General features: G+C 44.6%; 461 protein-coding genes, 15 pseudogenes, 4 riboswitches and 4 other annotated features (1 of these 484 running past the window's edge). Of the genes and pseudogenes, 147 read left to right on the plus strand and 329 right to left on the minus strand.

The features are described 5' to 3' along the window. Positions 1–728: the 3' portion of an arsenic transporter gene (locus NYE43_RS18840; protein ID WP_101864992.1), read on the plus strand. 601 nt of this gene lie to the left of the window's left edge; only the last 728 of its 1329 coding nucleotides appear in the window; its start codon lies beyond the left edge, outside the window; the stop codon is at positions 726–728. A 65-nt stretch (positions 729–793) separates the two neighbouring features. Here the strand turns inward: NYE43_RS18840 and NYE43_RS18845 are convergent, their stop codons facing one another. The 3 genes from NYE43_RS18845 to cotH all read right to left on the minus strand — a co-directional run bounded on the left by NYE43_RS18845 (position 794) and on the right by cotH (position 4072). Continuing rightward, entirely contained in the window at positions 794–1471 is a 678-nt protein-coding gene (locus tag NYE43_RS18845; RefSeq protein ID WP_024123082.1) for a hypothetical protein, read from the minus strand. 62 nt (positions 1472–1533) lie between these two features. Further along, on the minus strand, positions 1534–2856 hold the full coding sequence (locus tag NYE43_RS18850) for a spore coat protein CotH (RefSeq protein WP_341062402.1): 1323 nt from the start codon (positions 2854–2856) through the stop codon (positions 1534–1536). A 127-nt stretch (positions 2857–2983) separates the two neighbouring features. After that, a complete protein-coding gene (gene cotH, locus NYE43_RS18855; protein ID WP_024123083.1) occupies positions 2984–4072 on the minus strand; it encodes a spore coat protein CotH in 1089 nt (362 codons plus the stop codon). Between the two features lie 138 nt (positions 4073–4210). Here cotH and cotG point away from each other — a divergent pair, with 138 nt between their 5' ends. From cotG to NYE43_RS18890, 7 genes are all read left to right on the plus strand, one after another. Continuing rightward, positions 4211–4837, plus strand: coding sequence for a spore coat protein CotG (cotG, locus tag NYE43_RS18860; RefSeq protein ID WP_127696409.1), 627 nt, complete (start codon positions 4211–4213; stop codon positions 4835–4837). Between the two features lie 163 nt (positions 4838–5000). Further along, the gene (locus NYE43_RS18865; protein ID WP_024123085.1) at positions 5001–5621 is read left to right on the plus strand and encodes a flavin reductase family protein; all 621 of its coding nucleotides are present in this window, start codon (positions 5001–5003) and stop codon (positions 5619–5621) included. A 224-nt stretch (positions 5622–5845) separates the two neighbouring features. Beyond that, the gene (locus NYE43_RS18870) at positions 5846–7933 is read left to right on the plus strand and encodes a BglG family transcription antiterminator (RefSeq protein ID WP_341062405.1); all 2088 of its coding nucleotides are present in this window, start codon (positions 5846–5848) and stop codon (positions 7931–7933) included. 11 nt (positions 7934–7944) lie between these two features. Next, the gene (locus NYE43_RS18875; protein WP_024123087.1) at positions 7945–8211 is read left to right on the plus strand and encodes a PTS sugar transporter subunit IIB; all 267 of its coding nucleotides are present in this window, start codon (positions 7945–7947) and stop codon (positions 8209–8211) included. Positions 8212–8244: 33 nt separating this feature from the next. After that, complete coding sequence (locus NYE43_RS18880) at positions 8245–9507, plus strand: PTS ascorbate transporter subunit IIC (protein WP_341062408.1); 1263 nt, start codon at positions 8245–8247, stop codon at positions 9505–9507. 15 nt (positions 9508–9522) lie between these two features. Further along, positions 9523–10221: a D-allulose 6-phosphate 3-epimerase gene (alsE, locus tag NYE43_RS18885; protein ID WP_101864844.1), complete on the plus strand. Its 699-nt coding sequence runs from the start codon at positions 9523–9525 to the stop codon at positions 10219–10221. A gap of 73 nt (positions 10222–10294) precedes the next feature. Further along, a complete protein-coding gene (locus tag NYE43_RS18890) occupies positions 10295–10645 on the plus strand; it encodes a DUF4181 domain-containing protein (protein ID WP_198098095.1) in 351 nt (116 codons plus the stop codon). On the opposite strand, the gene ggt is transcribed toward NYE43_RS18890, so the two are convergent. Continuing rightward, the gene (ggt, locus tag NYE43_RS18895; RefSeq protein ID WP_341062410.1) at positions 10642–12219 is read right to left on the minus strand and encodes a gamma-glutamyltransferase; all 1578 of its coding nucleotides are present in this window, start codon (positions 12217–12219) and stop codon (positions 10642–10644) included. The two genes, NYE43_RS18890 and ggt, sit on opposite strands and share 4 nt — an antisense overlap. A 213-nt stretch (positions 12220–12432) precedes the next feature. Here ggt and chrS point away from each other — a divergent pair, with 213 nt between their 5' ends. From chrS to NYE43_RS18910, 3 genes are read left to right on the plus strand one after another with little or no spacing between them, the layout of a single operon-like run. Continuing rightward, the gene (chrS, locus tag NYE43_RS18900; protein WP_024123092.1) at positions 12433–12909 is read left to right on the plus strand and encodes a chromate efflux transcriptional regulator ChrS; all 477 of its coding nucleotides are present in this window, start codon (positions 12433–12435) and stop codon (positions 12907–12909) included. Between the two features lie 13 nt (positions 12910–12922). Next, positions 12923–13516: a chromate efflux transporter subunit ChrB gene (gene chrB / locus NYE43_RS18905; RefSeq protein WP_024123093.1), complete on the plus strand. Its 594-nt coding sequence runs from the start codon at positions 12923–12925 to the stop codon at positions 13514–13516. Beyond that, a complete protein-coding gene (locus tag NYE43_RS18910) occupies positions 13513–14049 on the plus strand; it encodes a chromate transporter (protein WP_341062411.1) in 537 nt (178 codons plus the stop codon). The genes chrB and NYE43_RS18910 overlap by 4 nt, the downstream gene beginning before the upstream one ends. A gap of 25 nt (positions 14050–14074) precedes the next feature. On the opposite strand, the gene NYE43_RS18915 is transcribed toward NYE43_RS18910, so the two are convergent. Further along, positions 14075–14299 (minus strand): hypothetical protein, encoded by a 225-nt coding sequence (locus NYE43_RS18915; protein ID WP_105990843.1) that lies wholly within the window; start codon positions 14297–14299, stop codon positions 14075–14077. Further along, positions 14296–14841 (minus strand): flavodoxin family protein, encoded by a 546-nt coding sequence (locus tag NYE43_RS18920; protein ID WP_095712853.1) that lies wholly within the window; start codon positions 14839–14841, stop codon positions 14296–14298. Before NYE43_RS18920 ends, NYE43_RS18915 begins: the two co-directional genes overlap by 4 nt. Positions 14842–14963: 122 nt before the next feature. Here NYE43_RS18920 and NYE43_RS18925 point away from each other — a divergent pair, with 122 nt between their 5' ends. Beyond that, positions 14964–15845, plus strand: coding sequence for a LysR family transcriptional regulator (locus NYE43_RS18925; protein WP_341062413.1), 882 nt, complete (start codon positions 14964–14966; stop codon positions 15843–15845). A gap of 87 nt (positions 15846–15932) precedes the next feature. On the opposite strand, the gene NYE43_RS18930 is transcribed toward NYE43_RS18925, so the two are convergent. The 9 genes and pseudogenes from NYE43_RS18930 to NYE43_RS18970 form a co-directional block, all read right to left on the minus strand. Next, positions 15933–16649: an endonuclease V gene (locus tag NYE43_RS18930; RefSeq protein WP_198098101.1), complete on the minus strand. Its 717-nt coding sequence runs from the start codon at positions 16647–16649 to the stop codon at positions 15933–15935. Positions 16650–16687: 38 nt separating this feature from the next. Further along, a pseudogene (locus tag NYE43_RS18935) lies at positions 16688–17176 on the minus strand (hypothetical protein). A gap of 147 nt (positions 17177–17323) precedes the next feature. After that, the gene (locus tag NYE43_RS18940; protein WP_232350996.1) at positions 17324–18040 is read right to left on the minus strand and encodes a hypothetical protein; all 717 of its coding nucleotides are present in this window, start codon (positions 18038–18040) and stop codon (positions 17324–17326) included. Positions 18041–18116: 76 nt separating this feature from the next. Continuing rightward, positions 18117–18668 (minus strand): hypothetical protein, encoded by a 552-nt coding sequence (locus tag NYE43_RS18945; RefSeq protein ID WP_095712849.1) that lies wholly within the window; start codon positions 18666–18668, stop codon positions 18117–18119. Between the two features lie 41 nt (positions 18669–18709). Then, positions 18710–19000, minus strand: coding sequence for a hypothetical protein (locus tag NYE43_RS18950; protein WP_232350997.1), 291 nt, complete (start codon positions 18998–19000; stop codon positions 18710–18712). Positions 19001–19298: 298 nt separating this feature from the next. Then, positions 19299–19802, minus strand: a complete 504-nt coding sequence (locus NYE43_RS18955) for a hypothetical protein (protein WP_106019685.1) — start codon at positions 19800–19802, stop codon at positions 19299–19301. Between the two features lie 20 nt (positions 19803–19822). Next, complete coding sequence (locus NYE43_RS18960) at positions 19823–21556, minus strand: ribonuclease YeeF family protein (RefSeq protein WP_341062417.1); 1734 nt, start codon at positions 21554–21556, stop codon at positions 19823–19825. An 18-nt stretch (positions 21557–21574) separates the two neighbouring features. Further along, complete coding sequence (locus NYE43_RS18965) at positions 21575–21835, minus strand: YwqI/YxiC family protein (RefSeq protein WP_024123100.1); 261 nt, start codon at positions 21833–21835, stop codon at positions 21575–21577. 8 nt (positions 21836–21843) lie between these two features. Next, the gene (locus NYE43_RS18970) at positions 21844–22266 is read right to left on the minus strand and encodes a YwqH-like family protein (protein WP_341062419.1); all 423 of its coding nucleotides are present in this window, start codon (positions 22264–22266) and stop codon (positions 21844–21846) included. Between the two features lie 329 nt (positions 22267–22595). On the opposite strand from NYE43_RS18970, the gene NYE43_RS18975 reads away from it, so the two are divergent. Further along, entirely contained in the window at positions 22596–22853 is a 258-nt protein-coding gene (locus NYE43_RS18975) for a hypothetical protein (protein ID WP_044159633.1), read from the plus strand. On the opposite strand, the pseudogene NYE43_RS18980 reads toward NYE43_RS18975, so the two are convergent. The 6 genes and pseudogenes from NYE43_RS18980 to NYE43_RS19005 form a co-directional block, all read right to left on the minus strand. Beyond that, positions 22850–23091, minus strand: a pseudogene (locus NYE43_RS18980) (DUF1963 domain-containing protein); the annotation flags it as partial. The gene NYE43_RS18975 and the pseudogene NYE43_RS18980 overlap by 4 nt on opposite strands. Before the next feature lie 102 nt (positions 23092–23193). Beyond that, a complete protein-coding gene (locus NYE43_RS18985) occupies positions 23194–24516 on the minus strand; it encodes a UDP-glucose dehydrogenase family protein (RefSeq protein ID WP_341062420.1) in 1323 nt (440 codons plus the stop codon). Between the two features lie 182 nt (positions 24517–24698). Next, positions 24699–25463, minus strand: a complete 765-nt coding sequence (locus NYE43_RS18990) for a tyrosine-protein phosphatase (RefSeq protein ID WP_024123104.1) — start codon at positions 25461–25463, stop codon at positions 24699–24701. 52 nt (positions 25464–25515) lie between these two features. After that, positions 25516–26229, minus strand: a complete 714-nt coding sequence (locus tag NYE43_RS18995; RefSeq protein ID WP_044159636.1) for a CpsD/CapB family tyrosine-protein kinase — start codon at positions 26227–26229, stop codon at positions 25516–25518. After that, positions 26219–26965, minus strand: a complete 747-nt coding sequence (locus tag NYE43_RS19000) for a YveK family protein (RefSeq protein WP_101859831.1) — start codon at positions 26963–26965, stop codon at positions 26219–26221. Before NYE43_RS19000 ends, NYE43_RS18995 begins: the two co-directional genes overlap by 11 nt. A 223-nt stretch (positions 26966–27188) precedes the next feature. Further along, positions 27189–27332: a hypothetical protein gene (locus NYE43_RS19005; RefSeq protein ID WP_010332161.1), complete on the minus strand. Its 144-nt coding sequence runs from the start codon at positions 27330–27332 to the stop codon at positions 27189–27191. A 203-nt stretch (positions 27333–27535) separates the two neighbouring features. Between NYE43_RS19005 and NYE43_RS19010 the strand changes: the two genes are divergently transcribed. Beyond that, positions 27536–29146 (plus strand): SWIM zinc finger family protein, encoded by a 1611-nt coding sequence (locus NYE43_RS19010; RefSeq protein WP_095712840.1) that lies wholly within the window; start codon positions 27536–27538, stop codon positions 29144–29146. Then, positions 29133–31907, plus strand: a complete 2775-nt coding sequence (locus NYE43_RS19015; RefSeq protein WP_326323717.1) for a DEAD/DEAH box helicase — start codon at positions 29133–29135, stop codon at positions 31905–31907. The genes NYE43_RS19010 and NYE43_RS19015 overlap by 14 nt, the downstream gene beginning before the upstream one ends. 122 nt (positions 31908–32029) lie before the next feature. Here the strand turns inward: NYE43_RS19015 and NYE43_RS19020 are convergent, their stop codons facing one another. The 4 genes from NYE43_RS19020 to NYE43_RS19035 form a co-directional block, all read right to left on the minus strand. Continuing rightward, positions 32030–32887, minus strand: coding sequence for a Cof-type HAD-IIB family hydrolase (locus NYE43_RS19020; protein WP_326323718.1), 858 nt, complete (start codon positions 32885–32887; stop codon positions 32030–32032). A 5-nt stretch (positions 32888–32892) separates the two neighbouring features. Beyond that, positions 32893–33669 carry a DeoR/GlpR family DNA-binding transcription regulator gene (locus NYE43_RS19025; RefSeq protein ID WP_024123110.1) on the minus strand — a complete coding sequence of 259 codons (777 nt, stop codon included), beginning with the start codon at positions 33667–33669 and terminating at the stop codon, positions 32893–32895. A gap of 226 nt (positions 33670–33895) precedes the next feature. Further along, positions 33896–34237: a single-stranded DNA-binding protein SsbB gene (gene ssbB, locus NYE43_RS19030; protein WP_024123111.1), complete on the minus strand. Its 342-nt coding sequence runs from the start codon at positions 34235–34237 to the stop codon at positions 33896–33898. Between the two features lie 77 nt (positions 34238–34314). Beyond that, positions 34315–34698, minus strand: coding sequence for a hypothetical protein (locus NYE43_RS19035; protein WP_024123112.1), 384 nt, complete (start codon positions 34696–34698; stop codon positions 34315–34317). 175 nt (positions 34699–34873) lie between these two features. On the opposite strand from NYE43_RS19035, the gene NYE43_RS19040 reads away from it, so the two are divergent. Together NYE43_RS19040 and blaOXA are read left to right on the plus strand one after the other, a co-directional pair. After that, positions 34874–35284, plus strand: coding sequence for a YwpF-like family protein (locus NYE43_RS19040; protein WP_024123113.1), 411 nt, complete (start codon positions 34874–34876; stop codon positions 35282–35284). 51 nt (positions 35285–35335) lie between these two features. Next, positions 35336–36139, plus strand: coding sequence for a class D beta-lactamase (gene blaOXA / locus NYE43_RS19045; protein WP_101859828.1), 804 nt, complete (start codon positions 35336–35338; stop codon positions 36137–36139). Between the two features lie 32 nt (positions 36140–36171). On the opposite strand, the gene mscL is transcribed toward blaOXA, so the two are convergent. Beyond that, entirely contained in the window at positions 36172–36564 is a 393-nt protein-coding gene (gene mscL / locus NYE43_RS19050; RefSeq protein WP_095712865.1) for a large conductance mechanosensitive channel protein MscL, read from the minus strand. Positions 36565–36635: 71 nt separating this feature from the next. Beyond that, positions 36636–37061, minus strand: a complete 426-nt coding sequence (fabZ, locus tag NYE43_RS19055; RefSeq protein WP_024123116.1) for a 3-hydroxyacyl-ACP dehydratase FabZ — start codon at positions 37059–37061, stop codon at positions 36636–36638. A gap of 193 nt (positions 37062–37254) precedes the next feature. Between fabZ and NYE43_RS19060 the strand changes: the two genes are divergently transcribed. Then, entirely contained in the window at positions 37255–38319 is a 1065-nt protein-coding gene (locus tag NYE43_RS19060; protein WP_024123117.1) for a response regulator aspartate phosphatase, read from the plus strand. Between the two features lie 21 nt (positions 38320–38340). Here the strand turns inward: NYE43_RS19060 and NYE43_RS19065 are convergent, their stop codons facing one another. The 5 genes from NYE43_RS19065 to NYE43_RS19085 all read right to left on the minus strand — a co-directional run bounded on the left by NYE43_RS19065 (position 38341) and on the right by NYE43_RS19085 (position 41742). Continuing rightward, positions 38341–39150, minus strand: coding sequence for a flagellar hook-basal body protein (locus tag NYE43_RS19065; protein ID WP_024123118.1), 810 nt, complete (start codon positions 39148–39150; stop codon positions 38341–38343). 32 nt (positions 39151–39182) lie between these two features. Continuing rightward, complete coding sequence (gene flhO / locus NYE43_RS19070; protein ID WP_024123119.1) at positions 39183–39995, minus strand: flagellar hook-basal body complex protein FlhO; 813 nt, start codon at positions 39993–39995, stop codon at positions 39183–39185. A 160-nt stretch (positions 39996–40155) separates the two neighbouring features. After that, on the minus strand, positions 40156–41157 hold the full coding sequence (mbl, locus tag NYE43_RS19075) for a cell shape-determining protein Mbl (RefSeq protein ID WP_010332179.1): 1002 nt from the start codon (positions 41155–41157) through the stop codon (positions 40156–40158). Between the two features lie 178 nt (positions 41158–41335). Next, positions 41336–41617: a sporulation transcriptional regulator SpoIIID gene (gene spoIIID / locus NYE43_RS19080; protein WP_010332180.1), complete on the minus strand. Its 282-nt coding sequence runs from the start codon at positions 41615–41617 to the stop codon at positions 41336–41338. Between the two features lie 14 nt (positions 41618–41631). Beyond that, positions 41632–41742 carry a protein usd gene (locus NYE43_RS19085; protein ID WP_082687840.1) on the minus strand — a complete coding sequence of 37 codons (111 nt, stop codon included), beginning with the start codon at positions 41740–41742 and terminating at the stop codon, positions 41632–41634. Positions 41743–41966: 224 nt separating this feature from the next. Here NYE43_RS19085 and NYE43_RS19090 point away from each other — a divergent pair, with 224 nt between their 5' ends. Continuing rightward, complete coding sequence (locus NYE43_RS19090) at positions 41967–42380, plus strand: MarR family winged helix-turn-helix transcriptional regulator (protein ID WP_185848518.1); 414 nt, start codon at positions 41967–41969, stop codon at positions 42378–42380. 20 nt (positions 42381–42400) lie between these two features. Next, on the plus strand, positions 42401–43597 hold the full coding sequence (locus NYE43_RS19095) for an MFS transporter (RefSeq protein WP_024123121.1): 1197 nt from the start codon (positions 42401–42403) through the stop codon (positions 43595–43597). Positions 43598–43687: 90 nt separating this feature from the next. On the opposite strand, the gene NYE43_RS19100 is transcribed toward NYE43_RS19095, so the two are convergent. From NYE43_RS19100 to NYE43_RS19120, 5 genes are all read right to left on the minus strand, one after another. Next, on the minus strand, positions 43688–45097 hold the full coding sequence (locus NYE43_RS19100; RefSeq protein ID WP_341062428.1) for a right-handed parallel beta-helix repeat-containing protein: 1410 nt from the start codon (positions 45095–45097) through the stop codon (positions 43688–43690). 95 nt (positions 45098–45192) lie between these two features. Next, a complete protein-coding gene (pucI, locus tag NYE43_RS19105) occupies positions 45193–46665 on the minus strand; it encodes an allantoin permease (RefSeq protein WP_326323720.1) in 1473 nt (490 codons plus the stop codon). 181 nt (positions 46666–46846) lie between these two features. Beyond that, a complete protein-coding gene (locus NYE43_RS19110) occupies positions 46847–48208 on the minus strand; it encodes an MFS transporter (protein WP_101859826.1) in 1362 nt (453 codons plus the stop codon). Then, the gene (locus NYE43_RS19115) at positions 48205–48771 is read right to left on the minus strand and encodes an isochorismatase family protein (protein WP_101859825.1); all 567 of its coding nucleotides are present in this window, start codon (positions 48769–48771) and stop codon (positions 48205–48207) included. Before NYE43_RS19115 ends, NYE43_RS19110 begins: the two co-directional genes overlap by 4 nt. Before the next feature lie 187 nt (positions 48772–48958). Beyond that, on the minus strand, positions 48959–49426 hold the full coding sequence (locus NYE43_RS19120) for a hypothetical protein (protein ID WP_341062430.1): 468 nt from the start codon (positions 49424–49426) through the stop codon (positions 48959–48961). 281 nt (positions 49427–49707) lie between these two features. On the opposite strand from NYE43_RS19120, the gene amtB reads away from it, so the two are divergent. From amtB to bcrC, 3 genes are all read left to right on the plus strand, one after another. Beyond that, positions 49708–50922, plus strand: coding sequence for an ammonium transporter AmtB (gene amtB / locus NYE43_RS19125; protein ID WP_024123127.1), 1215 nt, complete (start codon positions 49708–49710; stop codon positions 50920–50922). A gap of 11 nt (positions 50923–50933) precedes the next feature. After that, positions 50934–51284 (plus strand): P-II family nitrogen regulator, encoded by a 351-nt coding sequence (locus tag NYE43_RS19130; protein WP_010332189.1) that lies wholly within the window; start codon positions 50934–50936, stop codon positions 51282–51284. A 182-nt stretch (positions 51285–51466) separates the two neighbouring features. Then, complete coding sequence (bcrC, locus tag NYE43_RS19135) at positions 51467–52048, plus strand: undecaprenyl-diphosphate phosphatase BcrC (RefSeq protein ID WP_024123128.1); 582 nt, start codon at positions 51467–51469, stop codon at positions 52046–52048. Between the two features lie 36 nt (positions 52049–52084). Here bcrC and NYE43_RS19140 read toward each other — a convergent pair whose 3' ends face one another. Further along, on the minus strand, positions 52085–52507 hold the full coding sequence (locus NYE43_RS19140) for a VanZ family protein (RefSeq protein WP_341062433.1): 423 nt from the start codon (positions 52505–52507) through the stop codon (positions 52085–52087). A 109-nt stretch (positions 52508–52616) separates the two neighbouring features. Continuing rightward, complete coding sequence (spoIIQ, locus tag NYE43_RS19145; protein ID WP_024123130.1) at positions 52617–53489, minus strand: stage II sporulation protein spoIIQ; 873 nt, start codon at positions 53487–53489, stop codon at positions 52617–52619. A 134-nt stretch (positions 53490–53623) separates the two neighbouring features. Here spoIIQ and NYE43_RS19150 point away from each other — a divergent pair, with 134 nt between their 5' ends. Both NYE43_RS19150 and NYE43_RS19155 read left to right on the plus strand, forming a co-directional pair. Then, a complete protein-coding gene (locus tag NYE43_RS19150; RefSeq protein ID WP_024123131.1) occupies positions 53624–54121 on the plus strand; it encodes a GNAT family N-acetyltransferase in 498 nt (165 codons plus the stop codon). After that, on the plus strand, positions 54118–54636 hold the full coding sequence (locus NYE43_RS19155) for a DUF5362 family protein (protein ID WP_341062434.1): 519 nt from the start codon (positions 54118–54120) through the stop codon (positions 54634–54636). The genes NYE43_RS19150 and NYE43_RS19155 overlap by 4 nt, the downstream gene beginning before the upstream one ends. Before the next feature lie 27 nt (positions 54637–54663). Here the strand turns inward: NYE43_RS19155 and NYE43_RS19160 are convergent, their stop codons facing one another. Next, the gene (locus NYE43_RS19160) at positions 54664–55101 is read right to left on the minus strand and encodes a DUF5392 family protein (protein ID WP_024123133.1); all 438 of its coding nucleotides are present in this window, start codon (positions 55099–55101) and stop codon (positions 54664–54666) included. A 243-nt stretch (positions 55102–55344) separates the two neighbouring features. Here NYE43_RS19160 and cls (NYE43_RS19165) point away from each other — a divergent pair, with 243 nt between their 5' ends. Next, positions 55345–56793 (plus strand): cardiolipin synthase, encoded by a 1449-nt coding sequence (cls, locus tag NYE43_RS19165; RefSeq protein ID WP_024123134.1) that lies wholly within the window; start codon positions 55345–55347, stop codon positions 56791–56793. Positions 56794–57090: 297 nt separating this feature from the next. Next, positions 57091–57480, plus strand: coding sequence for a DUF5362 family protein (locus NYE43_RS19170; protein ID WP_213418078.1), 390 nt, complete (start codon positions 57091–57093; stop codon positions 57478–57480). A 60-nt stretch (positions 57481–57540) separates the two neighbouring features. Here the strand turns inward: NYE43_RS19170 and NYE43_RS19175 are convergent. The 23 genes from NYE43_RS19175 to NYE43_RS19285 all read right to left on the minus strand — a co-directional run bounded on the left by NYE43_RS19175 (position 57541) and on the right by NYE43_RS19285 (position 77687). After that, a protein-coding gene (locus NYE43_RS19175; RefSeq protein ID WP_341062435.1) for an IS3 family transposase occupies positions 57541–58691 on the minus strand; the annotation gives its coding sequence in 2 pieces (ribosomal slippage) (positions 57541–58418 and positions 58418–58691; 1152 coding nt in all). A 116-nt stretch (positions 58692–58807) separates the two neighbouring features. Continuing rightward, positions 58808–59449, minus strand: coding sequence for an NAD(P)-dependent oxidoreductase (locus NYE43_RS19180; protein WP_095712825.1), 642 nt, complete (start codon positions 59447–59449; stop codon positions 58808–58810). A 67-nt stretch (positions 59450–59516) separates the two neighbouring features. After that, the gene (locus NYE43_RS19185; protein ID WP_095712824.1) at positions 59517–59918 is read right to left on the minus strand and encodes an Rrf2 family transcriptional regulator; all 402 of its coding nucleotides are present in this window, start codon (positions 59916–59918) and stop codon (positions 59517–59519) included. Between the two features lie 133 nt (positions 59919–60051). After that, entirely contained in the window at positions 60052–61761 is a 1710-nt protein-coding gene (ureC, locus tag NYE43_RS19190; protein WP_024123138.1) for an urease subunit alpha, read from the minus strand. Next, positions 61758–62132, minus strand: a complete 375-nt coding sequence (ureB, locus tag NYE43_RS19195) for an urease subunit beta (RefSeq protein ID WP_024123139.1) — start codon at positions 62130–62132, stop codon at positions 61758–61760. The genes ureC and ureB overlap by 4 nt, the downstream gene beginning before the upstream one ends. Then, on the minus strand, positions 62129–62446 hold the full coding sequence (gene ureA, locus NYE43_RS19200) for an urease subunit gamma (RefSeq protein WP_024123140.1): 318 nt from the start codon (positions 62444–62446) through the stop codon (positions 62129–62131). Before ureA ends, ureB begins: the two co-directional genes overlap by 4 nt. Before the next feature lie 101 nt (positions 62447–62547). Beyond that, positions 62548–63249, minus strand: coding sequence for an urea ABC transporter ATP-binding subunit UrtE (gene urtE / locus NYE43_RS19205; RefSeq protein WP_103671884.1), 702 nt, complete (start codon positions 63247–63249; stop codon positions 62548–62550). Beyond that, positions 63246–63995 (minus strand): urea ABC transporter ATP-binding protein UrtD, encoded by a 750-nt coding sequence (gene urtD, locus NYE43_RS19210; protein ID WP_095712822.1) that lies wholly within the window; start codon positions 63993–63995, stop codon positions 63246–63248. The genes urtE and urtD overlap by 4 nt, the downstream gene beginning before the upstream one ends. Further along, positions 63970–65040, minus strand: coding sequence for an urea ABC transporter permease subunit UrtC (gene urtC, locus NYE43_RS19215; RefSeq protein WP_326323605.1), 1071 nt, complete (start codon positions 65038–65040; stop codon positions 63970–63972). The genes urtD and urtC overlap by 26 nt, the downstream gene beginning before the upstream one ends. An 11-nt stretch (positions 65041–65051) precedes the next feature. Then, on the minus strand, positions 65052–65954 hold the full coding sequence (urtB, locus tag NYE43_RS19220) for an urea ABC transporter permease subunit UrtB (protein WP_216393956.1): 903 nt from the start codon (positions 65952–65954) through the stop codon (positions 65052–65054). A gap of 32 nt (positions 65955–65986) precedes the next feature. Next, positions 65987–67243, minus strand: coding sequence for an urea ABC transporter substrate-binding protein (urtA, locus tag NYE43_RS19225; protein WP_213418085.1), 1257 nt, complete (start codon positions 67241–67243; stop codon positions 65987–65989). Between the two features lie 201 nt (positions 67244–67444). Then, positions 67445–67633, minus strand: coding sequence for a CsbD family protein (locus tag NYE43_RS19230; protein WP_024123146.1), 189 nt, complete (start codon positions 67631–67633; stop codon positions 67445–67447). Positions 67634–67706: 73 nt separating this feature from the next. Continuing rightward, positions 67707–68186, minus strand: a complete 480-nt coding sequence (locus NYE43_RS19235) for a hypothetical protein (RefSeq protein ID WP_024123147.1) — start codon at positions 68184–68186, stop codon at positions 67707–67709. A gap of 198 nt (positions 68187–68384) precedes the next feature. Further along, the gene (locus NYE43_RS19240) at positions 68385–69518 is read right to left on the minus strand and encodes a response regulator aspartate phosphatase (protein WP_059353697.1); all 1134 of its coding nucleotides are present in this window, start codon (positions 69516–69518) and stop codon (positions 68385–68387) included. 203 nt (positions 69519–69721) lie between these two features. After that, a complete protein-coding gene (gene moaA / locus NYE43_RS19245) occupies positions 69722–70747 on the minus strand; it encodes a GTP 3',8-cyclase MoaA (RefSeq protein ID WP_095712818.1) in 1026 nt (341 codons plus the stop codon). Further along, positions 70744–71550, minus strand: a complete 807-nt coding sequence (fdhD, locus tag NYE43_RS19250; protein WP_024123152.1) for a formate dehydrogenase accessory sulfurtransferase FdhD — start codon at positions 71548–71550, stop codon at positions 70744–70746. The genes moaA and fdhD overlap by 4 nt, the downstream gene beginning before the upstream one ends. Before the next feature lie 100 nt (positions 71551–71650). Next, on the minus strand, positions 71651–71812 hold the full coding sequence (locus NYE43_RS19255; RefSeq protein WP_010332220.1) for a hypothetical protein: 162 nt from the start codon (positions 71810–71812) through the stop codon (positions 71651–71653). An 88-nt stretch (positions 71813–71900) separates the two neighbouring features. Next, positions 71901–72575, minus strand: coding sequence for a vWA domain-containing protein (locus tag NYE43_RS19260; protein ID WP_103671908.1), 675 nt, complete (start codon positions 72573–72575; stop codon positions 71901–71903). Between the two features lie 321 nt (positions 72576–72896). Further along, positions 72897–73580: a vWA domain-containing protein gene (locus tag NYE43_RS19265; protein ID WP_101859818.1), complete on the minus strand. Its 684-nt coding sequence runs from the start codon at positions 73578–73580 to the stop codon at positions 72897–72899. A gap of 424 nt (positions 73581–74004) precedes the next feature. Beyond that, on the minus strand, positions 74005–75036 hold the full coding sequence (gene spoIID, locus NYE43_RS19270; protein ID WP_024123155.1) for a stage II sporulation protein D: 1032 nt from the start codon (positions 75034–75036) through the stop codon (positions 74005–74007). Between the two features lie 193 nt (positions 75037–75229). After that, complete coding sequence (murA, locus tag NYE43_RS19275; RefSeq protein ID WP_024123156.1) at positions 75230–76540, minus strand: UDP-N-acetylglucosamine 1-carboxyvinyltransferase; 1311 nt, start codon at positions 76538–76540, stop codon at positions 75230–75232. 33 nt (positions 76541–76573) lie between these two features. Then, entirely contained in the window at positions 76574–77314 is a 741-nt protein-coding gene (locus tag NYE43_RS19280; protein WP_024123157.1) for a YwmB family TATA-box binding protein, read from the minus strand. Between the two features lie 142 nt (positions 77315–77456). After that, complete coding sequence (locus NYE43_RS19285) at positions 77457–77687, minus strand: DUF1146 family protein (RefSeq protein WP_024123158.1); 231 nt, start codon at positions 77685–77687, stop codon at positions 77457–77459. 177 nt (positions 77688–77864) lie between these two features. Between NYE43_RS19285 and NYE43_RS19290 the strand changes: the two genes are divergently transcribed. Then, positions 77865–78338: a hypothetical protein gene (locus tag NYE43_RS19290; protein ID WP_044159725.1), complete on the plus strand. Its 474-nt coding sequence runs from the start codon at positions 77865–77867 to the stop codon at positions 78336–78338. 34 nt (positions 78339–78372) lie between these two features. On the opposite strand, the gene NYE43_RS19295 is transcribed toward NYE43_RS19290, so the two are convergent. The 18 genes from NYE43_RS19295 to spoIIR all read right to left on the minus strand — a co-directional run bounded on the left by NYE43_RS19295 (position 78373) and on the right by spoIIR (position 92652). Further along, on the minus strand, positions 78373–78771 hold the full coding sequence (locus NYE43_RS19295) for a F0F1 ATP synthase subunit epsilon (RefSeq protein ID WP_010332228.1): 399 nt from the start codon (positions 78769–78771) through the stop codon (positions 78373–78375). Between the two features lie 23 nt (positions 78772–78794). Beyond that, positions 78795–80216 carry a F0F1 ATP synthase subunit beta gene (gene atpD, locus NYE43_RS19300; protein WP_024123162.1) on the minus strand — a complete coding sequence of 474 codons (1422 nt, stop codon included), beginning with the start codon at positions 80214–80216 and terminating at the stop codon, positions 78795–78797. A 25-nt stretch (positions 80217–80241) separates the two neighbouring features. Continuing rightward, a complete protein-coding gene (gene atpG / locus NYE43_RS19305) occupies positions 80242–81102 on the minus strand; it encodes an ATP synthase F1 subunit gamma (protein ID WP_010332230.1) in 861 nt (286 codons plus the stop codon). Between the two features lie 76 nt (positions 81103–81178). Next, entirely contained in the window at positions 81179–82687 is a 1509-nt protein-coding gene (gene atpA, locus NYE43_RS19310; protein ID WP_044159727.1) for a F0F1 ATP synthase subunit alpha, read from the minus strand. A gap of 16 nt (positions 82688–82703) precedes the next feature. Beyond that, on the minus strand, positions 82704–83249 hold the full coding sequence (locus NYE43_RS19315) for a F0F1 ATP synthase subunit delta (RefSeq protein ID WP_024123165.1): 546 nt from the start codon (positions 83247–83249) through the stop codon (positions 82704–82706). Next, entirely contained in the window at positions 83246–83758 is a 513-nt protein-coding gene (gene atpF / locus NYE43_RS19320) for a F0F1 ATP synthase subunit B (RefSeq protein WP_024123166.1), read from the minus strand. The genes NYE43_RS19315 and atpF overlap by 4 nt, the downstream gene beginning before the upstream one ends. Positions 83759–83920: 162 nt before the next feature. Continuing rightward, positions 83921–84133: a F0F1 ATP synthase subunit C gene (gene atpE / locus NYE43_RS19325; RefSeq protein WP_003151167.1), complete on the minus strand. Its 213-nt coding sequence runs from the start codon at positions 84131–84133 to the stop codon at positions 83921–83923. 45 nt (positions 84134–84178) lie between these two features. Next, positions 84179–84913 (minus strand): F0F1 ATP synthase subunit A, encoded by a 735-nt coding sequence (atpB, locus tag NYE43_RS19330; protein ID WP_024123167.1) that lies wholly within the window; start codon positions 84911–84913, stop codon positions 84179–84181. A gap of 7 nt (positions 84914–84920) precedes the next feature. Continuing rightward, positions 84921–85304 (minus strand): ATP synthase subunit I, encoded by a 384-nt coding sequence (gene atpI, locus NYE43_RS19335; RefSeq protein WP_010332235.1) that lies wholly within the window; start codon positions 85302–85304, stop codon positions 84921–84923. A gap of 421 nt (positions 85305–85725) precedes the next feature. Continuing rightward, positions 85726–86355, minus strand: a complete 630-nt coding sequence (upp, locus tag NYE43_RS19340; RefSeq protein ID WP_103671878.1) for a uracil phosphoribosyltransferase — start codon at positions 86353–86355, stop codon at positions 85726–85728. Between the two features lie 134 nt (positions 86356–86489). Further along, positions 86490–87737: a serine hydroxymethyltransferase gene (glyA, locus tag NYE43_RS19345; RefSeq protein WP_044159736.1), complete on the minus strand. Its 1248-nt coding sequence runs from the start codon at positions 87735–87737 to the stop codon at positions 86490–86492. Positions 87738–87945: 208 nt separating this feature from the next. Further along, the gene (locus tag NYE43_RS19350) at positions 87946–88488 is read right to left on the minus strand and encodes a TIGR01440 family protein (RefSeq protein ID WP_024123168.1); all 543 of its coding nucleotides are present in this window, start codon (positions 88486–88488) and stop codon (positions 87946–87948) included. 12 nt (positions 88489–88500) lie between these two features. After that, on the minus strand, positions 88501–88950 hold the full coding sequence (gene rpiB / locus NYE43_RS19355) for a ribose 5-phosphate isomerase B (protein WP_024123169.1): 450 nt from the start codon (positions 88948–88950) through the stop codon (positions 88501–88503). Positions 88951–89107: 157 nt separating this feature from the next. Next, entirely contained in the window at positions 89108–89560 is a 453-nt protein-coding gene (locus tag NYE43_RS19360) for a low molecular weight protein arginine phosphatase (RefSeq protein WP_095712813.1), read from the minus strand. Positions 89561–89634: 74 nt separating this feature from the next. Next, the gene (locus NYE43_RS19365) at positions 89635–90192 is read right to left on the minus strand and encodes a manganese efflux pump MntP (protein WP_188323825.1); all 558 of its coding nucleotides are present in this window, start codon (positions 90190–90192) and stop codon (positions 89635–89637) included. Between the two features lie 77 nt (positions 90193–90269). Further along, entirely contained in the window at positions 90270–91310 is a 1041-nt protein-coding gene (locus NYE43_RS19370; protein WP_339234627.1) for an L-threonylcarbamoyladenylate synthase, read from the minus strand. Positions 91311–91466: 156 nt separating this feature from the next. Next, positions 91467–91910, minus strand: a complete 444-nt coding sequence (locus NYE43_RS19375) for a hypothetical protein (RefSeq protein WP_024123174.1) — start codon at positions 91908–91910, stop codon at positions 91467–91469. Between the two features lie 67 nt (positions 91911–91977). Continuing rightward, positions 91978–92652 carry a stage II sporulation protein R gene (spoIIR, locus tag NYE43_RS19380; protein WP_059292349.1) on the minus strand — a complete coding sequence of 225 codons (675 nt, stop codon included), beginning with the start codon at positions 92650–92652 and terminating at the stop codon, positions 91978–91980. Between the two features lie 140 nt (positions 92653–92792). Between spoIIR and NYE43_RS19385 the strand changes: the two genes are divergently transcribed. Next, positions 92793–93158 carry a UPF0715 family protein gene (locus NYE43_RS19385; protein WP_024123176.1) on the plus strand — a complete coding sequence of 122 codons (366 nt, stop codon included), beginning with the start codon at positions 92793–92795 and terminating at the stop codon, positions 93156–93158. A 15-nt stretch (positions 93159–93173) separates the two neighbouring features. On the opposite strand, the gene NYE43_RS19390 is transcribed toward NYE43_RS19385, so the two are convergent. The 3 genes from NYE43_RS19390 to prfA form a co-directional block, all read right to left on the minus strand. Then, entirely contained in the window at positions 93174–93461 is a 288-nt protein-coding gene (locus NYE43_RS19390) for a DUF5316 family protein (RefSeq protein ID WP_024123177.1), read from the minus strand. Positions 93462–93534: 73 nt separating this feature from the next. After that, on the minus strand, positions 93535–94401 hold the full coding sequence (prmC, locus tag NYE43_RS19395) for a peptide chain release factor N(5)-glutamine methyltransferase (protein ID WP_103671874.1): 867 nt from the start codon (positions 94399–94401) through the stop codon (positions 93535–93537). Between the two features lies 1 nt (position 94402). Beyond that, positions 94403–95473, minus strand: coding sequence for a peptide chain release factor 1 (gene prfA / locus NYE43_RS19400; protein ID WP_024123179.1), 1071 nt, complete (start codon positions 95471–95473; stop codon positions 94403–94405). Between the two features lie 121 nt (positions 95474–95594). On the opposite strand from prfA, the gene gloA2 reads away from it, so the two are divergent. Both gloA2 and racA read left to right on the plus strand, forming a co-directional pair. Beyond that, positions 95595–95984 (plus strand): SMU1112c/YaeR family gloxylase I-like metalloprotein, encoded by a 390-nt coding sequence (gene gloA2, locus NYE43_RS19405; protein ID WP_176471064.1) that lies wholly within the window; start codon positions 95595–95597, stop codon positions 95982–95984. A gap of 121 nt (positions 95985–96105) precedes the next feature. After that, positions 96106–96660 carry a chromosome-anchoring protein RacA gene (gene racA, locus NYE43_RS19410; RefSeq protein ID WP_024123181.1) on the plus strand — a complete coding sequence of 185 codons (555 nt, stop codon included), beginning with the start codon at positions 96106–96108 and terminating at the stop codon, positions 96658–96660. A 35-nt stretch (positions 96661–96695) separates the two neighbouring features. Here the strand turns inward: racA and NYE43_RS19415 are convergent, their stop codons facing one another. The 11 genes from NYE43_RS19415 to spo0F all read right to left on the minus strand — a co-directional run bounded on the left by NYE43_RS19415 (position 96696) and on the right by spo0F (position 107241). After that, positions 96696–97655, minus strand: coding sequence for an AEC family transporter (locus NYE43_RS19415; protein WP_024123182.1), 960 nt, complete (start codon positions 97653–97655; stop codon positions 96696–96698). An 81-nt stretch (positions 97656–97736) separates the two neighbouring features. Further along, positions 97737–99434: an oxaloacetate-decarboxylating malate dehydrogenase gene (gene malS / locus NYE43_RS19420; protein WP_024123183.1), complete on the minus strand. Its 1698-nt coding sequence runs from the start codon at positions 99432–99434 to the stop codon at positions 97737–97739. A 288-nt stretch (positions 99435–99722) separates the two neighbouring features. Continuing rightward, entirely contained in the window at positions 99723–100310 is a 588-nt protein-coding gene (locus tag NYE43_RS19425) for a thymidine kinase (protein ID WP_024123184.1), read from the minus strand. Between the two features lie 89 nt (positions 100311–100399). After that, positions 100400–100600: a 50S ribosomal protein L31 gene (gene rpmE, locus NYE43_RS19430; RefSeq protein WP_003151132.1), complete on the minus strand. Its 201-nt coding sequence runs from the start codon at positions 100598–100600 to the stop codon at positions 100400–100402. Between the two features lie 118 nt (positions 100601–100718). Then, a complete protein-coding gene (gene rho, locus NYE43_RS19435) occupies positions 100719–102002 on the minus strand; it encodes a transcription termination factor Rho (protein WP_010332253.1) in 1284 nt (427 codons plus the stop codon). A 31-nt stretch (positions 102003–102033) separates the two neighbouring features. Next, entirely contained in the window at positions 102034–102195 is a 162-nt protein-coding gene (locus NYE43_RS19440) for a hypothetical protein (RefSeq protein WP_032731180.1), read from the minus strand. Positions 102196–102409: 214 nt separating this feature from the next. Continuing rightward, positions 102410–103375: a class II fructose-bisphosphatase gene (gene glpX / locus NYE43_RS19445; protein ID WP_044159762.1), complete on the minus strand. Its 966-nt coding sequence runs from the start codon at positions 103373–103375 to the stop codon at positions 102410–102412. Positions 103376–103406: 31 nt separating this feature from the next. Next, on the minus strand, positions 103407–104696 hold the full coding sequence (locus NYE43_RS19450; protein ID WP_024123187.1) for a UDP-N-acetylglucosamine 1-carboxyvinyltransferase: 1290 nt from the start codon (positions 104694–104696) through the stop codon (positions 103407–103409). 376 nt (positions 104697–105072) lie between these two features. Then, positions 105073–105711 carry a fructose-6-phosphate aldolase gene (fsa, locus tag NYE43_RS19455; RefSeq protein ID WP_010332256.1) on the minus strand — a complete coding sequence of 213 codons (639 nt, stop codon included), beginning with the start codon at positions 105709–105711 and terminating at the stop codon, positions 105073–105075. Positions 105712–105828: 117 nt separating this feature from the next. Then, positions 105829–106686, minus strand: coding sequence for a class II fructose-bisphosphate aldolase (locus NYE43_RS19460; RefSeq protein ID WP_024123189.1), 858 nt, complete (start codon positions 106684–106686; stop codon positions 105829–105831). A gap of 180 nt (positions 106687–106866) precedes the next feature. Then, complete coding sequence (gene spo0F / locus NYE43_RS19465; protein WP_003227621.1) at positions 106867–107241, minus strand: sporulation initiation phosphotransferase Spo0F; 375 nt, start codon at positions 107239–107241, stop codon at positions 106867–106869. A 165-nt stretch (positions 107242–107406) separates the two neighbouring features. On the opposite strand from spo0F, the gene NYE43_RS19470 reads away from it, so the two are divergent. Further along, positions 107407–107928, plus strand: coding sequence for a DUF2529 domain-containing protein (locus NYE43_RS19470; RefSeq protein WP_341062443.1), 522 nt, complete (start codon positions 107407–107409; stop codon positions 107926–107928). 82 nt (positions 107929–108010) lie between these two features. Here NYE43_RS19470 and pyrG read toward each other — a convergent pair whose 3' ends face one another. The 4 genes from pyrG to NYE43_RS19490 all read right to left on the minus strand — a co-directional run bounded on the left by pyrG (position 108011) and on the right by NYE43_RS19490 (position 113831). Continuing rightward, positions 108011–109618 carry a glutamine hydrolyzing CTP synthase gene (gene pyrG, locus NYE43_RS19475; protein ID WP_095712807.1) on the minus strand — a complete coding sequence of 536 codons (1608 nt, stop codon included), beginning with the start codon at positions 109616–109618 and terminating at the stop codon, positions 108011–108013. A gap of 243 nt (positions 109619–109861) precedes the next feature. Then, on the minus strand, positions 109862–110395 hold the full coding sequence (gene rpoE / locus NYE43_RS19480) for a DNA-directed RNA polymerase subunit delta (protein WP_024123192.1): 534 nt from the start codon (positions 110393–110395) through the stop codon (positions 109862–109864). A gap of 182 nt (positions 110396–110577) precedes the next feature. Next, entirely contained in the window at positions 110578–111717 is a 1140-nt protein-coding gene (gene acdA, locus NYE43_RS19485; RefSeq protein WP_059292344.1) for an acyl-CoA dehydrogenase AcdA, read from the minus strand. After that, positions 111714–113831, minus strand: coding sequence for a heterodisulfide reductase-related iron-sulfur binding cluster (locus NYE43_RS19490; RefSeq protein WP_341062444.1), 2118 nt, complete (start codon positions 113829–113831; stop codon positions 111714–111716). The genes acdA and NYE43_RS19490 overlap by 4 nt, the downstream gene beginning before the upstream one ends. 155 nt (positions 113832–113986) lie before the next feature. Between NYE43_RS19490 and cls (NYE43_RS19495) the strand changes: the two genes are divergently transcribed. From cls (NYE43_RS19495) to NYE43_RS19505, 3 genes are all read left to right on the plus strand, one after another. Then, complete coding sequence (cls, locus tag NYE43_RS19495; RefSeq protein ID WP_198098130.1) at positions 113987–115186, plus strand: cardiolipin synthase; 1200 nt, start codon at positions 113987–113989, stop codon at positions 115184–115186. Positions 115187–115198: 12 nt separating this feature from the next. Next, positions 115199–116161: a UV DNA damage repair endonuclease UvsE gene (gene uvsE / locus NYE43_RS19500; protein ID WP_341062447.1), complete on the plus strand. Its 963-nt coding sequence runs from the start codon at positions 115199–115201 to the stop codon at positions 116159–116161. Positions 116162–116241: 80 nt separating this feature from the next. Further along, positions 116242–116514, plus strand: coding sequence for a hypothetical protein (locus NYE43_RS19505; protein ID WP_010332264.1), 273 nt, complete (start codon positions 116242–116244; stop codon positions 116512–116514). A 41-nt stretch (positions 116515–116555) separates the two neighbouring features. On the opposite strand, the gene NYE43_RS19510 is transcribed toward NYE43_RS19505, so the two are convergent. From NYE43_RS19510 to NYE43_RS19550, 9 genes are all read right to left on the minus strand, one after another. Continuing rightward, entirely contained in the window at positions 116556–117080 is a 525-nt protein-coding gene (locus NYE43_RS19510; RefSeq protein ID WP_213418092.1) for a dihydrofolate reductase family protein, read from the minus strand. Between the two features lie 9 nt (positions 117081–117089). After that, positions 117090–118817 carry an ABC transporter ATP-binding protein gene (locus NYE43_RS19515; RefSeq protein WP_095712801.1) on the minus strand — a complete coding sequence of 576 codons (1728 nt, stop codon included), beginning with the start codon at positions 118815–118817 and terminating at the stop codon, positions 117090–117092. Between the two features lie 88 nt (positions 118818–118905). Beyond that, entirely contained in the window at positions 118906–120408 is a 1503-nt protein-coding gene (gene cls / locus NYE43_RS19520) for a cardiolipin synthase (RefSeq protein WP_341062450.1), read from the minus strand. Positions 120409–120512: 104 nt separating this feature from the next. Beyond that, on the minus strand, positions 120513–121142 hold the full coding sequence (locus NYE43_RS19525; protein ID WP_213418093.1) for a YitT family protein: 630 nt from the start codon (positions 121140–121142) through the stop codon (positions 120513–120515). A 165-nt stretch (positions 121143–121307) separates the two neighbouring features. Further along, positions 121308–122000 (minus strand): respiratory nitrate reductase subunit gamma, encoded by a 693-nt coding sequence (gene narI / locus NYE43_RS19530; protein WP_101859809.1) that lies wholly within the window; start codon positions 121998–122000, stop codon positions 121308–121310. Further along, entirely contained in the window at positions 121997–122551 is a 555-nt protein-coding gene (narJ, locus tag NYE43_RS19535; protein ID WP_103671864.1) for a nitrate reductase molybdenum cofactor assembly chaperone, read from the minus strand. Before narJ ends, narI begins: the two co-directional genes overlap by 4 nt. Before the next feature lie 25 nt (positions 122552–122576). Beyond that, on the minus strand, positions 122577–124040 hold the full coding sequence (narH, locus tag NYE43_RS19540) for a nitrate reductase subunit beta (RefSeq protein ID WP_024123204.1): 1464 nt from the start codon (positions 124038–124040) through the stop codon (positions 122577–122579). After that, on the minus strand, positions 124030–127716 hold the full coding sequence (locus NYE43_RS19545; RefSeq protein ID WP_341062452.1) for a nitrate reductase subunit alpha: 3687 nt from the start codon (positions 127714–127716) through the stop codon (positions 124030–124032). The genes narH and NYE43_RS19545 overlap by 11 nt, the downstream gene beginning before the upstream one ends. Before the next feature lie 155 nt (positions 127717–127871). Beyond that, positions 127872–128348, minus strand: coding sequence for a Crp/Fnr family transcriptional regulator (locus NYE43_RS19550; protein WP_024123206.1), 477 nt, complete (start codon positions 128346–128348; stop codon positions 127872–127874). A gap of 142 nt (positions 128349–128490) precedes the next feature. On the opposite strand from NYE43_RS19550, the gene NYE43_RS19555 reads away from it, so the two are divergent. Beyond that, positions 128491–129210 carry a YwiC-like family protein gene (locus NYE43_RS19555; protein WP_341062453.1) on the plus strand — a complete coding sequence of 240 codons (720 nt, stop codon included), beginning with the start codon at positions 128491–128493 and terminating at the stop codon, positions 129208–129210. Positions 129211–129242: 32 nt separating this feature from the next. On the opposite strand, the gene NYE43_RS19560 is transcribed toward NYE43_RS19555, so the two are convergent. From NYE43_RS19560 to NYE43_RS19575, 4 genes are all read right to left on the minus strand, one after another. Continuing rightward, positions 129243–129959, minus strand: a complete 717-nt coding sequence (locus NYE43_RS19560) for a Crp/Fnr family transcriptional regulator (RefSeq protein WP_101864901.1) — start codon at positions 129957–129959, stop codon at positions 129243–129245. 110 nt (positions 129960–130069) lie between these two features. Beyond that, positions 130070–131257 carry a nitrate/nitrite transporter gene (locus NYE43_RS19565; protein ID WP_341062455.1) on the minus strand — a complete coding sequence of 396 codons (1188 nt, stop codon included), beginning with the start codon at positions 131255–131257 and terminating at the stop codon, positions 130070–130072. Between the two features lie 133 nt (positions 131258–131390). Further along, entirely contained in the window at positions 131391–133061 is a 1671-nt protein-coding gene (gene argS, locus NYE43_RS19570) for an arginine--tRNA ligase (protein WP_024123210.1), read from the minus strand. Next, entirely contained in the window at positions 133058–133486 is a 429-nt protein-coding gene (locus tag NYE43_RS19575) for a DUF1934 domain-containing protein (RefSeq protein ID WP_024123211.1), read from the minus strand. The genes argS and NYE43_RS19575 overlap by 4 nt, the downstream gene beginning before the upstream one ends. 311 nt (positions 133487–133797) lie before the next feature. Between NYE43_RS19575 and sboA the strand changes: the two genes are divergently transcribed. The 8 genes from sboA (at position 133798) to NYE43_RS19615 (ending at position 140741) form a co-directional block, all read left to right on the plus strand. Next, positions 133798–133929, plus strand: a complete 132-nt coding sequence (gene sboA, locus NYE43_RS19580; protein ID WP_003222002.1) for a subtilosin A — start codon at positions 133798–133800, stop codon at positions 133927–133929. 135 nt (positions 133930–134064) lie between these two features. Then, positions 134065–135411: a subtilosin maturase AlbA gene (gene albA, locus NYE43_RS19585; RefSeq protein ID WP_326374007.1), complete on the plus strand. Its 1347-nt coding sequence runs from the start codon at positions 134065–134067 to the stop codon at positions 135409–135411. A gap of 12 nt (positions 135412–135423) precedes the next feature. Beyond that, entirely contained in the window at positions 135424–135585 is a 162-nt protein-coding gene (gene albB, locus NYE43_RS19590; protein ID WP_101864905.1) for an antilisterial bacteriocin subtilosin biosynthesis protein AlbB, read from the plus strand. Further along, positions 135582–136301 carry an ATP-binding cassette domain-containing protein gene (locus NYE43_RS19595; RefSeq protein WP_024123214.1) on the plus strand — a complete coding sequence of 240 codons (720 nt, stop codon included), beginning with the start codon at positions 135582–135584 and terminating at the stop codon, positions 136299–136301. Before albB ends, NYE43_RS19595 begins: the two co-directional genes overlap by 4 nt. Further along, on the plus strand, positions 136294–137607 hold the full coding sequence (locus tag NYE43_RS19600; RefSeq protein WP_024123215.1) for a hypothetical protein: 1314 nt from the start codon (positions 136294–136296) through the stop codon (positions 137605–137607). The genes NYE43_RS19595 and NYE43_RS19600 overlap by 8 nt, the downstream gene beginning before the upstream one ends. Continuing rightward, a complete protein-coding gene (locus NYE43_RS19605; RefSeq protein ID WP_341062748.1) occupies positions 137597–138760 on the plus strand; it encodes an insulinase family protein in 1164 nt (387 codons plus the stop codon). Before NYE43_RS19600 ends, NYE43_RS19605 begins: the two co-directional genes overlap by 11 nt. 5 nt (positions 138761–138765) lie before the next feature. Further along, complete coding sequence (locus NYE43_RS19610; RefSeq protein WP_341062460.1) at positions 138766–140043, plus strand: M16 family metallopeptidase; 1278 nt, start codon at positions 138766–138768, stop codon at positions 140041–140043. Then, positions 140040–140741: a bacteriocin biosynthesis protein AlbG gene (locus tag NYE43_RS19615; protein WP_326323589.1), complete on the plus strand. Its 702-nt coding sequence runs from the start codon at positions 140040–140042 to the stop codon at positions 140739–140741. The genes NYE43_RS19610 and NYE43_RS19615 overlap by 4 nt, the downstream gene beginning before the upstream one ends. 6 nt (positions 140742–140747) lie before the next feature. On the opposite strand, the pseudogene NYE43_RS19620 reads toward NYE43_RS19615, so the two are convergent. Next, positions 140748–141124: pseudogene (locus NYE43_RS19620) on the minus strand (YncE family protein); the annotation flags it as partial. Between the two features lie 183 nt (positions 141125–141307). After that, entirely contained in the window at positions 141308–142660 is a 1353-nt protein-coding gene (locus NYE43_RS19625; RefSeq protein WP_326323588.1) for a YncE family protein, read from the minus strand. A gap of 228 nt (positions 142661–142888) precedes the next feature. Here NYE43_RS19625 and NYE43_RS19630 point away from each other — a divergent pair, with 228 nt between their 5' ends. From NYE43_RS19630 to NYE43_RS19665, 8 genes are all read left to right on the plus strand, one after another. After that, complete coding sequence (locus NYE43_RS19630) at positions 142889–144034, plus strand: response regulator aspartate phosphatase (protein ID WP_341062461.1); 1146 nt, start codon at positions 142889–142891, stop codon at positions 144032–144034. Next, the gene (locus NYE43_RS19635; RefSeq protein ID WP_010332289.1) at positions 144018–144137 is read left to right on the plus strand and encodes a PhrC/PhrF family phosphatase-inhibitory pheromone; all 120 of its coding nucleotides are present in this window, start codon (positions 144018–144020) and stop codon (positions 144135–144137) included. Before NYE43_RS19630 ends, NYE43_RS19635 begins: the two co-directional genes overlap by 17 nt. A 252-nt stretch (positions 144138–144389) precedes the next feature. Then, the gene (locus NYE43_RS19640) at positions 144390–144869 is read left to right on the plus strand and encodes a hypothetical protein (protein ID WP_061572213.1); all 480 of its coding nucleotides are present in this window, start codon (positions 144390–144392) and stop codon (positions 144867–144869) included. Positions 144870–145017: 148 nt separating this feature from the next. Further along, positions 145018–145806, plus strand: a complete 789-nt coding sequence (locus NYE43_RS19645; protein WP_188323350.1) for a hypothetical protein — start codon at positions 145018–145020, stop codon at positions 145804–145806. Next, positions 145793–146467: a hypothetical protein gene (locus NYE43_RS19650; protein WP_341062465.1), complete on the plus strand. Its 675-nt coding sequence runs from the start codon at positions 145793–145795 to the stop codon at positions 146465–146467. Before NYE43_RS19645 ends, NYE43_RS19650 begins: the two co-directional genes overlap by 14 nt. Positions 146468–146476: 9 nt before the next feature. After that, entirely contained in the window at positions 146477–147274 is a 798-nt protein-coding gene (locus NYE43_RS19655) for a hypothetical protein (RefSeq protein WP_341062750.1), read from the plus strand. A 2-nt stretch (positions 147275–147276) separates the two neighbouring features. Continuing rightward, entirely contained in the window at positions 147277–147924 is a 648-nt protein-coding gene (locus tag NYE43_RS19660) for an ABC transporter ATP-binding protein (protein ID WP_188323353.1), read from the plus strand. Beyond that, on the plus strand, positions 147917–148477 hold the full coding sequence (locus NYE43_RS19665; RefSeq protein ID WP_188323354.1) for a hypothetical protein: 561 nt from the start codon (positions 147917–147919) through the stop codon (positions 148475–148477). The genes NYE43_RS19660 and NYE43_RS19665 overlap by 8 nt, the downstream gene beginning before the upstream one ends. A 46-nt stretch (positions 148478–148523) precedes the next feature. On the opposite strand, the gene speB is transcribed toward NYE43_RS19665, so the two are convergent. Together speB and speE are read right to left on the minus strand one after the other, a co-directional pair. Next, a complete protein-coding gene (gene speB / locus NYE43_RS19670) occupies positions 148524–149396 on the minus strand; it encodes an agmatinase (RefSeq protein WP_095712788.1) in 873 nt (290 codons plus the stop codon). Between the two features lie 60 nt (positions 149397–149456). Then, a complete protein-coding gene (gene speE, locus NYE43_RS19675) occupies positions 149457–150287 on the minus strand; it encodes a spermidine synthase (RefSeq protein ID WP_095712787.1) in 831 nt (276 codons plus the stop codon). Between the two features lie 200 nt (positions 150288–150487). On the opposite strand from speE, the gene NYE43_RS19680 reads away from it, so the two are divergent. Continuing rightward, entirely contained in the window at positions 150488–152563 is a 2076-nt protein-coding gene (locus NYE43_RS19680; protein WP_341062467.1) for a transglycosylase domain-containing protein, read from the plus strand. Positions 152564–152736: 173 nt separating this feature from the next. On the opposite strand, the gene NYE43_RS19685 is transcribed toward NYE43_RS19680, so the two are convergent. From NYE43_RS19685 to NYE43_RS19695, 3 genes are all read right to left on the minus strand, one after another. Further along, the gene (locus NYE43_RS19685) at positions 152737–152973 is read right to left on the minus strand and encodes a hypothetical protein (protein ID WP_253295223.1); all 237 of its coding nucleotides are present in this window, start codon (positions 152971–152973) and stop codon (positions 152737–152739) included. Between the two features lie 194 nt (positions 152974–153167). Then, complete coding sequence (locus NYE43_RS19690) at positions 153168–153686, minus strand: YwhD family protein (protein ID WP_010332295.1); 519 nt, start codon at positions 153684–153686, stop codon at positions 153168–153170. Positions 153687–153698: 12 nt separating this feature from the next. Beyond that, complete coding sequence (locus tag NYE43_RS19695) at positions 153699–154358, minus strand: site-2 protease family protein (protein WP_341062468.1); 660 nt, start codon at positions 154356–154358, stop codon at positions 153699–153701. 108 nt (positions 154359–154466) lie between these two features. Between NYE43_RS19695 and NYE43_RS19700 the strand changes: the two genes are divergently transcribed. After that, positions 154467–154655: a 2-hydroxymuconate tautomerase gene (locus NYE43_RS19700; RefSeq protein ID WP_003222038.1), complete on the plus strand. Its 189-nt coding sequence runs from the start codon at positions 154467–154469 to the stop codon at positions 154653–154655. A gap of 42 nt (positions 154656–154697) precedes the next feature. Here NYE43_RS19700 and NYE43_RS19705 read toward each other — a convergent pair whose 3' ends face one another. From NYE43_RS19705 to NYE43_RS19740, 7 genes are all read right to left on the minus strand, one after another. Continuing rightward, positions 154698–155117 (minus strand): MarR family transcriptional regulator, encoded by a 420-nt coding sequence (locus NYE43_RS19705; RefSeq protein WP_024123229.1) that lies wholly within the window; start codon positions 155115–155117, stop codon positions 154698–154700. 118 nt (positions 155118–155235) lie between these two features. Beyond that, complete coding sequence (thrS, locus tag NYE43_RS19710) at positions 155236–157152, minus strand: threonine--tRNA ligase (protein ID WP_095712783.1); 1917 nt, start codon at positions 157150–157152, stop codon at positions 155236–155238. A 52-nt stretch (positions 157153–157204) separates the two neighbouring features. Next, positions 157205–157429, minus strand: a binding site (T-box leader). A gap of 29 nt (positions 157430–157458) precedes the next feature. Beyond that, positions 157459–157685: a binding site (T-box leader), on the minus strand. 31 nt (positions 157686–157716) lie between these two features. After that, positions 157717–157941, minus strand: a binding site (T-box leader). 52 nt (positions 157942–157993) lie between these two features. Continuing rightward, a complete protein-coding gene (locus tag NYE43_RS19720) occupies positions 157994–159391 on the minus strand; it encodes an MFS transporter (protein WP_198098146.1) in 1398 nt (465 codons plus the stop codon). After that, positions 159388–159861 carry an Rrf2 family transcriptional regulator gene (locus tag NYE43_RS19725; protein WP_198098147.1) on the minus strand — a complete coding sequence of 158 codons (474 nt, stop codon included), beginning with the start codon at positions 159859–159861 and terminating at the stop codon, positions 159388–159390. The genes NYE43_RS19720 and NYE43_RS19725 overlap by 4 nt, the downstream gene beginning before the upstream one ends. 111 nt (positions 159862–159972) lie before the next feature. Then, on the minus strand, positions 159973–160473 hold the full coding sequence (locus NYE43_RS19730) for a YwgA family protein (protein WP_024123233.1): 501 nt from the start codon (positions 160471–160473) through the stop codon (positions 159973–159975). 36 nt (positions 160474–160509) lie between these two features. Next, positions 160510–161811 carry an HD domain-containing protein gene (locus NYE43_RS19735; protein ID WP_024123234.1) on the minus strand — a complete coding sequence of 434 codons (1302 nt, stop codon included), beginning with the start codon at positions 161809–161811 and terminating at the stop codon, positions 160510–160512. A 161-nt stretch (positions 161812–161972) separates the two neighbouring features. Next, positions 161973–162197 carry a DUF1450 domain-containing protein gene (locus NYE43_RS19740; RefSeq protein ID WP_216393973.1) on the minus strand — a complete coding sequence of 75 codons (225 nt, stop codon included), beginning with the start codon at positions 162195–162197 and terminating at the stop codon, positions 161973–161975. 214 nt (positions 162198–162411) lie between these two features. On the opposite strand from NYE43_RS19740, the gene zapB reads away from it, so the two are divergent. Then, positions 162412–163188 (plus strand): cell division protein ZapB, encoded by a 777-nt coding sequence (gene zapB / locus NYE43_RS19745; protein ID WP_024123236.1) that lies wholly within the window; start codon positions 162412–162414, stop codon positions 163186–163188. A 140-nt stretch (positions 163189–163328) separates the two neighbouring features. On the opposite strand, the gene NYE43_RS19750 is transcribed toward zapB, so the two are convergent. The 4 genes from NYE43_RS19750 to pta all read right to left on the minus strand — a co-directional run bounded on the left by NYE43_RS19750 (position 163329) and on the right by pta (position 167263). After that, a complete protein-coding gene (locus NYE43_RS19750) occupies positions 163329–164219 on the minus strand; it encodes a carboxylate/amino acid/amine transporter (protein ID WP_198098148.1) in 891 nt (296 codons plus the stop codon). Positions 164220–164369: 150 nt separating this feature from the next. Further along, positions 164370–165215: a lipoate--protein ligase family protein gene (locus NYE43_RS19755; protein ID WP_024123239.1), complete on the minus strand. Its 846-nt coding sequence runs from the start codon at positions 165213–165215 to the stop codon at positions 164370–164372. Positions 165216–165262: 47 nt separating this feature from the next. Next, complete coding sequence (gene cysL, locus NYE43_RS19760) at positions 165263–166162, minus strand: cysJI operon transcriptional regulator CysL (protein ID WP_103671854.1); 900 nt, start codon at positions 166160–166162, stop codon at positions 165263–165265. Between the two features lie 129 nt (positions 166163–166291). After that, positions 166292–167263: a phosphate acetyltransferase gene (gene pta, locus NYE43_RS19765; protein ID WP_095712778.1), complete on the minus strand. Its 972-nt coding sequence runs from the start codon at positions 167261–167263 to the stop codon at positions 166292–166294. Positions 167264–167532: 269 nt separating this feature from the next. Between pta and hemQ the strand changes: the two genes are divergently transcribed. Both hemQ and bacG read left to right on the plus strand, forming a co-directional pair. Continuing rightward, positions 167533–168297 (plus strand): hydrogen peroxide-dependent heme synthase, encoded by a 765-nt coding sequence (hemQ, locus tag NYE43_RS19770; RefSeq protein ID WP_003235942.1) that lies wholly within the window; start codon positions 167533–167535, stop codon positions 168295–168297. A gap of 132 nt (positions 168298–168429) precedes the next feature. Continuing rightward, positions 168430–169209: an NADPH-dependent reductase BacG gene (gene bacG, locus NYE43_RS19775; RefSeq protein WP_185848492.1), complete on the plus strand. Its 780-nt coding sequence runs from the start codon at positions 168430–168432 to the stop codon at positions 169207–169209. A 14-nt stretch (positions 169210–169223) separates the two neighbouring features. Here bacG and NYE43_RS19780 read toward each other — a convergent pair whose 3' ends face one another. The 7 genes from NYE43_RS19780 to NYE43_RS19810 all read right to left on the minus strand — a co-directional run bounded on the left by NYE43_RS19780 (position 169224) and on the right by NYE43_RS19810 (position 176519). Next, the gene (locus tag NYE43_RS19780) at positions 169224–170423 is read right to left on the minus strand and encodes a pyridoxal phosphate-dependent aminotransferase (protein WP_024123243.1); all 1200 of its coding nucleotides are present in this window, start codon (positions 170421–170423) and stop codon (positions 169224–169226) included. Positions 170424–170435: 12 nt separating this feature from the next. After that, entirely contained in the window at positions 170436–171617 is a 1182-nt protein-coding gene (bacE, locus tag NYE43_RS19785; RefSeq protein WP_024123244.1) for a bacilysin exporter BacE, read from the minus strand. Continuing rightward, entirely contained in the window at positions 171614–173032 is a 1419-nt protein-coding gene (locus NYE43_RS19790) for an ATP-grasp domain-containing protein (protein ID WP_024123245.1), read from the minus strand. Before NYE43_RS19790 ends, bacE begins: the two co-directional genes overlap by 4 nt. 22 nt (positions 173033–173054) lie before the next feature. Beyond that, entirely contained in the window at positions 173055–173816 is a 762-nt protein-coding gene (bacC, locus tag NYE43_RS19795; RefSeq protein WP_341062476.1) for a dihydroanticapsin 7-dehydrogenase, read from the minus strand. Continuing rightward, positions 173813–174526 carry a cupin domain-containing protein gene (locus NYE43_RS19800; protein ID WP_024123247.1) on the minus strand — a complete coding sequence of 238 codons (714 nt, stop codon included), beginning with the start codon at positions 174524–174526 and terminating at the stop codon, positions 173813–173815. Before NYE43_RS19800 ends, bacC begins: the two co-directional genes overlap by 4 nt. Beyond that, complete coding sequence (locus tag NYE43_RS19805; RefSeq protein WP_095712765.1) at positions 174516–175130, minus strand: bacilysin biosynthesis protein BacA; 615 nt, start codon at positions 175128–175130, stop codon at positions 174516–174518. Before NYE43_RS19805 ends, NYE43_RS19800 begins: the two co-directional genes overlap by 11 nt. 150 nt (positions 175131–175280) lie before the next feature. Then, positions 175281–176519 carry an MFS transporter gene (locus tag NYE43_RS19810; protein ID WP_024123249.1) on the minus strand — a complete coding sequence of 413 codons (1239 nt, stop codon included), beginning with the start codon at positions 176517–176519 and terminating at the stop codon, positions 175281–175283. A 402-nt stretch (positions 176520–176921) separates the two neighbouring features. Here NYE43_RS19810 and NYE43_RS21760 point away from each other — a divergent pair, with 402 nt between their 5' ends. Continuing rightward, positions 176922–177116 (plus strand): hypothetical protein, encoded by a 195-nt coding sequence (locus NYE43_RS21760; RefSeq protein ID WP_253295224.1) that lies wholly within the window; start codon positions 176922–176924, stop codon positions 177114–177116. An 80-nt stretch (positions 177117–177196) separates the two neighbouring features. Here the strand turns inward: NYE43_RS21760 and NYE43_RS19820 are convergent. From NYE43_RS19820 to spsA, 16 genes and pseudogenes are all read right to left on the minus strand, one after another. Next, positions 177197–178608, minus strand: a pseudogene (locus NYE43_RS19820) (amino acid permease). Then, a complete protein-coding gene (locus NYE43_RS19825) occupies positions 178608–180308 on the minus strand; it encodes a M20 family metallopeptidase (RefSeq protein ID WP_341062480.1) in 1701 nt (566 codons plus the stop codon). Before NYE43_RS19825 ends, NYE43_RS19820 begins: the two are co-directional and overlap by 1 nt. 71 nt (positions 180309–180379) lie before the next feature. After that, on the minus strand, positions 180380–181927 hold the full coding sequence (pruA, locus tag NYE43_RS19830; RefSeq protein WP_213418107.1) for an L-glutamate gamma-semialdehyde dehydrogenase: 1548 nt from the start codon (positions 181925–181927) through the stop codon (positions 180380–180382). A 228-nt stretch (positions 181928–182155) separates the two neighbouring features. After that, complete coding sequence (gene rocG, locus NYE43_RS19835) at positions 182156–183430, minus strand: glutamate dehydrogenase (protein ID WP_101859784.1); 1275 nt, start codon at positions 183428–183430, stop codon at positions 182156–182158. 182 nt (positions 183431–183612) lie between these two features. Then, positions 183613–184077, minus strand: a complete 465-nt coding sequence (bslB, locus tag NYE43_RS19840; protein WP_024123256.1) for a biofilm surface layer hydrophobin BslB — start codon at positions 184075–184077, stop codon at positions 183613–183615. A gap of 327 nt (positions 184078–184404) precedes the next feature. After that, positions 184405–184860 carry a dTDP-4-dehydrorhamnose 3,5-epimerase family protein gene (locus NYE43_RS19845; RefSeq protein WP_010332322.1) on the minus strand — a complete coding sequence of 152 codons (456 nt, stop codon included), beginning with the start codon at positions 184858–184860 and terminating at the stop codon, positions 184405–184407. Continuing rightward, positions 184853–185704, minus strand: a complete 852-nt coding sequence (gene rfbD, locus NYE43_RS19850; protein WP_095712760.1) for a dTDP-4-dehydrorhamnose reductase — start codon at positions 185702–185704, stop codon at positions 184853–184855. Before rfbD ends, NYE43_RS19845 begins: the two co-directional genes overlap by 8 nt. 13 nt (positions 185705–185717) lie before the next feature. Beyond that, on the minus strand, positions 185718–186665 hold the full coding sequence (gene rfbB / locus NYE43_RS19855) for a dTDP-glucose 4,6-dehydratase (RefSeq protein ID WP_095712759.1): 948 nt from the start codon (positions 186663–186665) through the stop codon (positions 185718–185720). Between the two features lie 2 nt (positions 186666–186667). After that, positions 186668–187405 (minus strand): sugar phosphate nucleotidyltransferase, encoded by a 738-nt coding sequence (locus NYE43_RS19860; protein WP_059292292.1) that lies wholly within the window; start codon positions 187403–187405, stop codon positions 186668–186670. 24 nt (positions 187406–187429) lie between these two features. Next, positions 187430–188449: a PseG/SpsG family protein gene (locus NYE43_RS19865; protein WP_341062486.1), complete on the minus strand. Its 1020-nt coding sequence runs from the start codon at positions 188447–188449 to the stop codon at positions 187430–187432. A 1-nt stretch (position 188450) separates the two neighbouring features. Beyond that, positions 188451–189191, minus strand: coding sequence for a cytidylyltransferase domain-containing protein (locus NYE43_RS19870; RefSeq protein ID WP_024123261.1), 741 nt, complete (start codon positions 189189–189191; stop codon positions 188451–188453). Beyond that, a complete protein-coding gene (locus NYE43_RS19875) occupies positions 189184–190305 on the minus strand; it encodes an N-acetylneuraminate synthase family protein (protein ID WP_095712757.1) in 1122 nt (373 codons plus the stop codon). Before NYE43_RS19875 ends, NYE43_RS19870 begins: the two co-directional genes overlap by 8 nt. Beyond that, complete coding sequence (locus NYE43_RS19880) at positions 190305–191174, minus strand: GNAT family N-acetyltransferase (RefSeq protein WP_103671843.1); 870 nt, start codon at positions 191172–191174, stop codon at positions 190305–190307. The genes NYE43_RS19875 and NYE43_RS19880 overlap by 1 nt, the downstream gene beginning before the upstream one ends. Then, complete coding sequence (locus NYE43_RS19885; RefSeq protein WP_341062489.1) at positions 191175–192344, minus strand: DegT/DnrJ/EryC1/StrS family aminotransferase; 1170 nt, start codon at positions 192342–192344, stop codon at positions 191175–191177. Positions 192345–192364: 20 nt separating this feature from the next. Beyond that, a complete protein-coding gene (locus NYE43_RS19890; RefSeq protein WP_341062491.1) occupies positions 192365–193789 on the minus strand; it encodes a CDP-glycerol glycerophosphotransferase family protein in 1425 nt (474 codons plus the stop codon). Positions 193790–193793: 4 nt separating this feature from the next. Next, positions 193794–194564: a spore coat dTDP-glycosyltransferase SpsA gene (gene spsA / locus NYE43_RS19895; protein ID WP_216393980.1), complete on the minus strand. Its 771-nt coding sequence runs from the start codon at positions 194562–194564 to the stop codon at positions 193794–193796. Between the two features lie 320 nt (positions 194565–194884). On the opposite strand from spsA, the gene gerQ reads away from it, so the two are divergent. Next, the gene (gene gerQ / locus NYE43_RS19900) at positions 194885–195430 is read left to right on the plus strand and encodes a spore coat protein GerQ (protein WP_024123267.1); all 546 of its coding nucleotides are present in this window, start codon (positions 194885–194887) and stop codon (positions 195428–195430) included. 46 nt (positions 195431–195476) lie between these two features. On the opposite strand, the gene NYE43_RS19905 is transcribed toward gerQ, so the two are convergent. The 3 genes from NYE43_RS19905 to NYE43_RS19915 form a co-directional block, all read right to left on the minus strand. After that, the gene (locus tag NYE43_RS19905) at positions 195477–195848 is read right to left on the minus strand and encodes a DUF423 domain-containing protein (RefSeq protein WP_010332332.1); all 372 of its coding nucleotides are present in this window, start codon (positions 195846–195848) and stop codon (positions 195477–195479) included. Between the two features lie 62 nt (positions 195849–195910). Continuing rightward, positions 195911–197233 carry a purine/pyrimidine permease gene (locus tag NYE43_RS19910; protein ID WP_341062494.1) on the minus strand — a complete coding sequence of 441 codons (1323 nt, stop codon included), beginning with the start codon at positions 197231–197233 and terminating at the stop codon, positions 195911–195913. Positions 197234–197252: 19 nt separating this feature from the next. Then, positions 197253–197570 carry a YwdI family protein gene (locus NYE43_RS19915; RefSeq protein WP_095712750.1) on the minus strand — a complete coding sequence of 106 codons (318 nt, stop codon included), beginning with the start codon at positions 197568–197570 and terminating at the stop codon, positions 197253–197255. Between the two features lie 166 nt (positions 197571–197736). Here NYE43_RS19915 and NYE43_RS19920 point away from each other — a divergent pair, with 166 nt between their 5' ends. Then, positions 197737–199107 carry an aldehyde dehydrogenase gene (locus NYE43_RS19920; RefSeq protein ID WP_101859778.1) on the plus strand — a complete coding sequence of 457 codons (1371 nt, stop codon included), beginning with the start codon at positions 197737–197739 and terminating at the stop codon, positions 199105–199107. 24 nt (positions 199108–199131) lie between these two features. Here the strand turns inward: NYE43_RS19920 and NYE43_RS19925 are convergent, their stop codons facing one another. The 5 genes from NYE43_RS19925 to NYE43_RS19945 all read right to left on the minus strand — a co-directional run bounded on the left by NYE43_RS19925 (position 199132) and on the right by NYE43_RS19945 (position 202266). Further along, complete coding sequence (locus NYE43_RS19925) at positions 199132–199809, minus strand: uracil-DNA glycosylase (protein ID WP_216393982.1); 678 nt, start codon at positions 199807–199809, stop codon at positions 199132–199134. A 13-nt stretch (positions 199810–199822) separates the two neighbouring features. Then, complete coding sequence (locus tag NYE43_RS19930) at positions 199823–200629, minus strand: glycosyltransferase family 2 protein (protein WP_095712748.1); 807 nt, start codon at positions 200627–200629, stop codon at positions 199823–199825. A 95-nt stretch (positions 200630–200724) separates the two neighbouring features. Then, entirely contained in the window at positions 200725–201252 is a 528-nt protein-coding gene (locus tag NYE43_RS19935; protein WP_341062498.1) for a hypothetical protein, read from the minus strand. A gap of 47 nt (positions 201253–201299) precedes the next feature. After that, the gene (locus NYE43_RS19940; RefSeq protein WP_341062499.1) at positions 201300–201935 is read right to left on the minus strand and encodes a permease prefix domain 1-containing protein; all 636 of its coding nucleotides are present in this window, start codon (positions 201933–201935) and stop codon (positions 201300–201302) included. Next, positions 201928–202266: a PadR family transcriptional regulator gene (locus NYE43_RS19945; protein WP_024123276.1), complete on the minus strand. Its 339-nt coding sequence runs from the start codon at positions 202264–202266 to the stop codon at positions 201928–201930. The genes NYE43_RS19940 and NYE43_RS19945 overlap by 8 nt, the downstream gene beginning before the upstream one ends. Positions 202267–202410: 144 nt before the next feature. On the opposite strand from NYE43_RS19945, the gene NYE43_RS19950 reads away from it, so the two are divergent. After that, a complete protein-coding gene (locus tag NYE43_RS19950; protein WP_341062501.1) occupies positions 202411–203226 on the plus strand; it encodes a bifunctional hydroxymethylpyrimidine kinase/phosphomethylpyrimidine kinase in 816 nt (271 codons plus the stop codon). Between the two features lie 214 nt (positions 203227–203440). On the opposite strand, the gene NYE43_RS19955 is transcribed toward NYE43_RS19950, so the two are convergent. From NYE43_RS19955 to scrA, 3 genes are all read right to left on the minus strand, one after another. Continuing rightward, entirely contained in the window at positions 203441–203689 is a 249-nt protein-coding gene (locus NYE43_RS19955) for a hypothetical protein (protein WP_024123279.1), read from the minus strand. 93 nt (positions 203690–203782) lie between these two features. Further along, positions 203783–205222, minus strand: coding sequence for a sucrose-6-phosphate hydrolase (gene sacA / locus NYE43_RS19960; protein ID WP_326323577.1), 1440 nt, complete (start codon positions 205220–205222; stop codon positions 203783–203785). Beyond that, positions 205219–206604, minus strand: a complete 1386-nt coding sequence (gene scrA / locus NYE43_RS19965) for a PTS system sucrose transporter subunit IIBC (protein ID WP_341062503.1) — start codon at positions 206602–206604, stop codon at positions 205219–205221. Before scrA ends, sacA begins: the two co-directional genes overlap by 4 nt. A gap of 299 nt (positions 206605–206903) precedes the next feature. Here scrA and NYE43_RS19970 point away from each other — a divergent pair, with 299 nt between their 5' ends. Then, positions 206904–207671 (plus strand): formate/nitrite transporter family protein, encoded by a 768-nt coding sequence (locus NYE43_RS19970; RefSeq protein ID WP_095712743.1) that lies wholly within the window; start codon positions 206904–206906, stop codon positions 207669–207671. A gap of 38 nt (positions 207672–207709) precedes the next feature. On the opposite strand, the gene sacT is transcribed toward NYE43_RS19970, so the two are convergent. After that, on the minus strand, positions 207710–208540 hold the full coding sequence (sacT, locus tag NYE43_RS19975; protein WP_326323574.1) for a sac operon transcriptional antiterminator SacT: 831 nt from the start codon (positions 208538–208540) through the stop codon (positions 207710–207712). A 41-nt stretch (positions 208541–208581) separates the two neighbouring features. Beyond that, positions 208582–208884: a hypothetical protein gene (locus NYE43_RS19980; RefSeq protein ID WP_010332348.1), complete on the minus strand. Its 303-nt coding sequence runs from the start codon at positions 208882–208884 to the stop codon at positions 208582–208584. 529 nt (positions 208885–209413) lie between these two features. Here NYE43_RS19980 and NYE43_RS19985 point away from each other — a divergent pair. Continuing rightward, entirely contained in the window at positions 209414–211834 is a 2421-nt protein-coding gene (locus NYE43_RS19985) for a S8 family serine peptidase (protein WP_341062507.1), read from the plus strand. 57 nt (positions 211835–211891) lie between these two features. Here NYE43_RS19985 and NYE43_RS19990 read toward each other — a convergent pair whose 3' ends face one another. The 3 genes from NYE43_RS19990 to NYE43_RS20000 all read right to left on the minus strand — a co-directional run bounded on the left by NYE43_RS19990 (position 211892) and on the right by NYE43_RS20000 (position 215111). Further along, entirely contained in the window at positions 211892–212896 is a 1005-nt protein-coding gene (locus tag NYE43_RS19990; protein ID WP_326366007.1) for an LLM class flavin-dependent oxidoreductase, read from the minus strand. Between the two features lie 177 nt (positions 212897–213073). Beyond that, the gene (gene nfsA, locus NYE43_RS19995) at positions 213074–213823 is read right to left on the minus strand and encodes an oxygen-insensitive NADPH nitroreductase (RefSeq protein ID WP_326323571.1); all 750 of its coding nucleotides are present in this window, start codon (positions 213821–213823) and stop codon (positions 213074–213076) included. 103 nt (positions 213824–213926) lie between these two features. Continuing rightward, complete coding sequence (locus NYE43_RS20000; protein ID WP_103671834.1) at positions 213927–215111, minus strand: FtsW/RodA/SpoVE family cell cycle protein; 1185 nt, start codon at positions 215109–215111, stop codon at positions 213927–213929. Positions 215112–215642: 531 nt separating this feature from the next. Between NYE43_RS20000 and ywcE the strand changes: the two genes are divergently transcribed. Next, positions 215643–215909, plus strand: coding sequence for a spore morphogenesis/germination protein YwcE (gene ywcE / locus NYE43_RS20005; RefSeq protein WP_081638379.1), 267 nt, complete (start codon positions 215643–215645; stop codon positions 215907–215909). A gap of 40 nt (positions 215910–215949) precedes the next feature. Here ywcE and qoxD read toward each other — a convergent pair whose 3' ends face one another. Genes qoxD through qoxA form a run of 4 tightly spaced genes read right to left on the minus strand, consistent with a single transcriptional unit; the run spans position 215950 to position 219896 of the window. Beyond that, on the minus strand, positions 215950–216324 hold the full coding sequence (gene qoxD, locus NYE43_RS20010; RefSeq protein WP_095712737.1) for a cytochrome aa3 quinol oxidase subunit IV: 375 nt from the start codon (positions 216322–216324) through the stop codon (positions 215950–215952). Between the two features lies 1 nt (position 216325). Continuing rightward, complete coding sequence (gene qoxC / locus NYE43_RS20015) at positions 216326–216940, minus strand: cytochrome aa3 quinol oxidase subunit III (RefSeq protein WP_003236031.1); 615 nt, start codon at positions 216938–216940, stop codon at positions 216326–216328. 13 nt (positions 216941–216953) lie between these two features. Beyond that, positions 216954–218903: a cytochrome aa3 quinol oxidase subunit I gene (qoxB, locus tag NYE43_RS20020; protein WP_010332354.1), complete on the minus strand. Its 1950-nt coding sequence runs from the start codon at positions 218901–218903 to the stop codon at positions 216954–216956. 27 nt (positions 218904–218930) lie between these two features. Further along, on the minus strand, positions 218931–219896 hold the full coding sequence (gene qoxA, locus NYE43_RS20025; RefSeq protein WP_081638380.1) for a cytochrome aa3 quinol oxidase subunit II: 966 nt from the start codon (positions 219894–219896) through the stop codon (positions 218931–218933). Between the two features lie 517 nt (positions 219897–220413). Between qoxA and NYE43_RS20030 the strand changes: the two genes are divergently transcribed. Then, positions 220414–220659, plus strand: a complete 246-nt coding sequence (locus NYE43_RS20030) for a GlsB/YeaQ/YmgE family stress response membrane protein (RefSeq protein WP_010332356.1) — start codon at positions 220414–220416, stop codon at positions 220657–220659. Between the two features lie 62 nt (positions 220660–220721). On the opposite strand, the gene galT is transcribed toward NYE43_RS20030, so the two are convergent. From galT to NYE43_RS20050, 4 genes are all read right to left on the minus strand, one after another. Next, entirely contained in the window at positions 220722–222263 is a 1542-nt protein-coding gene (gene galT, locus NYE43_RS20035; protein ID WP_095712736.1) for a UDP-glucose--hexose-1-phosphate uridylyltransferase, read from the minus strand. A 3-nt stretch (positions 222264–222266) separates the two neighbouring features. Continuing rightward, entirely contained in the window at positions 222267–223439 is a 1173-nt protein-coding gene (locus NYE43_RS20040) for a galactokinase (protein WP_216393991.1), read from the minus strand. A gap of 82 nt (positions 223440–223521) precedes the next feature. Beyond that, the gene (locus NYE43_RS20045) at positions 223522–223905 is read right to left on the minus strand and encodes a GtrA family protein (RefSeq protein WP_024123295.1); all 384 of its coding nucleotides are present in this window, start codon (positions 223903–223905) and stop codon (positions 223522–223524) included. 17 nt (positions 223906–223922) lie between these two features. Beyond that, on the minus strand, positions 223923–224594 hold the full coding sequence (locus tag NYE43_RS20050) for a TetR/AcrR family transcriptional regulator (RefSeq protein ID WP_095712734.1): 672 nt from the start codon (positions 224592–224594) through the stop codon (positions 223923–223925). Positions 224595–224947: 353 nt separating this feature from the next. Here NYE43_RS20050 and slrA point away from each other — a divergent pair, with 353 nt between their 5' ends. The 3 genes from slrA to NYE43_RS20065 all read left to right on the plus strand — a co-directional run bounded on the left by slrA (position 224948) and on the right by NYE43_RS20065 (position 227394). Next, positions 224948–225106, plus strand: a complete 159-nt coding sequence (gene slrA / locus NYE43_RS20055; protein ID WP_024123297.1) for a transcriptional regulator SlrA — start codon at positions 224948–224950, stop codon at positions 225104–225106. A gap of 435 nt (positions 225107–225541) precedes the next feature. Next, on the plus strand, positions 225542–225856 hold the full coding sequence (locus tag NYE43_RS20060; RefSeq protein WP_024123298.1) for a DUF485 domain-containing protein: 315 nt from the start codon (positions 225542–225544) through the stop codon (positions 225854–225856). Then, the gene (locus NYE43_RS20065) at positions 225853–227394 is read left to right on the plus strand and encodes a solute symporter family protein (protein ID WP_341062514.1); all 1542 of its coding nucleotides are present in this window, start codon (positions 225853–225855) and stop codon (positions 227392–227394) included. Before NYE43_RS20060 ends, NYE43_RS20065 begins: the two co-directional genes overlap by 4 nt. Positions 227395–227438: 44 nt before the next feature. Here the strand turns inward: NYE43_RS20065 and NYE43_RS20070 are convergent, their stop codons facing one another. The 7 genes from NYE43_RS20070 to cidR form a co-directional block, all read right to left on the minus strand. After that, on the minus strand, positions 227439–228041 hold the full coding sequence (locus tag NYE43_RS20070) for a DsbA family oxidoreductase (protein ID WP_341062515.1): 603 nt from the start codon (positions 228039–228041) through the stop codon (positions 227439–227441). An 88-nt stretch (positions 228042–228129) separates the two neighbouring features. Then, positions 228130–229380, minus strand: a complete 1251-nt coding sequence (efeB, locus tag NYE43_RS20075) for an iron uptake transporter deferrochelatase/peroxidase subunit (RefSeq protein ID WP_216393992.1) — start codon at positions 229378–229380, stop codon at positions 228130–228132. A gap of 18 nt (positions 229381–229398) precedes the next feature. After that, positions 229399–230556, minus strand: coding sequence for an iron uptake system protein EfeO (efeO, locus tag NYE43_RS20080; RefSeq protein ID WP_095712730.1), 1158 nt, complete (start codon positions 230554–230556; stop codon positions 229399–229401). Further along, positions 230553–231998, minus strand: coding sequence for an FTR1 family protein (locus tag NYE43_RS20085; protein ID WP_339234767.1), 1446 nt, complete (start codon positions 231996–231998; stop codon positions 230553–230555). Before NYE43_RS20085 ends, efeO begins: the two co-directional genes overlap by 4 nt. Positions 231999–232152: 154 nt before the next feature. Continuing rightward, a complete protein-coding gene (gene thiE, locus NYE43_RS20090; RefSeq protein WP_283912689.1) occupies positions 232153–232821 on the minus strand; it encodes a thiamine phosphate synthase in 669 nt (222 codons plus the stop codon). After that, positions 232818–233636, minus strand: a complete 819-nt coding sequence (gene thiM, locus NYE43_RS20095; RefSeq protein WP_341062518.1) for a hydroxyethylthiazole kinase — start codon at positions 233634–233636, stop codon at positions 232818–232820. The genes thiE and thiM overlap by 4 nt, the downstream gene beginning before the upstream one ends. Positions 233637–233643: 7 nt before the next feature. Next, positions 233644–234552 carry a cidABC operon transcriptional activator CidR gene (cidR, locus tag NYE43_RS20100; protein ID WP_095712727.1) on the minus strand — a complete coding sequence of 303 codons (909 nt, stop codon included), beginning with the start codon at positions 234550–234552 and terminating at the stop codon, positions 233644–233646. A 105-nt stretch (positions 234553–234657) separates the two neighbouring features. Here cidR and NYE43_RS20105 point away from each other — a divergent pair, with 105 nt between their 5' ends. The 4 genes from NYE43_RS20105 (at position 234658) to NYE43_RS20120 (ending at position 237245) form a co-directional block, all read left to right on the plus strand. Further along, a complete protein-coding gene (locus NYE43_RS20105) occupies positions 234658–235044 on the plus strand; it encodes a CidA/LrgA family holin-like protein (protein WP_015714922.1) in 387 nt (128 codons plus the stop codon). After that, entirely contained in the window at positions 235026–235703 is a 678-nt protein-coding gene (locus NYE43_RS20110) for a CidB/LrgB family autolysis modulator (RefSeq protein ID WP_024123308.1), read from the plus strand. Before NYE43_RS20105 ends, NYE43_RS20110 begins: the two co-directional genes overlap by 19 nt. A gap of 107 nt (positions 235704–235810) precedes the next feature. After that, positions 235811–237013 carry an MFS transporter gene (locus NYE43_RS20115; protein WP_024123309.1) on the plus strand — a complete coding sequence of 401 codons (1203 nt, stop codon included), beginning with the start codon at positions 235811–235813 and terminating at the stop codon, positions 237011–237013. A gap of 34 nt (positions 237014–237047) precedes the next feature. Further along, positions 237048–237245 (plus strand): YwbE family protein, encoded by a 198-nt coding sequence (locus NYE43_RS20120; protein ID WP_010332373.1) that lies wholly within the window; start codon positions 237048–237050, stop codon positions 237243–237245. Positions 237246–237279: 34 nt separating this feature from the next. Here the strand turns inward: NYE43_RS20120 and NYE43_RS20125 are convergent, their stop codons facing one another. After that, on the minus strand, positions 237280–238467 hold the full coding sequence (locus NYE43_RS20125) for a class I SAM-dependent rRNA methyltransferase (protein WP_341062519.1): 1188 nt from the start codon (positions 238465–238467) through the stop codon (positions 237280–237282). Between the two features lie 121 nt (positions 238468–238588). Between NYE43_RS20125 and glxA the strand changes: the two genes are divergently transcribed. After that, entirely contained in the window at positions 238589–238969 is a 381-nt protein-coding gene (gene glxA / locus NYE43_RS20130; RefSeq protein WP_326326693.1) for a glyoxalase GlxA, read from the plus strand. A 40-nt stretch (positions 238970–239009) separates the two neighbouring features. Here the strand turns inward: glxA and NYE43_RS20135 are convergent, their stop codons facing one another. Both NYE43_RS20135 and celB read right to left on the minus strand, forming a co-directional pair. Next, positions 239010–239687 carry a DUF2711 family protein gene (locus NYE43_RS20135; protein WP_341062522.1) on the minus strand — a complete coding sequence of 226 codons (678 nt, stop codon included), beginning with the start codon at positions 239685–239687 and terminating at the stop codon, positions 239010–239012. A gap of 89 nt (positions 239688–239776) precedes the next feature. Next, the gene (gene celB, locus NYE43_RS20140; protein ID WP_341062524.1) at positions 239777–241111 is read right to left on the minus strand and encodes a PTS cellobiose transporter subunit IIC; all 1335 of its coding nucleotides are present in this window, start codon (positions 241109–241111) and stop codon (positions 239777–239779) included. Positions 241112–241337: 226 nt separating this feature from the next. Between celB and NYE43_RS20145 the strand changes: the two genes are divergently transcribed. The 3 genes from NYE43_RS20145 to sacY all read left to right on the plus strand — a co-directional run bounded on the left by NYE43_RS20145 (position 241338) and on the right by sacY (position 245994). Then, entirely contained in the window at positions 241338–243275 is a 1938-nt protein-coding gene (locus tag NYE43_RS20145) for a S8 family peptidase (RefSeq protein ID WP_341062526.1), read from the plus strand. A 444-nt stretch (positions 243276–243719) separates the two neighbouring features. Beyond that, positions 243720–245099, plus strand: a complete 1380-nt coding sequence (locus NYE43_RS20150) for a sucrose-specific PTS transporter subunit IIBC (protein ID WP_105954469.1) — start codon at positions 243720–243722, stop codon at positions 245097–245099. Positions 245100–245151: 52 nt separating this feature from the next. Then, complete coding sequence (gene sacY / locus NYE43_RS20155) at positions 245152–245994, plus strand: transcription antiterminator SacY (protein ID WP_044160381.1); 843 nt, start codon at positions 245152–245154, stop codon at positions 245992–245994. A 51-nt stretch (positions 245995–246045) separates the two neighbouring features. On the opposite strand, the gene NYE43_RS20160 is transcribed toward sacY, so the two are convergent. Beyond that, on the minus strand, positions 246046–246906 hold the full coding sequence (locus tag NYE43_RS20160) for a glycosyltransferase family 8 protein (protein ID WP_044159962.1): 861 nt from the start codon (positions 246904–246906) through the stop codon (positions 246046–246048). 111 nt (positions 246907–247017) lie between these two features. Beyond that, entirely contained in the window at positions 247018–247731 is a 714-nt protein-coding gene (locus tag NYE43_RS20165; protein ID WP_341062531.1) for a YwaF family protein, read from the minus strand. A gap of 153 nt (positions 247732–247884) precedes the next feature. On the opposite strand from NYE43_RS20165, the gene NYE43_RS20170 reads away from it, so the two are divergent. From NYE43_RS20170 to NYE43_RS20180, 3 genes are all read left to right on the plus strand, one after another. After that, a complete protein-coding gene (locus NYE43_RS20170) occupies positions 247885–248400 on the plus strand; it encodes a MarR family transcriptional regulator (protein WP_341062533.1) in 516 nt (171 codons plus the stop codon). After that, positions 248395–248607, plus strand: a binding site (T-box leader). It overlaps the preceding gene by 6 nt. A gap of 44 nt (positions 248608–248651) precedes the next feature. Further along, positions 248652–249890: a tyrosine--tRNA ligase gene (gene tyrS, locus NYE43_RS20175; RefSeq protein WP_341062535.1), complete on the plus strand. Its 1239-nt coding sequence runs from the start codon at positions 248652–248654 to the stop codon at positions 249888–249890. Between the two features lie 154 nt (positions 249891–250044). Further along, a complete protein-coding gene (locus NYE43_RS20180; protein WP_024123321.1) occupies positions 250045–251412 on the plus strand; it encodes a M28 family metallopeptidase in 1368 nt (455 codons plus the stop codon). A 44-nt stretch (positions 251413–251456) separates the two neighbouring features. On the opposite strand, the gene NYE43_RS20185 is transcribed toward NYE43_RS20180, so the two are convergent. The 5 genes from NYE43_RS20185 to NYE43_RS20205 form a co-directional block, all read right to left on the minus strand. Continuing rightward, positions 251457–252296: a helix-turn-helix transcriptional regulator gene (locus NYE43_RS20185; protein ID WP_024123322.1), complete on the minus strand. Its 840-nt coding sequence runs from the start codon at positions 252294–252296 to the stop codon at positions 251457–251459. A 68-nt stretch (positions 252297–252364) separates the two neighbouring features. Beyond that, positions 252365–252748, minus strand: a complete 384-nt coding sequence (locus NYE43_RS20190) for a carboxymuconolactone decarboxylase family protein (protein WP_038954313.1) — start codon at positions 252746–252748, stop codon at positions 252365–252367. After that, the gene (locus NYE43_RS20195; RefSeq protein WP_213418124.1) at positions 252735–253949 is read right to left on the minus strand and encodes an MFS transporter; all 1215 of its coding nucleotides are present in this window, start codon (positions 253947–253949) and stop codon (positions 252735–252737) included. Before NYE43_RS20195 ends, NYE43_RS20190 begins: the two co-directional genes overlap by 14 nt. A gap of 138 nt (positions 253950–254087) precedes the next feature. Continuing rightward, positions 254088–254720 carry a GTP pyrophosphokinase YwaC gene (ywaC, locus tag NYE43_RS20200; protein ID WP_024123325.1) on the minus strand — a complete coding sequence of 211 codons (633 nt, stop codon included), beginning with the start codon at positions 254718–254720 and terminating at the stop codon, positions 254088–254090. A 140-nt stretch (positions 254721–254860) separates the two neighbouring features. Next, complete coding sequence (locus NYE43_RS20205) at positions 254861–255796, minus strand: 1,4-dihydroxy-2-naphthoate polyprenyltransferase (protein WP_059292251.1); 936 nt, start codon at positions 255794–255796, stop codon at positions 254861–254863. A gap of 445 nt (positions 255797–256241) precedes the next feature. Between NYE43_RS20205 and NYE43_RS20210 the strand changes: the two genes are divergently transcribed. The 7 genes from NYE43_RS20210 (at position 256242) to NYE43_RS20240 (ending at position 262611) form a co-directional block, all read left to right on the plus strand. After that, entirely contained in the window at positions 256242–256391 is a 150-nt protein-coding gene (locus NYE43_RS20210; RefSeq protein ID WP_010332387.1) for a teichoic acid D-Ala incorporation-associated protein DltX, read from the plus strand. Between the two features lie 17 nt (positions 256392–256408). After that, entirely contained in the window at positions 256409–257917 is a 1509-nt protein-coding gene (gene dltA / locus NYE43_RS20215; RefSeq protein WP_095712715.1) for a D-alanine--poly(phosphoribitol) ligase subunit DltA, read from the plus strand. Beyond that, positions 257914–259101 carry a D-alanyl-lipoteichoic acid biosynthesis protein DltB gene (gene dltB / locus NYE43_RS20220; RefSeq protein WP_095712714.1) on the plus strand — a complete coding sequence of 396 codons (1188 nt, stop codon included), beginning with the start codon at positions 257914–257916 and terminating at the stop codon, positions 259099–259101. The genes dltA and dltB overlap by 4 nt, the downstream gene beginning before the upstream one ends. A gap of 16 nt (positions 259102–259117) precedes the next feature. After that, positions 259118–259354, plus strand: coding sequence for a D-alanine--poly(phosphoribitol) ligase subunit DltC (gene dltC / locus NYE43_RS20225; protein WP_024123329.1), 237 nt, complete (start codon positions 259118–259120; stop codon positions 259352–259354). Then, complete coding sequence (dltD, locus tag NYE43_RS20230) at positions 259354–260532, plus strand: D-alanyl-lipoteichoic acid biosynthesis protein DltD (protein WP_341062542.1); 1179 nt, start codon at positions 259354–259356, stop codon at positions 260530–260532. The genes dltC and dltD overlap by 1 nt, the downstream gene beginning before the upstream one ends. A gap of 88 nt (positions 260533–260620) precedes the next feature. After that, entirely contained in the window at positions 260621–261379 is a 759-nt protein-coding gene (locus NYE43_RS20235) for an SDR family oxidoreductase (protein WP_024123331.1), read from the plus strand. Positions 261380–261519: 140 nt separating this feature from the next. Beyond that, positions 261520–262611 (plus strand): branched-chain amino acid aminotransferase, encoded by a 1092-nt coding sequence (locus NYE43_RS20240; RefSeq protein ID WP_024123332.1) that lies wholly within the window; start codon positions 261520–261522, stop codon positions 262609–262611. Between the two features lie 32 nt (positions 262612–262643). Here the strand turns inward: NYE43_RS20240 and licH are convergent, their stop codons facing one another. The 7 genes from licH to NYE43_RS20275 form a co-directional block, all read right to left on the minus strand. After that, positions 262644–263972 (minus strand): 6-phospho-beta-glucosidase LicH, encoded by a 1329-nt coding sequence (licH, locus tag NYE43_RS20245; RefSeq protein WP_044159985.1) that lies wholly within the window; start codon positions 263970–263972, stop codon positions 262644–262646. Continuing rightward, positions 263969–264301 (minus strand): PTS lichenan transporter subunit IIA, encoded by a 333-nt coding sequence (licA, locus tag NYE43_RS20250; RefSeq protein WP_024123334.1) that lies wholly within the window; start codon positions 264299–264301, stop codon positions 263969–263971. Before licA ends, licH begins: the two co-directional genes overlap by 4 nt. A 17-nt stretch (positions 264302–264318) precedes the next feature. Beyond that, complete coding sequence (gene licC / locus NYE43_RS20255; protein WP_340925792.1) at positions 264319–265677, minus strand: PTS lichenan transporter subunit IIC; 1359 nt, start codon at positions 265675–265677, stop codon at positions 264319–264321. A gap of 15 nt (positions 265678–265692) precedes the next feature. Next, positions 265693–266001 (minus strand): PTS lichenan transporter subunit IIB, encoded by a 309-nt coding sequence (gene licB, locus NYE43_RS20260; RefSeq protein ID WP_024123336.1) that lies wholly within the window; start codon positions 265999–266001, stop codon positions 265693–265695. A gap of 133 nt (positions 266002–266134) precedes the next feature. Beyond that, the gene (gene licR / locus NYE43_RS20265; protein ID WP_024123337.1) at positions 266135–268054 is read right to left on the minus strand and encodes a transcriptional regulator LicR; all 1920 of its coding nucleotides are present in this window, start codon (positions 268052–268054) and stop codon (positions 266135–266137) included. A gap of 166 nt (positions 268055–268220) precedes the next feature. Further along, a complete protein-coding gene (locus tag NYE43_RS20270; protein ID WP_044159993.1) occupies positions 268221–268379 on the minus strand; it encodes a hypothetical protein in 159 nt (52 codons plus the stop codon). Positions 268380–268407: 28 nt separating this feature from the next. Then, complete coding sequence (locus NYE43_RS20275; protein ID WP_101859756.1) at positions 268408–268998, minus strand: DNA-3-methyladenine glycosylase; 591 nt, start codon at positions 268996–268998, stop codon at positions 268408–268410. Positions 268999–269125: 127 nt separating this feature from the next. Here NYE43_RS20275 and katX point away from each other — a divergent pair, with 127 nt between their 5' ends. Next, a complete protein-coding gene (katX, locus tag NYE43_RS20280; RefSeq protein WP_341062547.1) occupies positions 269126–270769 on the plus strand; it encodes a catalase KatX in 1644 nt (547 codons plus the stop codon). A gap of 98 nt (positions 270770–270867) precedes the next feature. Then, positions 270868–272070: an MFS transporter gene (locus NYE43_RS20285; RefSeq protein ID WP_341062550.1), complete on the plus strand. Its 1203-nt coding sequence runs from the start codon at positions 270868–270870 to the stop codon at positions 272068–272070. Here NYE43_RS20285 and NYE43_RS20290 read toward each other — a convergent pair. From NYE43_RS20290 to sigY, 6 genes are read right to left on the minus strand one after another with little or no spacing between them, the layout of a single operon-like run. After that, positions 272067–272843 carry an ABC transporter permease gene (locus NYE43_RS20290; protein ID WP_024123342.1) on the minus strand — a complete coding sequence of 259 codons (777 nt, stop codon included), beginning with the start codon at positions 272841–272843 and terminating at the stop codon, positions 272067–272069. The two genes, NYE43_RS20285 and NYE43_RS20290, sit on opposite strands and share 4 nt — an antisense overlap. After that, positions 272840–273727, minus strand: a complete 888-nt coding sequence (locus tag NYE43_RS20295; RefSeq protein WP_095712705.1) for an ABC transporter ATP-binding protein — start codon at positions 273725–273727, stop codon at positions 272840–272842. Before NYE43_RS20295 ends, NYE43_RS20290 begins: the two co-directional genes overlap by 4 nt. 6 nt (positions 273728–273733) lie before the next feature. Then, positions 273734–273922, minus strand: a complete 189-nt coding sequence (gene yxlE, locus NYE43_RS20300; protein ID WP_024123344.1) for a sigma Y negative regulator YxlE — start codon at positions 273920–273922, stop codon at positions 273734–273736. Beyond that, positions 273922–274125: a transcriptional regulator gene (locus tag NYE43_RS20305; RefSeq protein WP_095712704.1), complete on the minus strand. Its 204-nt coding sequence runs from the start codon at positions 274123–274125 to the stop codon at positions 273922–273924. Before NYE43_RS20305 ends, yxlE begins: the two co-directional genes overlap by 1 nt. Further along, a complete protein-coding gene (locus tag NYE43_RS20310) occupies positions 274125–274442 on the minus strand; it encodes a YxlC family protein (RefSeq protein ID WP_095712703.1) in 318 nt (105 codons plus the stop codon). Before NYE43_RS20310 ends, NYE43_RS20305 begins: the two co-directional genes overlap by 1 nt. Beyond that, positions 274435–274971, minus strand: a complete 537-nt coding sequence (gene sigY, locus NYE43_RS20315; RefSeq protein WP_095712702.1) for an RNA polymerase sigma factor SigY — start codon at positions 274969–274971, stop codon at positions 274435–274437. Before sigY ends, NYE43_RS20310 begins: the two co-directional genes overlap by 8 nt. Before the next feature lie 213 nt (positions 274972–275184). On the opposite strand from sigY, the gene NYE43_RS20320 reads away from it, so the two are divergent. Next, a complete protein-coding gene (locus NYE43_RS20320; RefSeq protein WP_213418127.1) occupies positions 275185–276558 on the plus strand; it encodes a purine-cytosine permease family protein in 1374 nt (457 codons plus the stop codon). Positions 276559–276570: 12 nt separating this feature from the next. Here NYE43_RS20320 and NYE43_RS20325 read toward each other — a convergent pair whose 3' ends face one another. The 5 genes from NYE43_RS20325 to cydA form a co-directional block, all read right to left on the minus strand. Next, positions 276571–277401, minus strand: coding sequence for an NAD(P)H-hydrate dehydratase (locus NYE43_RS20325; protein WP_101859750.1), 831 nt, complete (start codon positions 277399–277401; stop codon positions 276571–276573). An 85-nt stretch (positions 277402–277486) separates the two neighbouring features. Then, complete coding sequence (gene cydC / locus NYE43_RS20330) at positions 277487–279214, minus strand: thiol reductant ABC exporter subunit CydC (protein ID WP_341062552.1); 1728 nt, start codon at positions 279212–279214, stop codon at positions 277487–277489. Beyond that, positions 279211–280914, minus strand: coding sequence for a thiol reductant ABC exporter subunit CydD (cydD, locus tag NYE43_RS20335; RefSeq protein WP_213418128.1), 1704 nt, complete (start codon positions 280912–280914; stop codon positions 279211–279213). The genes cydC and cydD overlap by 4 nt, the downstream gene beginning before the upstream one ends. Further along, positions 280914–281930 (minus strand): cytochrome d ubiquinol oxidase subunit II, encoded by a 1017-nt coding sequence (gene cydB / locus NYE43_RS20340; protein WP_105954492.1) that lies wholly within the window; start codon positions 281928–281930, stop codon positions 280914–280916. Before cydB ends, cydD begins: the two co-directional genes overlap by 1 nt. Further along, entirely contained in the window at positions 281914–283320 is a 1407-nt protein-coding gene (cydA, locus tag NYE43_RS20345; RefSeq protein WP_024123352.1) for a cytochrome ubiquinol oxidase subunit I, read from the minus strand. The genes cydB and cydA overlap by 17 nt, the downstream gene beginning before the upstream one ends. A gap of 553 nt (positions 283321–283873) precedes the next feature. On the opposite strand from cydA, the gene cimH reads away from it, so the two are divergent. The 3 genes from cimH to NYE43_RS20360 all read left to right on the plus strand — a co-directional run bounded on the left by cimH (position 283874) and on the right by NYE43_RS20360 (position 287296). Further along, positions 283874–285223 carry a citrate/malate transporter CimH gene (gene cimH / locus NYE43_RS20350; protein WP_326230454.1) on the plus strand — a complete coding sequence of 450 codons (1350 nt, stop codon included), beginning with the start codon at positions 283874–283876 and terminating at the stop codon, positions 285221–285223. Positions 285224–285346: 123 nt separating this feature from the next. Further along, a complete protein-coding gene (locus NYE43_RS20355; protein ID WP_341062555.1) occupies positions 285347–287035 on the plus strand; it encodes a M56 family metallopeptidase in 1689 nt (562 codons plus the stop codon). A gap of 57 nt (positions 287036–287092) precedes the next feature. Continuing rightward, positions 287093–287296 (plus strand): hypothetical protein, encoded by a 204-nt coding sequence (locus NYE43_RS20360; protein ID WP_258038893.1) that lies wholly within the window; start codon positions 287093–287095, stop codon positions 287294–287296. Positions 287297–287309: 13 nt separating this feature from the next. Here the strand turns inward: NYE43_RS20360 and NYE43_RS20365 are convergent, their stop codons facing one another. The 5 genes from NYE43_RS20365 to NYE43_RS20385 all read right to left on the minus strand — a co-directional run bounded on the left by NYE43_RS20365 (position 287310) and on the right by NYE43_RS20385 (position 292234). After that, entirely contained in the window at positions 287310–288149 is an 840-nt protein-coding gene (locus tag NYE43_RS20365; protein WP_341062557.1) for a polysaccharide deacetylase family protein, read from the minus strand. 99 nt (positions 288150–288248) lie between these two features. After that, a complete protein-coding gene (locus tag NYE43_RS20370) occupies positions 288249–288977 on the minus strand; it encodes a ZIP family metal transporter (RefSeq protein ID WP_213418129.1) in 729 nt (242 codons plus the stop codon). A gap of 110 nt (positions 288978–289087) precedes the next feature. Next, positions 289088–290185 (minus strand): maltodextrin ABC transporter ATP-binding protein MsmX, encoded by a 1098-nt coding sequence (gene msmX, locus NYE43_RS20375; protein ID WP_024123357.1) that lies wholly within the window; start codon positions 290183–290185, stop codon positions 289088–289090. A gap of 119 nt (positions 290186–290304) precedes the next feature. Then, positions 290305–291198 carry a PucR family transcriptional regulator gene (locus NYE43_RS20380; protein ID WP_101859744.1) on the minus strand — a complete coding sequence of 298 codons (894 nt, stop codon included), beginning with the start codon at positions 291196–291198 and terminating at the stop codon, positions 290305–290307. Positions 291199–291397: 199 nt separating this feature from the next. Continuing rightward, positions 291398–292234, minus strand: coding sequence for a YitT family protein (locus NYE43_RS20385; protein ID WP_003218811.1), 837 nt, complete (start codon positions 292232–292234; stop codon positions 291398–291400). A gap of 69 nt (positions 292235–292303) precedes the next feature. Further along, positions 292304–292406: riboswitch (guanidine-I (ykkC/yxkD leader) on the minus strand. A 391-nt stretch (positions 292407–292797) separates the two neighbouring features. Between NYE43_RS20385 and NYE43_RS20390 the strand changes: the two genes are divergently transcribed. Then, on the plus strand, positions 292798–293340 hold the full coding sequence (locus NYE43_RS20390) for a DUF4352 domain-containing protein (RefSeq protein ID WP_142367090.1): 543 nt from the start codon (positions 292798–292800) through the stop codon (positions 293338–293340). A gap of 74 nt (positions 293341–293414) precedes the next feature. Here NYE43_RS20390 and galE read toward each other — a convergent pair whose 3' ends face one another. Both galE and NYE43_RS20400 read right to left on the minus strand, forming a co-directional pair. Further along, the gene (gene galE / locus NYE43_RS20395) at positions 293415–294434 is read right to left on the minus strand and encodes a UDP-glucose 4-epimerase GalE (RefSeq protein WP_024123360.1); all 1020 of its coding nucleotides are present in this window, start codon (positions 294432–294434) and stop codon (positions 293415–293417) included. A gap of 112 nt (positions 294435–294546) precedes the next feature. Beyond that, positions 294547–295053, minus strand: a complete 507-nt coding sequence (locus tag NYE43_RS20400; protein ID WP_101859742.1) for a YbhB/YbcL family Raf kinase inhibitor-like protein — start codon at positions 295051–295053, stop codon at positions 294547–294549. A 127-nt stretch (positions 295054–295180) separates the two neighbouring features. On the opposite strand from NYE43_RS20400, the gene NYE43_RS20405 reads away from it, so the two are divergent. From NYE43_RS20405 to NYE43_RS20440, 9 genes and pseudogenes are all read left to right on the plus strand, one after another. After that, complete coding sequence (locus NYE43_RS20405) at positions 295181–296059, plus strand: LysR family transcriptional regulator (protein ID WP_101859741.1); 879 nt, start codon at positions 295181–295183, stop codon at positions 296057–296059. Between the two features lie 69 nt (positions 296060–296128). Beyond that, positions 296129–296215, plus strand: a pseudogene (locus NYE43_RS21765) (DUF1453 domain-containing protein); the annotation flags it as partial. Beyond that, a pseudogene (locus NYE43_RS20410) lies at positions 296215–296574 on the plus strand (response regulator transcription factor); the annotation flags it as partial. The pseudogenes NYE43_RS21765 and NYE43_RS20410, both read left to right, overlap by 1 nt. A 49-nt stretch (positions 296575–296623) precedes the next feature. Beyond that, positions 296624–297856 (plus strand): peptidase T, encoded by a 1233-nt coding sequence (pepT, locus tag NYE43_RS20415; protein WP_024123364.1) that lies wholly within the window; start codon positions 296624–296626, stop codon positions 297854–297856. Positions 297857–297963: 107 nt separating this feature from the next. Next, complete coding sequence (locus tag NYE43_RS20420; RefSeq protein ID WP_010332428.1) at positions 297964–298089, plus strand: hypothetical protein; 126 nt, start codon at positions 297964–297966, stop codon at positions 298087–298089. A 277-nt stretch (positions 298090–298366) separates the two neighbouring features. Beyond that, positions 298367–298645: pseudogene (locus tag NYE43_RS20425) on the plus strand (hypothetical protein). 151 nt (positions 298646–298796) lie between these two features. After that, a pseudogene (locus NYE43_RS20430) lies at positions 298797–298952 on the plus strand (LURP-one-related/scramblase family protein); the annotation flags it as partial. Positions 298953–299018: 66 nt separating this feature from the next. Next, positions 299019–299125, plus strand: a riboswitch (SAM riboswitch). 84 nt (positions 299126–299209) lie between these two features. Next, entirely contained in the window at positions 299210–300343 is a 1134-nt protein-coding gene (locus tag NYE43_RS20435) for a 5-methyltetrahydropteroyltriglutamate--homocysteine S-methyltransferase (RefSeq protein ID WP_341062560.1), read from the plus strand. Positions 300344–300411: 68 nt separating this feature from the next. Next, positions 300412–300519, plus strand: a riboswitch (SAM riboswitch). Positions 300520–300597: 78 nt separating this feature from the next. Further along, positions 300598–301737, plus strand: coding sequence for a 5-methyltetrahydropteroyltriglutamate--homocysteine S-methyltransferase (locus NYE43_RS20440; protein ID WP_059335375.1), 1140 nt, complete (start codon positions 300598–300600; stop codon positions 301735–301737). A gap of 47 nt (positions 301738–301784) precedes the next feature. On the opposite strand, the gene NYE43_RS20445 is transcribed toward NYE43_RS20440, so the two are convergent. The 6 genes from NYE43_RS20445 to NYE43_RS20470 all read right to left on the minus strand — a co-directional run bounded on the left by NYE43_RS20445 (position 301785) and on the right by NYE43_RS20470 (position 307956). After that, positions 301785–303179 carry a sigma-54 interaction domain-containing protein gene (locus tag NYE43_RS20445; protein WP_255002341.1) on the minus strand — a complete coding sequence of 465 codons (1395 nt, stop codon included), beginning with the start codon at positions 303177–303179 and terminating at the stop codon, positions 301785–301787. 80 nt (positions 303180–303259) lie between these two features. After that, complete coding sequence (locus NYE43_RS20450) at positions 303260–304033, minus strand: 3-hydroxybutyrate dehydrogenase (RefSeq protein ID WP_326373983.1); 774 nt, start codon at positions 304031–304033, stop codon at positions 303260–303262. A gap of 17 nt (positions 304034–304050) precedes the next feature. Beyond that, a complete protein-coding gene (locus NYE43_RS20455; protein WP_024123370.1) occupies positions 304051–304707 on the minus strand; it encodes a CoA transferase subunit B in 657 nt (218 codons plus the stop codon). Further along, on the minus strand, positions 304704–305417 hold the full coding sequence (locus NYE43_RS20460; protein ID WP_326366034.1) for a CoA transferase subunit A: 714 nt from the start codon (positions 305415–305417) through the stop codon (positions 304704–304706). Before NYE43_RS20460 ends, NYE43_RS20455 begins: the two co-directional genes overlap by 4 nt. A gap of 24 nt (positions 305418–305441) precedes the next feature. Next, positions 305442–306881, minus strand: a complete 1440-nt coding sequence (locus NYE43_RS20465; protein ID WP_341062563.1) for a GntP family permease — start codon at positions 306879–306881, stop codon at positions 305442–305444. A 232-nt stretch (positions 306882–307113) separates the two neighbouring features. Continuing rightward, positions 307114–307956 carry a methyltransferase domain-containing protein gene (locus tag NYE43_RS20470; RefSeq protein ID WP_341062752.1) on the minus strand — a complete coding sequence of 281 codons (843 nt, stop codon included), beginning with the start codon at positions 307954–307956 and terminating at the stop codon, positions 307114–307116. A gap of 895 nt (positions 307957–308851) precedes the next feature. After that, a riboswitch (purine riboswitch) is annotated at positions 308852–308953 on the plus strand. A gap of 127 nt (positions 308954–309080) precedes the next feature. Between NYE43_RS20470 and NYE43_RS20475 the strand changes: the two genes are divergently transcribed. Then, on the plus strand, positions 309081–310274 hold the full coding sequence (locus NYE43_RS20475; RefSeq protein WP_095712686.1) for a NupC/NupG family nucleoside CNT transporter: 1194 nt from the start codon (positions 309081–309083) through the stop codon (positions 310272–310274). Between the two features lie 42 nt (positions 310275–310316). On the opposite strand, the gene NYE43_RS20480 is transcribed toward NYE43_RS20475, so the two are convergent. The 3 genes from NYE43_RS20480 to NYE43_RS20490 form a co-directional block, all read right to left on the minus strand. Then, positions 310317–310991, minus strand: coding sequence for a DUF3298 and DUF4163 domain-containing protein (locus tag NYE43_RS20480; protein WP_341062564.1), 675 nt, complete (start codon positions 310989–310991; stop codon positions 310317–310319). A 148-nt stretch (positions 310992–311139) separates the two neighbouring features. Next, a complete protein-coding gene (locus NYE43_RS20485) occupies positions 311140–311430 on the minus strand; it encodes a hypothetical protein (protein WP_024123376.1) in 291 nt (96 codons plus the stop codon). A gap of 49 nt (positions 311431–311479) precedes the next feature. Then, positions 311480–313540, minus strand: coding sequence for a catalase (locus NYE43_RS20490; protein ID WP_103672447.1), 2061 nt, complete (start codon positions 313538–313540; stop codon positions 311480–311482). 207 nt (positions 313541–313747) lie between these two features. On the opposite strand from NYE43_RS20490, the gene citH reads away from it, so the two are divergent. Then, positions 313748–315028 carry a citrate transporter CitH gene (gene citH, locus NYE43_RS20495; protein ID WP_010332446.1) on the plus strand — a complete coding sequence of 427 codons (1281 nt, stop codon included), beginning with the start codon at positions 313748–313750 and terminating at the stop codon, positions 315026–315028. 44 nt (positions 315029–315072) lie between these two features. Here citH and NYE43_RS20500 read toward each other — a convergent pair whose 3' ends face one another. From NYE43_RS20500 to NYE43_RS20520, 5 genes are all read right to left on the minus strand, one after another. After that, entirely contained in the window at positions 315073–316179 is a 1107-nt protein-coding gene (locus NYE43_RS20500; RefSeq protein ID WP_101859735.1) for a hypothetical protein, read from the minus strand. A gap of 95 nt (positions 316180–316274) precedes the next feature. After that, positions 316275–317696, minus strand: a complete 1422-nt coding sequence (locus NYE43_RS20505) for a glycoside hydrolase family 1 protein (RefSeq protein WP_024123380.1) — start codon at positions 317694–317696, stop codon at positions 316275–316277. A 19-nt stretch (positions 317697–317715) separates the two neighbouring features. Then, entirely contained in the window at positions 317716–319548 is a 1833-nt protein-coding gene (locus NYE43_RS20510) for a beta-glucoside-specific PTS transporter subunit IIABC (protein ID WP_024123381.1), read from the minus strand. Positions 319549–319858: 310 nt separating this feature from the next. Beyond that, a complete protein-coding gene (gene licT, locus NYE43_RS20515) occupies positions 319859–320692 on the minus strand; it encodes a BglG family transcription antiterminator LicT (RefSeq protein ID WP_024123382.1) in 834 nt (277 codons plus the stop codon). Between the two features lie 96 nt (positions 320693–320788). After that, entirely contained in the window at positions 320789–321469 is a 681-nt protein-coding gene (locus NYE43_RS20520; RefSeq protein ID WP_101859732.1) for a hypothetical protein, read from the minus strand. Positions 321470–321679: 210 nt separating this feature from the next. Here NYE43_RS20520 and NYE43_RS20525 point away from each other — a divergent pair, with 210 nt between their 5' ends. Then, entirely contained in the window at positions 321680–322963 is a 1284-nt protein-coding gene (locus NYE43_RS20525) for an MFS transporter (RefSeq protein ID WP_024123384.1), read from the plus strand. Positions 322964–322981: 18 nt separating this feature from the next. On the opposite strand, the gene NYE43_RS20530 is transcribed toward NYE43_RS20525, so the two are convergent. Continuing rightward, complete coding sequence (locus tag NYE43_RS20530) at positions 322982–324421, minus strand: DEAD/DEAH box helicase (protein ID WP_024123385.1); 1440 nt, start codon at positions 324419–324421, stop codon at positions 322982–322984. Positions 324422–324502: 81 nt separating this feature from the next. Then, positions 324503–325651: a rhamnogalacturonan acetylesterase gene (locus tag NYE43_RS20535; protein WP_341062569.1), complete on the minus strand. Its 1149-nt coding sequence runs from the start codon at positions 325649–325651 to the stop codon at positions 324503–324505. Positions 325652–325815: 164 nt separating this feature from the next. On the opposite strand from NYE43_RS20535, the gene NYE43_RS20540 reads away from it, so the two are divergent. Then, positions 325816–326157, plus strand: coding sequence for a PadR family transcriptional regulator (locus NYE43_RS20540; protein WP_024123387.1), 342 nt, complete (start codon positions 325816–325818; stop codon positions 326155–326157). After that, the gene (locus NYE43_RS20545) at positions 326154–326675 is read left to right on the plus strand and encodes a DUF2812 domain-containing protein (protein ID WP_101859729.1); all 522 of its coding nucleotides are present in this window, start codon (positions 326154–326156) and stop codon (positions 326673–326675) included. The genes NYE43_RS20540 and NYE43_RS20545 overlap by 4 nt, the downstream gene beginning before the upstream one ends. A gap of 213 nt (positions 326676–326888) precedes the next feature. Here NYE43_RS20545 and NYE43_RS20550 read toward each other — a convergent pair. The 29 genes and pseudogenes from NYE43_RS20550 to NYE43_RS20695 form a co-directional block, all read right to left on the minus strand. Further along, positions 326889–327017 (minus strand): annotated as a pseudogene (locus NYE43_RS20550) (hypothetical protein); the annotation flags it as partial. Positions 327018–327034: 17 nt separating this feature from the next. Beyond that, the gene (locus NYE43_RS20555; RefSeq protein ID WP_326230224.1) at positions 327035–327487 is read right to left on the minus strand and encodes a hypothetical protein; all 453 of its coding nucleotides are present in this window, start codon (positions 327485–327487) and stop codon (positions 327035–327037) included. A gap of 13 nt (positions 327488–327500) precedes the next feature. Beyond that, entirely contained in the window at positions 327501–327797 is a 297-nt protein-coding gene (locus tag NYE43_RS20560) for a YxiJ family protein (RefSeq protein WP_024123391.1), read from the minus strand. Between the two features lie 28 nt (positions 327798–327825). Further along, a pseudogene (locus tag NYE43_RS20565) lies at positions 327826–328316 on the minus strand (DUF2716 domain-containing protein). A gap of 15 nt (positions 328317–328331) precedes the next feature. Further along, on the minus strand, positions 328332–328784 hold the full coding sequence (locus tag NYE43_RS20570; protein WP_095712771.1) for a hypothetical protein: 453 nt from the start codon (positions 328782–328784) through the stop codon (positions 328332–328334). Between the two features lie 72 nt (positions 328785–328856). Beyond that, positions 328857–329183: pseudogene (locus NYE43_RS20575) on the minus strand (DNA-binding protein); the annotation flags it as partial. 204 nt (positions 329184–329387) lie between these two features. After that, positions 329388–329798 carry a YxiG family protein gene (locus NYE43_RS20580; protein ID WP_263463437.1) on the minus strand — a complete coding sequence of 137 codons (411 nt, stop codon included), beginning with the start codon at positions 329796–329798 and terminating at the stop codon, positions 329388–329390. 56 nt (positions 329799–329854) lie between these two features. Further along, a complete protein-coding gene (locus tag NYE43_RS20585; protein ID WP_263463436.1) occupies positions 329855–330172 on the minus strand; it encodes a hypothetical protein in 318 nt (105 codons plus the stop codon). 28 nt (positions 330173–330200) lie between these two features. Then, entirely contained in the window at positions 330201–330671 is a 471-nt protein-coding gene (locus NYE43_RS20590) for a YxiF family protein (RefSeq protein ID WP_216394757.1), read from the minus strand. Between the two features lie 140 nt (positions 330672–330811). Further along, positions 330812–331366 (minus strand): DUF4240 domain-containing protein, encoded by a 555-nt coding sequence (locus tag NYE43_RS20595; protein WP_168749160.1) that lies wholly within the window; start codon positions 331364–331366, stop codon positions 330812–330814. Next, on the minus strand, positions 331359–332207 hold the full coding sequence (locus tag NYE43_RS20600; RefSeq protein WP_268496414.1) for a DNA-binding protein: 849 nt from the start codon (positions 332205–332207) through the stop codon (positions 331359–331361). Before NYE43_RS20600 ends, NYE43_RS20595 begins: the two co-directional genes overlap by 8 nt. Before the next feature lie 59 nt (positions 332208–332266). Then, a pseudogene (locus tag NYE43_RS20605) lies at positions 332267–333169 on the minus strand (RHS repeat-associated core domain-containing protein); the annotation flags it as partial. 67 nt (positions 333170–333236) lie between these two features. Continuing rightward, a complete protein-coding gene (locus NYE43_RS20610) occupies positions 333237–333596 on the minus strand; it encodes a YxiJ family protein (protein ID WP_121643646.1) in 360 nt (119 codons plus the stop codon). Positions 333597–333632: 36 nt separating this feature from the next. Continuing rightward, on the minus strand, positions 333633–340637 hold the full coding sequence (locus NYE43_RS20615) for a DNRLRE domain-containing protein (RefSeq protein WP_341062573.1): 7005 nt from the start codon (positions 340635–340637) through the stop codon (positions 333633–333635). A 170-nt stretch (positions 340638–340807) separates the two neighbouring features. Further along, positions 340808–341743, minus strand: a complete 936-nt coding sequence (locus tag NYE43_RS20620; RefSeq protein ID WP_326323535.1) for a DMT family transporter — start codon at positions 341741–341743, stop codon at positions 340808–340810. 159 nt (positions 341744–341902) lie between these two features. Then, positions 341903–342349: a universal stress protein gene (locus tag NYE43_RS20625; protein ID WP_024123397.1), complete on the minus strand. Its 447-nt coding sequence runs from the start codon at positions 342347–342349 to the stop codon at positions 341903–341905. 102 nt (positions 342350–342451) lie between these two features. Continuing rightward, a complete protein-coding gene (bglH, locus tag NYE43_RS20630; protein WP_326323534.1) occupies positions 342452–343861 on the minus strand; it encodes an aryl-phospho-beta-d-glucosidase in 1410 nt (469 codons plus the stop codon). A gap of 26 nt (positions 343862–343887) precedes the next feature. Then, on the minus strand, positions 343888–345726 hold the full coding sequence (locus tag NYE43_RS20635; RefSeq protein WP_326323533.1) for a beta-glucoside-specific PTS transporter subunit IIABC: 1839 nt from the start codon (positions 345724–345726) through the stop codon (positions 343888–343890). A 395-nt stretch (positions 345727–346121) separates the two neighbouring features. Then, positions 346122–346424 carry a contact-dependent growth inhibition system immunity protein gene (locus NYE43_RS20640; RefSeq protein WP_024123401.1) on the minus strand — a complete coding sequence of 101 codons (303 nt, stop codon included), beginning with the start codon at positions 346422–346424 and terminating at the stop codon, positions 346122–346124. A gap of 85 nt (positions 346425–346509) precedes the next feature. Further along, positions 346510–346596, minus strand: a pseudogene (locus NYE43_RS20645) (hypothetical protein); the annotation flags it as partial. Continuing rightward, positions 346593–347039: a hypothetical protein gene (locus NYE43_RS20650; protein ID WP_216394697.1), complete on the minus strand. Its 447-nt coding sequence runs from the start codon at positions 347037–347039 to the stop codon at positions 346593–346595. The gene NYE43_RS20650 and the pseudogene NYE43_RS20645, both read right to left, overlap by 4 nt. 323 nt (positions 347040–347362) lie before the next feature. Continuing rightward, positions 347363–347566 carry a DUF2247 family protein gene (locus NYE43_RS20660; RefSeq protein WP_253295362.1) on the minus strand — a complete coding sequence of 68 codons (204 nt, stop codon included), beginning with the start codon at positions 347564–347566 and terminating at the stop codon, positions 347363–347365. Between the two features lie 222 nt (positions 347567–347788). Continuing rightward, on the minus strand, positions 347789–348202 hold the full coding sequence (locus tag NYE43_RS20665; protein ID WP_341062578.1) for a hypothetical protein: 414 nt from the start codon (positions 348200–348202) through the stop codon (positions 347789–347791). 244 nt (positions 348203–348446) lie between these two features. Then, positions 348447–348779 carry a hypothetical protein gene (locus NYE43_RS20670; RefSeq protein WP_216394699.1) on the minus strand — a complete coding sequence of 111 codons (333 nt, stop codon included), beginning with the start codon at positions 348777–348779 and terminating at the stop codon, positions 348447–348449. 21 nt (positions 348780–348800) lie between these two features. After that, complete coding sequence (locus NYE43_RS20675; protein WP_341062579.1) at positions 348801–350381, minus strand: T7SS effector LXG polymorphic toxin; 1581 nt, start codon at positions 350379–350381, stop codon at positions 348801–348803. Between the two features lie 19 nt (positions 350382–350400). Further along, the gene (locus NYE43_RS20680; protein WP_341062580.1) at positions 350401–350670 is read right to left on the minus strand and encodes a YwqI/YxiC family protein; all 270 of its coding nucleotides are present in this window, start codon (positions 350668–350670) and stop codon (positions 350401–350403) included. Between the two features lie 11 nt (positions 350671–350681). After that, complete coding sequence (locus NYE43_RS20685) at positions 350682–351047, minus strand: YwqH-like family protein (protein WP_041334052.1); 366 nt, start codon at positions 351045–351047, stop codon at positions 350682–350684. A 305-nt stretch (positions 351048–351352) separates the two neighbouring features. Next, positions 351353–352771, minus strand: a complete 1419-nt coding sequence (locus tag NYE43_RS20690; protein ID WP_341062582.1) for a glycoside hydrolase family 43 protein — start codon at positions 352769–352771, stop codon at positions 351353–351355. A 69-nt stretch (positions 352772–352840) separates the two neighbouring features. Next, positions 352841–353830 (minus strand): Gfo/Idh/MocA family protein, encoded by a 990-nt coding sequence (locus NYE43_RS20695; protein ID WP_341062583.1) that lies wholly within the window; start codon positions 353828–353830, stop codon positions 352841–352843. A 227-nt stretch (positions 353831–354057) separates the two neighbouring features. On the opposite strand from NYE43_RS20695, the gene hutP reads away from it, so the two are divergent. The 6 genes from hutP to NYE43_RS20725 all read left to right on the plus strand — a co-directional run bounded on the left by hutP (position 354058) and on the right by NYE43_RS20725 (position 361532). Further along, positions 354058–354504: a hut operon transcriptional regulator HutP gene (gene hutP, locus NYE43_RS20700; protein WP_127696305.1), complete on the plus strand. Its 447-nt coding sequence runs from the start codon at positions 354058–354060 to the stop codon at positions 354502–354504. Positions 354505–354616: 112 nt separating this feature from the next. Further along, positions 354617–356143, plus strand: coding sequence for a histidine ammonia-lyase (hutH, locus tag NYE43_RS20705; protein ID WP_341062585.1), 1527 nt, complete (start codon positions 354617–354619; stop codon positions 356141–356143). Then, positions 356140–357798 (plus strand): urocanate hydratase, encoded by a 1659-nt coding sequence (gene hutU / locus NYE43_RS20710; protein ID WP_326323529.1) that lies wholly within the window; start codon positions 356140–356142, stop codon positions 357796–357798. Before hutH ends, hutU begins: the two co-directional genes overlap by 4 nt. A 12-nt stretch (positions 357799–357810) precedes the next feature. Further along, a complete protein-coding gene (hutI, locus tag NYE43_RS20715) occupies positions 357811–359076 on the plus strand; it encodes an imidazolonepropionase (RefSeq protein ID WP_198098216.1) in 1266 nt (421 codons plus the stop codon). Beyond that, positions 359069–360028, plus strand: coding sequence for a formimidoylglutamase (gene hutG, locus NYE43_RS20720; protein ID WP_326323528.1), 960 nt, complete (start codon positions 359069–359071; stop codon positions 360026–360028). Before hutI ends, hutG begins: the two co-directional genes overlap by 8 nt. A gap of 76 nt (positions 360029–360104) precedes the next feature. Next, positions 360105–361532 (plus strand): amino acid permease, encoded by a 1428-nt coding sequence (locus NYE43_RS20725; RefSeq protein ID WP_341062588.1) that lies wholly within the window; start codon positions 360105–360107, stop codon positions 361530–361532. A gap of 42 nt (positions 361533–361574) precedes the next feature. Here NYE43_RS20725 and NYE43_RS20730 read toward each other — a convergent pair whose 3' ends face one another. The 18 genes and pseudogenes from NYE43_RS20730 to NYE43_RS20815 form a co-directional block, all read right to left on the minus strand. Then, positions 361575–362876, minus strand: a complete 1302-nt coding sequence (locus tag NYE43_RS20730) for a pyrimidine-nucleoside phosphorylase (protein WP_010332494.1) — start codon at positions 362874–362876, stop codon at positions 361575–361577. Between the two features lie 28 nt (positions 362877–362904). After that, positions 362905–364086 (minus strand): nucleoside permease NupC, encoded by a 1182-nt coding sequence (gene nupC, locus NYE43_RS20735; protein ID WP_024123414.1) that lies wholly within the window; start codon positions 364084–364086, stop codon positions 362905–362907. 92 nt (positions 364087–364178) lie between these two features. Then, on the minus strand, positions 364179–364850 hold the full coding sequence (gene deoC / locus NYE43_RS20740) for a deoxyribose-phosphate aldolase (protein WP_024123415.1): 672 nt from the start codon (positions 364848–364850) through the stop codon (positions 364179–364181). A 105-nt stretch (positions 364851–364955) separates the two neighbouring features. After that, on the minus strand, positions 364956–365897 hold the full coding sequence (deoR, locus tag NYE43_RS20745; RefSeq protein WP_024123417.1) for a DNA-binding transcriptional repressor DeoR: 942 nt from the start codon (positions 365895–365897) through the stop codon (positions 364956–364958). A 132-nt stretch (positions 365898–366029) separates the two neighbouring features. After that, positions 366030–366860, minus strand: a complete 831-nt coding sequence (locus tag NYE43_RS20750) for a DUF1206 domain-containing protein (protein ID WP_268496388.1) — start codon at positions 366858–366860, stop codon at positions 366030–366032. Between the two features lie 64 nt (positions 366861–366924). Next, positions 366925–368034 (minus strand): ethanolamine utilization protein EutH, encoded by a 1110-nt coding sequence (gene eutH, locus NYE43_RS20755; protein ID WP_339234977.1) that lies wholly within the window; start codon positions 368032–368034, stop codon positions 366925–366927. Between the two features lie 72 nt (positions 368035–368106). Beyond that, positions 368107–369453 carry an MmgE/PrpD family protein gene (locus NYE43_RS20760; protein ID WP_339234980.1) on the minus strand — a complete coding sequence of 449 codons (1347 nt, stop codon included), beginning with the start codon at positions 369451–369453 and terminating at the stop codon, positions 368107–368109. Continuing rightward, positions 369450–370592, minus strand: coding sequence for a M20 peptidase aminoacylase family protein (locus tag NYE43_RS20765; protein ID WP_341062590.1), 1143 nt, complete (start codon positions 370590–370592; stop codon positions 369450–369452). The genes NYE43_RS20760 and NYE43_RS20765 overlap by 4 nt, the downstream gene beginning before the upstream one ends. A gap of 15 nt (positions 370593–370607) precedes the next feature. Continuing rightward, positions 370608–371357: an amino acid ABC transporter ATP-binding protein gene (locus tag NYE43_RS20770; RefSeq protein ID WP_105954550.1), complete on the minus strand. Its 750-nt coding sequence runs from the start codon at positions 371355–371357 to the stop codon at positions 370608–370610. A 12-nt stretch (positions 371358–371369) separates the two neighbouring features. Then, the gene (locus tag NYE43_RS20775) at positions 371370–372044 is read right to left on the minus strand and encodes an amino acid ABC transporter permease (RefSeq protein ID WP_095712645.1); all 675 of its coding nucleotides are present in this window, start codon (positions 372042–372044) and stop codon (positions 371370–371372) included. Between the two features lie 22 nt (positions 372045–372066). Continuing rightward, positions 372067–372861 carry an amino acid ABC transporter substrate-binding protein gene (locus tag NYE43_RS20780; RefSeq protein WP_095712644.1) on the minus strand — a complete coding sequence of 265 codons (795 nt, stop codon included), beginning with the start codon at positions 372859–372861 and terminating at the stop codon, positions 372067–372069. A gap of 23 nt (positions 372862–372884) precedes the next feature. Further along, positions 372885–373382 carry a GNAT family N-acetyltransferase gene (locus NYE43_RS20785; protein WP_095712643.1) on the minus strand — a complete coding sequence of 166 codons (498 nt, stop codon included), beginning with the start codon at positions 373380–373382 and terminating at the stop codon, positions 372885–372887. A 13-nt stretch (positions 373383–373395) separates the two neighbouring features. Continuing rightward, positions 373396–374721, minus strand: a complete 1326-nt coding sequence (locus tag NYE43_RS20790) for an LLM class flavin-dependent oxidoreductase (protein WP_024123426.1) — start codon at positions 374719–374721, stop codon at positions 373396–373398. Positions 374722–374908: 187 nt separating this feature from the next. Beyond that, positions 374909–375189: pseudogene (locus tag NYE43_RS20795) on the minus strand (hypothetical protein). Then, positions 375125–376111, minus strand: a complete 987-nt coding sequence (yxeI, locus tag NYE43_RS20800) for a penicillin V amidase (RefSeq protein ID WP_326208656.1) — start codon at positions 376109–376111, stop codon at positions 375125–375127. Before yxeI ends, NYE43_RS20795 begins: the two are co-directional and overlap by 65 nt. A 150-nt stretch (positions 376112–376261) precedes the next feature. Continuing rightward, on the minus strand, positions 376262–377074 hold the full coding sequence (yidA, locus tag NYE43_RS20805; protein WP_341062594.1) for a sugar-phosphatase: 813 nt from the start codon (positions 377072–377074) through the stop codon (positions 376262–376264). Between the two features lie 39 nt (positions 377075–377113). Continuing rightward, a complete protein-coding gene (locus tag NYE43_RS20810; protein ID WP_101859701.1) occupies positions 377114–377674 on the minus strand; it encodes a hypothetical protein in 561 nt (186 codons plus the stop codon). Then, positions 377664–378086, minus strand: coding sequence for a DUF3255 family protein (locus NYE43_RS20815; protein ID WP_103672013.1), 423 nt, complete (start codon positions 378084–378086; stop codon positions 377664–377666). Before NYE43_RS20815 ends, NYE43_RS20810 begins: the two co-directional genes overlap by 11 nt. A gap of 104 nt (positions 378087–378190) precedes the next feature. Here NYE43_RS20815 and cotNE point away from each other — a divergent pair, with 104 nt between their 5' ends. Both cotNE and NYE43_RS20825 read left to right on the plus strand, forming a co-directional pair. Next, positions 378191–378556, plus strand: coding sequence for an inner spore coat protein CotNE (cotNE, locus tag NYE43_RS20820; RefSeq protein ID WP_103672014.1), 366 nt, complete (start codon positions 378191–378193; stop codon positions 378554–378556). 246 nt (positions 378557–378802) lie between these two features. Beyond that, positions 378803–379156 carry a hypothetical protein gene (locus NYE43_RS20825; protein WP_106019829.1) on the plus strand — a complete coding sequence of 118 codons (354 nt, stop codon included), beginning with the start codon at positions 378803–378805 and terminating at the stop codon, positions 379154–379156. A gap of 43 nt (positions 379157–379199) precedes the next feature. Here the strand turns inward: NYE43_RS20825 and NYE43_RS20830 are convergent, their stop codons facing one another. Further along, complete coding sequence (locus NYE43_RS20830) at positions 379200–379598, minus strand: hypothetical protein (protein WP_024123433.1); 399 nt, start codon at positions 379596–379598, stop codon at positions 379200–379202. Positions 379599–379772: 174 nt separating this feature from the next. Here NYE43_RS20830 and NYE43_RS20835 point away from each other — a divergent pair, with 174 nt between their 5' ends. Then, on the plus strand, positions 379773–380738 hold the full coding sequence (locus tag NYE43_RS20835; RefSeq protein ID WP_341062597.1) for an iron-hydroxamate ABC transporter substrate-binding protein: 966 nt from the start codon (positions 379773–379775) through the stop codon (positions 380736–380738). Positions 380739–380779: 41 nt separating this feature from the next. On the opposite strand, the gene NYE43_RS20840 is transcribed toward NYE43_RS20835, so the two are convergent. The 15 genes from NYE43_RS20840 to iolA form a co-directional block, all read right to left on the minus strand. Then, complete coding sequence (locus NYE43_RS20840; RefSeq protein WP_101859698.1) at positions 380780–381127, minus strand: YxeA family protein; 348 nt, start codon at positions 381125–381127, stop codon at positions 380780–380782. A gap of 13 nt (positions 381128–381140) precedes the next feature. Then, a complete protein-coding gene (gene yxdM, locus NYE43_RS20845) occupies positions 381141–383009 on the minus strand; it encodes an ABC transporter permease YxdM (protein ID WP_341062599.1) in 1869 nt (622 codons plus the stop codon). Then, positions 382984–383757 (minus strand): ABC transporter ATP-binding protein YxdL, encoded by a 774-nt coding sequence (gene yxdL, locus NYE43_RS20850; RefSeq protein ID WP_101859696.1) that lies wholly within the window; start codon positions 383755–383757, stop codon positions 382984–382986. The genes yxdM and yxdL overlap by 26 nt, the downstream gene beginning before the upstream one ends. 143 nt (positions 383758–383900) lie before the next feature. After that, complete coding sequence (yxdK, locus tag NYE43_RS20855) at positions 383901–384878, minus strand: two-component system sensor histidine kinase YxdK (RefSeq protein ID WP_185848425.1); 978 nt, start codon at positions 384876–384878, stop codon at positions 383901–383903. Next, a complete protein-coding gene (yxdJ, locus tag NYE43_RS20860) occupies positions 384875–385564 on the minus strand; it encodes a two-component system response regulator YxdJ (RefSeq protein WP_024123439.1) in 690 nt (229 codons plus the stop codon). Before yxdJ ends, yxdK begins: the two co-directional genes overlap by 4 nt. A gap of 107 nt (positions 385565–385671) precedes the next feature. Then, entirely contained in the window at positions 385672–386544 is an 873-nt protein-coding gene (gene iolJ / locus NYE43_RS20865) for a 6-phospho-5-dehydro-2-deoxy-D-gluconate aldolase (RefSeq protein WP_024123440.1), read from the minus strand. A 20-nt stretch (positions 386545–386564) separates the two neighbouring features. Further along, positions 386565–387401 carry a 2-keto-myo-inositol isomerase gene (gene iolI / locus NYE43_RS20870; RefSeq protein ID WP_103672021.1) on the minus strand — a complete coding sequence of 279 codons (837 nt, stop codon included), beginning with the start codon at positions 387399–387401 and terminating at the stop codon, positions 386565–386567. 86 nt (positions 387402–387487) lie between these two features. Continuing rightward, positions 387488–388357 (minus strand): sugar phosphate isomerase/epimerase family protein, encoded by an 870-nt coding sequence (locus NYE43_RS20875; RefSeq protein WP_103672022.1) that lies wholly within the window; start codon positions 388355–388357, stop codon positions 387488–387490. A gap of 21 nt (positions 388358–388378) precedes the next feature. Continuing rightward, entirely contained in the window at positions 388379–389413 is a 1035-nt protein-coding gene (gene iolG / locus NYE43_RS20880) for a bifunctional inositol 2-dehydrogenase/D-chiro-inositol 1-dehydrogenase (protein ID WP_024123443.1), read from the minus strand. Between the two features lie 22 nt (positions 389414–389435). Further along, the gene (locus NYE43_RS20885; RefSeq protein ID WP_185848424.1) at positions 389436–390755 is read right to left on the minus strand and encodes an MFS transporter; all 1320 of its coding nucleotides are present in this window, start codon (positions 390753–390755) and stop codon (positions 389436–389438) included. A 14-nt stretch (positions 390756–390769) separates the two neighbouring features. After that, the gene (gene iolE / locus NYE43_RS20890) at positions 390770–391663 is read right to left on the minus strand and encodes a myo-inosose-2 dehydratase (protein ID WP_024123445.1); all 894 of its coding nucleotides are present in this window, start codon (positions 391661–391663) and stop codon (positions 390770–390772) included. A 15-nt stretch (positions 391664–391678) separates the two neighbouring features. Then, on the minus strand, positions 391679–393592 hold the full coding sequence (gene iolD, locus NYE43_RS20895) for a 3D-(3,5/4)-trihydroxycyclohexane-1,2-dione acylhydrolase (decyclizing) (protein ID WP_341062604.1): 1914 nt from the start codon (positions 393590–393592) through the stop codon (positions 391679–391681). A gap of 32 nt (positions 393593–393624) precedes the next feature. Then, the gene (gene iolC / locus NYE43_RS20900; RefSeq protein WP_341062606.1) at positions 393625–394602 is read right to left on the minus strand and encodes a 5-dehydro-2-deoxygluconokinase; all 978 of its coding nucleotides are present in this window, start codon (positions 394600–394602) and stop codon (positions 393625–393627) included. A gap of 23 nt (positions 394603–394625) precedes the next feature. Next, entirely contained in the window at positions 394626–395441 is an 816-nt protein-coding gene (iolB, locus tag NYE43_RS20905; protein WP_263463423.1) for a 5-deoxy-glucuronate isomerase, read from the minus strand. Positions 395442–395515: 74 nt separating this feature from the next. After that, entirely contained in the window at positions 395516–396979 is a 1464-nt protein-coding gene (iolA, locus tag NYE43_RS20910) for a methylmalonate-semialdehyde dehydrogenase (protein ID WP_341062609.1), read from the minus strand. A gap of 406 nt (positions 396980–397385) precedes the next feature. Here iolA and iolR point away from each other — a divergent pair, with 406 nt between their 5' ends. From iolR to NYE43_RS20945, 7 genes are all read left to right on the plus strand, one after another. Beyond that, entirely contained in the window at positions 397386–398141 is a 756-nt protein-coding gene (gene iolR / locus NYE43_RS20915; RefSeq protein WP_024123450.1) for a myo-inositol utilization transcriptional regulator IolR, read from the plus strand. Between the two features lie 53 nt (positions 398142–398194). Continuing rightward, the gene (locus NYE43_RS20920) at positions 398195–399127 is read left to right on the plus strand and encodes an aldo/keto reductase (RefSeq protein WP_024123451.1); all 933 of its coding nucleotides are present in this window, start codon (positions 398195–398197) and stop codon (positions 399125–399127) included. 216 nt (positions 399128–399343) lie between these two features. Then, entirely contained in the window at positions 399344–399994 is a 651-nt protein-coding gene (locus NYE43_RS20925) for a hypothetical protein (protein WP_341062611.1), read from the plus strand. A gap of 3 nt (positions 399995–399997) precedes the next feature. Then, on the plus strand, positions 399998–400306 hold the full coding sequence (locus NYE43_RS20930) for a DUF2653 family protein (RefSeq protein ID WP_341062613.1): 309 nt from the start codon (positions 399998–400000) through the stop codon (positions 400304–400306). A 220-nt stretch (positions 400307–400526) separates the two neighbouring features. Then, the gene (locus NYE43_RS20935) at positions 400527–401093 is read left to right on the plus strand and encodes a CGNR zinc finger domain-containing protein (RefSeq protein WP_341062615.1); all 567 of its coding nucleotides are present in this window, start codon (positions 400527–400529) and stop codon (positions 401091–401093) included. A 136-nt stretch (positions 401094–401229) separates the two neighbouring features. Beyond that, entirely contained in the window at positions 401230–401718 is a 489-nt protein-coding gene (locus NYE43_RS20940; RefSeq protein WP_240312878.1) for an HPP family protein, read from the plus strand. Between the two features lie 126 nt (positions 401719–401844). After that, positions 401845–403230 (plus strand): sugar porter family MFS transporter, encoded by a 1386-nt coding sequence (locus NYE43_RS20945; RefSeq protein WP_103672031.1) that lies wholly within the window; start codon positions 401845–401847, stop codon positions 403228–403230. A 44-nt stretch (positions 403231–403274) separates the two neighbouring features. Here NYE43_RS20945 and htpG read toward each other — a convergent pair whose 3' ends face one another. Both htpG and NYE43_RS20955 read right to left on the minus strand, forming a co-directional pair. Continuing rightward, positions 403275–405155: a molecular chaperone HtpG gene (htpG, locus tag NYE43_RS20950; RefSeq protein ID WP_341062617.1), complete on the minus strand. Its 1881-nt coding sequence runs from the start codon at positions 405153–405155 to the stop codon at positions 403275–403277. A gap of 189 nt (positions 405156–405344) precedes the next feature. Beyond that, positions 405345–405596 (minus strand): hypothetical protein, encoded by a 252-nt coding sequence (locus NYE43_RS20955; RefSeq protein WP_095712621.1) that lies wholly within the window; start codon positions 405594–405596, stop codon positions 405345–405347. Between the two features lie 117 nt (positions 405597–405713). On the opposite strand from NYE43_RS20955, the gene NYE43_RS20960 reads away from it, so the two are divergent. Continuing rightward, the gene (locus NYE43_RS20960; protein ID WP_024123459.1) at positions 405714–406535 is read left to right on the plus strand and encodes an SDR family oxidoreductase; all 822 of its coding nucleotides are present in this window, start codon (positions 405714–405716) and stop codon (positions 406533–406535) included. Between the two features lie 147 nt (positions 406536–406682). On the opposite strand, the gene NYE43_RS20965 is transcribed toward NYE43_RS20960, so the two are convergent. The 4 genes from NYE43_RS20965 to NYE43_RS20980 all read right to left on the minus strand — a co-directional run bounded on the left by NYE43_RS20965 (position 406683) and on the right by NYE43_RS20980 (position 407980). Then, positions 406683–406907 (minus strand): Blp family class II bacteriocin, encoded by a 225-nt coding sequence (locus NYE43_RS20965; RefSeq protein ID WP_024123460.1) that lies wholly within the window; start codon positions 406905–406907, stop codon positions 406683–406685. A 16-nt stretch (positions 406908–406923) separates the two neighbouring features. Continuing rightward, on the minus strand, positions 406924–407154 hold the full coding sequence (locus NYE43_RS20970) for a hypothetical protein (RefSeq protein WP_024123461.1): 231 nt from the start codon (positions 407152–407154) through the stop codon (positions 406924–406926). 192 nt (positions 407155–407346) lie between these two features. After that, a complete protein-coding gene (locus NYE43_RS20975; RefSeq protein WP_024123462.1) occupies positions 407347–407772 on the minus strand; it encodes a DUF6773 family protein in 426 nt (141 codons plus the stop codon). After that, positions 407762–407980: a helix-turn-helix transcriptional regulator gene (locus NYE43_RS20980; RefSeq protein ID WP_024123463.1), complete on the minus strand. Its 219-nt coding sequence runs from the start codon at positions 407978–407980 to the stop codon at positions 407762–407764. The genes NYE43_RS20975 and NYE43_RS20980 overlap by 11 nt, the downstream gene beginning before the upstream one ends. Positions 407981–408391: 411 nt before the next feature. Between NYE43_RS20980 and NYE43_RS20985 the strand changes: the two genes are divergently transcribed. Together NYE43_RS20985 and NYE43_RS20990 are read left to right on the plus strand one after the other, a co-directional pair. Then, a complete protein-coding gene (locus NYE43_RS20985; RefSeq protein WP_024123465.1) occupies positions 408392–410575 on the plus strand; it encodes a peptidase domain-containing ABC transporter in 2184 nt (727 codons plus the stop codon). Further along, positions 410576–412045, plus strand: a complete 1470-nt coding sequence (locus NYE43_RS20990; protein WP_341062621.1) for an HlyD family efflux transporter periplasmic adaptor subunit — start codon at positions 410576–410578, stop codon at positions 412043–412045. Positions 412046–412365: 320 nt separating this feature from the next. Here the strand turns inward: NYE43_RS20990 and NYE43_RS20995 are convergent, their stop codons facing one another. After that, complete coding sequence (locus NYE43_RS20995; RefSeq protein ID WP_213418168.1) at positions 412366–413508, minus strand: TetR/AcrR family transcriptional regulator; 1143 nt, start codon at positions 413506–413508, stop codon at positions 412366–412368. Positions 413509–413649: 141 nt separating this feature from the next. On the opposite strand from NYE43_RS20995, the gene NYE43_RS21000 reads away from it, so the two are divergent. Next, positions 413650–414987, plus strand: a complete 1338-nt coding sequence (locus NYE43_RS21000; RefSeq protein ID WP_341062624.1) for an aldehyde dehydrogenase family protein — start codon at positions 413650–413652, stop codon at positions 414985–414987. A gap of 122 nt (positions 414988–415109) precedes the next feature. Here the strand turns inward: NYE43_RS21000 and NYE43_RS21005 are convergent, their stop codons facing one another. After that, complete coding sequence (locus NYE43_RS21005) at positions 415110–415535, minus strand: DUF5391 family protein (RefSeq protein WP_341062755.1); 426 nt, start codon at positions 415533–415535, stop codon at positions 415110–415112. A 146-nt stretch (positions 415536–415681) separates the two neighbouring features. Beyond that, positions 415682–416215 (minus strand): aldo/keto reductase, encoded by a 534-nt coding sequence (locus tag NYE43_RS21010; RefSeq protein ID WP_341062626.1) that lies wholly within the window; start codon positions 416213–416215, stop codon positions 415682–415684. 157 nt (positions 416216–416372) lie between these two features. Here NYE43_RS21010 and NYE43_RS21015 point away from each other — a divergent pair, with 157 nt between their 5' ends. Next, the gene (locus NYE43_RS21015; RefSeq protein ID WP_095712616.1) at positions 416373–416828 is read left to right on the plus strand and encodes an RDD family protein; all 456 of its coding nucleotides are present in this window, start codon (positions 416373–416375) and stop codon (positions 416826–416828) included. 48 nt (positions 416829–416876) lie between these two features. Here NYE43_RS21015 and NYE43_RS21020 read toward each other — a convergent pair whose 3' ends face one another. The 3 genes from NYE43_RS21020 to yxaF form a co-directional block, all read right to left on the minus strand. Next, positions 416877–418082: a DUF418 domain-containing protein gene (locus tag NYE43_RS21020; RefSeq protein WP_341062628.1), complete on the minus strand. Its 1206-nt coding sequence runs from the start codon at positions 418080–418082 to the stop codon at positions 416877–416879. Positions 418083–418231: 149 nt separating this feature from the next. Beyond that, complete coding sequence (locus tag NYE43_RS21025; protein WP_095712614.1) at positions 418232–419245, minus strand: quercetin 2,3-dioxygenase; 1014 nt, start codon at positions 419243–419245, stop codon at positions 418232–418234. A gap of 89 nt (positions 419246–419334) precedes the next feature. Next, the gene (yxaF, locus tag NYE43_RS21030; protein ID WP_198098236.1) at positions 419335–419910 is read right to left on the minus strand and encodes a transcriptional regulator YxaF; all 576 of its coding nucleotides are present in this window, start codon (positions 419908–419910) and stop codon (positions 419335–419337) included. A 130-nt stretch (positions 419911–420040) separates the two neighbouring features. Here yxaF and NYE43_RS21035 point away from each other — a divergent pair, with 130 nt between their 5' ends. Next, positions 420041–421108 (plus strand): SDR family oxidoreductase, encoded by a 1068-nt coding sequence (locus tag NYE43_RS21035; RefSeq protein WP_341062632.1) that lies wholly within the window; start codon positions 420041–420043, stop codon positions 421106–421108. 36 nt (positions 421109–421144) lie between these two features. Here NYE43_RS21035 and NYE43_RS21040 read toward each other — a convergent pair whose 3' ends face one another. Together NYE43_RS21040 and NYE43_RS21045 are read right to left on the minus strand one after the other, a co-directional pair. Then, positions 421145–421648: a DUF1433 domain-containing protein gene (locus NYE43_RS21040; protein WP_213418175.1), complete on the minus strand. Its 504-nt coding sequence runs from the start codon at positions 421646–421648 to the stop codon at positions 421145–421147. Positions 421649–421651: 3 nt separating this feature from the next. After that, positions 421652–422164, minus strand: coding sequence for a DUF1433 domain-containing protein (locus NYE43_RS21045; RefSeq protein ID WP_101865052.1), 513 nt, complete (start codon positions 422162–422164; stop codon positions 421652–421654). Between the two features lie 60 nt (positions 422165–422224). Between NYE43_RS21045 and NYE43_RS21050 the strand changes: the two genes are divergently transcribed. Together NYE43_RS21050 and NYE43_RS21055 are read left to right on the plus strand one after the other, a co-directional pair. After that, entirely contained in the window at positions 422225–423697 is a 1473-nt protein-coding gene (locus tag NYE43_RS21050; RefSeq protein WP_341062636.1) for a lipase, read from the plus strand. Positions 423698–423711: 14 nt separating this feature from the next. Continuing rightward, positions 423712–424122, plus strand: a complete 411-nt coding sequence (locus NYE43_RS21055; protein ID WP_024123478.1) for a hypothetical protein — start codon at positions 423712–423714, stop codon at positions 424120–424122. Between the two features lie 146 nt (positions 424123–424268). On the opposite strand, the gene NYE43_RS21060 is transcribed toward NYE43_RS21055, so the two are convergent. Next, positions 424269–425300 (minus strand): polysaccharide pyruvyl transferase family protein, encoded by a 1032-nt coding sequence (locus NYE43_RS21060; RefSeq protein WP_101859675.1) that lies wholly within the window; start codon positions 425298–425300, stop codon positions 424269–424271. A gap of 88 nt (positions 425301–425388) precedes the next feature. Continuing rightward, positions 425389–426537, minus strand: coding sequence for a glycerate kinase (locus tag NYE43_RS21065; RefSeq protein WP_103672046.1), 1149 nt, complete (start codon positions 426535–426537; stop codon positions 425389–425391). 193 nt (positions 426538–426730) lie between these two features. Between NYE43_RS21065 and gntR the strand changes: the two genes are divergently transcribed. The 6 genes from gntR (at position 426731) to ahpF (ending at position 434206) form a co-directional block, all read left to right on the plus strand. Next, a complete protein-coding gene (gene gntR / locus NYE43_RS21070; RefSeq protein ID WP_103672047.1) occupies positions 426731–427462 on the plus strand; it encodes a gluconate operon transcriptional repressor GntR in 732 nt (243 codons plus the stop codon). Beyond that, on the plus strand, positions 427455–428996 hold the full coding sequence (gene gntK / locus NYE43_RS21075; RefSeq protein ID WP_103672048.1) for a gluconokinase: 1542 nt from the start codon (positions 427455–427457) through the stop codon (positions 428994–428996). The genes gntR and gntK overlap by 8 nt, the downstream gene beginning before the upstream one ends. 28 nt (positions 428997–429024) lie before the next feature. Continuing rightward, on the plus strand, positions 429025–430371 hold the full coding sequence (gene gntP, locus NYE43_RS21080) for a gluconate permease GntP (protein ID WP_103672049.1): 1347 nt from the start codon (positions 429025–429027) through the stop codon (positions 430369–430371). 25 nt (positions 430372–430396) lie between these two features. After that, entirely contained in the window at positions 430397–431809 is a 1413-nt protein-coding gene (gene gnd / locus NYE43_RS21085; RefSeq protein ID WP_103672050.1) for a decarboxylating NADP(+)-dependent phosphogluconate dehydrogenase, read from the plus strand. Positions 431810–432099: 290 nt separating this feature from the next. Next, on the plus strand, positions 432100–432663 hold the full coding sequence (ahpC, locus tag NYE43_RS21090; RefSeq protein ID WP_024123485.1) for an alkyl hydroperoxide reductase subunit C: 564 nt from the start codon (positions 432100–432102) through the stop codon (positions 432661–432663). Positions 432664–432676: 13 nt separating this feature from the next. After that, positions 432677–434206: an alkyl hydroperoxide reductase subunit F gene (gene ahpF / locus NYE43_RS21095; RefSeq protein WP_341062639.1), complete on the plus strand. Its 1530-nt coding sequence runs from the start codon at positions 432677–432679 to the stop codon at positions 434204–434206. 111 nt (positions 434207–434317) lie between these two features. Here the strand turns inward: ahpF and NYE43_RS21100 are convergent, their stop codons facing one another. The 3 genes from NYE43_RS21100 to NYE43_RS21110 all read right to left on the minus strand — a co-directional run bounded on the left by NYE43_RS21100 (position 434318) and on the right by NYE43_RS21110 (position 439280). After that, entirely contained in the window at positions 434318–435670 is a 1353-nt protein-coding gene (locus NYE43_RS21100) for a polysaccharide pyruvyl transferase family protein (protein ID WP_216394730.1), read from the minus strand. A gap of 288 nt (positions 435671–435958) precedes the next feature. Continuing rightward, complete coding sequence (gene bglA, locus NYE43_RS21105) at positions 435959–437398, minus strand: 6-phospho-beta-glucosidase BglA (RefSeq protein WP_339235105.1); 1440 nt, start codon at positions 437396–437398, stop codon at positions 435959–435961. A gap of 13 nt (positions 437399–437411) precedes the next feature. Further along, positions 437412–439280: a beta-glucoside-specific PTS transporter subunit IIABC gene (locus NYE43_RS21110; RefSeq protein ID WP_268496334.1), complete on the minus strand. Its 1869-nt coding sequence runs from the start codon at positions 439278–439280 to the stop codon at positions 437412–437414. A 157-nt stretch (positions 439281–439437) separates the two neighbouring features. On the opposite strand from NYE43_RS21110, the gene NYE43_RS21115 reads away from it, so the two are divergent. The 6 genes from NYE43_RS21115 (at position 439438) to NYE43_RS21140 (ending at position 446614) form a co-directional block, all read left to right on the plus strand. Next, positions 439438–440148, plus strand: a complete 711-nt coding sequence (locus NYE43_RS21115; protein ID WP_106019866.1) for a GntR family transcriptional regulator — start codon at positions 439438–439440, stop codon at positions 440146–440148. Between the two features lie 69 nt (positions 440149–440217). Further along, positions 440218–440376 (plus strand): hypothetical protein, encoded by a 159-nt coding sequence (locus NYE43_RS21120; protein WP_106019867.1) that lies wholly within the window; start codon positions 440218–440220, stop codon positions 440374–440376. A gap of 237 nt (positions 440377–440613) precedes the next feature. After that, on the plus strand, positions 440614–442539 hold the full coding sequence (gene fbp / locus NYE43_RS21125; RefSeq protein WP_142396748.1) for a fructose-1,6-bisphosphatase: 1926 nt from the start codon (positions 440614–440616) through the stop codon (positions 442537–442539). Between the two features lie 1162 nt (positions 442540–443701). Further along, complete coding sequence (locus NYE43_RS21130) at positions 443702–444685, plus strand: ABC-three component system protein (protein ID WP_341062645.1); 984 nt, start codon at positions 443702–443704, stop codon at positions 444683–444685. Further along, positions 444672–444899, plus strand: coding sequence for an ABC-three component system middle component 6 (locus NYE43_RS21135; protein ID WP_341062646.1), 228 nt, complete (start codon positions 444672–444674; stop codon positions 444897–444899). Before NYE43_RS21130 ends, NYE43_RS21135 begins: the two co-directional genes overlap by 14 nt. Next, positions 444890–446614: a DUF2326 domain-containing protein gene (locus NYE43_RS21140; protein WP_341062648.1), complete on the plus strand. Its 1725-nt coding sequence runs from the start codon at positions 444890–444892 to the stop codon at positions 446612–446614. The genes NYE43_RS21135 and NYE43_RS21140 overlap by 10 nt, the downstream gene beginning before the upstream one ends. Before the next feature lie 605 nt (positions 446615–447219). Here the strand turns inward: NYE43_RS21140 and NYE43_RS21145 are convergent. The 3 genes from NYE43_RS21145 to NYE43_RS21155 form a co-directional block, all read right to left on the minus strand. After that, positions 447220–448323, minus strand: coding sequence for a hypothetical protein (locus NYE43_RS21145; RefSeq protein WP_341062650.1), 1104 nt, complete (start codon positions 448321–448323; stop codon positions 447220–447222). A 73-nt stretch (positions 448324–448396) separates the two neighbouring features. Then, positions 448397–448876, minus strand: a complete 480-nt coding sequence (gene rlmH, locus NYE43_RS21150) for a 23S rRNA (pseudouridine(1915)-N(3))-methyltransferase RlmH (RefSeq protein WP_003326142.1) — start codon at positions 448874–448876, stop codon at positions 448397–448399. A gap of 80 nt (positions 448877–448956) precedes the next feature. After that, complete coding sequence (locus NYE43_RS21155; protein ID WP_003236479.1) at positions 448957–449127, minus strand: CxxH/CxxC protein; 171 nt, start codon at positions 449125–449127, stop codon at positions 448957–448959. A gap of 183 nt (positions 449128–449310) precedes the next feature. Here NYE43_RS21155 and NYE43_RS21160 point away from each other — a divergent pair, with 183 nt between their 5' ends. Next, on the plus strand, positions 449311–449724 hold the full coding sequence (locus tag NYE43_RS21160) for a hypothetical protein (protein ID WP_341062654.1): 414 nt from the start codon (positions 449311–449313) through the stop codon (positions 449722–449724). Between the two features lie 32 nt (positions 449725–449756). Here NYE43_RS21160 and fdhA read toward each other — a convergent pair whose 3' ends face one another. The 6 genes and pseudogenes from fdhA to NYE43_RS21190 form a co-directional block, all read right to left on the minus strand. Further along, complete coding sequence (fdhA, locus tag NYE43_RS21165; protein WP_341062656.1) at positions 449757–450983, minus strand: formaldehyde dehydrogenase, glutathione-independent; 1227 nt, start codon at positions 450981–450983, stop codon at positions 449757–449759. Between the two features lie 62 nt (positions 450984–451045). Continuing rightward, complete coding sequence (locus tag NYE43_RS21170; RefSeq protein WP_101859661.1) at positions 451046–451216, minus strand: hypothetical protein; 171 nt, start codon at positions 451214–451216, stop codon at positions 451046–451048. A gap of 195 nt (positions 451217–451411) precedes the next feature. Beyond that, on the minus strand, positions 451412–451660 hold the full coding sequence (locus NYE43_RS21175) for a DUF2651 family protein (protein WP_340925668.1): 249 nt from the start codon (positions 451658–451660) through the stop codon (positions 451412–451414). Between the two features lie 18 nt (positions 451661–451678). Next, positions 451679–452842 (minus strand): hypothetical protein, encoded by a 1164-nt coding sequence (locus NYE43_RS21180; RefSeq protein ID WP_340925665.1) that lies wholly within the window; start codon positions 452840–452842, stop codon positions 451679–451681. A 9-nt stretch (positions 452843–452851) separates the two neighbouring features. After that, positions 452852–453589: a YiiX/YebB-like N1pC/P60 family cysteine hydrolase gene (locus NYE43_RS21185; RefSeq protein WP_341062659.1), complete on the minus strand. Its 738-nt coding sequence runs from the start codon at positions 453587–453589 to the stop codon at positions 452852–452854. A 149-nt stretch (positions 453590–453738) separates the two neighbouring features. Continuing rightward, a pseudogene (locus NYE43_RS21190) lies at positions 453739–454209 on the minus strand (GNAT family N-acetyltransferase). Between the two features lie 109 nt (positions 454210–454318). Here NYE43_RS21190 and NYE43_RS21195 point away from each other — a divergent pair. Both NYE43_RS21195 and NYE43_RS21200 read left to right on the plus strand, forming a co-directional pair. After that, a complete protein-coding gene (locus tag NYE43_RS21195; protein ID WP_341062661.1) occupies positions 454319–455416 on the plus strand; it encodes a Rap family tetratricopeptide repeat protein in 1098 nt (365 codons plus the stop codon). Then, complete coding sequence (locus NYE43_RS21200) at positions 455417–455533, plus strand: Phr family secreted Rap phosphatase inhibitor (protein WP_010332587.1); 117 nt, start codon at positions 455417–455419, stop codon at positions 455531–455533. It begins immediately after the preceding gene. 40 nt (positions 455534–455573) lie between these two features. Here NYE43_RS21200 and rocF read toward each other — a convergent pair whose 3' ends face one another. From rocF to rocD, 3 genes are all read right to left on the minus strand, one after another. Continuing rightward, positions 455574–456464 carry an arginase gene (gene rocF, locus NYE43_RS21205; protein WP_127696238.1) on the minus strand — a complete coding sequence of 297 codons (891 nt, stop codon included), beginning with the start codon at positions 456462–456464 and terminating at the stop codon, positions 455574–455576. 74 nt (positions 456465–456538) lie between these two features. Next, positions 456539–457942, minus strand: coding sequence for an amino acid permease (locus NYE43_RS21210; RefSeq protein ID WP_326323503.1), 1404 nt, complete (start codon positions 457940–457942; stop codon positions 456539–456541). A gap of 223 nt (positions 457943–458165) precedes the next feature. Beyond that, entirely contained in the window at positions 458166–459371 is a 1206-nt protein-coding gene (gene rocD, locus NYE43_RS21215) for an ornithine aminotransferase (protein WP_103672066.1), read from the minus strand. A 240-nt stretch (positions 459372–459611) separates the two neighbouring features. Between rocD and rocR the strand changes: the two genes are divergently transcribed. After that, positions 459612–460994: an arginine utilization regulatory protein RocR gene (gene rocR, locus NYE43_RS21220; protein ID WP_024123512.1), complete on the plus strand. Its 1383-nt coding sequence runs from the start codon at positions 459612–459614 to the stop codon at positions 460992–460994. Positions 460995–461373 lie beyond the last annotated feature (379 nt).

Here is a 461373-nt window from a genome sequence, read left to right on the forward strand (position 1 = left end):
GCCTGCCGGATATACCGAACCATTTTCAGTCTCTGCGACACAGAAGGTACCATCCCCTTCATTCGCCATCAGCTCCGATACCGGAACGAAATCAAACAAAGATAATGTTATTTGTACTCGCATTTGTTTTTCTCGTCAGAATCAGCTTATTTGCCGCGTCATATACCGGTATCTCCGTTCCTCTTGTCGCTGTCATCGGATCAATTATCCTTTTGGCCTGGAGATGGGTTTATTTCAAAACCTCTCCCAGAGACTTGTTCTTCAAGGCACCTTGGCACATTTTTATTTTTGCTTTTACTATGTATGTCCTCATTTATGGACTGCACAATATAGGATTTACTGAATTAATTGTAAATCATTTCAAACCGATAGTTTCTGGAAGCCTCTCCTACGCTACTTTTGTATCAGGTATCTCTACCTCTGTTTTTTCGAATCTATTCAACAACCATCCGGCTTTAATGATCAGTACTTTTACTTTAACAGAAATGAGCCTGAATCCTTCAACAGCAAAAATCATCTACTTGGCAAATATTATTGGCAGTGATATTGGTTCCTTATTATTACCTATAGGAACATTAGCAACACTTATTTGGATGCATATTTTAAAACAGCATGATGAAAGTATTTCTTGGGGTGAATATTTAAAAACAACCATTTTAATCATTCCGCTGACTGTTCTTTTTACGTTAACATGTTTATATTTTTGGATCAGTTGGTTATTTCTTTAGCAGTGTATGAAATAAAAAACTGCCTTCTGCTATTCGAGGGCAGTTTATTTTCAGTAGAGGCTACGCTAGGGGAGATGCATTGTCTTTAGATGATTTAACTTCCAAATGATTGACTTTCCACTTGCGTTAATAAGCTCAATGATATTATTAGATACATCTTTTAATAGACCGACTTTTTCTGGCACTTCCCCCATATCAAATATAACCAATTGGCCAACATATTTTTTGATCTGCTCCTCAAAATTACGTACAAGTGAAACACTGGAAGGTACGACAGGCAATTGAGAGTTGTCAAGAGTGTACGGCGTTTGCTCTGTTGAATAAGGGGTAAACCATTTTAAGTGATGCATAGATATGAAAAGTGTTTTAAATACAGGTGAAAAAAATACAATATAATCATTTAAAACACTTGTAACATATCCATGTATCGACCGATCCCCAGTTACATAAACTTCAATAAATTTGCCTTTCACATTGTTTAATGTGTTTCTGTAAGAAAAACTATTATTTTCCGCCTGCATTATTGTATCTTCCGGATCTCTTAAAATTGGTTTCCCAGTATTCGTATTTATTATTGCTTTGTTCATTTGATGGAGATGCAGCAAGGGAATATAAAGATAATTGCAGCCATTAAATATAACAAAAATATCCTGTCCAATATCTATAAGTGTGCCGACAAATCTTGTATCTCCTGAAATGACAACATCAACATCTGTGTCAAGAAATTGATTCAAACCTTTCACCATTCTCCCCCTTTAATTGAATGAAAAAGGGCATCACTTTATTGATGCACCTTCATTATCTATTAAAATTTGCGCTTCCAATGATAGTCTATCGTTTTGACAATCGTTTCATAGCTATAATCTTCCTTTTGGCTTCCGGTGCTATGATAATCTGAAGATCTTGGTGACCGATATGATTTGGATGAACTTTTGGTGTCTGATGAACGATCATATGTTGACGATTGATAATCTGAAGATCTTGGTGACCGATATGATTTGGATGAACTTTTGGTGTCTGATGAGTGATCATATTTTGATGATTGATAATCTGAAGATCTTGGTGACCGATATGATTTGGATGAACTTTTGGTGTCTGATGAACGATCATATGTTGACGATTGATAATCTGAAGATCTTGATGACCAATATGATTTGGACGAACTTTTGGTGTCTGATGAATGATCATATTTTAACGATTGATAATCTGAAGATCTTGGTGACCGATATGATTTGGACGAACTGCTGGTGTCTGATGAACGATCATATGTTGATGATTGATAATCTGAAGATCTTGATGATCGTTTATTTGATTTGGACGAACTTGATGAGCTATGTGATTTTGAAGATGTTAACGAATTACTGTCCCCCTCTTCTTCTTGTTTTTGTTTCTGGTCTATATCATTTTTGCTTTCTTCTTTATCATCATGTTCTTTCTTTTGATTGTTAGAGCCTTTTGGGCCTAAGCTGATGCTCTTGATATGAAAAGGATATATGCGAAGCACTTCTTGATTTTTCACTAAAGTATAATGACCATCCGCATTATCTACGAGGATACCTTCAATTGCTTCTGGTCCTCCTCGATTAATCGAAACCCATTTATGAGTTAAACTCTTAAAAACTTCTTTTAGGTTATCAGCTTCCAAGACACTTGGCGTATGTCCTTCTTTATTTAAAGCGGACTCATGTTTACTTATGCTTTTGATGTGATGAATATTAAAATAAACTACTCCATCCTCATTTGTGTCTAACGCAGCGTAATCATCTCCTAGCCATACCAAACTTCCTTTTTTAGATTCCGGACCGCCTTGATTTAATTGAACGGATTGGTTCATTAATTGTCCGATTAAGCTGTGAAAATCATCAGCGTCAGCCATTTCTGCCGTCTCAATTGTTGTTGTGCTATTATTGGTATCCTCTGTAATACTTTTTACATGATCCAATTGATAATAAATGGTTTTTTTTTCAGTTTGCAAAGCGATATAATCTGATTTTACAGCTACCAATTTTCCTTTTTTAGATTCGGGACCTCCTCGATATACAGTGACAATTTTATCTTGCATTGAATGCAAAAAATGATAATAAGATATATCATGATTTGAATGATTTTTCATTCTCCTCTTGCTCATTCATTACCCTCCTAGTCATTTATACATAGATGATAAATATATTGCATATATACGTGTCACAGTTATTTCTTGAACTAATTCAATAGCCTAATTGTCTGATTTTCAGCGAATACCTATAATCATGGATTCACAAAATACTTAAATTGCTTTTGATGTATTGTGAACGATTTTTAATATACTCAAAAATCACTTCCGGCTCACGGTCAAAACGTTCAATATCACTCTTTTTATATGGGTCCATCAGGACAAACGGCCTGATTTGATCATAAAGCGCCAATATTTTTGGTTTCATATATTCAATGGTAAAGAGAGATCGGAGCGTTTTTTCTAACAGATGCTTGTAGGACCTGCGAAAATCGGGTTCATCCAAAATGCGGGCGGTTAATGTATTAAACCCTTGAATTCTTACGTAATCTGCAGCCATCCGCCCCCCATGGATATCCCTGCCCCAGGTTGCGTCATAGTCCCAAGGAATCACTTCAAATAATCCGGTTTCCCCGCTTCTGTACAAAGCGTAATTGTGGACAAACCCGTCATAGTTTGAGGTGAACACAATGCCGGCCAGCCAGCGCAAATACTTATCGATATTCACGTGCTTTGTCACTTCTGATTTAAATTGAGCTTTCGGGACAGTATTAATTTTAAAGATCATATCCTGTAAATAAAAATCATCTTCCTCAGTCCCTGTCTTCTTTTCATACCCATGCTCAAGTGACTTCTTCGTTTCCCTCTCCAAATCACTCACGAGAGAAAAATTAGCATCATCATCAACCGCGTAAAAAATCGCTCCGTCCGCCAGCTTCCTTTTCCTTAAATAATATTCATCCACGGATTCAAGCTCAAGATACACTCCTTCATTCTTTCCATTTACCTTTAAAAACACAAATTCTGCCCTTGGAGACAGCGTCCCCAGCTCTGAGAAAAAATCGAGAGACAATTTGTTTCTTATCATGGAAGGATCTTTATATTCCGCATTCAAGTGAACCTCGCGGGCGCCGCGAAATGTTTTCGGCTGATAATAGGAAATATGGTACGACTTCTTTTTGAAATCTCTAATATGAGATCCGCGATAAGCGATGTCGATATCAAATCTTTTCTGATTCACTTTCAACACAGCCGGAACCGGTTCATCGTCCCATATATCCTTTTTTAATTCCCGTAAGTCTTTTGGATGAATAAACAGCTGATAAAGAGGCAAATTTGATTGATTCTTCATCCGTAGTCCCCCTTCAAAATTAGGCTTTTATTTTTGTGAGATCTCAGCGGAACACTTATACACTTTTTACAATCGTGCGTACTATGTGTGTAGTAAGGATCTTCATCCTTAAACAAATTAAAAAAAGGAGGATTTCAATTGGGCCACTATTCCCATTCTGATATCAAAGAAGCGGTGAAATCCGCAAAAAAAGAAGGTTTAAAAACTTATTTATACCAAGAGCCTCGTGGAAAAAAACGCAGTCATAAAAAGTCGCACCGCTCTCACAAAAAATCTCGCAGCCATAAAAAATCTTACTGTTCACACAAGAAATCTCGCAGCCATAAAAAATCTTACTGCTCACACAAGAAATCTCGCAGCCATAAAAAATCTTACTGCTCACACAAGAAATCTCGCAGCCATAAAAAATCTTACTGCTCACACAAGAAATCTCGCAGCCATAAAAAATCTTACTGCTCACACAAGAAATCTCGCAGCTACAAAAAATCCTACTGCTCACACAAGAAATCTCGCAGCTACAAAAAATCATTCTGTTCGCACAGAAAATCTCGCAGCTACAAAAAATCATTCTGTTCGCACAGAAAATCTCGCAGCTACAAAAAATCATTCTGTTCACACAGAAAATCTCGCAGCTACAAAAAGTCGTACCGCTCTCGCAAAAAACACTGGAAAAATGATCATCATCGCAAAAAAGATGATTACGACAGCAAAAAAGAGTTCTGGAAAGACGGCAATTGCTGGGTAGTCAAAAAGAAATATAAATAATGAAACTGTCATCATAGGCTCCGGCATACGTACGGTAGCCTATTTTCTAATTCCCCTATATCAGTTATATGTCATGACATAGCATATGCAACCCGCATCATTTGGTTTCCTTGAATGGATTTCGTTATAATCATGGTACTCTTACAATAAAGGCGGTGTTGTTGTGTACATATTTCAAGCAGAAGAGCTTAGTGCCAAAGAGACGTATAAGCTGCTGTCAGGAGCCGTTATTCCGCGCCCGATCGCATTTGTTACAACACTTTCTTCAGGCGGGGCAATCAATGCGGCACCTTTCAGTTTCTATAACGTGGTCAGCTCAGATCCTCCGCTACTCAGTATTTCTGTTAACCGATCAGAAGGCCGGCAAAAAGACACAGCCAGAAACGCGATAGAAAACGGTGAATTTGTCGTCCATGTCAGTGATGAAGCCATCATTGAAGACATCAATGAAACGGCGGCAAGTTTAGGGCCGGACGAAAGTGAAATGACACGCACCTCTCTCCATTCTGTAGAGAGCACGGCTGTTTCGGTGCCCGGCATTCAAGAAGCCCGCATTCGTTTTGAATGCAAGCTCGAACGGCATATCACCTTCGACAATGATCATGGTGTGACCACGGCTGATCTGCTTATTGGCAGAGTTGTCTGTTTTCACCTCGATGAGAAGGTGTATGACGCAGAAAAAGGGTATATTTTGACGGACGAATTAAAGCCGGCTTCCAGATTAGCCGGAAACCATTATGCAAAGCTCGGTGAAGAATTTACATTGATTCGTCCGAGTTCATAAAAGGACTATTTATATAGAAGAAACTAGTCAAAAAGACACCGTTATTCAAAAAAGCCGGCGCAGCATGTGTCTGGCTTTTTTTGTTTGTAGGAATCATATTTGCACAAACCGTTTGCACTGATTTGGTCTTATAAATTCAGATGCTCCCCATTACAATTGAAATAAGCCCGCACGAAGAGAAGGACAGCAGACTGATATCACCTGCACATAAGGAGCTGATGGGCATGCCTTTAGACCAAAGAAGATCAGCCATTCTTCATCAGGTTCTCAACACAACCAGCTATGTTACTTGCGGCGAATTAACGGAGCAATTAAACATTTCAAGGAGAACACTGTATTATGACATTGAAAAAATTAACAGCTGGCTGAAAGAGACCGGACTGACACCGATCAAAAGAAGGCGTTCAGCAGGATTTTATTTAGAAGACCAAACGAAAAAAATGCTGACATCAGAAATGAAAACGCTGACAAATTCAAGCTATGAATATTCTCCCTCAGAAAGGCAGGCAAGAGTGATCCTGCGCATTTTAACGAGAAACAGACGGTTACTTTTGCAGAACTTCATTGACGAAAATCACGTCAGCCGCAACACCGCTATTCAGGATATGAAGCATATTCGCGAAAAGCTGAAGACATTCGGCATCGTTCTTTCCTTTACCAAAGAAAAGGGGTATTTCTTCTCAGGAATAGAGCAGCAAAAACGAAAACTGCTGGCAGAATACGCAAATCAGCTCATGCAAAAAAGCAGCAGCACTGAGGCCGTTACCGATCTATGTCCCGATCCGGCTGCTTGTGAACAGCAGATCCAAACCATGCGGTCTATGCTGCTGACTTTCGAAAAGCTTCTTCACATGAAATTTGCTGATCATGTTCTCGCGGGCTTAAGTGTGCACTTTACGTTATTTCTGATCAGATTAAAGGCGGGAAAAGAAATCACTCTAGAACAAGAAGAGCAATACGCCATCAGGCAAACGAAGGAATATGAAGCGGCCGTTCGGGCGGCGGCCGCGGAACTGCCGGAAAAAGCCTTTATTTCTGATCAAGAGATGTGCTACTTCACGATCCATCTGTTAGGGGCTAAAATCAGTCAGTTCCCCGCTTCAAGTCTCATTGCAGGTGAGCTGGATGCGATACATGATATCGCGGACAAAATGATTGTCGATTTCCAGCGTTACGCCTGCGTGCTTTTTCAGGACCCGGAAAATCTAAAAAAACATCTGGTGCTTCATTTGAAATCAGCTTATTACAGGATTAAATATAATATCACCCCTCATGAGAGTGATGTAGCTGCCTCCATCAAAACGAAATACAGTGATATTTTCTGCTTAACGAAAAAAGTCGTTCATCACCTTCAAAAAGAATTAAGAAAACCTGTCAGCAGTGAAGAAACAGCTTTTATCGCCATGCATTTCGGAGGCTGGATGAAACGTGAAGGGGTCGCGCCCTCACTTAGAAAAACAGCGGTTATTGTCTGCCCGGGCGGCATCGGCACTTCAAAAATTTTACAGAGCCAAATAGAAGATCTTCTGCCGAATGTCGATATTCTGAAAACCGTATCAAGCCGTGTCTATGAAACAATGACGCTTGAAACTGATGTCCTGATCTCAACTGTTCCGCTCCCAGACAGAGGGGTGCCTGTGCTCATCGTTAATCCCATACTGAACAGCAAGGAAAAGATCAGCCTGCTGAAAAAAGTAGATGCGCTCTCAAACAGCGCTCCCCATTTCCATCCAAGTGTTCATGACATCATGGGCATCATCGAAAAACATGCAGAAGGCATTCATAAAACAGAGCTGATGCAAGAACTGACCGAGTATTTAGGACAGCCGCACAAACATGAAAAGGAGGCGAACCGCAAACCAATGCTTGCTGAATTAATGACACCTAACCATATAACGATGGCCGACTCTGCCCCCTGTTGGGCGGATGCCGTCCGCATGGCGGCAAAGCCGCTTTTGGATGACGGGTCTGTTACCCCGCAATACGTCGATGCCATGATTGCCACGATTCAGACACTGGGCCCATATATCGTTATTACGCCGAATGTAGCCATCCCGCACGCGAGGCCTGAAGACGGTGTGAATCGAATCGGCATGAGCTTTCTGAGACTGAACCAAGCCGTTTCCTTTTCAGACCGGCCCGAGCATTCAGTCCAGCTGATTATCGTGCTCGCGGCAATCGACAATGACACCCATTTGAAAGCCCTCTCCCAGCTCACGAATATGCTGGGTGATCCGGAAAACATTCAATTGCTGATTAACGCTCAATCGGCAGAAGATGTGCTGCCAATGATTCAAAAATACTCAAACTAGGAGTGATTCGAATGAAAAAAATCTTAATTGTTTGCGGAAACGGACTTGGATCAAGCTTTATTGTTGAAATGAATGTGAAAAAAATCATTGATGAACTGAACATCAGCGCTGATGTTACACATACAGACCTCACTTCAAGCAAAACGGAGCAAGCGGATCTGTATCTAGGATCAGCCGATATTGTGTCAGGTCTTGACGATGGAACTCGTAATGTTGTCGGACTCAAAAACCTGCTGGACCAGAAAGAAATCAAAGAAGCCATCCTTACCAACTTGTAACACACAAAAACATAGACGACGGGGGTGCATCTGATGCTTGATTTTTTGATTAACGATTTCCTGGGAACTCCTGCTATTTTAATTGGACTTTTTGCCTTAGCCGGTCTGCTTCTGCAAAAGAAAAACGCTGCGGATACCGTATCGGGCACACTGAAAACGGCAATGGGATTCGTCATTCTCAGCGCCGGGGCGGCGATTGTCTCAGATTCACTAGCCGTGTTCGGCAGCATGTTCGAAAAAGCATTCCACATTAAAGGCGTCGTACCAAATACAGATGCAATCTCAGCCATTGCTCAAAAAACGTTTGGGACGGAAACGGCACTCATTATGATCTTCGGAATGATTGTTAACATATTGCTGGCGCGTCTCACGCCATTTAAATATATTTTCTTAACCGGCCATCATATTCTCTACATGGCTTCATTGATCTCCGCCGTGCTGATTACCGGCGGCATCAGCGGTGTTCCTCTCATTGTTGCGGGCGCCATTATTCTTGGAGGGCTGATGGTGCTGTCACCCGCCATCCTTCAGCCGCACACAAAAAAAATTACAGGAAGCGATGATCTCGCTCTCGGCCATTTCGGTTCTGCAGGCTATTTTATTGCTGGATTCATCGGCAAACATGCGGGCAATCCATCTCATTCGACTGAGGATATCAAAGTTCCGAAATCATTAGGATTTCTGCGGGATACGTCAGTCTCCATTTCTTTAACGATGGCACTCCTTTTCTTTATTGTCGCTCCTTTCGCCGGAAAGGATTATATTGAAGCATCGTTGAGCGGCGGAAGCCATTTCCTCGTTTATTCCTTTATGCAGGCCATTACGTTCGCTGCTGGGGTATATGTCATCTTGGCGGGGGTTCGGATGGTAATCGCGGAAATTGTCCCTGCTTTTAAAGGCATCGCTGAGAAGCTAGTGAAAGGCGCCAAACCCGCTCTTGACTGTCCGACGGTTTTTCCTTTTGCGCCAAACGCTGTGATTATCGGATTTTTATCCAGCTTCCTGGCAGGTATTGTGTCTATTTTTCTTCTTCCGGTCTTCGGTCTCAGTGTTATTGTCCCGGGACTTGTACCGCATTTCTTTACAGGAGCCGCTGCGGGAGTTTACGGAAATGCAACCGGCGGAGTGCGGGGGGCTGTACTCGGTGCGTTTGCCAATGGCATTCTCATTTCTTTTCTGCCTGCGCTTCTTCTGCCGGTTCTTGGCTCGCTCGGATTTGAAGGCACGACTTACGGTGATTCAGACTTTGGCATTATCGGGATTCTTCTTGGCTGGATCATACAATTCTTCAAATAAAGTGAGGTATGCGTCATGAAACATTTATTTTCACCTTCTCTGATGTGTATGGATTTAACAAAATTCAACGAGCAGATCACCATTCTAAACAGCCGGGCCGATATGTATCATGTTGACATCATGGACGGCCATTTTGTCAAAAACATTACGCTGTCCCCATTTTTCATCAGCCAGCTCAGAACGATGACAGCTCTCCCGATTGATGCCCACCTGATGGTTGAAAGGCCGGAGGATTTTATCGATATGACAGCAGAGGCCGGCGCTGATTACATTAGCGTTCATGCCGAAACCATTAACCGTTCGGCGTTTCGGCTGATACACAAAATCAAAGATCATGGCGCAAAGGTCGGGATTGTATTGAACCCGGCCACTCCGCTAGAGTGGATCAGCCCTTATGTGCATTTGATTGATAAACTGACGATTATGACCGTTGATCCGGGTTTTGCCGGGCAGCCGTTTATCGCAGAAATGACTGGAAAAATCCGTGCGGCTAAAGAGTGGAGAGAAACAAATCATTATACGTATGCCATTGAAGTTGACGGCTCCTGTAATGAAAAAACCTTCCGCATGCTTGCGGAAGCTGGGAATGACATTTTTATCATCGGCAATTCAGGCCTCTTTGATCTCGATGAAAACACAGAAATCGCATGGGATAAAATGAAAACCATTTTTCAGCAGCAGACACATCCTGTAAAAATGCAACACCCGGAGTAATCTCCGGGTGTTTTTCTATGAAACATTTTCTCTCCCACGAACGTATAAAGAGATGAGTTTAGGAGGGATTGGTATGACAGGCACTCATTTCTTAATTTTAATACTGATCGCAGCTGCTTTCAGTACATCTTTTTATATTTTCGCCAGTAAACGCGGCATTCCCAAACCCCGTTGGTGGTATAAACCGGTGAACAGTATACAAGGGGTGCTGGAAATCGTTCTGCTCATTTTACTGGGATTTTCTCTTTTGCGTTTTCCGCCAGAGTATATGCTCATTTTATATCTTTTCGTCATTAATTGTTTACGTGCTCTTATGGAATGGAAATATGAGCGTGAAGAAAAACAATATGTACACTCATTATTTGGTGCGGCACTGTTTCTGGTCATTTTTATTTATATGAGTATGTTCTTCTTCGTATCTTAAATCCCAACAGCCGCCCCATCCCCCCTTGGATCGGCTCCTCCCTGGAGAAAGCCCTCCTCATCCACTGCGATTGCTGCGGCGTGACCCATCAGCGGGTCATAATCACTGACTGTCTCCACGAGATGGCCGCTTTCTTTTAGCATGTCGACCGTCTCCTCTGCGATTCTGTTCTCAACTCTGAGACCTTCATAATCCTCGCCCCACGTTCTGCCCCATACCCAGCGCGGTTCGCTGATTGCCTGCTGAGGATGCATTCCATAGTCCAGCATTCGGGTGATAATCGCGGTCTGAGTCTGCGGCTGGCCTTCGCCCCCTTGCGTGCCGTACAGAATCTTCGGTTTCCCGTTCTTACAGATCATAGCCGGCATCAGCGTATGGAAGCTGCGCTTTCTCGGCTCAAGTGTGTTGACATGATTTTCATCCAATGAGAAAAATGATCCGCGATTCTGTATGAGAATGCCTGTATCCCCAGCAGTAACAGCCGAGCCAAATTCAAAGTAAAGGCTTTGAATGAACGACACCGCGTTGCCATCCGAATCCATCACAGCGGCATAGGCGGTATCACTGCCAATCGGTCTGCTTTCCGCCGGTTCAGCTATATAACCGATTTCTTCCGCCAGCTGCTTGGCATAGCTTTTGTCCAAGAGGCTTTCCAGCGGAATATCAGCAAACGCCGGATCAGTCAGAACGGCATTCCGATCTAGAAAACTCTTTTTCAGTGCCTCCACGAGCACATGATAATAGGTAAATGAACCATGTTCAATTTGGCTGAAATCATAGTTTTCCAGAATGTTCAACGTCATTAAACCCGTAAAACCTTGGGAATTCGGCGGCGCCTGATACACAATGTACCCCCGGTAATCACAGGATACAGGCTCCATCCACTCACCCTTGTGTCCTGTAAAATCATCAAGTGTCATATAGCTGCCATTATGCTGTAAATACGAGACAATCCGCTGTGCGATATAACCTTCATAAAATGCGCTTCTTCCTTTTTCAGCAATCATTTTCAGGCTGTTCGCAAGCTCTTTTTGCACAAACCGTTCGCCGGGGACCGGTGCTTTGCCGTTTTTCGTGAAGATATCAGCGGTGTAAGGTGTTGACGCCAGCAATTCAAGATTCGTCGCTGTATGCCGGCACTGATCTGCAGATACAGGAAAACCATTTTCAGCATAATGGAGTGCAGGCTCCAATACATCAGAAAGCGACATCCGTCCGTATGTCTTCAGCACGGCATCCCAGCTATCGACCATTCCCGGTACGGTAATTGCGCTGTCGATCCCCCGCAGCGGGATCTCATTTTTCCCCTTATACACGTCTCTCGTCACATTTTTTCCTGAACGGCCGCTGCCATTGTACACTCTTACCGCCTTTGTTTTTTGATGAAAGGTCAGCCAAAAGGAATCTCCTCCAAGCCCCGTCATATGCGGATAGACAACCGCCAGACAAGCGCTCACGGCGACAGCGGCGTCAAATGCGTTTCCTCCCTTCTCCAGAATGCGGTTTCCCGCTTGTGATGCGAGGTAATGCGGACTGACGACCATTTGCTTAGTGCCGATAATAGATCTGTTCATCACAAGTCTCCTTTGCAAGGGATTTTCTTCAGTATAGAGAGCCTGAGTTTTCGCATCTACTGCCCCGGAAGAAAAGCTGACGAACTTCCTCCTTTTCGTAAACATAAAAATATTTTATTGTTCATTATGAAAATAAATTTAAATTATCTCTTACGAAATGAAACTTATATGATAAAATATTGACTAAAAGTCAAACGAAAGCAGGTGGAACAAATGGGCAATGAATATCAAATCCCCAACCTTGTTCTTGATGAGATAGACAAACAGATCCTTACCATTTTGCATGAGGAAGGAAGGATTTCTTATACGGATCTTGGCAAAAGAGTCGATTTATCACGTGTTGCAGTTCAATCACGTATTAATCAGCTGATTGAAGCAGGCGTTATTGAAAAATTCACAGCGGTGATCAATCCAGCTAAAATCGGCATTCATGTATCCGTGTTTTTTAATGTCGAGGTAGAGCCGCAATTCCTAGAAGAAGTCGCTCTAAAGCTTGAAGAAGAACCCGCAGTCACCAGCCTTTATCACATGACTGGCCCGAGCAAGCTTCACATGCACGGAATTTTCGCAAATGATCAGGAAATGGAAGAGTTTTTAACAAAACGGCTGTATCCGCTTCAGGGTGTCGTCAGCGTTGATTGCCAAATGCTGATCAAACGGTACAAAAGCCGTATGGGAATGAAGCTGTAAAGGAGAGAAACTAATGAAAAACCACCCTTATCGGGATATGACGGCCGCAATGGTGCGCACCGGAATCTTAGGCTTCGGGGGCGGTCCATCGGTGATTCCGCTGATCCGCCATGAAGCGGTGAATAAATATAAATGGATAGATGATGATGAATTTGGAGAAATATTAGCCATCGCCAATGCACTCCCCGGACCGATCGCCACCAAGATGGCGGCATACCTGGGATTCAAACTAAAAGGCACGCTAGGCGCAATTGTCGCTACTCTTGCCCACATTCTGCCTACATGCCTTGCGATGGTTGCCTTATTTGCGGCTGTAAACGTCTTAAGCCACTCGGCGGTTGTCGCCGGCATGATTGGCGCCGTGACGCCGGTTATCGCCGTTATGCTCGGTATTATGGCATATGAGTTTGGGCAAAAAGCGCTCAAAGGATTTGGCTGGGTCACCGGAATCCTGTTTTTTATCATCGCTTTTATCGGACTGCAATTGTTACAGATCAACCCCGGCATTGTCATTATCATATTCTTAGCATACGGAGCATTTCATTTTAAACTGAAAGACAAAATCACAAATAAACATTCAAAAGATAAAGGAATGTCCGCCTCATGATCGTTATGTTTTTATTCACAGCATTTTTTATCGCAAACGTTCTGGGATATGGCGGCGGCCCAGCCTCTATCCCGCTGATGTTTGAAGAAGTCGTAAACAGATACGTCTGGCTGTCAAACGACCAATTCTCTAACATGCTCGCACTTGCGAACGCATTGCCGGGCCCGATCGCAACCAAAATCGCCGCTTATGTCGGCTACAGCGCAGGCGGCTGGCCCGGCTTTCTGATTGCGCTGATTGCAACTGTTGTGCCGTCCGCGTTCGCGCTGATCGTCCTGCTGCGCATCATTCAGCGCTTTCGCCAATCACCCGTGATCAAAGGCATGACGCTGTCTGTTCAGCCTGTTATCGCTGTCATGATGCTTATTCTCACTTGGCAAATCGGCGAAGACGGCATCAAAGCCATCGGCTGGATTCAATCCTTAGTGATTGCGGGCATTTCCCTCCTTTGCATGACAAAATTCAAACTGCATCCGGCTTTCCTGATTATCGCGGCATTTTTATATGGAGGGCTTGTAGTTCCTCATTTATAGAAAAAGCACCCTCAAAGGGTGCTTTTTATTTTGGGCCAGAAATGCCATTTGTCATATAAATTGTTTCTTTGCCTGCATCATTTTTGATCACGTTTTTGATTTGCAGCGTGTTTCCTGACATTCTGGCAAATTGCTTATCTTGAGACGAGTTTGTTTTGACGTGTATCCATTCCTCAGATCGCGGCATTTTCCAAGATAAAAAGAATCCTAGAATAAGCATTCCAACAATGACGGACAACAGCAGCTTCACACGGCATCACTTCTTTTCAATAGCCTGCCCGCAGCTTCTATTGCCTGCTGATCGTATAAAATATCGCCGGGACGATTGCCTTCTCCCAGCACATAGCCTTCAAATGACATTCCCATAAAATCAAAAATGTGACCAAACTGTTCTATCAGAGGCAGCCCCTTTATCTTAGGATTATCTCCTCCGGCTGCTATCACATATGCCTGTTTTGCCGACATTTGCTCTTTAAAATCAGGAAATCGCGGATCTCTCATCATCTGTGACCAGCGATCAATGAACAGCTTTAACGTTCCTGACATGCCGAACCAATAAATTGGGGTGGCGAATACAAGAATATCGCACAGCAATACCCGCTCAATGATAGAATCGTAGTCATCTTGAACAGGACGAAAGCCGCCTTGAGCGTGACGCAGATCCTCAATCGGCTGGATTTGATATTTCCGCAAATGAATGTGCTCCGCACCGAATCCTTGAACAGCCTTCTCCGCAAGAATATCCGTATTTCCGCCAGGCCTCGTTCCGCCATTAATGACCGCAATTTTCATGATGCATCTGCTCCTTTGTTTACGAATGATTTTTTCCATCATATAATGGATTCATTAATCAATACAGATGATTATTTCGATTATTCCAATCGATAAAGCCGATTTAGAAAGGACGATAACAAATGGAATTGAAGCAGCTGATCACCTTTATTACGGCAGCAGAACATGTAAACTTCACCCTTACCGCCAAGATGCTTAACTATGCACAATCAAGTGTTACCTCTCAGATCAAATCACTTGAAGAAGAAATCGGGACTCCTTTATTTGAACGGCTCGGCAAGCGGCTCATCCTGACAGAAGCCGGCAAAACATTCAAATCCTATGCGGAGAAGATTATTGCGTTAACAGAAGAAGCAAAAATGGCCGCAAATCAAGTAAGAGAAACAACCGGAACCTTGAAAATCGGGGCGACGGAAAGCCAGTGCACATATCGCCTTCCCCCTATCATAAAAGAATTTAAACAGACTTTTCCTCAAGTAAAGCTCATATTCAAACCGTATATTTCCAACGAACAAGCGAAAGAACAGCTCTTACAGGGCCAGCTTGATATTACCTTCATTTTGGATGTGAACCGGATGGAAGACGCACTGCACGTTGAATCTCTGATTCAGGATGAGATCAAAATGGTAGCCGCCAATGACCATCCTTTTCCAGCAAACTCACCAGTAACATTGAAGAATCTTCAAAACGAAACCCTTCTCCTGACAGAGGACGGCTGCTCATACCGCACGCTCTTTGAGGACGCCTTACACGACGCCGGTGTCTACCCTAACAAATTAGAATTTGTCAGCATAGAAGCCATCAAACAATGCGTGATGGCCGGACTTGGAATTGGATTATTGCCTGAAATGACAGTAAAAGACGATATTGCCGAAGGTCGAATGAAAGAACTCCACTGGCAAAACGACTGCCCCGTTTTTACTCAACTAGCATGGCATAAGGACAAGTGGATGTCTGCACCATTAAAGGCTTTTATCGATTTGACGCGGAAAACATTCAAATAAACCTCTCTGCAAGGACTACAAGGTTTTTGATAAAGCAGGAAAGCACACAGCATACAAAAAACACTTGATGGCTTAGAGCCCCAAGTGTTACCTGTGATTTTTCTGATAAATCGTTCGTAAGACATGTGTTTCAAGGTCAGCCAGGCGGACAGGGATCGGCAGTCTGCTTTCATGACTGATCATGCTCATCGTAATTTGATAGCTGCTTTCTAAATCAATGTTATTTCCGCAAGACAAGAAAATAGGCTTCACGTCCCGCCGCGTCCGCAGCGCCCGGCCATATACCTCGCCGTCAATGATAATATCTGTGTATGAACCGACTTTATTTTCAGGCATTACGAAATCACAGCCTTTGATTTTGAGATAGGTTTTCGCAATCCCAATTGTCGGTTTATTGAGAAAAAAAGCCGCATGGGTGGCAACGCCCATATGGTTGTAATGCAGATACCCGTTGCCATCAAACAAAAATACATCCGGCTCCGTCTCCAGCTTTTTGGCCGCCTCGATGATCAGCGGCAGCTCGCGAAACGCAAGGAAACCAGACACATACGGCACGCTGATTTTCCCCATGCTGTGCACTTTTTCAAAGACTTCTTTTGTATCAGCGTCAATGACGATGATACTGCACACTCCGTATGGTTCTCCGTCCTGTTCCCAATAGGCAAGGTCGACGCCTGCGCAGGTTTTGATGGAGTCTGGGGTGATGGAGGGTGATAGGTTGATTTTATGTATAAGGGATTGTTGTGTTTGAACAAAATCCGATTCATCTTTTAGATGAAAATCGTGAATTTGATGTACTTTCATTTCACTAGCTTTCCTCTCTTTACTTTCTAAAATGTTTCTTATGACTTTGAATCTATTTTCAAGGCGATATAACTTCCATTAGGATAATCTCCATACCATCCACATGGAAAATAGCCCGCTTTATAAATTTCAAAAAGCTTTTCAAAAAAATTGTGTGTGTTCCATTACCGCTCTATTGATTGCACAATTATTCAGGTCTGCTACAACATCTTCAAAAAAATATTAAATTCAGCCGAAACCCTTCTGACATTTACAGAAAAAACTTCTAGTAATACGTCTAAGTCTTGTGGTTTTTGATCATCGTTTAATTCGTAAATTTCGCCCCATACTTCACTCATTTCATTTTCTTTTATATCTTTCCACGTATATTCATCTTCACCAAATACTTCTTCATATGCATGGTATTTAGCTTTTTCTTTGTCATTAATTATTTTAGTGAAATCACAGATATCATTTGATGTTCTAGGTTTAAACATTTTTGAAAAATCAATAACTTCTTCTACTAAATGATAATTCCGAAGTTTCATTACTTATTATACGACCTTCCATGAAAGATTAACTGTAACTCATACTTTCTATTTCTACTGTACTTCACTTGTTAAATGTGCTTTCATCATTCTAAAAAACCTATCTATGACAACAAGGTAAGGTTAAACTATAGCAATTCTAATACTTCAGTAAACAAGGCATCTCCTCATTTTATCTTCTGTTGAAAGGCAAGTATTACTACCTGCAGATTGATATTCATTTTTCATTTCTCTCATAAAAATATGATCCAATTGTGCAATTAATTCTTTAAGCTCCGTACACATAGTATCTTCTAATGGATTTTCCCAATCTTCGTTTTTTATAAGTTCAATGCCATAATTACCGGTTGGATCCCCTTCTGGGTACCACCCTACATCAAGCAACAAGTTTTTAGTCTTATGAGAAATTTGCAGGATATCCTGATTAAAGTCAAATAACCAAGCATCATCACTTGCCTCTAATGTTTTAGGGTCAGTATCTTTTAATGTAATATAATCGACAGTCCAACCAGCCGGTATCTTTAGCCTTAAGAAATCGGGAACCTGTTGGGTTAGCGGCTGCAAATCTTCTAAAACCCCGCTTCCCACACTCCAGATTTGATATTCTAACTCTTCTAATACATGTTCTATTTTATCAAAAGATTCTACGTCATAAATCTTATCTATTTTTAAGCCAACCACTTTGATATGGTATTGATCATCTTGATATATTACCTTAATAATGGCATTACGTTTTTCATTTTGCAGTATTAGTAGTTCATATTCTTCTACCGTTCTTTTTTCTGAGTTTAAATTGTTCAGTACTACATACCAGCCATCACAGATTTTTAATGGCTGCAATTGAGAAATATGATCTCTGCTCATCTCGCTTCTCCTTGTACTCCACATTGTTATCCTATCTATAAAAAAACTTGCCGATGACAACACGGCAAGTTTCTAACTATAGCAATTCTAATACATCAGTAAACAAGGCATCTCCTAATGTTAATCTTCTGTTGAAAGGCTGTATATGTGGCAATTCACTCCACTCATACACAGTATCGTAGTAATCATACAAATAACTGAGTTCGATAAACCCTTTCTCTTGCATTATTTTATTGATATAGTTCGTTCCCTGAATGAATTCTAAAGATTCAGCGGTCCCTACAATATCATAAGCGCCATCAATTAAATCGTGTCTTAGGGAATAACTATAATCTAGTACATAAACAGGAACCAATTTAGATACTTTCATATTGATTTGCTGTTCTAAATGAAATCCATTTTCTCCAGAAAGATCTTGCAAGTGGATATTGATTTCTCCTGAAGGATTGTTTAAATCTCTAACTTCAATTTTTTTCAAACCTTTTATTTGATTAAATTCAACAGGTACTTTTATTTTCTCTGCACATTTGTTCTTGTACCATTCGTCTAATTCCCTTTTCACAAATAGACGCTGAAGCAATTCACTGAATTCTGGGTATTCACTAATAAATCTGATTCCATCTTCCATAAATAATAATCATTCCATTCATTAATCCATTAATTATTTAACTATTTCCACCAAGACCTTGTTACTTCTTTTAAATGATATTGAATATGTGCAATCACTTTTTTATAGTCGTCTGATGAAAATTCTTTAATAGGGTTTTCCCAATCATTATTTTTAACTATTGAAACCAGATAATTACCTTCAGCAGAAATGTCAGGAACCCAGCCTAAATCAAGCGTTATTGAGGATTGTTCATGATAAAGCTGCAACAAACTGTCTGTGAACAAAAACCAGGAATCATCATTCGGTTCTAAAGTTCTTGGATCTATTTCAACAAAATGATTATAATTCACTTTCCAACCTTGTGTTATTCTTAGGGGATGTAAATTGCTTTTGGAACATCTAATTTAACATGTTTTCTCATTAACAAAACCTCTTTAGTTTCGTTTTCAGTCATTCTCTCCTTTATATTTTTGAATCATTTAATTTTACCTTTTACAAAACTTAAACTTTATTTTTTTCATAAATCAACAGTTTTGAATTAGTTTTACTATTAATTCTGTAAAGGCTTGATCATTTGTAATGTTTCTTGCTCTCAACGTAAAAACTAAAAAAGCAGGTACAGTATAACTACCTGCTTTTTAGTTAAATTTAATTACCAAAGTTAATTTCTTTTAAAAGAATAGCTTCGTTTCCGTACTCTTCAATATCGGCCTTTAGCCAACTGCTTTCCTTTTCTCTATATTTATAAAATCTAATTGTCGCAAAACCTTCATCAATACTTATAATCACAACAAATTTATGTTCAGGAAATTTTTCTTTTAAATGATGTTCCCAACCATCCACTACCTGAAGCGCATAAAATAAAATCTCTTCACCAGACAAATCACTGTAGTCTAAATAATCGTTTATGCGAAGCTCATTACACGATGCTTCATACCCCGTTTTATCCCCATACATTTTTAAAATTCTATTCCAATTTATAGTTGGATTATCAGGTAACTCATACTCTAGATCTAGAATAAAGCAATCGTCTACTTTAACTATATTAGGTGAAATAATATCCTTTAAATTAGATAGGTCAACTTTATTTGTATTGCTCAGATCTTCAAGTCGTTCTTTTAGTCTTTTCATATTTTTATTTGTATATTCCATATATAATCTACACTCCTATACTAAAATACAGGATCCTCACCTAAAAATTTCAATCCCTTATTTATAGCTTTCTGAACACTTTTGTCTTTAAGTACTTTTTGAATTTTGCTAGGTGCATCTTCACCTGTTTTTTGGTCATAAAACTTTTTTGTTTCAACATCAAAGTACCATTTTTTATTATTTGGCTCATGATAGTGAATTTGACCTTCTCTTTGCCCTGGATTTGGGTTTTCAATGTCTATTCTTTCTGTCTTCCCATTTTGCCATGTTGTCTTACTTGCAATTTGAGTTCCATTTTGACCGAAAAGTTTCTTACTATTCCCGCTACCACTACTAGCCATCTTCATAATTCCAAAATCTTTCACAGCTGTCTTTTCCACATCGATACGGACTGTCGGGAATCCGAATGTAAAGCCATTCGTTGTTACTGGGCGTTCTGCGTACACGCGGACGTTTGTCGGGACTTTGAATTGTTTTACTTTTTCTAGTGTTTTGTTTGCCTTTTGGACTTTTGAATGGGTTGCAAGCGGTATGCCTTTGTCTATATGTTTCGCCAATGCACCGGCTCCAACGAGGCTTAATGCCGCTTCCAGCGCGCCCGTCTTCCGCTTCTCCTCAGACACTTTGTTTCCAAACATATCTCTGCCTGTCACGGCTTCAGAGAATCCGTTTGACGCAACAAGGCCGTATGCGCCCATTTCTGACATTTTGAGAATGTCTAAGGATTTGCCGGTTTTGTAGGCATCTAAAGCGTGTTCGGCCGCGATAGCCGCTTTTCCGGTTTTGTAGATGGCTTTTCCGCCTTTGAAGGCGCGGCCTGCCCAGCCGACGACCGGTATGAATCCGGCTGCAGCCATTGCTCCTGCTGTCACACGTTCTGCGGCGGAGAGTTTTTCTCCGGTAACCGGGTCAACGCCTTCCGTTGCTCTTTTATAATCATAATAGCCGGAGACTTCACCGGTAAAGGTGCAAATCCCGTCCCATGTTTTTTCGTACCACGGTTTGTTCGCTTCTTCCTCCGCTTTTTCCTGAAGCCGTCTTGCTTCGGCTTGCTGGGCTTTTGCGTCAATATAGGTTGTTCCCTGTTTTTCAACATCAATCACGCTTTTGTAGACTTCATTGCTGTGGAAGGCTTTTTTGTCATAGTACATAGGGGATGCGCTCTTCCCATTGCTGGTGGCCTGCATGAGAACAGAATATTTGCTGAGCACTGCGTTGTCCAGAGATTCTAAATTTTGATATTCAGTGGTCAGGGATTCATCAAGCTTATCGACTGCCGTGATCGTGTCACGCCTGATTTTCTGGGCATCGCCCATCTTATCTGCATAGTCGTCAAGCGTGTACATGTCGAGATCAATAATATCGCTGATGCCTGACAAAATAGAATCGATTTCTGCTTTATGAGCGGAGACAATTTCTGAGGCTTTTAAGTCTCCGTTGGGGAGCTCATGATCCAAAAATGACGTCTCCACATATGAATCACTGAGTTCTTGATCTTTAATATCACCGGAAATGCCGTTTAAAAACGCAATTTGAGCAGAAACAAGCGTCAGCCAGCTGTCGGCGATTTCCGCCTGTCCCTGAAAGAAGTCCTTAATATTGTCCGCGCCTTTTCCTTTAAAATTGTCACCTAAATCAGCAACTTCCTGAAACGCCTTTTTTAGCGTGTTCAGCTGCTCTTCCAGCGTCTCATATTGCTTTTTTCTATTTTTCGTTTCATCGATTAAAGAATGTGATTCAAATACTTTACTCATCGCACTGCCCTTTCTCTTCTATTTTACTGCGATCGCCTCATCCTGCTCTTTCAGTGAATCAACATTATCCTTCGTATCCTCGATATTTTTCTGTACCGCTTTTTTGTAGTCTCCGAGCATGGTTTTGATGTTCTCCTCACGCTCATGATATTTTTTCGTGTAATCGAGGCTGTTTTTTCCATTGGATCCTGCGACGCCGATTGTTACGTCAGCAAGCGCATCTTTAACAGACTCTAATGTTTTGATTACGGTATCGTATTTCAATTTAATTTCTGACATAAAAAAGATCACCACAATTTAATAGATTTAATTTGATTAACAGCATCCTCCAAGAATTCTTCACCCTTAGCAAGAGTATCGCCAGCAAAATTCGCTAGCTTTAATTCTTTGTCATAGAGAAATTTCATAGATTCCAACTGAATAATCTCCATCTGAATTAAAGACATATAATGGTTATATTTATCATTCACAATCTTGGATGCTTCCGATTTCGCCTCTTCTCTTCCCTTGTCGAAATCATCAGCTTTTGTTCCCGTCCAATGCTTGCCTAATTCCGGTTTCACAATTTCTTTGATTTCAGTGATTGCCTCTTCTTGCAGTGTGTCTATGTCCTTTTTTGCTTTTTTCAGCTTTTCGATCTTGTCTTCCACGTCGGAAATTTTTCCGTTGAGCGAACTTTTGATATCCGCTAATACACTTTCATAACCCATCTGAATCACCTCTTAATACTCAAAAAGTCGTATGGAGGGGCTGATGAAGATAGACTTTTCCATACTTTATTTCCATATATTATATTTTAAAATAGCCGGAAGGCGGCTTAAATAGGGTAAACGGCTTAATTTAGACTTATAATGCTCTGGATAAGGAGGTCTAAAGTCTCTTTTTTGTTCGTTATAAGGTCAATGCGAGCGTTTTATATGGTTAGAAATTCTAAAGTCTTAGTCAAAAAGACACTTGAAAGAGGCAGATTTGATGATCTGCTCATTTTCTTATGTGGTAAAATCTTGTAAAGATTAAGAGGTGAAACGGAGGGATGACAATGAGTTTTTTCAGTCCGATGATGTTATTTTTCGTGGTTTTTCCTTTTCTGTCCTTCTTTGTATTTGGAATGGCAGGCACTTTATTGTTTAGAAAACACGGCCTTTGGTCAATGCCGCTTACAGTGCTCTGCTTATTGGTCATATTTATGTTCTGTATTGACTCAGCCGCGCCTGATTTTATTGTTTGGCTTATTTCATTTCCGCTTCTGACCCTATTGGCGGCAGGGGTGACCCTTTGGATCAAAAGCTTGTATTAGCTGCAGTCCCAATTGTACAGAACGTTTGAAAAGTCTTTTCCCCTTAAATCATCAGGTGTGATGAAAAAATTTGCGATGCCGACGTCTCCCCACAACAAATCAATATCATCGTCTGAATCAATTTGTAAAAGCATGATGGGATGTTCTTTATACGCGTATTCCAACCGAATGAATCAAAGAATTCAACTGTCCCTATGCCCGCGTATTGCTCAAACTGAAAATCTGTAGGCAGCACCCACTAGTTTCAAACAATAGGTAAACCTTAGCGAATATATCCATCGTATACAATAAAAGATGGATACAAAAAAAGACCGGCATCCCGCCAGTCTTTCCTTTACATCTATGACATTGCACCTGCCGGAACAACCGCTTTCCGGCCTACAGAATAGTATTCCACTCCGGCGGCGGCAGCCTCTTCTAATGAATAGCAATTTCGGCCGTCAAAAATCAGCGGCTGCTCCATCAAATCTTGATAATCTGCTAATGAAAATTGTTTAATCTCATCCCAGTCCGTTAAAATCATGACGGCGTCTGCCCCCTTAACGGCTTCCGCAATCGTTTTTTTGTATTCAACAGCCTGCGGCAAAATATGCTTCGCATGGCTGACGGCAATGGGATCGAAGGCTTTGATATGGGCGTCTAGTGCGGCGAGGCGGTTAGCAATGACAATCGACGGCGCGTCTCTCATATCGTCCGTGTTCGGTTTAAATGACAGCCCCAAAAGGGTGATCGTTTTTCCCGTCACTCCGCCAAGCCTGTTCAGCGCTTTATCAACCAGCATCGCCTGCTGATTGTTGTTGACCCTGATGACCGATTTCAGCAGCTCAAAATCATGCTCGACATTGCCCGCAATTTGCACGAGGGCGTTCGTATCCTTTGGGAAACAAGAACCGCCGTATCCAATGCCCGCTTTTAAAAACTGGCTCCCGATCCGCTTATCCTGTCCCATGCCGTATGCGACAGATTCAATATCAGCGCCGACCTTTTCACATATATTCGAAATCTCATTTATAAAACTGATCTTAGTGGCCAGAAAGGCATTTGAAGCATATTTGATCATCTCGGCGCTTCTGATATCCGTTTGGTAAACCGGGATATCGAGCGGAAGAAAGAGCTCTTCCAGTTTTCTGGCGGTGTCCTGATCGGCTGTTCCGATCACAATCCTGTCTCCATGAAACGTGTCATGGAGGGCTGACCCTTCACGTAAAAATTCTGGGTTGGATGCGATCGATATACTGACAGGCTCCGCAAGATGTTTGGTAATCAGCTCGTAAATCCAATCATTTGTTCCGACAGGCACTGTGCTTTTCGTTACGACGATCGCATCTCGCTTCACGTGCCGGGCAATACGCTTGGCCACATCAGTAATATGCTCCAGATTCGCATGTCCGTCGTTTTTTTGCGGTGTGCCGACCGCTATAAAAATAATCTCTGCCTGGTCTAAGCCTTTCTCGTAGCTCGTTTCAAAGCTCAGCCGCCCATCAGCTATATTTTTTCTCATCAGCTCTTCAAGACCCGGTTCAAATATAGGGGAAATCCCTTTTCTCATTTCTTCAATCTTGTGAGCGTTAATATCAATGCAAGTTACATGATGGCCAATCTCAGAAAGAGAAACACCTGTCACAAGACCGACATAGCCTGTTCCGATGACTGTTATATTCATTGTTTCCCTCCAACAGTTAAATTGCTGCTTTACAGCTTCCGTATTATCGTATGAGAATATCCTGACATGAATGCGGATGATCTCCCGGAAACAACCTGTACAGATTTCTGAAATATGATTCAATCATACAATATACTATTATATCGTTCTCACAAAGAAAGTGGGGAAATGAGAATTGCAGATCAAAAGAGCCCGAATCGTTTTCTTCTTTTGACCGGCTTCGGTGCCTGCCTGTAAATCGCATGATTTTGCAGAAGAAGCTCAGCATTTTCCGTCAGCATATAAGAATATTCCGTACCGAATTCTTTCTCAAGAACACGGAGAGCCTCCTGATAGCGAAAGTCTCTTGTTTTCAGATTATGAGCATCTGAGGCTAAGAAGTGTATCAGATTGGCTTCAGCCAGCCGCAGCGAAAATGCTTTCATCTGTTTCCCGAAAACTCCTGCGAGGCTTCCGGTTGTCAACTGAGATGCCGCTCCTTTTTCTATAAGATGATACAGCAAGGACGGATTTTCGCGGATTTCGCTATTGCGTTCGGGATGCGCGATAACCGGAACGTATCCTTTCAGCTGCAAGTCATAAAAAAGCTGCTCGGCATATCGCGGAACATGATCAAACGGAAACTCAATCAGGATATATTTCGTGTCATTCAGTGACAGCAGCCGCCCTTCAGCCAAATCCCGTTTCAAGTCCCCGTAGATTCTGATTTCCTGTCCCGGCAGTACGGTGAGCGGGATTTCCTCTTTCATTAAACGTTTGTTTAACAGGTCTGCCGCTTCTCTGACAGCGATTTGCTCGTTTTCATATGAACCATTCTTATGATGCGGGGTTGCAATGATGGTTCTGATTCCCTCACGAACAGCCGCCCTGGCCATTTCGATGCTGTCGTCCAGGTTACTTGCCCCATCATCCATTGACGGGAGGATGTGGCAGTGAATATCAATCATTTCTAAGCCTCCTTTTTTCGCAAAAATAAATAACGGGCAGTATGCACGTTATTTATTTTTGTATAAAATTGTCTTCATGTCCGTAGTATCCGTAATCAGAGTGCTTCGAGCGTTTCTTGCCGTTCATAATGGCTCCGAGGAGCTTGCTGTTGCACGAATCGAGCGCCTCTTTTGCTTTTGCGGCTTTTTCTTTTTCCGTCTTTCCGCTTGAAATAACCAAAACGGAACCGTCTGCGACGTTCCCTAAAATTTGCGCGTCTGCTACAGGGAGAATAGGCGGCGTATCGAAAATCACCATGTCATAGGCCGCACACGCTTCATCCGCAAGCTCCTCCATCCACTTGGAGGAAAGCAGCTCGGCCGGATTCGGCGGGATCGGGCCGCTCGTCAGCACATCAAGATTTTGTTCCTGAGACGTTTGCACAGCCTGTTTCAGTGAGGATTTTTTCAGTAAAACGGATGTTAAGCCTGTCATATTTTCTAGTTGAAAAGTGGTATGTACTGTAGGTTTTCGCAAATCTGCATCGATGAGCAAAACCTTTTTTCCCTGCTGTGCAAATACGACAGCAAGGTTAGCAGCTGTGGTAGACTTCCCTTCTCCAGGGCACGCAGAAGTGATCATCACAGATTTCATTTGGCGGTCCACTGAAGAAAATTCTATATTTGTTCGAATCGTTCGATATTGTTCTGAATTTAAGGATTTCGGCTCTGTCAGCGCAATGACATTTTTGCGACTCCATGAGCCCTTGCTTTTTCTAAGCGCCAAAATGTCCACTCCCCGCTTTATCAGATTGAATGCCTTTTAAGCTCTTCGCTGTTTTCTGTTCATTCGAAATGGTGGAAACCGTCCCTAATACCGGTATGTCCAGCAGCGTTTCGAGCTGCTCTTCCGATTTGATCGTATTATCCAAATGCTCAAGCAGGAAGGCCAGTCCGATGCTTCCTGCCAATCCTGCCGCAAACGCGATGGCGATGTTCAGCAGCGGTTTTGGCGATACAGGCGACGGATGTCCAGAAACCTCAGCTTTTGACAGAATGCTTACGTTATCAACATTCATAATCGAAGTGATTTTGTCTTTAAAGACAGATGCGACAGTGTTGGCAATGTGAGCCGCTGTTTCCGCGCTCCCGTCTCTGACAGAAATATTGACCACTTGGGAATCCTGCTCGCTGGAAACAGTAATTTTTTCATTCAGCTCTTGGGATGTCATCGACAAGCCCATCTCTTTAATCACTTCGTCTAAGATAGCAGGGCTCTTAATGATGACATTGTACGTATTGATTAATTGAAGATTGGTTTGGACATCGTTAAATTGGACTTCTTTTTGGTCGTTTTTCGATTGATTGACCAAGATCTGAGTTGAATTTTCATAGATGGGTGTAAGTGCGAAGAAACTGATGAATCCGCCGGCAGCAGTCGCAGCTGCGGTTACAATCATAATCAAAAGTATGCGTTTTCTTAACGTTGATAGTATGTCTTTTAAACTAGTAGATTCTCCCATGATACCTCCAAATCAGCTTATAACATCCTTTTCCATACGATTATACAACGTTAAAACAGCATTTCTCCATCTTTTCACATGACAATATTCGACAAAAATTTACAATAACAGTTTTTCACCTTCCATCTTGTAAGCGCTCTATTTATTGTCTTGCCAGAGCTGAATCTTTTTCTCCTTCCGGTCATTATTCAGAAAAAAATCCCGCTAAAAACCTGCGGGATTTTTATGTTGCGTATCCATTTTTAATATGAGAAATCAAATTTTCAAGCATTTCCTTTGTGGTCATCTCAGATGACTGCTCACCAATATCATGTGCATGCATCAAAATTTTCAGAAATTCTTCTTGATTCAATTTCTTTTCACTCATCATTTTATTCCTTTCAGCTTCCATTAAGTTGAAAACACGATTATTATATGATGCCGGCTCTCGTTTTGCAATCTCTAATACATCATTCGACACATCCCATTTTTTATGTCCTATTTTAGGAAAAACTTTTTCATGCCGCTGTGTTGCGATATAATAGAGAAATTGGATCTTTTTATTACGTGACTCGGTTAGGAGCGATAATCATGCTTCAGAATATGATTTCTAAAGACGATGTGCTGGCATCGGCTGAACAATTAAAAGAGCTTCTTCCTTACAGCGAGGAAAATGTTCAGCTGATCAAAAAAGCCCTTATTTTATATCGGCAGGATTCAGTCTATCGTTTACAAGCAGTGAGTCCGACGGAAGTTACGGCTTACGTGCAGGATGTTGTGCCTGTGCGGGTCACATTGAACTTATTTGTCATAGCCAAAAGCGGCTGTTCATGTCCGTCTGGGAGAATCTGCCGCCATAAGCTGGCTGTTTTTTTATATGTATATGCAATGTTTGAACGAGTGGGAACTTTTACAGAGCACTGGCTGGAGAGGGAAAAGCTTGAAGAAAGCAAAGAGCTCGTCCGGCGTCAGTTCCAAGAGAAGGTGCTGCCTAATGAAGAGTCGCTTTCAAGCTGGCTTGCTTTTTTCGATTCAGAGTTTTCTCTTTGGCAGGTACGCACGGCTGAAGGCAGCCAAAACATGCAGGGCCTCTATTACGGCTATCTGTCCGCTTTGAAAAAGCATGCCCCGAACAAACCGGAGCTGAAAAGCCTGTATCAGATTCATTCAGCGATCGCGGTGTGGCTTCGCATGTTTACATTGATTGAAGAAGGAAAACTGGACCCCGAGCATGATTTTTATTCCCTCAATCCTTATGTCGAACAGCTGATGGACACGATCTACAGCTCAATTGATAAATTAAAAACGTACGCGCTGTCGTTTGCACTCGATCCTTTTCTGGAGAAAACGCCGGATGTCATTCGGGAACTCTTATTGAAGGAAGATATTTTTCAATATGAACGCATCCGCATTTTCGGTGAAATTTGGAGCGCGCTGCTGCCGCGGCCTAAATGGGTGGCGCGTGAGCAAGAGATCCTGCAAAAAGAAGCCGGGCGGCGGTTTTCTCCTGAATTGCAATTCGGGCGTCTGCATTTAGAATTTTTGCAGAAACATGATGACGCGATTTTTGCGGAAACCGACCAATTTCCGCCGGAAGCGCTGCCGTATACGTTCCAATGGCTGAGTGAAATCACCGCGAAAAAGGATTGGAGACGGCTCAAGGCATGGTACCTCCGGATTGAATCGATTGCGATTGATTATACAAAGCTGGATAAGCCTTTTAAAGAAATTCGCGATGTGATTGGCGAGCTGTTTCTTCTGCTGAACGCGTATGTGAAGCAAACCAATGACCAGGAGCTGTTTGAACGCTATGCGGCAGGCTGTCTGCCATATACTTTCACAGAATACAGCCATCATTTGTATGAGAAAAAGCGTTATGCCGAGTGGATCGAAATCCACAGCCTTGTTGGCTTTTCAATTTATGAAATGGATAAAACGATGCTCAAAGAAATCGCGGCGAGCGATCCCGAGGCCCTTATACCCGCATACCACAGAGAAGTGGCCTTTTTTATCGACCAGAAAAACCGCAGCTCTTACAAGGAAGCGGCCCGGTATTTGAAAAAACTGCGGACGCTCTACAAAAAAGCGAAAAAACTGAAGGTATGGGAACGCTATATTCAGCAGCTGAGCTCACATTACAAGCGCCTGCGCGCCCTTCAAGAAGAACTGCAGAAAGGAAAGTTGATTGATGGCGAGTCTTAAAGAAATACTTATTCACGTCGAACAAATGGAAGACGGGTCATTCACGCTCTCAGCCTTTGATGAGAATGAGCAGCCCCTTCCCTACAGCCACATGAAAAAGCATTTGTTTCAATGGCACGAATCCTCATTTTACGGAACCTTCCTTGAGGATGTCAGCTTCATCGGGACAACCGCGGTTTTGCTTTCTCCATGGATGACTGTAGAGCTTCTCGGCAAGAACTCGTTCAACTCATTCAGCTCCGTGCAGCTCACAGAAGAAACGGAACCGCTGATTGAGGCAGCGTCCACCATTTACGAATTTATCGCGGACGGCGATTTCCTGCCTGACTACGAAGCATGGACAAACGGTGTTTTCCGCTGGAAGGATCGGGACAGCATACTGGATGGCTTTACTGCGGAATGGTTTTCAGCCGCGGTGCAGGATTATATTCAATATGACGACGAACTGCGTGAAAAATGGGAAAATATCAAAGAAAAATCACCTGCGGTCACAACATTTCGCGGACATTTTCTGGATGAAGAGGATTTTCTCGAAGGCATCGGCTGGGTTGACGATCAAACCCCGTTTACGGTCGGCCTCCGCTTGAACGAACCCGACTTTGACGGCGATGACTGGAAAATCGAAATGTTTTTACGCGATAAAAAGAGCGGTGCGGTTGTATTTTTTGACGGGCTGAAGAGCCTCAAAAAATCTTGGCAGGCCTACAGCGATAAAATCGCACGCGAGCAGGACCGCTTTCATCGAACGGTTCCGTGGCTGTCATTTGATTCCGGCACCACGCTGATTTCAGAGGAAGAAGCCTGGATTTTCCTGTCGGAGGCAAGTGAGACGCTTGTCGATATGGGCGTTGAAATCCTCCTGCCATCCTGGTGGCAGATTGTCAGAGACAGCAGCATGATGCTTAAAGCAAAGGTGTCTTCCGCCCCGCGCGGCGAGTCATTTGTCGGCATGAATGCGCTGCTTGATTTTAACTGGCGGTTTGCGACAAACGGCATTGAGCTGACAGAGGATGAATTTAACGAGCTTGTCGCGAGCAACAGGCGCCTCGTCAATATTCGCGGGCAATGGGTGAAAATAGATCCGCAGTTTATCAAACAAATGAAACGGCTGATGGAGAAAGCGGAATCAGAAGGGCTCCATATGTCTGATATTCTGGCACGTGAGCTGATGGATCAGCAGGAAGGCGGGCTTGAGGACTCAGACATCATGGATACATCCGCTTTTGCCGGTATTCAATTTGACCTGTCAAAACAGCTCAGATCACTGATTCGAAAGCTGACAACAGCGGAAAATCTGCCGGAGCATGAGGTCAGCCCCTCCTTTCAAGGCACGCTCCGTCCGTATCAGAAATACGGCATAAACTGGCTGCTGTTTCTGCGGCAAAGCGGTTTTGGCGCCTGTCTGGCCGATGATATGGGGCTTGGGAAAACCATTCAGATGATCGCATATTTTCTTCATGTGAAGGAAAGCGGACGGCAAAACACGCCGAATCTGATCATCGCGCCGACATCCGTACTCGGCAACTGGCAGAGGGAGCTTCAAACCTTCGCGCCCAATCTGTCGGTCGCTCTCCATTACGGCCCGCGCCGTCCGAAGGGTGAAGACTTCACCGGCTATTATGAAAACGCGGATGTTGTCTTAACCTCCTACGGGCTGTCGCATGCCGATTCTGAAGAGCTTTCTTCGGTGACATGGAACACAATTTGTCTTGACGAAGCACAAAATATTAAAAACGCGCACACGAAGCAATCACGTGCAATCAGAAAGCTGAAGGGCATTCACCATATCGCGCTGAGCGGAACTCCGATGGAAAACCGCTTGACTGAGCTATGGTCGATTTTCGACTTCATGAATAAAGGCTATCTCGGCAGTCTGACTGGTTTCCATAAACGCTATGTATTGCCGATCGAAAAGGATCGGGACGAAAAAAGAATCGGACAGCTTCAGCAATTAATCCGGCCGTTTTTGCTGCGGCGGACAAAACGGGATGAGGACGTCGCATTAAACCTTCCCGACAAGCTGGAGCAAAAAGAGTTTATTCCGCTGTCAGCCGAACAGGCGTCTCTCTATGAGCAGCTGGTGAAAGACACTTTTGAACATATGACGTCACTGACAGGCATGCAGCGAAAAGCACTGATCCTCAGCATGCTCGGACGCCTTAAACAAATATGCGATCATCCCGCGCTTTATTTGAAGGAAGACCAAACCGAACTGCTGGCCGGACGTTCGGTCAAGCTTGAAAAATTGCTTGAGCTGATGACAGCGATCCGCGCCCAAAACGAAAGCTGTCTCATTTTTACGCAATATATTCAAATGGGGAACATGATGAAGCGATTGCTTGAAAAAACCTTCGGCGAACCTGTACAGTTTTTGAACGGGAGTCTTTCTAAGCAAGACCGCGATACACTCGTTGAGAAATTTCAAAAGAAAGAATACCCGACATTGATTCTATCGCTGAAAGCGGGCGGCACCGGTCTCAATCTGACAGCCGCCAATCACGTCATTCATTATGACAGATGGTGGAATCCGGCTGTTGAAAATCAAGCCACTGACCGGGCATACCGCATCGGGCAGGAGCGGTTTGTCCACGTCCATAAAATGATTACAACGGGAACAATTGAAGAAAAAATTGATATGATGCTTGAAACGAAGCAAACGCTGAACGACCAAATTATCCAAAGCGAAAACTGGATTACCGAGCTGTCCACAGATGAGCTCGAAGAATTATTTACATTAAGCGCCTCAGCTCAGGCACAATAACCACAAAAAAGCTGGCTCCTTAAAAGAGCCAGCTTTTTTCCGTTCATCGCCGTCACGCCGAATTTCACAGAATCCGTTACGCCGGTTATGTACAGGATGCACTTTTTCTCAAAAGATAAACCTTACAGCAAGTGCCGAATCATATGGGCAACGCCATGTTCATCATTGGTCAGGGTTACAGCGTCGGCTATCGCTTTGATGTCCTCCCGCGCATTGCCCATCGCTACGCCTTTTCCGGCAGCCTCCAGCATAGACCTGTCATTTAAGCTGTCGCCCACGGCTGCTGTTTCCTTCATTGGGATGTTAAGCCGCTTTGCCAGCCTTTCCAGCGCCTGCCCCTTGGATGCCTTTTTGGAGGAAAGCTCAAAGTTATGATCAGCAGAGCTGACAAGTGTCAGATCTTTATCCTCCTGGTATCTCTGCCAGCCGGCCTCCAGCTTTTCTTTGAAGAAAGAAAAGCCAAGAATGTTGTAAAAATCAATCTGCTTATCCTCCTCAAAAAGCTCTAGAAACGTGTCGATATAAGCGAAGCCCGATTGACTGTATTGCACCTCGGCTGCCTGCATCAGAACAGAAAGGTCAGCCTCTGGATTCGCACTTTTGACCCGGTCAAGCTCAACATCAAGGAGCTGCCTGCCGTTTTGCGGCGTATAAATAGCTGAGTCTGTAAAAACCTCATAATAATAGTTTTCTGACTGAAGCCACGAGAGGATGTCATACGCCCGTTTTTTATCGATTGTTTTCGAATGATAAAGCCTGCCGTCAGGGTCGTGAATGACAGCGCCGTTCGCACTGATGACCCACGTTTTGATCCCGAGCGGTTCAAAAATGGACACGACATCAAAATAAGCGCGTCCCGTTGATACAACAACCTCAATCCCGTCCCGCTGCGCCTGCCGCAGAGCATTTTCATTTTCTGAGCTTACTTGATGCTTGCTGTTCAGCAAGGTTCCGTCTAAGTCGGTCGCAATCAATTTCACGTTTATCAGCCCTTTCTTTCATCCTGCTCTGTCACGAGAAGTTCGACGCCATTAAGGTCAAGCAAGTCGCAAAACGCCTGATCCGGCAGCCGGTCTGTGATCAAGAGATCAATTTCACTCAGCTCAGCGTACTGATAAAAACCGGTGCTTCCCAGCTTCGAATAATCCGCAAGGGCGATCACCTGCTTCGCCTGCTGAATCATTTTTCGCTTCACCAGCCCATCTTCTTCATGCGCGATCGTAATGCCGTGTTCAGAAATGCCGACAACACCGATCAGCGCTTTATCGACGTGATAGCTTGAAAGCTTTTCAATCACAGAGGCGCCGTACAAGAAACGATGCTCCTTTTCAAGCTTGCCTCCGAGAAGATAGATCTCAATACCATCTTTGTCTGAGAGCACTTCCGCGAGATTAATGGAGTTGGTGATAACCGTACAGTCGTCTGCATTTAAGTGTTTAGCGCACGCCTGAACGGTTGTAGACGCATCTAAAATAACCCGGTCGCCATTTTGGATCAGTGATGCGGCGAGTTTGCCAATCTTGTTTTTTTCCTCGGACACTGTTTTCAGCCGGCCGGAATACCCTTGGATTTTCTGGTGCACAGACGGCAGAATGGCGCCGCCTCTTGTGCGAATAATGGCATTCTGTTCCTCCAGCTTCACAAGATCCCGCCGTGCTGTATCTCTGGACACCTGAAGGAGCGTACAGATCTGCTCGGTTGTAATGCGGTTATGCTCCTTTAGATAATCCACAATTGCTACTAATCTTTCTTCTTGGTACACGCCCTCATTCCTTTTCATATGACGTTATCTTTAAGCAATTATAAGTTTTTATATATTAACAATCAATATTATTAAGTGAAATTAAGTAAAAATGCATCATAAGAACCAATTTTTCCTATATGAAACAGAAAGAAAAAACCAGTCTGGTCGACTGGTCAATACAGAGGGGGTGATGCGAAGAAAAGTAATCGTGAATGGGATTTAAAGCGGGAGGAGCAGGGGGATGTCAATCGGCAGCTTTTTCCCGAGGTTTAGGGTCCATAAAACGAACAGTATCAGCCATCACTTCAGTTACGTACACTTTGACACCTTCCGCATTTTCATAGCTCCTTGTCTGAATCCGTCCGCTTAGGCCGACGAGAGAGCCTTTTTGGCAATATAACGCCGTGTTTTCGGCCGTTTTTCTCCAAAGCGTGCAATTGACGTAATCCGCTTCAATTTCTCCTGAAGCATTTTTGAAGCTGCGGTTAACTGCAATCGTAATGTGTGTGACTGCCGCGCCTGCAGAAGTGTACCGAAGCTCAGGGTCTTTTGTTAAACGTCCGACAAGCATGACCTGATTGAACATTGCGATTCCTCCTCTCCTTGCGGTTACACGTATTGTAGACGATGCAACGAGAAAAGAAAAACGCTCAAAATCTCATTTCAGCCTCTGTTTTTATCTTTCGTTTTCATTTTTCCCTCAGCTAAAAACAGCTTTTGTTTTTTCCCTCTAAAGAAATATGTATTTTTTAAAAACCGGAAAAACAATTTAGATGTCAGCCAATGCTGCGTATTCATACAGACATAAGAAGAGCCGTCCCATGCAAACCACTGAAAGCTGAGCTTCTTTTCCGGGAGCGACAGCTGGATTTTGTACTGTTCCATCCCATCATAAGTTTCGTATAAAAAAATCATCCTCTCTTTCCTATATAGATGAACCTCAAAAATATCTTTACGGCTTAACATATAAGCTTCGTTCGTTTGAATCAAACGCTGATCCGCCGGAGTGCCGTCAATATAAATTTCCTTTAAATGAAATCGATTCATACACACCTCTCCGTAATCCATAGTCAGTTACAGTATAATGAAAAAATAGAAATTATTAAATGTTGTACCAGGACAAAATATATTGTCCCCGGCATTACAGCGTTTTCACGGAAAAATGAATATGTGTTATAATTCATTTTAAGAATTCTTTGTAAGTAAATGGGGTGAGATAAAAATGAAAACCTTTAAACTGGTTGATCTGAACGTGGAACGAGTGGACAAGGGAGAAAAGTCAATTGAACAGTTTCCCCTTATTGACGGACTGATTATCAATAAAGAAGACGGCGAAAATCACTGGCTGATTGAAGCGCTTGTTCCGAAGGAGCACTTGTCTTTTTTTGACCAGCTTCAAAAAAAACAAGCTGAAGTCAAAGTGTTTGTGACGATTACGAAAAAAAGCAACCGCCCCGCCCAGCTGACTGCAGCTGTGAAGAATATTGCTGAACTGGAAGAAAGCATCTCGGTTTTAATTTACGGACAAATGGTGACAAGAAAACAGCAAGGCACTGAAACCATTCTGGAATCTCTTGTAAAAGAGGGCTATACAGGAGCGAAGCTGATCGAGGCGTTTAAGCAGAAGATATAAAAGAGAGTGGAAATCCCCCTCTCTTATTTTACATTTGCTGAGGTGACACGTATGAATAAGCGAAAAATTCAAGCGGTTGTTTTATCACTTATCGGCGCAGCTGTCCTTTTGACATCAAGTTTGCAAACACCTAGAGAAGCTGTTGCTGCCGGGAAGAGTCCCAATCTAAAGAAAATGAATGTCAATGAGTTTTTCACTGATCACGACGGAACTTTTATCTTACGTGATCTGAAAAATGAAAAAACATTCGTCTACGGCGATCAACGCGCGACACAAAGATTTGCGCCGCAATCGACTTTTAAAGTTCCAAACGCGCTCATCGGATTACAAACAGGCGCCGTTAAAGATGAATATGACATCAAATACTGGGACGGTGTAAAACGTGAGCTCGATGTATGGAATCAGGATCACACGCTAGGATCTGCCATGAGATACTCCGTTGTTTGGTATTATCAAGCGATGGCCCGAGACATCGGAGAAGAGCGAATGAAAGAATGGATTGATAAAATAGCGTACGGCAATCAAGATATCAGCGGCGGCATTGACCAATTTTGGCTGAGCAGCACGCTTAAGATTTCTCCTCTGGAACAAACGGACTTTATGGAAGCCTTATACAAAGAAAAACTGCCATTTGATAAAAGCGTAATGAAGACAGTGAAGCGGATGATGATTCAGGAAGATGAGGATCATTATACGCTTTATGGAAAAACCGGTTCAGGCTCAGGCATCGGCTGGTATGCAGGCTTTGTCAAAACCGAAAACGGAGTGTACAGTTTCGTGACGAACATTGACGGTACCGGCACAGAAGCGAAAAGCATGACAATGGACATTTTGAAGAAATATGTTCTGCCATAAAAAAGACCGCCGTCTCAGACGGCAGTCTTTTTTTATTCCGGTGACCTTGTTTGCTGCTTCAGCAGATCTCTGATTTCTTTCAGCAGCTCTTCTTGCGCATCCGCCGCTTCCACCTCAGCCTCTTCTTCCGCTTCTTTCTTGCGCTTCAATTGATTCAAAGTCCGAATCACAATAAAAATAGAGAACGATATGATTAAGAAATTTACAATGGTTTGAATGAAGCTGCCGTATTTGACGACCGCATCACCGAATGTAAAGGACAGCCCCGAAAAATCAAGCCCTCCCAGAAGCAAGCCAACTAAAGGCATAATGATATCATTAACGAGCGATGTGACGATCTTACCAAACGCGCCCCCTATTACAACACCAATCGCAAGGTCAACAATGTTCCCGCGCATGGCAAAGGTCTTAAACTCTTTCCACATACAATCACCTGCTTTTTTTGTTTTGAAAGAAAAAAAGACAAATGTGCCGCTGCCCATCTGTCTCTTTTCACTTACTCGCCGAGGGCAAAAGTCAGTTCAACTTCGCAAACCACTTCGCCGTCAACTTTGGCAACGCCTTTTCCGCGCCCGATTGTGCCTCTCGCACGAGTGATTTCCACCTCAAGGTGAAGCTGGTCACCAGGTTTCACTTGTTTTTTAAACCGGCAATTGTCAATGCCTGCAAAAAACGCCAATCTGCCGCGGTTTTCTTCTTTAATCAGCATCGCAACAGCCCCGACTTGAGCAAGCGCTTCTACAATTAATACGCCGGGCATTACCGGATACTGTGGAAAATGTCCGTTAAAGAACTCTTCATTAGCAGTTACATTTTTATAGCCTTTTGCCCGTTTGCCCTCTTCAACTTCCGTAATCCGGTCTACGAGCAAAAACGGATAGCGGTGAGGAATAATTTCTTTAATTTGCTGAGTATCAAGCATTCTCTTGACATCTCCTTCATCTGCGTTAGTATGTATAGCAATCATTTATGATCTAATCTGTACATTTGAAAAGTATATTATGAATTAACCTCTTTTTCAACCGGCGCCCAAAGTGTAACCAACTGTCAATGAGAGCCGTCAAAAGTTGTGATATGATAATTATAGATTTTACCATTAGCAAAGAGGTAGGAAAATGATTTCGAAGTTGATTGAAAAAAGAATTCAAAAAATGTTAGACGAGTGGTATACCGCTATTGGCAAACGTAAAATGGATGACGCAGCAGCACTTAAAGAGAAAATCGATCAGCACCTTCCGAAACTTAAAAAGAACACAAAACTTTGGATGCGTTATCAATTGTTCTTCGCACGCCACCAGCTCCTTTTTGAAAACCAGGACGGGATGGATTCATTATTCCATGAGTTATATGAACAGGAAGACAAAATGGATGATGAATTGAAATATTATCTGCATTTTTTCTCAGGATTATATGAAATGGTCAAAACCGCTCCGAAGCATGCGGTGAATGGTTTTAAAAAAGCTGAGCAGTACCTGCACGCGATTCAAAACGCATTTGAAGCCGCTGACTTTTATTATCAAACTGCCGGCGCCTATTACTTGATGAAATCACCGCCGCTTTCCATCCAATATGTTGAAAAAGCATTAAATATCTACTTGCATCAATTCGGCTATGTCAAAAAGGTGATCAGCTGCAAACTGCTCCTCGCTGTAAACTATATTGATCAAGAGCGCTATGATGAGGCTGAACAGCTTTTCAAAGAAATCATCAGGAAAACCCAGCAGGTAAATGACGATAATCTGCTGTGCCACGCTTATTATAATTTGGGCTTTTTAAAAGCAACCGAAAAGAAGGACCATGAAGCGCTTCTCTACTTTAAAAAGGTATTGAAGAATCATGAATTTGAAACCAATTCTCCAGTATCCTATCTGCACTGTGTGTATGAATCCGTCAGAGCTCTTTTTAAAACAGAAAAGATCTCAGAAGGAAAAGCGGTTTTGCAAAAAGGGAAAGAATTATCTGAAAAGGTAAACATTCAAACAATTCAATTGAAACTAAAAACACTTGAAGCGCTCTATACGTCTGCTGAAGATCCTTATGATACCTTGCTTGAATATGTGCTTGAATTAGAAAAAATCGAAGCTTGGGTGGATTTAGAGGTGCTTTTGGAGGACATCACGGAATACTACAAAAAAAAGGACGATTTCGAAAAAGCCGCCTTTTTTATTATGCGCGGCTGATTGAAAACGCCCATCTTTCGATTATCTGACAGAATTAATCAAACCGAGCATCTGATCACCCATTGTGATCGTTCTGCTGTTCAGCTGATAAGAACGCTGAGACGCAATCAAATCTGTCATTTGCTTAGAAATATCCACATTTGACATCTCAAGTGCACCCTGCTGCATGCCGATGTTTTGTCTGTTTGCGCCATTCAGCTCTTCAAAGGCTGCCGCATTATCAATGGAGAAAAGATTATTTCCTTCGGATTTCAGCTCTTGAGGATTGTTCACTTGGACAACACCGAGATTAAACCGCTGCACCGTATTCCCGTTAGATGCGGTTAAGGTCCCGTTTTCATTGATCGTGATTTTTTTCATTGAGCTGTCTATGTTTACTGCATTGCCGTTTTCATCAAGCACGGGATGACCGTTGCCTGTCACGAGCTGAAGCTGGTTGGCATTATCAGCGGAAGGCGATAAATAAAGCGCTCCGTCCCTCGTATATTGGCGATTGCCATTCACGTTAACCTGGAGGTATTGGTAAGGAGACGTAAAAGCGATATCCAGATCGCGCTCCGTCTTCTTAATGCTTCCTTGATCGGATACGAGCCGTGAATTCATCATCGCTCCGACGCCAAGGCGCAAGCCGGGCGGCGTTTTTCGGGATTGTGCCACTTCTTCATTTTTTTCATCAACCTGATCGAATTGCTGTCTGACGAGCTCAGAGAAATTCGTATCCTTAGCCTTATAGCCGGTTGTGTTGCTGTTGGAAAGGTTGCTGCTGATTGTATCAATCTGCTGCTGCAGCTGGTTTAAGGTTGTTGATGCCGTTAGCATTGACCTGAGCATAGTTGATGTCCCCCGTTTTTTCTTCCGTTATCTTATATTTTTCCGATTTCATTGGCTGCTTTGTCCATACTTTTGTCATACGCCTGAATGACCTTCTGGTTTGCTTCAAACGATCTGTACGCTTCAGTCATTTCTGTATAGGCGCTCGTCACATCAACATTCGAAAGCTCGGAAACGCCTTGTTTTAATGAATAGGATACTTGGTTATTGCCAGCCGCACTCGGCAGGTCATTTCCGTCAGCCGTGCTGTACAAATCATTGCCATCTTTTTTTAGATTTCTGACGTCCTCTGCCATTCTGACATCAATTTGTCCGGCTGTCCGTCCGTTCGCAGTAACAGTACCGTTTTCAGACACAGTGAAATTTTCATTATCGACCGTAATCGGCTGGCCTGTCGTGGATAAAATGGTATTTCCGTTGATTGTCAGCTGATTGTTCTCATTTAAAGAAAACGTGCTGCTTTTGGAATAACGGACCCCATTCGCCGTTTGAACCGGATAAAAAAGGGCCGCATTTTCATTTGTTTCTGCATTTACCGGAACTTGATTTTCAATCAATGTGATGTCTGTAGGCTGATCCGTCGACTTAAGGCTTCCCTGTGTGAAAAGAGGCTTAAGCTCCTGCATATACACACCGGTGTTAACGGAACCGATTTCTGTTTTCGATGTGCCGGCCGGAGATTTTGCTTCAATTCTGCTGAGAAGCATCTCAGGGAACGCACGCATCGAGCCTTGTTCTGCTTTATATCCGGATGTATTTGCGTTTGCGATATTATTTGAAAGCATTTCCGTTCTGCGCTGCTGGGCAATCATTGCGGATGTTGCGGTATATAATCCTTTTAACAAGTTTTCCACCTCTAAAATGGCATTTTTTCCAGTTGTCATATAGGGAACATTCGTTCTATAATACAAATAAGTATTTTATCCTATTATCGGCATTTCTCATCAATTCGTGAAGAGTTTTCATAAAAAAACCCCATTCTTTTTCAGAATGAGGTTTGAGTGATCAGCTTAGTTTGCGTTTAGGAAGCTTGTCCATATTATCAAGCATAACACCTGTGCCGACCGCCACACAATCCATTGGATTTTCAGCGACAAGCACCGGAACCTTCAGCTCTTCAGCGAGCAGCTGGTCGAGGCCGTTTAAGAGCGCGCCTCCGCCGGTAATGATAACGCCGCGGTCAATGATATCAGCGGACAGTTCAGGCGGTGTTCTTTCAAGCACTTGTTTCGCTGCCTGCACAATAACAGCTACAGATTCACGAAGGGCTTCTTCTACTTCTTTGCTGTTTACTGTAATTGTTCTTGGAAGACCGGAAACCATGTCCCGTCCGCGAATGGAAATTTCTTCGTGACGTGCGTCTGGGAAAACTGTTGCGACTTTAATCTTAATATCTTCCGCAGTACGTTCGCCGATCAGCAGCTTGTACTCGCGTTTGATGTAATTTAAGATTTCCATGTCAAACTTGTCCCCAGCCATTTTAATAGAAGAGGAGGTGACAATATCGCCCATTGAGATGACTGCGATATCCGTCGTCCCGCCTCCGATGTCTACAACCATGTTACCGCTCGGCTGGAATATTTCCATACCCGCGCCAATAGCGGCAACTTTCGGTTCTTCTTCAAGGTACACATGTTTACCGCCGCTTTTTTCAGCAGCTTCTTTGATTGCTTTTTGCTCAACTGATGTGATATTCGTCGGGCAGCAAATAAGCATGCGCGGTTTTGAAAACAGGCCTTTTACGTTCAGCTTGTTAATAAAATGTTTCAGCATTGCTTCTGTTACTTCAAAGTCAGCAATAACTCCGTCTTTCAGCGGGCGAATCGCAACAATATTCCCAGGTGTACGTCCAACCATTCGTCTTGCCTCTTCGCCAACCGCCAGCACTTTGCCGCTGTTTTTATCAAGTGCAACTACGGAAGGTTCATTCAGAACAATTCCTTTACCTTTAACATGGATCAGTACATTTGCAGTACCGAGGTCAATACCAATATCCCTTGCAAACATCTATTTATATCCTCCTTGAAAATCTGTTTCACAGTAAATATCCACATTGTGCCCTAATTATATATATTATCATAAAATATAGAAAAAAAGTTGGAAGCACATTAAGTTCTTTACAAATTTTTGCGGATGATCTACAAACGATTTCCGGAAGACAATGCAGTTGATTTGTCCTAAGTGATTATGGCTGGCGAACGGGCTCTCCTTCAAGAATTTCATCCTTTTTATACTTGAGTTTTGTTGCTTCTCCTCCTCTTAAATGCCTGATGGATTTATGATAATCGAGTATTTCTTTCACTTCGTTTGCCAAGTCAGGATTGATTTCAGGCAGACGCTCTGTTAAATCCTTGTGTACTGTACTTTTGGAAACACCAAATTCCTTCGCAATGACACGAACGGTTTTCTTTGTCTCCACGATGTACTTTCCTATCTTGATTGTTCGCTCTTTGATGTAATCGTGCACACCACTCGACCTCCCTAAAATGGATGTGAGAAGTGTGAAATGAGATCCGTATTCTGTAAAGAGTCATTCATTATGCAGCTTCTTTGTTGTATGGTTTTAAAAGTAAGTTTGTGAAATATGCCCACGATCCCTCACCTCAAACACTCTCTTTGTTAGGTTTGTAACAGTGTATTAGCATTCTTGTGGGAATATGCTAAAAACTCAATAAGGACAAGGGGTGAAACGAACTTTTCAACTTCCGCTAATTATTTCGCGTCACTAAATTTATATCTTTACATCCTTTCATCGCTCCTGTAAAATGAAAAAAGCAATTAGTTACTTAGGTAAGTTTTTTTAGAAGGAGACCGAAATGACCTACGTCAACAGACACCTCATTCATCAAATCAACCAAAGCGCCCGCCTGATTGCCAAAAAAGCCAATGAACAGCTGGAGCCATTCGGCCTTTACTCATCTCAATGGTCAATTTTATATTGTTTGCGTACGATCGGACCAATGACTCAAAAGGAGATTTGGTCCTATTTAAATGTGGAAGCGCCAACCGTGACCCGGACGATCAAACGCCTTGAAGAAAACGGATGGGTACAGAGACGGCAAGGTGAAGACAAACGGGAAAAACTCGTTGTCCTCACAAAAGAAGCAGAGAAAAAATACGAAGAAATCAATCTGAAAATGCTTAAATTTGAGGAAGAACTGCTTGCAGATTTCCGTGATGAAGATAAAGAAGCGTTTTCTCATTTATTTCGTTTGTTTTTACAACAATGAATTAAGGAAGTGACATACATTTGAAAAAGTCTGAACCGATTTGGACCAAAGATTTTATTATGGTCGTTCTCGTGAACTTGTTTGTTTTTGTGTTCTTTTATACATTTTTAACTGTTCTGCCTATCTATATGATGCAGGAGCTGGGAGGTACTGAATCTCAGGGAGGGCTGTTGATCAGTCTGTTCCTGTTATCCGCCATTTTCACACGTCCTTTTTCAGGAGCTATTATAGAACGGTTTGGGAAAAAGAGAATGGCGATTGTATCGATGGCGATTTTTGCCCTTTCGTCTTTTCTTTACCTGCCAATCCATAACTTCTATCTGCTGCTTGGATTGCGGTTCTTCCAAGGAATCTGGTTCAGTATTTTAACCACTGTAACCGGCGCGATCGCAGCGGATATCATTCCAGTTAAACGCCGCGGCGAAGGGCTTGGATACTTTGCCATGTCTATGAACCTCGCAATGGCTATCGGTCCGTTTCTCGGATTGAGCCTGGTGAAAATTGTGCCTTTCTCTGTCTTCTTTACAATTTTTGCAGTGTTTATGATTGTCGGGCTGTTTGTTACATTACTCATTAAAGTGCCAAACAGCATCAGCAGCGGAACGACTGTATTCCGCTTCTCTCTGTCGGATATGTTTGAAAAAGGCGCGCTTAAGATTGCGATTGTAGGGTTGTTTATATCATTCTGTTATTCAACAGTTACGGCATTTTTGTCCGTTTTTGCTAAGTCTATTGATCTATTAAATGTCAGCGGCTACTTCTTTGTATGCTTTGCCGTTACGATGATGGTCGCGCGTCCGTTTACAGGCAAACTGTTCGACAAAGTCGGACCGGGGATTGTGATTTACCCTTCAATCCTGATTTTCTCTGTCGGACTTTGCATGCTTGCCTTTACGCACAGCAGCTGGATGCTGCTATTTTCCGGAGCGGTGATCGGGCTCGGATACGGCTCAATCGTGCCGTGCATGCAAACGCTGGCGATACAAAATTCACCGGCACACCGTTCAGGATTTGCGACAGCGACGTTCTTTACGTTCTTTGACAGCGGAATTGCCGCTGGATCGTATGTGTTCGGATTATTCGTTGCTTCCGCAGGCTTCTCATCTATTTACTTAACAGCGGGTCTATTTGTTCTGATTTCTCTTCTCCTCTATGCATGGAGCCAGAAAAAAACGGCTGTCGCCGAACCTGAAGGAAAAGTGTCGATTGCAGAATAGCTTGTCAGACTGCCGGAGTTAGCCGGCAGTCTTTTTTTGCATAAAAAAACGGCATTCTGCTCCGTTGAACGGAATAGAATGCCGCTTCTTTCATGGTTCAATAATCGGACGCGCAGGTGAATCCGGATCTAATGTAAAATCAAAAGACTCTTCGTCACGATACATCGGATCTGCATAAATAGAACCGACATCATTTTTCGTTGCTTTTTGATAAGATGAAAACGAGTCGTATTCAGTCTTTTTCCACATCCATAAGCCGTCCTTACCTGCTTCCTTATGGTAAACGTTATGATTGACTGTATTTCCTTCATTGGTTTTAAATTCGTTGGTAATAAACAGCCTTGAATCACTTGCCGTCATGATGTTCTTTTCTATTACGTTGTTTTTTGTATCGTGCTGCAGCAATAGCTGTCCGCCATACAGCTCTTTTGTATCGTTGCGGAAAATAATGTTGTGAGCAATCACAGAACCGGCGGTGCCGCCACGCTCTTTGTCATATCCGCCGATTGAAATACCCGTGTACGCATTCTGGTACACTTTGTTGTCGGTAATGTTTATATCCTCAGCATATTTTCCTTTGTGCTCAGAGGTTGCTTCAATACCGATATCATTTCTGTAAACCGTGTTTTTCCTTATGTCAATATTGCGTCCTCCGTCGACATATATTCCGCCCGCTGAGTACTCATCTCCATAAGCAGGATTTCCGAAAGTTGAATGATGATAGACAGTATTGTTTTCTACGACGCCGTTTCGAACATAATCGTTTTGATCTGCCGTTCCTTCATATCCGATAAGATCGATGCCAATATTGTTATTATCACGGACCAAATTGCCTGCAACCGTAAAGCCGTCAATGTTTCCGTTCAGCACAACCGCTTCACTCGCTCCGAGTGTCAGCTTTTCAACGGTATTATCCGTAATCTTAATGTCTTTCATGCTTCCTGTCCCATAAACCGCAATTCCGTGGGCATTGCCCTCGTCCGCCGTTGTTTTTATATTCCGAACATGATTATCCTTAATCGTGATATGGCTGCTGGATCCAGTCACATAAATTCCCATGGCGGTTGCTTCTTCAGATGAAACAGAGAGATTCTCAATCGTTAAACCGCTGATTGTGATGTAATGTTTATTGTCTATGCGGATTAACGGCGTTTCATATTCTGCGCTCGTCATCGATTTCCCGGTAATGACTGCTTTCTCGTCCTGATAGTTTCGAAACGTGATAGGCTTTCCATCCGCGCCGCTATGCTTCACATCAAGCGGTTCATCATACGTGCCTTCCCGGATGATTACGGTTGTTCCGGCAATAGCTTCCTTAGCGGCATGCGCAAGTGTACGAAATGGCTTTGTTTTCGTCCCTTCATTTTGATCATTGCCGTCAGGAGAAACATATAAGCAGTTCACTGAGTCTTGTTCATTTGCTGCCGTCTTATCATAGGTTAAAGCGATAATAACAGCAGTTAAAACGGCTGCCGCAGAAATAAAAAATGATATTTTCATATTGGATTCTCATTTCTATTTAGAATGGATTTTCTTATATCATTATAAGTTATCCATTTATGGAAAACCATCTCAAATTTCACCTGCATAAGTTCTTATTCAGCTCGACGCACCTGCCCAGAATCATACTTTCCAATAGTCGATGATATCGGCGGGTGAATCCGCATCAGAGCAATATAGACAAGAAATGATGTCAGCACACCTACAAACCATGAGATGTCATATAAGCCTTTTAATGCGGGGACATACATTCCGATTAATGAGATCAGTGCGCCTAAAAGCGTGGCTGCAAATGCCCGGTAGTTATACCCTTTAAAATACACATACCGTCCGGTTTCGGAATAAAGGTCATCAACCGAAAGCTCCCGCTTGCGAATAATAAAGTAATCAGCCATCATGACGCCCGCCACCGGACCGAGCATGCCGCCGATTAAACCGAGAAACGCATAAACGCTGGTTGCGCTCTCCATGAGTTTCCACGGAACCGTAAATAAAGCGAGCAGGGCTGTAATAAAGCTGCCTCGTTTAAAATTAATATATTTCGGCAAAGCATTCGCAATATCATAAGCCGGAGAGACGATGTTTGCTGCGACATTAACTGATATGGTGGCAATACAGAGTGTAATCACAGATAATACGATGACATAAGGATTATCAAACCTCGCTAAAATATCAACCACGTCCCAAATCGGTTCGCCGAAAGCAACCTGCGAACCGGAGGTCACCGTAATACTGGCAAACGCAAATAATGCGAAGGTTCCCGGCAAGCCGTAAAACTGGCCTTTAATCTGCTCTTTTTGCGTTTCAGCAAACCGTGTAAAATCAGGTATGTTTAAAATTAACGTCGCCCAAATGCCGATAATGCCGGTGACTCCGGCAGCAAACGGCCAAAATGTTTCTGAAAACGTATGAAATTTTCCAGGCTGCGAATAGATGGGCCCGAGTCCTCCGGCTATATCGACCGCCCACCATACCATGCCGCCAAACACCACATATACTAAAGGACCTGCCCATACCTCGAAACGCTTAATTGATTCCATGCCGTGATGCAATACGAGTAAATGCACAGCCCAAAAGAATACGAAAGAGAGGAAACCAGACAAGTGAATGCCCAGAATATTCCACTCCCCGCCAATCTCTCCCCAGCCGGGCCACATATTTAACAGCAAAATATTCAGCGCCGTGCTTCCGGCAAAGGTTTGAATGCCAAGCCACATAATGGCTGTAAAAGCCCTCAGAAGCGCCGGAATGTTTGCGCCGTAAATTCCATATGAAGCCCGGATAATCACAGGAAACGGCAGCCCGTATTTTGTCCCTGCATGCCCGTTTAAGGCGAGTGCGCCAAACAAAATAAGCGAGGCCGTAATAATGATCGCCATCACCTGCCACGGTGAAAGCCCGATTGCAATTAATCCGCCCACTGTCGCGTAGGTCGGTATATTATGTATGCACCCCATCCAAATCGAGGCAAAGTTTATTGCTTTCCAAGTGCGTTTTTCCTGCCCTAAAGGCAGCAGATCCTCATTGCTCAGCCTGTTTGATTGCTGCTGACTCTCTTTTAACTCCATAGCCGGCTCCCCTTTCAGCATTGTCTATCTTCCGTTATATGTATTGTTTTCTAACATGATATGTTACGTAATATAACTGAAAAGTCAGATAAATACATTGGCTATGATACACAATCCTTTTATTCATTTTTGAGCATCCTAAACAAGAAAAAGAGACAGACTCGCATATCTGTCTCTTTTCTCATGTTCTTGTTTTCATTAAGGCGGTGAATCTCAAAGCCATAAAGAGACTCAATGCGCCTACAGCAATAAGGATCATTCCCATGATATCAAAATGAGCCGCTGTAATCTCTTTACCGAACAGAAGGCCCAGAATCACGGAGGATAAAATTGAGCCGAGGTAACGGCAGGTTTGGAACAGGCCCGAGGTGGTTCCCACCATGTCTGAAGGGCTCGTTTTCAGCATCGCCGCCTGAAGCGCCACGTTTCCAAGTCCGTAACCGATGCCGAGAAGCGACAGGATCAAGCCTTTCCCGATGACCGGAACGCTGATAAAAAAGACCGTTAAGAGTACAGCGCCAGCCGTCATCAGAAGCGCCCCCGCCAAAATCGGCTTGATGACTCCCGATCGGTCAATCCACTTGCCTGTAATGGGCGATACAGCGATGCTCATTCCTGACATGAACAGCATAAACAGACCGCTCGTTTGGACAGAAAGATGCATTTCATCCTGAAAATAACTCGGCAGGCCGAAAAATAAACAGTAGAAGAATACATTGAGTAAAATAAACTGAACGTATACCGCTGACAGGCTTCGCTGCGTTTTAAACAAACGGACATCAATAAACGGCTTCTCCGTTTTCAGCTCACGCCAGATAAATGCGACAAGCAGAATGACACCAATCACACCTTCTGACGCATGCGGGGATGTGCTGAATGAAAGCAAAAAGGACAGGAGCAAAATGATCCCGCCGGCAAACAAAAGGATTCCCGGAACATCTAGCTGCCGGATAACCGCTCTGATCCCCACCCCTTTTTTCTGATCCTTCGGGAACATATACATCCCGAATAGGAAGCTGAGGATAATAAACGGCAGATTGACGATAAAAATCGCCGGCCAGCCGCCCCAGACAATCAAAAAGCCGCCGACTGTCGGCCCCAGCGCCGTCATTGCAGATGCAAATATGGACAGCACCGCCATGGCTGAAGCCTGGCGCTCATGTATGTGATTTCGTATCAGCCCGACTCCCGACGGATAAATCGCACTGCTCCCCACCGATTGAAACAGCCGCATGACCAGTAATGTCATAAAGGTTGGCGCAAGCGGCGCCCCGATGGCGGAAACCGCCACAAGAATAAGCCCATATAAAAACAACCTTTTCCGCCCAATCAAATCGCCAAGCTTTCCCGTCACAGGCTGGGCCACAGCACTCGCCAAATAGAAAGAGGAGATCAGCCAGGAAACCGTCGTAAACGACAGGCGAAACTCATGCTGGATGCTGTGGAGCGCCAGAGAAATCATAGACGAGTTCAGCGGATTCAGCATCGTTCCTGAAGCTACCGCCGTTAAAAAGACAGCACGGCTCTTTTTTGATATTTTCATTTCACTTGAGATAAAAATTCTTCTGTTGTCCGCGATTTACCGATTCTCGGAAAAATAAAGCGCAGTGTGGCTTCATGCTCATCCTCACTGAACGTGGACATCGCGTCGGTAATAAAAATCTGCTGATAGCCAAGCTGAAAGGCCTCGCGAGCCGTACTTTCCACTCCGATATTTGTGGCAATGCCGCACAGTACAATCGTATCAATGCCGCGGCGTCTCAGCTGCAAATCTAAGTCCGTGCCGAAAAATGCGCCCCACTGGCGTTTGGTCACTATGTAATCTCCGTCCTGCACACCGATTTCCGGAACAAATTCCGCCCAATCCGCCGGCATTTCACCTGAACCTTCCTGCGCCTGTTCATCCGTTTCCGGCTTTAGCGCATCTACTCCGTCATGGAAGGCTACATTCACAAAGCTGATAAAGCCGTTATGCTTTCGGAATTCGTCAACAAGTTTTTTCGCATTCGGAACAACCTGTCCGCTTTTGTCTATTGGCACAATTCCTTTTTGCAGATCAATGATAACCAATGCTGTGTTTTGAAAAACAATGGTAAGTGTGTTCATTTTGCGTTTCCTCCTGATGCTGGTTAGTGTTTCTCACATCCCATATTTTACTCTCACTTCACATGAATTCTTGCATGACGCTTGTGAAGTTCTCAGGAGAAGCGCTTATCTCACGATTTTTCTTTTATATAAAAATAAAAGGTGGTGCATACAAACATACCGGCAAGCACTGCGATCATAAAAGGTGTCATAGCTTCATCACCTGCCTGCCGTTAATCGGCTGCTGATTAAACATGCCCATAAATTTGCGGCGGTCAATCCAAAGCAGAATCAAACACATGATCATTAATATCGTACTGAGATCCTGCACGCCAATACCAAAACAATAGTTAATCATGACGATGTTCACAATAATCGGCATAAATACAACGGCACCTAACGCAGATGTTCTTGGAATCAACAGCAAAACTGCAGCAATGATTTCTCCAAAGCCTATAAATACTTCATAGACATGAGAATAACCAAAAAATGTCCACGCAATTGTAAATCCCTTTCCCTTTCCCACCGCAGCTGCAATTTCAGGTGTTGCTCCCCCAAACTGCCCCATGACCACTTTCGCCAGGCCGTACACAACAAAATTAAAGGCCAAAAACAACCGGAATGTCGCCGGAATGGACTTTCTTAACGCTCTCAGCAGCCTGCTGCCTTTATTCATATCGCATCCCCCTTAATGTATTATATCAACTAGTACACTTAATACACTATATATAATTCTATTTATTGTCAATTCCCTTTTTTCTCATAAAAACAGAATTATTTTATAGACATAAAGTCTTGTATGGCAAATAGCGTTTTTTCTTTCTTCGCCCGCATCGATAACACACACTAAAAAACATGTTAGGAAATCTCACATGAAAATGTTTTATCATTCTTTTTTCTCTATAATGAAGAAATATAATAATTGCTTTTATTCTGAAAGATACGGAGGAATGAGACATGCAAATGGGCGATACAGTATTTATGTTCTTTTGCGCTTTACTCGTGTGGCTGATGACCCCGGGGTTAGCGTTATTTTATGGAGGAATGGTAAAAAGCAAAAATGTGCTGAGTACAGCAATGCACAGTTTCTCTTCCATCGCCATCGTTTCCATCGTTTGGGTGCTGTTCGGATATACACTTGCCTTCGCACCAGGCAATTCAATCATTGGCGGACTGGAGTGGGCAGGTCTGAAGGGGGTCGGATTTGATCCGGGTGATTACAGCGACACGATTCCCCATTCATTATTTATGATGTTCCAAATGACGTTCGCGGTTCTGACAACTGCTATCATTTCCGGGGCTTTCGCAGAGCGGATGCGATTCGGCGCTTTTCTTTTATTCTCGGTTTTATGGGTTTCATTGGTTTACACGCCGGTTGCTCACTGGGTATGGGGCGGAGGCTGGATCGGCCAGCTTGGCGCACTTGATTTCGCGGGCGGAAACGTTGTTCATATTTCTTCCGGGGTGGCCGGCCTTGTTCTGGCTATCGTGCTCGGCAAACGGAAAGACGGCACAGCGTCTTCTCCGCATAACCTCATTTACACCTTCTTGGGAGGCGCCCTGATTTGGTTCGGCTGGTTCGGTTTTAACGTCGGCAGCGCCCTGACATTAAACGATGTGGCCATGTACGCCTTTATTAATACAAACACAGCAGCTGCAGCGGGGATTGCCGGCTGGATATTGGTTGAATGGATCATCAACAAAAAACCGACGATGCTCGGCGCGGTATCAGGAGCGATCGCAGGACTTGTGGCCATTACGCCGGCGGCCGGGTTTGTCACACCGTTTTCTTCTATTATCATTGGCATCATTGGCGGAGCGGTTTGTTTCTGGGGTGTCTTCTCGCTGAAACAGAAATTCGGATATGATGACGCACTTGACGCCTTTGGCCTGCACGGCATCGGCGGCACATGGGGCGGCATCGCGACAGGATTGTTCGCAACAACTTCAGTCAACTCCGCTGGTGCAGATGGTTTATTCTACGGGGATGCAAGTTTAATCTGGAAACAAATTGTAGCGATCGCCGCAACTTATGTTTTTGTATTTATTGTCACATTCGTTATTATTAAAATTGTAGGCCTCTTCCTTCCCCTACGCGCAACCGAAGAAGAAGAATCACTCGGGCTTGATTTAACAATGCACGGGGAAAAAGCATATCAAGATTCTATGTGAGGAGTGACGCTATGAGCGGTCAAATGTTCAAGGTAGAAATTGTAACGCGTCCGGCAAATTTTGAAAAGCTGAAGCAGGAACTCGGAAAAATCGGAGTCACCTCTCTGACCTTCTCCAATGTTCACGGCTGCGGGCTTCAAAAAGCACATACGGAGCTTTATCGAGGGGTAAAAATAGAAAGCAATGTATATGAACGGTTAAAAATCGAAATTGTGGTCAGCAAGGTTCCTGTTGATCAAGTAACTGAGACCGCTAAGCGGGTTCTGAAAACGGGATCACCGGGTGACGGTAAAATCTTTGTCTATGAAATCGGCAATACGATTAATATCCGCACCGGCGAAGAAGGACCTGAAGCGCTGTAATATCGTTAAGAGATTCGGACACTCCGGATCTCTTTTTTTGCGAACAGAAAAAACCCCCAGAAACCGTGGTACCCATTCGAATCCTCTTCAAGCACCATGATTTCAGACAATCTCTATTTTTATTTGAAACTTTTTCTGAGTAAGATGAGTCTACTTAATATAAAAATGTAAAAGGTGATTATTTGAATTACGAAATATTTAAAGCTATCCATGGATTATCTCATCACAATTCTGTTCTCGATTCCATTATGGTTTTCATAACGGAATACGCGATCGTTGCCTATGCGCTTATCTTATTGGTGATGTGGCTGTTCGGGAACACACAAAGCAGAAAGAACGTGCTTTACGCAGGAATTACAGGAATTGCGGGTCTTGTGATTAATTTCTTGATTACACAAGTTTATGTTGAACCACGCCCTTTCGTCGCTCACACAGTGCATACGCTGATTCCGCACGATGCGGATGCTTCTTTTCCGAGTGACCACACAACGGGAGCGCTAGCTATTTCGATTGCAATGCTTTTCAGAAACCGTAAAATCGGCTGGCCGCTCGTCATCTTCGGGCTTTTGACCGGTTTTTCACGAATTTGGGTGGGACATCACTATCCTGTAGATGTGTTGGGCAGTCTTGTTGTCGCGATCATTATCGGGTTCCTGTTCTTTAGATTTTCAGATCTTCTTCGCCCGTTCGTTGATTTCATCGTTCGAATCTATGAAGCGATTATCAACAAGATTACGAAAAAACCAACCGATCAAAATTTCTAAGCAAAAAAGCCGGCCTCTGAATGCAGAGCGCCGGCTTTAATATTTTTCATACACCTGATGTTTTTTCCGCTTTGCGATAACAAATAATCCAAGAAACAGGGCAATCCCAACACTGTCAATGAGCACATCCCGGATACAGCCGTTTCTGCTAAAGAAAAGCTGAATGATTTCCGTAAAAACGGCAAACACGAATGCTCCGGCCGAGGCCCATTTTATACAGCTCCATTGCTTCCAGAACAAATATGTCAGCACGAAGAAAGAAAACGCGTGCCCGTTTTTTTGAATTACAGCTTCAGGCGTGGTCAGCTGAGTAAAATCCATGTCTAAAAATTGGTATAGATCAGGATGCGGATGAAAGTGAAATGCCACTGTCTGCGACATCACCATATCACTGAAGCTTTCTGTACAGACAGAGAGTAAAATGAAGAAGATCCAGCCTGCGAGTAATAGACGATGCATAAAAACAGCCTCCTTTCCAGCGGCATCTTGTGCATGTAAATACATAGACGGCACAGTGAAACAAAAAGTAACAAAAAAACGCCTATCACACCGATAGACGTTTTCTTCATTAGGACTGTTCAGTGCCTTCTGTTGTGCTGCTTTCTTTGGAACCTGATTTGTCAGTTGAATCATCCGTTTTGTCCTCGGATTTTTCGTCAGTTCCTTTTTCAGTCGAACCATCCTTTTTTTCTGATGATTGCTGAATGGATTCTTCTGTTTCCTCAGTTGCAGCTTTTTCTTCTGCAGCTGCCGCTTTTTCAATAGAAGAAACCGGCTTGTCCATAAAGTTCAGCGGGTTCATAGCAACTCCGTCTTTACGGATTTCAAAGTGTACGTGGTTGCCGCTTTCTTCGCTGTAAAGGTTCTTGCCAGACTTTCCGATGACCTGGTTTTGCTTCACCTTGTCGCCTTGCTCAACACCTACTTCAGAAAGTGATTGATACACAGTAGATAACCCATCAGCATGTTCGATTTCCACAACATATCCCAGCACTGGATCTTTTTCAGCTTTCACAACCGTACCGCTTAGAGAAGCAGAAACATCGAAATCTTTTCCGTCTTTCTCAGCTAAGTCAATTCCTTTGCTTAGGCTGTACGTGTTATTATAGGTAACGAGTGCTGCTTCTTTTTCTTCTTTTGCGGCATCAGTTTCATAGAACTTTTTCACAACAGAAACGTTTTCAGAATCAACAACCGGCATTGCGACATTTTCCATAGACTTTCCTACTTCAACTGCATCGTCGTTGTTGTCATACGCGGAGCTTCCGCCGTTATCAGCTAACTGATCCTTTACCTCATCATTTGATACAGATTGATACCAAAGGACAGCTGTTAAAATGACGGCCGCACTGACTAAGTAAATTGCAGGGAACACCCAGCGTTTACGAAAAAACTGCTGAAGTTTTTTGACTTGAGAAGTTTTCTTTTCTTCCTCTCTCATTGTTTCATCACCTCAGCAACATTCTGAACACTTTTCTGAAAATATATACATCGATATAAAAAACTTTTTTAGATATAGTTTGTGCAGGCTGATAAGAAAGTATGTAATTTTTTTGAGAGGAGAACCAAATACGTATGAACTTAACTTTACGTCTTGCTGAAAAAAAGGATATAGAAGCGGTTGTAGCGATTTATAACTCTACGATTGCCTCGCGAATGGTAACAGCCGATACTGAACCGGTAACTCCGGAAGACCGGATGGCATGGTTTTTGGGACATACAGACGAACGGCCGCTGTATGTTGCTGAGGATGAAAACGGGGACGTGGCTGCATGGATCAGCTTCGAAAGATTTTACGGCAGGCCTGCTTATAATAAAACAGCCGAGATCAGCATATACATTCATGAATCATGCCGCGGCAAAGGCGCCGGAACGCATTTGCTTCAGGAAGCGCTCCGCATCGCGCCGGAGCTTGGCATCCGCTCGCTTATGGCCTTCATTTTCGGACATAACAAGCCTAGCCTGAAGCTGTTTGAAAAGCACGGTTTCAAGGAATGGGGGTTATTCCCCGGCATTGCCGAAATGGACGGCAAGCGATATGACTTAAAAATATTAGGGAGAGAGCTATCATGATTAGTCTTGATAAAGATGAAAACCATATTGAAAATCACCACGAAGAAAACAGAGTGATCGAGCAGGAAAACGGCAGCACAGCGGGCGAAAAACGGGAGCTGAGCGCTGCTGCTGTCAAATCGCTTTCAGACATTGCAAAGTGGGGCAAAATAACAGGAATTCTTTTGATTGTCATGGGCGCGCTGGCTGCCCTGTCGGCTTTAATGACAGTCATAGGCGCTATTCCAGGCGTTCTGCTCATTATTTCAGGCGTATTTCTGATGCGGTCGGCAAAATCAGCCAAAGAGGCGAGCGGAAATCTGACCGGCAGTGCGGGTGAAAGCATGCTGGAGAACTACGGAAAATTTATTAAAATGCAATTATTCTACGCTGCATCAAGTATCGCCGCAGGCCTTATCGGAATCATTCTGCTTATTTTCTTCCTCGTATTTGTCGGCATCGCCGCTTTTGAGGATATGGATACGTATGAAGATCCGGATTCCTATTATTATGAAGATGAGCCCGTATTTGAATAAAAAGAGCTGACCCATGTCAGCTCTTTTTTAATACAGCATTTTCTTGCGTCTGTCTTCTTCAGTCAAAAACTCAACAAAGCTCCGCATCGCAAACGGTTCTTCCTTGATCTGACGCGTATACGTATTTTTGCGCTCTTCTGAAAGAATTTCGCTCTTTTTGATTCTGTTCAGCATATAAATATGAACGGTCTTTTGAATTTGTTTATGCTGATAGCCCGCTTCTTTAAAAAATGCTAACCCAAGTGCAGCAAGAAGCGCAAAAAGTCCGGCGCTGATCAGAGACTCTCTGTCTGCTGAAGCATGAAAAAGGAAAGCAGCCAAATTAAAGAGAGAGAATGCAGCAAGCGGAACAGCAAGAAAACGGTAGATGACAGTTTTCTTCATTAAAGGCTGTACAGCCTTTTGAATTTTTTGCATTTCTGTTTTAATGAACCCCGGCATTTGTTCAATTCTGTAAAAGTTCATGTAATTCTCCCCCTTTATTTGATTTTGCAAGGCTTCACGAACGTTATCATATGAGTTTATTTTAACGCAGGTGCAAGCTGGTTTTAAAGAAATCTGCCCGTGTTTTTCGCGAAGAATCTGGATCAACACACTTTATTCTTTTAAAAAGTCAGTGTTATAATTTGTAATGGGAATCAGATTGCTGTTATTCATGGAATACTAATGGCAATCTTCTTGATAAATATGAATTAGCGGGGTTACAAAGTGAGTATTTCTTCCATCCTTTTGTCACTTTTTTTCATTTTGAATATTCTTTTGGCCATCATTGTCATATTCAAAGAACGGCGCGATGCCAGTGCATCATGGGCTTGGCTGCTTGTTCTTTTCTTTATTCCCGTTTTAGGCTTTATTTTATACCTATTATTCGGTCATAATCTCAGACGCAAGCATTTGTTTCAATGGGAGGATCGAAAGAAAATCGGAATCGAAAAGCTGCTGCAGCATCAGCTTGAAGAATTAGAAAACAGGCAATTTCAGTTCAACAACCGGGCAACCTTTGATAATAAGGATTTAATATATATGCTCATCATGAATAATCACGCTGTCTTTACAGAGGATAATTCAGTTGATGTCATAACAGACGGACGTGATAAGTTTCAGCGGCTTTTACATGACATATCAAAGGCAAAGGATCATATCCATCTACAATATTATATTTACAAAGGTGATGAATTAGGAAAAAAATTGCGGGACGCCCTCATTCAAAAAGCGAAAGAAGGTGTTCAGGTCAGGGTTTTGTATGATGAGCTCGGGTCCAGAACGCTGCGCAAAAAGTTTTTTAAAGAACTGCGTGAGGCCGGCGGGCATGTGGAGGTCTTTTTCCCTTCAAAGCTCAGGCCGATTAACCTTCGGCTGAATTACCGCAACCACCGAAAGCTTGTTATCATAGACGGCATAACCGGTTATGTCGGAGGGTTTAATGTCGGGGATGAATATCTCGGGCTCAATCCGAAGTTCGGCTATTGGCGCGATACCCATATTCGATTGCAGGGAACGGCCGTTCACGCCATTCAGACACGATTCATCCTTGACTGGAACCAAGCTTCACATCATCATACGCTCACCTATATCCCGAACCACTTTCCCGATTGCAGCCCAAAGGGAAACGTCGGGATGCAGATTGTTACGAGCGGGCCCGATTCCGAATGGGAACAAATTAAAAACGGCTACATCAAAATGATTTCAAACGCCAAGCGGAACATTTTGATACAAACACCTTATTTTATTCCGGACGCAAGCCTGCTGGATGCATTGAGAATCGCGTGCCTGTCAGGCATTGATGTCAACATTATGATACCGAACAAGCCTGATCATGCTTTTGTATACTGGGCCACGCTTTCGTATATCGGGGATCTTTTAAAGGCCGGAGCCACCGTCTATATATACGATAATGGCTTTATCCATGCGAAAACAATCGTGGTGGATGACGAAATTGCATCGGTCGGTACAGCGAATATTGACGTCCGAAGCTTCAGGCTGAATTTTGAGGTTAATGCATTTATTTATGATATCAACATTGCCAAAAAACTGGTTTCTACATTTAAAGAAGATTTGCTCGTATCCAGAAAATACACCTACGAGGAATATCAGCAGCGGTCATTATGGATCCGCATCAAGGAATCCGTGTCACGGCTGCTGTCGCCGATTTTATAAGATGTGCCAATCCCCCCGGCCTTTATGGCCGGGGCTTTTCAGCATGGTCATAATCTATCATCACGCACCCCGTAAAAACGCGCGTGACCTTTCTCATATAGCGTGCAACCGTAATAAAAAATCACTAATATGATCACGGAATTTATCAACAGCGGCTTGCACCTCCGGATCGTCAGGCCAAACCCCATTCACACCGCGGCAAAATCAATTCATTATTTCTATTTCTTTATACAAAACTTCTCACAAATAGTGTATAAAAGAAAAGTGAGTATTTTTTTGTAAAGGGGACCCGTGTCAATGAATCTGGAAACGGTCAACAAAACCCTCATCAGTATTTCAAAATGGGGAAAAGCAACAGGCATTTTATTTATTATTATGGGCGCTTTTACTGCGCTTTCAGGCGCGTTCTTTTTTCTTATCGGCGCAGTGCCGGGCGTACTGCAAATCATTTCAGGCATCTTTTTGATGCGGTCAGCAAAAGAAGCAGGCTTAATGGCTGAAAAGCATAGCGGGCAATCTGAGGATTTAATGCTGGAGAACTATGCGAAATTTGTAAAGATGCAAGGGATTTATTTAATCGTGAGCATCGCTGTATCGATTCTGGCGATCATCGCATTCTTCATCTTTCTAATGCTTGGAATTGCCGACGGCATATTCAGCGATTATAATACGTACAGCACCTATTAATTAGAAAAACCCGGAGCATGGGACTGACCCCCGTTTTTGAGACAGGGATCAAAACACCTTTTATACAGCCAATTGCCGATAGCTTATCGGTGATTGGCTGTTTAGTTTCGTTTGAATACGAATGTTGTTATAATAATAAATGTATTCTTTGACAGTGCGTTCTACGATGGCGGTCGTGGTTCGATTAATGCTGTTAAGATAGAACGTTTCAGACTTTAGTGAGGAATGAAACGATTCGATGGAGGCATTATCAGCGGGCGTCCCTTTGCGGGACATGCTCATGGTAATGCCTTTTGTTTTAACAGCTTTCTGATACTCATAAGATGTATACACAGATCCTTGGTCACTATGTAACACGCAGTTCTGAGGCAGTGTTGGCAGCTGATCAAGTGTGTTTAAGACAAAGTCTGTGTCCTGCTTATCTCCAATCGTGAAAGCAATTACTTCTCCATTGTATACATCCAATATACTGGAAAGGTACAATTGTTTCTGTCCATAAGGCAAATACGTGATATCCGTTACTAGTTTTTCAAGAGGATGATCGGACTGAAAGTTCCGATCTAATATATTATCAACCACGGCATATGGCTGCCCATTCTTCTTGCGCTTTTTCACCTTAACCCGGCACTGCCACTGATTTTTCTGCATGATACGCTGAACCGTTTTATGGTTAATACGCATTTCCTTTTTTAATATAGCTGTAATTTTTCGATATCCATATCGATACTTGTGCTCTCGGCACAACGTGCCGATTTGTTTTTCCAAATGGCGCTTGGGATGATCTTTCATCAGGTTCTTCTTCCAACGATAATAAGACGCTCGTGAGATACCTAAATGAACACAGATATTCTGTACGGTCATTGTGCCGTGCAATACTTCTACAAGTTCGACTGACGTTTGGCTATCAACTTCCTTTCCAATTCGTTGTACTTTTTTAAAACTTCATTTTGTTGTCTCAGATAACGGTTCTCTGCCTGCAGTTTCTCTAATTCGGAAGAATACTCCGGACCTTTTCCGTAAGTGTATTGCTTACCAACAGGCTGTTCAAATCGATGTGTATCCCCAGCCTTATGCCATCTAGCCCATGTCTGAACCTGCGTCTTATTCTTGATATTCAATTCCTGCATGATCTCTTTCATAGGCACGCCTGCCAATCTCATTTCTACAGCCTTCTGTTTGACTTCAATTGGATAACTCACTCTTGTTCCCATACAAAAAACACCTCCAAGTCTTATTTCGGATAACAACGATCCGTTTTCAAACTTGAAGGTGTTTTTTATTTGTCTCATCTTATGGGGTCAGTCCCCATCCTCCGGGTTTTTTCTTGTTATTCCGCTTCGCTTACTACTGTGAAGCGTTCATTTTTGTGTGACGGATGTTCAAGCTCATCCAAAACAGCAATCGCATAATCGGCATAGCTGATATAACTGTCGCCTTTTGCGTTTACGATCACATTGTCTTTTCCTTTTTGGTAAGATCCCGTCCGCTTTCCTGCCGGATCAAAAAACGCCGCCGGGCTGAGGAACGTCCAGGAAATAGAGTCTGCCTTTTGCAGGTCTTTCAGGTTCTCTCCTTGATTTGATGCAGTCGGAAGATATTCTTTCGGGAATTCCGGTGTATCCATTAAACGTGTTGTTTTGGCTTCATCAACAAACAGGCTTCCCGCTCCGCCGACGACAAACAATCTTGTATGTTTTGCATCCTTTAGCAGGCTGATTAATGTTCTGCCTGCTTCAACATGAAGATGTTCCTGGCCAGGCGCAGCTCCAAAAGCGTTAACGAGTGCATCGAAAGGCTTGAGATCTTCTGCCGTCAGTTCAAAAACATCTTTCTCCAAAATCGCTGTATTCTGATCCTGCACTTTAGATGCATTTCGGACAATGGCAGTTACCTCGTGACCTCTTTCCTTCGCTTCTTTCAAAATCAGACTTCCCGCTTTTCCGCTTGCACCGATAATTCCTATTTTCATTTTTGATTTCCTCCTTATTTGTAACAATTTTAGTTACATGTTAGTGGTGAGAAGTCATCCCTTTTGATCAAAAGAGATGATTCATTACATCTTTTAATGACTTGCTTGCCAGCTCATTTTCCATCGCTTTTTGCACACTATCAAATGTCTCATCCAGCGCGCACTGAATTTTTTTGCCTACCGGACACTTCGGGTTCGGGTTTTCATGAACCGCAAATAGTTCCTCTTGGTTTTGAACAGCTCGATATACTTCTAAAAGAGAAATATCAGCCGGATCTTTTTTGAGGCTCGCGCCCGGCACCCCGGCGCGTGATGTGAGAATATCGCCCTTTTTCAGCAGGCTGATCATCCTTCTTACAACAACCGGGTTGGTGTTGACACTGTCAGCGATGATTTCAGAAGACGCTTTTTCATCCATCGAAATGAGAGATAAAATATGAATGGCAACAGCAAGACGGCTGTTAATCATGTTTTTTCACCACCGTTGTAACTATAATAGTTACATTTAATTCATTTGTCAACATATAATATACACTAAATTTGCGCTTCTTGCGCATCCGTTTAGTCAATAAAACGGCCGGATGCACTCCGACCGTGTCTTGTCAGAATAAGAAATATCGCTGTCCCAGCGGAACATAATCGACAGGCTGGCAGGACAATTCTTCTCCGTCAGCAAAGACCTGATACGTTTTCGGATCGACTTCAATCTTCGGCAAAGCAGCATTTAATTTCATATCCAGCTTGCTCAGCTTGCGGATGTTTTTCACAGGAGAAATTCTTTTTTCCAGCCCTAACCTTTCCGCCACACCCCTTTCAATGCCCGCCTGGGACATAAACGTGACGGAAGTTGAGCGGTTGGCTTTACCATAGGAAGCATACATTTGGCGCATGAACACAGGCTCCGGAGTCGGGATAGACGCGTTTGGATCCCCCATTTGCGCGCGTGCTATCATGCCGCCCTTTAAGACCAATTCCGGTTTCACGCCGAAAAATACAGGATCCCACAGGACAAGGTCAGCGAGCTTTCCTTTTTCTACAGAACCGACTTCATGGCTGAGGCCGTGAGTAATTGCCGGATTAATCGTATATTTGGCAATGTAGCGTTTCGCACGTACGTTATCGTTTCCGTTTTCTCCAATGAGAGCGCCGCGCTGTTTTTTCATTTTGTCAGCCACCTGCCAAGTGCGGATAATGACTTCGCCAACCCGCCCCATCGCTTGGGAATCCGATGATGTCATGCTGATCGCGCCGATATCATGGAGAATGTCCTCTGCCGCAATCGTCGCAGCCCTGATTCTGGAATGGCTGAACGCCACGTCCTCGGGCACCTTCGCATCTAAATGGTGACAGACCATCATCATGTCAAGGTGCTCATCCATCGTATTGACGGTGTAAGGGATTGTCGGCGTTGTGGATGACGGCAGAATGTTCGCGTAAGAGGCGAGCTTCATAATATCCGGAGCGTGGCCCCCGCCTGCTCCTTCAATGTGATATGTATGAATCACCCGGTCTCCGATTGCGTCGAGCGTGTTTTCCAGGAAGCCCGCTTCATTGATCGTATCCGTATGGATTGCGACTTGAATATCGGCTTCATCCACAACTTCCATACACGTTTTGATAGCGCTTGGCGTCGTGCCCCAGTCTTCATGAAGCTTCAGGCCGATGGCGCCGGCTTCCACCTGTTCGATCAGCGGCGCTTTATCGGATGCGTTCCCTTTTCCTAAGAAGCCGACATTGATCGGGAATTCCTCGGCCGCTTCCAGCATCCTTGCCATATACCATGCACCTGACGTACATGTTGTCGCTTTGCTTCCTGTAGCAGGTCCCGTTCCGCCTCCAAGAAGAGTCGTGACTCCTGAAGAAAGCGCAACTTCCATCTGCTGAGGACAAATAAAGTGAATGTGCGTATCCACTCCTCCAGCCGTTAAAATTTTGCCTTCACCGGAGATCACCTCTGTACCCGCACCAATGACCATATGCGGATCGACCCCGTCCATGATATCGGGGTTGCCGCTTTTTCCGACACCCACGATCCGGCCGTCCTTTACACCGACATCTGCTTTGACAATGCCTGTGTAATCCAATAACACGACGTTGGTGATCACCAAATCCAAAGCGCCGTCTTTTCCTGTGATGCTGCCGTTTTGGCCCATGCCGTCACGGATCGTTTTTCCGCCTCCAAAGATCATTTCTTCACCATAAACAGTGAAGTCCTTTTCGACTTCGATCCATAAGTCCGTATCGCCCAATCTGATTTTATCGCCCGTTGTCGGACCAAACAGCTCCGCGTATTGCTCCCGTGACATTTTCATCGAATCACACCCTCCATCCAGCCGGCTTTCTTTAAGTTGGCTAACGTTTTTTCTTTCCCGCGTTCATCGATATACGTATCGGCCATTCCGTTCAGTCCTCTTACTGTTTTTCGTCCGCTGAATTCAACAAGCGTGACCGTTTTCTCCTCACCTGGCTCAAAACGGACCGATGTGCCTGACGGAATGTCGATACGCATGCCGATGGCTTGTTCGCGGTCAAACGATAGCGCACCATTGGCTTCCGCAAAATGAAAATGTGAACCGACCTGAATGGAACGTGATCCGGTGTTTTTCACCGCTATCTCCCGTGTCTGGCGGCCTTCGTTAATCGTAATGGTCCCTTCAGCAATCTGAAATGCTCCCGGCTTCATGACTTCACCTCCGCAGAAATCGGCTGGTGTACTGTGACAAGCTTCACTCCGTCAGGGAATGTAGCTTCCACCTGAATGCTGTCCAGCATCTCAGGCACGCCCTCCATGACATCTTTTTCAGTCAATACATGGCGGCCGGCTTCCATCAGCTCCGCCACTCCCTTTCCGTCACGCGCGCCTTCCATGATAAAACAGGTGAGATAAGCGGCAGCCTCGGGATAGTTCAGCAGAACGCCGCGCGCCTTTCGCTGTTTGGCTAATTCTCCCGCTGCAAAAATGAGCAATTTCTCTTGTTCAACCGGTGTCAGTTTCATCTTAGGTCCTCCTTATTATCGTCATTCATAAAGCGGATTGCGTTACATGAATCTCCGGAACGATGCAGGCGGGCCATCACCTCCCTTTCTCAGGATGCTGATTATACGGTGAGATGCCTTTCAAAACGGCGAGCCGTTTCATCGTCAGCCTTTCCGTGAGCGACGACCGTTCCCCTGTCCATGACGTAAAGATAATCAGCGCACGTTAAGGCGTTCTCTAAGCTGTGTTCCACCAAAACAATTGCAGTCTCTTCTTTTCTGGAAATTTCTAAGATGACTTTTTGAATCAATTCCACGATTGAGGGTTGAATTCCTTCCATTGGTTCATCAAGTAAAATAATTTTTGGATTTCCCATCAGCGCTCTGGCAATCGCAAGCTGCTGCTGCTGTCCTCCGCTTAAATCGCCGCCTTTCCGGTCGAGCATGTCCTTCAAAACAGGAAACCACTGGAAAATCCCTTCCTTGATCCGCCCTCTCCGCTCCTTCTTAGGAAGCGGTTCTTCTCCGAGCAAAAGATTGTCGCGAACGGTTAAAGCGGGGAAGATGTCTCTCCCTTGGGGCACGTACGCAATTCCAGCTCTTGCCCGTTTTTCCGTCTTTTCGTTTTGAACAAACGTTTGATGAAAACGGATCTGTCCCTGTTTGGCCGGGATCAGGCCGATGATCGTTTTCAGCAAAGTGGATTTGCCGACTCCGTTTCGGCCTAATACAGCGACGATCTGCCCGGGGCGGACCTCCATGCTGAGGTTATGCAAAACCATGGATTGATCATAACCGGATGTCACATTACTGACTGCTATCATGACGCTCCGCTCCTTCCTAAATACACCGCTGCCACCTCTTCATTGCTTGTAATCTCATCCATCGATCCTTCACAAAGCACTCTCCCTTCATGCATCACCGTGACTTTTCTGGAAAACGAGCGGACAAACTCCATATCGTGCTCCACAATTAAAACGGAACACGTTTTGGCAATCTCCTCAAGGAGAGCCCCGGTTTTATCACGCTCTTTTCCCGTCATACCGGCGATCGGTTCATCCAGCAGCAAAAGCTTCGGCTCCATGGCGAGCTGCATGCCGATTTCGAGCCATTGTTTCTGCCCGTGTGACAGGCTGCCAGCTGTTAGATCCCGTTTATCATCTAACCCAATCAGCTGCAGAATGTCTATGATCCTGTCACTTTGCTGTTTTGTCATGCGCGCTGTCAGCAGTGAAAGGATCGTTTTTTTCTGTTTCATGGCAAGCTCGAGGTTTTCAAACACCGTCAGCTGCGTAAAGACACTCGGAGCCTGAAACTTTCTGGCGACGCCCATTTTCGCGATCTGATATTCCGGAACCTTTGTCAGTTCAGCCGTTTCCTGAAACACAATCTCGCCCGAATGCGGCTTTGTTTTCCCGCAAATGATATCCAGCATGGTTGTTTTCCCGGCGCCATTCGGCCCAATCAAAAAGTGAATATCATGTTCCTGTACACTGATATCTGCCCCCTGCAGCGCCCAAAACCCGTCAAACTGAACCTTCACGTCACGGCAGATAAGTATCGGTTTCATATGCAGCCGCTCCTTTCTTTTTAGAGAAGGAAAGCTGGGTTCCAAGCTTTTCAAACAGTCCGACAATCCCTCTTGGCAAGTAAAGCACGACGATCATAAACAGCGCACCGAGGAAATACAGCCAAATGTCGGGATAATATTCGCTTAAATAGCTTTTCATGCCGTTCGTTAACAGCGCGCCCAGCACAGCTCCGAAAATGGAGTGCCTGCCGCCGATCGCCACCCACAGCACCATTTCCACTGAAGGGATGATGCCCATCATTTCCGGCGAGATCATCCCGTCCTGAAGCACAAACAGCATCCCGGCAATTCCCGCCATCGCAGCGGACACACAGTAAATAAACACTTTAAAAACGGTGGAATGATAACCGAAAAAACGCACCCTGTTCTCTCCGTCGCGAACCGCCTGCAAAAGCCGGCCAAAGCGGCTTCTCGTAAGAAACAAAGCGAACACAACAGTAAGGCCGAGAAAAAAGACTGTGGCAAAATACAGGATCTGCTTCAAGGCAGGATCAGCCAGAGAATATTGAAAAATCGTATAGAAGCTGGTAAGTCCATTGGTGCCGCCGGTGATTTCCTGGCTGCCGATAAACAGTGTGACCACCACAACGACGACAGCCTGTGATATCAAAGAGAAATAAACTCCCTTTATATTGTTGCGGAACGTAAAATAACCGAGCAGAAACGCCAGTAGCACAGGCACAGCGACAGCCGCCGCAATTGCAGCGAAAGGGTGCCTGAACAAAGCCCAGATCCACGGCAGTTCGCTGACTCCCGCCCACTCCATAAAATCAGGAATGCCGGATGGTGAGGCTTCTATTTTTAAATACATCGCCATGCAGTAGGCGCCCAATCCGAAAAAGACGCCGTGCCCCAAGCTCAAAATGCCTGTATATCCCCAAATGAGGCAAATGCCGACCGCTACAATCGCAAAGCATAAAAACTTCGCCAACAGCCCCAATCGAAACTCCTGAAGAAAGAACGGAGCGGCGATAAAAAGGGCAAACATCACAAGATACGGACTGAATTGCGAAAACTGCTTCATCCGGCACCCCCCTAATCAAGTAATCTCGTTCTGACGCTTGCAAGACCCGAAGGCCGCCATTGCAGAAAGAGAATAATAAACGCAAACACGACTACCTTTGCAATCGTAGCGCTTGTGGAATACTCAACGAATGTGCTCAGCAAACCGACCGTCACCGCGCCGATAATCGTTCCTTTTAATTTTCCGATTCCGCCTAATATGACGATCATGAAGGCATCAACAAGGTATGACGAACCGAGAGTAGGCCCGATCGAACCAAGCAAGGTGAGTGAGCTCCCCGCAATACCGGCCAACCCGCTTCCGAGCGCAAAAGCCAATGTATCTGTTTTTCTCACAGATACACCAAGACATGATGCCATACTCCGGTTCAGCGTAACCGCCTGCATCCGCCGCCCCGCCGGAGTTTTAAACAAATAGAATCCCAGCAGCGCAAGCGTAAAAAGAACGAGCGCCAAAATAAACAGCCTTTTATATGGAAAGGTGACCGAAAACAGCGTCACTCCTCCCGACAGCCACTCAGGAGACTGAACAGCGACATTCGGCGCGCCAAAAATCGATCTGGCTGCCTGCTGAAGGATCAAGCTTACCCCCCATGTTGCCAAAAGGCTGTCGAGCGGACGGTCATATAATCGCCTGACAATCACTTTTTCAATGACAATGCCAAGCAGTGCCGCAACTGTAAACGACATGATGACCGCAATAAAAAAGTAATAGGAAAAGAGAGAAGCCGGCAAATAGCTTAAAAACAGCTGCTGAATGACATATGTCGTGTAGGCTCCCGCCATCATCAGCTCACCGTGCGCCATATTCATAATGTTCATCAAACCGAATGTAACGGCCAATCCAATCGCAATGAGAATCAAAATAGAACCGAGACTGATCCCGTTAAATAATTGAGTCACGACGACAGACATGTTCCGCCTCCTCTCCCGCAAACGGCTTTGATTTATTTAGATAACCCCTTTGCCCAGTCGTACGTTTTTAAATACGGATCAGGTTTTACCGGATCACCTGAGTTCCATACTTCTTTAAATTGTCCATCCCCCGTGATTTGCCCGATTCTAACTGTTTTGTAAAGATGCTGTGTATCTCCATCGATTTTCACTGTGCCGCCCGGGGCCTTGAATGCAATCCCGTCAGCCGCTTTCTTCACTTTATCGATCTCAAAGGACTTGGCTTTTTCAACGGCTGCCGCCCAGAGATACACCGCATTATACCCGGCTTCAATCGGATCACTGGTCACCCTGTTATCTCCGTTCTGCTTTTTATAATTCTTCACGAATGTATGATTTTCTGCTGTATTTGTTGTTTGGAAATAATTCCACACCGCATAATGCCCTTTTAGCACATCTGTCCCGATCCCCCGAATTTCTTCCTCTGCGACACTCGCCGACATGACAGGAATATCATCAGCTGTCACACCCGCATCTTTCAGCTGTTTGAAAAATGCCACGTTGCTGTCGCCGTTTAATGTGTTAAAAATTACATCCGGCTGCTTTTCTTTGATTTTGCTGACCAGCGTACTGTAATTCGTGTGGCCGAGCGGCGTATACTCTTCACCGGCAACTTCTCCCCCAGCAGCTTTTACTTGCGCTTTAATGATTTTATTGGCTGTTCTCGGGAACACATAATCCGAGCCGATCAGAAAGAATGTCTTGCCTTTATTCTTCAGCAGCCAATCGACAGCCGGCACGATTTGCTGATTTGTCGTTGCTCCGGTATAAAAAATATGAGGCGATGACTCCATGCCTTCGTATTGCACCGGATAGAACAGCAGCCCGTTATTTTGCTCCACAACCGGGAGCATCGCCTTGCGGCTCGCTGATGTCCACCCTCCGAATACAGCCGCCGCTTTGTCCTGCTGAAGCAGCTTTCTCATTTTTTCGGCATATGTAGGCCAGTCAGATGCCCCGTCCTCCACGACGGGTTCAAGCTTTTTGCCGAGAACGCCGCCTTTTTGGTTGATTTCATGAATAGCCAGCAGCTCTGCATCATGGACGGATACCTCGCTGATTGCCATTGTCCCGCTTAATGAGTGAAGAATCCCAACCTTCACTGAATCCCCGCTTGTGTCAATTTCAACTGTTTTTTTCGCATCTCCGCTGGCTTCCGACACTTTCTTCGGCGCCGTACATCCCGTGATCAGAATCGTGATAAGAAACATCAGAAAGACACCCTGTATTCTAACCCCTTTGCTTTTCATCCAGAACCTCCTTTGTCTGATTGAGTCAACTGATGTCATAAAAGTTAACAACTTATGTCAATTATTATATAGAACAGGCGCACTATTTTAAAGAATATTTAAAAAATTTAGATACTTTAACCAAATCGATTGTCTTTTTTGTTATATTTATTCACATAAAAAAAAAGGCAAGAAACAATGTTTCTTGCCTTGCCGATCTGATTAATCTTTATCTGTGAATTTATCCTTCGCTTCACCGATACCCTTTTGGACCTCGCCTTTTGCCTTATCTTTTTTGCCTTCAGCCTGCATGTCCGTTTTGTCGGTCATATCTCCGACTTTATCCTTCACTTCTCCCTTGGCTTTATTTAAGCCGCCTTTCATTTTATCTTTTACACTATCGTTACCCATGTGTCATTCTCTCCCTTCATTTAAGTGTGTACTTGTTACCTTCCCGATCTGAGCAGCGGTAAACATTTGAATATTATTTATCGATTTCATAACGCTCTCCGTAACGGAGCACCTTGTAGAGCGCCAGCCCGTCAGATGATTTATTTTCTGAGTAACGGACCGGCAGCAGGGCAAAAAACACATAATACGTAGAAAAGTAGACAAACTGATAGAAAAACACATTTGGCTCCAATACACTGTGTATAATGAGCAAATTCACTGCGAAAATGGTTATTAAGTTAAACAGGCAGCCTCCGGCATAAACAAGTGCGTGTGAGAATCGGTTGTCGATCTTCAGCTCACCGTACCGGCAAAACGAATCCATAAAATAAATGGTTCTGACCTGTATCGGCCCGATCTTGAACAGTTTTTTGCCCATCCCGATATCCAATGAACCCTTCCCGCCAAAAACAAAAGCCATAAAGCTGTGCCCGGCAACATGTATAATAGATACAAGCGGCAGAACGATGAGGAAAGACCATAGAAACTTCACCATATCATCAAATCCAAACATTGAATTCCCCCTCACGCTTGTCATAAACAACAACACATATGCACTCCGCCATTTCTCTGTTTCACAAAATCGCGGCTTTCCATTCGTTTGTGTTCAAAAACAGTATGTAGCGATTTTTCCTGTTCTCCACGGAAATAAACGTCCCGATGCTCCCCTTTTTTTGTATAAAAAAACCATCCGGCATCAGATGGTTTCGTCTTACACTTGATATAAACAGTCTTCCTTCAGAATCAGCGCTCTCATGCTGACCGCTTTTTCATAGAAAAACACCGCATCTTTATAGTTTTCATGAAGGCTGGAATATGCAGCCGCATCCAGAGCAAATTCCTCAATATACACATACAGGGACTTGGCTTCCATATAATCAAATACCTCTTGAATCATATCCATATTAACGGATTCCACATATAGAGCCTGCAGAAATTTATATTTTTCCAGACTGAAGCTGTCGTTTCGTTTTCGGGCGATGGCAATCCCTTTTTCATAATAATGCATAGCCGCCTGTTCAGCCTGTTTTTTGAAGAGTACACGCGTTAAGCTGAACAGCGCTTTCGGGAGCTGCTCCAGCTGGTGTTCCTCAAAGACAGGAAGCGCTTTTTCAAAGTATGCAGCCGCCTGGTCCAGTTCTCCTTTTTCATCATAACAGTTCCCCATGTTGTAGAGGGCTGATCCGATCAAGCGGGGCTGTCCTTCCAGTAAAGCCAAACGATAAGCGTCATCGAGATGCTCGAGCGCTTTTTCATAATTTCTGTAGTCTATATAGTTTCCTGATATGACAAAATGGCATTGAATTCTTCTGACCCTGTAAAAATCATGAGCCTTGTAGGTCTCAAGCGCCTGTATCGCATGATTCATGGAAAAGTGGGTCTGCTTCATAATATAAAATACTTCCGCTACTTTAAAATGAAATTCCGCTCTTTCAATATCATCCTCTACAAACGCAAGCATTTTCTCAGCTTTCCGATAGAAAGATATGGCTGAGATGTAATTGTTCTGTTCAAATTCATACATCCCTCTGAACAAATGAAAATAATACTCAGATAATCCCGAGATGCTGTCCTTGCTGCTTTCCAGCCTCTCGATCAATTCACGATATTGGAGCTGAGATTCCTCGTGCAGGTCGGGCTTTACATAATCAAGCATAATTTGATGACGGTAGCTGATCAGCTGATAGTACAACAGAAGCAGCTGATCCTCTTCCATATGTTCTATATCATGATCAATCTCTTCCTTCAGCTGAACGGCATCAGCCACTTGAAATGCTAAAATGTGCTTATACCACTGATTGATTTTCACTCCTACTTGAGATGACGGGATCTCGTAAGCGGCCATGCCTCTCCAACCCTTTCTATGAACTAGTGGTTATATTTTATCATATTGTATGGCTTTAGAATTAAAATTTCTTCCAGTGATTCCTTCTTTTTGCCTATCCTTATATTTTTCGGTTTCTGATTGGATTTTTTGCACTTTTTGGCGCATTACAGTTTTTGACACAAAAAAAGCTTACCGGACTTAGCCGATAAGCTTTTATCATATTAACCGCCAATATAAGACATTTCCACTTTCTTTTTGCCCGCTGTTTTTGAAAGAGTCCGGTCAACTGAATATTGGTCTATCCGATTCTTCCACACTGTGCCGATCATCGCTGTCAGCTCGCCATCACTTAATCCCTGCCGAACCGGCGCTCTGAGGTCATATCCGCTTGAAGCGAACAGGCAAGTAAACAACTCACCGCGCGCAGACAGGCGTGCCCTGTTACACGAGCCGCAGAACGCATCAGATACAGAAGAAATCACGCCGATTTCGCCAGATCCGTCCAAGTAGCGAAACCTTGAAGCAACTTCCCCTTTATAATTAGGCGCGATCGGTTCAACCGGCATGTGTTCATTGATTACATCAATGATTTCCGCCTTTGTCATGACGTCTTTCTTTTCCCATTGGTTGGTGTTGCCGACGTCCATAAATTCGATGAATCTCAAGATATGCCCTTTTTCTTTAAAATAGCGCGCCATAGGCAGGATATCTTTTTCATTGACGCCCCTTTGGACGACCATGTTGATTTTAACGCCGAGCCCTGCTTGTTTCGCCGCTTCAATGCCTTCAAGCACCTTGCTGACAGAAACCCCTCGCCCGTTGATCATTTTAAAGCGTTCGTCCTCTAATGAATCAAGGCTGATGGTCACCCGTTTCAAGCCGGCTTCTTTGAGCTTGTCGGCATAAACAGGCAGCAGCGACCCGTTTGTCGTCATCGCAATATCACGGAGACCCGGAATGCGGGCCAGTTTTTTAATTAATTCGGGCATGTCCTTTCTCATGAGCGGCTCTCCGCCGGTCAAGCGGATTTTTTCCACTCCGAACCTGGTGACAAACAGCGCCGCAAGCCGTTCCAATTCCTCAAATGAAAGCAGCTCCTCTTTCTTTAAAAAAGGATAATCCGGGCCGAATAACTCGGCTGGCATACAGTACGTGCATCGGAAGTTGCAGCGGTCTGTAACAGAAATGCGAAGGTCTCTGAGCGGTCTGTTCCTTTTATCTAACATCTGGCGAGATTCTGTATTCATTGCTGCAGCCCCTCCTGTCCCCCAATTCTCTCGGGATGTGTATATACATTAAAAGATCCGTTTCTCACAAAACCGATCGCTGTAATATTTAATTCTTCTGCCATTTGAATCGCAAGCTCTGTCGGGGCCGATTTTGAAATCACAATCGACACGCCGATTTTTGCCGCTTTTAACAGCACTTCTGATGAGATTCTGCCGCTGAAGACAATCAGTTTATCGCGAACAGACATCCCATTCAGCAGACAATGTCCGTATAATTTATCAAGCGCGTTGTGACGGCCGATATCTGTGCGCATCAAAAGCACTTTCTCCGTATCGCAAAGCGCCGCATTATGTACGCCTCCCGTCTCCTGAAACGTCCCGCTTTCTTTTTGCATATCCTTCATAAGCGCCAAACAAGTTTCAGGCGAAATCTTCATTTGACTGACAGCCGTCTTGGCGGTTTTGACATCCTGCTGAAAATAAAAATGGCGGCCCTTTCCGCAGCACGAGCCGATCACCCGTTTCGTATATTCCTGTTGATTCAATGTCTCAGGATGAATGAGATCGACATACACAAAACCGAGACTTTCATCTATTGTAAACCTTTTAATCTCTTTTTGAAATCGAATAACACCCTCAGATGCGAGAAATCCGATGACAAGCTCTTTGATATGCTCCGGCGTGCAAACGAGCGTGACAAACTCACTGCCGTTCACCATCACCGTCAACGGATATTCTGTCACCATCCGGTCGGTTTGCCTGCTCATTTCCCCTTGTTCATAACGCCATATCTCCCTGACCGCAGTTACTTTATCGTTCAATGTCTCTTCCCCTCCGCAATGTTCCTGCCTTTATATTTTTTCACACTCCTCAGATTTTGTCGAATCCTGTTATAAAAAAAAGAGCCCATTCTAAAGGACTCTACGTTTGGTTATGCTGATTCTTTTTCAGGATCATAAACAGCACAAGAGCTGCGATCAAAGTGAGCATGCTGACAAAAAAGAAAGCTGCCAGTTTCAGAAAAACACCGAGCAATATGAAAACCACGGCGGCTATAAGAAATATCAGTCCTAACAATCTCATGTTTTCCACCCCTTTACGGGTATCATTCCCGCCGGCCCTGTTTTTAAACCAATAGAAAAAGGCGCCTGGGGAGCGCCTTTTCATTCGGTTACTCAGTAAATTTTTGTGCTTCTTTTTCCCAGGCCTGCTCGAATTCTTCCGCGCTGTCAGCTGAAATATATTCTCCGCCGCCAGCAACAGCCGCCTGTTTCATTTCCGCGTTTCCTTTCACATCAAAGTTGAAGCCGATAATATTTACAATCGTATCTACATTCGCTTCACGAAGCTTTTCAATTTCATCAGCAGGATTTCCGCCGCATGTTTCTTCACCGTCAGTGATTAAATACACCACGTTTTTCCCGTCTGCATCAAACGCTTCAAATTCTTTTCTTGTATCAGAAAGCGCTTTGGCAATTGGCGTCCAGCCGGTCGGTTTGATGCCGCTTAATGAATGGTCAAAGAGCGTTCCTTCATATGGATGAAGGCCGTAAATCGTTTCTGTTGTGCTGCATGAAAGAGCCTTTCCGGAAAGTTTATTGTTTCCCGCATGTCCAAAGACGCGAAGCATCAGATTTGTATCCTCAGGAAGCAGCTCGGCAAAAGACTTTACAGATTTTTTGGCAATGTCTATCTTTCGTTCTCCTCCTGTTTTTTGAACCATACTTCCGCTTCCATCAAACAGGACAGCTACATTCGTGTCGGTTTTTTTCTCAGCGGCAAAAGACGGTGACGCAATGGAGACAGTCAACAGTCCAATAATACCGGCAGTCAGTAATTTTTTCATGTTCAACTTCCTTTCTTTATCATATTTTCCAACCATTTGTTGGATTCTTCTTTATGCTAGAATATGAAACCACAAAATGATATAGGGCAAGCTGCCTTTTATCTCCCTTTCACTTTCTATTCAAAATCACCGGAAACCTCAATATTTTTAGCCATTTTCACCCAAAAAATATAGAAAGAATGTGACACCATTCATTCTTTCTTCTCCGTGGTCAGGAGAGAAAAGCTGAAATCTGCTACTATGCTACAGGCGGTCAGCTGCTTACTTTTGAACGTTTTGTTAAAAACAAAAAAGAGGCTGACCTTTCAGCCTCTTTTTTTCTTATTTAGATAACATCAGTGATTGCTGAGTGAAAATTTTCTCAACATCTTTTTGCGTATAAGCAGGGAAATATTCTCCGCCGCCGACTTTAGCAATTGCGTTCAGCTGGCCTTTATATCCTTCTTTATAGTCAAATCCAATGACATTTACTGTGATGTTGTCTTTATGAAGTTCTTTTGCTGTTTTGATCGGGTTGCCGCCGCATGTTTCCTCACCGTCTGTTAGCAGGTAAACGACTTTTTCTCCTTTTGCATCAAGCTGATCGAAAGAAGATTTTGCCTCGTTCAGCGCTTTTGCGATCGGTGTCCAGCCAGTCGGCCCGATTGTGTTAAGAGAATTGAGGAAGCTCTGTTCGTTAAAGCTTTGGAAGCCGTATACGTTGCGAATGGCTTCGCATGATTGAACTTTTCCGGAATTCTTATTGTTTCCTTCTGAACCAAACACACTCATTTTCACTTGAGTGTCCGCAGGCAGTGAGCTTGCAAACTTTGAAACTTCTTTTTTGGCTGAATTAAATTTAGATACACCGTCTATTCTTTTCGCCATGCTTCCGCTGGCATCAAGCAAAACCGCCACGTTTGCCGGAGCTTCAGCCTTCGGTTCTGTTTTTTCAGCAGCAAAAGCAGGTGACGTCAGTCCAAATAGCAATCCTGTCATCATGATCAGTGAAAATCTTTTCTTCATGTTCGTGCCCCTTTTCAAGTTTGTTTCTGCGTGCAGATGTTCAACGCTGAACATAACTAATCGTAATCGACAAAAACAGAGAAATAAATAGGGCGGGCTTCCCCATTGCCGCTGTTTACTTTTGCATAGAAACCTTTGTTTTTATTAGTGATTTCCGCCTAACAGCAAAATGAAAAATCATGATTGTCAGCCTTTCGCCTTTCGTTATATGAGTCTGTCGAAGTCTGTCGATCAATGTGGATTACTTTACCACAATCTCAGTGTCAGCAAATATGAAAAAGGAACTGATTCCCTCATCATCATATAGGCTATAAAATACGCAGGAGGCCTTTAGAAGGTCTTTAACCGCTCTTACATAAAAATAGACTTAGGAACAGAATATACGCTTAAAAACGGCAAAAAAGACGCTTTATGAAGCGTCTTTTTATTTCTTCGCCATATATTTATTTAAAAACGAATCGGCGGTTGAAACCTGTGTTCCTTGATAATAGTACTTCACAATCTCATCAACTGTTTTGCCCTCTTTCGCCATAAAATTGGCTCCATACTGGCTCATTCCCACACCGTGTCCAAAGCCTTTTGTGGTAATGGTAATGGTGTCTCCGTTTCGTTTCCATTCAAAATCAGCTGAATTGAGGCCTAGCTTTTCGCGTATGTCCCTTCCTTTCAGCGTCTTGCCGTTAATGACGGCTGTTGCCACCTGATGGCCCGGTGTCTCTCCGGTAATTTTTCCGACTGTATTTGACCCATTCAGCTGGACGCCAAGCTTTTGTTCAAATTGCGCCACTGTAAAGGTTTTGGTGGCCTTATACTTCGGAGACTTTTTATCCCAAGAGCTTTTGACGCTTTTTAAATAAGGAATGGCACTTGTCCAATATGCTTCCGCATTTTCTGTATAACCGTTGCTTGTGGAGAAAAAGGAGGCTTCAATCGGCTGGTTGTTGTACGTTAAGATTTTGCCTTGCGTACTGGCAACCGCATCTGTGATTTTTTTCAGCTTTGCTTCATAATCTGCGCCCCACTGATTCTTCAGCTCCGCTTTGCTTTTGTACACCTGGAACATCTGAGTATCATCCACCAGCGAGCCTTTAGGGGCCTCTACTGCAGAATTTGAAACCATCAGTCTGACAATAAACGTTCTTGCGGCGAGAGCCTGTGCCTTCAGCGCTTCAGGTTCAAAGGTAGCCGGCATTTCGGAGGCGACGACTCCGATGACATACTCTTCAAGCGGAATATCTTCTACGGATTGATTGGCGGTTCGATAGACTGGAATAGAAACAGGCGATGCTTTCAATGTTTCCGCTCCTTTTGATTCTTGTATCGTGTTGACTGCTGTCTTTCCTGATTCTCCTCTGGCCCCGGCTTCTTTATTATGCTGAAACGGGATCACTAAGAGTGTGGGGACCAAGAGAATCAATGCACATAGTACGGATAGTGTGATTGCGAATTGTTTCATATTCAGCTGCCTCCTGCTCGGGATTCGACTCTAGTCTAGTCTATGGGCAGGGACAAGCTAATATGACTCTCCTTTTGGACAGAAACTTTATTTGTCATTTACGTATTCTTTTTTGCTATTTTGCGCATAATGATGATAATACACTAAAAATAAAAAACCAGTATGCCAGAATGACATACTGATTTTCAATCCTTTATGCGTTTAAGTCTGAGACAACTTCTTTGCTTTCTTGCTCAGAAGCAGACTCATCGTTTACACGTTCGATGTCTGCGCCAAGACCGGCAAGCTTCTGATGGAAATCAACATAACCGCGGTCTAAGTGTTTCAGTTCAGTAACACGTGTATGACCTTCAGCCACTAACCCCGCAAGAATCAACGCTGCGCCTGCACGCAAGTCAGTAGCTGCAACTTCAGCTCCTTGAAGCTGTACAGGGCCGTTAATAATCACAGAACGACCTTCAATCTTGATATCACCATTCATACGGCGGAATTCTTCCGCATGCATAAAACGGTTTTCAAAAACAGTTTCCGTAATCATGCTTGTGCCGCTTGCACGAAGCAGAAGCGCCATCATTTGTGACTGCATATCAGTCGGGAATCCAGGGTGAGGCATTGTTTTAATGTCGATCGGTTTCAGTTCTTTCGGACCGATCACACGAAGGCCTTCTCCTTCATCCTTAATCGTAACACCCATCTCTTCCATTTTTGCGATTAAAGAAGTGAGGTGTTCAGGAACCGCTCCTTTAACTAAAACATTTCCTTCAGTGATTGCAGCGGCAACCATGAATGTGCCCGCTTCAATACGGTCAGGTATAATATGGTGTCTTACGCCGTGAAGCTTGTCGACTCCTTCAATTTTAATGGTGCCGGTGCCCGCTCCGCGGATTTTTCCGCCCATGCCGTTGATATAGTTTGCTAAATCAACGATTTCAGGCTCTTTCGCCACGTTCTCAAGCGTTGTTGTTCCTTCAGCTAAAGCAGCTGCCATAATCAGGTTTTCTGTTGCTCCCACACTTGGGAAATCCAGATAGATTTTCGCGCCTTGCAGACGGCCTTTTACTTCAGCTTCAATGAAGCCATTACCGACTTTAATTTCTGCGCCCATTGCTTCAAAACCTTTTAAATGCTGGTCTATTGGTCTAGATCCAATTGCGCATCCGCCCGGAAGCGCTACTCTTGCATGACCTGTACGCGCAAGAAGCGGTCCCATGACAAGCACAGACGCACGCATTTTACGTACATATTCAAAAGGTGCTTCAGTTTGCAAAGCGTATGAAGCATTTACAGTGACTTCATTATTCTCAAAATGCACATCTGCTCCTAAATGACGCAACACTTCATTAATTGTATATACATCGGAGAGCGTAGGTACATCACAAATTACGCTTTTTTCTTCACTTGCTAATAAAGATGCAGCGATAACTGGTAAAACGGCATTTTTAGCGCCTTCAACTTTGACTGTGCCGTTTAACTTTTGACCGCCGCGGACGATGATTTTTTCCAAGGTATTCCCCTCCGCGTCCCTAAATTCTCTATATTAATATTCAGTCGTAACGATTGGTGTGCCAACCGTAACGATATGTTTTCCGCCCATTCCTGCACTTCTAAGTGCAATTTGCAAATTCATTTTATGTTCTGAGGTCATGATAGACTCTTTCCACTCATCTGTATACGCAGAAATAGAAACGAAACTTGGCTCAACTACATGTTCAACAGATCTTGCTTGAAATTCATTTAATAACTGATTTGCTTTTTTTTGCAAAACAATATCCATATTATCATCTAAATGACCATTTAGACAAGTAAAAATAACTACTTTTTCTTGGAATATCCCGAGTGCCTGCCGTTCAAACTGTTCATATGTATCATTCCAGCTAATCGGTGTCTCAAGACTCATTTGCTCATATAATAAATACGAAGTTGGGTTGTGTTTTTTGAGGGTTGTGACAAGCTGCAGTTTAAAAGAAGTATGATTTTTTTTGTCAGTATACGTGCCAATGGCCTTTACTATTTGGTCTTCCTGTGCAAGTGCCCAATTATATTGACGATACTCTGATTTTAAACGTTGCACTTTTTGATAAAATTCTTTTTCGGTCAGAGACATATTTTGTTTTGCATGCAAAGTCCACTTATCAATTGACACATTCTGGCGTTCCATTCCCTCTGCAATTTGTGCTAATGGCGTTAACTCACTCGCATGAATCGTATGGAAAACAGCAATGACGAAACTTAATACAACAGATACAATAATAGCATAGCTTACTTGTTTTTTCTTCATTATGATCTCTCCCCCTAATCTCCAGTTTTACCGGAGGCAAGGGGTGCCATACGTGGAATTCTTCGTCAAAACTCGCGTGATTACAGGAAGCGATTTAACCCGCTTCCCCAGCCATTCCCATGTTTTCGGCAATCAAAACCTATCAAAATAAATAGGGAAGCTGCTGTGAATAATTAAGGTAATCCAAAAAGAAGTTTCCGACAGTCGTTCCGATTGCAATGGTCAGCAAAATCATTAGAAGTCTTGCCTGCAGGACTTTGCCTTTTCTGATTAACGGATCAATATTGACGGCTTGAAGCGCCCACCAAGTGACCGCGATAAAAATCAAGTGAACGATAATGCCAATTGCAGCCTGCTGTCCCAATACGCTCATCTATACGCACTCCTTTCATCCATTCTCCGCTTTATACCCTTTCTTATTATATAAGAAGAAGAGATAAAGATGATACATTTTATACAGAACGGAATATTCATCCAAAACTAGGGCTAATCCCCGCTTAAACAGCGGCTCTTTTGCATGGTATACTTTTTTGGAAAGGAGCTGGCAATTATGAATCATTCATTTTTTCAGCCTGAAAAGCAATATGGTGAGGACTTGCCTGTATTTGAGCAGGAATGGGAAGCAATTGCATTCTATTATGATTATAGACAGTCACAGATTGAAGAACTGAATGAATTGTGTCAGTTTTATAACATTTCTCTCACCCAAACGAGAGAAAGCCTCGAAGAGCTTGAACATCTTTATTTTCAAAGCATACAAGAGCTTTTGCTTGCTGATTGGAATCTTCCTATTGAAGAATTTGAGAAGATGATCAGTGTTTATCTTATAGATTGTGTGATTGCCCATCACGAAGATGCCGAATGGATCGTAAAGCCTTATCCGTATACAGACGGGGCTTATACAATGGGCTTTAGAAGACACCGTAAATCATGGCATACCGTGAATTGCTGTGATCGTTTATACTTGCGTCAAAAAGAGAGTCAGCCGCTGCTGTCACTGTTTGATTCTCTTGTGCAGTCATAAAAAAATCCTTCTCATGAAGAGAAGGATTTTTTTATTATTTCCCTGCTACATCCAATCTGTTCAAAGCCCGCTGTAATGCAAGCTCAGCCCGACGAATGTCAGTATCATCTGATTGAGAATTCAAACGCTCCTGCGCCCGCTGACGTGCAGCTTCTGCGCGCTCTTTATCGATGCCTTCCGCTGTCTCAGCAGTTTGGGCAAGGATGGTCACCTGATCAGGACGAACTTCTATAAATCCGCCGCTGACGGCAACCAATTCAGTCTGTCCGTCTTTTTTCAGACGAACAGCGCCGATTTTAAGAGGAGCCACGGTTGGAATATGACCTGGCAAAATACCGAGATCGCCGCTTTCGGCTCTCACACTCACCATTTCGATATTCGCATCGTATACTGGGCCGTCGGGAGTAACGATATTGACTTGAACGGTCTTCATGCTTTTACCCTCCTAGGACCAGTTTAAACTTCTACACCCATTTCTTTTGCTTTCTCAATAACTTCTTCGATACGGCCTACAAGACGGAACGCATCTTCAGGAAGATGGTCGTATTTGCCGGCTAAGATTTCTTTGAAACCTTGAACCGTTTCTTTTACAGGCACGTAAGAACCTTTTTGTCCAGTGAACTGTTCAGCCACGTGGAAGTTTTGAGAAAGGAAGAACTGAATGCGGCGTGCGCGTTGAACGACAAGTTTATCTTCGTCACTCAATTCATCCATACCGAGAATCGCAATGATATCCTGAAGCTCTTTGTAACGCTGAAGCGTTGATTGGACTTCACGGGCTACCGCATAATGCTCTTCTCCGACAATTTCTGGAGCAAGGGCGCGTGATGTAGAAGCCAACGGATCAACCGCAGGGTAGATACCCATCTCAGTTAACTTACGCTCAAGGTTTGTTGTCGCATCCAAGTGAGCGAACGTCGTTGCCGGCGCCGGGTCAGTGTAGTCATCGGCAGGCACGTAGATCGCCTGGATAGATGTAACGGATCCAACGTTTGTAGACGTGATACGCTCTTGAAGCTGACCCATTTCAGTTGCAAGCGTCGGCTGATAACCAACCGCAGAAGGCATACGGCCGAGAAGGGCAGAAACCTCTGAACCCGCTTGTGTGAAACGGAAGATGTTATCGATGAAGAACAGTACGTCCTGTCCTTGCTCATCACGGAAATGCTCAGCCATTGTAAGACCTGTCAGTGCAACACGCATACGTGCGCCCGGCGGCTCGTTCATTTGTCCGAATACCATGGCTGTTTTGTTGATTACGCCAGAGTCGCTCATCTCGTAGAAAAGGTCGTTCCCTTCACGAGTACGCTCTCCTACGCCGGCGAATACAGAGATACCGCCGTGCTCTTGCGCGATGTTGTTGATCAATTCCTGGATTAATACGGTTTTACCTACACCGGCACCGCCGAACAATCCGATCTTACCGCCCTTGATGTATGGAGCAAGCAAGTCAACAACTTTAATTCCTGTTTCAAGGATTTCAACTTCTGTTGAAAGCTGATCAAATGAAGGAGCCTGTCTGTGAATCGGGTCTTTCTTCGCATCCGCAGGAACCGGCTCATTTAAATCAATATTTTCTCCGAGTACGTTAAATACACGGCCGAGTGTCACATTACCAACCGGAACTGAAATCGGCGCTCCCATATCGACAGCTTCCATTCCGCGCTGAACACCATCCGTAGATGCCATTGCGATTGTACGGACTGTGTCATCGCCTAAATGAAGAGCGACCTCAAGCGTCAAATCAATACCTACTTCGTTTTCACTTCCAGCCGGCTGTGAAATTTTAATCGCATTATATATTTCAGGTAAGTGACCGTCTTCAAAACGTACGTCGACAACTGGTCCTAATACCTGGCTAACGCGTCCTTTCTTCATCGCTATCCCTCCTGACAAAATCTTTCTATTCTAAAGCGGCTGCTCCGCCGACAATTTCCGTAATTTCTTGTGTGATCGCTGCTTGGCGAGCGCGGTTGTAAGAAAGCGAAAGTGAATCGATAAGATCCTTCGCATTGTCTGTCGCGTTTTTCATCGCCGTCATTCTTGCAGCATGTTCACTTGCTTTACTGTCAAGAAGCGCACCGAAGATTAAGCTTTCTGCGTATTGAGGAAGCAAAACCTCCAGAACCTCCTCTTCAGACGGTTCAAATTCATAAGACGCCGTTCTTTTTCCGCCGCCGCCCAAATCAGATAGCGGCAGAAGTTTTTTCTCTGTCACTTCTTGAGAAATGGCGCTGACATAATGGTTATATACAAGGTGCAATTCATCAAATGCACCGTCTATAAACATTTGAATCGTTTGACGGGCAAGGTCCTTAATTTCTGAAAACGACACTTCGTCTCCAAGTCCTGTTAACTCAGAAATGATCGGAATGTCGCGTTTTTTAAAGAAATCACGGCCCACTCGTCCGATAACGATCACTGCATACTCATCCTTAGACTGATGACGTTCTTGAATGGCCTGATAAGCACTTCGTAAAACCGAACTGTTAAAAGCGCCAGCAAGACCGCGGTCAGATGTAATGACGAGGTATGCCGTCTTTTTCACTTCTCTGCTGAGAAGCATCGGATGTTTCGCGCTGCCGGATACTTTTCCGACATTTGATACAACCTCTTGGATCTTATCCATATATGGCACAAATGATTTTGCATTGTTTTCAGCACGATTCAGCTTAGCTGCAGATACCATCTGCATGGCTTTTGTAATCTGGCTCGTTTTTTTCGTTGACGTGATCCTTGACTTAATATCGCGTAATGAGGCCAAAGATTTCACCACCTTTTCTCTTCATTTGCGTAAAAAGAGAGAAAAAGAGAACCTTTTTCTCTCATCAGCATTCGAGTTAGTTGCTTGGTGCAAATGTGCGTTTGAAGCCTTCGATTGCAGCTGCGAAGTCTTCATCAGCAGGAAGGTTCCCTGTTTTCGCAATTCCGTCAAGCAGCTCTTTATGGTTTTGGTCAAGGTACATGTAGTACTCTTCTTCAAAACGTCTGATGTCCGCTACAGGAATATCATCAAGATATCCTTTTGTCAGCGCATAAAGAATGGCTACCTGTTTTTCAACCGGAAGCGGCTTGTTCAGATCCTGCTTCAGCACTTCAACTGTACGCGCACCGCGGTTCAGTTTCGCCTGAGTCGCTTGGTCGAGGTCAGATCCGAATTGAGCGAATGCTTCCAGCTCACGGTATGATGCAAGATCAAGACGCAATGTTCCTGATACTTTTTTCATCGCTTTGATTTGCGCGGAACCGCCGACACGTGATACAGACAATCCGGCGTTGATCGCTGGGCGTACGCCTGAGAAGAACAAATCAGATTGCAGGAAGATCTGTCCGTCGGTGATGGAAATAACGTTTGTCGGGATATACGCTGAGATATCTCCGGCTTGAGTTTCTACGAACGGCAGAGCTGTAATTGATCCTGCGCCTTTCGCGTCGCTAAGCTTTGCTGCACGCTCAAGCAGACGGGAATGAAGATAGAATACATCCCCCGGGAACGCTTCACGGCCTGGCGGACGGCGAAGAAGCAAGGACAGCTCACGGTAAGCAGCCGCTTGTTTAGAAAGATCATCGTATACAACAAGAACGTGCTTGCCATTGTACATAAATTCTTCTGCCATTGTAACCCCTGCATACGGAGCAAGGTACAGAAGCGGTGCCGGCTGTGACGCAGACGCCGTTACAACAATTGTATAATCAAGCGCGCCGTGCTTACGCAATGTTTCTACTACGCCGCGGACTGTAGATTCTTTTTGACCGATCGCTACATATACGCAGATCATGTCTTGGTCTTTTTGGTTTAAGATCGAATCGATCGCAACAGATGTTTTACCTGTTTGACGGTCACCGATGATCAGCTCACGCTGGCCGCGTCCGATCGGAATCAGTGCATCAATTGCTTTAATACCAGTTTGAAGCGGTTCATGAACGGATTTACGGTCCATAACACCAGGTGCCTGGCTTTCGATCGGACGTGTTTTGCTTGTGAGGATCGGGCCAAGTCCGTCTACCGGCTGACCTAACGGGTTCACAATACGGCCGATTAATTCTTCACCGACAGGAACCTCCATGATGCGGCCTGTTCTTTTTACTTCGTCCCCTTCACGGATCTCTGTGTAAGGTCCTAAGATAACGATACCTACGTTTGATTCTTCAAGGTTTTGAGCCATACCCAAAACGCCGTTTGAAAATTCAACAAGTTCACCGGCCATACAATTGTCAAGACCGTGTACACGAGCGATACCGTCACCGACTTGGATGACTGTACCTACGTCATGAACTTCAATTTCAGATTGATAATTTTGTATTTGCTGTTTTATCAGCGTGCTAATCTCTTCAGCTTTGATGCTCACTTAGGTTTCACCCCTTCTATCGATTTTCCCCGGCAAGTTGACGTTCAATGCGCTGAAGCTTTCCGCTTACGCTGCCGTCAAAAATCCGGTTTCCAATGCGGACTTTAATGCCGCCTATTAAATCCGTCTGCACTTCATTTCTGATTCTCAGTGAAGCGACTCCGGCTTTTTTTGCAAACACTTGTGATAATGATGAAATTTCCGCATCCGTCAGCGGTTTAACTGAATATACAATCGCGTCTTCTGTTTGACGGGCCTCGTTTGCGAGTTTCACAAACTCATCTGTGAGATCAGGCACAATTGATGCCCGATGACGGTCAATCAAAAGAAAAATCGTATGGAGCACGGACTGTGATAAAGATCCAAAAGCGTTTTGGATGAGTTCTTTTTTCTTTGCGCCCGGCACCTTCGGATGGTTTAACACATCATTTAGCGCTTTTTCATTTTGAAATACTTCTTTTACAACTTTTAGCTCTTCTTCTACCTGATTGAGCTGAGAGGACTCATTGGCAATATCGAAAAGAGCTGATGCATATCGTTTAGAGACAGCTGATCCACTCATCGGCTTTCTCCTACCTCTTTAAGATAGTCCTGGATCAATTTCTCTTGAGCCTGTTCATCCAGTTCTTTTTCGATCACTTTCGACGCAATCATGACAGAAAGAGACGCTACTTGCTCACGGAGAGCAGAAACCGCCTGTTCTTTTTCCTTCACGATTTCAGTTCTGGCTGCTTCTTTCAGACGTTCAGATTCTGCACGCGCAGCCTGAATAATCTCTTCTTTTTGGTTCTCTCCCAGTTTCTTCGCGTTTTCGATAAGCGTTTGGGATTCCTGTCTTGCTTCTTTTAACATAGCGCGCTGCTCATCAATAAGCTGCTGCGCTTCTTTATTTTTTTCTTCAGCAGACGTAATTTCTCCAGCGATATGATCTTCACGCTGTTTCATTATGTTTAATAGCGGCCCTAAAGCGTATTTCTTCAGAAGCGCTAATAAAATTAACATAGCTAACAGTTGGAACAGGATATCTCCGCCGTTAAACGACAGTCCTAGTTCAAGTGGTAATTGAGACATCTACTACGGCAACTCCCTTCTGCAGGTTTTTCTTTGCTGATCCAGCAGCCGCACTTGTCTCTTTTCAGCCGGCAAGGCGGGATGCTTATCAGACATAAAGCAATGGCGAAGGTTCTCTTGGAATGATCTTCGCCATTTTTAGTTCATATAAGGCTTTTATGCTTAGCCAAAGAACGCTAAGAATGCGATAACGACAGCGATAATAGGAAGGGCCTCAACTAATGCGATACCCATGAACATAAGAGTTCTAAGTTCTTTACCTGCCTCCGGCTGACGGGCAATCCCCTCTACCGTACGTGAAACAATCAAACCGTTACCAATACCTGCACCAAGTGCGCCTAAACCAATTGCAATCGCAGCTGCTATTAAATTCATGAAAAAGTTCCTCCTTTAAAATGTTATCCGTTTGGATATAATGTTTTAATGATCATTACTGATTTTATGAGACATGTACACCATCGTCAGCATCGTAAAGATAAACGCCTGGATGGCACCTATAAATAAACTGAATGCCTGCCATGCCAGCATTGGCAGAATGGCACCGATTGTACCGACAAGTCCGAGAACCACGCTTTGCGAATAGAAGCTTGTCGCTAATCCCGCAAGCAGGCCGAGAAGAATCTCACCGGCGAAGATGTTACCATAAAGCCGCAAACCGAGAGTCAGCGTATTCGCAAACTCTTCTATGATTTTCATCGGGAGCATGAACGGAACAGGTCTTAAATACTCCTTGGAATATTCCTTGAGCCCTTTCATCTTTACACCATAATAATGGGTTAAAGCGACGACCATTACGGCAAGCGTTAATGTAATGGCAGGATCGGCTGTCGGAGACTTCCACCAGAGCTCATGTCCGATTGTGACAGAGAACGGCAGCCCCAGCATATTCGACACAAATATGTACATCAGCAATGTGACACCAAGTGCCAAGAAGTTAGCCCCTGTTTTCAAATCCATTGTACTGCCGATAATATTGCGGACAAAATCAACAATCCATTCCATAAAGTTCTGGGCTTTTCCGGGACGGATCGAAAGCGTTCTTGTGGTAAGGATGGCAATCAATAACACGATCACACTCGCCACAGTAATCATCAGAATGTTTGTCAGATTAAAAGTAAGTCCTAGAAATTCAATAGTTCTGTATTCATGATTCAAAGGGTTTTCACCTCTCTTCCATTGATGAACGTTTAAGCTGGATAAAGGAATCTATCATAATGACAGGATAAATTGTCATTAATCCAATAACTGTACTTGCCATATGAAAATGCTCGGGATATTTATAGGCGACAGCCGCAGCAAGAATCGCATTGCACCACCGCGCTGCGCTCCCAAGGGATCGTATGGACTTGCCTTTCGCAACGGCCCTGTCAAAAGCATTCATTCTTCTGACGAGCAGTAAAAAATTAAACAAACTGAAAACAGTTCCCAGAATAAGGCCTAAAAAAACGGTTTTATACGCTGTTAAACCATAACCCAGTACATACGCTGCCAAAATGAACAATAGATATTTTCGTTGTCTGCTAAATTGTAGCTTGGGATCGTCCATCAACTATCTGTCTCCTGATGAAAAAATAATGTATTTCTTGGATACGGCAAAATCAGCGGTTAACCCTAGTAGAAGACCTTTTTTGTCCGGCAAAACGGGCCTGTTCGAAAAAATCATTCATCCGCAAGCCTTGCAGGGATGCTGTTTCATTCGCTTGAATAAATCCTCATAAAACGGGTTTTCTGGGAGGATTTACATTGGGGATGAGGACTATAATGAAAGCTATGAAAACCTTCTCATAATACCCTCGTTTAGCATACAATAGCCCCTAACATGTGTCAATCTGTTTAAAGTTAAAAAACTTTTTATACTGTAAGCCTCCACAGAATGTTCACATTTTCACCTATAATTGTATAGAGATTCACCGAATAGCAAATAACTGGATAACAAAAAAAGAAAACCCGTTGGCGGGTTTTCTTTTTTATTTTGTTCCGAACATCCGGTCTCCTGCGTCTCCAAGACCCGGAACGATATAACCTTTTTCATTTAATTTTTCATCAAGCGCCGCTATGTAAATATCCACGTCAGAATGATGCTTCTGCAATTCTTCCACACCTTCAGGCGCAGCTACAAGACACATGAAACGGATGTTTTTCGCACCGCGTTTTTTCAGGCTGTTAATCGCTTCAACCGCGGAACCGCCTGTGGCCAGCATCGGGTCAACCACGATGAATTCACGCTCTTCCACATCAGAAGGAAGCTTCACATAGTATTCCACGGGTTTTAAGGTTTCAGGATCACGGTACAGACCGACATGTCCCACTTTTGCCGCAGGGATCAGTTTCAAGATGCCTTCAACCATTCCTAAACCTGCTCTGAGAATAGGAACAACCCCGAGTTTTTTCCCTGAGATGACTTTCGATCTCGCAGTCTGAACCGGTGTGTTGATATCCACTTCCTCTAGAGGGAGATCACGGGTAATTTCAAACGCCATAAGCGTGGCTACTTCGTCTACAAGCTCTCTAAAATCCTTCGTGCCTGTCTCTACATTCCGAATATATGTCAGCTTGTGCTGAATTAAAGGATGATCAAATACATAAACCTTTCCCATACTGTGTTTCAGCTCCTTTTTTATTGTCCCATCGACAATTTCACACTTCTATTGATTCTACAAAAAAAGACATTGAGTTTCAAGGACATCGTCAAAAAACCCGCCGGGCATAAGCCCGAGCGGGTTTTTCAATCTTAGTAATCTAATTCTTTATATAGAGGGAACTTGCCAGTCAGAGCAGCTACACGCTGTCTTGCTTCTTCAAGTTTTCCTTCATCTTCGTGGTTTTTCAATGCAAGCGCAATGATGGCACCGACTTCATCCAATGCCTCTCCGTCAAAACCGCGGCTTGTCACAGCAGCTGTTCCGAGACGAATACCGCTTGTTACGAACGGTTTTTCAGGATCGTATGGAATCGCGTTTTTGTTTGATGTAATCCCGATTTCATCAAGCACATGCTCTGCAACCTTGCCTGTCAGTCCGAGAGAACGAAGATCAACCAGGATGAGGTGGTTGTCAGTTCCGCCGGAAACGAGCTGAATGCCCTCTTTTGTTAATGATTCTGCAAGACGCTTCGCGTTTGAAATCACGTTTTGTGCGTATGTTTTGAAATCATCGCGCAATACTTCGCCGAATGAAACAGCTTTTGCGGCAATTACATGCATCAGCGGTCCGCCTTGAATGCCAGGGAAGATGGACTTATCAATTTTCTTGCCGAACTCTTCACGGCAAAGGATCATACCGCCGCGAGGTCCGCGAAGTGTTTTATGTGTCGTTGTTGTAACGAAATCAGCGTAAGGAACCGGGTTGGGATGAAGGCCTGCCGCAACAAGTCCTGCGATATGCGCCATATCCACCATAAAGTAAGCGCCGACTTCATCAGCAATTTCACGGAATTTCTTAAAGTCGATTGTACGAGGATACGCACTTGCTCCTGCCACGATTAGCTTAGGCTTGTGAGCGAGGGCTTTTTCACGCACGTCATCGTAATCAATATGTTGAGTTTCTTTATCTACGCCGTACTCAACAAAGTTATATTGAACACCGCTGAAGTTAACTGGACTTCCGTGTGTTAAATGACCGCCGTGGGAGAGGTTCATCCCAAGTACAGTATCGCCTTGTTCCAAAATCGTGAAATAGACAGCCATGTTTGCTTGTGCGCCTGAATGAGGCTGAACGTTTACATGCTCCGCTCCAAAGATTTCCTTCGCGCGGTCACGAGCGATATCTTCAACGACATCGACGTGCTCACATCCGCCATAATAGCGTTTGCCAGGATATCCTTCAGCGTATTTGTTTGTTAAAACAGAACCTTGTGCTTCCATAACCGCTTCACTTACAAAGTTTTCAGAAGCAATCAATTCGATCTTAGTCTGTTGGCGTTCACGCTCATTTTTAATGGCGTTAAACACCTGTTCGTCTTGCGCAGGTAAATGTTTCATCAGCGAGATCCTCTCCTATCCGTATCCTGTTCTTTGTTTTTACCACCACTATTGTACATGGTTTTTTAGGCCGATGTAAAAGATTATTTTCAAAAAAACGAAAATTTTATTGGCAAAAACGAATATTTATAACTTAAATTTAATTTAAAGTTCGGAATTTATTTCAGCCGCGAAAATTAAAGAAAAGACTGGCCCATGCAGTCCTTTCTCATTCACACTCATAAACTGCCCGCATTCCGCCGATCAGCTTTGGCCGTGTGCGCGCCAATGTCACATGGGCAGCACCGAGACTGTTCTGAGAAATGCGTACAGGAACAGCAACCGGCTTTAAGTGCATGCCGATAAACGTATCGCCTATATCTATTCCGGCATCTGCCTGAATGGTTTCTACCAGAACAGGAGACTTCATTTGCTTAAACGCATAAGAAGCCATCGCCCCGCCCGCTTTTGGAACAGGTACAGCGGAAACGGCCGGAAGCCTGAACAGCTCGGCCGTTTCTTCCTCCACTACAAGCGCTCTGTTTAGATGCTCGCAGCATTGAAACGCGAGATGGATTCCCGTTTTTTCCTTCAGCTCTGCAAGTCCGCTGTAGATGCTTTCCGCGATGTCTGTACTGCCCGATGTGCCGATATGGCTGCCAGCCACTTCGCTTGTGCTGCAACCAAGGACAAAGAGCTGATTTTCTTTCAATCCCGCTTTGTCCTGAAACTCTGACAGCATCGTCTTCCACGTTTGTGTGATTTCACTCATTGAGCAGCACCCCTACAGGTTTTTCTCTTCATAGTCCGAGATTTTTCCGATGCGGGTTTGATGTCTTCCGCCAGTAAATTCAGTGGTCAGCCAGATTTTCGCAATTTCACGTGCCAAACCGGGTCCAATCACCCGCTCGCCCATCGCGAGGATATTAGTATCGTTATGTTCTCTCGTCGCCTTTGCACTAAATGTATCATGTGCCAGCGCACAGCGGATGCCTTTGACTTTATTGGCGGAAATGCTCATGCCAATGCCTGTCCCGCAAATTAAAATGCCTCTGTCCACTTCACCGTTTACTACTTTCTCGGCCACCGGAAAAGCATAGTCCGGATAATCGACAGATCCGCTGCCGCAGTCACAGCCCATATCAACATATTCAATTTGCAATTCGTCCATTAGATCTTTGATTTCGTTTCGAATGTGAACGCCGCCATGATCCGATGCTATGGCTACTTTCATCAGCTTATCCTCCCAGCGTGTGTGATGCGGCCCGCCCGCTTTGTTGACCGCGCAGCCTGTCCGCTCATTGATTCACACCATATCGATGTGCTTTTCACTATATTCTACTCCTTCACGCAGGATTTGCAAATGACCTGTCTGCAGATTCTGTGACAAGTTATTTGCCGTCATTTTTCAATCGTTCTGCCAGCTGCTGAAGAAGCTCTTCAAGCTCATCTCTCGTTTTTTTGTAGATCTCAATAGAGCCGCCAAACGGGTCTATAATATCGCCCCGGCTGCCTGTCACATATTCTTTTAGCGTAAACACTTTATCACGATAACGTTCGAATTGGCTGATGATAACCTGTTTGTGCTGGTGGGTCATTGCCAGAACCAAATCTGCCGATTCCATATGTGCTTCAGTTAATGGCGAAGAAACATGATTAAGGGCAATGCGCTTTTCAAAAAGCGCTTCGACCGCGTGAGGCGACGCTTTCCCGTTAGGTGAGGCAAATACGCCTGCCGAGCGGACGCTGACATCCAGCCCTTCCGCTTCTGCAATTGATTTAAAAAGCGCCTCAGCCATTGGACTGCGGCACGTATTTCCAGTACAGACAAAAATGATGTTCATGTCAGTCACCCCTTATTTTTTCTATTATATATGAAGAAAAAAGAAACGGCGACATCGTTTCTTTTCTTGGTATATTAAATTGGCAAAAGCAGCTTAAGGCCAAATACGATTAATATGGTCCCCCCGAGCGCTTCACTGTATGAGCCGAGCCAGGACTGCACTTGCTTTCCGATCAGCAGGCCCAGCCAAGTCAACATCATGCTGAAAAGCCCAAACAGGGTAATGGTGAGAAGCGGATGCGAGCCGTATATTCCAAGGCTCAGACCGACGGAGAAACTATCGAGGCTGACGCCGACTGCAAATAACAATAAGCCAGGCCCAGCCGGTGACATCAAACGTTCTTCTGACTGTTTAAAAGATGCGATCACCATTTGAACACCGAGAACAAACAGCAGCGAACCCCCGATATATACGGCTACCATGCCGAGGAGCCCTGACAGCATATTTCCCGCCGCCATCCCTCCGAGAGGCATGATGACGTGAAAGAGACCGATAATGAATCCAATATAGATTATCTGCTTTTTTCTGAGTTTGACCATGCCCATTCCGAGGCCGACAGAAAAAGCATCCATACCTAAAGCAAACGCCATGATGCTTAAGGTAATCAGTTCGCCTATAAACATATCCGACATCACATGCATAACCCCCTTGGACACGCCCGCTTTTTTAGCCTATGCGTGTCCAAAAGGGGTTAGAACTTCTGACTGTGTCAGCGGATCATTCTTCCTCCGGCTGCTTTCATCAGCCTGTTCATAATAGCAAGTCCGACGCCTGTGTCAGGAAACGATTCTGCAATAATAAAATCAACCTTTTCTTCATCAAAACTGCGCAATGCATCATAAAGGGCTGCCGCTACTGTTTCAAGCTGATCTCTTCTGCCGCAGCTCTTCACATAGTCAGCCGAATAAAAATCCGCATTTTCTTCTGTCGTCAGGACGCCGACCCGTTTTCCGCCCTGCTGATATTCTTGAATAAGCGTTTGAATGCGCTCAGGGCTTCCTTCAGAAATAACAAGCGGCGCTGACGGCGCGTAATGTGTATATTTCATTCCCGGAGAAATCGGCTTCTCATTTTGATCAGCAAGCCCTTTATCCACAAGAATCGGTCCGATTTCGGCTTCTATTTGTTCTTTTGTAATGCCGCCCGGACGAAGGAGCACAGGGATTTCTCCTGCACATGAAAGTACGGTTGATTCGACACCGATCCCCGTAGATCCCCCATCCATCATTCCAGCTATGCGGCCATCCAAGTCGTGAGCCACGTGTTCAGCCTTTGTCGGACTTGGTTTGCCCGATAAATTAGCACTCGGCGCTGCAATCGGGAGACCCGCGGCACGGATGAGTGCCAGAGCCAGCGGATGATCAGGCATTCTGACGGCCACTGTATCCAGCCCTGCCGTTACACGGGGTGACAGCGCACCAGGTTTACAAGGTAAAATCAGTGTAAGCGCCCCTGGCCAAAAGCGCTTCATTAATATTTTCGCCTTGTCTGGCGCCGGGCCTGTTAAACCGTCAAGCTGGCTGATATCCGCAATGTGGACAATCAGTGGATTATCACTCGGCCGCCCTTTCGCCTCATATATTTTTTTGACAGCATCTGTGCTTTTCGCATTTGCGCCGAGACCATATACCGTTTCTGTCGGAAACGCGACAACCTCATTTTCCCGGAGCAAAGCGGCTGCTTGTGCAATTTGTGGATCATTTGTGGATAACTCGTCCATTGCATCCACAAACCATCTTTTCGTTTTCATTTCTGACCAAACTCCTTATTCACAACAATAAAACGATCGTTTTACGCGTGTAATCCTTTTGAAAGTATAAAAGATGTCCTGTAATAAAACAAGCGTTATCCACAAATTGTGGACAACGCATATAAAGAAGTGGATAAGTTTGTGTATAAATCTCACTTATCCGGATGCTTTTTTCATTAAGACGGCCCCTTCCGCTTGCCTTGATTCACAGAAGTGATCCGAGGCAAACAGCTCTTCCGGCACACTCTCTGCCCGTTCAAAGCCCATGGCCCCCAGGAAATCAGCCGAAGAATGCTGATTGGCTACCAAGTATACCGTTTTAATCTCATGCTTTTCACAAAGCACCTCCATACTTTGAAAGAGCGATACAATATGACCTTGGTGAAGCTTGTCCGATATCACAAGTGAGCGAAGCAGGGCTTGATCGCAGCTGATTTTTTCGATCCCCAGACAGCCGGCTATGTTTTTCTCGCTGTCCTCCAGCATCAGAAACTGGGTGAACCCTTCCTTTACGCCCTCATGATTCGTTTTGGCCTGTTTTAAAAATTCCTCAAGTATGTCTCCGTCCTTTTCCCTCGCCACCCGCAGTTGATAAAACATTCGTTCACCCCGTTTTCAGCGTTCTTTCTTCCAATCTATGAGGCAAATCTATTTTTAGACCTGGTGATTAAGAAAAAAGATCGGAAAACCATTCTACGACGAAGAATTTTACTTCTGTATTGTCTTCTTTCTCTTTCTCATCTTCTTTTTCAGCTTTCTCCGCTTTGGCTGTTAAGTCCTCAAGCGCTTTTTCCGTTTGTTTTTTTGAGGCTTCTTGATCTTCTTGTTCTTTTACCGCTTCCCCATTCGAAAAATCAAGAAAGCAGAGCGGCGGGAATAACACGCACCACCAATTGGCGCCTTCACCGTTTCCAAGCGTAATCAGAATGGCTTCGTATTCTCCAGCAGGATATACCATGCTGCCATAAAGTTTTGTCGGAAATGAGATTTTGTCAAAATCAACAGATATTGATTGACTGGCGCCTTCTTTTTCCATGGTTTCTTTTGCAATTTCCTTGATCTCAGGCAGCTTTGAGCGGATCAAACGCCGCGCTTCTTCAATAGAAGTAATATCCTTGACCCATGTTGTGATTTCTTTATTGACAGCGTCTCTGATATGACGCTTTAATTCTTGGTCCTCGTCACGATCGCTGTTTGCCAATATTCTCAGGCGAATCGCCTCGTCCGGAATGACAACCGGCTCATTTTCAGATTGCTGTGCCGTCTCTTCTTTCGCCAATCCTACAAGTGCCCCAGATAATAAAAGAAACATATATATACAAATGATAACTGTTTTTTTCATCGGTCCCCACCGTTCCTCTCCGTGCTTTGTATCTAGCCCTATTATGGACAAGGAACGTATGGAGTAAACCTGCAGCGGCAAAAAAATCTAGCAAGCTTTTAATCTAATTTATGGTACGATAGTGTTTTAGGAGGTTTAAAATGAAATATAATTACACAGTGCTGCTGTCAGCGTTCACGATGTCAGTTCTTTATTCGATTATTTACATTCATTCCTTTATTATAGCTGCTCTCGTAACGATGGCCTTTTATTTCTTATTTCCTTATTTACTATTCGCGCTGCCGCTTCAGATCATGATGAATAAAAAGCCGAAACGGTTCAGCCCTTTGTACTTGCTGTATTATCTTGCCGCGGCGTTTATCGCCAACGCGATCATCTTTGGCGTGCTGCAGCCTTCCGGGCAATCCCTGCTTCAAAATACAGCCTTTTACATCTTCGCTGTATTAACAGCTATTGTCTACTGGATATGGGATTCTGTTTTGCTGCAAAAAAAGGAAGCCTCCTAAGGGCTTCCTTTTTCATTAGATCAAAACGGTCAATAGATAACATAGAATAGAAGGTATGGCAGCAACAAAGAAAGCAGCTGATATTTTCAAACGGGCTGTCCGGCCTTCTTTGGTTTCTGAATGATAATTTGCCCGCTGGTCGCTTCCGCTTACAGCTAAACCCGATGTCACAATGGCAAGCCCGATCAAAACAAGAGACGCAATGCCGAAAATGAATTCATAAGAAATGGCTTGCGCAAAAATAGAACCCACCATACTTTCAATGGCAATAAGTAAAATTCCTGCTGTCAGGGCCTTTTTCATCTTTTACATCCCCTTTGCTGGTGTTAAAACAGCTTGCTGGTCCCGTTCTTATCTCAACTCACCAGCAAGCTGCTTATTTATTCTTATGAATTACCGCGCATATGGTTCTGTCTTTTCCGTTAATATCCTTCAGGACTTCCACTTCCACATCCTTAAACGCATGCAGAATCAGCTCTTTTACAGCTGCGCCCTGCTTCCACCCGATTTCAAAGACGACAAGCGCGGTATTCTTCATGACCAGCGGAATGGCTTCCATAAACCGCTTATAAAATTTCAGCCCGTCTCCGCCGTCAGTGAGGGCATGCAAAGGTTCATGGAAACGGACAATCTCAGATAAATCGGCCATTTCTTCTTCAGAAATATAAGGAGGGTTTGAGACGATAATATCCGCTTTTTTTCCAGCCTTAATAAAGGGCTCAAGCAGGTCGCCTTGAAGAAAATGCACCTCCGCTCCGAGCTTTTCCGCGTTGGCTGAAGCAACGTCCAGCGCCTCTTTGGAGATATCAATCGCTGAAACAGAAAAGTTTTTGTTTTCCAGTGCAAGCGTGACGGCTATTGCGCCGCTGCCGGTGCCGACATCTACCACTTCGAGCTGTTCTCCTTCAGAAAAGACACTTCTATATTTCTCAAGAAGATGGCAGACAACCTCTTCCGTTTCCGGACGCGGGATCAGCACATCATCATTCACCATAAATTCCCGCCCGTAAAAAAACTCTATTCCGATAATGTACTGAACCGGTACGCCTTCTTTGTGCATATCGACGTGGCGTTTAAAGCGATACAGCTCATCTTCACCGATCGGTTCCTGCAGGCTGGCGAGCAGCTTGCTTCTATCCATTCCGGTATCATAAAGCAAAAGCAGCTCAGCCGCATTTTCTTCTCTTCCCGCTTCCGTTAAATAAGAAGAAGCCCATTTCAGGGCTTCAAATATCGTCTTCATCTTAACTATCCGCCTGCTGAAGCTTGCTTGCCTGATCTTCTACAATCAGTGTTTCAACCACTTCGTCAAGTTTTCCTTCAAGAATCTGATCAAGCTTTTGAATGGTCAGGCCGATTCTGTGATCCGTCACACGGTTTTGCGGGAAGTTGTATGTGCGGATACGCTCAGAGCGGTCACCTGATCCGACAGCCGATTTCCGTGTTTGATCATATTCAGCCTGTGCTTCCTGCTGAAATTTATCGTAGATTCTGGCACGGAGAACCTTCATTGCTTTTTCTTTGTTTTTGATTTGAGATTTTTCATCCTGACATGATACGACAACGCCTGTCGGCAAATGCGTCAGACGAACGGCAGACATTGTCGTGTTCACGCTTTGTCCGCCCGGTCCGCTTGAAGCAAACGTATCAACACGGATATCCTTCTCATGAATGTCAACCTCTACCTCTTCGGCCTCAGGAAGACATGCTACTGTTGCAGTAGAAGTATGGATACGGCCGCCTGATTCTGTTTCCGGAACACGCTGAACACGGTGAGCGCCGTTTTCATATTTGAGTTTAGAATATGCGCCGCTGCCCGTAATCATAAAGATGATCTCTTTGTAGCCGCCCGTTCCGGTTACACTTGCTTCCATGACCTCGGTTTTCCAGCCTTGAAGCTCGGCATAGCGGGAATACATTCTGTACAGGTTGCCTGCAAATAAAGCGGCTTCCTCTCCGCCTGCAGCTCCGCGGATCTCCATGATAACGTTTTTATCATCATTAGGATCTTTCGGGATTAGGAGCACCTTCAGACGTTCTGACAGTGTTTCCGTTTCCTTCTGGAGTTCAGAAATCTCTTCCTTCACCATGTCGCGCATCTCAGCATCAAGCTTATCCTCAAGCATCGCTTTTGCATCAGCCAGCTGTTCTGACGCATCTCTGTATTGTCTATATACGTCAACTGTTTCTTGTATATCAGATTGCTCTTTCGAATATTCTCTAAGCTTTTTCGGATCGTTGACAACTTCTGGATCGCTTAAAAGCTCATTTAATTTTTCATATCGTTCTTCGATTGACTTTAAACGGTCTAACACGGTCTTCACCTCTGTTTTCCTGTGCGTAACATTCTCATTATAGTATAGGGACTATCGCCAGTCAAAAGCATTTCAATCCCAGTTAAAAAAGCCTCCTCTGCTATACTGAATAAGAGGAGGGATCGTATTGCTTACATCCATACATCATATTGCAATCATATGCTCAGATTATGAAAAGTCGAAAGCTTTCTACGTACATAAGCTCGGTTTTCAGGTGATACAAGAAACATACCGAGAAGAGCGCGATTCCTACAAGCTTGATTTATCGCTTAACGGCTCGTACGTCATTGAGCTGTTTTCGTTCCCTGATCCGCCCGCACGTCAAACCCGTCCTGAAGGTGCAGGGCTCCGTCATCTTGCCTTTACGGTCAGCAGCTTAGAACAGGCTGTTCAGGAGCTTCACGAAAAAGGAATCGAGACAGAGCCGATCAGGACAGATCCGCTGACAGGCAAGCGGTTCACCTTCTTTTTTGATCCCGATCAGCTTCCGTTAGAGCTGTATGAGCAATAACGGTTTTTGAAGAAAAAAGGGAGATGCCCACTTTCTTTGCCGAATCTTTTCTTGTTTTGTCTAATAGGAAGGGAACCGCTCCCCATGGTCGAATACCTAGCTAAAAAGGAGGTATGGGATCATGAATACAAATATGGTAGCAAGTGAACTCGGCGTCTCCGCAAAAACAGTGCAGCGGTGGGTGAAGCAGCTGAACCTTCCGGCTGAACGGAACGAGCTCGGACACTATTCGTTTACGGCTGAAGATGTGCAAGTCCTGAAATCTGTTCAAAAACAAATTTCTGAAGGCACGGCGCTTCAGGATATCAATGTGCCGCAAAGCAATAAGAAGCGCACAGGCTTCCTTGTCCAAAAAACAAACAGTGACACAGAGAAAAGAATCGAACAGCTCGAACAAAAACTTGACACCTTATTACAGCAAAAACAGGACGAAAACGGGCTGCTGGCAAGAATTGAGGAACTGGAACGCCAGCTTAAACAAAAAGCCGATGAAGGCGTATCCTATCAGCTTCTGCAGCACAGAAGAGAAATTGATGACATTCTTGCTGATCTGCAATCACTGACCTCACAAATGAAAGAATTCACCGCTCAGCCGACCCCTGAGACTGCTGCTTCTTCCGAAAAAATAAAAACAAGAAAAAAACCGCTGCTGTCACTGTTTAAATTTCAAACGTAAAGTAAAAAAGCTCCCCTTAAAGGGAGCTTTTTTGATTACGCAGTAAGCGCAATAATAATTGGAAGTGAAATCAATGACAGAATCGCACTGATCACAAACGCAGTCGCAGTTTCTTCCTCTTGTTTCTCGAAACGAGTCGCAATCATGGCTGCAACGGCAGAACCAGGGAATGCAACAAGAAGGATCGCTTTTGTTGTTTGATCAGCTGGAAGTCCGACTGCAAGAGCAATCAGGAACATTAACGCAGGCTGAACTGCAACTTTTAGTAACGCAATACCGATAGCCGGCAGACTGAGTTTAATTTTACGAATACCAACGGTAACACCGACAGCAAAGAGAGCAACACCCGATGTTGTGCTTCCAAGCTGATCAAGCATTTTAACACCCAGCTCAGGAAGAGTGAAATTGAAAACCAGCACTAAGATCATACTGATTAACGGAGCAGCTGCAAGCGGCTCACAAAGACCATGCAGGATTGATTTCCCTGTCATCTTCCAGAAACTGTCGCCGCTCTCTTCGTTTTTCTTAGAAGACTCACCCACTGTAGCAACAATGATCGCAAGCGGATCAAGAATCGCGTTAACAACGATACCTGTTACAGCGATCGGAATCGCAACCTCTTGCGCACCGAACAAGCTTCCCAATACAGGAATACCCATAAATGCGAATGTCGGCTGTGCAGAGTTCAAAGAAAATACGGATGAGTTCGTTAAATCATACTTAAAGACAAATCTGCAAACCAATAGAATGATGATATAGAAACCAACAATCCCGATAAGTAAAGAAACCATTAATGGAACTTGTGATAAAAATTCACTTCTGGAAGTTGTCAAAATACCAGCGATAAAGTGAGCTGGAAGTGCGTATTTCGTTACTAACGTACTTACCCCTTTTGCTGACTTGGCATCATAACTTCCGAAATGTCCTGCAAACCAACCCAGCACGATAACAAAGAAGATCGGTGCCAGGAGGATTAAGATATCTAAGATGCTCAAAATATTCTCCTCCAAATCCTATGTCCGTATACTTTAGCTTTATTCAAAGCTTTCCCTCGGACAGAAAAATTACACGCTCAATTATTTTGCGATGACTTTTTTGTATTCAGGTGTCCACATTGCATCAAGAACAGCTTGTTTTACATCTTCAGGCTGACGATTTGCTACGCCGTCTTTGATCGCTGCTTCAGCTACAGCAATGGCAACTTGAATAGATACTTCTTGAAGCTTGTCGATGCTTGGAAGCAATCCAGCTCCAGGTGTTTCAAAATCAACCATTTCAGCAATCGCATCAGCTGTTGCAGCAAACATAGCAGGCGTAATAACACGCGCTTCAGCTACGATTGAACCAAGGCCAAGACCAGGGAATGCGAATGCGTTGTTAGATTGTCCGATTTCATAAGAAACGCCATTGTACTCGACATTGTCAAATGGGCTTCCTGTTGCTACAAGCACTTTTCCGTCAGTCCATTTGAACAGATCTTCAGGAACAGCTTCTGCAAGGTGAGTCGGGTTAGACATCGGCATGATCACCGGACGGTCTACGTGAGATGCCATCTCTTTCACAATTTCCTCTGTGAACGCTCCTGAAACCCCTGAAGTACCGATTAAGATCGTTGGTTTTGCTTGGCGAACCACTTCATCGAATGAAATTTGGCCTTTTTCATCACGTTTCCAGTCTTTCACTTCTGCTGCACTGCGAAGGTAAGGTTTTTGGAAATCAAGGATGCCTTCCATATCATCTGTTAACAGGCCTCTGTAATCAAGTGTGAAGAACGCTTTGTTTGCTTCTTCTTCAGATAATCCAGCAAGCACCATTGTGTCACGGATTTGGTCAGCAATACCGATACCAGCTGAACCTGCACCGAAGACAACTACACGCTGATCTTTAATAGATGCGCCTGTTTTCTTCATAGCAGCAAGCACACCAGCAAGTGTAATTGCGCCTGTACCTTGAATATCATCGTTGAATGTCAGGATTTCGTTGTTGTATTTTTTCATGATATTGCGCGCGTTTTTGTTGCCAAAGTCTTCCCAGTGAAGAAGCGCTTTAGGGAAGAATTTAAGCGCAGCTTTTACATACGCATCAACGAATTCTTCATAACGTTCATCAGAAATACGTTCATGATGGTTACCAATGTATAAAGGATCATTTAAAAGTTTTTCGTTGTTTGTACCGACATCAAGCACTACAGGAATAACACGGCTAGGGTCAATACCAGCTGCAGCAGTGTAAACAGCCAATTTACCGATAGCGATGTTAATACCGCCTACTCCCCAATCACCGATACCAAGGATACTTTCAGAGTCAGTTGCAACGATAAGATCAATATCGCCTGCTGTCGCATGAAGGTTTTCAAAAGCCTTTTCAATACCGTCAATGTTGTCGATTGACAAGTAGATACCTTGAGGTCTTCTGTATTCATGGCTGTATTCTTGAATTGCTTCACCAACTGTTGGTGTGTACACAACAGGAAGCATTTCACGAAGGTGATTTTGCAGCAATTTATAGAAAAGAACTTCATTGCGGTTAGCAAGATCATTTAAGTAAACATTTTGACGAAGGCGGTCTGGCTGAGCTTTAAATTGCTCGTATGCGCGTTTTGCTTGTTGATCAAGAGAAAGTACAGTTGGCGGAAGAAGTCCTTCTAAGCCAAGTTCTTGTCTTTCTTCTAATGTAAAAGCAACACCTTTATTTAAAGTAGGAATAGATAAAACTTCTTTTCCTCTTAATGTTGTTTCTAAATGGCCTTCCTTAGTTTTTTTAATGTTATTCAAGCAAATCTCCTTCTTTCTTGAAATAGTTAACCAAGTTAAGTAATAACTCATCTAAAAATAACCGATCATGATCTTTATGCGACTTTGTGACAATTATTCGAACAATGTCTCAAAACTATTTACATTACGTTAGTTATTTTATGCCTGTCAAAATCAAAATTCAAGGGAAGAAAATTACTTAATTTTTTAATACACTTAATTAAATTTTTTAATTGATTGTTATCAGAATATATAAAAAAACACCAGCTTTTCGGCCGGTGCTTTCTATCTTTTTACCCATGTTTTGTATTAGTTTTTAGATTTTCCCGGGACTTCGTGATGATGTCTGCATCTTGCTTCATAGGATTCGGACGCACCCACCAGAATGACCGGATCATCATAAGAAGCCGGCTTTCCGTCAATGAGCCGCTGTGTTCTGCTTGCCGGTGATCCGCAGACGGAACAGACGGCCTGCAGCTTCGTCACACTTTCAGCGATGGCCATAATATCCGGCACAACGCCGAACGGCTCTCCTCTGAAATCCATATCAAGGCCCGCCGCGATCACACGGTAGCCTTTATCGGCAAGAGACGATAAAACACCAATGATTGACCGATCGAAGAATTGAACCTCGTCCACTGCAATCACATCCGTGCTCTCACTGATATGATTCCAAATGTCCTCAGCCGAAGAAATGGCATAGCTCGTCATAGATGTTCCATTATGGGAAACTACAGCATCCTCGCTGTATCGATTGTCAATCACAGGTTTAAAGACCCTGACCTCCTGCTTGGCATAAGTTGCTCTCTTCACTCTTCTGATCAGCTCTTCAGATTTTCCCGAGAACATGCTGCCGCAAATCAGCTCCAGCCACCCGCTTTGCTTCATTATGTACATTGGCTCTGCTCCCCTCTCTCTGCCAGCTGTGTTTTTGACAATATAAAAAACAGGCAAGAAGTGCTTCTTGCCTGTTGAGAAATCTATTATTACTTAAGACCGTATTTTTTATTAAAGCGATCAACACGACCATCAGCAGAAGCGAATTTTTGACGGCCAGTGTAGAATGGGTGGCATTCAGAGCAAATCTCAACGCGTACCTCTTCTTTTACTGAGCCTGTTTCAAATTCATTTCCGCAAGCGCATTTAACTGTTGCTTTTTTGAAATTAGGATGAATTCCTGCTTTCATTGTATCCATCTCCTTCCGCCCTGAATCCCGTGTGGAAACAGAGTTATTATTTCGGAGCATTGTCCGAAACGCATATGAGAAAATTATATCAGTGATTTACTTCTTTTGCAAATAGATTTTATCGTCTGGCTGATGATAGATTTGCCTGTTTCCATTCTTGATTGAGAATATCGAAAAATTCCTGGTTTGTTTTGGTCTTTTTCATTTTTCTCATGAATTTTTCCGCGAAATCAGGCGAATCTGACATCGTTTTGCGGATAGACCATAAACGGTCAAGATGCTCTTTAGGCACAAGCAGCTCTTCCTTACGCGTTCCAGAACGGCGAATATCGATGGCAGGGAAGATGCGGCGTTCTGCCAGAGAGCGGTCAAGATGAAGCTCCATGTTGCCCGTTCCTTTGAATTCTTCATAGATTACATCATCCATACGGGATCCTGTATCAACAAGAGCAGTGGCGAGGATCGTTAAGCTTCCGCCCTCTTCGATATTTCTCGCCGCCCCGAAGAAACGCTTCGGACGGTGGAACGCTGCCGGGTCAATCCCTCCGGAAAGTGTTCTTCCGCTCGGCGGAATCACTAAGTTGTAGGCGCGGGCCAGACGTGTGATACTGTCCATCAGGATAATGACGTCTTTCTTGTGTTCAACGAGGCGCATAGCGCGTTCAAGCACAAGTTCGGCGACTTTGATATGGTTTTCCGGCACTTCATCAAACGTTGAGCTGACAACATCCCCAGCAACAGAACGTTCAATGTCTGTAACCTCTTCCGGTCTTTCGTCGATCAACAGCACAATCAGCTCTGCTTCAGGCTGGTTCGCTGTAATGCTGTTGGCGATTTCCTTCAGCAGCATCGTTTTCCCGGCTTTCGGCGGCGCAACAATCAAACCGCGCTGGCCAAAGCCTACCGGCGCCATCATGTCCATAATTCTTGTAGACAAGAAATTCGGTTTTGTCTCGAGCACCATATGGCGGTCTGGATAAAGCGGAGTAAGGGCTGGGAAGTGAACACGCTCTTTTGCCGATTCCGGATCATCTCCATTTACCGCTTCAACGTGCAAAAGTCCATAATAGCGCTCGTTTTCTTTTGGCGGGCGAACCTTGCCTGATACTTTGTCTCCGTTCCGTAAATCGAAACGGCGGATTTGTGAAGCTGAGATGTAAATGTCTTCAGAGCTTGGAGAATAGTTGATCGGTCTCAGGAAGCCAAATCCCTCTGATTGGATGATCTCAAGAACACCTTCCATAAACAGAAGATCTTCCTGCTCTGCATTCGCTTTCAGAATGGCGAAAATCAGCTCTTTTTTTGTCAGTTTGCTGTAGTAGGAGATTTTATAATGTCTTGCAAGTTCATATAGCTCTTTCAATTTCATATTTTCCAAAGAGGAAATAGATACGTCTTTCATAAAAAACACCACGCTTTTCATAGTCAATATCTTACTTTACACATGTAATCTGCTGCTTTTGCACAACATCCGCCAAAGCACATTCTTTTTTTAACATAAAGGAACTTCTATCGGTAACACTTCCACCCATGATCGGCGCTTTTGTTAAAAGGATTGTCTTAATGAGTTTTGAAGGAAGCGAGGACAAAAACATGAGAAGATCAATACTTATATCGTCTGTATGCGGTAGAAATTGAAACTTTCCTAGTGCTTAAAAGAAGGAATTACGCAGTTAAAAATCGCAGCACTCTTTATTTTTACCTTATTTCAAACAATTATTCAACTGAAATAAGGTTTTGACACGCAATTGATAGGGTTGTCTCTTTTTTGCAAAAGAAAAGCGGGTCAACACCCGCTTTTTCTCTTTGTTATGGACGGATTACGAGATTTGGTTTTTTCTTCAGGCTGTGTCTGCCGTCAACGAAACGGACAGTTCCTGACTTCGCACGGATGACCAAGCTTTCAGTCGTGCCGACAGACCCTTTGAATTGAACGCCTTTTAACAGCTCGCCGTCAGTTACGCCGGTAGCCGCAAAAATCGCGTCATCGCCTCTCACAAGGTCTTCCATACGCAGCACTTTGCTTAAATCAAGGCCCATTTTGTTGCAGCGTATGATTTCTTCCTCGCTTTGCGGAAGAAGTTTACCGATAATTTCTCCGCCCAGCGCTTTTAACGCTACAGCAGATAGGACGCCTTCAGGAGCTCCGCCTGATCCGAACAGGATGTCTACGCCTGTGTGGTCGAAAGCCGTGTTGATGGCGCCTGCGACATCCCCGTCATTGATCAGTTTGATTCTGGCGCCGGCCTCGCGAAGCTCGGAAATGATTTTTTCGTGTCTATCACGGTTTAAAATGGTGGCAACGACGTCCTCGACGTCTTTGTTTTTCGCTTTTGCTACAGCTTTAAGGTTATCAATGACTGGAGCTTCAATATCAATGCAGCCCACCGCTTCCGGACCGACTGCGATTTTCTGCATATACATATCTGGAGCGTTTAAAAGCGTGCCGTGGTCCGCAACTGCAATAACCGTCAGCGCATTCCAGCCGCCGCTTGCCAAAATGTTTGTGCCTTCGAGAGGATCAACGGCGACATCGACACGCGGACCGTACCCGTTTCCGAGTTTTTCCCCGATATAAAGCATCGGCGCTTCGTCCATTTCCCCTTCTCCGATCACAACAGTTCCTTTCATCGGAACTGTATCAAAAACGTCTCTCATTGCGCTTGTTGCTGCTTCATCAGCCTCGTCTTTTTTTCCCCGGCCCATCCATCTTGCAGATGCTAATGCCGCAGCTTCAGTCACACGAACCAATTCCATTGATAAACTTCTTTCCATCTCAACACGATCTCCTCTCGCAAATAACCAATTAAGAATTTTGCAGCTGTTCTATCTCTTCATCAGTCATTCTCTCGCGCCAGATTGTGGCTCCCAGACCCTCGAGTTTTTTCTCAAGGCTGCTGTATCCGCGATCAATATGCTCCAGACCTGTAATTTCCGTGACGCCGTCGGCCATCAGCCCGGCAACCACTAAACAGGCTCCGGCCCGCAGATCGCTCGCCTTGACCTTAGCGCCTTGAAGGTCGACAGGTCCCGTTATGATTGCAGATCTGCCCTCTACCTTCATATTTGCGCCCATTCGTCTCAGCTCATCAATATGCTTGAATCTCGCCGAATAGATGGTGTCAGTCACGACGCTTGTCCCTTTTGCTCTCGTCAAAAGCGCTGTCATCGGCTGCTGCAAATCAGTCGGAAAGCCCGGGTATACTAGGGTTTTTACATCAACCGGCTTTAGGTTTTTCTGCCCGCCGACAATAAGCAGCTGGTCGTCGCTTGTCTCAATGTGAAAGCCCATTTCTCTCAGCTTTGCTGTTAAGGACTCAAGGTGTGTCGGGATTACATTATCGATGATGACCTCTTTGCCCATCGCAGCACCGGCAATCATAAATGTTCCGGCCTCAATTCTGTCCGGGATGATCGTATGTTTGCAGCCGTGCAGTTCCTTTACGCCATCGATTCGGATTACGTTGGTTCCAGCGCCTTTGATTTTTGCGCCCATGCTTGTGAGCAGTGTCGCGACATCAATAATCTCCGGCTCTTTCGCAGCGTTTTCGATGATGGTTTTCCCTTCTGCCAAAACAGCCGCAAGCATAATGTTAATCGTTGCCCCGACGCTTACGACATCTAAATATATACGTGCGCCTCTCAGCCTTTCAGCGCGCAAATAAATCGCGCCCTGTTCATTGGTCACTTCAGCTCCGAGCGCTTCGAAGCCCTTGATGTGCTGGTCAATCGGACGGGGGCCCAGGTGGCAGCCGCCAGGCAATCCGATGACGGCCTGTTTAAAGCGGCCGAGCATCGCCCCCATTAAATAATACGACGCGCGCAGTTTTTTCACTTTTCCGTTAGGAAGCGGCATGCTGATCATTGATGTGGGGTCTACAATCATATCCCCATTCTCAAAATGTACATTGCCGCCGATTTCCTGTAACAGGTCACGCAGCGTTTCAATATCTGAAATCTCAGGAAGCCCTTCTATTGTCACCTCGGAATTTGCCAAAATGGTTGCTGGTATTAATGCAACAGCACTGTTTTTAGCGCCGCTGATGTGTACTGTACCGTTTAACGAGTCACCGCCGGCAATATTCAACTTTTCCATGATAGTCTCCTTCCATAAGAAGATAGCTGCGGAGCTAAATAAAATGGCATTTTATTCTGTCTCTGCAAATAAAGCTCATGTCCAAAATCTAGCCAATTCGAAGAGAAAGAATACAACACATTGTAAAATATCAGGAAGAAAATAGCGAAGCTTTGCGGGGGCATAGGTTTCAAAAAATCGACAGAGACCCGCCGGCTAAAGAGACATCTTCGTCATCCGGCAAAAGCAGCACGCAACCCTCATTCCGATATCAGCTTCTGCAGCCCAATGATTCCTTCTCTGTAAGCGGCGTGCATCTGAAGGTCCGCTGGATCAGGACGGTGAAAAGCAAAGGCCGCGGCAAACAGACACTACACTCTGTTTGCCGCCGCTTGAATTACTTGTTCCAGTCTGCCAGGAATTGTTCGATTCCTTTGTCTGTTAACGGGTGCTTTGTCAGCTGATAAATGACTTTAAGCGGCATTGTACCGATATGAGCCCCTCTTAATGCAGCTTCAGTTACATGCTGAGGATGGCGGATTGACGCCGCAATGATTTGCGTATCAAGCCCGTGAATATCAAAAATCTGCTTGACTTCTGAAATCAGGTCAAGCCCGTTATGGCCGATATCATCTAAGCGGCCTAAGAATGGAGATACATATGTAGCGCCCGCTCTTGCAGCAAGAAGCGCTTGGTTTGCATTGAAGATCAATGTGACATTTGTTTTAATGTTTAAGTCAGTAAGTGCTTTTACGGCTTTTAAACCGTCAGCCGTCATCGGGATTTTCACCGTGATGTTCGGAGCGATTTTCGCCAGTTCTTTTCCTTCCTCGATCATTTCCTCAGCTTTCAGAGAAATAACCTCGGCACTTACAGAGCCCGGAACAACTTCTGTGATTTCACGAAGACGGTCATGGAACGATACGTTAGCTTCTTTTGCTACTAAACTAGGATTCGTTGTTACACCGGCAAGGATTCCTAATTCATACGCTTCTTTAATCTCATCGATATTGGCTGTATCAATAAAAAATAACATTTACAAAAGCCTCCCAGAGTAAGAATTTTCAGAACTGTGAATATGATTGCGCTTTCTAAAGATAGACGGAAAACCGCCTGTCAAGCTGTCAGGCGGCTATAAAAAGTTCCAATTGAATTAAGCTTGGTTTGAAGAACCAAATTCACGCATTTTACCGATAACAGTTTCTTTAATCGCTTCGCGAGCAGGTCCAAGGTATTTACGAGGATCGTACTCGTCAGGCTTAGCTGCCAACGTTTCGCGAACAGCTTTTGCAGAAGAGATTTGGTTTTCAGTATTTACGTTGATTTTAGCTGTACCAAGTGAGATTGATTTTTTGATGTCAGCAGTCGGAATTCCAGTACCGCCGTGAAGAACGAGCGGAAGACCAGTTGAATTTCCGATCTCTTCCATTTCTTTGAAGCCAAGGTTTGGCTCACCTTTGTAAGGGCCGTGAACAGAACCTAATGCAGGTGCAAGGCAGTCGATGCCAGTGCGCTCAACAAGCTCTTGGCACTCTTTAGGATCAGCGTAGATTACGCCTTCAGCGATAACGTCGTCCTCTTGTCCGCCGACTGTTCCTAGCTCAGCTTCTACAGATACACCGTGGAAATGAGCAAGCTCAACAACTTTAGAAGTTGTTGCTACGTTTTCTTCAAATGGATGGTGAGAAGCGTCGATCATTACAGATGTGAAACCTGCATGAATCGCTTTCGCACAAGATTCAAAGCTTGAACCGTGGTCTAAGTGGATCGCAACAGGAACTGTCACTTTGTACTCTTCCATTAGTGCTTTTACCATAGCTACGACTGTTTTGAAGCCGCCCATGTAGCGTCCCGCACCTTCGGAAACACCAAGGATCACTGGAGATTTTTCTTCTTCAGCTGCTTGTAAAATCGCTTGAGTAAACTCAAGGTTGTTTAAGTTAAATTGTCCTACAGCATAACCTTTTTCTTTAGCTGTATTCAACATTTCCGTCATTGAAACTAAAGGCATGTCGAATGTCCTCCTTATGTAGCCTGATTGTCTTCTAGCGAAAAAAGCTTTCCACCCTAGCATGACCCATAATTTGCTGTCATATGTAAATACTCAGATCGCTTTTTCTCCATAACTAGAATACCAACTTTTCGACAAATCGGCAACACAATGAGCTCATTCAATTGTTTCTTCTTTTTGTCAGTTAGACTTCAGGGGCAGATATTTTTTGACGGCGTCTCTGATTTCGTCGATGTCAAACGGCTTCGCAAAGTGCGTCAATGCGCCCAGTTCCTTTGATTCCTGGATCATATCGAGTTCTCCGTAAGCCGTCATGATGATCACGCGGATGTTTTCGTCAATGACTTTCATCCGTTTTAAGATTTCGATTCCGTCCATGCCGGGAATTTTCATATCCAGAAGGACAAGGTCCGGACGTTCTTTTGTCACAATATCAAGCGCTTGAAGGCCGTTCGCAGCCTGAAATGTCTGATAGCCCTCTTTATTGAACACTTCGTTAAGCAAAATACGTATTCCGTATTGATCATCAACGATTAAAATTTTTTCATTCATCATTTTACACCCCAATATTATGATTTTCGTCAAAAGTAAGCAGTAGTTTATGTATTCTGTTTGATTTTCCTATTTCCTTTAATTATAATAGTCTACTTTACGACATTTTCTGAGCATTTTCTCTTTTGTTGTATACTGTTATTGTACGTTATAAAGGAGGATTCACTTATGTTGAAAATATTTACGACACAGTTAACAGGTATTTTTTCCCGCATTCAGGATAAGGAATCTGACGCGATTGAAGATGGGGCGCGATTGCTTGCTCAAGCGGTGGTCAGCGGGCATTCCATATATATATACGGGGCAAATGAGCTTCAGGGCGTCTTATATGAGGCTACCGAAAGCAAAGAGCCGTTTCCTTCCGTCAAAGCGTTTCCCGCCAACGCGGATGAAGTGACAGAAAGCGACAGGGTGCTGATGTTTTGCTCAGGGACAGGTACAGATGAAGAACAGGCGCTCGCGAAAGAGCTTTATGAAAAAGGCGCGGGAGTCGTTTGCGTATCGCCGGCAGCCAAAGACAGCGCCGGAATCGAACAATATTGCGATGTGCATATTGATTCGAAGCTGAAAATGCCGCTCGTTCCCGATGAAGACGGCACCCGTTACGGCTTCCCTTCATTAATGACAGCATTGTATGTCTACCATGCTCTATCATTTACATTAAAAGAAATTCTGCAAGAGTATGCATAATCACTTATTGTACATGCTGTATCTTGCCGGAAACAAATAAAAAAGACTTGTCCGCTTTTGACAAACGGCAAGTCTTTTTTTATTACTTCTGATTTGCAGCTTCAACAGACGCTCCGATAAAGCCTTTGAATAATGGCTGAGGTCTTGTCGGTCTTGACTTGAACTCTGGGTGGAACTGAGAAGCCACGAACCAAGGATGGTCTTTCAGCTCAATAATTTCAACAAGGCGTCCGTCCGGGCTGGTGCCTGAGAATACGAAGCCTTGGTCTTCCATTTGCTGTCTGAATTCGTTGTTGAATTCATAACGGTGGCGGTGACGCTCGTATACCACTTCATCCTGATACACTTCAAATGCTTTCGTGCCCTCTTCAAGCTTACAAGGGTAAAGGCCGAGACGAAGTGTTCCTCCAAGATCTTCAACATCCTTCTGTTCAGGAAGAAGGTCGATGATCGGGTATTGAGTTGACGGATCAATTTCCGCAGAGTGAGCGCCTTTTAAGCCTAATACGTTTCGGGCATACTCAATAGATGCAACCTGCATGCCTAAGCAAATGCCCAAGAACGGAATCTTGTTTTCGCGGGCATGTTTTGTCGCAATGATTTTACCTTCAACACCGCGGTCACCGAAGCCGCCCGGTACGATAATACCGTCTGTGCCGCTAGTAAGCTCTCCGATGTTGCTTTCTGTTACTTCCTCAGCGTTAATCCATTTCACTTTTACATCTGTGTCAAACGCGTAGCCTGCGTGGCGAAGTGATTCAACGACAGAGATGTAAGCGTCAGGAAGCTCAACATATTTTCCGACAAGTCCGATTGTGGTCGTTTGAGACAGGTTGCTGACCTTGTTCACAAGCTCTTTCCACTCGGACATTTCCGCTTCTTTGCATTCCAGCTGCATGTGCTGGCAAACAAGCTTATCAAGTCCTTGTTTTTGAAGCTCAAGCGGAATGGAATAGAGGTTGTCCGCATCTTCACATTCAATAACCGCTTTTGTATCGATGTCGCAGAATAATGCGATTTTGTCCTTCATATCTTGAGAAATCGGCATTTCTGTACGAACAACGATAATGTTTGGCTGAATGCCCAGGCTTCTTAATTCTTTTACGCTGTGCTGTGTCGGTTTTGTTTTCAGTTCGCCGGCAGCTTTAATGTAAGGCACAAGTGTACAGTGGATGTACATCACGTTTTCACGACCGATGTCACTCTTCATTTGGCGGATGGCTTCAAGGAATGGCAGGGATTCGATGTCTCCTACAGTACCGCCGATTTCTGTAATCACGACATCCGCGTTTGTTTCTTTACCCGCACGGTATACGCGGTCTTTCAGTTCGTTTGTGATGTGCGGAATAACCTGCACTGTTCCGCCGAGGTAATCTCCGCGACGTTCTTTTTTAAGAACTGTTGAATAGATTTTTCCTGTTGTTACGTTGCTGAATTTATTCAGGTTGATGTCGATAAAACGCTCATAGTGCCCGAGGTCTAAGTCTGTTTCAGCGCCGTCATCTGTTACGAATACTTCACCGTGCTGGTACGGGCTCATCGTTCCCGGATCAACGTTGATGTATGGGTCGAATTTTTGAATTGTGACGTTCAGTCCGCGGTTTTTCAGCAAACGCCCTAATGAAGCTGCTACAATACCCTTTCCAAGTGAGGATACGACTCCCCCGGTTACAAAAATATATTTCGTCATTTCGTTTGCTCCTCTCTTCGCTCTAAGCTACATTTCTTAAAATGTACCGTTTTATAGGAAATCATTTAGCCTTTTAAATGATTTATAAGAAAAATGAGGGGTGAAAATAAGAAAGCTCCCTTTCAATTTCTTGAAAGGGAGCATAACGTTCTATGTTCTCTCTTCGTTTTTGAAGAGCCCAAAATACATACTACATAGTTCGACTATGAAAGTCAAGATTGATTTGAGGATGAAATTCTTTTACTATTTTTTATCCTCATCGCCTTCATCATAGTCATCTTCATCTTCTTCTTCATCGTCATCAATGAGATCATCATCAATTTCGAGCTCGTCTTCGTCGTCGTCTTCATCGATATCGTCAAACTCATCAGCATCGAGATCAAGCTCTTCCTCAACCTCAGCCAAATCGAGCTCGTCTTCGTCAACCTCTTCAAATTCATCAAGATCAAGATCTTCTTCAACAGCTTTTTTCGCTTTTTTCTTTTTCGCCTTAACTGTCGGCTGTGTTTCTTCATCAAGCTGATCGTACGGATACCAGCTGCGAAGGCCCCAAGTCTGGTCAGAGAGCGCCAAGAAGCGGCCGTCAATGTTTAAATCTGTATAAAATTGTGCGACGCGGTCTCCAAGCTCTTCTTTTTTTACGCCGAGCAATGATGCAATTTCATTTAAAAGCTCCTGAAAAGGAACTGGTTTTTTATGATCTTCAAATAATTCGTGAGCGATTTCAACTAAAGCCATTTCCTTTAGCTGTTCCTGTGAATATTGTTTGATACCCAAGGTCGGACACTCCCTTTCTATTACTTATATGTATCTGTTTTATCAATAATGAAAGCGATATTGTATCGTTCTTATACAAACCATACCTCTCATTATAAACAAAATAAAACAGAATATGCTACCCTTAACAGCGTTAATTTAAATAATTTTACAAGAGTGATCCGACTGATAGATGTTTTGCCTTATTCTGCGAGCATTCTGGAGATAACCAGCCTTTGAATTTCTTGGGTGCCTTCGTAGATTTGCGTAATTTTCGCGTCGCGCATATAGCGTTCAACCGGATAATCCTTCGTATAGCCGTAGCCGCCGAAAATCTGCACAGCTTCGGTCGTCACCTTCATCGCCGTATCCCCCGCCAGCAGTTTGGACATAGCGGAGGCTTTTCCATACGGAAGGCCTGACGACTCCAGCCATGCGGCCTGGTAGGTCAGTAGCCTTGAAGCTTCTATCATTGTCGCCATATCTGCAAGTTTAAAAGCTATGCCCTGCTGCTCGGCAATCGATTTGCCGAACTGTTTTCTTTCTTTTGCGTATTGAAGCGCCGCATCAAGCGCTCCCTGAGCGATGCCAACAGCCTGCGCCGCAATGCCGTTTCTTCCTCCGTCAAGCGTCTTCATCGCGATTTTGAAGCCTTCTCCTTCTTCACCGAGACGATTTTCTGCGGGAACGACACAGTCTTCGAAGATGATCTCTGTTGTCGGAGAAGAACGGATGCCTAGTTTCTTTTCTTTCTTGCCTGTCAAAAATCCTTCGAAATCCTTTTCTACAATAAAAGCGGAAATGCCTTTTTTCTTTTTCTCAGCGTCAGTGACTGCAAACACAATATAAATATCAGCGGCGCCGCCGTTTGTGATAAACACTTTTGATCCGTTTAATACATAGTCATCACCAATTCGCTCAGCGGTTGTTTTCATCCCGCCGGCGTCTGAACCGGAGCCTGCTTCAGTCAAAGCGAAAGCCCCGATTTTCTGCCCAAGGGCCAGCTGTGTTAAGTACGCTGCCTTTTGTTCTTCTGTGCCAAATGCAAACAGCGGCCAGCCGCAAAGCGAGATATGGGCTGAAAGCGTCACGCCGGTGGAGGCGCAGACTTTTGACAGTTCCTCCACCGCTATGACATAAGCCAGGTAGTCACTTCCGATTCCGCCGTAAGCTTCAGGCCACGGAATCCCTGTTAATCCTAAATCCGCCATTTCCCGAAACAGGTCACGATCGAAGCGTTCTTGTTCGTCACGTTCTGCCGCTGTCGGTGCAACCTCATGCTTCGCAAAATCACGAACCAATTTCCGAATCATTTCGTGTTCTTCTGTTAATGAAAAATTCATCGCTTTTCCCCCATTGTCATATCAGCGCCCAAGACAGATTGAGCCAGAAGCTCCGCGACGTCATACGTTTTGACACGATCTTCCGCTTCTTTTGCCTTTGTGCCGTCCCCAAGCATCGTGAGGCAGTACGGACAGCCGGAGCTGATTACCGACGGATTGACTGCCAGCGCTTGCTCTGTTCTGGCGACATTAATCCTGTTGCCTGACTCTTCCTCCATCCACATCAAGCCTCCGCCAGCTCCGCAGCACATGCCGGTTTCCCGGCTTCTCTCCATTTCAATAAGCCGCACACCCGGAATGGCTTTTAAAATCTCTCTCGGCGGATCATAGACTTCGTTGTACCGTCCCAAGTAACACGAGTCGTGGAAGGTGATCGTTTCATGAACTGGGTGCTGCGGTTTTAGTTTCCCGCTCTTCACCAGATCGGCCAGCACTTCCGTATGATGATACACTTCGCCTTCAAAGCCGAAATCAGGATATTCGTTTTTAAATAAATTGTATGCGTGCGGATCAACCGTAACGATTTTTTTCACATTATTTTTTTCAAATTCCGAAATATTCTTTTCGGCCAGTTCTTGAAATAAAAACTCATTTCCGAGGCGGCGCGGGGTGTCCCCTGAATTTTTTTCTTTGTTGCCGAGGATCGCAAAGGTCACACCTGCTTGGTTCAGCAGTCTTGCAAAGGAGATGGCGATCTTTTGGCTTCTGTTGTCGTATGAACCCATGGAACCGACCCAAAAAAGATATTCGAATTCTTTTTCCTCTTTTTTTAATTCTTTTACTGTCGGAATATCGGCATCTGGGGCTGCGTCGCGCCAATTTTCACGTTCCTTGCGGTTGAGGCCCCACGGATTTCCCTGCCGCTCAATACTCGTCATCGCCCGCTGTGCGTCACTGTCCATTTTTCCTTCAGTCAGCACGAGATAGCGGCGAAGGTCAATGATTTTATCAACATGCTCGTTCATGACGGGGCACTGATCTTCACAGTTCCGGCAAGTGGTGCAGGCCCAAATTTCTTCTTCGGTAATGACATCGCCGATTAAGCTCGGACTGTAATCTAGCGCGGCGGCGGCTTCCTGTGATCCGCTCCCTGAGGCTGCCGCAGCCAGCTGGTTCCCTTTCGTATGCCGGAATGCTGCAGCCGGCACCCATGGCGAGCGCGAAGTGACAGCAGCGCCTTTTTCTGTGAGGTGGTCCCTGAGGCGTAAAATTAAATCCATCGGCGACAGCATTTTTCCGGTGCCTGTCGCAGGGCACATATTGGTGCAGCGGCCGCACTCGACACACGCATACAGATCAATCAACTGGGACTGCCTGAAATCCTCAATTTTTCCCGCTCCGTAGCTTTCTTTCGTTTCGTCTGTGAAATCAATTTTTTCGAGCTTTCCGGACGCTTCAAGCCTGTTGAAAAAGACATTGGCAGGACCGGCAATTAAATGAGCGTGCTTTGACTGCGGCACATACACTAAAAAGCTCAGTAAAAACAGCAGATGCACCCACCATGCGATATAGAAAATCACCGCGGCGCCCGTCTCCCCGACGCCGCCAAGCAAAAACGCGATGCCTGAAGCGATCGGCTCGCTCCAAGAAAGCCCGTGATCATGCCAGATCAGATTCATTGCGTTCCCCAGTAAAACCGTCAGCATTAAACCGCCGATAAAAATGAGAACAAGTCCAGATTTAAAGCCTCGTTTCAGCCTGACGAGCTTTTCGATATAGCGTCTGTAAAATGCCCAGCCAACCGCAATTAAGATCAGAAACGTAACGATTTCCTGAAAAAAAGTGAAGGCGGGATAGATCGGGCCAAGCGGCAGATTTCGATCCGGGACCAGCCCTTTGATGATAAAGTCAATCGCTCCAAACTGAACCAATATAAAGCCGTAGAAAAACATGACGTGAATGATGCCGCTTTTCTTATCCTTGAGCAGTTTTTTCTGCCCGAATACATTCACCCATATGGCCTGAAGCCGTTCCTTGATCCGTTTATCGAACTGTTCCTTTTGGCCAAGCCTGATGTAAGCAAGCCTTGTTTTGACCAAATAGACAAACAAATAAACAGCGTAAGCGGTTACAATCAGAAATAATAATGCATTGACAATGAGAAAGCCGCTCATTCCAATTCCCCCTTTTTACTGATGAAGACCGTGATCCCCTGCCCCAAAATCTGTATAAGATTATCTTTATGATAAATAATGAATGAGTGTTCAGTCAATAATTAAATTCCTGCTGTTCGGGCACACTACTTACAACTACGGAAAGGAGTGCCGGGATGAAGGTATTTTTCGTGATTCTCATCATTGTCATCATACTATTAGCTTTAATCCTGCTGGATATCTTTATGGGGCGCGCCGCATACAGAAAGAAAGCGTACGAGCCTGTTTTTTCAAAAAAGAAAAGTGATATCGAATTGATTCACTGCGGCGCTGATCTTGTTGAACGGATGATGGAGGATATACGCGATGCCGTCTCTTCCGTTCACGTGATGTTTTTCATTATGAAAAACGATGAGGTCAGCCACAATATGTTCACACTGCTGAAAACAAAAGCCCAGGCCGGCGTATCGGTTTATTTGCTTCTGGATTGGTCGGGCAGCCAAAAAATTAAGAAACCGGCGCTGGAGACAATGAAAAACGCCGGCGTTCACGTTCATTTTCTGAACCGGCCCCGTTTCCCTTATTTCTTTTTTCATATACAAAAACGAAATCACCGGAAAATTGCTGTGATGGATGGAAAAGTCGGCTATGTCGGCGGGTTTAACATTGGTGAGGAATACCTTGGGAAGAAGGCGAAGTTCGGCAATTGGGAGGATTATCATCTGCGTATGACGGGAGAAGGTGTCCGAGATCTTCAAACGCTTTTTACAGCCGACCTGAAACGAAATACCGGATCAGCCGAACTGGGTCCGGATGTTTGGCCTGAGCTTCCCCAAGGGAATATCCCTCATAAGATTTATGCGACTGACGGCTATTCTCTTGAAAAAACGTATTTGGCAAATATCTCACAGGCGAAACAGCGCATTACGATTTGCACGCCATATTATATTCCGACTAAACCGCTTCAGCAGGCCTTGGTCAAAGCAAGAAAAAACGGTGTAGACGTTACATTGATTGTGCCGATGAAATCAGATCACCCGCTGGTCAGAGAAGCTGCTTTTACATATTATTCGGACCTGCTGGATGCCGGCTGTCTCATCTACCGTTTTTACCAAGGGTTTTATCATGTGAAAGCCTTGATCATTGACGATCACTTCAGCATCATCGGCACAGCCAATTTTGATCAGCGCAGCCTGTTTTTAAATGAAGAGGTAAACGTTGAAATTGATGATGTTGCATTTACAAAAGAAGTCTATGCCACGATTGAAGAGGATATTAAAAAGTCGGAGCTGCTGACAAAAGAAAATTTCAAAAAGCGCACGTTCAGGCAGCGACCGGCGGAATGGCTCGGTAAAGCATTATCTTATTTTTTATAAAGGAGAGTTCCTATGATTTTCAGATTCGGGTTCGTCTCAAATGCGATGAGCCTTTGGGATGCGTCTCCCGCCAAAACACTGACATTCGCCCGTTATTCAAAGCTGCCCGAGGATGAGAGAAAAGAAGCCCTTTTGGCTGTGACGAAAGCCAACTTGCGCAATACCATGAGAACCCTTCACTATATCATCGGCCACGATATTCCATTGTACCGTTTTTCCAGCTCAATTGTGCCGCTGGCCACTCATCCTGACGTGATGTGGGACTTTGTGACGCCGTTTCGCAAGGAGTTCCGTGAGATTGGAGAGCTCGTGAAAAAATACAATCTGCGCATAAGCTTTCATCCTAACCAGTTTACCCTGTTTACGAGCCCTAAAGAATCCATTACAGCAAATGCAGTAACCGATATGGCTTATCACTACCGCATGCTTGAAGCGATGGGGATTGCAGACCGCTCAGTTATCAACATCCATATCGGCGGCGCTTACGGAAACAAAGAAAACGCTCTGAAACAATTTCATCAAAACATGAAAATGCTTCCGAAAGAGATCAAACAGCGGATGACGCTGGAAAATGACGATAAAACGTACACCACGGAAGAGACGCTTCAGGTCTGTGAACAAGAGAATGTTCCGTTTGTCTTTGATTTTCATCATTTTTACGCAAACTCGGATGATCATGCAGACCTGAATGAAGCACTGCCCCGGATGATCAACACATGGCAGCGGATCGGATTGCAGCCGAAGGTCCATCTTTCCTCTCCAAAATCGGAGCAAGCGGTGCGCAGCCATGCGGAATATGTAGACGCCAACTTCTTGCTGCCGCTTTTGGAGCGCTTCAGGCAATGGGGAACCAATATTGATTTTATGATCGAGGCGAAACAGAAGGACAAGGCGCTTCTCCGGCTGATGGATGAATTGAGCTCAATCCGCGGCGTGAAACGGATTGGCGGCGGCACTCTGCAATGGAAATCATAAGTGTGCAAAAACAGGTTTACAGTTTGTACACATTGGGAACATACGCTATATAAGACAAGAATCAATGGAGGAGAAAGAACATGAAAAACATCAAGTCTCTAAAAGTAGCCGCACAGGCATTTACTTTAAGAAATTTGATTCACCTATATAAAATGTGCCATTCCGGAAGCCACGAGGTTTATATTTACTCAAAGAAAACGATGTGCAAAATCAAAAGCTTAATCGAGCTGGAAACGTTCCGTATGGCTCATAATGAAAAAGAATATCTGATTGTGGTTGAAGGAACAAAAGCGTCTCAGCTGGTTGAAAAGTTTCAGAATATGATTGAGCCCGCTGAGAGAGAAGCGCTCTAACTTACATAAAAAAGGATAGACAGTGATGTCTATCCTTTTTCTTATGCTCGTTTATAATGCAGCTGCGCCGCCTGTCCGAATCGTTTCATATCGGTTAAACGCAGCTTTGTTTCGGTATTTTGTTCATGAAACAGCGGAATGCCGCTCCCCAATACAACCGGGATGACAGTGATGATGTATTCGTCGATGGCATCCTCTTTCATAAAAGTATTCACCAGCTCTGCCCCGCCCGCGATCCAGATATTTAAGCCTTTTTGCTGTTTTAAGCGGCCGGTGAACGCTTTGATGTCTTCATCGATAAACGTCACGTGTTTATCATGATAGCTTTCGGGCGTTTCTGTAAACACGTAGCATGTTTTATCCTGATACGGAAAATCGGGTGTGAGAATTTTGATGTGTTCGTATGTGCTCCGCCCTAAAATGACGGTATCAACAGTCTGATAAAATTCACTGTACCCGTTATCACCCTCGCCTTCAAATTCATCCAGCCAGTCGACGCTCCCATCCTCTCTCGCGATCATCCCGTCTAACGAAACAGCTATGTACAGCACATTTTTTCTATCCATACTCTCCTCCTATTGCTGCACCATCTCTCCGAACTGTGCATGATGCAGTCTGCTGTAAATACCGCCGGCTTCGATCAGTTCCTGATGCCGCCCTTGTTCCTCGATACCGTTTTTTGTCACGACGACAATTCTGTCCGCATGTTTGATCGTCGCCAGTCTGTGGGCGATCACCAGCGTCGTGCGCCCCTCCGACAATTCTTGAAGCGCCTTTTGGATCGCCGCTTCTGTTTCCGTATCAAGGGCGGAAGTTGCCTCGTCCAGAATCAGGATAGATGGATTTTTCAAGAACATCCTCGCAATTGAAAGGCGCTGCTTTTGCCCGCCGGAAAGTTTTACGCCGCGTTCTCCGATGACAGTGTCCAATCCATCCGGCATGTTATTGACGAGTTCTTCCAAGTGAGCCTGCTTCACAGCCTGCCAGATTTCCTCTTCCGATGCATCCAAACGGCCATATGCAATATTCTCTCTCAGTGTGCCCGAGAATAAGAAAACATCCTGCTGCACAACGCCAATCTGCCCGCGCAAGGAAGACAGCGTCATGTCTTTAGTGCTGATGCCGTCAATGGTAATGTCGCCTTCTGACGCTTCATAAAAGCGCGGAAGCAGACTGCAAAGTGTTGATTTCCCCGCTCCGGACGGACCGACAAACGCTACCGTTTCCCCCGCCCGAATGGTCAGGTTAATGTCATGAAGGACATGTTGATTCTCATCATAGCCAAACGAAACATGCTGATAGCGGATATCACCTTTCAGTCCGGAAACGTCTCTCGCCTCAGGAGAATCCTGAATATCCGGCTCCGTCTCCATCAGTTCCATGTAGCTTTTAAAGCCGGCAATTCCCCGCGGATACATTTCAATAATGGCGTTAATTTTGTCAATCGGCCGAAACAGGACATTCGTTAATAGCACAAACGCCACAAATTCTCCGTATGACAAGGAGCCTCGGATGACAAACCACGTACCGCACAAGAGGACAAACAGCGTAACAAACCGTGTCAGCATATAGCTGATGGAGCCGTTTTTCGCCATGATTTTATATGATGACAGCTTAGTGATGCGGAATCGCTGATTGTTGACAGCAAAGCGCTCTTTTTCAAACGATTCATTGCCGAACGCCTGAACGAGCCGGATGCCGCCGATATTATTTTCTACCCGCGCACTGAAGTCTCCGATATCCTTGTTCAGCGTCGTAAACGCTTTGGTCATTTTTTTATTGAAGTAAAGCGCAAGCCAAATGACAATCGGCATGATAATAAACGTCAGCAATGCCAGCTGCCAGTTGATAAACAGCATAACCCCGAACGCCCCGAGAATCGTCATAATGGCGATGAACAAATCTTCTGGACCGTGATGGGCGACTTCGCCGATGTACATTAAGTCGTTCGTCAGCTTCGACATTAACGTTCCCGTCTTGTTGTTGTCGTAAAATTTGAAGGACAGCTTTTGCAGATGGTCAAATAGCGACTTTCTCATATCGGTTTCGATATTGATTCCGAGCATATGCCCCCAATACGTGACGACATATTGAAGAGCCGAGCTGAGCGCGTAAACTGCGAACAATCCGATTGAGGTCGCGATGATCAGGCCCCAGTCTCTCCCCGGAAGCAAGGTATCAATAAAATAATTGACGATTAAAGGAAAACTCAGCTCCATTAAGCCTCCTGCGATCGCCGAGAAAAAGTCGAGAAAGAACAATGTTTTATATGGTTTATAATACGCAAAAAATTGCCGCAGCACTCTATCTTCCCCCAATGCATTAATAACTGATAACATTTCTCAATTATACTATACACTGGCTGTTTTGAAAGACAGTATTTCTTTTTTCTTACAGAACACTTGAAAAGAGACGGGCAACTGATTCCTTTGTCCGGTCAGCCATTCCTCTTTTATAAAAACCGACAGGGCTAAGTTTCTCACTTTCCAGCATATCCTCTTCGAAATGGTCTTCCAAGGTGCGGATCGCTTCGGCATCCGTGAAAAAAACGTTCACTTCAAAATTGAGCTGAAAGCTGCGCATATCCATGTTTGCGGTTCCGACTGAGGCAAGATCGCCGTCAATGATTATCACTTTTTGGTGCATGAAGCCTTTTTGATAGGAATACACCTCAATCCCTTCTAGAAGCAGCTCAGGGAAATACGATCTCGACGCGTATTGCGTTAAAAAGCTGTCATTCGTCTCCGGCACCATAATCCGCACCTGAACCCCTTTTGTCGCCGCGGCTTTCAAAGCCGTGCGGATGGATTCATTCGGGACAAAATAAGGCGTGGCGATCCACACAGATTTCTGCGCTGTAGAAATCATTTCATAGTAGAGGTCACTCATGCTTTCCTTCATGTCAGGCCCTGTCGCGACAATTTGATAAATGCCTCCTCCCTCCACGGGGACTGGCGTATTGTATTCTTTTTGATCAATTAACACTTCATTAGAGACATATTCCCAATCCAGCATAAAGATGGCGTGAAGCGTTTGCACAATTTCTCCTTCCAGCCGCAGATGAGTGTCTCTCCAAAAACCGATAATCGGGTCTCGGCTGATATATTCCTTCCCGACGTTCAATCCGCCGACAAAGCCGATTTTCCCGTCTATGATCACGATTTTACGGTGATTTCGAAAATTCAATTTCTGATTGAAGAACCCGTATTTCAGCGGAGAAAAAGGAACGATGTCCACGCCCGCTTTTTTCATTTTCATAATATCTCTTCCTGCCAATTTGATGCTGCCCGCAGCGTCATATAAAAACCGCACCTCGACACCCTGACGCGCCTTTTCCATCATAATCTCCATCATGTCGCGCCCAAGCATGTCCGATTTGAACATGTAGTATTCGATATGCAGATAAGATTCCGCTTTCCGCATTGCTTTGAAAATATCAGGAAAGGTTTCTTCCCCGTTTTTCAAAACCTTCACCTTGCTTTTCGTGTTGATATTCATATGTGAAGCCCTGATGGAATAGGTAAAAAACCTTTCTTGATTGTCCTTCAATCCGGTCACTTCAGGCGTTTCCTCCATGTCAAACTGCTTTCGAAGCTTCTCCCTGTTGTACATTCGTTTTGTTTTAAACAGCTTTCCTTTTACATACAGCTGTCCGGAAAACAGATAAAACATGTAGCCCGCGATCGGAAAAAAGACTAGAATATGTATCCATAACAGCGTGTGCTGCGATGTTCGGTTTTCAAGGATTAACGAATAAATGCTGAACAAAATAATGCCGGCATAGCAAAGCAATCCTCCGTAAAACTGAAGCCTGGAAACCGGAAAAACCCATATGACGTATGCCCCGATGAGCATGATATATAAAAAGAAAAACTCCAGTCTCCTTTTCAGCATTTGTCCCCTCTCCATTCCGATCCGATTACCTTCGTATTTCCTCTTATTTCTAACCTTTAAACCTTTCTATGAAAAAAGCCTCTCCGCACACGGGGCGGAAAGGCTTACGAGGAGGCTTCCTGTGATTGGCCGGAAGTAAAGTTCTTGAGCAAATCTGGCTTCAGCGAGTAGCTGCTTTTGATTTTATGCTTAAAGAAGCCGACAGCCAATCCCGTGATGGCAATGGACAGGATGGAGCAGAGGCCTTTTTGCAAACCGACGGAAAAAATGCCGGCCAGCACAACGGCGAAATCGAAGGCGAAATTAACCGTCCCCGGATTCCACCCGTATCGCTTTTGCATAAATAAAGCGAGAATATTGGCGCCGCCAAGAGATGCCTGATAATAAAACATGAGCGACAGGCCGAACCCGATCAATGCTCCGCCGCAAATCGCGCCGGCAAACGGGGAAAAAGAGACGGGCGGAAGCCAGTGATCGACGCTTGTAAAAAAAGTCAGTGCTGTTACTGCAAATATGGTGGATAAAGTGAAGCTGGCACCCATTCTGATAAAAGAAAAGACATAAAACGGGATATTAATCAGAAAGAAGATAATAGCAAACGAGGAATGAAACACGTACGTCAGGCTTAGAGAAAGGCCGGCTGTGCCGCCGGTTAATACATGAGAATGTCTGAGAGTCAGAACCCCGGCGCTAGTGATGAGGCAGGCAGTTAAAATGAGGAACATCCGTTTCATTCTTCACTCTCCTTTTTCGAACATATTGTTATTTCCAAATACAAAAATATCAGTATTCCTTGCCGCCAAGCAATTGTCTTGTAAGAAAATATCTTAGGTTTTTATTTTTTCCTATAATGTGAAGAGAAGATGAGAAATCCCCCTTTTTGGCAAAGGGGGATGGTTTTACGGATGCTGTATGTGTCGTTTCGAACGCTTGCGATATACGACATAGCTGCGGGTCAGGTATTTGAGCGGCAGGCTGAACACGTGAACCAATCTCGTAAATGGCCACATGATAAAAATGACGTATCCCATGAGAATATGAAGCTTAAACCATAGCGGAACACTCTCCATTAAAGAAGCGTCCGGCCTCAACAAAAAGATCTGCCTGAACCACGGCCCGACTGTTGTCCGGTAATCGAACCCTTTCGAATCAACGTTGAGAAATGTGGCTGCAACGCCCGAGACCATCACAAACAGCAGCAAAAACAGCGTGAGAAAATCGGAGGGCGAGCTGGTTTTGCGGATCCTTTTGTCAAACAGCCTTCTGTATGTCAGGATGAAAAGTCCAATTACTGCAGCAATTCCCGCCGGCAAGCCGACGCCAATCGCCATTTTGTGATACACGTGTTCTGTGATGCCGATTGCACGATATACACCTTCGGGGATGAGAATGCCCATAACGTGTCCGCCGATAACAAACAGCATCCCCCAATGAAAGAGCGTGCTGCCCGCCGCAAGCTTTTTCTTTTCTAACAGTTCGCTTGATTTGGCGGTCCAGCCAAACTGGTCGTGCTGATAGCGGTAAATATGCCCGCCGATAAATATCGTCAATACCATATACGGCATAATGACCCACAGGATCTGCCCGCTCATGTCCGAACAGCTCCTTCGCTGCTTTCACACAAGCCGATTTCCTCAAGCGCGGTAAGCAGTGCATCCAGCAGTACGGCATATAAACTTTGGTTTTGATCTAAACGGGATGTCAGCTCCCGCAAATTAGACAGATACTTCTCAAATATGCTCTTTGTTTCCTTCATCTCCGCAATGGCGGCGAATTCCAGCATAAGCGGCAGGTAATCGGGAAGCTCTTTGTCTGTCGGGAGGAAGCCGGATTGCTCATAAGTGTTCTTTAACTGCAGCAATTCAATGCCGCGTTCCCTTTGCTCGCCTGAGTTAAAGTAGGTGACATACATATTCGTTTTTTTCCCGAAGTCAAACGTGTATACATAATGTTCAATCAGGGCCTGCTGGGAAAAACATGCTGATGACTTTACAAAGTGAAGCAGTTTCTCCCGGATATGCTGATTTTCGATTTCATTGATCAGATCTTCCCATTCGGGATGTTCCGCTCTCCACTCTTCATCCGGATACGAAAGAAGATAAGAAAGAGCCGAGAATGTGATTTGCCGGTCTGTGGTGTTCATCGTGTTACACCTCATTTTTCTTTGGTTATATACAAGAGCCGGGACCGCCTGAAAATGATAAGCCGCAGCTCCCTTGTTCAGCGTATAAATCAGAAATGTCTTCACGGTGGCTGCTCGGAATCACAAATCGGTCATCGTATTTTGCGATCGCAAGCAGCCGATACATGTCTTCAATTTGCTGTTCTGTTAAGCCGACACTGGAGATCAGTGCCGGGTCGATGGATTTATTCGTCTGGACCGCTCTCATATACTGGCGCATGACAGACATTTTCTTTAATGTGGACCGAATATGATTTGTATCACCGGCCGTTAATAGCTGCGCCAAATAGTCAATCGGAATCCTCATTTGGTCGATAGCCGGAAAAATGTCTTCCGCTGTTTGCCGGCTTCCCTCTCCTTCAAAGAGATTCATGATCGGACTCAAAGGAGGAATGTACCAAACCATCGGCAATGTCCGATACTCCGGATGAAGCGGCAGGGCGATTTTCCAGTCGATGATCATCTTATAAATGGGCGATTGCTGTGCAGCCTCTATCCATTCTGTCGGGATGCCCTGTTCTTTTGCTTGTTTAGCAACCTCAGGATCATTCGGATCAAGAAACACTTCTAATTGAGAATGATAGAGATCCTTTTCATTTTCTGCAGATGCCGCTTCCTCCACCTTATCCGCGTCATACAGCATGACGCCCAAATAACGGATTCTCCCCACACATGTCTCTGAACAGATGGTCGGCAGTCCCGCCTCCAAACGCGGAAAGCAGAGTGTGCATTTTTCCGCTTTGTTCGTTTGCCAGTTAAAATAGACTTTTTTATAAGGACAGGATGAAACACAGTATCTCCATGAACGGCAGGCATTTTGATCCACGAGCACAATGCCGTCTTCCTCGCGTTTATACATGGCGCCGGACGGGCAGGACGAGACACATGCCGGGTTGATGCAGTGCTCGCAGATGCGCGGAAGATACATCATAAAGACTTCATCGAATTCTGTTTTGATAGACTCCTCCATCTTTTGAACGTTCGGATCTTCAAGTCCCGTAATGTGGCCGCCCGCCAGATCATCCTCCCAGTTCGGCCCCCATTCAATATTCATAAAATCTCCTGTCAGCGACGATTTTGGCCGCGCTACGGGCTGATGTTTTTTCTGCGGACTGTTAGTCAGCGTTTCATAATCATAGTTCCAAGGCTCGTAGTAATCATCAATGGTTGGCTGATTCGGATTATAGAAAAGATTTGCAAGACGGTTGGTTTTCGGGCCTGATTTCAGCTCGAGCTTTCCTTTTTTTAAGGTCCAGCCGCCTTTATATTTGTCCTGATCCTCCCATTGCTTCGGATAGCCGATACCTGGCTTTGTTTCTACATTATTGAAATACATATATTCGGCACCGGAACGGTTTGTCCATGTGTTTTTGCAGGTCACGCTGCACGTGTGGCAGCCGATGCATTTATCTAAGTTCATGACCATTCCGATTTGCGCTTTAATCTTCAAGCCAATCGACCTCCTTCAGCTTGCGGATGACCACATTCAGATCGCGCTGATTCCCCGTAGGGCCATAGTAGTTAAAGCCGTAGCTGAGCTGGGCATAGCCGCCGATCATCTGTGTCGGCTTAACGTGAATCCTTGTCGGACTGTTATGGGTGCCTCCGCGGTTATTGGTCAGTTTTGTGCCGGGCACGTTGATGTGGCGGTCTTGGGCATGGTGCATAAACGCCATTCCTTTTGGTATCCGGTGAGACAGAACCGCTCTGGCTACGACAACACCATTTCGGTTAAAGCATTCAATCCAATCGTTGTCTTTGATATCCGTATCTGCCGCATCATCTTTATTCATCCATACTGTCGGCCCGCCGCGGAATAGCGTAAGCATCGGCAGGGAATCAAAATACATGCTGTGCACGGACCATTTATTATGCGGCGTTAAATAATTGAGAACGATTTCTTTGCCCTCTTGATCTGGCCGTTTGCTTAAGAAAGGGCGATGCTGGAGGATCGGTTTAAAGGTCGCCATCGTTTCCCCGAACTCCATCATCAGCTCATGATCGACATAATAGGATTGTCTGCCTGTCAGCGTACGCCAAGGGATTAATTTTTCCACATTTGTCGTAAACGGCGAATACCTGCGCCCGCCTTTTTCCGAGCCTGTAAATGCCGGAGATGTGATCACCGTTTTGGGCTGAGCCGTGATTTGTTCGAACGTAAAGCATTCTTCCTCCCGCTCTTCAGCCAGATCTTTCAGCTTCAGATTCGTGATGTCTTCAAGCGATTCCCATGCTTTTACGGCAACTTTTCCATTCGACGTGGACGAAAGGGTTAAAACGGCTTCTGCCGCCTGCTTGGCCTCGCTTATATTCGGACATCCCTTTGCGACACTGTCTGTGGTGACTTCTCCCAGCCTTTTTTTGAGTGATTCGTATTCATCGGCAATCGACCAGCTCATGCCTTTTGTTCCGCTTGGTTTTAAGGCGGCGTTTGGGCCGAGCGCGGTCATTTTATGAAAGATTTGTTTGTAGTCCCTTTCAACGACTTGAATGTTCGGCATTGTTTTCCCCGGGACGGCTTCGCATTCGCCTTTGCTCCAGTCCTTGATTTTTCCGAGAGGCTGCGCCATTTCCTGCATCGTGTCATGGAGGAGCGGTGCGGCGACAGCTTCTTTTACCGGCTTCATATCAACTTCTTCCGCGAGATCGGAGACGGCTTTTGATAAAGCCTTGAAAATATCCCAGTCCGACTTCGATTCCCAAGGAGCCGAAATAGCCGGGGCAAAGGGGTGGATAAACGGATGCATATCAGTGCTGCTGAGATCGTGTTTTTCATACCATGTCGCCGCCGGAAGCACGATATCGGAATACAAGGCGGTACCGGCCATTCGGAAATCGAGATTGATTAACAAATCGAGCTTTCCTTCCGGTGCCTGCTCGCGCCACTTGATTTCTTCAGGACGGATACTGTCGCTGTCGTCATTCATCAAGCCGTTCGTCGTTCCCAAGAGATGCTTGAGAAAATATTCATGCCCTTTTCCCGAACTGGAGATCAGATTCGCCCTCCACACGAACAGGTTTCTCGGAAAATTCGCTTCATTGTCAGGATCTTCAATGGCAAATTTCAGTTTTTTCTCTTGAAGCTGGCGGGCCACATAGTCAGCAACGTCTTTTGTTGTCTTCGCTCCCGCTTTTTCAGCTTCTTTGTACAGGTCAATTCCGTTTTTATCAAATGTCGGATAAGACGGAAGCCACCCGAGTCTTGCCGCCAGCACATTGTAGTCGGCGTGATGCTTGTAGCGGGAGGATGCCGCGATCGGAGATGCTAAGTCACTGACCGGCTGATCCTCGTAGCGCCACTGGTCAGTCGCAAAATAGAAAAAGGAAGTGCCGTTTTGCAGCTTTGGCGCCCCCTCCCAATCCTTAGCGTTGGCGATCGTCTGCCAGCCTTCAGCAGGGCGGAGTTTTTCCTGTCCCACATAATGAGCCCAGCCTCCGCCGTTTACGCCTTGGGCGCCTACTAATAACACAAGATTTAACACAGCACGGTATATCGTATCGGAATTGAACCAGTGATTAATGCCCGCTCCTACAATAATCATCGAACGGCCCTCTGTATCGATCGCATTTTGGGCAAATTCCCTGGCAATGTTAATGACCATCTCTTTTTTGATCCCTGTCACCTGCTCCTGCCAGGCTGGCGTAAACGGCTCAGGATCGTCATACGAGCAGGCTGATTTTTCCCCGATCCCCCGATTCACGCCGTAGTTAGCCAAAATCAAGTCAAATACGGTTGTGACATACACATCTTCATTGTCCAGCGCCAGTTTTTTTATAGGCAGATCTCGCTCAAGCACTCTGTTCCCCTCATTTGAGAAATAAGGGATTCGAACCGTGCCGATTTCGTCCTCTATGCCGAGCACCGAAAGCCGGGGTTCAATCGATTCGCCTGTTTCTTCATCTATCATGTGCAGGTTCCATTTCTTTTGGCCGTCCCAGCGGGAGCCCATTGTTCCTTGCGGGATCGCGAATGCGCTTGTACGTTCATTCCACACCGCAGGCTTCCACTGATCATGCTCTGTCTGCCGCCCGATGTCCTTTGCATGAAGAAAACGCCCGGCCGTATACACGCCATCCTCTTTAGTTAGAGTGACAAAGAACGGGAAATCCGTATATTGCTTTGCATACTCTATGAAACGCTCTGTCTTCTGATTAACGTAAAACTCCTGCAGGATCACATGACCCATCGCCATCGCAAGCGCGCCGTCTGTTCCTTGGCGGATGCTCAGCCAGTCATCTGCAAATTTAGAGGATTCCGCGAAATCCGGGCTGATTGAGATGACCTTAGCGCCTTTATAGCGGGCTTCTGCCAAAAAATGCGCATCCGGCGTCCTCGTTAACGGCACATTGGAGCCCCATGTGATGATATAGCCTGAGTTGTACCAATCACTGCTTTCCGGGACGTCTGTCTGGTCGCCCCAGATTTGCGGGGATGCCGGGGGAAGATCCGCATACCAATCATAGAAACTGAGCATTGGGCCGCCAATCAAAGACATAAACCGCGAGCCTGACGCATGGCTGATCATGGACATAGCCGGAATCGGAGAAAACCCGATATTCCGGTCAGGGCCGTATGTTATAACCGTATACAGCAGAGAAGCAGAAATCAGCTTCAGCACCTCCGGCCATTCAGCACGCACAAAGCCGCCCTTTCCCCGCGCCTGTTTATAGGACTTCGCTTTATCCGGGTTTTCAACAATTGATTTCCATGCTTCCAAAGGGTTTTGATGAGCCTGCAATGCTTCCCGCCACAAATTGATCAGGACACCGCGCACGTATGGGTATTTCACCCGGAGCGGGCTGTAGATATACCATGAAAAACTGGCCCCTCGCGGACAGCCTCTCGGTTCGAAATCAGGCATATCCGGTCCGGTTGATGGGTAATTCAAGTTTTGCCCTTCCCACGTGACGATGCCGTTTTTCACGTATATATTCCAGCTGCAGGACCCTGTGCAGTTGACACCGTGGGTGGAGCGGACGACCTTATCGTACTGCCATCTGTTTCTGTATACATTCTCCCAATCACGATCTTCATAGGTTGTTTGGCTATGTTTATTTGATTGATGCTCAATAGGAGAGAAATAGTTTAATCTCCTGAACAACGGACTCATTTTCTTTTTTTTCATGAATATTTCACTCCTTCCGAGTCAGGTATTCTAAGTTCACTATATACAGAGGCAGGATGTTTCCTTGTGAACTATGTCACACACTCCCCTTTTTTCACAGAAAGTTCACATGAGGAAGAAGGAATGGAAATACCGAACAAAAAACCCGGTTCCTTTTAGGAATCGGGCTCAGCGTTTTCGTCCTGAGATCTATGCATGTATCGCAAAAACAGCTCATAAGAGAAAAAGACATTTTGCTGGAGCATCACCAGAAAATTCATCTGCAGCTGCGGATAATAGGACATGATTTTCTTTAATATGTAAAAAGGGATATTGAGCATAAGAATGTCTTCGGATGTTCGGACTGAAATGAATGGAGATAAGAACATCCCGCCTTTTTGATCAATGGGAAACACATCGCCTTTTTCCCACAGCGCCACGGTTTGCGACCCTTCAGGCAGCCTGCTGTCAATAAAACGAATACTGCCTTTTAATACAATATAAATGGATTGAGAATGGAGAAAAGATGGATCCTGATCACATGAACCGCGGATAAACGTCCCGTTATTCAGCAATGTTTCGACAATGGATAGAGGCACTTCATTAAACATAGGAAGTTGTTTCAAAAAAAATAAATAGTCACACTGATTCATAGGGAAGCCTCCTGTGCTAAGGATACCTTTAGTGTAGCCCGGCCGATCCATGACAGCAGTGATGTATTTCACAGTGATATGATGAATGTCACTTATTGGCGGTATTTTTGCTTTTATAATGAAACAAGAAAGGAGTGTTTCGATGAAGGCGCTTATTCCGAAGCAGCACGGCGCTTGGGCCATGCTGCTGATTCCGTTTTGCCTCGGTATGGTGAAGGGAGGAGCGGTTCTTTGGCATATCCCCCTATTTTTGGGCTGGCTTTTTCTTTATTTGGCTGTTTATCCTGTTACGCTGGCATTAAAAAAGAAACAAATCAAACCCTATCAAAAGTGGATAATTTCTTACAGTTTTCCAGCCTGCAGCTTTTTGCTAGCCGCCGTCATCCATAAGCCGTCTTTTATCTGGCTTGCCTTTTCTTTGCTGCCGCTGTTTCTCATTCATGTGTATTATGCCCGGCAAAAAAATGAACGAGCGCTGCTGAATGATTTTGCGGGCGTCTTATTCTTTTGTACAGGCGGACTCGCCAGCTGCTGGCTGGGGACGGAGACTCTTGACGGCTGGGCATGGTTTATTTTCACACAATCTGCTTTGTTTTTTATCGGAAGTTCATTTTATGTGAAGTCGGTGATCCGGGAGAAGAATAATAGAGTATTTGCTTACTGGTCGTGGGGCTATCACCTGATCCTCCCCTTACTTTCCGCAGCTCTCGGAGGTGGATGGGCCGTTCTCGCCTTTATCCCCAGCAGTTTGCGTGCATGGTTTTTTCATGGAAAGAAGTGGCCTGTTCAAACGATCGGCATTCTTGAAATCGTCAATGCGTGCTTCTTTTTCGCCATCATGTGTATTTGGCTAACAAGATAAAAACAAGGACACATTGCTGTCCTTGTTTCCTCTTAATCAATATTGCAAATCTCTAACGGGCAATTTTCGCACTCAATCTCACACCGTAAATAGTCCCGCTGATGCAGTACAATCTTTCCGGAATCCTCTATTGAAATAACCCCTTGTTTGCGGAGATCACCCAGCATGCGGTTGACGCTCTCTCTTGCAGCCGCGCAAAATTTCGCCAAATCCTGGTTTGTCAGGGCAATGTTAATGAGAATGCCGTCACTCCGGTTCACCCCATAGCTGTTTGACAAGCGGATGAGGGTGGAGTAGAGCGCCCCTTTTTTGCCATGAAGAAGAAGGTCTCTGATTTTGGATTGAATTTTGCGCAAATGGGTGCTCATCCATTTCATAAATTCAAATGTCAAAGCACCGTTGTGGATAAGTTCCTTTTCAAGTCTGCTTTTATTGATGACGAGCACTTCGCCATCCTCCAGCACTTTTGCACTGAGCATATATCTCGGTTCTTCTGTGAAAAGTGTTAATTCACCGACAATATCATTTTTTTGGCAGATTCTAAGCGTCAGGTCTTTGCCGTCAGCCGTCAGCTTCCCGATTTCAATGAGTCCTGACTGAATCAGATAAAGCTCTTCTGCATCCATTCCTTCTCGAAACAGGTATGTGTGTTTTTCGATTTTTCTTTTTGTGCTGATGGATTCCAGCAATTGATGAAGATCACTGGAAATAAGATCCTTATCAGATGTTCGAACAGAGAGAAAGTTCATGAGCTCACCTCGAAGAAAAGTCACGTTGTGTATCTATTGTAACGTGAAATCATTTGCGCTTTTCAGAAAAAACTTACAATCTCGTGAATTCCCCAATCGCCGGCGGCCCGTCAGTTTACGCTGTGCCCGCTTCTCTCTGTGTGTGTTTTCATTCTTTCCTGCCAATACATCCATATGACAATGACAAAGCTTGCTAACGCGACTTCCGAAAGCGCCATAAATCCGATGGCGTATTGTCCCGTCGCCTGAAATACACTCGCCAGAATCAGCGGAGGGAAAAAGCCGCCTAATCCGCCCATGGCAGACACAACTCCGTTGGCGATTCCCGCCTGCTTAGAAAAATAGAAAGGAACCAGTTTAAAAACCGTCCCGTTTCCAATCCCGGAGCACACCGCAACCGTTAACGCCCCAAAGGCATAAATGCCGATTGTCGGCGAAAACGACAGGATGACGCCCGATAATGTCAGGCCGGCAAAGACAAACATCAGGATGCGGAGCGGACTCACTTTATCAGCCAGCCACCCGCCCGCCGGCCTGAGCAGCGTGGATACAGCAATAAAACCTGCCGTACGCAGCCCGGCATCCGCAGGACTCAGATCAAACTGCTCAACAAGAAAGTTTGGCAGATAGATTGTAAAAGCGACAAAGGCGCCAAACGTAATAAAATAAAAGAGACTCAGAAACCACAGCACATGATTTCGGTAAACGGCTTGGATTTGAGTCTTTACGGACACCTTCACTTTCTTCTCATGCCGGTCACCGAAGAAAAAGTGCAGCAAAGCAAATAAAGCCAGCAGAGCCATATACATTTGCACCGTACTTTTCCACCCCGCCGCTTGAGCAATCACGGGAGCTGCAAATGTAGTGATCGCGGTTCCGATATTCCCGGCACCATAAATACCGTTTACAACGCCATGTTTTTCTTTAGGATAGTACTTCGGAAGAGATGTAACCCCAATGGAAAAAACGGCTCCCCCAATCCCTAAGAAAAAACCGCCCGCGATTAAATCAAACAGGGAATCTGCAATACTGATCCAAAATACAGGGAATAAAAGCAATATAAAGCTGATCATAAAAATGATCCGCGCGCCAAACCTGTTGGTCAAATACCCCAGCGGAATGCGGAGAAGCGATCCTAATATAACGGGTATGGCCGTTACCAAGGAAATTTCGCCTTTGCTCAAATGAATATCTAATGTGATTTGGGAAATAAGTGACGAAATCAGCACCCAAACCATAAACCCTGCCACCAAGCTTAATGACTGCAGCGATAATTGAAAGTGTTGACGGTTAATCATTCGGCTTGCCCCTTTCACTGATTCAATAATCAGCCTTATCATACAAAAACTCGGCGAGGAAGATTGTGAACTATATCACACGATTTTTTAACAAAAAAGGACAAAGCCCTCTGGCTTTGTCCTTTCAGCTTGATTACATTTTTTCAGGAGCCGATACGCCGATCAATTGAAGCGCGTTGTTCAGCGTGATTTGCGTTGCTTTCATTAAAGCTAAGCGCGCACGGCTTTTCTCTTCGTTTTCAGGGTCGATGACTTTCTCCGCATTGTAGAAGCTGTGCAGAGCTGAAGCCAAGTCATAAATATAATTCGTCACACGGTGCGGAATTCGTTTTTCCGCCGCTTCCGCCACTGCCTCTGGGAAACCGCCGATTGTTTTCAGCAGATCATATTCTTTTTCTGATTGAATAGGGCTGAAATCAAGGTCTGCCGCCGGCTTAAGTCCTTGCTCTTCCCCTTGGCGAAGCATGCTGCAAATGCGGGCATGTGCGTATTGCGCATAATACACAGGGTTTTCGTTAGATGTTGATACAGCAAGATCCAAGTCAAAATCCATATGCGTATCAGCGCTGCGCATCGCGAAGAAATAACGCACGGCATCAAGGCCGACTTCGTCAATCAGGTCGCGCATCGTTACCGCTTTCCCCGTCCGTTTGCTCATTTTCATTTTCTCGCCGTTTTTGTAAAGGTGCACGAGCTGAATGATCTCTACTTCCAACGTTCCTTTTTCATAGCCAAGCGCTTCGATTGCCGCTTTCATACGCGGGATGTAGCCGTGGTGGTCGGCGCCCCATACGTTGACCAGCTTATCAAAGCCGCGGTCAAGCTTGTCCTTATGGTAGGCGATATCAGGAAGCAGGTATGTGTATGTGCCGTCCTTTTTGATCAGTACGCGGTCTTTGTCATCTCCGAACGTTGTGGAACGGAACCAAGTCGCACCGTCTTCCTCATAGACATGGCCTTTCTCACGCAGCGCGTCCAGCGCCTTATCGATTTTTCCGTTTTGGTACAGTGATGTTTCAGAATACCACACGTCAAACGGCACGCGGAAGTTTTCCAAGTCTACGCGAAGCTTCTCCAGCTCGTATTTCAAACCGTACTCACGGAAAAATGCGAGGCGTTCGCTTTCTTCTTCGTTGACGAAACGGTCGCCGTATTCCTCAGCGAGACGCTTTCCGATTGAAATGATATCCTCACCGCGGTAGCCGTCCTCCGGCATCGGTTTTTCCAGTCCAAGCGCTTCAAAGTAACGGACTTCTACAGAAAGCGCCAGGTTGTTAATCTGGTTTCCGGCATCGTTAATGTAGTATTCGCGGCTCACATCGTAACCCGCTTTTGCAAGCACATTGCACAAGGAATCGCCGACAGCCGCACCGCGCGCGTGGCCTAAGTGAAGGTCCCCCGTCGGATTTGCAGATACGAATTCCACTTGAACGCGTTCGCCGTTTCCGATGTTTGTTTCTCCATACGCGTCTCCCGCTTCCAATACAGACGGAATCAGCTTCGTTAAATATTGATTGTTCATATAGAAATTGATAAAACCAGGACCGGCGATATCAAGCTTTTCAATAGAAGCCTTTCCTTTATCAAAAGAAGCGACAATTTCCTCAGCGATTTGGCGCGGCGCTTTTTTCGCGATTCTCGCGAGCTGCATCGCCATATTTGTTGAATAATCGCCGTGTGTTTTATCCTTCGGTGTTTCTAAAATGACATTTGGAATCTGGCTTTCTTCAGCCAGTCCCGCTTTCAGAACGGCTGCTCTGATTTCTTCTTTCAGCACGTCCTTCATCTGTTCCGCAATGTTCATGCGTGAGTTCCTCCCTCATACGTGATCGTCATATTATGTAAATGCTGCTGCTCGTCTCCGACATGCATATCATATGCGATACTGATACGGCCTTGTTCTTCGCCGAGATCAGATTGAATCGATTTTGTGCTCGTTTTCAGCTCAAGCTCACCAAATGACATTTTATATTTGGCGATTGTGGAAGCTCCAGTTACGAAACGCTGGTTCATTTTGACAGCGCCTGATCTCATGACAAGCACTTCGCCTTCGCTTACTTTTACAATCGTTTTCACTTTGCCTAAGTCGTGTTCTTCATAATAAGATAGATACACTTTATTCTGTTTCACATAGTAAAATCCGGTAGTGCGGAATTCGATCACTTCTTCGTTTCCGTCATCCTCGATCACAGATTTCACATGGATTGTTATCGGTGTCTCTTGCTTCATTCTGACACGTCCTTTTCATCTTTCCACTTTGACTTGAATAGTATAATCATTCGGTTTGTAAACTTCAACTGCTTCTATCTTACCATCATTGCTCATCAGATTTGAAGATAAACCTCAGAAAAAGCAATTCCTTTATAGAAGAGAAAATCATACCACTGATTACCTTTAGGAAATATTACATTTTTCCGAATTCTACCGTTTACAATTCACATTTTCTTCAAAATATATGTATTGAAATGGTAATTTGATAGTTTTAATATAAAAGTACATCAAAGATCTGCTAGAAAAACAAAAAAAGGGAGGATTCAATTATGAAAAAAGCTGTCATTGTAGAAAACAAAGGTTGCGCGACATGCTCAATCGGAGCCGCTTGTTTAGTGGACGGACCTATCCCTGATTTTGAAATTGCCGGTGCAACAGGTCTATTCGGTCTCTGGGGATAAGGTTCCCCGGAAAAGGGCATAGTAAATTACTATGCCCTTTTTTAACTAAAATACAAATCTTAACTAAAATCTACTTCTTGGTTATACATACACAGTGATTTTTATATTTGAATCATATGTATAGGGGATGGTATTTTGTTTATAGAGAAGATGTTTCCATTTATTAATGAAAGTGTAAGAGTCCACCAGTTGCCTGAGGGCGGTGTGCTGGAAATTGACTACTTGCGTGATAACGTCTCGATCTCTGATTTTGAATACTTAGATCTCAACAAAACGGCTTACGAGCTTTGTATGATGATGGACGGTCAAAGAACGGCTGAACAAATTTTAGAAGAGCAATGCGCAAAGTATGATGAGTCGCCGGAAGACCATAAGGACTGGTACTATGACATGCTCAGCATGCTTTTGAACAAGCAGGTCATTCAGCTTGAAAACCGGGCCCGCTTTCACAAAATCGCCACCAGCGGAAGCAATGAATTTCCGATGCCGCTGCATGCCACCTTTGAGCTGACGCACCGCTGCAATTTAAAGTGCGCCCACTGCTATTTAGAAAGCTCGCCGGAAGCGCTCGGCACCGTATCCATTGATCAATTTAAGAAAACGGCTGATATGCTGTATGATAACGGCGTTTTAACGTGTGAAATCACAGGCGGCGAAATTTTCGTCCATCCAAACGCCAATGAGATTCTTGAATATGTGTTAAAGAAATTCAAAAAAGTCGCCGTCTTAACCAACGGAACTCTGATGCGAAAAGAAAGCCTGGAGATGTTAAAAGCCTATAAGCAAAAAATCATCGTCGGCATATCACTGGATAGCGTACAGTCCGAAGTGCATGATTCATTTAGAGGGAGAAAAGGCTCTTTTGCCCAAACCTGTAAAACGATAAAATTGTTGAGTGATCATGGTATTTTTGTCAGAGTCGCCATGTCGGTTTTCGAAAAAAACATGTGGGAAATCCACGACATGGCCCAAAAGGTGCGCGATCTCGGGGCGAAAGCGTTCTCTTACAATTGGGTTGATGATTTCGGAAGAGGCAGAGATATTGTCCATCCGACGAAAGATGCCGAACAGCACCGCAAATTTATGGAGTACGAGCAAAATGTCATTGATGAATTTAAAGATTTGATCCCGATCATTCCGTATGAAAGAAAACGTGCGGCGAACTGCGGCGCCGGCTGGAAATCTATTGTGATCAGCCCGTTCGGAGAAGTACGCCCGTGCGCACTCTTCCCGAAGGAATTTTCATTGGGAAATATATTTCATGATTCATATGAAAGCATCTTTGACTCCCCTCTTGTCCATAAATTGTGGAAAGCGCAGGCGCCGCGGTTCAGCGAGCATTGCATGAAAGACAAATGCCCGTTCAGCGGCTATTGCGGAGGCTGTTACTTAAAAGGGCTGAACTCCAACAAATACCACAGAAAAAACATCTGCTCCTGGGCAAAAAATGAACAATTAGAAGATGTGGTCCAGCTTATTTAGGAGGGAAACAATTTGTCACCAGCACAAAGAAAAATGTTACTGTATATCCTTTCATTTATTTTTGTCATCGGCGCGGTCGTCTACTTCGTAAAAAACGATTATTTGTTTACGCTGATTTCCATCGCCATCGCCATTATTTTCGGTATGCGCGCGCGGAAGGCTGACTCGCGATGAGCATTTTGGATATACACGATGTATCCGTGTGGTACGAGCAAGACAACGTCATCTTAGAAAACGTAGATTTACATTTAGAAAAAGGCGCCGTTTACGGACTGCTTGGGGTAAACGGCGCCGGAAAAACGACGCTGATCAATACGCTGACCGGGGTAAACCGCAATTTCAGCGGACACTTTACGCTGTGCGGCATTGAAGCGGACGCCGGCATGCCGCAGAAAACATCAGATGAGCTGAAGATTCGCCGCTACTTTGCTGCCGATTATCCGCTTCTATTTACAGAAATTACGGCGAAGGACTATGTTTCTTTCGTTCATTCTTTGTATCAGAAAGATTTCTCAGAGCAGCAATTTAACAGTTTGGCTGAGGAATTTCACTTTTCCCAATACACAAACCGGAGAATTTCCGAGCTGTCCCTCGGCAACAGGCAAAAGGTTGTGTTGATGACCGGGCTATTGCTCGGGGCTCCCCTGTTTATTTTGGATGAGCCGCTTGTCGGCTTAGATGTGGAGTCAATAGAAGTCTTTTATCAGAAAATGCAGGAGTATTGCAAGGCAGGCGGAACGATTTTGTTTTCTTCCCATTTGCTCGACGTGGTGCAGAGATTTTGTGATTATGCGGCCATCCTTCATCACAAACAGATCCGGAAGGTCATTCCGATTGGAGAGGAGACTGATCTTCGGCGTGAATTTTTTGAGGTGATCGGCCATGAATAACCTGTTTCCGATTCTGTCATTGCTGTTCAAACAGCTTTACGGCCGCCAAGGAAAAAAAGACGCCATTCGCATCACCGCAGGGCTTGCCGTTCTGGCCTTGTTTGAAATCGGGCTGATCCGCCAGGCAGGCATTGATGAATCAACCTTAGGAAAAACATACATCACACTCGCGCTTCTGTTTATGAATGCGTACATGGTGTTTCTCTCTGTTACATCCCAATGGAAGGAATCTTACATGAAGCTGAGCTGTCTATTGCCGATCTCTTCCCGGAGCTTCTGGCTCGCTCAGAGTGTGGTTTTGTTTGTTGATACTTGCTTGAGAAGGACGCTCTTCTTTTTCATATTACCGCTGTTCTTATTCGGAAACGGAACGCTGTCAGGAGCACAAACTCTGTATTGGCTCGGCAGATTTTCGTTTTTTACTGTCTATTCGATTATTTTCGGCGTTTTGTTAAGCAATCTTTTCGTCAAAAAAAGCAGAACGGCACTCCTGCTGCATGCGGCGGCATTCACCTGCGTGTGCTTCAGTGCGGCTTTGATGCCCGCCGTGACGATCCCGCTATGTGCGATTCATATGCTCTGGGCTATTGTGATTGACTTCCCTTCATTTTTGCAGGCGCCTCAGCAGCAGAGCAAAATGCATTCTTTTATGCGGACATCAGAATTTTCGTTTTATAAAAGAGAATGGAACCGGTTTATTTCCTCCAAAGCGATGCTGTTAAATTATATCGTGATGGGGGCATTCAGCGGCTTCTTTTCGTTTCAGATGATGAACACCGGCATTGCCGATCAGCATGTCGTCTATATCGTAATTAGCGCTCTCCTGCTGATCTGCTCACCGATTGCTTTATTGTATTCTCTTGAAAAAAATGACCGGATGCTGCTGATCACGCTTCCGATTAAACGCAGAACGATGCTTTGGGCGAAATATCGCTTTTATTCCGGTTTATTGGCCGGCGGGTTTATTTTGATTGCCATGATAATGGGCTTGATCAGCGGCCGGCCGATTTCACTTTTGACTTTTTTGCAGTGTATGGAATTGCTGCTGGCGGGGGCTTATATTCGGTTAATTTCAGATGAAAAAAAGCCGTCCTTCAGCTGGCAGACGGAGCAGCAGCTCTGGAGCGGTTTCTCTAAATACCGTTCCTATGTATTTTGTATTCCTCTTTTTTTAGCAACTTTAACAGGCACTGTTATTTCCTTGGCAGTCATTCCGATTGCCGGGCTGATCATTGTCTATTTACTGCAAAAACAGGATGGTGGTTTTTTTGATACAAGCGGAAAAAGAGAACGGCTTGGAAGTTAACCTGCTGACGACTGATCAATTTTCAACCATCTCGATCGCCGCGAGCTTTCTGAAGCCGATCGAAAGCGCGGCGGAACCTGAAGAAGAAACGATCTATTTTTATGGCGCGGCTGCACACCAGAAGCAAAACATCATCGACACTTTCGGCTATGCCGCCGGCCGCCGCTTCATGTATTCAGCAAATCTCTTTTTTGACCGGCAGCTGAAAACGTACGGGACCCGCATGATTCATCCGTTATATGCTGAGGGATTTCATACAGATGCTGTTCTGAACACCTTTGTTGACATGTCCTCCTTTCCGGCTTCTCTTTCTGCCAGCGCAGCGGAAAAGGCAAAAGCTGAACTGCTGCTGAAAATGGAAAAGACATTCGCTGACCCGTTCTCCTATTCAGCAGCCCGTCTGGCGGAGGAAGCCTTTGGAAACCCGATGTACGGCACTGCCATGTTTGGCCGGAAAGACAAGCTTATGGCTGTGCATCCTAAACGTTTTCTGGATGCGTCGGAATTTATCGCTGATTTATTTTCTCAGCAGAAACAGCTGAACATATTAGGAAACATACAGTCCTGTGATGTTCAGGGACATGCCCCACAGGCGTCTGCCATGTCTGCTGTAAGAAAACCCGTGAATCAGAATATTTTCGAAACAGAGACACGCAGCACAGCAGGTCCGTCCGTTATGACACTTGGCTTTGACTGCGGGGACATGAAAGATGTCCGAGATTATTTAGCCATGCAGCTGATAGACGGATTGCTCGGCAAGTACGGCCATTCCGCTTTATTTCGGCATTTTCGCGAAAAAGATCTGGCCGTTTATCATGTGATCACCCGCTATGACATCATGAGCAATATGCTGCTTGTTTCCGTATGCACCGACCAGCTTCATGAAAACGAGATTCCTCCAAGAGTTTTGGAAGCTGTATCGCATTTCCATGCGGATGAACCGGAATTAAAAAAGGCACAACAATTTTTAATCAATGAAATCCTGCTGCAATTTGATTCTCCTGAAGGACTCTTAGCCTATATGGGAATCCTGCGCCGTTTCTCTTGCAAAAAAGAAGACCTGCTGGACAGCATCTCAGCGGTCACGTGCCGCGATTTGCTGCAATTCATCAAAAATCTTACATATATTGGAGCTCATGTAGTAAGGGGATGAGAGAGATGGAAAAGGAAGCCTTTTTTCAACAGCTGGATGAACGAACCGATATCAGATACACAGACAAGGGAATGAAAATATTCAGGTTACAATTTCCCCGCGCCCATTTAAGATTGTGCAATGTCAAAACCGGCTTTGGAAGCCGGGATATCCGCTTACAGTCAGAAACCGGCGGCCGGATGCTGCCATATGGCACAGCGCACTTTTTAGAACATCTCCTCTTTTGGCATAACGGCCGGAACCTGTATAGTGATTTTTTTGAACACGGCGCTCTGTTGAATGCGTTCACCACTTACACTGATACAAATTTCATGTTTACCTCATTGCCGGATCGGCTCAGACAAACCATTCCAATCCTGCTTGACGCTTTATGGAACCACTCGTTTGACGAGCAGATCATTGCTCAGGAAAAAGCCGTGATTACAAGTGAAATAGAAACGGCGCTTCTCAACCACCAGCTTCATTACCATTATCAGCTGATCCAGATGCTGTCTCCTGCCTCACCAGCCGCAGTCTTCCCCGCAGGCAGAAAAAAAGACATTGAGGCTCTGACGATCTGTGATCTGCAGGAAGCCTATGCTGCCGCCTACCAGCCCCATCGGATGACGCTGTTTCTGATTGGCGGCCCAGAAGATGCGGAAACTCTTTTGCCTTCTCAGCTGAGGCTGGAAAAGCGCTCTGGCAGCCGCTCTGACAGAAAGATCGTCCCTGCGTGCCCTCCCCTCTCACCAAAAGAGGTAAAGGGTGATCTGGAGCGGCCGGAAGACACTTGGACCGGAATACAAATCGGGGCGCTCCCAGGAGAAAACGGACTTTTGACCTTGAAGCTGTACTGGGACATTGCCTCTCGCATCCTGTTTCACATGGATTCGCCGTTTTTTCAAGAGATCCGGCAAACGTACCGCTTGAATATCCAAAGCCTATCAGCGGATGTTCGCTTATCAGAGGATGGCGGCTTTTTGATCCTTCACAGTAAAGGGGCGCATTCTTCCGCATACATCGATGTGGCATCTTACTATATCACGCAGCAGAAAAACCGTACCGAAGCCTGGCTTGAGTACGGCAAGGATTCTTTAGTCAACGCGATCATCTATGACAGTGATTACGCGCGTAAATGCTTTGAATGGGCGGCGGAGTGTGAACAGTACGATTGCTCGTTTCTCGGCCTTTACCGCACCATTCAGCAGATGAATTTTCATGATTTCTTGGCTCTCATTGAAGCAATGGTTTCTTCTAACAAAGCAGTCATTCATGTACCCCAGAAAGAAGTGATGAGACAATGAAAAAAAGCACTGTCTTTACTTTATTATTGCTGCTTGCGGCCATGGCGGCTTATTCCTTCGGCTGGTTTCACTCAGGTGCCGAAGCCGCAGGCCAATATGTACAGCTGATCAAAAATGACGCTGCCCGCCTTGGGCTGTTGGCTTGTGCCGCTTCCGTACTGATGCTGCCCGCCTTTCTCTATCTTCACTACGTGACACAATCTGTCAAAAACATGACAGCAGCTTTTCAGAAACTCACACAGTCTCATCAAAGCTGCTGTGACTTTCAGCATCGCAAGCTGTGCAGCCGTTATGCCGACGATGTAAAATTGCTGCGCGACAGCTATAAGGGCATCCGCCAATCATATGTGATGGCTGCTGTATTGTATCAAGTCATCGTTTTCGGCTGCATGTTCGAAATCGTCAAGGCCGTTCCCTTCAGCTTTCACACGCCCCCTTCCATTACAATGGGGCTAGCGGTGTTACTAATTCTGTATTTATTGTTTTATATGCGAACGTATTTTCTTCAGCTATTCCAGCATGGAAACCTGTTCCGAAAAGTGCTTGTGGGAGCGCTGACAGGAGCCGGGATTGGGTGGATGCTCAGTTTTACTATAAGTGAACTGCTGTTTCTGATCATCTTAGCTGCCATCCAGCAGATCGGATCTTTTGTTTATAAACGAATCTCTTACCGCAGCCCTGCTTCTCTCGATCTATAAAAACATCTACATCGCAATCGTGGACGGACCGGCGCCAACCGGAATGACCGTCACGGCTGAATCATCACTCGTGCGGTACACGGTCACTGCATTGTCGCCGGGCTGTGCCGCGTAAATGTATTGATTGTCGGGCGTTACTGTAATGTCATAGACATTAGGAAGAGACACGTTTGCGATGATCCTTTGTGCGGCAGTATTAACGACATATACATTGTTAATGAGAAACGGTTTACTATAAGGCTCTAGAAAATAAGCCCTAGTACTATCCAGAGAAAATACAATTGTCCTCAAAGTTTCAAATAGACGGTCAAAGTCACCTCCCCTGCTCAAGGGTGACAAACTGATCTCTGTTACACCCTTCGGCACAGTTCACCATTCATCACGTCTGTACTCCATGTAACCGCAGAGACTGCTTCCGCAGGATCAACGACAAACCCTTCAATCGGCACTTGAAATGGCACTTCACGGCTGGCATCTTCATCACAAAAACAGAAACAATTTTCCTGTAAAACAGAAAAATCATTCTTTTTCATGATTTCACATCCCTTTTAGAAATGCATAGTTGATTAAATCGCAATGTCACTCGGTGAAACGCCAAGCGATATGACAGTTTCCACAGAATAATCATCCGTGTTGTAAACAGTGATGCTTTGCTCTATAAAATTTGTTGCATACAGAAATTCGCCATTTGGGGTAAACGCAAAGTCTCTTGCCGATTGCGGAAGATTTCCTATTACGCCTGCACCACTTGGACTGACGGAATATAGATTGTGAGTGAAATCATCAAACAAATACACCCCTGATCCGCTCTTGAACATTCCATATTCACCCTCATACTCCAGCTCTTGGGTGCTGCTGATCGTAAATGTATTTAAATCAATCACCGTCAAATAATTGAAAAAGAATTCTTGTTCTAATACATAAAGGTAACGTTCCGGCCAACCCGTTTCTAAGGCATTTACGATAAGGTCCCGTTCAATAGTTCCTGTCACTTCACCTGTGTTTAAGTCCAATCTTTGCACTGAACCGAAACCAAGCAGATACGCGAACAATCCATTTGGATCAATTGCAACATCAAAACCTTCAAAAGGAATAGACCTTTCAACAGTTAAGGTTTCAATTCCTATCACGTATATGGCACCACCGGCGACAACATAAAAAAATTCGTGTCCAGGTATAAAAGATATGGATTCCGGCGGCTGATCCAGCAAAATAGAAGCTGTGACACTCAATGTGTCTTGATTGATGACAGTAATGACACGATCATAGTAATGCAAAACAAACACAGAGGTGTTATCTGGCGTCTTTTCTACCCTTGTAGGTTGGTATGGAAGAGAAATCGTCGTCACAACAGCATGAGTGTTTGTATCAATCACAGAAACCGACTGATCATCTGGATTCGCTGTAAACGCATAAACAGGCTCCGGCTCCGGGGAGAGCACAATCGTTCCCGTCACCGATAAAGGACTGCCGTAAAATGGCGGGACGACAACAAGGTTCTCGATCGTAATGTCACTGACATCCGGACAATCATCCGGTTCATCAGAATAATAGACAACTTGATCGATCTCTGCATTGTGAATGACAGAAATAGCCCCCTCCCCTTGTCCATATTGGTTTCGCACAGGTGAGACACTGACAAGAAGCGTAACGGTTCCCTGCAGGCGGACTGCAAATTGAACACCGATTTCATCAGGCTCAGGCCCCGTCTCAATTAAGCAACGTTCACTGACACAAGAAAGGCTGTCTGCATTCCACGTGACGTTTGCAACAGCTTCAGCCGGATCAACGACAAACCCCTCAGGCAATTCAATCGGCGCTTGAAACATCGCTTCACGGCTGGTTTCTTCCTCACAAAAACATAAACAATCTTGTGCAGCTTCTGCTTTTTCTTTAAAGGAAAGCTTGTTTTTCCTCATTTCATCACTTCCTTTTCAGACATACACTGCTCACGCAGATACAACAGAATATGGAAGGTGAATGTGTTTGCTTGTACAAACAGCCGAGGGTAAAAGCTGTTTTTGAAGAAATTCCGGCCACCATGCGGTGTAACGAAAGAAAAGATTGCGGTTTTTTTGCGCTTCTCACAAGAATGATGATGATAAAATATGACATATATAGAATAATGAAGGGAGGGATTTTCAAACGTGACAAGTGTCATATCTTCTTCTTCCGTTGGAGAAAAGATTAATGAATGGTATATGTACATACGCCGATTCAGCATACCGGATGCGGAATATTTACGAAGAGAAATCAAACAAGAGCTGGATCAAATGGAAGAAGACCAGGATCTTCATTTGTATTATTCACTGATGGAATTCCGGCACAATCTGATGCTTGAGTATCTTGAACCGTTAGAAAACATGCGGATAGAGGAACAGCCGCGACTGTCCGATTTGCTGCTTGAAATTGATAAAAAACAGGCTCGTTTAACCGGAGTCCTTGACTATTACTTTAATTTCTTCAGGGGCATGTACGAACTGGATCAGCGGGAGTACTTATCTGCTATTAAATTTTTCAAAAAAGCCGAAAGCAAGCTGATTTTCGTAAAGGATCGAATAGAAAAAGCTGAATTTTTCTTTAAAATGTCTGAATCTTATTACTATATGAAACAAACGTATTTTTCTATGGACTATGCACGGCAGGCATATGAAATATACAAAGAGCACACAGCATATAATATTAGATTGCTTCAATGCCATTCTTTGTTCGCTACCAATTTCTTAGATCTCAAGCAATATGAGGACGCCATATCACATTTCAAAAAAGCTTATACAATGGCAGAATCCGAAAAACAGCCCCAATTAATGGGAAGAACACTGTATAACATCGGACTTTGCAAAAACAGCCAAGAACAGTATGAGTCAGCAATCACATATTTCAAAAGAGCCATATCTGTTTTTGAAGAAGCTAACATTCTTCCTTCTCTGCCTCAAGCTTATTTTTTGATTACACAAATTCATTATAAATTAGGAAAAATGGATAAAGCTCATGAATATCTTAGTAAAGGAATTGCTTATTCTAAAGAGGCTGAAGATATCATTTACTTATCGGAGTTTGAATTTTTGAAATCTTTATACTTATCAGGCCCGGATGAAGAGGCAATTCAGAAATTCTTCGATTTTCTCGAAAGTAAAATGATGTATGCTGATCTTGAAGATTTTGCGCTTGATGTGGCAAAATATTATCATGGACGTGAAAATTTCCAAAAAGCTTCCGCGTATTTTCTGAAGGTGGAACGAGTAAGACAGCTTATTCAAGGAGGAGTGAAATTGTATGAAATTGAAGTCTAAAATATTACTCTCTTGTCTGGCCCTAAGCACAGTGTTTGTCGCAACAAGTATTGCAACTGCACCTGCACATCAAATGGAAGTTGCTCAGCGAGGAATGATTTAAAGATAACAACCGGTTTTTACCGGTTGTTTTTTTGTTAAATAAAAAGCCAAAACAAAAGTTTTGTTTTTAAAATTTAAAATATTAATTACTAAATTATTTTAAATTGGTTTCCCAATCCAGAAACATAATATATAAGATAATTTTTATAATTATAAATGAAAAACCTGTTTACTTTTCCTTTTTATTGAATTATTATATACAAGACTTAAGTTCAGTACAACTTCAATTGAAGGTTAAAATGGAGGATTTATTTTGAAAGTTCAATTCAAAAAAAGGATTAGTTTACTCATCATCATGTTTGGGCTTGCTGTTTCCTCACTGGGTGTTACACAGGCGGTTCATGCAAAAGCCAATACGAGCGATTCAAGGGTGCATTTTACTTTCAGATGGTACAGCCCTTACGACTATACAACTGCTCGAAGAAAACAAAATAGAAGCTACATGTATATGCATCTCCTAAAGAAAGATGACGGAGGCAAATTTGATGTATGGGCAGAGGCAGATAAAAACGTTCACTCTGGCGGGCGCGACTGGCACAATGTATCCGGTGGTGGAACTCACGAAGGAACAGTACACCCGGGTCATACATACTTATTTTCCAACACTGCTGTTGAAGATTACGGCAGAAATGTACCCGTAAGGTTTGGCGGTTATAGCCGCAGCAATGATTCCTTCTCAACTGATTGGAGTCCTGACAGCGTAAAACCTAAGGGAAATTACACAATCTATTAATACCCTTTTTCAAAACAAAGCGATCTTACACTAAACATGTAAGATCGCTTTTTAAGGTAAAAATAATATCCACTCTTAAAGATTTTTTATTAAAATAAAACTATCCAAAACTCACATAGAGTTTTAATAAAAAACAGGAGCCTTGCACATGATTTCTTTCTTTTTAAAGCGTTTATTAAAAAATAAAGAGATTTATTTCTCTTTATTCATTAGTATCGTTCTTATGCTCGTCAGTTATCTAGGTATTCTCTTCTTTCATAAGAAGATCAATCTTCCTTATGAAATCCATAACTCACCGTTTTTATCGAATATTGCAGAAGGAAACACAACCTCAGCTCAGACTGTCTGGATTCTCATTCTTCCTTTATTAGCATCACTTCCAATGTCCGGTATGTACTGTGAAGATAAAAATACTGGATTTCTTATGAACGTTATAACAAAAACAACTAAAAAGAAATACTTCACAGTATTATTCGGATTGAACTTTGCAATTTCGTTTTTCGTCATTATCTTACCATTATTATTAAATCTTTATTTGCTATCGATGACATATCCTTCGGTAAACCCTGACGGGATCGTCAATTACATGGACCCCATCGTTACAGGCGGAACAGACTTAGCAAACCTTTATTACGAACACTCATTAATATATACTTTTATCCTTTTTGCATTAAATGGGATGTATGGAGCTGTTCTTTCTTCCATTGGATTGGCTTTATCATTTTTTATTAAAAAGAAATATTTTGTTTATATCATACCTTTTTTAATCAATTTAATAGGCTTTACTTTACTCAACAACAATTACAATCCAATGAAATATATTGTTAACGATGGAGGGTTTTTGAGTATAGATAAGTTTATTTATTTGAACCTTGGAGTGTTCATTGCAACTATTTTACTTTATATGTGGGGAAAAAAACGCCGTGTTTTATTATAATACTCTAAAATCAACATTAAAAATGAAGTGGCCGGGTATCACCGTCGCATTACTGTTGCAGTTAATTGCTGTTTATTTCTTTTTTTACCAAGAAAATGGTAATTATGATGGTTTTGCACTGGAAAATATTTTTTCCTATTGGCATCTCGTTTCTATTTTATGCCCTGCTGCCGTTGTATTTTCTGTTTTGATCTCATCCGATTACTTTTCAATTTATACTGTAATCCGAGTAAACAATGCACCTTATCTAACAATGATATACCTTTTAAAAACACTATTATTTTCAGCATTATACGGGATTATCATTATGGGTGAATTATATACTTTATGTATATTCAATGATACGGGACTATTGTATGTGACCCCGATATCTTTCATCACTCATGTGTTTGCATTTATTTTCATTTGTTATGTTGTTTCATTTATTCTACTGTATTTGAATCAAATCATTGTAGTTTTTCTATTCATTCTTTTATTTTTGATTGATTACCTTGCATGTAATGGTATGCTCTTTTTAAATGGTTTTGTAATGGAATTTAGTGATTTGGCGGAATTATTATTGATTAGATTAGGGATTATGTTTTTATTATTCGGGATTTCTATAGAGTCTATAAAGCGACGCAATTATTTACAGCAGGTTGAGGAGAAAGGAGCAAACTGATTGTCTTTTATGAATATGCTGAAACGTGATATTGTCATGCGTTTCAATGAAAGTAAGATTACATACTTTGTCATTAGCTTAGCTATTGCCCTCCTTCTTTTATGCTTCCTCTGGAATAGCAATAAGACAGGACAGCTAGACCATCAAAGTTTTTCCGACAACCTGATCACACTATTTCATTCGATGAATTTCTTTGATCTACATATCTTATATACACAGCATAGACTATCTATCCCTCTACAATGGATTAGTTTTCAAGTATTGCCTTTGATAATTGTGGGTAATTTTATGTTTCGTGACATTCAAATTTCCGGAGCTTATATCCTTCCGAGACTCCCCAAAAAAGGAGTATTTATATTCAGCAAACTTTTCTCACTGTTTGTTTTGATTGTATCTATTTGGTGTGTATGGCTTTTTATATACATGATGCTATTTACCTCATTTAAAGGCTTTATAGCAGAACTGAACAGCAAGGTTATATTATTTATGTTAATTCAAATCTTAGTTTCGTTTATGTATGCAGTTTTGCTAGAAACTTTAACTTTCATGATATCTTTTATATCAGCATTTATTATTATTGTTGCTTATATTGTAATATCTATTTTTTTTCACAGCTCATTATTCATCGCTTCATTTGCTATGGCTGGAAAGTGGGCTTTTATTGATTATTCGCGCATGAACGTTAACTACTCAGATGGTCGTTTTTTTCATGCCTCCGACTTTTTATTAATTGCACTTATTTTCTGTACAGCTTGTACTTTTATCAGCCTGGTTTTTATTAAAAAAACAGATATTTTAGGAGAGTAATTATGACGTCGTATATCGAGTGTAAAAATATAGTAAAAAAATTAAAGGGAAATCATGTATTAGATGATATCAGTTTTTCAATTAAAGAAAACGAATTTGTCGTGTTAAGAGGCCATAATGGATCTGGAAAGACAATGATTTTAAGAGCCATCGCCGGACTGCTAACATTAACAAAAGGCGAAGTTTCTGTTAACGACCTCGTGATCGGGAAAGATATTGACTTCTCTGAACATACAGGCCTGTTAATTGAATACCCGAGCTTTATCCCTGTCTATTCGGGATTTCAAAATCTGAAATTCCTTGCTTCTATCAAGAAAAAAGTATCTGATGAAGAAATCAAAGAAGTAATAAGAAAAGTTGGGTTAGACCCTGAAGATAAGCGTAAAGTCAAACGCTATTCTTTAGGGATGAAGCAACGCTTAGGAATTGCTCAAGCAATAATGGAAAAACCCAAATTACTTCTTTTAGATGAACCGACAAATGCCTTAGACAAAAAAGGGATTAATCTTATACTGGATATCCTAAAAGCCGAAAAAGAAAACGGCACAACGATTGTAGTGGCTAGTCATGATGATACACTATGTGAAAACAGTGTTGTCGATAGAATTATCGATATTAGTGAAGGTAAGCTGGAGGATGCAGATGAATAAGCGTTGGATTTTCTTGATTGTTTTATTAATAATAGTAACATTCAGCTGTGTTCGTTTCTATACAGTGAACGCCCAAAATGATAAATATACTCCAACTAATATTAATATTGACGCAAACCAAACGATCGATACAGGAAAAGGAATAAAATTCCACATATTAAAACCATTAAAGCCGATTAAGTCATTTGATAAAGAAACAAATTCCATAAAATATATATACATTTTGCCTTTTAATGCTGAAAATACTTCTAATCACAAAATTACTCTAGAGGAGCTTTCACCGGACGGAAAAAACTTTTTATTTTTTGGTCAGTATCAATATAATAAACAATTGATGCCTTATAATTATGATTTGCCGGATAAGTATCAATTCAATACAGAGATTCCATCAGGGAAAACAGTACTAGGATATGTAGGATTAAGTTTGTATCCCGACGAAAAAGTAAATTATAAAAATTTCAATCCTGAATCATCAAAAGTATCTGCTTATTATACTATAATAGACGACGAATCTAATAAAAGAACTTCTTATAAAATGACTTTAAATAATTAAAAGATGAAAAAGGGCCTGAATTACATTCAGGCCCTTTTATTAAAAACTATTTTACAAACCCAAGCAGCATTTCACGAATGATTTTGCTGGCTGTGTTTGCCGTTTGCTCTGAGTGGTCGTAAATCGGAGCTACTTCTACTAAATCAGCGCCCTTCACGTTTACTTCTGAGCGTGCGATTTCATGGACGGATGCAAGCAGTTCTTTAGACGTGATGCCGCCTGCGTCAACCGTTCCTGTTCCCGGTGCGTGAGCAGGGTCTAATACGTCAATGTCGATTGTGACATATACCGGACGGCCTGCCAGCTTCGGAAGAACCTTTTTCAGCGGCTCAAGCACTTCAAACTTAGAGATGTGCATGCCGTTTTCCTTTGCCCATTCGAACTCTTCTTTCATACCGGAACGGATTCCGAATGAATACACATTTTGCGGTCCGATCAATTCTGCCGCTTTGCGGATCGGCGTTGAGTGAGAAAGCGGTTCTCCCTCATAGTCGACGCGAAGATCCGTATGTGCATCAAAATGAATAATCGCCAGGTCAGGAAATTTCTTATACATTGCTTTCATGACAGGCCATGACACGAGATGCTCCCCGCCCATGCCCATTGGGAATTTCCCTTTTTCTAAAATGCTGTCCACATATTCTTCAATCATATCAAGACTTTTTTGCGGGTTGCCGAATGGCAGCGGAATGTCGCCGGCGTCAAAGAAGTTCAGGTCCGCCAGATCACGGTCCAGATACGGGCTGTATTCTTCAAGGCCGATTGACACCTCGCGGATTCTTCCCGGGCCGAAGCGTGATCCCGGACGATAGCTCACCGTCCAGTCCATCGGCATGCCGTAAAGGATGGCGTCCGCCTCTTCCCACTCTGGACGGCTCGCGATAAATACTTTTCCTGAATAAGCTTCATCAAATCTCATCTATAAAACCCTCGCTTTCCTGTAAAAAAGCGCAAGATTCGCTCCTGCGCCATACATTCATTATTTAATCAGGTCACTCACAAATTTCGGCAGAACAAACGCCGCTTTATGAAGATCTTTTGTGTAATATTTCGTGTCAATGTCAAAGAAACGGCTGTCTTCCACTGCAAGCGGATCATATTTTTTCGAACCGATTGTAAATGTCCACAAACCGCTTGGGTATGTCGGAATGTTCGCCGTATACAGCTTTGTAATCGGGAAGATTTCCTTCACGTCACGCTGTACATTTGTGATTAATTCCGGTGTGAACCATGGGTTGTCCGTCTGAGCGACGAAAATGCCGTCTTCTTTTAACGCCTTCGCGATTCCGGCATAGAACCCTTTTGAAAACAGGTTAACAGCAGGTCCGACTGGTTCAGTTGAATCTACCATAATGACGTCGTATTGATTTTCAGATTTCGCAATGTGCATAAATCCGTCATCCACCTGCACGTCAACACGCGGATCGTCAAGTTTTCCCGCAATAGAAGGAAGAAACTTTTTAGAGTATTCGATAACCTTGCCGTCAATATCAACAAGTGTCGCTTTTTTCACACTCGGATGCTTCAGAATTTCTCTGATGACGCCGCCGTCACCGCCGCCGACTACAAGCACATGCTCCGGATTTGGGTGCGTAAACAATGGCACATGCGCCACCATTTCGTGATAAACGAATTCGTCTTTTTCTGACGTCATGACCATACCGTCCAAAAACAGCATGTTGCCGAACTCTTCTGTTTCCACCATTTCTAAATGCTGAAACTCAGTTTGTTCTGTATGTAATGTTTTATTAACCTTCAATGTAATGCCAAAGTTTTTCGTCTGCTTCTCTGTGTACCAAAGTTCGCTCAATTGTCATCTCCCTTTCAAGGCTGTATTCATTTATTGTAAGCGTCTTTTCAGCTTTTATTCCCGGTTGAAATCGCATTTTCACCTAAGGAAAAAGTATAGAGGATGGCGGAGAAAAAGTAAAGATGCGTCCTGTCACGCGATGTTTAAAAACAATCTTTTTTTCTCATAATAGTAGAAACATAAAAAAAGGGGGAACCATTGTGGATGCAATGACAAATAAACGGCTGAGACTGACGCTCAAAACCGTTCGCGCCTGTATCTTTCTTGGGGCTTTCGCGTGCTTAGCGGCAGCTGCTGTGTTTATGACTGTCATTTTGATAGCCAAATACCAGGGCGCTCCCTCGGTTCAAGTGCCGCAATCCACGATTTTGTTTGCGAGCGACGGCTCTAAACTCGGGGAGACGAACTATGGCGAAAAACGCTATTGGGTCCCCTTAAAAGACATGAATCCGACGATTGTAAAAGCGACGGTGGCGATTGAAGACCAGAACTTCTATGATCACCATGGCTTTGATTATAAACGCATGGCCGGTGCGGCGCTGGCCGACTTAAAAGCGCTGGCCAAGGTTCAGGGCGCAAGCACCATTACCCAGCAATATGCGAGAAACCTGTATCTTGAACACGACAAAACGTGGAAACGCAAATGGAATGAGGCATTCTATACCATTCGTCTGGAACAAAACTATTCTAAGGACGAGATATTAGAAGGCTATTTAAATACGATATACTACGGCCACGGCGCCTATGGCATCGAAGCCGCGTCCCGCCTCTATTTCGGCAAGCATGCCAAAAACCTGACAGATGCGGAGGCGGCGCTTTTGGCCGGTATTCCGAAAGGCCCTTCCGGCTATTCGCCTTATGTCAATGAAACAAAGGCCAAGGAACGCCAAAAAACAATTGTGCGGATGATGGAAAAGCAGCAGATGATCAGCCGCAAAAAAGCGGACGAGCTGATCAAGGAGCCTCTTTCCTATCAGCCGTTGAATAAACACGCCATCAGCAGAAAAGCGCCTTATTTCTATGATAATGCGATGAGAGACCTGGAAAAAAAACTCGGCATGACACGGGAGCAAATTGAAACGAGCGGGTTAAATGTGTATACAACCGTGAATAAACGGCTTCAGCGCATTGCCGAGGAAACCATTACCGAAACGGTTAACGCCGGTTCTGACATTCAAGTCGGATTTTCAGCCATTGATCCACGCACAGGAAACGTTCTCGCTCTTGTCGGCGGCAGAGATTATCAAAAAAGCCCGTTTGACCGGACGACACAGGCGAAACGTCAGCCCGCTTCGACAATCAAACCGTTACTTTATTATAAAGCGATTCAGAGCGGGTTTACGCCAGTGACACTGATGAAAAGCGAAGAAACCGAGTTTCAAATCGATGCAAAGGGAGAAACCTATTCTCCAAGCAACTATAACGGTTACTACGCAAACAAACCGATTACGCTTCTTCAGGCGCTGGCGCTGTCTGACAACATTTATGCCGTGAAAACCCATCTCTTTCTCGGAATGAACAAGCTCGTTCAGGCGGCAAAGGAATTTGGCATCACCGCGCAGCTCCAAGCGCTGCCATCCTTGGCCCTCGGCACGGAACCGGTGCGCCCGATTGAGATGGTCAACGCCTATGCCATGCTGGCAAATGGCGGAAAGAAAATCGAACCGACCTTTATCACAAGGGTGACTGATGCGGCCGGACATGTACTGTACGAAAGCCCGAATCAGCATAAACAAGTGCTGGATGAAAAAGCTGCCTTTGTAACCGCTAATATGATGACAGGCATGTTTGATACAGATTTAAACGGCTATACATCCGTGACAGGACGGACAATCGCGGATCGCCTGACTAGAACCTATGCGGGAAAATCAGGCACAACAAGCGCAGACAGCTGGATGATCGGCTTCAACCCGAAGCTGGCTGCGGGTGTATGGACGGGCTATGACAAAAACAGCACCATTGACTCAGTCGCAGAAAAAAACTACGCCAAAACCATTTGGGCGGAGTTTATGGAGGATGCGCTCAAAGGAGAACCAGAAACAGCCTTTAAACCGCCAAAAGGCGTGACCGGCGTCTACATCGATCCGGCAACAGGCTACTCCTCCGGCCCCGGCTGCGCAGCCAAGCATTACACGTATTTTGTGAAAGGCACAGAGCCAGCGAATGTGTGCTACGGCTCAGAGCCTGTCAAACAAACAAAAGACCAGCATCCAGTCAAGGAAAAGCCCGCTTCCCCGAAAAAGTGGTGGGACAAATGGCTGGGACGGAATCATTAAAAAATAACCCGGCTGCTTGAATGCCGGGTTATTTAATATGGTTCTTCCATTATCCATGGGAGCAGCGTCACGCAGTCAAGCTGGAGAACGGGTTTCGGGAATCCTTCGGGGATAAAGCGGTCATCTCTCGGCACTTCAAATGATATATACCAGTTACGGTCCGGAACCCATTCTTATTTCCCTTCTAGAATACGTCCGACCATAAAATAGCTGGCCACATAAAGATGACGGTCACCCTCCGGCCCAAATTCATTAATTTCCGTACAAAGAGACGGCTGAAGACCAAAATCCTCAAACATTTGCGCCTTCTCACGCGGCAGTGTTTTCATTACTTCCCGGTCATTTTCACAGAGAAGACACCCGCACATATCTTCAATATCTTTCGCATACTGCCTTCTCGTTTCCTCCACGTCCGCTTCAATGACCCAATCACCAATCCTCTGTTTGAAACACGATATCTCCCCTATCTGCTGTCAAAAAAATGAAAAACCCCGAGTCTTGGTTCGGCTCGGGATTTTCCATGTCCTATTTCTGTATCACCAGTTTACTCAATGTTCACAGAAAAAAATTCAAATTTTCTAAAAGTTCACAGAAAGTTCACAAATTAATTTTCTTCTGGAAGCAGTCCTTTTTTCAATTCGTCAGAAGAGCGTTCCCACAGGCCTTGGTCATGGTTTTTCAGAAATTCGCCAAGCACTCGCTTCGAGCTGTCATCCATTTGATCAATGATAATGTTCCGTTTCATCGATTTATCCATCAGATTCACATGCTCCGGCAGCGATTTGTAGCCTCTTCTGATGCTTCTGTCGACCGTCATTTCACAGGCTGTTACCCCTGCGTAATAAGGGCCCTCTTCTCTTCTGTCAATCGTCACCCATACAAGCCAGTATGGTTTGCCGTTTGGAACTTCTTCTTTATTAGGCAGAAATTTAATGCCTTTTTCAACGACGCTGCGGGCATGCATCGCGCCGATGTCAACGAACGCTTCTTTTTCCTCTACATCGACGAATACAGGTGAAATGTTATCAAGGCTGAGTGCCCCTACGCCAAATCCGCCGTGTCCGTCTGTCGGATCACTTTTGATAATATTAAACCCGATTGATTTTTTCTTTTTTTCTTCCATGAGTTCTACCTCCTACAAAAGCGGTTGAAATATCGCTGAAAACAGCTGTAAAATCCGATCTCTTCCGGCATTGAGCATTGGCCAAAGCACGTAGGATCCGAGCGGTGTCACAAACAGTACCAAAAAGACGATAAAGCCGTAGCTTTCCGCTTGCGTCATCTTGGCACGCGCCCCCGGCGGGACGAGATCTTCAATAATACGATAGCCATCGAGCGGCGGCAGCGGCAGCAGATTAAATAAAAACAGAACGAGGTTCAGCTGTATCCAGATTGAAAAGAACTGATCCAGTCCTGTACTGAATGCCGCAAGCAGTTCCATTCCGTAAGCATGCATCAACACTAACAAAGAGAAACCGATAAACGCAAGAATCAGGTTACTGATCGGCCCGGCAATGGATACGAGTACGCCGGCCAAACGAGGTTTCTTAAAGAAACGGCGATTGACGGGAACAGGGCGAGCCCATCCAAAGCCGGCCACCAGGATCAAAATGGTTCCGAACGGATCAAGGTGTTTGATAGGATTCAGCGTCAGTCTTCCTTCTCTTTTCGCCGTATTGTCACCAAATTTATATGCGACATAGGCGTGAGCGAGTTCATGCATTGTAAACGAAACAATTAAGGTAATGACCAGATATGGCATTAGAGACAACGGGTAATATAAAAAACGGTCCAAGTGAGATGATCCCTCTTTCTAAAAATGCAAGAATTTACTTTATTCAGTATACTATAAGAAGCCTCTTTTCCTAAAGAGAGGAAACGATATAAAGGAGGATTCACACCTATGCCATACGTAACCGTCAAAATGCTTGAAGGCCGTACAGACGAGCAAAAACGCAATCTAGTTGAGAAAGTAACAGAGGCCGTGAAAGAAACGACCGGTGCCTCTGAAGAAAAAATTGTTGTCTTTATAGAAGAAATGAGAAAAGACCATTACGCGGTCGCAGGCAAACGCCTCAGCGATATGGAATAATCTGATATAAAGCCGGCGCTTCGCAAGCCGGCTTTTTCATCTCTATTTCGTCATTTTTTCAATAATAGCTAAAAACGCTGCCTTCTCTTCGGCAGTCAAACGTTCAAACATGCCGTCAATCAGCTGCTGGCGATTTTGAATCATCTGAAGAGCCGCTGCCTGCCCCGATTCAGAAAGCGTAATCCAAACGGTCCGGCGGTCATTGTTATTTCTGGATCTCTTAATAAACCCTTCCTGCTCTAAGTGATTCAGAGCGGTTGTGGTGGCAGACGGAGACAGCGTGACCTCTTTTAGAATGTCCTTTATGGTGCAGCTCCCGTGTCGATATATAATCCGCAGAATAAATCCTCTTACATTATTCACATGTTTCGGAACTGTGGCTTCATCTAATAGTTTCGTGCTTTTCAAATATTTTGTTAGTGCGTGATCCAGCAAATTTGCTTCCAGTTTGTCATGATCCATGTAGATTTCCCCATTTCGAGATGCATTCATAACATACGAACGATATGATTACTTATTATTTTACTGATACCAGATAGGGAAAGTCAAAAAAGCAAACAGCGAATTCGCAACTTTTCTCCTACATGCTTCGATTTTTCACCTGTTCGACAATATTCTCTTTAAATACCTGAAAAGGAACTTGTTCACTCTTCTGATGTCCGAATTGACGGACGTTTACCGCCTTTTCACTCACTTCCTGATCCCCAAGCACCAGCATGTACGGGATTTTCTGCATCTGTGATTCTCTGATTTTGTAGCCAAGCTTTTCATTGCGTTCATCGATATTGACTCTTATCCCGAGCCGCTTTAGCTCAGACTGCACCTTTTCGCAGTAGTCCATATGAACGTAAGAAACCGGTATAATTTGGACCTGCACCGGCGCAAGCCAGACTGGAAAAGCTCCGCCAAAATGCTCGATCAGAATGCCGAAGAAACGGTCAATTGAGCCGAATACCGCTCTGTGAATGACGACGGGACGAACCTTTTCATTGTGCTCATTAATATATGTTAAATCAAATTTTTCCGGCATTTGAAAATCAAGCTGGATTGTGGCGCATTGGTGGCTCCGCTTCAGAGCGTCTTTAATATGAAAATCGATTTTCGCTCCGTAAAACGCTCCATCCCCTGCGTTTACTTCATAAGGAAGACCCAGATCCTCAAGGACGTGTTTCAAGGCGTTTTCAGACATTTCCCACACGCTGTCTTCACCTGATGAATCCTCCGGGCGAGTGGAAAGTTCAACCGTATACTCGAAACCGAATGTGCGGTATACCTCGTCAATCAGCCGAATGGCTTCTTTGATTTCACTCTCGATTTGATCTTCCCGAACAAAGATATGTGCGTCATCCTGGCAGAACGTCCGGACGCGGAGCATTCCGTTTAGAGCACCGCTGTATTCATGGCGGTGCACCTGGCCGAACTCCGCCATACGAATCGGCAGATCCCGATAAGAGTACAGGCTGTTTTTAAAGATGAGCATATGGCCGGGACAATTCATCGGCTTCATTGCAAATGCAGTATCATCTACTTCTGAAAAATACATATTGTCGCGATAATGGTCCCAGTGCCCTGACTGCTCCCATAGCCGCTGATTCATCATAAACGGTGTACGCACCTCGGCGTAGCCGGCATTTGTTTGCAGCTCACGCGAAAAGCGTTCCAGCTCATTGCGGACAATCTGCCCTTTTGGCAAATAAAACGGCATTCCCGGGGCTTCTTCCGAGAACATAAACAGCTCTAATTGTTTTCCCAGCTTGCGGTGATCCCGTTTCGCTGCTTCTTCCAGCATATGCAGATGCGCCTCAAGATCTTTTTTCTTTTGAAACGCAACACCGTACACCCGCTGAAGGACTTCATTTTGGCTGTCTCCTCGCCAATAAGCACCTGACACCCGTGTTAATTTGAACGCCTTGATCATTCCTGTTGAAGGAAGATGCGGCCCGCGGCACAGGTCAACAAATTCTCCCTGCTGATACAGCGTCATTTTCTCCCCGCGCGGAATGTCTTTCAAAATTTCCAGCTTAAACGGCTCGCCTTTTTCTGCAAAAAGCGCTTCAGCCTCCTCGTAAGAAACCTCTATTCGCTTGATATCCATATTTTCGTTTATAATATGCTTCATCTCTTTTTCGATGGTCTCTACATCTCCGGAAGTCAGACTCCGATCAAGCTTCATATCATAATAAAATCCGTCTTCAATGACAGGCCCTATTCCCAAAGATACTTCGCCGTACAGCCGTTTCACTGCCTGAGCCAGCACATGCGCTGATGTATGGCGAAGCACCTGCAAGCCTTCTGGAGAATCCAGTGTGATAATTGAAAGCTCAGCATCTTCCTCCAGCTTGAAGCTGACATCAACGAGCCGGCCATTAACCTGTCCCGCTGCTGCTTTCTTTTCCAAACTGGAGCTGATGGACGCAGCCGCCTCTTTGACTGTAGTGCCTTTCGGATATTCCTTTACCTGTCCGTCCGGAAGCTGAATACTAACATGTTTACTCATTTCAAACACTCCTTATTAATTGTTGTATATAAAAAAACACACCCGTCCCTCTGTAAGGGACGAGTGTGTGATTAACCCGTGGTTCCACCCAAGTTCCCAACGAACTTTCATGTTCATCGGCTCGGTGCTGTAACGCAGCATAAACGGCATTGGATACTGACTGTTCCCCAACGCTGCTCCAAGGCGGTAAATGATATTCCTAAGCTGGGAAGCTCGCACCTTTCCTTCCCTCTCTGAAAACCGTAAATATCATTCATGTCCTTTTCATCGCATTTCTAGTATATAAAAAAACACACCCGTCCCTCTATAAGGGACGAGTGTGTGTGATTAACCCGTGGTTCCACCCAAGTTCCCAACGAACTTTCATGTTCATCGGCTCGGTGCTGTAACGCAGCATAAACGGCATTGGATACTGACTGTTCCCCAACGCTGCTCCAAGGCGGTAAATGATATTCCTAAGCTGGGAAGCTCGCACCTTTTCTTCCCTCTCTGAAAACCGTAAACATCATTCATGTCCTTTTCATCGCATATATTGACTCATATAAAAAAACACATCCATCCCTCGCAAGGGACGAATGTGTTAAAATTCGTGGTTCCACCCAAATTCCCAACAAACATACATGTTCGTCGGCTCGGTGCTGTAACGCAGCATGACGGTATCAGATACTTAATTTCCCCGATACGGCTCAAAGGCGGTAAGCTGCTTTCTCTGCGTTAGGAAGGTTTCAGCTGATCCTTCCCTCTCTGGAAACCGTAAAAAGCATCTCGTGTCCTTATCAGTGCCTGTTTGAATAATTTCATATATCTTACTATATATTCTTTGAAAAGACAATGGACGATTTTAAGATGATGCGGAAGCGGACGTTTCTTTATGAAAAGTCAGAAACCGCCACACAAGGAATGCGGCCAGACTGTATGCCGCGCCCATCATCAAAAACGTAAACCCAGCTCCGGTGTACCAAGTGGCGGACAGATGAATGACCACTCCGGAAACCGCTACGCCAACCAATGCCCCGATTTGCCGGTTGGCATTTAAAGCTGCTCCTGCGATATTGGCATGCTCCTGTCCCGCTGTCTTCATAATCACAGCCGTCATGGCAGGAACCGTAATGCCAACACCAAGATTCATGGCAGATGTCAGAACCGCAAGCTGCCAGTAAGGCAAATCCGGAGAAACCATGACAAATAACAGCAATGCCATGATGCAGCTGACAGCCATTGAAACAAACATAAGAAGCCCCGCTTCAAAACGGTTCGCCAGCCGGGCAAACAGCAGATTTCCGACCACAAAGACAGCCATCATCGGCAATAGTTCGACTCCCGCTAAAAAGGAACTTGCGCCTCTTGCTTCCTGCAAAAATAGACTTAGCATAAACATACCGCCGAAAAGAGCAAAATTCAGCAAAAACCCAACGAACTGCGCTGCCGAGAAACGTCCATTCTTATATAATGACGCAGGAAGAATAGATGTTGCCGAAAAAATTTCTCTCAGAAGAAAAAGCACAAACGCCAAAACCGCCGCAGCGAAAGCACCGAGAATGGTGAGCGAACTCCAGCCTATTGAAGCGCCCTGTATCAGCGCAAATGAAAGAAATCCGAGAGCCGCCATTCCAAGCAGATGCCCTGTGATATTCACCCGGCTGCCATTTCCCGGGAAACTGCTGAGCGTTCGATAGGCGCAAATAAGCGCCGCAACCCCTAATGGCACATTGATCAGAAAAATACTCTGCCACCCTGCGGCATTCACCAGAACACCGCCGATAAAAGGCCCCAGTCCGGAGGCGGCGGAGACGAGAGCGGCCCACAAGCCAAACATTTTGGCCCGCACCCGTTCATCGGGGTAAGAGGCAGCCAAAAGGCTGAGTGAACTCGGCATAAACAAAGCCGCGCCAAGTCCCTGCAACAGCCGACCTGCGATCAGCATTTGGCCATTTGCTGCTACAGCGCATAGACATGAGGCAAGAACAAAAACGGCCAAACCCAGCATATAAATGGTCTTTGAGCCGTAACGGTCAGCCAGCGCACCGCCGGCCAGCAGAAGCGAAGCAAATGTAAGCATGTACCCGTCTACAACCCACGTCACACCTGAAATTGAAAGGGAAAGAACGTTTTTCATATCAGCAATTGCAACATTCACCACGGTCACATCAAGCGTAGCCATCAGAAAACCGAGAGCGAGCACGATTAACACTGAGATGCCTGTTGATCCTGATTGATGTAAAGGCCCGCTGTTTTTCATTGCCATTGCCCTTTCAGCTGATGATGTATCCAATCATCGATTTTTTCGAGGTCATAAAGTTTACCGATTCTGTTCATGACACCCTGCAAGGTTTCTTCCTTCATGAGCGAAGACCATTTATCCTCAATATCCCCCATTACCGTCTCCAGCACACAGTGATCTCCGCTCTCAAATACAGATGGCAAAAGGCCTTTTCCTTGATACATGGAACCTCTTCCTTCAACAGCTTGATAGACATCATAGAGGGTAATATCCGTCAATGGCTTCGTAATCGTAAAGCCTCCCTTCGTACCTGGTATAGACTCAGCCAAACCAGCCTGCACCAAAGTTCTCATCAGCTTTTTCAGATATGACGGAGACATGTGCAAGCGCTGGCTGATCGCCTCTGATGTTAAAGAAGCCTGCACGGGCAGCCGTGACAGTAACAAAAGCACAGAAACTCCCTGCTCCATTCCCGATTTCATTTTCATTATGTTCCCTCCCAGTTCATTATGGATAACTATTATCCACAATAGATCCATTAGCAGGTTTTGTCAATAAAAAAAGCAAAAGAAACGATTCATTTCTTTTGCTTGATATGGTTAACAAATCTGCTTCAGCTCTTCTATGTATTGAAGCGCTTCGTCATATTCTTCATTGGTATACTTTTGCTTGCTTTTGATTGTAAATACCTTCTCTTTCTTTTCCTCAGCCTCAAGCCCGTCAAAGTAAAGAATCGTGGAGACCAGCTCTAAAAACCGAGATGAACGGTTGTTTACACTGTCAATATAGTGCTTGATATCAGGCATATCAAGATCGGCGTGGTCTAAAAACGCGGAGCCCGTCTCTGTCAGCGAATAACGGTATTGAAAGTAGCCGCCCTTTTTTTCCTTTACCTCATGCAGGAATCCAAGGTTGCACAGCTCTTCAATTTGGAGCGTCAGTTCCTCCGAATACGGCCCGTAAAAGTGAAAATCATATTTCTCATAGAAAGGAAACTGCATTTTCTTCGCAATATAAATCATTTTTTGCAGCTTCTTTCGCCCGATGATTTCTCCAGAATCCGAGAACACCTTCATCAGTTTTGCATGTTCTTTCAACAAATTCCCGACATCTCCTTTTTCCTTCTTTACCAATTTCTATGTCAGTCCCAGCAGCTGCCGGATTTTCATTTTCGCTTCCGGGTGTTCAGAGCCGTCATAAATCAGGTCCTTCGGATAGTACAGCTTGTGGTCCGTCCGCCGCTTACCGGAGATGGATTCCACAATGGCCGACTGTCTGGACAGCTCTTTGATTTGACCGTTTTGCGTCAAGAGATGGATCGGCAAACGCTCCTCTTCCTCTCCTGGACGGTAAAAATCGTATGGCAGATCTGAAGAAGAATCCACGACCAAATAATAGCTCGGATCGATTCCAGCCTCTTTGAATAATGAGGTCAGCTCAAAATAGGCCGACATCTCTTCATTCGGATTAAATTCAACGTATTGGAACAGCTGGCGGTTAATGAATCTGCGGCACAAATCGGATAAAATCGGGTCTTCTTCATCCTCCCATGCCTGGAAATAATACAAAATAATAGATTCATCCAGCCTCAAATAATCCTCCAGCGTCAGTTTCCCTTCAAAAATAGAATAGAAATGAACCGGAGCATGAGTGAACACATAACCTTCATCATGGAGCTGCTTCGCTCTGTGGAGAATCTTCGTTAAAATAACCTCCGCACTTCTCGTCACAGGGTGGAAATAGACCTGCCAGTACATTTGGTAGCGGCTCATAATATAGTCTTCTACAGCGTGCATTCCGCTTTGTTTAATGACGATTTGATCCTCACGCGGGCGCATCACCCGGAGAATCCGCTCCATGTCAAAATGGCCGTAGCTGACGCCCGTATAGTAAGCGTCGCGCTGCAGATAATCCATGCGGTCCGCGTCAATCTGACTCGAAATCAGGCTGACCACTTGTTTGTTTTTATATGTTTTGGCAATGACTTCAGCAACATCCTGCGGGAAACGCGGGCTCACCTTTCTGAGCACCTGATTAACCTCTGTGTCTCCCAAAATGATATCTCTTGTAAAATCTTCGTGGTCAAGATGAAAGACTTTTTCAAATGAATGCGAGAACGGCCCGTGCCCGAGATCATGAAGCAGCGCCGCGGACAAGCAGAGTTCGCGCTCACTGTCATCCCATTCAGGACGGCCTTTAAAGACATCATCAACCATTCTCCTGACAATTTCGTAGACACCGAGAGAATGGTTGAACCGGCTGTGCTCAGCGCCATGGAACGTCAAATACGTCGTGCCGAGCTGCTTGATTCTGCGGAGACGCTGAAATTCGCGGGTTCCGATCAGATCCCATATCAGCTTGTCCCGTACATGAACATAGCGGTGCACCGGATCTTTAAACACTTTTTCTTCTGATAATTTTCCATTTGGATACGCCATCGTCATTCCCTCTTTTTTTTAGCCGTGTTTCTATTATATCGACTCTATTCTTTGAAAACATCCTTGAATTTGTCCGACGATTTGTTCCATCTTTCCGAAAATCACATGATGTGAAGCAAAAAAGCCTGACCAGAGGGCCGAGGCTATGAAAAAATATGTTTTTACTTTTTTAATTTCTTTTTCACTTTGTCAATCAGCTCATTCTCTGTCGGAGCTGACAGCGGGCGATTGTTTACAAAAGCAAACGATTTTTTCCGTCCGGGCCCGCAATAAGATTGGCACCCTACCTCAACCTTTGCGTCCGGGTCTACTTCTTTTAAACGCGGCAGCAATGTTTTGATATTAGTGGCTTGGCAATCATCACACACTCGAAATTCATTAGCCATGACGTACGCTTCCCTTCATTTCTATGTTCATCTATGTTTTAAACCTAAAATCGCTTTGTCGAAAAAATCACATCACTCCTCATTGTACAAGGATTCGACTGTTCCTGCAAGCCGCTTCAGCCTCCGTATCTCCTATTCTTCCAGCCAATTTGTATAAATATTTTCCAATCTGGACATTCTAATATCATGAAAAGAAAAATGGGAGTTGAGATAAATGACAAAACAGCGCCAGGACGCTTGGTCAGAAGAAAATGATTTGCTTTTAGCCGAAACCGTGCTTCGGCATGTAAGAGAAGGCAGCACTCAGCTGAATGCCTTTGAAGAGGTCGGCGATAAATTAAATCGGACGTCCGCAGCCTGCGGATTCAGATGGAACGCGGTGGTGCGCCATCAATATGAAAAAGCGCTTCAGCTTGCAAAAAAACAGCGAAAACAGCGCATGAGAGCCCTCGGAAACGGGCAGCCAGCGAAGAAAAGACTGCTATATCAGCCTCCTGCGGTTGATCCCGAAACAATTCAAGAAACTGCAGTGCAGGAGGAGCAGGTGAAACCTGAAACCCCGACTGCCGAAAATGAGAAGCAGGCTTTGATGTCAGGCGAGCACATGCCTTTTGTGGATGACAGCTTTAAGGAAGAGTTAGCTAGTCTATCACACTTATTGTCTCCTCAAACGTCTGCGCCTGAGATGACGATGAATGATGTCATCAGATTCCTGCAGAATTACGAAGGCAATCATGAGCAATCCTCAGCTTTAAAAATGGAAAATGAGCGTTTAAAGAAAGAAAATCAAGAATTACAAAGCAAGACAGAACAGCTGGAAGCAGAAGTTCAAAAACTTGAAAAAGATCAAAAAACGATCCAGGAAGATTATGAAACCTTGGTAAAAATCATGAATAGAGCCAGAAAACTAGTTTTATTTGAAGATGATGAACATGCCTCTCCGTCCTTCAAAATGGACCGGAACGGAAATTTAGAAAAAATGGCGGAATAGCTTTTAAAAACCCCAAAACGATGTCCTGTTTTGGGGTTTTGCCATTAAAAAATCCCCTTTTCCTTTTAGAAAAGAGGATTTTCTGTTTTTGCGGCGGCTCCGTTATTCTTGTAAAATGAGCCCAAGCTTATGCTAATCTATTAAGACACATGAGCCGCTTCAGCCGGCTTTTGCTTGCGAGGCGCCCCTGAAATGACCAGAAGCCCTAACATCATCAGCACGATGCCGAGCCATGAGGAAAGAGAAAGCATTTCACCTATGAAAAACACGCCCAGCAATGAGGCGGTCAGCGGCTCAGCCAGGGACAGTGTAACCGCTGCCGAAGCCGGAACGCCGGTGAGCCCTTTTGCAAACAAAAAGTAGGCCGCGCATGTCGCAATTACCCCGATATAAAGGCTCGTTCCCCATCCTTTTGGGGTCAGCATCCAAGAGAGATCCGACTGCCACAATAGCGGCATCAGCAATATGGCGCTGAGCATAAAGACAACAGCTGAGGTAGCTCTCGGCGGCTGTGTTTTCATCATTGATTTACTGATCAAGGTATAACCCGCAAAAGATGCACCTGCTCCAATCGCCATGAGAACCCCTGACACATCAATCCGAACATTGGAGCCGTCTGAAAACAGGAGCCAGCATCCCGCAAAAGCCAATACAGTTGCAATCCACCAGGAATTTCGCGGACGTTTTTTCAAAACGGCCCACTCTAAGCTCCCGGCAATAATAGGCGCACTGCCGATGGCAATCACTGTCCCAACCGCAATCCCTGTTTCTTTTACGGCGGTGAAAAAAAGCGGCTGATAACAGGCCATACAAATCGCTGCTAAAAACACGGGCGGCCAAGACCAATTTTTCACGTGAAGCTCTCGGCTGATCCAGACCACAAGAAGCATGGCGCTGCCGCCTACCAATAATCTGACCGCTCCGAATGCCAGCGGAGTGGCGCTTTCTGGAGCCAGCGCCTGAACAGTGCCGGTTGTTCCCCAGAAAAAAGCCGCGATCAGCACAAACAGGCTGTAAACATTCCCTTTCATTTGCCTCTCCCCTTTGTATGCAGATGCTGCTGTTATTTTATCGCTTTTTTTGCTGTAATTGTTTTCTGTTTATAAGAAAGATTTATCTGAAAACAAGATGATAGGCGAAAAAAAGCATGCCAGCCGTATCGGCTGACATGCAAATGGCGTTCATCCAAACACCTTTTCATTCCGTTCTGCCATCCGGACAAGATTTTTCTCAAATTCCAATTCCTCGTCAATGGACAGTCCGGCTGAGTAGAGGTGGGTGCTTAACGCTTTTAATTCCGTAAGCAAAGCAAGCATTAAATCCTGTACGGAGATATCGGTATGCAGAAGCTCACTTAACGATGCCATGGTTTCCGGACGTATATCCGGGTAGACGCCTTTTTTGTCGTTCTGTTTATCCTTCAGGGCGGCTTGATAGAATCGTCTGATCAGATCTGCCCTCTCGCTGCCGCTTTTATCTGCACAGAGATAAATTTGAACGGCTGCACCGCCGCGAAGACGTCTTTGAGAAATGCCGGCGAACTTTTTGCCGTCAATGCTGAGATCATAGCTGCCTGGACAATAGGAGCCCTCAATTTCATAGGCTTCAATCTTTGCCCCGTACGGCTTAAGCATCCGTTTCATCAGTTCCACCATTGCTTCGTATCCTCTGTCTATATCGATGCCCTTCTTTTGGTCCTCGAATATGAGAGAAATATTTAAAACGCCTTCATCCAAAACAACAGCAAGACCGCCGGAATTGCGGACGATGACGCGGTATCCCTCATTTTCGAGCAGGGCAATGCCGTCCTGCAAAAACGGGAGCCGCGTATCCTGAATACCGAGGACAATCGTGTCGTGGTGCACCCAAGAGCGTGCTGTCGCCGGCGACACGCCTTTTCCTACAGAGGCGCACAGCGTATCGTCCATAGCGAAGGATTGCTTCGCGTCAAATAAAGGGCCGAGACTGGATTGGTCAATGACTCTCCATGTCGGCTGCATCAGTAAATCAATCGGTTGGTTTGCCATCTATGTAAAACCCTTTCATGTTAGGCTTATGAACGAAACCTATTATATCATTTCACCCGTGATGATTGAAAATTGCTTTTCAGCATCGTAATGAAAATTTCTTTATTTTTTGTATTCTCCATGAGAGGAGAATGAATATAAGACAGCTTGCGCTTTAATGAGAAATCTTTAATGTGGAGAATTGAAATGTCACGGTGGATCAAATCCTTATGCAGCACGCTTCTTGATAAGACCGATAAACCCATGCCGCTGATCACCGCTTCTTTTACACCTTGATTGCTGCTGATGGTGAACATCGACTTCGGCCGCAGTCCGTTCGAGCTGAGCACATGATCGAGATATTCCCTTGTGCCGGAGCCTTTTTCCCTTGTCACCCACGCTTCATTTTGCAAATCGCTGATTGAAATGTCTCTTTTTCCGGCAAGCGGATGCTGGTTTGGCGCTGCGATGCACATTTCATCCTCCATAAACGGTTCAATTTCCAGTTCATTCTCGTCCGTATGTCCTTCAATCAGCCCGATATCAGCCTGAAGCATTCGGACACGTTCGCTTACCTCCTTTGTATTGCCAATCATGACGTCCAGATTCAGCTCAGGATACAGCTTTTGCAGCTGGGCAAGAAGCGGCGGAAGAATATACTCTCCGATTGTAAAACTGGCGGCTATTTTCAATTCACCTTTTACATAATGATGGTGCGCGTAAATTTCAGCCTTGGCCTGCTCGTAGAGAAATACCATTTGCTTTGCCCTTTGATACAAAATGTCCCCTGTCGGTGTTGTCGTAAAATGCTTCGGCGACCGATTCAGCAGAGCCGTTTGAAATTCTTTTTCAAGATTTTTAATATGCAGACTGACGCTGGGCTGGGAAATCATCAGCTTTTCTGCTGCTTTTGTGAAGTTTTTTTCTTCCACCACCGCGATAAAGGTTTTCAGCACGTCGTAATACAAAGGCCCCACCCCTGTCATGAATAAGATTTATAATGATGATCAGTTTTCTTTATTTTACTCATATCATCTGTCCTGGTAAAGAAGGCGCAAAAAAAGCAGCCCTCTGCGAGAGAGCTGCCATCGCTTTTCTTACAGTGCTTGTGCCGCTGTAATTAATGCAAGATTGTAAACATCTTCAGCGTTACAACCTCTTGAAAGATCGTTAACAGGCATATTTAAGCCTTGCAGGATTGGTCCTACAGCTTCAAAGTTGCCTAAACGCTGAGCAATTTTGTAGCCGATGTTTCCTGCTTCCAAGCTTGGGAATACGAATACGTTCGCGTCTCCTTTGATCTCGGAATCCGGCGCTTTTTTCTCAGCTACAGATGGAACGAATGCAGCGTCAAATTGGAATTCGCCGTCAAGCGTTAATTCAGGCGCTTTTTCTTTCGCGATTTTCACAGCATCCGCTACTTTTTCTGTTTCATCAGATTTTGCTGAGCCTTTTGTAGAGAAGCTGAGCATTGCTACGCGAGGATCAATGTCGAACATTTTTGCCGTATTGGCGCTTTCGATTGCGATTTCTGCAAGATCTTGGCTGTCAGGTGCAATGTTGATCGCGCAATCTGCGAATACGTACTGCTCATCGCCGCGTGCCATGATGAAGACGCCTGAAGTCTTTTTCACGCCTTCTTTTGTTTTGATGATTTGAAGAGCCGGACGGACAGTGTCGGCAGTTGAATGAGCCGCTCCGCTCACAAGACCCGCTGCAAGGCCTTTGTACACAAGCATTGTGCCGAAGTAGTTCTCGTCTAAGAGCGCTTTTCGAGCCTGTTCTTCTGTTGCTTTGCCTTTGCGGCGTTCTACGAATGCCTGTACAAGATCTTCCATGCCTTCATATGTATGAGGATCATAAATATCAACGCCGTCAAGCGTCACATTCAGTTCTTTTGCTTTTGCTTGGATCTCATTTTCATTGCCGATCACAATTGGATTCAGCACTTTATTTTCTGCAAGCTTGCTGACCGCAACTAAAATACGTTCGTCCAAGCCTTCAGGAAATACAATTTTAACGCCTTTTCCAGCTACTTTTTCTTGCACTGTTGAAAATAAATCTGCCACAATAAACCCTCCTCAAAAAGTTACAAAAACGCTTTCTTTTACTAGCATACTCTTCTTCCAGTCAAATTCAAACAGCCAACTTTTATTATAGCGCTTTCATCAAAAAATCTTATTTTTCTAACTAATTTAAGTAACTGATTCTTTCCTTATATGTTCTCTTATTTTTGAGGAGATATACGAATCGGATGTTCAAGGTTTCTCCACAGTAGAATCGGATAAACTATGATATAGTGAAGGCATTAACGAAAAGATAATAGGAGTGAAGATAAATGAGTGAACAGCAAATGACAAATGAAGCGGCAAAAACGCTGGACGGCTGGTATGCGCTTCATGATTTCCGCACAATGGACTGGACTTCCTGGAAGCTGCTGTCAAGTGATGAGCGCCAGTCTATCATTCATGAATTTACAGGATTGCTTGAAAAATGGGGAGTCGCCCAAAAAGAAGGGAAAGGCTCACAAACCCTTTACAGCATCGTTGGCCAAAAAGCTGATTTTATGCTGATGATTCTTCGCCCTACAATGGAAGAATTAAATGAAATTGAGCTCGAATTCAACAAATCAAGACTTGCTGAGTTCACCATTCCGGCTTACTCCTACGTGTCAGTTGTTGAACTGAGCAACTATTTGGCGAGCGGCGACGGCGACCCGTATGAAAATCCGCATGTACGTGCGCGCCTTTACCCTGAACTGCCGGAATCAAAATATGTATGCTTCTATCCAATGGATAAAAGAAGATCCGGCAATGACAACTGGTACATGCTTTCTATGGAAGAACGAAGAAACTTGATGAGAAGCCACGGCTTAATCGGACGCAGCTATGCTGGCAAAGTGAAACAGATCATCACAGGTTCAGTCGGCTTTGACGATTACGAATGGGGAGTTACGCTGTTCAGTGATGATGTGCTTCAATTCAAGAAGCTTGTATATGAAATGCGTTTTGACGAAGTCAGCGCGCGCTACGGCGAATTTGGCTCGTTCTTTGTGGGCAACCGCCTTTCGCTTGATACACTTCCTCAATTCCTATATGTATAATTTCTCCTCCCGCCGCAGCTGGCGGGAGTTTTTCGATTCCTCTTTGTCAGAATTTAAATAAAATTTGCTATTTTCTCCGTTTTTTTTTACGATGTAGATAATAATCCAATTTTTTCAAAGGGGTGCAGTTATTTGTCAAAACGAACCGCATTTATTATGGGAGCCAGTCAAGGGATCGGAAAAGCAATTGCTCTGAAATTAGCAGACCAGCATTTTACCGTTGTCATCAATTCGCGAGTCTTGGACAATATTGAATCTGTCAAAGAAGACATTTTGGCCAAGCATCCTGAAGCGAGTGTCATTGTCCTTGCGGGTGATATGTCTGACCAGCAAACGAGAGAGGAGATTTTTAAAGAAATTGAATCTCAATGCGGACGGCTTGATGTTCTGATTAATAATATCCCGGGCGGCGCGCCTGACACATTTGATAACTGTCATATAGAGGATATGACGGCCACGTTCACACAGAAAACCGTTGCCTATATTGACGCTATCAAGCGTGCCGCCTCTCTGATGAAACAAAACGAGTTTGGCAGAATCATCAACATTGTCGGAAATCTGTGGAAAGAACCCGGCGCCAATATGTTTACAAACAGCATGATGAATGCCGCTTTAATTAACGCCAGTAAAAATATTTCCATTCAGCTTGCTCCTCACAATATTACTGTCAACTGCCTGAATCCTGGTTTTATCGCTACAGACCGTTACCATCAATTTGTGAAGAATGTGATGGAAAAGAACAGCATATCCAAACAAGAAGCCGTAGAACAGATTGCTTCTGGCATCCCGATGAAACGGGTCGGATCAGCCGAAGAAACCGCAGCGCTCGCCGCGTTTCTCGCTTCCGAGGAAGCCTCCTATATCACCGGGCAGCAAATTTCTGCTGACGGCGGCAGCATGAAAAGCATATAAAAAAATCCCGCTTTTTAGCGGGATACTTCTTCTAATGAGGCAAACGGCAGGTTCAGCTTTTGAATCCGCATGACAAATTCCCGCAGATCCTCCTGCTTCGATACCATTGATATTCTGACATGACGTTTTCCGTTGCTGCCGAAAATCTCGCCCGGCGTTACGACAACATGGGCCTGCTCCAGCAGGTAGTCAGAGAATTGATGAGAAGACTCAAACATTTTTGGAATTTCAGCCCATACATAAAATGTTCCTTTTGGTTTTTCTATCTTCCAGCCCAGTTCTTTTTCACATAGCTCCGTAAAAAAGTCAATCCGTTCCGCATAGATGCGTTTCAAGCGATCTGTTTGTTCCGGATCTCCAGACAGCGCCGCACTGGCCGCCTGCTGCAGTCCGCCGAACATGCCGACAAAGACGTGATCCTGAAATTCATTGACCGCTTGAATGATCTTTTCATTTCCGACGGCAAACGCCATTCTCCAGCCGGCCATGTTAAATGTTTTTGAAAACGAATAAAGCTCCGCGCCCACAGTTTTTGAGTCCTCCGCCTGCAGGAAGCTGGCCGGTTTTTTATCAAACTCAAATGCGCCGTACGCAAAGTCATGGATCAAATGAATCTGGTGCTCTTTTGCAAATGCGGCCGCTTTTGCATAAAAAGCCGCATCCGCCACAGCTCCCGTCGGGTTATTCGGATAGTTCAAAAACATCAGCTTCGCTTTTTGTAACACAGCGGGATCTATTTTCTCAAAGTCTGGCAGATAGCCGTTTTCTGCGTGCAGCGGCATTTCGTGCAGCTCTGCTCTTGCCATTGTAATACCCGAAAGGTATTCAGGATAGCCCGGGTTCGGGACCAAAGCGATATCTCCCGGATTGAGCAGGCATTGTGTCAAAACATACAAGCCTGCTTTTCCCCCGCCAAAGAGCGCCACTTCTGTTTCAGGATTGATTGTCACTCCGTATTCTCTTTTATAGAAAGCGGCAATCGCTTCCTTCAGAAAGGGATAGCCTCTGAATGGCCCATACCCGTGGAAAGAAGGGTTCACAGCCGCCTCCTGCAATGCCTGCACGATATGCGGCGGAGTAGGAAGGTCAGGGTTCCCCTGTCCAAGATTAATGACTTGCGCCCCCGTTTTTTCCATTTCTTTTACCTTTTGAAAAACGAGAGAAAATTCTTGCCTTGGAAGTGTCTTGATGACGTCGGACGGTGTTATTTCCATCTGAAAGACTCCTTATAAGTGAATTTGCTCAGTTTTTTTATCCCGTTCCAAAAAAGACTTGTTCACCAGCTTTGTATGCAAAAACAAACCGCTTACCATGATAACAATCAGCCCCATGATGACAGGAGCCTCTAACACGTTGATAAGCATGGAACCAATCGAAATGCACAAGCCAATGGACGCTTCAGCCACCGAAAAAATACGCCCTTGAATCTGGTTCGCCGCGTTTTCCTGAACTTTAACCTTTGCAAGCACTTCCCCATATTCCATGGCGATGAAAAAGAGAATGGCAGCAATGACAGATACAGCGAAAATGGGCGTGAATAAAAACAGCGCCAGCGAGACGATTGATAAAATGGTAAAGTACATCAAGCCTTTATTGTTGTTAAAGCCCCACTTGCTGACAAGCGCCGCTCCGATGAAACCGCCGAAGCCGATGCAGAAGGTAAGGATAAAGTTGCCGATCTCCCCGTCACCCAAAAAGCGGCTGACAATCGGAAAATAGCTGTACACGATCCCCCAAAGCATTGCCATCGTAATCATCGTAAACATGGCGTTTAACACGAATGAATTGGTTTTGATTTCCTTCAGCCCTTCTTTAAAAGACTGAAAGGCTTCTTTTATATTTTCAGACTGAATCGGGACAAATTGCAGCTTAATTCGCCTGATAAAAAACGCTGAAACCAGGTATGTCACACCGTTAAAGGCAACAGCCATCTCTACAGACCCGGCTAACAGGAATAACCCTCCGGCGGCCGCCCCGACAATGATAGAAATGGTCGTGGCTTTAGCGAATAAGGTATTGATATTTTTAATATCTGATTCCAGAGAAGACATGACCGCGAGACGCGCCGGATTAAAAAATACGCCGCTCCCGTAAGAGACAAACAGCAGGGCCAGAAAAACCAGCGGATACTCGCCTTTTGGGAGAAAGGTGAGCCCCAAAAAGATGATGCCCCTGATGACATCCGTCCACAGCATAATTTTAATTCTGTCCAATCGGTCAACGAGCACCCCTAAAAACGGCTGAAACACCATCGGAATGCTTCTGACCGCAATGACTCCTGACGTCACCCAATAATCGTGATAATATGTAGACAAAATGAGCAGGGCCGGGAGAACACAATAGTCTCCCATAAACGAAAGCGCCTGCCCGTAAAGCAAGTATTTAGAATTTGGCTTTAACTGTTTCATACCGGCAGCACATACTTCGCAGTAAGCTTTGCATGCTGCTGGATGTGTTTAATTGAATCGGCTACATCCTGGGAATTGCTTCCTTTCAGTTCAAATGCGGCAATGGAATTGAAGGCTTCAAAAAGGCGCAAATCAACAGACGTACCTGGTGCCGCAGCCGAGAAAGAAACAAGTTCCGTATCTCCTTTCAGCAGCCCATCCGGAATGTTGATGGATTCAATGATCATATCCTCCGCCGCTTCAGGAAGCTGCCCGTTTTGTTTGAAATGCTCCGGGTACAAATGACAGTCGGCGATATAGCAAGGTTCTTGCTCCAGCAATCCATCCGGAAGATCGGCGTCTTTTCCGAAACAGAGAACATCCAGCAATAATTGCGCCATGTCGACGCCGAAGACCTTTTTAATATTCGGAATCATATTCCATCCGGCGAACCTGGCCGCAGACTCTATTAAACCGGCTTCTCTATTTTTCATTAACTTGATTTCTGTATGTGTCGCGCAGTTTTCCAGCCCAAGCCCTTCATTTGCTTTTTTGGCCGCTTCAATAATGATCTTTTTCGCTTCATCATCCAAGATGGACGGCGTGATATGCGAGGTTTCCGTAAATCCGATTTGCGGTGTTTTGTCATGAATCGCGACTGGAACATATTCTCCGTCCGCCATGATCCCTTCTATGCTGATATAGTCGGAGTATCCCTCGGTTTGATACCAGTCCGGGTATTCTCCCTGTAAAAATTCCTCCGCAATAAACGGGGCTTCAAACGTAACCGCCTTCGGCACATTAATGGATTTCAGGTAGTCATTCACTCTGTTAAACTCGGCTTCTGCTGTTTTGGTGTCCGTAATCAGCGTCACGCCGATTGAACTCGCCAAGTATGTCGGTTTTAAGATGAGCGGCGTGCCGATCTCTTTCAGCGCGGAGCGGAAATCTTCAAGGGTTGTGACCCGTTTGTTTTTGATTGTTTTGACCCCGGCTTTATTAAACGCTGCCCTCATTTTATTTTTATCTCTGGCATTTTCGGCAGCTTGTACACCCGCTCCTCTTAAGCCGAGACGTTTACAGGCTTTCGCCATCGGAGCGATGAATAATTCATTGTTTGTTGTGATGGCTTCCGCTCCAAACATTTCGGCAACCTTGACGATTTGCTCGACTACCTCTTCTTCGGGTTTGTCATGATCCTCATGCGCCCAGTAAATGGAATCGGGATGCTCGAAATCTGTGATACTCTGAAAATAATCTTTATCCTTTATGACCGCGACCGAGTATTTTTCAATAAGTGCCGCATGGGAAGCTGTAATGGCAAATGGTCTCGGAATAAAGCTGACCAGGTTATATTTTTCAGCAGCGCTTTGATAAAACATATGCGGCGGGCAGCCTCCAAGATCAGCGATAACCAAAACTGTTTTTCTCTCCATATGTAAAACACTCCTTCTCTCTCTATTGTGCGGTATATCCTCCGTCTGCGGTGATGGCGCTTCCGGTCATGTAGCTTGATAAATCAGAGGCTAAAAACAGCATAACGTTTGCTATTTCTTCAGGTTTTCCGAGTTTTAGCATCGGATTCACCTTCGCCTTTTCTTTCTTGATTTCTTCAAGTGTGCCTTCATTATTTTCCATAAAGGATTTCTCATTTAACGGCGTATCAATAATCCCCGGACATACACAATTAACGCGGATTTGATGTTTGGCGTAATCAACAGCCATTGACCTTGTCAGCTGCAACACGCCGCCTTTGCTGGCGTTATATGCCGGGATATCAGGCCATGCCACGACTCCGCCGACAGAGCACGTATTAATGATATTGCCCTTGCCGGCAGCCAGCATATGCTTGAGTGCGTGCTTGCTCATTAAAAACATGCCTGTCAGATTGACTTGGAGCACCTTATTCCAATCGCTCAGCTCCATCACATGAATAGGCGCCACGATTTCGATCCCCGCATTATTAATTAAAATATCTAATCCTCCGAATGTATTGATTGCCGATTGAACAGCGTGCTGGCAGGCAGCTTCGTCTGTTATATCTGTTTGCACAAAGTGCAGCCGGTCATTATTTTCTTGCCGGACCATGACTTCTCCCTGTGCTGCATCAATATCCGCCACAACCACATTTGCCTGCTGGTTCAAAAAAGCTTGAACCGCGGCATAGCCGATGCCTGATGCGCCTCCTGTTATGAGGACGGTTTTATCGGTGAGGTTCATGATGATTCATCCGCCTTTATCTTTTTCGTTTTTGCTCTGTTGTAGCGCGGCGGAAAGAAGATGTTAATGGATTGAGATTCTTTTTCAGAACGGTTGATGGCACCGTGGTCTTCACGAGGTTCACAGAAATAGGCGGTGCCGAATGTCATATCCACTGTGCAGCCTTCAACGGTCATATCATATCCGCCGCCGATGCAGATGCCGATTTGTTCATTGCGATGTTTATGGAAAGGCATTTCGCCGCCGTTTCCAGGAATCTTGGCCAGCATAATTTCTATCCAATCCTCAACAAAGAACGTGACTTCCATGCCAGGCAATAAATCTCTCGTTTTGAAAATATTCAAAAAGTAGTCTTCAGGACTTGTATACGTTTCATCAGCTTTATACCGTTTAATATCAATGGCAATGACTTCTTGGTCTGTTTCATTTCTAGCTCCGTGAGGCACATGCGGCGGCGCGATATATGCCGATTCCAAGGCTGTCATTTTTTTTGTGACGTCTCCGACAGTCATGGACAGCTCGCCTGAAACGACCATGCCGATTTGGACTTCCTTGTGCTGATGCGGTTCAACGTTCGTATGCGGCGGAACGTAAGACATTAGCACTTCAGTATCGCCGCGGACGGTGGAATACTGTCTCACTCCGTTCTCCCACTCTATTAATTTTGGTGTCGGGAAATAAATCTCCTTCACATCTTGTTCAGTTTTCATAATCAACGTCTCCTTTTCCGAATAATGACCAGCTCATAGGAATGCTTTTAAATGTCTTAACAAATTTGAGCCCGTATTTTTGTCTTGCCAGTTCATTGGTTAAAGCAATGTCAGAAAGACCTTCTTTTACTTTTTTTGCTGCGGCGCTGGTTGAGTTGACCAGCTCGAACCTGACGTCTTTGCGGGTAAAATATTTAATTAAATTGATAGGTGATGGGTGTGAAACAATAATAGATGTGTCAAGCATGTCGTCGCTGAATGTGAAATCAGGACGGACAGCCAGGCCGTACATCGGTGTATCGCACCTGAAGATTTGCAAAAGCTGCAAATCCGGCCTCATGTAGAAATGTTTAATGCCGTCATAAGCATGTGGAACGATGGTGTATTCCAGCGGGCTTTGAAGAGTCCTTTCGATGCATGATTCAAATGTATCATGCAAAGATAATTTACTGTTTAGCCCTTGGAGAAGAGTAAAATTAGAGATGAAATGTTTTGCTGCGTACTCACTGCTTGTCCCTTCTGGGCCGAGCGTGTTGACTGTAATCAGTTTTGATATTGAATAAGCTTTGTTTTTTGTCTGAATGCTATTATCCAATATAATCATGAGCACCAACCAATCTTTTAAATTTTAAGTAAATTTTATCCAGCGGCAATCGAACTGTCAACATTTTTTGAAAATACTGATAATTATTCCCATACAAACAGAAAAACCCTTAAGAAAGGGTTTTTTGTTATAGGAATTTAGAAACTTTGTTTATTGGGATAAGGAATGATCTGCTTTCTGCTCATGCTTTCCGTACTTTTTATATGCGAATACACTGAGCACAAAACCGAGCACTGTAATGATGGCGCAAATCATTCCGACAGCTGCATAACCGTATCCCACATATACAGGTCCCATCAAAGCAGAACCTAATGTCACAGCCAAATTTGAGGCAAGGCTGTAAAACGCCATAATTTTCCCGCGATGACGCTCTGAGCAATCACTCAAAATGGTGCTGAGCAGCGTCACCGTCAAGCTTTGCATTAACCCCCAGATGAATAGACTGATGATTAGCAGAGGCATTGATGCGGGCGCATACGCGATACAAGCCAGCAGAACGCTGATGACCGCCAGCGCAATGATCAGAGAGCGCATTTTTCCAATGCGGTCGGCAATCTTACCTGTAAAGACACTCATGGAAAACCCGATGCCATAAATCATAATAAATAAGCCGGCAGCCGTATTGCCTCCGGTAAAAACGTCCTGTAGGTAAGAGCCTAAAAACGAATACATACCGTAAAAACCAATCATATTGCACAAAGTGATTATGATATAAACGGGAACACGCGGCACTTTAAGCGCGTCTCGAAATGTCCCCGCCGGCTCATCTTTTTCCTCCTGGACGGTGCTTTTATTATCGTTATGGCGGCGCATTTCAAATAGGACGAGCAAAACAACAAGTGCACCCATCAAGGCGAAAATCCAGAATGTCCATCTCCAATGTAAGACGCCGCCTATAAATGATCCGATCGGCACACCGAAAATCAGTGCAAGCGACCAGCTTGATACGATCAGACCCATCACTTTCCCCCGATATGTATACGGAACACGATCCCCGACAACTGCGTAAGCGGTCGGGACAAACGCACCTGCCGCCAACCCTGAAAGCGCACGGCCTAAAAAGAAGAAAAAAATATTTTGCGCCAAAGCGCATATCACGGTTCCTATAATAAAGATCACGAGTCCCAGCATTAAACTCAGTTCTCTCGAGTATTTATCCCCTAAAGGCACCAGCAGCGGGGCACCGATAAAGATCATGATCCCATATATACTGATAGATAGCGCAAGCACGCTGACATCTGAGTTGAAGGCATCTGCTAAATCAGGCAGCAGCGGTGAAATGACAAGCTCTTCAGATCCAGCCGCAAATACGCCCATTGTTAAAGCCAGCGCAAGAAATAGCGGAAAATGATGTTTTGATTTGATGTGATTGTTTTGTTTACTGTTCATTCTCCCTTAACACCTCTTCCGGAATCTTAAAATAAAGTTGAATTATAGTTTAGCATCCTTTATTTGCAATTTACAATTCGAACGAAAATAATTTTCTTTTTATTATTTGCATTCAAATACGAATAAGGGATTTCTTGTTTCAAATTTAAAATAAAACAAAAACATATCCTGGGATATGCTATAGTAATGCATTTGTTAAGGCGGGTCAGGTGATGAATCAAGGTTATTCACAGTTAGCCCGATTTCGGGAGGATTCATCCTTCAATTTACTGACTGGTCAACTTTGTTTATCATGCTGGCAGGGACCGGGTGTCTTATTTTTGTCACGGTTCTGACCGCATTGCCTGAATCACTGCCTGAAAGCTGATCACATGTCGGCACTTGCTTGGCGACCGGGCGTTTATGGGTTTTGCTTTCAGCCAGGCCTATATCGGGACCGGCATGTTTGCGTATATTTCCGGTTCGCCGTTTATCCTGCAAAACATTTACGGTGTGTCGGCTCAGATGTTCAGCATGCCGTTTGCCATCAACGGCGCTCGCCGGTGTAGCCGGGGAAGAAAACGCGCGGCCGATGGCGTTGAGTATATTCGGCTTTGATGTGCTCGCGATATTGTCCTATGTGTTTCTTGTCAGACGTAACGCGTAAAAAAGCTCTCCGGTCTCCCGGAGAGCTTCTTCTATTGCGCTTCTGTTTGCTCTTTTTTCAGCGGTTCATTTTGTAAGCGTTTCTTGACGCTCAGATGATAGTACGCATAGCAGAAAATAATGATTGGTACACCGCAGTACAAGCCGATTCTTTGATCTGGGATGAATATAAGGCTTATCAATACGCATCCGTATAATACAAACCCAAGAATCGGCACCAACGGATAAAGAGGGGTTCTGAATTCCAGGTCGTTCACGTTTCCGCCTTCAGCGAGGAACCGCCTGCGAAAGAAAAATTGCGAGGCGCAAATGGACATCCACGCGACAACTGTCACCATGCCTGAGATTGATATACACCATAAATACACGGTTTCTGCAGCCATGACGCTAGTCAGCAGCGAACAGCCGGAAATCCCAATCGTAATCAGCAGGGCATTGATCGGCACCCCTTTTTTGGTCAGTCTCGTTAAAAGGGCCGGGCCCATTTTGTTAGTTGAAAGCGACCACATCATACGCGAGGCTGCATATAAACCAGAATTGGCAACAGATAAAATCGCCGTTAATATGACAAAGTTCATCATATCAGCCGCAAATGGGATGCCGATTTGATCAAGCACCGCTACAAACGGACTCTCAATCACCCCAGCCGTTTCATACGGAAGAATGGCAACCAAGACAAACATAGCCAGCACAAAGAAAAACAGCGTTCGCCAGATGACATTTCGAATGGACTTTGGCAGTGTCTTTTCCGGACTTTCACTCTCCCCTGCCGCAATTCCGACCAGCTCTGTCCCCTGAAATGAGAAATTGACCATAACCAGCGTAAACATAACAGCCAGCACGCCATTTGGAAACAGTCCTTTATCAGTCATGAAATGAGATAGAAAAGGCGTTTCCTGACCGCCTTTAAAATCAATCAAGCCAAACACGGCGCACCCGCCGATCACGATAAATAATATGATCGCTGTCACTTTGATGCTCGAAAACCAAAATTCCATTTCCGCAAAGCTTCGGACAGACAGCGCATTAATCAAAAAGATGATGACACCGAAAACGAGACACCATATCCAGATCGGCACGGAGGGCAGCCATCTTTGCATCAAAATGCCCGCTGATGTTAGCTCCAAGCCGACTGTATTCGCCCAGCTGAACCAATACAGCCATCCGATCATAAAACCTGTCGACGGCCCCAAAAACTTTGTGGCGTAGGCTTGAAACGATCCGGACACCGGCATGGCGACAGCCAGCTCCCCTAAACAAAGCATGACCAGATACATTAAAATCCGCCAATCATATAGGCGACAATGGCTCCGAGAGGACCCGCCTGGCTGATCGTAAAGCCGGAACCTAAAAACAGACCGGTGCCGATGACGCCGCCCAAGGCAATCATAAACAAATGCCGGCTTTTCATACTGCGCTGCAATTCATTTTTATGATCCTGCATCATCCTTCTCCCTTCGGCTCTTTTGTGCTGATATTCATCCGATAGCTTTGCAGAAGGTGAACAGTGGTCTGCTGTATCAGATCAGGCAATACATGAAATGTGTACGGCTTGTATACTCTTTCAGTCCATTTATGTCCGTCTTTTCCGTATACACCCATGTTAATGGAAGGAATGTTCAGTTTCCGTATATCTTTAAACGGAATGGTTCCAATCATCTCCCACCCCGGGAAGTTTCTGATAAAGGAATCAATTTCGTCATCGGTTTCATGCAGCGATAAAAAGCTGCCGTCTGCCAAGTAAGGGAAAAACTTTTTGAAAACAAAGGTTTCGCCTGTCGTTTCGGCGGTTTTGTCCACCGCTTCTTTGATCACATGCTGCAATAGCTGGTCTCTTGTGCTTTCTTCTTTTAAATAGTTATGCGGTAAATAAGGAGGAGCATAAAACAGAATGACTTTTGCGCCCTGATCGGGATCAAGCTTTTGGAGTTCTTCAATTGCATGAAAACATCTCATGCGCAGTTCAAGGTGCTCATTGGCTTTGAATGCTTGCTCTATACACTGCTCAGGATCGACGCCGCGGCTTCTTAGCTTTTCCATGTATTGATCCAAACTGAAGACTTGAATATCCCAAGACAAATGTCTCTTCGGAAGATTTGTTCGCTTCAGATATTCTTCATAATACTCTGATAATTTTTGTTCTGTGTCCCGGCACGCTTTCTCAGCGACTTGGGTAAGCTGGTCCATGACTTCCTTTGCTGTTTTTTCATAGATAAAATAATTGAAATACAAATAGCTGCTGACGGCGGTTTGGACGTTATAGGATTCTTTGTTATCACGCTGGTACAAGCAGGATGGGGGCAGAACCAATTCGCCTTCAATCTTTTCTGCTAAATGAATATTGTTGTGGATGCGTCTTGTGATTTCAGAAGAAATGAGATTTGGATCGATGCCAGCAAGCGTGTCTCCGACATGCACTTCCCGGCCGGATATATAAAAGCAAGGCAGCAGCTTTCCCGCGGCTCCGGTATAGATATATCTTGTTGAATCACCATCGTACAGCGGCGTAATAAAATCGGTATTAATGGCAGCCAAATACTGAATCTGTTTTTCCTTTTTTAATCGGTTCAGCTCAGAAATACTGGCGAGAATACCGGCATGCTGACTTTCTTCATCCGGGTTTGCCATAAATAATAGATTTCCCGGCAATGCTTTGGGGTTCTCTGAAAAGTGCAGGAGATTGGACAAATGCACCGCGATGCCGCTTTGCATGTCGACAGAGCCTCTGCCGAACATCCACTCACCCGACTTGGCGTCCCTCTGAACGTCTTCATCAAAGTCATAGTTGGAGAAATACTCAGCCAATTTTTCAGAATCAAAAGCGATATCCTTAAGCGGGCCGAAATCTTCAATTCCCACCGTATCCAAGTGGGCGTGATAAATGACAGTATTCCGGCTTTCCCCGCTGCCTTCCACAAACGCAAAAATATTTTTCCGGTTGTACGGGTCATTAGGAATAGCCTGTTCCCATACATGGCAAGGATGTTCCTGAAAGTAAGGATAGCTCATGATGACTTCTTTGATAAAATCTGCTTTCGTCCCTTCGCCGATGGTGCCGTTTACACTGCTGAGGCTGACCAGAGACTTTGTCAGTGTCTCAACCCGTTCTGCCGGCGGCATGTGACTGATTTTTGTATAGAGCATACATCATCCCCCTCATCCAAACATGTAAATAGTGCGATCTAAAAACAATCGCACTATTTCGGTTTTCTCAATTAATACGCTTCGGACGTTGTTTTCGCCTGCATATGAAGAATTAAATAATCCGGACCTCCTGCTTTTGAGTCTGTTCCGGACATATTAAACCCGCCGAATGGCTGATAGCCGACAATAGCTCCGGTACAGCCTCTGTTAAAGTATAAGTTTCCGACATGAAAATCCTCGCGAGCCCGTTCAATGTGCGCACGGTTTTTCGTCAGCAGAGCGCCTGTCAGTCCGTATTCTGTGTTATTTGCAATCTCAAGCATATGGTCGAAATCACGCGCTTTGCAGATGGCAGCAACCGGACCGAAGATTTCTTCCTGCATGAGACGCGCATGTTCATCAACATCTGCAAAGATCGTCGGCTGAATAAAGTAGCCTTTTGAATCATCGCCTTCTCCGCCGGCCAAAAGCTTGCCTTCAGACTTGCCGATTTCAATATAGCTCATGACTTTATTGTAGGAAGCTTCATGAATCACAGGCCCCATATACGTATCAGGGTCTTCCGGACTTCCGACTGTCAGCGTTTTGGTCAGCGCAACTGCTTTTTCTACGACTTCATCATAGACATCCTGATGAATCACTGCACGGGAACCCGCTGAACATTTTTGCCCTGAGTACCCGAATGCGGAGTAAACGATAGAAGAGGCAGCAAGATCCAAATCAGCATCTTTGTCGACAAGCACTGTGTCTTTCCCGCCCATTTCAGCAATCACGCGTTTCAGCCATTTTTGGCCCGGCTGTACTTTTGCGGCACGCTCATAAATCCGGCAGCCGACCGCACGGGAGCCTGTAAATGATACAAATCTTGTTTTAGGGTGTTCTACTAAGAAATCACCAATTTCCGCTCCGTCTCCCGGAATGTAATTGAGAACGCCGTTTGGCAAACCCGCTTCCTCCATCACCTCGACAAATTTAGCAGCCACTACTGGCGCAGCATCTGCCGGCTTCAACAGGATCGTATTCCCCGTGACAATCGCAGCCGCAGCAGTCCCTGCCATAATGGCGAGCGGGAAATTAAATGGCGAAATGACAATGCCGACGCCAAGCGCTTCATAATGATATTGATTGTACTCGCCTGCCCGGCTCTTTACCGGAGCCCCGTCCTTCAGTTTTAAGATTTGGCGCGCGTAGTATTCTAAAAAGTCTATTGCTTCCGCTGTGTCAGCATCTGCTTCCTTCCACGGTTTTCCCGCTTCCTTTACAAGATAGCTTGAAAATTCATGCTTTCTTCTGCGCAAAATAGCCGCAGCTTTAAAAAGAATATTCGCACGGTGCTCCGGTCTTTGTTTTTTCCACGATTCAAATGCCTGTAACGCTGATTGCATCGCTTTTTCAGCAAGCTCTTGATTAGCCGTTGAGGCGTAGCCGATCACTTCTTCCTTATTGGCCGGATTAATCGAAGCAATTTTACGATCCGTTTCGATCTTTTCTCCATTAATGACAAGCGGATAATGCTTGCCGAGCTGAGTATTTACAAAGGCCAGTGATTCTTGAAAGGCTGTTTTATTCTTTGCTTCCTTAAAATCAGTGAATGGTTCGTGCGCATATGAAACGGTCATATGTAATCCCCCTCGTTATGTAATGTGCCTTCATACGAATATAAAAGCAAGATTCGTACCAATATTTCGTCTTTTCACAAAAAAACTTGTAGAATCGCAGAGAACTTTGTCAGAAATCTAAACATTTTCCCTTTTATGAATATTAAGCGCAAAATCTATTTGCGATTTCCATGCCATACGCAAACAAAAATGCAAAATGATTTTGCAGGAGAAAGGGGGATTATCCCCCTAAACCCATCCGCGGAATTGAGACGCCTCTGCAGATTTTCTGATTCCCGTCATGTAAGCCGCCAAGCGCATATCGACTTTGTGTGCGGCCGCGGTCTGATAAATCGTTTCAAATGAATTGACCATCACGTTTCTCAGCTTTTCAGCAACCTCTTCTTCTGCCCAATAATATCCTTGGTTGTTTTGAACCCATTCAAAGTAAGAAACCGTTACGCCGCCGGCACTCGCCAGTATATCCGGCACCAGGAGTACGCCTTTTTCATTCAAAATCTTTGTCGCGTCGATTGTCGTCGGCCCGTTAGCCGCTTCGACCACAATTGAGGCCTTAATGTTATGGGCGTTTTTGGCTGTGATTTGATTTGAAATAGCCGCCGGCACTAAAATATCGCATTCTTGTTCGAGCAGCTCTTCATTTGTGATGACATCTGTAAATAAATTGGTGACCATTCCGAAACTGTCTCGCTTATCGAGCAAATAAGGAATATCGAGGCCATCCGGGTTGTACAGACCGCCGTGGGCATCCGAAATCCCGATAACCTTGGCGCCGGCATCATGCATAAATTTAGCCAGAAAACTGCCGGCGTTCCCAAAGCCCTGTATGATGATGCGCGCGTTTTGCAGCTTGATTCCTTTTTTCTTAACCGCTTCTTCTATACAAATGGTTACGCCTTGAGCGGTTGCTGTTTCCCGGCCCTGTGAGCCGCCTAAAACGAGCGGTTTTCCTGTGATAAAACCCGGGGAATCGAATTCCCGAAGCCGGCTGTATTCGTCCATCATCCACGCCATAATTTGCGAATTGGTGTATACATCGGGAGCGGGAATATCCTTTGTCGGGCCGACTAACTGGCTGATGGCGCGGACATACCCCCGGCTCAGCCGTTCCAATTCTCCAAACGACATTGTCCGCGGATCACAAATAATGCCGCCCTTTCCGCCGCCGTACGGCAAATTCGTGATCCCGCATTTGAGCGTCATCCAAATCGATAACGCCTTCACTTCCTCTTCATTCACCTCGGGATGAAAACGCACGCCCCCTTTTGTCGGGCCGACCGCGTCATTGTGCTGTGAACGATAGCCTGTAAACACTTTCACACTGCCGTTATCCATTTTCACCGGAATTCGTACAGTGAGCATTCTCATCGGTTCTTTCATTAATTCATACATTCCGCTCGGATAGCCCAATTTCCGCAGGGCTTCCTTTATGATCGCTTGCGTAGACAGAAATAAATTGAGAGCTTCTTTTTCTTCATTCTTTGTGATTTGTTTTTCTGACATGTTTTTTCACCTCATCATATTTTTATCTCCAGAAAAATGTAAGCGCTTTTAAAAAACTGTAATAGATCAATTCCTTTCTTGATTGGGTTCACCCTTATCTACATGCAAGATTCGTACCAGTTTTTTAACCATACAAAAAAAGAGGCTGATATCACACCAGCCCCTGATCATTTCTATTGATATTAACGAGGGTCGATAACCAGCTGTGTTTCAGCATAAAAACTGCCGATTCCCAGACCGTTTACCACATCGCCTTTAATCGTGTATGTGCCTGCACGCGGAAGCGTTTTGCGCACCATGACGAGATCGAATTCAGACGCCCCTAACAAATCAAGCGTAAGCGGGAGCCTGACCGTTTTTCCATCGTTTAAAATCTGTGTTTCTTTCAGTGTTCTTCCATTCACAGAATCTCTTGTTGTCGCGTGGAATCCGTCAGGAAATTGAAACTCGACTGCTCCCAGAGAAAGCACTGCGTTTGGTTTATAAGTTACTTCAATATCTGAAGTCGTCCATTCTTTTGTACTGTTTACGGTTTTTGCCTCAATTGATGCAGACTGTGCATGCGCTTGGCCTGAAGGAAGCAAGATTGATAGCAGGACAGCTGAACTGATGAAAAATGAAGATACGAATGAATTTCTTTTTAACATGACATTTCCTCCTCAAATCACGGTTGGAATTTGGCCAGAGCGTCCTCTGCAGAAAAAGCGTTTTACCGTAACTCGCGAATTACCATTTCTTTTTCTTAAAAGTTAATCTATCACCATTTTCCATGGAAGTAAATGTTTTTTCAGGAATATTAACACTTGGAATGATGTAATAAATTCATCCTATTTACACAAGATTCTAATAGACTATTTCTGATCCGTATCTAGTAAAATATGCGCCTTGTATCTCTATCTTTTGTCCTGATATCAAAACAGGACAAAAAAAGTCGAAGATGCCTGATGATCTTCGATGGATAACTGCTCTATGATTTATTTAAATTCGGTATTCCAGTTAAAACCGATTGTCTCATCATTCCATGGGATTCTTTTTTCATCGGGCTGATCAGGGTTATACGAGGTTGTCGTAAAATAGATAATTGTCAGCGGCGTTTCGCCCAGCACTCTGTATCCGTGAGCGACGCCTTTTGGAATCAATAACAGCATCGGGTTGTCTTCTCCCATATAATAGACATCGGTTTCTCCCTTTGTTTCTGAATCCTCCCGCAGGTCGTAAAGGACAACCTGAGCGTGGCCTGTCGGGAAGAACCAGAGATCATCCTGCTTCTCGTGATAATGAAACGCTTTAATCACACCCGGATAGCTTTTGGACCAAGACGCCTGCCCAAAATGCTCAAGAAGGTTCTCATCATCGCGAACCAGTTCGGCAAAAAAACCTCTGTCATCACAATGCTTTGTCAGTTTCTTAACCTTGACTCCTTCAATCACGCGCACTGCTCCTTTCCTGCAAAAATTCCCGTAAAGCTTCCCGCCAATGACGCGGGCGTATGCCGGCTTCTTCAATGGCACGGTGGCTCAGCACAGAGTAAGCCGGCCGGGGTGTCGGATTCCCGTATTCCTCTGTCGTCACGGGCGTAATCGTTGTGTTCAGCCCGCTTTCTTCCATAATGGCCTTTGCGAACTCATACCAGCTGCATATGCCTGAATTGCTGACATGGTAGATGCCCGGCGGATGACTGAACAGCTTGATGACCGCTTCCGCCAAATCCTTCGTATAGGTCGGCGAGCCGATTTGATCATTCACAACCCGCAGCTCTTGTTTTGTTTCTGCGAGCTTCAGCATCGTATGAACAAAATTGCTGCCGCTTTGTCCATACACCCACGATGTTCTGATGATCGTGCTGTCGGTTCTTGCTAACTGGATCAGCTCTTCTCCGAGTTTTTTACTTTTACCGTAGATGGTGTTCGGGTCAAGGTGGCCGTCTTCCCTGTATGGCTGGGTCCCCTTCCCGTCAAATACATAATCCGTGCTGATATGAACATATTGCGCTCCGATGCGGGATGACTCCAGCGCAGTGTAATAAGCGCCAACTCCGTTGATCAAGTAAGCTTTATCCAGCTCCGTCTCGCATTTGTCGACGGACGTAAACGCGGCGGTATTGACCACGATATCCGGCTGATAATGCCCGAACGAATGCCGTACAGAACGCTGATCGGCGATGTTCATCATCTGCTTTGTTAACGCAATGACCTCATATCCGGCTTGCTTCAGCTGGCGGCACAGCTCCAAGCCAAGCTGTCCGCCCGCACCGGTTACCAATACCTTTGTCAATCGGATCACCTTCTCATCGGTCATTGTCTGTATACCAGCGAATCGTGCGCGCAATGCCTTCTTCAAACGGCACTTCCTGCCGCCAGCCAAGCTCATTTTTCAGCTTTGACGCATTGATCGCGTAGCGCCGGTCATGCCCTTTTCGGTCTTCGACGTGAGCAAACAATTCCTCACAGCCCAAATGTTTCATGATAATACTCGCCAGCTCTTTATTCGTGCGTTCATTTCCGCCACCGATATTATACACCTCACCGTCGGTTCCTTTTTCTAAAATAAGCTTGATGGCGCGGCAATGGTCCTCTGCAAAAAGCCAGTCTCTGATCTGAAGCCCGTCACCGTAGAGCGGAACCGGCAAGCCTTGTTTTGCATGGCGGATAATCGTTGGGATCATTTTTTCACTATGCTGATATGGGCCGTAATTGTTGCTGCAGCGTGTAATAATAGCCGGCAGTTTGTGTGTTTTCACATACGATAGAACAAGAAGGTCAGAGCTCGCTTTGCTCGCGGAATAAGGGTTGTTAGGAGAAAGCGGCGTTGCTTCCGTAAATGCGGGATCATTCGCTTCTAAATCCCCGTACACCTCGTCTGTTGAAATATGAATCAGCTTTTTGGCTTTTCCTTGCAAGACTGCCTCCGCCAGACGGTATGTGCCCATGACATTCGTTGTGATAAACGGCTCCGCTTGGGAGATGCTTCTGTCTACATGCGATTCCGCGGCGAAATGAATCACGGCGTCATAGGTCTCGTCAAACGCCCGGTCGATATCCTCCTGAATGCTGATATCCCCTTTTACAAACCGAAACCGGCTGTTTCCCTTTAGTTTTTCGATTTCCTGCGGGTGGCTGGCATACGTTAATTTATCTAGAACAGTAATGCGCGCATCCGTTTCCTTGAGCATGAGCTTTGTAAACGTGAGCCCTATGAACCCGGCCCCGCCTGTAATGAAATATGATTTTGCCATAGCTATTCGTCCTGTCCTTTCTGTAAAGCCTGATGTACCAGCCGGGAGGCGAGATAAAGCGATTCGTGTGTTCCTGCATCGACCCACCAGCCCGATAACACATCATACGTCAGCTTGCTGTTTTCAATGTATAAATTATTTACATCAGTGATTTCCAGCTCGCCGCGCTTCGATGGTGATATTTGTTCAATATACGAAAACACTTCTGCATCATACATGTAAATACCGGTTACACAAAGGTTGGTCGGCGGATGTGCAGGTTTTTCAATAATGGATCGAATGTGTTTGTTTTTCTCATCAATTTCAGCAATCCCAAAACGTTCTGGATCATCCACTTCTTTCAGAAGCACTTTCGCCCCTTTTCCCTGCTGTTGAAATCGCTCCGTATAAGGCTTTAATGAATCTTCGAATATATTATCACCTAATAATAAAATGAAAGGCTCCTTTCCGGTAAAGCGTTTTGCATATGATAACCCATCTGAAATTCCCGATGCGGCGGGCTGCACTTGATAAGTGACGGAGACGCCAAGCTCCTCCCCGCTTCCCAGCAGCTTATAAAACTGCGGCATGTGCTCTTTTTGGCTGATGAGTAAAATCTCTTTAATTCCGGCTTCCTCAAGCTTCATTATCGACCAGTAAATCATCGGATAAGGGCCTACAGGAAGCAAATGCTTGTTGACGGCTTTGGTTAAGGGCATAAGGCGTGAGCCGTTTCCTCCGGCTAAAATGACACCTTTCACATTAACACTTCCTTACGTGCATTTTTATATCTTATCATCAAGCAAATCATAAAGAATGGCTGATACCCGTTTCATTCCTTTTCCATCTACGAGCGGCCTTCCTCCCTCGTGCAGAGAAAGACGGAGAGGATAGCTGCTGAATATTTGTGACATATGATAAGCAAGCTTTTCGACGGATACATTCTCTCCCAGGCCAAGATCAAGAACGGCGCCATGTTCCGCAAATTTTGCAGCGGTTGTGGTTTGATGGGCAACCTGAGAAAGTACGAGGCACGGCACGCCGATACAGATCGCTTCATAAAGCGAGATGCCGCCGGCGACAATGGCTGCATCTGCTTGTTTCATAAACACAGCCATGTCATTTGTCTGCTCGATTAGTGCGTATTGGGGTTTGTTTTGAATCAATTTACGGACCGCCTCTTGATGCGGCGAAGCGCTGCCCATGATAAAAATCATTTTCTTGTCTTTCCTGTCCGGGAGCTGATCGGCCGCTGCTATCACTTTAAAAACAAGCTGCTTTGGATCGCTTCCTCCTAATGCAACAAGAATATTGCGGCAGTCTTCCTTAAGTGCGTAATCAGCTCTTGCGGCTTGAAAGGCAGGGTGGAGAATCAGATAATCCGGGCCTTCATAGACACGGGCGTTTCCCTGATCGTAAACCTTGCTTCTGACATCGCCGTAAATTCCGTTAATGACCGCATCACTTTGACCTATCGCTTTCTCATTTTTTTCTTCGAACAGAACGATTTTGGCATCTGTGCCTGCTTTTATTTTTGTTAATAAATCGACAGGTGCACCAAGGATATCGAATAAAAGCAGATCGAGCTTTTTATCGTTTATGTCCCGGAGAATACATTCATTTTGCTGAAGCCCCGGTTTTACGATGACCTGCCAGTACTCTTCTTGAAGAAATTGTTCAGACTCGTCATTTGTGTAAAACGTAATGGAACAGCGGTGTTTGAGTTCTTGCGCAAGCCTTTTCATTCGAACGACGTGCCCCATTCCTTTCTCGAACCCGCCGTCTGCGAATATCCCGATATGCATGCTACTCAACCTCTTTTTGCTTTGTCATACCGTTCATCGCCGCCAGATCAGGGTGCTGGTTCAGCAGGCTGATTAACTCTGCAGCCGAGACATCAGGGCGCTCGCCTGCTTTTTGATAGAGGGCTGAGACCAATTGATAATCTTCCTCCGTATCGACGGTCAGCCGATATTGAGGAGCGCAGAGCTGTTCCGGAGCCTCTAAAAACTGCAAACGGTAAAGATGGGGATGTTTCCGGACATACAAGGTGACATGCTCTTGGTATTTATCCTCCAGCATTTTGATGCCGCTGATATCGAGCAAAAGCTTGGCGCTCACCGCTTCACCGCAAATGCCTAACGGCGTGTTCAGGATATACGTATAATCCGCACCTTGATCAAGATGAGCTGAAATCATCATATCGAGCAACTCTGGATCGACAAACGGATTATCCCCCGTTAAGCGGATGACGACTTCCGGTTTCGCAGCCTTTATGACTCGCGCAAATCTGTCGAGAACCCGTTCCTCACTGCCGCGGAAAACGCGAATGCCGTTCTTGATGCAGTGTGCCTCTAATACATCGTCGGCTTTTTTGTCAGATGTAGCGATGACAAGATTATCGCGCTCCTTTTGATAGAACGCGCTTTGCCGTACGCGCTGAACGAGAATATCGAGTAAATGCTCCGAACCAAGCGGACGCAGTACTTTTCCAGGAAGGCGTTCCGATCCCATTCTCGCCTGCACGATAAAAAGTATGTCATCCATGGGACGGGCTGTCCTTCGTTAAAATATCTTCCCACGTAATGCCTGTGTCTGCCGGGATGTCCCTTACCGCACGCACGCCGCCGGTCAATAGCTCAAAAAATCTCGGGTGCAGCCCCTGAGGCTTTTGTCCGGGGCGGAGCACGGCAATATTGTTTTCGCTGAAGGCATCCCCTTTTTGAATCGGAGCCGTTGTGAAAATTCCCCTATATGCAAATTTTCTGATCTCACCCTCAATGGCAGTTGTTGTTTTGTATGAACTGCCCAGCAGCTTTTCAGAAACTGGCTTCCTGATGCCTAGTTTCAGCTCGGCTTCCGTTTCCCTGATGGCCTTGACCATTTCCTTTAATTCATCCGGATTTAATGCAAATGAATGATCAGCCCCCGGCAGGTTTTTATCGATAGTAAAATGCTTTTCTATCAGTCTGGCGCCGAGCCGGACCGCGGCACATGGCGCTTCTGTCGGGTGCTCGCTATGATCCGAAAAACCGATGGGCGCATCCGGAAAAGCGGCGGCAAGCATCGGGATCACACTGAGGTTGCTGTATTCAGGCGGTGCAGGGTATTTCGCCACACAATGCATAATGGCAATTTCGTGGTTGCCCTCTGCTCTGATGGTGCGCCAAGCCTCATGAATATCAGCAATTTCCGCTCCGGCTGTCGAAAAAATCATCGGCCTGTTCATGCGGGCGACGTACTTGAGCAGCGGGAGATGGTTAATTTCATAGGATGCGATTTTAAAAGCACTTGGAGAAGTGGAAAGCAGCAGATCAGCTGATCCTTCATCACACACCGTGCTTAAAAAAATCACCTGTTTCTTGCGACAGTAGTCCAAAAGCGGATCAATCCACTCCGCGGGCAATTCCATGGACTGAACGAGAGAAAAAATTGATACATCATTGCCCGCAGCCGTTTTGTATAATCCAGGATCTTTCTGATACATCTTATCAGCCTGGAACATTTGAAATTTAACGGCATCTGCACCCGCTTCCGCCGCGGCATCAATCAGTGCAAAGGCCTGATCCAATTTTCCGTCATGATTAATTCCTGCCTCGGCAATGATAAAAACGGGAGCATCTTTGCCGACAGTTTTGTTTGCGATCTGAAAACCCGCCATTATTTCGCCTCCTTGCCCGGCCAAATGTGGTAATAGTAATATGATTGAACAGCGGTGAAGCCCATTCTTTCATATAGGCGGATCGCTCTTACATTATGAAGCTGCGTCCCCGCTGTTACCGTTTTATGCTTCAGCGTCTCCGGTTGTTCTATGAGATGCGCCAATAAATGAAACGCGATACGCTTGCCTTCATACCCCGGCTTCACAGCCATCAAATCAAGCACATACTCATCACCTTTTGATAAACCTTGCAGGTAGCCGATTATTTCCCCATTATATCTAGCGGCAATATTGATATCCGCTCTCCCCATCAGATTGTTTCGTGTCCACTCTTGAAAGATTTTGTTCGCTGCCTCACGGCTGAGATAAGGATCGTGAAAATATCTGCTTTTCGTAAATGCGTCGCTGGCTAACTGGCAAATCTCTTCGGTGTCTCCAGGCTCAGGCTGAACCAGTTCAAAAAATGGCGGCGTTTTTTCATATATAGACGGGGTCTTCGCCAGTTTAAGCAAACTGCCGACAAAATAAGATGACGGCTGCTGCTGAATGACATGTACTGCTCCGATATCCTCTGCCGGTACACGCACAAACACAAAATCCGTTTCATCCGTTTGCCGAACAGAATAAAAGGCCTGAAATAGCCGTTTCAGCTGTCCTGTGCTGTTAGCCGCGAGAAGCTTTACGTTCATGGCTTTTTTCTGAAGCATTTTGCTTTCCCAAAGGGCGTCTTCATACATCATCACGCCTTGAAGCTGGCTGTTTTCAAATAGGCCGAGCGAAAATTGATACGACCCGTCAAGTGTCATCTGTTTGCTTTGGAGAAATTCCATGATCGCCTCTTTGGAAACATTCTCTTTTATCGTGTACACCTAACCAGCCCCTTTTGCGATGTCCCGCACGGCCTCTATCACGTCGTTGACATCTTCGTCAGACATTGATGGATACAGCGGGAGTGACAGGGTGCGTTTGTAATACTTCATGGCGAGCGGGTAGTCTGTTTCCTTAAATCCGAATTCCTTTTGATAATACGGATGAATATGCACTGGGATAAAATGAACACTGGTCCCGATATTGTATTCATCCTTTAGAGCCGTAATCATTTCATCCCGAGTGACGCCGACCTGTTTTTCATCAACTTGCAGGACATATAAATGCCAGGCATGCCGTCCTTCGCTGTGAACAAACGGCGTGATCAGCCCCGGGATTTGCTGAAAAGCGGCTTGATACTGACCTGCAATCTCTTCTCTCCGTTTTTGCATGTCATCCAGCCGTTTCAGCTGATGAAGCCCGAGCGCCGCCTGCAGATCAAACATGTTCATTTTGTAGCCGGGCGACTCGACCTCATAGTACCAGCTGCCATTTGAAGAATAACGGTTCCACGCGCCTTTGCTCATACCGTGAAGGCTCAGAACCCTGATTTTGTCGGCAAGCTCCTCATCATCCGTCGTCAGCATGCCGCCTTCCCCTGTCGCCAGGTTTTTGGTCGCGTAGAAGCTGAATGCTGTCGCATCCCCGATGGAGCCGATCATTCTCTGCTTATAAGTGGTGTATACTGCGTGCGCCGCATCCTCGAGCACAAATAGACCGTGCGTTTGGGCAATGGCTAAAATTGCGTCCATGTCACAGGACTGCCCCCCAAAGTGGACGGGTACAACGGCTTTCGTCCGCGGTGTGACCGCCGTCTCAAGCTTTTTCGGATCAATGTTAAGCGTCTTTTCATCTATATCCGCAAACACCGGCGTTGCTCCGGTATGAATAATCGTATTGGCGGTTGAGCTGAACGTCAGTGGAGAGGTTATGACTTCATCACCCAGTCCGACCCCTTTTGCTTTTAAAGCCAAAAATAAAGCAGCGGTACATGAATTCAGCGCCACGGCGTGCTCGGCTCCGACAAACGCGGCAAACTCTTTTTCAAACTGCTGAACCTTCGGGCCTTTGGAAAGCCATCCGGATTCAAGCGTTTCTGTGACCTCCTGAATTTCTTCCTTTCCGATCAGCGGCAAGGAATAAGGAAGAAAATGATTTCTCTTTTGCACCATTTCTTTGCGCTCCTATCGTTTTATTCAGAATGATCCCGCCTGTAATCAACTCCTGTTTTTGCTCTCAGTTCCGAAAACAAGGCGAGCGTCGACTCAGTAACCGGGTAATTGGAAGCCGTAAATGACAGACGCGCCGCTTCTGCCTTCTGATACATGGCGGGATTTTGAAGAACCTCAATCAGGGTGCGCGCTAATTCCTCCGGTTTTTCAAATATAAAATCGCCAAGAGACTCGTAATACGGATACGTACGGTTTCCGGTCGATTTCCCGATCAGTGCGGGCTTTTGAAACAGCATGGCCTCAAGGCCCACCGTTGAGGTTTGTGTCACAGCGGCGTCAGCATACGCCAGAATATCGTACAGATCCATCTCTTTTTTGATGACTCTGCATGCTTTATGTTTTTTTGCCGCCGCATGATACAGATCCAGCTTGTTTTTTCCGATTTCCCATGGGTGAGGTTTAATGATGATTTGCAGCTGTTTTTGCGTGGTAAGCTCCGCTAACACACTTGAATAAAATTCCTCGGAAAAGGGCTGTGTCGCGATCAAAACGATTTTTTTAGACGGGTGAAAGGCCAGCTTTCGATAAAATACTGACATGTCCATAGGTGTCCTGTTAAAAATTTCGTCAAAGCGGGGATGTCCCGTTATGAGAATCTGTTCTGGTTTGCAGCCTTTTTGCTGATACCAACCAGCTTCATATGCGCCAAAAACAGCCTGATAGGTTGTAAAAACGGGCAAGAAGGCTTCATCACCCATCAGCGCTCCATGCTGAAGGCAGACGCTCACGGCCCCTCTCCTTTCGCACATAAGAGCGAGCACCCTGCTGTAAATGTCTTCTGTCGTTCCTACAACAACGGCAGAAATGTTCTCTTTCTTGAATAAAGCATCTACTGTGTCAATGGCTTCCATGAACAAAGGAATATCCTTGAAAAGCCGTTCACGAAATGCTTGATCACCGAATGCCGGGTGGTCATCATAAGCCGAAAGAATCGAAAAAGCCTTTTCAAGATACGGCTTCGGATCGCCTTTTTCACATGAAGCAGCCACTTCAGGCTTGCTGATCACAGGCAAATCGCAATAATTCGGCATACTCCATCTTGCCAAAACAGCTGTTTTCTCAGGATCAAATTGGTAGTAATTAGCGTTTACAAAACGAAGGTGATCAAAATGCAAGATCACTTTTCCCTTAACAGGCGCGTCATTTGTTTTGGCAATGCTCTGTTTTTTCTCTTCAAAAAACGTCTGAATCTGGCCTTCATCGATATGCTGATCCGCAGGCCCGAATAATTCCGGTTCTTCTTCCATCATCACTCTCAGCTCAGGGCTGATGTATTGGTAAAAATTACTGATAAGCCCGAGCGGAATCCCCTTGTAGCGAAGCCTGTCAAAAAGCTCCGCATACTTCCGGTACAACACCCAATAATTGCTTAAATAGGCCGACAAACTCTCACCCCATTCCAAGCTTTTTTAATGATTCACGCAGTTCGCGGCAGTTGCGCTGCGGAGGAAGATTCCGAACGAACTCGTTTTTTTCTGACTCAAACAGCTGAAAATGAATGGATTGGTCTGTAATATAGTTCAGATCAAGCTCCTCGGCCAGCGGGTAAAACGGATAAAAATGATTGACTCTCCAAAAGAACCGGGCATCACCGATCCGATAAAACGCCGGGCTTTCATCCCAATAAGAGCCAAACGCCTCCTTCACCTTCTCAAGCACCGAATACCTGTGCATCACCGAGCAATGGTCAATTGCGCACGGAGCGTTCCACGTTACTTGACTGGCGGGCCTGACAGTTTCTTTTATAATGTCTCGATTCTGGTTTAAATGATAGGTTTTCGAGCTTGAGTAGATCACAGCCTTTTCCGGGTGATCATCGAGTTCATGCACCATCTTTAACAGCCGATCCGGCATATAGATGTTGTCATCCGTCGCATAGGTGATATATTCACCCTCTGCCATCTCAATCGCTTGATTGATCAGGGCCGCGTATCTCGTTTTTTCCGTTCTTTCCTTCACTCCAGATACATCGCTTTGATAGAAATGCACACGGTTATCATTCAAAAAGGGACGGATTTCATCCAGCGTCTCTTCATTTGAGTTGTCATCCATAATAAACAATTCAAAATCAGAAAAAGTTTGTGAGAGTATGCTTGAAATGGACTTTGCCACATAATCGCTTTTGTTATAGCTCGTCATAATCACTGAAACTTTCGGCAAATCCTACACCTCCTTCTTGAATTTTCACACCTGAAACTAACGTTATCTTATGTTGCTTAAGCGCAAGTTGCGCTAGGAATACAGACTAATATGCGAAAAGATTGTGTACGTCCATTGAAAAAACAGTGATCGGCCAGAGAAATCGGCACGCTCACTGTTCTTTTTTTCAGCATATTCCAAGCTTTGGCCTCATAAGGTGAAAGAGATAAAAATCGCAATAGCGACTAAGATCGTTTGTCATCGGAGGTGAGTCATCTCGGATCGTTTATTTATACATCCGGAACATGTTCTGAATGGTTTTCATAAAAAGGAGGAACGATATGAAACCGAAAAAAAATCAATATCAGCAAATGCAGGGATATGATATGCAGGGGTATTCGCCTCAATTCGGCCCAAATCCGTACCCGCAGCCGCAAGGGCAAGGCCCGCAAATGCAAGGCCCACAAATGCAGACTATGGGACAAATGCAGCAAATGCCCATGCAGCAGGGGCAGCAAGGCTTCGGATTCCCCACTCAGCAGCAAGGCCAGGGCGGCGGGTTTCAAATTCCATCGGGGCCGACGCCATCGGGCGGCCAAAACATTCCCGGCATGCTGCCTGTCGAGGAATCATATATCGAAAATATACTGCGACTGAACAGGGGAAAAACGGCTACCATCTATATGACATTTGAAAACAGCAAAGAGTGGGGATCAAAGATTTTTCGCGGCGTCATCGAGGCTGCGGGCCGGGATCACATTATTATCAGCGATCCAAAGACAGGAACCCGCTATCTTCTGCTGACGATCTATCTTGATTACGTTACCTTTGATGAAGAAATTGCATATACGTACCCATACTCGATGTCATCCTATTCGCCAAGATAAAGAAAAAAAGCCAATCACTCATAATCATGAGGATTGGCTTTTTTATTTATAGATATTTGACGGCTGCGACAACGATCATGATCCAAGAAATAATGAACGCCACACCGCCAAGCGGCGTGATTGCCCCGAGAATGGAAATTTGCGTCACACTGAGGATGTATAAGCTTCCGGAAAACAGCACAATCCCCGCAAACATCAGCCAGCCGGCTGTTGTGACGCTGCCGATGCCAGACAGTTTATCCGCAAGAAACGCGACAACAAAAAGCCCCAGCGCGTGATACATATGATACTGCACGCCTGTGTGCCACACCTGAAGATATTTATCAGGAATTTTCCCTTCTAATCCGTGTGCGCCAAATGCCCCGAGGCCCACGGCAAGCATGGCATTAATAGCGCCTAATATAATAAATACTTTCATCTATTCTCTCCCGCCTTTTCGTTAAACTCATATCAATTATCATATCGCACCTGTATGAAAATTCAATGTTTGTTCTCTGATGACACGAGATTGTCGGATTTTCTCCTGCGCCAAAGCTGAAACTGATCCATCGCTATTGCAGCAAGCGTCCCTAAGACAAGCCCGTTGCTTAACAGAGAAATAAACACCGGATGCATATCCTTTAATGCACTTTCTGGCACAAACATAATGCCGACACCTGTAAGCAGTGAAATGCCGATCACAGCCCGCACTCTTTTCAGCTCTGATTTCTCATAGGAATCAAATTCAGTAAACGCCAAACCAACCATTGCCGAGAACACAACAAAGTTTACCGCGAATCCAATGGGTGACGGCAGACTCGCAAACGCATTCATAAAAAACGGAATCACGCTGATGAAAACGACCAGCATACTGCCGAGAACAAACGGCTTTTTAGAAGGCATCTTTGTCGTTTCAATAAAACCCGCGGCTCCCGAAATCGGAACCGGTGCAATGGCTCCAGACAAACCGCTCAGCAAATGGCTGAATGCAGCCGCAAAACCGGCAGGGCGCTCATAACGCTTTCCATCTGTCTGTTTGCCGAATTTTTTCACCGCAATGTCCACAACCTTCATACTTGCCAGCATGTTAACGATCAGCAGGATCGTAATAAAAACCGAGGTGATGGCTAGGCCGCTGTTAAATAACGGAGCACCGAACGGAAACAGAGACGGCAGCTGAAACAGCCGATCCGGCATTTCGATCGGTTTCGCAACGCCCGCAGCCGCAAACAGCACCCACCCGCCGAAAAGGGCCAATAAAATAGAATATTGCTTTAAAAAAACGATATGAGAATTTGACATGATAAAAGCTGCGGCGACGACAACCAGCGCCAGGACAAATACAAGACCGTCCACGCTGTCTTTTAAATAGCCGATGCCGAGAAGCCCTTTTATTATCGGCTGGCTCAGCTGCATGACGAGCAGCAGCAAATAGACCCCTGTCACAACCGGAGTAAACAAGGCAGCAAGCCGGTCAATGACCTTGAAGACACTTAACAAAAAGAAACATACAGCGCTTACAAGAAGCGCCCCCTGCAAGCCGCGCAATGTTTCGCCATATGTCGCAAACACCGTTCCGGTCAGGCCGCCGTAGATCGTGTACACTCCCCACCACAAGCCGGCAGGGCTTTCATTTATAGGCAGCCGGTGTCCTTTCAAACACTGAATAACTGCGGCAATTCCCAATACAAAAAAAGTGCTTTGAATCAGCCGTGCAGAATCTGAATGATCCAGATGAAACGACTGGGCAACCGCCACCGGAACAACAATCGCCGCGGCAATCATAAACGCTGTCCATTGCAGAGCGCCAAGAACCAATTTCACGTAAGCTCAACCTTTCTGATTAAAAATCAAATAAAGACTCTCCGTTTCCATCCTCTTCCTGCTTATCTTTTTCCTGCTTCCGATATTTGTTTAATCCCGCGCTGCCCATCATTTTTTCCATCAGCAGCTGGTCTGTCGAAGGCGGCGCCGAAGGACTTGCCGTGACACTCGGCTGAATGCGCGGCGTGCTCCCCGTCTCCGGCTGATCCAGCACGACGTCGCACAAAGAACGGACGACCGCCACGTGACGCTTCAGCTCCTCATCACCTTCAGCCGTCTTTGCTTTCTTCAATTCCTCTTCCATCTTCTGAATCAAAGCGGATATATGAATGTTCATAAAAAATCCTCCAAAAATAAAATGTAGTCTCCCTGCATTTTATCAAATTCCCGCCGCAAACGCAGACAAGAGTTTGTTATTTTTTCTGACAAGCGCCTCGCATTTGACAAGCAGAAGACAATTTTCACATAATGAATCACCATGACCCGCAGGAAGGAGAGAGAATATGAACAGCATCCCCTCTATTGTCAGCAGCCATCAAGCATTTTTCGCGGCAGGGCATACAAAATCAATTGACTCAAGACTGGACGTCTTAAAGAAACTGAAACACACCATCAAAGCGTATGAAGCAGACATCACAGCCGCTCTCTATCAGGATCTTCACAAATCTGAACAAGAAGCATACTCAACGGAAATCGGCATCGTTCTGGAGGAAATCAGCTTTGTGATGAAACGGCTGAAAAAATGGGCCAAGCCGAAAAGAGTCAAAACGCCATTGACCCATATCGGTTCCAAAAGTGTCATTATCCCCGATCCGTATGGCACCGTCTTGGTGATTGCGCCATGGAACTATCCCTTCCAGCTGGCGCTTTCTCCACTGATCGGAGCCATTGCGGCCGGAAACACGGTCGTTCTCAAACCCTCAGAATATACGCCAGCTGTTTCGGCTGTTCTTTCCGATCTCATCCGCGACGTTTTTCCGGATCATTATGTCGCTTTGGCGGAAGGCGGGCCGGACATCAGCACAGCTTTATTACAGCAGCCGTTCGACTACATATTTTTTACGGGAAGCGTCGCCATAGGAAAAGTTGTCATGGAAGCGGCTGCCAAACAATTAATCCCTGTCACCTTAGAGCTCGGAGGCAAAAGCCCCTGCATCGTGCATAAGGATGCTGACATCAAGCTTGCCGCCAAACGCATCGTCTTCGGGAAATTTACGAATGCGGGCCAAACCTGCATCGCACCGGATTATTTGCTCGTTCACGAAGACATCAAAACAGTGCTTGCGGAAGAAATGAAGCGTGTCATTGGCGAGTTTTACGGACCGCAGCCCGAACTGAATCCGGCTTATGGCAAGATCGTCAGTGAACGCCACTATCAGCGGCTGCTGAGCTTTCTGAAAGACGGTGTCGCGTTAAGCGGCGGCCAAGCCGATCACAGGCACCACAAAATAGCGCCGACCATTCTCGATCAAGTCACAGATGATTCCCCTGTAATGCAAGAGGAAATTTTCGGACCCATTCTTCCGCTGTTTACATATCGCGGCATCGATGAAGTCATTGAGAAAATCAAGTCGCGTCCCAAGCCGCTCGCCCTGTATGTGTTTACGACAAACCAAACAATTGAACGAGAGGTATTAGAAAACCTGTCGTTTGGCGGCGGCTGTGTCAACGATACGTTAATGCATGCCGCGACACCGTATTTGCCATTTGGCGGCGTGGGAGAAAGCGGAATCGGCAGCTATCACGGATTTGACAGCTTTAACACATTTACGCACAAAAAAAGCGTCGTCAAGCAAACGAACCGCTTCGACTTCGCTTTCCGTTATCCATCCTCCAAAAATGGCCTGCGTTTGATTCGAAAAATACTCAAATAAAAAAGCGCAGGCCATCTGCGCTTTTTATAAATCCTTTATACACCAATCAATCGGATCCTCACCCATTTTCTCCAAGAAGGCATTCGCCCGTGAAAATGGCCTGCTGCCAAAAAATCCGTTTCTTGCTGAAAACGGGCTGGGATGCGTCGATTCAATAATAAAATGCTTGGACGTATCGATCCGTTCTTTTTTCATTTGGGCATGCCGGCCCCACAATATAAAGATGATCGGCCGCTCTCTTTCATTCAGCACGTCAATCATCCGGTCAGTCAGCCGCTCCCAGCCTTTTCCCTTATGGGAATTCGCCTGTCCGCGCCGCACCGTGAGCACGGTATTCAGCAAAAGAACCCCCTGCTTCGCCCAGCTGACGAGCGACCCGTGATTCGGTATGGTGCATCCGATATCATCCTGAAGCTCGAGAAAAATATTTTTTAATGAAGGCGGCTGCTTCACGCCCGGCTTTACGGAGAAGCTTAAGCCTTGAGCCTGTCCAGGCCCGTGATACGGATCTTGGCCGAGAATGACCACCTTGACATCATCGTACGGCGTATAGTGCAGCGCATTAAAGATATCGCGGCTGTCCGGATAGATCGTCTCCTCCATGTATTCCCTCTTCAGCATTTCTCTCAGCTCTTGATAATACGGTTTTTCAAACTCTTCCTTCAGCTGTTCCCACCAGCTGTCCTGTAAAAGCTGTTTCAACATGCAAACCTCCTTACGAACGATGAAGTCTGGAATAGACAGGTTTGCCATCCCAAACAATCTCACTTTGTGCTTCCCGCCTCTTCATGTCAGGCTCTTCAAGCAGGACGGCAAAGTTTTTCGTCGGCAGTTCCCCTAGTCCGTGCTTCTCGCTTAAACGATCCAAATATTGCTTCCGCTTGGCGCCAAGGTCTGCGGACTGATTGTCTCCCGCGTCACTGAATGCATATATCACACTGGCACAAGGCACACGCTTGACCCGGTAATCCTTCGCTGCACGCAAGTAAAAATCCCAGTCCCAATAATTATGCACATCAGCATCGAAATACCCGATCTCATCGTGCAGGAAACGTCTGTACATGCTGCCCGACGGCACGTAGGTCGAGAACACTCTCATATCCTCATAATCAGCGGTATACGCAAATAACTTCCGCGAAATCGGATATCTTGTCCCTTCCCTCTCTTCAAACGACACAATTTCGGCATCAGAATGAACGAAATCTGCCGTTTCCATTTCCTTCGCCATTCTTTCCAGATGGCCCGGCGTGAAGAAATCATCATCATCACAAAGCATGATACAGTCGCCTGACACCTCTTTGACACCCGCATTTCTCGCGGCCACATGACCTGAGTTCTTCTCTAAATCAATCACAACAATCGGCAGATCCGGATACAGTGCTTTGGCCCGCTCAACCGATTCCCCGGCATCATTGACAATAATGACTTCATACGGCTTCATAGTCTGCTGCGAAATCGACTCCAGCAGCTCGCACAAAGCCGGAATCCGATTATAGGTCACAATTACGATAGAAATCTTCATGATGCTCTCCTTCTCATTTTCATAGTCATGTACTATTAAAACATATATTGGACGGGAGATCAGTGGGAAGATCCTACCGAACTGTGAAATGGAAACTACAGAAACAGCAATGTGACGCCTACCAGAAGCACCATAATCAGCATCAGATCTGCGCATACACAAACGACATCTTTCAGGCGGACGCCATTCGGCAGGACGAGATGCCATAGCTTCGATTGATAGACCGGCAGCAGCACCAATGCGTAAGAAAGGCACAAAAAAGTGAATGCCGGCGGAACAAAAGCACAGCCTGCATCGTCCCAATCCCTCACAATTTCAGAAACACTCGTTCCATCTGATAAGAACAAACCAATCAGCAAGGCCAGCAGAACAAAGGACCCCAATTGAACATCAAACAGACGCATGCGTTGGTGGCAAGCAAGCCTGAGTGCCCAAAACCAGCCTATAGAATAGAAGAATAATAGAAAAATGATTGCACCAGCAGTAAAAACAACATCTGGCAGCCTATCGAGCAAAAAAACAAGCGGTACGGACACAGCCATAACCAAAAGCATGGAGGCACCCACAAACAAAAATACAGCCACATGAATAACAAAGCCATATAAACAAGAGCCGAGTCTCATGACAATCCCCCTTATTACATAGAATTTCTATGTATATACCTAAAAAATCAGGCAAGCTGGCACCTGCCAAAATAACAGCCTATTCGTCCGCACGCCGGAAATAACAGCGTAGCACAAGCACACGCCCCTATAAACCAAGGTGTCAGCAAAGATTGAAACAGCGCAGCAGGAACGAGATCAAACAGAAAAACAAACATAAAAATAACGTTCGGCACCATGGAAATAAGAATCGTATGTAAAACAAGCCGTTCACCGCGTTGCCCGAACTCCCTGACGCCTTGGTACCCAATCAGCACCCAATAGAGAATATAAGCAGCTAAAATCAGCCACACAGAAACAGAAATGCCTTTCCACACTGCATGAACAAAGGGAGATTCTAACCATGCATGCAATGCCGTAATGATAATACCTGCTGCAAATAAAGCACTATTGCAGAAAAGATGGAATAATAAAAACGTACGGGCGGATACAGGCTGTTCTTTCTGAAAGGAAGACACAATCTCATCCGGTGTGCCAAATTCCCGAAGCAAACATTCCATGGCTTCCGCCTCACTCTTTCCCTCTTGAATGGAGTGAAACAAGTGGTGTTCAATATGGTTTTCGATCTCTTCGATCATCGCTTCACAATCAGAAACCCCTTTAAGCCCGTTTTTCACTTTATATAAATAAGTCTCTTTATCCATTCTGTCCGCCCCGCTTCAGCATTCGGTCCATCATGGCTGAAAACATGCTCCATTCCTTTGTGCGCTCTGCCAGGATCTCTCTGCCGTCTTCTGTAATCCGATAATACTTACGATCCGGGCCTTTCTCCTGCTTCTCCCAATAGGAAGAAATATATCCTTGCCGTTCAAGTTTATGAAGGGAAGGATACAATGTTCCCTCTTTCATTTGCAGTTCATGATCGCTGCGGCTTCCCATCTCTTTTACAAGCTCATAGCCATACATCGGCCTCTCATTCAGGAGCGTTAATACCAATATCACAGTGCTGCCTTTAATCAGCTCACGATTTAACATGACAAAACCCCTACCTAGTTTTCTTATGTAGCATTTTATGAAATCACCCTGATATTGTCAATTGATTCCTATAAACCTTTCATATTGTGATAAGCAGAAAATCTAACTATAATGAGATATAAAACATTGATGGAGGTTCAACACATGTCTATGCATAAAGCACTCACGATTGCCGGCTCCGATTCCAGCGGCGGCGCGGGAATTCAAGCTGATTTAAAAACATTTCAAGAAAAAAACGTATACGGGATGACGGCCTTAACGGTGATCGTCGCGATGGACCCAAACAACAGCTGGGACCATCAAGTCTTTCCGCTCGATCCTGACACGATTCGCGCCCAGCTCGCAACGATTGTAGACGGCATCGGTGTGGACGCCATGAAAACAGGAATGCTGCCAACCGTTGAAATTATTGAGCTTGCGGCGAAAACGATCAAGGAAAAACAACTGCAAAACGTCGTGATTGATCCGGTTATGGTTTGCAAAGGGGCAAATGAGGTCCTTTATCCAGAGCACGCGCAAGCCCTGCGTGAACAATTGGCACCGCTCGCTACCGTGATTACGCCAAATCTGTTCGAAGCCAGCCAGCTCAGCGGGATGGGCGAATTAAAAACGATTGAAGACATGAAAGAAGCGGCGAAAAAAATCCACGCCCTCGGTGCTCAATATGTTGTGATTACAGGCGGAGGCAAGCTGAAACACGAAAAAGCTGTAGACGTTCTGTATGACGGAGAAACAGCGGAAATCCTTGAAAGCGAAATGATTGATACGCCTTATACACATGGCGCCGGCTGTACGTTCTCCGCAGCGGTGACAGCAGAACTCGCAAAAGGTGCGGAAGTCAAAGAAGCGATTTACGCGGCGAAAGAATTTATTACAGCTGCGATTAAAGAATCCTTCCCGCTGAATCAGTATGTCGGACCTACGAAGCATTCTGCTTTGCGCCTGAATAAGCAATCATAAGCGTAACAGGCTGCCTTATAAAGAGGCAGCCTGTTTTTATGTTCAATCTTACATATTGGGACGCTCTGTCGCATTCCATTTCACATCGTCGTAACCGTCCGCCTCAAAAATGTCTATATCACAAGAGTCTTTGTGCGTTTCATCTGCCGCTTCCATACTTGAAAGTAGTCCTCTTTTGCAACAGAAAAAACTGCCGATCACATCGGCAGCCTGTTTATTTGGTTTTTAAATTGTTCGCAGATGATCTCAAAAATGTTTCTATCGACTGAACAAAAAGTGCATATTCCTTCATTTGTTCATATGCCCGTGAAAGGGTTTCTGCCGCTTCACTATGCGGCGATGTTCCCCGAAGCATTTTTTTCAGCTGAAGAAGCACATCCTTATATTCTTCCCGCTTATCCTCAACATGATCCGCAGCCTTTTCTAAACATTCCGGTGTTATCTTCTGTTCATGTATATTCAAGAAAACAACTCCTTTTACAGAAAAAATTAGTAGGTTATCGTTGAAGAATAGCACAGATGGCACAGATTTCACATAAGAAAATAGGAGGATTTTCTACATAAGTGTCCAAATTCCGACTTTCATTTCAGATTTTCCATTTGATCTCGCTGTCACTTCATCATTTCCCGGGAAAGGAAAATATCTCGCACTGAATACCTCTTCCCCATGATTGATAAAGACTTCCACAGATGACGCGTCGATAAACATGTGCACTGTGTGCAGATTGCTGATTCGGCAATGTCTCGCTTCTGTTCTTGTACCGTCAAAGCTTGTGCGCGTTAGCGTGATAAGCCCTTCTTCCTTCTGGAAAGAGAATGTGGCAGTGGCTCGGATATCGATTTCAAAACCAGACTCCGTATTAATGTCTTCAATCAAAATCTCAGCTCTTTCAGGATTTTCGACTAGCAGCGTACCAGACGATCCATACATGTTGATTTGAACTTCCTGCCCATTTTTCCGCATCGCTTTCAGCTCGGGAAGCGGCTGCTGAATCAGCTTCTCCCCTGATAGCGTCAGCTGTCTCGGCAGCGTCATGCAGTGAATCCAGTGATAATCTTTCGTCGGATGATCCTTCTCATCCTGATCAGGTACAGCCATCCACGCAAACAGTATCCGGCGTCCCTGATCGTCTTCAAGTGTTTGCGGCGCGTAAAAATCAAAGCCTTGATCAAGCTCCGTAAACGCAGCATGCATCAGTCCCGTTTTTTCATAATTGAGCCGGCCTACAAAATATCCAGATTGATACACATTTTGATAACGATAGCCGTCAGTTTCAAGTCCTTGGGGCGAGACAATCAGCACTTCGGAGCCTTGAAGAGAAAACAGGTCAGGGCACTCCCACATATACCCAAAATCGTTCAGTCCGTTGAGGCCGGCACCTGTTATCGGGCCGAGAAACGTCCATTCTGTCAGGTTATCGGAAGTAAACAAAACAGCTTGGCCTTTCATGTTCTCCGTTTGCGCACCGATCACCATATACCATTTTCCTTCATGCTCCCACACCTTCGGATCGCGAAAATGAGCTGTATAGCCTTCAGGAAGGCGGGCGACAACCCCTTTTTTCTCAAAGGTCAGCCCATCATCCGATACAGCAAGGCACTGATACGTTTCCCGATTCCCATCCTGATCCCTGACATTTCCTGTGTAAAACAGATAGAGCCGGTCATCCTTGACAACAGCGCTGCCCGAGTAGCAGCCGTTTTTATCAAACCAATCACTCGGAGCCAGCGCAATCTCTTCCCGCTTCCAATTCACAAGATCGCGTGTCGTATAATGCCCCCAAAACTTTGCGCCATGCCCCGTCTGAAACGGCTGCCACTGAAAAAACAAATGATAGACTCCTTTCCAATACACCACGCCATTTGGATCATTCAGCAAACCAACCGGAGGCATGATGTGAAAGTGCTGGCGGTGCGGATCGCTGTCAGCAATATGTTCTTTTTTCTCAATTTCTTCATAAGCCCGGCGACGCAGCTTCTGATCATGTGCTGTCATTTTTTTCTCTCCTCATCTTCGTTAATTTTCATGACAAACGCCGCAATGAATGCTGATACTGCTGCAATAACCATTCCTATCATATAGTTTACTAGATTTCCAAAGCCAAACGGTGCTGCAATGGCAATCATCGGAATGCCTGTTAACCCGTAAGCGTTTGCAGCAACATGTGTAAATACGACATACGCGCCGCCCAACGCGCCCCCGATCATGGCGGCGATAAACGGCTTCCGGTATCGAAGGTTCACCCCGAAAATGACAGGCTCTGTAATGCCTAGAAAAGCGGAAAATGCCGCCGGAAGAGCGATTTCCTTCGTTTTTGCCTTTTTCGCTAAAAAGAAGACGGCAAGGCCTGCCCCGCCTTGGGCGACATTCGCCATAGACCAAATCGGCAATAAATAGTTCCTGCCAAGATCTGAAATGAGCCCCGCCTCAATCGCATGGAAGCTGTGATGAACACCTGTCAGGACGATCAGTGAATAGGTGCCGCCGAAAAGAAGGCCTGCGACAAAACCGGCATGATCATACACATATGTTAAAGCAACAGTAATACCGGAGCCAAGCGCTCTTCCTAGAGGACCGATGGCAATAAATGCGACAAACCCGGTGACAATGACAGTAACAAAAGGCGTAACAAGCAAATCGACCGCATGCGGAACCACTTTTCTTGTCCATTTCTCTACCTTGCTCATGACGTAAACTGCCAGCAGAACAGGGATGACAGTTCCCTGATATCCGAGAAGCGCGATATCAAACCCGAAAAGATGCATATAATCAGGTGATGCTTCCGCCAGACCCCATGGATTCAAAAGAGTGGGGTGTATCATGATTCCCCCGATGACCGCTCCTAAATACGGATTGCTTCCAAACTCTTTTGAAGCGCTGACCCCGATCAAAATCGGCAGGAAGATAAATGCCGCGCTTGAAAACATATCGAGGAGCTGCAGCAGCGCAGAGTCCTTACTCATCCAATGAAAGGCATTGATCATTCCCAATAACCCCATTAACAGGCCGCTGGCTACGATGGCTGGAATGATCGGAACAAAAATATTAGAAAGCGTTTTCGCAAATCTCGCCGCAGGGTTCAGTTTCTCTTTAGCAGCATCCTGGTGATTCACATGTTCTTCACGCTCTACATCGGCTTCCTTAGAAAAAGCGTCATACACTTTATTGACAAGGCCAGTTCCAAAAATAATCTGGTATTGGCCTGAACTGCTGAAAGCGCCTTTGACGCCTTCAAGCTCTTCCACTTGCGATTGGTCAATCTTTGATTCATCCTTAATCACCAAACGCAGTCTTGTCGCACAATGAGCCGCGCTGATAATGTTTTCTTGTCCCCCGAGAAGCTCAATGAGGCGTTTTGCAGTCTCTTTGTAATCCATCTTCTTCTCCCCCTTTTATAAACAAAAAAGACCTAAAATTCGCCAACGAATAAAGGACACAGCGATCCTTTTTCATTTACGCAAATTTTAGGTCTTGCCTGCTTTACCAGTCACAATCCCGCTTATCCGAATGAAGAATACGCTTTCATCATAATTGATGACAGCGTTTTCGTCAACTGTTTTTTTAGATAAAAAGTGATGTAAAACATTTAGACAAAAAGTCGTAAATATTAATTGTGAAATACTTCACAATATCGTGCTATACTATGCTCATCTATCAAAGAAAGCAGGAAAAGACAATGGAAACTCAAGCATTGCAAAAGGTTGAACAGTATGCTTTAAGAAAACAAAACATATTCGTTTCAAGCAAAATCCGTTATTTGCTCAGATCCATTTTGGCCAGCATGTTTATCGGTTTTGGCATTACAGCCGCAAGCAAAACAGGCAGCTATTTCTCTATTGCCGACTCACCGTTTGCCTTCCCGGCTGCCGCTGTGACATTTGGAGCTGCTATTGTATTAATTGCCTACGGAGGCGGGGATTTATTCACCGGCAACACCTTTTATTTCACTTATACCGCACTCCGGAAAAGAATCCGCTGGCGCGACACCCTGTACCTGTGGGTTTTCAGCTATACCGGCAATTTGATCGGAGCCGTTTTGTTTGCGATTCTTATCAGCGCAACCGGGCTTTTCGAGGGGGCATCCCATTCCTTTTTGATTCATCTGGCAGAGCACAAGATGGAGCCGCCTGCCTCAGAGCTGTTTTTCCGAGGAATGCTGTGCAATTGGCTTGTATGTCTCGCTTTTTTCATTCCGATGTCTCTCAAAGGAGAAGGGGCAAAGCTGTTTGCCATGATGCTTTTCGTTTTCTGCTTTTTTATTTCCGGTTTTGAACACAGCATTGCCAATATGTGCACATTTGCGATCTCACTTTTGATCGATCACCCTGATACAGTCACACTGGCGGGAGCAGCCAGAAACTTAATTCCTGTTACACTCGGCAATCTGGCCGCAGGAATTGTGATGATGGGCTGGATGTATCACACGCTGAATGCCGATCAATAAAAAAACTTCCAGAGATCACTCCCTGCAAGTCAAAGCGGTTATTCCGAGAGATCTTGAAGACGCTGGACATGCAGCGTGATATAGCCGGCCTCGGACTCCGGCAAATGTAATTGATATTCATTTTTCAGAAACTCCGCCAGCTCCAGCGCACATTGATAGGCAAATGAATACTTTTTTTGGATGAAATAAAGCATCTCTTCGTCCATGGCATGAAACGCTTCATTTGATTCCAACCGGCTGACCGCGTATCGCAAATGCGTGACAAGGCGTTGATAGGAAATGCTGTTTTCATCCACCTTTCGATTAAAGTAGTTTTCTATTTTCTCTATCATTTCTTTTATCATCGTCGTATGCTTCAGCGCTGAATACATACTCTCTGCATCTATCTTTGCCGTATGGATGTGAAGGGCAATATAACCCGCTTCATCTTCAGGCAGAGACACGCCCAATGTCTCTTTTACATGTCCGATCGCCCACAGGCCGATCTCGTATTCTTTTTTATAGAGCGCCTTTATCTCATGCAATAATTTATTTTGCACAAGCAGCCCATTTTGAATCCTTTCGATCGCAAAGGACAAATGGTCAGAAAGCGCGATATGAACATGGTCGCTCAGCGGCGCCGCGAGCTCCCCTTCCGCATAGCTGATGATTTCCTCAGCTATGTCAATATGCTCCTCAGGCAGTGTTTGCAGGATTTGTTTAAATTTTTCATTCTCGTCGTGCACGACAAAAATCTTTTCTACTTTATTCATAGGGATGAGATCATTTTTCTTTTTTTGAAAAGCGATGCCCGGACCCATGACGATTTTTTCCTGATCATCCTCTTTGATTAAAGCCGCATTGTTGTTTAATACCTTATAGATTTTCAAGAGGCTCTCTCTCCCGCCAATTAGCTTTTATGACTGGGATTTTACCTCCTTTTGACCGCCATGTAAAGATGCGGGCCGGCCCTCTCCTGCTTTGGCGATTCCTTGAAGGCTTGCAGACATCTTCTTTTATAGAGAGCGGCGGCTTTCGCTTTCTGTTTTTCTTCGTCATTCACAGCCATCCGCCATTCATAAAACGAAACCAGTCCTGCGGCTTGCACCGCCGCTTTTCTTTGATATGTACGCTGAGCCGAATAAATAGCGGCAGCCGCATGTTTTCGGTCCGGCGCCACCCAGTTCATCAAAAAGACCATCCACACCCGTAAAGATACAAGCAAACGTTTCATAGAAAAACATCCCTCCGCTTCTTTTTGGCAGGCAGCCTTTTTAGCAGCCCGTTTTTTCAGCCGCAGCTCACAGGAAAAGACGGCCGATTTCTTTTCTCGCAAACTAGCAGCTCTAGCAAAACTCATGACTCTATGATAGACCGTGGAAAGAGAATTCTTTGTCACAATATGAGTGAAAAAACAAACTAGTTTTAAGAAGTTTTGTTGAAAGCTGAAAGAAATGAAATGAAAATTGGAGAACCGCTTTAAAAAGTTTATACACAAGTTATCCCAAAGATAAGAACAACTTAATCACAAGAGATATCCACATGTCCACAAACCCCTTCTATATTTTGTATAAGAACATATATTCCCAACTATATATATACACAGCTTTATTCACTTATACACAGGGTTCTGTGTATAACTCCTTCCTTATACACAATCAAAATCCAATAAATGGTTCAAATGACACAAGGATTTTTTTGAATTTTCAAGAAATATATACTAGATATTTAACACTTTTTCTAAACACAAAGGGGGAAACACATTGAAAAACGGGATTATTCGTTTTCTGCTTCTAGGTTTGGTTTTATTCTTTACGTTATCCACAGGCATTACAGGTGTACAGGCAGCACCGGTTTCTTCAAAAGGATCGGCGGATCTGGAAAAGGCCGAGGTATTCGGTGATATTGACATGACAACAAGAAAACAAACAACGGTGATTGTGGAATTAAAAGAAAAATCCTTAGCAGAGGCGAAAGAAGCGGGAGTAAACCAAACGAAAAGCAAGCTCAAAAACGCCCGCTCAAAAGCAAAAAATAAAGCCGTGAAAGCGGTGAAAAACGGAAAAGTAAAACGAGAATATGAGCAGGTATTCTCCGGATTTTCTATGAAGCTTCCAGCTAATGAAATTCCAAAACTTCTAGCAGTAGATGACGTTAAAGCTGTGTACCCGAACGTCACTTACAAAACAGACAATATCAAGGAGAAAGACATCACCATCTCCGAGGACGCTGTCTCTCCGCAAATGGATGACAGCGCGCCATATATCGGAGCAAATGATGCATGGGATTTAGGCTACACAGGGAAAGGCGTCAAAGTGGCTGTTATTGATACAGGGGTTGAGTACAATCACCCTGATCTGAAGAAAAACTTCGGACAATATAAAGGATACGATTTTGTAGACAATGATTACGATCCGAAAGAAACACCGACAGGCGATCAGAGAGGCGGAGCCACTGACCACGGAACACACGTGGCCGGAACTGTCGCTGCAAACGGTACGATTAAAGGCGTAGCGCCTGATGCAACACTTCTCGCTTACCGCGTTCTCGGACCGGGAGGAAGCGGCACAACAGAAAACGTCATCGCCGGTGTAGAACGTGCAGTTCAGGACGGAGCAGATGTGATGAACCTGTCTCTCGGAAACTCGTTAAACAACCCGGATTGGGCGACGAGCACAGCGCTTGACTGGGCCATGTCAGAAGGCGTTGTCGCCGTTACATCAAATGGCAACAGCGGACCAAACGGCTGGACAGTGGGATCGCCAGGCACATCCAGAGAAGCGATTTCTGTCGGCGCAACGCAGCTCCCGCTCAATGAATACGCCGTCTCATTCGGCTCTTACTCTTCAGCAAAAGTCATGGGCTATGACAAAGAAGAGGACGTCAAGGCGCTTCACAATAAAGAGGTTGAGCTTGTCGACGCTGGCCTCGGCGAAGAAAAGGACTTTGAAGGAAAAGATCTGAAAGGCAAAGTGGCACTCGTCAAACGGGGCAGCATTGCTTTTGTGGATAAAGCGGACAACGCCAAAAAAGCAGGCGCCATCGGCATGGTTGTGTATAACAACCTGTCCGGAGAAGTTGAAGCCAATGTGCCAGGCATGTCAGTACCAACAATTAAGCTTTCATTAGAAGACGGCGAAAAACTCATCAGCGCCATGAAAGCAGGCGAGACAAAAGCAACATTCAAGTTGACAGTCTCAAAAGCGCTCGGTGAACAGGTTGCCGATTTCTCATCCCGCGGCCCTGTTATGGACACGTGGATGATTAAGCCGGATATTTCCGCGCCAGGCGTCAATATCGTCAGCACCATTCCGACACATAATCCTGACAATCCATATGGCTACGGGTCAAAACAAGGAACAAGCATGGCATCACCTCATATTGCCGGAGCGGTTGCCGTTATCAAACAAGCTAAACCGAAATGGAGCGTTGAACAGATCAAGGCTGCCATCATGAATACCGCCGTCACATTAAAGGATGGCGACGGAGAAGTATATCCGCATAACGCTCAAGGCGCAGGCAGCGCAAGAATTATGAACGCGATCAAAGCCGACTCGTTCGTCACACCGGGAAGCTACTCGTACGGCACATTTTTGAAGGAAAAAGGAACCGAAACGAAAAAAGAAACCTTTACAATTGAAAATCAATCTTCCATTAGAAAATCATACACGCTAGAATACTCATTTAACGGAAGCGGCATTTCCACATCCGGCACAAGCCGTGTTGTGATTCCGGCTCATAAAACCGGAAAAGCCACTGCAAAAGTAAAGGTCGACACAAAGAAAACAAAAGCAGGCACCTATGAAGGAACAGTCATCGTTAGAGAAGGCGGAAAAACCGTCGCCAAGGTTCCTACATTGCTGATCGTAAAAGAGCCGGATTATCCGAGGGTAACGTCTGTCTCAGTTAATGAGGGCTCTGAACAAGGCACCTATGAAATTGAAACCTACCTTCCTGCGGGAGCGGAAGAGCTGGCATTCCTCGTCTATGACAGCAACCTTGACTTTGCAGGCCAAGCAGGTATTTATAAACATCAAGATAAAGGCTATCAGTACTTCGACTGGGACGGCACGATCAATGGGGATACAAAGCTCCCAGCCGGTGAATATTATATGCTTGCCTATGCAGCGAACAAAGGCAAATCAAGTCAAGTCCTGACCGAAGAGCCATTTACTGTTGAATAAAAAGCAGCCCTGCCGAGAAACATCGGCGGGGCTTTTTTCATGCAGGCTTTAGCGGCTTCATGCCTCAGCAAACGCCTCCTGTAAAAGGCGATAAGAATGAAGTTTATCCTCAAATCGGTTCGTAATGGTCACCGCCATGATTTCCTCTGTACCATAAGCCTTACTCAAGGACATCAGCTGTTCCTTGACCTGTTTTTTCGTACCGACAATCATTCGGTTTCTGTTATCAGCAATTCGTCTTTGTTCATAAGGAGAGTACGTATTTTTCCGGACAGCTTCATAATCAGGAACGCCTTCTAAAGGTATGCCCTGCTCACCCGCCAAGAGAGTAAAATCAAGCACTGTCCCCAGCTGCTCCGCTTTCTCTTCTGTATCCGCACATAGAACAAAAACAGCAACTGCCGCCCGAGGTGTTTCTCCTAACACAGACGGCTTAAATCGTCTCATATATTGTCTGACCGTATCCTCCCCGCCCTCGCCATTGATAAAATGGGCAAACATATAGCCGGCACCCGATTCAGCGGCGAGCAGCGCGCTTTCTCCAGATGAACCGAGCAGCCACACATCAGGCGCAGTTGAAATATGCGGTGCAGCCGTTAAATTAGGAAACCGGTGACTGTCATCCGCCAAATCATGCAAATACATCGTCAGCTCCTTGATTTGCTGCGGGTACTGATCGGCATTGCGTTTCCCGCCGTCATTCAGCGCCCAAGATGCAATCGGCATTCCTCCCGGCGCTCTGCCTAGGCCGAGATCAATTCTTCCCGGTGTCAGCCCCTCCAGCACACGGAAATTCTCAGCTACTTTATAGGCACTGTAGTGCGGCAGCATGACACCTCCTGATCCCACCCTGATCCGGTTCGTTTTCGCCGCAATGTGGCTGATCAGCACCTCTGGACTGGACCCTGCCAGACGCTTTGAAAAGTGATGCTCTGAAACCCAAAATCTCTTATACCCAAGATCCTCAGCCGCCTGGGCAAGCTCAACAGTTTCCCGTAATGCCGTTTCTGCAGAGCTTCCCTCGGACACCGGAGATTGATCTAATATACTTAATGATAACATCCCTACCACCTCGTCCTCATCGTATCACTGATCCATTATTTTTTCTTCTAAGCCGCTCACACTGTTCATCGGTGTCCCCCGATCAATCGTCATTTATTTGGTCATCTTGTCTCTATTTGTCGGAATATGTTACACGTGAAACATAAAAACCTCTCCGCCAGCGGAGAGGTTTCACATTTAGTTCTTATTAAAGCCTTTTTCTTTCACATATTCATTTAAGTACGTACGCGGTTTCTGCTTCATAAAGTTCAGAATTTGATCAGACCACGTTTCCACTCGCTGACCGTTTGTTCTTTCTCTATAATAATCAGAAATGGTTTTGTCATATGCACTCATATGTTTACGAAAATCCTCGTCATTCACGTTATAGGTATTTTCATGATATACAGCCTGCTTCGGTAATCTCGGTTTTTTACCGGATAGGTTGGCAGGATGTCCTACAGCCAGGCCAAAAAGCGGGAGCACATGGTCAGGCGTTTGCAGCACCTCTGTCACCTTGTCCAGTTCATTCCGAATGCCTCCGATATAACATATGCCAAGCCCCATTGATTCTGCGGCAATGCTCATATTTTGAGCCGCAAGCGCAGCATCAATTAGACTGACCATAAACATTTCCGTATTTTCCAGCAGCTCAGAAATAAGTTCGCCTTTTTCTTCAGCCAGTTTTTGATGACGGTACAAGTCCGCACAAAACACAAAAAAGTGCCCGTTATGTTCTACATAAGGCTGATTCCCCGCAAGCACAGACAGCTCACGTTTTTTCTCCGGATCGGAAACACCGATAATCGAATAAGCCTGCACATAGCTGGACGTAGGCGCAGCCTGCGCGCTTTTCACTAATGTATCAATTTCCTCAGCTGTCAGAAGCTGATCAGTAAAAGATCGGATCGACCGATGGTTTAAAATGGTTTCAATTGTGTTGTTCATCACAAGGACCTCCTTATCTGTTTATCATATCCCAAAAAAAGTGAAGTCAAAAGTGAAATGCTCTGAAACGAAAAAAGACAGCCCTTTAGAGGCTGTCTGCATTTTATGAATTAAACAAATAACTTCTGTATCTCGTCAACTGAACACTCGCATTATACACAATACCGAAACCGATTAACGTGGCAAGCGTCGAGCTCCCCCCATAGCTGACAAACAGCAACGGAATCCCGGTAACAGGCATAATACCGATATTCATCCCGATATTCTGGAATGTGTGGATAACAATTAACGCCGTATAACCTACGCAAAAGAAAGAAGCAAAACGGTTGAATGGATGGATCTTGTCAATCAAAACGACAAGTCTATAGATTAAGAAGAAGAACATAATAACAACAATGGCACAGCCTAAAAATCCGAAGCTTTCACCTAAAATAGCAAAAATAAAGTCAGTTTGTCCCTCTGGTACATAAACCTTCAAGTTATGAACACCATTTCCGATAATACCGCCTGAGCCGATAGCCATGACGGCCTGATCAACCTGCCAGCCGCTATTTGCATCTTCCTGAGTTGTTCCATTTGAATCAGAAACCCAAGATGTAACCCTGTTAATTTGATACTCTTGAATCCCCACTGACTTAGCGACATCTGGAAAATTAATCATGACTAACAACGCAAGAGAAATAAGTAAGATACCTGAACCGCCAATGATCGCGATCAGCTTCCAGTTTACTCCTGACATAAAGACCATGACAATCACAATGAATATACAGATCCCAGCTGTACCAGCATCCTGCAGAAGGATAAGTCCGATTGGCACTACTGCAACGCCTGCTATCTTCAACAAAAGATAGACATCATCTCTAAGTGAACGAACTTTTTTAGGATTCGCCTTAGATATAACCGAGGCCACCATCATCATGAGCCCTATCTTCATAAATTCAGAAGGCTGCAACGTAACAGGTCCAAATTGGAACCAGCTCTTTGCACCATTTTTCACAGGGGCGATAGACTCAGGACTAATCCTTAATATCAACAGCAATAAGATTCCAAATATAAACACATATAAACTAAGTTTTTCTAGCTGCTCTAAATCGAAATAAAGTAGTGCTGTTATTGCAACAATGCCCAATACATAATAGACGATTTGTTTCTTCCAAGCACCGTCTCCATACTGCCCAAACTGACCGGCAGCATAAATTGATACTACGCTTATGATAAAAAACACACCTAATATAAAAATCAAATCCCCCTGGTAAAAGGGGCTTTGCTGTTTCTTATATCGACTCATTCTATCCCGCCTTACATTTTCATCGGAAAATCACTAATGTTTATTATACATGAACCACGTTCAAGATGACACGTGAAGCTCGTTTCCTTTTTTGTTTTTTGCGCGCATTAGCGGTGCTTTTTCAGCTACACGAAATATGACGTATCATAAACCGAAATGTTTCGATTGACACAAAACTTTTCATATGAAAAAAACCCTATTTCTCAAGGGTTATGAATGCAGCCTCTTATTAAATAAGTTGATTTGCTCAAAGATTTATTGAATGTTCCTATCGTACATCAAGTTCCCAGAAAACCAATGCCTAAGTAAACAAACTGTTCCATTCACGGTTTCCATACATTCTCCTAGCGGATTGGCGATAAAAAATAAGGCAATAGTGCCAGACCATTTCTGCAAATACCTGTATCAATTTCTGGAAAACATGGTATAATAATTGTAACAAAATGTTCACAAAACAACCACAAAACAGACACAATTCATTTCCTCTACTTCATTTTTGTAAACGCTGTCACAAAATGAAAGGAGACGGGTATGATGGACATGTTTTTTGCTTATTTATTGGTTGCCAGCGCTACTCCCCTCTTTATTTGGCTCGATAACAAAAAAGTCGCACTCTCTGCTATTCCGCCAATTATTTTAATGTGGGTATTCTTCTTCTTTTACGCAACAGAAAGCCTTTCTCCACTCGGACACACTCTCATGATTATCCTGTTTGCCGTCAACGTCATTGTCGCTCATATCGCAGCTTTTATCATTTATGGCCTTCCTTATCTTCGCAGAAAGCGAAGCAGCAGCTGAAACAGCAAAAAAACCCTCTTCGTCAGAAGAGGGTTTTTGCTTATTTGTTGTGGCCTGAGTGCTCTGAGTGTTCAGCGCCTCCAGGAGGATTTCCGTCCATATGGTCACCGTGATGATAGTGGGCCGCGAAAATCCAGATGGATCCAAGCACGATAACGATCGCACCGAAGAATCCGAACAGCGTGTTTCCGACTTGGATACCGCCATTTTCGCTCTCTGTCATGTGCATGAACATGAGAAGCTGGAGCGCCGCCTGAATGAAGGCGAAGCCGAAAATGATCCAAAGTTTTGCTGATGAGCTCAGGTCAGTATACACTGCAACCCATAGAGCCAGCAGGGTCAAAACAATAGACAGTGCAAAACCTACAATGTGCTTCCATGGAAAGTGACTGTGTTCAGCAGATTTGTTTGCCATTTTACAGACCCCCCAATCCCATGAGATAGACACCTGTAAAGATGAAAATCCATACAACATCTAAGAAGTGCCAGTACAAGCTTGAGATAAAGATTTTAGATGAAGTTTGCGGAGTTAAGCCGCGTTTCTTCAACTGAATCAGAATTCCTGTAATCCAGAAAATACCGATTGTTACGTGAGTTCCGTGAGTTCCAAGTAAAACAAAGAATCCAGACCAGAACGCACTTGTACCGAGAGATGCTCCTTCATGTACATAGTGGACAAACTCGTTGATCTCACAACCGACGAAGCCGGCGCCGAGAAGAAGAGTAATAATTGTCCAAATGACTACGCCTTTTAAACTTCCGCGGCGCATTTCATGAACAGCGATCCCGCAGGTAAAGCTGCTGATAAGCAGCAAGAACGTCATAATCATTACCAGATTCACTTCAAACAGTTCGTCCGGTAAGACACCTCCTGCTGTTCTGTTTTGAAGAACGAAGAAGGTTGCAAATAGTGTTGAGAACAACACAATTTCTGCCCCTAAAAAGATCCAAAACCCGAGAATATTAAGTCTGCCGGTTTCAGATTGATATTCCATAGGCGCGTTAGAATTGCCGTGTTCTGCATGTTCCATAACTCACGCCTCCTTATTCGGAAATCTTTCTTTCCGTCTCTTTTATTTCATCAACACTAACGTAGTAGCCATTGTCGTATTCGAATGAACGCAGAACCATGCAGAGCAGGACTCCGATCAATCCGACTACGCCCATCCAGTACCATTCAAAGACAAGTCCAAAGCCGGCGATACCGAAGGCAACAGACATAAAGAACGGTCTGCCTGAGTTGCTTGGCATATGGATTTTCTTGAATTTGCTTTCAGGGTATAATTCAGTTTTTTCTTCCTTCATATGCAGGAATGCATCTTGAGATTTGACTTCAGGAAGCACCGCAAAGTTGTAGTGCGGCGGAATCGCAGATGAAGTCGCCCAATCAAGCGTACGTCCCACACCCCATGAATCTCCGCTGATTTCACGAGTAGAGTAACGGAAGCTGTAGTAGATGTTATAGCAAAGGATTAAGAATCCTACACCCATCATGAAAGCTCCGACTGTTGAGATAAAGTTCAATGTTGTCCAGCCGTCATTCGGTCCGTATGTGTAAATACGGCGAGGCATGCCTTGAAGCCCCAAGAAATATTGCGGGAAGAAACAAATATTGAACCCGATCATAAAGATCCAGAAGAACCATTTTCCGATTTTTTCGTTCAGTTTGTGGCCGAACATTTTTGGATACCAGAAAATAAATCCTGCGAAACAAGCAAATACAGTACCCGCGATCAGCACGTAGTGGAAGTGAGATACCAGGAAGTACGTATTATGGTATTGATAATCCGCTGCTGCCATCGCAAGCATAACCCCTGTAACCCCGCCGATAACGAAGTTAGGAATGAACGCAAGCGCCCACAGCATAGGCGTTGTAAAGCTGATTCGGCCTTTATACATTGTAAAGAGCCAGTTAAAGATTTTAACCCCGGTCGGAATCGAGATTGCCATTGTCGTAATTGAGAAGAATGAGTTAACGGACGCACTGTTCCCCATTGTGAAGAAGTGGTGAGTCCAAACTAAGAAACTCAATACGGAGATGGCGATAATAGAACCGACCATCGCTTTGTAACCAAACAATTGTTTTCTTGCAAAGCTTGAGATAATTTCTGAGAAAATACCGAACGCCGGAAGAATAACGATATATACTTCAGGATGTCCCCAAATCCAGAACAGGTTGGCCCAAAGCATCGGCATACCGCCTGCTTCCAGTGTGAAAAAGTGAGCGCCGAACAAACGATCAAATGATAAGAGTGCTAAAGCTACTGTAAGCACAGGGAAAGCAAACACGATAATAACCATTGTGATCAGTGTTGTCCATGTGAACATTGGCATACGCATCAGTGTCATGCCTTTTGTTCTCATTTTTAAGATTGTGACCATAAAGTTGATCCCTGTCATCAGGGTACCGATACCGGCAATCTGAAGTCCGAGGAGGTAGTAGTTCTCACCCGGCCCAGGGCTCATGTCGTTACTTGCAAGCGGCATATAACTTGTCCAGCCTGCGTTCGGAGAACCTCCGATAACGAAAGAAATATTGAAAAGCATAGCCCCTACGAAGAACGTCCAGAAGCTCAGGTTGTTCAAGTAAGGAAATGCAACGTCGCGAGCACCGATTTGAAGAGGTACAACAACGTTAATAAGACCGATTAAAAACGGCATCGCCATGAAGATAATCATGATCGTACCGTGAGTCGTAAAAATTTCATTATAGTGGTTTGAGTCTAAAAAACTGTTATTCGGAAGCGCTAGCTGGGCACGCATCATCAAACCGTCGACACCGCCGCGGAATAACATAATTACAGCAGAGATAATATACATGATTCCGAGTTTTTTGTGGTCAACAGTTGTTATCCATTCAGACCAGAGCCATTTCCATTTCTTGAAGTAGGTAAGTACAACAATGATGGCGATGGTAGATAGTGCAATGGAAACTTGTGCGCCCAGAATTAATGGGTCACCTGTTACAAAAAATTCATCCCATTTAAATTTCATGCGGGCTTCCTCCTTTCCTGATCAATATCATTCTTCTGTATCATCAGACTTCTTAAATTCATTTTCCTTTACGTTTTCAAACGGATCTGTTTTAGAGTGCGGTGAAACGGCTTGATAGCCAAGGCGTTTGCGGGCCTCCATCGCGTATTCTGCGTCTTGTCCGTGATCAACGTATTTTAAGTGAGTAGAAGAGAACGTTAATTCGTCCACATTTTCAGGAAGCATCAATTGATCATACTTCTCTTTTGTCAGCTTAGGAGCCTCATTTTGAGTCTTTTTCACCCAGCTGTTAAAGTCTTTTTCTGTTACAGCATTCACATCAAACTCTTGGTCGGCAAAATGTTCACCTGTGAAGTTCGCGTTGCGGCCCTCATAAGTTCCCACTTCATCAGCCTGTAAGTATTGATCCATCAGCATTCCTGCCATCGCGTATTTTTGTCCTCCAAGCTGAGGAATCCATAGCGATGCCATTGAATCTGCAGATGAGATTTTAAACAAGATCGGGCGGTCGACAGGAATGTTTAAGTAGTTGACCGTTTCAATATCCTGTTCAGGGTAGCTGAATACCCATTTCCAGTCTACCGAAGTAGCGTAAACAACAAGAGGCTCTTTATCCTTTGTTGCTTCAGGAGCTTTTTCTAACGAATATATCGTCTGTACGGTTGGCACAGAAAGTGCGATGACGATTAAAATTGGGATCACTGTCCAGACTACTTCTAAGAACGTGTTACCGTGAATTTCTGGGTTATAAGATCCATTATCTTTGCCTTTACGGTCGCGGTATTTTACTAAAATAATGGTAAATAGAACAAAGACGACCCCGACAATAAACAGCATAAATCCGATAGATAACAGGATTAAATCACTTTGCTGATCAGCCACAGGCCCTTTCGGATCTAGTACTGAGGCATTGCTGCATCCCCCAAGGACGAAAACCACAGTTAACAGCGCTAATACAAGTAACGGTTTTATTGCTCTGAACAAGAAGATCACCATCCTTCCTATTGATGTAATAAATCTGAAGTGCATACTTCCTCAAAATCTTTTCTCTACTTTGTTATGCTATCAAAAACTTCACTTATTAGCTTTATTTTTTTATAAACTTCAGCCCATTTTCGCTTAAATGTCATAAAATCGACAAAAATTGCTCCAACTTTATTCATATCTATCGCTTAAGATGAAAAGTTTCTAGTTATTTCCGCATATAAGTAAAGAAAGATGATGAAGAACTAATTCTACTGACAAATAAAGGTTTACCACAATAAAAAACCAAGGTCAATCAAAAATTTCATTTTGTTAAACATTCTACAAGGGAATTAATTTTTCCTTGCCTAGCATCTTTTCACACGATTACCATTTTAACGCAACCAATATTGAAAGAAAAGGCTGAATAGAGCGGCGATATGCTCTGAACTGATCCCGCTTTTTTATTAGCACATTCAATTGTTTATCTTATACAAAAAGGAGGAATGATATAAGCAAATAAATTTAAAATAGGATGTGTTGCATGATGAGTTTCATAATTTCACTTATCGTCGCTATTATTATCGGATGGGTTGGCAGCCTGTTTGTAAAAGGAGATATGCCCGGAGGAATTATCGGGTCGATGATCGCAGGTCTTATCGGTGCCTGGATCGGCCACGGGCTGCTTGGAACATGGGGACCGCACCTTGCCGGATTTGCCATTATCCCGGCGATTATCGGTTCAGCCATTGTTGTATTTCTAGTAAGCCTCTTAGCAAGAAAAAGAGGATAAGAGCAAAAGAGCCCAAAGCGTCACGTTTTGGGCTCTTTTTTCAATAGTAAAAAGCCTCTCCCTTAACGGTTGAGGCTTTTTACTTGTTTGACGCCTAAACAATGGATAAACCTTTTGAAGGCCTGTTTTCCTTCGGGTGTCTGTTTAAATACGCCGGCATGTTCAAGAATGCGTGCGAATACATGGCCAAGCTCTTCTTTTATAACCTGTTCCGCATTCCCTTTTGTTATGGTTCTTCTTTCCATCAGACGAAGAGCCCAATCCTTATGTTTAGCCGTCAGCTCATTTTCTTCTAATGCTGTTTTCGGATCAGCAGAGCACAGGGACGCTGCCGTTGCTTTCATTTCTTCCTGTAAACGGCCCGGCAAAATCGCTAAGCCCATAACCTCAATCAGGCCGATATTTTCTTTTTTAATATGATGAACCTCCTGATGAGGATGGAAGATTCCTAATGGATGCTCCTCATCCGTCCGATTGTTTCTCAGCACGATGTCGAGTTCATATGAGCCTCCCCTGCGTCTTGCAATCGGTGTGACCGTATTATGTGGCGTATCACCTGTGAAGGCGGCTATGCCGGCTTTTTCATCTGAATATTGCTGCCATGCACGGAATATATGGTCCGCTGCGTCAGCGACAATATGCGGATCGTCTCCCTGAAGCCTGAGCACAGACATCGGCCATTTCACTAAGCCCAGTGACAAGCCGGGATAACTGGTCAATTCATATCTGTCCGTCATTTCGGCACGCGCCATCGGAAAATCGTGCGCCCCGCCTTGAAAATGGTCGTGGCTTAGAATGCTGCCTCCGACAATCGGCAGGTCTGCGTTTGATCCGATAAAATAATGCGGATATTGCCCGAGGAATGAGAGCAGTCTTTCAAACGTCTTTTTGCTGATCTCCATCGGTTCATGCTCACCCTTTAAAACGATGCAATGCTCCGGATAATACACGTATGGCGAGAACTGCAAATACCATTGCTCGTCTCTGAGAATAACAGGAATAATTCTGTGATTCTGCCGGGCCGGATGGTTCACACTTCCCTCAAAGCCGACATTTTCCTTACAAAGCACACACGGCGGATAATCCGTCTGCGTCTGTTCTTTGGCAGCCGCAATCGCCTTCGGGTCCTTTTCAGGCTTTGACAGGTTAATTGTCATTTCCAGCTCGCCATATTCGGTCGGCACCGTCCAATGAACGTTTTTGGCGATTCTGTCAGACCTGATATAATAGACATCCTCTGCATACTGATAAAACTCTTTTGTCGCCTGTTTCGGTCCGTATAACGCCTTTGTTTCTTCAAACTTGCGGATGACCTCAGACGGAGGCGGGACAAAACAGCCCATCAGCTTTGCACTGAGCAAATCTCGATAGGTGTCTGTATTTGCTTCTATACGGCCGGTTTCTGCCGCCCACTTGTAAATGGGAGAAAGCAAGTCAGGAAGACGCTTGCTCTGCTTAATGAGTGTGCTTGAGACCGGCTGGGGATGTTTGATGTCCAGCGCTTCATAAAGTCGGTTTCTCGTGTATTCCTGATCCCAAATCGATATCAGTTTTCGTTCCAGCCCATACTCGATCAGCTGTTCCAGATGTTCAAAAATGCTCATGTGTCACTCCCCCTTTAGTTCTCTCGCTCCTTCACCAATATCAGCGACATAAAAATCCGCTTTGAGTCCTGTTTTTTCTTGATATTTGTCTCCAACCTTTTGGATAAAGTCATCAACAAAATCATCCTTTACAATACTGATCGTGCAGCCGCCGAAACCCGCTCCCGTCATTCTTGAGCCGATCACTCCTTCTTGCTCCCACGCTGCAAATACGAGCTCATCGAGTTCCGGGCATGTCACCTCGTAATCATCCTTCAATGAAAGGTGGGATTCCTTCATTAACCGCCCGATTTCCTGAATATTGTTTTCTTTAAACATGTCGGCGGTCTTGATGGCACGGTGGTTTTCATATACGGCGTGCTTTGCGCGGCGTCTGTTCGTTTCATTTTGGATCAGGCCAGAGTGGGCGTCGAAGTCAGAAGGCTTGATGTCGCCAAGTGATGTAATGTCGAGCTCCTTTTGCAGATCCAGCAACGCGTCACTGCACTCTTGACGTCTCGCATTATAGCTTGAGTCCGCCAATGTCCTTTTTTTGTTCGTGTTCGCAATAACCAGCGCAAGCCCGGAGACATCGAGTTTGCTATATTCATAGTCCAGCGTATCGCAGTTCAGAAGCATCGCATGATGTTCTTTCCCCATTCCGATTGCGAATTGATCCATAATTCCGCAATTGACACCGATAAATGTGTTTTCCGCATGCTGCGCCATTTTGACAAGCTCCAGCGCATCGAGTTGAGGATGAAAATAGCTTTGGAGCACGACCGCCATCAGCAGCTCAATGGAAGCGGAAGATGAAAGCCCTGCCCCGTTTGGAATATTCCCTGAAAACACGATGTCAAAGCCATGCGGAATCGAATAACCCCTTTGCTGAAATTCATATATGACGCCTTTCGGATAATTGGCCCAGTCATCTTCTTTTTGAAAACGGATGCCGTCAAGATTGCATTCCTTTATGCCGGCTTCCTGAAAGTTGTCCGAATACAATCTGACCAGCCCGTCTTTTCTTTCTGCAACAGCAGCATATGTACCCATGGTCAGCGCGCACGGAAACACGTGCCCGCCGTTATAATCCGTATGTTCTCCAATCAGATTCACTCTTCCCGGTGCGAAAAAAAACCGTAATCCCTCTTTCTCTCCGAATACACTTGCAAATATCCCCTTCAATTCTTCCCGCATGTGCATCACCTTTCATGGTTTTTATTTTTTGTTTCCCGGTCTTTCTGTAACGAAAACGGAAGATCATATGCTGCCGCCCTTGTCATACCCCTTCTTCTTTTGTCTTTTTAAAGACGAGCCATTTGCTTGCGACATAGTTGACGACAACAATCACCGCATTGTCGAGTATTTTGGCTAGCGTTTCATTTGTATGGAACTGTCCGACAAGGATGATCATCATGCCAAGGTCTATGCCGAGAGACAGCACCCGAACGCTGAAAAAGGCAGTGAGCTCTTTCAGCAGGCTTTGCAGGTCATCTGTCTTCTGCTGAAACACATATACTTTATTTGTGATGTAAGCAAACAGAACAGACAAAATCCAAGCGGCTACTGTAGCAGCTTTATAATCCACATTCATGATCTCTACCAATATATAAAAGCTGGCGATATTCACGATTGTCGTGAAAACTCCCATAATGATATACATAATCATTTCTCTATACTTCACTGATGTTCCTCGCTTTCTGAAAAACTTTTCAAATTTCTTAGCTTTGCGTATTCGCGGTTAAAAGTAACAAAAACGGAAAGCGCGTCAAAAAAGCTGCGGAATGTGGCCGGATGGCCCAATACACGCGATTGTTTGATGATTCCGTCAAGCACCGCACATATTATTTTAGCCGTATATACAGGATCAATACTGTCGTCAACCAGCTTTCTCTCCTTCAGCCAATGAATATATGAAGTATTTTCTTCCACCCACAATTCGTATAGCCCTACATAAGCCTTGCATTTTTGGACAGCTTTAAAGGTCGGCATATTCATTGCAAACGAGGTGATGTCCCATGATGGTTTATTTTTGTAGTAAGAAAACAGCAGCTCTGCGGCATGTTTTGCAGCCTCATGCAGCGTCAGCGGTTTCGCAGATGTCCGCTCGATTTCATCCAGGTAGCCGATGATAATCTGTTTTTTCATTTGATGATTTTCGAAGATATGCTGCAGGAAGTCTTCCATGTTGTCAAAATGAACATAAAATGCGCCTTTACTGTACCCGGCAGCTCTGCTGATTTCTTCCACAGACACAGGGTCATACGCTCGGTCAATCAATAAATTCAGGCCAGCCTCTATAAATTTTTCAAATGTTTGCTCTCTTTTAATTTGAAATTTGTTTTTTTTCATATTTTTCTCCAGCCGGTATGATTACCCTTATCTTACACCGGATCAATCTTTTGCGGTATTTATTTCTTTCCAGAGGTATGCTATTCGGTTGTTAAGGGGTCATATTTAATAGGCAATAGGATTTATTTTCATTTACATACTATCCAGTCAGTATTTAATTGTTTATTATTATAAATAAGGTCCATTGGTTATATTAGTCATTTTTTTAGGGAATAGGTAGGTGATTTTTCCTTCAGTTTGTGAACACCGAGCAACTATGTGTGAAATTTGTTGTACTCGCCTCATCATCGCACCGGCTTGCCTTTTATTGCCAGGATGTTGCAGGAAAACATTTTATACAATTGGAGGTTACTATGAAAACTCAAGTTAAAAAAGATTTGGACAAAGATTGGCATTTGTTGATTCAAGAAGCTAGATCCATTGGGTTAGGCATTCATGATGTGAGGCAGTTTTTAGAATCTGAAACAGCGATGAGGAAAACCAATCACAAAAAAACCGTCCGCCAAGACTAATCCGGACAGGCGGATCTTTTACCTCTGGCTTTTCTATCATCTGATCTGAGTTTTCACCATTTCCTCTATTCGATAGCTTATATACTGCGCCGATTTTGAGGACAAACGGTGTTTCAGCCTAAAATATGACAGACAGCTGGTGATGCGGTCACCTCTTGGCACATGCATTGTCATAAAGAGGTGATGCGAACATGAAACCGGACTTTAGAAAAAGAGCAGCTTTGCAAGGCTGCATTTGGTGAGGTTTTGAAAGCAAACTTGTTAATATACAGCAGCTGGAAAACCTTCGCCCGTTTTATACCCCCGCGTTCTTATCTTCACGTTTCCTGCTTTTTTCGTCCACTTTATGATCCTGAAGAATAAATCAGACTTTCTGTACATACCTATTGGTGTACCTTTATGCTTATTTTTCAGCAGAATAAAAGGAGGAAAGCCATGTACAGATCGCAAGCTGATTACCAAAAGATTGCTGGGTCTCCATCTTTTCAAGCCTTTTTGAAGCAGAAACGGGCCTTTATTGTTCCAACTGCGATTTTCTTTTTTGTCTTTTATTTTTCACTCCCTGTTTTAACGTCTTATTTCACCTTTTTGAATACTCCGGCAGTTGGTGCTGTTTCATGGGCTTGGCTGTTTGCTATCGCTCAATTCGCTATGACGTGGACACTCTGTACGGTGTATTCCCGAAAGGCAGCTCGTTACGACCAATTTGTAAACGCTTTAAAAGAAGAGCTGAAGGGTGAACAGACATGAACCTGACAGCGTTTCTGTTATTTTTAGCGATTGTCGGACTGACGCTTGTGATTACGTATTTTGCAGCGAAACAAACGAAAACGACGAGTGAGTTTTATACGGCCGGCGGCGGGCTCACCGGTGTTCAGAATGGACTGGCAATTGCCGGCGACTACATGTCTGCCGCGTCGTTCCTCGGCATTGCCGGAATGATTGCGTTATATGGGTTCGACGGATTTTTTTACAGCATCGGTTTTCTTGTCGCTTATCTCGTTGTCCTCTATATCGTGGCGGAGCCGCTTCGGAATCTCGGAAAGTATACGATGGCGGACATGATTGCGGCGCGTTTTAAAGAAAAGAAGATCCGCGGTGTCGCCGCTCTCAATACCATCGCCATCTCTACCTTTTATATGATCGCTCAGCTCGTGGGGGCAGGGGCGCTGATTAAACTGCTGCTTGGGCTCGATTATACCGCGGCCGTTCTGATTGTCGGAGTGCTCATGACCATTTATGTCGTGTTCGGCGGAATGATCGCGACGAGCTGGGTTCAGATTATCAAAGCCGTTTTGCTGATGGCCGGCACCCTCGTCATCTCCATCATCGTTTTTTCTAAATTTGGTTTTAACCTTAATACAATGTTTGAGCAAATGAAAACCGCTACCCCGCTTGGCGCTGATTTTTTAAATCCAGGGAACAAATACAAGGTCCCGCTTGAAACCCTGTCGCTGAATTTGGCACTTGTGCTGGGGACCGCCGGCCTTCCGCATATCTTAATTCGCTTTTATACAGTTAAGGATGCCAAAACTGCCCGGGCATCAGTCGTTTCAGCAACATGGATCATCGGTGTGTTTTACATTATGACAGTATTTCTCGGATTTGGTGCAGCAGCGTTTGTCGGTTTTGACACGATTACAGCGGCCGATCCAGCAGGAAACATGGCGGCGCCGCTTCTGGCAAAAGCACTCGGAGGAGATTTCCTGTTCGCGTTTGTATCAGCCATCGCCTTTGCCACGATTTTGGCAGTGGTGACAGGCTTGGTGCTGTCTGCCGCTTCAGCGTTTGCCCATGATATCTACAGCCAGATTATCAGAAAAGGAGAAGCAACTGAGAAAGAACAGATGAAAGCGGCCAGATGGGCATCTGTCGCCGTATCAGTGCTGTCTATCATTCTTGCGATTTTTGCTCAATCCTTAAATGTCGCCTTTCTTGTCGCATTGGCATTTGCCGTTGCCGCCAGCGCAAACCTTCCGCTGATTGTGTTTACTGTGTTTTGGAAAAGATTCAATGCCTCAGGCGCATTATGGGGCAGCCTGACTGGGCTGATCAGTGCACTTGTCCTCGTGTCGATGAGCCCGAGTGTGTGGGGCCCGGCCGGAGGTGCTATTTTTGTAGGCGAGCCGCTTATCCCGCTGTCTAATCCGGGCATCATTTCGATTCCGCTCGGTTTCCTCGGTGCGTGGCTTGGAACGCTTCTGTCTTCTGATAAAACGGCTAGTGAAGATACATTTGCGGAAATTCAGGTGAAGGCGCATACGGGAATTCATATGGATCAGGATTAAAAAAAGCTCTCTAAACAGATTTTTGTTTAGAGAGCTTTCTTAGGTTACGTTTTCTGTTGTTCCTGAGAAATCGCGTTTTCAAATACTTCCTTGCCGGCTGCTCCTGGAATCACGGTGTCGCCGATGACAAAGGTTGGTACGGCTGTAATGTCAGCTTCTTCATAGGCGTGCTTCAGAGCTTGCCGCTGCACGTCGTGATATGTTCTTCCTTCCAGCGCAGCTTTGAATAATGCTCCGTCTAAGCCAACTTCCTCCGCCAGCTTCGTCAAGATATCAATCTCCCCGATGTTTTGGCCCTCTTGGAAAAATGCTGCAAATACACGGGTATTGTACTCATGTCCTTTGTTGTATTTTTTGGCAAAGTGAAAGCCTTCAAAAGCCAAGTCTGTATATGGGTGAGGCGAGACGTTTGGAAATTTGATATCGACTCCCAATTTCTCCGCCATCGGTCTGATCGAGGTTTGCCACATATACTTCTTGGAAGGGTCGTTTACAGGATCAAGCTGCGGTGAAGGACTTGGACGCAATTCAAACGGCATCCACTCGACTTCAACATCCTTTCCTTTTATCGCCTCTTCAAAAGCGGCTTTTCCAATGAAACAAAATGGGCACACGTAATCTAAATAAACTTTTATCTGTACTGTCATGATTGTCTCCTTTCGTATAGGTTGATTTTAAATTGTAACAATAAAAGTTACAACTGTTTTTTAAAAAAGAAGCCCGCATGGCTCCCTTTTACGATTCAAGCAACCGCTGAGCGATATATTCTCCTTTTTTACACCCGCCGGGAATTGCATATAAAGCAGAACCAATCGTTTGCGTATATTCATTTAACGCATCCTTTGCCGAAAGTGCCTTCAGCATGGGAATGAACTGATTGTCGGGATTTTTTTGAAAGCTGATAAACAGGAGACCTGCATCCATATAACCGGTTTTGGAGTCAATGCCTTCTGTGTAAGAAAAGGCTCTTCGCAAAATTTGTTTCCCCGTAGATTTCGCAAGGCTGACGTGCGAATTTGACGGGATTTGATTCAGCTTGACAGGGTCTGTTTCTTTTTTTTGGCCAAAAGGTGCCCCTGAGCTTTTTCTGCGGCCGAAAGTATCCTCTTGATCTTTCAGGGAAGAGCGGTCCCAAATTTCAAGGAACATTTTGATTTTCCGAAAAGCCATATAAGTTCCGCCGGTCATCCAGTCAGGCTCGCCGGACTGAATCCACACGATCGAATTCATCAAGGTGTCATCCTTGGTGCTTTGGTTTCCTGTTCCATCTTTAAACCCAAATAGATTGCGCGGCGTTTCTCCTTTTTTGCCTCCGCTTAAAAAGCCTTTGTTTATCAGGCGGACTTCACAGGTGCCCACCGCTTGATTCAATAGGTTTCGCAGCGCGTGAAACGCCACCTGTTCATCATCTGCGCATACTTGGATGCAGATGTCTCCGCCTCCCTGCTTCGCATCGAGATTGTCATTCGGCATAGCCGGAAGGGCAGCAAGGTGTTTCGGTTTCTTGCTTTTCAGTCCGAAACGATCCTTCCCATCTTTTTCGAAAAAGTCAGGCCCGAAGCCAAATGTAACCGTTAAGTTGGAAGGCGGTAAATCAGCCGATTCACCTGTATCCTGCGGCGGCAGGTATTGATTTTTCTGTTCGCTCGACATTTTTTTGCCTGACGTCAGCATGTGTGTCAGGCTGGTCCAGTTTCTGAATAACGTGATGATATCGCTTTTCTCCTTCGCCGTCACATCAAGCGCGGCAAAATACACGTACGTCTGATGGGCAGTAGTGATTCCGGCCTGATGCTTTCCGTAAAATGGCACAATCTGGTCATCCTCTTTTTCGTCCTTCTTCGATGACTTAGCCGCGGTCTGAACAAGCGGAGCGAGACCGCCGAGGCCGCTGGCGCCAATCGCCACGGCCGCCCCAGCCATCGCTCCCCATTTTAAAATGTCCCGTCTGTGAATTTGTTCTGGCTTTTTCTGTTCATCGCTCATGCTGTTACAAAACTCCTTTTATAGCACATTCGCAATCTTCGACATGGTTTCAGAAAGAGTCGTCAGCTTTGTGCTCAGCTCTCTGATTTGATCTTCACTTAATTTATCATAAGACGTATAGGCCTGATCATTCGTTTTGTATTTTGCCATTAAAACTTCAAATTCGCTGAATTCGGTATCCAGCTTTTCCGTCAGATCAGAGTGGTCTTTTACGAGCGCGCTTTTCACAGTTTGATACACAGCCTCGGAGCCTTCAACATTTGCCATAAGATCGACTAAATCGATTCGTGAGTAGCGCTCCTCTTCACCCGTAATTTTAGAAATACCTGCTTCGTTCAGAAGCTCCATCGCGCCAGCCACAATTTGTTCAGGCGTTAATGTCAATGATTCAATCGAACCGTCAAGCTCTTTCACATCCTTGACAAGCTGGTCAGCCGTTGCCTTTTCCCCGGAAATATGTTTATCCTTCCAAATGGCTTTCTCAAGCTTGTGGAACCCTGTCCATTTGTCCCCTTCTTCTACATCGTTTTCACGGGCATCAATTTTCGGATCAAGATCTCCAAGGCTTTCCGCAATCGGTTCAATTCTCTCGTAATAGACGCGCGCTTTCGCATATAACGTCTTTGATTTTTCAATATCGCCGGCCTTCACGGCAGCTGTAAATGCTTCAGTCGCCTTCACAAGCTGATCGCTCTGCTCTTTGACGTAATCTTTATATTCATCTGCCGCTTTTGCCAGCTGATCGCTTGCCTTTTTGCTGCTCTTCTTCGCTTCTGTCAGCTCTTCTAAGGACGCTTTCAGTGACTCGGATTCTGTCTTAATTTTGTCTGTATCCGGTTTGGCTTTTTGCGCCTCTGTATAGATAGGCTGAAGGTGCTTTTCGATTTCTGTGTATTCGAACGGATAGTCGCTGCGAATATCATTTTCAAAAGAAAGCCAGTAGCTGTTTAATTCTTTCCCCTTCTTTTGAATCTCTTTTTGATCGGCTTTTTCTGCTGATTCATTCAGCTCGGAAATCATGTTCTCCATTTTATCAACGGAAGCTGCGATCTCTTTGCTTACTCCGCTTTTATCAGATGAAGCTTTTTCTTTAGTTGACGAAGTGTCATTGGCTCCGCATCCCGCACACAGTGCAAGGATGCATCCGGCTGTTACAGCAATCTTTGTGATATTCATTTTGTCAGTTCCTTTCCGTTTGTATAATGTTTTGCCGCTTCTGAGATAAGCGCAATCAGTAAAAATAGCAAAATCAGTAATTGCGGAATCGTACTGTACACGGACGGATAAATTCCGAGAACGGACACAGACGGCAGCCAGCTTTCTGCGTCAGACGGAAGAATCCCCGCGAGCTGCAGGCTGTGGACGCCTGTTCCGAGAAATTTCACGCACATATACAGGACAACCGCCATTGACAGCAGAAAAAACGGCTTCAATGGAATGCGCATTCCGAGCTTCATCATAAGAACACCGACGATGACGAGAACGACAAGCCCCGCGGCTGTCCCGCCGATCAGCTCAGTGAGAGAGAGCTTTCCAACAAGGCCGATGAAAAAGATGACTGTTTCGAGCCCTTCCCTCACGACTGCCAGAAATGCAATGAGCGCAAAGGACAGCAGGCTTCGTTTTTTCAGTGCCTGTGATTTCTGGATATTGATTTTTTCTCTCCACCTGTCCATCGAGGCGTTTCTATGCAGCCACACCCCGACATACAAAAGCATGACAGCGGACAGCAAGCCGGTGATTCCGCCTAGCAAGAAATTGTTTTCTCCGAATACATTCGAGGAGAACAGGAGGGTGACGCCGATTCCGGCTGCTAAGGAAACGAACATGCCGGCTGACGCGCCGCCCCAGATCCATGCAGAAGAACGGGTGACACGGGCTTTTTTTGTCATGGTCAAAAGCGCCCCGATGACAAGCAGCGCCTCCATCCCTTCTCGAATTGGGATCAATGCCGCGTCCCACCAGCTGTAGCTGCTCGAAGCAATCGGCTCAAGCAATTGAATCATTTCGTCAATTTGTTTTATTACCTGCTTGGGATGGCTGTCGATTTCAGCCTTCATGAGTGCCAGATTTTCCTCCGATGTGGTATACGCTTCTTTGGATTGGGATACGACGTCTCCTTCTACGGCCAGCCAAGATGTGATTAAGTTGTCGATAGCGGCTGACGCTTCACCCATCTGTTTTTTTTCTATCAATTGTTTTGTGTCTTTTAAGCTTTGAATATAGGCTGTTAAGGACGTCCTTGATTGACCCGAGGATGCCTTCTTCAGTACAACAGCCTGCTGGTAGGTTTCTAAGTGAGAAGAAAGCTCTTCAAGCTGTGTTTCGAGTTTGTTCGCGTCTTGATTAATGAAAGAAAGAGAAATCATAGCGATATTCGAGTCCATTTTGCTGTGGGATGAAAGGTTTTCCTTCTTAATAGATGGTTCTTCCTTTTTCCACGACGATTTGAAGGTCTCAAATGTTTGCTGTGCGGAATCTATATCTCCGTCTCGTACAGATTTGATCATTTGCTTGTTTAATTCAAGCAGGGAAGCAATCGGATCATTTTCCGCATGCACCGCCGAACCGAAAAACATCAACAAGCTGAGTAATATAAGTGTCAGCCCCCGAGCCATCATGTTCCTCCTATAATTGAAAATGATTATCATTGTATATCATAATCATAGCCAGTTCCCGATCTTTGTCAATGAAAATTTGAAGGTCTGAAAACCTTGGCGGAACAGCAAAAAGGCTGCCCTTTACAGGACAGCCTTTTGAAGGCAAATCGGGTTATCTGCCGGTCTTATATGTGTGAATAACATCGTAAAATTTGCGTGCGGCTTCTTCCGGATCTTCCGTCAGACTGATAGCACTGATCATACTGACACCATCAGCCCCCGCTTCGATGACGGGAGCGGCATTTTCTATTGTGATGCCGCCGATGCCGACAATTGGGATGCTGATGCCTTGACGTCTCACCGCTTCAATCAGAGACACACCCTGCACAGCTCTTGTATCCTTTTTTGTTTCCGTCGGATAGATCGGACCAAGACCGACATAATCTGCTCCATCCTCCTCGGCTTGCTTCACCTCAGACATCGTATGGGCGGACACGCCAAGGATCATATCGCCAATGGCGTCACGTACTTCTTTTGCTTTCGCATCCTCTTGGCCGATGTGCACACCGTCTGCCTTCAGCTTCAGTGCCAGCTCCACATCATCATTGACAATGAAAGGGACTCCGGCTTCACGGCATGCCGCCTGAACCTTTGCGGCGAAGTCAATCCGTTCCTCCCCTGTCAGTGCGCCTTCGCCCTTTTCGCGAAACTGGTACAGAGTGGAACCGCCTTTTAATGCGTTTTGTACAACTGCCAGAGGATCGGCTTTCGTATTGTTTGAACCCATAATAAAGTAAACAGATAATAGCTCTTTCATCATTTCCCGAGAAATACGTGTCATGAGACTGTCACCCTTTCTATTGTCGCTAACTCTGATACATCTTGTTCAGAGACAGAAGACAGCTTATTCAGCAATTCAATCTGAAAACTCCCCGGACCTTTGTCAGCTGTCTGCTGCGCGGCAAGCTGTGCCGCAACACCATATGAGGAAATCGCAGCGATGGCAGCGTATAACGGATTTTTTTCCACTGCACAAAACGCACCGACAACTGAAGTCAGAAGACATCCGGCGCCTGTCACCTTCGTCAGCAGTTTGTGGCCGTTATGAAGAGTGTATACGTTAGATGCGTCGGCAATTACGTCGACTTCCCCAGTAATCGCAATGACCGTGTTCAGTTTTTGCGCCGCCTGTTGAGCCAGACGGATGATGTCGCCTCCGCCTTCACCGGCATCGACTCCTTTGATCATCCAATCCGAAACACCGACGGTATGTGCAATTTCCGCGGCATTTCCCCTGATTGCAGAGAGGCGCACCTCACGAATCATCTCACGTGCCGATTCAGTGCGGAACGGTGTCGCTCCAGCCCCCACGGGATCAAGAATGACGGGTACGCCATGTTCATTCGCTGATTTACCCGCAATGATCATAGCTTCGACGGTTTCTTTGCTTAGCGTTCCGATATTTAAAACGAGCGCACCCGCGATTTTCGCCATGTCGGCGACCTCTTCCTTCGCATAAGCCATTACGGGTGATGCACCGAGGGCGAGCAGGCCGTTCGCTGTAAAATTTGTCACAACATTGTTTGTTATACTGTGCACCAGAGGGCTATGCTTCCGGACGGCTGTTAGACGTTTTGCTGCTGATTGTGCATCCATATTAGCATCATCCTTTACTCTCTCTTTTTTTCGAATCCCATAAATACGATTTCGTATGTTCAAGCCAAGCTCTTGCCGCAAAGGACAAATAGCGGTCCTTTCTCCATATAATCGCAAGATGCCAAGGGATGACCGGATCGACAAGCGGGATGACTTTGACCTTTTCCGGGTCAAGGCCGCGGCATATGCGTTCCGGCAAAAGTCCGATCCCCAGGTTGGCTGACACCATCTCACTGATAAAATCCCATTGTGAGGTTTCGTAAATGATATGGGGTCGGAATCCGGCCTTGATACATTCCATCATAATTCGATTGTGGAGAACAAAATCCTCCCTGAAGAAAATAAAAGGCTCTTCCTTCAAATCCTGTAATCGGCTCTCTTTCTCACCCGCCAGCCGGTGGGAAGGGTGTACGACAAGCATTAATGTTTCTTTTACGATCGTAAATGAATGAAAAATGTCTTCGTTTGCGGGGAGAACAACAACACCGATGTCAAGAGAACCGTCCCCAACGCCTTCTTGGACTTTGATAGAGCCGTCCTCAACAAGCTGAAAGGTCACATTCGGATAATTTTCCCGAAAATCGCCGAGCACTCTCGGGAAAAAACCTGAGCCGATCATCGGCGGCAGTCCGATTCGCACATGCCCCTTCTTGACCTCCATAATATCATTTAACTCGGATGTCAGGTTTTGAAATGATTTAATGATTTCCTGCGCCTGCACATACATGCTATGGCCGGCGTCCGTCAGCTCCACCTGTCTGCCGTTTCGGTAAAAAAGCTCGATCCCAAGCTCTGCTTCTAAATTTTTGATCATTTTCGATATCGTCGGCTGGGAAACATAAAGTGATTGGGACGCCTTCGTAAAACTTTTCAGACGGGCGACCTCCAAAAAATATGTTAAATGGCGGATGTCCATTTGTTTCACCCTTTCTATAGACAAAAGGAATACTTATTATGCTTAATATATATTTTACCTATAGCGTAACCTCATGTACAATATGAATATAAGGGAGGCATCAAAATGAAAAAACTGTTGCTTACCGTTATTCAAATCGCTCTGTTATTTATATTCGCTCGGCTGATCAATTGGGTGACAGCCCTTCTTCATATAAATATTCCCGGCAGTATAATTGGGATTGTGATTCTTTTCACATTATTACACTTTAACATCATCAAGCTTGAATGGATAGAGCTTGGCGCGGCGTGGCTTCTTGGGGAGCTGCTTTTATTTTTTATCCCGTCTGCCGTCGGAGTGATTGAATACGGAGACATTATGTCAAAATTCGGTGTCAGCATTTTGCTTGTTGTCATCATCAGCACGTTTGTCGTGATGGTGTCCACAGGAACGCTTACACAAATCATTGCGAAAAGAAAGGAGAAAAAACATACGTGTTCATCGGAATTGTAAGTTTGTTATTAACGGTTTTGGTGTATTTAGGAGCAAAAAAAGTATATTCTCGTTTTCCGCGAGTCTATACGTCGCCGCTATTGGTGACGCCCGCTGTGTTAGTCGGTCTGCTGCTGCTGGTGAATGTCCCGTACGAGACATATAATCTTGGCGGTGAAGTGCTGACCGATATGCTTCAGCCGGCTACCGTGGCATTTGCGATCCCGCTTTATAAATATTTCCCTGTTTTAAAGAAATACGCAGTGGAAATTATTTTGAACGTCGCCTTCGGCTCATGCATCGCGATTATTTCTACAGCTCTTATTGCGAAATGGCTTCACCTCGGAACTGGCTTGATTGACAGCCTCGTTCCAAGATCAGTGACAACGCCGATCGCCATGAACGTATCTGAAATGATCGGCGGAATGCCTGCGGTCACAGCCATATTTGTCATTTTGACTGCATTGTTCGGCACCGTCATCGGCCCGATGGTCATCCGCTATTTCCGCATTGATAACGAAATTGCGCGGGGCGTGCTGCTCGGCACAAGCGCACATGGAGCGGGCACATCCAAAGCATTTGAGCTTAGCTCAGTGTCCGGCACGATTTCCAGCGTGTCAATGATCCTTGCGGCGATTATGACGCTTTGCGCGGCGCCGTTTTTAATTTCATTTATGTAGGAAGAAAAAACTGTCCTGGCAAGGGCAGTTTTTTTGTGTCTCCTTCCATTGAAAAGCTGCAAAATTACAATATAATGTAATTTGTGGATACCAAAGGAGGCACCCCCATGCATAACTTGCAGGTGAAACGGCACTACGCAGCATTAAAAGGATTTTATTTGTTTGCTTTCCTGGGCACAGGCAGTATCATTCCGCTGCTCAGCATGTATTTAACAAAGGAACAGCATTTAAGCGGCTCACAAGTCGGCTTGATTATGTCACTCGGCCCGATTGTGATGATCTTTTTCCAGCCGTTTTGGGGTATGCTGAGTGATTATACGCAAAAAACAAAAAGCCTGCTTGCGGTTTGTACATCAGTAACAGGTGTCATCGGGCTCGGCTACATCGCATTTGACGGCTTTCCCCTGTTTATTCTGATTGCGGCCTGTTTTGCAGCCTTTCAGAGCACAATCATTCCATTGTCAGACAGCATTTCTTTACGCTACACACAACAAACAAACGGAAACTACGGCGGAATCCGCCTATTTGGTTCTCTCGGCTTCGGCATTGCGGTGTTTGTCATGGGACAGGTGACGAATCAGTTGTACCCCATTCACGTCATCTTTATCTTTGGCTGTGCCTTTCTGTGCATGGCAGCCATATTGGCCTCACAGATGCCGGGCCAGCAGAAAACAAAAACAAAGATCAATATCCGCAAAGGGTTCCGGGAGCTGGTCAGCAACAAAACTTTCCTCATCTTTATGATCATCACCTTTACGACATTTGCACCAAATTTAGCGAACAATACATACTTCAGTCTGTTTCTCGACAAAAGCGGCGCGTCTCTTTCCGCCATTGGCCTTTTATTTTTTATCGGAGTGATCTCAGAAATTCCGTTTATGAGGTTTGCGCAGAAATTCATAGATAAAATGGGATTGCTCAATGTCATCATACTGTCCGGCGGGGTTTCATTATTCAGATGGACGCTTTACTTCACAGAGCCTTCGTTATGGATCATTTATGCGACGGTATGTCTCCAAGGCGTTTCTATTGGTTTATTTATTCCGGCGGCGCTGCAATACGTCAAAAAGATTACCCCAAGCCATGTGGAGGCGACAGCGCTAACCATGTACGCCGCCATCGGCAACGGATTCGGCAACTGGTTCTGTACGTTTGTTGGCGGATACATTTTTGACTACGTTTCCATCTTCGCGGTCTATCTGCTCTTCGCCATTCTCAGCATAGCGGGCGCAGGGCTGACATTATATTTAATAAAAGCAGAAAAAAATAAACATACGCTTCATCAGCCGGCTGTTACTTTTAAACCATAACGACTATAATGAATAAAAAGGAAGGAAGTGTGCTATGAACGGGCAAGAGCGGAGCAGCATTTCTAAAGGATTACAGGTTGATATTGTCTTGAAAGCGGATCAAAAAACAGGAAAACTGACGCGAGGCACAGTGAAGGATATTTTGACGAAATCAAGCTATCACCCGCACGGCATTAAAGTCCGTCTGGAAGATGGCCGTATCGGACGCGTCCAGCAAATCATTTCTACATAAAAAGCTGCCCTGCACCGGGGCAGCTTTTTTCTTTTTATTTTTTCTGCAGAAAGACAACCTTTAAGTAATTGCCTTCCGGATATGCTGACATCGTTTTAAAGTCCTCCGGCAATGTAAATTCCTCTATGATCGTATAGCGTTCATTTGTTTCTTTGAACGCGGCATCGATAAAGCCTTTGAATTTCTTCATTCCGAAGGCGCTGCTGTTTGTAGAGGCGACAATGATGCCCTTGTCGGCTGTAATGGCGATCGTTTCCTTCAGCAGATTTTTATAATCCTTGGCCGCGCTGAAGGTGCGTTTTTTTGTGCGGGCAAAGGATGGCGGGTCGAGAACAATCAGATCAAAGCGCATATCCTTTTTCGCCGCATATGAGAAGTATTTAAAAACATCCATCACTTTAATATCGTGCGCCTCGTAATCCAGCTTGTTCACGCTGAATTGCTCGATCGTTTTGGCCAGGCTTCGATTTGCCACGTCCACGCTTGTTGTTTTCTCCGCTCCGCCTAACGCTGCCGCCACTGAGAACGCACCCGTATAAGAAAACGTGTTTAAGACGTTTTTTCCATTGGCATAGCGGTCTCTGATCGCTTTGCGCACATGTCTTTGATCTAAAAAGATGCCTGTCATGGCGCCTTCGTTTAAATCAACCGCGTATTGTATCCCGTTTTCTTGAATGATGATCGGGAACTCGCCTCTTTCTCCCTTCACGAAGTCATCATCCTCGACATACTGTCCAGCCGTATCGAAGCGTTTCTTTTCGTAAATCGCTTTATATCCAATATCCAGTTCATCCAGAGCGGTAATGAGCGTTTCTTTAAAGGTGTAAATGCCTTTGCTGTACCATTGGAGCAGCAGGTATCCGTCATAATAATCAACAGTGACGCCGCCGATGCCGTCGCCCTCACCATTGAAGAGGCGGAAAGCCGTTGTATCAGGCGCCGCGAAAAGACTTGCACGCGCTTGTACCGCTTTTGTTAATTTGCTGAGGAAGAATGTTTGGTCGATATGTTCATTTTTATTGCGTGTGAGCGTCCAGCCGACCCCTTTGTTTTGCAGGCCGTAATAGCCCCTTGCGAGAAACTCGCCGCTTTCAGACACGACATCAACGAGGTCGCCTTCTTTGACGTGCCCCGCACTGCCGGTGAGAGCTTCCTTTTCGATGAGCGGATAGCCTTTTTTGATTTTTGCAGCATGTGCTTGCTTTAGGGTGAGTAGCTTCATATATGTTCGTCCTCTTTCTGTTTGCTTTTTCTTATCGTACCACAAAACGCCAAGATGTCTTCATTGACAGAAAGGAAAGGTTTTTCTACGATAGACAAAAAGAGTTTCTAGGAGGAACAGCATGGCAAATCGAATTGACCATACAGGCATTATGGTAAGGGATATTAACGCGTCCATTTCATTTTATGAAGAGGTTCTCGGCATGAAATTGAAGGACCGCATCACTCATACGAACGGTATTATCGAGCTTGCTTTTCTTGGCTTTGAAGATGGTCCGGAAACAGAAATCGAACTGATTCAAGGCTACAGCAGCGAGCTTCCCGCCGAAGGTAAAGTGCATCACATTGCCCTGCTGACTGATGACATCGCGGCCGAATACACAAAAGCGGAAAGAATGAATGCGAAATTTATCGACGAAGAGATCACAACACTTCCAAACGGGTATCGGTATTTTTATATCGAAGGCCCTGACGGCGAGTGGATAGAGTTCTTTCAGCGGTAAGAAAAAAGAACGCACCTCTGTTTAGAGGTACGTTCTTTTCTTATCTATACCAATTCATATACGTAGTTTCATCGCAAAACATGGCCTCCCAGCCCATACGCTGAACCATGTCATGAATGTTTTCATCTTTCGCAAGAAAAACATTCATGAATGAGTCGTATACACTCATAAACACAAAATCCATTTTCTCATCAGTCAAAATGAGCTCTGCGGCGGCTTCATCAAGAACCGTCCGCAAGTTAGCCTCAGTTGTGTCCAGAAAGCCGCTGTTTTCCACAATTGGTTCTGAGTAATAAAACCGATTGGACCCGTTGTAACGAAGCACTTTTACCATACCGGGAATATGAAAATTTGAAATATGGTCCTCACTGGGATAAAAGAGATTTCCTTTTAAATTCACATGTAAAAGTTCAGCCAAATCCTCTCTCGCGTACTCATCCCTTAAAGCAAATATCGATGTCTTCAAAGCCAGCGCCAGCTCTGCATGTGTTTGGAATCCGCATGAAGACATGATCTCTTTCCATGTAACTGCTTTTCCTTTTTCCCTTACTTCTTGATCATTTGGATAAATATGCTCATACTCATTTTTTCTCTTACCTTTTTCCCACCCCTCAGGCATTTGAATAAAAGGAGAAAATAAAATAGCAGCTGATGTATATTCAACTGGTATTTGTTTCAAGATTGGTGATTCGTCATCTAACCATATGTATTCTAGCATGGGCACCCCCTTTACATATTCTAACATTTACTTATAGTTGATAGAAGATCATCAGCCCTATAACAGCTGATGATCTATTACAGCTTACATCACGTCACATTTTTATCCCCGGATTCAACCGCACTCTCTTCCTTCCATTTTTGATGATCCCATATTCTGAAAAACGGATAGTAGATAGCACATGTAATGAACAGGTTCACCAGCTGCATGACCGCTCCAGATACTTTTCCACCTGTCGCCAGGTACCCTGATATGAGCGGCGGCATGGTCCATGGCACGGCGATTCCGGCGGGCCTTGCCACCAGTCCTGTACTCATGCCGATATAAGTGGCGGTAATTGTGAGGAGCGGGGCTATGATGAACGGAACGATAAGGAGCGGGTTCATCACAATCGGCATGCCGAAAATGATCGGCTCGTTGATGTTAAATAGCGCAGGACCAATCCCTAATCGGCCGAGCTGCTTCATCTGTTTGCTCCGGGACCGCACAAGCATTGTGAGTACAAGCGCCAGCGTTGCTCCGCTTCCGCCGACATTGATCCAAATTTGAAAAAACTGAGTCGTAAAAATACTCGGCAGCGCCTCGCCCGCTTGAAACGCGAGACGGTTTGCATCCATGGCGCCATACCAAATCGGCGCCATAATACCGCCGATGATCGAAGCGCCGTGAATGCCGCACGCCCAAAGCAGCATTTGCACGAATTCAGCGATCAGACTCCCGCCGAGGCTGCCTCCAAGGATGGAAAGCGGCGTGCCGAGCAGGTCTCCGACGACATTGTGCAGGCTTTGAAAAGGCGTCATTTCAATCAGAAGACGCGCCAGCCATATAAGAAATACGATAATAAAGCCGGGAATCAGCGCGACAAATGATTTGCTTACCGCCGGCGGCACGCCGTCAGGCATGTTAAACACAATATTTTTTTGAATGATGTACCGATAGACTTCAGTCGAAAACAAGGCGATGATCATGGCGACAAACAGTCCCTTGCTGCCGAGCAATGTAATGGGAATGCCGCCTCCGATCATGATTGATTCTGTTGAGCCATCCGGCGTAAAAGGCACCTCGAACGGCGTTGCCAATAAGAAGGCTGCAATTGAAATCGCTCCGGCCGACAGGGCATCAACACCGTAGCTTTCCGCCAGCCGATAGGCGATCCCGAAAGCCGCAATCATTGCCATAATATCGAATGAAGCATTAACAGGATAGCCGAGCTTATCCGCCCACTGTTCCCCAAACACGCTCGTCATAAAATCAGCATAACCGGGAATCGGCAGACTGGTTAAAATCAAAAAGACAGAACCGATAATAATCAGCGGCATGGTCAAAACAATTCCGTCACGCAAAGCGCTGAGATGCCGCTGCCCGGCAATTTTCCCAGCGACAGGCATGATTTTTTCTTCCATCACCCGAGTGAACGCGCTCATCTGAAAAGCCCCCTTTTTTCACTGCTTTGTAAACAACCTTTGCAATGTTTTCTTTATCTTATTTTGAAAACGCTTACAAATTCATGTGGAAAATTTCCTCTTTCTGCGGAAAAAATCTGCATTCTTCTGAACAACCCTCTCAATGAAAAAATCTTTCCTTCTTATTATCAAAATCACATTTTCCTCCGATATATATATCAAACATCATAGAAAAAGGAGAAGAACCATGAAAAACATGTTTTGCAAACTTGTTGTATCAGTCACTCTGTTTTTCAGTTTTCTCGCCCTAGAGCCTCTTGCACATGCAGAAACCAGCAGCGAGAAAGAGGTCATTGTGGTCTATAAAAACAAAGACGGCAAGGAAACCGTCCTGGACAGTGATGCTGAGGTTGAGCAGCAGTATCAGCATCTTCCGGCGGTAGCTGTTACAGCAGATCCAGAGACAGTAAAAGAATTCAAACAGGATCCTGATATTTTGTATGTCGAAAACAATGTGACGTTCACTGCAGCGGACAATACAGACCTCAAAGTACTGTCAGAGAACGCCGACACCACTGACAACTTCGAACAATGGAATCTTGAACCGATTCAGGTCAAACAGGCTTGGAAGGAGGGGCTGACAGGCAAAAACGTCAAAATCGCTGTCATTGACAGCGGGATCTCCCCCCACGACGACCTGTCGATTTCCGGCGGGTACTCAGCTGTCAGTTACACCTCTTCTTACAAAGACGATAACGGCCACGGAACACATGTCGCCGGGATTATCGGCGCTAAGCATAACGGCTACGGAATTGACGGCATCGCACCGGAAGCACAAATATATGCGGTTAAAGCGCTTGATCAGAACGGCTCGGGAGATCTTCAAGGTCTTCTCAAAGGGATCGACTGGTCGATAGCGAATGGAATGGATATCGTCAATATGAGCCTTGGCACGTCTTCAGACAGCCAGATTCTTCATGACGCCATGGACAGAGCATATGAAAAAGGCGTACTGCTCGTTGCCGCAAGCGGAAATGAAGGAAACGGCAAGCCAGTAAATTACCCGGCGGCATACAGCAGTGTCGTTGCAGTGTCAGCGACAAATCAACACAATCAGCTCGCAGCCTTTTCAACAACAGGAAATCAAGTTGAATTTGCAGCACCGGGAACAGACATCACGAGCACGTATTTACATCAATATTATGCGACGGGAAGCGGCACATCCCAAGCGACACCGCACGCCGCTGCCATGTTTGCGTTATTAAAACAGCGTGATCCTGGTAACACGAACGTGCAGCTTCGCGCCCTCATGCAGAAAAACATCGTTGACCTCGGAATTACGGGCCGCGATCAGCAATTCGGCTATGGCCTGATCCGGTATAAAGCCCAGCAGGCAGATAAAGCGTACACGGCGGCTGAGCAAGCGGTCAAAAAAGCCGAACAGACAAAAACACAAGCCGATATCGACAAAGCGAAAAAGCTCGTCAGCAAGCTGCCTAATTCCAGCGCCAAAAAAGCTTTGCAAAAAAGACTGGATAACGTTCAGGCATACAGAAATGTAAAAGACGCGAAGGACAAAGTGGCAAAGGCAGAAAAGTATAAAACCCAGCAAACCGTTGATACAGCACAAGCCGCGATCAACAAACTGCCGAACGGCACGGATAAAAAGAACCTGCAAAAACGGTTAGATCAGGTCAAGCGCTATATCGCATCAAAGCAAGCGAAGGACAAAGTCGCCAAAGCGGAAAAAAGCAAAAAGAAAACAGATGTCAGCAGCGCTCAATCGGCAGTCAGCAAGCTTCCGGCAGGTTCAGAAAAAACGTCCCTGCAGAAGCGTCTCAACAAAGTGAAAAGCAGCAATGTAAAAAAGGCGCAGCAATCAGTCGCCGCAGCGGAAAAGAAATCAACTGACGCAAACGCGGCGAATGCCCAAAAGGCCGTCAATGAACTTCAGTCCGGAAAAGACAAAACGTCATTGCAAAAACGGTTAGATAAAGTGAAGAAAAAAGTGGCGGCAGCTGAAGCCAAAAAAGTCGAAACAGCCAAAGCCAAAGTGAAAAAAGCGGAAAAAGACAAGACAAAAAAATCAAAAACAGCCGCTCAGTCCGCAGTAAATCAATTAAAAGCATCCCATGAAAAAACAAAGCTGCAAAAACGGCTGAACGCCGTTAAGCCGAAGAAATAATTGAAAAAACCTTTAAGACGAGTGTTACGTCTTAAAGGTTTTTTCGTCTGTTAAACTGTGTACGCAACCTTTTTCCCATTTGCTTCACAGGCTTTTCATACTATTGCTATCCTGCTGTGAACAGCATAAAATGAACGGTATTACAGATATCAACTGCATATTGCGGGATTGTGACTGGCAAGCAGGCAAGACCCAACGATGCAAAGGGAGTATTAGTGCCTAGAAAAAGAAGGCATTTTAACTCTTCTTTTCGTGTTGGGCTCGTAACGGCGCCAATGACATTTCTGCTTTATATGTTTCGTAATGCCCCGTCACCCGACGAGGGCATTTTTTGATGGCTCTGCACGCTTTACATTTTTCTCACTTTTTTCATTTTGATTGTCAACTTTTCATTTGATACGATGAACAAGCCGACTTTTCTTCAGCAGAGGAGGTTTTTATTGTTTGCAAAAAGAAATTGCGAAAGAATTATTGCTCCTCGCAGGAGGAAAAAGCAACATTATCAGCATCAGCCACTGTACAACTCGTCTTCGTTTTGAAGTAAAGGATGAAACGAAAATCGACATACGTGCTATTGAGAATCTGCAAGGTGTGCAGGGCACCTTTTTCAGATATGGCCTGTTCCAGATTATTTTTGGGGCAGGTATCGTCAACAAAATTTATAAAGAAGTCGTTTGTGTGTGGGAGGCATCGCCTTCTGAAGAGGCTGTTCAAGAGAAACATGCCAGACGCAAACTGAACCCCGTCACAACATTTGCTAAAACGCTGTCCGATATTTTCATGCCGATTATCCCGGCGATAACAGCAAACGGTTTGCTCATGGGGCTGATCGGCATGATTCAGGTCTTTCACTGGTTCTCTGCCGACAGCCCGTGGATCAAAATGCTGGATCTCGTGTCCAGCACCGCCTTTATTCTGCTGCCGATTTTGGTTGGCTTCAGTGCCGCCAGACAATTTGGCAGCAACCCATTTTTAGGTGCATTGATAGGAGGGCTTCTGACTCATCCTGATTTGCTTGATCCATCCATGCTCGGCAGCAAAACCCCCGCTTCCTTGGACATATGGGGGCTGCACATTCCATTGATGGGCTATCAGGGCGCCATTATACCGATTCTTCTCTCCATTTATATCATGAGCAAAATTGAGAAGCTTTTAAAAACGATTGTGCCCAAGTCACTTGATGTCGTGATCATTCCCTTTATCACTGTGATGGTGACAGGGTGTCTCGCGCTGATTGTGATGAACCCCGCCGCAGCTATCATCGGCCAGGTCATATCACAATCGATTGAATACATTTATCACCACGCGGGCATTGCTGCCGGAGCTCTTTTCGGGGGTATCTATTCCACTATCGTTCTATCAGGCTTGCATCATAGCTTTTATGCGATTGAAGCGACTTTGCTTGCTGACCCTCATGTGGGTGTGAACTTTTTGGTGCCGATATGGTCAATGGCGAATGTGGCGCAAGGCGGAGCGGGACTGGCGGTTTTCTTCAAAACGAAGCAGTCAGGCCTGAAGAAAATCGCGCTCCCCGCTTCCCTTACCGCGTTTTTAGGCATTGTGGAGCCAATTGTTTTCGGAGTAAATGTGAAGCTGATCCGCCCCTTTATCGGAGCCGCTATTGGAGGCGCTCTCGGCGGGGCGTATGTAGTTGGGGCACACGTCGTTTCGAATTCCTACGGACTGACCGGCATCCCGATGATTTCAATCGTGCTGCCGTTTGGCATTGCGAATTTTGTTCATTATATGATCGGTTTTTTGATCGCGGCCGTCTCTGCTTTTATAGCTACATTGTTTCTCGGGTTTAAAGAAGAGACAGAATAACTGGATTTATTCGATTTCATTCATAAAACGGGGGATGAAAGGACAAAAAGCTATGAAAATTAAAAGAATATTAAATCATAATGCAATCGTCGTAAAGGATCAAAACGAAGAGAAGATTCTCTTGGGTGCAGGAATCGCGTTCGACAAAAGAAAAAATGATATTGTCGATCCGTCTAAAATCGAAAAAACATTCGTCAGAAAAGATACACCTGACTATAAACAATTCGAAGAGATTTTAGAAACATTGCCGGAAGACCATATTCAAATCTCCGAGCAAATTATTTCCCATGCTGAACAAGAACTGAACATCAAAATCAACGAACGGATTCACGTTGCGTTTTCAGACCACCTCTCATTTGCGATCGAACGCCTGAGCAACGGAATGGTCATCAAAAATCCGCTGCTGAATGAGATCAAAGTTCTTTATCCGAAGGAATTCCAAATCGGCATGTGGGCTAGAGCGCTGATTAAAGAGAAACTGGGCATTGAGATTCCTGAAGATGAAATCGGCAATATCGCCATGCACATTCACACAGCGAGAAACAACGCCGGCGACATGACACAGACACTTGATATTACAACGATGATCCGTGATATTATCGGCATTATTGAAACCCAGCTGTCGATCAACATTGTGGAGGATACCATTTCTTACGAAAGGCTCGTGACCCATTTGCGCTTTGCCATTCAGCATATCAAAGCAGGCGAAACCATTTACGAGCTGGATTCAGAAATGATCGCCATCATTAAAGAAAGATTCAAGGATGCTTTCCTATGCGCCAAAAGTATCGGCACATTTGTGAAAAAAGAATACGGCTTTGAGTTTCCTGAAAAAGAACTGTGCTATATCGCCATGCATATTCAGCGCTTCTATCATCGGTCAGTGGCCCGCTGACAAACAAAAAAACGCTTTTGATCATCTCAAAAGCGTTTTTTCATATATAGATTATTGATTGATAGCCGGGTTTCCGATCGTATTCCACTTCGTATAGGACATGTAATGGAAATACTCATCGCGATACGGATGTTTTGTATTGGAGTTCCAAGGCTTTTCTCCGCCGCAGAAGTGGACGATTGCCGGGTTTTCTCTCGTTTCATTATATTGCTTCCGTCCTAACAGTGTCGGAGGTGTTTTCAGTTTTAACATGATATATGTTTGAGCGTTCCAGCGCGGATGAAGCTCATACCACTTATCATATAAGATCGCGTTCAGCGCATCTTGGTCATGTAACACAAGAAAATCTTCAGAACCGTTTTCATTGATAAAGTTGAGAACTTTTTCTGTGATGTTTTGCTTTCTCCAAGGTTCCATATCAATAACCATAATACCTGAGTTAAAATATTTTCCCGTGTCAGTGATATTCATTTCTTTCAAACGTTCATGCTGCCCCGCATCTTCCACAGCAGCAACGGTGTATGGAGCGATGTCCAAGTCCCATAGTTTCGAAATATCCTCAAGGACAAGTGCATCACAATCGACATAAATCATCCGCTTAATGCTCTCATCCTTAATTAAGTCAGGAATCGAAATGCGGTAATACGCCGCTTTTGTAATGTGGCTGCTTTCCACAGCATGTTCATACTGGTTGGCATCCACTTCTAAAAACTCAATCGGCACGCCGAACTTCAATGTGGTTTCTTCCAGCCTTTTTTTGTTATCAGGCTCAATTCCCCCATCAATCACATATAGCTTTACTTTTCTGTTCTGGTCCATGTTTGTCAATAAAGAAACGAACATCCCACCTAAATGACGAGCATAATTATCATCTGCGCATGATACGATATGCATAATTTCATCTTTCTTCAATGGTATTCATCTCCCTTTGTGTTGTACAAGTTACATTCCCTTTTTCAGAAAATTAAACACTAATCTCCAATATTTTTTTAAATAGAATGTGCTATACAACAAAAAAAGGTGTTATTTTTTGAACATCCGATAAAGCCAATAAAGGATGAAAAAGCTCGCGATCGTAATGGCTTCAGCTGAGGCGATATACCATGGCCAAGGCCCGAGAACATCCAATAGCGAAGATCCGCCCGGCTTTTTCGTTAAATACATATAATTCGCTTTCAGCCAGCGGTCAACCAGATAAATGATCCCTCCGTACAGATTGACAATCAATACAGTCACCCATAAAGAGCGCTGTCTGAGTCTGTACGTGCCAATCACCGCCATAAGCAGACAGGACAGAAACACGGATCCGTGCGAAATAAAAAAGAGAATATACCGCACATGCGGAAATGAGAACATACCAAGGTCTGGGGTCAGAAGCGCCTGAAGGGAGCTTCCGATGCCGACAAAATACAAAAACACAAACAGCTTTCTGCTCTTTGTCACCAGCATAATAGCTGATAAATACACAGACAAGTCACTCAGCTGAAGGGGCAGAGAAGTCCGCACCGACCACCTGCCCGCGGCGATCATCCATATTTGGTAACCAATTTGTGAAGCAAGCAAAAGAAACACAAACAAATAGCGCAGAAATTGACTGAATGCAGGCTGCTTCACTGACCGGCGGAACAGAAACAATAGGATGGCAAGCACGCCGATCAAGCCTAATGTCACTGCATGCTCTGTCGAAAACAGATGAAACGGATCGTGTCTATACACACCTTGAACATATTTTTGCACAACTGCACCCCTCGTTAGCGGATTTTTCTTTATTGTGGTGTTCTTTTGGCTTTTTTTATTCAACTGAAAAATATAGGCTTGAAGTTCATCAACGTCTCTGCTACAATTCATTTCATAGCTAATGATTCTGATAATTTAAGGCAGGCCTGATTAATGGAACGTTTTAATACACAGCAGCAGCTTCGCAAAGAAGAGCATGACACACTCAGCAAGCTTAAACAAATGCCCGTTGAGTCACTCAACCTGGAAGCCATTTCGATCGCGACGAATCTGTATCGGTCTGCGCAAAGGCTCCGTGTCAAAATGGAGACTGAGGTTCTTTCTTCTTACAAATTATCTTGGACCGCTTTCTCCATTCTTTACGATCTATGGGTATGGGGCAAACTCGAAACGAGAAAAATCGCTGAGCTGTCAGGCATTTCAACTGCAACAGCAAGCAATGTGATCAAAACGCTCGAAAAAAAGGGCTTTTGCTCCAAAAGCATCGATACCAGAGATCGGCGACTTGTTTTTGTCACAATCACTGAATCCGGCAAACAAGCGATCGAAGACCTCTACCCCGAGTTTCACAAAGGGGAAACGGAATTGATTACGGGCATGACAAAAGAGGAGCAAAAAACCCTGACAGGACTGCTTAGAAAAGTAGCGGACAATCTTCATACATCATAAGCTTTGACGGGAATCCAGTAGCGGTTTGTCTCCCTGTTTCAGAGAGCCGGCGGAAGGTGCGAGCCGGCACACAGGCAAACGCGAATTACCTCCCCGAGCTTTCTTTGTGAACGTTAGTAGCAAAGGACGGGAAACCGTTACTCGAATGAGCGGAAGACAATGTCTTCAACCAGGGTGGTACCGCGTGCATTGAGCCACGTCCCTTATCGGGATGCGGCTCTTTTTGTGTTTCTAAAAAAGGAGGAAGAACAATGAAAACATTTGATCAGCTCACAGCAGCACAGCAAAAAGAAGTCGAAAGACAGCTTGATCTATATATGACAGGCGCCCAAGAAGTCATACCGCCGGAGGAATTAAAGGCCAAGCTTGTCAAATCGATTGCGGCAGGCACACCGCTTAAAATTAAGCTCGGATTAGATCCTTCTGCACCGGATGTTCATCTGGGACATACGGTCGTTTTAGACAAGCTTCGCCAATTTCAAGAAAACGGCCACATTGTGCAGCTCTTGATTGGCGATTTCACAGGAAAAATCGGTGATCCGACAGGCAAGTCCGCGGCCAGAAAACAGCTGACTGATGAAGAAGTCCAGCACAACGCCAAAACATACTTCCAGCAATTCGGGAAAGTGCTTGATCCAGAAAAAGTCGAGCTGCACTACAACTCGAAATGGCTGAAAACATTGCATCTGGAGGACGTTATTGACTTGGCAGGCAAAATAACAGTAGCCCGCCTGATGGAACGCGATGACTTTGAAGAACGCATCGCCATGCAAAAGCCGATCTCCCTGCATGAATTCTTTTACCCGTTGATGCAGGGATACGATTCCGTCGTTCTGGAAAGCGATATTGAATTAGGCGGAACAGACCAGCATTTCAATGTGCTGATGGGACGGCATTTTCAAGAACGATACAACAAAGAAAAACAAGTCGTCATCCTGATGCCGCTTTTGGAAGGCTTGGACGGTGTTGAGAAAATGTCGAAATCGAAACACAACTACATCGGCATTGACGAACATCCGAACGACATGTACGGGAAAACAATGTCACTGCCCGACAGCCTGATGAAAAAATACATTCATTTGGCAACGGACTTGGAGCTTGAAGAGAAAAAACGGCTCGTGAAGGACTTAGAAACCGGCGCCGTTCACCCAAGGGATGCCAAAATGCTTTTAGCCAAAACGATTGTCCGAATGTACCACGGATTAGAAGCCGCTGAAGCAGCCGAACAATCTTTCAAAACAGTCTTTCAGGAAAACAGCCTGCCTGAGGATATTCCGGCTGTGAACTGGAAAGGCGAGAAAACGATCGCGATGATCGATCTGCTCGTCACTCTTGACCTTCTCTCTTCGAAAAGCGAGGCGCGCCGCATGATTCAAAACGGCGGTGTCCGGATTAACGGAGAGAAAATAACAGACATTCACGCCGATGCAGAGATAGAGGAGAATATGATCATCCAGGTCGGCAAACGCAAGTTTTTAAAACTCCGATAATTTGATGTCCTGACGCTTATGAAATCGGCTTTCATAAGCATTTTTTTTTGCAGGTATAAAGAACTGTCTTTTCAAAAATGCGCTTCAGTTTGCAGGAAAATCCTTTAGCATCCCGAAATATTCCCCATCCAAACATTAGGGGAGGTTCATATTTATGAAAAAGCTTTTGACTGTAATGACGATGGCCGTTTTAACGGCCGGCACGGTTCTCTTGCCGGTACAGAGTGTCACCCCTGCTGCGCATGCTGTTCAAATATCAGATAGCCAGCGCGAGCTCCCATTCAAAGCAAAGCGTGCATACTCAACCATTTCTCAGCTTAGTGAAACAATCGGCCCCAGAATAGCCGGGACATCTGCCGAAAAAAAGAGTGCCTTATGGATCGCTTCATCCTTGAAAAAATTAAAACTCGATGTGAAGGTTCAAACGTTTGGCATTCCTGACCGACTTGAAGGAACGCTATCCTCAGAAGGCCGTGAGATCCTCATTCGGGCGGCATCCGGCTCTACACCAACTGAAGAAAAGGGCCTCAACGCTCCGCTGTATCACGCCGGTTTAGGATATCCTGATGATTTCTCCGCTGACGCCAAGGGGAAAATCGCTTTGATTTCAAGAGGAGACCTGACATATTATGAGAAAGCCAGGAATGCCGAGGCGGCCGGCGCAACGGCTGTGATCATTTACAATAATAAGGAAAGCCTTGTTCCTGTCACCCCAAATCTATCAGGAAATACAGTCAGCATTCCTGTCGTCGGAATTAAGAAAGAAGACGGTGAAACTCTTATCCAGCAAAAAGAAGCAACCTTACAACTAAAAGCATTCTCAAACCAAACCTCCCAGAACATCATCGGTATCAAAAAACCAAAGAACATCACAAATCCTGATATTGTGTACGTTACAGCCCATTATGACAGTGTTCCTTTCTCGCCCGGCGCAAATGACAACGGATCAGGCACTTCTGTTATGCTGGAAATGGCACGCGTCTTGAAAAGCATCCCTTCTGACAAGGAAATCCGCTTTATCGCCTTTGGCGCTGAAGAGCTCGGCCTGCTCGGCTCCTCTCACTATGTAGATCATCTATCAGAAAAAGAGTTGAAACGAAGCGAAGTGAACTTCAACTTAGACATGGTGGGTACAAGCTGGGAGAATGCGTCTGAGCTGTATGTCAACACATTGGACGGACAATCTAACGATGTTTGGGAATCCAGCCATACGGCCGCTGAAAAAATTGGATTCAACAGCCTGTCTCTGACACAGGGAGGCTCATCCGATCACGTGCCGTTCCATGAAGCCGGCATAGATTCCGCTAACTTTATTTGGGGAGATCCGGAAACAGAAGAAGTAGAGCCATGGTACCATACCCCTGAAGACTCTATCGAACATATCAGCAAAGAACGCCTTCAGCAGGCTGGCGACCTTGTGACAGCCTCTGTCTATGAAGCTGTGAAAAAAGAGAAAAAACCGAAAGCCAATAAGAAACAAATAAAGGCAAAAGCCTCTGACATTTATGAAGATATGAAATAAAAAAAGACGGCGCTTTCTGCCGTCTTTTTAAGGTAATAAGCTATTTAGCTGTCTACAAGTAAAGCTTTCAATTTATCTGCCGTATTTTCTTTCTCTAACGGCCGATAAATGGTCAGTTTCAAATCCGGTGAATCATAAATTTGCAATGTCATATGCTCCATTACCATTGTGCCCGCTGCCGGGTGAAGAAGCACTTTTTCTCCTGCGTGAGTGCCTAACACTTCGTGGTGGTTCCACCATTTTTTAAATTCCGGGCTTACTTCGGTTAATTCATCGATCAGCTCTTTTATCCATGCTTCCCCGAGAAACCGGCTGGCTGTCGATCGAAATTGCGCGATGAGTTTTTTGGCGTGGCTTTCCCAGTCGTCCAGCAGATCCCGGTACTCTTTTGACGTGAAACATCGCCATACGGCGTTCCTTTCCTTTCTGCCCATTTGGCCAAAATCGCCGAACACAGCACACGCTGCCGTGTTCCAAGCAATAACGTCCCACTTTTCGTCAGTCACATAAACAGGGCAATTGGTTAAATGATCAATAAAGTGCCGCACAGCCAGAGGAAGGCTCTTGTTTTCCTCATCCTGATCATCTAAAAGAACATGTTGTCCTGCCAACAGAAAAACATGGCGTTTCTCCTCGTAATTCAATTTGAGCACTCTTGATATGCTTTCCAGTACCTGTGTCGATACCCGAATATCCCTTCCCTGCTCCAGCCATGTGTACCATGTGACACCGATACCGGACAGCTGGGCCATTTCCTCTCTTCTTAAGCCTGTCGTTTTCCTTCTGGTGCCTAAAGGCAATCCGAATTCTTGCGGAGAAAGCAGCGCCCTTTTTAATTTTAAAAACTCACCAAGTTCTTTCCGTTTTTCTGCCATACCGTCCACATACACACTCTCCTCCTGCATAGAATTTCCTATTTGTATTCTACATAAAAAAGGAGAAAATTTTTATATTATTTGTTTCGTTCTGCAAATACTTCCGCAGCCACAGGCAAAATGGTATTCAGCGCATTCGGAAATCCTGAGTAAATAATCATCTGCATCATCACTTCTGTGAGTTCTTCTTGTGTCCATCCAACATTCAGGGCTCCGTTAATATAGAATTTTAACTGCTGCGTATTGCCCAATGCAGTCAATCCGGCAACCGTTGCTAATAATCTGGATTTCAGATCAAGGCCCGGTCTTGAAAAAATCTGTCCGTAATTAAACTCCACGGCGAGCACACCAAGGTCCGGAACGATGGATTGTTTAAAACTGTCTACGATCTCTTCGTAGTTCTCCTCATCTATTTGCTTCAGAATATCTAGCCCTTTTTTATAATGTTCACTTGTTTCCACCAGCTTCTATCTCCCTTCCGATACCGCTTTGTTTCGCAGCTCGATTTATGGTAATCCTTGAACTGAAGGCAATACCAATCATGATCATCCCCAAAATACAAATGCCGTTCCAATGAAACAGCATCCAGACTGCACCGCCTGCATACGACCCCAAGGCGCCGCCTAAAAACGTACTGACCATAAAGATGCCATTCAATCTGCTTCTCATATCAGCGGACAATTGGAAAATCTCCGCCTGACATGCCACCTGATTCGCCTGAATGCCCATAGTGATGAATAAAGCGACCAGCACAATCACAATCATTGAGGTCCGGCCCGCCATTAACAATACAAATGACAATAAGGTAAAAGACATACAAAGCTTGTTGGCAAAAGCCGCTCCTTTTTGATCAATAATCCAGCCGATCAGAGGAGTCGCAAAAGCTCCTCCAATCCCCACCAAACCGATTGTTCCAGCAGTCTGGCTGCCAAACGAGAATGGCGGTTCACTCACCATAAACACTAACGTCGTCCAAAATAAACTGAAGGCGCCGAACATGAAGCCTTGGTTTACACACGCTTTTCTTAATGCTTTCTCCTTGATCAAAAGCGGAAATAATGAAGAAATGAGTTTTCCATAATCAACGGCATGTGTCCCTTTGCTTTTCGGAAAGCAGAAGCGAATGATAATCATAATGATGACGGCTGCTGCACAGGCAATCCAATACATCACACGCCAGCCATATTGCGCATCTATCGCCCCGCTGACCACTCTTGCACCTAATATTCCGCAAACCAATCCGATGGCTACGTTCCCGAGTACTTTTCCCCTGTTCTTGTCATTTGCTAAACCTGCTGCAAATGGCACAAGGATTTGAGGAATAATCGTGAAGAACCCCAGCAATAAATTTGTGATGACCAGCCATGAAAAGCTTACAGCTAACGCTGAAGCGGCTGAGCAAACCCCCACTAAGAACAGCAGGCTCACAATGAAGCGGCGGCGTTCAAATAGATCTCCCAATGGAACTAGCAGCAGATTTCCCGCCGCATAGCCGATTTGCGCCAATGTAGCAATCATCCCAGCTTGTGCCGCTGTCACATGAAACGTGCCTGCCATGCTGACAAGCAATGTTTGATTGATATAGACATTAGCGACAGTAAACCCGCTAGTCACCGTAATCAGAAAGATCAAACCTCTTGATAATGAAATGGAATGTTTCATGTTTGCCTCCTTTCTTCATGCATGATAAAGCAGGTGCAATCATAGAAACAGAAGTGAGTTTATACTGGTATAGAAAGTACTAGCAAAGCAAAAAAGCGATACCTAATCAGGCTTCGCTTTTGTAAAATATAACGTTTATTAATCAACTTCTTTCTTAATCCCCAGCATTTTTTCATCTAAATAGTGGGCGATCTCCGCCGCTTCCTTCAGTTCATCGGTTAAATGTTTAGGGACGTCGTTGTTCAGTTTATAGTAGATTTTATGCTCCAAGCTCGCCCAGAAATCCATGGCGATGGTGCGGATTTGAATTTCTGCTTTGACGTATTCCACTCTGTTCGTTAAGTTCACAGGCATTTCAATAATCAAATGCAGGCTTCGGTAGCCGTTCGGTTTCGGATTCTGAATATAATCCTTTACCTTTACGATCCGCAAATCCTCATGCTGCTTCAGGACGTTCACGACATTATAAATATCAGAAATAAAGGAACAAATGATACGCACACCGGCAATATCGTGGATATGTTCCTTCATTTCCTGTGTCGTAATCTCGCAGCCCTTTCTCATGAGTTTATTTACGATGCTTTCAAAGCTTTTCACACGTGATTTTGTATGCTCAATCGGATTGTGGCCGTGAATTAAATTATATTCCTGGCTGATAATCGAAAACTTTGTATCAAGTGCATCTAGCGCAAATTTATAAACCAACAGTTCGTTTTTCCAGTCTTCCATGACGGTTTTTAAATCGTCCATATGTGTTACAGATAAATCCATTTTCGTCATCTCCTTTAACGGATCTTTATCCGCTGTCCATGTACTAGACGTGCCTGCCTGCTGCTAGGTTCTATGAATTTTTTTACAAAATCCTGTCGAATGTAACAAAAAAAGACCGCATGAAAAAGCGGTCTTCTTTCTTACCGGAAATAACTGATCAATAATCCAATTGACAGCAGGAATCCGAAAAATGTATTGGTTTGCGCTGTAGATTTCATCGCCACAATCATATTCATTGGCAATTCTTTTTTGACGAAGCCTTTCACCGCCTGAACCGGCTTAGGCACGCTCAAAAAGACGACAAACAGCCATGGGCTTGCAGCTCCTGTAATGACCAAGCCGACAACCCAAATATACGCGACAGCAAAAGATGCAGCCAGCAGAGTGACAGCTCCTTTATGCCCCATCAGGATTGCCAATGTTTTGCGTCCGCCTTTTTTATCCTCTTCGATATCACGAATATTGTTCGACAGGTTGATCGCGCCGACAAGAATCGCAATCGGAATCGAAATGAAAATGCTCTGCTTATTGATCATGTCTGTCTGAATAAAAAATGAAATCAGCACAAACACCGAACCCATGCAAATGCCTGAGAATAACTCACCGAACGGTGTATATGCAATCGGCAGAGGCCCGCCTGTATACAGGTAACCGATCGCCATTCCCACGAGGCCGATGACAGCCAGCCACCAGCTGCTGCTCATGCAAATATACACACCGAGCAAAATGGCAATGCCGTATGAAGCGAGAGCTAATTGCAGAATTGTTTTGGGCTTCATACCATGTCTGACAATTGCGCCGCCGATTCCGACAGATTCAGCTGTATCTAACCCGCGTTTAAAATCGTAGTATTCATTGAATAAGTTCGTCGCGATCTGGATCCATAAGCAAGAAAACAGCATAGCCAGAAACAGCAGCAAATCAACCTTCACATAAAACATCGCCAAAACTGTTCCGAGAAGCACAGGAACAAACGACGCTGTTAATGTATGCGGACGCGTTAATTGCCACAGGATCTGCCCCATACTTTCTTTTTCCGGCGCTGTCTGACCCTCACCCTTATTTGTTTGGTTCATCTTCCTCTTCCTTTCTATTAAAAGGCTTACTTTTTTTCAGCCGGCCACTTGATGAAACTTGCGTTTTGCTTCCTTATCTATCATAATGACTTCTCCACCATTTCACAAGATACCTTAAGCGGGCGTTTTCCTTCTTATTATACGCTTTCTGCCCTGATTTCATTAGGGTTCTGCCTGTGCCTTTACAAACAGGAGCGGAAAAATTTTTTTAAATCATTTACGCTTTTTAAAAGTTAAAAAGTTCTCTTCATAACATTTATTCTTTCCTTTATAATGAATCAGTCAGAGAAACTTCATTCATACTCTTTCAAAGATAAAAATTCACTTCTGAAGGCAGAAGCCGATATATAAATTTGAGGGATATTAGGGAAAATATGAAACTTTTTGCGCATCCGCTCGTCATATACTCATGTAATTGTCGAAAAAACGGGAAGGGAATTTGATTATGCTGCAATTGATGAAACAGCTGTATGAAAAACCCGCTGTCAAGTGGACATGTCATACAGGCTTTTATTTGTTGATACTGCTTGTTTTGTTTTTTATGTATGGTTTTCACACCGCGAATACCGGTTCTTATATTTATAACGATTTCTAATTGGAGAGAGAATAACAATGAAACTTTTAGATGCTATTCAAACACATGCGGAAACTTATCCGCAAACCGAAGCCTTCCGCTCTCAAGGCCAGTCGCTCACATATCAGGAACTTTGGGCGCTGTCTGACCGTGCGGCTGCCGCGATCAAAAAACGCGTTTCTGGAGAAAAGGGTTCTCCTGTTCTGGTGTACGGACATATGGAACCGCACATGATTGTCTCCTTTTTAGGAAGCGTCAAGGCGGGACATCCTTATATCCCGGTTGACTTGTCCATTCCGTCCGAGCGGATTGCGAAAATCATTGAAAGCTCGGGCGCCGAATTGCTGATTCACGTATCTGGTCTTCCTGTTGATATTGACAGCGGGCTGATTCAGACAGTATCAGCGGAAGAACTGCTGGAAAACGAAGGCACTGTCAGCCGTGATCAATGGGTGACAGGACACGAAACGTTTTATATCATTTACACTTCCGGAAGCACGGGCAATCCGAAAGGCGTGCAGATTTCTGCCGCGAACCTTCAAAGCTTCACAGACTGGATTTGCGCAGACTTCCCGATCAACGGAGGAAAAACGTTTTTAAACCAAGCGCCGTTTTCATTTGATTTATCCGTCATGGATCTTTATCCGTGCCTTCAGTCAGGCGGTACTTTACACTGCGTGACAAAGGACGCCGTGAATAAGCCGAAGATCTTATTCGAAGAGCTCAAAAAGTCCGGGCTGAATATATGGACATCAACGCCATCCTTTGTGCAAATGTGCCTGATGGACCCTGGATTTTCACAAGATCTGCTTCCTGAGGCGGACACATTTATGTTTTGCGGAGAGGTTCTCCCGGTTTCTGTAGCCGAAGCGCTGCTTGAGCGTTTCCCGAAAGCGAGAATCTTTAATACGTACGGTCCGACTGAGGCGACAGTCGCTGTTACGTCCGTTGAAATTACAAGTGACATCATCAGCCGGCACGAATCTCTGCCAGTCGGCTTCGCCAAACCGGATATGAACATTTTGATTATGGATGAACAGGGGAATCAGCTCCCGGATGGAGAAAAAGGCGAAATCGTCATTGCAGGCCCGAGTGTAAGCCGCGGCTATCTCGGTGAGCCTGAGCTGACAGATAAAGCATTCTTCTCTTATGAAGGCCAATGGGCATACCGAACTGGTGATGCTGGTTATACACAAGATGGTCAGATTTTCTGCCAAGGCCGCTTGGATTTCCAGATTAAACTTCACGGGTACCGGATGGAGCTGGAGGAAATTGAGTTTCATGTGAGACAGTCTCAGTACGTGCGCTCAGCTGTTGTGATTCCGTATCAGCCAAACGGAACTGTCGAATATCTGATAGCTGCAATTGTGCCTGAGGAGCACGAATTCCAGAAGGAGTTCCAGCTGACGAGTGCGATTAAAAAAGAGCTTGCCGCTTTCCTGCCTGCTTATATGATTCCGAGAAAGTTCATTTATCAGGATCACATTCAAATGACGGCTAACGGCAAAATTGACCGGAAACGCATCCGCGAAGAGGTTCTTGTATGACGCCTTACAGCTCGTTTTTATTCTTTATATTGCTTGGCATTCTTCTTCTGCCGACCATCATTCTCGGCTTGAACGGGAAAAGATTCCAGGCATACAACATGTTTATATCCATTCTTATATTGGCTCTGATTTTCTCGCATGACTTACACGGCGTCATCGCCCTGTGTCTGTTTACCATATGGCAGGTGCTCCTGATCAGCGGCTACCTGGCGTACCGGCAGAAAGCGAACAGCGGCTTTGTCTTTTGCTCGGCTGTTATCGCGTCTATTCTGCCTTTATTCTTGTCAAAAATATGGCCGTTTCTTTCTCATCCGCAGCCGCATCATCCGGCGCATAACCTGATCAGCTTTTTAGGGATTTCGTATTTAACCTTTAAGGGCGTTCAGCTGATTATGGAAGCGAGAGACGGGCTGCTGAAGGAACAGCTGCCGCTTCACCGCCTGCTGTATTTCATCCTGTTTTTCCCGACGATTTCTTCCGGTCCGATTGACAGGTACCGCAGATTCGTCAAGGATGAGCAGAAGGCATGGACAAAAGAGGAATATGCCGATCTGCTGTATACGGGGATTCACAAGATTTTCATTGGATTCCTTTACAAGTTTATTATCGGCTATGCGATCAACACATATTTCATCATGAACCTTCCCGCGATCACGCACAATAAGATCCTCGGGAATCTGCTTTACATGTACGGCTACAGCATGTATTTATTCTTTGATTTTGCCGGCTACACGATGTTTGCCGTCGGGGTCAGCTATATTATGGGGATTAAATCGCCGGAAAACTTTAATAAACCGTTTATCAGCAAAAATATTAAAGATTTCTGGAACCGCTGGCATATGTCTCTGTCATTTTGGTTCAGAGACTATGTATTTATGAGATTTGTATTTTGGATGACAAAGAAAAAGTGGATCAAAAACCGTATGGCCGTCTCAAACATCGGGTATTTCCTGCTGTTTATGCTGATGGGGGTTTGGCACGGCCTTGCGCCGCAATATATCATCTACGGCCTCTATCACGCCGTCCTGATGACGTGTTACAACTTTTTCGAGAAGTGGAATAAGAAATATAAATGGCTCCCGTCCAACCGCTGGACAACGATTCTCGCTATTGTGATCACGTTCCATTTTGTGTGCTTTGGGTTTTATATTTTCTCAGGAAAACTATTTCATCACCATCATTAAAGGAGATTAGAAAACTATGGATTTTAAACAAGAGGTATTAGACGTTTTAGCAGAGGTTTGCCAGGATGACATCGTAAAGGAAAACCCTGATATTGAAATTTTTGAAGAAGGTTTGCTTGATTCTTTTGGAACAGTAGAATTGCTGCTTGCGATTGAAAACCGTTTTGATATTCTGGTGCCTATCACTGAATTCGACCGGGATGTATGGAATACGCCTAATCACATTGTAAACCAGCTGTCTGAGTTGAAATAATGAAAAAGCGTTTTTTCGGTCCAATTATTTTGGCGTTTATTCTATTCGCAGGCGCCATCGCAGTTCCATCTTCATGGCTGACAGGCTTCATCACCGATAAACGGGTTGAAGAGTCAGCAACAACCTTGAACCCGAGTATGTTTCAGGGGCTTTATTTACAAAATCAGATGCTCAATGATCCGAAATATCTACCGATTTACGGGTCTTCTGAGCTTTCCCGGCTGGATGAGTTCCACCCATCTAATTATTTTAAAGTAAACAATGAGGGATTTACGCCTTACCTTGTCGGCAAAGGCGGATCCCAGTCATTGATACACTCCTTAAACTTCGCTGCCCATATGGATCAGCTGAAGGGCAAAAAAATTGTTTTCATCGTTTCTCCGCAGTGGTTTATTAAGCGCGGGTCTGATGAACAGCATTTTGCGCCGAACTATTCCGCGCTTCAAGGGCTGGATTTGGCTTTTAACGAGCAGATCGACCCTGACGTGAAAAAGAAAATGATGAAGCGTATGCTGCGCTTCAAAGCTGTTCAAAACGATGCTGTACTTTCCGAGCTTTATAAGGCGATGGTGAATGGCCAGACATGGAAAGTGAACGCGCTGAAGCCGGCGGCAAAAGTATATTACAAGATGCTAGAAAAGAAAGACCTTTATTATTCAACGACGGAAACCACGGGACCAAAGCGGTATATCTCACAATCCGTGAAGGGTAAGTCATGGTCTGAATTAAATAAACTGGCCGATGAATCAGGCAAACGCCACTCCGGGTCTAACGATTTTCACATCGACAATCCTGTTTATAAAAAGCTGAAGCCGAAAGTGCCTAAGCTGAAAGGAAAAAACAAAGGCAGATCGTATGCAAAGTCACCGGAATACGGCGATTTTGAACTGATGCTTCATATCCTGAAAGACGCGGGCGCAGAGCCTATGTTTGTCACCATCCCTGTTAACGGAAAATGGTATGACTACACAGGCTTCCCGAAAAAAGGGCGCACTGACTATTATGAAAAGGTCAATAAACAGATTAAAGCGAAGGGCTTCCAAGTCGCTGATTTTTCTGGTCATGAATATGACCCTTATTTTATGAAAGATACCATCCACATCGGCTGGAAAGGCTGGGTGTATGTGGATAAGGCAATTGATGAATTCTATAAAACCGGAAAGGTTACTTCATCGTGAGCATCTATTAGGACGCGGCTGCATATTTCCTGCTAAGATTTGAAATAGTAAAGGAATCACAGCCAGCTTGATAAGAGGTGTTACATCAATGAAGATGACAGGCAATACGGTTTTGATCACAGGCGGTTCAGCAGGCATCGGGCTTGAACTGGCCAAACGGCTGCTTGAGCTCGGGAATGAAGTGATCATTTGCGGACGCAGCGAAACACGTCTTGCAGAAGCAAAAAAACAGCTCCCAGCCCTCTATACAAAACAATGCGATGTCGCAGACCGCGCGGAGCGTGAGGCATTGTTTGAATGGGCCCAGAAGGAATTTCCAAAGCTGAACGTTCTCGTTAACAATGCGGGCATTCAAAAGGAAATTGACTTTAAAAAAGGGACTGAGGAACTCTTTGTGGACGGGGATGAAATAGAGCTGAATATCCAAGCGCCTGTCCATTTATCAGCTCTTTTTACGCCTCACTTGATGAATCAGCCGGAAGCGGCAATTGTTCAGGTAACGTCCGGGCTCGCGTTTAACCCGTTAGCTGTTTATCCGGTGTACTGTGCAACAAAAGCGGCGCTCCACTCCTTCTCACTCACGCTCAGATACCAGCTTCGTGATACAAGCGTTGAAGTGATCGAGATGGCGCCGCCTATGGTTGACACGGGATTAAATCAAAAATCACGCGATAAGCAAGGTCTGACGTACCGCGGCATTACACCTGAAGAATATGTTCAATATTTCTTAGACGGCTTAAAAGAAGGCAAACAAGAGATTACAAATGAACGTGTCGAAGGTCTGCGGAATGCGGTCCGTGCCGATTACGACAGAGTATTTGAACAAATGAATGCGCAGGAGAATTAATTTCTCCTGCTTTTTCTTATAAATTTTTTACAAATTTGAGCAAACCTATTGCGATTATTTGGTGAAGGTATACAATAGAATATAAAATATTTTCAAATAAGTTTGATAATATAAACAATTTAACAACAGGGAGATTGACCATGACTAAACAAACGATTCGAGTTGAATTAACATCAGCCAAAAAACCGAAACCAGATCCAAATCAGCTTTCTTTCGGAAGAGTGTTTACAGACCACATGTTTGTAATGGACTACGCATCTGATAAAGGCTGGTACGATCCGAGAATCATTCCTTATCAAGCCGTTTCAATGGACCCGGCCGCAATGGTATATCACTATGGCCAAACGGTGTTTGAAGGCTTAAAGGCTTACGTCACAGAGGATGACCATGTTCTGCTTTTCAGACCGGAAAAAAATATGGAGCGCCTGAATAAATCAAATGACCGCATCTGTATTCCGCAAATTGATGAAGAACAGGTTCTTGAGGGTTTAAAACAGCTGATCGCTATTGATAAAGACTGGATTCCGAATGCGGAGGGCACGTCCCTTTACATCCGTCCATTCATTATCGCAACCGAACCTTTCCTTGGTGTCGCGGCATCTCATACGTATAAGCTCTTTATCATCCTTTCTCCGGTCGGCTCATATTACAAAGAAGGCATTAAGCCTGTCAAAATTGCTGTGGAAAGTGAATTTGTCCGTGCGGTAAAAGGCGGAACGGGAGATGCGAAAACCGCAGGAAACTACGCTTCAAGCTTAAAAGCGCAGCAGGTAGCAGAAGAGAAAGGATTTTCTCAGGTTCTCTGGCTGGACGGCATTGAGAAAAAATACATCGAAGAAGTCGGCAGCATGAACATCTTCTTTAAAATCAACGGTGAAATTGTGACACCGATGCTGAACGGCAGCATTCTGGAGGGCATCACGCGCAATTCCGTCATTACTTTGCTTAAGCATTGGGGGCTTCCGGTATCAGAACGAAGAATCGCCGTTGATGAAGTCATCCAAGCCCATAAAGACGGCGTTCTTGAAGAAGCCTTCGGAACGGGTACGGCTGCTGTTATTTCTCCAGTCGGCGAACTGATCTGGAATGACGAAACACTGATGATCAACAACGGTGAAACGGGAGAAATCTCTAAAAAGCTGTATGACACGATCACAGGCATTCAAAAGGGTACAGTTCCTGATGAATTTGGATGGACGACTGAAGTCGCAACGCTCACTGAAAGCAAATAAACAAAAAACCGGCCCCAAACGGGCCGGTTTTTTTATGCTTCAATTTTGTTAAAGAACTGCGGCAGATGTGCTTTGTGCGCCTCCAGCATTTCGTCTAAGATCTGTTTGGCCACTGTGTCGGATGGTACGAGAGGATTAATCGTCATGGCAAGCAGCGCTGTTTGGTAGTCGCCTGTGACAGCCGCTTCCGCCGCGACACGCTCAAATGATTTGATTTGCTGGACGAGACCGCGGACAGATACTGGCAGATCGCCTACGGCGATTGGCTTAGGGCCGTTTTTCGTCATCACGCAGTTTACTTCAACAGCGGAATCATCTGGAATGCTTGCAATCGCACCGTTATTGACCGTGTTCACCGGCTGAATGTCGTGTTTATCATTGTAAATGGAGCTGATGAGGTTGCACGCTGCATCGCTGTAGTAAGCACCTCCGCGTTTTTCAAGCTGCGGCGGCTTGATCGCCAAATTTGGATCTTTATAAAGCTCGAACAGCTCTTGCTCTACCTTTTGCACCACTTCAGCACGGGTGCCTTCCGTTTGTGATGCTTCAAGCTCGTGCTCGAACATTTCTTTTGTTTTGAAATAGTAGCGGTGGTAGCCGCAAGGGATCATGTCGAGTGCTTTTAAGAATTCTGGCTCCCACTCAGCGCCGGAGATGTTTTTCATTGTCATCGCGTTTTTCGGATCACCCATCGCTTCAATAACTTTATCCTTCACGCTGACACCGTCTAAGAAGACGTCCATTCCGAACACCATATGATTCAATCCGGCAAATTGAACCTCTACCCGGTCAACATCTACATCGAGCGCTTTCGCTACGCCCATTTTGATGCCGATCGGGACATTGCAGAGACCGACGACTTTCTTCAGGTTGGAGTAGCGAAGCAAGGCCTCCGTCACCATACCTGCCGGATTTGTGAAATTGACAAGCCATGCGTTCGGACAAAGCTCCTCGATGTCCTTCGCAATCTCTAGGATGACCGGAATGGTGCGCAATCCTTTAAAGAGTCCTCCCGGGCCGTTTGTTTCCTGGCCGATGACGCCATATTTTAATGGAATGCGCTCATCCTTGGCTCTCGCCTGCAGCAGTCCGACCCGGAATTGAGTCGTCACAAAGTCTGCATCTTTCAGCGCTTCCCTCCTGTCCAAAGTGAGGTGAATGTCGATCGGGACACCGGCTTTTTCAACCATCCGCTTGGCGAGCGTGCCGACAATGTTCAATTTTTCCTCGCCTTCAGGAATATCAACGAGCCATAATTCACGTACAGGCAGCTCCTTGTACCGTTTGATTAAACCTTCCACAAGCTCCGGTGTATAGCTTGAGCCTCCGCCAATCGTTACAATTTTCAATCCTTTTGTCATATGCTTGCTCCCCCTTGCACGGTGATTTTTTCATATAGCTCAATGAATTCAGCCGCCAAATCCTTGACTGTCATGGCATTCATTAAATGATCCTGAGCGTGGACCATCAGCAGTGTCATTTCTGTTTTTTCTCCGCCTGCTTCACTTTGGATCAGTTCTGTCTGATAATGATGGGCTTTTGATAATTCATCCGCAGCTTCTTGAAGCTTACTCCGCGCCTCTTCGCTGTCGCCGTTTTTCGCGGCGGCGATCGCTTCCATTGCGGAGCTCCTTCCGTTTCCTCCGTGAAGAATGATTTGAAAAATAATTTGCTCCATTTTCTCATTCACGCGACTCACTCCTTTCTTTACAAAGCCGCCTCTTTGTCGTCTGAAACAGCAGGCGTTTGAACGAGCTCTAATTCGTTTTCTTCTTTCAGCTTCTGTTTATCCCACATTCTGAAGAACGGGTAGTAGACAACAAAGGAAACGGCAATGTTAATGGCTTGCATGACCGCGCCTGATATTTTGCCTCCTGTCGCCAAGTAGCCTGAAAAGATCGGCGGCATGGTCCACGGGACTGCGATACCCGCAGGTTTGGCGACAAGTCCGGTGCTCATTCCGATGTATGTGAGTGTCAGTGTGATAAGCGGCGTGACGATAAACGGAATCAAGAGCATCGGGTTCATGACGATCGGCATTCCGAAAATGATCGGTTCGTTAATATTGAAGACCGCCGGGCCGATCGCAAGCTTTCCGAGCTGCTTCATTTGTTTGCTTCGGGCGCGAAGGAACATCGTGACAACCAGTGCAAGAGTGGCACCGCTTCCGCCGATATTGATCCAGATATCGAAAAATTGCTGGGTGAAAATCTTAGGCAGCTCCTCACCGGCTTGGAACGCGATCCGGTTGGCATCCATGGCGCCGTACCAAATCGGTGCCATAACGCCGCCGACAATGTTGGCGCCGTGAAGACCGCAGGCCCATAAAAGCATTTTGACGGCTTCTGCGATAAGGCTGCCCCCGAGGCTTCCGCCAAGAATGGAGAGCGGCGTCCCCAGTAAAACGCTTACAATATTATGAAGGCTTTCAAATGGCGTCGCTTCAACAATCAGTCGGGCTGCCCAAATCAGGAAGATGACGGCAAAGCCGGGGATTAAAGCGACAAATGACTTGCTGACCGCCGGCGGAACACCATCCGGCATTTTAAAAACCATATTGCGCTGGATAATGAGACGGTAAATCTCTGTTGACACCATCGCGATAATCATGGCGACAAACAGGCCTTTACTTCCCATCAGCGAAAGCGGAATACCGCCGCTGACCATTATCTCTTTCGTCGTGCCATCCGGCGTAAACGGCACTTGATACGGTGTCGCTAAGAGGAAAGCCGCAAGGGAGATGGCACCAGCTGACAAGGCATCGACCCCATATTTCTCCGCCAGCCTGTAGGCGATGCCGAATGCGGCGACAAGCCCCATAATTTCAAAGGTGGCATCAACCGGGTAAGCGAGCTTCTCAGACCAGGCGCTGCCGAACGTTTTTGCCATAAAATCGGCATATCCGGGAATCGGGAGGTTGCCGATGATGAGGAAAAAGGAGCCGATGATAATAAGCGGCATTGTTAAAATGATACCGTCACGGAGCGCCTGCAAATGACGCTGCCCCGCAATTCTTCCCGCTATAGGCATGACCTTCTCTTCTAACAACTGATTGACTTTATTCACATAGCCCGCCCCTCTCTATGACGCGTTTCCAAGCTGTTCAGCCGATTTCAGCACTTCCGCTCCGTTGCACGTCCCATAATGGACTGTGTTAATGACGTCTACCGGAACACCCTTTGATTCTCCTAGTTTTTTCAGCTGAGGAAGCATGTAACGGACTTGCGGGCCGAGGAGCAATACATCCGCTTTATCGATATGATTTTGTACAGAATCACCTGATACTGCCCAAATGGTATAGTCTTTTCCTTGTTCCTGCGCGCTTTTTTCCATCTTGCTGACGAGTAAGCTTGTTGACATGCCTGCTGCACAAACGAGTAATATATTCATGTAAAAGACCCCCTAAGAGTTTGATAGAATTTGTATGTCCTGCTGTTGATAACATCATATTATGAAATCGCTTTCATAAACACTCAAGGTTTTTCCGCAGGAAACGGAAAAAAGGTATATCCAGGCTGTCAGTTTATCGTTTTTTGTCAAACACATCGGAGAGCTCTTGGTACGTGCGGCTTTTTAACAGCTGGCTTACCGCTGCCGGATCATCCAAAATACTGCCGAGCAGTTTATACATGCTTTGCAAATCCGCTTTGTTTTCCTTTTCGACACAAAGCAGGCAAACAAATTGAACCCGTTTATTCTCCCAGTCTATCGGCTTTTTGAGCGTACAGACGGCCCAAAATGTCGTTTGCGTCTGCGGGACGAGCGGGTGCGGAATGGCCACGAGGTTGCCGAAGCACGTTGGCGACATCTCTTCTCTATCAAATATAGAATCTATGATTTCCTTATTCGCATAGCCGCCGTCCACTGCTTTCTGACCTAAAAATTGAATCACCTCTTCTTTCGAACGCAGATCCTTCTGGAAAAAAACGAGATCCTTTTTGAGATAGCTGACAGCTTTTTCTTTCTCATCATTCAGGATGGATTCTATTTTTGTAAAATCGGTTCCGCCTAAGATGGTGTTTACCTTTAGTACAGGCACAGGGAGTTCTTTTTTGATCGGAATGGTGCTGACCACAAAATCAATCGATTCATAAGACAACTGGTCAAGACTGTAATATTCAGCCGTGCCGAGAATATCGATCCGTTTGCCGAAGTGGGAGCGAAGTTTTTCCCTCAGAAGCTGGGCGCTTCCCGCACCTGACGCACAAACGATGATGCAGCGCTTCGGCGGGCTTTCTGTTTTCTTCCGTTCAATTGCGGCGCCGAAGTGCAGCGCTAAATAACCGACTTCATTTTCATGAATATCGATGCCCGTTTTTTCTTTTATGACGATTCCGGCGATGATTCCGGCCTCAAAGGCGAGAGGATAATTTTCTTTGATCGCTGCCAGCATCGGATTTCTCAGATTCATGCCATACCGGTTGCGGGTGATCGCGGGTTTTACATGCAGTGCCAAGCCAATTTTCAGCTCTTGATCATGCAGGATGCCGAGCTTTAATTCTCGGTCGACCGCTTCGATCATGGCGGCAGTCAGCCGATCTGTTTCTTCATCGATTGAAAATTCGCCTTCTCCGCACTGCGGCTGTGTCATTCGTTTCGTGCCGAGAAGATGCATGGCGATATAAGCCGTTTCATTTTCCGGAAACGTGACGCTAAGGGCTGATTCCAGTTCTTTCACAATTGCTTCAGCAGCCTGGTATTCTTTTTGATGCAGAATGTGATCCATATCTTCCGGGAAAAGAGAAACATAGTGTTCCGTTCTGATCCGCTTACAGGCGATGGCGATATGAATGATGAGGTTATTCAATCCAAGGTTAGACAGAGGAATCCGGTCGTTTTTAATCTTTCTCATAATCACAGAATGGATGATCTCAATTTCTTCCTTTGGCAAAATATCAGCCTTTTCATTCAGAAAATCAATTTCTGTTTCTCTTTCATCAACAATGTACTCCGCCATACAGTACCTCATCTGCACCTCGTCTCCGCGCAGCTTGAAGCCGTAATTCGGGCGTGTTTCCATGACAATGCGGTAAGGAAGCAGCCGTTTCTTCACTTCCTTTAAATCGGTTTGGAGTGTAGATTTTGAGATAAAAAGTTCTTCGGCCAGCTCATCCAGCTTGAGATAATGATCCGCCAGCAGCAGCCGTTTCATGAGATATGTAATCCTCTCCTCGGGAAATACCGGCAGCCCCTTTTTCTGCTGAAACACGTCTTGCAGCAGCGTTCTAAAGGTCTGCTCGTCATGAATGCGCAGCTTGTATCCCGAGCCTCTTACCGATTGAACCAAAGCGCCATGGCCGCTTATCACATCTTGGAGTTCCTTTATATCATTGCGGACCGTCCGCGTCGTCACATGTAAATGTGCGGCAAATACCGAGCTTGTCACCGGAACTTCAGCCGCCATCAATAAGCGCAGAATTTCACGAAGTCGCCCATGCAGCATGAGAAAAACCTCCTATCAAGATAGATGCAGGAATTACATAAGTAGGCAGAAAGGATGTGGTGAAGGGAAAGCGAAATGTATATAAATTCTATAATGGGGAGAAATGCAAGTCAATGAACATCGGGAGGACAAGAGGGAAAACAGACCCATAAAAAAACAGCCGGGATCAGCCGGCTGTTCGGGATGCGGACATGTTCTTTTGTTTAGACGCCTTGCGGTCCTTCATGATTTTTCGAACAACCGGGTAAATGACCGGCGCCCATTTGATAACGGTTTTGATCATTTTTTTCAAAGCTCCGATTCTCCCTTCTTTTTTCTCAACCATTCCCCTGATTCCCCTTTGTTTAAACATGCTAACGCGACACGTACCTGTTTCCCGTCACCCAGAAACGCCACGGATAATCGCGCGCCTCTCCGCTGTTGTCGATGCCGATGCGGGGGCCGGTTGACATGTCTTCCGGTGTGTACCCGCTTTCAATGTAAAGCGGCTGTTCCGTGATCCAGCGTCCGTAGTCATTCATCGTGACGCCAAGCGCTTTCGTTAACTTTCCGGGACCATTTGTCCATTCTCTCGGACGCCGGCCCGGCCTTCTTTCCTCCATTAACAGCTGGCCTTCATGAGGCTCAATCGCCCTGATTAATACCGCTTGCGGAACGTCCTCTTCTGCGGCAACGACGTTCAGCAATGTATGGGTGTGCATCACATACGTATACACACGGCCAGCTTCACCAAACATAATCTCAGTCCGCTTCGTCCGGCGGTTGTTAAAGCTGTGGGCTGCTCTGTCCCCGGCTCCCATATAGGCCTCTGTTTCCACAATAAAACCTGAAGCTGTCCCTTCATCCGTTTCCTTTACCAAAAGACAGCCGAGAAGAGAAGGAGCCAGTTCTAGGGCCGTTTTTTGATAAAACGTGATGGGCAGCGGATTTCTTTTTCTGGTCACGAATGTCGTACTCTCCTTTTTTCGTTTTGGTAATTGTACCATTCCCGAAGCAGCTAAAAAAAAACTTCAGTTTTAAAATTCTTCCATTAAGGGAATATTGTTACCGTTCAAAAAGGAGGCTCAACCAATGAAAGATGATCATCAAAAAGAGTATCACGGCACAAATGTCGAAGGCAGTGAGGATGCGCTTTCTCATAAGACATCCGGGAAAAACGAGTCAGAGGATACCTTGACGAACAGACAGGGGCATCCTGTCACCGACAACCAGAATGTGAGGACGGTCGGGAACAGAGGGCCAACAACACTGGAAAATTATGATTTTCTCGAAAAAATCAGCCACTTTGACAGGGAACGCATTCCCGAACGTGTTGTGCATGCCAGGGGTGCAGGCGCACACGGATATTTCGAAGCCTATGGCAGTTTTGGAGACGAGCCGATTTCAAAGTACACACGAGCGAAGCTTTTCCAGGAAAAAGGCAAGAAAACGCCGGCATTTGTCCGTTTTTCCACCGTGAATCACGGAAAACATTCACCTGAAACATTACGGGACCCGCGCGGTTTTGCCGTTAAGCTTTATACTGAAGACGGAAACTGGGATTTGGTCGGGAACAACCTGAAAATCTTTTTTATTCGCGATCCGCTGAAATTCCCGGATCTTGTACACGCGTTTCAGCCTGATCCGGTGACCAATATCCAAGATGGTGAACGTATTTTCGACTTCATTTCTCAATCTCCTGAAGCGACACATATGATCACATTCTTGTTTTCGCCTTGGGGCATTCCTGCCAACTACCGGCAGATGCAGGGTTCAGGCGTTCATGCCTACAAATGGGTGAATGAGGAAGGCAAGGCCGTTCTTGTGAAATACCATTTTGAACCGAAACAAGGCATCCGCAACCTGACACAGAAGGAAGCAGAAGAGATTCAGGGGAAAAACTTCAACCACGCGACACAGGATTTGTATGAAGCGATTGAAAACGGCGATTATCCGGAGTGGGAGGTGTATGCCCAAATCATGAGTGATGACGAGCATCCGGATCTCGACTTTGATCCGCTTGATCCGACTAAGCTGTGGTATAAAGAGGACTTTCCGTGGAAGCCGATCGGCAAATTAGTGTTAAACAAAAACCCTGAGAATTACCATTCTGAAGTAGAACAGGCTTCATTCGGCACAGGGGTCCTTGTCGACGGACTTGATTTTTCTGATGACAAATTGCTTCAAGGACGGACGTTTGCCTATTCCGATACGCAGCGGTACAGAGTTGGCGCAAACTACCTGCAGCTGCCAATCAACTCACCGAAAAAACACGTCGCAACCAACCAGCAAGGGGGTCAAATGCAGTACCGCGTGGATATCGGCGAAGGTCAAAATCCGCATGTCAACTATGAACCGTCAATTATGGGCGGGCTGAAGGAAGCGAAGCAAGATGGTAAAGACCACACCCCGCATGTTGAAGGTAACCTGAAGCGGGAAGCGATCGACAGAACGAACAATTTCGGACAAGCCGGTGAAACGTACCGGAGATTTACTGAGTTTGAGCGCACTGAGCTCATCACAAATCTGGTCAATACGCTTTCAACCTGCAGAAAAGAAATTCAGGAGCAAATGATTGAGAATTTCACAAAAGCCGATCCGGACTACGGAAAACGCGTTGCGGAAGGGCTGAAAAAGGCTTCAGAAAATAACAGCAACGGACCGGTTGGCACGACAGAAACGGCTCAAGCCGTCGAGCAGGCCGAACAGGAAAGCCATCCGTCTGATCCGTATTAACACCAAAAACAGGGCTTTTTTGAAGTCCTGTTTTTCATTTCTCTATTGAAACGTTTCCACAAATTGTGTTGTACTGGAAGGAAAGAGGTGGTGAGAGCATGGAAATTCAGCAGCCGCTGATTCCTCAGCAAAAAACAATCGGCACTTTAGATCACGCCGTTTTCTTATGCATGGTATTTTGTTTTTGGTTTTCGGGCTATATTTACGTTCCTGTTTTCAGCCTGTATTTGGAGGATCTGCACTTTTCATACGGAGCGATCGGCATGATTCTCGGAAGCTACGGGGTGACCCAAATCCTGCTGCTGTTCCCGCTTGGGGTTCTGTCAGAAATTCTTTTTTCTCTGCGTAAGCCATTGTTAATTGCCGGCTTTGGATGTTCCATTCTCAGTAGCGTGCTTTTTCTTGCGTTTGATTCTTTTTTCTTCGTCCTGACCGCCCGGCTTCTCGCGGGGATTACAGCATCCATGTGGGTGATGGCGACGATTCTATACGCTCATTATTTCAAAGATGGCAGTGCCTCAAAAGCAATGGGCATCATGCAGTTTTTTACCGTCATGCCTCAGTTTGTCAGCATTGTGTTCTGCGGGCTTGCAGCAGCGCATTTAGGCAGGCAGGTTCCGTTTTGGATGGCACTGGCTGCCTCGTGCATCGGCCTTGTGATATGCTGCTTTATTAAAGATCCGTCCGTTTCTTCTGGGCAACGTAAGTCTCTCCGTATAACGCAACACATCAAAGACACATTGCGGCTGCCGAAGCTGAAGATTTTCACGATTCTATCTATGACTGCACATGCCGTGCTATTTATGACGGTGTTTGGTTTTACGCCGCTTTACACGAACCAGCTCGGAATGGGAGACATCGAACTGCTTTGGGTGATGACCGCCTTTTTTCTCCCTCATGCAGCGGCTACCCTGAGCTTTTTGTTTTTGCGTTTTACCGAAAGAATCGCCTATGGCACCATGCTGATCTGTTTTGCTGTCATTGGAGTCTGTTTGATGTTCGTTCCTTTTTCAGCTTCATTGCTCACAGTTTGCATGACCCATGCTTTCATCGGTCTGGCGCTTGGCTTTGTGTTTCCCCTATTGTTAAGCCGGGTCGTCGATATCAGTTCAGCGCGTTTAAAAATGTCAGCCATGGGATTTTATCAATCGTTTTATGCGCTGGGCATCTTTACCGGCCCCCTTCTCGCCGGAAAAATCGCACAGATTTTCGGTTTGGCCGAGGTATTTTATGGAGCCGGATTGATGGCATTGGCCGCTTTGATGATGATGCTGGCCACAAAGCGAAAACTGATCAGTTAATAGCTTTCATACCGGCGGAAGCGCCACACAGAAAAAACGGCCAGAAGCATGATGCACAGAATGGAGAATGTGAGCGACCATCCGAAAAAGTCCGCCCGCTCTCCATGAAGCAGAATATGCTCTGCCTGCTTGCAAAGCTCAGCCGGCAGCCATTTCGCACCATCAGGAAAAAGCGAGACAGCAAAGGAAACGGCAGCCGTCAGCCCAATTCCGGCTGCCGCGGCTGCTCCGAGAGACCGAAACATCGTGCTTCCGGCAAGCCCTGCAGTAACAATAAACATCATCCAAAGAGAGTAGAGCCCGAGGCTTGCTGCAAAGCGGCTGAACGATGCGTGCTCAAACAATATCCGGACGTAATAATAAGCAAGTCCGTACCCAGCTGCAAACGACGCGATCCCGATCATGCTTTGGGTGATCCATTTGTTCAATATATACTGGGCTGCCGTCACTGGCCGCGACATAATCAGAGCCGTTACACCTTGATTTCTTTCATTCGCCACACTGCCCATGACACTGAAGATGATCAGCGCCATGCCAAGCGTGTTGAATTGGGAAAGCGTGCTCACCATCACCTCAGATCCGGAAGGCATGGTAAAACTGATTTTCATACCGTCTGGAAGGTTCCCCCCATGCGCAATGATTTCCGGCATATAATAAATGGTCAGCGGCTGTGTCAGCCCCACGATCATCATCGCAATGGGCAGCCAGATCAGCTTTCCGCTTCTCCAGCCTTCCAGCCATTCCTTTTGTAATAGCGTCATCATGACATTCATGCGTGCACCACCTTAAGATAGACGTCTTCGAGAGACTCTGTTTTCTGTTCAAAACGGGTGACTGTCAATCCCATTTGGATACAATCACTCAGCAATATCCTGCCAGAGCCTGTATCGCTTAGCTTAAATACAGCTTGGGACGGATTCATATAGACAACATCGGATATATAAGGCTTCTCTTCAAGCCAGCCCTTCAGTTTCTCTTTCACAGTAAGAGTGAAAACATTCGTTTGATGCTGTTCTTTGAGCTGCTGTAAAGCGCCTTTCCATGAAATCTCGCCGTTTTTCATGATCACGACTTGATCACACACCTGCTCCGCATCGTGCAAAACGTGAGTAGAAAACAAAACAGCCATATGTTTTTTCAGCTCCCGCATCATATCCAGCACCTCGATACGCCCTGAAGGGTCCAGGGCAGAAACCGGTTCATCCAAAATCAAAAGCTTCGGTTTATGAAGCAGAGCCTGAGCCAGACCGAGCCTTTGTTTCATGCCGCCAGAATAACCGCCGATTCTTTTGTTTGCCGCGTCCTGCAAACCGACAAACTCCAGCATTTCGCCTATTTTCTCTTGGCATTTTTTCTTTGAAAGGCCAGACAGTCTCCCGGCAAAGGTTAAAAATTCATTTGCCGTCATCCATGAATAAAAAGCCGGGTACTGCGGAAGGTAGCCGATCATACTGCGATCTGCTTTTTGCTCCCCGTACAGCTTGACCGTCCCGGAGGTGGGTGACAGCAGTCCGGACAGCATTTGAAGCGTTGTGGTTTTACCAGCCCCATTCGGTCCTAATAGAGCGACACACTCGTTCTCCTTGACTTGAAAGCTGACATTCCGTACAGCTTGATGATGCCGGTATGATTTGCATAATGACTCAATAGATAGCATGCTCGCTCACCTTTGCTTTCTGCCGACGGTAAAAAATAAAATCGGCCCAATAATATTGATGCATATAATCACTGCTGCCCACATCCATTTCGGCCCGTTTGTCCGCTCTTCTTTCACACAGCTGATCAGGGCAAACACTGCCAGCACGGCCTGTAACACAATCAGCGGTACAATCATTTCCCAAGAAATATTCATTAGCTGATCCTCCTATTTTTTCGGTCAGGCCTTATCACAAAAAAGTAATAGCAAATCAGAGGCATCGGCGCTTGAATCAGTCCGATAATTCCCCACACCCATGCCAGACGATCCCGTTTTTTCGCATCAATGAATAAAAAGATTCCCTGTGCCAATACAATCAGATAAGCAAACACAAAAATCGTCAAATCTATTTGGGACATCAGTGTTTCACCTCACGTTCGCCAAGGTATCGTTTTTTCTCAGCTGCAATCAAAATCGGCAGGACAGCCAGCGCACAGACCTGAAGCACGACAAAAGCAGCGGGAACTTGAGTAAATGCCAGAGTCGCCGCGCTTACCACCATCAGTGCAGAGAACACAAATAAGATAACTTCTTTCAGCACGCTTTTTCTTCGTGCGGCTTTCATTTGTGACAGCTGATCAAGCAATTCTTTTTGACTCGGTATATTCGGATTGGCGCATTGGTCAATTTTCTGCAATTCCGATTTTAAATGAACAGATTGCTTTTCTTTATTCATCAGTCCACTCCTTTCTGATTTGCTGGAGCCCTTTATGGACTCTGGACTTTACCGTGCCTTCTTTGATATGCAGCATCATTCCGATATCAGCATAGGTATAGCCGTAATAGTGCCTTAATAAAACGGGCGTGCGCAGCTTCGGGTCAAGCTGAGAAAAGAGATCAAGCGTCTCGCTCCACTCAGAGCCTTTCGTTGACACGTCCCACTTGATCTTGCGTATCGTTTCCTCTGTAACAGCCTGATTTCGTTTCCATTCTCTCTTTCTCTTTTTCTGGTGATCAAGGTAGAGTCTTGACGCGATAGAGATCAGCCAAGTGGAGAATTTGGATCGGCCTTGAAAACTCCCCAGATGGACGTATCCTTTCAGAAAGGTTTCCTGAACCAGATCCTCGCTGACGTCAGGGTGAAGGGAAAGCTTTAACAAGTATTTATATAGAAAAGAATAATAATGCTGAAAAAGGGCTGTAAACGCCTCGTCGCTTCCCTCTTTCGCCTGCTGAATCAATTGCTGTTCTTCATTTGTATCCAACGGCCGCGATCCCCCCTTTTTTTGTTATCTTGCCTTATGAGACGACACCGGATTCCAGAGCGTTCAACTTTTTTTATAATTCTTTTGATCTATTGACTTCACTGGTCTCTCATCAGTTTTCGTGAACATCTAAATTTGTAAAGCGAAGTACAGTCTGTTAAGCTATGTTTTTATGTCTATTTCAAAATTTCATTATATATGGAGGACGATGCATTGAAAGTAGAAAGGCGAACGATTGAATATATTCCGAATGAAGAAAGACATGGTAAAGCAAAAGATTTATTTCCCGTATGGTTCGGGGCCAATATGCATATCACCACGTTAGTGACCGGTACTCTTCCCGTTGCAATGGGACTTAATCTGTTTTGGAGTGTTGCCGCTATTATTTGCGGAACCTTAATTGGTGCCATATTTATGGCTTCTCATTCCGCGCAAGGACCCCAGCTCGGCATCCCGCAAATGATTCAAAGCCGTGCCCAATTCGGCGTAATCGGAGCGATTCTTCCCCTCTTCTTAGTCATGTTTATCTACCTTGGTTTCTTCGCAAGCAGTACAATTCTGGCGGCCGGGACCTTAAGCAGCTTTGTTCCCATCCCTGGATCATGGAGCATTATAGGCTTAAGCGCCGCATGTTTTTTACTCACCATTTTCGGTCATGATTTGATTCACAAAATGCAAAAAATCCTTTCTTGGACCTCTTTTGCCGTATTTTTTGCTGCAACGATACTCATTTTCCAATTACCGATTCCGGCAGGCAGCTGGATGCCCGGGACGGTCGACTTGCCCGTTTTCTTGGTGGCAGTCAGCGCCGTAGCAACTTGGCAGCTTGCCTATGCGCCTTATGTCGCCGATTATTCAAGATATCTGCCAATTAAAACACCGGCGTCCCAAACGTTCTGGTACAGCTATGCAGGAACATCTGTCAGCTCCATCTGGATGATGCTGCTCGGCGCGCTGCTGACCACAGCACTTCCTGATTTTACGACAAACTCAGGGACCCAGATTGTGCAATTGTTCGGTCCCTTCTCGTTCATTATGCTGATCATTGTTTTATTTGGCCAGATGGCGATTAATGTCTTTAACTTGTATGGAGCTTTTATGTCCACGACGACTACGCTTGAGCCGTTTCTGAAATTAAAAGTCACACCGAAAATCAGAATCATCATGATCCTTGGCGTCACAATCGTCGGAACAGTCCTAAGCCTTCTCGGGCAAAGTAATTTTATGGAGCTGTTTTTGAATTTTATCTTTTTTATCAGTTATTTCTTAATTCCATGGACGGCGATCAATTTAGTGGATTACTACTTCGTCCGCCACGGGAACTATGAGGTCAATGCGATGTTTGATGTCAACGGGCCATATGGAAGAGTCAATTGGATCACAACGATTGCTTTCATTCTATCCATCTTGTTAGAAATTCCGTTTATCAATACATCCTTTTACATCGGGCCATTGGCAAAAATGTTTGGCGGCGGGGATATTGCATGGATTATCGGCTTAGCCGTGCCTTCTGTTCTATATTATGTACTCATGAAACCGCGCCTGAAAAAACGAGCGGCTTATCAAGAAAAGCTGTCTTCCCTATGAAGACAGCTTTTTTCATTCAAATCGTTTCCACACACGAGGCAACATGTCAGAGAGCTCGTGGGCGAGCAGCGTATGAGCAGAGTGTTCGTCAGTCCAAAGCTCGGCGCATGCACCGTGCAAGTATACGGCATTTAATACGGCATGTTTCGGGTCTTTGTGGCAGCAAAGCATGCCCAATATCATTCCCGTCAGTGTGTCGCCGGTTCCGCCTTTGGCGAGTGCCCCGTTTCCGGTCGAATTGCTCCAGCAGTCGCCATCGGGAAACGCGATGATGGTTTGATTTCCTTTTAACACGATCACCGTTTGCAGCTGAACCGCCCACTCCTTGGCATATTCTGCTCTTTTATTTTGTAAGTCTTTCACCGGAACCCCTGTCATTCGGGAAAACTCACCTGGATGCGGCGTAAGGATGACGGGCGCCTTCCGTTTCGGATACGTGCGCTTTGTCAGCGCCCCGGCATCCAAAATAACGGGGCAATCCTTCTCAAGGACATGATCAACGGCCTGCTGCACCCTCTCTGTTTGCGGAAGCCCCGAACCGATCGCAATTGCCCGGTACGTCTCTTCAAGGCCAGAGCCCGCCGCTTTTTCCCAGCCGTCACGCCAATACGTGGCCTCCGGCAGAACCGGAACGATCAGCGGGATCACGCTTTCAGACGTGCCGATGACAAGCTTGCCGAGACCGCTCCGCATGGCACCAAGCCCGGCTAAAAGCGCAGCGCCCGGCATGTCGTCGCTTCCCGCCAGCAGCAAAGCCGTACCGTACGTACCTTTATGGCTCGCTGCATCTCTTTCAGGGAGCGCAGCCCTTACATGCTCTTCCGTCCAAATCGGAACATTCATATCCATACCTCCTCTTATTATCTCTTCTTATTTTTCCTGCACTACTTCCTTTTCAAACAAAAAAGACAGCCCCAGAGGCTGTCTTTTATTTTACAGGAACGTCGAGGTGATAAAGACGGCGATACCGTTCGTTCGTCGCCAGCAGTTCCTCGTGTGTTCCTTCCATTTCTGTTTTTCCATTTTCAAGAAAGACGATTTTATCGGCTGCTTCCACTCCCGCCAAGTGATGCGTAATCCAAAGAATCGTTTTACCTTTCAGCACCTCAAACACGGTTTCCATCAGTTCGCGTTCCGTGATAGGGTCCAAGCCTACTGTAGGCTCATCAAGTATAATGATCGGCGTATCCTGCAGCAAAATCCGGGCGAGCGCGATCCGCTGCCGCTCTCCTCCTGAAAATCGGATTCCGGTTTCCTGAACTGAAGTATGATATCCGTCAGGCAGCGACTCAATGTAATCATGCAGCTTCACCTGCTTTGCGGCGCGGCGCACATCCTCGTCGCTCGCCTTTCCGTTTCCGAGCCTGATGTTATTCAAAATGCTTGTATCAAACAAGTGAGGCTTTTGATTTAACACAGCCACCGCATCAGCAATCTGATCCTTTACAAGCGCCGTGTCCACTCCGTTTAACGTTACCGAGCCTGAGTCAGGATTCAATGCGCCCTCAATTAATGCGAGTGATGTTGATTTTCCTGAGCCGCTCCGGCCGAGCAGCGCCATTTTTTCTCCTTGGCGCAGCGTAAAGGAAAAATGGTTCAGTACTTGGCTGCTGTTGTCATAAGAAAACGTCACATCACGAAACGCCAAAGTGACGTCTTTGAGATCAAGCCTGTCAGCCGCAGACTCTGTTTGTGAAGCCTCAGGCTGAGGAGCCACCTTGTTCATTCTTCTGATAGAATCCTGATAACCCGGCACTTCGCCCAAAGCATCAGAAAGCGGCAGAAAAGCTTCTGTCAGCGGGAACACAACAAGCACAAAGGCAGCAATCATCGTTTTGGCGAGTTCGCCATTTGCATGCTGCCCCGCCGTCCAAAACAGCATCAGCAAAATGAGGCCGGCGACAAGGCATTGCGCGGCAAAATCCCGCCATCTTGTAAAACGATGTTTTTTGCGTTCCAGCTCAAACCAAGCGTTTTCTTCTCTTTCATAGGAATCAATAAAAGCATGCCGGCGTCCGCTGAACATCCAGTCGCTGACACCCATCACGGCATCTGTGAGACGGCTGTACAGCACATTTCGCCCGCTTTTCAGCTTGGCATTCTTCGCCCGCGTCACAAGCAAAGACACGACCGGAAACAGCACAACCAGAACAAACAAATAAAGCGCCAGCAAAATGGCAAACGGCCAAGAGAAAAAGCCAAGCGCAATCACTGAAACAGCATACAAAAGCAAGGCTGAGATGGCAGGGAAAATGGTTTTTAAGAAGGCATCCTGCAAATGCTCAATATCCTCAGACAAAATGCCGAGCATATCTCCCGTGCGAAAACGGGACCGCAGCATCAAAGCGCCAGGCTCAAGCATGTTGTAAAGGCGGACGCGCATGTCTGACACGATTTTCAAAATGATATTATGTCCGATCAGGCGCTCCACATATCGTGACACAGACCGGGCGATCCCAAAGGTTCGAACGGCGACAATCGGCACATAAATGAGCAGGATGTTCTCCGGCCTTGTCGCCGCCTTTGAAATTAGAAACCCAGAAGTAAACATGAGAAAAGCAGCGGAAAAAATCGTTACCGCACCCAAAAAGACAACAAGAACAAACAGACGGGCATTTTGCTTGATATACGGCAGAATCCATTCTTCTTTCTTCATGCTCTTTCCCCCAGTTGTGCCTTCACGAGTTTGGTGTACACACCGTTTTTCGACAGCAATTCATCGTGAGTCCCGATTTCTGCTACCCTGCCTCCGTCCAGCACGATAATTTCATCCATATCGAGCATCCAATGGAGGCGGTGTGTCGCGAGAAAGACGAGCTTGTCATCAAATAAATCCAGCATCGTTTCTTTTATTTCATATTCTGTTTCGATATCCAGATGGGCGGTCGGCTCATCCAGCAGCAGAATCGGGCGGTTACCCAAAAAAGCGCGGGCAAGCGCGACACGCTGAGCCTGACCGCCGCTGAGCGCCCGGCCGCCTTCTCCGATCCGTCCCTCTAATCCTTCAGGAAGAGTGTTTACAAACTCCGTCAATCCCGCTGAGGAAGCAGCGCGGGCTGTATCTTCAGCAGAAGCGCTTGGGTGATAAAACCGGATATTGTTCGCCAGCGTATCATCAAAAATATAAGGATGCTGCGGAATATAGAGCAGGTTTTTCTGCCAGTCCCCGTCCTGCAGATGCGAACGGCTTGAACCATTCACACTGATAACACCGTCATCCGGCTCCAAAAATCCTCCGAGAATATCGATTAAAGTTGATTTTCCGGCACCGCTTGCTCCAATGATGCCGATTTTTTTCTTCCCTTTAAATGAAAGAGTAATATCAGACATCGCTCGGCCGGCTGAGACACCTGACAGCTTCAGTTCATCCTGATTGGACCATGTTTCAAGCTGAAGCGGGGCCTCTTCTTTGAATCCCGGCTGAGATAATATGTATTGAATCGTCTTGCCGGCTTCCTGACCATTAAGTGTCGCATGATAATCATTTCCCACTTCCCGCACCGGCAGAAAATATTCAGGTGCCAGAATAAGCGCTGTTAAAGCGGGGCCAAGCAAAATATCGCCGTCAATCAAACGCAAGCCTAAAAACACAGCAACTGTCGCCACCGACAGCATCGTGAAAAAATCGAGAGCAAATGAAGATAAAAACGCCACCCGCAGTGTGCTCATTGTCGCTTTGCGATACCGCTCACTGACGTGGAAAATGTTTTTGCTATGCGATTTGCTCAATCCTAAAAAACGCAAAGTCTCCAATCCGCGAAGAGAATCAACGAAATGGTTGGACAATGTCTGGTATGATTTCCACTGGCGATCCGCTTTTCGCTGTGCGACAAGGCCAAGAAGAATCATAAAAATAATCAGAATCGGCAGGGCCGCGACTAAAATAATCGCAGAAGTCCGATCCTGAAAAAACACGTAGATGACAACCGCAGCCGGCACAATCGTCATGCTGACCATTTTCGGCAAAAACAGCTCTAGATAGCGGCGGAATTGGCTGATGCCTTCCATCGCCAGCGTCACCATTTGCCCCGTCCCCTCTTTCTTTGCAAAGCGGGGGCCTAAGCGGAACAGCTGATCGAGAAATCTTTTCCTCAAATCAGCTCCCGTCCGGGCGGCATAATGATAGACGATTTTCTGACGCGCCACTGTCACCCCGTGCCGCGCGACAAAAGCGATGAGGAAAAAGCCGATCACCGGAAACAGGGAGGCAATGCTCTTCCCGTTGAAAAGCCCGGTTACAGCTTCACTCAGCCACTCTGCCTGCATGATAATAGCGGCTGTCTGAATCAGCGTTAAGCAAGTAATCACGGTGAGAATCCGCTTCATTCCTTTATATCGAAACAGGTCTTTTCCCATTAATAAGTCATAGGCTCCTTATGACTGACGCGCTTCCGGAAGACATAATAGCTCCAGATCTGGCTGCCGATTACAAACGGCAATAGCGTTAATGCTGCAATTGACATGACTTTTAGCGAATAATCACCGGAAGAAGCGTTAGCTACTGTTAAATCGAACGCGCTTTGAATCGAGCTGACCATCACCCGAGGGAATAATGAAATGAAAATCATTCCTACGGTCAGAGCAAGCCCCGCGCCTGTCATCGCAAATGTCCAGCCGTCTTTTTTCTTGCGGATGAATAAAGCTGCAAGCATAAAGCAGATGACAATTAAAACAACAAGCGGTATTGTAATCTCGCCGCGGCGTGTAAACATGTCTGTCTCATAAGCAGAAAGGGCCGCGAAAGCAAGCACCGCCACAAAAACAACACCCATTATCTTTTGCGCCATTTGTCTGGCGCGCTGCTGCAAATCACCAATCGTACGCAGCGTGATGAACATTAATCCATGCTGGAAGCAAAGAAGTGTTACGGTCACGCCGCCTAGTACAGAATATACATTTATATAATCAGATAAGTGCGCGTGAATGTTCATATCGGCATCAATCGGCATACCGCGGAATAATGTCGTAAATAACACACCGAGCACAAACGGAGGAATCAGACTGCCGAAGAAAACCACCCAGTCCCAAACCTTTACCCATTTCAAATGATCAACCTTGCCGCGGAATTCAAACGCGACCCCGCGGCCCATTAACGCAAGCAGCACAATGACAAACGGAATGTAATAACCGCTCAGCATTGTTGCATACCAGTTTGGAAACGCCGCGAAGATAGCACCCGCACCAGTCAAAAGCCATACTTCATTCGCGTCCCAGAACGGTCCGATCGTGTTGATCAGCACTCTGCGCTCTAATTCATTATGGCCAAGAAAACGGGTCGCCATGCCGACCCCAAAATCAAAGCCTTCCAAAAAGAAGAAACCTACAAACAATACAGCAACGAGTATAAACCAAAGATCATGAAGAGATGCCATGGTATACCTCCTGACTAAATGGATCTGTTGATACAGGAACATCATGATGATCATCATGCTCCGCGCCTTTTTTAATTTCACGGATGAACAAGAAGACGAGCAATGCGCCCAAAATCATATACATCACACCGAACGCGATGATTGAGAATAACAGGGAGCCCGCCGTTACGTTAGGCGACACGGATTGAGCCGTTGTCATTAAACCCATGACCGTCCAAGGCTGACGCCCGATTTCTGTCATAATCCAGCCCGCAGAGTTTGCAATAAACGGGAAGGAAATCAATGCGATCATGATGCGCAAATACCATTTGCTGTTTTCCAGCTTTTTGCGGCGGTTTAGCCAAAGGCCGCCTAACGCAGCAAGAATCATAACAACACCTGCTCCAACCATAATGCGGAAACTCCAGAACGTCGTTTTGACAGGCGGAATATAGTCGCCTTTTCCGTACACTTTTTCGTACTCTGCCTGAAGTGTTTTCATTCCTTTGACACTGCCGCTGAATTTTTGATAAGCCAGATAGCTCAATGCGTAAGGAACTTTGATTTCATTAGAGCTCTTTTCATTTTTCGTATCAATTGTGGCAAAGGCCGTCCAAGCAGCAGGGTCGCCGCTGTCTTCCCAAAGCCCTTCACTGGCAGCCATTTTCATTGGCTGTGACTCCATCAAGTGTTCAGCCTGCATGTGTCCGCTAAGGCCGACGCCAAGGCCTGCACAAAGCCCGACAATCATTGCGAGTTTGAAAGATTGTTTAAAGAATGGCACTTCTTTTTTCTTTAATAGTTTAAAAGCACTGACACCGGCGATAAAGAAAGCCCCGGTGGCAAGCGCACCGAAAATGACGTGCGGGAATTCAACCCAAAGCTGCGGATTCGTAATCAGCGCGCCAAAGTCATTCATTTCCGCGCGGCCGTTTTTGATCGTAAAGCCGACCGGCTCCTGCATAAAGGAGTTCGCTGTTAAGATCCAGAAAGACGACATAATCGTTCCGAATGACACGAGCCAAATGCAGAGCGCATGAATTTTTTTAGGCAGGCGGTCCCACCCGAAAATCCATAATCCGATAAAAATAGATTCCATGAAAAACGCCAATAATGCTTCAATCGCAAGCGGCGCGCCAAATACATCTCCGACAAAACGGGAATAATCAGACCAGTTCAGTCCAAACTGGAATTCTTGTAAAATTCCCGTAACAACGCCGACTGCGAAATTTATTAAGAATAAGTGTCCCCAAAACTTCGCCATTTTGAGGTACAGCTCATTTTTTTTCACAAGATAAAGAGTCTCCATCAATGCAACCATAAACACAAGCCCGATAGACATTGGCACAAACAAGAAATGAAACAACGTTGTTGATGCAAATTGAATGCGGGCTAATACTAATTCACTCATGCTTTATCCTCCATTTCCGGTTGAGAATGTTATATTGTTCACTACTTCACAAGCAGAACCGAAACTTTGATCAGTATTTCACAAAATAGACGAAAAAAATATTGTTCAATATTTCACAAATACGTCAAAAAATCGTCCAATATGATTCAAGATTGCCAGACTGACGAATGGCACGATCTTTAAATGGTTCATATTAAGTACTTTACAACGATCTGCTTCAAAAATAAAGCCCGAAATACCTAAAAAGTCCCACAAGATGTGACGGATTATTGTCTATTTTGTTGCTGATTTATGACGGCTGCTAGGATAAATGACCCTTTATTATCGTACATCAATGCCTCGCTCCTTGCGAATAAAATGCTTGACCGGCATCAGCACTCGTTTCTCGGCACTCCGGCACATCCGGAATTTAGTCAGAACGTCTCTTTTCATCTGAATCATAAAGATGAAAAAGTTTGAATAGTAAATTTTTAATATATTAATAATTTCAATTTTTTAGTATACTTAACATAGTGAACAATTTCACTGCAACAAGAATAGGGGAGGTTTTTCAATGGGAGAGCTTCAAACTCAATTGCAAATGCAAACGGATACAATTCACGAAGGGGTTCGAAAAGAGAATTGGTTTGCGAAAGCTATGAATATAAAAGTAGGCATCATACCGCTTCCTGTATATGCCCTGCTGTTTATATTAATTACTATTTTTGTATTGCATCACGATGTGAAAAGCGACATCTTGACATCCATTGCCGTTATGGCGTTTTTCGGATTTACCTTTGCCCAAATCGGAAAATCGATACCGATTGTGCGCTCTATCGGCGGCCCGGCCATCCTTGCTACTTTTATTCCATCTGCTGTCGTCTACTATCACCTGCTGCCAAATGATATTGTCAAATCCACCACGGAATTTACAGAAAACTCAAACTTTCTTTATTTGTTTATTGCCGGAATTGTTGTCGGAAGCATCCTCGGCATGAAAAGAGAAACACTTGTAAAAGCATTTATGAAAATTTTTATACCGCTTATCGCCGGTTCTGTCGCGGCCGCCATTGTGGGACTGGCTGTCGGTACATTGCTCGGCCTCGGATTTCAGCACACCCTTCTGTACGTCGTGATTCCTATTATGGCTGGCGGCGTCGGAGAAGGCGCCATTCCTCTATCCATCGGTTATTCCGATATCATGCCGATGTCTCAAGGGGAAGCGTTTGCACTTGTTCTTCCATCGATCATGCTCGGCAGCCTGTGTGCGATCATCTTAGCGGGCCTGCTCAACAGAATCGGCAAGAAAAAACCGGAATGGACCGGCAACGGTAAAGTTGACCGTTCAGAAGATTCACCTGCGCTGGAGGAATCGCAAAACGGCCTGCACATGTTCAACCTTTCTCTGTTTGCGTCCGGCGGAATCCTTGCCGTTTCCTTGTATTTGGTCGGTATGCTCGCCCACGATTTTTTCGGTTTTCCGGCCCCTGTTGCCATGCTGCTGTTAGCTGTTTTGATCAAGCTGTTCAGACTGGTCCCTGCCTCAATTGAAAACGGCGCGTTTGGCGTGTCCCGCTTCTTTTCAACGGCAGTCACCTATCCGCTGCTCTTTGCAATCGGCGTGTCTATGACGCCGTGGGACAAGCTTGTTGCCGCCTTTAATCTCAGCAATATCATTACGATTCTGTCTGTCGTAGTCACAATGATGACGGTCGGCTTTTTCACAGGAAAATGGCTGAACATGTATCCGATCGAAACAGCCATTATTAATGCGTGCCATTCAGGGCAAGGAGGCACCGGTGACGTTGCGATATTAAGTGCCGCTGAAAGGCTTGAGCTGATGCCTTTTGCCCAGGTGTCTACTAGAATCGGCGGGGCCATCACAGTGTCCTTGACCTTATTGCTGTTACACCAGTTTTATTGATACGCTGCAAGCAAGTTCTTCGTATAACGAAAGAGCTTGCTTTTTTGCATTTCCGTGTTTTTACAAGTTCCTGCCGCATGCTATAGTAATAGTTGGAAAGATTACGATAGAAAGGACTCTAGCATGCCTATGGGAACCAGTCTTTTTCTCTTTATCATTCTCGGGCTGGGCATTCAGCTGATATCAGCCCTTGCAGCAAAGCTTCTTCCGGCATTAGAACTCTGGATTGATATTGTTCTTTGGATCGGTGCTGCTAGCTTTATCTTCTCTCAACAGCCTTTCTTAGATGGCATCGTCTCTCTGGCATTGATGTTCACCAGCTACTGGACCGCATTGGATCTGACTGTGCCCAGCAGTGTTGAAAAACCATCAGGCGATTGGCAGGAAATTGAGCTTGCAAGAGACCACACACGCCTCCTCTCAGACATTGCTCTGACTGTCATTGTGTTTGCGGGCGCTATTGTTTTCTTCATTTACGGGCCTGACACCAGTGTTCTAAAATATGTGATCCTGTTCGGTTTCATCTCAGGCGGCGCGGCACTGGTAAAACGCATATTAAATTTTCTAAGTGTAAAAGTCTTTTATTCATCGTCTTTAGAAACATGGCATATCAGCTCACGATATGAAACCCGCACCTACCCGCTTTCAGACCTGAAAGACATCCGGCTTGAATCGACGGCAGATCTATTAAAGCTTCATCCGCTTTTGACCATGTATTCATCCCGGCTCGATATGACAACAAGCTTTCAGCAAGTCATAAGGCTCTCTCTTCCAGGAGAAACGCTGTTTCTGACCGTAAAAGATCCTGAAAAGTGGAAAGCGATTCTCGGGGAATTTCTAGATTCCGAAACCAAAGAGGAAACGGTTATTGCTGTCCTGCCGATTTATCATCGGAAAAATGTGAAACGGCTTTTAGGTAAATTTTATTTTGCTGTAAGCGTAAAAGGGATATCTGCTTACGCCATATTGGTGCTCGGTTTATATGCCTTACACGCCTCCCCTTGGGTTATGGCTGGTGCCGTGATGTTGTACTGGGTTTTGAATATGTATCTATCTGACCGGGTGCTGCGGACGGCAATGGATGCCAGGCCTTGTCTGAATTCAGACGTTCAGGCAGCGGCAGATAAGATTTTTAGAAAAGCAGGCATTTCGCATGTGGAGATATACGAAACGGATAGCGAAGAATACAACGGCATGGCAGTCGGAATGAATGTAGGAAGATCAATGGTGATTCTGACAAGCGCTACATTAACCCTTCCGCCGCATGTCATTGAGGGTATTCTTGCTCATGAAGCTGTTCATATTAAAAAACGTGATGTGCTGTCCATGCAGCTGTTGCGCTTTTTATACCTTGGGGCAGTCATCGGGATCATTCTTTTACTTGAGCATTACATCGCTCATCCCGGCGCTTACAAAATCGCACTTTGGGCGCTGATCATGGGAATCATCATTCTATTTCAGCTTTATCAGTCATTTTGTTCCCAATGGATGGAGGTCCGCGCCGATCACATTGGCGCTTCATTGCTGGAGGGCGGATACAGGCAGATGGCCGAATCCTTAAAGATCCTGGCGGTTCGCCAGGATGAAGATCTGCAAAAACAAAACACCTACTGCTCTGATATAGATGAAGACGAAGTTAAGGTGAACTCTCTCATCCGGGATAACAGCTGGCTTTTCAGAATCATAGATTTTCAGTTTTCTCCTCATCCGCCTATGTATTGGCGTGTCAGCGCATTGCTTTCAAACAAAGGACACGGCATGGTCAAGCGCTGGCTGAGAGATCGGCTGAAAGAATCCATCTCCCTTAAATGAAACTTTTCAGGCTTCAAAACGTATGAAAAATAACTGTTTAAAGGGGGACGCCATATGATTGTGATTCTTATCGCTTTGATCTTCGGTATGATCGTCATTTATCAATCGGCTCGATCAACCGCTTCAGAAAACAAAGGACGCCAGCGGGCGGACAGCGGTTTTTTCGGATTTTCCGATGGCGATTCCCGCCATGATGGATGCGGCAGTGACGGAGACTTCGGGGATTCCGGCTGTGACGGCGGAGGGGGCGGCGGCGATTAATCGCCGCCATTTTTTATTTCATCGACTCGATGTACGCGCCAAATGACGCCCCTGACATTCCCGGGGATACACGTACGCGATGGAGGGCGTACATCCCCTGATCTCTGGAGGCTGCTCCCGGTTCAGTCGTCACTCCCATTTGATAACCGGTTTTTTCAGCGGCCTTCAGGGTATCTTCGTTGTAGCGCCCAACCGGATAGCTGATGATGGCGGTTTGCTGATCGAACATCCTGTCAAACAGCTTTTTTGAATCTGCCATTTCGCTATGCTGCTGCTCTGGCGTTAAACCGTTCAGCTCAAGGTGGTCAATCGTATGGCTTTCAATCGATATGCCATGCTGTGACATTTCCTTCATTTGATCCTCTGTCAGATGATGTTTATGTCCAATCGATTTGCCGATCATAAAAATCGTCGCCTTCATGCCATACTTCTTTAATACCGGATACGCGTCTTTGTAATTATCGGTGTATCCGTCATCAAACGTGATGAGCACACATTTCTCACTCGGCTTCTTATCCTGAGTCAGCATGAGATACGCCTCTTTTGGAGTTAATGTCTGGTAGCCGTTATCGTGCAGCCATTTCATATGTGCCTCAAATTCTTCCTTTGGCACACGGAGGCTGTTGCCTGAAGAGATGCTGTGGTACATCAAAATCGGCAGCTTTGCCGGTTTCTCTGTTTTGATCCATGCGGATGTATCATCTTCTTTTTTTTGCACATGTATTGTCTTTTCTTCCGGTTTCTTTTGTTCCGCTTTTGGCATCTGCTGCTCTGCGATTGCTTCTTTTTCAGCGCAAGCGGCAAGAGTCAAACAACTAGCCAAAAGAAAACTGCTTAAGATAAAACGTTTCATCGTTTTCCTGCTTTCTGTCTATTTCTTCCTTCTTTTCATCGGTTGATTTGCGGAATTTTCAAGTGAAAAAACCAGACATGTAGCCATGTCCGGTGCAGATTAGGAAAACTGATTCAAAATCAAAGACGTTAAAAGACCAAGAGCAGCAATTAACCCTGTCATCGGACCGCTGTCTTCATATGCCTCGGGCATCATCGTGGATGCAATCATTGCAATGATTCCTCCGCCCGCAAAAGCGGCGATTGCCGACATCATCTCCTCAGGAGCGCCATCGAGGAAGTAATATCCTGACCATGAGGCAAAAATAGAAATCATCAGTACCGCCGCCCAGAGCAGCAAGATTTTCGCCTTTGAATATCCGCTGTTCTTCATGCCGGCCGTGCTGGACAGCCCTTCAGGTATATTGCTGATAAAAATCGCAATCACCAAAAGGAAGCTGACAGATTGTTTTTCAAGAAGGCTGGCTCCAATCATAATAGATTCGGGGACAGCATCCATGATGGTGCCGATAAAAATCGCGATCCCCCCGCCGCCTGCAGCTGCTTGTCCCGATCTTTTTCTTTGAGACGCGCCTCTTTTCGAAACCGCGTAATCAAATAGGGTAAACACGACAGCGCCTGCTATAAATCCGGCTCCTGTCGAGACAATTCCGCCATTCTTCACCGCGTCCTCAAGAAGTTCATAGGCGGCAGCGCCGATTAATACCCCTGTGCCAAAAGCCATGATATAACCGATGATACGCTTGCGAATCGGGAGAAACATAGACGCCAGCGCACCCAGCAAAACAGCAGAGCCGGAAATCCCGCCCCACATCGCCGCATTCCACATTTCTATCTCTCCTTTCTACAAACCACTACCCGCCGCGGTTTTTGCTGTAAACCTTGAGATAGAGAGGGAATGCAAAAAACCGGACATCGCTCCATGTCCGGTTCTCCAGCTTAACGGATTCTGATTTCTGTTTCACTGTCAAAGAAATGGCCTTTATTCATATCAAACGCAACTGTCAGCTCATCCCCTGACTGAATATCGAGACGGGCGTCGATCCTCGCAATGAAATCCTGGTTATCGATTTGCGAATAAATCATGATCTCAGACCCCAGCAGCTCCGCAACATTGATTTTCGCTTTAATTGAAGAGCTCTTATACGATTCCACGACAATCAATTCATCATGAATATCCTCAGGGCGGATGCCGAAAATGACTTCTTTGCCAATGTAGCCTTTTTCCCTAAGCACCTTCATTTTCCCCTCCGGCACACTCAACACGGAAGTACCGATTTTGATTGTGCCATCAGACAGCTTCCCTTTGAAAAAGTTCATCGCTGGTGACCCGATAAAACCGCCCACGAATACGTTTTCAGGGAATTCGTATACATCCTTCGGCGTCCCGATCTGCTGGATTTTGCCGTCCTTCATGACCACAATCCGAGTCGCCATCGTCAATGCTTCTGTCTGATCATGCGTGACATAAATCGTAGTGGTTTGCAGCCTCTGGTGGAGTTTAATAATTTCCGCTCTCATTTGCACCCGAAGCTTTGCATCCAGGTTTGACAAAGGCTCATCCATCAAGAATACCTTTGCATCCCGCACGATCGCCCTTCCCAGCGCAACCCGCTGTCTCTGCCCGCCTGATAGCGCTTTAGGTTTGCGGTGCAAATATTCTTCCAGCCCGAGAATTTTAGCGGCTTCCTCCACTCTTTTTTTGATTTCAGGCTTCGGCATTTTGCGGAGCTTCAGCCCGAATGCGATATTATCGTATACCGTCATATGCGGATAGAGCGCGTAGTTTTGGAACACCATCGCGATATCCCTGTCCTTTGGCGCCACATCATTTACCCGTTTTCCTTCAATATAAAAATCGCCTTTCGAAATTTCCTCAAGTCCTGCGACCATCCTCAGTGTCGTTGATTTTCCGCAGCCGGACGGGCCGACAAATACGATAAATTCCTTATCCGCAATGTGAAGATTAAAGTCGTCTACCGCCGCTTCCTTCTGATCATAATATTTATAAATGTGCTCCATCCGCAATTCAGCCATCTAACATCCCCCTTTAGTATTGTAAACGCTTTCTTTAATCAAGTGTATCAGCATTTATCCAACACTGAAATGGGCAGCATTCATAAAATCACACGGCCGTTTTCGTGCATATTTCCAGTTTATTCTGAACCTTCGCTTTGCAGGCAGATAAAATACGCAAGCAGAGCGCCTGTATACGTTTTAATGTCTATTCCTGACCGCTCGATAAATTTATCAATCCGGTACTGCAGGCTGTTGCGGTGCAGATGCAGTTTTTTCGCTGTTAATGTCACGTTTGAGTTGTTTTCAATAAACAGCTTGATTGTTTTTCTCAGCTCAGGTTCATTTTCAAATAATAGCTCGGCTTCTTCACTAAGCAGTGATTTCAGCTGTTCCTTTTCTTCCTCCAATAATAAAAAAGGGAACATGATATCAAACGTCACACGCTGAACCTGCGGCAGCCGCTTTTCAGCAAATAGAAAATACGTTTGTTCACGGGCATAATGTTTCCGTAAGCGCTCATCCGTTTCATAAAACCTTCCGGCGTAAAAACGGACACTGAAGTAGAAATCACTTTCAAGAACCCTTGCGAGCGACTCCAGTTCGTCTTTCCCCGCTGCCGCTTCACTTTCCTGCTCGACAATCACGCCTCTGTCCTCATGCATCCAAACGATCACAAAAGACACCGGCCAAAAATGGCGCATCGCTTCCGCAAATGATGCCCGTTCAGTTTTGCCGATCAAATGAAAATGAATGAACCTTGTCCTCTTCTTGATATTCGGCGGCACTTCTCCTTTCGAGAATAGAAACGCAAACCACCTGTTTTCTTCCGGCGATTTGAGAGACATGTGATCCGCCTCTTCCGCTAACGTTAAAAATGACTGGAGCAGCAATGTCTCCTTTTGGCTGATCTCCGTTTTTGGGATCGAGATATATTTCTGACTGTTTTCATCAAAAAAACACAAGCAGTCTTCCTTTGGACAAAGCTTGTCAGACACAATCGAACCGGGATAAATAGCCAGCAGCGACTTCATATGGTCTCCTCTCCTATGTAAGGATATGTATTTTCAGTATAAGGCGAAATGCACATGTTCTCCAGCTTCTTTTCGTATTAGATGGCCCTCTTTCGTTTACAGCAACGGCAATCAAGAGGATATGCATGAACTGAGACGCGATACAGAAGCAATGGTTCTAAACAAATAGATCCCTCTGCGTCTGCGCAGAGGGACCTCCTTATTTTGAAATATCCACAAACCCTTCACCAAACACATCGCGCACATCATGAACGATCACAAACGCTTTTTTGTCACAGCTTCTGATGATTTTCTTCAGCATAGAAAGCTCCTGTTTGTTAATGACAATATACAAAATCTCTTTTGACTCGCCCGTATAATTTCCCTTTCCTGATAAAATGGTGACGCCCCGGTCCATCAGCGTATTAACCTGCTCGGCAATTTCACCTTTATTTTCCGATATGACAGTAATCGCTTTTTTCGTATTCAATCCTTCAATAATGAAGTCCATCACTTTTGTTCCGATATACAGCATCACAATCGTAAACATCATTTTTTCCGCACCAATAATAAAATAAGAGCTGAAGACAACAATTAAATCAAAAAAGAGCAGGGCGTAACTGATATTCCAATCTAAATATTTATTGGCAATTCTGGCCAGAATGGCGGAACCGGCTGTTGTGCCGCCGACCCGAATGATCATGCCGATCCCGACACCCGCAAACACCCCTGCGAAAATCGTGTTAATGATCAGCTCATCAGACGGTGTGCTCCACCCGTGTGTCAGATGCAGAAAAAGCGAGTTTGCTGCCACGGCGATAATCGTATAAACCGTGGTTTTCCCGTCGAGAAATTTATATCCGATCAATAGCAGAAAAGCGTTTAATATAAAGTTTGTCACCCCGGGAGACCATTGAAACACATAATACAAAATCAGCGTAATCCCCGTAACGCCGCCTTCCCCAAGATCATTGGGAATCGCGAATAAATTCACAGCAAGCGCGAAGAAAAAAGCGCCAATCACAAGCATCAGCACATCAAGCATTTTCTTTTTCATCACAGAACACTCCTTCTTCAGATAGTATCAACAAAAAAACCCAGGAGTACGCTCTCGCAAAAGAGCAGAAACTCCTGGGCTTTTATCCCACCGTGTCATAACAGCCAGACTGTTATGTGTTTTCTCTCGGTCACAGGCCAATATGCATTGCGGAACCCTAGAAAACCAATGTTTTAGCATATCCTTTTCACTTTCCAATATTAGCATTATAAGGGACTGAGCAAATAGGTTCAAGGGGTATTTGCGGAGATTTAAGTGCAAGTTAAAATTCAAGAAAATACAAATTAGCTATTAACATATGAATGATATAGACGATAAGAAAATAAGCATGTATTTTCATAAGAAAATATAACTAACAACGATAAATAATATAATAAATTCATAATTTTGTATTGACTAAGTGAAATAATATAGGCATTATAGTACATATGTTTTGTGTATTTAATTACATAGGAGGAAATATAATGGCAGGAAAACTAGTCCCTTGTAAAGCTTGCGGTCAAGAAATTGCAAAAGGTGTAAAAAAATGTCCTAACTGTGGTAAGGATCAGCGTAACTTTTTTATGAGACATAAAATTATTACGTTTATTCTGGCAGTTGTTGTCATCATTATTATCGGTAATGTTATTGGTGGCGGAGGCGATTCAGAAGCCACTTCCAAAACATCAAGCAGCAGCAAAGCTGAAACTGAAAAAACATACAATATCGGTGATACTGTTAAGACTGAGAAAACTGAAGTGACAGTTACAAAAGTAGAAGACAGAGATTCTGTTGGCACTCAATATATTGAAAAGAAAGCATCTGATGGAGGTACTATTGTAGCTGTTCAATATACAATTAAAAACGTATCCAAAAAGCCGATAAGTTCTTTTTCAATTCCAACTGTTAAATTAGTTGATGGTGATGGCACTTCTTATGATTCTGATATTGATGCTTCTTCAACCTATGCAACTGAGACAAAAGTTGATAACTCTAAAATATTGAGTGATCTAAATCCTAATATTAAAGTAACAGATGTGAAAGCTTTTGAAGTCGACAAGGAAGCTTATGCAAAAGGAACTTGGAAACTCAAATTCAGCAATGATGTAATTGTGAAAATCAAATAATAGCAGACAAGGGTGCCTTAACAGGCACCCTTTTTCTCTAAAAAAGGCCTTCTCTGTTGAGAAGGCCTCCATTCTTATTTCAGACTCTTGTACCCATTCACATTCGAAGACTGCCATCTCCAAGAATCGGCACACATTTCTTCAAGGCCTCTTTTTGCTTCCCAGCCCAGTTCCCGCTTGGCTTTTGCAGGATCTGCGAAGCAGGTTGCAATGTCTCCGGGGCGGCGGTCCGCAAATTGATACGGAACCTCTTTCCCTGATACTTTTTCAAAGGCTTTGACCATTTCAAGCACACTGTAGCCCGTGCCTGTTCCGAGGTTGTATGCATCAGCTCCGGTGGAGTTCAATACTTTTTCCAGCGCTTTGACGTGGCCTTCTGCGAGATCGACGACATGAATATAATCGCGCACGCCTGTCCCGTCTTTGGTCGGATAATCATTTCCGAATACGCTTAACTGCTCCAGCTTGCCAACGGCTACCTGCGCCACATATGGCATCAGGTTATTTGGAATGCCGTTCGGATCTTCACCGATTCGTCCGCTCGGATGCGCGCCGAATGGATTAAAGTAGCGCAGCAGGGCAACGCTCCACTCATTGTCAGCCGTATGCACATCACGCAAAATTTGTTCAAGCATGAGCTTCGTCTGTCCATAAGGGTTTGTTGCACCTAATGGAAAGTCTTCCGTAATCGGTGATGTTTCCGGTACGCCGTATACCGTTGCGGAAGAACTGAATACGATTTTCTTAACGCCGTATTTCTCCATGATTTCACATAAAATAAAGGTTCCCGTGAGATTGTTATGGTAATATTTGAGCGGAATCGCAACAGACTCACCGACTGCTTTTAACCCCGCAAAATGAATCACAGCCTCAATCTCGTTTTCTGCAAAAACCGAATCTACCGCTTCCCGATCCAATAGATCCGCTTCATAGAACGTTAACTCTTTTCCTGTAATCTCTTTGACACGATTCAGCGCCTCAGCTGAACTGTTGGACAAATTATCAAGAACGACAATCTCATAGCCGCTGTTCAATAACTCCACACATGTGTGGCTTCCGATGTATCCGGCGCCGCCTGTAACAAGTATTGCCATGATGTAAACCCTCCTAAAAAATGACCTGATTTTATTATATAGTGTTTAGAACCGGGCTACATCCATTTTTAAGAAGTTTAATCGTTTATTAATGGTTTTTTCATATTTCATCTTAAACCCTTGCGATTAATTTGATAGATCTTTCAGCGAGAATATGCCCTTTCATTTTTTTATAGAGCTGGTTCATATAAAAGCCCGTCTGAAGATTCAGCTCAGTATCTAAAGCATAAACCGTCAGCGTATATGTATGATCCTCGTCAGGCGGCGTCGGCCCGCAATACTGATGAATCACCTTTGGATTGATGCTTCCCGCAAGCGGTGAAGCAAAGCTGTTTTGCCCTTGTACCATCAAGTCCTGTCTTTCCTCGCTCGCATGTTCAGGAAGCTCTCCGATGTGCGCCGGAATGTTCGCCGCTACCCAGTGAATCCAGCTGAATCCGCATACGGGAATGGCGTCATGATCGATGAAAGTCAGTGCGAGTGTCTTTGCGCCAGGCGGGATGTCCTCAAAACGAATCGGAAAGGATACAAATGGATTCCCCTCCCTCTTCCATTTTTCTTCTGCGTATTTTGAGTACTTGTCATGTAAATATGGATTTGCTTCTACGTATATGTTCATGTGATTCCCTCTCTCTTTTTTCGTTCTATAGGTATACTAAACGAATGGATGTATAATCAGTGATAAGCAAATACGCATTTTCACTTAACAATTTGTTATCAATTACTTGCAATGAAGGAGGTATTTCATGGATTTAAAATGGCTGCAAACCTTTATTGCCGCAGCAGAATCAGAAAACTTCAGGGAGACGGCTGAGTGTCTATATCTCACACAGCCGGCTGTTTCTCAGCATATGAGGAAATTGGAAGATGAACTGGACATGCAGCTGTTTTTGCATAGCGGAAGAAGAGTTGTCCTCACTGACGAAGGCAGGCTGTTTTTGCCTTATGCCAAAGAAATGATCAATGCATACCAAGCCGGAAAGCACAAAGTCAGCCAATGGAAGCAGGGGTACAGCCGGGCACTTACACTGGCCGTACACCCCTACATCGCGTCCTATATATTGCCTCGCTTTCTGCCCGCCTATATCCAAAAACATCCGCATGTCGAGCTTTCAACTCATGTAGCTGAATCTGACGATATCAAACTAGCGGTAGAACACAATGAAGCTGATATTGGTTTGTCGCGAAAAGACCCGAACTCCGGCACTCTTTATTATCAGCACATATGCGAAGGCACGCTGTGTCTGGCTGCTCCTTTCCAAGAAAGCAGGCCTGCGGATGCTGCATCTGTCTTTAGCCGCTATCGGCTGCTTACGCATGAGCATCCGTCATATGGGGATGCCTTTTCAGACCGGATCCGTTCACATTACCCGCATCTTCAAACGATGGCTGTCGGGCAGACTGATACGGCTGTTCATATGACGAAAGCGGGAATGGGTGCCTCTTTCCTCCCCACCTACATCATCAAACAGGAAGAGGAGGAAAAAAAGCTGATGGCTGTAAACACGCCGCCGCATCTTGAATTGCCGGCGTCCCGGACATTTATGATGTGGAAAAGAAATAGTGAAGACATTCAGCATTTTCACGCCATGCTGCAGGACTTCATGCAGTCCGAACAGGTCTAAAATCAATCTGCCGGTTGACGTTTTCTTTTCCTAGAATCGTTATACTTATGGCAGAAAGGATTTGATGATATGGCGATGAGCCCATATTTTTTTATTGTATTTATACTTATTATCTTATCGATGTACCGGGAAAGAACTGTAAAGCCCGGGAAACTGCAGGCGCAGTCGGTTACCTGCTGAAGGACACGCTTCCTGAAGAACTGATAGACGCCATTCGGGCTGCCTTCAGAGGCAAAGCGATTTTCCGCACAGTCACAGCCGCTAAAATCATCACTGAGACATTCCGCGCAAAGCAACAGCCTCATGCTGAAGAGCTGGCAGAGCCATTTACCAAAAGAGAGCTTGAGGTTCTTCAGCAAATGGCCTATGGCTTGAGAAATGAGGATATTGCCGACAAGCTTTTTGTCAGTGAAAGCACCGTCAAAACCCACGTGCATCGAATTCTGCAAAAATGCAATGCCCAAGACCGGACTCAGGCAGTCGTTTTTGCCATTCGAAACGGCATTGTGAAATAGATATCTCTCATCCCGGCATGGTAGAATAAAACAAAGGAGATGATTGGAAATGAAACAAGACATCATTGAACGGTTTACTACATACGTAAAAGTCGACACGCAGTCCGATGAATCAGTCGACACCTGCCCTTCCACACCCGGCCAATTGACGTTAGGAAACATGCTTGTTGAGGAATTAAAGTCAATCGGCATGGAAGACGCAGCCATTGATGAAAACGGCTATGTCATGGCGACCCTTCCTTCCAATACTGACAAAGACGTGCCGACGATCGGCTTTCTTGCCCACGTCGACACCGCCACAGACTTTACCGGCAAAAATGTGAATCCGCAAATCGTTGAAAGCTACGATGGAAAAGACATCACGCTCAACGAAAAGCTGCAGGTCATCCTATCGCCTGATCAATTCCCTGAACTGTCGGGCTACAAAGGCCACACCCTGATCACCACAGACGGTACAACCCTTCTCGGCGCTGACAATAAGGCTGGCATCGCCGAAATCATGACAGCCATGGATTATCTCATCAAACATCCTGAAATCAAGCACGGCACCATCAGAGTTGCATTTACACCTGATGAAGAAATCGGCAGAGGCCCGCACAAATTTGATGTTGGGCGATTCAATGCCTCCTTTGCCTATACCGTTGACGGCGGCCCGCTCGGTGAGCTTGAATATGAAAGCTTCAATGCTGCCGCGGCGAAAATCACGATCAAAGGCAACAATGTACATCCCGGCACGGCAAAGGGCAAAATGGTCAACTCTGCGAAGATCGCAATGAAGCTGAACAGCATGCTGCCGGCAGATGAGGCACCTGAGTATACAGAGGGCTACGAAGGCTTCTATCACCTGCTTTCCATTCAGGGAGATGTAGAAGAGACCAAACTCCACTACATTATCAGAGACTTTGACAAAAACATCTTCCAAAACAGAAAAGAAACTATGCAGCGCATCGTTGAAGAGCTCCAGAACGAATACGGACAAAATCGCATTCAGCTTGATATGAACGATCAATACTACAACATGAGAGAAAAAATTGAGCCTGTCATTGAAATCGTCAACATTGCCAAACAAGCGATGGAAAACCTCGGCATCGAACCGAAAATCTCTCCGATCCGCGGCGGCACGGACGGTTCGCAGCTTTCCTATATGGGACTCCCAACGCCGAACATCTTTACCGGCGGGGAAAACTTCCACGGCAAATTTGAATACATCTCAGCCGACAACATGGTCAAAGCCGTAAATGTCATCGTTGAGATTGCAAAGCTGTTTGAAGAACAGGCGTAAGCTGAGAAACCAGTCCAAAAAAGGACTGGTTTTTTTGCGTGAAAATGAAACATTTTAAAAGCTCTGTCCGTAAAACAACTATCAACGGATGAGGAGGAAATGCAAAGATGAAGAACACAATTGCCGCAAAAAGCCTGTTCAAAAAATGGATGATTTCCCGCCCGCTCAAAATGCAAACAAAACGATCAAACCCATTTAAAAAAATAAGAAGAATGTTCAAACGCTTTTTCTGACCCTTCGCCGGACTCCCCTCAAATCAGCCAACCATTCCAATTTTCCGCCCAAATGCTCCGTAATTTGGGTTTTTTGTGTTCAATTCCTCAAAATAGGGTATACATCAAACAAAGAAGAACACATTATCCATATATAGTTAATTTGAATTACAGAAATTTAGGTTAAAAGTTATATAAAGGAATTCATTTTAACGTCGATAGTAACTATAGAACCAATCAAAAGGAAAAACACAGGCTTAATGCAAGACTATTTTCAGGTCATCGGAGAAAAGGATTTTTGAGGGATACGCATTTATTATTAGTTGATTTAGAATTTTTTGAATACTTTTAGACGTTTTATCCGTACAATAGAGAATACCAAAACTTTTTTTGGGAGGTATGTAAAATGATCCTATTTATTATCATCGCATTATGTGGCTATCTTCTCTTTTCATTCAGCAAAGACAATAGACGAAAACCGCAAAAGACAAGCCCTCTTCCTGCACCCGTTCCTCATCATAATAACCTAATCGACCTTGACGCCATCCGCCAAAAACGCCGGATGCATCTTTCCTAAGACATACCATATAAAATGAAAAGGCTGCAGATATATGCAGCCTTTTCGTTATTCCTGGAACCTATCCAAACAAAAGGAGACTTCAGTAATGATCGAATGATTGATGAAACAACGGATCTTTTCGTTTAAAGATGCTTTTCACATTTACAGCCAGAATGTGCGGATGTCTGTCAGCAAAAAGCGGCTCAGCTGGGGTGATACGTATCGCCTCCAGATTGGACATGAGGCAGATATGCTGATTTGCACAGCCATCGCGATTGTGCTGGATATGGTATTGTATGACGGTGAAGATAAGTCAATTTTCTAAAAAACTGTTGACAATTCATGCAAAAATACTAATATTAAGATAATTGAAAATCCAATAAGAAGATTTACCTTATCAAGAGAGGTGGAGGGACTGGCCCTATGATACCCGGCAACCGCTGTTTTACACAGAATGGTGCTAAATCCTTAAGAACATCGCGTTCTTGCAGATGAGGCAGAGATTTGATCGTTCAAGCTCTTCCTTACACAAAGGAAGAGCTTTTTTCATGCAGCAAACATTTTAGAAAAGAGGCGAATGATATGGCTCAACAAGTAAACCTTGCAGCACAGAAATCAGAAAAACAAAAGAAAGCCCCTTTCCGCGCCGATCATGTCGGCAGTTTATTACGATCCACCCCAGTAAAAGAGGCGCGGCAAAAACAAGCGGCCGGCGAGATCACGGCAGAACAGCTTCGTGATATTGAAAATAAAGAAATCACCCGCATTGTCGAAAAGCAAAAGGAAATCGGCCTAAACGTTGTAACCGACGGAGAGTTCCGCCGTTCGTGGTGGCATTACGATTTCCTGGAAGGGCTCGACGGAGTGGAACCGTTCATCCCGGCTGAAGGAATTCAGTTCCATAACGCGAAAACAAAAGCCCGCAGCATTAAGGTGACGGGAAAACTGGATTTCACCAGCCATCCGGCGCTTGCCGATTATCAATTTTTACACAGCATTGCCGGAGATGCGACAGCAAAACTGACAATTCCAAGTCCGAATATGCTGTTTTTCGGTGAAAAAGCTGATCAAGGCGTATATCCCGATCAGGAGGAATATTTTCATGATCTGGCCCAGGCGTACAAAAAAGCGATTAACGCTTTCTATGATGCGGGCTGCCGCTATCTTCAGCTCGATGATACGTCATGGTCTCTCTTCTTTGAAGAAAAAGGCAGAGAGGTTGTCCGAGCCCTCGGCGGTGATCCGGAAACATTGCCTGCGTTGTTTGCCAAAACGATTAACGATGCAGTGGCGGACCGTCCTGACGACTTAACGGTCACGATGCACATTTGCCGCGGCAACTTCCGTTCAACTTGGGCGGCATCTGGAGGCTACGACGCTGTAGCGGAAACGATTTTGGACGGTTTAAACCTGGACGGCCTGTTCTTGGAATACGATGATGACCGCTCCGGAAACTTTGACCCGCTTCGTTTTGTCAAACGCAAGGATCTGCAGATTGTCTTAGGCTTGATTACATCCAAATACGGAGAACTTGAGGACCCAGAGGATGTCAAACGCCGAATCAGCGAAGCTGCGCGCTTTGTCAGCTTAGATCAGCTTTGCTTGAGCCCGCAGTGCGGTTTCGCTTCAACAGAAGAAGGAAACCTTTTGACTGAGGAGCAGCAGTGGGCGAAGCTCCGTCGTGTGGTCGACATTGCCAATGATGTGTGGAAATAATCTATCATTGACAGAAAAGAGAAATGTGTGAATAATAGATACTATCAGAAAATTTCATAAAAAGGTTTTCCTTATCAAGAGAGGTGGAGGGACTGGCCCTGCGATACCCGGCAACCGCTGTTTAACAGAATGGTGCTAAATCCTTTAGAGCAGATTTTTGCTCTAGAAGATAAGGTTGAGATTGTTCACGCAAGCTCTTCCTTATCCAAAGGAAGAGCTTTTTTATATTCGAATGGAAAGAAGGAATGAACAACATGTCACAGCAAACAACACCCGCAGAACAAAAACAATCGCTTCAGAGAAAAAAAACGCCGTTTCGCGCGGATCAAGTCGGAAGCCTGCTGAGATCTGAGCCCGTCAAAAAAGCGCGGCTGCAAAAGGCGGCCGGCGAAATCACTGCCGAACAGCTTCGCCAGATTGAAAACGATGAAATCATCCGCATTGTGGAAAAACAAAAAGAAACCGGCCTGAACGTCGTGACAGACGGGGAATTCCGCAGAGCGTGGTGGCATTTTGATTTCCTTGAAAATCTGGATGGCGTTGAGCCGTTTATACCCGAACAGGGTATCCAGTTCCATAATGTACAGACAAAAGCACGCGGCATCAAAGTGACAGGCGATATTGATTTCTCAAATCACCCAATGCTCGAAGATTACTCATTTTTACATGGCATCGCTGGTGATGCAACGCCAAAAATGACAATTCCAAGTCCGAATATGCTCTTTTTCCGCGGCAGATTGGAAAAGGATGCATACAAAAACGATTATGCTCTTTTCCAGCATGATGTATCAAAAGCGTATAAAAAAGCGATTCAAGCGTTTTATGACAGAGGCTGCCGCTACCTCCAGCTTGATGATACGGCATGGGCTGTTTTCTTATCTGAAAAAGGTTTGAAACAAGTGGAAGCATTCGGAACAACGCCTGACGAGCTTCGCCAGCTGTTTGCGAAGTCAATCAATGACGCAATTGCCGACCGTCCGGATGATATGACCATTACCATGCATATTTGCCGCGGCAACTTCCAGTCCACTTGGACAGCTGAAGGCGGTTATGATGCGGCGGCGGAAACCATTTTTGACGGCTTGAATCTGGACGGGCTTTTCTTAGAGTATGATGATTCACGCTCAGGCGGATTCGAACCGCTTCGTTATGTGAAACGCTCTGATCTTCAGCTTGTCCTAGGCTTGGTGACATCTAAATTCGGTGAGCTTGAACATCCTGATGACGTGAAACGCCGTATCGAAGAGGCGTCCCGTTATGTCAGTCTAGATCAGTTGTGCCTGAGTCCGCAATGCGGATTCGCTTCGACTGAGGAAGGCAACAAGCTGACCGAGGAACAGCAATGGGCGAAGCTGCGCCATGTTGTTGAGATCGCTAACGATGTTTGGAAATAAGGAACAGAAAAACACACTTGATTCCCTGACGGGGCAAGTGTGTTTTTTTATGCCTGCTCAATTTGATAGGCTTTGCATTTTTCATATAAGCTTGTTTTTCCTATGCCTAATAGCTTTGCTGCCTTTATTTTATTGCCGTCTGCTGCGGCAAGCGCCTCGATGATCGCGTTTTTTTCCGCCTCAGCGATTGTCTCTTTTAATGGCTGTATAGATTGATATTCCCGGATTTTGATTGTTCTTTGGATGGGTTGATCTTCAGGAGTGAGATTCAGGTGTTTCGGTTCGATTCGTTTGCCGTCGAGGACGTTGACAGCCCGTTCTAGGACATTTTCCAATTCTCGTATGTTTCCCGGCCAAGAATAGCTCTGAAGCACTGCAATTGCTTCTTTAGAAAGCTCCAAGCCATCAAAGCCAAATTTCCGTTCAAGTTTTTTTAATAGAAGCCCCGCGATCGGCACTACATCCTCTATGCGCTCTCTTAAGGACGGGATTTGAATGTTGATCACATTCAGTCGGTAATAGAGGTCTTGCCGGAAGTCTCCTTCCCGGACCATTTCTTCGAGGTTTCGGTGTGTCGCCGCAATCACTCGTACATCTATTGGGACCGGGCTTCTTGCGCCGATCCGCTCTATCTCTTTCTCCTGCAGTACGCGAAGGATTTTGCTTTGCATATGCAGCGGCATATCACCTACTTCATCAAGGAAAATGGTTCCTTGATGTGCAAGTTCGAATTTTCCTTTTTTCCCGCCTTTTTTTGCCCCCGTAAAAGCGCCGTCTTCGTATCCGAACATTTCTGATTCAAACAAATGCTCTGGGATCGAGGCGCAGTTGACGCGCAGAAAGGGAGCATACCGGCGGCGGCTGTTCTGATGGATGGCGTGTGCAAACAGCTCTTTTCCCGTGCCTGATTCTCCTAAAAGCAAAACGGCCGATTGGCTGTCAGATACCCGTTCAGCCAGCCGTTTCGCTTCCATAAAAAGAGGACTGTTTCCGATCAAGTCGCCAAAGTGGTATTTACTGAAAAGCTCTTTTTCGTATCTATTTTTGTAGTAATTGAGTTCATTGAGGAGGGGTTTAATTTTTCTTGAATAATCCATCCATTCCTGCGGATTGCGAAACATAACGGTTCCGACCGCTCCTACAAGCTGCTGGTTCACATAGAGCGGATACCGGTTGGCGATCATTTCGCTGCCGTTAATCGGATGAATAGCGGCAGCCTCTGTCCGCCCCGTCTTCGCCACGATGTGCATTCTCGAGTTTTCAATCACGTCCTGAACGGGTTTCCCTATCGCTTCTTCCTCTGTTTTTTTTAAAAAGTCACAGTACGCCGGATTGATATAGAGAATTTTCCCCTCATGATCAACCACAACAATACATTCCGCCGCAAGGTTGATGATTTCATCCAGCCATTCAAAGGGTAATCTTTTAATAGAATGTTTCATCTCCCTGTCGCTCCCGTCACATTTTGTAATCGCTTTCAACCTTATGATAAACGAGAGCCTCCTATGAATACAAGAATCTATTATTGAGCTGTGTAGCCTCCATCCAGCACGACCGCCTGCCCTGTGACGCCTTTCGCCTTTTCACTCGCCAAAAATACGGCATAATCAGCAATTTCTTTCACCGAGAGAAGACGTTTTTGCGGCACAAGCGGAAAAATCACCTCTTCCAGAACCGATTCATAGGGAACATTTCTTGTTTTAGAAAGATCGCTCAGCTGATTGCGGACAAGCTGTGTGTCCACATATCCCGGGCAGAGTGCATTCACCGTAATCCCGTGGGGCGCGCCTTCCAGCGCCCCCACCTTTGTCAGCCCAATGACGCCATGCTTTGCGCTGTTATAAGCGGCTTTTCCCGCAAACCCCACCAGTCCGTTCACAGACGCGATATTGATGATCCTGCCGAACTGCTGTTTTTTCATAAGGGGAAAGACATGCTTCATCGCGATGAATGGCGCGGTCAGCATGACGCGAATAAGCTGTTCAAACCGTTCTGTCGGAAACTCTTCAATCGGCGCGACATGCTGCATGCCTGCGTTATTCACCAAAGTATCCAAACGTCCGTATCGGGTCTTGATAGTATGGACGATATCAGAGATTTGCTCTTCCTTTGTTACGTCACATGGAATGCCCGTGGCGCTAAAGCCTTCCTCGTTCAGCTTGGCAGCGGCCTCACCGCACGCTTTTGGATTTACATCTGAAATAATGACATCGGCGCCTTCCCGGGCGAATTCCTTTGCGATTTCAAATCCGATTCCGCCGGCTGCGCCTGTCACAAGAGCGACTTGTTTTTTCATGACATACACCTTCCTGCTCAAGATTTTTGCCGGATGACTGACTGGCTTACGGCGAAGTCAGCTTCAGTTTTCTCATATACCTCTTCCAGCGTGACACCGTCCTGGAGCTCAGTCAATGTCATATGTCCATTATCAAAATCAAAAACAGCTAAATCAGTAATCAGCCGATGAACGACTTTCTGTCCTGTCAGCGGGAGGGAGCATTGTTTTTTCACCTTCGATTCCCCATGTTTATTGACGTGCTCCATGATGACGACGATTCGCTTTGCCCCGTTGACCAAGTCCATAGCGCCGCCCATTCCCTTCACCATTTTGCCCGGAATCATCCAGTTCGCCAAATCCCCTTGCTCAGAAACTTCCATACCCCCAAGGATGGCCAGGTCGATATGCCCGCCTCGTATCATCGCAAAGGATTCCGCGCTGTCAAAATAGGATGCGCCTGTTACGGCGGTGATCGTTTCTTTCCCCGCATTTATCAGATCCGGGTCTTCCGTTCCTTCCAGCGGATACGGGCCGATCCCGAGCAAACCGTTTTCTGATTGAAGCATTACATGCACGCCCTCGGGTATCTCATTTGCGACAAGTGTCGGCATCCCTATCCCAAGATTGACGTTCATACCGTCTTTTATTTCCTTTACAGCACGTTTGACCATTCGTTTTCTGGCTTCCTTCATTGTGCCGCCTCCTTTCCCTTCGCTTGCTGAACGGTTCGTTTTTCAATCCGCTTTTCATGTGTGCCGAGCACAACATGCTGTACGTAAATACCAGGCGTGTGGATGTGGTCGGGATCGAGTTCTCCCGCCTCAACAATTTCTTCTGCCTCGGCAATTGTGATCTTTCCCGCCATGGTGGCAACCGGATTGAAGTTTCTTGCCGTTTTCCGAAAAACTAAATTTCCCATGGTGTCCGCTTTCCACGCTTTTACAATGGCGACGTCCCCAGTAATTCCTTTTTCTAACACATATGTGCGTCCGTCAAAGGTTTTATGCTCTTTCCCGTCAGCGATGGTGGTTCCGGCGCCTGTGGCTGTATAAAATCCCGGTATGCCTGCTCCTCCTGCTCGGATTCTTTCAGCGAGCGTCCCTTGGGGAACCAATTCCACTTCCAATTCTCCGCTTAAAAATTGCTTTTCAAAAATTTTGTTTTCGCCAACGTAGGAGGCGATCATTTTTTTGATTTGCTTGTTTGCCAGCAGAAGGCCGAGCCCCCAATCATCGACTCCGCAATTATTGCTGACGACGGTTAAATCTTTTACCCCTTTATCCCTTATCGCCAGAATGAGCTGCTCGGGAATTCCGCACAGTCCGAATCCGCCCGCGATCAGTGTATCCCCCTCCCGAATGAGTTCTGCGGCTTCCTTACTTGATGACAGCACTTTTCCCATATCTGATTCCCCTTTCGTTTTGTCCTATACAAGGCCCGTCAAACTGTAAATCGCGATAATCACAAATACGGCGGCGGTTTTGATGAGAGTAATCGCAAAAATATCCCGATACGATTGGCGATGGGTCAGACCCGTCACAGCCAGCAGGGTGATCACCGCCCCATTATGCGGAAGCGTATCCATGCCTCCTGACGCCATTGAAATGACCCGGTGCATCACTTCAGGCGGTATGTGATAGGTCTGAATCGCTTTCAAATATTGATCAGACATCGCACTTAACGCGATTCCCATTCCCCCTGAGGCCGATCCGGTGATCCCTGCCAGCGTTGTTGTCGTCACAGCTCCGTTTACAAGCGGATCCGTAAACGTATGTGAAATGCCGCTGCTCAGCTTATGAAACCCCGGCAGCGCAGCAATGATACCGCCGAAACCATACTCGGCGCCTGTATTCATCGATGCAAGCAAAGCGCCGCCGATCCCTTCATTCAGTCCTTCCTTTAGCTGTCCAAACACTTTTCTCCAATCAAACAAAATGGTTGCGATGATTCCGATCAGGAGGGCCAGCTCCACTGACCAAATGGCAACCGCGGAGGAGATATCAAGTTTCCCGAACTCTCCCAATCCTATGGCGGAAAAATCAAATTCATTCGGATACCATTTGGGAAGGAACGTGGTGAAACATTTATTCATCACACCAACGAGAATAAGAGGAACAAAAGCGAGTGCGTGCCGGACCTTACTGGTGTCAGACTCTAAGACCGGCCGGCTTTGTTCCGAGGCAAGATCAGATGGCTCACGCGCGGCAGAAATCTCCGATTGAAAACCGGCGTAACCTTCGCCCGATTTCTCTGCTTTTTTGCGCCTCGATTCCAAGTAGAGCATACCCGCAGCCAGCACAAACACCGCACCGATCATACCAAGCCAAGGGGCGGCGTAAATGTCTGTTTTGAAAAACGTCGTAGGAATCACATTTTGGATTTGCGGTGTACCCGGCAGTGCATCCATTGTAAAGGTAAATGCCCCGAGAGCAATCGTTCCCGGTATGAGGCGCTTCGGGATGTCAGCTTCTTTGAACATATTTTTCGCAAAGGGGTATACAGCAAAGACGACAACAAACAGGCTGACTCCGCTGTACGTTAAAATGGCGCCCATCAATACGATAGCGAGTGTTGCTCGTTTCGCCCCAACCAGTCTGACAATAGTCTTCGCAATGGAAGCCGCCAAGCCGGACATCTCGACAACCTTTCCGAAAATGGCGCCAAGCAGAAATACTGGAAAGTACAGCTTAATAAACCCCGCCATCTTTTCCATAAATATGGTTGAGAAAAAAGGAAGCACAAAGCTTGGATCTGTCAGCAGCACAGCAAATAAGGCGCAAATCGGAGCAAACAAAATGACTGAAAATCCCCGATAGGCGACAAACATCAGCAAACCCAAAGCCAAAAGAATAATAATAATGTCCACAAACATCCCTCTTTTCCGCTTGTCTGAGAAAAGGAAAGCGTTTACAAAATATCCCCTCCCTTTCCGTCATTTCTCATGCAAGTTCTGTGCCAGTTGCCAGAACACCATTTCAAGCCTTTCCCTTTCCATATTTACGGAAAATGCGAGATAACTATTCCAATCCGGTGGAAATTTCCGTTTTTGCGGAAAACAAGAAAGGAAAGCTCCTTTTTTGGGAGCTTTCCTCTATCACTCATATCGTTCCGATTAATACATCGACATCAACTGTCAGCTGAGCCGATTCCATTTTTCTAAACTGGTTGATGTTTTCAGCCGATGCGGACCAGGCTAACGGTGTCATGTTCAGAAGCCAGTCTATGCCTTGCTGATGAAGCGTTTTGATATAGCGCAGCCTCATCAGATGATCGAGCTGAAAATGTGTTGTAAAGCGCTCAATTGCAGGGGTATTGGAATAGGTTCGTCTTTCTGAATCTGCGTATAAAACCTGCCTTAGTTCTGTTAAATAATCCTTTTGAGGAACAACCTTTATAACCAAACCATCTTTCTTCAGCAGTCTGTGAAACTCTGCATAATTTGAAGGTGAGAAAATCGATAGAATGACATCAAATTGCCGGTCTTGAAAGGGCGCATTAGCTACATCGGCTACGGCCCACAGCATTCCGCCACTATTTTTTGAAGCCCGTAAAATGCCATCCTTGGCAATATCAATCCCAATTCCGTGAACTGTTTTCTTCTTTTGAAGCAGATCGCAAACCGCTTTCAAGTGGGTCCCCTCACCGCATCCGCAGTCTAAAATGGTTAACGTCTCTTTTTCAGACTTCCGGTCACTGATCAAGTCAGCTATTGCCTGATGAAGCGGTGCAAAAAAATGATACTCTGCCATCAGCCGGCTTCTTGCTTCGAAAAGCCCCGCCCGATAGCTGCTTTTGACCGGCTTTGTCAGGAAATTCACGTACCCATGCCGGGATATATCAAACGTGTGCCCGCTCGTTAAACAAATCAAACTTTTCCATGATGTGACTTTCATAGAAGAATCACAAATCGGGCATCGAAATTGAGAGACAAATTGATTCATATAAGCAGCATGCTTCTTTATGTTTGACACAAAAAACACCTCATTCATTCGTTTTTAAATAAATGAAAAAGGCATAGACAAATAAACCTGGACCTATCTAACTTTTTGGCCAGGTCTGGAAAGTCGTCTATACCTGTCATTATCTATAACGAATGAATTGAATAATCATAAAAAAGAACTCCTTTTTGCTGCATAGAGGGTTTCCCCGCTATTATGATACATCAATCATCCAGAAATAGGAACCAGATTCTCAACGACAGGCGGCTGCCCGAACTCCTCACTGTTCAGAAGGTCAATTAATAAGCAGACTGCAATCTTCCTTCTTTCTCTAACTGAATGAATTGATCAGCATCAGGAAAATCCTCTTTACGAACGGATCGGATTTCAGTTTGCAGCCGGGTATCAATCAATCCGGGATACAGCTGATCCGCCTGCTCCAGACTGATGCTTTTAGAAAATGAACCCTGCCCCGCTTTTGACGTGCGGCAGCAGCTTTGTGAAGGCAGCAGATATTTAGCTGGAAGCTGACGAGATATTCATGATTCGCTTATCCGTTTTGATGTGCTTGTTGCGCTTCATAAAATGGAGGTGATCACCATAGGTTAATTGATCTGCAGGTATTTGTATCATCTCCTCCGCTTCATGTTGTTCGATCAGCCTTTGATTAGGCTGTCTTGACATACAGTACAGCCGATGGTCAGCATGTATTCATTTCTTCACCAATTCCTCTTGACGTGCCTGTGATGATGAAATGCTTCATTCCTGATCACAATTTCAGCATAGCAATCCAATGTGATTTTCCTTTATTTTCTCGACTTCGAAATATAAATTTATTATTTTGAAAATAGTTAAAAAGGTTGATTTTCAAAAAGTGAAAGGATAAAATACTGCTATCATCTTAGAAAAAAGACATTCTTGTATATAATCAGTAATAAGGTCTGATTGTTTCTACCTAGTAACCGTAAAAAACTAGACTACAAGAAAGTTTGAATAAATTTGAACGAGTTGAAAAGGACAAGTTCTTTTCTGTTTGCTCTTATTTTTCACACTTTCTGCACTTCCAGAATTTGTGAAGGATAAGGGCTTTTTTCATTTCCATAATAAACCTCATAGGAGTTGCTATCATGTACTTTTTATTAAACCTTGTCGGTCTCATTGTGATTATGGCAGTTGTGTTCCTATGCTCCCCGCAGAAAAAGAAAATCCAGTGGCGTCCAATCATTACGTTAATTGTTCTGGAGCTTTTGATTACGTGGTTTATGCTGGGGACAAAAATTGGCAGCTGGGCCATCGGACAAATTGGAAATTTCTTCACTTGGCTGATTGCTTGTGCCAGTGACGGGATCGCGTTTGCCTTCCCTTCTGTGATGGCAAATGAAACGGTAGACTTTTTCTTCAGCGCACTTCTTCCAATTATTTTCATCGTCACATTCTTTGACATCTTAACATATTTCGGCATTTTGCCATGGCTGATTGATAAAATAGGCTGGGTGATCTCAAAGGCTTCCCGCTTGCCGAAATTAGAAAGCTTTTTCTCTATTCAAATGATGTTCTTGGGAAATACAGAAGCTCTGGCAGTCATTCGCCAGCAGCTCACAGTATTAAACAACAACCGCCTGCTCACATTCGGCTTAATGAGCATGAGCAGCATCAGCGGCTCCATTATTGGATCTTACCTGTCAATGGTGCCGGCGACATACGTGTTTACAGCGATTCCTTTAAACTGCTTAAACGCACTGATTATCGCAAACCTGCTGAATCCAGTGCATGTGCCGGAGGATGAAGACATCATCTATACGCCGCCTAAAGAAGAGAAGAAAGACTTTTTCTCTACAATTTCTAACAGTATGCTTGTCGGCATGAACATGGTCATCGTTATTTTGGCAATGGTGATTGGATATGTGGCGTTAACGTCAGCAGTCAATGGCATTCTTGGTGTTTTCGTACACGGCCTGACCATTCAGACGATTTTTGCTTATCTCTTCAGTCCTTTTGCATTCCTGCTTGGGCTGCCGGTACACGATGCGATGTATGTCGCTCAGCTGATGGGAATGAAATTGGCAACGAACGAGTTTGTTGCGATGCTTGACTTGAAAAATAATCTGAAAACACTGCCCCCTCACACAGTTGCGGTAGCGACGACATTCCTGACGTCATTTGCCAACTTCAGTACTGTCGGCATGATTTACGGAACGTACAACTCGATCCTTGACGGCGAAAAGTCAACCGTGATCGGGAGAAACGTGTGGAAGCTGCTCGTCAGCGGAATTGCGGTATCTTTACTAAGTGCTGCGATTGTCGGCCTGTTTGTGTGGTAGAAACATTGAGCCATATCCCTTTTAAGGATATGGCTCTTTTGATTATTGATAAATAGAGGAAGGCACCTGTACATCCCGGATTCCGGCTGCATATGGTCCTAAGTCATACTGACCGAAGACGATGGCGATTCCGTTTTTCGTAAAGTAAAACGTTGTGTCTTGGTTAAGGGTAATATCCTCTTTCTTTACATCAGGGAAAAACAGCGTGTCATGTTTTTTGATATAGCTGTATAGGTAATCTTTCGTTTTGCTGACTTTTGTTTTGGTATTCAGAATCTGATTCAGTGTCACCCGCTTTTGTGTGTTCAAGTCATAGTTGAAGGACTGAACAGACGTTAAACCATGGGCGCCGCCTGAATAGATATAATTGAGCGTTTGTATGCTGAGCTTGCCAGCCGCATTATATTTGACGCTGAAGGATGTTTGATATTCCGCGTTGAAGCCCTGCTGTTCGCCTGCTTTTTTGTTTTTCAGGTATTCTTGATACGATTGTTCAATGTAGGCTTTCAGCTCTTGATTGATGTTTTTTTCAAACGCGGCATTCCCGAAGTGATGCACCTGAGGATACTTTAATTCCTTGATCTTTTTGTACGTATGGCTGCTTACAGTCGGCGTTTTCGCTTGAACCGCTTGTAAAGATGGGGCCGCATATGCAAATACACTAAAAAGCAAAATAGCAGCAGCTACCGCATATTTCATCATTTTGTTCCATTTCATACAATCTCCTCCTTTTTGATCTTCTTTGTTTATCATTCCCTTTTTTCTGTAACGCACACTTTTATAGACTGATGAAGTGAAAAGAAGTTTCTAGGTCGATCTGCTCGATTTTTCCCAAATAAAAAAGAGACAACATACTGTCTCTTTTTTACTGTTTACGCTCAGCAATCACTTCGTGAACCGCTTGTGCCAAATCAATATTCCCAAACATCTCTAACACCGCAATGACGGTCTGGTCAGGTATGTGTTCTGACTCGTTCTTCGGCACGATCAGTTCTTCCACTGTTTTTTTCAAGCTTTCATTCAGCTTTTGCTGCGGATATGCTTTGGCATATAGCTCCAACGGATCAAGATCATGGTTCACACACCATTGGGCAAACACTAATATCATCATATTTTCGTCGCGCTCGTAAGCCTCTGCGAGCTGTTTTTCGTTCATATGTCATGCTCCTTATGAAAAGTATCTTCCTCTAAGATACAGGAGCGAATCAAATTCGTCTATCCCAATGGCGGTGGGCGGCAACTGCTTCGATAAACGCTTTGCTAAAGCCGGTGTAATCATCTTCGTCTTTTGCCGTCACAACGCCCGGCTCCTCTGTTGTGCCGACAGCTGATTTGAGAAGGTCAACTCCTTCGTTTGCCGCGCCGACCGCCTTATAGTGATTGTAGGCTTCTCTGATAAATGCCATCGCTTGTTTATCTTCTTTTAATTCAGGTCCTCCTGCGGCATAAACCGCGTCATACAGAACAGAGTCTGTCGTCAGGAATGTGCCGCTGACCTCAAGCTGCTGTCCGGCGCCGCTTGTGATGTACCCCAGCGTTTGACTGATGATATCCGCTGTGATCCCTTCTTGTTTTAAGGTATCCAGCACTGTTTGCAGTTCTTTTTCATCAAAACCATTGCCGGCGAGAACCGCGACTTTTCTCGTTGACGCTGTTTTCACTGTACGGGCTTGGCTTAATGCAGGTGAGGTAAGGATTTCTTTTGATGCTTTGCGTTTCGCCGGCGGCGCCACACCTACTCCTTTGGCGATTTCTTCTGCCAAGACAGTATCTACGTTGCTGAAGACATCTACGACCTGCCGCTGCACATCTTTGCTTTTGACCTTCCCGACCTCGAAGCAAAAGGCAGAAATGATGTGCTTTTTCTCAACCGGTGACATGCTGTTCCAGAACAGTTTTGCCTGTGAGTAGTAATTATTGAAACTGTCGCTCCGCTGGCGGATTTTTCTGCCCTCTACTTTCTCCTGATAGTGGACGTAACCGCCTTCTTCGGCTGACGCAGGAGACGGGTCATTGTTCTGCAGAGAGTTTTTATGATAAGCGACCGGCCCCTTGTTGATGGTCATCCGGTGATAACCGTCGTACTGGTTGTTATGGAACGGACATACCGGGCGGTTAATCGGAATCTCGTGGAAGTTCGGGCCGCCAAGACGGATCAGCTGTGTATCCGTATAAGAGAAAAGCCGTCCCTGCAGCAGCGGATCATTTGTGAAGTCAATGCCCGGCACCACATTTCCCGGGTGGAATGCGACTTGCTCAGTTTCAGCAAATACATTATCCTGATTGCGGTTCAGCGTCATTTTCCCAATGATCTTCACCGGCACAAGCTCTTCCGGCCAAAGCTTCGTCGGATCAAGGATATCAAAGTCAAATTTGAATTCATCTTCTTCATCTATCATCTGCACGCCTAGCTCATATTCAACAACGTCGCCGTTTTCAATCGTTTCCCACAGGTCGCGGCGGTGGAAATCAGGGTCTTTTCCGGCAATTTTCTGCGCTTCATCCCATACGAGAGAATGCACGCCGAGCACCGGCTTCCAATGGAATTTCACGAAACGCGCCTTTCCTTGTTCGTTGACAAAACGGAACGTGTGAACGCCAAAGCCCTCCATCATCCGGTAGCTGCGGGGAATGCCTCTGTCAGACATCGTCCACATCACCATGTGAGCCGACTCTGGATTATTGGCGACAAAGTCCCAAAACGTATCATGAGCTGTCGCGGCCTGAGGCATTTCATTGTGCGGCTCAGGCTTAAACGCATGCACCAAATCCGGGAATTTGATCGCATCCTGAATAAAGAACACCGGAATATTATTGCCTACTAGATCATAGTTTCCTTCTTCAGTGTAGAATTTCGTCGCAAAGCCTCTGGCGTCACGCACCGTGTCAGCGGAGCCTTTGGAGCCCGCAACTGTTGAAAACCGGACAAATACCGGTGTCTTCACCGAAGGGTCCTGAAGAAATTTCGCCCGGGTGAATTCTGTCATCGGTTCGTAAACCTGAAAAAAGCCATGCACGCCATAACCGCGCGCATGCACGATCCGTTCAGGGATTCTCTCATGGTCAAAATGGGTCATCTTCTCCCGAAAGTGAAAATCCTCCATCAACGTCGGGCCGCGAACTCCGGCTTTTAACGAATGTTCGTCCTCAGACACCCGTACACCTTGGTTTGTCGTCATTTTCTTTCCGCTGTTATCGACCCTGTACTGTTCGAGCTGCTCGTCTTTTGAGTGTTCATTGACTCGTTTGTTTTGATCATCACTCATGTCTGCTCCCCCTTTTCCTATTCCAGATCTCAAAAATAAACATTCTACAGCACATTTACCCGTGGCGATCTGCATATAAACTGCTCATCTGCTCTCTAGGTTTTTAGGTCTACTTGTCAACATGAGGTCATAAATATTTGAAATAAGCCTTCTCGAAAGATGGAAGCGCTTACTAAAATTGTGCTGTTGAATGGGGGAGGTCATATCGTGCTTGCCATACTTGGTTTTGTGATGATCATTGTCTTCATGTATCTTATTATGTCTAACCGGCTTTCCGCTCTTATTGCCTTGATTGTCGTTCCTGTTGTGTTTGCCCTGATCAGCGGATTCGGCAAAGACCTGGGCGATATGATGCTTCAGGGTGTAACAGGCCTCGCTCCGACAGGCATCATGCTATTATTTGCGATCCTGTATTTCGGCATCATGATTGATTCAGGTTTGTTCGATCCGCTCATTGCCAAAATCTTATCCCTTGTCAAAGGAGATCCATTAAAAATCGCTGTCGGCACAGCGGTGTTGACGATGACCATTTCGCTGGACGGAGATGGGACAACAACGTATATGATTACCATTGCTGCGATGCTTCCGCTATACAAACGGCTCGGCATGAACCGGCTGGTGTTGGCGGGAATTGCAATGCTCGGGTCGGGAGTCATGAATATTATTCCGTGGGGAGGGCCGACTGCAAGGGTGTTGGCTTCTCTCAAATTGGACACGTCAGAAGTCTTCACTCCGCTGATTCCTGCTATGATCGCCGGCATTCTTTGGGTGCTTGCCGTAGCCTATATTCTAGGAAAAAAAGAACGGAAACGACTCGGCGTCATTTCAATTGAACACCAGCACGCCTCCGATCCGGATACAGCGCCGCTCAAACGCCCCGCTCTCCAGTGGTTTAATCTGCTGCTGACTGTCGTGCTGATGGCCGCTCTGATCACCAGCCTGCTCCCGCTTCCTGTTCTTTTTATGATCGCATTTGCTATCGCCTTGATGGTGAACTATCCGAATGTAAAAGAGCAGCAAAAGCGAATCTCAGCGCATGCAGGAAATGCGTTAAACGTTGTCTCCATGGTATTTGCCGCCGGCATTTTCACAGGCATTTTGTCGGGCACAAAAATGGTAGACGCCATGGCGCATTCTCTCGTATCACTCATCCCTGACGCCATGGGCCCGCATCTGCCCTTGATTACAGCAATCGTCAGCATGCCATTTACCTTTTTTATGTCGAATGATGCCTTTTACTTCGGTGTTCTGCCGATCATCACAGAAGCCGCCGCTGCTTACGGAATAGATGCCGCAGAAATCGGCAGAGCCTCTTTGCTGGGCCAGCCTGTGCATTTGCTCAGTCCTCTCGTTCCCTCCACTTATTTATTGGTCGGAATGGCAGGCGTCAGCTTTGGCGACCATCAAAAATTCACGATCAAATGGGCCGTGGGAACAACCATTGTGATGACGATTGCGGCACTGCTGATTGGGATTATTTCGTTTTAACGTGAGAAAAGGATTTCCGCTGCCGGAAATCCTTTTTTGGTAATTTAATTGATAAATTTTATGACAGGCAAGCTTTCAGCACCTGAAGCATAGTAGTAATTTAAAACACTGAAAAAGTCTATTGCTTTGCCGGTTTTCAGATCAACGATTAATATATGGTCCCCATAGTTCTGATCATCCGCATCAAGCCTTCTAGGTGTTTTTTTACCTAACGTATCAAGGAAAGAATCATCATAACCTACCCCCGACTGATAAGCTGATACATGATGCATAAAAAGCGTGCCTGTGTCTAAGTAAACCATGATGGCTGAGCTTGAACTTGCATAACTCGAACGATAAGTGACAGGGTCAGAAATATTTTTAACCTTCACATCAGAAATGGAATGGGTGCGCTGATTATACCCGCCTCCATAGGAAAAATAATATTCTCTTTCCCAGTCTAATGAAGATGTTTTCGTATTAGAATTGTACAGCAGTGTACCATTAGCATAAACGGAACCGTCTCCATACTCAGCAACAAAGGCTTGTAAATTAGACGTTACCGATTTTACACTTGAATAATTTGAAGGGTTTTTCGCATTTAACTGAATGTTATATGAATCTCCCGTCGTTCCTTCAGAGTAAACCCGGATCATATAATCGCCAGCGGGAAGCTCTTTTAAAAGCACTAAGTTCCCTGCTGCCATTGATATATTAGACGGCTGAGCTTCTCCTGTATCCCAATTGACAACATACAATTTCAGATGGTAATCGCTGTTGTCTGAAAGAATTCTTGTGATAAGGGTTCGATCTGACGAAGTACTGAAAAAGTACATATCATCAGGATTATTTTCATCCAGGACAGAGGTTGTATTGAAAACCTGGTCATCGGAGTTGTACATGGAACTTGTTTTAAAAACATTCTCATTCGAAGGCTTCTTCACTTTCATCTTTTCTGTTTTATTGTCCGTTTTAAGGCTTACTTGCTTCGCTTGATTTAATGAAACATCCTCAGTTTCCTTTTGTTTTTTCAGTTTTTCCTGCTGCTCCATGATTGGTTTATCTTTTAACACACTTTGCGCTGAGGCAGCATTTGAACTCATATATAAACTAAAAACAACAAGCAACACAGTACACAAAAAAGGCAGTGAAACAATTTTTTTGTTCTTCATATACAAACCCCTTTCCAATTTTATACTATACATATCGGCAAGGAGCTCGGATCATTTACATAAATATATTTATTTTCATAAATTGTTTATTTTTTCTATCGGTTCAATGACGCGCCATTCGAAGCAATCAGCTCTTTATACCAATAAAAGCTTTTCTTGCGAATACGGCGCAGGTCTTTCAGATCGAATTCATCACGATTGACATAGATGAAGCCGTAGCGTTTAGAACAGCCCTGGTGCGTGGAAATTAAGTCAATCGCAGACCACGGTGAGTAGCCGAATACGTCAACGCCGTCTGTAATCGCCCATTGAATCTGTTCAATGTGCTGCTTTACATAATCAATGCGGTAATCGTCATTGATCGTATCGTTTTCTTCGAGTTGATCGAAAGCGCCTAACCCGTTTTCTGTAATGATCAATGGCAGCTGGTAGCGGTCATAGATTTCACGAAGTGTGGAACGGAAGCCAACCGGATCAATTTCCCAGCCGAAATCGTTTTTCTTCAGGTTCGGGTTGGCGCTGCCGCGGTAGACGCCGTCTTCTCCCGTTTTCAAATGCTGGTCTCCTCCTCGCGCTGCCTCGTCCGAGCCGTCGCCTTTGCTTGCTTCCGCCGTTTGAGACGTGTAGTAGTTAAATGCGATAAAATCAGGCTTCGCAGATCGCAGAATCTCCATATCACCATCTTCAATGACTGGCGTATAGCCTTTTTCTTTCATATATGCCCAAGCTGTCGTGTTATAACGCCCGTGAACCGCCATATCTAAATAGAGCCAGTTGCGGATTGCATTGTAGTTGAAGGCTGCGACAACATCTTCCGGTTTTGAAGATGCCGGGTAAATCAGCGCAATGTTTGGAGCTGGTCCGATCTTGGCTTCCGGCAGCATCTCATGGCATAGATTCATAGCCTTCGCCTGTGCCACCAGCATGTGGTGATTTTGCTGATACAGTTCTTTTTTCGGGTTTTTCAGATTCGGATCAAGTGTGCCCAGCGCACTTCCATGCAGGATCATCATGTTTTGTTCATTGATTGTCAGCCAGTACTTGACACGGTCACCGAAGTGTTCAAACAGCACCTTCGAATAACGTTCAAAAGCGTCAATTGCAGATCGCTTTGACCAGCCTCCTTTTTCCTGCAATGCATTCGGCAGATCAAAGTGATACATCGTGACGATCGGTTCAATCTTATATTTGAGCAGCTCATCAATCAGATTGCTGTAAAATTCAATCCCCTTTGGATTGATGTCTCCGTCGCCATCAGGAATAATGCGCGTCCAGGCGATAGAAAAACGGTATGCTTTAAAGCCCATTTCAGCAAACAGCGCAACGTCTTCTTTATAACGGTGATAATGATCGCTGGCTACCTTAAAATCAGTCGTTCCCTCAGGATAGCTGTCGCGGGCGTCAATCACTGAAGGTCCCTTTCCATCTTCGTTCCACGCGCCTTCAACCTGATAAGCAGAAGTTGATGCTCCCCACAAAAAGTTCTCCGGAAATGCCGCAAGTTTGTTATAGTTCATCGTCTGTTCCTCCAATGTTTTAGATTAAAGAAAGAATTCTTTCTTCTGTTTTGACTTGCTTTTGATCAGTTTGAATGACGTCGGTATATTGATCTGTGTTTGTGATGATGATCGGCGTGTTCATATCAAACCCTGCCTTTATTAACTCCTCTAAATCAAATTCAGCTAGCAGATCGCCTTGTTTGACGGCTTGCCCCTGCACCACTTTAGGATAAAAGTGTTTTCCTTCCAGCTTCACCGTATCAAATCCGAGGTGAATCAGGATTTCTGTTTCCTGATGGGTGATCATGCCGAATGCATGGCCAGTCGGGAAAACAGTCGTTATCACGCCATCTGCCGGAGCCACCAGCCGGCCTTTCTCTGGCAAAATCGCAATTCCCTTTCCAAGCGTCTCCGATGCGAACACCTTATCCTTCACTTCCGCTAACGGAATCACGCTTCCTTCTAATGGACTGCTGATCTGCTCATGATGAGTGGCAGGTGCTGGCGGTTCCGTTTTGGCATCTGCTTTTTCCGCGGGATCTTCAAATCCGACAATGTACGTTAAGATAATTGAGAGAATAAAAGATACCGAGATTCCCAAGATAAAGCCTGCAAACCCCTGTCCGTAGAAAATCGGGATGGTCAATAGACCCGGCGCACCTGAAGCGATGGCCACACTGTGAGCCTGCCCGATAATCGCCCCGCCAACAGCCGCACTGATGACACCGCATACAAAAGGTTTTTTCAGTCTGAGCGTCACCCCATAAACGGCAGGTTCCGTAATGCCGAAAATTCCGGTGACAGCGGCGGAGCCCGCAAGCGCCTTCAATTTTTTATTTTTCGTTTTTAACATGACTCCGATGGCGGCACCTGTTTGGGCAAACACAGCAGCTGCTGTAGCCGGTTTGATAGAATCCTGCCCGTTGACCGCAATATTGTTTAAAATAACCGGCACGATACCCCAGTGAATGCCGAAGATGACAAGGATCTGCCAAAGGGCTGCGATTACGGCACCGGCCAGCATCGGATTAAAATGAAAGATCGCCAGAATCACAGCCGCGATGCCATTCCCGGCATTTACGCCAATCGGCCCGAACACGATTAATGTGAGCGGCACGACCGTCACTAAACAGATCAGCGGCGTGATGAAGGTTTTTACACTGTCATGAATCAGCCTGTTTAGAAACTTCTCCATGCAGCTCATCACGAAAATCGCCAGGATGATCGGTATAACGGTTGATGTGTAATTCATTAAAACAACAGGAATGCCAAAAAAATCGGTATCCGCATTGCCATTCTTCAGTTCAATAATGGTTGGATAGATGAGCGCCCCCGCAACCGTGACAGACACAAACACGTTTGCGCCGAATTTTCGGGCAGCTGTAATGGAAAGCAGCAATGGCAGAAAATAAAACAGGCTGTCTGCGGCGGCATACAAAATCGTGTAAGTTGTATCCTCAGTTTTGAGCCAGCCGGCATTTGTACAGATCATAAGCAGGCCCTTTAAAATTCCCGCTCCCGCCATCACGCCAAGCAAAGGCGTAAAAATGCTCGATACGATATCAACCAGCCGGCCGAACAGATTCCCTTTCTGAGCATAACGCTCTGTTTGGTCATCCTGCAGCACACTTGATATCTTTCCAATCTCGCGATACACTTCGGAAACATGATTACCGATGACCACCTGAAACTGCCCGCCGCTTTCCACAACAGTCACGACATCGTCTAAAGCTTCTATTTTTTCTTTGTCTGCTTTTGAGCGGTCGTTCAGCGTAAAACGCAAGCGCGTCGCACAATGTACAAGCGAACGCACATTTTCTTCCCCGCCGACCAATTGTAAAATGTCTCTGGCTGCTGCCTGAATCCCCATTTCCCCTCATCCCTTCCGCTGAAAAATAAAAAACCTAAACTACCCCTGCCACAATAGGAACAAGTAGTTTAGGTTTTGCCTGCTGACCAGTAACAATCCTATAAAACTTCATCATTCGATTTTTCTTCAATTTTGCACCATCACCATCCCCTGAAAAAAATAAAAACCTAAATTACCACCAGCACAGACAGAGATCCTCCGCACTCATCGTAATTTAGGTTTTGCCTGCTTATCAGTAACAATCCTAAAATCATAATATATTGATGTGAGAAAAAATTAACACACGAAAACAAAAATGTCAACGCTTTCATCATGTTTGTTTGACGACCCTTTCAATATGAATCGTTAAGTACAGCAGCTCGTCCCTGGTGAGTTTGTGTTCATATTCTTGTTCCATATACGCTTTGATTTTCTTCGTGCAGTCATACGCGCGATGATATTTTTCTTTCACCGTTTCCAGCAAAAAATCGTCCTGGCTTTCCAGGTAGGTTCCGTTAAAAAGACGCTGCGCGAAAAACTTCAGGTGAGTGACAAACCGGTAATAATGCAGCGATTCTTCATCAAATTCAATATTAAAATGATATTTTACAATACTTAAAATCTCTTGCATCACTTTTGTAATGTTAATGATATTGGGCATCTCTTCATTGAGTTCGGCATTCACGATATGGAGGGCAATAAAACCTGCTTCATCCTCCGGAAGGGAAACACCTGTCTTGTTTTTCACCATGTGCAGCGCTTCTTTGCCAATGGCAAACTCATCTTTGTACAGCCGTTTGGTTTCCCACAGCAAAGCATTTTTGATATCAAGGCCCTTTTTATTGCGCTGTATGGCAAAGTTAATATGATCGGTCAGCGACACGTAGATGCTGTCGTTCAGCTTTTTGCCAAGCTGTAACTTCGCATAGCTGATAATGTCCTCACACACTTCCATACACTCGAGCGGTATTTCATACAAAAGGGTTTTAAATTTCTCTGATACATCCTTGTTATCGAGAGTGAACACCTTCTCAATGCGTGCTTCATCGACCTCGTCGCCGGACTTTTTTTGGAATGCGAGCCCTCTGCCCATGATGACCAATTCTTTCCCTTGTTCATTGACCACACTAATTACGTTATTGTTGATCACCTTCGCAATCTTCATGACATGTCCCTCCAATCAGCTAAGAACAGACTACACCTTGATTGTACATTCTTTTTGTACTAGGTCAATATCTTCAGGGAAAGAGCAGCGATCCGGTCAATATACTTCACTCAGCACCGTCTGCCCGCTCTGTTTCTGAAGCAGCGCCTCAAGATGGCGTTCAAAGGATTCCTTATCTGCCCCCTGCTTCTTGACTATGCCATTCATTAAGTTGATGCTTTCGGCATTGTATTTCGTATATTGTTTTTTCAGCTGATCCAGCTGTTTTCTTGTTTGTTTAGCGTTTTTCGGGGTGACCTGATTGATGAGCGCGATCATGCTGCCGGTAATCTCAAAAAAGGTGTCTCTATTGTCTTTAAGCTGCTGATTCTCATTGCGGCTCTTTTCTTGATTGCGGGTTTTTTGTAGCATTGCGAATGCCTCGCTGTTTTGTTTTTTGAGCCGCCCGTTTTCGAGTTTAATGGATTCAAGATTTTTCTTCGCTATGTCTGCTTCCTCTTCTGTCATGCTGCTGCGAATGAAATATTCAGGGTTGCCGATCCCATAATCAAACGTCTCGCTTACGTGTACCATAGAACTGAAAACAACCGCCAGCTGCATATCGTTTGATAGGGTCTGAAAGTCTTGCTTTTTCTTGCTGCCCAGTGATTTTATCATGCTTTGTTTGATCGTCTTTTGATCATGTTGGGCAGCGTTCTGAACATTGCTTTCGCTTTCACATGCGCTCATCGCAAGAACAGCGACCAGCAGGCTTATCAACAAGCCTATTCGCCTCATGCTCTGTCTCCTCTCTGCTGAAACCCTTCTGGAAAATGCGGCAAAATATAGTTAAATCGTACCAGATATATGATGTGTCAGCAATAAACCAAAAGTATTATTTGACCTATATAGAACATAAACATTTTGTAAAAATTGACCACGGTTCCATCCTTTTCTATGCGGTTTCTCGTACAATAGAAGTATCGTTACTGGGGAGGGGCTCTGCAGATGAAACGTTTTACGAAACAAGAAAACAGCTGGGTTGTATATGACTGGGCAAACTCTGCTTATTCCATTGTCGTCACAACCGCGGTATTTCCGTTGTTTTATAAATCAGCCGCTGCGGAAGGCGGTGTCAGCGCTGCTCAATCAACTGCTTATTTAGGTTATACGATAGCGATTTCTACCTTTATTCTCGCCATGCTCGGCCCGATTTTAGGAACCATCGCCGACTATGAAGGCTGCAAAAAAAAGTTCTTCGGTTTCTTTGTGTCAGCCGGTGTCGCCAGTACCGCGGCGCTTGCATTTATTCCAAGTGAACATTGGCTGCTATTGCTGCTGTTCTACACCATATCGGCTGTCGGTTTTTCCGGCGCCAATGTATTCTACGACGCCTTCCTCGTTGACGTCACGCCTGAGGAACGGATGAATCTCGTCTCCGCCCGCGGCTTTGGCTTAGGCTATATCGGCAGCACGATCCCATTTATCCTCAGCATCGCCGTCATCCTGCTCGCACAAGCAGAAACGATTCCGATGTCCGTGTCTGCCGCAAGCCAGCTGTCCTTTTTTATAACGGCCGCTTGGTGGGGACTGTTTACCATTCCGATGCTGAAACACGTTCATCAGCGCTATTACATCAAAAGAGAACCCCGCATCATAGCCAACAGCTTTAAACGCCTCGGGCAAACGATGAAACGGATCCGGCAGTACCGGGCGCTGTTCCTCTTTCTGCTCGCTTATTTCTTTTATATCGATGGAGTCGGCACCATTATTACGATGTCGACCTCTTACGGGTCAGATTTGGGCATCAGCTCCACAAGTCTCCTGATCATCCTGTTTGTCACTCAGGTCGTCGCCGCGCCGTTTGCCATTTTATACGGAAGACTGGCGGAACGCTTCACAGGGAAAACAATGCTGTACGTTGGCATCGTCATATATATGATTGTCTGCGTATATGCGTATTTTCTGGAAACGACGTTTGATTTCTGGATTCTAGCCATGCTTGTCGCCACCTCGCAGGGCGGCATTCAAGCATTAAGCCGCTCCTATTTTGCCAAGCTCGTCCCGAAACACCATGCAAATGAATTCTTCGGCTTCTACAACATTTTCGGAAAATTCGCCTCGATTATGGGGCCGCTGCTCATCGCCGTTACCGCCCAGCTTACCGGAAAATCATCGACCGCGGTGTTCAGCCTGATCATTTTGTTTGTGATCGGCATTGTGATTCTTGCCTTTGTGCCGGAAGAAAACAGCACCAATGTCAGCCATCACGAAAATGACCTGCTCCTTTGACTGGAGCAGGCCGTTTTTTTATTTATTCGCTTTATTCACCTTAAGCTTTTTCCCTTTGACGGTTGTATCCTTCATGGCTTTGAGAACATGTGGGCCTTTTCCGTTTAAAATTTCCACGTACGAGGCGTTATCCATGATCGTAATGATGCCAATGTCATCAGCAGAAACCCCGTCGATTTTAGCGATCGTTCCGACAAAATCAACGGCTCTGATTTTCTTTTTCTTTCCGCCGTTAAAGTACAGCTTCATGATGTCTTTATTCAGCTCTTCGCTCTTGTCTTTTTTGATCGCCGGACGGTCTTTCAGTTTAGCGAGAAAATCCGGTTTCTTTTTTGCGACATCCTCTTGGGATGGGGCTTCTAATTTCTGAATCCCGAATCCGATATAGTCTTCTATTTCAGTCAGGAACCGCTTTTCAAACGGCGCCACAAATGAAATCGCTTTTCCCTGATTTCCGGCTCGGCCTGTCCGTCCAGTACGGTGTACGTAGCTTTCTTTCTCAAGAGGCAAATCATAGTTGATGACAAGGGCGATATTTTCGATATCGATCCCCCGCGCGGCGACGTCTGTCGCGACTAAATAACGGTACTCGCCTCTTTTAAATTCATTCATGACGTCAAAGCGGTCTTCCTGAATCATCCCGCCGTGAATTTTATCGCATGGATATCCTAAGTCATCCAATTCATCGGTCAGCTGATTCACATGCTCTTTCGTCCGGCAGAAAATGATGCAGCTGTCAGGGTTCTCAGTAATAAGTACATCTTTCAGCAAAGAAAACTTATTCTCTTCTCTGACTTGAATCACCGCATGTTCAATATTCCTTGTGGTGAGGCCGGCCGCTTTGATTTCGATATGCTCTGGGTTTTGCATATATTGGCGGCTTAATTTCTCAATATCCTCTGGCAGTGTCGCAGAAAACAGCATCGTTGTGCGCTTAACCGGGAGATGCTTGATAATCGCCTCCACCTGATCGATGAAGCCCATATTCAGCATCTCATCCGCTTCATCAATGACCAGATAGGAAAGGCGATCCAGCGGCAGCGTGCCTTTTTCAATATGATCCAGGACGCGTCCCGGTGTGCCGACAACGATATGGCTTTTTTGCTTCAGCTCGGCTTTTTGTTTATCAAAAGATGATTTTCCAAACACAGCTGTGGCTTTGATTCGTTTAAATCTTCCGATGTTCGTGATATCCTCTTTTACTTGCACGGCAAGCTCACGGGTCGGCGTCAGCACCAGTGCCTGCGGTTTATTTTCGTCCCAATCCGCCAGCTCGCAGAGAGGAATGCCAAACGCAGCCGTTTTCCCGCTTCCCGTCTGTGATTTGACGACAAGATCTTTTCGTTCAAGGGCTGCCGGAATCACGCTTCGCTGCACCTCGGTCGGTTCTGTATACCCCAGTCCTTCCAATGCTCGTAAAATGTCATGACTGATTTGATAGTTTTTAAAATGACTCATGTATAAACTCCTGTCTCTTGCAGATGTTCTCATTATACTCTAATTTACGGCATCGTATGTGTTTTGCCGAAAAATGACGTTTTAGAAGCCATCAATCCCCTGTCTTTTTAGTTCATGAACGGCCAATCGCGCCAGTGCATCGGCCCCCGCGCGGTTCGGATGAAGCGTATCTCCATCCATATAAAGCGCGAGCGTTTTTTCCGGACCGATCGATGTAAAGTATGCCGAACTGAGGACATTCAAGTCAATGAGATGTGTTTTTTCCTCTTCGGCCAAAGCCAAAATAGAAGCCCTGTACCATCGGTTTACAGACGAATGGATGCCCTCAGAAGTGAAATCGGTCGCCCGGCCCTGAGGTGTTGAAAGGATGACTTCCGCTCCCTTTGCTTTCACCTGCCGAATCATATCACGCATAATCTCCTTAAATTCCGCTTCAGATTCATTATGCTTCGGATTTGTATCGTTAATGCCGAGCTGCAAAATAAAGTAATCACCCGGTTTGATGTACTTCAAGATCGCTTCCAACTGACCGTCATCTCGAAACCCTCTCGCAATCTGCCCGCCTGACGCCATGTTTCTCACTTGAAAGGTACGCTTGTCGACATAGTGAGGCAGCATCTGCCCCCAGCCCGCCTGCTTGCTGCTGTTGAGCGGATAATAATTGCACACCGTCGAATCGCCGCCGATATAGATCGTTCGGTTTGTCACCGGCTGATCAGACAATTTCTTGATTTTTAGGGCGCTGAGCGTAAAAGCGGTACCCGCCTTGCCTTCAGTCACCAGCAGATTCAGCTGCCCGTCGGTGACAGGAATTTGAAACGTATCCTCCGCACCGTCTCCCGTCATATTGATGACCTGATACACACCCTCCGCCGCCACGCTTGCCCTCGCCGTATTGCCCAGCGTCACCTTCACCTCATAAAGACCATTCGGAAGATCCACATTAAACGTGTTGTCGCTTTTCGTCCCATACGCCAAAAATTGAACCGCATCACTTTTCACGCCCGTCCCGGATGCCGCCACATCCTTCATATGTTCCGGCGTTTGAAAACCGTAGCCCTTTGATGGGTTATAACGGTCAGACGCCCTTACCCCAATGTAATCAGGCTCAACCGAACCGCTCCCAAAGTCAAACTGATACACCTTCGGCTCAGACGCCTTCAAACTCTCCGCCCCGCTGAAACCCAACATTAACATCATCACAAAACCCGCCGTTATCCATTTTTTCATTAAGAATCCCCCTCTATGAAAACGCATTCATTAATGCATACTCGGTGATTGTTTCTTTATGATGACTGAACGCAGAAAAAAATTGCATTGACAAAGGAAAAGGAAGATTTTATTATATCAATTATTGATATATCATTAGTTGATATAAGAAATGAGGTGACCGTTTGCCAAAGCAACGTCCGGAGGAAATGGATCAGCTTACCGATCCAGCCTATTATATTGTCTTAACCTTGCTGGAGCCAAAACACGGCTATTCGATCATGCAGGAGATTGAAGACATGACCGATGCCTCCTTTACGATCGGCCCAGCTACCTTATATACATTGTTAAAGAAATTATTGCAGGAAGAGATCATTGAGCTTGTCAACAACGACAACCCGCGCCGCAAAGTGTACCAGACCACCCTGCACGGCCAAGAATTACTCAAAAAAGAAATGCAGCGCAGAAAAATGATGGCGGAACACGGCGAACGCGCTTTTCAACAATTGAAAGGGGATTCATCATGAAACAGAAAAAATATATGATGTCTGAAGGATTGGCGTTTTCAGAAGAAAAGGATATGAAGAGACTAAGTGATATGGCCAGCAAAGGATGGGTGCTCGATTCTTTTGCGTTTATGGGGTATAAGCTTAGAAAAGCTGAGCCGCGGAAGTTGATATACAGCATTGACTATCATGATGTTGAGAAAGAAAACTTAGAGGAATACACCGAGATGTTTGAAGCGGCCGGGTGGGAACGTGTTTGCTCTTCACAAGGTATGCATATCTTTTCGGCTGTGCCCGGGACTTCGCCGATATACAGTGATCAATCCACCCTGAGAGAGAAATATAAAAGAAGCGAAAAAGACGTTCGAAACGTCACCTGCACCTTGAGCTTCCTGACTCTCTTGTCCATTACAATCCATTATGTAACCGGATTATCAAATTGGGTGCCTTTGTTTTTTCTGATTGTGACTATCCCGTTTCTCGTGACATATGCGGCAACAAAAGCAAGAACGCTTGGAAAGTGGGGAAAATCAGTGTGACTTCTTGTCACACTTGATTACATCCCACCCTCCGCAATAGAAACTCATTTGGTTTTCTTGATCATACACATAATAACGGAGCCTTTCCCATTGATCATCAGTCGGTAAAATCTCCAATTCAATCCTATCGATGGATTCAAGATCATCCAGTCTCGATGCACTGATGTCTTCAAACCGCAAATGAATGTCACAGGTTTGAGCGGATAGTTTTAATTCAAACACAGGAATATGAAAATAACGATCATCTGCTTTCATATAGAAAGAAAACTCGTTTAATGTAAATGGACCTGTATCCGCATCAGAAAGATGTTTTTTCATTTTCTCGTATTGTGTGATATTCATATGGATTCCTCCTCCTTTTATGTTTCATCGCCAACCATATAGATCTCCGCAGCATCGTATTCAAACCACATGATCCGTTCGCCTGAGTCCGTTAGGCACTGGAGTTTGCCTTCGGAAAGATAGTTTTTCGGTTGAGGGTCAGTGATCAGAAAAACATCATCATTGATGGAAGCTAACAGAAAGAGAAAATCTGCAATGCCCCGGTCTGTTTCATGTACTACGCATTGGAAATGAAATTGCCTTTTCGCCAGCTTCGTCACTTTGTAATCATAGCCTTTGAAAAACTCTGACAGGTCTTCTATAAATGAACCAGCCGTTATCACCTGTATCATGATTTGCTCATAGGCAAGCCCCTGCCAAAAACGATAAAAAGACTCGGCATCTCCAAGTTCGCATGACATAACGGTTTGGTCAGGCTTAAGCTCGATCATGTCCAAATTGCCAATACTGCTTATAGAGGTTTTTTCCATAAAATCCTCCTTATTAGTTGGATAGCGCAGCGCAAATCTCTTGTCTGACTTGCTCGTACAAAAGAATGTGATGATACAAATCAGTATCGTGTTTGATCATATCCAGCGGGATGTCAGGATACAGCTCAAAAAAGCTTTTCTCCAACGAATACCGCTGATGCCGGGGCATCCTTTTATTCGCCAGCACATAACCCAGACTGCCGGCAACAAGCATAAAAAACTCATATATTTCCGCTTCAAAGCCGTACAATTCATCAGGATACGGCTTTTCTTCAAGCTCCTGCTGTCTCTTTCTCAGTTTTTGAAACATGCTGATTACCTCCATCCGACACATGAACTCATCTATTTTGAAACAGGATAGGCGGATATTTATCTATCGCCTTCAATAACTCTTCACCAAACACAGTGATTGTACATTTCCACGGATCACCCAAAAGCCCCCAAGAAAAGCCCTGATGAAAAAAGAAATAGTAGTCTCCGTTTGGAAATACCGGAACAGGCCATTCGCCAAATTCATCCTTAGGCATTGTCTGGTGAGGGCTAAAGATATAGCCGTCATGCTGCCAGTCTAATGCGTACATCACATCGTTCTTTTCAGTACATGATTGAAATGCTTTTAAAATAGAATTCTCTAAATCACTCAGCACTCCGCTCACATCATTATGACCAGCTTTACTGCTCATCCCGCTTGAGATATCAAACACTCGATATGGATCAGGCGGGATGATGTGATGACATCTGCTTCCCCAGGCTTCCATCTTATGAGCTGGTTCACTTCTGACCAGCTGCTGTCTTGTTTTGTCTGACTTAAAGTGCGCCAATTCATCATGATCTCATCAACACCTTATTGGATATCCTGCTTATAAACACCAGAAGAAGTCACTGCGTAAACAGCGTTACTTGTCAGTTTCAGCTGTTGAACGTCTAGGGCTTCACCGTTCGAGTCACAGCACTTCACCTCTTGCATCGGCAGACTCACATCAGCAGAAATCAAATAAAGAGACGGCTTAAGGTCTGCTCTGTAACAGTTGACCGTCCCGATCCAAAAACCTTCTTTAGTTACTGTGAGCTGATCAAACACTTCTGATTTAGGTGCTTCATCCGACAGAATCCACACCCTTCTCACAACCGTTTCATCAAATGCGGCAATGACTGCATCTCCGTAATACAGCATATAAATCAATCCGTTTTTTTCTACAAGCCCATAACATTCATCTACAACCGGTGCATCCATTTCTTCAAGCTTTCTATCAATATACATTTCCTTCTGCTTACCATCTAACGTAAAACACCACACACTATCACCCTTGGGATTTTCATCATGATAAATGCCTTCATCACATAAACCGACCCAAAAGTGTTGCTTCTCATCAAGAAGACAGCAGGAGACCCCTGAAGGCAAACAAAAAGCACTTCTCACTCTTCCCTCTTCTGAAAATACCTTTACCTTCGGCTCATGCGAATCGTAATAAACGAAAACATAGCCATTTGCACATTGTTGAAAGAGCTGAATATCGCTGCATGTAATCTGCTCTTTCACTTTAAAATCCTGAACAACACCGGAAGGATCATAGATTGAAATAGTGAGATCATCTTTCACCCCTTTTCCAATGTAGACACGTCCTTGTGCATCGGCATGAAAAAAACAATCTTGGGTGTCAATGTTGATGATTTTATTCATTTTTAATTTTTTCATTTGTTATGCTCCCAGGTTAGAAATGAAGTGATAAGAATAAGCCATTTATTAACTATTAGTAACGGACAGCCTAGTTTCATTAACGTTTTGATATAAAGCTACTTTCCAATTCAGTCTTAAATCGCGATGACGTTGTCTTTTACATTTCGTCTGGCTGCTGTTATGTTCTAAGTAAGAAAAGAGAGGCTGACAACCTCTCTTTTTTTATTTAGTGTTCAATTGGTATGCATAAAACGATTGATCATCAAAGCGAACTGTTTCAGCTTCTATCGCAATTAACATGCTGTTCATATTTATAAGAAAATTAGCGTTTGAATGGTAGTGTTCAATGTTAGAATTCGACATGTTTCCGATTCCTTCTGGGTGATAACTGAGCTCAAATATTTTCCAATTATATTCTTCCGGATCTATTTTTTCCAATCTCATGTCACCAACATCTGCACTATAATGAGTGGATGCCACATTTTGAAATAATATCTTATGCGTATATTCACCTTCACCTTCAAAAACCTTGATATTAAGGGTGAGCTCTTTTTTAAACACATTAAAACCTAAATGAAGGACACTGCACCCCTCATCTATATAATCAACCCAATCATTAATTGTTTTGTATATTGTCGTCTCCTACCTCGTTTTAACCATTAACGCATTGCAACAAGCAGAAAAACTAATTACTCCGTATATGGTTTGATCCAATCATTTAAATCATCTGTTGAATGCAAATAAGCTTCAGGAGAATCTTTCAAATCAATCCCGCTTAGGAGGATTAACATATCCCAGACTCTATCGTCCTCTACCTCGGAATCATCAGCATAAACATAAGTGCCCGCCCAACCTGACACTTCTTCTCTTGTTGTTTGTCCATTTAAGACACTTTTGATTTTATTTATGCATTCTATTAGCTTTGGCTCGCTCAATTTGATCACCACGTATTCAAGTATTAAATGATTTATTAATAGTATGCAAAGCACCGTACTGATTAGATACATTCCAAAAGGATTCCTCCTAGGAAAGCATCTACCAATAAACAAGCTCGCAACCGTATTCCGTGTGCAATATACATAAACCAAACTGACACTCGGGCTCAACCAAAATAAAACTATGATTGAGAAGCCCTTTGTCGAACTCAATACATTCCAATAAGCCATCAAGGTGCTCGAGACATGTTCCGAAGGTACAAACTAATGCACCAATTTCGTTGCTGTATTGATGAAACAGCAGAACGTCCCTGTCATCATAGGCAACATAGGACTGAGATGTTTTCAAGATCAGCTGTTTCGCTTCCGTTTTTCCGAGAGCATCAACCTCACGGGTGTTGGCTGGTTTTGAATTTGATAAAACCATCTCAAGCAACTGCTTACTTCTCGGCAGATCAGCAAAGCGATAACTGAAGCCTCTTTCTGCGCAAGGGACTAGTTTATCTTTGATTTCGCTTTTCAACAAACGTCTTTTATTCTCATCGAGTTTTTCGATTAATCTTTTTTGCACGAGCCGCAATCCCTCCACCGTCAATTTCTCAAGTTTTTTCATTTGATTAATCTTTCTCTTGTTTTCTTTGTCATTTATCATTCAGATTTGTTCTAAAAAAGCTTGTATCGCTTATTGATACAAGCTTCATATTCTACTACTTAAAACTCACCTAGCGGGTTTTCCCCAAAACGCTCCCACAGTTTTGGAAACCTTTCAGGCAAATCTTCTTCTTCCCAATCCAATTCAATATCTTCTGGTTCGGCAAGCCCCTTTTGTTCAAGCGTATCTAAAAGCTCATCGTATACTTCATCATCCCAATCATCGTCACCAGTCTTCTTGTATGTCAACGCCTCTGTCGCCACCGACAGCAAGTCTTCATTTTGCGGATAGCCTTCCTCGTCAAGCGTTTCCTCCGTGATGTATGCTGCCAAATACTCGTGATCATCCAGCACTTTTTCGAATGTCTCTTTGCCCTGGGCAATCAGCCATCCGCGAAAATAATCAAACGTATCGTCTGAACAACCGTCCATGAGGATGTATGCTGCCGCCCATAGTGAGGACAGATAGCTTTTGTGCATAAATGTCTGAAGCATAAATTCAAAATCAACGATCTCATTGATTTCTTTTTTCAATAATTCATCACGTAGCCATTCATTAGGTTCTTCCTTGCTGCAAGCTTGGTCAATAAGCTGCCAAAAAGATATTTCATTCATTTGCTTTTCCCTCTCTGATATCCCTCTTATAGATCCCCGAGTCTGATATTGCATAAATAGCATTACTTGTCAGTTTCAGCTGTTGTACCGAGAGCTCCCGCCCGTCTGGACCACAGCACTTCACCTCTTGTATCGGCAGACTGACATCAGCCGGAATGAGGGACAGTGAATGTTCATCTTTGCATATCCAAAACCCGTCATCTGAAATTGCAAGCTGGTCATATACTCCAGAATATTCTTTATCAGAAACAATCCACACTCGTCTCACGTCCGTCTCATCAAATGCGGCAATGACTGTATAAGAGTAGTACAGCATGTATATCAGTCCATCTTTTTCTGCAAGTGCATAGCAGTCATCTACCACGGGCGCATATATTTCTGAAAGCTGTTGATCAATGTGAGTTTCCTTTAATTGTCCGTCTAAAGTGAAGCACAGCAAACTTTGTTCACTGGGGTTTTCGTCACCATAAATACCTTCATCACTTAAACCGGCCCATAGGTTTTGTTTTTCATCCAAAAGACAGCAGGAAACCCCTGAAGGCAGAGAAAATACACTTTGTTCTTTTCCATCTGCTGAAAACACCTTAACTTTATACTCATGCAGCTTAGAGTAAACAAATACATAACGGTCATCCGAACTCTGTTGAAACAATATAATATCCTCGCACAGAATTTGTTCATTAATTTCAAATCTCCGGATATCGCCGGACAAATCAAAGATCGAAATTATAATTCCTGTTTTATCCTTTTTCCCGATGTACATGCGTTCATGATTATCCACATGAAAAAAACAACCTTCATTTACTTCCTTTTTTATCTTGTTCATTATTAATTTTTTCATTATATCCCCCTAGTCTCTAGTACGTTAAGAACTGCCTTTAAAAGCAGCTCTATTACAAATTAATATGGAAAACTTGTTACTATTCTCCCATTCCTATCTCTTATAACTCGAACACGTTTAGTTTTTCTTTTATTACCATTCACTCCAACATATCTTTTAAAAGTCTTTTCGTAAACTGTACGACCATATTGTCCTTTACGTGCTTTCCCTGATCTTAATGTACTTCTTGTTGTTCGTTTCAAAGCTCTGTTACTCTTGAATTTCCCCTTTTTTCCATATTTTTTATCGGAGCGCTTTGGACCGTGTCTATCTTTTATATGATGCCAAGACTCTTTATTAAACCAACCTCTTTTTGCCTTATTAGCAAAACTATAAGCCCTCTTAGCACCCTTAAATATCTTCCCAGGACCAAAGTTAGAAGCAGCTGCCCAAGCAGCACCTTTCCACCCTTTACCTGATTTATATGCCTTATACCCATCATAGGCTGCAAACCCGGCATTTACCACAAGCCATACCCAATGCCCATCCGGATCAACATTCATCACTGGGTTATTATTTCCATAAGCATACCCATTCTGATCCAATGAGTCTCCGTCGCTGCCCGGGTCTGGGTCGAGCGATAGGAACACGCCGTTTCTTGGCTCGTAGTAGCGGGCCATGAGATAGTACAGGCCGGTTTCTTCGTCGTATTGGTAGCCTGCGTAGCGGTAGCGGTTGTCTTTTACTTCATCACTTGCTTCGGTTTTTGTTGGATTTCCCCATGCGTCATATTGATACTTGGCAACGGTTTTTCCCGTGCTGTCTGAGATTGCAATGACGTCACCTTGTGCGTTGTAGTGATAGAAATATTTCTTGCCATTTTGCGTGAATGCTAGCAGTTGTCCACTATCACCGTATGTGTATGCTTTTGTGAAAGTATACACATTCAGACTGTCGCTGTAAAAATAAATTGTGTCTTTCCCGAATTAATTAAAACAGCTGTCAAATATACTTGACAGCTGTTTTTGTTTATTATTTTAGTTTAAAGATTCATACTCCTGTTATAAGCTTATTAATCAAAATCCTAATTTTTTCATGAAATTCTAAGCATTCACTTAATTCTTGATATTTTAAAATATCACTTTTATAATTCCTAAAATGAGGATAATGTTCATAGAACGTTTTTTTTAACATTTCTCTTTGATATCTAGGAATTTTTTTATCTTCAATTATATAATTTAAACTTCCAGTTATTAAGGCAAAAAATTCATAAAATTCATCTAAAGAAGTATTTGTTTCTTCTTCAAAATCATACATATCATTTGGAAACGGACCATGTAATAATACATAATATTTTTTGAACTCATCTAATGTTTTTTGATCAATATTATATCTTTTAAAAAATTTCATCCATATTCAGGCCCTTCTATATTGTAGAAATTAAAATTAACGCTTTTTCTTTTTCTTCCATTTATTATTCACAAATGTAACTACCTTTCCACTTCTTGTGTAATAACCAGTTCTTTTTCCATTCTTAATCCTGTAACCTTTTTTTCCAGTAGCTAGTATTACTTTTTCGCGTAAATGCTTATTAGATCTATAAAATGCTCTAGCAACTTTTGTATATCTCTTTTTACTGTAAGATTTACCATTTCTCACAATATGTTTATTATGATGATAGTCCAATGACTTTCTTTTAGTTTTAAATGTTCCTTTATACCAATGTCTTGAGGTGGCCCATTTTCCGATTTTTTTTGTTAATTTTAACTTTCCACCACCTACAAATCCTGATGCGGCTGCAACCGCTACGCCTTTCCAACCCTTGCCTGATTTATAAGCTTTGTATCCATCATATACCGCAAATCCTGCATTGACAACAAACCATACCCAATGGCCGTCTGGATCGACATTCATGACCGGGTTGTTGTTTCCATAGGTATATCCGTTTTGATCTAGTGAATCTCCATCGCTTCCTGGGTCTGGGTCGAGCGATAGGAACACGCCGTTTCTTGGCTCGTAGTAGCGGGCCATGAGATAGTACAGGCCGGTTTCTTCGTCGTATTGGTAGCCTGCGTAGCGGTAGCGGTTGTCTTTTACTTCATCACTTGCTTCGGTTTTTGTTGGATTTCCCCATGCGTCATATTGATACTTGGCAACGGTTTTTCCCGTGCTGTCTGAGATGGCAATGACATCACCGTGTGCGTTGTAGTGATAAAAATATTTCTTGCCATTTTCTGTGTAGGATAATAGCTGGCCGCTGTCACCGTATGTGTATGATTTTGTGACTTTGTTGTCCGCGTCCGTTTCATACAAGACGTTCAGGCTGTCTCCGTCGTAGAAGTAGTTCGTGACGTTTCCGTTAACGGTTTTTTGGATTCTGTTTCCTTTTTCATCATATTTGTATGTTGCGAACGGCTTGTCTTCGCCTTTTTTTGTAACGGCAGTCAGGTTATCCTCTGCATCCCACGTATATGTGAATTTGCCGTCGGATGTGCGGTTGCCGTTTTTATCGTAAGAGATGCTTTCCTCATTGACTTTTGTCAGCTGGTTCATGATGTTGAAGGAAGCATTCACCGTTTTGCTTGAACCGTCTTTTACAGTTGTAACAGTTTTTCGGTTCCCGAATCCGTCATATGTGTATTCAATGACAGTACCGTCTTCGTGGGTTTCTTTGACAAGCTGATTCAGCTTTCCATACTCATATTTCACCTTGCCGCTTGCTGAGCTGTTTATCGTTGTGCGGTTGCCGTTGGCATCATATTCATAGCTTTCCGTCAGAATGCTTCCGCCGTTTTTGTCGCCGATATGCAGCGAGCTTACAAGGTTTCTTTCGTCATATGAAAAACTTGTTCCGCCGCCGTTGCCCGTAATAAAGGTTTGGACGTTGCCATTTTCATCATAATCAAATGAATAGGAAGATGTACTATCTTTCATCTCAACCATTTGATCCAGTTTGTTATACGTAAATTGATTCGTTCCTTTTTGGTCCCCATGGCTCCATGAGAAGGTTTTCAGCTTATCGGAGTCACTAGGATATGTCCAAGTTTGGCTGCCGCCGCGGTCAGTCAATTCGGTTAAACGGTTTTTGTTGTCAAATGTCCGTTTCTTTGTGGTGTTCTGCTCTTTATTGACGACCGATGTTTCATTTCCATTTTTGTCATACGTGAAATTGTACTTTTCTGTACCGTTATACGATTTTGATTTCACCCGGTCTGTTCCATCATAAGAAAGAGACACTTCGTTGCCATTCGGTGAAATGGTTTTGGTTAGATTGCTGTTGGCATCATATTCACTTGCTAGCACATTACCCAGAGGGTCAGTTGTTTTGACAAGCTTGCCCATGACATCATATTCGTATTTATAGGTTTGATCTGCTCCCGCCCGAATAGTTTTGCTTACCTCATTGCCTTCCTTATCATAGCTGTGAAGGATAGACGTGCCGTTAGAGAGCGTCATGTTTGTCAATTGGTCTGCCTGATCATACGTATAGGTTGTTTTTTCACCTTTTGCATCCGTTTCAGCCGTTTTCTTACCAGTTTCATCGTAATCAGTTGAAGTAGAGTATCCTAGTTCATCTTCTTCCTTGGTCACATAGTTTCCATTGCTGTCATACGTGCTTTTTGTTAAAAGGCTTCCTTCAATCAGACGGATATCATCAAACCACGCTGTTCCTGTCGCACTCTTTTGGAACAGTATGCTGATATCGACTTTATTAATCGGCTTTGTTTTTGGTATAACAACAGCTGCACGGTTCCATTCCTGTGTTCCAGAAGGGAATTTCGCATTGTATACGCCTGTGCTTCCGTCCGCATAAGTAACATTAGCCTGCAAAGAATAGTCTTTTTCATCTGTGAACTTGACACTGCTTGCTTTCGACATGCCTGTCAGTGTGAGATAAACCGGTTTGTCGTTTGCACTTTGCCCTAAGACAATGGTTTGTTTTGTTACTGATCCAGCTTGGGACGCACTGGTCCGGGCAGCTTTTAATGATACTTCATCATTAAAGCCTTCTTCAGAATCAACGGATGCCCCGCTTGCGCTCCAGTTTTCCGTTGCTGCTGTGAAACTGCTGTTTTGAACTGGGTTATAGCTTGACGATACTTCGCCTTTTTCCAGCTGGACTTCATCAAACCATGCTTTTCCTTTGCCATCTTTATCTCTATGATCGACTTCCATATACACAACAGCTTTTCCTGCATTTGCTGGAGTCGTAAAAGTGATTTGCCGTTTTGTCCAGTCATTTTTCCCGGCTAGTGCACTGTATTCATTGTGAATCCATTGAATTCGTTTTTGATCTTTGTCTCGCAAATCAATGTTAAAGTAGGCTCTTGATTTCACTAGATCTGTTTTGATTTTCCCGCTTAATGTATAGGTTGTATTCGGCTCCAGTTCCACTGTTTGTGTCGCTGACGAATACCCATGATCTGTTCCGGCAGACGTTGATTGGCTCAAGACTTCCAATGCCTTTGATCCGGAAAGAACCCCGCTTTTATCGGCGATGACTGAGATTTTGCCGCTGTCTTTAGATGCGGTCAGATTCCAGCCGGATTTTTGCGCTTCAAAGCTTCCATCTTTCAGGATATTGGTTGAGGCTGATAACTCTTTGCTGGATTGAATCTGATTTCCGTATTTATCATAAACGGCTGCTGAAGATGATTTTCCGCTCTGATCGGTTTCGGATACAGCATCTAGTCCGTCATAGGCAATATCCGTGACATTGCCCTCGGTATCCTTCATCTTTGTGACATCGTTGTTTTTGTTGTATTCGTATGTCTCAGTTCCATATGCGTCTTTAACAGACGTAACGTTGCCATCTTTGTCATATTGATAGCTTTCCGTTGCTTTTCCTGTTCCGACGTCGTTTGGATCTACATCTTCTACGACATTGTTGCCTTCATACTTTGTATTCGTTGTAATTTTTAACCCTTCCGCATCATCAATGACCTGAATCGGATTTCCCGCTTCATTATAGCCGTACTGTACTTTCCGGCCATTCGGCTGTGTCATGAGAAGCGTCTTTTTATCAGCATCATAGCTATAGACATATGTTTCTTTCTTAGCGTTAATCGCTTTATCGAGACGGTGCCCGCTATACTGATATTCGGTAAAGACAGGCTTTGCTTCGGTACTGTTGGCTGAATATTGTTTAACAAGGCGTCCTTCACCATCGTAGTCATAGCTTGTGACAGTCCCATCTGTATCCGTGACTTTCTTCAGCAAATCATTCTCATATGAGTAGGTGACTTTCTTATTCTTAGGTCCGGTGATGGAAGTCACATGGCCATTTTCATCATATGTGAATGTGAGCTTGCGGCCCGATGCATCTGTAATGGCTGTCAGTTGATTCTTGTCATTGTAAGTGTAGACGGTTGCATTGTTGTGGCCATCCACTATCTTTTGAAGCTTGCCGCCTTTTTTATTGAAATAAGCGTTTGTTTGATCCTTTGTTTTTAATATGAACTGATCAGCTGTTTCTGTTAATTCAAGATAGACACCGGTCGGCGGCTGATACGTGCCATCGGCTTTTTTAGTAAAGCGATGAGTAGTAGCGTCTTCATCAATATACATTGCCCCGCCGTCCGTCGAGATGACAGATGTTTCTGCATCAGCATACCAGCCTTGTCCAAATAAGTGATCGGAGCTGTCAAGACTGTTGTAGGTTCTCGATAAGCCAAGTCCCGGTCCGCGCCCGTCAATTGACATATCTTCTTCATTCACAATGACATTTCCTGTCGCACCGTTTAACTGGCCGCTTGGGATATCAATGATAGACCAGTATTCTTCTGTTCCAAGGAATTCTGCGCCTTCATGGAACGTTGGGTTAAAGGGTGCTGTCGGAATCGTTTCACCATTCGCATCATAGGCGGAAAGAGTGAAGGAATAATTCTTCTTCCCTTTGTAATTTCCATTTGCATTGTTATAGACAGGTGACGGGTCAAGTGCCAATTCACGGCCTTTTCCGTCTGTATGCAGCTTGTAGCTTCCGGCTTTTATTTCCTCAGAAGTCGGCCAAATGTTTTTATTTTGGGTTGTCCAATGATCCACGTCCCCAACATCATAGGACTGATATTCTTTTCCGTTATAGATATTAATTTTATAGCCTTTCGCATTTTGAACCTTTTCCCATATCAAATTCACATAACCGGTTTGGCTTGATTTTGTGTTTGTATACACATAACCGGATAAGTTCTTTGGTTTAGCGATATCAGGAAGTGTCAGGTTGGCAGCCGGTGATGCAATGGCTTCGCCATCTTTGTTATAGGCGATTATTTTAAATGAGTAATTTTTTTTGGCTGCATCCCCACCGGCGTTTTTATAGGTTGGTCCGGGATTGATCGGCAGCTCTGCTCCGTTTCCATCCTTTAGGTGAAGAGCATATTTTCCCGCTTTAATTTCTGCACTTGTCGGCCAGATCTTTTTCCCCTTGGTGGTCCAAGACGTCTGATTTCCGAGATCAAGTGTTTCAAAGCCTTTCCCATTGAACACCTGAACTTTATAGCCAGTTGCACCGGATACAGCTTTCCAAGAAAGATCGAAGTATCCTGTGGCATTCCCATTATTAAATGCCTTTGTTGACGGTGCTTGTGCTTTCCCTACATTAGGGATAACAGGCTTTGCCGGTGCGGACATCGCCCCTTCTCCCTGATCAAAAATCGCGCTGACCCCGATCCAATAGTTTTTGCTTGTGGCATAGGTTCCGCCGGAGTTCTTATACACTGGAGATGGATCTAGCGCTAATTCAGTTCCGCCTTTTCCATCAAGGTGAAGCTTGTACTTACCGGATGAAATTTCTGCACTTGTCGGCCAAATGTTTTTCCCTTTTGTGCTCCAGGATGTCGTGTTGCCGACTGAGATCGCTTGATATTCTTTACCATTATAAATCCATACCTTATAGCCTTTTGCACCCTCGGCCTTTTTCCAACTGATATTGAAAAAACCAGTGCCGTTCCCGTTATTGTATGCCTTAACAGCAGGTGTGCTCGCCTTCGGGATGGTGTATGTCACTTCAATATAAGGCTTATTGTTTGAGTTCGCTGAGGAAATTAGTTTTTTCCAGTATTCCTTACCGTTTCCGTTTGCATGAAGCTTAAATCCATAATTGGCCCCGCCGGAGTTCCATGACTTTACAGCGGCGGTCACATCGTAACTCGCCCACTGTCCTTTATGGACGTCGGCTTTTCCGATATTTTTAGATGCCGGTTTGGTGTTCCATGTTACTTTTGCATGATCATAATTGCTGTTGACTGTATCCAGCCAAAGACCAGTTGCCTTTGTTCCATAATAGGAATGGGCTACGTATGTTTTTAATGTAGCTTTGCTGACTGTCATATTTTGAATCGGTTTTAAATTGTTAAATTTCATAAACGCATAATTGGTGCCTGTTGTTTTGTCGTAATAACCCGTTTTCAGCACATAGGCCTTCAGATTAGCATCCCATTTCTGCGAAGATGCCGAATAGTTGGTCGTCGGGTAGGCACTCATGACAAACGTATCTGATGAAACAGATAAAGACGTTGACGGGTCGATAGACACTGGATACACGCGTTCAGGGTCTTTCAGCCAGTTCTCGTCTGCCGTGAGATGAAGCAAATACCCTTCTTTATTCTTTTCCAGCTTATAGCTGACTTTTTCTGATCGTCCCACCTCGCCGGAAAGTTCATCCAGTTTTGAATCAGTCATAAAAGGTTTAGGCACAGAAAAAACAACTTTTCCTTTTTCATCAGAAAAATCTATTGATCCATCCTCTTGTTCTTTTGCCTGCAAATCGGTTTTCACCTGAAATGTAAATGTGTTGTATCCATCATACTGATGAAGGACTAAATCTTCTTTTATGTTTTCGTTGAATGTGAAAGTCTGAAGATCAATGTTCGGAAAAACATCCGGATAAACAATCTCATTACCATCAGTCTTATAATCTGCTGGAGTATCTTTCGGAGTAAGTGAAGTTTTATTTGGACCTTTTGCTTCTACAAGTGAATATGTAAGCTTGTGATCATTGTGCTCAAAAGTCGCATAAAGTCCGTTCTTCATTTGCTTTTGAAAATCTGAATTCAAAACAGCATTTTCAGTTTCAACTTGTTTGCTTGTCGTTTCTTTTAATTCAGGAGAAATCTCCTCCCAGTCTGCATTCGATGTTTCCTTTGTATGAATAGGATCAAGGTATACTTCCTGTTTATAAACACCGTCCCCTTCATAATAAAGCTTTGTGTTTTCCGTTCTTTCTGCGGTGATTTCTCCCTCTTTGTTTATATCCTTCTCATTAAATGGTACAGCTTTCTCTGTTTGATCATTCTGAAGGGTTTCTTCCGGATCAGCAGTTGCGACACGATTTCCGGACTCTTCTTCTGAAGTTTTTGCCAGTACATCTACTGGCAATAATGAAATCATTAGCGCCAACACTAAACATACGGCAATGAATCTCTTAACATTCCGCCTCTTTCTTTTTTTCATTTTCTCTCTCCTTTTGTAATAAAAGTAATATTTACTCAACAATGTTAACGTCACTGAAATATTATTACAATATTTTTCTAGAAAATTTATCTTATTTTAAGATTTAAAAAGAGCAAAAAGACCCAAAAAACCAAAAAAAGGCCCATTTAAGGCCTTTACACTTTTTTCTATCATGATTGAAATTGTTCTAAATCCTTTTCTTCAGCAGCTGCATCCGCCTTCCCCTGCCTCCTGACAAGCGTCAAAGCCATACCCGCAAAGATCATTGCAATGCCGAGTGTCTGAAAAAGATCCGGGCGGAATCCCGTAAACACGGTATCGAGCACGATCGCGACAGCGGGGTCGAGGAAGACAATGACCGAAATAAATTTCGTTGATAAAAATCGCAAACTGTCAAAAAACAGCAAATACACAATACCTGTATGAATAATACCAGTGGAGACGACCATGATCCAGTTTCCCTGAGACAGGTTTGCAAAAGCGCCGAAGTGAATAAACGGAATCAGGATGATAACCCCTAAACCGGTTTGCAGGAAGGTGGTCGTGTAAGGACTGAGGTTGTGAATGCCTTTTCCCAATAAAGTGGTGAACGCATAAAACAGTGCGGCGAGAACTGCCCATATGATCCCTGATCCCATCAGCTGTGTCAATGAAGTGCTGCCGTTAATCCCGGAAATCAGCGCCGTTCCAAGAAAGCAGATGATAATGGAGCTGACGGAGATCACATTTAATTTTTCTCTATAGATAATACTCCCCAGGAGAAGAACAAGCACAGGTGCAAGGTGGTATACAGAGATGGCAATTGTAACTGACGTTTCTTCAAAAGACTTAAATAAGAAGACCCAATTGAATACCAGAAAGAAACCGCATGCTAATGTTTGAAGGACTTCCCGCTTGCTCCATTTTTCATTTTTATGCTGACCGGACACCAGCCAGCAGAAGCTTAAAAATAGCGTCGCGCAAAGGCAGCGGACAAAGACCAATTCAAATGACTGCAAATTGGTATGCTCAGAGAAAAAGCCGATAGAACCGAAAATCACCATGGAAATGACCATTTTCAACACGGCTGTTGATTTTTGTTTTTGTAATATGAGATTTTGCTGCATCAAATGCCCCCCCAGTGTAGCTATCTTCAGATATAAGAGAAAATCCTCTTTTTTACATATTGATACTATTATAAAGGAAGCAGTTCCATAAATCACCCAGAGTTATTTTACGAATCTATACATAAAAAAAGCGCCTTGTAGGCGCTTTTTTCTTCTTATCTATCGAACAATTAAAACCGGACAAGTTGATAATTGAGACACTTTATGGCTGACGCTTCCAAGCATCATTTCTTTCAGGCCGCTGATGCCCCGGCTTCCTACTACGATCAGGCTAACGCCTTTCTCTTTTGCGGTATTTAAAATTTCGTGTGCCGGCTCTCCCTGTGCGTAAATGATGTCGGCTTGAACACCGCTCTCGGCCGCTTTCGCTTTCGCGTTCTCAAGGATGTGTAAGCCTTCTTTTTTCACTTCTTGCCTGATTTCATCAATAAAATGTTCTGGTACATAGACAATCCCGGTCAGAGAAGAAGTCGCTACGACGGCTTCTCTCCCCACATGAAGGATGCTTAGTTCTGCCTGCTGTTCTTTTGCCAGATGCACTGCGGCATCAAGGGCTTTTGCACTCATTTCTGACCCGTCAATCGCAACTAACATTTTGTTAAACATACGCTTCCCGCCTTTCGGACTGTGGGTGGTTCATCTTTCTCTTTTATTGTCCGCCTGCTGTCTGTTATTGTCAATTGGGGTGTATGTTTATTCATAAAGTTGTCAGAGACTTTCTCCGTTTGTGGCAATGACCTGCTGATACCAGCCGAAGCTTTTTTTCTTGATGCGATTCAATGTTCCGTTCCCCTCATTGTCTCGATCAACATAAATGTAGCCATAGCGTTTTTTCATTTCGGCAGTGGACGCGCTGACAAGGTCAATCGGTCCCCATGATGTGTATCCGATCAGCTCAACACCGTCAGCAATCGCTTCACGCGCTTCCATTAAGTGGTCCCGCAGATAGTCAATTCTGTAATCATCGTGAATGGAGCCGTCCTCCTCAACTTTGTCTGCCGCGCCAAGGCCGTTTTCCACGATAAACAGCGGCTTCTGATAGCGGTCGTATAACGTGTTGAGCGTGATGCGCAAGCCTTTCGGGTCAATCTGCCAGCCCCATTCTGATGATTTAAGATATGGATTTTTCACACCGCCCAGCAGATTGCCCCCTGATTTCGCAAGATCTTCAGGATCGGTGCTCGCCGCCATGGACATGTAGTAGCTAAATCCGATGTAATCGACCGTATGTTTTTTCAACAATTCCTCATCGCCTTCAGCCATTTCAATTTCAATATTGTTTTCTGCCAGATAGCGTTTCATATATCCCGGGTACGCACCTCTTGCCTGCACATCTGAGAAGAAAAGTGTTTTGCGCTCATTCTCCATTGCCGCGAAGACATCCTCCGGCTTAGAGGTCATCGGATAGGTTGTTGTCGCGGCGATCATACAGCCAATTTTTGAGTCGGGAATGATCTCATGCCCCGCTTTAACGGCAAGGGCGCTGGCGACAAACTGGTGATGTGCGGCCTGGTACATCGCGTTCAATTGATGTTCTCCTTCTTCAAAAACAAGACCGCCGCCTGTAAACGGTGCATGGAGGACCACATTAATTTCGTTGAATGTCATCCAGTACTTCACTTTGTGTTGATAGCGTTTGAAAACAGTTCTGGCATAGCGTTCATAAAACTCTATGACTTTGCGGTTCTTCCAGCCGCCATAATGTTTCACAAGACCGAGCGGCATTTCATAATGAGAGATGGTCACGACTGGCTCAATATGATGCTTTAACAGCTCATCAAACAGATCGTCATAAAATTTGAGGCCTTCTTCATTTGGCTCCTCTTCATCGCCATTCGGAAAAATTCTTGTCCACGCAATCGAAGTCCGGAACGCTTTGAAACCCATTTCTGCAAATAAGGCAATATCCTCTTTATAACGATGATAAAAATCAATTCCGGTATGATACAGATTTAAAGAAGTCATCGATTCATCAAATGGAGACATGATGCCGTTCGGTGATACATCAGCTGTCGAAAGTCCCTTGCCGCCCTTGTTATAAGCACCCTCCACTTGGTTGGCAGCGACCGCGCCGCCCCATAAAAACCCTTCTGGAAATCGTTTTGCATTTGCACTCATTACAGTTCACCTCATCAGTTTATTTTTTAAGATAAAGCAAGCAATGCTTCTTTTATTTGAACCCTGCCGATTTCTTTTACCGGCGAAAATGAATATCGGTCTGTGTTAGTGACGATAACCGGGGTGATCACGTCATATCCAGCTGCTTTAATCTGTTCCAGATCAAAGGAAACGAGCGGATCTCCAGGCGAGACCTTGTCGCCTTCTTTGACATGAGACGTGAACCATTGGCCCTCCAGTTTGACAGTGTCCACTCCAATGTGTATGAGGATTTCAGCTCCCTGATCACTCGTAATGCCAATGGCATGCTTTGTTTTAAAAACAGTGGTAACGCTTCCATTCACAGGAGAAACCACTTCTCCTTCTTCCGGCTCAATAGCAAATCCTTTTCCCATAATCCCGGCAGAAAACACTCCGTCATTGACTTCGCTTAATACCTTGACTTCACCTTTAATCGGACTGTGAATGATTTCTCCGCTGCCCTCATGGCCATTTGTCACAGAAGGCTGCTGATCACTTTCAGACGGTACATCCTCGAATCCAATAAGATAAGCTGCCGCTGTTCCCGCAACAAACGCAATCACAAGACCAATTATCGCGTAAATAAACGTTGGGCCGATAAAGACCGGGATACTCGGCAGCCCTGCGTTGCCTCCGACAATGTAGGAAGCGACACCCGTAACGCCGTAAAATGCGCCGCCAGCCGCACCGCCAAGTAAAGCGGCCGCAAACGGTTTTTTCAATCGCATATTAACGCCGTACATCGCGGGTTCTGTAATTCCCATCAGCGCCGTCACACTTGTGGTAAGCGCAAGCGATTTAAATTTCTTATTTCTGGAGCGAAGAAAAACCGCAAAAGATGCGCCGGCCTGCCCCATATTCGCCAAAAACATGGCGGGCAGCAAATAATCATGGCCGTTTTGCGCGATGTTGTTAATCATAATCGGCACCAATGCATAATGCATGCCCGTCATAATGATCAAAGAGAACGTTCCCGCAAGCAAAATCATCGCCACAAGCCCGGCATGAGCAAATAAGTAGTTTACGCCGACAGACAAGTATTCTCCTAAAATAGCACCCAGCGGACCAACTGTAATCAATGTCAGCGGCACGACGATCAACAATGTCAGAGTCGGAACGACAATCAATTTGAGAGAAGAATGCGTGATTCGGTCAATCCACTTTTCCACATACGATGCGATCCAAATCGCAAGCAAAATCGGGATGACCGTTGATGAATAAGTGGCAGCGGTTACAGGAAGCCCGATAAAGGATATCGGTTTCCCCGAACCAAGCAGGGCTGTCAAATTCGGATGCAGAATCGCCGCTGCAATCGCCGCCGCTACATACGGATTGCTTCCAAACTTTCTCGCCGCACTCATCGCAAGCAGGAGCGGAAGAAAGTAGAACGCACCGTCACCAACAGCTGACAGAATGACATGGACCTGGCTTTCCTCCGCCATCCAGCCGAATGTGACCGCTAGCGCAACAAGCCCTTTGATCATCCCCGCTCCCGCAATCGCAGGCAGAATCGGTGTAAACACACCAGAAATCACATCAAAGACCGCACTCAGCACATTTTTTTTCTGGCCAGATGCCCCGGCGCTCTTTTCATCACTGAGGCTGCTGTTTTGCAAAATCGCCTGATACACCTTCGGCACATCATTTCCGATGATAATTTGAAACTGCTCGCCGCTGATATTGGTGCCCATCACACCCGGCAGCTGCTCCAATTGACTCCGGTCCGCTTTCGAATTGTCATAAAGATTAAAACGCAGTCTCGTCATGCAATGAATCACGCGCTGAACGTTTTCTTCACCGCCTACGAGTTGTAATATGTCTCTCGATAATTTATCATAATCCATGTGTATACCTCCTTTTTTTGGGGGAATCAGCTGGATGAAAGGTGGCCGCCTTTCTCCAGCTTTTTGTATTTAATGCTGCATCACCTCCAAAATGAGAATAAAAAAACCTAAATGACACAGATTGCGAGAGTCTCCTCCTGCACCTGTACCATTTAGGTTTTGCCTGCTTTCGCAGTAACAATCCTGACGGGTCGCTGTATTTGTTTTGTAGGTATACTTTAGCACTAGATTTAAGGGATGTCAACGCTTTCATTTTTAGTATTGACTAAGAGTATCGATTCTAGTACAAAGGTAATTATAAAGATTTAACCTTATTATTAACTTCAATAAAAAATTATTGTTATTAAAAAACCTTGAAAGGCATTTTTCCAATCAAGGTTAAGAATTGTTATCGTTTAAATTTTATTTAAAGACTTCTTTATTTGCACTATTCCATTTTTTAGCCAATCAATTGGTTCTAAATTAAACGCAGGAAAATACACGCCATCTGCGCAAGATTGAATGTAATCATTTTTCTCATTATCTGAATGCTCACTTTCTATAAAATCCGTTAAAAAGACAATAGCATCCTCCAAATATTCCTTACTTTCCTCTGCTAATAACTCTTGTAAAGCATCATCGGGAGATTCAATATCCTGATGAAATGTTCCAGCTAAAAACTGAAAAACAGGATCCTCTTGTTTATTGATCGATAACATGTCATCTCGCTCCTTTTAGGGAGAGCTAATGGGATAAATACCCTATATTAGATTAATTTTTCATTTTAAAGCTAAAATGTGTAAATCATTCATCATCTAATAAATCAAGATAATACTGATCGTTCTTTTCTATTTTTCTTAAAAACTCGGTAAGAGAAGTTGCAATTATCACTCTGTAAAATTTAATTCACTGCACTTTTCTTTTATCCATTCTATTCTTTCATCAGCTTCCTCTGTTGATAAAATACCTCGTTTATTTTTGTACTTAATATTTTCTTTTGCCCAGATTAAAATGATCTTGGTATATTCCACTGTCTCTATTGTGCATATACTATCTTCTTCTTCGTCTGCGAAAATATCTTCAACCACAGTTTTATGTTTATCAGAACTAATTATATTTACATTCCCTCCACTTTCGTATATTGGTAATTTTCCAGCTAATACTTTTATTAAATGCTCAATCTCTTCTTTTATGCTATTAAAATCGCTAAATATATCAGCTCCTAACAAATTACTAATGAGGTATCCATTTTTAAGTGGTTCTTCATTTTCCAAATTTAAAATGGCTTCATCATAATCATCATTATATTCAATCGTATATTTATACTTGAGCAATTAAACTATCTCCACTATTTATTACTCACCGCTGGGTGGCGTGCTTTTAACACAAGCAAGACAATGAGTATTTTCCAATCGTACTTTAAAGAGAATTATTTCCCGCTCAGTTTCCAGAAATTCTTTCAGTAGTTCTTTTACTGTATATTTCGAATCAGAAGGATAATAAAATGCATCCGATACATTTCTAAAAAAATTGTGCATATGTTCAGGTTTATTAAAAATAGAAAAAATGTTTTCAATGTCGCTAAACATAATATCATCAGGAGAATAATTATATATATCCTTCAAAACAATGCATAACCATTAATGATATTCTCTATTCATGGCTCCAGAAGACTGTCAGATACTATTTGTTCTAATAAAGCATCTGCTTTTTCTTCAGTTTGTTCCCATGCCAATTCAAGGATATTTTCATCTTTAATATTAAGTTTATTCCCTAGATAATTAACCGCATAACTTGTAACTTCTTGTGAAGAAATTAACTTAAACTGCCTACCAATAAACAATAATCCAGTTACATTCAAATTCATTTTTCTTGATTATCTCAACTGAATACATCCTTCTATCTCTTCCATTCTGGTTCACCTGATACTTTTCCACCTCTTTAACGTAATATTTAAAATTAGGAGCTGATTTTCTACAATAGGAAAAGCTTATTCCACTCCACATCACTGTGTGAGAATAAGCTTTAAAAAGTTATCATTTATTTTTAAGCTTTGTTGCATAAACAATTCTATAACAAAATATTAAGAATGAACCTTCTCAAGGAAGTCTTCAAGTATTTTCTTTACTGGGGCACTTGCTTTTGGCATCTTATCATTTATTCGCTGAAGTATGAATGGATCATTCAGTATCATTTGTTTACTCTCGGGAGTCACAAAGCTTCTTAGAGAATCTATGCATACCTCAAATAGCTCTTCATCATCAATACTAAGTAGTGATAGTAATATTGAAAATTCATGTGAACTTCCGTTATTATCCATACAGTATGCCAGTTTTTTTTGCCATTCCAAAGGTTTAGTAAGTACTTCGCTTTTTAATTTTCCCCAATCATCTGCTCTAAAATCTGACAATATATCGCTTGCAATTATGCAACCATCATCGTACCATGAGCCCTCAGTTGTTTCAGCAGATAAAAGATTATCTAATTCTCTATACATTTTTATCACCTTTCAATCTACATCTCAAAAACTCGATGGACGAGGCGCATTTACCTTTCCTGTTGGATAACCACTAGTTATATCTTTACCATTTTTGATAACATCTATTTCAACTCCATTTTTGATGCTCTATGCCAAGTTGATCTATCCCTTAATCTGGTAGATATAGGTGGTGTGTTTCCAACCTAAAAGAACCTTGAAAGGTTTTAACCAATTTCAAGATCCCAATTTAAAATTTGTTAATTTAATTATCGCTTTTCCACACTATTTGACCATCAGTTAATAAAACTGTACTTGGTGGATCATCATAGAGAGAGATTTCAACCAATGAACTTTTTTCTTGTCTCAACCAATTATATACGTTGCCTTCATTCTGAATCGGTTTGGATAATATTTCATTTACTTTAAATGCGGCTGCATCATATTCTGTATAATTATTATCATCTTCATCCAATCCATTGTCTGTTTCAAAAACAGTATCTAGTTCTCCAATAATCCTTAACCCACTTGCCCATTCTAGTATCAAGTCATTATTTTCATATTTTATTAAAGTTTCAATTAAAGAATCATAACCCATACGATCCCTCTTTTCCTTTTTTTATGGCCTAGATGGTACAATATGCGCTCCGTCTTTTCCATAATGTATTAATCCTTTAGTAGTCTCAACATATTCACCAGTATTACGATCATAATATTTTCCTATTGGTTTTCCAAAGTCTACTCTTTCCCTGCCATTTTTTAAGAAATCGCCTTTCCCTGCATACTTATCAAGCAATTCTTGCGCTTTTTTATTATCTCCATAAAAAATACTTTTGTTTTTCCCATTTGCTATTTCTTGCTTGTAGTTAGGAGTATCGGGAATATGTTTCTCTTGGGCACCCGGCTTTACTTTAACAGGATATCCATTTACTTCACGATACGGCCCTTTAGGTACTGACTTTTTCCCATAAGAAGGAGCACTATTTTCATTATTAACTTTCGTAGTCTTCTTTGCCTTTTTCCCATCATCAATAAGTTTATTAATATTTATTAACTTTTCTAACTTAGCTATTTTCGAAATTGGTACCGCGTGAACAGTTGCAATAATGCGATCTTTACTCGAGACTTTTTCGCCTGTTATAGGATCTCTGCCTGTAGCAGCCCTAAACAGATCATTTATACCTGAAAACTCTACAGCTGTCTCTAAAATTTTCACATATCCGCTCTCATCCACTTTAATGTCCGAAAGCGAGACGACAGGTTCAAGTTTCATATCATTACCTGATATATATACATTGTAAAGTGTATCATTATAAACGACTTGCTTAACCTCTGCAGTTGAGAAATCAGTTTTTATATGTTCACTCGTATTATACACTTTACCATTGATAACGATGATATTTTTATTTACCTTTTTAGAATGATTCGTTTTGACAACTGAATCGACTTTAGACTTTTCTTTCTCGGCTAATTTCTTCAGCATCAACTCCATCGGTGAATCATCAGGCTGCTTCATTTGCGAGTTAATCGCTCCAAAGGTTTGGTTGATCTTTTCTTCTTCCTGTGATTTCAAGATGGAGCCGCTTTTGTAGTCTGTGATTTCAATTTTCGGACCGGTGTACATCGTTTCGAGCTGATCGATATATTTTTTCATCGTTTGAAAATCTGATTTTGCGGTTTCTAGTGCTTGGGTTTGCTGGCCGTCAAATTGAAAGAGCTTATGCAGGGTGTCTGTAATCAGCCGCTCAGCCTGCTCTGTTTCCATCCGAAAAAAGGAATCATTGACTGTCGGCAGGCTGACGATATGATCAACGGCTGATGTCTGGTGATTGACTGCGTCTGTGAGCTGCTCTGTCACTTCTCGTGCATGCTTGACCCCGTGTCTCGCGTCGTGTGAGAGAAAAGCCTCTGCGATCATGCCGTGGGAGTCAGATTCTACAGAGGAAATCGCATGCTGTGTTTGTTTCAGCACTTTTTTATATTCGTCGATAAACATGCCAAAGAAAAGGAGAAAAGGCTTGTGACACTCCTCGTAAAAGGTCCGGATGGCATCTCCGCCTTTTCCTTTTAACGCATCCTTCATGCCTGCCAGATGCTCAACACTTTTTTCCAGCTTCTCCAGCTGCTGTTTCTGCTTGTCCAGTTTTTCAATCGTATGCTGAATGCCCTCGTGAAGAGCGTGGACATCTAATGTTTTCAATCCCTTGTCCTCCCGCGCTTTATTTCATGGAAGATGATATGTTTTCGTCCGTTTCCTTCATGGCGTTTACCGCGCTTTCCGTTTGTGCGATATGCTTGGCCAGAACGGACGCATATGCTTCAGTGAGCTCTTTGATGTCCTCATTTAATTGCTCGATGTACTTTACAACATTCAAATGGTTTCGTCCTGAGATATGGCCGGGCAAGGAGGACTTGAGTTCAGCTGAGTTCTTAAGCTGAGAAAGTCCCTGTTTGACGGTTCCATAGACCATTTTGATTTCCTGTGCCATTTGCGCTCACCTCACTTTTTATGTTTTTCCTTCTCTATTTCATGCTCTATTCTCGTGATTTGGCGTCTTATGGAATAGACGTCTCCCTCTAATGAGTGGATTTTTCCTTCGATGCTTTCGATGATACCGCTGACTTGATCACTTTTGATTTGCTGATATGCTTTGTTCATTCCTTCACGAATATCTTCAAACCGCTCCGCATGTGTTCCTCTCCATGCCTCTCGGTTAAGATGAGGCCGATGAATGAGATGCTGGGCCTCGGAAAATTCGTGTTTGATTTGCCTGATTTCGTGCAGCACTCGTTTTAACTGATGGATCTGTTCCTGTTTTTCATGTAAGTCGGCTTTTACCGAATGTAACAACATTTCACTATGCATGCCGCAACACCTCGTGTTTCTATCAAACTGTGTAAATTCTTTACAATACAGACTATTTTCATATTACATGATGGGTCATATTGGATAAATAGGTAAAAAGGTTTGTCTTGAGAGGTGTTGCACTGGTTCTAATTTGCTAAAAATTCGATCTCATCACCTTATGAGAGGAGAAAACAATCATAGGAGGGACTTTTTATTTAAGTCTTTAATCTCTCTTCCATTTCTATTTTTTCTCCCACTTAACTGTTTCTTATAGTCAATAAAACTCATAAAAAATGCCTTCCTACGAAGGCGCCTTCTCTATCTTATTTAGATCCCCAAACAGCCTCACCACTGCCATTCAACACACTAAACGTCATCACGTTCTTCTCTCTCACCGAATCCCACTGGCGTAAAAATACGCCATTATACGTCTTGCCGGCTAACGTGATTTCGGCTGCGTCATTTCCAGTTTTCTTCCACGTTCCGGTCATTTCCCCGGAAATGGTGTGGTCTTTGTTGAGCTGAATGTTGATGGTTTTTTTGATGTCGGCTGAGATATCTTTTCCGTGCTGGATGAGTTTGTATGTTCCTGTGATGTCTTTTTGCTTTACTTTTTTCAGTGTTTCACCTGCGTATCGATATGGCGCTGCTACCGGCCAGCCGTCTTTGTTCATGAACATCTGGTGGACCCTGACTTCGTGTTCTTCACCTCTGCCCGGGAAGCGGGTGTGGAAGATTAAATAAGAACGGCCGGTTTTTTCGTCATAATAGGCTGAGTTGTGGCCCGGTGAGACGTATCCGGCTCCTTTTTCAGTTTCTGTTTCAAATGAATAGCTGCCCATGAGTTTGACGCCGTACGGCTCAATGGAGCGGTCATCGAAGAATGTGCCTTCTTTGCCTTTGACATCAATCATTGGATTGCCCTCTGCGTCATAATACGGGCCATCTGGTTTTTTGGAGCGGGCGACACGGATGTTGTAGCCGCCTGTTGCGTCTAGACCGCCATATGATAGGTATAAGTAGTAGTAGTTGGTGTCTGGATTGTAGAGGATATATGGGCCTTCGATTCTGCTGTGGTTGCCGCCGAGCAGTTTTTTGCCGTACCCCTGTCCAGGGAGCGGGAAGCCAGTTTTCGGATTCATTTCCAGGATGAAAATGCCGCCTGAATATGAACCGTACACCATCCACAGCTTGCCGTTTTTATCAAAAAAGGTGTGCGGGTCTACGACGTTCGGGTGTTTTGTTGCGTCATACGGTGTTCCGTCATTGCTTGTGCCTTCCATGCCTGATTTCAAAAAGATGCCCTTGTTTTTATAGGGCCCTTCGATGTTGTCAGCGACGGCAACTCCCATGGTGGATCTTGGTGAGTCACCGCGGCAGGCATTGTAGTACATATAGTATTTGCCGTCCGCCAGCTGCGCGACATCAGCCGCCCACAGGGTATCGGATTGCGCCCATTCGAAGGTATCTTTTAATTCTTCATAGACATTGGGAATAAGAGGGTTATTGTTGCTGACACTGCTAGTCAGCTGCTGCCATTGCATGAGGTCATTTGTTTTCGCTGAAGCTAAGTGAGATCCGAAAACGTAAAAGCTGCCGTTCGTCTCAATGATGGAAGGATCATGGACACTGACTTCTTTAAAGGCGGGTTTTTCTGCCTTTTGTGCATGGGCAGCGTTGGGCAGGGTGAAAGCCATGAGAAGAGCAGCAAGAAAACATACACGAAACAATCGGTTGAACATCTGTACAGTTCGCCTCTCTTTTTTATTAAATTTTTAAGCGCTTACATTTCATGAAGGAACACCCGCCCTTTAGGAAGGCCGGATGTTTTCATATTCAAACGGATAGGTGATTCCCCACTGTTGTCTTACATTGTCCATGATGCTCATGACATCCAGGGAGAGACTGATGGTTTGGCTGCCTGTTTGATGCAGGACTGCATTTTGCATATCCTCTACTTCATAGTTCAACCCTTTTGCAGTTTCTCCTTCTTCAATCACCTCTGTTTTTCCATTGGCGTACGTAATGAGTGCTTTGTCCGGCCTTGTAAAATCGTCGACTGTGATAAAGCCGTTTTCTCCAGCGACTACGCCTCTTTTTGGCATTTTTGCGCGCATGGTCAGCGATATGACGGCTATTTCGCTGTCGGTGTTTTTTAAGATGATGCCTGACTGCTCGTCTACACCTGTATCAGTCGGCTTGGCCGTGCTGAGGATCTCATTCGGCTGGCTCGTGAGAAAATATCTTGCGAACGAGAGCGCATAGGCTCCTGTGTCTAAGAGTGCGCCGCCAGCCAGTTCCTGATTAAAGAACCGGTTTGTGACGTCGTATGGCTTGCACGTTCCAAAGGAGACTTGAACCATTTTAAGGGGCCCGATGCGACCCGCCTTTACGATCTCCCGGAGTTTTTTATACAGCGGCATATGGTAGATGGTCATCGCTTCAGATACAATAAGCTGTTTTTCTTTAGCCAAACCGATGATCTCCTTTAGCTGTCTCGCATTGACGGTAATGGCCTTCTCACAAAGAACATGCTTGTGATGCTGAAGGCTTTTCATCATATATTCATAGTGGTTTGAATGCGGAGTGGCAATGTAGACAATATCAACATTCTCATCTAGCAGCAGTTCTTCGTAGCTGTCATAGGCTTTTTCCACATGATGCTCCTTGGCGAACGCCTTGGCTTTATCCAAGCTTCGTGACCCTGCAGCATAGACCGTTCCGTTTACTTCTCTCAGCGCTTTGGCGAAATCTGAGGCGATTGCGCCAAGGCCGATGATTCCCCAATGTAAGCTCTTCACTGCACTTCGCTCCCCTTCTATTTGAACTCATATCTAGAGTACGACAGCAGCCGCCCGCACACCTGTCTTGCTATGGTGTGCAATGTGCTAGATTTCTGCGTCACGATATCACAATACCAATCTAACTTGTTAAAGACTGTAAAAAACCTTTTGACTTCTATTGCTGAAACAATTAATATAATACTCAGTTAATAGTTATCAGAATTTTTAGGAATCGAGTGATTCATATGACACTGCACAAAGAGCGCCGGATCGGCCGGCTGTCTGTTCTTCTGCTGCTTCATGAAGCTGAAGAACGTTCACAGGTCGAGGAGCTGGAGCGAGATGGATGGAAGGTCTGTCTCGGCAAGGTAGGATCAATGGACGCGCATAAAGTAGTAGCCGCAATTGAAACCGCTTCCAAAAAGAGCGGAGTCATTCAATCCGAGGGTTACCGTGAGTCACATGCGCTTTATCATGCGACGATGGAGGCTTTACATGGCGTGACCAGAGGTGAAATGCTGCTTGGATCACTGCTTCGGACGGTTGGCCTGAGGTTCGCCGTTTTGAGGGGAAATCCTTATGAAAGCGAAGCGGAGGGCGATTGGATTGCTGTCTCGCTTTACGGAACAATCGGGGCGCCGATTAAAGGACTTGAGCATGAAACATTCGGCGTTGGAATTAATCACATATGAAACAGCCCATAGATCTTAGACGATAGGGGGCTATGCGTGAAATCAGATTTTCACAGCATAGCCCCTTTTTGTATGGGCGCTTTACCAAAGTAAAGACAAAGGAGTTGGGCTTATGGTGACATTAGACGGTTCTTCATTGACAACAGCCGACGTCGCGCGAGTGCTGTTTGATTTTGAAGAGACAGCGGCTTCCGAAGAAAGTATGGAGCGTGTGAAAAAAAGCAGAGCGGCAGTGGAGCGGATTGTTCACGAAGAAAAGACAATATACGGCATTACCACCGGATTTGGCAAATTCAGTGATGTCCTGATTCAGAAGGAAGACTCGGCGGCGCTGCAGCTGAATTTAATTCTTTCTCATGCCTGCGGAGTCGGCGATCCTTTTCCTGAGTGTGTTTCCAGGGCCATGCTGCTTTTGCGCGCCAATGCGCTGTTAAAAGGGTTTTCCGGTGTACGTGCTGAGCTGATTGAGCAATTGCTTGCTTTTTTAAATAAACGTGTCCATCCTGTCATTCCCCAGCAGGGATCACTTGGTGCAAGCGGGGATCTGGCGCCGCTCTCCCATCTGGCGCTTGCACTGATCGGGCAAGGAGAAGTCTTTTTTGAGGGAGAAAGGATGCCGGCAATGAAAGGCTTGAAAATAGCCGGCATTCAGCCGGTAGCGCTGACATCCAAGGAAGGGCTTGCCCTGATTAACGGCACACAGGCTATGACCGCTATGGGTGTGGTCGCATACATTGAAGCGGAAAAACTAGCCTACCAAACAGAGCGCATTGCCAGCTTAACGATTGAAGGGCTCCGCGGGATTATCGATGCGTTTGACGAGGATATTCACTCCGCCCGCGGCTACCAGGAGCAGATCGATGTCGCAGAACGAATTCGCTTTTATCTATCTGACAGCGGCCTGACGACCTCTCAAGGAGAACTGCGGGTCCAGGATGCCTATTCATTGCGCTGTATTCCGCAAGTGCACGGTGCGACCTGGCAGACATTAGGCTACATGAAGGAAAAATTAGAGATTGAGATGAATGCAGCTACGGACAATCCTCTTATTTTCAATGATGGTGACAAAGTCATTTCTGGCGGAAACTTTCACGGGCAGCCGATCGCCTTTGCCATGGATTTTCTAAAAATCGCAGTATCAGAGCTTGCGAATATCGCAGAGCGCAGGATAGAGCGCCTTGTGAACCCGCAGCTGAATGACCTGCCGCCGTTCCTAAGCCCTCATCCCGGTCTGCAATCCGGTGCAATGATCATGCAGTATGCCGCTGCCTCGCTTGTTTCTGAAAATAAAACACTGGCCCATCCTGCAAGTGTGGATTCTATTCCGTCATCCGCCAACCAAGAAGACCATGTCAGCATGGGAACCATCGCCGCTCGGCATGCTTATCAGGTGATCGCGAATACGAGAAGAGTGATTGCGATTGAAGCGATTTGCGCATTGCAGGCTGTTGAATACAGAGGCATAGAACATGCAGCGTCCTACACCAAACAGCTTTTTCAAGAAATGAGAAAAGTCGTGCCGTCTATTCAGCAGGACCGCGTTTTTTCCTATGACATCGAACGCTTGACTGCCTGGCTGAAGAAGGAATCTTTATTACCATATCAACAGAACGAAGAATTGAGGGGGATGAACATATGACTGATGTAAAAAAATCAATCCGTGCCAACCGGGGGACAGAGCTTGAATGTTTAGGGTGGGAACAAGAGGCGGTGCTTCGGATGCTTCGCAACAACCTTGATCCAGATGTCGCCGAGAAGCCCGAGGACCTAATCGTATACGGCGGGATTGGCAAAGCCGCTCGGGATTGGGATGCATTTCGCGCCATTGAGCATTCTCTGAAAACACTAAAACATGATGAGACGTTGCTCGTGCAATCCGGAAAACCCGTTGGCATGTTCCGTACGCACCCGCAGGCACCGCGCGTGCTTTTAGCAAACTCTGTTCTTGTTCCAAAGTGGGCGAACTGGGAGCATTTCCACGAGCTTGAGAAAAAAGGGTTAATGATGTACGGGCAAATGACAGCTGGCAGCTGGATTTACATTGGCTCACAAGGTATTTTGCAAGGAACGTATGAAACCTTCGCTGAGCTCGCGAGACAGCATTTCGGAGGAACCTTAAAAGGGACATTGACGCTGACAGCAGGTCTCGGCGGAATGGGAGGCGCCCAGCCGCTGTCTGTCACGATGAATGAAGGAGTCGTCATTGCTGTCGAGGTTGACGAGAAACGCATCGACAAGCGGATTGAAACAAAATACTGCGATCGAAAAACAGCATCGATTGAGGAAGCCTTAGCTTGGGCTGAAGAGGCAAAGCTGGCAGGAAAACCTTTGTCCATTGCGCTTCTCGGAAACGCGGCTGAGGTGCATCACACACTTTTGAACCGAGGCGTCAAAATTGATATTGTGACAGATCAAACATCTGCCCATGACCCTTTAATCGGTTATGTTCCCGAGGGCTACTCCCTTGATGAAGCTGACCGTTTGCGTCAAGACAATCCAGAGCTTTACGTGCGCCTTGCGAAGCAAAGCATGAAAAAACATGTCGAAGCCATGCTGGCCTTTCAGCAAAAGGGCTCTATTGTATTTGACTACGGCAACAATATCCGGCAAGTCGCAAAGGATGAAGGGCTGGAGAATGCCTTCGATTTTCAGGGGTTTGTCCCTGCCTACATCCGCCCCTTATTCTGTGAAGGAAAAGGGCCGTTCCGCTGGGCGGCGCTTTCCGGAGATCCGGCAGATATTTACCGTACGGATGCGTTATTAAAAGAACTGTTCCCGACAAATAAAGCCCTTCACCGCTGGATTGATATGGCACAGGAAAAAGTCACCTTCCAAGGCTTGCCGTCCCGTATTTGCTGGCTTGGATATGGAGAACGAAAAAAGATGGGCCTCGCCATTAACGAGCTGGTTAGAACCGGGGAGCTAAAAGCGCCTGTCGTGATTGGGAGAGATCATTTGGACTGCGGGTCTGTCGCCTCTCCAAACCGGGAGACAGAAGCGATGAAGGACGGAAGTGACGCTGTCGGCGATTGGGCTGTACTCAATGCGCTTGTCAACACGGCGGCGGGTGCAAGCTGGGTTTCCTTCCACCATGGCGGCGGTGTTGGAATGGGCTATTCCCTGCATGCCGGCATGGTTGCCGTTGCCGATGGAAGTGAGCTGGCTGACGAGCGGCTCGCCCGTGTCTTAACGAGCGACCCGGGCATGGGTATTATCCGCCACGCGGATGCGGGTTATGAACGTGCCGTTGAAGTAGCGAAGGAACAGGACATTATCGTGCCGATGCAAAAATAAGGGAGTGATGACATGTCGAAACAAATTGATACGATTCTCATCAACATCGGTCAGCTTTTGACGATGGAAAGCAGCGGCCCGCACGCGGGCAAAAGCATGCAGGATCTTCATGTGATCGAAGACGCTGTTGTCGGAATCCACGAACAGAAGATTGTGTTCGCCGGAAAAAAAGGGACTGAAGCCGATTACGAGGCAGACGACATCATTGACTGTTCGGGACGGCTTGTAACGCCGGGCCTCGTCGATCCGCATACCCATCTTGTATTTGGCGGATCTCGGGAAAAGGAGATGAATCTAAAGCTTCAGGGCATCTCCTATTTAGATATTCTGGCGCAGGGAGGCGGTATTTTGTCCACTGTCAAAGACACCCGGACCGCCTCAGAAGAAGAGCTGCTGCAAAAAGGCCGTTTTCATCTGCAAAGAATGCTGTCATACGGCACGACCACGGCTGAAGTGAAGAGCGGCTACGGCTTAGATAAAGATACAGAGCTGAAACAATTGCGTGTCGTGAAAAAACTGCATGAGAGCCAGCCCATTGACCTTGTCTCCACTTTCATGGGAGCTCATGCCATTCCTCCTGAAGATAAGGACAGCCCCGATGAATTTTTAGATCGCATGCTGGATCTCTTGCCAGAAATAAAAGAGGAAGAGCTCGCAGCCTTTGCAGATATTTTTACAGAAACAGGCGTTTTTACAGTCAGTCAATCCCGACGTTACTTAAAAAAAGCGGCTGAGGCGGGATTCGGATTAAAAATCCACGCTGATGAAATTGATCCTCTTGGAGGAGCTGAATTAGCGGCTGAGCTAAGAGCTGTCTCAGCCGATCATTTGGTGGGCGCCTCTGATGAAGGCATACAGCAAATGGCTGAATCAGGAACCATCGCCGTCCTCTTGCCGGGCACGACATTTTATCTCGGCAAACACACATATGCCAGGGCAAGAGACATGATTGATGCGGGCGTACGTGTGAGCCTGGCAACGGACTTTAACCCGGGCAGCTCCCCAACTGAAAATATTCAGCTGATCATGTCGATTGCCGCGCTTCATCTGAAAATGACCGCAGAAGAAATATGGCATGCCGTCACAGTCAACGCCGCATATGCCATAGGAAAAGGCGAAGAAGCAGGGCAGCTCAAAGCTGGCCGCTCAGCTGATCTAGTCATTTGGCAAGCCTCGAATTACATGTATATTCCGTATCACTACGGCGTCAATCATGTACATCAAGTCATGAAAAACGGAACAATTGTTGTCAACAGGGAGGGAGCCATTCTTGGATAAATACCCTTTTCTCAGAGAGGCCGGTTCATCGTTTAAAGACCGGGATGTAACGAAAATGAGCGATCTGATAGAAAAATGGGATGGCCAAGGCATTAAGGGGCCGGCGCTGATAGGTGTCCCCCTGTCAAAATCATCCATCAGTCATTCCGGCGCTTCCTTTGCCCCCGGAACAATCCGCCAGGCTCTAAAGCATTCATCGGCTTATTCTGCGGAGCTTGGGGAACATGTCGTATCAGATTTTCTTTATGATCTGGGGGATGTCGATATTCATGTGACTGATATCGTGAAATCACATGATCAAATCTTCCAAACCATGCATGCTCTGCTTTCAGATCACCCAGATTGGGTACCGCTCATACTCGGCGGAGATAACTCCATCAGCTACTCCACCATAAAAGCGATTGCGCAAACGAAAGGAACGACAGCCGTTATTCAATTTGATGCCCATCATGATGTGCGGAACACGGAGGACGGAGGGCCGACAAACGGCACCCCCTTCCGCCGCCTTTTGGATGAAGAGATCATAGAAGGCCAGCATTTGATTCAACTGGGTATCAGAGAATTCAGCAACAGCCTGGCTTATGAAACATACGCGAAAAAACATCACGTGGACATCCGCACGATGGGAATGATTCGTGAAAAAGGACTGATCCCGACCATTAAAGAGATCCTGCCTGCCGTTCAAACTAGAACAGACTTCATTTTTATATCTGTTGATATGGATGTCTTAGACCAGTCCCATGCCCCCGGCTGTCCAGCGATTGGCCCGGGCGGCCTCTATACAGACGAATTACTCGAAGCAATCAAGTACATCGCACAAGAGCCCAATGTCGCAGGGATCGAAATCGTTGAAGTTGATCCCACCCTCGATTTTCGAGATATGACAAGCAGAGCCGCAGCTCACGTTCTGTTACACGCATTAAAAGGAATGAAACGCTCCCGATTCAAGTGATCTTCCGGCAGGTTGTATTTTGGTTACAAGAAAACTCATCTGCCTGATAAACGGCAGCTAAAAGGAGGACGAAACGGTGGGTCTTCAAGAGAAAAGCGGCCATCAGCTAAAACGGACAATGAAAAGCAGGCACTTATTTATGATTTCATTGGGAGGCGTCATAGGAACAGGGCTTTTCCTCAGTACGGGCTATACGCTCAGCCAAGCCGGTCCCGGCGGTACGATACTCGCTTATTTAATCGGCGGATTGATGATGTACCTCATCATGCAATGTCTTGGTGAATTGTCGGTCGCCATGCCGGTGACCGGTTCCTTTCAAAAATACGCCACAACATTCATCGGGCCATCTACCGGTTTTATGGTCGGCATCATGTACTGGGTGAATTGGGTGGTGACGGTAGGTTCAGAGTTTACCGCATCCGGTATTCTCATGCAGCGCTGGTTTCCTGACAGCAGCGTATGGATGTGGAGTGCGATTTTTGCAGCTCTCCTTTTCGTATGCAACGCATTTTCAGTCAAATTATTTGCGGAAACTGAATTTTGGTTTTCGAGCGTGAAGATTGTCACCATCATTTTATTTATCATTTTAGGAGGCGCCGCCATGTTTGGCTTGATCTCTTTAAACGGGACGGCTGATGCCCCTATGTTTTCAAATTTCACAGGTCATGGAGGATTGTTTCCGAACGGCTTTCTCGCTGTATTTATCGCCATGATATCTGTGAGTTTTGCCTTTTCCGGAACAGAATTAATCGGCGTCACAGCAGGAGAATCCGCAAATCCTCAAAAGGATATTCCGCGTTCCATCCGTAATGTCGCATGGCGGACAGTCATTTTTTTCATCGGTGCCGTCTTCGTATTATCCGGACTGATTTCATGGAAAGAAGCAGGAGTAATCGAAAGCCCCTTTGTAGCAGTATTTGCAGAAATCGGAATCCCGTACGCCGCCGATATTATGAATTTTGTTATATTAACAGCCTTGCTGTCCGTTGCCAATTCAGGCCTATATGCCTCAACCCGTATGCTGTGGTCGTTAGCAAATGAAAACATGATCAGCTCTCGTTTTAAAAAAGTCACATCTAAAGGCATTCCACTAAATGCTTTAATCATCAGTATGGCTGTATCTTGTTTATCTCTCGTTTCCAGTATTGTGGCGCCTGGAACTGTTTATGTGGTGATGGTAGCGATTGCTGGATTTGCAGGGGTCGTGGTCTGGATGAGCATTGCGCTGTCTCAACTCTTGTTCCGAAAGAGATTTCTTAAAAAAGGGGGGAATGTAAAAGATCTGACATTTCGCACACCGCTTTATCCTCTTATGCCTATAGCCGCTCTTTTATTATGTTCAGCTTCTTGTATCGGTCTCGCTTTTGATCCCAATCAAAGAATCGCTCTCTTCTGCGGAATCCCTTGTATCATCCTATGCTATCTCATCTTCTATTTCAGAAGAAATCTTACGAAAGCAAAAAAAATCGGACAAGAGGAATATCCGATTGATCACATCCTGTAATCAAAACAGCACACCCCACTCAGGATGGGATGTGCTTTATTTTTATTCTGTAATTAACGTATGAATCAGCTTCGGCGCCTTCGCCTCCGCTGCGATACGGATATTGTCATATACTTTCGCGATGACTTCATCGACATTTTCCCGGTTGGCATAGAGCGTAACGAGAGGTTCGCCTTTTTCTACCTTGTCGCCGACCTTTTTGCGGAGCATGATGCCGACGGCTAAATCAATTTCGTCTTCTTTTGTGGCGCGTCCGGCTCCTAACAGCATGGCAGCAACGCCGATTTCGTCCGCTACGATTTCGGAGACCACACCCGCTTCTTTTGCTGGCACATCAATGTGATAAGCCGCTTGCGGAAGCTTAGACGGATCGTCAACAATCGAGCTGTCACCGCCTTGATTTTTTAAGAAATCTTTGAATTTCTCTAGCGCTTTTCCGTTTTTCATGACCTCTTCAAGCTTCGCTCTTGCTTCGTCTAATGTACCTGCTTTTTTCGCAAGCACGACCATTTGGCTGCCGAGTGTTAAGACTAGCTCGTGCAGGTCTTCAGGGCCTTCGCCTTTGAGCGTGTCTATCGCTTCTTTCACTTCAAGCGCATTTCCGATCGCAAAGCCGAGCGGCTGGGACATGTCGGAAATGACAGCCATCGTTTGGCGGCCGACTTTGTTGCCGATTCGTACCATTGCTTTCGCGAGTTCAGCCGCATCTTCCTCTGTTTTCATGAAGGCGCCCGCTCCCGTTTTTACGTCAAGCACGATCGCGTCCGCTCCGGCAGCGATTTTTTTGCTCATAATGGAGCTAGCGATAAGCGGGATGGAATTCACCGTACCCGTTACATCACGCAGGGCGTACAGTTTTTTATCCGCCGGCGTTAAGTTGCCGCTTTGGCCAATGACGGCAACCTTGTCGCGGTTCACAAGCTTAATAAATTCGTCCTTAGACAGTTCCACGTGAAACCCGTCGATCGCCTCTAATTTATCAATTGTTCCGCCCGTATGACCGAGGCCGCGGCCGGACATTTTGGCAACCGGCACATCAAGAGCCGCGACAAGCGGTGCGAGGACGAGTGTTGTCGTGTCGCCGACGCCGCCGGTTGAATGTTTATCCACTTTAATTCCCTCGATGGCAGAAAGATCAATCGTTTCACCGGAGTTCACCATAGCCATTGTTAAGTCCGCCCGTTCACGATCACTCATATCCTGAAAATAAATCGCCATGGCAAGCGCGCTTGCCTGATAATCAGGAATGCTGCCGTCCGTATAGCCGTTTACGAAAAACTGGATTTCTTCTGTGGTGAGTTCTTTTCCGTTTTGTTTTTTGATGATAATATCTACCATTCTCATTTTAGTCACCGATCCTTTTCGATTATGTTCAGTAAATCAGACCTACAACTGCCGCTGTTAAAAAGCTGACAAGCGTAGCACCGTATAATAATTTCAGACCGAAACGAGCAACAACGTTTCCTTGCTTTTCATTCAGACCCTTTACAGCACCGGCAATGATACCGATGGAAGAGAAGTTCGCGAACGATACGAGGAATACTGATACAATCGCTGTTGTGCGGCCGCTGAAGTGAAAACCGTTTTGCGAGAGAGACGTCATGGCGACAAATTCGTTTGATACCATTTTTGTTGCCATAATGCTTCCGGCGTTAACAGCTTCATTCCATGGAATACCGACAAGAAAAGCGAATGGAGCAAACACATATCCAAGCAGGTCTTGGAAGGAAATACCGAGTACAGCGTTAAAAATACCATTGATCAAAGCAATAATCGCGACAAATCCGATCAGCATCGCTGCGACAACAACCGCTACTTTGAAACCATCTAAGATGTATTCTCCGAGCACTTCGAAGAAGGATTGTTTTTCTTCATTTTCTACACGGAGCATATCCTCATCTTTTGCGACCTCGTAAGGATTAATAATAGAGGCAATGATAAAACCGCCAAATAAGTTCAATACAAGAGCCGTTACGACGTATTCAGGCTTCAGCATCGTCATGTAAGCGCCGACGATTGACATGGATACGGTTGACATCGCAGAAGCGCAAAGCGTATACAACCGCTGCTGTGACAGTAAACCGAGTTCTTTCTTTAAGGAGATAAATACTTCTGATTGCCCTAAAATCGCAGATGCAACAGCATTGTACGACTCCAGTCTTCCCATCCCGTTAACCTTGCTGAGGGCAAGGCCGATGTATTTAATAATAAACGGGAGGATCTTCCATTTTTGCAGAATCCCGATGAGTGCTGAAATAAATACAATCGGCAAGAGAACGTTCATAAAGAATGTCGATTGATCCGCATTCACCAAACCGCCAAACACAAAGTTGATTCCTTCTGCCGCATAGCCAAGCAGGTAGCTGAATCCTTGTGCAAATCCTCCTACGAGAAAATTCCCGATCCCCGTATTGAGGAGAATGTAACCGAGAATAAACTGCAAAATGAGCATGACAATAATTGGGCGGATCTTAATTCTTTTTTTGCCGCTGCTCGCGATCCACGCAAGGCCTAAAAACACGATTAAACCGATAATCCCAATCAAATACTTCATATGTGTTTCTCCTTTATTTGTATTCGCTTACATTATTATTTCCCCGGAAAGAAAAGAAGGGCACGGAAAGCGAAGTGCCTTCCGTCTGCTTCTTAATAATCGTCTCCGCCGGCTCCGTTCTCTCCTTTTACAATGGAAACACCTGCGCTTGCGCCAATGCGGCTTGCACCTGCTTCGATCATCGTGTCTACATCTTCTTTCGTTCTGATACCCCCGGATGCTTTTACGCCGATATCAGGGCCTACTGTTTTGCGCATTAAAGCGATATCTTCCTTCGTTGCGCCGCCTGTTGAGAAGCCTGTTGAGGTTTTCACGAAATCCGCTCCCGCAGAAACCGCTAAACGGCATGCACGCTCTTTTTCTTCATCTGTCAGCAGGCATGTTTCAATAATAACTTTGACAAGCGCTTTTCCGGCTGCAGCTTCCACCACACCTCGGATATCCGCTTCCACCACGTCGTCTTCTTTGTCTTTCAAAGCAGCGATGTTAATGACCATGTCCACTTCAGTGGCGCCTTTTGAAATCGCATCCTTCGTTTCGAACGCTTTTGTTTCTGTTGTGTTGGCGCCGAGCGGGAAGCCGATGACTGTACATACGTCAACTCCTGTTCCCTCAAGCTCTTTTGCAGCCAGCTGCACCCATGTCGGGTTTACACATACAGAAGCGAATTTGTATGTTTTCGCTTCTTCTATTAATTTCAGAATATCCGCTTTTTGTGTATGCGGTTTCAAAGCTGTATGATCAATTTTATTGGCTAATGTCATCCTTCGCACACTTCCTTTTTTGTTAAGATATTTTTTAGCATACCCGACTTTTGAACATATGTAAATTGGTAATTGAAATTTTGTTCAGCGAACGGTCTGAAGGTGTCACAAATCATTAACAAGTGCCCTTGCGGTATGCTGGTCAATGATTAACACATTGGCATATTTTCCTGTTAACGCACCATGGATGGAGGACACTTTTCGGCTTCCGCCGGCCACTAATATAGAGCGTTCCTTCAGCCTCAGATCCTCAAGCTCGACGCCGATGGTCCGGTCATTGATGGCGGTGCTGCAAATCTTCCCTTCCTCGTCAAAGAAACGCGAACAGATATCTCCGACAGCCTGATGTTTCAGCAACGCTTTCTCTTCTTCGTTAAAATAGCCGAGCCGGAATAACAGCGCTTCGTCACGGACTGTTCCCACCGTGAAAAGAGCGATATTCGCCTGCTTGCCCATCTCAATGATCCGCTCGATATGACGGTCTTTCTCCACCATTTTCTTCACATCCGCATTATCAAACACGACGGGAAGCGGAAGATAGCGCGGCATCGTTTGAAAAGCCTCTGCAAACAGCTGAATCGTTTCAGCTGAATAGGTGTTTACCCGGGAATGGCTGATGCCGCCTTTCAGCTGGACGACCTCTACGCCTTTTACCTGCTTTGGCTGCATGTTTTGCGCGATCTGATACATGGTGGTTCCCCAGCTGACGCCGACGATGTCGCCGTCTTTTACCGTTTCATGCATATATTCTGCACCGTAACGGCTCAAGCCATGTGTGATTGCTGCATAGTCCGGTGTCGGAGAAAACACAACGTGCGCTTCGAGAAGCCCGTATTTCTCTTCCAGCATGGAACCGAGCGCATCTAAATCCTCAAAAGGGTCCATCACGCGAATTTGGACAAATCCTTTTTCTTTTGCGTATTGCAGCAATCGGGAAACGGTCGGCCTAGAAATGCTGAGCTGCTCTGCGATTTGCTGCTGACTGTAGTCAGACTGATAATAAAGCCTTGCCGCTTCTATGCTTAATTGTTGTTTTTCCCGATCCATTCCGCACCTCCCTTGGATCAGTTCATGGTGAACCTGCTTTTGATTTGCTTTTATTATACAGGCTGGCAACAGCTTTCATCCACCTGATTTGCAAGAAACTGAAAAACGCTCTGGCACAGATCTGCCCAGAGCTTATTTTTCCCACTTCATATATTGATAAATGCCTTTCATGATGGCGTATATTCCATATAACACAAGCCCGCACGCCAAAAAGATCAGAATCACTCTGCCATGCGGCTGCTGCGCGAGCTCGGCGAGCGCCCCGTCAAAGCCTCTTGTGTCGTCCGGATCAGAGGTGAGAGCGGTTTTTATGAGAAAGAAACCGATGGCTGAGAAAATAATGGCACGGGCGATGTTGCCTGCGCGTCCTGTGTTTTTTGCAATACATATCATTTCTTTGCTCATTTTTGACGTATCGAATTCTCTCATAAAAGAAACCCGAATACCTTTCATGAATTGAACCATCGCAAATAGGATAAAGCCCGCTCCTGTGAGTCCCGTCAGCCACTGGCCAAACGGCTGCGCCAATACATAAGCGGACCACGTCTGTTCTGAAGTGCTGCCGCTTCCATGATCAAAGACAAACCGAAGAGCATTCCAGGCAATCGATGCGTATACGGCGGCGCTGAATAAATTTCCTGTTCTTCGCGACAGGCCCCGTCTTCCCGTGCCATGGCCCTCTGTATCCTTAATCGCACTCAGCACCATCCATATGACATACCCGATGAGTCCAATCCCGATGAAGAAAAGCAGAATCGATCCGTATGGCATGCGTGATAAGGTTTGGAGCGCTCCGCTTGAATCCTTTGCCCCGCTGCCAGCTCCGGCAGCCGTCATCAATGCCAGAATGCCGAGCAAGATAAAAACGCCGCCGAATGTAAAATAACCAAGCCTTCCGAATCGCTGTATCCAAGGCTTGGTTTCCTGTTTTATTTTAGAGATGCACTGGTCCTTCGCATCCATGTGCCCAACCCTCTTTCCGGAAACGTTACTGTATCATTTCCCGAATGAGGAGAATTGAAACAGACTATCCTTCAAGAGAATCGTGTCTTTGCTTTTTGGCCGTATAGGCGGGTGTCGTCCACGCAGCTGCCGCGACAGCCGTAATGCCGCCAGCTAATTTCCCGACGATCATGGCCGCTGCCATTTCTTTCTTCATTCCCGTCACAAAGCCGAGATGGCTGCCGAGCACAAAGGCTGCGCTGACCGCAAACGCGACATTGATAACCTTTCCTCTCGGCGTCATGTCTTTTAATAAGGCGAGCATGGGGATAAGATGTGCCAAAGAAGCAACCATTCCCGCTGTCGCTGCCTGATCTAAGTGTAACAGCCTGCCTAATGTATGGAGCGGCTTCTCAAAAGCTTTTGTGATAAAAGCTGTCAGCGGAAAAGCGCCCGCCAATACAACCGCGATGGTGCCTACGGTTTGTATGCCTGTTTCCATCTTTTCGAGGCCAGGTATTAATACAATGCCTGTCATTGTTTCAATTGAGACAGCAACAAGCCCAATGATCGCAACAATACTGACAGCCTTCCCGAAAACGTGAAATACGCGGATTGTCTTGTCGGTGCAGCGCCAAAGTCCAAAAGCGATAACCGCAGAAAAAAGACTTGGAATCAGAATGTTTTTCAGGATCAATCCCATCTCAAATCCCGCAGCTAACCCGCCTGCGAAGCATCCGATCGGCACAGTGCACAGTCCGATTAAAATGCCTTTTGCAAAATACGGGTGATCCTGCTTTTCAATTATGCCAAGAGCGACGGGAATGGTGAATACGATCGCCGGCCCCATCATCGTCCCCAGAAATACCCATGAAAACAAGCCTGCGTCCGGATCTTTCGCCATTTCTTCTGCCAGCGCATAGCCTCCCATATCAATGGCCAAAATGGTGTTGGCAAAGGAGGAAGGGTCTGCACCAATGGCGGCATAGACCGGAGACACGACGGGTATCAGTATTGCCGCAAGCACTGGCGCCAGCGACACAATCCCGACCATTGACAGCGCAAGCGGCCCCATGGCCTTAAAGCCACCCGCAAACCGCTCGCCAAGCCCCCACCTGTTTCCCAAGCAATAATCGGCTGCTCCCACTAATAAAAAGACTGCCAGAATACATACAACCGCATCATTCACCGTCATGGCCTTTCTCCTTTTTCAAACGTATGATTTGGCTTTATCATATCATCTGAAGGAGGGGATGAAAGGCGGATTCTAATCTAAATGCGATATAAATTCTTTCATGTCAGCGCACTCAATGGCCTCTATGATCTGCGATGCTTTTTGCACATCACTTGGCAGCGCTGATTTTAATTTTTCTTTTACATCTTCTTCAGACAGACCGTTTCCGGGAGCTCCCTTCGGGCAGTCCACCCGCGCTTCACATATGCGTCCATCTGATAAAAACGCCCGAACAATGGTGAAACGGCCTTTCGGAACCGCTTGAGAGGCTGGCTGAATGCGATTGTCATACACACGCTGAATATGACGCATTGCGGCCTGCATATGATTTGGTATTGGCTCGCTGTTGAAATGTTCAGCAATCAGCTTCTGTCCGTGCAGGGCAAGGGCAATGACATATTCAACGCTGAAGCGGCCTTCCTCTCCTGTTTTTGGTGATCTTGCCGTTAATGCAGCATCTCCGCCAGGCGGAAAAACGACTTCAATCCGTTCTGTATTGTCAGCAGAAATGGCTTCCTGAGAGATAAGCTCGCGAATGGCATCTGCCGCGTGGTGCGCCGCAGAACAAAATGGATAGATTTTAAACCATAAACCTGGCTTCACGATTCTCCATGGTTTGCCCCAATGGCTTAACAGCGTGGTTTGAGCCTTATCTAAATCACCGTATAGGCTGAAGAAACCTTTTTCTCCATCCAGTGCCGTACGAGAGCCTCCAACATCAGATTGGGCCAGCTTAACAGCAAGCAAGCCTGATTGAGCTGCCAGCCCTGCGTGCAGCGGTTTCATTTCTGTGCCGAATTGCACCCTCATTCCGGCAGACTGCGTTGCGGCAAAACCGATTGCTTTTTCCATTTCTTCTTGAGTGAGTTCCTCCGCGTACCCTGCAGCACAGGCGGCGGCTATGGCCCCGAGCGTTCCCGTATTGTGCCAGCCTTTTTCATAGTGCGGGCTGCCAATCGACTCCCCAAGCCTTGCCATTACTTCCACACCGACAATATAAGCGCCAAGAAGCCGCTCGTCACTTTCTCGAGCGGCAGCTGAAGCAATGAGTGCCGGCAAAATAACTGCACTCGGATGTCCCCTTACATCGGAATGGACATCATCGAAATCCAGCGCATGGGCGATAAATCCATTGAGCAGCGCAGATTGTAATGGCGCTGCCTTTTTCCCTTGTCCGATAATAGGGACAAGGGGCGTGCCGCCTTCCTCTTCGATCAGATGCAAAAGCTTTTGAATGCCGTTTTCTTCTTTTCCGGCAAATGATGCGGCTGTAAAATCGAGCAATCCCTTTTTGGCTTCACGCATCGCGTCAGTGGCGTTCTCAGGCTGTGATAATCTTACGGCCTCAGCAAGACCTGCTGTCAGTTCTGTTTGGATCATTTGATTGCCCCCAGTACAATAACAGCCAGCTCAGCAAAGTAGCTGGATGCAACTTGCAGTGCGTCTTCATCCAATGTAAACGCCGGGTGATGCCACTCCTCTGTACCGTTCGTTCCCATCCACACAAAAAATCCCGGGATCTTCTCTTGATACAGAGCGAAGTCTTCTCCGCCCGGAGATTGCTCCGCATGAACCGTTTGATAGCCAAGCCGGGCCGCAGCTTCTGACGCCGCGTTCAAAAACGTGCCGACATTCTGAACGGACGGCAAATAAGGAAACCACCGGAATTCGGCCTGTGCCCCGTAGCCCGCGGCGATTCCTTCAGCCACTCGTTTCATATGCTCCGGAACGGCCTTTCTCGCTTCTTTTTGGAAGGTGCGAACGGTGCCCTCCATTTCAGCCTGGTCCGGAATCACGTTCCATGAACTGCCTGCCTGTAATCTTGTGATACTGACGACCGCGTTTTGCAGTGAGCTGATGTTGCGGCTGACCACAGATTGCAGACCGCTGACCATTTGGCCTGCCGCTGCTATGGGATCAATGCTGTTATTGGGAATGCCGGCGTGTCCGCCTTTTCCTTTCACAACAATCTCAAACCGGTCAACGCTTGCCATGAGCGGACCTTCCTTTATCCCAATGGTGCCGACAGGCAAATCAGGCTTATTGTGCATGCCAAAAATGGCAGAAACATCATCCAGCACGCCTGCTTCTATGACTTTCCTTGCTCCTGCGGCGATTTCTTCCGCTGGCTGAAAGATAAAGCGGACCGTGCCTTTCAGCTCGTCTCTTCTTTTATTCAGCAAAATGGCCGTGCCGATAATGGAAGCTGTATGAAAGTCATGCCCGCACGCATGCATCGCGCCGTCAATCTTAGAGGCAAACGGCAGGTTCGTTTGTTCTTGGATCGGGAGCGCATCAATGTCCGCTCGTATCGCGATCACAGGTCCGTCTGACTGCCCTTTGATTTCCGCAATTACACCTGTTTCTAATTGAGGAACCTCAAGAATCTCTATATGTTCTTCCTCGAGCCAGCGGCGGATTTTTTTTGTCGTTTCAAACTCTTCAAATGAAAGTTCAGGGTGTGCATGAAGGTCACGCCGCATATTGATTAAACGTGTATGAAACGTTTCTTCGGCCATTCTTCTTCTTCCCTTCTATATAAGCTCTGCAGGCTCTCCCACCTGCTTGATAAATCGTTTCGTCCGTTCGTTTTTCGGATGGTCAAACAGTTCTTCAGGCGTTCCCTGCTCGATAATATGGCCGTCTGCCATAAAAATCACTTTATCGGCAACCTCTCTTGCAAATGCCATTTCGTGGGTGACGATGATCATTGTTGTTTGTTTTTCCGCAATCGATTTGATGACCTGAAGCACACCCGCCACGAGCTCTGGGTCAAGCGCCGAAGTCGGTTCATCCAGCAAAATCGCATGCGGATTGACCGCAAGTGCCCGCGCGATGCCGATTCGCTGCTGCTGGCCGCCGGACATTGTGATCGGGTAGCTGTCAGCTTTATGCTCTAAACCAACCTGCCTCAGAATCTCCATCCCAATGCGGTTCGCTTCATCTCGTGATTTTCTTTGAGCCGTGATTAAAGCCTCAGTAATGTTTTGCAGGGCGGTTTTATTTTTGAACAGATTGTAATTTTGGAAGACCATGGCCGTTTGCTGACGGAGCTGGTACGCTTCCTTGCGTGTAAACTTTTCCGCGTTCAGTTTGGCTTCTCCAATTTCAATGATGCCTTGATTGGGGCGCTCCAATAGATTCAAGCACCGAAGAAGCGTTGATTTTCCGGAACCGGACGGACCGATGATCGCCACCACTTCTCCGCGTTTTACTTCAAGGTCGATTCCGTCCAGCACGACCAGATCTTTAAACGCTTTGCGAATATTTTTTACTTTTATCAACTGATTTCACCTCTAAGTCCGGTATGGCTTGCTCATGGCGCGTTCAAACAAGTCCTGCAGGATGCTGTAAATGATTGTAAGAACCCAGTAGACAATCGCAACCGCCAAATAGGTTTCAAAATACTTCAGATTTCCTGATGCATACATCTTACCTTGCGCAAACATCTCCATGACACCCAAAGTAAATGCCAATGAGGTTTCTTTTAGGAGGCCGATAAATGTATTACCCGTTGCCGGTATCGCATTCCTGACTGCTTGCGGAAGGATAATTCGTCTGTAAGCCTGAAGTTTCGTCATACCGACAGACAGGCACGCCTCCAGCTGCCCTTCATCAACAGAGTTAAGGGCGGCGCGGAAGATTTCTGCCAAATAGGCGGCGTTTTTTAAACTTAAACCGATAATGGCAGCTGTGAGAGCTGTCATCTTGCTCATCTCCGGAAACAGCTGCGGCAGCCCGTAATAAATTAAGAACAGCTGCACAAGTGTCGGCACGCCCCGGAAAAATGAGATATACAGCTTTGACAGCTGATGAAGCACTGGAATTTTGTTTTTTGTAATGAGTGCGAGAATAAGTCCTCCGATAATCGCAAAAATCATAGCTGCTATAGCCATAAACAATGTAATCGGAAGGGCCTGAATTAAAGTCGGGAATGCAGAGATCATGAATTCCCAATCAATCGTATTCATTCTGGTGGTTCACCGCCGTTTCTTAATGCTTCTGTTCTGCTGTGATATCTTCGTTAAAATATTTTTCTGAAAGCTTTTTAAGCGTTCCGTCTTTGCGCAGTTCATCGAGCGCTTTATTGACTTTTTTACGGGTCTTGTCGTGCGCGTCATCCTTGGCAAATGGGAATGCGACTTGTTCGTACACAATTGGATCTCCGGCAAGCTTCAACGGCAAGCCTGTTTTCTTAATTTGCGCGATCAGCACACTTCGGCTGTTTACGTAAGCGTCCACACGTCCGTATGCGACATCCTTCAGCGTGCCTTCTTGTGTTTCGTATGTTTTGATATTGATTTTTTTGTCAGGATCTTTGCTTTCAAGATTTTTCGCGTGATTTGAACCTAAAACAGCAGCTACTGTCTTTCCTTTTAAATCGTCTGCTGATTTGATGTCGTTGTTGTCTTTTTTGACGACAATCTGTGTTCCTGCATAAGAGTACGGTTCTGTGAAGTTGTACATTTCCTTGCGTTCATCTGTCACCGCTACCTGATTGGAAATGGTGTCAAGCTTGCCTGTTTGAAGCTCTCCCATCAGACCGCTGAATTCGAGCAGCTTCCAGTCCAGTTTCATGCCGATTTTCTTTGCAACAGCTTCCATTACTTCTACATCAAAACCTGTCAGCTTTCCGTCTTCTTTATAAGCGAACGGGTAGCTCTGTCCGGTCGCACCCACATGAAGTACGTTGTCATCCTCTTTACTGCTGCTGTTTCCATTGCCGCAAGCTGATAGCACGGCTAATAACGCAGCAACTAACAGCACAGTCCATTTTTTCATTTTCATTTGATTTTCCCGCCTTTTATCTTTTATAGGTCATGTCGCAGTTGTTTTTTCATATAGACTGTCATATGTCCTTTGCCCAGATCCTTCTCGCCTGCTCGGACATATCCTTTTCTTTCATACATCTCGATCAGCCACGGGTGCTTATCCGCTGTTCCTAGAGATACAAACGGAACCTTTAACGTATCGCGCAGGATGGTCTGCTCAAGCCATTGAAGCAGCTTTGTCCCGACTCCCTTTTGCCCGGTTTCAGGATCAACAGCGAACCACCAGATATGAGGAACGCCATATGGTCCAGGCTGCTGTCCCCAAGGCATTCGTAAGGAGATGGTCGCGATGATCCGCCCGTCTTCTTCCATGACGTAACAGGCGTTTTTTCGGATATTGTTTAAGACCAGATCCAGATCCGCTTGGGCCGCGGCAAAACGAATGCCGAGCTTTCGAATCGGTTCGTAGGCGCGCCATGTCAGCTCGAGAAGCTGTTCGGCATCACGTTCAGCTGCGAGGCGATATTGCGTCTTCATCGAGCGTTCCTCCTTACTTCGCATAACGGTTTACCGGTTTTTCTAAACCAAAATGCTCTCTCAATGTTGTGCCTTCATATTCGTTTCTGAACACGCCGCGCTCCTGTAAAATCGGAACCACTTTGTCAACGAACAGTTCAATTCCTTCCGGAAGGAGCGGAGGCATGATATTAAATCCGTCACAAGCTTTATGATCCACCCATTCCTGCATCTTGTCGGCAAGCTGTTCCGGCGTTCCGACAAAAATGTGATGGCCTCTGGAGCCTGCAACGTATTTGTAAAGCTCACGTATTGTCATATTGTCTCGTTCAGCCATTTCTTGAACAAGCTTAAATCGACTCTTCACCGCGTTTGATGCATCCGCGTCAAGCTTTGGCAGCGGCCCGTCAAGCGGATATGCAGACAAATCAATTCCGCCTAAATAATTCTGAAGGATTTGCAGACCGACAGATGGAATGATTAAATCTTGAAGCTCTTGATATTTAGCCCGCGCCTCTTCTTCAGTGTCTGCGATGACCGGAAAAATGCCCGGCATGATCGCGATCTTCTCAGGATCGCGGCCAAACTCGGCTGCCTGCTTTTTAATTGATTGATAAAATTCCTGTGCCGATTCTAAATGGTTTTGCGCCGTAAAAATCACTTCAGCCGTTTTGGCAGCCAGCGCTTTCCCATCCCCTGATGAGCCCGCCTGAATAATGACCGGCTGGCCCTGCGGCGTTCTTGAAACGTTCAGAGGCCCGCGGACTGAGAAATAATCTCCTTTGTGGTTGAGCTCGTGCATTTTTTCTTTATCGAAGAATTCACCTGTTTCTTTATTGCGGATAAAGGCGTCCTCTTCCCATGAATCCCAAAGCCCCTTTACGGCCTCGACAAATTCTTCTGCCCGCTGATAGCGCAAGTGGTGTTCGAGATGCTTTTCCCCGCTGAAATTCAGCGCTGTTGACTCAATGGATGAGGTCACGACATTCCATCCGGCACGGCCGTTGGACAGGTGATCCAGTGAGGCGAACTGTCTGGCAATGTGAAACGGCTCGCTATAAGTAGTAGAAGCTGTCGCTGTCAGGCCAATTCTTGAAGTCACCTGCGCCAAAGCTGAAAGCAAAGTAAATGGCTCAAACCTTGTAAGCACATTCGGATGCGATTTGCTGTCGATTGACAGGCTGTCTGCTAAAAACAGCATATCCAGCTTGCCCCGCTCCGCTGTTCTCGCCAGCTCTTTAAAATAATCCAAGTTCATACTCGCATCCGCAGGCGCGTCCGGATGCCGCCAAGACGCAACATGATGTCCGGTCCCCGCAAGAAAAACTCCTAATTTGATTTGCTTCTTTTTGCTTGTCATGACGTTACTCCTTTTATAATGTTTTTTAGGCTGAAAAGTCCGAAAAATAAACTCCTATATTCCTAGTCGTTTAATATGAATAAATCAAAATGTACATTTGTATTGCGAGTTTGTCAATGAGTTGAGATTAATTTTTTCTATTTAAGCTGAAAAGACCCTTGCGTAACCATAATGGAACGGCATTGGTTCATTCAACTAGTGCAATAACCTCTATATCGGCAAGAAAACTGAGTCTGATGAAGCAAAGACTCAGTTTTTATTCAAAAAATGGATATACGATTTCGCCATTTCCTTGCCTTTGCTTTCGCTTTTAGCAAACTGCCTATCCACTCAGACGCCGTAACGATCGTATAAAAAAACAGCTGACTCCGGATTCAAACCGGAATCAGCTGATTGATGTGAATTAATTAAGCTCGTGAATACTTTCTTCTGCTTTAGCGGAAAACACTTTAGGCTCCAAACAGTCAAGGTCTTCATGAAATAAATTTACTTTTTGGATTTGCCGATTGTCATAGTGGTGGAAATAGTAGTTTCCCGTGTCGTTACACATCACGGAAGTATATTGCGTATAATGAATTTCGTCTTTTTCCGTTATCACTGCGCCCTTGGGTATCGTCATATTTGCCAAAATTTGAAGAGCGGCTGTTACACCTTTCATTTCATCGGCCGCCGGCTCTAGGTGTTCTTTCAAATACACAGCTCTGACAAACCGGGAGGGCGGTGTATAATCCCCCGGCAGGCCTACAGTTCCTAAGCCTTGGCCAAAAGCGGAAAGGGCTAATCCGCCCATCTCTTTGCTCTCTAATTGCTTCGGTCTGATTCCTGTATATTGCTGCAGATTGGTTACATGCCATATAAAGTCGGGGCTGTTCGTCATGACACCAGGCTGATTGTCATAGACTTTGAGGCCATCTGCTCTCGGTTCTATCGTCAGGCTGCGTCCCGTCCGGTCTGACAATATCCAGTGAAGCGGTAAAACCGTATCCAATAGATCTAATTTTTTCTCTACAATCGTTAAAGATCGAATCTTTTCTTTCACGTCATCCAAAGACTTACAGACTGACAGCGCCCATGTCACAAACTCATGCGGGGCAATGTGTACGGTGTCTTCCCGTATCGTTTTTTCGTACTCCGCATAGCCCGGAAAATAAAGTGCAGCACACGATAAACCGTTTTCATTAACGCCGTCTGCAAATAAAATATTTCCAAGTTTTCTCCCCATACCGATAAAAGCGTACTGTGTCTGATGGGCCTTTCCGTCAGCTTCACTACTCCAACTGTAACGGCGCGGATAGAGAATCACCTCTGTCCCCAGCTGAAATGCAAAATCCATTGTTCTCGCTAATACATGTTTACGGTCAGCAGTTTCCAATGTAAGACTTGTGCACATCTGATCAGTCCCCTTTTCAATTCAGATTAATATCATACATATTGTGAACGAATTGGTTTTATCAGCATAACGAAAGTCAAATCGATTCGTCAAAGCATTGACATTATATCAATAAAACGAAAAAATCCAGCCTTTAAAAGGCTGGATTTTTTATTTAGCCAAAACAAGCTCGTGAATCGCATGCGCAACGCCATGTTCATTATTGGAGCGCGTTTGAAAGTTTGCGGCCTCAAGCACTTCCGGAATGGCGTTTGCCATGGCAACACCGCAGCCGGCCCATTCGATCATTGTCAGATCGTTGCCGTTGTCGCCTATGCTCATGACTTCAGCCTGCTCGATTCCGAGCAGATTCGCCAGCTGACGCACTGCGTTTCCTTTGCTTGCTTCCGGATGCAGAATTTCGTAAAAGAAAGGAGCGCTTCTGACCATCGTATACTTTTCTCTCACGTCTTTCGGTATCGATGTAATGGCGCGGCTTAAGTGCTCTGGTTTATCAATAAACATCACCTTCGGAATGAGAATGTCTTTAGGCATCTCCTCAATCTTGCGGTAATGAAGCGGCACCTGTGTCACGTACGACTCATATACGGTAAATTCGCTGATATCACGGTTAGGCGTATACAGGTTGGCTGAGTCGAAGAAGTGCATCGGTGTCTTCAGCTCTAAGCTCAGATCATATAATGATGCCAAATCATCATATCCTAGAGACAATTCCGTCACCACTTCTTTTGTATGCGTATTTTGAACAAGCGCCCCATTATAGGCAATGACGTAGTCGCCTTCCTCAATTAAATTGAGTTCATCTAAGTATCTCCGAACACCTCCGATAGGCCGGCCGGTGCAAAGGACAATTTTTACCCCTTCCGCTTTTGCGGCATGCAGTGCGTCGCGGACCTCCCCCGTCACTTCATGATGATCATTTAAAAGTGTTCCGTCCATATCAATTGCTATTAATTTGTACATCCTGCATCTCCTTCGTGTCGTTTTCAGGCTATAGTCCCATCATATCGTTTTTTCTTTTTGATATTCAACTGAAAGCGATGATTTTCTCCTGTTTCTGTTTAGACGTCTGCCTTGTCTCCGTATCCGCGTGCGCGGCTTTCGCTTTGGTTCTGCACCCTTTTCGCCGCTTTCTGCTTGTTTCTGTTTCATCAGCAGGAAGCCGGCAGCTAAAAATGGAATACCCGTGATATTTAAGATTGCAAGCTTCACACCCGCCGCCGTCAAAAAATATGCCCATGAAGATGAAGGATTCCGTCTGATCATCACATAAGCAGCCATTTCCAGAACAATCATGACCGCATGAAGCACTAAACAATAGATAAGCAATGCAATCACAAAAAACAGAACATAATTCACCATGGCGCCCGAGTACATCATAGAACGCAGCATTTGCATAAACGATAACGACTGCATTGTTCCGTTTATGACATTCGGATTGTAGATCGTATAGTCACTAAATACATGTTTGATTTTGAGAAAAGCCCATAATACCAACAACCACTGAATGATATGTAAAATAAGGCCTGTTAACACCAGTCTTTCCGCTTTTTTATTTCTCATGTTTCTCCTCCTTGCCGGCCTTTGGCTCGATTCTTGTCATCGTTTTTTCCTGACCATTTTGCTCCCATATCAACGTCCCGTCTTTCCCTCTTTTCAGTTTGCTTTTGAGCGGATAATAGGAGCCAAGGTACTGGATCTCAATGGAACCGTCAGCGCTTTGAGATATCACCTTGTATTCCATAAAGGGCAACTGCACCTCTCCTCTCCCGTCAATCACCTCCGTCTCCAGCACCTTGTCTTTGGTAAATGTGACCGTTGCTGATTTCACGCCATCCATGGGACCGGGGATAATGCCCTCATCCCAAGTTCCGTAATAAAACGGCGTCTCGTCTTTTGGCTTTTGGCAGCCCGAAATGATGAGACATACAGCAGACAGAAACACAATAACAGGTCCTTTTCTGCTCAGCGTCATCACCGTCCTTTCTTACTTTTTTAGGCGAATGCCGTGGCACTGTGCCAATGACTACATAGATTATAAGGAATTCACCCACATTTCTTTTTAAGGAGATTGATTACATGAACCCTTATCAATATTACAGCCCGCAGCTCCCTCAGCAGGAACCCTACTATAGCCAATATGAATACAATCCATATCCGCAGCAGGATGTATACCAGCCATACCAGACGGACAGACAGCCGGCATTGGAAAGAAGAGTCGCTGCTCTTGAACGGCAAAACGAACAGCAGACAAGAGAATTAACCCGTCTGTCGAATGAGGATCGCCGTCAAAACCGGGAAATTGCAAGATTGGCCGATCAGGTCAATCAGCTAAGCCAGACTGTTGAACGCCATACACGCCGCTTAAACCGTCTCAATCAGCGCCTCCGCGCCGTAGAAAACAGATTAAACATCCCATTTACTGCGGGCGAAGGCGGTTTCTGAAGCAAGAAAAGAAAAAAGCGGAATACGATTCTCCAGATTTCGGAGTTTCGTTTTCCGCTATTCTTATGTGCAGAGCGGGACATTTACATAAAAAGGGTTTTTACAAGTATACAATCTTTGCCGATTTCATTCAAAGATAGAGGGGGTAAGGAAAATAATTGTAGTTCCCCTTTTGCAGAATTTCTTTTGGTTAGGGTCGCATGATAATACCGACAAATGTCAATTGAACATACGGAGGGGTCATTTATGCACAATACGCAACACAGCCTGCAGCAGCTGAACCAGTGCCGCCAGACAGCTCAGCAGCTTATTCAGCAAACACAGCAAAGCAGCAACCAATATCGTCAAATGCTTCATCAGGAGCAGCAAAACATTCAAATGCTGCAACAGATTCTAAACCACGAACAACAAGCTGCACATACCATTCAGCAAGCGCTGCACGGACACGACATGGCCATTCAAAAGTGCCAGCAGGTTGTCAACATGTGCAACCAAATGCAACAAGAAATCACTGGACAATCAAGCGTGATGAATACGAATGTGTCTACACTTCCATTCGGCCAAAACACACCATTCCAGCAGCATTCCTATCAGCAGTAGCATATAAAAAGCTCAACACAATGTTTAGTGTTGAGCTTTTTTCTTACCGTTCTTTGCGAATATGTATATCTTGAATAGACTGTTTCGGCGCATGAAATCTGCTCTCGGCTTCACTTCTTGCCTCAGCAAAGGCCCGTGCCTCCACATTGTCTTTGTAGACATCCAGCTGAATCAGATACAGCGGACGCACTTTAAAACCGTGAATAATCGTCACAGCCCACAACGGGAGCACAATAAGCAATCCGGGCGGATCAGGCAGCACGAAAGCAAACGCAAATACGAAAAAATAAATGATTCCGTACATGATCCACTTTTTATTTCTAACCTTGATGCCAATAAATAAAAAGGCAAAAAAACTGGTAATGGCAAAAGGCATGAAAATAAACAGCATCCACCAGCTATGAAGCCATTCCCATGCGGCACCTCTTTTTGTGATTTCCATATTTTCCTCCTCCTATTTACCTATAATAATCGATTAAGAATACCGCGTCACTTGTATAACAAAAACTTTCTCCTATTAAAATAGTGATAGACGGGGCACAGGTTTCTTGCTATATTATTAATTGATAATGATAATCATTACTAATGGATCAAAATACATATTGGAGGGTTCTTGATGAAAAAGAACACATTGCTCGTGGGCATGCTGGTGCTGCTCCTCATGTTTGTCAGTGCTTGCAGCGGCACGGCTTCGAAAGGAAGCTCAGGTGATTCAGCTTCCGAAAAGACAGAAATTAGAACATACAAATCAACAAAAGGGAACGTCAACATTCCTGCACATCCGAAACGCATCGTCACTGATTTTTATGCCGGGGAATTGCTGTCTGTCGGGGCAAATGTGGTCGGCTCGGGCTCATGGTCATTTGATAATCCATTTTTAAAATCAAAGCTGAAAGATGTAAAGGATGTCGGTGATCCGATCAGCGTTGAGAAAGTCATGGAGCTTCAGCCTGACTTAATTGTTGTCATGAATGAAGAGAATGTCGATAAATTAAAGAAAATCGCTCCAACCGTTGTCGTTCCTTATAACACCGCGAAAAACGTCGAAGATACCGTTGCAATGTTCGGAGATATTGCGGGTGCCAAGGATAAAGCAAAAGCATTTATGGCTGACTTTAACAAAAAAGCGGAAGCAGCCAAAAAGAAAATAGCCGGCGTCATCGACAAAGATGCGACCTTCGGCATTTATGAAAACACGGACAAGGGCGAATTCTGGGTCTTCAATGACAATGGCGGACGTGGCGGCCAAGCTGTATACAATGCGCTTGGGTTAAAAGCGCCTGAAAAAATTGAACAAGATGTCATCAAAAAAGGAGAGATGAAACAGCTCTCTCAAGAGGTCATTCCTGAGTATGCCGCAGATTATATGTTCATTACGGACTACAATCCGAAAGGCGAAAGCAAAACACTCGACAAGCTGGAGGACTCCTCCATTTGGAAAAACCTAGACGCTGTGAAACATAATCGCGTGTTTATCAATGACTTTGACACGTTCTACCCGTACGATCCGATTTCTGTCAGCAAACAGGTGGATATCATCACCGACATGCTGATCAAACGGGCCGAAGAAAATAAAAAATAAAGAAAATGGCACAGTTATGACACTGTGCCGTTTTTTATGATTCACTTTAATGCTGACTGTACGGAGTGCGGCATATCTTCAAACCTGACTTCTTCCCAAGTCTCGACATACTTTCCTTTTGCCTTCACCTTCAAATACGCGTTCTTCCGAAGGTCTTTACCGGCGAAAAAGGTCACTTCTTCTTTTTTTCCGGATGCATGATATCCGTCTAATGTATACTCAGTACCGCCTGGGCTAAGATGTTTGCCATCTCGATCAATCTGCACATAGACATCTTGCTGGTGAATAAACGGATTAAATCTGTCTGTAACATCGTTATGAAAAAAGAGAAGCCCGCATACTACGGCAGCAGCCGCCAAGACGGCCAGGATTGCCATTGCTTTTTTCATCTTTGCACTCCCCTTACTTGTTCATTTTTTTCAAATAGCTTGACCGCACCGCGAGGAAGAACAGAAGCTGAAAAAGGAAAAACCCTCCGATGGTGAGACTGAGCGGTCCCGCTACAACGGAATAGCCATCCACGGCCAATGTTCTCAAGGCAAACAGCGTATGCATGACAGCAATGACAAATGGAAAGAAAAAGAGAATCGCCAATTGTATCGTCACGCTTTGTGACATCTCACGCTCACTCAAACCGATTTTGGCCAGCGAACGGTAACGCTCCCGATCTTCTTCTAAATCGGTGAACAGCCTGAAATATAAGAAACTTGCTGCCGCGATAAAGAAGACGATCGCGATAAACAGGCCGATGAATAAACTTAAGCTCGGCAGCTGCACCGTATCATAGTAAGTTCCGGCTTTTGCCATAAAATCAGAATGCACGTCGATATAATTGCCGTAAATCTCATTTTTCAAGGATTGGCTGAACCCAAGACTGTCTTTCCAATGATCATACCTGTAGCCGTATAATGTCGCTTTATCACCGAGTGATTTGAGCTGATCAAAGGTTTTATCGTTCACCGCGATGATGGCATTTAATGAAATCAGCGGTTTTTTGACTTCTTTTACCGACAGTTTTTGGTCAGACGGCTTGCCTTTTTGGTTCAGCAGCTTCAGCTGATCCGGCGCTTCGTTTTTGAAATTGCGGTCATACGTGCCCGGTAAAAAGACAGCCTCATCATTTTTCAGGCCGTTCAGCTTGACATGGAAGTATTTTGATACATCCGATTCGCTGATCATGTAAACAGGGGGAACAGTTTCTCCTTCCTGATAGCGAACATAAGAAACATCTATTTCGTCTTTCTTATACGTAAAGCCGTGTGTTTTCAGTTCATGGTCAATTTTTTTCAAATGAGTCTGTTCTTTTGGATTGCCGCTGTAAGATATATACTCCATCTCATAAGCGGACTCTTCCGCCCCGACGGTCGATTTGTACATCACGAGCACGCCCGTAGCCGTAAACGCAACCGCGGAAATCATGCTGACAATAAAGAACAGGCGGGCGTTGTCTTTTAAACGATAGACAAGGTCAGAAACCCAAATGATATTTTTCCCGCGCAGATAAAAGGTTTTCCACTTCTTCAGCGCGCGCAGAATCCAGATGCTGCTTTGGCTGAAAAAGAAATACGTTCCGATGACGGTGAGCAGTAAAATGATAAACGGTTCGGTCCCGTGGACATTGCCTTTAAGGACCATGCCGTACCCGCCGCACAGACAGGCGATGCCGAATAAGGACAGTAGCACGGACGGCTTTGGCTCCGGCTTAATCTTGTCAGTGCCCTTTATTAATTTGATAACCGTATTTGATCTGACAAAAAGGATCGTAAACTGCGATAAAAGGAAAAATAAGAGCAGAAATCCGCCAGCCGTAATACCGAGCGCTTTCCAAGGCATATACAAAGGCAGCGCGTCCATTTCTAAAATATAAGCGCCGACCGTAAAGAACGTCTTTGAAAAAATGAATCCTCCGATAATGCCGGCTGCAATTGACATGACGCCGATGATCACATTTTCCGCAGTAATGAGCTTTCTTAGCTGCCCCGGCGTGATGCCCTGCATGAGCAGGATGCCGAATTCTTTATTTCTCGATTTCAAAAATGCATTAACCGAATACAGAACAAATAAGAAAGAAAAAACAAAGATCATCCATTCCGCGGCGGTTAATCCTTTTTTGGCGATATTATTCAGGTAGCCTTCCTTTAATGCCGGATGAAACAGGAACATCGCAAAGGTAAAGAAAATCAAAACGGAAAAGGCGCTGCTTAAAAAGAATGCAAGATAGGCCCTTTTGTTTCTGGTGACGTTTTTATAAGCGAACTGAAGAAAGGTCATTTGCGTTTCCCCCCAGCATAGACAGCACATCAAGAATTTGTTCATAAAATACTTGGCGGTTTTCCCCGCGGTAAATCTCATTAAACAGTTCGCCGTCTTTTATAAAGATGACGCGGCGGCAGTAGCTTGCCGCAACAGGATCGTGGGTCACCATCAAAGCCGTGACATGATCATCCTGATTCAGGCTCTGCATCGTTTCCATGACGTCTTTTGACGCTTTGGAATCAAGGTTTCCCGTCGGTTCATCGGCCAGGATGAGTGACGGCTTATGAATGACCGCTCTTGCGATGGCGGCCCGCTGGCGCTGGCCTCCGGACACTTCAAACGTCCGTTTGTTGAGCAGGTCTTCGATTCCAAGCTTTTCCGCGATGCCTTGCAGTTTTTCTTCCATTACAGACGGCGCTTCTTTTTCAAGCGTTAATGGCAGCATAATATTTTCACCGATCGTCAGCGTGTCCAGAAGGTTGAAATCCTGAAACACAAATCCGAGCTGCTTTCGGCGGAAATGAGCGAGCTTTGTCCGCTTCAGGCGATGCGGGTTTTCTCCGTGAATCAGGATATCGCCTGAATCCGGACGGTCGATCGTTGAAATGATATTCAAAAGGGTTGTTTTTCCGGAGCCGGACGGTCCCATCACCGCCGTGAACTCGCCTTCTTCTATAGAAAATGAAATTTGCTTTAAGGCTTGATAGGACACTTGTCCTTTATAGGTTTTATTTATATGTTTGACTTCAAGCATATTCGCCATGAAAATCCTCCTTATGGTTTTATTCTTGTTGGTCTGGGCTGCTTTCATGTAGTGCCGGGGCATTTAACATAAAAATCCCCTTGACGTAAATCCATGTTATCAAGGGGAAACAAAACGAGCTATGTTGTTTTCTTAACGCAGCCTTACATTTTTGTAAGAAATGAAAATCGAACCGATGTCCCTTTACCGGGAGACGAGCTGATGTCCACTGTATGATTGAGCTTGTCCGTAATTTCTTTGACGAGATGGAGGCCGATTCCAGTAGATTCTTGGAAACGCCGTCCGTTTTCACCGGTATAATAAGGGTCAAACACCCGCTTGATGTCTTGGGAGGGAATGCCGACACCGTAATCTTTGACTTCAAGCACCGTCCTGTCTTCATCGCGGGAGACATTCAGCTCAATTCTGTCACTCTTGCCCGCTGAATACTTGACCGCATTTGTGACCACTTGGCCGATCGCAAATTTGAGCCATTTTGCATCGGTGTAAATCTTATGATCATCGCAAATGTTCATTTTCGGATAAACGCGGTATTGAATAAAAAATCGTTTATAGCTTTGAATGACTGATTGGAGAAGCTCGGACAGGGAAACCGCTTCGATTTTAAAATCCCGTTCAAACAGGTCGAGCCTTGAAGAATAAAGAAGCGTCTCCAGCCCGAATTCAATCTGTCGGACTTCTTTTTTGATTTGTTCAAAAACGGGCTCATCCTCTTCCTGAATGATTAAATTAATGACCGACAGCGGCGTCTTTACTTGGTGCACCCATTGATTCATATACGTCACGCGCGCGTCAAGCTTGGCTTCGGTCTCATGGAGCTTCTGGTGCTGCAGCCGGATCAGCTCCATCTGCTTTTCATACAGCTCTGAACAAAACACTGAAGAACCGAGATACGGGATGTCCGTCCCTTCCTGTCCCGAGCTGAGCCAATGATACACGCCGCGGTCTTTGTACCAGCGATAGGCAAGATAACCCGCCAAAATAAGAAGCTGCACGCCCAATATGTAAAACAAGTGAGAAAAAGAATGAAGACCCGCAAACCAGTAATAAAAGAAGACAAACAGCCCTTGAAGGAGAAAAAGCAGAATCAGCACTGTATGAGACCGGAGAAACAGCTTCATGACTGCGCCCTCAGCTGGTAGCCTTCGCCCCGCACCGATTCAATCGAAACAGGCGCATTCAGCTCCCGCAGTTTTTTTCTGAGCCGCGTGATATACACGTTAAGTGTATTATCATCGACGAAAATGTCGGTGTCCCACGTTTTTTCCATGAGCCTGTCTCTTCCCGTCACCTTTTCTCCCCGCTCCAGCAGCACTTCCAAAAGCTTACTTTCTTTTTTAGAAAGCTCGCTTTTTTCGTCATGAAAGCGCAGTTCAAACCGTTCCACAAAGAGCTGCACGCCGGCATATTCAACCACTTTCTCCCCCTGTTTTGCGGCGTACTCTCCGTATGCCCTGCGGATCTGGCTTTTGATTTTCGCCAGCACAATATCGTAGGAAAACGGTTTTTCGATATAATCGTCTCCGCCGTTTTCAATCGCCATCACCTGATCCATTTCCCCGTTTCTGGCTGAAATGAAAATGATCGGGCTTGTGGAGTGCTGGCGGATCTGGCGGCACCAATAATAGCCGTCATAGGACGGCAGGTTGATATCAAGCAGCACCACATCAGGCTTTTCTCGCAAAAAGACATCAAGAACAGCCGTGAAATCCGCGGCGACCACGGTTTGGTATCCGTATTTTTCAAGATAATTCTGCAATAGTCCGCGAATGTCTTCACTGTCTTCTACAATCATGATTTTATTCAAACTGAACCACTCCCGTTTCTTACACTGCTGCCATCATCATAATCGTTTCGGGGGTACGGACGCAACACCGCACAAAAAAACCGCCATCTCGGCGGTTTCAGGTCTCTTCAGCCGACCTGCTGCTTAGCTGCTTTACCGGCTGATCCGAACTCTCTCATTTTGCTTCGCACTGTCTCTTCCACGGCTCCAATGCCGGGTGTCATATAGCCGCGCGGTTCGTACAGATCGCTGTTTTCCTGAAACATGCGGCGTGTTTCGTTTGTCCAGGCTACCATACATTCCGTATTGATATTGATCTTCGCGTGGCCGAGCGTGATGGCTTTTTTGATCTGATTCTGCGGAATCCCGGATGCCCCGTGAAGAACGAGGGGAATATCAGTCATGCGGGAGATAGCCTCCATTTCCTTAAATCCGAGATTCGGCTCACCCTGATATTTGCCGTGTACAGAGCCGAGGGCAGCGGCTAGCGCGTCGATATTGGTTTCTTTGACGATCCGCTCACATTCCGTGATATCGGCATAGCGGACCCCGCCGACCAGCCCGTCTTCCATTCCTCCGACCGTGCCGACTTCGGCTTCTACTGACACGCCGTGCTTTGCGGCATAATCGGTGACTTCTTTTGTCATCGCGATATTCTCGTCAATCGGCTGATGAGAGCCGTCAATCATCACTGAGCTGAATCCGGCATCAATGGCCTGTCTGCAGCGTTCCGCACTGCTTCCGTGATCAAGATGAAGCACCACGGGAACGGTAATCGCCATTTCCTCCATTAACGCGCCGACCATGGCGGCAATCGTTTTAAATCCGCCTAAATAGTCGACAAGGCGATCGGAAGCCGCGGCGATGACTGGTGATTGCTCCTTTTGCGCCGCTTGCAAAATCGCCTTCGTCCACTGCAAACCGTTGATATTAAACTGGCCAATCGCATATTGCTCCCGCTTTGCATCTTCAAGAAGCTCTTTCATCGATACAAAAGCCATGTTCACCCCTCCTTTATCCGTTACATGTTGAAGTATTTCGATACGACATCAACCGTTGTTTTTTTCGCTGTTTGAATGGCTTCCTCAGCACTTAGCTTATAGTATTCAGGCCGGAACAGCTCAACGGATACCACATCAGAGAAGCCGATTTCCTTGAGGGCTGATAAGTGGGCATCCAAGTCAATCGCCCCTTGGCCGGGCCATACGCGATCTTCATCCGTTAAAAAGCCGATTGGGAAATCTTCCGTATCGTCAATATGATAAATAAAGATTTTCTTCCCGTCCGCCTGCTTTAAGCTTTCAATATTTGATCCCATCGCATGGAAATGGAAGCTGTCAAAGACAAGCCCGACATTGTCGCGGCTGACAGTATTGATGATGTCATACGCCTGTTCAAATGTATTGACTGTACATTGCGGATGGCCGACAAACTCAAGGGCGATTTTTACGCCGTACGGTTCGGCGATATCAGAAAGCTCAGTCAGCACCTCTACACAGCTCTTTTTGATCTCTTCTTTTAAGATTTTCTGCTCCGTCACAAGCGGAACGGCCACCACATATTTCACACCGAGGGTTTTGCAGGTTTCCATCATGCCCTTAAATTCAGCAATGATCTCCTGATAGCCCTTTTCATCACGGTTATTGAAGAAAACGAGTGCGTTTAAGGCAAGCGGTTTAATGTGATGGGTTTGAAAGTATTCCGCAAGATCGGCCAATGAATGGTCTTTTAAGTACTCCGGCAGCTTATCCATTGTGCGGATTTCAATATAATCATAGCCATGCTTTTCGCATAGCTCTACATCCTGTTTAAGATTTGAGTTTTCTAATGTTGTTGCTTCATTAAAACAAAGTTTCATGTCAGACTCCCCCATCTGCGTTTTAGATATGAAGGGAGTTCGGCAGGAAGGCTGTTCGCCATATCCCGCCGAACTCCATGCTCAGCTTATGCCAGACCTAATTCTTCTTTCATTTTTTCAAGCATAAATCGGCTTGATTCATCCGCTCTTTCGTCGACCCAAGCAAACACGGCATTCGTCGCAATTCCGTCGAACTTCATCTCTCTCAGCTTTCTGAAAATCGTATCAAAATCAACCTCGCCTTGACCAATGTCCAAATGCTGGTGAACCGTTACTTTCGCGTCAGGCGGATTGACGATGTAGCGCAGGCCGTGAGCCGCTTTATGATTAAAGGTATCTGCAAATAAAACATGTGTGAGACGGTTTCCGGCTTCGTCAAACATTGTCGCGATATCGCCTTTTCCGTCATCGTAGAAGAACGTATGCGCAGTCGAGTAGACAAGGTTGATCCAGTCCTTGTCGAGCGCGCGGATCATATCCATCGCACCTTTGTGCGTTTCGATAAAATCGTACGGATGGGCTTGAAGATTGAGTTTAATGCCTTCTTTTTCAAAGACTGGCAGAAGTTCATCCATAGATTTGATAAATTTTTCTTCGCTTGTTAAAGGATCATATTTTGAACCGCTGAATTCACTGTTCATCAAGTCCACTTCAAGTTCAACCGCAATTTCGATCGCCCTTTTCCAGTTGCGCACCGCAGCCTGGCGGCGGTCTTCTTCAGGACCCGCCCAATGGTAAAGCGGAAGGAGTGATGAAAGCTTAACACCTGTATCCCTTAAAAGCCGCTTTAATTGTTTGATCTTTGCTGAATCGACTTTAGGATATTTATAGAATGGACAAAAATCCTCGCGCGGGGAAAGTTCAATATATTCATAGCCAAGCTCCGCCGTTTTATAGACCATTTCCTCCAACGTTAAATCATCTCGATACATCGATGGATCCAATGCTAATTTCATTTTTTTCACTCCTCCATATTCCTAGTTTTCCACTGTTGTAAAAGATTGATAGAATTCCGGTTTTTCCTTCAATTCAACCTTTTCTTTTTGTCCAGATTCCTGGGCTTTGACACACGCGTCAGTGGTAACGGCAGCAATGTAGCCGTCCCAAGCTGTCGGCCCGCTGACTTCGCCTTTTTTCTGGATCGAATCAATGAAGTCTTGGATTTCCACATCGTACGCATCCACAAAGCGTCTCTGCCAATCCATCAGAATATTTGTGCTGAATTTGCCTTCTTTTCTCATGCTGATGCTTGATGGTTCAGGAAGCTTGATGATGCCGTCTTCTCCGACGATCTCACATTGAATGTCATAACCGTATTTACAGTTCACATAGATTTCAGCATTGATGACGATACCGCCTTTTGTTTCAATGACTACGATTTGCGGATCTTTTAAGTGCGGCAGGGCATTTTTTGATTTTTTCGGATAGATAACTTGAACGGACTCGTAGTCATCATTGACGAGCCAGTGCAGCACATCAATTTCATGAACAAGCGTGTCGACTACGGCCATATCCGTTGTGTAGTTGTCTCCCACAGTAGGGTTGCGGTGCGCGCAGTGAATCATGAGCGGCTCGCCGATGACATTGTTGTCGAGCGCTTCCTTCAACTGTACGTAACCGCTGTCATAACGGCGCATAAAGCCGACTTGAACAAGGCGTTTCCCCGTTTTCATTTCCTCTTCGACGATGCGCATGCATCCTTCAGCAGTTGTCGCAAGCGGCTTTTCACAAAATACATATTTCTGGGCTTTAATCGCTTTCAACACACTCGATTCGTGCGCAGGCCCCCAGCTTGTCACTAGGACAGCGTCTACATTTTCATCTGCCAGAAGGCTGTCATCATCAGGATATACTGCTGCGTTTAATTGGTAGTGCTCGACGACATTCTGTGCGGCTTCTTGATTCACATCCGTTACAGCTACAATTTCTGCGCCGGACAGTTTGTTTGTGATGCGGTTAATATGTTCTTTTCCGATTGCTCCAGTTCCAATAACACCAATACGTAAACTCATTGACAGCCACTCCCTCTGTTTGTTACATCATTTTGCTTTCAGTTTCTTGCTTTACATGATTGTGAGGCGATCCGTAGAGTTCCTCTTGAATTTGTTCAAGCGACTTGCCAGATGTATTCGGCGCGAAAAGAAGCCCGATCATCATGCTGGCCGTCACACACCCGAGGAGAATTGCAGCCATCGTTCCAATGCCGAAATGGCTGATAATCATTGGGACAAACAGACTCCAAATCCCTATTGAGATACGAACAAGGAAAAACATCAGTCCTTGTGCGGAAGCACGGTATTGAGTAGGAAAAATTTCGCTGGCCCATAATTGATAGTTCGCTTGCTGGCCGGCTCCGTTATTGATCCCCATCACCACGATAAACAGAAGCAGGACCGGCAGTCCTTCAACCGGGAGCAGAAACAGCGTCCAGCCGATGACGGCCATAAAAGCAGCGATTCCAAAAACCGTTTTTCTATATTGATCTGCAAAGGGCATAAAGATCAGAGCGACCCCAAGGCCGGTAAAGATAAACAGGCCCATTTGCAAAAGATTTGCCATGTTGGCAGATACCCCGCCGACCTGCTGATAAATGTAAGGCATAAAGAAGCCCATAACGCCGGCGGCTAAGTTCCAAACCAAGTACACACCCATTAAAAACAGGATGCTTTTTACATACTTAGGCTTGAGCAAATCAAAATACGAGGTTTTGTGTAATACAGCCGGCTTCTCTGCCGCCTGTGTGTCTGCGGGCTTATTTTTCTGCTGCCACGCGTCTGACTCAGGAAGCCTGATTCTGAGGACGTACGTAATAAGAGCAATGACAAGCAGATGGGCAAATACGATTTTATTTCCCAACAGACCTAAATCACCGACCAACACAGAGAGAAGCAGAACAGCGACTGCCCCTGCGGCCCACGCAACCTGTGCCACCCCGCAGTGGCGGGCCCGGTTTTTCTTAGGCGCGTTTTCCGCGATGATCGTCCATGAGGCGGTGATATCAGCGCCAACTGATAGCCCGATAATCATGTAACCGCTTAACAGCATGGGAAAGTTAACACTAAACAGGACGAAACAAATCCCCAGCGCATAAATCAGCATGCTGTTCGTATAAACAGCTTTTCGCCCGACTTTATCCGCCAAAAATCCCCCAAGCAAAGCACCGACAGCGGCAGAGATGGCATTCGCACTCAATGCGCCGAGCAATCCGATTTGGGTATCTGACAGCTTCAGGTAACTGACCCATAACGATAAACCAGCAGATCCAGCCACAATCGAACCGGCATCTATATAGTTAGCCAATGCTGCCGCGATTGTCCGTTTATTGAAGGCCGAATCTGCATTGGTATGGCCCATATATTCAGTCCCCATTACGCCAGATCCAGCAACTGCTCATCAATATAGTTTCTCGCGATCAATGCATACTCAAGCGGGTTTGCGACATCGGGGTCCTGTTCAGCTTCAATGACAATCCATCCGGAATAATTGTGCTTTAACAGCAGCTGATATACGTCTCTAAAATCAATGCAGCCGTCACCGGGAACCGTAAACATGCCTTGTAAAAACGATTGCTGAAACGATTTCCCTTCGAGTTTGCATTGTTCCATAACGTTCAGACGGGCATCCTTAAAATGGACATGTTTAATGCGATCGATATGCTTTTTCAGCATGCCCATGTAGTCGCCGTCAGAAATATACGCATGACCCGTATCGTAGAGGAGGTGCACATGTGCAGGGTCTGTTCCCTCCATCAGGCGGTCCACTTCAGCCGCTGTTTGGACGCCGGTGCCGAGATGGTGATGATATACCAGCTTTAAGCCATGCTGATCGGCAATTTTCCCAAGATGATTTAATCCTTCACAAAGCCGTTCCCATTCCTCATCAGTAAAATGCGGTTTCTCTGTGAACACGTTTTTCTCCAGACTTTGCACGCTGTAGGTTTGTTCAGAGACAACTGCAACATCCGCATTGACTTGCTGCAAATACTCACAATGCAGGGTAAATGCCTTCGCCGCTTCACCAAGTCCGTCACGCAAAATAAAACTGCTGAACCATTTTCCCGCAATGCGTAAATTCCGAAGCTTAAGCTCTTTATTAAGAATGGAAGGCTCGGGGAAAAAGCCCCCGACTTCCGTACCTTGAAAACGCGCGACAACTATATCACTTAACAAATGCTGAAGTGTATTTCCCGCTCCGATTTCAGGCATATCATCATTCCGCCACCCAATGGGAGCGATCCCCCACAGGATTTCATGTTTGCCCATCATGATGCCTCCCCTCTAATACTGCTTTGCAGATTCGAGCATTTTCTCTTTTGCTTCATATGCTTTTTGAACGCTTTCTTGTTCAGATACTTCAGCCACTCCGACATGCCACCAGCTGTCATAGCCGTCAGTCATTGTTTTTGGCAGCACTTTCATTTCAATCAACGTTGATACGTCTTGTTTCTTCGCATCCTCTAACGCCGCTTTTAACTCTTCTACTGTGTTAGCACGGTACGTTTTCGCGCCATAACCCTCAGCGACTTTCGCGTAATCGACATTCAAGATTTGGTTGTCATCTGTGCGGAACTCACAGTAGTAGCTGCCGCTTCCGTGGTCCATTTGCAGGTTGTTGATACATCCGAATCCTGAGTTGTCAAAAAGCAGCACATTGATCTTCTTGTTATACTGAATCGCTGTGATCAGTTCGGAATGAAGCATCAGGAAGCTGCCGTCTCCGACAATCGTATACACTTCTCTGTCTGGGTGAGCCAATTTAAGCCCCAGTGTGCCGGACACTTCATAGCCCATGCAGGAATATCCGTACTCCAGGTGATACGTATTCGGGACATTGGAGTGCCACAAACGCTGCAAATCTCCCGGAAGAGAGCCTGCCGAACAGATAATCACACTGTCTTCAGGAATGGTCTCGTTAATCGTCAGCAATGCCGTTGTTTGCGGAAGCTCGGTATTCAACGCGTCAGCGTACTCGTTTAGAATCTCTTGAGAGAAATGATGTTTGATTTCCGGATCAAATGCTTCCCGCTTAAATGTCACTTTGCTGAGGCGGTCGCGTTCAGCGAGCCATTCGTCCTTCAGCTCCTTGATCGTTGAACCGAATTCACTCCTATAGCCTTCAAGCAGGCCGTGCAGTTTGCCAAGCGTCACTTTCGCATCCGCCACCACTTGGAACGCATCGAGTTTATAAGCCTGCATTCGGCTGACATTGATGTTCAGAAACTTTGCTTTATCAAAATCAAAAGCAGTCTTAGAGGATGTCGCAAAATCCGTATATCTTGTACCGATACCGATAATCAAATCTGCTTGGCGGGCCGCCTTATTTGCCGCGAGGGTTCCTGTGATGCCCATTCCGCCCAAGTTGTTCGGAAAATCAGCTTCCACAGTCGATTTGCCTGCCTGTGTTTCAACCAGCGGAATGTCATAGGCCTCAGATATGGCGATTAATTCATCGCGCGCACCGGAATATTTCGCGCCTCCGCCTACGAGGATCACAGGTTTTTTGCTGGCTTTGATCAGCTCCGCCGCACCTAGAAGTTCACGCTCGCTCGGCTGCATGCGATCAATATAGTGAACCCGTTTGACGAAGAAACTTTCATCGAAATCGTACGCTTCGCCTTCCACATCCTGAGAAATGCAAATGGTCGCCGGACCCGCTTTTGCCGGATCAGTCATGACTTCAAAAGCGCGAAGCAAGCTGCTCATCAGCTGCTCAGGGCGTGTAACGCGATCCCAGTATCTCGATACAGGCTTCAATGCATCGTTTGTTGTAACCGCCGCACTGTACTCTTGCTCCATTTGCTGCAGTACAGGGTCGGGCTGTCTTGTCGCAAATGTATCTGCCGGAATGAAGAGAACAGGAATATTATTTGCCAATGCAGTGCCGGCTGCCGCCACTAAGTTGGCCGCTCCCGGTCCGACAGATGTTGAGACCGCGTAAATTTTTCTTCTCAGCATTTGCTTGCTGTACGCCATTGCGGCATGCGCCATTCCCTGTTCATTTTTCCCTTGGTACACTTTTAAATGGCCAGCATCCTGCTCAAGCGCCTGCCCAATCCCTAAAACATTTCCATGACCGAAAATCGTGAAAATCCCTTCTACGAAAGGCTCTTCCTTGCCATCAATATGGATGTACTGCTGGTTTAAGAATTTAATCAGCGCTTGTGCTGTTGTTAAGCGAATTTTCTTACCCACAAACGATCCCACCTTTACTCGATCTTTTTCAATTATGACTGTGCTTCAATAAGCTGTACGATTTCATCCGCCGTCGGCATGGCTTCCGATGAGCTGTGCTTGCTGACAACAATGGAGGCTGAGGCGCTACCGTATTTCAATGCCGTTTCAATGTCTTTGCCGCTGACAAGTCCGTAGATAAAGGCCGAAGCATATGAGTCACCGGCTCCGAAGGTTTTCAGCACTTTTGTCTTGTACACTTGGGCGCGGAAGACTTCGCCGGATTTGCTGTATGCGTACGAGCCTTCTACGCCATGCTTGATGACGACGAGGTCGGCTGAATGGTCAAATAAATAATCGACAGACTCTTCATTGCTGCCGCCTGTGCGGTTTTCCATGACATCGAATTCATCCCGTGTTCCGATGACGATATCGGACTGCTCAGCGACCAAAGAATAGTAAACAGCTGTTTCATCGGCTGACTGCCATGTATATGGGCGATAATCCAGTTCGAACACGACTTTTACCTGGTGATTTTTCGCATATTGAACGGCTTTTAACACCGCTTCCCGTGACGGGCTTTTAGCGAGCGCTGTCCCGGAAACGAGCAGCATTTTCGCATTTGCGATGTAGTCCTCGCTTACCTCTGAAGGCTCAAGATAAAGATCGGCCACGTCATCGCGGTACATTAAGATACTGCATTCTTCCGGACTCAGAATTTCAGTAAATGCGAGACCGGCTTTATGCCCTTCCTTATCAACGACCATTTGCGTTGTGTCTACGCCGGTTTTTCTCATATAGGACTCTATGAATCTGCCATGCTGGTCATCTGGAATTTTGCCGATAAAGCCCGCTTTTAAGCCGAGCTTTGAGCTGCCGATCGCGATATTCGCAGGCGAGCCGCCGACGTATTTCGAAAATGTCATCGTTTCTTCCATTGGGCGATTGTATTCAACCGCGTTCAAATCAATACACGCCCGGCCGATGGCAACAATATCAAAGTCCTTCTCTTCGTTGAATGTATACTTCATCGTAAACAGCCACTCCTCACTTGTTAGCGTTCTAAAATCCACTCATGAGCCGGATCATTATGAAACTTCCATTTTCGTGTCGGTCCTGCCATGACATTTAAATAGTAGGACGTATATCCGTCCGGCACACCTACCGGGTGATATCCCGCAGGAACGATGACAACGTTTTCATTTTCTACAGTCATTGTCTCGTCAATGGAGCGGTCATCTGTGTAAACGCGCTGAAATACAAAGCCTTGGCCCGGATCTAATTCATGGTAGTAGGTTTCTTCCAAGAAGGACTCCTCCGGCAGGTTGTCTTGATCGTGTTTATGAGGCGGGTAGCTGGACCAGTTTCCGCTGTCTGTATAAACTTCAACCACTAAGAGGCTGTTAGCTGAAGGATCTGAATCCGGAAGAATGTTGTGAACGGTCCGTTTGTTGGAAAACTTTCCGCGATGTTCAATCCCGTTGTCTTCCGCCTTGATCAGCTTTGTCGGAAGCTGTTTCTCTGATGGCGAATAGCAAAGCGCCACTCTCGCATCACTCTCTGCCGTAATCTCAAAGGCACGGTCATTGGAGATATAGACGCTGTCTGTCGGTTTTCTCTCAAATACGCTTTCACGCGTACCGATATGTTCAAACGTAGATTCATGATCCGTCACTGTGATTTTTCCCGTCACTGCCACAATGCAGATTTCTTGTTTTTTCAATTCTTCTGTATAGCTTGAACCGGATGCGAGTTCTAACACTTTAAACTCTACATAGGTAAGATCTGAGTTTGATTTCGTTACTTCATGCACAAGTTTAACGCCTTTTGATACTTCATTCGACTGCGGCTTACGCAACAAATGACTCATGGTTAAGCCCTCCTCTTTCTATGGTAAGAATGAGTCCGAACAGCGCAGAGACACGCCGTTCGGCTGTTCGTCGTTTAGTTGAAATCAGGTGCCGGGTATCTTGCTGTCACCACTTTTTTACGCGTGTAGAAGTCAACGCTGTCCTTACCGTTCGCGTGCAGCGTTCCGAAGAATGAAGACTTCCAGCCGGAGAATGGGAAGAACGCCATCGGTGCCGGCACACCCAGGTTGATGCCGAGCATTCCCGCGTCAATATTTTCACGGAAGTAGCGGATGGCATTCGAATTGGATGTGAACAGGCAGGCGCCATTCGCAAATTCAGACTTGTTGGCAATCTCAATGGCTTCTTTCAGGTTTTTCACACGAATGACGGATAGGATAGGAGCAAAGATTTCGTCTTTCCAGATCGTCATCTCTGTTGTGACATTATCGAAGATTGTCGGGCCGACAAAGTAGCCGTCGTCAGACACATTTTCACGTCCGTCACAAACGAGTCTCGCGCCTTCTTCCAGCCCTTTTTCAATGTAGCTGAGCGTGCGTTTCTTGTTGTCCTCACGAATAACCGGTCCCAAGAACACGCCGTCATCAAGGCCGTTTCCGATTTTAATCTCAGCGGCTTTTTCTTGGAGCTTCGCCATGAATTCATCAGCGATACCTTCTTCAACTGTCACAACTGCACAAGCCATGCAACGTTCTCCGGCTGAACCGAAGGCTGCTCCGATGATGTTTGTGATCGTGTCTTCGAGATTCGCATCATTCAGGACAATCGTGTGGTTTTTCGCGCCTGTCAGAGATTGAACACGTTTTAAGTTTTCGCTTCCTTTTTTGTAGACGTATTCACCGACCGGCTTTGAGCCTACGAATGAAATCGCTTTAATTTCAGGATGCTCAAGGATGCCATTCACAACGTCATGCGCACCGTACACGACGTTGAAAACACCTTTTGGGAGGCCCGCTTTTTCGAAGAGCTCAACCAATTTCTCCGTTAACAGCGGCGTACGCTCAGACGGTTTTAAAATAAATGTGTTGCCGAGTGCAATGGCCATTGGGAACATCCAGCAAGGAACCATCATCGGGAAGTTAAATGGTGCGATTCCGCCGACAACTCCAATTGGGTAGCGGTAGTTGGCCGCTTCCACATCCGTCGCAATAGAAGCAAGTGAGTCACCCATCATCAGAGAAGGCGCGCCGGCTGCGAACTCAACGTTTTCAATCCCGCGTCCCACTTCTCCCAGAGCTTCTTTTGTGTTTTTGCCGTTTTCGATGGTAATCAGATGAGCAAGATCTTCTTTATGCTGAGACAGCAGCTGCTGGAAGTTAAATAGAATTCTCGCACGGCGCGGAACCGCCACTTTCGACCATGTTTTAAATGCCTCACCCGCTGTTTGAGCCGCGTAATCAATATCTTCTTTTGTAGAAATCGGCACTTGGCACAGCACTTCTTTCGTAGCCGGATTGATAACGTCTTCATATTGATCCGTTTTGCTTTCAACCCATTCACCGTTGATATAGTTTTTTAATTTTCTGATTTCTGCCATTCTTATTGCCTCCTTCATTAGTAAACACATACACTTGTATGGATGGTTCAGGATAGATTCATAAGATAACAATTAAACGCTTTCAAAAAAACAAAAAAAATCAATGGTTAGATACACTTTTTGTAAGCAACCATATCATCACTGAAATCACACACAACAGGTTACTTCTTGGTCATTTCTTGGTTATATTCTAATCGTATAATACCCATAAGTCAATCACAAACACTAAATTTTTTCATTATTTTTATTATACTAATCTTTCAGTAATGCAAGAGACCGCCTGGAAGTCCGGCGAATCTTGCAAAAGATACATACCAATGTTATCATTTTTTAAGCAACTATTGATTAACTTTTGGTTTTTATTATATATTTACATTACTTTAAGATTCAAGAAGGAGTTTTTTGTATGAAACTGATGCGGATACAGGAAATGGAGGAGTACATTTTATCGCATGGCACTGTTTCCTTAGATGAGCTGTGCCAGGTTTTCAATGTCTCAAAAAACACAGTCAGACGTGATATCAACAAGCTGACGGAAAAAGGTGCGATCGAAAAAGTATACGGCGGCGTAACATCAATTGAGAAAACCGCACTTGTTCCTTTTGAGAATCGCACCATCCAGCACCAAGATGAGAAAACAAAAATTGCCCATTATGCTTCCCGGTTTATTGAAGACCATGACTTAATCTTCATTGACTCAGGAACAACAACCAAGTCGATTCTCGATACGCTTGATCCGAACAAAAATGTCACCATTTTAACCAACAGCTTGGACATTATCAATGCAGCATCGGCTATGAAGAATATCAACCTAATCATTATCGGAAACAACTATAAAAGAAAAACACGCTCCTTTGTCGGCATGGATGATCCGGGCACTTTGGAGAAGTACAATATCAATAAAGCCTTTATGTCTGCAACCGGAACAACACTGACACACGGATTGACCAATTCAGATCTGCTCGAGTATGACATTAAAAAGAGGATTTCTGAAAAAGCGAAAGAAGTGTATTTATTGGCCGACCATTCAAAATTCGGAAAATCAACGCTGCTGACCTATGCGCCCTTTGACAGACTGCACTGTATTGTGACATCTCAGCCGTTAGATGACGAGTACACGCAGTACTGCCATGAGCACCAAATCGGCATTCATCTGGCCTAACGTTTACAATAGTGTTGAGAGTCTTTCATCAATTTTATTCCAGGAGGTAGATCATGAAAAAAGCAACGCTCGGAAAATCAGATTTGCAGGTTTTCCCTATCGGATTAGGAACAAATGCTGTCGGAGGACATAACCTCTACCCGAATCTGAATGAAGAAACCGGAAAAGAATTGGTTCGCGAGGCCATTCGTAATGGCGTGACCATGTTAGACACTGCTTATATTTATGGCATCGGCCGTTCGGAAGAGCTAATTGGTGAAGTGCTGCGCGAGTTCAATCGTGAAGATGTCGTCATCGCCACAAAAGCCGCGCACAGAAAAGAAGGAAATGACTTTGTTTTTGATAATTCGCCTGAGTTTCTGAAAAAATCAGTTGATGAAAGCCTGAAACGTTTGAATACCGATTATATCGATCTGTTCTACATTCACTTTCCGGATGAACATACGCCGAAGGATGAAGCGGTTAACGCACTGAATGAAATGAAGCAAGCCGGAAAAATCCGCTCCATCGGTGTCTCCAATTTCTCTCTGGAACAGCTGAAGGAAGCCAACAGAGACGGTTTGGTCGATGTGCTTCAAGGTGAATACAACCTGTTAAACCGTGAAGCGGAAACAACCTTCTTCCCGTATACGAAGGAACACAATATTTCATTCATCCCTTACTTCCCGCTTGTATCAGGATTACTGGCTGGAAAATATACGGAAGATACGACGTTCCCTGAAGGAGACCTGCGAAACGAACAGGAACACTTCAAAGGCGAGCGTTTCAAAGAAAATATCAGAAAGGTCAACAAACTGGCGCCGATTGCTGAAAAGCACAACGTGGACATCCCTCACATCGTATTGGCTTGGTATTTGGCAAGACCGGAAATTGATATTTTAATCCCTGGAGCAAAACGTGCCGATCAGCTGATTGATAACATCAAAACAGCCGATGTAACGCTTTCTCAAGAGGATATTTCGTTTATTGATAAGCTGTTCGCATAAGAAAAAAACAGCCTTCTCCATGGAGAAGGCTGTTTTTTTGCCCATAAATTGGTTTGATTTTGATGCAACACTTACAAAAAGAGGCATGAATCCGATAAAATAAAGGTAGTTTATCTCAGAAAGAAAGTGATTGAAAAAGCTAAACATGATATGAAAGATTGATATGATTCAAACCAGAAATAACGGGCCGTTTCGGCGGTCTATGGAGGAAACAGAATGAAACTGAAATATGTTAAAGCCTTAGTTGCAGTAACCGTTGCTTTAGGTGTACTGCTGCCATCAGCCATTTCTCATGCAAAAAGTTTTAGCGGCCGCTCATCATCCAGTCACAGCAGCCGAAGTTCAAGCTCGTCATACAGCGGAAGCTATAAATCCAGCCCGAAATCAAGCTACAGTTCAGGATCAAGCTCTTCAAGCAAAAAGTCCAAAACGTCTGATGATTCATCATCATCGATTTCGCTGAAAAAGAAATCTTCCGATAAAACAAGCTCATCAAGCTCTAAAAAATCGTCAGGCACGTTTTCCGGCGCCACATCAAAAGTAAGCGGAAAGACATACAGCGGAAAAACATCTAAAGCTTATGTTGGCGGACGTTATGTTTCAGTGAATCATTATTACAATGCAGGATTCTCGCCATCAGGATGGTTTGGCTATTATAGCGGATTCACAACGAGTATGTTCATGATCAGCATGATGCACCCTTGGGGTTACACCTATCATCCAGTCGGGGGCCCGGGCTATGTTTCTTATGGCGCTTCACCCATTGCCTGGATCGTTGATGTCATCGCTTTGATCATTATTTTAAGCATTGTCATCGCATTGATTCGCGCATTTAAAACACCGAAGACGTACAGAAGGAGCTTTTAGGTAATGAAGTTAGTATTAAATGAGCAAGAAATTGTAGACGGGATTTGTGTGTATATTTCTAATGAAGAAGAGATTTACCCTGAGGACGTTGAAGTAAAAGAGCTGTCTTACAACAAGCGAACAGGATTCTTCGCTGAAGCCAAATATGGCCTGCATCACAAGCAGCTTGAGTCAGATGACATTTCAGAAGGCATTATTCAGTTCTTAGAGGAATACCACAACTTGAATCCAGACGTTACCGTCGTTGAATTGCAATTTGATAAGAAAAAAGGATTCTCCGCCTTGGTTTTCGTCAACGAGGGTGAAGAATAAAAATGTCTTAATCAGAACCTTACTCCGGGCGAGTAAGGTTCTTTTATGATGTTTTTTGAAATGCAGGTACAGAAACGGCTGTTTCCGGTCATGAGAAGAGCACCGCCCCTAATGATCAGCAGACTGCCTGACAGATAAAATGGGAATAAGCCTCCTTTTACTCATATCCTTGCGTGAAAAAGGTTTTGGCGCTTACAATGATTTTGAAAGGATGATTACAATGGCAAATGCTCAATTCCCTCTTATCACACAAAACCTTTCTCTCGATCTCGTTAATACTGAAATCATAAGCTATGATAAACGGCACGATCTCATCCAGTCAGAAAAAGATCTGATGGCATGGTTTGAAATAATGGGAGAAACTGCTCCTTTTCTCAGGTCTTTTACGCTGCAGCAAGTCCAAGAACAATTGCAACGGATTCATCAATTCCGCGCTGAGCTGAGAAAACATTTTGAGAGTATCGCCGAAGGCAGTGAGCCTTCTCTAGCTTTTATCGCTTTCCTGCAAGATCAAATCGCCGCCGCTCCTTTTTCTTATCAAATCTTAGATGACAAACTTGCCCGCATTCCGAATGGAAAACCAGATGATTCTATTTTATCGCTTATCGCTTACGATGCATTATGGCTGATTCATACAAAAGAAATCCAACAGCTGAAACGGTGCGCAAACGAAAAGTGCATTTTGCTTTTTCTTGATAAAACAGGAAGGCGAAAATGGTGCTCCATGAAGATATGCGGCAACAGACAAAAAGTCTCACGCCATCATAAAAAAATCAATAATGAGTAAAAAACCGTTCCCCAGAGAACGGTTTTTTTATCGAAGTTGAAACTAACCATTAAAAATAAAATTGACTGGTTAGTTTATAGCTATTATCCTATACATACTGGGAGGGATAAATTTGGAAAACAACTTCTTTTTGAAAATGCAAGGAAAAGGAAAAACACCTTTACAGGTAAATGGAAAGGACGCCGTCACAGGCTTTTTAGGAGGATTCATCACCATTCTGGCGCTTGCAGTATTGACCTCTTATACATCAAGCCCATGGTTAATGGCCCCTTTTGGAGCGAGCTGCGTGCTGGTATTCAGCGCTTGGAATGCACCTTTATCACAGCCGAGAAATGTGATTGGCGGGCATTTTATCTCTGCACTTACAGGACTGGCTGTCCTTCATATATTCGGAGCTCATCCCTGGACTTTTGCATTGGGGACAGGGCTTGCCATCTTTTTCATGATGCTGACCAAAACCACTCACCCTCCTGCCGGCGCAGATCCCATTGTGGTCATTCAAGGGGCGTATGCTTGGAGTTATTTACTGTTTCCCGTTTTCATTGGGTCTGCCATCATCGTGATCATCGCTCTCGTGATCAATAACTTGCGTAAAAACCGCCAATACCCCTCGTTTTGGCTTTGAATTTCCTTTTGTGAAATCAATCTTTTTTCAAACAAATGTTTCAAATTGATTAGGAGAAGGGTACTAATCTATTAACTTTGTTACATCGTACATACTCATTGGCTCAAAGACTGAGGAGGAACATTTGTGAAGACAAACACAAGGAAATATATGATCTACTTTTTCGGCGCTTTAGGGGGGCTGCTTTACGGTTATGATACGGGCGTTATCTCGGGAGCGCTGCTGTTTATCAACAATGATATCCCTTTAACAACACTGACAGAAGGATTGGTTGTCAGCATGCTGCTCCTCGGCGCGATTTTCGGTTCCGCTTTAAGCGGCACGTGCTCCGATCGCTGGGGCAGGAGAAAAGTCGTATTTGTTTTATCCATCATTTTTATCGTCGGGGCGCTTGCTTGTGCATTTTCTCAAACCATTACCATGCTGATCGCGTCTCGGGTCATTCTCGGCCTGGCCGTAGGCGGTTCAACGGCGCTGGTGCCTGTATATCTTTCCGAAATGGCACCGACAAAAATCCGCGGAACACTCGGCACGATGAACAATTTAATGATTGTCACCGGTATTTTACTTGCATATATCGTAAACTATCTATTCACACCGTTTGAAGCGTGGCGCTGGATGGTGGGGCTGGCTGCGGTGCCTGCCGTGCTTTTATTAATCGGGATCGCATTTATGCCTGAATCACCAAGATGGCTCGTGAAGCGCGGACGTGAAGATGAAGCGAAACGAATCATGAAAATCACTCATGATCAAGAAGATATTGAACGTGAACTGGCAGATATGAAACAAGGGGAAGCAGAGAAAAAAGAAACAACACTCGGCGTGTTAAAAGCCAAATGGATTCGTCCCATGCTTCTCATTGGCGTCGGCCTCGCCGTTTTCCAGCAGGCTGTCGGGATTAACACGGTTATCTACTACGCGCCAACCATTTTCACTAAGGCCGGTCTCGGCACATCGGCATCGGTGCTCGGCACAATGGGAATCGGTGTACTCAACGTCATCATGTGTATTACAGCTATGATTTTAATCGACCGCATCGGCCGCAAAAAGCTGCTGATCTGGGGAAGCGTCGGTATTACGCTGAGCTTGGCCGCACTATCGGCTGTGCTCCTGACGCTGGGGCTCTCAACATCAACAGCTTGGCTGACCGTTGTTTTTCTCGGAGTTTATATCGTATTCTACCAGGCAACATGGGGTCCGGTTGTATGGGTTCTGATGCCTGAGCTCTTCCCATCCAAAGCGCGCGGGGCCGCGACGGGCTTTACCACTTTGGTGTTATCGGCAACCAACCTGATCGTGTCGCTTGTCTTCCCGCTGATGCTCAGCGCCATGGGCATCGCATGGGTGTTTACAATTTTTTCAGTCATTTGTCTTCTCTCATTTTTCTTCGCCCTTTACATGGTTCCTGAAACCAAAGGGAGAAGCTTAGAAGAAATTGAAGCAAGCCTGAAACAACGTTTTAAAAGAAAGAACAGCGGACAAAGCCGTATGCTCAATGAACGGACGTCATAAATAGAAAAAGGAATCGTCTCATCGGGACGATTCCTTTTTTATGGTTACACCATCACCTTGCACATATTGTTCGTAAATTCCACAGGGTCCTGAATCGGCAGACCTTCGATCAGAAGCGCCTGGTTATACAGGAGATTTGTGTACAGGCTTAGTTTCTCTTTATCTTGTTCGAAAGCGTTCTGCAGCGTCTTGAATACCTCGTGATTCGGGTTGATTTCCAGCACTTTGTCCGCTTTTACATTTTGGCTGTCCGGCATCGCGTTTAAGATTTTTTCCATCTCGATTGTCACTTCACCGTCAGCTGCAAGGCAGACCGGATGAGATTTAAGGCGTTTCGATACTCTGACGTTTTTCACTTTGTCAGACAGAATATTTTTCATTTCCTCAAACAGATCCTTGTACTTGCTTTCCTCTTCTTCAGACTGCTTTTGATCCTCTTCTGAATCGATGCCAAGATCGCCGCTTGATACAGATTTGAACTCTTTTTCTTGATATGAAGCGAGCATTTTGATCGCAAATTCATCGATGTCCTCTGTAAAGTAAAGAATTTCATAGCCTTTGTCCGCTACCATTTCCGTTTGCGGCAGTTTTTCAATGCGATCGTATGAATCACCGGTCGCGTAGTAGATATATTTTTGCTCTTCAGGCATTCTGGATACGTACTCGTCCAGGCTGACCAGTTTTTTCTCTTTGGAAGAGTAGAATAATAAAAGATCCTTCAATTGATCTTTATTCGCGCCAAAATCATTGTACACGCCGAACTTCAGCTGTCTGCCGAACGATTTGTAGAAGGTCTCATATTTTTCTCTGTCTTTTTTCAGCAGGCTCTGCAGCTCGCTTTTGATCTTTTTGCTGATGTTTTTCGCAATCAGCTTCAGCTGGCGGTCATGCTGCAGCATTTCTCTGGAAATGTTCAGCGACAGGTCCTCAGAATCGACCATACCCTTCACAAAACTGAAGTGGTCCGGAAGCAGATCCGCGCATTTGTTCATGATGAGCACGCCGTTGGAATAGAGCTCCAAGCCTTTCTCATATTCCTTAGAATAATAGTCAAACGGCATGTTTTCAGGAATAAATAAAATGGCGTTGTAGCGCACGGCACCGTCAACACTGATATGGACATGAGTGAGCGGTTTATCAAATCCGTAATGCTTTTCAGCGTAGAACGTTTCATAGTCCTCATCTGTCAGCTCGCTCTTGTTTTTTCTCCAGATCGGCACCATGCTGTTAACCGTCTGTTCCTCCTGCACCTCTTCAAATTCATTGTCGCTGCCTTCCTTCAGCTTATTAACCGTTGTATCCATTTTGATCGGGTAGCGAATGAAGTCAGAGTACTTTTTGATGATCGCTTTTAAACGATATTCTTCTAAAAACTCATCATAGCTCTCATCTTCCGTGTTCTCTTTGATCTTCAGGATAATGTCTGTGCCGACAGAATCCTTTTCACACGGCTCAATTGTATAGCCGTCTGCGCCAGCAGACTCCCATTTATACGCTTCCTCGCTGCCGAGCGCCTTACTGATAACGGTCACCACATCGGCAACCATAAACGCGGCATAAAATCCGACACCGAATTGCCCGATGATGTCATGGCCGTCCTTCAGTTCGTTTTCTTTTTTAAACGCAAAAGAGCCGCTTTTCGCAATCGTACCGAGGTGCTGTTCAAGCTCGTCCTTTGTCATTCCAATCCCTGTATCCGTGATGGTCAGTGTTCTCGCGCCTTTGTCAGCCGCGACTTTTATGTAGTAATTGTCTTTATCGAAGGTTAGCGCATCATCTGTCAGCGCTTTGTAATAGATTTTGTCAATCGCGTCACTCGCATTGGAAATTAACTCGCGAAGAAAGATTTCTTTTTGAGTGTAAATGGAGTTAATCATCATATCCAGCAGTCGTTTGGACTCTGCTTTAAACTCTTTTTTGGCCATTCAGCTCGCTCCTTTTTCATGCTTTGTGATGTTATGTAAACTCTTTTCAGCATCTATTTATCATAAATGACGACTCATGTCAATACGATTTTCATCAAAGATCAATAGATGCATATATATGTAAATTTAACATTAGTTGGGGGTGTTTTCACTATTTTTTCTAGACAGTCTGATAAGAAAAAGAGAGGATCAGCCTCTCTTTTGTCCTGCATCATTCCATCGGCTAAACTCCCGCTTCATCCAAATATGCACCGGATAGAAAAACAAACAGAACGGTATCAGAAACAATAGATTATGCCATGAAGCATTCAGAAATGCGCTAGCTGTAACCGGAAACGTAATCTCTTGCAATAAAAAAGAGATGACAGTCAGCACAGCAAACGCAGCCGGAATCGTAATGAGACTATAAAATCTGAGTTCCTTCTTATGCTGTATCTTCAAAACACATAAAACCCCCAACAATTTCCAGTTCATTTTAACATATGCAGGCATTTCTTTTCTCACATGTTTATCACTGCACACAGCGGGAAGACAAAAAGAAAAAGGAGGATTCGTGTTATGGGAAGACTTGATAACAAAACCGCTGTGATCACAGGCGCTGCGACAGGCATTGGACAAGCAACGGCAGAGGTTTTTGCCAATGAAGGCGCGCGTGTGATTGTCGGCGATATGAATGAAGATCAAATGAAAGAGACAGTCGAAGCGATCAGACAAAACGGAGGACAGGCTGAGGCTTTTCACCTTGATGTGTCAGATGAAGAAAACGTAAAGCAATTTGCTGATCAACTCAAAGACGCGTACGGAACGATTGATATTCTCTTTAACAACGCCGGCGTCGATCAAGAAGGCGGAAAAGTGCACGAATATCCCGTAGATCTGTTTGACCGCATAATCGCAGTCGATCTGCGCGGCACGTTTCTTTGCAGCAAATATCTGATTCCGCTTATGCTCGAAAAGGGAGGCTCCATCATCAACACCTCCTCCATGTCAGGCAGGGCTGCGGACCTTGACCGCTCCGGCTATAACGCCGCAAAAGGCGGAATCACAAACCTGACAAGAGCGATGGCAATTGATTACGCAAGAAACGGCATCCGGGTCAATTCCATCTCACCGGGTACGATTGAAACGCCGCTTATTGACAAATTAGCTGGCACCAAGGAACAGGAAATGGGCGAGAAATTCCGCGAAGCCAACAAATGGATCACACCGCTCGGCCGCCTCGGCAAACCGAAGGAAATGGCGACGGTGGCGCTGTTCCTCGCTTCTGACGACAGCTCATACGTCACAGGCGAAGACATCACCGCAGACGGCGGCATCATGGCGTATACATGGCCTGGCAAGATGCTGATTGATGAGAAATGGAAGGAAGAAACAAAATAACTGAGATAGTCAGTTAAAAGAATTTATAATAAATAGACGCTACAAAACATTATGTATATATAAATACAAATATAACAAGACCGAGAAAAGATATACTCTTTCCGGTCTTGTTACATAATGTTCAAACTAGTTCTTTATGTATTTTTATTACCAAGCGTTTATTCCGCCAACTATACCGCCAACTATGCCGCCAGTAATTGCTCCGCCGGCACCACCAACGGGTCCGCCAACAGCTGCTCCACCGACGCCTACTGTTGAAGCACCGACTAATGCACCTGAAAAAGCTCCGCCAAGGGCACTTCTCCAGCCTCCGCCATCAATTTGTTCCATTTCTTTTACATTCAATTCTGAAAGACGATTATTATTTTCCATTTATGCTATTCCCTCCTTAAAGCCATTTTCCTGCGATTAATGACCCGCCTAAATAACCAACTGACCCTGCAATTGCACCTGCATGGGCACCAAGAATAACACCTGGAACTCCTCCGACTACACCTGCGCCAGCACCTGTAACTACTGCACTGCCAAGATATTTAGCATAACTTCCTCCATCAATTTGTTCAGCTTCTTCAAGAGTCAATGCCTGAAGTTCAACGTCTTTTATGCTTTTTGCGTTCATCAATATTCCTCCTCAAAGTTATTCAGGTAAATAATAATAACTAGTATAAATTTACCATGGGAATTATAATATTACATAATAAATCCTAAATCAATAGTTTTTTCCATAAAATCATCTATAACCTATCGATCAATTTATATATAGTAAAAGAGAGCTTAACCTAATTCAGTTATTTAGGTTAAGCTCTCTTAATTAATTCTCTAATTCTTTTTTCTGCTGCCTGTTTGAAAATTTATATGTAGTATACATGATGAGACTAAAAGGAATTAGCCATAAAATATACATAAGAATTTGGAATAAGAATTCTTTAGTTGTAAAAGGGAATGTAATGATTTTAAATAATACCGACGTTGCCATATACAGAATAAAAGTAAAAACAATTAAAAGAAAGTACGAACTCTTCTTCTTCTTTTTCAGATTTACTCTTAAAATGCCTTTTAACATAGCTCTTAATCCATAATATCCGCTTCCAACAAACAATATGATAATTGTCATTAACGTGCTCGGCATTTTAAACATAATCGAAAGTATAAAAGAGACAAAAACCAAAGCAATTACTAAAAGAAAGCTTTCATGACCTATTTTATTTTCAATATGACTTATTCTCTCATCCTTCATTAGTTTCTTCCTCCCTGTTATGCGTCCAAAATACATCATTCAGAGTAACTTTCAATTCTATACAAATTTTCAAACATAATTGTAAAGAAGGATTATACTTCCCTTTTTCAATTAATCCAATCGTCTGTCTTGTCACTCCAATTTTTTCGGCAAGTTGTTCCTGTGTTAAATTCGCTCTTGTTCTTTCCAACTTCAAATTATTATTCATTGGCAAGTCTCCATTGGTTTATTTATCTGTAGCATATCATATATAAAAAACCTATGCAAAATATATATTGCATTTATCCATATATATTTTACATTTTGTCTATTATATCTTACAATGAATTTTAACATTTATAGGAGTTGGTAAAATGAAATTGTTCTATATCTTTATAATCGCAGGGGGTTTATTTTGTATATCTCTTTCTTATTTTTTTCACTTAGGTGTATTTAATCTTGCTTTATATCTTATCTATATCAATTACGCATTTATATTATATAAACGTGCCAAAAGCTCTAAATAACAATAAATATTTACCTTAAAAAGGTTGACAAACCATGAAAATGTAATAAAATGATGTCTATTCTTTATATTATATATATTCTAAAAAATGACCTTCATTATGGAGAGTAGTATATGTTTTTTAATAGATATCATTGTGTACGACAACTTGATCAAAAAGATTGTGGAGCAGCCTGCCTATCAACAATTGCAAAACATTATGGCTCAAAGCTCTCTCTAGCTTATATACGTGACATTGCTGGAACTGATACACAAGGTACTAGTGCTCTTGGAATGGTAAAAGCCGCCGAACAGTTGGGGTTTTCAGCAAAAGCTGTGCGTGCAGAGCATACAGCTTTTGATCAGTCCATTACTCTTCCAGCAATTGCACATATTATTATAGATCAACAATTATTGCATTACGTTGTTATACATAAAATTAGTAAAGATAAAATTATCATTGCGGATCCTGGAAAAGGGCTCGTTACATATCAAAAAGATGATTTTTTTAAGATTTGGACAGGCATCTTAATACTTTTAGCACCTACTGAGACTTATAAAAAACAGACCGAGACAAGTAATATAAGTGCCGATATTTTCAGGTTGATTCTTCAGCAAAAATCGTTGATTATACATACGTTTTTAGCATCCTTTATTATTACCGTCTTCGGGATCCTCGGTACTTTTTACTTTCAGACGATCATCGATCAAATCCTACCTAATGGATTAAGTAACACATTACATATTCTTTCAATCGGCCTTTTGATTATGTATTTATTTAAGGTTTTCTTAATAGGTTTTAGGCAATACCTAATGATTCTCCTAGGTCAAAAATTAAGTATCTCCATCATGTTTGGATACTTTCAACATGTGCTTACTTTGCCAATGAAATTTTTCAGCAATAGAAAAGTCGGCGAAATTATATCCAGATTTACTGATGCTAATAAAGTGATCGATGCGGTTGTCAGTGCATCGCTTTCGGTCATACTCGATACCATTATGCTTATTATGGTTGGTATTTTCTTATATCTGCAGAATACTACTTTATTTCTCATCACATTGGCTTTCATACCTTTTTATATTTTGACGGTTTGGATTTTTATAAAACCCTACGAAAATATAAATAACACAGAAATGGAAAACAATGCGCAGCTGACTTCAAAGATTGTTGAGACGCTTAACGGCATCGAAACTGTTAAAGCATACAATGCGGAATATATGATGTCATTTGAAACAGAAAAAAGATTTGTGAAATACTTACGATCAGCTTTTAAACACGGAGTTATTGATAACCTTCAGAGTTCCATAAAAATGTTTTTGGATTTAGCAAGCGGTGCATTGATACTGTGGATCGGATCAACTCAGGTCATGAAAGGCACCCTTACTATCGGTCAGCTTATTACATATAATGCCTTATTAACCTACTTCTTAAATCCTTTACAAAACATCATCGGCCTACAATCTAAGCTTCAGTCAGCTTCTGTTGCGTCCAAAAGGCTCGGAGAAATTCTAAAGCTAGAACCCGAATTAATAGAGAAAGAGGCGCGAATAACATCGACGTCGTCAATTACAGGTCCGCTTTCTTTTAAAAAAATCAATTTTCGATACGGAACTCGAAGGCTCATCTTAAAAGATATTACACTGCATATTCAAAAAGGAGAGAAAGTTGCCTTTGTTGGAGAAAGCGGTTCAGGAAAATCTACTTTGACTAAGCTTTTAATGAAATTTTATACAGCTGAATCAGGTGAGGTTTCAATCAATGGTTATCATATAAATGATATTCACATCAATGCGTTAAGGGAAAGCATAAGTTATATACCTCAAGAATCTCATTTTATACAAGGATCAATTCTTGAAAACCTTTTGCTTGGGAACTCAGGCAGTTTTACCTTTGAAGAGATTATAGAAGTATGTAAACAAACTAAAGTACATGATTTTATCAATGATTTACCAATGAGATACGATACTCTTGTAGAAGAAAACGGGTCTAATTTATCTGGAGGCCAGAAGCAAAGACTCGCAATTGCCAGAGCATTATTAAGAAAACCTAACATTCTCATAATGGATGAATCAACTAGCAATCTCGATACGACAACCGAACAGGGAATATCAAAGATGATATACGATCAGACTGTTGATGTAACTACGATTATAATTGCTCATCGTTTGAGTACAATTATGAATTGCGACAAAATATTTGTCATGGAAAATGGAGAAATCATAGAGTATGGGAACCACAATGATTTATTGAAGAAAAAAGGCAAGTACTATGAGTTGTGGGAGAACCAAATGCCATCGAGAGAGATGGTGACAATTTAGATGAAACGTAACTTTTTCAATTTAAATGATTTGAGGGATAGCAGAGAATTCTACGAATCAAAACCCAAACCAATTGGTGTTTTCTTTACATATATACTGATAGCTTTACTTATTGCATGTATTGTTTTTAGTTTCTATGGAAAGAAAGAAGTGATTCTAAAAACGACAGCTGACATCCAATATACCAAGCCTAACAGCAACGTAACAAACGAAGTAGCCGGCAAAGTAAAAACAGTTGATATTAAACAGGTTGATAAGGTGAAAAAGGGAGATACTCTATTAACTCTAGACAATACTGAAATCCAAGCGCAGAAAAAAGCTGTTAAAGAAGATATCAAAGATTTAAAAGAACAAGCTGCGTTAAACAAAACTCTAAAAAAAAGTATTGAAAATGACAAAAATTTATTCAGCGAGAACGATCATTGGGGTTATCAAGATCAATATCTCTCATATGAAAAACAAAGTAATTTGTTAGAGTCATCAAAAGAAAATGCAAAAACTCAGCAGAAAAAACTTAAGAAGCAGAAAATAAGCATAAAAAATAGTCTGGATAAGACAAAAAACAAAGTGAAACTAAAGCTTCAAAGAATTTCTGATCTGCAAGACTCCATTAAAAACAATAAATCCTTTGCCAAACAGGATGATAAGTACAATTCTTACTATAATAGTTATCAAACTAACAAACAAAATGTAGAGCAGCAGCTTGATGATCTACGGAAGATGAAAGATGGGCTCGATAAAAACAGTTTCTCACAGCAGAAAGAGAATCTAAACGGACAGCTTGAAAGTTTAAAACAAGATATGCTAGTAAAACTAAGTGAAGAAAAAGACGAATTAAATCAATCACTTGATGAGATTAACAGTTCAATGAAAAGTGACGATTCTGACAGTGATTCCGATAACTCAGAGGAAACAAATTATAAGCTTTCAATTGAACAGCTTAAAACAAACTTGCTAAATCAAACATCTCAAAAGCAAACAGATCTTCAGACCACTCTTAAATCAAAAGAAGATGATCTAAAGATGATAGATTTACAATTAGAAAAATATAAAATAAAAGCAATTAGTGACGGCTATGTTAATGTACTAACAAATATATCTCCAGGTGACAATTTACAAGCAGGCACTGCTATTTTGACTATTGTCTCTGATAAAGAGAAGCTTAGAGCTAACATTTATATTCCGAGTCATGAGATCACAAATATTAATGAAAAAGATGAAGTAAGATTCCATATTGAAAATACAAATCAAACCATTAAAGGTGTCATTATCAAAATAAGTCCAGACAGTATTAGTGATCAAAATGGGCAAAAATTTTATATTGCTGAAAGCAAAATAGAAAGCAAAGAAATAGTTAAAAATAACGGAACAAAAATACACTTAAAAAATGGCATGCAGACTGATGTATCTATTATTGTTGATTCAAAAAGATATATTGATTATTTTTTAGATACATTAAACTTACATTAATTCCCATCAAGAGAAGTGTGCATATATGCCTCAAAGCAGATGAGCATCTGCTTTGAGGCATTTTATTTTTTTAAGAAAGGTAGAGGACGTATAGAATCATGTTTCAAAACAAACTGTTATTTTTACTCTTTTTATTCTCTTCAATCGTTCGCCTTTTCTTTAATACAGTATTGTTCCCCACTGTAAGCTGGAAGTCTTGGACGGTGAATATTGTTTTTATTCTTTTGTCTCTTCTATTTCTCAATCTCACCTTAAAAGAAAGAAAATCAAAAGACCAAGTATCATAACGACCTAAAGCCCGGATTAAGTCTCCGGGCACTTCAAAGCAATACAACCTTATACTTCTTCACATCCAAAAACTGCAAAAACTCCCTCGTCAGCACTTCCGGCGCATACGCCTTCCCTTCATCGAGCCGATACAATATCAGCCCGATAATCATCGCCGATACATAATAGGCATAAAGCTTTTTCTCCGCAGGAATATTAGTTTGCTGATGTAGATAAAATGATTCCAACGCTTTGAGCATCTCGGGTATCACATGAGGAACACCCCAGTCCCGATTGAGCAAATGGACAATAGGCATGCGGTCTAAAGCAGAAAGCAGGCTGGCGAGCGCCTCCCTCGCTTCCTCTAAAGAAAGCTCATTCGGACTGAAGGCAATCGACAGGTGATCTATGATCTCCGCACACGCTTGCTGAATGATGGTCTGCAGCAATTCTTCTTTACTGGCATAGTGATCATAAAAGGTTGCGCGGCGGATATTGCTTTTCCGGGTAATGTCAGAAATCGTGATGGCCGCGTAGTCTTTTTTCTCTGACAATACGTCCAGCAAAGCCTTCTGCAGCGCTTCTCTCGTTCGAACCACACGCCTGTCGATTTGCTTGTCCTCCTGCCGCTCCCATGACGGAGCCTGTCCAAACAGCCAATAAAACCGCTTTTGAGAAACGAGCTCCCATACTTTTTGGCTGATGGCTTCCGGAGACGCCTCCGCATCCTCATTCAGCCAATACAGGATAATCGCGTACGTGTACAAGGCCCGGTAATGTCCGTAAATTTCCCGTTCGATCGGCGTCAAATTCACATGAATCGGTGCCAGCAACACATCCTGCTGAAACACATCCTTAAAAAAACGATGAAACTGTCCTCTGTTCATCATCGTGCCAAAAAAGGATCGATGCTCGTGGACAAAAGACAAAGTCGGATGCACGGTGTGCCGCTTTTTATTTAAATGGAATGTGTCTATATGCTTGAAGGCGTTATAGAGCGCCTCGCCCAGACCTTCCTTCATGTCTACGATTACATCCTCAATAATGGAGAACTTGTCTTCATAATAAAGATAGAGTGTCCCGCGGCTCACTTGTGCGTGTTCAGCAATTTCTTTCATTGTAATCTGTCGAATATCCCTTTTTTCTAATAAATCCAGAAGCGCCTGTTTGATTTGAGCCTCAGCAGATTCCGGCAAAAGAGTCACCTCCAAACTTAGACAGATGTTCGATATATGTACGGTAACGTATAGATGATTCTCCGTTGTCTTTCTTATAGAAAAGATACCACTTTATAATAGTTCCGAGATAAGCAGAAAGCAAATGAGGGGGATTTTACAATGGAAGAGCAAGTAAAAGACGACATTCAGCGCGTCTTCCAGCTTCAGAAAAAACAGCAAAAAGTGCTGCGCGCTTCAACAGCGGAACAGCGTAAAGAAAAGCTTCAGCGCTTTTTGGATTCCGTCATTGCACATGAAGAGGAAATCATCGAAGCGATCCGCAAAGACGTGCGGAAGCCGTATCACGAGGTCAAAAAAGCGGAAATCGAGGGTACAAAAAAAGCGATCAGAGATAATATGAACAACCTGGAAACATGGATGGCACCCAAAGAAGTCGGTTCATCCTTAAGCTCTGATGCCAACGGAATCCTTATGTACGAGCCTAAAGGCGTCACGCTTATACTCGGTCCGTGGAACTACCCGTTTATGCTGACGATGGCGCCGCTTGCCGCTTCTATCGCTGCAGGAAACAGCGCCATTGTGAAGCTGTCAGACTTTACGATGAACACGAGCAATATTGCCGCAAAAGTCATCCGAGATGCTTTTGACGAAAAAGAAGTTGCCATTTTTGAAGGAGAGGTTGAAGTGGCCACTGAGCTTCTTGATCAGCCGTTCGACCACATTTTCTTCACCGGAAGCACAAATGTCGGAAAAATCGTCATGACAGCCGCCGCCAAACACTTGTCATCTGTCACGCTTGAGCTTGGCGGCAAGAGTCCGACCATCATCGACAGTGAATACGACTTAATGGACGCAGCGAAAAAAATTGCTGTCGGCAAGTTCGTAAATGCCGGCCAAACCTGCATCGCACCGGATTATATCTTCATTAAAAAAGACGTGCAGGACAAGTTCGCAGGCATTTTACAAACCATTGTCAACGCAGGATTTATGGAAGATGATTACACGCCGGATCGAAACAAATTTACGCAAATTGTCAATGACCGCAACTTTAACCGCGTCAAAGCTTTATACGACGATGCCATCGAGAAAGGCGCGGAAGTCGTGTTCGGCGGCGTATTTGATGCAAGCGACCGTACGATCTCGCCAACCGTTTTAAAAAACGTTACGCCAGATATGAAGATCATGCAGGAAGAAATCTTTGCACCGATCCTGCCGATGATGAACTATGAAGACATCGATGAGGTCATTGATTACGTAAATGACCGCGATAAACCGCTCGCGCTTTATGTATTCAGCCACAACCAAGACCTGATCGACAACGTCCTTCAGCACACCACATCAGGAAATGCAGCGATCAATGATGTCGTCGTTCATTTCAGTGACATCAACCTGCCATTCGGCGGCGTAAATACAAGCGGAATCGGCTCTTACCATGGGGTATACGGATTTAAAGAGTTTTCTCATGAAAAAGGTGTGTTTATTCAAGCAGCTAAATAAACATGGTTCAGAGAATCTGCATCATCTTGCAGGTTCTCTTTTTCTATCATCCCCGACAAAGTTTCATAACAATAAATAAATGTAGTTCACAGAAAAATCATGCATTAACACAAAATAGAAAACTATGTAAAATCCCTTGTGACAGGTTTCTTTGGCGCAGAACGAAACGCTGCAAAAAACCAAATGATGTTTACAGCCGCTGAAGCGAGACAGAGCCCCATCACAGTGATCACATCAGAGAGCGGATGGTCACTGAATATACTGACCATCAGCACAATGGCGGCAGTAGATAAGTGAATCAGCAAACCCATGCCGCAAAGCGCCGCCATCACATATCTCATTGCATCCACACCCAGCATGTAAATGAGGATAGGAATGAGATAGAAAACAAGTATCATACCAATTGCCGACCACATACCGATAGAGTTGAACTGATTGGCTGAGGACCCCGTGTCTGCCAGCGGAGAAAGTGAAGCCGCAGCAATCATAGCGCAAAAAAGGAATGCAGAAATCGCAGTCATGATCACCACGCTATTTTTTCTGGACATGTTCAATTGACACCACCTCCCAAAATAGAAATATTAACCTTTATTATCATAAGGTAAAATCTAATAGAAATCGATGAATTTCTAAAAACACCCATAAAAAAAGATATACTCCATTCATTTGAAATAGAGTATAACTGGAAAAAATGTTAAGAACTGAACATCTGATCCATTTGTTTCAGTTCATCTTCTGATAAATGAAGATTTGCTGTTTTGATATTCGTCTTGAGTTGGCCAGGCCGAGTGGCTCCAGGGATGATCAAATCAATCCCAGGCTGATGCAGCAGCCATGACAAAGCGACCTGTGCCGGCTCCGCTTGTTTTTGTTCAGCAAACCGCTTTAATTTCTCCAGCTTCGCTTCGATCAGCTCCCACACCTGTTGCAAGTCACTTTGCTTCTGTTTCAATTTCTCCTGGTAATTTCTTAGCAGCTCGCGCTGAGTATTATCCAAGCGATCTGTCTGTTCCTGCAGGCTGAGGAACGGCTTCATTTCCTCTAAAGACATGCCCGTTTTCTTCAAACATCTGATGAACAGCAGACGTTTCTTGTCATCCTCACTAAACACCCGATGGCCGTTCGCCTTTCGTTTAACCGGCGGAAGCAAGCCGATTTTCTCATCATAACGAACCGCATCCTCAGTCATTTGGCACTGCTTTATGGCTTCTAATAATGTATAAGACATGTTTTTTAATCATCTCTAGTATATTTATATAGTAGAAGAGAAAGGATAAAAGACTCATTTTTCAGTAATATCAGGATTTTATCACCATATCATATTGCAAAAGCTTTTTTTACAAAGTATACTGTTCCAGATTAATTCAAAGGAGAGAGAAATATACATGGAAAAACCGGCAGGATTTTGGATTCGTGTTTTAGCTTATTTGATTGATGGCATTATTGTATCTGTTCCTAGCTATATTATTCTATTTATTATCAATTCCGTATTTATCGCTGGATCCATCGCAACAGACCCATACATGACAAAAGACGAATATATGGTGAAATACTTAACGCTTGCCTTTTTACCAGCCATGCTGATTATGATCGTCATCAGTGTGTTATATTACGGGCTGCTTACAGCTTCTAAAATGCAAGGTACGCTCGGCAAGAAAATTCTCGGGCTGAAAGTAGTCAATGAACAAGGCGGACGCGTGTCTATCGGGCAGGCAATCGGCCGTTACTTTGCGTACATATTATCTGGAATTATCTTTTATATCGGTTTTATCATGGTGGCATTCGGAGAGAAAAAAGGCCTTCATGACATCATTTGCCGTACACGGGTTGTATATAAATAATTGAAAACATGAAAAAGTCTAAACTCCAATATGAGTCTAGACTTTTATTTATCTTGATTTCTTCAAGATCGGCTGCCATTTCATATACGTAAGGCTCCTCCAAAGCCACTCAAACGGCCCCATTCGGAATGCCCGCAGCCAAAGATGGCTGATGATCATTTGAAGGGCACATACCGCGATCGTGATCAGCACGCCCGCAGCCGGATATACTTTTCCGTATAACCCTAACCCGTAATGATAGAAAATCCACGTACAAATGATTGATTGCATGAGATAGTTGGTAAATGCCATTCTCCCGACTGCGGAAAAGTATTGCAGCGGCTTAGCCAGTCTTGTCTTATGATAAAGATACACAATCGTTGTGACGTAGAAAAACATAAGAAAAGGTGCTCCAACCAGCAAAAATACTTCTATTTCGGTCACACTGTACAATATATGAGCGCTGATGCCAATGACCAGCCCCAACAGCCATACTCTTTTTAACGCTTTGCGGTGCTTTTCCGGCTGATGCAGCAATCTTGATTTTGCCGCCGCGGCGCCCAGCAAAAACATACTGAAATATGGGATGGAGGCAAAAAAGAAATTCAGCGGATTATAGGTCAGCATGCCATTCATTGACATATAAACGAGCCGATCGTGGATTCGCTGTTCCGCAATATCTTTCAAGCTGCCGTTTCCGTAAGCATGCAGCGCCTGCTTCGCTTGCTGAATGGCTGCTTGTGCCCATTCTTGTCCGTTTGCTTGATGAAAGCTTGCCAAAATGAACGGAAGAGAAAACAGGAGATACAAAGAGACTGCCCATATCAACAGTGTTTTCGGCTTTGCTTTTCTGAACAAAAGTAAAACCAAACCAAGCAGGGCGTATTCCGTTAAAATATCCCCGTCCCATATCAAAAAAGCATGAATGGTTCCAAAGATGAAGAGTGCCAATAATCTTCTGATATAAAGCGGGACAAAACGTTTTCCTTTGCTTAACGCTCTCTCCATCATCACCACCATGCCAAACCCAAATAAAAATGAAAACAGTAAAATACATTTGGTTTGAATCAAAAATTTCAATATGTCTGCTGCAGCAAAGTCGGCACCAGACCACTTTTCCGTGAAAAAATTATCCTTTTCAAGCATAGACAAATACATATCCGGATAACTGAAGTGCGCCAAATTCACAAATAGAATGCCGAAAATGGCAATTCCTCTTAACACGTCAAGCACACCAATACGCTCATTTGTCAGAGTCGGCTGTGATGAAGCCATATGAATCACGCTCCTTTTTTCTATACCTCAATCGTATGAAAAAAAGAAGCGAAGAAACATCGATTTAGGTGGCAGCGCAAAGGAAAAACCTTACAATCTCGTCACCTTCACAATAAAAACCAGGCTTCACAGGAAGCCCGGCGGAGATATTATGGTTTCATGACCTTTAAATCTAATGTCTCGATATTCTGCAAGACACGGTCGAATCGCAAAGCTTGAGGCTCACTCGGGAAAATATGCCCTTCATACGGATCTCCTAACGTGCGGAAAAACGGCTCGAATAAGCCCGGAGCCAATACACCCACCATTTTTGTATAGTGAGAATCCAAGCGATATGAGTGTACAGTGTTGGCAGGAACATGCAGGAAATCTCCAGGATTAAGCTGAATTTCTTCACCATCGGCCCACATCGTCATTTGCCCTTCAAGGCAATAGAAAGTTTCTGTATGATGCTCATGGTAATGATCAACGACGCGATCGCCTTTAGGACCTTCAGATGATACAACGATAAATTGCCCGTCCGTATTCTTTTGCGCAGCCACAATGCGGTGAAGCTGATCGCCCGTCAATAGGCGGTCTCCTTCTCCAGACTCAAGCACATATGGAACAACGCCAGCCGGAAGTTCTGTATTCTCCACTAGTTTTGGAGCACCGGCAGGGGTTTCATCCTCCGCAAATATAATGTCCGCCGCCTCAGCCGCTTTTGCAAAACGCTCTTTTGATACCTCTTCGCTTGCGTGCGGTGGATGTTCAGCGTGATCATACGGCGTTCCAAGCACGGAATACATATGTGCGACATTCCCTTTCATTGTGTAAGACACCAGCCGTGTTCTGTGGCTATGCATCCGGTAGCTGTGCGGCGTTCCGGCCGGAATGTTCGCATAATCACCAGCTACTAAAAGATGATGTTCTCCATCAAGCGTCAGTTCAAGCTTACCGTCAAGAACAAGAAGCCCTTCATGCGTATTTTTGTGAATATGAAGCGGAAAGGCATCTCCTTTTCCCCCAGAAAGCAGCACGATCTCGAACAAACCTCCCGTGCTCTTTCCGTTTGCCATCACTGTCGCGACCTGTCTGCCGAACAAATAGCGCTCTCCCTCTCCGCTGCGTAGCAAGTAAGGCACTTTTTCTTTGGGCAGTGAATGTTTACTTAACGTTTTCATGTTGTTTCCTCCAATTTAGACCAGTCTATATATTTTAGGTTTCCTACTAGACCGTTCTATATAATTGTAGGGGAAAGGATAACAAATTGCTACCCTTTTTTCCTCACCAATACTGGAATTTGTTCGGCAATGAGAAGAAGGGGCGTTTTGTCTTTATTCGTTAAAGAAAGCATAATGCCGCCTTCAATCATCGAATTAATCAGCATTCCAAGCTGGCTTGCTTCTTCTTCTGCAAATCCGTTTTCCATTAATTTTTTGGCGAAAACCGCTTCCCAGCTTTTAAACACTTTCATGCAAACCGTGCGCAGCGGCTCGCTGATTAACGCCGTTTCACTCGCCAGCAAGCCGACTGGAATCCCTTGAATGCTTTCCGTATTGTCAAACTGGCTGGCGGTTTTTTTGATAAAACGCTGAATCGCTTCAACAGGATCAGAGGATTCATCCATGCTTTTCTGTATCACATGTTCAACGATCTTACCCGTATATGTAACCGCTTCAATTGCTAATTCTTCTTTACCATTCGGAAAAAAGTGATATAGCGATCCCTTAGGAGCACCGCTTTCCTTCACAATCTGGTTTAAGCCCGTCGCGTGATATCCTTGCAGCTGGAACAGACGTGACGCTGTGTGAAGGATTTTTTCACGTGAATCTCCTCTGCTAGTCATTGAAACATTCCCTCCTAGGTATGGTAGAGCGACTTATATAATATAAAAAAGAACCGTGGGATTGTCAAAAGGGGTAAGAACCTCCTGGATGGGGTAAAAGTAGACAAACATGTCTAGGAGGGGATTCTCGATGACAACTGATGATACGGTCACCAATACTGAACAGCTTGAAAAACAGCAAAACCCGAAAACGAAGCTCAAACTGAAAAAAGTAAAGGATCAAGTCATCGTCATTACCGGTGCTACAAGCGGAATCGGCCTCGTCACCGCGCGAATGGCGGCCGAAAAAGGAGCAAAAGTCGTCGCAGCAGCCCGAAATGAAGACGCCCTTCAGGAGCTCGTTGATGAAGTAAAGAAAAAAGGGCACGAAGCCATCTATGTAAAAGCGGATGTGGGAAAAGAAGAAGACGTCAACCGCATCGCAGAAACCGCGATCAGCACATTCGGCCGCTTTGACACATGGGTTAACAACGCCGCTGTTTCGGTTTTCGGACACGCCATGGATGTTACCACCGAAGACATGAAGCGCGTGTTTGACACCAATTTCTGGGGTCCGGTCTATGGAACAAGGGCAGCCGTCAAACACTTTACAAGCAGAGGCGGTCCGGGTGCTCTCATCAATGTAGGAAGCCTGTTCGGCGACAGAGGAACCGTTATACAATCCACCTACGCGTCTGCGAAATTCGCGCTTCACGGATGGACAGAAAGCATCCGAATGGAGCTTGAAAAAGAACAGGCACCCGTCTCGGTCACACTCATCCATCCAGGCAGAATCGACACGCCTTACAACGAACACGCCAGAAGCTACCTGGACAAACAGCCGGCTCATTACCGCTCTATGATCTACCCGCCGGAAGCTGCAGCCGAAGCCATTCTGTTTGCCGCTGAACATCCGAAACGCGACATGTACATCGGCTCACAGGCAAAAGCCATCGCCATGCTGGGTGCACTCTTCCCCCGGCTGACCGACAGGCTGATGGAAAAAATCATGTACTACAGCCAGCATGCGGAAAGACCGTCCAAACCGCGTGAAGAAAGCGCGCTTTACCATGCGGGCTACGGCATGCCTGACAGGGGGACAAATAAAGGGTGGCTTCGGTCAAGAAGCTATTATGTAAAGGCCACAAAGCGCCCAGCGGTAACTGCGGCAGTTATTGCCGGACTGGCGGCTTGGGGGATGATGATGCGAAGGAAGTAAGCCGGTCTCGAAAAAATAAACAGGCATTTCGCCTGTTTATTTTAATTCTCCTATGTCTTTTAAGTATTGTTCACGCTCTTTTTTATCAGGATATGCGGTTTTAATATATTCTTCTTTTTCTTTCTTGCTGTATTTGCTCCAGTCAGTAAAACGGTCTCCCACTTCTTTAGAATATCCAATTGAATCTACTTCATTCGATTTATAATATAAAGAGGCATCAAATGTGAACTTTTCCGGCTCATTATTTATATAACCAGTAACTTCAATCATTCCCATTGGACTTATCGTAACCTTCTCATTAAACTTAATATCCTTAATAAAATGATGAATATCCTCTTTTTTCAATTTTTCCTTTATTTTCGGTTTCATCTTTTCAGCGTACTCTTCAGCTTTTTCTTGTTCACTTTTTTCTTTACTAGTTATGTATTCTTTATCCTTAGAAGTGTCTGACGTTTTTTTGATTTCATAAATGAAGCCAACCATTAAAATTAACAAAACGCTAACAAAAGCTAGCAATTTAAATGGCGCTTGTTTTTTCATAGATTATTTCATTTCCCCTATGTCTTTTAAATATTGTTCACGCTCTTGTTTATCAGGGTATGCGGTTTTGATATATTTATCTTTTACCTCTTTGCTATATTCGCTCCAATCTCTGAAACGGTCTGAGACATCTTGGGAATAGCTTATCCCATCAACTTTATTGGACTCGTATATCAAATCTGCGGAAAAATCGAATTTCTCTGGGTTGTCATTTATATAACCATTTACTACAATTCTTCCCATCGGGTTTATATTAACTTTATCTTCAAAAGTCACAGACTTTATAAAATGATGAATATCCTCTTTTCTTAACTCTTCTTCTATTTTTGGCTTCATTTCCTCAACGTATGCTTCTGCTTTTTCTTGTTCGCTTTTTTCTTTATTATTCATATTTTTTTTACCTCCTGTGACCTCCGATTTTTCTGGTTTATTTAGTTGATGATTAATATAAAAAGCACATGTTAGTGAGATTAATAAAACTGCCCCTACAATTAGTATTTTTTTGGTATTTATCATGGTATTTCATCCTTTTTTATTTTATTATACAAGATAGGTAAAGTTTGGGGGAATAGTGAAATGGCTATAAGAAAAAACACTTTAAAAATTAGTGATGAAGATTATAATGAAATTTCCAGTTCAGCATATAACCTTAAAAAATACCACATTGGTCAAACAATAAAAATTAGCAACGGCCAAAAGCTGTATGTTGTTGATTATAAAAAAACTGAAAAGGGTCTTGATGCCTTAACTCTTGTTAATGAAAGAGATTATACAATTTCAAACAATGGAAAAGACAAAGAAAAAATCCAAAACGCCATCATCGCATACCGCGGGTCAGAACCTATCAGCACTAACCAATTAAAAGAAACGATTAAGGAAACAAATCAGCGTGGAAAAAGAGAAGAGCTCATTAAAGAACTAGAGAAAAAAGGGATCAATATTCCAGCTGAAGAAGATGGGTCTTCTTTTGACTCAGTAACAGGTTTCTCTGAATATGCAAATGAGATCATCCAAGATTGGCTTCACATGGATACTAGTTATCTAGTTGGCAAAAAGCCGTTTGATGATGGAACAGATAACCAGGCCATTCAGGCAGATCAATATGCAAAAAAAATACATAAAGACTTTAAAAATGCTGACATTCAAGTCACCGGTCACTCATTAGGCGGATCTAATGCAAGCTATGCAGTCGTGATGAATGACTTTATAGAACGCGGTGTCACTTTCGAGAATCCTAACATATATGAAAACCTGCCTGAGGATGTAAAAGCCCAGGCGTTAAAGGGAGAGTTTCGCAGCCGTTTAACAGAATATATTAATTTAAATGATGGATTATCCTTGCTGAATCGGGATGCTGCTGAAGTAGGCAAAGTAAAAGTGATGTATGACGAAGCTTTGCCCAATGGTGTACAGAATAATAGCCTCCCTGATGAAGTGAAAATGCTGGGTCTTGGACTGAAACATTATGGCAATCAATCTCTTGATATCACACTATTTGCTGAAGCCTTGATGGGAAGTCACGGCTTGGATCGATACAGCTTCCATTCAGATGGCTCTGCCCAAACTGTGGATGATGTTTTAAAGAACAACCCTGACTTTGCATTAACGATGCTTAAGCAAATGAAATCAACGAATGTGAAGGCCAATACAGGTGTTTCGATTCTCATTAAGTCACATGTATTGATGAATACAAGCACCCAGTTAAAACATATCGCTGAATCAGAATGGTCTAAGATTATACGCCAGATTGAAAGAATTGATGACAAAGTAAAGGATTCAATTGAGGATGTCAGGAATATGCATACACGAATGGTTGGTTTTGGCGCCTATGATGAATTATCAGTTTCCGATGTCGATGATCTGATCAATAAGATCAAAATGAACAAACCGCACCACCTTTTTTACTCAAAAGAAAAATATGATCAGGCAGTAGATGCAGCGCTCAATCTGCAACACTTTCTACAGATGATTGCAGATGATCTCGGACATATGGGACATGCGTATCATGATGCAGATCTGGCAGCGGCCAGTCGAATGGGGATTTCATAAGGAGAGAAAGAAACATGGATTTTATGAATAAGAAACCAACAGATGCTGACCGTTTTATGCAAAGAGTGACGAGTCAGCATTCAAGCACTTCGATTTTTTCAAACACTAATGTAAATACCTCTGAAATGACACCTGAACAATTGGCGGCGTTCAAAGAGAAGAAGAGACAAGAACAAAAATTGGCGTTGATGAATTCAATCAAAAAACAATTAAGCTATGCATTTCAGGAAGACCGTAAGAATTTGTCTTCGATCCTTGAAAATATTACTGATGCCGAGCAGGCTATAAAGACAAAACGAGAAATCCTCAACCATCATATGTCTGGAAAAGCAATAGATAGTGTCACTGATAAAATGAAAGATCACCTTTCATTTGATAAAGTTCATTCCGATGTTTCGAGTGTAATCAATTCCATTGGCTTATAAGGTAGAGAGTCAATATAGCTTAAAATAAAGAAGATATCATCTCCGACGAAGTGGCGCAGCGAGAACGAATCACGAATGAAACTGTGCGTCTGGAAAAACATCATTAGCACAGAAAAAAGCAGACTGTTCCCAGTCTGCTTTTCCCATTACGATCTAAAGAAATCAATCAGCGGCTGAAAATCCTTAGACAAATCAACGTCATTCGGCTCTGCTTGAAGCAGGCGGTCAATCATTTGCTCTAATTCCTCAATATCGTTTTTATCTGTGTATTCAATGAAGTTTAAGCTTTCAAGCCAATCTCGGTATGAATGTTTAGCTTTGCCGTAGCTATTTCCAAAGACGAGGCATGGCGTTTTTGTGATAATCGAGAAGATCATAGCGTGAAGGCGGTCTGTCACCACCAATTTACTGGAACCAATGCGGTCGAGCATTTCCATGAAATGCTTTTCCCGATCCTCGTAATCAATCATATCGACCGTATCAAGCACCGTGTCTGTACGCTCCGCATAGGTTGTTTTTTCTGCCCATTTCATCATGTGTGAAATAAAATCTTCATCGGTTACCTTCTCCTTGTCCGCTCTTAAAATAAAAAGAACGCCGTCCCGTTCAAGCTCTTTCGGTACGATATCCAAAGACAGCACCATATCCGGTGTAAAGATGACATCTGAATTGAAGGTTTCTTTCACAACGTCGAGCGTCTGTGTCTCCCGCGCGGCAATCGTTAAATTTGGATTTTGATGGTACGCATCCTGTGTTTTTTTCTTTTCTTTGTTTCCGTCCTCTGTATCTTCAAAATAGACGGATTGCGGAAGAGAAATGGATTTATAGTCTTTAAACGCTGCAAAGACCTTCCTTCTGTCCTCCTCAATATCAAGGTAAAGGTTCCCCAGATTTCCTCCGCCGGTAAAGCAGACAATATCGTCTTCACGGATGATCTCCTTCACCAATTCAATGCCTTCGTCCGTCGCGTAGTCCATAATTTCAATATATTCATAGTAAGGAAAATGATTTTTAATAAATTTCTCTTCCGCATACGCAATCGCTTGGTCTCCGATGTTTGTGTAACTCGGGGAACCAAACAAAAATACTTTTCGTTTATCATTTAATAAGGCTTCGGGTTTTACATTCGGTGCGATCCCTTTTACTAGTTTTTTGCCTTTGATTTCTTGTACAGTCATGTCTGTGTCCTCCTTCTAGGTTGTGCTTGGTTATCTGTCTGTACCCAGAAAGGAGGGTGTATATGCACGGGCATGTGCTTGACCGGCTTTATATCAGATACATCGTTTTCGCCAGTTTTAAGGATGCCGCAATGTTTCTTGCCGTTCTTTCCATATTCTCGGCTGCATGCCCAAGTGCGTCTGCAAGGGGCACGGCTCCCGGCACGATGCTAAAAAGGGCATCCATCCCGTGTGCATAGACCGCATCACTGTCTCGCGAAACTGATCCCGCAAGTCCAATGACAGGCACATCGTATGCCTTAGCCGCTTTGGCCACGCCAATCGGCGTCTTGCCGTAAACTGTCTGGCTGTCAATCCGCCCTTCGCCGGTAATCACAAGATCTGCATCCTGAACCTTGCTTTCAAACTGGACCGCATCGAGGACGATATCAATGCCTCTTTTCAAATCAGCACGAAGAAAAGTAAACAGACTCCAACCGAGACCGCCTGCTGCACCGGCGCCCTCTGTTTCCCTGAAGCTTGTTTCAAGCGTTGTTTCTGCCACATCCGCAAAGTGAGACAGGTTCTGGTCAAGTATACGCACCATGTCAGGCGTGGCGCCTTTTTGAGGACCGAAAACAGCGGAAGCCCCTCTTGGCCCTGTTAACGTGTTATCCACGTCGCAGGCGACTTCGATTTTCACATTCCGTAATCTGGGATCAAGTCCTGCCACATCTATTGAGGAAAGCTGAGAAAGCGCACCGCCTCCGGGGCCGATTTCATAGCCTGATTCATCAAGAAGCCTTCCGCCCAGCGCCTGAACCATCCCGGCTCCGCCATCATTTGTGGCGCTTCCGCCGATTCCGATGATCAAATGCTCTGCACCCGCATCAAGAGCCGCTGCGATTAACTCTCCCGTTCCTCTAGTAGAAGTGACAAGCGGATTCCTCTTCTCTGCGGGCACAAGATGCAACCCTGATGCGGCAGCCATCTCAATCACAGCTGATTTTCCGTCTCCCATTATGCCAAAAAACGCTTTAACCGGTTCCCCCAGCGGACCCGTGACAATCTGCTCTGTTATGGTTCCGCCCGTGGCATCAATTAATGACTGGACAGTCCCCTCACCGCCGTCCGCCATCGGCAGCTTCCGATATTCGGCATCGGGGAAAACTGTTTTGAAGCCTCTTTCTATGGCGTGAGCAGCCTCTAACGCTGATAAGCTTTCCTTAAAAGAATCCGGTGCAATAATGATTTTCATCCAATCGCCTCTTTCAAAAAGTGATGATTTACACTGTCTTTTCTTCAATTTACCATAGTGAAGATGCACAATACATATTGAGTAATTGGGAAAAATTTTATAAAAAATTAGAAATGAAAGTGTTTGCATTAATAAAACATTCACGTTATCATACTTGTATACAAGTATACTCCTTAGTGAAGAAGGTGAGCGTATGCTAGACTCCAAGGACCTGTTATATCCCGCAAAATGGCTTTCAAAAGCGTCAACCGGCGTTCGCGTTGCATGCGAGCTGAGAATGCGAATTATTTCAGGCATGATTGAAAGCGGTACCATTCTATCAGAAAATACAATCGCGGCTGAGTTTTCCGTAAGCCGTTCGCCGGTTCGCGAAGCGTTAAAAATACTGGCTTCCGAAAAAATCATTCGTTTAGAACGAATGGGAGCGGTTGTGATTGGGTTAACTGAAAAGGAAATCGCAGAAATATATGACGTGCGTTTATTATTAGAAACGTTTGTCTTTGAACGGCTTGTCAAAATCGACGTTGAGCCTTTAGTCAAAGATCTCAGCAAGATTCTAGAAATAATGAAAGTCTCCATCAAATACGAGGACGCGGACGAGTTTTCATTTCAGGATGTGTTATTCCATGAAACGATTATCCGCGCCATTGATCACTCATACATTCAGATGATCTGGAACAATCTAAAACCCGTAATGGAAAGCTTTATTCTTTTATCAATGCGGGTACGGTTAAAGGAAAAGTACGAAGATTTCTCAAGGATTCTGGATAACCATGAGCTTTATATTCAAGCGATCAAAACAAAGGACAGGGCGCTGATGGTTCAGTCTCTGCACCAGAATTTTGACGATGTGCAAGAAAAAGTAGAGGACCTCTGGCTCTCACAACAAATGCTGGCAAAAGGAGCTGAACACAAAAATGACTAGTTATATGTTAGGAATCGATATCGGTACGACCAGCACAAAGGCTGTATTATTCACTGAAAACGGAGACGTGGTACAGAAAGAAAGCATCGGCTATCCGCTCCATACGCCAGACATCTCAACGGCTGAACAAAACCCGGAATTGATTTTTCAGGCTGTCATCCATACAACTGCAAAAATCACGAAACAGCACCCGGAAAAACAGATCTCATTTATTTCCTTCAGCAGCGCCATGCACAGCGTCATTGCCATGGGCGAAAATGATCAGCCTCTGACACCATGCATCACGTGGGCAGACAATCGAAGCGAAGGCTGGGCGCATAAGATTAAAGATGAACTCAACGGGCATGAGGTCTACAAACGAACAGGAACACCCATTCATCCGATGTCACCGTTAAGCAAAATTGCCTGGATCACAAACGAACGGAAAGAAATCGCTTCCAAGGCAAAAAAATATATCGGCATCAAAGAATACATCTTTAAACAGCTGTTTGATGAATATGTCATCGACTACTCCTTAGCATCAGCGACTGGCATGATGAACCTGAAAAGCTTGGATTGGGACGAGGAAGCACTGACGATCGCAGGCATTACGCCGGATCACTTATCCAAACTCGTGCCGACAACCGAGATCTTTCAGCACTGTAGCCCGGAATTAGCGATCCAGATGGGAATCGATCCGGAAACACCTTTTGTCATCGGCGCAAGCGACGGCGTACTGTCCAATCTCGGCGTCAATGCCATTAAAAAAGGAGAAATCGCCGTTACAATCGGTACGAGCGGCGCTATCCGAACCATTATCGACCAGCCGCAAACCGATGAAAAGGGGAGAATTTTCTGCTACGCGTTAACGGACAAGCATTGGGTCATCGGCGGTCCGGTGAACAATGGAGGCATCGTTCTTCGCTGGATCAGAGATGAATTTGCTTCGTCAGAAATCGAAACAGCGACAAGACTGGGAATTGACCCATATGACGTGCTGACGAAGATTGCTGAACGCGTCAGACCGGGTTCTGACGGCCTGCTGTTCCATCCGTATCTCGCCGGGGAACGCGCTCCGTTATGGAACCCGGATGTACGCGGCTCATTTTTCGGCCTGACCATGTCACATAAAAAAGAACATATGATACGTGCAGCATTAGAAGGGGTCATTTACAATCTGTACACTGTGTTCCTGGCGCTAACAGAATGCATGGACGGACCGGTCACCCGAATTCAAGCGACTGGCGGCTTTGCAAGATCAGAGGTTTGGCGGCAAATGATGTCGGACATATTCGAATCTGAAGTCGTCGTTCCCGAAAGCTACGAAAGCTCATGTCTCGGCGCCTGCATTTTAGGCCTGTATGCGACAGGGACAATCGATTCGTTCGATGCCGTGTCCGACATGATCGGCAGCACGTACAGACATACGCCAATCGAAGACTCAGCTAAAGAATATAGAACATTAATGCCGATATTCATCAATCTATCAAGATCATTAGAAAATCAATACACCCAAATTGCAAATTATCAAAGAAGCCTAATTACACACAAATAGCACATGACATGAAGGGGAGGGCATTATCATGCCATTAATCATTGTTGCACTTGGGATCTTAGCATTACTATTTTTGATTATGGGCTTGAAATTAAATACATTTATTTCCTTATTAGTTGTATCATTCGGCGTGGCACTGGCACTTGGGATGCCGTTTGATAAAGTTGTCAGCTCCATTGAAGAAGGTATAGGGGGGACACTTGGCCACATCGCACTCATCTTCGGACTCGGTGCGATGCTGGGCAAGCTGATTGCTGATTCAGGCGGCGCACAGCGTATAGCAATGACGCTCGTCAACAAATTCGGGGAGAAAAATATACAGTGGGCTGTTGTGATTGCTTCCTTTATTATCGGAATCGCGTTGTTCTTTGAAGTAGGATTGGTTCTATTAATCCCGATCGTATTCGCTATTTCAAGAGAATTGAAGATTTCTATTTTATATCTCGGTATTCCGATGGTCGCAGCATTATCCGTCACACACGGGTTCCTGCCGCCGCACCCGGGACCGACAGCAATTGCCGGAGAATACGGCGCAAATATCGGGGAAGTGCTGCTGTACGGCTTCATTGTTGCTGTTCCGACAGTCCTGATTGCAGGGCCAATATTTACAAAGTTCGCGAAAAAAATCGTTCCTGCATCATTTGCGAAAAACGGAAATATTTCGTCACTCGGCACACAAAAAACATTCAAGCTTGAAGAAACACCAGGCTTTGGAATCAGTGTGTTTACAGCAATGCTTCCGATTATCATCATGTCGATCGCTACCATCATTGATTTGCTTCAAGAAACAATAGGATTTGCGGATAACAGTTTCCTGGCTTTCATCCGTTTAATCGGGAATGCATCGACTGCCATGATTATCTCACTGCTCGTTGCTGTTTACACAATGGGAATCGCACGCAACATTTCAATCAAAACCGTCATGGACTCTTGTTCTACAGCCATCTCGCAAATTGGCATGATGCTGTTGATCATCGGGGGAGGCGGCGCCTTTAAACAAGTGTTAATCAACGGCGGTGTCGGCGACTACGTAGCGGATTTATTCAAAGAAACGGCATTATCGCCGATTCTGCTGGCATGGCTCATCGCAGCGATCCTGCGCATCTCCTTAGGATCAGCAACCGTTGCCGCATTAAGCACGACGGGACTCGTCATTCCATTGCTGGGACAGTCCGATGCCAACCTTGCATTAGTGGTGCTCGCAACAGGCGCAGGAAGCGTCATCGCTTCACACGTCAACGATGCCGGCTTCTGGATGTTCAAAGAATACTTTGGATTAAGCATGAAAGAAACATTTGCCACATGGACCTTGCTGGAAACAATTATCTCCGTTGCTGGACTAGGATTTATATTATTGTTAAGTTTAGTTGTATGAAATTAATGAAGGAGATGTAACACACATGTTCAATACAATTGGTGTCATAGGCTTAGGCGTAATGGGAAGCAATATCGCCTTAAACATGGCAAATAAAGGCGAAAAAGTCGCCGTCTATAATTACACCAGAGATTTAACGGACCAGCTTGTGAAAAAGCTGGATGGACAATCGCTGAGCCCGTACTACGAGCTTCAAGATTTTGTTCAATCACTAGAAACACCCAGAAAAATTTTTCTGATGGTCACAGCGGGAAAACCGGTCGATTCCGTCATCCATTCGTTAATGCCTTTGCTAGATGAAGGAGACGTCATCATGGACGGAGGCAACTCCCACTACGAAGACACAGAAAGAAGATATGACGAGCTGAAGGAAAAAGGAATCGGCTACTTGGGAATCGGCATTTCCGGCGGGGAAGTCGGCGCATTAAAAGGGCCTTCCATCATGCCGGGCGGAGATCGCGACGTCTATGAGAAAGCCGCTCCTATCCTGACGAAAATCGCAGCCCAAGTCGGAGATGACCCTTGCTGTGTCTATATCGGACCAAAAGGGGCAGGGCACTTTACAAAAATGGTGCACAACGGCATTGAGTATGCCGACATGCAGCTGATTGCTGAAGCCTATACATTTCTTAGAGAAACGCTTCGTCTGCCGCTCGAAGAAATCGCCAGCATCTTTGAAACGTGGAACCAAGGTGAGCTGAAAAGCTATTTAATAGAGATTACAGCGGAGATTTTACGGAAAAAGGACGAACATACAGGTCAGCCGCTGATCGATGTCATTCTTGATAAAACCGGCCAGAAAGGCACAGGAAAATGGACAAGCATGCAAGCTATTGATAACGGCATTCCATCCGCTATTATCACCGAGTCTTTGTTTGCCCGCTACCTGTCGTCCTTAAAAGAAGAACGTATGGCGGCTGAGCAATTGTTAGCCGGTCCGGAAACAGAGGAAAAACATTACGATAAGGATCTCTGGATTGAATACGTCAGACAAGCCTTATACATGGGAAAAGTATGCGCCTACGCACAAGGCTTTGCTCAATATAAAATGTCATCTGAGCTTTACGGATGGAACCTGCCGCTTAAAGACATCGCTTTGATTTTCCGCGGCGGCTGCATCATCCGCGCGGATTTCCTGAACGTCATCAGCGAAGCATTCCAAGAGCAGCCAGATCTCTCAAACCTGCTGATTGCACCTTATTTTTCAGAAAAGCTTAAAGCTTATCAGACAGGCATGCGAAAAGTCGTTTGCGAGGGAATCAGCGCCGGAAGCGCATTCCCATGCTTAAGCACCGCGCTCTCTTACTACGACGGCTACCGCACAGGGCGTTCCAACGCCAACCTGTTACAGGCGCAGCGCGATTATTTCGGCGCCCATACGTACGAGCGGACAGATATGGATGGCGTTTTCCATACCAATTGGTCTGATGCAAACTAATAGATAAGGCTGACAGCTGGAGCTTTTATACCAGCTGCCAGCTTTTTTTATAGGCTAAACTCACATATCACAACTAATTGAGAATCAGACATATAAAATTTGAATATTTGTCAAAGTGTAATTTATGCTGATCACACCAGCACTTTCCTACATGATGAAAGGAAAAAGAGAAAATAATTAAGGGGTTTTGTCTTGACAAAAAATATATATTAATTAATAATTCATATATAATTAGAATTATTATTGAAAGCACTATTGCTTTCTAAACCATTTTTAGGAGGAATAACATTATGTCTTTAATCGGTAAAGAAGTACAACCATTCGAAGCAAAAGCATTCAAAAACGGTGAATTCATCGATGTAACAAACGAATCTCTAAAAGGTCAATGGAGCGTATTCTGCTTCTACCCAGCAGATTTCTCTTTCGTATGCCCAACTGAGCTTGAAGATCTTCAAAACCAATACGCTGCACTTAAAGAATTAGGAGTTGAAGTGTACTCTATCTCTACAGATACTCACTTCGTACACAAAGGCTGGCATGACAGCTCTGAAAAAATCGGCAAAATCACTTACGCAATGATCGGTGACCCATCTCAAACGATCTCTCGCAACTTCGATGTTCTTGACGAAGAATCTGGTCTTGCTGACCGCGGAACATTCATCATCGATCCAGATGGCGTGATCCAAACTGTTGAAATCAATGCAGGCGGTATCGGCCGTGACGCAAGCAACCTGATCAGCAAAGTAAAAGCAGCACAATACGTTCGTCAAAACCCAGGTGAAGTTTGCCCGGCTAAATGGGAAGAAGGCGGCGAAACGCTTACACCTAGCCTTGATCTAGTAGGTAAAATCTAAGGAGTGCATTCAATTGGTACTTGATCCAAATATCAAAGCACAATTAAATCAATACATGCAGCTAATTGAGAACGACATTGTTCTCAAAGTGAGTGCAGGTGAAGATGACACTTCTAAGGACATGCTGGCTCTCGTTGATGAGCTGGCTTCCATGTCATCTAAAATCACTGTTGAAAAAACTGAATTGAACAGAACGCCAAGCTTCAGTGTGAACCGCGTCGGAGAAGACACTGGCGTCACTTTCGCCGGTATTCCTCTGGGCCACGAATTCACATCATTAGTGTTGGCGTTGCTCCAAGTGAGCGGCAGACCGCCTAAGGTAGATCAGAAAGTCATTGATCAGGTGAAGAAGATCAGCGGTGAATACCACTTTGAATCTTATATCAGCCTGACATGCCACAACTGTCCTGATGTTGTACAAGCTTTAAACATGATGAGCGTACTGAACCCGAACATCACTCACACTATGATTGACGGTGCGGCATACAAATCAGAAGTTGAAAGCAAAAACATTATGGCAGTGCCAACGGTTTACCTAAACGGCGAATCCTTCGGAAGCGGCCGTATGACCCTCGAAGAGATTCTTGCGAAAATGGGCAGCGGCGCAGATGCATCTGAGTTCGCTGACAAAGATCCTTACGACGTTCTTGTTGTCGGCGGCGGACCTGCCGGCGCAAGTGCAGCCATTTATACGGCACGTAAAGGAATCCGCACAGGTGTTGTCGCTGAACGCTTCGGCGGACAGGTTCTCGACACACTGAGCATCGAAAACTTCATCAGCGTAAAAGCAACTGAAGGACCGAAGCTTGCTGCAAGTCTTGAAGAGCACGTGAAGGAATATGATATTGATGTCATGAACCTTCAGCGCGCAAAACGACTTGAGAAAAAAGATCTGTTCGAACTTGAACTCGAAAACGGTGCTGTCCTGAAAAGTAAAACAGTCATCCTTTCAACAGGTGCCCGCTGGCGCAATGTCAACGTACCTGGTGAACAAGAGTTCAAAAACAAAGGTGTCGCATACTGCCCGCACTGTGATGGACCATTGTTTGAAGGCAAAGACGTAGCCGTTATCGGCGGCGGAAACTCTGGTATCGAAGCAGCGATTGATCTTGCAGGTATTGTTAATCACGTCACTGTGCTAGAGTTCGCGCCGGAACTGAAGGCAGACGAAGTCTTGCAAAAACGTCTCTACAGCCTGCCAAACGTCACTGTACTCAAAAATGCACAAACAAAAGAAATCACAGGCGATCAGAGCGTAAACGGCATCACATACACAGACCGCGAAACAGGCGAAGAAAAACACGTTGAACTCCAAGGTGTATTCGTCCAAATCGGTCTCGTGCCAAACACTGAATGGTTAGACGAAACCGTTGAACGCAACCGCATCGGCGAAATCGTAGTCGACAAAAATGGCGCTACAAGCGTCCCAGGCTTATTCGCTGCCGGCGACTGCACAGACGGTCCTTACAACCAAATCATTATTTCAATGGGATCAGGAGCGACTGCCGCTTTAGGCGCGTTTGATTACCTTATCCGTAACTAATACAAGAAAGCCTCTATATTGCCTGATTGGCAGCATAGAGGCTTTCTTTTTTACACCATATTGCATATTTTATCCACTTGTAATAGAATTGTAATATTGTAGTGTGAATCGTCACTTCACACTAAGCATATTTGCTGTTTTTAAAGCGAAACGCACTGATTTTCTATTTAAAGTACCTTGATACTTTTTGACCTTGTTTTTCAGATCTTTAATGGTTTTTTCCTTTTTGGCATTTTCTAATGCCATAAGCGCTTCCCAGCGTTTAGCTGTTTCTGTAGAACTGCAACCGCTAACTGTAGTCACAGGCGGAAGAAGCTTCGTGCTAGATAGCTTTTCGTCAAAAGGAACTGTATCAGAAATCATCTTCTCTTTATAAATATGGTCCAATTCATTTTTATTTAAGAAGCTGATAAAATGGTCAAAGTTTTGTGCTTGCCGTTTCTCAGGCTGATGGAAATCAAGTGTTTCAATTAATTCTGACAGTTTTGTCTGAGCCGTTATCTCATTTGCCATGACATGCGTTAACTGATGGTACTCAGCTAATTCCCGCATTCTGGCATCTTTCGGCAGCAAAAGGCTCGGTGTTCCGGCGATCGTCGCTGCGATATTTCCATGCAGTCTTGCGCCAAAGCTCAAATCAGCTTGTTTCAGGAAGTCCAGCCAAGTCGGCACATTTAAAAAGAACCGCACTCTATCATTCTGATAAGCAGGGTCTTCCATGCTGACCGGATAATTATCGGCAGGCTTCGCTAAAGCAGGGGCACCGGCATATGTCAGAATCATCTCTTTCCGCCATTGCGGGATAAAGTAATGATTAGGGAACTCTTTCATGCTTCTCGTAATGAAGTCCAGCACATGCTTAGGAGACAGCCTTGACGAGTTAACCGTCACCATCGATTCTGATGTGATATTGGTTTCTCTTATCTTTAGTTCTCTTCCAAACGCATACATAGAAGGACAGCCAATTACCGTATGGTCAACACCTTCACGGAAGCCTAATCTGGAAAGGTATTTCGCTGTAATTTCACCGCGGACACCGATCATATTGGATCTCTCCAGCACAGCACTCACAAATGCCTTTACATCCTGATCAAATGGGAAACCCTCATTTAACTTCGGTTCAAATGGAGCACGCAACCCAACACCAATTACAACAACCGGAATGGTTAGTTTTTTGATTAATTGGGTATATTTCCGTAATGAAGGCACAAAATCCTCTCGGAATGCATCTGCCAGCGGAATAATGTACATATCATACTTTTTATTGATTTGTTCAGCATCTGCCGGATTAATTCGATAATAATCAGGAGTAATTGTTGTTTCTTCCGTCATCAGCGTACGAAACACACTGTAAGCATACACTAGGTTTCCTACGTTGCCGCCGATGGAGTTGCGAACAATCATTTCAGCTGCATTAAATGTATCAAATGGTGATATGCCAGCTCTTATTAAAATGTTTTTCAATGTGATGTTGCCCCTTCCTCGCCAAATTTTTGTCAGGAGATTTGCTTAGGGAACTCTATCATGATCTTAAAACCTTCAGCCGGACACCCGCTTTCATCCCTTTTTACTCACAAACTCTCTCCCTTTCTTCCGTTCTAATATTAAATTATACAAAAAAGAATCTTACAGGTGAAATCATAACACAGCAATCAGCGTTGGTAATCTATTCCCATTACTGGATATCGGTTCGGATCACAAAAAAACCCGAACCAGGCACTTCGGTTAAGTGCTCGACTCGGGCCATCTGCTTTATAATTCCTCACCATTCGTTTGAATGACTTGTTTGTACCACTCAAATGAATCTTTCTTATACCGCTTCATGGATCCATTTCCTTCGTTGTCACGATCAACATAGATCATGCCGTAGCGCTTTTTCATTTCGCCTGTTGTAAAGGAAACGATATCAATAATGCCCCACGGCGTGTAGCCGATTAAATCTACACCGTCATAAGTGACCGCTTTTTCCAGTGCTTCAATATGTGATTTCAAATATTGAATACGTTCCGGATCATGGATGGTACCGTCCTCTTCAAGCGTATCAACCGCCCCAAAGCCGTTTTCAACGATGAATAATGGAATTTGGTATCGATCATAGAGACGATTTAATGTGTATCTTAAACCAGTCGGATCAATCGCCCAGCCCCAGTCACTGGATGTGATGTACGGATTTTCAACACTATTCGGCAGCCCGCCGTTTACGACATCTCCCGTATTGTCATTTTCGACATCGCTTTTCACAGTTGTCGACATATAATAACTGAAGCCCAAATAATCGACTGTTCCATTTCTCAAAATCTCGTCATCGCCATCTTCGATCGTGATATTGTATCCTTCTCTTTCAAACTCTTTTAGCGCATACTTTGGATAATAACCGCGAACCTGCACATCCGGGAAGAAATAACGCTGTCTCATTTCTTCTTCAGCAAGCATCACATCTTCCGGATTAGCGGAGTAAGGATAAATCGGCACGTGTGACACCATGGCCCCAATTTGGAACTCAGGGTTGATTTCCTTTCCTTTTGCCACTGCCAATGCGCTTGCAAGTAACTCGTGGTGCGCCGTTTGATACATGACTTCCTTGGCATTTTCATTTTCTCCGACCACGACACCTGAGTTCGTCCATAGGAACAGAGGGTTGTTCACATCCATCTGGTTATTGATCTCATTGAATGTCATCCAGTACTTCACTTTATCTTTATATCGGTTGAAGCAAACCTCAGCAAATTTGACGAAAAAGTCTACGACTTTGCGATTTCTGAAGCCGCCGTATTCTCTTGCCAGATGGAGCGGCAGTTCAAAATGAGACAGTGTAATCACCGGCTCGATTCCATGCTTCAGCAATTCATCAAATACATTATCGTAGAACTGCAAGCCTTCTTCATTCGGTTCAGCCTCATCGCCTTTCGGGAAAATCCGGCTCCAACCGATGGACGTCCGCAAGCATTTTAATCCCATTTCCGCAAACAAAGCGATATCTTCCTTGTATCTGTGATAAAAATCAATGGCTTCATGGTTCGGATAAAATTCGTTCTCTTCAATGGAATCCGTGATTTTTCTCGGTACGCCGTGCGCACCCGCTGTCATCACATCGACGACACTTGGCCCTTTACCGCCCTGATTCCATCCGCCTTCAAATTGGTGGGCAGCTAAAGCGCCGCCCCATAAGAAATCCTTCGGCATTTTTTCCATCTTATATTCCTCCCTAGCTTACGACTGTAAATAATTTTTGGTCTAACGCACTTACTTCAAGATCCTCGATGAGAATTTCCTGATACGCATGTGAATTCGTGATGATGACTGGGGTAATCGTTGTTAACCCATTCTGTTCAATGAATGCTTTATCAAACTCAGCAAGCACCTCGCCTTTTTTGACTGTATCTCCCTCTTTCACCTTTAAGGCAAAAGGAGTTCCGTCTAACGTCACTGTATCCAGCCCGATGTGCACAAGCAATTCAACACCAGAGGTTGAACGCAGACCGATCGCATGCTTTGTAGGCGCGACCATGACGACGGTTCCGTCAAACGGAGCATAGAGCTTATTATCGGATGGCTCGATCGCCAAGCCTTGTCCCATGGCACCTGAGCTGAATACCTCATCAGGCACCTTAGAAAGCGGAATGACCTTGCCGCTAAACGGAGCATATACGGTTTCTTCATTTGCCTGTGCCGTTTGAAGACTTTCCTTTTCCGGCTGTGCAGCTGTATCATCACCATAGCCAAAGATCTGAATCAGCACAACAGGAAGAATCACCGCAATCGCAGCACCGATTAAAATACCCCAGATGGACGTCGGGAATTGTTCATTGATGCCATTCACGATCGTCAGAGGTCCCGGAAGTCCGGCATACGCAAAGTAATACGGATTAAAGAAACTGGCCGTGATGGCTCCAACCGCCCCGGAAATACAGCCAAAGATAAACGGCTTCTTAAATCTTAAGGTCACACCGTAGATCGCCGGCTCAGTAATGCCAAACAGTCCGGTCACCCCAGCTGACACACTGACTTTTCTCGTTTCCTTATTTCTCGCCTTTAAGATAACGCCAAGCACTGCGCCAACCTGTGCAACCACCGCAATCGTTTGATACGCCTGGAATGAATCCCGTCCGTATAGATCATAGTTCGCCAATACCATAGGCGTAATGCCCCAATGTACGCCAAAGATCACGATGACCTGCCAGAATGCGCCGATGATGGCTCCAGCCAAAGCCGGCACGTTTTCCGCCAAGAAGTTGTAACCGTTTGCAATTCCATTTGCGCCTAATGTTGTCACAGGGCCAATGAGGACAATTGTTACTGGCACCATAATGACCATACATAGGAAAGGAACAAATAACGGTCTGATCACTTCGTTCATTCTCTTATTCAAGAATCGTTCAAGGTAAGACAACATCCACACTAGAAATAATGGCGGCAGCACGGAAGATGTGTATGTCGTTTGCGATAAAGCAATCCCTAAGAAGGAAATGCTCTTTCCGTCTGCGATTTGAGTCGCCATCTCCGCCCATGTCGGGCTGACTAACGCGGCACAGCACGCTACAGCGATATACGTGTTGGTCTTAAAATGCTTTGATGCCGTAATCGCGATAAAAATAGGCAAAAACGTAAACGGCGCCCATGATATGAAACTAAAAACCTGATAAGTTCCCGTTTTCTCAAAGCCATCAAACAGTAAATTAATGAGAATTAATGCACCTTGCAAAATACCAGCCGCAGCCAAAATGTACACAAATGGCGCAAATACCGCTGACATAGTCGCAATAACACGGTTCAGGATCGTTCCTTTATTTTCGCTTTGGTCACCAGACAGATCAATATTGACCAGCTTCGAAAACGCATCGAAAACGTCCCCTACATGCTGTCCAATAACAATCTGAAATTGCCCGCTGTTCTCTACGACCGTAATTACGCCGGGCATGGATTTAACGATATCTTTCGCTTGCGGCTTAGACCGCTTCAGCACCAAGCGAAGCCTGGTTGCGCAGCGAGAAGCCCCTATCACATTCTCTTCCCCGCCTACCGCCTCCAAAATGTCTTTTGCTAGTCTCGTATAATCTCTCACTTTCCCCGACATTTTCACCCACCCCTTTGTTTTGGTTACGCTTTCATTATAATTGTACCGGTATAATTTATCAATACTCTGACAAAGTATTTATACCTTTATCATTTATGTAAGCGGTTTATGCTATAATTTTGATAAGTGAAACTAAACGAATGAATGAGGAATGCGTATGTTAAAGTACCAGCAAATCGCAGCGGAAATCGAAAACTATATAGAAGAACACGAGCTTAAACAGGGAGATAAGCTGCCAGTGCTAGAAACCCTCATGGCCCAGTTTGAGGTCAGCAAAAGCACAATCACAAAGTCTCTGGATCTACTAGAACAAAAAGGCGCGATCTTTCAGCTCAGAGGAAGCGGCATTTTCGTCCGAAAGCATAAACGAAAAGGCTACATCAGCCTCCTGTCGAATCAAGGATTTAAAAAAGACCTCGAGGATTTCAATGTCACCTCAAAGGTCATTGAGCTGGACGTGAGAAAGCCAACACCGGAAGCGGCAGAAAACCTCAACCTCGGACTTGATGAAGACGTCTACTATGTCAAAAGGGTCCGCTATATCAACGGAAAAACCCTATGCTTCGAAGAATCCTATTACAACAAATCCATCGTGACGTACTTGAACAAGGAAATTGTGTCTCACTCAATCTTTCATTACATTCGGGAAGGATTGGGACTGAAGATTGGGTTTTCTGATTTGTTTCTTCATGTGGGTCAGCTTAATGAGGAAGAAGCGGAGTACTTGGGGCTGGAGGCTGGACTGCCCAAGCTTTATATAGAAAGTATTTTTCATCTGACAAATGGGCAGCCGTTTGATTTCTCGAAAATCTCTTATCATTATGAGCAGTCGCAGTTTGTGGTGCAGGCGAATAGTTTTTTGTTGTAGGGCAGCTGCACCTTGCTTCTAATGAAGAAACACCCCTCTTCTATCAATCAACTATGGAAGGTGGTCGACATGTACAAAATCATCATTCCTGCCATACTAGCCATCTTCGTGCTCTGGATACTATTACAGATTTCACTAGAGATGAGCATCTTTAAGAATCCAATGAATTACTTTATCGTATTCATTATCTTTTTCCTCTTTATGAAGATGGTGAAAGAAAAGCATTGAACGGCTATAGGAAACCAGATTTGTACTGAAATCTGGTTTTTTTGTGCTTCACTTTATTCATCCATTTTATCCTCACTCATTTCGCCACCCTCTTTTCCTCATTTTCATTGTCTCTAAAAGGAGTTATGCGTTACTATCATATAAGGTCCAATGATGAAAAATAATGACATACTTTTAAATTAACCTGATATGCACACGCTCATAAATAGGTTTATTCTAAAAAGGGGATGGACGGTTTTGGAAAGCAAGTACTTAGATTTACTCGCACAAAAATACGATTGTGAAGAAAAAGTGGTAACGGAAATCATTAATTTGAAAGCGATACTGAACCTGCCAAAAGGCACCGAGCATTTTGTCAGTGATTTGCACGGGGAGTATCAGGCATTCCAGCACGTGCTGCGTAATGGTTCAGGACGAGTAAAAGAGAAGATACGCGACATTTTCAGCGGTGTCATTTACGATAGAGAAATTGATGAATTAGCAGCATTGGTCTATTATCCGGAAGACAAACTGAAGTTAATCAAACATGATTTTGATGCGAAAGATGCGTTAAACGAGTGGTATAAAAAAACGATTAACAGAATGATTAAGCTCGTTTCTTATTGCTCCTCGAAGTATACCCGCTCCAAACTGCGTAAAGCACTGCCTGCCCAGTTTGCTTATATTACGGAGGAGCTGCTATACAAAACAGAACAAGCTGGCAACAAGGAGCAATATTACTCCGAAATCATAGATCAGATCATTGCGCTTGGCCAAGCCGATAAATTGATCACCGGCCTTGCCTACAGCGTTCAGCGATTGGTGGTCGACCATCTGCATGTGGTCGGCGATATTTACGACCGCGGCCCGCAGCCGGATCGGATTATGGAGGAGCTAATCAATTATCATTCTGTCGATATTCAGTGGGGAAATCACGATGTCCTTTGGATCGGCGCCTACTCCGGTTCCAAAGTATGCCTGGCCAATATTATCCGTATCTGTGCCCGCTATGACAACCTGGATATTATTGAAGACGTGTACGGCATCAATTTAAGACCGCTGCTGAACTTGGCCGAAAAATACTATGACGATAATCCAGCGTTCCGTCCAAAAGCAGACGACAACAGGCCAGAGGATGAGATTAAGCAAATCACAAAAATCCATCAAGCGATTGCCATGATTCAATTCAAGCTTGAGAGCCCGATTATCAAGAGACGGCCGAACTTTAATATGGAAGAACGCTTGTTACTAGAGAAAATTGATTACGATAAAAATGAAATCACGCTGCACGGAAAAACATATCAGCTGGAAAACACCTGCTTTGCGACAATTAATCCCGAACAGCCAGATCAGCTATTAGAAGAAGAAGCAGAAGTCATAGACAAGCTGCTATTCTCTGTCCAGCATTCCGAAAAGCTGGGCCGCCATATGAATTTTATGATGAAAAAAGGCAGCCTTTATTTAAAATATAACGGCAACCTGTTGATTCACGGCTGTATTCCAGTTGATGAAAACGGCAATATGGAAACGATGATGATTGAGGATAAACCGTATGCGGGCCGTGAGCTGCTTGATGTATTTGAACGATTCTTACGGGAAGCGTTTGCCCACCCGGAAGAAACCGATGACCTGGCGACAGATATGGCCTGGTATTTATGGACAGGCGAGTACTCCTCCCTCTTCGGAAAACGCGCCATGACGACATTTGAGCGGTATTTCATTAAAGAGAAGGAAACGCATAAAGAAAAGAAAAACCCGTATTATTATTTACGCGAAGACGAGGCAACCTGCCGAAACATCCTGGCAGAATTCGGCCTCAATCCAGATCATGGCCATATCATCAACGGCCATACACCCGTAAAAGAAATCGAAGGAGAAGACCCAATCAAAGCAAACGGAAAAATGATCGTCATCGACGGCGGCTTCTCTAAAGCCTACCAATCCACAACAGGCATCGCCGGCTACACGCTGCTATACAACTCCTACGGCATGCAACTCGTCGCCCATAAACACTTCAACTCCAAGGCAGAAGTCCTAAGCACCGGAACCGACGTCTTAACGGTGAAACGATTAGTGGACAAAGAGCTTGAGCGAAAGAAAGTGAAGGAAACGAATGTCGGTGAGGAACTGCTGCAGGAAGTGGCTATTTTGGAGAGTTTGCGGGAGTATCGGTATATGAAGTGAGAGGAATATAGGGTTCAGGGATGACTTTTTCTGGGCTCTTTTTTACGCTTTCCAATATTTCATTTAGCACTGCTAACAAGTCAGGTATCTGCTCATTTATAAGTAAGTAATTAGGAACAATACAAATATAGGATGACGTAATAGTTTAAAATGCGACTTATGAAAAATTAAATGATCCACTAACAAAATAGCTTCCTAAGACGTACCATGACATTAACTACTGAAAATCTGTTTACTAAAAATAGAGAGAGTAAAAATATGAGTTTTTATTTTAAGAAGATGATGACTGCAATCGATTTGGGATGTAATTAATAATACTCAACTAGATTCCACAAATTGGAGTACGCTTTACTAGAATGAATCAAAAATACATAAGGTTTTTTATTTGCTCCCGCCGGCACTCTGTTAAAGAAAATTTTTATCAACACACATAATGGAGGAATTTTATTTAATTTAATAAAGGTTGTTTTCCCCAGAAAGAGTGCTGATATAATAATTCAATTCTATTATTGAAAAAACACCAAACAGAATAAAACCTAGTTTTGAAGATAATCCAACTTAATATTTTAAACCTAAATTTCATTCATAGAATTGACAACCACTTGATGTATATGGTCTACAATTTCGTCTATAGATAAAAAATAGAAGGGACGCCTGTCCTATCCTTTAACACTTTAGTAAGGCACTTAATTCCTGATCATTGAGGCTAATGCACTTTTCAATAATGAAGCGTAGCAATACCCAATTTTCACTTTTGGAAAAACTAGAATAAAAAAAGTAAAATAATATTTGTCGCTGCCAGAGTTTCCGTCCAAGAACAAAGCTTGGGTATGCAGATTAATGCCCGGGAAGCTATCGAGTATGGGGGCCAAAATAAAGCAAACGCTCCTTTGTTTTCGCGGACCTCACAAACAAGGAGCAAAAGCCAAAGTGAAACGCTGTACATATTGCAACAGTTCTTATCCAAAAAGAAAATGAAAAGCCTACCTATGGATGAATAACCAAAAAGGACCTTTTGTCCTCATTATTATTCAGGAGTAAAAGCAGATCATTTCAAACTTTCGTGGATTAAAGAGCGAAGAAACAGGATTTTCGATGAGTATTTATAAATATTTCTAGATAATGTATAATCAAAAAAAACGCTTTTGAACGGATGATAAATGTGAATAGACAGAGATATTACGATTACATTGCTGAAAAGTTAGAAGTTCTTTCATATAGAATCACCTCAAATGGAAAGCTTAACTTACTTCATTTAAATATTCATTCTGAAACGTTATATAGAGATCTTTTAAATGTCTTGTATGAATATAACCTGGAACCGTCTAATATTGGTAAAGCTAATGCTGAAGCTATAGATTTAATAGACGTAGCTAATAAAGTAGTTATACAAATATCTTCGACTGCAACAAAAGCGAAGATAAATAGTACGTTAGAGAAAGATAAGATAAAAGAGTTATCAGATGAAGAGTATAGTATAAAATTTATTTTTGTGGCTACTGAAGCTAAAAAATTAAGGGGAGTTACTTACAATAACAAGTATGATATTACCTTTGACTCTAACACTGATATTTTAGATAAAGTTACGGTGTTAGAAAAAATATCGCAATTATCGATTGATAAAATGACTATAATACATGACTTAATACAAAAAGAATTTGGAGAAAGACCGGATACTTTAAAACTTAGTTCTAATTTGGCAACAATTGTAAACTTTTTATCTAAAGAAAACTTGGATGATGTTCCTAATAAAATTCAATTAAATGATTATGGGATTGAAGAAAAAATTGAGTTCAATGAACTGAATGATATTAAGGAATCCACTTTTGATGAATATAAGATATACTATGGTAACCTTGATAGAATTTATAGGGAATTCATTAGAGAAGGATCTAATAAGACTGTTTCTGTATTAAGAAAGATAACCTCCTTTTACGAAAAAGAAGTATTAGATAAAGAATCAACGAATGTTGAGAAGTTTCTTAATGTTATTGGAAGGGTAGAAGAGCATGTGCTTAAAAGCGAGTTAGTGAGAGAGATACCTGAAGAGGAAATTGATATGAGTATTAGAATTATAGTTGTAGATGCATTTATTCGATGCAAAATCTTTAAGAATCCTAGGGGTTATACTCATGTTGCTACTTAATGATATAAAACCAGAATTGAGTATCTATTACTGTGCATCTTTATTAATAAAAGAGATAGAAAATCAAGAAGGGCAAGATATAGTAACTCTATATAATACGGTAAAAGAAAAATATCAAATATCCTTAAAAATATTTGCTTATTCTCTGGATTGGCTTTACTTAGTTGAAGCAGCCAAGGTTGATAAAAAAGGAGGTGTGTTCTTGTGTACTTAAAAGGACTAAAAATTGAATCAAAAGATAAGATTATTAGAGAAATACCATTTCATTTAGGAACAAACTTAATTGTAGATGAAACACAAAATAAAAGTGAAATTGAGACGGGTAATAATATTGGAAAGACAACTGTTCTTGCGTTAATAGATTATTGCCTAGGCGGTGATCCTGAACAAATTTATAAAGATCCGGAATCTAAAAAGATAATAGATTTTGTTAAGAATTACTTGGTTGAAGAAGAGATATTAATTACTTTAAAATTAAAGGCAGATTTATTGGATGAAAAATCGCGTGAAGTTATTGTAGAGCGAAACTTCCTACAAAGAAATAAGAAAATCATGAAGATTAATGGAAAAAATCTTACTAAAAACAATGGTAAGGACTTTGAGGAGAAGTTAAGTGCATTAATTATTGGTGAGAGAGAAAACAATAAGCCTGGAATTAGACAAATTTTTGCTCATAACATACGGTACAAGGATGAAAGAATTAATAATACACTTAAAGTACTTAGTAGATTCTCAACGAATGTTGAGTACGAGACGCTTTATTTATACATGTTCGGGCTACCTGTTTCTGATAGAACTTATCTTATGAAAAAACTTAAGGTTGAGCAAAACTTTAAGGAAAGATTAGAGAAAAAACAAGCTAAGCCAGAATTAGAGTTACAAATAGATATAGTAAAAGACAATATCAAGAACTTGGAAGAAAAAAAACGCAACTTAAATATAAATGAGCAATATGAAGACGAACTACAAGATCTTAATAATACTAAATATAAAATCAGCAAGATTAGCTCAAAAATAAGTGAATTATCATTAAGAAAAGACCTATTAAAAGAGACTGAAAATGAGTTGAAACAAGATATTGTAGATATTGATTTGGATGCATTAAGAGAGTTATATTCAGTTGCAAAAAAAAGTGTTAATGATATTCAAAAAACATATGAGCAAATGATTGAATATCACAATAATATGATAATCGAAAAAATAAAATATATAACACAAGATTTGCCTAGTTTAGAGTTAGAAATAGAACAACATAATCAAAACTTAGAAAAAGAACTAGCAAACGAAAAATATTTAATAAATATACTTTCTTCAAGTGATACTTTTAGTGATTTAGAAAATATTATTTCTGACTTAACCAACAATCATCGAAAACTTGGGGAATTGGAAAATAGCTTGTCCCAGATTGAAACTTCAGAAGAAAATATAACTAAAATAAATGATGATATTGAATTGTTAGATGGCAACAGGTTTACAACTGAATTTCAGAGTTTGCTCCTAAAACAACTCATGAAATTCAATAAACATTTTAAAGAAGTTTCAAAGGAGCTTTACGGTGAAGAGTACGGTATTACATTTTCAGTAAAAGAGGACAGGAAGACTAAGCAAAAGTATTATGCATTTGAGTGCTTTAATTTAAATACGAGCTCAGGAAAAAAACAAGGAGAAATTTTATGTTTTGATATTGCATATATATTATTTGCTAGAAGAGAAGGGATTCCTAATTTAAACTTTATTTTGAATGATAAGAAAGAATTAATGCATGGAAATCAGCTGTTAAAGGTTAATGATTTTGCTTGGAAAAATAATATACAATTAGTCTTTTCAATATTAGAAGATAAGATTCCTAAGGAACTAAACAATGATAAACATATTGTATTAAGTTTATCCGAAAAAGATAAACTCTTTAGGATTGAAGAACAAAAATAAAGGGTTGTACATATTAGTCATTCTAATATGTACAACCCTTTTTAAGAACCCTTTCACATTTAATAGCCAATATAATTTCCCTCACTCCAAAAAACTACTCTTCATATAATATACTAATTCTTATGAACTAATTAAAGGGAACAAAAAACTTCGTTTACATTTGTTATTAAGAAATTGAATAGCCAGTTGTTATCACTCCCCTATACCTAGTTACTTTAAGAATTTCCTTTTTTTCTTCAGCAGTATTTATTTTGTTAACTTCTTTCTAGAACAACTCATTCTTTATTAAATCATCTTTTACTAAAAAGTACTCTTCAATTATTATTGCATAATATCCTGGCTTTTAAGGTAGATTTGAGGTATAAAGAAATTATTGACTTCTTTACTTCCTCTAATACTTCTAGATAATATGTTGGATTAACAAATTATACATTGCAATTCAAAAAACTAGTAACCTTTAAGATGTTGATCATCTTTGTCCTTGCCTAGCAAACCATGAATACAGCATTCATAATATGAAAAATCAAAACTCACTCTTAAAAGGTTCCTTGAATTTAATATCATAACCAGTATATTTATTATTTTAGATAGTACAATTTTAATAATTACGATTCATAAAGAGGTAATCTTGAGAAACGACTTAATTTTCTACTTATTATTTTCCAGTTATTTGCGATTTCAGTTACAGAATACTTGTACCCTTCATTTTCTATTGTCTCTGTAATCCAGTTATAATCTGTAAAGAATTTTTCGTTATAACACTTTTCAGCGTATATACTACCTTTTATAATTACATCTAAAAGTTTTTCTTTACTATCTCCATTCCGATAATTTATTTTATAAATGCCACTCTCTATATTTGTTTGAATTGAACCGATTATTAAACTCCAACGTGCTACACTTGGTAGGTGTGTTTTATTATCCTTGTACTCCTCGTCACTTAATAACCTTTGTATTATTAAAAAATTGCTTCTAATTGCAAATGACCACCAATAAAATAAATCTATTGGTTTTATATTTATATTACTATTAACTTTTTCTTCAAATTTGTTATACAATATCACTAAGTTCCTAAAGTTATCTGTAGTTGCAAAAGCATCTGCATCCATCTCCAGAGTTCTATTATCTAATGGCGAAATAATATTATTACGCCCATTAGTATCTTTATAAAACATCGGAATATATTGCATATTTTTATCGCTTTCTGCATTTAAATATCCACAATGACCATTAAGCAAATGCCCCAATTCATGAGTTAATATGAAACGTGATACAAATACAGTGAGTAAACTTGCTAAGTTTAACTCATTAGTTTTATTATCTATAATTTTAGCCTCTCCACTACTAGAATAAATAAGAAATTCATATGGTATTTCTCCATTTTCAGCCTTTTCTACGTCCAAACGTAACTTTTTCAGTAACTTCTCACTATCTTTTTCCGCAAAGTCATAGAAATAATCAAAAAAATTGTTAATTACCCCCTTATTTATTTCAATTTTATCAATATCATTTTCACACCATGCCTTTCCACCTAATCTTCCATCATCTTTAAGATAAAACTTTAATTGATGATTTAATGAATTAGAATTTTTTTTGAAAACTCCTTTCATCAAATCTTGGTATTGTTCATATATAGCTTGTGCTCTTTTTTCAATATCCTTATAAAAGTTCTCTTTCCTCATCACCCTTTTTCCACCCTCTTTTTTCATTATGAACTCAAACCGTTTGCTTCTTTTCTAATTTTATATAGCATAAAATACGTTTACTAATAGAATATCTCACTCACTTATGATAAGGCTCCCCACGATTAATCCGAAAAGCCCGATAAATCTGCTCCACTAGTATGAGACGCATCAACTGATGAGGAAACGTCATCTTCGAAAACGACAGCTTGTCATCCGCTCGCTTCATTACCGCGTCACTCAATCCGAGTGATCCGCCGATGACGAAGGTGACTTTGCTTTTTCCATAAGTAGCCAGCTTATCTATTGTATCGGCTAGTTCTTCGGATGTTTTCATTTTTCCTTCGATGGCGAGGGCGATGACGTGGGCGTCGGGGCTGATTTTGGATAGGATGCGGTCGCCTTCTTTGTCTTTTATGATTTTCATGTCCTGATCGCTTAGGTTTTCCGGCGCTTTTTCGTCTGGGAGTTCGATGATGTCGATTTTTGCGTAGGCCGAAAGTCGTTTGGTGTATTCTTCAATGCCTTGCTTGAGGTATTTTTCTTTTAGTTTTCCGATTGTCACAATATTGATATTCACAGGTCATCCCCACTTTAGAAACAAGTTATTCATATATGTTGTCCACAATTGTGGATATCTTTTCTGTATTTTGTGTAAGATCATTCGTTCCCCACTATATATACTGCGGGGTCTCCACATAATTCACAGGCTGTGGATAAACTGTTAGTATGTTCGATTTTTCTGATTTCGGGCGGCAGCTCGTGGTCGTCTATGTACATATCCAGCACGGTTTCGATGTGTTCTTCACAGGAATAATACGTTTGTTTCATGTCAAATCCTCCGATGGTTTCTTGCATTTTTGCAAATATTCTCTTCCCAATATAACCTATTTATTCACATGTTAGTAGTGCTTCGGGCTGAGTTTTATCCACAAATCGACAAACAAGCTGTTGATGACTCTATTTCGCTCGTATGTTAGTTTGGATGTAACCGATGTTTGGGGAGGTCTGCATGTGCGCTTTAGATGGGTTTGGCTTTTTGTGATCATGTTGTTGCTTACTGGGTGTCAGCCGTCTTATTGGGTGTTAGAGAAGGATCGGATCGGTGAAGGGAGTTCCGAGCTAGAATTATACGCAAATTACCTTCAAACACATGATGAAGTGAAAGGATACCAAGTCTTCACCATATCAGAAGGCAAAAAAATGGTCGTGGTCTCTCTCGGAAGCAGCGAGAAGGATAAGAAGCTTGAGGTGTCAGACGTCAAATTCTCGCCTAAAGAAACGATTGTGACTGTGAAGCGAAAGCCGGTTTCCGAGGAAAATGAGAAAAACCCTTATATTTTGATTGGACTGGACAAAATTGAAGGGAATTTAATCGTCCAAGACGAATCAGGAGATCGCTTTGAAGAAACCGATTATCAGCAATAAAGCCGGCGTTCGATTGAACGGCCGGCTTTTTTTTATTGCAATGTTCCATGCGGATCAATCACAAATTTCTTCGCCGCTCCTTTGTCAAAGTCGCTGTATCCTTTTGGCGCGTCGTCCAGAGAAATGACAGTGGCGTTGACGGCTTTTGCGATTTGCGCTCTGCCGCTCAGGATCGCTTTCATCAAGTTGCGGTTGTATGTCATAGCGGGTGTTTGCCCGGTGACGAAGGTGTGGGCTTTGGCCCAGCCGAGTCCAAAGCGGATTTTTAAAGAGCCTGTTTTGGCGTCCGCATCCTTTGCACCGGGATCTTCGGTCACGTATAAGCCTGGAATACCGAGACTTCCGCCGACTTGGGTGACATCCATAATCGAGTTCAGCACGGCGGCTGGCGCTTCTCCTTGGCTGCCGTGTCCAGATGCTTCAAAGCCGACACAGTCCACTGCGGCATCCACGGTTGGTTCACCTAGTATCTGTTCAATTTGTTCGCCTAGACGGTCGTGTTTTTGCACGTTGACGGTTTCACAGCCAAAGCTTCTCGCCTGTGCCAGTCTGTCTTCATTCAAATCGCCTACAATCACTGTGGAAGCGCCAAGGAGCTGGGCGGAGTGCGCGGCGGCTAAGCCGACAGGCCCCGCTCCTGCGATATAGACAGTCGATCCCGTTTGCACACCCGCTGTGTACGCCCCGTGGAAACCTGTCGGAAAAATGTCGGACAGCATGGTTAAATCAAGAATTTTCTCTAACGCCTGTTCTTTATCCGGGAAGACCAACAGCTGAAAATCGGCGTACGGCACCATGACGTATTCCGACTGCCCGCCGACCCAGCCGCCCATATCGACGTAACCGTAAGCCGATCCCGGCCGGTCCGGATTGACATTCAGGCACACATGCGTTTTCTGCGTTCTGCACATCACACAGCGCCCGCAGGCAATGTTAAAGGGAACGGATACGATGTCGCCTTTTTTGATAAATTCAACGTCCCGACCCGTTTCAATGACTTCTCCCGTAATTTCATGCCCGAGCACTAAGCCGTCAGGGGCCGTCGTGCGGCCTCTGACCATGTGCTGGTCGCTTCCGCAAATGTTTGTGGTAATCACCTTCAAAATCACCCCGTGCTCACATTTCCGATTCACATTCACCTTCGGAACGCCGGGCCCGTCCCTCAAGATTAACTCCGGATAGCCGATATCCTCCACCGCCACGTTTCCTTTGCCTTTGTACACAACCGCTTTGTTTCCTGTCAACGCCATTCCTCCCATTCATGTCTTTGGACTTTGCGTCCTTGAACATGACTTCGGTTCGGCATGACCCTTTCCCTTTTTCACGCCTGCTTTTTCTGTATTCTTACAACAACAAATATGCCAAGAAAGCAGCCCATAATGGTTCCGATGATGTCGAACCAATCTGCTTTACCTCCGTTTAACAGGAACATCGTAGCCGCCGAAATCAGACTGATGATAACTGCCAGAAGAATGACCCGTTTGGTGCGCATATGCTTCCTCCTTTATCTGCATCCATTTTATATATTCATTTTACAGTAATTAACACCTGTTTGCTTGAAAAGGCCATTCGAGATTTATAGTTTTGAACCTCGTTTAGATGGAGGCTGGACAACGTTCTATCATTGATATGTATCACATTGCGCAACAGAAAAAAGAGACTTCACAAGTCTCTTCATAAACAGCGGTCAGTTGAATAATAATTTCCTGAGAAATAATGTGACAACACTGGTTGCTAACGCAATTGCAGTATAAAGCACAACCCAAAACATGAATGAACTGTTACCAGAGGCTAACGTAAACAACAATATCAAACTCGCAATAAGCACGATGAGCGGACCAATCCAAACTTTCTTACATATGAAATAACCCGCTGCACCAATTACGCCTGACATCATCGGAAAAACAAAAACGATGAGCAGTAAAACGGCTCCCAAGTCGGAACCCCCTTCACCTTAAAAATCCTTCATCACCTCAAAATCATACAGCTTCAAATGACTTTTCGGCGCCACGATCTCCTTTACCTTCCCGATCTCTTTTTCCTTCACTTTCTTTCCGGTTCTTAAGCTGTATTGTTCAATGTATGCAGGCTGGTTGTAGGTGTATGTGAAGAAATAGAGGCTGCTGCCTTTTTGGGTGATTTCTTTGAAATCGGACTTCATTTTTTCTGGGGAAAGGGCGAAGGCAATCCGGCTTTTTCCTGTCTTTGCATCGATCTTGTATACCTTTCCGAAGCCGTCAATGAAATACAGGGACCTGTGATACGGGAAAAAGCTTTTTTTGAAGCTGAACGGCATAGAGCTGTATATTGTTTGCTCGTCGTTTTTGTATTCGGCGATATCGTAAAGCTCCACCTTGCCGCTTTTCTTATTGATTTTCACCATTTGATAGAGATTGCTGGCTTTTTGCCCCCGAACCATCACATATACAGCTTGATCGTCCGCAGCAAGCTGAGATTCGATTGAAGCTCCTTCCCGATACTGCCATTCCGTGATGGCATGATAGGTAAGCTTCTTTTGATCGGCCTGAATCTGAAGGAGCTGATAGCCTTTCTCATCGTCTGTCGGGACAAGTGCGTAAATGGCGCCACCGTGAAAACCGGAGGCTCGGATGTAGTAAGGAATGACGTCTTTTTTCCACTCTCCGTTCATCTGGCGGTACAGCTCTGAGCGGTACCCGTCTCCCTTTTTGTCGTAGCCGGAATTGTATAGGGTATAAAAACCATCCGTATTTTGCAGAAAGCCTGCGCTGTCTCCAGTGTGCTGATAGGCTCTTTTATGGGAGCTCAGGCCGTCTTTGATCGTGAAAATCGTGTTTTTGTCCTCCAGCATCACACTGTCGCCGTGAACCTTGGCTGAGCCCAGCTCAAGGCCCTTCATCTTAAATGACGACAGCGAACCGTCTTGGCTGATAAACAGGGCATAGCTTTTCCCGCCGCCGAATGCATCTTGATCCGCTGAGGTTGAGAAATACAGCAGGATTTCTTTGTCGTCCAGAAAATCAGGGTCTCGGAGATCCTGCTGACTCACGGCTTTATGGCTTTTGAGAGGAGAAACGAAGACAAATAATGCGATTCCTGCAAGCATCAGCAAGGCGATGGTGATCATCCACTTTTTCATATCCGCTCCTTAATGGATCGTCATGACGGTTGTCGTATAGGAAGAACTTGTGATGTCGCGCGGGTAAACGCCTAACCCTTTATTGCTGTCGATATCAATGCCGGCTTTCAGTAAAAATGCAGACCATAGGAGCTTCGAACAGTTTTTTGCGCCGTCATGGCCGGTATTTCTGTTATTGACGAAGTTAAATGAGTATGGGTCGCCGACTCTTGATACCGCCCAGTCGGCAGCTGATGTTTTTTTAGATGAGGTGACGTTGACTGTTTGTACGATGGAGTTGTCTTCCACGTCTCTGGCATTATAAGCGATCTGCCTGACGCCGTCGCTTGGAACCGATTCAACAATCTTGTCAGCGGCGGAGTACATGCCGACGTGGCCATGGTTGTAGTAGGCTGTGTAGGAGTTGGTATAGTAGATGTTTCCTTTCGTGCTAGTGGGAAGTTTTTTCGTACCGGATGAGCCGCCCATCACGGACATGCCGCTTTCCTTGGCGAGCCGGTCTCCTTCTGCTTTATCGGCGGTGATTTCCTGGTAAAACTGTTTGAGAATCACATCGGTCTTTACGTGCTGCTGTTTGGCAATCTGGCTGGCGGATTTTGTGATTTCTTCTGGGGTCGTGCCTGGCTGAAGCGCTGCGATTTCTTCGACATAGTTCGTGGCCTTTACAGCTTTGGCGGGAGAAATAAACAGGCCGCCGCCAATTGTAAGCGCTACCAAAATAATAAACATTCTTCCCTTAATACTCATAACATCTCCTCTTTTCATGTGTGTTAGGAAAGATGATTTCCTTTATCAACATTATATTAGGGAAATGTGGAAGGTAGCTAGGTGATTTACAGAATTTTTAGAAATCATTTACAGGAAGGTTGTCTCACAAAAAAAGGCCTTCCCCAGACCTAGAGCTTCTTACTCATGATCACATCAGTCTCCTGAAATCCAGTTTGCTCATACAGCCGCCTTGCTGTCTCATTGTGAGCGAATACGTGGAGAGACAGCTTTCGAATGCCCATGTTTCTCGCCATCTCATCCAGTGCGTTCAAGGCTTGCTTCGCGAAACCTTTTCCCCGATATGATTCATACAGCCCGAAATCGTAAATAAACGCTTCCTGCTGCGGGTGTTCCGGTTCTGCGTGAATCCAGAGCCAGCCAGCCGTTTCCTTTCCGTTCAGGATGATACTCTACAAATGGTGATGATGCGTGTGCAGCCCATTCGGCAGCAAATCAGAAAAAGTCTGTTTGGACAAAAGCATGGCCTCATCAGGGAGCCACGATCCTGCCTTTACCTTTTCTCTTGCATAATGCTTTGTCGTGTATGTCAGATAGGATCGAAATTCTTCGATCTGCATGGGGGTTAGCGTGATGGTCATATAGCTTCTCCTTTATTTATTGACTAGAGGATTTTACATAAAATAGAAAGAGGTGTTACTATCAAGATAAGCAAATAGATTGATAAATGAATAGAGAAGGGAGTTTCAAATGAATAAGATTGCACCCGCAGAAATCGCTAACATGCTCAACGATTGGTACCTTGCGATCAAGAAACATGAAGTTGAAGAGTCCGCCCGTATCTTTGAAGAAGTGAAGCCTTTATTGGATGATATGGAAGAGGATCAGGAGGTGCTTGCCTACTTCTCCTTATTAGAATTGCGCCATAAAGTATTGCTTCATGAAGCGAGAGGGCTGGGCTTTGAGCATGAGGAGTCTCCTCATATGAATGCTACGTCAGACATGCTGAAATATTACTTTTTTCTGTTTGAAGGCATGTATGAAGCCTATAAAAATAATTACGAAATTGCCATCGGGCTCTATAAAGATGCGGAGCAGTATCTCAGCAACATTCCCGATCCGATCGAAAAAGCCGAATTTCATCTGAAGGTCGGCAAGCTCTATTATAAGCTGGGACAAAATATGGTGTCTCTCAACCATACACGGCAAGCGGTCAAAACGTTCAGAGAAGAAACGGATTACAAAAAGAAACTCGCCTCCGCATTAATTACGATGTCAGGCAATTTTACCGAGATGAACCAGTTTGAAGAGGCGGAAACTTATTTGGATGAAGCCATTCGCATGACGAGAGAATTAGAGGATCATTTTTTTGAGGCCCAGCTTTTACATAACTTTGGACTTCTCCATGCCCAAAGCGGCAAATCAGACAAGGCCATCTCAAAATTAGAAGAGGCTTTACAGAACGAAGAGTACGCCCGATCTGCCTATTACTATCATTCTGTTTACTTGCTGATACGAGAGCTGTTTAAGATTGAAAAGAAAGAACAGGCCCTAGCTTATTACCAAAAATTGAAGGAAAAATTAAATACTGAGCCGAATAAAATATGTGAGGCGAAAATTGATATGTTATATGCCATTTACGCAGAAGGAGGTCATGCGGAAACGTTTCACTTATGCAAAGAACATATGGATGTGTTGATGTCGGAGAGAGAATACGACAGTGTAAGAGAACTTTCCATTTTGGCTGGCGAACGGTATAGGGAAAATGAGCTTTATAAAGAAGCTGCCCACTTTTTTTATGAAGCGATACAGATTGAGGAACTCATTAAACAAACGGAGGTTATGTAAATGAAAAAGTTTCTAATTGGCGCAGGCGTTGCAGCAGTGATTTTATCCGGCTGGTTTATTGCAGATCATCAATCACACTCACAAGAGATGAAAGTCGCTGAGAAAATGATTGGATAATAAAGAAAACCCCCGCTGGGATGCGGGGGTTTTCACATGTCTACAGCAATTTCTTCCCTAGCAGGGATTCTACTAGCTCTACCGCTGTTCTTCCGGTTTTGTTTTCATGATCAAGGATCGGGTTGACCTCAACAAATTCAGCTGAGGTAATGATGCCTGCATCATACAGCATTTCCATAGCCAGGTGGCTTTCGCGGTAGCTGATGCCGCCGACGACAGGGGTTCCGACACCCGGTGCGTCGTTTGGATCAAGTCCGTCCAGATCGAGGCTGAGATGGACGCCGTCGCAGTCTGATAAATAATCAAGGGTTTCTTCGATCACCTTTGTCATGCCGAGGCGGTCGATTTCGTGCATGGTGTACACCTTCATGCCGCTTTCCTTAATATACTGGCGCTCTCCTTCATCAAGTGACCGGGCGCCGATAATGACAACATTTTCCGGTTTGATTTTAGGCGCATATCCTTCAAGGTTCACCAGTGACTCGTGTCCGATGCCAAGGCTGACGGCCAGCGGCATGCCGTGAATATTGCCTGAAGGTGATGTTTCAAGCGTATTCAGGTCACCGTGTGCGTCATACCAGATGACGCCGAGCTTATCGTAATGCTTCGCTGTACCTGCGAGCGTGCCGATCGCGATACTGTGATCGCCGCCCAAGACAAGCGGGAATTTTTTCTCTTCAATTACGGTGTTCACCTTTTGAGCGAGCTTTTCGTTTCCTGCCAGTACGGAATTTAGGTTTTTCAGTTCTTCATCGTTTTTGATCTTTTCACGGCTGATCGGAATGTCACCGAGATCTTCAACCGTATAACCCATTTCTGACAGCCTCTCAATCAAATGGGCATATCGGATGGCACTTGGTCCCATGTCCACTCCGCGTCGTGCTTGTCCTAAATCCATTGGCATTCCAATAACCGAAATCGTTTTATCCATCTGTGATTCCACCTCAACATATAAGATAATGTCCTTATGCGGGTTCTAACAAAGATGACTTACGGACAACGTTTTTAAAGCTCTAGCTGACGATTTGCCTGCTTGCGTTTTTTAATGACGACATGATAAATGATGTAGCAAATGACCATAAACGGTACTCCGCAATACAGCGCGATACGCTGCTCCGGATCAAACGCGAGACTGATGAGAACGACTGTATTTAACGTCAGGCCGGTCAGCGGAAGTACCGGATATAGCGGTGTTTTAAATTTCAGATCTTCTATCTTGCCGCCTTCACGGATATATTTTCGTCTGAACCTGATTTGGGAAAGCGATATCGCGATCCAGCCGACTTGCGCGCTCATGCCCGCCAAGGATAGAAGCACCATATACACGGTTTCGGCCGCCGCTACTTTTGACAGAAGCGACAGGCAGGCCACAGCCATCGTTACAATTAACGCGTTCAGCGGCACACCTCTTTTATTTGTTTTGCCGAGCGCTTTGAAGGCCTGTCCTTCATTCGCCATCGCGTACAGGATACGAGTCGATGCGTATAAACCTGAGTTTGCAACGGATAGCAGCGCAATTAAAATAACAAAGTTCATGATATCAGCGGCATATGGAATTCCGATTTGCTCAAATACGGCAACAAACGGACTTTCCACAACACCCGCCTGTTTCCACGGAATCATGCCGGCAATGACAATGATTGAAAGAACAAAGAAGACAAGTGTTCTCCATACTGTCTGTTTGATGGACCGCGGAATCGTTTTTTCAGGGTTTTCACTTTCTCCGGCTGCAACCCCGATCAGCTCAGTTCCCTGGAATGCGAAGTTCACGGTAATCATCGTTATCAATATTGCCTTTATGCCGTTCGGGAATAACCCATCTTCATAAAAATGCGTCAGAAACGGCGCTTGCTCTCCGCCTTTTAGGTCAATGAAGCCGAACATAGCGGCTCCGCCGAGAATAATAAATAAAAGGATAATCAATATTTTAATGCCGGAAAACCAAAATTCAGATTCTGCAAAGGCTTTCGCGGTTATTGCATTTAAGGTAAACATTAGGGCCGCAAAGACCAGACACCAAATCCAGACATCAACGTGCGGAAACCAGCGGAGCATCAGCTGCCCCGCTGACAAAAATTCTATTGCGCATGTAACTGCCCAGCCGAGCCAGTACAGCCAGCCGAACGCAAACCCAAAGGCCGGGCTGATAAATTTTGTCGCATAGGTCTGGAAGGACCCCGATACAGGAAAGGCGACCGCAAGCTCCCCTAAGCAGAGCATGGTCAAAAACATGATAAAGCCGCCCACTAAATAAGACAGAACCGCGCCGAGCGGTCCCGCTTGGTTAATGGTAAACCCGGTTCCCAGGAAGAAACCGGTTCCGATCACTCCGCCCAATGAAATCATAAACAAGTGGCGAGATTTCATTGTCCGCTGGAGCTGATTTCCGTTATCTTGGTTCGTATTCACATTCTGCACCCCTTCAGCAACTTGTATTGGATCTAAGCTGGAACATCTACATGGTGCGTATCCCAGTTTGCTGTCCAAAGAGTCTCTATCTATTTAATATAAAATTCACTTCTTCTCATAAAGATACATTATACTAAAATACTGTAGCTGAGCAAATAGGGAGTGCTAATTTTTCTGTTGTAAATTTATACAAACGAAGTGAATATCCCGCCATGATGCGGATTTATGCCTTTTGCAGCACATGCTTAATTTTTTCAATCGCCCAATCCAAATCCTTTTTGGAAATGATTAATGGCGGTGCAAAACGAATGACGGTATCATGCGTTTCCTTGCATAAAAGTCCTTCATCTTTTAAACGCTCACAATATGGACGCGCCGCTTCCGTCAGTTCCACACCGATAAACAGCCCTCTGCCGCGGACTTCTTTAATGATTGGGTTATCAATGCTCTCCAGCTCTTGTTTAAAATACTCGCCAAGCTCAAGAGAACGCTCCGCCAGCTTTTCATCTTCCAGCACTTCCAGTGAGGCGATGGACACCGCACATGCCAGCGGATTTCCGCCAAATGTGGAGCCGTGTGAACCCGGGTTAAACACGCCTAAAACGTCGCGGTCCGCCGCAATGCATGAGATCGGGAACACACCGCCGCCAAGCGCTTTCCCCAAAATGTACATATCAGGAACAATGCCATCCCAGTCACAAGCGAATGTCTTACCTGTACGTCCGAGACCCGTCTGAATTTCATCGGCAATCAACAGCACATTTTCTTCCTTACAAATTGCCGCCGCTTCCTGCAAAAATCCTTCAGGCGGAATCACAATGCCCGCTTCGCCTTGAATCGGTTCAAATAAGAATGCCGCTGTGTTTGGCGTAATCGCCTGGCGCAGCGCTTCCGCATCTCCGTAAGGGATTAGTTTGATTCCCGGAAGCATCGGGCCGAACCCTCTTTTATACTCTTCTTCAGAAGAAAGAGAAACCGCCAGCATCGTCCGGCCATGGAAATTTCCGACGCACGCAATGATCTCCGCCTGATTGTCCGCCACGCCCTTCACTTCATAAGCCCAGCGTCTCGCTGCTTTCACCGCAGACTCAACCGCTTCAGCCCCCGTATTCATCGGCAGAATCATTTCTTTGCCCGTCAGCTTAGCCGCCTTTTCGTAAAACGGTCCGAGCTGATCGTTGTGAAACGCGCGAGACGTCAGCGTAATTTTATCAGCCTGATCCTTTAACGCCTGAATGATCTTCGGATGTCTGTGCCCCTGATTCACCGCAGAATAAGCACTCAGCATATCCATATATTCATTGCCTTCCGGGTCCTTTACCCAAGCACCCAGCGCTTCAGAAATAACAATCGGCAGTGGATGATAATTGTTGGCACCGTAATGAGACGTCTGATCAATAATTTCTTTGGATTTTGATAAAGCTGGCATATTTGAATTCCCCCTTGTTTTCTGTTTCAACACTATATCCTGCTTTCCCTTTTTATAAATGCAAGTTTCGTGCCAACTCGCACATTCGTGTATTTTCTACAATATTCGAGGCAATGGTGCAAAAATATTCAGATATTTTGAGCGGGATTTTCATATAGTGCAAAATTCTTTTGCATATCCTCTCCATTCTTTTATAAAATAGAAGCAATATTAAGAAAATAAATGAGGGAGGTTTATACTTTGGTCAAAGACAGCGAATTCCTCACATTAGTGTTTCAGAGCATTTTGGATGAAATTGATGTCGGCCTGCACGTGGTGGACGAGCATGGAAACACGATTGTTTATAACAACAAAATGATGCAAATTGAAGATATGGAGAAGCAGGACGTCTTAAATAAAAACCTGATGGATGTATTTATGTTTTCGAAGCAGCAGGACAGCACACTTGTGCAAGCCCTTCAGGAAGGCAAAACGATCAAAAATGTAAAGCAGAGCTATTTCAATAATAAAGGCCAGGAAATTACGACAATCAATCATACATATCCGATCGTCCAAGACGGCAACATCAAAGGCGCTGTCGAAATTGCCAAGGACGTGACAAAGCTGGAACGCCTGATCAGAGAGAATATGCATAAAAAAGGAAACGCGACGTACACATTTGACAGCATTCTCGGCACCAGTCCGGCGATTCAGGATGTCATCGAAAACGCCAAGCGGGCGACCCGCACGTCTTCATCGGTTCTTCTCGCAGGTGAAACCGGCACGGGAAAAGAGCTGTTCGCACAAAGTATCCATAACGGCAGCGACCGATCAAGCGGCCCGTTCATTTCTCAAAACTGTGCGGCTCTGCCGGACAGTCTGGTGGAAAGCATCCTGTTCGGTACGAAAAAAGGCGCGTTTACAGGTGCCGTTGACCAGCCTGGCCTGTTTGAGCAAGCCCATGGCGGCACACTTCTGTTAGATGAAATCAACTCACTGAATTTGAGCTTGCAGGCAAAATTGCTGCGCGCCCTGCAAGAACGGAAAATCAGACGCATTGGTTCGACCAAGGATACACCGATTGACGTGCGCATTATCGCCACGATGAACGAAGACCCGATTGATGCCATTGCGGGTGAACGAATGCGCAAGGACTTGTATTACAGGCTGAGCGTCGTGACACTGATCATCCCGCCGCTTCGGGAACGCAAAGAGGACATTTTGCTTCTCGCGTCAGAGTTCATCCAGAAAAACAACCACCTGTTTCAAATGAATGTCGAACATATCAGTGAAGATGTGAAGCAATTTTTCTTATCCTATGATTGGCCGGGAAATATTCGCGAACTTGAGCATATGATCGAGGGTGCGATGAATTTCATGACAGATGAACAAACGATTACGGCCAACCATCTGCCATATCAATACCGCATGAAAATCAAGCCGGCAGACATCTCGAAGCCGGAACCCGCAGGGCATCAGCCCGCCGCTGATTTGAAAGAAAAAATGGAGAGCTTCGAAAAATATGTGATCGAAAACATCCTTAGAAAACACGGCCATAACATTTCAAAAACCGCTCAGGAGCTCGGCATCAGCAGACAAAGCCTGCAATACCGGCTGAAGAAGTTTTCTCTGCACGCAAAATAACAATCTTAATTACCCGAGGAGAGCCGGATCAGAAAAACCGTTCCTCTTCCGATTTCACTTTTCACTTCAGTTTACATCTGATGATAAGGAGGAAATACCAAGGGACTGTTCAATCAGCTCAAATGAAGAAAGTGGACGGTGTATACGTCTATGTCATTAAAGCGCTTGGAGAAGATGGCAAACTTCATACCTTCAATGTCCACAGCAGCATGAAAGTAATGAAGCATCAGGTTCAGAAACCATCACAAAAGCAAAAGCACATAGCATTGCGGTCACAAATACAAAGGTACCGGGAAATCTTCTACGTTGTCAAAAGAAAACGGAAGTATTTGCAGCTCACAAGCCCTTACATGCTGTTTCACGTGTAACATCCATGTAT

Source organism: Bacillus sp. FSL R5-0434 (assembly GCF_038004745.1).
GTDB classification, from domain to species: domain Bacteria; phylum Bacillota; class Bacilli; order Bacillales; family Bacillaceae; genus Bacillus; species Bacillus halotolerans.

Coding starts and splice junctions, on each gene's coding strand:
- glxA (WP_326326693.1), top strand. CDS start 238,589: ATGGCAAATCGAATTGACCATACAGGCATTATGGTAAGGGATATTAAC.
- NYE43_RS19255 (WP_010332220.1), bottom strand. CDS start 71,812: ATGAGATTGTTAGGACTGATATTTCTTATAGCCGCCGTGGTTTTCATA.
- NYE43_RS20050 (WP_095712734.1), bottom strand. CDS start 224,594: ATGAAAAAAAACAAATTTCAAATTAAAAGAGAGCAAACATTTGAAAAA.
- bglH (WP_326323534.1), bottom strand. CDS start 343,861: ATGAGTGCAAATGCAAAACGATTTCCAGAAGGGTTTTTATGGGGCGGC.
- NYE43_RS21135 (WP_341062646.1), top strand. CDS start 444,672: ATGTTGCTACTTAATGATATAAAACCAGAATTGAGTATCTATTACTGT.
- iolE (WP_024123445.1), bottom strand. CDS start 391,663: ATGGGCAAACATGAAATCCTGTGGGGGATCGCTCCCATTGGGTGGCGG.
- NYE43_RS19905 (WP_010332332.1), bottom strand. CDS start 195,848: ATGAAAGTATTTATTATATTAGGCGCTATTAATGCCATGCTTGCCGTG.
- NYE43_RS19365 (WP_188323825.1), bottom strand. CDS start 90,192: ATGTCGGATATGTTTATAGGCGAACTGATTACCTTAAGCATCATGGCG.
- slrA (WP_024123297.1), top strand. CDS start 224,948: ATGAAAACTCAAGTTAAAAAAGATTTGGACAAAGATTGGCATTTGTTG.
- NYE43_RS20930 (WP_341062613.1), top strand. CDS start 399,998: ATGAAGTTAGTATTAAATGAGCAAGAAATTGTAGACGGGATTTGTGTG.
- moaA (WP_095712818.1), bottom strand. CDS start 70,747: ATGAATACAGAATCTCGCCAGATGTTAGATAAAAGGAACAGACCGCTC.
- mbl (WP_010332179.1), bottom strand. CDS start 41,157: ATGTTTGCAAGGGATATTGGTATTGACCTCGGTACTGCAAATGTACTG.
- NYE43_RS20965 (WP_024123460.1), bottom strand. CDS start 406,907: ATGGAAAATAATAATCGTCTTTCAGAATTGAATGTAAAAGAAATGGAA.
- NYE43_RS19160 (WP_024123133.1), bottom strand. CDS start 55,101: ATGAACTTTTACAGAATTGAACAAATGCCGGGGTTCATTAAAACAGAA.
- blaOXA (WP_101859828.1), top strand. CDS start 35,336: ATGAATAAGCGAAAAATTCAAGCGGTTGTTTTATCACTTATCGGCGCA.
- yxeI (WP_326208656.1), bottom strand. CDS start 376,111: ATGTGCACAAGTCTTACATTGGAAACTGCTGACCGTAAACATGTATTA.
- NYE43_RS20775 (WP_095712645.1), bottom strand. CDS start 372,044: ATGAATACGATTGATTGGGAATTCATGATCTCTGCATTCCCGACTTTA.
- NYE43_RS20600 (WP_268496414.1), bottom strand. CDS start 332,207: ATGAAAAAATTAATAATGAACAAGATAAAAAAGGAAGTAAATGAAGGT.
- sboA (WP_003222002.1), top strand. CDS start 133,798: ATGAAAAAAGCTGTCATTGTAGAAAACAAAGGTTGCGCGACATGCTCA.
- NYE43_RS19110 (WP_101859826.1), bottom strand. CDS start 48,208: ATGAAAATATCAAAAAAGAGCCGTGCTGTCTTTTTAACGGCGGTAGCT.
- NYE43_RS20670 (WP_216394699.1), bottom strand. CDS start 348,779: ATGGGTTATGATTCTTTAATTGAAACTTTAATAAAATATGAAAATAAT.
- NYE43_RS19060 (WP_024123117.1), top strand. CDS start 37,255: ATGATTTCGAAGTTGATTGAAAAAAGAATTCAAAAAATGTTAGACGAG.
- deoR (WP_024123417.1), bottom strand. CDS start 365,897: ATGGATCGGGAAAAACAACAATTAAGCATAGAAGCGGCAAGGCTTTAT.
- NYE43_RS20960 (WP_024123459.1), top strand. CDS start 405,714: ATGGGAAGACTTGATAACAAAACCGCTGTGATCACAGGCGCTGCGACA.
- NYE43_RS20625 (WP_024123397.1), bottom strand. CDS start 342,349: ATGTTTAACAAAATGTTAGTTGCGATTGACGGGTCAGAAATGAGTGCA.
- NYE43_RS20405 (WP_101859741.1), top strand. CDS start 295,181: ATGGATTTAAAATGGCTGCAAACCTTTATTGCCGCAGCAGAATCAGAA.
- NYE43_RS20750 (WP_268496388.1), bottom strand. CDS start 366,860: ATGGATGCGAAGGACCAGTGCATCTCTAAAATAAAACAGGAAACCAAG.
- rocD (WP_103672066.1), bottom strand. CDS start 459,371: ATGCCAGCTTTATCAAAATCCAAAGAAATTATTGATCAGACGTCTCAT.
- amtB (WP_024123127.1), top strand. CDS start 49,708: ATGCAAATGGGCGATACAGTATTTATGTTCTTTTGCGCTTTACTCGTG.
- urtB (WP_216393956.1), bottom strand. CDS start 65,954: ATGTCTGTCGTCGTGACTCAATTATTTAACGGGATCAGTCTCGGTTCT.
- spoIIR (WP_059292349.1), bottom strand. CDS start 92,652: ATGAAAAAAACAGTTATCATTTGTATATATATGTTTCTTTTATTATCT.
- cydA (WP_024123352.1), bottom strand. CDS start 283,320: ATGAGTGAATTAGTATTAGCCCGCATTCAATTTGCATCAACAACGTTG.
- NYE43_RS19290 (WP_044159725.1), top strand. CDS start 77,865: ATGAATCATTCATTTTTTCAGCCTGAAAAGCAATATGGTGAGGACTTG.
- NYE43_RS20530 (WP_024123385.1), bottom strand. CDS start 324,421: ATGAGTCATTTTAAAAACTATCAAATCAGTCATGACATTTTACGAGCA.
- NYE43_RS19315 (WP_024123165.1), bottom strand. CDS start 83,249: ATGAGTGGATCAGCTGTCTCTAAACGATATGCATCAGCTCTTTTCGAT.
- katX (WP_341062547.1), top strand. CDS start 269,126: ATGAAAGATGATCATCAAAAAGAGTATCACGGCACAAATGTCGAAGGC.
- NYE43_RS21200 (WP_010332587.1), top strand. CDS start 455,417: ATGAAAAAGTTTCTAATTGGCGCAGGCGTTGCAGCAGTGATTTTATCC.
- NYE43_RS20310 (WP_095712703.1), bottom strand. CDS start 274,442: ATGAATAAAGAAAAGCAATCTGTTCATTTAAAATCGGAATTGCAGAAA.
- NYE43_RS19800 (WP_024123247.1), bottom strand. CDS start 174,526: ATGAAAACTGAACAAGATGTGAAGGAGATTTATTTCCCGACACCAAAA.
- NYE43_RS20885 (WP_185848424.1), bottom strand. CDS start 390,755: ATGGGCCATACCAATGCAGATTCGGCCTTCAATAAACGGACAATCGCG.
- iolB (WP_263463423.1), bottom strand. CDS start 395,441: ATGAGTCATTTGTTGCGTAAGCCGCAGTCGAATGAAGTATCAAAAGGC.
- gntK (WP_103672048.1), top strand. CDS start 427,455: ATGACTAGTTATATGTTAGGAATCGATATCGGTACGACCAGCACAAAG.
- NYE43_RS19885 (WP_341062489.1), bottom strand. CDS start 192,344: ATGGTGCAAAAGAGAAATCATTTTCTTCCTTATTCCTTGCCGCTGATC.
- NYE43_RS20825 (WP_106019829.1), top strand. CDS start 378,803: ATGCACAATACGCAACACAGCCTGCAGCAGCTGAACCAGTGCCGCCAG.
- NYE43_RS19390 (WP_024123177.1), bottom strand. CDS start 93,461: ATGAAAAAGGCCCTGACAGCAGGAATTTTACTTATTGCCATTGAAAGT.
- NYE43_RS19595 (WP_024123214.1), top strand. CDS start 135,582: ATGAGCATTTTGGATATACACGATGTATCCGTGTGGTACGAGCAAGAC.
- NYE43_RS20830 (WP_024123433.1), bottom strand. CDS start 379,598: ATGGAAATCACAAAAAGAGGTGCCGCATGGGAATGGCTTCATAGCTGG.
- thiE (WP_283912689.1), bottom strand. CDS start 232,821: ATGACACGTATTTCTCGGGAAATGATGAAAGAGCTATTATCTGTTTAC.
- gntR (WP_103672047.1), top strand. CDS start 426,731: ATGCTAGACTCCAAGGACCTGTTATATCCCGCAAAATGGCTTTCAAAA.
- prmC (WP_103671874.1), bottom strand. CDS start 94,401: ATGAAGACGATATTTGAAGCCCTGAAATGGGCTTCTTCTTATTTAACG.
- ggt (WP_341062410.1), bottom strand. CDS start 12,219: ATGAACAGATCTATTATCGGCACTAAGCAAATGGTCGTCAGTCCGCAT.
- NYE43_RS20450 (WP_326373983.1), bottom strand. CDS start 304,033: ATGAAAAAACAAGTCGCTCTTGTGACAGGCGCAGCCGGCGGAATCGGA.
- NYE43_RS19735 (WP_024123234.1), bottom strand. CDS start 161,811: ATGGCGTATCCAAATGGAAAATTATCAGAAGAAAAAGTGTTTAAAGAT.
- NYE43_RS19740 (WP_216393973.1), bottom strand. CDS start 162,197: ATGGCTAATGAATTTCGAGTGTGTGATGATTGCCAAGCCACTAATATC.
- NYE43_RS19460 (WP_024123189.1), bottom strand. CDS start 106,686: ATGCCTTTAGTTTCAATGACGGAAATGTTGAATACAGCTAAAGAAAAA.
- NYE43_RS20490 (WP_103672447.1), bottom strand. CDS start 313,540: ATGAGTGATGATCAAAACAAACGAGTCAATGAACACTCAAAAGACGAG.
- NYE43_RS20585 (WP_263463436.1), bottom strand. CDS start 330,172: ATGTATCTAATCAGTACGGTGCTTTGCATACTATTAATAAATCATTTA.
- NYE43_RS20105 (WP_015714922.1), top strand. CDS start 234,658: ATGAAAAAACTGTTGCTTACCGTTATTCAAATCGCTCTGTTATTTATA.
- dltA (WP_095712715.1), top strand. CDS start 256,409: ATGAAACTTTTAGATGCTATTCAAACACATGCGGAAACTTATCCGCAA.
- NYE43_RS20115 (WP_024123309.1), top strand. CDS start 235,811: ATGCATAACTTGCAGGTGAAACGGCACTACGCAGCATTAAAAGGATTT.
- rpiB (WP_024123169.1), bottom strand. CDS start 88,950: ATGAAAGTAGCCATAGCATCGGATCATGGCGGCGTTCACATTCGAAAC.
- NYE43_RS20385 (WP_003218811.1), bottom strand. CDS start 292,234: ATGAAAAAGAAAATGCTTGATGTGCTGATGCTTGTGATTGGCGCTTTT.
- NYE43_RS19970 (WP_095712743.1), top strand. CDS start 206,904: ATGGAAACTCAAGCATTGCAAAAGGTTGAACAGTATGCTTTAAGAAAA.
- NYE43_RS19725 (WP_198098147.1), bottom strand. CDS start 159,861: ATGAAAATGAAATCGGGAATGGAGCAGGGAGTTTCTGTGCTTTTGTTA.
- chrB (WP_024123093.1), top strand. CDS start 12,923: ATGAAAAACCACCCTTATCGGGATATGACGGCCGCAATGGTGCGCACC.
- NYE43_RS19450 (WP_024123187.1), bottom strand. CDS start 104,696: ATGGAAAAGTTGAATATTGCCGGCGGTGACTCGTTAAACGGTACAGTA.
- NYE43_RS20875 (WP_103672022.1), bottom strand. CDS start 388,357: ATGAAATTAGCATTGGATCCATCGATGTATCGAGATGATTTAACGTTG.
- NYE43_RS19545 (WP_341062452.1), bottom strand. CDS start 127,716: ATGAAAAAAAAGAAAATGAGTCCGTTGTTCAGGAGATTAAACTATTTC.
- NYE43_RS19490 (WP_341062444.1), bottom strand. CDS start 113,831: ATGAGCGGCTTTCTCATTGTCAATGCATTATTATTTCTGATTGTAACC.
- NYE43_RS21760 (WP_253295224.1), top strand. CDS start 176,922: ATGGGTTTTGCTTTCAGCCAGGCCTATATCGGGACCGGCATGTTTGCG.
- NYE43_RS20610 (WP_121643646.1), bottom strand. CDS start 333,596: ATGAAATTTTTTAAAAGATATAATATTGATCAAAAAACATTAGATGAG.
- dltD (WP_341062542.1), top strand. CDS start 259,354: ATGAAAAAGCGTTTTTTCGGTCCAATTATTTTGGCGTTTATTCTATTC.
- spoIIQ (WP_024123130.1), bottom strand. CDS start 53,489: ATGAGAGAGGAAGAAAAGAAAACTTCTCAAGTCAAAAAACTTCAGCAG.
- NYE43_RS19980 (WP_010332348.1), bottom strand. CDS start 208,884: ATGAAACGTTTGCTTGTATCTTTACGGGTGTGGATGGTCTTTTTGATG.
- cotNE (WP_103672014.1), top strand. CDS start 378,191: ATGAACCCTTATCAATATTACAGCCCGCAGCTCCCTCAGCAGGAACCC.
- yxdL (WP_101859696.1), bottom strand. CDS start 383,757: ATGGCGAATATGCTTGAAGTCAAACATATAAATAAAACCTATAAAGGA.
- pucI (WP_326323720.1), bottom strand. CDS start 46,665: ATGGAGTTAAAAGAGAGTCAGCAGCAATCAAACAGGCTGAGCAATGAG.
- NYE43_RS20780 (WP_095712644.1), bottom strand. CDS start 372,861: ATGAAAATGAAAAAATGGACTGTGCTGTTAGTTGCTGCGTTATTAGCC.
- NYE43_RS19645 (WP_188323350.1), top strand. CDS start 145,018: ATGATTTCTTTCTTTTTAAAGCGTTTATTAAAAAATAAAGAGATTTAT.
- NYE43_RS19230 (WP_024123146.1), bottom strand. CDS start 67,633: ATGGGTAACGATAGTGTAAAAGATAAAATGAAAGGCGGCTTAAATAAA.
- yidA (WP_341062594.1), bottom strand. CDS start 377,074: ATGTACAAATTAATAGCAATTGATATGGACGGAACACTTTTAAATGAT.
- NYE43_RS20790 (WP_024123426.1), bottom strand. CDS start 374,721: ATGACAAGCAAAAAGAAGCAAATCAAATTAGGAGTTTTTCTTGCGGGG.
- atpI (WP_010332235.1), bottom strand. CDS start 85,304: ATGGACGATCCCAAGCTACAATTTAGCAGACAACGAAAATATCTATTG.
- yxaF (WP_198098236.1), bottom strand. CDS start 419,910: ATGACTAGCAGAGGAGATTCACGTGAAAAAATCCTTCACACAGCGTCA.
- NYE43_RS19505 (WP_010332264.1), top strand. CDS start 116,242: ATGAAAAACATCAAGTCTCTAAAAGTAGCCGCACAGGCATTTACTTTA.
- NYE43_RS20925 (WP_341062611.1), top strand. CDS start 399,344: ATGAAACTGAAATATGTTAAAGCCTTAGTTGCAGTAACCGTTGCTTTA.
- NYE43_RS21060 (WP_101859675.1), bottom strand. CDS start 425,300: ATGACTGTACAAGAAATCAAAGGCAAAAAACTAGTAAAAGGGATCGCA.
- NYE43_RS20170 (WP_341062533.1), top strand. CDS start 247,885: ATGGAACGTTTTAATACACAGCAGCAGCTTCGCAAAGAAGAGCATGAC.
- rho (WP_010332253.1), bottom strand. CDS start 102,002: ATGAAAGACGTATCTATTTCCTCTTTGGAAAATATGAAATTGAAAGAG.
- speB (WP_095712788.1), bottom strand. CDS start 149,396: ATGAGATTTGATGAAGCTTATTCAGGAAAAGTATTTATCGCGAGCCGT.
- NYE43_RS19805 (WP_095712765.1), bottom strand. CDS start 175,130: ATGATTATATTGGATAATAGCATTCAGACAAAAAACAAAGCTTATTCA.
- hutU (WP_326323529.1), top strand. CDS start 356,140: ATGACTGATGTAAAAAAATCAATCCGTGCCAACCGGGGGACAGAGCTT.
- NYE43_RS21040 (WP_213418175.1), bottom strand. CDS start 421,648: ATGAAAAAACAAGCGCCATTTAAATTGCTAGCTTTTGTTAGCGTTTTG.
- NYE43_RS21170 (WP_101859661.1), bottom strand. CDS start 451,216: ATGCGCACCAAACGGGTCATTCTTCTGGCAGTTATCATCAGTCTGATT.
- NYE43_RS18870 (WP_341062405.1), top strand. CDS start 5,846: ATGCCTTTAGACCAAAGAAGATCAGCCATTCTTCATCAGGTTCTCAAC.
- NYE43_RS20235 (WP_024123331.1), top strand. CDS start 260,621: ATGAAGATGACAGGCAATACGGTTTTGATCACAGGCGGTTCAGCAGGC.
- acdA (WP_059292344.1), bottom strand. CDS start 111,717: ATGAATTTTTCATTAACAGAAGAACACGAAATGATTCGGAAATTGGTT.
- NYE43_RS19120 (WP_341062430.1), bottom strand. CDS start 49,426: ATGAATAAAGGCAGCAGGCTGCTGAGAGCGTTAAGAAAGTCCATTCCG.
- narI (WP_101859809.1), bottom strand. CDS start 122,000: ATGAGCGGGCAGATCCTGTGGGTCATTATGCCGTATATGGTATTGACG.
- NYE43_RS20285 (WP_341062550.1), top strand. CDS start 270,868: ATGGAAATTCAGCAGCCGCTGATTCCTCAGCAAAAAACAATCGGCACT.
- NYE43_RS21050 (WP_341062636.1), top strand. CDS start 422,225: ATGGCTATAAGAAAAAACACTTTAAAAATTAGTGATGAAGATTATAAT.
- galT (WP_095712736.1), bottom strand. CDS start 222,263: ATGAGCATTTTTGAACATCTGGAACAGCTGATCGAGTATGGGCTGGAA.
- NYE43_RS20810 (WP_101859701.1), bottom strand. CDS start 377,674: ATGAGAAATAAAAAAGCGGAAAGACTGGTGTTAACAGGCCTTATTTTA.
- NYE43_RS20920 (WP_024123451.1), top strand. CDS start 398,195: ATGAAAAAAGCAACGCTCGGAAAATCAGATTTGCAGGTTTTCCCTATC.
- thiM (WP_341062518.1), bottom strand. CDS start 233,636: ATGGATGCACAATCAGCAGCAAAACGTCTAACAGCCGTCCGGAAGCAT.
- NYE43_RS19440 (WP_032731180.1), bottom strand. CDS start 102,195: ATGTTTTTGTCCTCGCTTCCTTCAAAACTCATTAAGACAATCCTTTTA.
- ywaC (WP_024123325.1), bottom strand. CDS start 254,720: ATGGATTTATCTGTAACACATATGGACGATTTAAAAACCGTCATGGAA.
- NYE43_RS21015 (WP_095712616.1), top strand. CDS start 416,373: ATGGAAAAACCGGCAGGATTTTGGATTCGTGTTTTAGCTTATTTGATT.
- NYE43_RS20480 (WP_341062564.1), bottom strand. CDS start 310,991: ATGAAATGGAACAAAATGATGAAATATGCGGTAGCTGCTGCTATTTTG.
- urtC (WP_326323605.1), bottom strand. CDS start 65,040: ATGAAGCAGTTTTCGCAATTCAGTCCGTATCTTGTGATGTTTGCCCTT.
- NYE43_RS21185 (WP_341062659.1), bottom strand. CDS start 453,589: ATGAGTATTAAGGGAAGAATGTTTATTATTTTGGTAGCGCTTACAATT.
- hutH (WP_341062585.1), top strand. CDS start 354,617: ATGGTGACATTAGACGGTTCTTCATTGACAACAGCCGACGTCGCGCGA.
- NYE43_RS19040 (WP_024123113.1), top strand. CDS start 34,874: ATGAAAACCTTTAAACTGGTTGATCTGAACGTGGAACGAGTGGACAAG.
- NYE43_RS20240 (WP_024123332.1), top strand. CDS start 261,520: ATGACTAAACAAACGATTCGAGTTGAATTAACATCAGCCAAAAAACCG.
- NYE43_RS19385 (WP_024123176.1), top strand. CDS start 92,793: ATGAAATATAATTACACAGTGCTGCTGTCAGCGTTCACGATGTCAGTT.
- NYE43_RS19705 (WP_024123229.1), bottom strand. CDS start 155,117: ATGGATCATGACAAACTGGAAGCAAATTTGCTGGATCACGCACTAACA.
- dltC (WP_024123329.1), top strand. CDS start 259,118: ATGGATTTTAAACAAGAGGTATTAGACGTTTTAGCAGAGGTTTGCCAG.
- NYE43_RS19600 (WP_024123215.1), top strand. CDS start 136,294: ATGAATAACCTGTTTCCGATTCTGTCATTGCTGTTCAAACAGCTTTAC.
- NYE43_RS19930 (WP_095712748.1), bottom strand. CDS start 200,629: ATGAAGATTTCTATCGTAATTGTGACCTATAATCGGATTCCGGCTTTG.
- NYE43_RS19360 (WP_095712813.1), bottom strand. CDS start 89,560: ATGAACATCATTTTTGTCTGTACTGGAAATACGTGCCGCAGTCCAATG.
- NYE43_RS20620 (WP_326323535.1), bottom strand. CDS start 341,743: ATGCAGCAAAATCTCATATTACAAAAACAAAAATCAACAGCCGTGTTG.
- NYE43_RS20990 (WP_341062621.1), top strand. CDS start 410,576: ATGAAACGTAACTTTTTCAATTTAAATGATTTGAGGGATAGCAGAGAA.
- NYE43_RS19635 (WP_010332289.1), top strand. CDS start 144,018: ATGAAATTGAAGTCTAAAATATTACTCTCTTGTCTGGCCCTAAGCACA.
- NYE43_RS18875 (WP_024123087.1), top strand. CDS start 7,945: ATGAAAAAAATCTTAATTGTTTGCGGAAACGGACTTGGATCAAGCTTT.
- NYE43_RS20145 (WP_341062526.1), top strand. CDS start 241,338: ATGAAAAACATGTTTTGCAAACTTGTTGTATCAGTCACTCTGTTTTTC.
- NYE43_RS20305 (WP_095712704.1), bottom strand. CDS start 274,125: ATGTCCCAAATAGATTTGACGATTTTTGTGTTTGCTTATCTGATTGTA.
- NYE43_RS21035 (WP_341062632.1), top strand. CDS start 420,041: ATGACAACTGATGATACGGTCACCAATACTGAACAGCTTGAAAAACAG.
- sacA (WP_326323577.1), bottom strand. CDS start 205,222: ATGACAGCACATGATCAGAAGCTGCGTCGCCGGGCTTATGAAGAAATT.
- galE (WP_024123360.1), bottom strand. CDS start 294,434: ATGGCAATACTTGTTACAGGCGGCGCCGGATACATCGGAAGCCACACA.
- NYE43_RS19935 (WP_341062498.1), bottom strand. CDS start 201,252: ATGAGACTCGGCTCTTGTTTATATGGCTTTGTTATTCATGTGGCTGTA.
- NYE43_RS20085 (WP_339234767.1), bottom strand. CDS start 231,998: ATGGCTCGGGGGCTGACACTTATATTACTCAGCTTGTTGATGTTTTTC.
- NYE43_RS18925 (WP_341062413.1), top strand. CDS start 14,964: ATGGAATTGAAGCAGCTGATCACCTTTATTACGGCAGCAGAACATGTA.
- qoxD (WP_095712737.1), bottom strand. CDS start 216,324: ATGGCAAACAAATCTGCTGAACACAGTCACTTTCCATGGAAGCACATT.
- NYE43_RS20485 (WP_024123376.1), bottom strand. CDS start 311,430: ATGAACGAAAAACAGCTCGCAGAGGCTTACGAGCGCGACGAAAATATG.
- rpmE (WP_003151132.1), bottom strand. CDS start 100,600: ATGAAAGCAGGAATTCATCCTAATTTCAAAAAAGCAACAGTTAAATGC.
- NYE43_RS20690 (WP_341062582.1), bottom strand. CDS start 352,771: ATGTTCAACCGATTGTTTCGTGTATGTTTTCTTGCTGCTCTTCTCATG.
- NYE43_RS19825 (WP_341062480.1), bottom strand. CDS start 180,308: ATGCTCTATACAAAAATCAGTCACATGCCGCCGGCAGAACGGGTTGAG.
- iolC (WP_341062606.1), bottom strand. CDS start 394,602: ATGAAGTATACATTCAACGAAGAGAAGGACTTTGATATTGTTGCCATC.
- NYE43_RS19665 (WP_188323354.1), top strand. CDS start 147,917: ATGAATAAGCGTTGGATTTTCTTGATTGTTTTATTAATAATAGTAACA.
- yxdK (WP_185848425.1), bottom strand. CDS start 384,878: ATGAAGCTGTTTCTCCGGTCTCATACAGTGCTGATTCTGCTTTTTCTC.
- NYE43_RS19875 (WP_095712757.1), bottom strand. CDS start 190,305: ATGGCGGGTTTTCAGATCGCAAACAAAACTGTCGGCAAAGATGCTCCC.
- cls (WP_341062450.1), bottom strand. CDS start 120,408: ATGCTGAAAAGGAGACTGGAGTTTTTCTTTTTATATATCATGCTCATC.
- NYE43_RS19565 (WP_341062455.1), bottom strand. CDS start 131,257: ATGATTAACCGTCAACACTTTCAATTATCGCTGCAGTCATTAAGCTTG.
- NYE43_RS19010 (WP_095712840.1), top strand. CDS start 27,536: ATGCTTCAGAATATGATTTCTAAAGACGATGTGCTGGCATCGGCTGAA.
- NYE43_RS18965 (WP_024123100.1), bottom strand. CDS start 21,835: ATGTCAGAAATTAAATTGAAATACGATACCGTAATCAAAACATTAGAG.
- scrA (WP_341062503.1), bottom strand. CDS start 206,604: ATGGATTACAAAGAGACTGCAAAACGCCTCATTGAGCTTCTCGGGGGA.
- NYE43_RS19240 (WP_059353697.1), bottom strand. CDS start 69,518: ATGGCCGCTTACGAGATCCCGTCATCTCAAGTAGGAGTGAAAATCAAT.
- NYE43_RS20390 (WP_142367090.1), top strand. CDS start 292,798: ATGAGACATAAAATTATTACGTTTATTCTGGCAGTTGTTGTCATCATT.
- NYE43_RS20840 (WP_101859698.1), bottom strand. CDS start 381,127: ATGAAAAAAGCAATGGCAATCCTGGCCGTCTTGGCGGCTGCTGCCGTA.
- NYE43_RS18940 (WP_232350996.1), bottom strand. CDS start 18,040: ATGAGCAGAGATCATATTTCTCAATTGCAGCCATTAAAAATCTGTGAT.
- cls (WP_198098130.1), top strand. CDS start 113,987: ATGAAGGTATTTTTCGTGATTCTCATCATTGTCATCATACTATTAGCT.
- rocG (WP_101859784.1), bottom strand. CDS start 183,430: ATGTCAGAAAAACAAATCACAAAGAATGAAGAAAAAGAAGCTCTCAAT.
- cydB (WP_105954492.1), bottom strand. CDS start 281,930: ATGGCATCTCTTCATGATCTTTGGTTTATACTCGTTGCTGTATTGTTT.
- NYE43_RS19100 (WP_341062428.1), bottom strand. CDS start 45,097: ATGAAAATATCATTTTTTATTTCTGCGGCAGCCGTTTTAACTGCTGTT.
- NYE43_RS19920 (WP_101859778.1), top strand. CDS start 197,737: ATGAACAGCATCCCCTCTATTGTCAGCAGCCATCAAGCATTTTTCGCG.
- NYE43_RS19265 (WP_101859818.1), bottom strand. CDS start 73,580: ATGAAGAAAAGATTTTCACTGATCATGATGACAGGATTGCTATTTGGA.
- NYE43_RS20210 (WP_010332387.1), top strand. CDS start 256,242: ATGCTGCAATTGATGAAACAGCTGTATGAAAAACCCGCTGTCAAGTGG.
- NYE43_RS20440 (WP_059335375.1), top strand. CDS start 300,598: ATGTCACAGCAAACAACACCCGCAGAACAAAAACAATCGCTTCAGAGA.
- NYE43_RS20475 (WP_095712686.1), top strand. CDS start 309,081: ATGTACTTTTTATTAAACCTTGTCGGTCTCATTGTGATTATGGCAGTT.
- ureC (WP_024123138.1), bottom strand. CDS start 61,761: ATGAAAATGTCACGGGAGCAATACGCGGAGCTGTTTGGTCCGACAACG.
- NYE43_RS20435 (WP_341062560.1), top strand. CDS start 299,210: ATGGCTCAACAAGTAAACCTTGCAGCACAGAAATCAGAAAAACAAAAG.
- upp (WP_103671878.1), bottom strand. CDS start 86,355: ATGGGAAAGGTTTATGTATTTGATCATCCTTTAATTCAGCACAAGCTG.
- NYE43_RS20125 (WP_341062519.1), bottom strand. CDS start 238,467: ATGAAGCTACTCACCCTAAAGCAAGCACATGCTGCAAAAATCAAAAAA.
- NYE43_RS20665 (WP_341062578.1), bottom strand. CDS start 348,202: ATGTATAGAGAATTAGATAATCTTTTATCTGCTGAAACAACTGAGGGC.
- NYE43_RS19375 (WP_024123174.1), bottom strand. CDS start 91,910: ATGTTTTATCAACTGCGGGTGGCGAGGGAAAAGGACGGAGACATACTT.
- pruA (WP_213418107.1), bottom strand. CDS start 181,927: ATGACCGTTTCATATGCGCACGAACCATTCACTGATTTTAAGGAAGCA.
- NYE43_RS20760 (WP_339234980.1), bottom strand. CDS start 369,453: ATGATCCAAACAGAACTGACAGCAGGTCTTGCTGAGGCCGTAAGATTA.
- NYE43_RS20785 (WP_095712643.1), bottom strand. CDS start 373,382: ATGAAGACGCAATATCGCCTCGCAGCTGAACGTGATGCCGAACAGCTT.
- alsE (WP_101864844.1), top strand. CDS start 9,523: ATGAAACATTTATTTTCACCTTCTCTGATGTGTATGGATTTAACAAAA.
- NYE43_RS19990 (WP_326366007.1), bottom strand. CDS start 212,896: ATGTTATCATTAAGTATATTAGATCAATCTCCGGTGTCCGAGGGAAGC.
- NYE43_RS20680 (WP_341062580.1), bottom strand. CDS start 350,670: ATGGCACAGGAAATCAAAATGGTCTATGGAACCGTCAAACAGGGACTT.
- bslB (WP_024123256.1), bottom strand. CDS start 184,077: ATGTTAAAAAGAAATTCATTCGTATCTTCATTTTTCATCAGTTCAGCT.
- hemQ (WP_003235942.1), top strand. CDS start 167,533: ATGAGTGAACAGCAAATGACAAATGAAGCGGCAAAAACGCTGGACGGC.
- NYE43_RS20685 (WP_041334052.1), bottom strand. CDS start 351,047: ATGCATAGTGAAATGTTGTTACATTCGGTAAAAGCCGACTTACATGAA.
- NYE43_RS21000 (WP_341062624.1), top strand. CDS start 413,650: ATGGAAGAGCAAGTAAAAGACGACATTCAGCGCGTCTTCCAGCTTCAG.
- NYE43_RS18920 (WP_095712853.1), bottom strand. CDS start 14,841: ATGAAAATTGCGGTCATTAATGGCGGAACGAGGCCTGGCGGAAATACG.
- yxdM (WP_341062599.1), bottom strand. CDS start 383,009: ATGACCTTTCTTCAGTTCGCTTATAAAAACGTCACCAGAAACAAAAGG.
- celB (WP_341062524.1), bottom strand. CDS start 241,111: ATGAGCGCGTTCACTCGGGTGATGGAAGAAAAAATCATGCCTGTCGCT.
- NYE43_RS19940 (WP_341062499.1), bottom strand. CDS start 201,935: ATGGATAAAGAGACTTATTTATATAAAGTGAAAAACGGGCTTAAAGGG.
- NYE43_RS19870 (WP_024123261.1), bottom strand. CDS start 189,191: ATGGATGACATACTTTTTATCGTGCAGGCGAGAATGGGATCGGAACGC.
- NYE43_RS21110 (WP_268496334.1), bottom strand. CDS start 439,280: ATGTCGGGGAAAGTGAGAGATTATACGAGACTAGCAAAAGACATTTTG.
- NYE43_RS18945 (WP_095712849.1), bottom strand. CDS start 18,668: ATGGAAGATGGAATCAGATTTATTAGTGAATACCCAGAATTCAGTGAA.
- NYE43_RS18985 (WP_341062420.1), bottom strand. CDS start 24,516: ATGAATATAACAGTCATCGGAACAGGCTATGTCGGTCTTGTGACAGGT.
- NYE43_RS19090 (WP_185848518.1), top strand. CDS start 41,967: ATGACCTACGTCAACAGACACCTCATTCATCAAATCAACCAAAGCGCC.
- rfbB (WP_095712759.1), bottom strand. CDS start 186,665: ATGGCAAAATCATATTTCATTACAGGCGGGGCCGGGTTCATAGGGCTC.
- NYE43_RS20455 (WP_024123370.1), bottom strand. CDS start 304,707: ATGAAGGAAGCCAGAAAACGAATGGTCAAACGTGCTGTAAAGGAAATA.
- NYE43_RS19915 (WP_095712750.1), bottom strand. CDS start 197,570: ATGAACATTCATATATCCGCTTTGATTCAGAAGATGGAAGAGGAATTG.
- pepT (WP_024123364.1), top strand. CDS start 296,624: ATGAAACAAGACATCATTGAACGGTTTACTACATACGTAAAAGTCGAC.
- NYE43_RS20070 (WP_341062515.1), bottom strand. CDS start 228,041: ATGACAGTACAGATAAAAGTTTATTTAGATTACGTGTGCCCATTTTGT.
- NYE43_RS20445 (WP_255002341.1), bottom strand. CDS start 303,179: ATGAAACATTCTATTAAAAGATTACCCTTTGAATGGCTGGATGAAATC.
- NYE43_RS20975 (WP_024123462.1), bottom strand. CDS start 407,772: ATGAAGGATGAGAGAATAAGTCATATTGAAAATAAAATAGGTCATGAA.
- NYE43_RS20460 (WP_326366034.1), bottom strand. CDS start 305,417: ATGGGAAAAGTGCTGTCATCAAGTAAGGAAGCCGCAGAACTCATTCGG.
- spoIID (WP_024123155.1), bottom strand. CDS start 75,036: ATGAAACAATTCGCAATCACACTATCCGTACTATGTGCATTGATTCTC.
- NYE43_RS20060 (WP_024123298.1), top strand. CDS start 225,542: ATGTACAGATCGCAAGCTGATTACCAAAAGATTGCTGGGTCTCCATCT.
- NYE43_RS19470 (WP_341062443.1), top strand. CDS start 107,407: ATGTTGAAAATATTTACGACACAGTTAACAGGTATTTTTTCCCGCATT.
- hutP (WP_127696305.1), top strand. CDS start 354,058: ATGACACTGCACAAAGAGCGCCGGATCGGCCGGCTGTCTGTTCTTCTG.
- glpX (WP_044159762.1), bottom strand. CDS start 103,375: ATGGAAAGAAGTTTATCAATGGAATTGGTTCGTGTGACTGAAGCTGCG.
- NYE43_RS19700 (WP_003222038.1), top strand. CDS start 154,467: ATGCCATACGTAACCGTCAAAATGCTTGAAGGCCGTACAGACGAGCAA.
- NYE43_RS20040 (WP_216393991.1), bottom strand. CDS start 223,439: ATGCGGGAAGAATTGAAGGGGATATTTGCAAGTGTATTCGGAGAGAAA.
- NYE43_RS19550 (WP_024123206.1), bottom strand. CDS start 128,348: ATGAATCAGTGTGACTATTTATTTTTTTTGAAACAACTTCCTATGTTT.
- gnd (WP_103672050.1), top strand. CDS start 430,397: ATGTTCAATACAATTGGTGTCATAGGCTTAGGCGTAATGGGAAGCAAT.
- NYE43_RS19260 (WP_103671908.1), bottom strand. CDS start 72,575: ATGAAAAAATTACTGACTGCCGGTATTATTGGACTGTTGACTGTCTCC.
- NYE43_RS20505 (WP_024123380.1), bottom strand. CDS start 317,696: ATGAACTATAACAAACTTGCGGCATTTCCGGAGAACTTTTTGTGGGGA.
- NYE43_RS20525 (WP_024123384.1), top strand. CDS start 321,680: ATGAAACGTTTTACGAAACAAGAAAACAGCTGGGTTGTATATGACTGG.
- NYE43_RS19140 (WP_341062433.1), bottom strand. CDS start 52,507: ATGCATCGTCTATTACTCGCAGGCTGGATCTTCTTCATTTTACTCTCT.
- cydC (WP_341062552.1), bottom strand. CDS start 279,214: ATGAAGAAAGAAGAATGGATTCTGCCGTATATCAAGCAAAATGCCCGT.
- pyrG (WP_095712807.1), bottom strand. CDS start 109,618: ATGACGAAATATATTTTTGTAACCGGGGGAGTCGTATCCTCACTTGGA.
- urtA (WP_213418085.1), bottom strand. CDS start 67,243: ATGAAAAGCAAAGGGGTTAGAATACAGGGTGTCTTTCTGATGTTTCTT.
- mscL (WP_095712865.1), bottom strand. CDS start 36,564: ATGTGGAAAGAGTTTAAGACCTTTGCCATGCGCGGGAACATTGTTGAC.
- NYE43_RS20000 (WP_103671834.1), bottom strand. CDS start 215,111: ATGAGTCGATATAAGAAACAGCAAAGCCCCTTTTACCAGGGGGATTTG.
- qoxC (WP_003236031.1), bottom strand. CDS start 216,940: ATGGAACATGCAGAACACGGCAATTCTAACGCGCCTATGGAATATCAA.
- NYE43_RS21045 (WP_101865052.1), bottom strand. CDS start 422,164: ATGATAAATACCAAAAAAATACTAATTGTAGGGGCAGTTTTATTAATC.
- NYE43_RS20420 (WP_010332428.1), top strand. CDS start 297,964: ATGAAGAACACAATTGCCGCAAAAAGCCTGTTCAAAAAATGGATGATT.
- NYE43_RS19720 (WP_198098146.1), bottom strand. CDS start 159,391: ATGAAAAACAGCGGGCCTTTACATCAATCAGGATCAACAGGCATCTCA.
- NYE43_RS20365 (WP_341062557.1), bottom strand. CDS start 288,149: ATGAAACGTTTTATCTTAAGCAGTTTTCTTTTGGCTAGTTGTTTGACT.
- NYE43_RS20640 (WP_024123401.1), bottom strand. CDS start 346,424: ATGTTATCGATCAATAAACAAGAGGATCCTGTTTTTCAGTTTTTAGCT.
- NYE43_RS21195 (WP_341062661.1), top strand. CDS start 454,319: ATGAATAAGATTGCACCCGCAGAAATCGCTAACATGCTCAACGATTGG.
- NYE43_RS19005 (WP_010332161.1), bottom strand. CDS start 27,332: ATGAGTGAAAAGAAATTGAATCAAGAAGAATTTCTGAAAATTTTGATG.
- iolJ (WP_024123440.1), bottom strand. CDS start 386,544: ATGGCTTTTGTATCGATGAAAGAGCTTCTTGAAGATGCAAAGCGGGAG.
- NYE43_RS20270 (WP_044159993.1), bottom strand. CDS start 268,379: ATGGTTGAGAAAAAAGAAGGGAGAATCGGAGCTTTGAAAAAAATGATC.
- NYE43_RS20295 (WP_095712705.1), bottom strand. CDS start 273,727: ATGCTATCTATTGAGTCATTATGCAAATCATACCGGCATCATCAAGCT.
- cimH (WP_326230454.1), top strand. CDS start 283,874: ATGGGAGAGCTTCAAACTCAATTGCAAATGCAAACGGATACAATTCAC.
- NYE43_RS19180 (WP_095712825.1), bottom strand. CDS start 59,449: ATGAAAATAGGAATTATCGGTGCAAGCGGAAAAGCGGGAAGTCTGATT.
- NYE43_RS21010 (WP_341062626.1), bottom strand. CDS start 416,215: ATGTCTTATACATTATTAGAAGCCATAAAGCAGTGCCAAATGACTGAG.
- NYE43_RS18880 (WP_341062408.1), top strand. CDS start 8,245: ATGCTTGATTTTTTGATTAACGATTTCCTGGGAACTCCTGCTATTTTA.
- NYE43_RS19155 (WP_341062434.1), top strand. CDS start 54,118: ATGATTAGTCTTGATAAAGATGAAAACCATATTGAAAATCACCACGAA.
- NYE43_RS20520 (WP_101859732.1), bottom strand. CDS start 321,469: ATGAGGCGAATAGGCTTGTTGATAAGCCTGCTGGTCGCTGTTCTTGCG.
- fsa (WP_010332256.1), bottom strand. CDS start 105,711: ATGTTATTTTTTATTGATACAGCCAATATCGATGAGATTAAAGAAGCG.
- atpF (WP_024123166.1), bottom strand. CDS start 83,758: ATGTCTCAATTACCACTTGAACTAGGACTGTCGTTTAACGGCGGAGAT.
- rocF (WP_127696238.1), bottom strand. CDS start 456,464: ATGGATAAAACGATTTCGGTTATTGGAATGCCAATGGATTTAGGACAA.
- NYE43_RS19000 (WP_101859831.1), bottom strand. CDS start 26,965: ATGGGAGAATCTACTAGTTTAAAAGACATACTATCAACGTTAAGAAAA.
- NYE43_RS20595 (WP_168749160.1), bottom strand. CDS start 331,366: ATGAATGAAATATCTTTTTGGCAGCTTATTGACCAAGCTTGCAGCAAG.
- NYE43_RS19425 (WP_024123184.1), bottom strand. CDS start 100,310: ATGTACATAATGAAGCAAAGCGGGTGGCTGGAGCTGATTTGCGGCAGC.
- NYE43_RS19185 (WP_095712824.1), bottom strand. CDS start 59,918: ATGATTAACAGCCGTCTTGCTGTTGCCATTCATATTTTATCTCTCATT.
- NYE43_RS20400 (WP_101859742.1), bottom strand. CDS start 295,053: ATGAACATATACGTAGAAGCAAATCCATATTTACATGACAAGTACTCA.
- ssbB (WP_024123111.1), bottom strand. CDS start 34,237: ATGTTCAATCAGGTCATGCTTGTCGGACGTTTAACAAAAGACCCTGAG.
- NYE43_RS19625 (WP_326323588.1), bottom strand. CDS start 142,660: ATGAGGAAAAACAAGCTTTCCTTTAAAGAAAAAGCAGAAGCTGCACAA.
- NYE43_RS19660 (WP_188323353.1), top strand. CDS start 147,277: ATGACGTCGTATATCGAGTGTAAAAATATAGTAAAAAAATTAAAGGGA.
- hutI (WP_198098216.1), top strand. CDS start 357,811: ATGTCGAAACAAATTGATACGATTCTCATCAACATCGGTCAGCTTTTG.
- NYE43_RS18990 (WP_024123104.1), bottom strand. CDS start 25,463: ATGATTGATATTCACTGCCACATCCTCCCGTCAATGGATGATGGGGCA.
- NYE43_RS20180 (WP_024123321.1), top strand. CDS start 250,045: ATGAAAAAGCTTTTGACTGTAATGACGATGGCCGTTTTAACGGCCGGC.
- NYE43_RS19575 (WP_024123211.1), bottom strand. CDS start 133,486: ATGAAGCAAGAGACACCGATAACAATCCATGTGAAATCTGTGATCGAG.
- NYE43_RS18955 (WP_106019685.1), bottom strand. CDS start 19,802: ATGGAATATACAAATAAAAATATGAAAAGACTAAAAGAACGACTTGAA.
- nupC (WP_024123414.1), bottom strand. CDS start 364,086: ATGAAGTATTTGATTGGGATTATCGGTTTAATCGTGTTTTTAGGCCTT.
- fabZ (WP_024123116.1), bottom strand. CDS start 37,061: ATGCTTGATACTCAGCAAATTAAAGAAATTATTCCTCACCGCTATCCG.
- urtE (WP_103671884.1), bottom strand. CDS start 63,249: ATGATAGCAGTCAGTAATGTGACATCCGGTTATGATCAATCCATGGTT.
- NYE43_RS21120 (WP_106019867.1), top strand. CDS start 440,218: ATGTACAAAATCATCATTCCTGCCATACTAGCCATCTTCGTGCTCTGG.
- ureB (WP_024123139.1), bottom strand. CDS start 62,132: ATGAAGCCGGGAGCATTTCAGATTGCTGAAGGGACCATTACGATTAAC.
- NYE43_RS21025 (WP_095712614.1), bottom strand. CDS start 419,245: ATGAAAACGTTAAGTAAACATTCACTGCCCAAAGAAAAAGTGCCTTAC.
- NYE43_RS19810 (WP_024123249.1), bottom strand. CDS start 176,519: ATGAACAGTAAACAAAACAATCACATCAAATCAAAACATCATTTTCCG.
- NYE43_RS20615 (WP_341062573.1), bottom strand. CDS start 340,637: ATGAAAAAAAGAAAGAGGCGGAATGTTAAGAGATTCATTGCCGTATGT.
- ahpC (WP_024123485.1), top strand. CDS start 432,100: ATGTCTTTAATCGGTAAAGAAGTACAACCATTCGAAGCAAAAGCATTC.
- chrS (WP_024123092.1), top strand. CDS start 12,433: ATGGGCAATGAATATCAAATCCCCAACCTTGTTCTTGATGAGATAGAC.
- NYE43_RS20470 (WP_341062752.1), bottom strand. CDS start 307,956: ATGAATCAATTTGTCTCTCAATTTCGATGCCCGATTTGTGATTCTTCT.
- NYE43_RS19295 (WP_010332228.1), bottom strand. CDS start 78,771: ATGAAGACCGTTCAAGTCAATATCGTTACTCCCGACGGCCCAGTATAC.
- NYE43_RS19655 (WP_341062750.1), top strand. CDS start 146,477: ATGAATATGCTGAAACGTGATATTGTCATGCGTTTCAATGAAAGTAAG.
- bglA (WP_339235105.1), bottom strand. CDS start 437,398: ATGGAAAAAATGCCGAAGGATTTCTTATGGGGCGGCGCTTTAGCTGCC.
- NYE43_RS20380 (WP_101859744.1), bottom strand. CDS start 291,198: ATGAAGTCGCTGCTGGCTATTTATCCCGGTTCGATTGTGTCTGACAAG.
- iolI (WP_103672021.1), bottom strand. CDS start 387,401: ATGAAACTTTGTTTTAATGAAGCAACAACATTAGAAAACTCAAATCTT.
- iolA (WP_341062609.1), bottom strand. CDS start 396,979: ATGGCAGAAATCAGAAAATTAAAAAACTATATCAACGGTGAATGGGTT.
- NYE43_RS19780 (WP_024123243.1), bottom strand. CDS start 170,423: ATGGAAATAACACCGTCCGACGTCATCAAGACACTTCCAAGGCAAGAA.
- bacC (WP_341062476.1), bottom strand. CDS start 173,816: ATGAACCTCACCGATAAAACCGTCCTCATAACAGGAGGCGCATCAGGC.
- NYE43_RS21020 (WP_341062628.1), bottom strand. CDS start 418,082: ATGGCTTCATCACAGCCGACTCTGACAAATGAGCGTATTGGTGTGCTT.
- NYE43_RS19615 (WP_326323589.1), top strand. CDS start 140,040: ATGAAAAAAAGCACTGTCTTTACTTTATTATTGCTGCTTGCGGCCATG.
- NYE43_RS20500 (WP_101859735.1), bottom strand. CDS start 316,179: ATGAAGAACAAAAAAATTGTTTCACTGCCTTTTTTGTGTACTGTGTTG.
- cotH (WP_024123083.1), bottom strand. CDS start 4,072: ATGAAGAATCAATCAAATTTGCCTCTTTATCAGCTGTTTATTCATCCA.
- msmX (WP_024123357.1), bottom strand. CDS start 290,185: ATGGCTGAATTGCGGATGGAGCACATTTATAAATATTATGATCAGAAG.
- dltB (WP_095712714.1), top strand. CDS start 257,914: ATGACGCCTTACAGCTCGTTTTTATTCTTTATATTGCTTGGCATTCTT.
- fdhA (WP_341062656.1), bottom strand. CDS start 450,983: ATGGGAGGAATGGCGTTGACAGGAAACAAAGCGGTTGTGTACAAAGGC.
- eutH (WP_339234977.1), bottom strand. CDS start 368,034: ATGACGGTGAATGATGCGGTTGTATGTATTCTGGCAGTCTTTTTATTA.
- licR (WP_024123337.1), bottom strand. CDS start 268,054: ATGCTGCATGGGCGACTTCGTGAAATTCTGCGCTTATTGATGGCGGCT.
- gntP (WP_103672049.1), top strand. CDS start 429,025: ATGCCATTAATCATTGTTGCACTTGGGATCTTAGCATTACTATTTTTG.
- racA (WP_024123181.1), top strand. CDS start 96,106: ATGAATACAAATATGGTAGCAAGTGAACTCGGCGTCTCCGCAAAAACA.
- NYE43_RS19555 (WP_341062453.1), top strand. CDS start 128,491: ATGAAGGCGCTTATTCCGAAGCAGCACGGCGCTTGGGCCATGCTGCTG.
- NYE43_RS20815 (WP_103672013.1), bottom strand. CDS start 378,086: ATGACGCTGAGCAGAAAAGGACCTGTTATTGTGTTTCTGTCTGCTGTA.
- NYE43_RS19865 (WP_341062486.1), bottom strand. CDS start 188,449: ATGCATATCGGGATATTCGCAGACGGCGGGTTCGAGAAAGGAATGGGG.
- NYE43_RS21005 (WP_341062755.1), bottom strand. CDS start 415,535: ATGTCCAGAAAAAATAGCGTGGTGATCATGACTGCGATTTCTGCATTC.
- atpE (WP_003151167.1), bottom strand. CDS start 84,133: ATGAATTTAATAGCAGCTGCGATTGCAATTGGTTTAGGCGCACTTGGT.
- NYE43_RS20045 (WP_024123295.1), bottom strand. CDS start 223,905: ATGTATATCATTATGGGAGTTTTCACGACAATCGTGAATATCGCCAGC.
- NYE43_RS19525 (WP_213418093.1), bottom strand. CDS start 121,142: ATGAAACGGATGTTCCTCATTTTAACTGCCTGCCTCATCACTAGCGCC.
- NYE43_RS20120 (WP_010332373.1), top strand. CDS start 237,048: ATGAACGGGCAAGAGCGGAGCAGCATTTCTAAAGGATTACAGGTTGAT.
- NYE43_RS19170 (WP_213418078.1), top strand. CDS start 57,091: ATGAATCTGGAAACGGTCAACAAAACCCTCATCAGTATTTCAAAATGG.
- argS (WP_024123210.1), bottom strand. CDS start 133,061: ATGAACATTGCGGAACAGATGAAGGACGTGCTGAAAGAAGAAATCAGA.
- NYE43_RS20030 (WP_010332356.1), top strand. CDS start 220,414: ATGAGTTTCATAATTTCACTTATCGTCGCTATTATTATCGGATGGGTT.
- NYE43_RS18910 (WP_341062411.1), top strand. CDS start 13,513: ATGATCGTTATGTTTTTATTCACAGCATTTTTTATCGCAAACGTTCTG.
- NYE43_RS19035 (WP_024123112.1), bottom strand. CDS start 34,698: ATGAATCGATTTCATTTAAAGGAAATTTATATTGACGGCACTCCGGCG.
- NYE43_RS20635 (WP_326323533.1), bottom strand. CDS start 345,726: ATGGATTATGATAAATTATCGAGAGACATATTACAACTCGTAGGCGGT.
- NYE43_RS21115 (WP_106019866.1), top strand. CDS start 439,438: ATGTTAAAGTACCAGCAAATCGCAGCGGAAATCGAAAACTATATAGAA.
- NYE43_RS18960 (WP_341062417.1), bottom strand. CDS start 21,556: ATGAGTAAAGTATTTGAATCACATTCTTTAATCGATGAAACGAAAAAT.
- deoC (WP_024123415.1), bottom strand. CDS start 364,850: ATGACATTAGCCAATAAAATTGATCATACAGCTTTGAAACCGCATACA.
- spo0F (WP_003227621.1), bottom strand. CDS start 107,241: ATGATGAATGAAAAAATTTTAATCGTTGATGATCAATACGGAATACGT.
- NYE43_RS19065 (WP_024123118.1), bottom strand. CDS start 39,150: ATGCTCAGGTCAATGCTAACGGCATCAACAACCTTAAACCAGCTGCAG.
- NYE43_RS19755 (WP_024123239.1), bottom strand. CDS start 165,215: ATGGCAAACCAACCGATTGATTTACTGATGCAGCCGACATGGAGAGTC.
- NYE43_RS20985 (WP_024123465.1), top strand. CDS start 408,392: ATGTTTTTTAATAGATATCATTGTGTACGACAACTTGATCAAAAAGAT.
- efeB (WP_216393992.1), bottom strand. CDS start 229,380: ATGAGCGATGAACAGAAAAAGCCAGAACAAATTCACAGACGGGACATT.
- urtD (WP_095712822.1), bottom strand. CDS start 63,995: ATGAAACCGATACTTATCTGCCGTGACGTGAAGGTTCAGTTTGACGGG.
- ureA (WP_024123140.1), bottom strand. CDS start 62,446: ATGAAACTGACACCGGTTGAACAAGAGAAATTGCTCATTTTTGCAGCG.
- thrS (WP_095712783.1), bottom strand. CDS start 157,152: ATGAGTAAACATGTTAGTATTCAGCTTCCGGACGGACAGGTAAAGGAA.
- NYE43_RS20560 (WP_024123391.1), bottom strand. CDS start 327,797: ATGTTTCAAAAACTGAGAAAGAGACAGCAGGAGCTTGAAGAAAAGCCG.
- NYE43_RS18970 (WP_341062419.1), bottom strand. CDS start 22,266: ATGGGTTATGAAAGTGTATTAGCGGATATCAAAAGTTCGCTCAACGGA.
- sacY (WP_044160381.1), top strand. CDS start 245,152: ATGAAAATTAAAAGAATATTAAATCATAATGCAATCGTCGTAAAGGAT.
- NYE43_RS21180 (WP_340925665.1), bottom strand. CDS start 452,842: ATGAAAAAGTGGATGATCACCATCGCCTTGCTGATGCTTGCAGGAATC.
- NYE43_RS20980 (WP_024123463.1), bottom strand. CDS start 407,980: ATGAATAATAATTTGAAGTTGGAAAGAACAAGAGCGAATTTAACACAG.
- NYE43_RS19115 (WP_101859825.1), bottom strand. CDS start 48,771: ATGAACACACTTACCATTGTTTTTCAAAACACAGCATTGGTTATCATT.
- htpG (WP_341062617.1), bottom strand. CDS start 405,155: ATGGCCAAAAAAGAGTTTAAAGCAGAGTCCAAACGACTGCTGGATATG.
- NYE43_RS19690 (WP_010332295.1), bottom strand. CDS start 153,686: ATGGAAGAAAAAAAGAAAAAATCAATCGGGTTTAATATTATCAAAAGT.
- NYE43_RS19370 (WP_339234627.1), bottom strand. CDS start 91,310: ATGAAAACGAAAAGATGGTTTGTGGATGCAATGGACGAGTTATCCACA.
- NYE43_RS20555 (WP_326230224.1), bottom strand. CDS start 327,487: ATGGAAAAAACCTCTATAAGCAGTATTGGCAATTTGGACATGATCGAG.
- NYE43_RS19510 (WP_213418092.1), bottom strand. CDS start 117,080: ATGGATAGAAAAAATGTGCTGTACATAGCTGTTTCGTTAGACGGGATG.
- NYE43_RS20835 (WP_341062597.1), top strand. CDS start 379,773: ATGAAAAAGAACACATTGCTCGTGGGCATGCTGGTGCTGCTCCTCATG.
- cydD (WP_213418128.1), bottom strand. CDS start 280,914: ATGGGAAAAGACCTGTTTCGATATAAAGGAATGAAGCGGATTCTCACC.
- NYE43_RS20970 (WP_024123461.1), bottom strand. CDS start 407,154: ATGAACGCAAAAAGCATAAAAGACGTTGAACTTCAGGCATTGACTCTT.
- NYE43_RS19610 (WP_341062460.1), top strand. CDS start 138,766: ATGGAAAAGGAAGCCTTTTTTCAACAGCTGGATGAACGAACCGATATC.
- NYE43_RS20730 (WP_010332494.1), bottom strand. CDS start 362,876: ATGAGAATGGTAGATATTATCATCAAAAAACAAAACGGAAAAGAACTC.
- NYE43_RS19150 (WP_024123131.1), top strand. CDS start 53,624: ATGAACTTAACTTTACGTCTTGCTGAAAAAAAGGATATAGAAGCGGTT.
- NYE43_RS18850 (WP_341062402.1), bottom strand. CDS start 2,856: ATGAGCAAGAGGAGAATGAAAAATCATTCAAATCATGATATATCTTAT.
- NYE43_RS20940 (WP_240312878.1), top strand. CDS start 401,230: ATGCAAGGAAAAGGAAAAACACCTTTACAGGTAAATGGAAAGGACGCC.
- iolG (WP_024123443.1), bottom strand. CDS start 389,413: ATGAGTTTACGTATTGGTGTTATTGGAACTGGAGCAATCGGAAAAGAA.
- gerQ (WP_024123267.1), top strand. CDS start 194,885: ATGAAACCGAAAAAAAATCAATATCAGCAAATGCAGGGATATGATATG.
- NYE43_RS19560 (WP_101864901.1), bottom strand. CDS start 129,959: ATGAACTTTCTCTCTGTTCGAACATCTGATAAGGATCTTATTTCCAGT.
- NYE43_RS21065 (WP_103672046.1), bottom strand. CDS start 426,537: ATGAAAATCATTATTGCACCGGATTCTTTTAAGGAAAGCTTATCAGCG.
- NYE43_RS19015 (WP_326323717.1), top strand. CDS start 29,133: ATGGCGAGTCTTAAAGAAATACTTATTCACGTCGAACAAATGGAAGAC.
- NYE43_RS20290 (WP_024123342.1), bottom strand. CDS start 272,843: ATGAATGTCATGATGACGCTATTACAAAAGGAATGGCTGGAAGGCTGG.
- NYE43_RS20370 (WP_213418129.1), bottom strand. CDS start 288,977: ATGTGGAATGCGGCGATGTGGGGCGGGATTTCCGGCTCTGCTGTTTTG.
- NYE43_RS20535 (WP_341062569.1), bottom strand. CDS start 325,651: ATGAAAAAATGGATAACGGCGGGTTTTGTGATGATGTTAATGTTGGGT.
- NYE43_RS19285 (WP_024123158.1), bottom strand. CDS start 77,687: ATGAGCGTATTGGGACAGCAGGCTGCAATTGGCATTATCGTTCACTTG.
- NYE43_RS20065 (WP_341062514.1), top strand. CDS start 225,853: ATGAACCTGACAGCGTTTCTGTTATTTTTAGCGATTGTCGGACTGACG.
- NYE43_RS20545 (WP_101859729.1), top strand. CDS start 326,154: ATGAAACAGAAAAAATATATGATGTCTGAAGGATTGGCGTTTTCAGAA.
- NYE43_RS19235 (WP_024123147.1), bottom strand. CDS start 68,186: ATGTTTGGATTTGATGATATGGTGAAGTTTCTATGGTCTTTCCTCATC.
- NYE43_RS20195 (WP_213418124.1), bottom strand. CDS start 253,949: ATGAAACATTCCATTTCATTATCAAGAGGTTTGATCTTTCTGATTACG.
- NYE43_RS18930 (WP_198098101.1), bottom strand. CDS start 16,649: ATGAAAGTACATCAAATTCACGATTTTCATCTAAAAGATGAATCGGAT.
- qoxB (WP_010332354.1), bottom strand. CDS start 218,903: ATGAAATTTAAATGGGATGAATTTTTTGTAACAGGTGACCCATTAATT.
- NYE43_RS21145 (WP_341062650.1), bottom strand. CDS start 448,323: ATGAAAAAAGAGGGTGGAAAAAGGGTGATGAGGAAAGAGAACTTTTAT.
- NYE43_RS20355 (WP_341062555.1), top strand. CDS start 285,347: ATGCCTATGGGAACCAGTCTTTTTCTCTTTATCATTCTCGGGCTGGGC.
- NYE43_RS20205 (WP_059292251.1), bottom strand. CDS start 255,796: ATGAACCAAACAAATAAGGGTGAGGGTCAGACAGCGCCGGAAAAAGAA.
- NYE43_RS21055 (WP_024123478.1), top strand. CDS start 423,712: ATGGATTTTATGAATAAGAAACCAACAGATGCTGACCGTTTTATGCAA.
- ywcE (WP_081638379.1), top strand. CDS start 215,643: ATGATGGACATGTTTTTTGCTTATTTATTGGTTGCCAGCGCTACTCCC.
- licB (WP_024123336.1), bottom strand. CDS start 266,001: ATGAATATATTACTCGTTTGTGCAGCAGGCATGTCAACAAGCTTACTC.
- nfsA (WP_326323571.1), bottom strand. CDS start 213,823: ATGAACAACACAATTGAAACCATTTTAAACCATCGGTCGATCCGATCT.
- narJ (WP_103671864.1), bottom strand. CDS start 122,551: ATGAACACCACAGACCGGCAAATCACATTCTCGGCTCTTTCTTATCTT.
- uvsE (WP_341062447.1), top strand. CDS start 115,199: ATGATTTTCAGATTCGGGTTCGTCTCAAATGCGATGAGCCTTTGGGAT.
- NYE43_RS20325 (WP_101859750.1), bottom strand. CDS start 277,401: ATGAATGTTCCGATTTGGACGGAAGAGCATGTAAGGGCTGCGCTCCCT.
- NYE43_RS18890 (WP_198098095.1), top strand. CDS start 10,295: ATGACAGGCACTCATTTCTTAATTTTAATACTGATCGCAGCTGCTTTC.
- NYE43_RS19790 (WP_024123245.1), bottom strand. CDS start 173,032: ATGGAGAGAAAAACAGTTTTGGTTATCGCTGATCTTGGAGGCTGCCCG.
- NYE43_RS20510 (WP_024123381.1), bottom strand. CDS start 319,548: ATGGGGATTCAGGCAGCAGCCAGAGACATTTTACAATTGGTCGGCGGG.
- yxlE (WP_024123344.1), bottom strand. CDS start 273,922: ATGAATATTTCTTGGGAAATGATTGTACCGCTGATTGTGTTACAGGCC.
- glyA (WP_044159736.1), bottom strand. CDS start 87,737: ATGAAACATTTACCTGCGCAAGACGAACAGGTGTTTAACGCCATTAAA.
- NYE43_RS20765 (WP_341062590.1), bottom strand. CDS start 370,592: ATGGCCGAAGAAACGTTTCATACACGTTTAATCAATATGCGGCGTGAC.
- NYE43_RS18975 (WP_044159633.1), top strand. CDS start 22,596: ATGAGTTTTTTCAGTCCGATGATGTTATTTTTCGTGGTTTTTCCTTTT.
- NYE43_RS19750 (WP_198098148.1), bottom strand. CDS start 164,219: ATGAAAGGGAATGTTTACAGCCTGTTTGTGCTGATCGCGGCTTTTTTC.
- NYE43_RS19280 (WP_024123157.1), bottom strand. CDS start 77,314: ATGAAGAAAAAACAAGTAAGCTATGCTATTATTGTATCTGTTGTATTA.
- licT (WP_024123382.1), bottom strand. CDS start 320,692: ATGAAGATTGCGAAGGTGATCAACAATAACGTAATTAGTGTGGTCAAT.
- cidR (WP_095712727.1), bottom strand. CDS start 234,552: ATGGACATCCGCCATTTAACATATTTTTTGGAGGTCGCCCGTCTGAAA.
- tyrS (WP_341062535.1), top strand. CDS start 248,652: ATGAAAACATTTGATCAGCTCACAGCAGCACAGCAAAAAGAAGTCGAA.
- NYE43_RS19130 (WP_010332189.1), top strand. CDS start 50,934: ATGAGCGGTCAAATGTTCAAGGTAGAAATTGTAACGCGTCCGGCAAAT.
- NYE43_RS19350 (WP_024123168.1), bottom strand. CDS start 88,488: ATGAGTGAAATCACACAAACGTGGAAGACGATGCTGTCAGAGTTTCAG.
- NYE43_RS19950 (WP_341062501.1), top strand. CDS start 202,411: ATGTCTATGCATAAAGCACTCACGATTGCCGGCTCCGATTCCAGCGGC.
- atpD (WP_024123162.1), bottom strand. CDS start 80,216: ATGAAGAAAGGACGCGTTAGCCAGGTATTAGGACCAGTTGTCGACGTA.
- efeO (WP_095712730.1), bottom strand. CDS start 230,556: ATGAATATCACAAAGATTGCTGTAACAGCCGGATGCATCCTTGCACTG.
- NYE43_RS20935 (WP_341062615.1), top strand. CDS start 400,527: ATGGCAAATGCTCAATTCCCTCTTATCACACAAAACCTTTCTCTCGAT.
- NYE43_RS20135 (WP_341062522.1), bottom strand. CDS start 239,687: ATGCTAGAATACATATGGTTAGATGACGAATCACCAATCTTGAAACAA.
- licH (WP_044159985.1), bottom strand. CDS start 263,972: ATGACAAAAGGATTGAAAATTGTAACGATTGGCGGAGGCTCAAGCTAT.
- NYE43_RS21155 (WP_003236479.1), bottom strand. CDS start 449,127: ATGAAACAAACGTATTATTCCTGTGAAGAACACATCGAAACCGTGCTG.
- zapB (WP_024123236.1), top strand. CDS start 162,412: ATGACAAAACAGCGCCAGGACGCTTGGTCAGAAGAAAATGATTTGCTT.
- NYE43_RS19945 (WP_024123276.1), bottom strand. CDS start 202,266: ATGTTAAATCGTGAGCTGATTAAAGGCAGCACTGTGATATTGGTATTA.
- bacE (WP_024123244.1), bottom strand. CDS start 171,617: ATGAAACAGTTAAAGCCAAATTCTAAATACTTGCTTTACGGGCAGGCG.
- iolR (WP_024123450.1), top strand. CDS start 397,386: ATGAAACTGATGCGGATACAGGAAATGGAGGAGTACATTTTATCGCAT.